Genomic DNA, 445,424 nt, shown 5'->3' with positions numbered 1-445,424 from the left:
CCCTGGATCATCTTTACGAGGAAGAAAAGGCGGTGGTCTTCACCTCCCTCCGACGGCCCCATGAGCTCTCGCATCTCGACTCTTCCCTGCGTTCGCGCCTTTCAGCCGGAGTGATCGTGCGCATCAATCCTCCGGACTACGAGACCCGCAAGAACATTATCCGCCGTAAGGCCGCCCGCCAGGGGTACCGACTCCCGGAAGAGGTGGTGGAATTCCTGGCCCGACGCCTGCGAGGAGACATCCGGCGCATCGAAAGTGCGGTGGTAGGGCTTATCGCCCGGGCCAGCCTCCTGCGCGAACCGGTCACCCTCCAGCTGGCCCGGGAGCTGGTAGCCGAAATCGCCCCTCCGGAGGGCCCGGACCGGACCGAAATCATCATTCAGGCCGTCTGCCGGGCCTTCCACATCGATCCCGAGGAGTTGCGCTCTTCCTCCCGGAAAAAGCGGATAAGTGAGCCCCGCCAGGTGGCCATGTTTTTCCTGCGCAAGTTCACCTCCAAAAGCCTTGCGGCCATCGGAGAGCGGTTCAACCGGGATCACGCCACGGTGGTCTATGCCCTGCAGGCCGTGGAACGCAAGCTCGTCTCTTCGGACCGCTTCCGTTACCGGTTAGAATATCTGGAAAAGGAGTTGCGGGAGAGTCTGCGTCTTGAGGAGGATCTCGAAGACCGCCCGGAAGGCCCTGAGGAAACTCCTGGGGCCGCGCTTTCTGGAAGATGAGGCCGGGCGCCTTTCCTACGCCTACGACGCCTCGGGGCTAACCTTTGTCCCCGAGGCCGTGGCCCTCCCGGAGACCACGGAAGAGGTCTCCCGGATCCTGGCCCTTTCTTACGAGGAGGAGTTTCCCGTGATCCCCCGGGGGGCCGGGACCGCCACCACCGGGGGGCCGCTGGCCTCCGAAGGGGGGCTGGTCCTGGCCCTCTCCCGCATGGACCGCATCCTGGAGATCAACCCCGAGGATCTGGTGGTTGTGGTGGAGCCCGGGGTGGTAAACGCCCGGCTCAAGGAGGCCCTGGCCGTCCGCGGTCTCTTCTATCCCCCGGATCCGGCCAGCCTCTCCTTTTCCACCATCGGGGGCAACGTGGCCACCTGTGCCGGAGGCCCCAAAGGACTCAAATACGGGGTCACCCGGGACTATGTCCTGGGCGTGGAGGCGGTGCTTCCCGGAGGAGAAGTCCTCCCCCTGGGCACCCGCACCCTAAAGGGGGTCATGGGCTATGACCTCACCCGGCTTCTCGTGGGCTCCGAGGGGACCCTGGCCGTGCTCACCAAGATCACCCTCAAGGTCCTTCCCCTGCCTCCGGCCCGGAGGACCCTTCTTGCGGCCTTTTCGTCCGAGGAGGCCGCCCTTTCCGGCATGCAGGCCGTACTCGAAGGGGGAGGACTTCCGGCAGCCGCGGAATTTCTGGACAAGACCGCCCTTTCGGCCCTGGACTATCCCCAAAAAGAAGCCCGTGGGATCCTTCTCTTTGAGTTCGACGGTACGGAGGCCGGCGTGGCCGAAGAGGTCTCTCGGGCCCGAGAGACTCTGGCGACCCGGGCCCTTCTCCTGAAGGAGGCCTCGGGGGAGGAGGCGGAGGCCCTCTGGGAGCTTCGCCGGGGGCTTTCTCCGGCCCTGAAAAGGCTCGGTTCCCGCCGCACGGCAGACGATGTGGTGCTGCCCCGCTCTCGCCTTCCCCGCTTCCTCTCTGAGGCCAAGGCCCGGGCCCGAAAGTATGGTCTTACCCTAACTTGTTTTGGCCACGCCGGAGACGGAAATCTCCACGTCAATATCCTCTTTCAGCCGGAGGAGGAGGCCCGGGCCCGAGCCCTGCGCGAAGAAATCCTTCACCTGGTCCTGGAGCTTTCCGGAACCCTTTCCGGGGAACACGGCGTAGGGCTTACCCGCAGGGCTTGGCTTCCGGCAGAGATCCCCGCCCGGGCTTTGGCCCTCATGCAAGGCCTAAAACACCTTTTCGACCCCAAAGGCCTCCTCAACCCCGGCAAGATCTTCTAAGTTCAATTAAAAGCTCTAAATATCTTTGGCGTTTTAAATCTAACAATTCTAAAATAAAGCCAGGTATAAAATGCTATAAAAGACAAAACAAATAACATAAGCAAGGGAGTGCTTCTCCAGAATAAGACTGCGGGAACAAGACACATCAATTCCATAATCCATAGAAAAGGAGAAGTATAAGCGTTTCTTTTAGAATCTTCTATGTCCCCTCCTAAAAAGAATTTAACTAAACGCCTATAAACAAATGTATGAAAATGGATGGCATCAGGCAAAAACGGAGATTGACTTTTAAGAAATTTTCTTCGATAGATTGAAAAAAGAGTTTCCCAGACAGGATACACTACAAGAAGAAGAGGAAACCATGGAGAAACACCCGAATGTCTTTTTACCAAAAGAGCCCCTATAGTTGCAGCCATAAAACCAAGAAAATAGGCTCCTCCATCCCCTAAAAATATTAATCCGAAGGGATAATTCCAGAGGAAAAAGCCCAGAGTAGCGGAAAAAAGAATTAAACTCAAGTAGAGCAAAAAGAAATCACCATTAAGGAAGGACACATAAGCATAAGCTCCAAAGATAAGCATGGCAACTCCTGAAGCAAGTCCATTAAAACCATCAATGATATTAAAGGCATGCGCCACTCCGGCAAAGGCAAAAGCAGTAAAAATCAGAGAAAAAAGAGAAAAGGAAAGAAGATTATCAAACAAGGGAAGATCAACTCTGCTTACTCTGGCAGAGACCAAGAAAAAGGCCAGAGCCCCCGACAAAAAACCGGAAAAAAGCCTCCACCTGGGAGGAACCTTCTTGAGTATATCCTCAAGAAGACCCCCTAAAAATACCGGAAAAGCGGAAAGCAGGACAAGGAAAAGCTCTCTGGCAAAGGGCTTTTGGGCCAGGAAAAAAAGCCCGGAAACCAAAAGAGAGGCCAAGTAAATGGCCAGTCCCCCGATCCTTGGGGTAGGCCTTGTATGAAACTTTTGCACCCCTTCCTGAACATCATAAAAGAGATTGAGCCTAATAAAAAAAAGACAGCCCAAAAAACTAAAAAGAAACCCTACCAAAAGATAGCGCATCTGAGATGGCCCACACGTTGCACACCTGAAATGTTAGGATCCATTATACCTGCCCCTTTTTCTGCACACCACCTGGGGGACCTCCTTCATTTTCCTTCCAGATTTCCATAGTTTTCGATAGTTTAGGGTTGAATGAGGTCGTGCCCTGAATTCCGGACTATCGTCCCGCCTGAGAATTTCCGGGGGACCAAATTTTGGCGTAAACTTTCGAAGTGTTCGGCTATCCTTGCTCCTTTACCACGTTTTTCCAGCTCGTCTATGGTGAAATGTTTCCTCATGGCGCCCCTCCTGATTCCTAGCATCTTCGCCTAACACAAAAGGTGTGCAAAAACCGAGGAGCACTTCAGCTATCAAAGCTTAGAAGAGCGAGGCCGAATTAATTCCTTCAAAACTCTCCATAACAAGACCTCTTTCTCTCGGTCACCTAGTTGCCGACCCGGAGCAGATTCTTTGTTTTTTGGGAAGGATAGCTCGGGTGGTGTAAAGATCAAGGGGAATCCTAATCCTCGGAGGTCCCTTTAGGGCTTTTTGGCACTTTTTAATAAATCGTGCCAAAAAGTTGACCCTTTTTGAAAAATCTTCCATTTTATAGGCATGGAGCTTGCGAAGTATCTGGGGCGAAGGCGGCCGGTCCTTTTGCATCTCACCGTTACCGGACGCTGTCAGGCCCGGTGTGAGGGCTGTATCAATGCCCTTTCCTTCGGAAGACGGGAGGACTTCTGGAAGGATTGGGAATGTGAACCGGAGCGAGATACCCAGGCCCTGGCGGAGTTGATAGACAAGGCCAAAGGGCGTCCGGCGGTGGTGGCCTTTTACGGCGGGGAGCCCCTTCTGGCGGCGGAAAAGATGGAAGCCGTAAGGAGCCGCCTTCGGGCCCTCTTTTCCTCAAGAGACCTCCGTTTCATGCTCTATACCAATGGAGAACTTATCTCGCGGGCCCTGGCGGCCCATCCCAACCTCTTTCAAGACCTCTGGCTGGTCTCCGTCTCTATCGATGGGTCGGAAAGGCAACATAACTTCTTCCGCCGGGGGACGGATCTGGCCCGCATCCGGGAAAACTTAAGGGCCCTGCGCCGGGCTTCCCCGGCCCGGGTGCTCATGTGGTCCACCCTAAGGGAAGGGGCCCGGCTTGCGGATTGTCTTGCCGAATTTCTGCGGCTGGAAAAAGAAGGTCTTGCGGACTACTTTTTCTGGCACCTCATCGAGCTCGATGAGCCCATACGCGATTTTCCCCAATTCTTTCAGATCTATCAGCAAGACTTGGTCGGGCTTTTCGAACATTATCTGGAACGTTTGGCCCGAGGCCAGATCCTTCCGGTCCTTCCGCTAAATGAACTCCTCTTTTTCCTCCTTAAGGGTCTGCGGCGCGGGCATACGGGCTGTGGGGTGGAACGGGCCGAAAACTTTGACCTTCAAGGGGGAAAGGTCCTGCCCTGTGCGGATCTGGGAGAAGATTTCGTGCTGGCGCAAGTGGATGAAAAAGGGAGGATTTGCTGGCAGAGTTCTCCGGGGGCCCTTTCCCTTCTGGTAAATTATCGGGAGGAACTTGGCTGTCCGGAATGTAGTGCAGATTTTTACTGTGGAGGGCGCTGCCCGGTGCTCTTTAAAAACTCCCCCGAGCGGGCCCGCCAGTACTGTCTTCTCACGCGGGCCCTGGTGTCCCTGGCCCGGGAGGGCCTTCCGGAGGTGCACCGGATCCTTTCCCGCAGGGGTCTGAGCCCGGAAGACCTCTATTTCCCCTACGGCTACCTGGCCCTCTTTACCGACGTGGTACCTTAAAGACCTCCTCCGAGAGAAAATTCACCAAATTGTCCTTCGCCCAGGACATGTTATTTGAAAATTATGAAATTTTGGACTATATGGCTGGTGATCCTCCTTTGGGCCGGGGGGGTGCAGGCCAGAGAGGCCTATGTCTTTGTGGTCTCCCCTATGACCTCCCCCACCATCACCATGGAGACCTATTATGACCTGGTTAACTATCTTTCCCGGAAGCTGGGAAGACCGGTAATCCTTAAACAACGCCGCACTTACGAAGAAGTAAACCGCATGCTGGCCTCCGGGGAGGCAGATTTTGGGCATGTGTGCACCGGGGCCTTTCTGGCCGGGCGCAAAGATTTCGGGCTAAAGCTCCTGGCCATCCCGGTCATCCACGGCCGCTACTATTACCAGGCCTACATCATCGTGGCCAAGGATAGCCCCTACCGACGATTTGAAGACCTCCGAGGGAAAACCTTCGTCTTCACCGACCCCCTCTCCCTTACCGGCCGGCTTTATGTGCTGGCCCGCCTGCGCACGCTGGGAACCTCGCCGGAAAAACTTTTCCGGAAGGTCTTTTATTCTCACGGGCACGAAAAGTCCATCGAGATAGTGGCCGCGGGTTTGGTGGACGGGGCCTCCGTGGACAGCCTGGTCTTTGAAGACCTCAAAGTCCGGGGGATCTCCTATGTTAATAAAGTGCGCATCCTGGAAAAGTCTCCCCTCCTGGGGATTCCGCCCTTTGTAGCCTCGCCCGAAAGCCCGGAGGAATTCCGGCGGAAAGTCTTGAGTCTCCTCCTTCATATGCCCGAAGATCCGGAAGGCCGGGTAGTGCTTCAGAAGATGGGTATAGAACGCTTCCTGCCCCCGAAACACGAAATCTATCGCCAAACCCTTGAGATCCTCAAGAGATGCCCCTTCTGAGGTTCCTCCGCAGCGCGGCCTTTCAGATCTCCGCGACCCTCACCCTGATCATTGCCCTTACCACCCTGGCGGTCTCCTACCTCATCCTTTCCCGGGAAAAGGCCTTCTTCCAGCGGGAAATCCTGGCCCGGCTCCACTTTCAAGCCCAGGCCCTGGCCCGAGAGGCCACCGAACCCCTCCTCTACGAGGACCTTTATCGTCTCTACGCCCTCCTTAAAAATGCCGTCCAGAGCGAGCCCGACCTGGTGGGAGCGGAACTTTTTTCCGAAAGCAGCGGTATCCAGATCCGGTTTCCCCGGGAATTTCGTTCCGACCCCCATCTGGTGGTCATCCGGGAAGAGATCGTTTCCTCGGATATCGGCCGGCTGGGGGAGATCCGCCTCTATCTTCGCCCAGGAGCTGTAGGACAAAAAATGCGGGACACGGAAAAACGCCTCCTTATCTTGGTTCTGGTGATCATGGTCAATGGGACTCTGGCCGCCTTGTGGATGGCCCGTCGGGTGGTGCGACCGGTATTGATCCTCAGCCGGGCGGCCCAAAGGATCGGACAAGGGGGGTTTGGAGAGACCGTGCAGGTAAAGGCCGTGGGCGAAATCCAGGAACTGGTAAAGAATTTCAACCAGATGAGTCTCCAGATTAGAGACCTGGTGGAAGAGATTCGCCGGACCCATGAGCGCATGGCCCGTTCGGAGATGCTGGCCGCTCTGGGGCAGTTCGCCGCCGGGGTGGCCCATGAGATCAAAAACCCCCTGACCTCCATCAGTCTCCTCGTGAAACTGGCCCGTCTTGGAAAGGCTACCCCGGAGGACTTTGAAGTTCTGGAAAAGGAGATCCAGAGGATCGATCGTATCGTAAAAAATTTCCTGGATTTTGCCCGGAGCGGAAAAGAAAAATTGAGATTTCAGAGGGTGGATCCCGAAGAAATCCTGGGGGAGGTGACGGAACTGATTCGTCCCCAGGCCAAAAAGCAGAAGGTGACCTTGGTTACCCACTTTGAGGGCCTGGCTCCTCTGGAGACCTCGCCGGAGGCCCTGAAACAGATCCTGCTCAACCTGGTCCTCAACGCCCTGGAGGCCATGCCTGAGGGGGGAGAGCTCCACCTGGCGGCCACCCTCCAGGACGGCCACCTCCGGCTTGCGGTCCGGGATACCGGGCCAGGCATCCCGGAGGAGGTGCGCCAGCGGATCTTCGAGCCCTTTTTCACCACCAAGCCCGAAGGAACCGGCCTGGGGCTGGCCATCACCTACAATCTGGTGCAAAATCTCGGGGGAGAAATCGAAATCCGTTCCCGGGAGGGAGAGGGGACGGAGGTGGAGATCTCTCTGCCGATTAAAAATCCGGAGGGCCCTCGTGGCTAAACCCCTCATTCTCCTCATCGACGACGATCGGTCCATCCCTTACGCCCTACCCCGGGCCCTTCAGGAGTACCGTTTTCTCACCGCCGAAAACGGAAAGACCGGCCTTTCCCGGATCTCTCCGGAGGTCTCGGTGGTTCTTCTGGACCTCAAACTCCCGGATCTCTCCGGTCTGGAAGTCCTCAAAAGGCTCAAGGAGGGCTATCCGGAACTTCCGGTGATCGTGATCACCGCCTTTGCGGACGCGGACTCGGCCATTGAGGCCATGCGGGCCGGGGCCTACGAGTATGTGGTAAAGCCTTTTGATACCGAAGAGTTGCGGGCGGTGCTCTCCCGGGCCCTGACCTCCCGAGAGATTGAAAGCGGCCTCTGTCTTCCCTGCCAGACCGGGCTCGGGGAAGGTCGGCAGTTCATCGGAAAGAGCCGGGCCATCCTGGAGGTCTGCAAGCTCATCGGCCAGGTGGCCTCCTCACCGGCCCCGGTCCTCATCACCGGAGAGTCCGGGGTGGGCAAGGAGCTGGTGGCCCGCCTCATCCACCACTACAGCCCCCGCAAAGCCCAACCCTTCGTGGCCTTAAACTGCGCCGCCCTTCCGGAGACCCTTATTGAGGCCGAGCTTTTCGGCTACGAACGCGGGGCCTTTACCGGGGCCGATCGGGCTCACCCCGGAAAGTTTGAACAGGCCCATGGAGGGACCCTCTTCCTGGACGAGGTGGGGGACATGAGCCCGGCCCTCCAGGTAAAGCTCCTGCGGGTGCTAGAAGAGGGGACGGTGGAGCGCCTGGGCTCAAGCCGAACCCGGCGGGTGGATGTGCGGGTGCTGGCCGCCACCAATCGCGATCTTGAGGCCCTGGTGGCCGAAGGCGCCTTCCGGGAAGACCTTTACCATCGCCTGCGGGTTCTCACCATCCACATCCCTCCCTTGAGGGAGCGCCGGGAGGATATACCGATCCTCGCCCACTACTTCGTGGAGAAAGCCTCCCGGGAGCTGGGAAAGAGGATTTTCCTCAGCCAGGCGGCCCTGGAAAGGCTCCTGGCCTATTCCTGGCCGGGAAATGTAAGAGAGCTGGAAAACACCCTCACCCGGGCCGCGGTCCTGGCCCGGGGCTCCCTCATCCTGCCGGAAGATATCCAGTTTCCGGAGCCCCGGACCTCCGGCGGAAACGCCGCCGGGCTTCTGGCCTACGAGCTGGTGGAACGCCTGAGAAAGGAATGTCTCGAAGGGGAGCTCTACGAACGGGTCTTGGCGACCGTGGAAAAGGCCCTTCTTTCCCGGGTGCTGGAGGAGACCGGGGGCAACCAGCTCCGGGCCGCTCGCCTCCTGGGTATCAACCGCAACACCCTGCGGGCCAAACTCCAGAAATACGGTCTGTCCGGAAACTAAGGGGGCCTTGCGGCCCCCCTCTTTTACCGAACCGAGTCCCGGAGAAGGTGCCGGAGGACCTTCCGGTGGGTGGCATCGTCCGGGGCGCGCCCGTTTCGGTCCACTACCTTTTTCCAGAATTCGGGATCCCGCATGAATCCGTGGCAGGAGGCGCAGATGTTTACCCGCAGGATGCGCCTCAATTCCTTGCCGTTGAAGGGCCGGGCCCCGTCGTGACTTACGGCCTGAATGGGGCGGCCCTCCGGGGTCACGATCTGGTCCAGCCCGTAGGGAAAGGGCACCCCGTTCCAGTCCGCACGGTAGAGCCCGGTTCCCAGGCCCAGGGCCTTGGGGTTGGCGTGGCAGTCCTCGCAGGAGCGGGCCCGGGGGCGCACGGTGTGCGGCTGGATGGGGTTGGAGGCGATACCCCAGGTGCCTTGGGCGGTCTTAAAGATGTGGTTCAGGAAGCGGGGCTTTCCGTCCGGGCCAATCTGGGTGAAGATGACCTGGCAGCCCGGGATATAGGGAGCCACCTTGCCCTCGGCGTTCCAGCCCAGGGCCGGGCTCTCCCACCGGAGGTAGGACCGGGTCTCGCGCCAGTGGTGGGCGGTCTTGAGGCGATTTTTCTCCCTTCCGGTGAGACTTTCGTCCGCGCTCTTTCCGTAACGCAACCAGTCTCCGGCCTTTTCCGCAAGGTTCTGCTGGGCGTGACAGCCGTAGCACTGTGGAGCCCAGACCGCATGGCAGGCATAACACTCAAGCTTCCGAGCATGGGACGGGATTTCCATGGCTACCGCCGCCTGCCGATTTCTCTGCACCACCTCCTGCACCTGGGGGACCGGGTGTTCTCTCCCGTCAAGTTTTCCGATCAGGATCACCCGTGAGCCCTTTCGCTTAAGGTTGGGATAAGAGGTCCCGCGGGAGGTGCGTAGGGGAGCCGGGGATTTCACCGTCCCGTGACAGTCCTCACACTCGATCTCCACCGCTTCATCCTTCTTGCTGTAAATGTTCCCGTCCCCGTGGATCTCGGGCTCCAGATGACAATCGATGCAGGCCAGGCCCCGCTCGTAGTGAATGTCCGGCACTAGGTGGTTGTAGCACTTACCGTGGAGCTTGCGCCCGGCCTTCACCCCGGCCTTTCCGCTCCAGGGCGAGCAGTAGCCGTCAGACTCCATCATCCCCATATAGCTCACCCCGGTGCGCCCGCCCCGGTTATGACAGTGCTGGCACTGGAAGACCGGAATGCGGGTGGTGATGCGGTGGAGCCGGGGATGCCCGGGCTCGTCTTTAGGGATGGTGGGATCCTCTCCTCGGTAAAGGCCGTCGTCGGCGTAGATCACGTGGCAGGCCGCACAGCCGCTGGAGCGGTAGTCCCCGGGGCGTTCCTTTCCCCGGGTCCAGATGTGACAGCGCAGACACTCGGCCCGCAGATAGTCGTCCACCGGGTGATTGGTAGGGCCTATGGGTCTTTGAGGATCATAGAGGGGAAGGGCCTGGAGTTCCGGAAGGGCCCCGCGCTGGCCGGGGATGTGGCCGTCTTCATCGCGCACCGGGTAAGGGGCGTAGAGGGCCCGCCGGGTCTTCTGCGCGCCCCAGGTATAACGGGCGGCGCTGATGATCCCGGCACTCGTGGCGTGAAGGCTCTTTTTGAGGCGGGTCACGATCTCCCCGTGACACTGGCCACAGGTCTGGTCCACCACCCGCAGATCCGAGGGGTTGCTCCAGAGCCCCTGATGGGCCTCTTCCTTGGTGCGGCCTTCGGGGTTTCCCCGGTGACAGAAGACGCAGGAAAGGCGCCCCATGACCGGATTTTCGGCAATCTTTTTGATCCCCTCATGACAGCGCAGGCAGCCCGAAGCCCCCCAGGCGGGCCCCCCGAAAAGAAGCCCCGCCGCAAGCACCAGGAGAAGCACCCTCCACACAACCCACCTCCTGAACCTAAAATTCGGCCTGGAGGCGACTGAAGGCCGCCAGCTTGTCCTCTTCCTTTCCGGGAGCGAAGTTGAAGTCCCGGCTCTCATAGCCGTTCACGCTGTCCTTGAGATGAGCATAATCCAGGCCCAGGTCCAGGGTAAGGTAGCGGTGGAGCCTGAGGGTGAGCATTCCCAGGAAGTCGTAGCCCACGAGGTCGTCCCTTCCGGGGGCCTCGGTGTTCCCGAACCAGCCCGCCGCCAGGGTCAACCCGGCCCAGTCCGCAAGGCGCCACCGGAGGCGGCCCTGGAGGGTGGTCAGCCCGTAGCCGTTGTTGGAGACGTTCACCGCGGTGTCGTCAAAGCCGGTATCCGTAGGCCCCTGCACGGTGAGAATCCCGGTGTAGCCCCAGTAGCCGTAAGTGCCGGCCAGGGCCATAATGGGCAGAAAGCCCTCGCCGTCGGAGTCCCCGCTGGCGTGGGTAAAAAGGAGGCTGGCCGAGCCCCAGGGGAAGGTCTTTTCAGCCTCAAGCCGCAGAAGCCAGCCCGAGGCGTCGTTCGGTGTGCCCAGGATCTCCCGGTCGGTGAAAGAACCGGCCAGCACCGCTCTCAGGGTGAGGTCCTCGTAGGGCTTGAAGGAGAGGCCCAGGCCGTAGTTTAAGTGCGGACGGGTGTGGCTCGAAGGCCCTCCGGCGGGGTTGGCGTAGTTTTCGGCCACCTCGGCGTAAAGGGCAAAGGCCGAGAGGGTGAGATTCGGGGAAAGGGGGCGCTCCCAGTCCAGCTCGTAGTGCAGGAAATCGTCGTGGGCCAGGGCCTCGTCCCCCTCGTTGAGCTGGGCGGCAAAGAGGCGGAAGTTTCCCCAGTAAGGGTTGCGGTAGGAGAGGGTCAGGGCCAGGGGGTTATAGTCCCAGTCCGCGGAATAGAGCATCTCCGCGGCCCGGTCCGAAAGGGGAAGGAGCCCGGCCTCAAGGGAGAGATCCCTGCGGGGGGCCCAGGTGAGGACCGCATGGCGCACGCGTAGGCGTTCCTCGGTCTTGGTGATATTGGCCGGGGTGTGTCCCAGCTCCACCTGAAGATGGGTGCGAAAGGCCTCGGAGAAGACCAGGTCCAGGTTCTGCCGCAGACGCAGGCGGCTGGCGTTCAGATTCTTGCGATGGGTGTGCACACTGTAGGAGTTGATGCGGTACTGCCCTCCGAAGGTGACCCTCTTTACCGGGGGCGAGATCTCCACCCTGGCCGTAGCGGCCTCCTTTTCCGCAGGCCGGGCCTTTTCGGCCATCTGAGCCCGGAGGCGTCTCACCTCCTCTTCCAGGGCCTGAATGCGCCGGTCCTTCTCCCGCAACTCCGCCCGAAGGGCCCGGATCTCGGAAAGGATCTCTTCCAGACTCGGCTGCTCCTCCGCCTGAAGAGGAAGGGAAAAGAAAAAGACCAGAAAGGTCAAAAGAAGAATCAAGGGTATTTTGCGCATCCTCCAACCTCCCGAAGGGATTTAGGCGGTTTACCCCTTTCGAAAGATTTTCAAGTAAAAAGGGGGCGGGCCGGAGCCCGCCCCGAGGAGGGTGTGGGGTTGTGGGTATGGGTGGGCTCGGGGCCCTTAAAAGCTAATCTGCAACACGGTCTGGATCCGGAACCCGTCGTCTAGGTTGATCGGCCCGGAAGGATTATAGGCACCCCAGTGCTCATTGAAATATCCCGTGTCACCGATACGGTAATATTTGTCGAAGTTCACCCATTCCGCACTCAACATGAGGATGTTTTTCCCGGTGAGATAGTAGGCCAGGGCCAGAATGTAGTGGTCGGCCTCGTCATTGCTATCGGGGATTCGACCATAATCCGTATCAAGGTAATCTCCGGTGTCGTTCGGGTCGAAATGATCCCAACGAGCATAAAGGTGAAGTTTTTCGTTGAATACCGGAAGAGTAAAATCAGCATAGATAGAATAGAGCTCCGTATCAAGCTCTTCCATTTTCCCACTTGGACGCTGAACTACCCACTTCCCATTATTATTTCCGGTAGAGGTGCTGTACTGCGCAGCCACCATGAACCAGGGATGCTGGTAGGAAAGCATAAAGAGATTCACCGTGTAGTCTGGGTCCCCAAGACCGGCCACAGCCCTGTTACCTTCGCCGTAAATACCGAAGTAGCTAAACTGAAGGCCGGCCAGGGGGAACATACCGCTGGTGGAGTGGGGGAAGGGCCGGAGGGTGAGCCGCAGCTCCACGGCCTTGTTCTCGTTGACCTCCTCGCTGGAGTACCCGGAGCCGTTCATATAAGAGAGCCAGAAGGTCCCGTACTTTCCGGCGTAGTGGTTGTAGATGGGGTAGTGGGCCGTGAGCCGTTTCACGAAGTCCGCATCCAGCTTGCCGCCCAGGTTCCCGGCAATGGAGACTCCCCGGTCCGCGGAGTTGAAGGTGCCGAAGAACTCCCGAGGCATGCAGCCCTGCATACGGTAAGGGTTGATGTGCTCCTCAAAGTCCAGCCAGGGGAAGTGCCCCTGCCCGAACTCCATCTTGAGATCGGTGAGGAATCCGAAATCAGGGAGTTTGAACTGGGCATAAGCGTATTTAATCCGCAGATCATAGCTTCTCTCATTGCCCGGATGGATGTCCGGAGTAAAGCGAAAGGAGAGCCAGGAATTGATTTTCTTTTTGAAGTTGAAATAAGCACGCATCACGGTAAAGTAGCTCTGCCCCTCCTCTTTTCCGTTATCAAAGGGCCCGTATCCGTTGGTGTAGTCCAGGTAAGTGAGGGTGCCGAATTTTACCCCCCGGAGGGCCTTGGGAAGGGCCAGCCCCTCCTTGGCCACCTTCTCCGCCGCAGCCTTGGCCACCTCCTCCTTCTGCTTTTGGGCCTCAAGCTCCGCCTCCTTTTTGATCTCCAAGGCCTCCTCCTCGGTCAGGATCCCCTTGCGCACCAGGACCCGGAGCAGCGGATCGTCGATCTGAGCCGCCCGCACCGGGGCGTACCCGAAGGCCGCAAGGAGAACCACCGCCAAAAGACCTACCAACCATCTGACTCCCGTTTTCATACCTCTCCCTCCTTTTGGCGTTTTTTCCAAAACTTTGCCGGGACTCTGAGGCCCGGCCTGGTCACTTTGGTGAAAATTTTGGGTCAACACCCGAAATCCTCCTCCTCTTCTTCTGTCCCGTTGTCCGTGCCGTTTCCCGACCAAGGAAGATTCTTGAGGAGCGGACACCCCTTCTCCGGCCTCACCGCCTGTTTTTTGGCGGGAGGAGGGGCGGTCAGGGCCGAAGCCGGGCCTCCGGCCCGCCCGACCCCGACCAAAAGCAATATGATGATGGGGAGGGGTATCCAGAAGCTCATCCTTAAGCCGCCTTGCGGGCCCACTTCTCCCAGACCTCCCAGGGACGCTCCCCTTGGGCCCCGGAGACCTTCACCAGCTTGACCCGGCTGTCGTAGAAGGCCGAAGTTGCACTCAAAGGGGCTGGTCCCGAAAAAGATCACGAACTCCGCATTAGGCACATCGGGCTTCATGTGCTCCTTGGGCTTGATCCACTTGCCCTGGTGATACTTCCGGGTCATCTCCTTATAGGCGATGTGGTGAGACTGCTCGCAGACCGTGGTGTGCTCGTACCAGTTCACCGAGCCGAAGGCGTCCTTGAGCCAGCGCTTGGAAAACTCCTTGCGTCCGTGCTCGATCCGGCCGGCCAGGAAGACGAACTGGTTGTTCTTGGGGCCGAGGTCCGGATGGTTGGGATCGATGAGCTTGTCCAGATGGTCCTTATGCTTGCGCTTGAATTCCTCAAGGCTCATCTTTCCCTCGGCCACAGCCTTGGCGTCTTTTTTGAGCTCCTTCATGAGCTTGGGGTCGCGCACGGCCCAGATCTCCTTAAGCCCGGGCACATGGCCCTCGCCGAAAAGGTTCCCTCCGTTTACGATCTCTTCGATGGCCTGCTCGAAGGGGATGGTGATCCACTGGCCCTCTCCCCGCTTGGTCCCGGGCTTGCGCTTGAGGACCTTACGGAGGCGATAGGGGTCGTAGAGGCTCTGGATGCCCGCCTGACCCTTGGGGCAGAGACGGGCGTCGTACTTTACGGCCTTCTCCGGAGGAGTGTCGTAGGAGAGCTGGGGCCACATGTTCATGGGACTGTAGGGGTTGCCCGTGATCTTGACCAGCACCCCCTGATAGATCTTGCCCTTGATGGTGCAGGCCGTGTGGCACTGGAGACAGGTGGAATAGATCACGGTCTCCGGCTTGTCGAAGGGATAGGCGTTTTGGGCCAGGTGATAGAAGCCGTCCTCGTCCGCGTAGAGCTGGGTGAGCCAGGGGAGCTCCCCGGCGGCCACCGCTCCGCCCACGAAGGCCAGGGACTTGAGGAAGGTCCGGCGCTTTATCTTAAACTCTTTCATGGGGTTGCCCTCCTTGAATCAGTTTTTGTTGGCACTTACGGGGAGAAGCTTCTCCCCCACCAGGAAGATCAGCATGCCCAGGCCCGTAACCCAGGCGGTAAGGAGCCATTCCTCCAGGGTGGGGAAATAGAAGTACTTGAGGCCCGGGCCGAAAAAGGCCCATTCCAGACCCTTGATCTCCGGGACCACCTGTCCGGGGACCACGATGTTCAAGCGCACGGAGAGGAAGGTCACCGCCACCAGGAGCCCGGCCAGGGCCACCGCCCCGGGCTTGCGGCTCCAGGCCAAAAGGATGGGGAGAATCACCCCACCCAGGAAGTGGACAATCCAGAAGGTGTACCAGTACTTCCCGTAATAGCCGAGAATGATATAGCGGATGGGAAGATACTCCTCAGGCACCTTGGCGTAGGAGCCCACCAGAAATTCCGCAATCTCCAGGAGAAAGTCGAAGCAGATAAGACCGATGAGGATGTAGCCCATGAATTTGATCATTTCGTTGCGTTCAGCCTCCTCCTCGGGGCCCCAGATATAGGTGGCAAAGATGAGAAGGCCCGCCCCGGAAAGGAGCGCGCCCACGAGAAAGACGATGGGGGTGAGGCCGCTGTGCCAGTGGTGCTTGGCCGCCACCACGGCAAAGAGCGTACCCACTCCTCCGTGGAAGGCCGTGGCCAGAGGGATACCGATGATCCCCAGGACCTTGAGGACCTTCTTATCCCGGGCCAGGGCCTCCGGGGAAGTGTCGCGGCTCCCAAAGGTGAGAAAGGAGCAGAAGGCCGAACCCTGCTGGGCCCTCTCGACGAGGTCCTTGCGCATAGCAAACCAGATCTCGACCAGAATCAGGAGGAAGTAGGCGCTGTAAAGGACGGCCATCCAGCTCATCATGGAGACGGGCCAATGCGTGGGGATGCGCCAGGCCCGCCACAGGTGTCCGATATCGAACCAGATGGAAAGGAGGGCCGCGATCAAGCAGGCAAAGGCCGTCCAGAGGGCCAGTTTCCCGATGCGCTCAAGCCTTTTCACCCCGAAAACATAGACCAGGGTGGAGAGGGAAAAGGCTCCCGCGGAAAGACCGATAAAATAGATGTAGGCCGCCACCCACAGCCCCCAGGTCACATAGGAGCCGTAGTCGGCCATGCGGTGCCCGTAGGTAAGGCGTGCATAAAGGCCGTAAAAACCCACCACGAAAAGGACAATGGCTACCAGCCAGACCAGTTTTTTAAGGCCGTCTCTCATCCTTATCCCTCCTTTTGCCCCCTAAATTAGGTAGAAGACGAAGGGCTTGGTGCCCATGTGTTCCTTAAGCCGCACCGCCCGCGGGGAGCCGATCAGCTCGGAGACCAGGGACTTGGGATCGTTGGCGTCCCCGAAATAGGTGGCATCCCCGAGGCAGGTCACCATACAGGCCGGAAGAAGCCCCTTGTCAATGCGGTGCATACAGAAGTGACACTTGCGCACATTGCCCACCGGAGACTCCTCCCGCTTTTCCCGCGGCCAGACCTTTCCGTACTCGAAGGCCGGAAGTTTTTCGTAGGCCGGGATCTCCGGGGTCCCATCGCACCAGTAATAACCCTTGTCAAAGGTGCGGGCGCTGTAAGGGCAGGCCACTATGCAGTAGCGGCACCCGATGCACTTGTGATAATCCACCACCACGATCCCGTCCGGACGCTTCCAGGTGGCGATAGCCGGACAGACCTTGGTGCAAGGCGGATGATCACAGTGCATACAGGGCCGCGGGATGAAACGGGCCCTTACATTGGGAAACTTCCCCGTTTCCTCGTAGATCACCGGCCGGTACACCACCCCGGGCGGAAGATGGTTCTCCGCCACACAGGCCGTGGTGCAGGCCGTGCACCCGATACACTTGCCGAGGTCGATCACCATGGCCCAGCGGCGCTTCTCAATAGGCTTGCGGAGGGCCCGCTCCAGATCCTCCATCATGCGCACGCGGGCCTCCGTCCATTGGACGTCGATAATGGCCATAGTCCGCCTCCTTGAGTTTTTGATGGCCCCCATTTTTAAGCAACCGGAATACCAAAAATTTTTGACGAAAAATTGGGGACTTATGGGAGAGGGGCTCAATAGGTTTGTTTAAAATTTGGGCAAGGCCTGCTTAAAATTTGAGCAAATCTTTAGGGGCCCGGAAGGCATTTAAGAAGGGCTCCGGAGTGATAAAATAGGGTCTGTTGGGTAGGAGGGTTCTTTTTCTCATTCTGGTCTTTTTCTGGGCCTCAGGAGGGGCCCGTCCCGTAACCCTGAGGATGGTGGGACCGGAGGATGTGAACGGGGCCTGGGCGGAGATTATCCGGCGTTTTGAGGCCCGGCACCCTCAAATCCGTATCCAGTACCTCTCCGGACCCTGGTCCACCGACGACCGCCAGAACATGTATATCCGCTCCTTCCTGAGCGGGGACCCCTTCGAGATCGTCTATATGGATGTGACCTGGACGGCCAAGTTTGCCGCCCGGGGCTGGCTTCTGCCCCTGGATCGCTGGCTGAGCCCCCGGGAGGCCCGGGCCTTTTTCCCCGGGGCCCTCAAGGCCGGCTACTACCGGGGGCACCTCTACCGCCTTCCGGTGACCACGGACGTGGGTGTGCTTTACTGGCGGCGGGACCTCCTTCCCTACCCTCCCCGCACCTGGAAGGAACTGGAAGATCTCTGCCGGCGCTACGCTCACCCTCCGGGGCTTTATTGCCTGGTCTTTCAGGGGATGCAGTATGAGGGGCTAACCTGCAATTTCCTGGAGTTTCTCTGGGGGGCCGGGGGCCGGGTCTTCGACCCCCGGGGAAGGCCGGCCCTTAATTCCCCCGCGGGCCTCTGGACCCTCAATTTCCTTAAGCACCTGGTAAAAGATGGGCTTTCTCCCCGGGCAGTGCTCTCCTTTCAGGAACAGCACTCCCTGGAATTTTTTCTCCAGGGGCGGGCCCTTTTTATGCGCAACTGGCCCTACGCCTGGAGGATCATTAACCGCAAGGGTTCTCCCCTGCGGGGGAAGGTGGGGCTGGCCCCGCTTCCGACCCGAAAGGGGCACCTTTCGGCCGGGACCCTCGGGGGCTGGGGGCTAGGGATCGCCCGCGGCACCAAGGCCCCGGAGACGGCCTTGGCCTTTATCAAATTTGCTACTTCGGCCGAGGCCCAGAAGATCCTCCACCTCCGTCGGGGCTGGCTTCCGGCCCGGAGGGACCTTTTCCAAGACCCGGATCTCCTGCGCCAAAGTCCCTATCTTCAAGACCTGGCCCCCCTCCTAGAGAGGGCCCGGCCGCGTCCGGTCCATCCCGCCTACCCCCGCATAAGCGACACCCTGCAGAAACATGCAAGTGCGGTGCTTGCCGGGGTGGAAAGCCCCCGCGAGGCCCTTACGGCCCTCTCCCGCACCCTGAAATTCATCGTGGAAGAACCGGAAACCGGCCTTGCGAAAAGGCTTTTCCTGGACTACGAACTGCGCAAGACCCTGAAAAACACCCTCTTTTTCGGCCTGGTTTCGGTCTTTCTCGAGTTCGCCCTGGGGCTCTTCCTGGCCCTTCTCCTTTACGCCCCCTTTCCCGGGAGGACCTGGGTGAGGCTTTCCGTCCTCATCCCCTGGGCCCTTCCCACGGCGGTCATGGCCCTTTCTTGGCAGTGGATGCTCAACAATCCTTTCGGGGTGATCAACGATCTCCTGGTGCGGGCCGGAGTCCTGGCCCATCCCGTGGACTGGCTGGCCAGCCCCCGCGGAGCCATGTGGTCAGCCATCCTGGCTGACGTCTGGAAGACCACCCCCTTCGTGGTCCTCATCCTCCTGGCCGGACTTTACTCCGTGCCCCGGGAGCTCAAAGAGAGCCTGGCTGTGGACGGGGCCGGTCCGGTGAAAAGATTTTTCTACCTGGACCTTCCCCTGCTTCTTCCCTTTCTCCGCGTAGCCCTCATCTTCCGGCTCCTTCAGGCCCTAGGGATCTTCGACCTCATCTGGGTGCTCACCCGGGGCGGGCCCGCTGACGGCACCCGCACCCTCTGTCTTTACCTCTACGATCTGGCCTTCCGCTACGACGACCTGGGCTACGCCCTTTTTCTTACGGCCCTCTTTTTCCTAGCCCTCATCGGCCTGAGCTTTCTCATTGTGCGGCTGACCACCCTGGAGTATGAAAGAAGAAGATGAAACGCCCGATTTTAATCTTGTTAGGAACCCTGGCCGCGGCCTACTGCCTTTTTCCCTTTTACTGGACGGTGGTCACAGCCCTGAAGCCCCCGGAGAGGGTCTTCTCCCTTCCCCTCACCTACTTCCCCTGGCCCCTTTCTCTGGAAAACTTTTACCGAGTGTGGGTGAAAAGGCCCTTTGGACGCTACGTGCTGAATAGCCTTCTTGTGGCCGGGGGCGGGACGCTCCTTTGTCTCTTTCTGGGAAGCCTCGCGGCCTTCCGCCTGCGGTATCTTCCGGTGGAAAGGGCCCTTTCCCTGCAGTGGTGGCTTCTGGCCGGGGCCATCCTTCCGCCCACCCTTTTGGTGATCCCCATCTTTATGGCCGTAAGAGCCCTGGGGCTGGTCAACCACCTTCTGGGGGTGGCCCTGAGCTACGCCCTCCTCAACCTTCCCTTTGCGGTGTGGATGCTCTATGCGGCCTTCAGCCGGGTGCCCCGGGAACTGGACGAGGCCGCCCTCCTGGACGGCCTCAGCCGCCTGGGTATCCTCTTCCGGATCATTTTGCCTCTCAGCCGCACCGGACTTGCGGTGTGTGCGGTGCTAACCTTCATCTTCTGCTGGAACGAGTTTCTCATCGCCCTCACCCTACTTCCGGACCAGAGCCGTTACACCGTTCCCGTGGGGATCGCCATGCTCAGCGGGACCTCGGCCTACGAGATCCCCTGGGGGGAGATCAACGCCGCGGTGGCCCTCACCACCCTTCCGGTGATCCTCCTTACGGCCCTCTTTCAGCGCTGGATCCTGGAGGGGCTCACCGCCGGGGCGGTAAAGGGTTAAGGGATGATCCAGCTTGAACTGCGAGGAGTCTCCAAGAGCTATCTCCGAGGGCGGGTCCCGGCCCTGCGAAAGGTGGATCTGGCCCTTCCCCGGGGGAAGTTTCTAGCGGTCCTCGGGCCTTCGGGTTGTGGAAAGAGCACCCTCCTGCGGCTGGTGGCCGGACTGGAGGAGCCGGACAGAGGCGAGATCTTCATCGCCGGACGCAGAGTAGACGGGGTGCCCCCGGCCCGACGCAACGTGGCCATGGTCTTTCAGAATTACGCCCTTTATCCTCATTTCACCGTCTATCAGAACATCGCCCTGGGCCTCAAGCTCCGGGGCTTTCCCCGCCAGGAGATAGACCGGCGGGTGCGGGAGGTAGCCCGCCTTTTGGGCCTTGAGGACCTCCTTGAACGCTATCCCCGGGAGCTTTCTGGAGGCCAGCAGCAACGCACGGCCCTGGCCCGGGCCCTGGTGCGGGAGCCGGAGGTCTTCCTCCTGGACGAACCCTTGAGCAACCTCGATGCCCAGATCCGGGAGGAGACCCGCAGCGAACTGAAGCGCCTTTTCCGGAGGCTTGAGGCCACGGTCCTTTACGTGACCCACGACCAAATCGAGGCCCTGACCATGGCCGATCTGGTAGCGGTGATGGAAAGTGGGGAGATTCGCCAGCTGGGCCCCCCGGAAGAAGTCTACCATCGACCCGCCCACCGCTTTGTGGCCCGTTTCGTGGGGCTTCCTCGGATCAATTTCTTTAAAGGACACCTCGAGGACGGAATCTTTACCTCCGAGGAGGGAGACCTGCGCTTTCCCCTAGAGGTTTCTTATCAAGGTCCGATAGAGGTAGGCCTGCGGCCGGAAGACTTAAGACCCGGAAAGGGAGAGATAACCCTCAAAGGAAAGGTGGTCCTGGTGGAGCCCCTGGGCCCGCAAAAGGTCCTTTTCCTGAGGACAGGCTCCCGGGAGATCCGGGCCCTGGTCCCGGAAGACTTCCCGGTCTCTCTGGGCCAGGAGCTGGAATTTCATGGCGAGCCCCGAAATCTCCATCTCTTTGACCCGGTTACCGGGAAGCGCCTTCGGACATGATCCTCTCCAGCGCCCGCTGGAGGTCGGGAAGACATCACCGACCTTTGGGATTCTTGTGGGCGCACTCGCAGGCCCCGGCCTTTTTGGCCGCCAGGATCTTCTCTAAAATGGTGGAGCGCCCGTGGCGCCGAAAATCCTCCTTGAGATCCTCGTAGGTATAACCAAAACAATAGCAGATAAGCTCTCCCATCTCAGATCTCTCCTCCGAGGCGTCTTAAAAGATACACCCCGTAACAGGTCGTTTCCAAAAAGGGGATCCCTCCGGGGGCCCGGGCAAAGCCCCCTTTGCGGAAACAGCGCTCCACGAAAAGCCGGGTCCTTTCCGGCTGGGGAAGGTCCCTTCCGCCTCTCGTAAGGAGGCGCACGGCAAAATAGGTATTTTCCAGAAAGGAAGTGGTCCTGGGAAAGAAACCGAAGCCTCCGTCCGGATTGCGGGCCGCAAGCACCCACCGGAGACGCTCTTCGGTGAGGAGCTCCGGGGCCACCCGCGCCAGATGGTAGAGGTCAAAGAGGGTGCGGGGGCGGAGGGCGCAGGCGGCCTTCCGGAGACCCTCAGGGGCCGGAAGGCCCAGAAGAAGCGCACTCTCGTAAAGGGCGGAGAGGACCTCGGGTTTTCCCCGGCGGGGAGGAATCCGGCGCAGAAAGCCGGAAAGAAGATCTTTTAGTTTTTCCGGGGGCTTGAGTCCCACCCTTCGGGCCAGCCAGAGCCAGCGTCTGAGGACCGGGGGCTGAGTGGTGCGCCCGGGAAGGTTCTTTTCCAGGAAGGCCCTGACTCCGGAAAGGGTCCTCGGGGTGAGGGCGGAAAGCTCCTCCAGGGTGCGCACCGCAAAATAGGTGTCCTCCACCGTGGCCGGAAGCCGTGGCGTAGCCCCAAAGCCCCCCTCGACCTTTTCCCTCTCCCTTACAAACTTGAGGATCTCTTTTTTCATTTATTGTGTTGCTTTACTCCGGGGCATGTTCTTGTTGATTATGTCTCCCCGGGGGCCAAAGAGATCCAGAAAATGGAATTTGTAATGGGGGAGCTTTTTTTATTTCAAAGAGTTCTTGGACCGGAGTATAAAGGAGCTTACGATTGTAGGCCCACATGGCAGCTTCATAACGGTCTATCAATTCAGCAGAAACCGGCAGACCTTTCTTGCGCATTTCTTTGATCTTTTTTTCCAATCGGGCCAAATTCGGAGGAAAGACTCCCGGACGGAGCCTTACATGATAGGTCTCCCCGGTGGAAATGCGCTGCACGATCCACTCCCTTTTAAGGGAATTGTCCATCCTTACGGTCATGAAGTTGATCCGGGCCCCGGTCATAAGGGTGGCTGCGTCCACAAAGCAGGGACTGTTACGGGTGACCACGCGGAGGTCTGTGCGGTCCACCACCCCCTGGGGAAAGAGATGCTCCAAGGCATAACGGATACCCAGAAAGGCCATCACCAGCCCGTCGCAGAGATGCCCGTGCATGCGGGCCAGATCCTTGAGCCCGATCTCCTTGGTCTTGAGGGAATAGCGCCCCAGAGGGGAGTCGGTATCCAGCACTCGAATAGGCCTATTGTTCGGGGCCCGGGCCGCCCACTCCGGAAAGAACCAGTCCGGAGTATTGTCCGTGGACCCTTCCGCGGCGAAGGCCGCCCCCGCCCAAAAGCAGATCACCAAAAGTATAGCCACCCTTCTTCTCATCACTAACCTCCTAGCAGAGTATAAACTTTGTAAGCGGTCATGACCACGATCAAGATCCCGAAAAGCTGTTTCAGACGATTCCCCGGCACGTAAAGACTGGTGAAGCGGGCCCCCAGGAAGGCCCCCACCACCCCGGCCCCGATGAGGGAAAGGGTGAGGACAGGTTCCCAGTGGGCCGTAGAAAGATGCGGAAGGAGGGCGGAATTCATGGCTTCCTCCCGAGGATCTTATTTCGCAGGTCCTCCAGCAGGGTATAAAAGAGAGGCACGTAAAAGAGGGTTAGCAAGGTGGAAACCGCCAGACCCCCGATGGCCACCACCGCAAGTGGTGACAACCTTTCCAGGCCCAGGGCCCTTTCGGCGGCAATAGGGAGCATGCCGGTGATGGTTCCTGCGGCGGTCATGAGGATGGGCCGGGTGCGCACCCGGATGGATTCCTCAATGGCCGTGAGTCGGTCCTTGCCCGCGGCCCGGGCCTTCTCAATAAAGTCGATAAGGATGATGGAGTTGTTGACCACGACCCCTGCCAGAAGGATCACCCCCATCATGGCCGGCATACAGAAGTGCTTGCCCATAATGAGTAGCGCCCAGGCCGCCCCGATGAGGGAAAGGGGTATGGCCACCATGATGGTCACCGGGGTAAGGAAGGACCGAAAGGTGGGAACCAGGGAGAAGTAGAGGAGGATGAGGGCAATAATCAGGGCCTTGCGCAGGCGCCCGAAGGCCTCTTTCATGGGTTTGATCTCCCCCTCCTGGCTTATGCGGTAGCCCGGAGGGAGAGGAAGGCCCGCCAGGAGGCGATTCACCTGGGTCTGGAGATGGGTGATGGCCGAAGTGGCCCGGTAGCCCAGAACATCCACCACCGGCAGAAGGTTTTCCCGCTGCCATACGGTGAGGGTCTTCACCAGGCGAAAACGGGCCACTTCCGAAAGGGGCACCGGCCCGCGGGGACTGGAAAGGAGGAAGGTGCGCAGATCCGAAAGCCGCACCCGGGCCTCCTCCCGAAAGCGCACCCGGAGGGTGTAGCCGTCCTCTCCCGGGACGCGCAATATGCCGGCTATAGCTCCGGAGAAGGCCGCTCGCAGGGCCTGGGAGACCTCAAGAGGATTTAAACCGTAGTGTTGGAGGCGTTCGAGATCCAGGATCACCCAGACCTCACGCTTTTCCATATCCCAACTACGGGAGACCGTGGTCAGCCCCCGCACTTTAAGGAGCCGGGACTTCACCTCCTCGGCCAAGTGATCGAGCACTTGAGGGTCCGGACCACTGATCATCACGTCCACCGGGGCGGCGATGGAGGAAAAGGGCGTGGCCCCGAAATCGTAAACATGGGCATACTTGAGGCCGGGGATCTTGGAAAACTCCCGGCGCAGGCGCTCTTCGATCTCCCAGATACTCTCCTTACGGTGGAAGCGGTCCACGAAATGGACGGTGATGAGGCCCTGCTGAGGGGTGCGCTCGGCCCCGAAGCTGATCACCCCCGGCTCACTTCCCACCATGGTGGCCATGCGCAGATAGCCCGGCGACTTCTGGATGATCTGCTCCATGCGGCTTACGATGGCCTCCACCTGGTCCAGGGAGAGATTGGGCCCCGTCTCAAAGGAAATCTTGATGATCCCCGTGTCCATGGGAGGCATGAGGTCCCGACCGGCAAGGGGCATCACCACCCGCATGGAGATCATGAGGAGGATCATGGCCGGAGGGATCCAGAGCACCCGCAGGCGCCTGGCCCGGTGGAAAAGACCCACGAAAAAGTCCTGAAGCGGGGTTAGAAGAAGATGATTGGCCCGGGAGACCAGCCTTTCCAGGAAGTTGAATTCCTCGCCCCGTTTAAGGAGGTACTGGGAGAGAAGGGGAATGACCGTGATGGAGACCACGTAGGAGGCCAGAAGGGCCAGGGCCAAAACCACGGTGAATTGGCGCAGGACCCGCTGCACGTAGCCCCCGATGAACATAATGGGAATGAGAACGATCACCGTGGTGAAGGTCCCGGCAAAGTCCGCCAGCCAGATCTCGTTGGTTCCGGAGATGGCCGCCTGACGCGGGGTAAGCCCCAGGCGGGTATGGCGCTCGATGTTTTCCATGACCACGATGGCGTCATCGAGGAGAAGACCCACGGCCACGATCACCGCGGTGAGGGTCACGATGTTGAGCTCAAAGCCCAGGAGCCGCATGCCGAAAAAGGTCATGAAGTAAGTGAAGGGGATGGAGATGGCCGCAAGGAGGGTCAGCCGGATGCGGGCCAGGAAGAAGAAGATCACGGCCACGGTAAGGATTACCGCATCCCGCAGGGCATCGATCATGTTGGAGATGGAGGTGTGAATGAGGTTCTCCTGGGTGTCGGCGATCTCGAAGGAAAGCTCCGGAAACTCCTTTTTCAGGCGAGGAAGCTCCCGATGAAGGGCGCGGAAGACCTCGGTCACATGGCCTTTTTCTGCGCGCAAGAGGTTGATCCCGATGGCCGGCCGACCGTTTCCATGAAAGAAACTGAGCCTTTCGGCGTAAAGGGTGCGCACCCGGGCCACATCCCGCAGATGGATCTCCGCCCCGCCCCTTTCGGCCACCACCAGGTCCTCCAGCCGGCGCTTTTCCAGCCGTTCGCCAGCCACCTTGATCAGGATCTGGTCCCGGGTACGGTAGATGACTCCCGCGGGGAGATTGCGGTTCTGGGCGTAAACTGCGGCCAGCACCTGGGCCAAGGTGAGACCGTAGCGCTTGAGGCGGTCGCGGTCCACCTCCAGCCGCACCTCCGGGAAGTACCCCCCGAAGACCTCGGCCTGGGCGATCTCCGGAATACGCAGCAGGGCCTCCCGCAGTTCGTTGTCTGCGATCTGGCGCACCTTGGCCAGATCCAGGTGGCTTCCCGGCTTAGGGGAAACGGCCAGGGTAACCGCAGGCACCGTGGCATCACTTACCCGAAAAATACGGGGCGGCAGGAGCCCCCGGGGAAGGGAGGCCCAGATGCGGTTCAGCGCCGCCTGCACATCCACCTCCGCGGAGTCGAGCCCCTTCTTATAGTCAAACTCCACGGAGACTGCAGAGACCTCGTCCCGCGAGGAGGACTCCACCTTGCGCACCAGGTCCAGGGTGGAAAGCTCCTTTTCCACCGGCCGGGCCACCTTGTCGGCCATATCCTCGGCCGAGGCCCCGGGCCAGACCAGAACCACGGCGATGCGCGGGTAGTTTACGTCCGGAAAGAGGTTCAGGGGAAGCTTCCGGAAACTCAGGAAGCCCAGAATGACCCCCAGGAGGAGAAAGGGGGTGACCAGATAAGGATTGCGCAAATAACGCTCAACGAAGGTCATGGCACCACCCTCACCACTTCCCCCGGATGAAGGCGAAGGAGGGTAGATTCCTCGGCCACGGCCACCAGATCCCCCTGGGAAAGGGCCCCGGAGACCGCCACCCTTTCCCCGGAGCGACCCAGGACCCTCACCGGCACCACCTCCACCTGGGCGAGCGCTCCCTTCTCCGGCCTTAAACGGAAAACGTAGGCCCGATTCACATTTTCCAGAAGACTCTTAAGGGGCACGATGGCGGCCCGGGGCAGATCTTTGACCACCAGGTCCACCCCCACCCGGGCCCCGGAGGGAAGCCCGAAGGGCCGCTTCGCCACCCGGATCTCCACCGTGGCCAATTCCCCGGCCCCCACCGCCGGATGCACCCTGAAGACCTTCACCGGAAGCCTTTGTCTGTCCTCTCGGAGATAAGCCCGGGTTCCCGCTCGGAGGGCCGCCGCCCGCGCCTGGGGTACGGAGACAAAGATGCGGTAGCCCTTCTCCGGAGCCTCCATTTCCAGGATGGGGGTCCCCGGGGTCACCAGGTCCCCGGGCTCTTTGAGCCTGCGGGTGATCACCCCCGAAAATGGGGCCCGGATCAGGGTATAGGTTAGATCGGCCCGGGCCGAGGCCAGTTCCGCCCGAAGGGTGTGCAAAGTGGCCTCCGCCTTTTTGAAGGCCGCCCGGGAATTCTCAAAGGCCTCCTGAGAGATGGCCCGGTTCTGGTAAAGGACCCGGTCGCGTTCGAAGGTGTGTTTGCGAGCCAGGAATTCGGCCTCCGCCGCGGCCACCTGTCTTTCAAGGCTCTGGATGCGGGCCTGAAGTTCGTGGTCGTCGATGCGGGCAAGCACCTCGCTCTTTCTCACTGGGTCCCCCTCGTACTTCCGCACCTCAAGGAGATAGCCGGAAAGACGGGAGGAGAGGCGCGCGGAAAGGAAGGGCCGGATCTCCCCCAGGTAGTGCTCCGTGACCTCAAAGGGCCCCACCTGCACCCGGGCGGCCTCAAGGGGCAGGGGCGCAGCCTGGGGCGGAGGGAGCTTCCTTAAAGCCGCCCGGCGCCTTTTGATGAGCCTCACCCCTCCGGCCACCAGAAGGATCAAAACGAAAACGGGCACCAGGATCCTGAAAAAACGCTTCATGGCTGGACTCCTTTTTCGGCACTTTGGGCTACCGCACAGGGAAGCTTGAGGAGGCTTCCGGCGATCCCGGCCGTGGCCCGGCGGTAGGCTACCCAGGCCTTGGCATAGTCAAAGAAGGCCCGGTGGAGATCGGCCTCGGCCTGAAACCAGGCCGCCTGCGCCAAGAGGGTGTCCGTGACCGTGCCGGCTCCGGTGCGGTATTTGAGGCTTTCCACCCGAAAAGCCTCCCGGGCGCTGGCCAGGGCCGCCCGGTAGTGCTCGACCTCGGCCAGGCTTTGGGAAAGGAGACTTAAGGCCGCGGCCACCTCCCTGCGGGCGGAAAGCTCCGTGGCCCGCAGGCGTTCCCGGGCGGCAAGCTCCCGGGCCCGGGCCTCGGCCACCCGGGAGGAAATGGTCCCTCCGCTGAAAAGGTTAAGCCGTAAGCGCAGCCCCGCCTCCCAGACCTCCTCGCTATGGTTGAGCCCCGCTCCGGCGCGCCGTCCATAATCGGAAAAGAGCTCCAGGGCCGGAAGGTGCTCCCCCCAGGCCAGGCGCACGGCCTCCCGGGCCTGGGAAAGGGCAGCCCGGGCCGCAGCCAGATCCGGACGGCAGGAAAGCACCCTCTCCCAGTCCGGCTCCGGAGGGGCTCCTTCAGCTGAGGGAAGCTCCCCCGAAAGCTCAAAGTCCGTGGCCGGGGGCCGGCCCAGGAGGACCGCCAGGGCCTCCTTGGCCCGCACCAGGGCCTCGCGGCTTGCCGCAAGGGCGGCCTCCTCGGCCTTGAGCTGGGTCTCCATGCGCAAACGATCAAGGGGCGGAACCCTTCCGAGCCGCTCCTTGAGCCGGGTCTCCCGATAAAGCCTCCGCAAGGCCTCCAGGCTCTTTTCCTGGGCAGAGATGAGGTCCTTAAGGTAGAGACCCAGATAGAAGGTCTCCTCCACATTGGCCAGAAGGTCAAGGGCCGTCTGGCGACGGAGGCTCTCCCGAAAAGCGGTCTCCAGCTCGGCAATGCGCACCCGACGCCGGAGACGCCCACCCTCGTAAAGCGGAAGGCTCAGGGTAAAGGCGAAATCGTAAAGATCACGACTAAAGGCCGGGAACTGTCCGGGCCCCTTGATGGGGATCACCGCCTGGGGATCGCTCAGGCGCCGATACTGGGCCAGAAGATCCACCTGGGGAAGGAGCCTTCCCCATTCTGCCCGACGGGCGGCCCGGGCCGCAGAGACTTCGTGCCCCCGGGCCAGGATCTCCGGATTGGCCTTGAGGGCCAGATGCCGGGCCTCCTCCAGGGTAAGGGTCTCCCCGGCCAGGGCCGGGGAGAGAAAACCAAAAAGGACCAAAAGAATCAGACTAAGAGGTTTCACCGTAAAGCCTCCGACGGAAGTACCAGGCCACGTTCACCAGGGAAATGAGGACCGGGACCTCCACCAGAGGCCCGATCACCGTGGCGAAGGCCTGGCCGGACTGCAAACCGAAGACCGCCACGGCCACGGCGATGGCCAGCTCGAAGTCGTTGCTGGCCGCGGTAAAGGCCACGGCCGTGGTCTTGGGATAGTCGACTCCCATCTTGTAGGCGATAAAAAAGGTGGCAAACCACATGATGAAGAAGTAGCCGATGTAAGGCAGGGCCACCCGCAGGACGTGCACCGGAAGGTCCACGATAAATTGCCCTTTGAGGGAGAACATGACCACGATGGTGAAAAGGAGGGCGATGGGGGTGAGCCAGGAGATACGGGGGATGAAGCGGGTGAAGTACCAGGTGTCGCCCTTGGTGCGCCGGAGGATCTGGTTGGAAAGAAGTCCGGCCACGAAGGGAATTCCCAGGTAAATGAGGACGGACTTGGCCACCTCCCACATGGAGACCTTGACGATACAGCCCTTAAGCCCCAGGTGGCAGGCAATGACGTAAAGGAAGATGTAGGCGTAAAGGGAGTAAGTGAGGACCTGGAAGAGGGCGTTAAAGGCCACCAGACCCGCGGCCAGATCCCGGTCGCCGTCGGCCAGATCGTTCCACACCAGGACCATGGCGATGCAGCGGGCCAGCCCCACCAGGATGACCCCCATCATGTAGTCCGGATGATCCGGAAGAAGGAGGACCGCCAGCACGAACATGACCACCGGCCCCACGATCCAGTTCTGGATGAGGGGAGCATGCGTTTGTTGGAAAAGACCACCGGGAGCTCCTCATAGGCCACCTTAGCCAGAGGCGGATACATCATGAGGATGAGCCCGATAGCAATAGGAATAGAGGTGGTCCCCACCTGGAAGCGCTCCAGGAACTGGGCCGTCCCCGGGACGAACTTTCCTAAAAGGACCCCGAAGACCATGGCCAGGAAGATCCACAAGGTGAGGTAACGGTCAAAAAAGCGCAGTTTCTTACGTTCCGCCATAATGCCCCTCCTTCTCGAAAAGTTTGCGGAGTTCGGCCAGGATCAGATCCCGCACCCGCCGGAAGGCCTCGGGCGTGCCCTCCCGGGACGGATCCGGAAAGGGAAGATGGATCCGCCGCCGGGCCCCGGGAAAGTAGGGACATTCCGCGGCCGCAGAATCGCAAAGGGTAACCACCAGGTCGAATTCCTCCCCGGAAAACTCGTCAAGGTGCTTGCTACGCAGGCCCGAGGTCTCGATCCCCAGCTCGGAAAGGACCTCCCGGGCCAGGGGGTGCACCTCCTTGGGACGCACCCCGGCGGAAAAGGCCCGAACCCGGTCCCTGAAAAAGTGGTTGGCCAGGGCCTCGGCCATCTGAGACCGACAGGCGTTTTCCGTGCAGACAAAAAGGACCCTCTTCGCCATACGGCCCCCTTCTCACCCAAGCCTTTAGGAAAGACCTTTTAGAGGGCCTAGCTCTGACTCAGGAGCTTTTTGATCTCCTCCACGGAAAGGACCTTACCCTGGGAGACCACCTTTCCGTCCACCACCAGGGCCGGGGTCTTCACCACCCCGTGGGCCGCAATCTGGCCCAGATCCTTGACCTTCTCCACCGTGGCCTCAAGGCCCAACTCCTCCAGGGCCAGGACCACATGGTCGTAAAGGCTTTCGCACCGCGGACACCCCGGACCGAGAACCTTAATCTCCTTGGCCATAACTCCACCTCCTTTACAGATTTTTCATCCCTTGATAATCATTTGTCCTCTAGCCCCCGAAAACATGGCCATAGAACCAACCGCAGAGGGTGGAAATCACCACCACCAGGGCCACGTAGGCCGCGGTCTTCTTAGTGCCCAAAACCGAACGAATAACCAGCATGCTGGGAAGAGATACCGCTGGTCCGGCCAGAAGCAGGGCCAGGGCCGGCCCCTTCCCCATCCCGGCCCCGATAAGCCCCTGGAGAATGGGCACCTCGGTGAGGGTGGCGAAGTACATGAAGGCCCCGGAGATGGCGGCGAAGAAATTGGCCGCTAGCCCGTTTCCTCCCACCAGCTCGGCCACCAGGCGCGAGGGGATGAAGGCCTCGTGCCCGGGCCGCCCCAGGAAAAATCCGGCCGCCAGCACCCCGGCAAAAAGGAGGGGCAGGATCTGTCGGCCCAGCCAGTAGGAGGACTCGAACCATTCCCGGGCCTCACCCCCGGTGCGCCACAGGGCCAGGGAAAGTACCGCTACCCCGGAAAGAAAGGAAAAGGCGTGCCCGGGAAAGAGTCCCTCAAAGAAGGCCACCACGGCCACCGTGGCCAGAAGCCAGGCCAGCCCCACCCCGAAAAAGGCGTAAAGTTCCACCAGCAGGGCCGCCGCCGAAAGGGCCACCAGTTTCCACTTGAAGGCGTAGATCTTCGCCCACAGCCCGGTCCCGTGCCCCCAGGTGGCAAAGATCAGGATGGCCACCAGAGTGGCCATAAAAAGCACGCTCTGCCAGAGGGGACGCCCCTCGGGGACCTCCTCCAGGGCGAACTCCGCCAGTCGAGCCCGCTCTTCATGCCGGAAAAGGAGGGCCATGAAAAGCCCGATGAGGATACTCGCTCCGATGGCCCCCACCGCCCGGGCCATCCCCAGGGAGGCCCCCAAGACCCTAGCCGTAAGGACGATGGCCAGCACGTTTATGGCCGGCCCGGAATAGAGAAAGGTGGTGGCCGGACCGAGACCCGCTCCGTTCAGATAGATTCCGGCAAAGAGGGGAAGCACGGTGCAGGAGCAGACCGCCAGGATGGTTCCCGAGACCGAGGCCACCCCGTAGGCCAGGGGTTTCGGGGCCTGGGGACCGAGATAGCGCATGACCGATTCCTTAGAAACGAAGACACTGATGGCCCCGGCGATGAAAAAGGCCGGAATGAGGCAAAAGATCACGTGTTCTCGGGCATACCAGTGCGTAAGAAGGAGAGCCTCCTGGGCTCCGGAAAGGACCCTCTCCCGGGCCGGGAAAAAGTAGAAGAAAAGAAAGACCACCGCCGCAAGTCCCACCTCTAAAGGCCGCTTAAGCCCCTTCATGCTCCACCTCCTCCGGGCATCCACAGCCCGCCTCCCTCAAAAAGGGCGGGCCCACCTCAAGCCGCCGTAGCCTTTCCCGGAGGTCCTCCATCTCCGGAGAAGCCGAAAGCCTCCCGAGAACCAGAGAAAGAAAGGCCGCAGCCTCCTCGTCCTCCGGGTGGAGGCTATAGATCTGGAAAAAACCCCGCCTTTCCGCCCGCACGAAGCCGGCATCCGCCAGTTTTTGAAGGTGTCGGGTCACCGTGGGCTGGGAGACCTCAAGGATGGCCGCCAGCTCACACACACAGCAGGGCCGCACGGAAAGGAGCCCCAGGATCCTCAAGCGGGTCCCGTCGGCGAGGGCCTTCAGGCGTCGGGCAAGCCGCTTCACCACCGCCTCCTTTTCGGGTTTTGGTTTTCTAACTTATATAGCCAAATGGCTAAAAAGTCAAGAAGCTTACCAGAGGCTTCCCTCCTCCCAAAAAGGAGCCCAAAGGGCCACTTTTAGGAACCTCCGCAGGAGATCTATTTTCTTGGTGGGCTTTCGCGCATTACTTCACGATCTTTAATTTTCTTTCAAAATGTTTCTTTTTCGACCTCAAATATCCTTGACGAAGCCCCCCGGAAAACCCATTATTGGAGAAAGAGAAAGCAAGGAGGTGGGGCCATGGCCAGGTATCGGATTCATCCCCTGGTCCTGGGGAGCAAGATCTTTGACAAGGGGACCATGACCTATCAATACGGTTACGGAGAAGAGATCCATGTGCCGGTCTTCGGCTGGCTCATTGAGGGCGGGGAAAAGACCGTCTTAGTGGACACCGGCTACCTGGGGCCGGTGATCACCGAGGCCCGGGAAGAGGCCCTGGGGGCCAAGATTTATCGCTTTGAGGAGGCCCTTTCCCGTTATGGCCTCAGCCCCAAAGATATCGATATTGTTCTCCATACCCATCTCCATAACGACCACTGTGAAAACGATTTCAAATGCGAAAATGCGGTCTTTTACGCCCACGAACTGGAATTCGAAGCCCTCTATGGGGGTCACCCCCTTGATTTCCGCTACGCCCCGGACTTCGTGGAGGAGTTGGACCAGGCAGGCCAGTTCGTGAAACTCACCGAGGACCGGGAGATCCTTCCCGGAATCTGGATGATCCACACCCCGGGGCACACCAAGGGGGGCATGACGGTTCTGGTAGAGACCGAACGGGGCCGGGCGGCCATTGCCGGAGTCTGCACCCTGTTTGAGAATTACTGGCCCCCACGGCGGGTGCGCGCCCTGGGCTGGGAGGTCATCCCTCCCGGGGTGCACACCGACGCCTATCTGGCCTACGAACAGACCCTGCGGATAAAGAAGATGGCCGACCTTATTCTTCCCCTCCACGAACCGCAGCTGGCCCGCATCGAGACCATTCCCGATGACTGGGACCGCCTTTCCCTTCCCCGGGAAGAAGATTAAACTTTAAAAGCGCGCCCGTAGCTCAACTGGATAGAGCGTGGGACTTCGGATCCCAGGGTTGGGGGTTCGACTCCTCCCGGGCGCGCCAGGGTTGAGGAAATTCCCGGGGAATTCGGGACGGGTGAGGGAGGGTAAGGTATGAAAGATAAGGTCTTGAACTTTACGGTGATCCTGGAGCCCGATCCCTCGGGCGGTTATGTGGTCTCCTGTCCCGAACTGCCTGGATGTTACAGCCAGGGGGAAACCGTAGGGGAGGCCCTGGAGAACATAAAAGAAGCCATCCTTCTGACCCTTGAAGATCTTGCGGACTCCCGAGAGCCCCTTCCTGAACCACGGCAAGTGCTGGTTTCCACGGTGTCCGTTTCTCTTCGATGAGCAAACTTCCCGTAATATCCGGAGACGATCTCATCAAGATATTGGAAAAGATCGGCTACTATGTAGCAAGACAAAAGGAAGCCATGTCCGTCTTAAAGCACCGGGCAAACCACCACTTACGATTCCCCGACACAAAACCATCAAAAGAGGACTCTTACTCAGAATCCTTAAAGACGCAGGACTATCCAGAGAAGAGTTCACCACTCTTTTGGAGGAAGGTTAGTTATTTCATGATGTTGTGACCTTTTGGACCATTTCAATGTTTTAGGCTTTAAAAAGATCGCTCCCTCTTGCGGAAAATGGTTCGAAGGCGGTGAGGGAGGGAGCCTTGCGGAAAGAGGTCAGGGAAGAGTGCGCCAGGGTTTTAGGCCGGGAGTTTAAAAGAGGCTGCGGAAAATGCTGGTCCCTTTGGTCTGGACGGGCTTGCAGGCCCCGAGGCTGGCCGTAGCGTTGCAGGAAAGCTCCCACTCGATCTGCCACTGGGGATCGGTGGTTTCGTTTTTCACATGCAGGGTGTAGCCGGTGGTCCCGTTATCCGGACAGTCGCTCACTTCAACATAGAACCTTCGGCGGGGATCTTTGTCCTGGTTCAGGTAGTATTTGTTATCTGCACTGCCGTCGTTAAAGCCCGAGAGGTCCTCGATCTGGCAGGCATAGCGGCCGTTGTCGGCATAATATTCTTCTTCGGCCAGCTTGGCCGAAAGGAGGACCTGGACCGGGTCCACCTCGAAGGCCGCCCGGAAGTAGTGACGATAGACGACAAAAGAGACGGCCCCTAAGATGGCCAAAATGGCCACCACCATCATGAGTTCCACCAGGGTAAAGGCCTCCCGTCTCATGGAACCTTCTGTGCTCCGGTACAGGAAATGGCCTTCTCCTGAACATCATAGGTGCAGGAGACCGCGTAAGTCAAGCCGGTCCCCTTGAGGCGGGCACTGGCGGTAACCGTAAAGGTCTGGTTACAGGAGAAACTGGAAAAGGGCGGAGTGGCGTTGAAACTTACAGTTTCAAGCCAACGGGTGGCGTTGCGCGAGCGGCAGTTTTCCAGATCCTGCGGAGAGGAAAAATCCGCATCCGTAGTACAATAGGCCAGAATCTCGTGGATACAGGCCCCGGCCAAGGAAATAAGATCCTTGGCCCGGGCCCGATTTTTGTAGGCGGAATACTGAGAAAGGGCCACCCCGGCCAGGATAGCCAGGATGGCCACTACTACCAAAAGTTCTACCAGAGTAAAGGCCCGGTTAGACATTATTGTTTACGCGGTGCCCCGCAAGAAACATCATTTGTATTTACATCGTAAGTACAAGTAACTTCATAAGTAGGTCCACCTACGATCTGACCTTCCACCGTCACGTCAAAATTAGAACTACAACTGGAAAAACTATTAGTAAACTTTATAGTGCCCGATTGTAGATACTTGGTTCCGTTAGCATAAGTGGCGTCCTGGCAGCTTTCCAAACTGGTCGCATTATTAAAAGAAGGATCAGCTTGACACTCAGTTACGATCTCCATGACACATGAACGGGCTATCCCTACCAGATCTTTGGCCTTGGCCTTGTTCTTGTAGGAGCTGTACTGGCTGAGGGCCACCGCCGCCAGGATGGCGATGATGGCGATGACGATCATCAGCTCCACCAGGGTAAAACCCTTCTCCCTTTCCTGCCTTTCCCTAACCTTCCTAACCATGGCTTACACCTCCTAACAGAATTTTTGGCCACCTTATTTTAAGCAAAGGCCGTGCCACAAAGGGGATAGTCTCTCTCCAAAGAAAGACGTAAATATAGAGAACACCTCCGCCCAAGGCCCTTCCCTTTGTGGCAAAAATTGTCTTTCTTCGACAAAAATTGTCAACACTCTGCCAAAAAGAATCCTTTAGGGAAACCCTGTATATAGACCACTGGAGAAGCCCGAGTTCTTGCCTTTTTGCCGGAGGAAATTTATAGTCTAAGTAGCCCGCGTCCGTGGGAAGGGCGTTCTATTGAGCGTTTTTTCCCCGCGGCTTTTGGAAAAAATCTGGGAAAGGAGGGGAGGAAATGGCGGAAAAGAAGGTCAGGCTTGCCGTAGTGGGCGTCGGAAACTGTGCCAGCTCCCTCATTCAGGGAATCTACTATTACAAAGAAAAGGGGCTTGAGGCGGTCAAGGGCGTGATGTTCCCGGACATCGGCGGTTATCACCCCTGGGATGTAGAGGTGGTGGCCGCCTGGGACGTGGACGCCCGCAAGGTCGGCAAGGACGTGGCCGAAGCCATCTTCGCCCCTCCCAACTGCACCACCGTTTTTTACCCGAATGTCCCGAAGACCGGGGTCACGGTACGCCGGGGAAAGACCCTGGACGGCTGCGCCTCCCACATGAGGGAATATCCCGAGGGACGCACCTTCGTGCTCTCCGACCAGAAGGAGGACGAACTGGAGGACGTGGTGGCCGTGCTCAAAGACACCGGGGCTGATGTGCTCATTAATTATGTGCCCGTAGGCTCGGAGGAGGCCGCCCGCTTTTACGCCGAGGCCTGTCTTAAGGCCGGGGTGGCCTTCGTGAACGCTATGCCCACCTTTATCGTCTCGGACCGCCAGTGGGGGGAACGCTTCGCCAAGGAGGGCATCCCCGCCGTGGGCGACGACATCAAAAGCCAGGTGGGGGCCACCATTGTCCACCGCACGCTGGCCCAGCTCATGATCGACCGCGGGGTGCCCATCAAGCGCACCTATCAGCTCAACTTCGGGGGGAACACGGACTTTCTCAACATGCTGGCCCGGGAGCGCCTTAAGACCAAGAAGGTCTCCAAGACCGAGGCCGTCTCAAGCCTCATCCCCTATGACCTCGGGGAGGAGAACATCCATATCGGTCCCTCGGACTATGTGCCCTGGCTCAAGGACAACAAGATCGCCTACATTCGCCTGGAGGGGGAACTCTTCGGCGGGGTGCCCATGTATATCGAACTCAAGCTCAGCGTGGAGGACTCTCCCAATTCCGCGGGCTCGGCCATGGACGCCATCCGCTGTGCCAAACTGGCCAAGGATCGGGGAATCGGCGGGCCCCTTCTTTCCATCTCCGCCTACACCATGAAGCACCCGCCGGAGCAGTATCCGGACTGGAAGGCCCGCCAAATGGTCCTGGAGTTCATCGAGGGCAAGCGTGAGCGGTAGCCCGGAGATCCGTACTTTCAGTGATCTTTTGCGGGTCCTCCGGACCCATCCGGAGTGGCTGGAGGAGCTGCGTTCCGTGCTCCTTACGGCGGATCTTCTGGAGCTTCCCCGCAAATTTGAGGAATTCCTAAGACATCGGTATCCTGAACTGGAAAGACGCATGGGGGCCCAAGAGTTCCGCCTGTCCCGCCTGGAAAGGGATATGGAGGAATTAAAGAGGGACGTGAAACAGTTAAAGAAGGACGTGGCGAGGCTTAAGGGAGATAATTTTGAACGCAAAGTGAGGGAGAAGGTGCCCTCCTATTTCGGGAGGATCCTTCTTCGCTGTCGGGTGATTGCGGCTGAAGAGGTGGCGGAACTGGTGGATGAGGCCTTTGAGGAGGGACGGATCACCGAAGAGGAGCGCCTGGAGGTTCTGCGGCTGGATGTTCTGGTGAAGGGAAAACTCAAGGAATCCCGGGTGGAGGCCTGTCTGGCGGCGGAGGTTTCCCTTACGGTGGATGTGGAGGATGTGGAGCGTGCGGCGCGACGGGACGAGGTTTTGAACCGCCTCCTGGATTGTCCGGTACTGCCGGTGGTCATCGGCGAGAGGATCACCGAAGGGGCCCGCCGGAAGGCCGAAGACCTGCAGGTTATCGTGGCCTGACCGTGGGATAAGGAGGTCCGGAATGTTTGAGTTCTCCGAGCGGCTCAAGGCCCTTCCCCCTTATCTTTTCGTGGAGCTGGACCGCAAGAAGGCCGAGGCCCGCGCCCGAGGGGTGGACGTGATCGACCTCGGGGTGGGGGACCCGGATCTCCCCACCCCTTCCCATATCGTGGAGGCCGGAAAGCGGGCCCTGGAAAAGCCCGAAAATCACCGTTACCCCTCCAGTGCGGGGCTTCCAGCCTTCCGGGAGGCCGCGGCGGAGTGGTTCGCACGCCGTTTCGGGGTGAAACTGAACCCGGCCACCGAGGTGGTGACCCTCATCGGCTCCAAGGAGGCCATCGCCCATTTCCCGCTGGCCTTCGTGAATCCCGGAGAGGTGGTCCTGGTCCCTACTCCGGCCTATCCGGTCTACCACATCGGGACCCTCTTTGCCGGAGGGGAGACCTACTATCTTCCCCTTCTGGCCGAAAACGACTTTCGGCCGGAGCTCGCCCGCATTCCCGAAGAAGTACTTTCCCGGGCCAAGATCCTCTGGCTCAACTACCCCAACAACCCCACCACCGCGGTGGTCACCCGCGAGTGGCTGGCCGAGGTGGTGTCCTTTGCCCGGGAGCACGGCCTCATCGTGGCCCATGATGCGGCCTATAGCGAGCTCTACTACGAGGACTACCTTCCCCCGAGCATCCTCGAGGTCCCCGGGGCCAAAGAGGTGGCCATCGAGTTTCACAGCCTTTCCAAGACCTACTGCATGACCGGCTGGCGGATCGGCTTTGCCGTGGGGAATCCCGAACTGGTAAAGGGCCTCCTTACGGTAAAGAATAACGTGGACTCCGGCTGCTTTCAGGCGGTGCAGGAGGCGGGAATTGCCGCCTTGAGCGGCCCCCAGGACTGTGTAGCCGAGCACCGGCGCATCTTTGACGAGCGCCGACGGGTAATGCTCGAAGGGCTGCGCAGGCTCGGCTTTGAGGTCTATCCCCCCAAGGCCACCTTCTACCTCTGGGTGCGGGTCCCCGAAGGATATACCTCCGCGGAGTTCTGTGCCCGGCTCATCGAAGAGGCCGGGATCGTGGTCACCCCGGGAAACGGCTTCGGGTCCCCGGGGGAGGGCTATTTCCGCATCGCCCTTACCGTAGGAAAAGAACGCCTGGAGGAGGCCCTCACACGGCTGGCCTCCCTAAACCTTTAGTCACGGCCTATCTGGGGCTGGGCTCCAATCTGGGAGACCGGAAGGAAAATCTCCGGCAGGCCTTAGAGCATCTCCGGGCCCTGGCTGGGGTTTCTATCCTCGCGGTCTCCTCCGTTTACCTCACCGAGCCCGTGGGTTTTTCTTCGGAAAACTGGTTTTACAACCTGGTGGTGGCCGTGCGCACGAGCCTTTCTGCCTGGGAGCTGGCCCTTGCGGGCTGGACCATCGAGGCCCGCCTGGGACGGGTGCGCACGGGCCAGATGTCCGACCGCAGGCTGGACATTGACCTTCTCCTCTACGGAGAGGAGGTGATCAGGGCGCGCGTCTTAGAGGTCCCCCATCCACGGCTTCACCAGCGGGCCTTTGTGCTGGCCCCCCTGGCGGAAATCGCCCCGGACCTGCGGCACCCCCTCCTCGACCGCACCCCAGGCGAACTCCTCAAGGCCCTGCCCCCCGGCCCCCGCATCCTGCGCCTGGGCCCCTTTCCGCTTGACCTTTAAAGGGCGGAGGATTACCCTCCCTAAGAGGGGAAAGCCATGCTGAGACTGGGATTACTTCTTCTACTTATCTTTCTGGTCTTCTGGGCAGCTCGGGGGCTGGTTCAGGACCTCAAGGGGCTTTTCGGCCGCCGGGAGCCCTCCGGGCCGGCGCCCCTTTCCGATGAGTTGGTCCAAGACCCGGTCTGCGGGGTTTACTGTCCCAAAAGCTCGGCCCTTTCCCTTACCCGAGAGGGAAAAACCCATTATTTTTGCAGTGAGAAATGCCGCAAGGCCTTTCTCGAAGCCTCGGCCTGATCCTGATCCTGGGAGGTCTGGGCCTCTGGGCCGCCCCGGCCCGGGCCGACATTTATCGCTACGTGGATCCTCAGGGAAGGGTTTACTTTACCAATGTTCCTCTGGGGCCCGGCTGGAAACTTTACCTGCGTACCCCTCGCCCCAGGCCCCGAAGGGCCACCCCCTGGGAAGCTCTCTTTGAGGAGGTGGCCCGGGCCGAGGGCCTGGATGCGGCGCTCCTTAAGGCGGTGGCCCGGGTGGAGTCCGGCTTCAATCCCCGGGCGGTCTCCCCCAAGGGGGCCCTGGGGCTCATGCAACTCATGCCTGAGACCGCAAAAACCCTCGGGGTAAGCCAACCCTTTAACCCCCGGGAAAATCTCCGGGCCGCGGCCCGCTTTCTCAAGAGGCTTCTTCTGGAGTTCGGAGACCTGCGTCTGGCCCTGGCGGCCTACCACGCCGGCCCCGAGGCCGTGCGCCGCTACCAAGGCCTTCCTCCCTTCCCCGAGACCCGCCGCTACGTAACCCGTGTCCTGCAATATTACCGGCTTTATCGTTCCCGTTAAGAATTTCTTCGGAAAAAAGTTCCGATTTTTTTAATTTTTGTTAAAATAGTAAAAAGCTTGCGGAGAGGTCTAGATCTCATGGGCCTTAAAATCGAGATTCCAGAAGGGGCCTTATACGTGGAATGCGAGGCCGAACCCCTCCTGGTGATTGATCGAAATTTTCAAGTTATTTATCTCAATGAAAAAGCCCGAGAAAAATACGCCTACCACGGCCCCCTCCCTGTCCCCTGCTACCGGCTAACCCATGAGCTAAATCACCCCTGTTCCCAGGAGGGGGAAGAATGTCCCCTGAGGAAGGTCCTTGAACAAGGGAAAGCCACGGTCTGTATTCACCGTCACAAGGGAGAGGAGCTCCTCTACGAAAAGATTTTGGCTCTTCCTGTTCGGGACAGCCGAGGAGAGGTGGCCGGAATAGTGGAAATCCTGGTGGACATCTCCTCTGAAGTAAAAGCCGAAGTTGAGGCCCGGGCCCGGGCCGAATCCCTCCTTGAGGCCTTAGAAGTCCCGCGGGTGGGAGCCTTTATCCTGGATTCCAGGTTTCGAGTAGTCTGGGCCAGCCGGGCTATAGAAGAATTTTTCGGTCTTACGCGAGCGGAGGTCCTGGGAGAAGATATGAGAGGCCTTATTCAAGAAAAAATAGCTCCTCTTATGGAAAAATCTGAAGAATTCTCCCAAAAAATTCTTCAAGCATACCAAAAACATGCTTACGTGGAAAATCTCGTCTGTCATATCCTCCCCAAGGAAAGGCCGGAGCGCTGGGTGGAACACTTCAGCACCCCTCTGAGGCATGGCCTTTATCAAGGCGGGCGAGTAGAGTATTACTTCGACATCACCCCCCTCAAAAATCTGGAACGTAAACTTCTTCAAGCTCAGAAGATGGAAACCTTGGGACGGCTCACGGCCGGTCTGGCCCATGATTTCAATAATATCCTGATGGGGATCCAGGGCTTTATTACCCTGGCCCAGATGAAACTGGGAGAGAGACATCCGGTAAACTCCTACCTCCGCAAGGCCTACAAGTCTTCGGAGCGTGCGGCTGAAATCGTGCGCAAGCTCTTAACCTTCGTCAAAAAATACCCCCAAGAAAGCTATCCCATAGACTTAGTCCGTTTTTTCCGGGAATCCGAAGAGCTCTTGCGCCTCACCGCGGGAGAAGGGGTGCGCCTGAAACTTGAGGCCCCGGAGGAACCTCTCCATGTTCTGGCAAGTGAAGATGACCTTACCCAGATCCTTCTCAATCTGGTCACTAACGCCCGGGAAGCCATGCCTCAAGGAGGGGAACTGTGGATAGGCTTACGAAAAGATGGGCAGAGAGCCCTTCTCGAGATAGAAGATACCGGAGTGGGGATCCCTTCTGAAAACCTTCCGCATATCTTTGACCCCTTCTTCACTACCAAAGAACTGGGCTCCGGGCTGGGACTCTCCGTGGTTTACGGACTGGTAAAGGCCCTGGGGGGAGAAATCGAAGTCCAGAGCACCCCGGGGAAAGGGACCCTCTTTCGGATCGCCTTTCCCCTCTTTCAAAGCTAGCGTAAAAGGGCCTTTTCCCGGATGTAGGCCACCACTTCCCGGGGATCGTCAAGCACTTTAAAAAGCTCTAAATCTTGCGGGGAGATCTTTCCTCCGGCGAGTACGGTCTCCCGAAGCCACTTCACCAGAGGATCCCAGTAATGGCCGCCCACCAGGACTACCGGTACCGGCCGGATCTTGCGGGTCTGGACCAGGGTGAGGATCTCAAAAAGTTCGTCCAAAGTCCCGTAACCTCCAGGCAGAAAGACAAAACCCACGGCGTACTTGGCCATCATGACCTTGCGCACGAAGAAATACCGCACCTCAAGGCGCACATTGGCGTAGGGGTTGGGCTCCTGCTCCAGGGGAAGACGGATATTGATCCCCACCGACCAGCCCCCTTCCTCCGCGGCCCCCTTGTTGGCGGCCTCCATCACCCCCGGGCCTCCTCCGGTAATCACCGAAAAGCCCGCCCGCACCAGCTCCCGGGCGATCTCCTCGGCCTGCGCGTAACAGGGATCCCCGGGGCGGACCCGGGTGGAACCAAAGATGGTCACCGCGGGATAGACCTTGGGGAGTTCCTCAAAGCCCTCCACGAATTCGGCCATGATCTTGAAAAGGCGCCAGGACTCCCGAGCGGCAAGCCCGTTAAGGACATACTGCTTTTCCTCCATCTCTCGCTTCATGGACCCCTCCCGAAGATTCCAAGGCCTCAAGCACTTTAAGGGCCTTTATATCCTGGTCGAGAACCCCCTGCAAGAAGGTCCGCAGGGCTTGAGAAACCGCAAAAAGGTCTTCGGGGCGGGCCTTCACCCGAGAAAGGCCGGCCAGAGTAAGACGCCTCAAACCCTGAAGAAGGGCCAAAGAACGGGCCGAAAGGGGTCTTCCCCCTTCCGGAGCACATTTTCTGCAGAGGACCCCGCCCTTTTCCGGAAAAAAGGCCCCTCCCTCAAGGAGCGGGGCCCCGCAGCCCAGACACCGGGAAAGCTCCGGGGCCCAGCCCAGAAGCCCCAGGAGGCGCAACTCGAAAAAGGCCGCAAGAAGGCCCGAAGGGCCGTGGTCCTCCAGAAAACGCAGACTCTCCAGGAGAAGGGGGAAGACCTCCCGGCCTTCGGCCGGAGGCGAAGAACGTTCCGCAAGCTCTAGAAAATACCCGGCCAGGGCAAAGGCCCGGGGATCCGCACGCACTCTTTCCGGAGCCCAGAGGAGATCGGCGGCCTCCAGGATGGGAGCCAAACCGGCCCGGCCCCGGCGAAGATAAACCCTCAGGAGATGGCCGGCTTCGAGCTTATTCACAAACCGCCGGAGGCTGCGGCGTCCCCCTTTGGCCACCGCCAAAAAACGCCCCGCCCGAGGAGAAAGAAAACTCAAAAGGAGATCACTTTCGGCCACCTCCCTCACCGAAAGGAGAAGGACCTCGCGGGGTTTTAACATCTCAACGAAGGAGCCAAAGAAGCACTAGGGAAACCAACACCAGAAGGAGGAGCACCCAGGGCCAGAGGCCCCGGGACTTTTTCCCCCCGGATAAGGATTCCCCGGGATCCTCCCCTCCTTGCGGTCGAGACTCGCGATAACGGCGCAAAACGTCTTCGGGATCGAGACCCAGGGCCAGGGCATAGGCCCGAAGATAACCCCGGACAAAGACCTCCGCCGGAAGTTCCTCCCAGGCCTCCTTTTCCAGGGCTTCCAGATAGCGGCAATTGATCTTGGTCTCCTCGGCGATCTCCGCCAGGGTCTTCCCCTGCGCCTCGCGCATCTTCCGGAGATATTCTCCCAGCCCGATTTCGGCTTTCATTTCAAAAAAACCTGGATAAAAGCCCTCTCTTTCAATCCTTTTAGCCACTTCTGGAAATATTCGTCAAGGGCTTTTTGATAAAGGTTTTGTCTAATTTCTTCTTTCACGGCCTCAAAGGGTTTGGTGGCGTTTTCTATAGAGAGGACCTTGAAGATGAACCAGCGTCCCCCGGAGGCCACGGGAGGGGTCACCTCCCCGGGACGTCTTTTTGCCAGGACCCTGCGCAACTCCGGGGCCAGCTCCGAGAGCTTGAAGGTCCCGAAGCTCTCTCCGCTTCCCGGAATCTCGGAATACTTGCGGGCCACCTCGGAAAAGTCCTTCCCTTGGGCCAGGGCCTTTTCCGCCTCCCGGATGCGGGCCTCCTCGGAGGTCACGATGGCCGCAAGCCGCAGGGTCTTTTCCGTCCCTTTCAGGTAGTGTTCTTCATAGTAACGGCGCACCTCTTCATCGGTAATCACGATCCGGGCCTGCACGCTCCCCCGAATGAGCTTCAGGCGCTGGAGTTGCTGGCGCACCTGCTCCCGATATTCCTCCTCCGTGAGCCCCTGAGCGTTTAAGAAATCCCGAAAGGCCTCTTCTCCTCCGAGACGCGTCTTTATCTCCTGAATAAAGCCCTCCACCTCCTCGTCGCTCACCTTGATCTTGTACTTTCGGATCTCCTGGGCGATGAGCTTTTCCTCAATGAGGCGTTCCAGGACCTCTTTGCGGATCTTTTGCATGCGCCGAGACTCTTCCTCCGGATCGGTCACCCCGGCCAGATACTTTTGATAAAGGGGAAGGGCCGCCTCATCCACCTCCGAAAGGGTGATGACCTCGTCGTTGACTACCGCGGCAATACGATCCACGAGCTGAACCTCCCGGGCGCCAAGGGCAGTCGAAAAAGAAAAAAGGAAAAGCAAGAGCAAAAAACGAATTTTCATGGCCACCTCCTCCCAAAATTTTATTCTTTTTTTTGGTCTTGTAAAATCTTTTCTCTGAGGATTTGGGAAATTTTAAGGGCCTGGAAAAGAAGCGGGCCCTCCACCTTTACCCGGAGGCGCCCTTCCCGGGTAAGGCGCAGGTGACGAAATTCTCGGGAAAGGGCCCTGATCCCCGGCTCATAATAAGCGGGATCGTGGCCCAGATGGAAGATCAGTTCCGCCCCCCGGGCCTCCAGCTTGAGGATCCTCAGGGCCCGCAAAAAGATCTTCAGCCGGGTGAGGGCCAGGAGATGGCCTCCCTCGGCCGGAGGCTCCCCAAAACGGTCCTTAAGGGCCTCTTCAAAACGGGCCAGATCTTCCTCATCTTTCACCAGGGAAAGCTCCCGGTAAAGGTGCAACCGCTCCTCCACGTCCGGAACATAACTTTCGGGGAAGTAGGCCGGGAGATTGAGGCGCACCTCCGGCTCCGGGACCTCCTCCACCTTTTCTCCCTTGAGTTCCCGGATGGCACTCTCCAGGATTTCCAGGTAGAGATCATAGCCCACGGCGGCGATATGGCCGGACTGGGAGGTCCCCAGAAGATTGCCTGCCCCGCGGATCTTGAGATCGCTTAAGGCCAGCCGGAAACCCGAGCCCAGTTCCGTAAACTGCATGAGGGCCCGCAGGCGTTTGCGGGCCTCCTCCGTAAGCCCTGAAAGCGAAGGGACCAGAAGGTAAGCGTAGGCCTGGACAGGACCCCGGCCCACCCGACCCCGGAGTTGATAGATCTCGGCCAGTCCCAGACGATCGGCCCGGCAGATGATAATGGTGTTGGCTGAAGGGATATCCAGACCGCTTTCGATGATGGTGGTGCAGACCAGGACATCGATCTCCCCCCGCACAAAGCGGCCCATGACCTCTTCCAGCTGGCGGGGGGGCATCTGTCCGTGGGCCAGGGCCACTCGGGCCTCCGGAACCAGCCGACGCACCCATCCGGCCAGGGCCGCAAGGCCCTTTACCCGAGGATAGACAAAAAAGACCTGCCCGCCTCGGGCCAACTCCCGTCTTATGGCCTCCTCCACGATCTCCGGTTCCATCTTGGCCAGGATGGTCTTTACCGGAAGTCGCCCGGGAGGGGGGGTCTCGATCACCGAAAGATCCCGGATCCCCAGAAGGGACATCTGCAGAGTGCGGGGGATGGGGGTAGCCGAAAGGGAAAGTACGTCCACGGTCTTCTTGAGTTCCTTCAGGCGTTCCTTGTGGCGCACCCCGAAGCGGTGTTCTTCGTCCACGATAAGCAGTCCTAGATCCCGAAAACGCACATCGGTGGAAAGCAGGCGATGGGTGCCGATGACCACCTGGATCTCCCCCGCAGCCAGGGCCTTAAGGGTTTGCCTTTGCTCGGCCGGAGGCCTCAGCCGGGAAAGCACCCCTACCCGTACTCCAAAAGGGGAGAGCCTTTCGCGGAAGGTGCGATAATGCTGTTCGGCCAGCACGGTGGTGGGGACCAGGACCGCTACCTGTTTGCCGTCTCGTACGGCAAGCATGGCCGCCCGCAGGGCTACCTCGGTCTTCCCGTAGCCCACATCCCCGGCCAGCAGGCGATCCATAGGCCGAGGGCTCTGCATGTCTGCCAGGACCTCCTCGATAGCCGCTTCCTGGTCCGGAGTTTCCTGGTAGGGGAAGGCGGCCTCAAACTCTCGGAAGACCAGATCCGGGGGAGAGAAGGCGTGCCCTCGGGCCACCCGTCGGGCCGCATAGAGGGCCACCAGTTCCTGGGCAATCTCCTGGATGGCCCGCCGGACCTTCTCCTTCCGGCGGGCAAATCCCTTGCCTCCCAGGCGATCGAGCGCCGGAGGTCTTTCATCCACCCCCACATAGCGATGGATCTCCCCCAGGCGATCCACGGGAAGATAGAGCCGATCCCCTCCGGCATACTCCACCAACAAAAACTCTCCCGGGACTCCGCCCACTTCCAGACGCACCAGTCCCCGATAGATCCCGATCCCGTGCTCCCGATGAACCACATAGTCTCCGGGTTTGAGATCTTCCAGGCGGATTCCGGGAAGCCGTGGCCGGCGGGCCACCTCCGGACGGCGCTTTCCAAAAAGTTCGGCCTCCGAAAGAAGGATCAGGGCCAACTCCGGCCACCAAAGGCCCTCCGGGAGATCCCCCACATAGAGTTCCAGGGGAAGGGAGCGCTCCGGTTCTCGGAAAGGGGCCTCCCGCACCGGAGGTTTTTCTTTCACCAGTCCCTCCTCAAAGAGGAGCTCCCGCACACGCTCGGCCGAGGTCGGTGCAGAAAGGGCGAGCACCACGTGGTCTCCGCTCTTTAAGGCCTCCCGGACCAGAAGCAGACCCCGAGAAAGTCCCCGAGATTGGTCTCCAGGAGGAAGAAGGGTCTCCGGGGGGCGAAGGGAAAGGGTGATTCCCTTTTCGGCCACCGGAAGCTCCCGAGCCAGTAATCGTCCTTCAAAGGTCTTCTCGAGGAGGTCCTTCCATTCCTCCGGAGGCAAAAAGACCTCTTCGGGCTCAAAAAGGAGCCGGCGCTTGGCCCTCCGGGCCCCGGAGAGCACTCGGCCCCAGAAGCTTTCGGCCTGGGCCTGGACTTGCTCGGGCTCCCAGATTACCAACACCGTTTCCGGGGGAAGATAGGCCCGAAAATCCACTAGCCTTTCAAAGAGCACCGGGAGCCAGAACTCTTCCGGCTCGAGGAAACGCTTGAGAGAAAGGGCCTCGCGCAAGGCCTCCACCTCCCGGGAGGGCACCCGATGGCGCTCGGCCCGCAAAAGAAGCCTTTCATAAAGGGCCTCCGGATCTCCGGTCACAAAGGTTTCTCTGGCCGGAAAGATATAGGCCTCTTCCAAGGGCTTGAGCCCCCTCTGCGTTCGGGGGTCAAAGGTGCGGAGGGTCTCCAGTTGGTCTCCGAAAAAATCCAGCCTTAGGGGATTTTCATAGCCCGGAGGCCAGAGATCGATTACTCCTCCGCGCACGGCAAACTCTCCCACCCCCTCCACCCGGCCCACCCTTTCATAACCCAAGGACACCAATCTCTCCCGCAAGCGCTCCCGCGGGATTTCCTCCCCACAAAGAAGATACTCGTAGGCCTCCCGCAGGGTCTCCGGAGGGGGGAGTCGCCGCAGGAGGGCGGCCACAGAGGTCACCACCATCCGGGTTCGGCCCAGAAGGAGCCCGGCCAGGACCGCCATACGCTGGGAGGCCGTCTCCGGAGAAGGCAGGACCTCGGAAAGGGGTGGAGTCTCCGGGGCGGGAAAGATCTCCGGAAGGCTTCCAGAGAAAAAGTTAAAGGCCCGCACGAAACGGCGAGCCGGGTCTTCCTCCGGAAAAAGGAGAAGAAGGGGTTTTTCTAGAGAAAAAGAGGCCAGGACCAGGGCCAGGGCCGCAGGATGCACCCCACCCACTTCGAGGACACCCCGGCCCTCGGCCAGGAGTTTGCGCAGGGCCTCAAGCCTTTTCGGAAGCTCCACTCAGGAAACACTTTAGGCCGCCTGGGCGCTTTCCAGGGGGTAAACACTCACCACCCTGCGGCCACCGCGGGTCTCGTACTTGACTACCCCGTCGATCTTGGCAAAGAGGGTGAAATCCCGCCCCATACCTACATTGAAACCCGGACGGATTTTGGTGCCCCGCTGACGCACCAGGATATTGCCGGCCTTGACCACCTGTCCGTCGTAACGCTTTACCCCGAGACGCTTGCTCTGACTATCCCGACCGTTACGCGAGGCTCCACCGGACTTTTTATGGGCCATGGCCCACCTCCTTACTGGACCTGAATTTCATCAATACGCAGCACGGTATAGTACTGCCGATGCCCCTTTTTGCGCCGATAGTTCTTGCGGCGCTTCTTTTTGAAGACCACAATCTTGCGGCTGCGTCCCTGTTCCACAATGGTGGCCTTCACCCGGGCGCCCTCCACCACCGGGGCCCCTACTTTCAGCTCTTCCTCGTCAGCCACCAGGAGGACCTCTCCGATCTCCACCGTCTCTCCCGGCTCTCCAGGGAGTTTTTCTACCCGCAGGGTGTCTCCGGGAGCGACCTTGTACTGCTTGCCGCCGGTCTTGATCACCGCAAACACTTTAGCCACCTCCTCTTGCGGAGTCATCGCATTTTTACGGGTCTTGCCTCACCTGTCAAGCCAAGAGGGGGCCTCTTTACATTCTTGGACTCACCGTTAAAGTTTAATAGAGGGTTCCGGGGTCGTCTAACTGGCAGGACATGGGACTTTGGCTCCCAGAATCCTGGTTCGAATCCAGGCCCCGGAACCAATTTAGGCTTTTTGGGCCCGCACGAAGAAGAACCACTCCCGAAAGGGACCGGAGTCCCGGATCTTAAGGCCGGAGTCCTTGAGGATCTCCAGCACCTCTTCCTCGGTAAGTCTTTCGGAAAGGGGTGGCCCCATGGGTGTTTCCTTCCTCTGCCATTCCAGGACCAAAACCCGCCCTCCGGGACGGAGGAGGCGTGAGGCCTCAGCCGCTAAGCGCTTCGGAGATTCAACCTCATGAAGGACAAAGGCCAGAAGGAGGGCCTCGGCCACCCCATCCGGGAGGGGCACCCGATAGGTCTCGGAACGAACGGTCTTCACGTTAGAAACGCCGCGGGAGGGGAGTTTTTCCTCTAAGGCCCGCAGCATCTCCTCTTCCACATCCACCGCAAACACTTGTCCCTGGGGCCCTACTCTTTCGGCCGCCGGCAAGGCAAAATAACCCGGACCGCAGCCTAGATCCACCAGAGTCTCCCCCAAGGAAAGCTCCAGCAGATCAAGGACGGCTTCCGGGGGAAGGTGTTTTCGCCTTTCTTCGGACTCCAACTTGTGTTTTTCTCGGGGATCAAAACGGTGAGCCATCAGGAGATGACCTCTCCCAAGGCCTGGGCCAGATGCCGGATTTCCCACTGGGCCCGGGGATGGGCCCGTTTTTCAATAAAGTCTCGCCAGACAAAGTAAGGCCCGGTGGCCAGCACCGTGGTGGCCGCCCCTTGAGGGGTCACAAAGCGGGCATCTTCCTTCTTTATCCCCAAGGAGACCAGCCGGCGATAGGCCGCAAGACCCCTTTCGATCTCTTTCCGATAAAGCTCACCAGCCCCGGGGGTCACCTCAAAGGAAGGGGGCTCGACAAACTGATCCACCGCGGTGTAACGATGGGAACGTTGGTTGAAATTGAGCCAGGTATGCCGCACGAATTGGTGAGAAAAAAGCCGGGAAAACCCCTCCACCACCACCGCAAACCAACCAAAAGGCTCTTCGTCCGGCACCCGGATTACACTTACCCGGGGACGGGCCAGGAGATTCTCTCCCGGAGCTTCCGCCCGGGGAAGGAGTCCTTCGAGAGGTCCCTCGTAGGTCTTCTGAAGTTCCGGGCCCTCAAAAAGGACGGCAGGAAATGAAAGAAACTCCCGATCCGCCACTCCGGGCTCAAGCAATTCCTGAAACTCTTCCGGGGTGAGGACCTCGGCGAAATGGCGAAGATTAAGCTGGACACACGCGGTCTCCGGATCGTACCAGGCCTTGTAGAGGGCCGAAAGAAGGTCGGCCGAAGGAGAGGAAAGCTCCACCGTAAGGGGAGAATGGGCAAAAACACTTCCGTGTCCGGCCTTCTGGAGATAAATCAGGAAGGACCGCAGGCGTTCGGGATCCCGAAAGCGTTCTTCGGCAAAAAGCGAAAGGGGAGGACTTTCGGCATAACAAATGCGGGCTCCGAGGAAACTCAAAAAGAGGGTGCGCCGAAAGGCCTCCCCTCCCCGCTCCCTAACTAGACCTAGAAGAAATTCCCGGGCCCTTTCCCGGAAAAAAGGGCGCAGATCCTTCATCGATAACCTCCAGTGCTCCCGAAACCCCCTCGGGAATTTTCTGCCGGAGGACCCGAGACCTCTTCGAGCTCTACCTCCGGGGCCACCCCCAGGAGGACCATCTGGGCCAAGCGCTCGCCGGCAGCCACCTTCACCACCTCCCCCCGGAGGTTGAGGACCAAGATCTTCAATTCGTCCTCCTCTCCACAGTAATCAAAGTCGATGACCCCGGCCGAATGAGGAAAGATGAGCCCTTTTTTCCGGAAGAGACTGGAGCGGGGAAAGATGAAAAGGGCGTAAGGTCTTTCGGTCTGAATGACCAGCCCGGTGCGCACAAAGGTGGGCTCTGCCGGAGGGATCTCCTGGTCCTCCAGGGCGAAAAGATCAAAGCCCACGGCTCCTTCCGAGGCCCTCTCCGGAAGCCTTGCCCGAGGGTCCTTGCGCCAGACCCGGATCTTCATGCCTTCCTTTATACCCCGAAAGGGGGAAAAGGAAAAATCCTCAGGCCCTGGCGCCGGTGGCCCACGCCCGACTCACCCGCACCAGACGGTTGCGCTTCTTGCAGAGAAAATCCAGGCACTCCCCGGGGGCGAGTCCCGGAAGTCTTTCCCTGAGCCACCGCAGGGCCTCCTCCCGCCGAATCCGGCTCATGCTTGCTTATCTTAAAGAGTTTTTTTATAAAAGAAAACATGAAAAGAGGGCTCCTTTTATTCTTTAGCTGGCTCTTATCTCTGGGGGTGGCCTCGGCCCTGGAAAGAGTCCCCCAGGGGCTTTTCCTTTCTCCCCAGGGGGCCCACCTCCGAGAAACCCTGCGACTCTTTCCGGAAGAGTGGAAGGGGGTCACCCTCTGGTTCCCGGCCCGCTTTAAGGAAGAAGATTTTCGGGTGCTCCGCAAGCCGGAGGACTGTCGGATAGTCTGGGAGCCCCTTGGAGCCGGGCCTCCGGCCGGCCCGGTGGCCGAAAAACTGGCCGCCCTAGAGAAGGAAATCGGAGAGGTCAGGGGAGAACTTGCGGCCCTTTCCCTGGCCAAAAAACATCTCGAGGGCCTCAGACGGCTTCCCGGAGAAAGGGCCGGAGAATTCCTGGAAGACCTTTCCGTCCGTTATCGCGAAATCCTCAAAAAAGAACGGTCTCTCAAGGAACACCTATCCAAACTTCACCTCCAGGAGACCAGGTTACGCCGGGCCTTGAGCCCCAAAGAATTTTCCTATTTCCGTCTACAGGCCTCCTGCGAGCGTCCCCGCCCCCTAGAACTCTTGGTGGAATACCCCGTAGAGGGGGTAAGGTTCGCACGGGAAAGGGAATTGCGGGTCCTTCCGGGCCAGGGACAACTGATCGTGCGTGATTTCCTGCGTCTCAAAGAGACCTTGGGGATCCCCCTTGAAGGGTTAGAGGTGGTCTGGGAGACCTTCCCTCAAGGGATAGAGATCTTTGAACCCCCGCCTTTTACCCCCTGGTGGGTGGATGGCCCCCAGTTCCGGACCCTGGTCCAGGCGGGAAGAAAGGCCGAGGCCCTTCCTTCCGGGCCGGAGCCGGTCCCTTTCGGAAAGATCTACCGTCTTTCCGGGCTCTCTCTACGGCCCGGGATCCCGGAGATCTTTCCCCTGGAAGAACGGAAGCTTTCCGGAGAGTTCCGGGTAGAGGTTCCGGCCTACTTTCGGCCCCGGGCTTATCTAGCGGTCTCCTTCAAACCGGGGACTTATCTTCCCGCCGCCCGCACCCGGATCTTTCTGGGAGAGACTCTCCTTTCCCAAAGGCCCTTTCCAGACCTCAAGCCCGGAAAAGACTATACCTTCTATCTGGGGACGGATCCCTGGGTGAAGGTGGAAGAAGAGGTCCTCAAGGATTATGAAGAAACGGTAGGGGTGGTTCGCAAAACCAGACGCCGAACGCGTGTCTGGCAAATCATCCTGGATTATCATCACCAGCAGGGTCTTCCGGTAACCCTCTACGAGAGGGTCCCGGTGAGCCACCGAAAGGAGATCCGGGTGGAGGTCAAGGCCGAGCCGCCCTGGGAGGAACTTTCTCCCGAAGGGCGGGCCCGCTGGCGTTTTCACCTGCAAAATGGAGAAAGGAAGACCATCCGCCTGGAAGCCGTGGTGGAATCTCCGGCCTCTTGACCGGACCCCCAAACCCTCATAAGCTTGGAGGAGGAGGCGGAGATGGAAATTCAAGATCTTTCGGTTCTGGAAGAAAAGATTGAGAAGCTTTTGCAGGTGGTTAATCGTCTGCGCGCGGAACGGGAAGAATTGCAGTTGCGTTTACAGGAAAAAGAAGCCGAGGTTTCTCGGCTTAGAGAAGAGCTTAACCGCAGGGAGGAAGAACGGAGGGCCGTTAAGGAAAGGATCGAACATTTGATCAGCCGGCTCTCCCAATTCTCCGAGGAAGGAGCTTAGAGTTTTGCCGGAAAGGCTTATAGAATTTGAGTTTGCCGGCAACCGTTTTACCTTCCGGGCGGATCTCCCGGAAGAAGAAATAGAACAAATTTTGGACTACTTGGAGGAGAAGAAGTTAGGCCTCCGGGGGAAGAGAAATCTTTCCCCGTTGAAGATGGCGGTGGTACTCCTGCTGGAGGCGGCGGCCGATTACATAAGACTCAGGCGGGAGTACCGGCTCCTTTCGGAGAAGATTGGGAGAGAGGCCATACGTTTGAGTAAGGCCATTGATGAGGAATTGAAATGCCTGGGGTGTGCGTGATCGGCCTTTACGCCCGCCGAGGCAACACCCGAGCCCGCAAAGGGGGCCTCTCCACCCTGGTGCATGCTCCGGCCGCGACAGCCGGAGAAGCCGAAGGGGTGGACGCCCCCTAAAGTAGGACTGCGGTCCTCGAAGCGGGCCGGCTGACACGGCACCCTGGGCCCCTCTTTACCCAACCCTCCCTTCCTCTCCTGCGGAAAGAATAGACGCAGGAGGTCTGATCATGGAAGTGGTGGTCGTGGCCCTGGTGGCCCTCCTCGTGGGAGCGGGGGCGGGTTTTGTGTTAGGCTCGCGGCGCAAGGAGTCTGTGGAAAGGGAGGAAAGGCGACGGGCCGAAGAAGAAGCCCGTCTGATCCTGGAGCGGGCCAGGAGGGAGGCCGAAAGTATTACCCAGGAGGCCCGCATCCGGGCCAAAGAGGAACTCCTTCAAGCCAAGGAGAAACTGGAGGAAGAATATCGCCGCAAACAAGAAAAACTGGAAGAAGAATACCGCCACCGGCGGGAGGAGCTCCAGGAAAAGGAAAAGGCCCTGGCCCGTCGGGAGGGCGAGCTTGCCCGGCGAGAAGGAGAGCTGGAGAAGAAAGAGGGAGAGCTTGAGGCCCGCAGCCGGGAGATCGCCGGCCTGCGGGAGGAACTGGCCCGCCAGCAGGAAGAACTCCGCGGGCTCATCGCGGAAGAAAAACGCAAACTGGAGGAGCTCGCCCACCTGAGCGAGGCTGAGGCCCGGGAACTCCTCCTTTCCCGGGTAGAGGAGGAGGCCCGGGAGGAAGCGGCCCGGGTCCTCATGCGGGTGGAGGCCGAAACCAAGGAGGAGGCCCGTCGGAAGGCTCAGGAGATCCTGGCCCTGGCTATCTCCCGCTGCGCGGCCGAATTCGTCACCGAAAAGACGGTCTCTGTGGTACCGCTTCCCAGTGAAGAGATGAAAGGACGCATCATTGGGCGGGAAGGCCGGAACATCCGGGCCTTTGAGGCCGCCACCGGAGTGGATGTCCTCATCGACGATACCCCGGAGGTGGTGGTCCTTTCCTGCTTCAACCCCATCCGTCGGGAGATCGCCCGCCTGGCCATGGAACGCCTGGTGGCCGACGGGCGCATCCATCCGGCCCGCATCGAAGAGGTGGTCAAAAAAGTGGAAGAAGAAATGGAAACCACCATCAAGGAGACCGGAGAAAAGGCCGCCTTCGATGTGGGAGTCTATGGACTGCATCCAGAGCTGATCAAACTCCTCGGAAAACTGCGTTATCGGACCAGCTACGGCCAGAATGTCCTCCAGCATTCTCTGGAAGTGGCCTTTATCTGCGGGGTCATGGCCGGAGAGCTGGGCCTGGATGTAAAGAAGGCCAAGCGAGCGGGGCTTCTTCACGATATCGGTAAGGCCGTAGACTTCGAACAGGAAGGTCCTCACGCCCTCATCGGAGCGGATCTGGCCCGCAAGTATGGAGAGGACGAGGAGATCGTAAACGCCATCGCCGCCCATCACGAGGATGTGCCGGCGGGGTCGGTGCTCGCCATCCTGGTGCAGGCCGCTGACGCCGTCTCCGGGGCCCGTCCCGGGGCGCGTCGGGAATTGCTGGAGACCTACATCAAACGCCTCCAGGACCTGGAAAATATCGCCACCTCCTTTAACGGAGTCCAAAAGGCCTACGCCATCCAGGCCGGCCGTGAAGTACGGGTAATCGTGGACAGCGGAAAGATCCGGGACGAAGAGGCCATACTTCTGGCCCGGGACATCGCTAAGAAAATCGAAGAAGAGATGAAGTTCCCCGGGGTGATCAAGGTCACGGTAATTCGGGAAACCCGGGCCGTGGAATATGCCAAATAGGTGGGCGCCATGCGGGTACTTTTTCTGGGAGACATCGTGGGAAGCCCTGGCCGCAAGGCCCTGAGGCTCTTTCTTCCCGGGCTTTTGGAGGAGTTCCGGCCCCATTTCGTCATCGGAAATGCGGAAAATGCCGCCGGGGGATACGGCCTTACGGAAAAGATCGCCGAGGAACTCTTTGCTTTGGGACTGGACCTTCTCACCTCGGGGAATCATATTTGGAAGCGGGAGTTTCTTCCCTATCTGGCTCGGAGCGAGCGGGTTTTGCGGCCAGCCAACTATCCAGAGGGGGCCCCGGGAAGGGGCGCGACCGTCCTGGAGAAGGATGGCCGGAAGCTTGCGGTGATCAATCTTGAGGGTCGGGTCTTCATGCGGGCCCTGCAGTGTCCCTTCCGTACGGCGGCGGCCCTGGCCGAGGAACTGCGCCTTGAGACCCCCTGTATCCTGGTGGACTTCCATGCCGAGGCCACCTCGGAAAAGATTGCCCTCTCCTGGTATCTGGACGGTCGGGTCTCGGCCCTTATCGGTACCCACACCCATGTGCAGACCGCCGACGCCCGCATCCTCCCCCAGGGGACAGCCTATCTTTCCGACGCCGGGATGTGTGGCCTCAGGGACGGGGTCATCGGCATGGACCGGAAGCAGGCCCTGGAGATGTACCTCACCCAGGTGCCCCGCAGACTGGAGGTCCCCAAAAAGGGGACGGTCAAGGCGGAGGGGGTCTTTTTGGAGTTGGAGGAGGAAAGCGGCCGGGCCTTGCGGATAGAGACCTTTCGGCGGGAGGAGAGTTGATGCTCCTTCTGGTCCCCACGGAGACGGAGGCCTCTCCTTTGAGGGAGGCCGGGATCCCTTTGGAAATCGTGGGTTTTGGCCCGGTAGAATCCGCCCTCCGGGCCGCCGAAATCCTTTCCCGCCAGAGGCCGGAGCTTGCGGTGCTCGCCGGGCTGGCCGGGGCCTATCCGGAGAGAGGGCTGGCCCCAGGGGATCTGGTGGTAGCCACCGAGGAAGTCTTCGGGGATCTGGCCCTGTGTTTCCCCGAAGGGCTGCGGCCCCTTTCCCGAAAGCTCCCGCAGCGAGAAAGGCTCTCTCTGCGCGGTCCCTGGCTGGAGAAGGCCATCACCATCCTGGAAAAGGAAGGCCAGGAGGTGGAGGCCGGTCCTCTGGTTACGGTCTGCTGTGCCAGCCGGGATGTAGCCCGGGCCCGGCTCCTGGCCCTGCGGCACCGGGCGCTGGCCGAAAACATGGAGGGCTTCGGAGTGGCCCTGGCCGCAGAAAGGGCCGGGGTGCCCCTCTTGGAACTGCGAGCCATAAGCAATCTTTTGGAAAAACCGGAAGATCCCTGGGAAATAGAAAAGGCCCTTTACGCCCTGAAGGAGGCCCTGCTTTGTCTTTGGAGGAACTTACGGTAGCCCTTTCTCCCTGCCCCAACGACACCTTTACCTTCGGCCCTCTGGTCTTGGGCTGGGTAAAAATCCCGGTAAGACTCCGGTGGGTCTTTGAAGATATCGAGACCCTGAACCGCCTGGCCCTGAGGGGAGAGATCCCCCTGATCAAAATCTCCTACGCCCTTTTTCCAGAGGTCTGGGAGCGTTATCAAGCCCTCCCGGTGGGAGCCGCTCTGGGACGGGGCTGCGGCCCCCTTCTGGTGGCCTCCGAGCCCCTTTCCCCGGAAGACCTTTCCCGAGTGGAGGTCTGGCTTCCCGGAGAGCACACCACGGCCCATCTTCTCTTCCGTCTGGCCTTTCCGGAGGCTCGACACCGACGTTTTGTCCTCTATCACGAAATCCTTCCGGCCCTGATTTCCGGAAAGGCCCGGGCTGGGGTCCTCATCCACGAGGAACGTTTTGTCTACGAGAAGCGGGGGCTCTATCTAGTGCGGGATCTCGGGGCCTGGTGGGAGGAGGAGACTGGGCTTCCCCTTCCCTTAGGGGGACCGGTGGTGCGACGGGATCTCCCAGAAGGCCTCAAATCTGCCCTGACCCGGGCCGTGCGGGAGTCCCTGAGGCTGGCCCGGGAACGCTTCCCGGAGCTTCTTCCCTTCATTCGGTCTTACGCCCAGGATCTTTCCCGCGAGGTAATTTCCACCCACATCTCCACTTACGTGAACGAATACACCGAGGATCTGGGGGAGGAAGGACAAAGGGCCCTCCAGGAGCTGGTCCACCGGGCCGGGGCCAAAGGGGCCCGGGATCTCGTATGGGGGGAAAGATGAGCCTCTGGCACCTCATCCTTTCCGTAGGCCCTATGGGAAAATTCACCCTGGGCCTCCTCTTTCTCCTTTCGGTCTTCACCTGGGCGGTCATCCTGGCCAAATGGCAGGCGGTCCGCCGGGCCCGGAGAGGTCTCGCGGCCCTGGAGGAGGCCTTCGGCGAAGAGAAAGGGGCCGCTTCCCTGGCTGCCCTTCTGGAGAAGATCCCGGAGGGGCTCCTGCGCCAGATCCTCAAGGACTATCTGCGGGCCTATTCCCGCCTTAAAAAAGAATACGCCCGGCCCGAGGCCCTGGAGCTGCGCACCCTCTGGTTTTCCGGTCTGCGGACCCTTCTTCTCTCCGAATGGGAAAGGATCCGAGAGGAACGCACCCGAGATTTTCCAAGCTATCTCGGGTTCCTGGCCACGGTAGGAAATACCGCCCCTTTTATCGGCCTTTTCGGTACGGTCTGGGGCATCATGGCCGCCTTTCACCGCATCGGACTCAAAGGCAACGCCACCCTGGCCACCGTGGCCCCGGGCATTGCCGAGGCCCTCATCGCCACGGCCATGGGCCTTTTTGCAGCCATCCCGGCGGTGGTGGCCTACAATTACTTCACCCGCGCGGGAGAGGCCTTCCTGGAAGACCTCTCCCGCCTGGAAAGACGTCTCCTGGTCCTCTGTGAGCGAGAGCTCTTAAGCCAGGCCTTGGGCCAGGAGGTTTAGGTCTAGCGGCCGGGAGGAAAGCTCCCGGTCTAGATGAAAGAGCCCCTGGGGGGAGTCCTGGATCAGCTTCATCTGGTTCACCAGGCGTCCGAAGGAGTCCTCCTCTTCCACCTGTTCGGAGACAAACCACTGGAGGAAGATCTCCGTGGCGTGGTCCCCCTCCTCCTTGGCGAAACTCATGAGGTTGTTGATGCGCCGGGTGACCTCCCTTTCGTGATTCAGGGCGTACTCGATGCAGGCCAGAGGGGATTCCCACTCCGTGGGGGGCTGGGGGATCTCCTGGAGCCGCACCCGTCCCCCGCGTTCGTTCACGAACTTGTAAAACTTCATGGCGTGCAGGACCTCTTCGGCGGTCTGGGCCTTCATCCAGTGGGCAAATCCCTCAAGCCCCAGGTCCTCAAAATAGGCGGCCATGGAAAGATAAAGATAGGCCGAATAAAGCTCCCACTTGATCTGTTCGTTGAGGGCCTCTTCCATCTTGGGGGAAAGCATGTCTCTCACCTCCTATTTTTTGTAGAGTTTATGGCATGTTTTTTTGGAAAGGGCAATCTTCTGGAAGATCTCCCGGGCGGTGTCCAGATTCCCCTCCTGGACTGCCGAAAGGAGGTCTTCGGCCAGCCGGGTGGCCTCCTCCCAGGCGCTTTTGAATTCCGTGGCGTAGGGATCGTAGAGGCGGTGGACCTCAAGGAAGCGCTCGGCTAAGGCCGGATCCGGAAGGCCTCCCCCGGAAAGCTCCCGACCGAGGGCCTTAAACAGGGCCTCCATCTCCTTTTTGAGGGCCCTGGAGGAGGGCTCGCGGGGAGTTTCCCTTTGGCCCTCGGAAGGTTCGGCCCCCGCGACCTCGAATTCCAGCTTGAGCTCGATTTCCAGTTCCCCTTCTTCCTGTTTTACCTTGAGGGAAAAGAGCCCTTCCTGGCCGGGGACCTCGAAGATCCCCTCCGGGAGGGCCAGCCGCCCGGAGGCCACCTCCTCGGCCACGGAGCGCAACCTTTCCGCCATGGCGGAAAGAGACAGACGCTCCTTCCGTTTGACCTTCATGGGGCCCTCCTAGTCCATAGGGATCATGGGCTGGCCGCAACAGATGGGAGCCTGACCCGCCGGATGTTCCTCCATACGGTTGCAGGTCATGCACACGTAGCGGATGGTCTTTTCGGAACTTACCGCAGGCTTGACCCCCTCGATGAAAAACTGGGCCGCCTCCGTAGCCCCGGGGGTAAAGATCCCCATGGGCTGAATCCTCCGGTTCTCTCCTTCACAGACGGTAAGGATCTTCCAGAGGCGGTCAAGCTCCTGGACCTCGCGCTCGTTTTCCGGAATGAAATAGACCACCTGGCCTTCGATCTCGATCCGCATTATTTCTCACCTCCTTTCTCTACTTCTCCCATGGGCCGGAAGGCCTTTTTGCTGGCCCCACAGACCGGACAACGCCAGTCCTCGGGCAACTCCTCAAAGGGGGTCCCGGGAGGGATCTTGCCCTTGCGGTCCCCCTTGGCCGGCACATACATGTAGCCACAGTTGCTGGTGGAACAGATCCAGGCCCCTTCGTAGTTCATGATCTCCTCCTTACTGTAATTTTGACTCTTTCACTTTAGCAATTAAGTTGGATATTGTCAAGCCACAAAATCTACATTTGCTTTGAGGGGAGCGCCCCCTTGAGGGCGGGTTCCCTTCCGGAAAGCTAGGCCTTCAGGATCTCCTCCAGGGCGGAAAGCAGGGCGTCGATCTCCCGGTAAGAGATGGTAAGCGGCGGGGTGAGGCGCAGGGCCTCGGGCTTGGGGGCCGTAGTCAGGATACGGCGCTCAAAAAGGGCCTGCATGAGTTCAGGGGCTGGAATGCGGGTCTCCAGGGCTAGAAGGAGTCCCAGCCCGCGCACCCCCTTGAGTTTTTCCGGAAATTTTTCGCAGAGTCCCAGGAGCCCCTTGCGCAGGGCCTCGCCCTTGAGGCGCACCTCGGCCAGAAAATCCGGATCCCGCACCCGCTCCAAGACCGCAAGGGCCGCCGCACAGCACACCGGATTTCCCCCGAAAGTGGAGGCATGCGAGCCCGGGGAGAGGACCTCCATCACCTCGGCCTTGGCGAGCATGGCCCCCAAAGGAAGCCCCCCGGCCAGCCCCTTGGCCAGGCACATCACCTCCGGCTCCACGCCATAGTGCTGGTAGGCAAAAAGTTGGCCGGTACGGCCCACCCCGGTCTGGATCTCGTCCAGAATGAGAAGGGCCCCTGCCTGGTCACAGAGACGGCGAGCGGTCTCTAAAAATTCCCGCTCAAGAGGGATCACCCCGCCCTCCCCCAGGATGGGCTCCAGGATCACCGCACAGGTACGCTCGTCCACCGCCTCCCGAAGGGCCTCGAGGTCGTTGGGCGGCACGTGTACGAAATCCGGCACCAGGGGCTCGAAGCCCTCCCAGTAGGCCGGCTGGCCGGTGGCGGAAAGGGCCCCGTAGGTGCGCCCGTGAAAGGAATTCTCCAGGGCCACGATCTTGGTCTTTCCCGGGCCATGGCGGAGCCAGGCGTAACGGCGGGCCAGTTTGAGGGCCGCCTCCACGGCCTCGGCCCCGGAATTACAGAAAAAGACCCGGTCGGCAAAGGAATTTTCCACCAGAACCTGGGCCAGGCGGGCCTGGGGCTCGGTCCAGTAAAGGTTAGACACATGAAGGAGGCGCGCAGCCTGTTCCTTTATGGCCGAGACTACCTCCGGGGGAGAATGCCCCAGGGCGCAAACGGCAATCCCCGCACAGAAGTCGAGGTACTCCCGACCCTCCTCATCGAAAAGACGGGCCCCCTTTCCCTCTACGAAGGCTACGGGAAAGCGCCGATAATTCTGAGCCAGATAAAGCTCCCCCAGATCCTTAAGGTAAGCCATAGATCTCCCCTCCTCCAAGGTAGATACCCTATACCACCGGAGGCGGCTAAACAAAAGGCCATCCTATGGTATAAAAGGCCCATGGGAGAGCTCAAGACCCTGGCCCATTTTTTTAAGGCCCTGGGGGAGGAAAATCGCCTGCGAATCCTTGAGGCCCTGAAGGAGGGGGAGCTTTCGGTGGGAGAGTTGGTGAGCCGGCTGGAACTCTCCCAGCCCCTGGTCTCCCATCACCTGAGGGAACTCAAACTCGCTGGCCTGGTCACCAGCCGCAAAGAAGGGCCTTACGTCTTCTACCGTTTGAAAAGTTCCCGGGTCTTTGAGCTCTTCCGCCTGGCCCAATCCCTGAGGGAGGATACCTGATGACCAAGTTTCAGGAATGGCTCCAGCAGGCCGAAGTGGAAGAAATGCGTTCTGCCCTGCGGACCCTCCTCAGCCAGCTCTACGAGATCCTGGACGAAAAGGCCCAGGAGGAACTTTTTCTAGAGATCTTTCGGGGAGAGGAGGGGCGGGTCCCCTCCATGGTCTACTACTGACTGGCCAAGTGCTTTGACGCGGGCGTGGACCCGCGTTCGGTCTGCCGAGCCATGGTCTCCACGGTGAGCGAGACCGAAACTCTCCCCGAGGAGGTCCCCGAGGGGCTCAAGCTCCTTTTTGAGGAGTGGCTTGACGAACTCCTGGCCGAAGCCCAAAAAGTCCTCCAAAAGGAACCCCACCTTTCGGACCGCGAACTGGCCCGTCGTCTGAGAGTCCCTCTGGAGGGCGCGACCTACCTGCGCCATCGTCTACTCCTCCGCCAATCCTGAACCCTCCTTTCGCTCGAAAAGAGGGAGACTTGACTTTATATAAATAGATGTTATTATGTTAATAAATGGATGGGAGGGTTCGATGATTCGCCAATGACGCCAAACCGCAAAACCCCCAGCCCTGGGGGTTGTACATTGCGCCTTTTGCGGTCTTCCCCTCCGTTATCTTGATCAGGGACAGGAGGTCTTCGGTTGTGAGCACGCCTATCTCGCGGCCGCGGCCCTTCTGGGAGCCCTTTCCGCCGCAGGTTATACCCTTTCCGAAAGGGATCTGGAGGTCTTCGCCCGCACCCAGGTTCAAGCCCGAAGCGGATTCTGCGGCCTCACCGGGGTCTGCGGGATAGTCCCCGCCTTGGGGGCGGTCCTGGCCCATCTCCTGGGCTCCAGGTGCGGCACGGATTCTCCCCAGCGAGAGGTCATGCAATTGCCGGAAACCTCTCTAGGGCCTTGGCGGAGATCACCGGCCCCGGTTGCTGCAAGGCCTATCTCTGGAAGGCCCTGGACCTGGCGGTGGACTTCTTGCGCCGGAGTTTCCCTCAATACCCCTTAAGGGTCGGACCGGTGACCTGTCTCTGGTTTGAAAGACATCCCCACGGCTGCCGCAAGAGCAAATGCCCCTACTGGCCCGGTACAAATCCTCTAAAGGAGGTCTCCCATGAAACTCGGAATCATCATCACCACTAAAGAGGCTGAAAAGGCCTGGAATGCGGTCAGACTGGCCAATTTCGCCCTCAAAGCCGGAGATGAGGTAAAGGTCTTCCTCATGGGGGAAGGAGTGGAGGCCCCGGAAATCGCCGAAGGCCCCTTCAACGTGCGCAAACAACTAGAGGACTTCCTTTCTGCCGGGGGAGAGATCCTGGCCTGCGGGACCTGTCTCAAATTACGGGAAAAGCCCTTTCCACCCTCAAGGACCTCTATGAATTGGTCCAAGAAAGTGATCGGGTCGTGAGTTTTTAAATTCCCCAGAGGAGGTGAAAAAGATGAGAAAGGCCAGACTCGGGACCCTTATCTTTGTATTTTTGGTGATAGGGCTTGTGGGAGGAGCTTTATCCTCTTCGGCCGCTCAAAGAGGGCTTTTAATAGTCATTACCACCAATGATCAAGAAACGGCCTGGCAGGCCTTCCGCCTGGCCAACTTCGCCCTCTCTCAAGGAGACCAAGTAAAGGTCTATCTCACCGGAAAGGGGGTGGAGATCCTCAAGGCCGGGAACGAACCCGTGGACCTGGCCCAAAAAATTGAGAACTTCCTCCGGGCCGGGGGCAGACTTTACGGCTGAAAGAAGGCCCTAGGAATGCACGGAGTGCATTCTCCCAAGGTCACACCTGCCGGCCGCAAAGCCTTCTACCAGATGATCTGGGAGAGCAAGCGGGTCCTGGTCTACTAAAAATTGGCTGGGGGGCTAGGATTCGAACCTAGACCGGTGGGTCCAGAGCCCACTGTCCTGCCGATTAGACGACCCCCCAGCCTTCGTCCCAAATATATCCTAGTCGCCGGAGAGGTCAAGGGCCCCCAGGTGGAGGGAAAGAAAGGGACAGGCCAGGGCCTCCATCTCCCGGGCCAGGGAAACCGCCAGGGCCAGAACCTTCCGCAGTCCGGAAAGATCCAGGTGTTCAAAAAGGAGTTCCAGGCGTCCTTCCGGAGAGAGGGCCAGGGTCCCGGAGCGGCCGGCCACGGTCACCGGAAGGCTCTCTCCCGGATGCGGAAAAAGGATCTCCCCAGAAAAATCCTCCTCAAACTCTCCCGGCCCCTCCACTTCAAAGGTCACGGACTCCAACCGGGGAGACACCCGGGCTTGATAGCGCAACTGGTTGAGGAGGGCCTCGGGATGGGCCACCCGGAAGCGGCCCCCGTTTTCAAACCGCACCAGAAACTCCGTGGGGGCAAGACGACGTTTAGAGGTGGGATAAGGCAGGATCTCCGAAAGGGCTTTGAGGGTGTCTTCCGAGACCGTGATCTGGCGAAACTCCTCCAGCCCGGCTTCGGCGATGGCCTCGCGCCAGAAACGATCGCGCTCAAAATCCCGGCTCTCGTAGTCGTATTCGTAATAGACCCTGCGGATGCCTGCCGAAGCGATGAGTTTGAGACACACATAGCAGGGGGCCAGCGTACAGTAAAGCTCCGCCCCCTCCACGGAGATGCCAAAACGGGCCGCCTGGGCAATGGCGTTGGCCTCGGCATGCGTGGCCCGGCAGAAGTTGTATTTGTCAATGTCCGGGATCCCCTTGTCCCTCCGGAAACAGTAGCCCGGCCCCCGATCGGTACAGTGCCAGGCCCCGGGCATGGGTCCGTTATAGCCGGTAGCCAGGATCCGTCGGTCTTTAACAATTACCGCCCCCGAAGGCCGGGAATTACAACCCGAACGCAGGGCCACCATCTTAGCCAGCAGCATGAAGTATTCCGACCAGGGAGGACGCCTCATGAAAAAAGGTCCGGATAGACCGGGAATTCCGCACAAAGTCGGGAGACCTTCTCCCGAATCTCCCGCCGAAGGGCCTCCTTTTGAGGATTCTTGAGGATGGCCGCCATCCATTCCCCGATCATCTCCATGTGTTCCTCTTTAAGCCCCCGAGTAGTCACCGCCGGAGTGCCAATGCGGATCCCGCTGGTAACCCGGGCCGGACGGGGATCAAAGGGAATGGCGTTTTTGTTGACCGTGATTCCGGCCTGAGAGAGGAGTTCTTCGGCCTCGGCCCCGGTAAGCCCCTGGGGGGTAAGATCCACCAGAATGAGGTGATTGTCCGTGCCCCCGGAGACCAGACGAAAACCCTCGGCGGCCAGCACCTCCGCCAGACGCCGGGCGTTGGCCACCACCTGCTGCTGATAGCTCTTAAATCCCGCAGATAAGGCCTCCTTAAAGCATACCGCCTTGGCGGCAATGATGTTCATGTGGGGTCCGCCTTGGATCCCGGGAAAGACCGTCTTGTCCAAAAGTCGGGCATAGCTCTCCCGGGCCAGGATGAAGCCCCCTCGCGGGCCCCGCAGGGTCTTGTGGGTGGTGGAGGTTACAAAGTCCGCATAGGGGACGGGAGAAGGATGGACTCCGGCAGCCACCAGCCCCGCAATGTGGGCCATATCCACCAGGAGATAGGCCCCCACTTCCTCGGCGATGCGGGCGAAGGCCTCAAAATCGATCACCCGGGGATAGGCGCTGGCCCCGGCCACGATCATCTTGGGCCGGTGCTCCAGGGCCAGACGCCGCACCTCTTCGTAATCGATGGTCTCCGTCTCCCGGGAGACTCCATAATGCACGATGCGATAGAGCTGGCCCGAGAAATTCACCGGGGAGCCGTGGGAGAGATGCCCTCCGTGGGCCAGATTCATGGAAAGGATGGTGTCCCCGGGTTTGAGCACCGCGAAATAGACGGCCATGTTGGCCTGGGTCCCGGAATGGGGCTGGACGTTGGCGTATTCCGCTCCAAAAAGCATCCGGAGCCGCTCCCGGGCCAGGTCCTCGGCCCGATCCACAAACTCGCAGCCGCCATAGTAGCGGGCCCCCGGATACCCCTCGGCATATTTGGCCATGAGAGGGGAGCCCTCGGCCTCCATCACCGCCCGGGAGGGCAGATTCTCGGAGGCGATCATCTCCAGCTGCCCCGAAAGCCTTTCCGTCTCTGCCCGGATGATCTCCCAGACCTCGGGATCGGTCTCTTTAATCTTGGCGAACATTTTGCAGACTCCGCGCATATTCTTCGATCAACTGCAGGCGCCGGCTGTGACGCCCGTCCTCAAAGGGGGTCTCTAAAAAGATCCGCACGATCTCCAGCGCCAAGGCCGGCCCGATGACCCGACCGCCCATGGTGAGCACATTGGCGTCGTTGTGGAGCCGACACATGCGCGCCGTGTAACAGTCGTGACAGAGGGCCGCCCGAATGCCGGGAAACCGGTTGGCCATGATGGTCATCCCCAGGCCGGTCCCGCAGATAAAGATCCCCCTTTCGGCCTGCCCGGAAAGGAGCTTTTCCAGCCCCTTGGCCCCAAAGACCGGGTAATCCACGGACTCGCAACTGTGGCAGCCCACATCCAGGACCTCGTGCCCCATCTCCTGCAGATATTCTTTGATCCTTTCTTTGAGTTCAAAGCCCGCGTGATCCGAGGCCAGGACGATCCTCATGAGCCCTCCCCGTATTTCTTAAAGACCAGGACGGCGTTGGTCCCTCCGAAGCCGAAGGCGTTGGACATCGCCGCCCGCACGGGCATCTTCCGGGCCTGGTTAGGGACATAGTCCAGGTCACAGTCCGGATCCGGCTCCTCGTAATTGATGGTAGGAGGTACCAGGTCTTCGGCCACGGCCTTTACCGTGAGGACCGCCTCCAGCCCCCCGGCCCCCCCAAGGAGGTGCCCAGTCATAGACTTGGTGGAGGAGACCGCCAGCCGATAGGCGTGTTCCCCGAAGACCCGCTTAATGGCCCGGGTCTCGGCCGCATCGTTGAGGGGGGTACTGGTGCCGTGGGCGTTGATATAGTCTACGTCTTCGGGCCGCAGGCCGGCGTCGGCGAGCGCCATTTCCATGCAGCGGGCCGCGCCCTCTCCTTCGGGATGCGGAGCGGTCATGTGGTAGGCGTCAGCGGTAAGACCGTAGCCCGCAAGTTCGGCATAGATGCGCGCCCCCCGGGCCCGAGCATGTTCCAGCTCCTCCAGCACCAGGATGCCGCAACCCTCGGCCATGACGAAGCCGTCCCTCCGGGCATCGAAGGGGCGACTGGCCCGCTCGGGGGCTTCATTGCGGGTGGAAAGGGCCTTCATCACCGCAAAACCACTCACCGAAAGAGGGGTGATAAGACTCTCCGTGCCTCCGCAGATCATAAGATCTGCCAGGCCCTCCCGGATGAGACGGAAGGCCTCTCCGATGGCGTGATTTCCGGCGGCGCAGGCCGTACAAACCGCGGTATTGGGACCGGTGGCCCCGAAGAGGATGGCCACCTGGCCCGCGGCCATGTTCGGGATGACCATGGGGATAAAAAAGGGGGTCACCCGGCGCCAGCCCCGCTCGCGCAACACCAGGGTGTACTGCTCTACAATCCCCATCCCCCCCATACCCACCCCGACAATCACCCCCGCCCGGGGGCCGAGATTCTCCAAAGGCAACCCCGCGTCCTCCAGGGCCATGCGCGAAGCAGCGATGGCATACTGGATGAAGACATCCACCCGGGAGACCAGCTTCTTGGGCATGAAATCCTCGGCCCGAAAACCTTTGACCTCCCCGGCAATGCGCACCGGAAGGTCCCGGGCGTCGAACTTGGTAATGGGGCCGATCCCGGACTCCCCGGCCACCGCTCGCTTCCAGGTCTCCTCCACCCCGATCCCCAGCGGAGAGATGGCCCCCAGCCCGGTGACCACTACCCGTCTTCTCATAGGTCTTCTCCAGTCGTCTGAGTTATCCCTGGGCGTGCTCTTTCACGTAGTTTAACACGTCTCCCACCGTGCGCAGTTTCTCGGCCTCCTCGTCGGAGATCTCCATCCCGAACTCTTCCTCCATGGCCATGACCAGCTCCACCAGGTCCAGGGAGTCCGCTCCCAGATCATCCACGAAAGAGGCCTCGGGCTTGAGCTGGTCTTTGGAGACGTTGAGCTTTTCGGCGATGATCTCCAGCACCTTTTCCTCCACCGACATGCGACACCTCCTTTTCCGTCCAAAATTTGGCTTGCTTTTAGCTTACTCTTCCGAAATTTTCAAGGCGGAAAGGCCTTTGTCTACCAGAGCCCTCCATTCACGTGAATAACCGTGCCCGTAATGTAGGCCGCCTTTTCCGAGGCCAGAAAGACTACGGCATAGGCCACCTCCTCCGGGGTGCCGGGTCTTCCCAGGGGGACCCGGGAAAGGAGGGCCTCGCGGACCTTCTCCGGAAGGGCCGCGGTCATGTCCGTCTCGATAAACCCCGGGGCCACCACGTTCACTGTAATCCCTCGGGTAGCTACCTCCAGGGCCAGGGAGCGGCTAAACCCTACCAGCCCGGCCTTGGAGGCCGCATAGTTGGTCTGGCCCGGATTTCCGGAAAAGGCCACCACCGAGGAAACATTGATGATCCTACCCCAGCGGCGCTTCATCATTCCCGGGAGTACGGCCTTGGTGACCAGGAAGGCCCCCTTGAGATTTACCGAAAGGACCCGCTCCCAGTCCTCCTCCTTGAGCCGCATACAAAGACCGTCCCGGGTGATCCCGGCGTTATTGACCAGGATGTCGATTTTTCCCAAGGCCTCCTCCACCTCCTTTACCCCCTGGGATACGGCCTCGGGGTCGGCCACATCGAATTTCACCGCCAGGGCTTGCCCTCCCAGGGCCTCGATCTCCCGGACTACCTCCTGGGCCGGCCCTTCGGAGGCCGCATAATTTACAGCCACCTGGGCCCCGGAGCGGGCCAGCTCCAGGGCCACGGCCCGGCCGATCCCCCGCGAGGCCCCGGTCACCAGGGCCACTTTACCCTTGAGCTCCATGGAACCCTCCTTTTACCTCGCGCACTCTCTGGATGAGAAGCGGAAGGATGCGGGTGGCGTCTCCCACCACCGCGATGTCCGCCCGCTTCATGAGGGGGGCCTCCGGGTCGAGGTTCACCGCCACCACCACCTCCGAGCCCTCCATGCCCACGGTGTGCTGCAGGGCCCCGGAGATCCCGAAACCCAAGTAAAGCTTAGGGGCCACGGTCTCGCCGGAGACCCCGATCATGTGTTCCTCGGAGACCCATCCCAGGTGACAGACGGGCCGGGTAGCCCCCACCGCCCCTTCCAGGAGTTCCGCCAGATCAAAGAGTTTTTCGAAGTTTTCTTTGGTAAGGAGGCCCCGGCCCCCGGCCACCACCACCCGGGCCCCGGAAAGAGGACTTTCCCGGCGCGGAAGACCTTTGATCTTCCTCCGGCGCACTCGGGCCCGGGGCACCCCGGAGAGCTTGACCTCCTCCACCACCCCCTCGGGGGTTTCTATCCTTTCGGCCTTGCGGAAAACCCCGGGACGCACCGTGGCCATCTGGGGCCGGGTGCGGGAGACAATGCGGGCCATGACCGTCTCCCCGAAAGAGGGCCTCACCTGCACAAAACGCCCTTCTTCGTCCACTTCAAAGGCCGTACAGTGGGCCGTAAGTCCCAGATGTAAAAGACCGGCAAGCCGCGGGGCCAGGGCCTGCCCCTCGGCCGTGGCCCCAAAAAGAAAGACCTCCGGGGCCCTCTCCCGCACCTCTCCGGCCAGGACCTCCGCGTAGACCTCGTCCCGAAAGTCCGCAAGCTCCGGATGCACCAAAAGGAGTACCCGCTGGGCCCCGTAGGCGATCAACTCCTCGGCCACCTCCCGCACCCCCTCGTCCCCCAGGACCACCACGGTCACTTCCAGTGAAAGACGAGGGGCAAACTTCCGGGCCACGGAAAGGAGTTCATAGACCACCGGATGAAAACCCTGCTTCTCTCGCTGCCCGTAGATCCAGAAACCGCTCATGGGATTCCCTCCCTGCCTTTTAGGCCTTAAATAAGACCCCGCTCGCGGAGAAGAGATACCAGTTGGTCCACCACCTCTTCCGGCTCCCCGGAAAGTACGAGGCGCTCCTTTTCGGTCTCTGGGCTAAAGACCGAAAGGACCTGGGTGGGGGAGCCGGAAAGGCCTAACTTCTCAGGGTCACAGCCCAGGGCCTCGGCGGAAAACACCCGGGGTTCACGTTCTCTTACCGCAAGCAGGCGTTTCAAAGAAGGGGGTCGCAGAGACACCGTCTCGGGCTCCACGGTGAGGACCGCCGGCCCCGAAAACTCCACTTCTTCCAGATATCCGTCAAGGAGCCTTTCGGCCACGAAAAGATCCCCCTCGCGGAAGATCCGGGTCACTTGGGTGAGGCTCGGAAGTCCCAGCCAGGCCGCAGTCTCCGGCCCCACCTGGGCCGTCTCCCCGTCCACCGAGGCCTTGCCCATGAGGACCAGATCAAAGGGCTCCAGTTTGCGCAGGCCCTGGGAGAGGGCGTAACTGGTGGCCAGGGTGTCCGAGCCGGCAAAGGCTCGATCCGAAAGGAGGACCATCTCGTCGGCCCCCAGGGTGAAGGCCTCCCTCAAAAGGGGCGCGGCATTGGGAGGACCCATCATCAGGGCCGAGACCTTTCCTCCATAGCGTTCCCGGAGTTCCACCGCCATCTCCAGGGCGTAAAGGTCCGGGGGATTGAGGATGAGCTCCGCGGATTCCCGACGCAGGGTGTGGGTCTCCGGGTCCACCCGGACCGTTCCGGGCTTGGGGACCGGTTTGACACAGACGATCAGATGCATAGGGCCTCCTTGACTAGGGTATAAATTTCCCGGGCCCAGGAAAGGGCCTCCTCCGCCTCCTCACGCGTATATTCCTCCAAAGGGATCCAATCCTCGGCTCCATAAAAGGCTTCTTTCAACCTTTAATCCTCCAGTAAACTTGGCCCTGGCCGGAATATCTTTTAATTTCCCCCGATTGAGGCTTTCCCGAAGTTCTTTTAGCCAACCTTCAAGAAGCCCCTCCGGATCGTAGAGGACCTTCCCACCCTCAAGAAGGGCTAATCCTAGAGAGCGGGCCTTCCTTAAGTCCTTCGGGGCTAAAATTTGAGGATAAAAGAAAAAACCGTATTTTTCTTCGAGTTTTTCTCCTAAATATCTTTCAAAATCTTCAAGTTCCTTGCGCAATGTTTTTCTAGTCTCTATCAAAATCAAAAGATCGATGTCGGAATAGATTCCCAGAGTACCCTTTACCACGGATCCGAAAAGGGCCGCTCCGCGGAGGTGCTCTCCGTAAAATTCACGAAGATCCTCCACCAGCTCTTTTTCTAAGCGCGCCAGAATTCGCTGGGAGAGGAGGTTAGGTCGAATCATGCTTCCCGATAATATTTGAGGAGCTCGCGGGCCAGGACCTCTCGCTGGATCTCGTTGGTGCCTTCGTAGATCTGAAGACACTTGGCGTCCCGCATGAGTTTTTCCACCCCGTAGTCCCGCATGTAGCCGTAGCCCCCCATCATCTGGACCGCCCTTTCGGCCACCCACATGGCCACGTCGGTGGCAAAGGCCTTAGCCATGGCTGAAGGACCGGAGATTTCCTTGGCCCCGGCATCTATGGTGCGGGCGGCCTGATAGACCAGAGCCCGGGCAGCCTCGATCCGCATGGCCATCTCGGAAAAGGTGTGCCCCACGGCCTGGAAATGATAGACCGGCTGTCCGAACTGCACCCTCCGGCGGGCGTGGTTCAGGGCCCGCTCGAAGGCCCCCTGGGCCAGCCCCACGGCCTGGGCCCCCACCCCCACCCGGGCATAATCTAGGGTGCGCATGGCCACGATAAAGCCCAGGCCCTCCCGCCCCAAAAGCCGTTCCTTCGGGATCCGGCAATCGGTGAAGAAGAGCTCCGTGGTCACTGAGGCCCGAAGGCCCATCTTCTTTTCCTGACGTCCCACGGCAAAGCCCGGATCGCCCTTTTCCACGATGAAGGCACTGGCCCCCCGGGCCCCCTTGCGGGGATCGGTCACGGCAATAATCACGTAAAGGTCAGCGATCCCCCCGTTGGTGATCCATTGCTTGATCCCGTTAAGTACGTAATGATCCCCCTCCCGCACGGCCCGAGTCTTAATGGCCGCGGCATCGCTTCCGGCCTGGGGCTCGGTGAGGGCAAAGGCGCAGAGCTTGCGCCCGGAGGCCACCTCCGGAAGATAGCGGGCCTTCTGCTCCTTGGTCCCGAAAAGGAGGATGGGATAGGCCCCGAGAAAGCTGGCCGCATAGGTGGTGGCCACCCCAGGACAGTATCGGGAAAGGTGTTCCACCGCCAGGCAGAGGGCCAGGGTCCCCCAGCCCAGTCCCCCGTATTCCTCGGGGATGACCAGGCCGAAGAGATCGGCCTGGGCCAGGGCCCGAATGGGGGCGGGATCGTAGGCCTCTTCCTCGTCCCAGCGGAGGGCGTGAGGGGCGATGTAGTCCCGCCCGATGCGGTTTACCAACTCCACTAAAAGCTTTTCCTCTTCCGATAGAAAATAATTCAACATGCGGGCCTCCCTTTACGGCCTGTGTCCTATACCATATAAAAAAACATGGACTTTTTAAAGGTGACCTTCCCGGTCTCGGGGGTAACCACCTGGGTCTTTCTTCCCCCACTTGTGGGTTTCACTCTGGCCTTCTTCGGGGTCATGGGTGGGGTCACCGGGGCCTTTCTTCTGCTTCCCTTTCAGTTTTCGGTCCTGGGCTACACCACCCCCGGGGTCTCGGCCACCAATCTCCTTTATAACCTCTTTACCATACCCCCGGCCCTCTGGCGCTACCGGCGTCAGGGGCGCTTCCCCCGCACCCTCACCCTGGCCATGCTTCTCACCTTGATCCCGGGAATGTTTGCGGGCTACCTCCTGCGGATCTCTCTTCTTTCCTCTCCGGGCCGTTTCCGCTACCTGGTGGGGCTGGTCCTCCTCTACCTCAGCCTGCGGCTTTTGGGGGACCTCCGTCGGCAGACCCGCCCCCGTCCTGCAAAAGGAGACACCCTCTCCGAGGGGGTTTTTTCCTTGCGGGAGATCCGTCTCTTTTTCGGAGGGGAGGTCTATCGGGTCCCGGGCCCCCCGCTTCTCCTTTTGAGCCTTCTCGTAGGCCTGGTAGGCGGGGCTTACGGGATCGGAGGCGGGGCCATTCTCTCCCCTTTTCTGGTAGCGGTCCTGAGACTGCCCATATACATAACCGCCGGGGGCACCCTGGCCACCACCTTCGTGGGCTCTCTGGCCGGAGTCCTCTTTTATTCCTTCGGGCCCGGAGCCGGACCGCAGACCCGCCCGGATCTTCTGCTGGCCGCCCTTTTGGGCCTGGGGGGCCTTATCGGAGGCTGGTTCGGGGCCCGACTCCAGCCTCGCATCCCCGAACGTCTCATCAAGGCCGGGCTCTTTCTGGCCACCCTCCTGGTGGCCCTAAAGTATCTTCTGTGGCATAAATGATTTATGGAGCCCATTCGGGAAAGGAGAAAAAAGATGGACGAAAGGAAAACCCTGGACCAGGAAGTTTATCAGGCAGTCTTTGCCGAGGGAGAAGAAAAGGCGAGCCGGCTTAGGGCCGTAAGAGAAAAGTCCGAAGCCCTGGGAGCGCGCCCGGCCTCCATCTACCCCCTCTATCGGGAAATGGCTCGGGAATTCCCGGGCTTCACCGTCCCGGCCATAAACCTCCGGGGAATGACCTACGACGTAGCCCGGGCCCTTTTCCGGACCGCCAAGAGGCTTTCCGTAGGAGCGGTCATCCTGGAGATCGCCCGCTCGGAGATGGGCTATACCCGCCAGCGGCCTCTGGAGTACGCTGCGGTGGTGCTTGCGGCGGCGGCTCGGGAGGAATTTCCCGGACCGGTCTTTATTCAGGGGGACCACTTTCAGGCCAACCGCAAGGCCTTCCTGGCCCACCCCGAGGCCGAAAAACGGGCCTTAAAAGACCTCATCCGGGAGGCCCTTTCTGCGGGCTTCTATAATATCGACATCGACGCCTCCACCCTGGTGGACCTCTCTAAGGAGACCCTGGAGGAACAACAGCGCCCCAACTATGAACTTACCGCAGAACTGGCCACCTACGTGCGTTCCCTGGAGCCCGAAGGGATTACCGTAAACCTCGGCGGAGAGATCGGGGAGATCGGCGGACACAACAGCACCCCGGAGGAGTTGCGGGCCTTTATGGAGGGCTTCAACCGGGCCTTTTCCGCCGGGCCGGGTCTTTCCAAGATCAGCGTGCAGACCGGCTCGAGCCACGGAGGGGTGGTTCTTCCCGACGGTTCGGTGGCCAAGGTACAGATAGACTTCGAGACCCTGCGGGTGCTTTCCGAGATCGCCCGTCGGGAATACGGCCTGGCTGGAGCCGTCCAACACGGGGCCTCCACCCTTCCCGAGGAGTATTTTCATGTATTCCCGGAGGTGGGTTGTGCGGAAATTCACCTGGCCACAGGCTTTCAGAACCTCATCTTCGATCACCCGGCCCTTCCGGAAGAATTCCGCCAGAAGATTTACCGCTATCTCAAGGAAAATCTCCGGAAGGAGTGGCAGGAAGGCTGGACCGAATCCCAATTCCTCTACAAGACCCGCAAGAAGGCCTTCGGGATCTTCAAACGCGATTGGTGGGATCTTCCCCAAGGGGTAAAAGGGCCCATTCTCGAGACCCTGGAAGAGACCTTCGAAAAGATCTTCCGGGCCCTCCGGGTCACGGAGACCCTGGAGCGGGTGCAGACCCTCTGCGGCTAGTCGTTCCGCAGGCGGCCCTGCCCGGTGGACTCGAGCACCGAGAGCCAGAAGCGGCTACGGGTATTGACCTGTTTGCGCCGTTTGGTGGCCTCCGCCAGAGGAATGTGCACGTAGTGGTGGTTGAGGTAGCTAATCATGAGCCCGGTCTTTCCAGCCATGGCCGCGTGCACGGCATACTGCCCTAGAAAGCCGCAATAGATACGGTCGTCCACCGAGGCGGGCACACTGCGGATGATGTAACTGGGATCGATGTAGCGCACATAGACCTCCAGGCCCCGCTCCTGGAAGTAGGCCTTGATCCGATCCCGCAGGAAGGTCCCGATGTCTCCGAGTTTGATATTGCCTGAGGGATCATATTCCGGCTTTTCGGGCTGGACATATTTCTGGCCTGCGCCCTCGGCCACCACGATTACCGCATGCCGGCGCTCTTTGAGGCGTCTTTCCAGGGCCGCAAGGAGCCCCTGGGGGCCCTCAAGATCGAAATCCTCCTCGGGAATGAGACAGAAATTGACCTCCTTGGTGGCCAAAGTGGCCGCGGCGGCGATAAAACCGGAATAACGCCCCATGACCTTGACCAGACCGATTCCGTTCGGGGCTCCCACAGCCTCGGTGTGGGCGCAGCGGATGGCCTTGCAAGCCTCCTCCACCGCGGTCACAAAGCCAAAGGTCCGGGAGACCAGCCAGATGTCGTTGTCAATGGTCTTGGGGACCCCCACCACGGCGATCTTGAGCCCCCGGCGGGCGATCTCCTCCTTGATCTTGGTGGCGGCCCGAAAGGTCCCGTCGCCCCCGATCATAAAAAGGATATTCACGTTCATACGCTCCAGGGCATCCACGATCTGGTCCACCGGCTGATGGCCCCGCGAGGTTCCCAGAAAGGTCCCCCCCAGCTCGTGGATCTCCGAGACCACCTCCGGGCTGAGCTCCAGCACATCGTGGCCGTAGGCCGGGATGAAGCCCTGCAGTCCGTAACGGATGCCGTAGATGTGCCGCACCCCATAGGAGTGATAGAGGGTGAGGACGATAGAGCGGATCACGTCGTTGATTCCCGGGCAAAGCCCCCCGCAGGTGACGATAGCCGCCCGGCTCTTGGCCGGATCAAAGTAGATGTAAGGCCTGGGGCCGGCAAGTTCCGCCGCAGGGAAAGACCGGCCCTCGGCAAGGGCCTGCCGCAGAAATTCCTCGGAGACCCGCAGACTAATGCGCATCTCGTCGGTCACAAAACAGCCTTCCGGAAGATCCAGGGGATTTTCGATGCGGGCCGGGCCAAGGGTTTCAATCTGGGTATTGATGTCCTCCGGGATCTCTTCGATGAAATCAAAAAGGGAACAGGTGGGCTTCATCTACTACCTCCTTAAAAGATCTTCCAGGGCCTCAAAGAGCCGGGGGAAACGAAAGCGAAAGCCGAGGTCAAGCAGCCTCCGGGGCCGGGCCCGACAACTGGCGGTGAGCACCTGGGCCACCTCCCCGAAAAGCAGGCGTAGGGCCCAGCGGGGGGTAGGCAGAAAGGCCGGACGCCTTAAGACCCGTCCCAAGGTGCGGGCAAAATCCCTCTGGCGCACCACCTCCGGGGCCACAAGATTGAAGGGCCCCCGGGCCTCGGGCCTTTCGGCCAGGAAAAGGAGGGCCTCCACCAGATCGCGCACGTGGATCCAGGGGAACCATTGACGCCCATCCCCGATAGGGCCTCCGAACCCCAGACGAAAGGCCGGAAGCATCTTAAGGAGGGCCCCTCCGTCCGGCCCCAGGACCACGCCAAAACGGCCGACCACCACCCTCAAGCCCCGGAGCTCTCCGGAGAAAGCGGCCTCCTCCCACTCCCGACAGACCCGGGCCAAAAAGTCCTCTCCCGGGGGATGGTCCTCGTCCACCTCCTCCTCTCCGGTATCCCCGTAATAGCCCACCGCCGAGGCATTTACCAGGGTCCCCCCTGGAGGGAGGGTTTCGGCCAGAAGACGCGAGGAAAGGACCCGGGAGTCCCGGATGAGCCTTTTGTATTCCTCGTCCCAGCGACGGAAGATGTTGGCCCCGGTAAGGTTGAAGGCCACCTCGCAGGTCGCGGCTTCCTCCTGCCAGGGGCCGGGCCGCAGGGGATCTCCCAGGACGGCCCGCACCCCCTGGGGAAGACGGGCCACCTTGGCCCGGGAACGCACCAGGGCCCGCACCTCTAAGCCCTTTTCTACCAGGGCCCGCAGGAGATGCCCCCCGATAAAGCCCGTCCCCCCGGCCACAAAGACCCGTTTCATCATCAATAGGGATTATACCAAACTTGGCCCCGGGGGAAGGAAATGATAAATTGACCATATGAGTTCTGAAAAATGGCTTCTCCTCTATCTCTCCCAACTGGGAGGGCTCTTCCTGGAGGCGGCCCCTTATCTCCTTTTGGGCCTCCTTTTGGCCGGACTCCTGCGGGTCTTTGTCTCCGAGGACTGGCTCAGCCGACACTTAGGAGGGCACACCCTAAAGGGAGCCCTGAAGGCCGCCCTCCTGGGGCTTCCGCTTCCCCTCTGTTCCTGCGGGGTTCTGCCGGCAGCGGTAGGGCTTTATCGGGCCGGGGCCGGTCTCCCGGCCACCTTCGCCTTCCTGGTGGCCACTCCCCAGACCAGCGCCGACGCCATCCTCCTGGCCTACGGTCTTCTGGGCGGGGTTTTCGCCCTGGCCTATCCACTTTCGGCCCTGTGGGTGGCCCTGTGGGTGGCCCTTGCGGTGCGCTTTCTGGTGGGGGAAAGCCCCTCCCCTTCCACTCCCCTTGCGGCCTGCGCCTGCTGCGCTGCGGAAACCTCCCATCAACACACCTTTGGAGAAAGGGTCTGGACCTCCCTGCTCTATGCCGTGGAAGAACTTCTGGCGGATCTGTCCCGGCCTCTGGCCGTGGGCTTTCTGCTAGCGGCCCTGGTGGCCCTGATCCTTCCTCCGGGGCTGGCCGAAAGGCTTTCGGCCCACGGATTGGTCTATCCGGCCATGATCCTGGTGGGGCTTCCCCTTTATGTGTGCGCCACCGCCTCCATTCCCCTGGCCTACACCCTCCTCCTTAAGGGCTTCAGCCCCGGGGCGGTGCTGGTCTTTCTGGTGACCGGACCAGCCACTAACCTTACCAGTATCACCGTACTTTCCCGGCTTTTCGGTCTGCGCACGGTGACGCTCTATCTTCTGGCCCTTATCCTGGCGGCCCTCACCGCAGGCCTGGCCCTGGATACCCTTTTCCCCGGCCTTTCGGCCAAGGTCTCTCCTTCCGCCCCGGAGGGTCCGAGCCTTCTGAACACCCTCTCGGCGGCCCTCCTGGCCCTCCTTCTTCTGCGGGAGATCCTCTGGAAACCTCTCTGGAAGGACCGGGAGCCGGGCTGCGCTTGTCAGAGTTAGTCCACCACGGAAAAGCCCTCCAGCTTGTTGCGCCAGAAGGCCGTAGCCCGGGGATAGATCTTCCGAAAGGTCACCTCGAGATACCCTCTCTTCCTTTCCTCGGAAAGGACCTCCACCTTCACCTGAGCGTGTCTAAAATGGGCCAATAGGGCGCGAAAGGCCCTTTCCGTGCGAAAGCGCACCCGAAAGGTCTCGGAAACCGGCTCCCCCTCGGAAATCCTTTCCAAAAACTCGGCCAGGCCCCGAAAGACCCTCCCGGCCAGGGCCCGTTCCTCCTCCGGTCCAAAGTCCCCGAAAAGCTCCCAGCGACTGAGGACATAGCGCACCAGACGGTGGGTGAGGTACTCCGGAGGAACCTCCCCCAAGTAAGGAAAGACCACTCGGAGGTCTTCCAGGTTGGAGATGGGAGTGACATATTTGAGGTAAGGACTTCCGGAGGCCCCTTTGAGGACCACCCCTTCCCGTCCCTCGGCCTCGTAGCGCCGGAGGAGTTCGAGAAGGGGAGAGAGATCCCCGGGCTCGAAGGGCCCGGAGATCTCCGGAGCGGGGAATTGGTAGGCTTCAAAGAGGGCGTACTTCTCCTCCGGGGGAAGGAAGCGGCCCTCAGGAAAACGCAGGAGATCAAAGACAAAAAACCGCACGTCCTCTTTCACATAGGACGGCCATTCTCCCACAAAGGGGTTTCCCGGACCGGCCACCTCACAGCAGACCGCCAGATTCGGATGCTCTTCAAAAAACTCCGGAAGACGGGGCAAAAAATCCGGCCAGCGGTCGGTGGCAAAGGGACAGACGAAGCCCCGCCGGGTCACCGCCAGGATCTCTCCGCCCACCGTAAAAAGCCTCACGTTGTAGCCTTCGATCTTCTCTTCCGCAAAAAAGGGCCCTGCAAAATAGCGGGGCACCCCGCTGGTCAAACGGAAGATGCGGGGGATGTGCGGAAACCCGGGGACCAAAATCTCCTCCCCCAGGACGGTCCCCTCCGGAAATCCCCGAAAATCTCGGCGTAGGCGAAAGAGGTTTTCTTCCACCCCGGCCAGCGGCACCAGCCGGGCGTCGGCCAAGGCGGTCTCCCAGACCTCTAAAGGGAGCTTTTTTAGGGCCGGATTGCGCTCATAGATCCGAGAAAATCGCTCTCGGATCCTTTCAAAACGTTCCGCTTCCATGGACCATGACCTCTCCGGGTTCCCCCTCGGCCCCCTGGATCTCGATCTTTACCTCCGGGAGGAACTGCCGGATGACCCAGGCGTTGGTTAAAAGATGGCGGGTCACCGCCGGGGTGCGGAAACGTGTTAAACCTTTAGCCAGAGCCGCAGGAAGGAGTAACTGATCTGCCAGATATTGATCCACCGAGGAAGCCCTCTCCATGATTTGAAGATAAGGCCCCACCGCCTCCTCGGCCACCTTTTCGGCCGGCTTTCCCCGGGCCCCCAGGGCAAAGACCCCGGCCCTTCGGAAGTCCTCCTGTCCCACTACCCCCACGAAGGTCCCCGGGGAGGCGCTGGGGGCCTTCTCCAGACGAACTTCCACCGAAAGCCCGGCCTCGCGCAAGAGTTTTTCCGCCCGGGACGCCTGGCGCCGCCGGATATGCTCGGGAAGGTCCGCGGTCACAAAAGAAAACACCCGGGTCACTTCGGGGCGCAGGGGAGCTCCGAGGTCCAGTCCCCGGAGTTCTCGGGCCGGGCCGATCTCGGCCAGGATTTCCCCTCCTCCCCGGGGATAAAAACCGTATTTGCGCAGGGTGAGCCTTCCGGAAAGCCCCATGGTCTCCACCAGCGGCCAGAAGACCTCGGCCAAATAATGAAAACAGGGGCTCTGGGGCACATGGGTTCCTCCGCGAAGGATAAGGCGTCCGCCCCCGGCCTGGGCCAGGGGGAGATAGAGGGTCTGAAAGAGGAGGGAGGTAGCCCCGGCGGTTCCAATCTCCAGCGTATAAGCTCCGGGACGGGGGGCTCGGGGACGAAAGACGATCTCCCGGGAGCCCTTTTCCGCCCCCTCCACTTCGGCCCCGGAGAGGCGGGCCGCCCCCAGGACACAGGCCAGGTGCTGGGGACGCAGCCCGGGCCGGGGGCGTCCGGCCCGGATATTCACCAGCCGGAAGGAGCGACCGGTAAGGAGGGAAAGGGTAAGGGCCGTGCGCAGGATCTGTCCCCCGCCCTCTCCGTAAGATCCATCAAGGATAAGCATCCTAGCGCCGATGGCAGGCCACCCGGTGCCCGGGGGTTCGCTCCCGGAGCCTGGGCCTTTCCCGAACACAGAGCTCCTGGACTTCCGGGCAGCGGGGGTGAAAGACGCAACCGCTGGGGCGTTTCAGGAGACTTGGAGGCTCTCCCGGAAGGGGCCTTCCGGGTCGTCCTTCCCCGGGGACTGCGGCCAGCAGGGCCTCGGTATAAGGGTGAAGCCCGGATCCCTTCAAAAAGACCTCCCGCGGGGCCTCCTCCACAATTTCTCCCAGATACATGACCGCCACCCGATGACTCAGATAGAGGACCACCGGAAGATTGTGCGAAATAAAAAGATAACTCATGGGAAAGCGTTGCTGAAGTTCTTTGAGGAGTTCCAGGATCTGGGCCTGTACGGAGACATCCAGGGCCGAGGTGGGTTCATCCAGGACCACCGCTCGAGGCCGGGTGACCAGGGCCCGGGCCAGGGCCACCCGCTGGCGCTGGCCCCCGGAAAGTTGATGGGGAAAGCGGGGAAGAAGATCCTCCTCCAGCCCCACCAGGCGCAACATCTCCGCCGCCCGCTCCCGGGCCTCGGCTTTGCTCACCCCTAGAAGCCTCAAGGGTTCGGTAACCAGATCCTCCACCTTCTTGCGGGGATTGAGAGAGGCGGCCGGATCCTGAAAGACGGCTTGAAGGGCCGGCCGCAAACGTTTCCTTTCCGCACGGGGAAGCTCCCAGTAAGGTTGCCCCAAAAAGTAGAACTCTCCCCGGTCTGGTCTCTCCAGGGCCAGGGCCAGCCGGGCCAGGGTGCTTTTGCCGCAGCCGCTCTCCCCCACCAACCCCAGGACCTCGTTTTCCGAAAGCTCGAGATTGATCCCTCGAAGGACTAATAGTTGGGGCCCTCTTCCCCAGAAACGGCGCAGGCCGTAAGCCTTTTCCACCTCCCGCAGGGCGAGCACGCTCATCTTCGAAGACACCTCACCTTCCGGCCCGGGCTCACCTCCCGAAGCTCCGGATGGATTCTCTCACAGCGGCCCTCCCTTTCTGGACAGCGGGGGGCAAAGCGGCAGCCGGAGGGCCACCTTCCAGGGGAGGGTACCTGTCCCGGTAGGGCCTCAAGGCGCCTCACCCCCAGCCGGGGAAAGGCCGCCAGAAGACCGCGGGTATAAGGATGGAGGGGCTGCTCAAAAAGGGCCTCGCGCGGGGCCTCCTCCACGATTTCTCCGGCATACATTACCGCCACCCGATCCGCCACTTCCCGGATCACCGAAAGATCGTGGGAAATAAAGAGGAGGGCCAGATGGCGCCGAAGGCGCAATTCCCTGAAAAGTTCGAGGATCTGGGCCTGGACCGTGACGTCAAGCGCGGTGGTGGGTTCGTCGGCCACAAGGACTTCCGGCTCTCCGGCCAGGGCCATAGCGATCATGGCCCGCTGGCGCATTCCCCCGGAAAGTTCGTGAGGGTAGTTACCATAGCGGACCTCCGGGTCCGGCAGGCGCACTTCGGCCAGAAGCCGCAGGGCCTCCTCCCGGGCCGCCTCTCCGCGGAGCCCCCGGTGTTCGGAGAGGACCTCCTCAATCTGGTGACCGATGGTGAAGACCGGATTGAGGGCACTCAGGGGTTCTTGAAAGATAAGGGCCAGGTGTCGGCCCCGAAAGCGACGGCGCTCCTCCGGAGCAAGGCTTAAGAGGTCCTGATTTTGAAAAAGGACCCGGCCTTCTAAGGGAATCACTCCCGGGGGAAAAAGGCCTAAACAGGAAAGGCCGGTCAGGGATTTGCCACAGCCGCTTTCCCCCACCAGGCCCAGAATCTCTCCCCGGCCAAGACCGAAATCTACTCCATCTACCAGAACCGGTCCCGACCTGAGGCCCAGCCGCAGACCTTTAACTTGAAGGAGGGGAACCCCCTCCACCCTTAGGCTCAACCCCCGCCGCAGCGCCGGATCTCGGCCGCCAGGATCTCCTGGGCCGTAGCCTCCCGCACGGCCTCAATCCGGATGCGCATAATCACGTTCTTTCCCGCAGCCGGATGGTTAAAGTCGGCTTTTACCCGGTCGCCCTCCACCGCGAGCACTTTGAAAAAGGTCTTCTGACCAAAGGGCCCCTCTTCCTCATAGTAGGCCCCGGGCCTTACCCGCTCCGGGTGTTTCAAGCGAGAAAGGGGGATCTCCTTTACCAGATGGGCCCGATGGGGGCCATAGGCCTCTTCCGGAGGAATGGTGAGGGTGATTTCCTCCTTCTCCCGGGCCCCCTCAATGGCCCGCTCGATCAGGGGCAACACCGGCTCCCGACCAAAGATAAAGGAGGCCTGAAGCGGACGCTTAAACCATTCCGGGGCCTCCTCCCCCTCAATATCTAAAGAATAGGTAAGAGAAACTACCCGATCCGGCCCCACAGTCATTTCCATAGGTTCCTCCTAAAAAACGAATTAAAGTTTATTTAAACCCTTTAGGAGAAGGCCGTCAACTCACCCAAAAGCGGGCCTTTCCGGAAGGGCCCGTTTGGGGGAGGAAAAAAGGGGACTATAATGGGAACATGCTGGTGGGTGTGGGTGTGGATCTGGTGGCGGTGGAACGGGTGGCTCGGCTCTGGAAGCGTTACGGAAAGCGGTTTTTGCGCTTTTTTGCCGAAGAGGAAGTGGCTTATGCCCGCAGCCGGGCCCGGGGAGCAGAGGCCCTGGCCGGGGCCTGGGCGGCCAAGGAGGCCCTGGGTAAGGCCCTGGGCACGGGCCTTTCCGGGTTTTCCCCCCGAGAGGTGGCCCTGGTGCGCCGAGAAAACGGGGCTCCGGAGCTCCGGCTTTCGGGGCGGGTGGCCCGGATCCTTGAGGAAAGAAAGGCCCGGGCCTGGGTAAGTCTTACCCATGAGGCCGGAGTAGCCGCCGCGGTGGTCATCCTGGAAAGGAGTTAGAAATGAGACTGGTCTATGCGGCGGAGATGCAGGCCCTGGATCGTTTTACCATCCAGGAAGTGGGGGTGCCGGCCGAGGTCCTGATGGAAAACGCCGGCCGAGGAGTGGCCGAAATTCTCCTTTCCCGCTTTCCCGAAGAGGCCCGCCGAGGCACGTTGATTCTCTGCGGCCCGGGTAATAACGGAGGAGACGGCCTGGTAGTGGCCCGCCACCTCCATCAGCGGGGACTCCCGGTCAAGGTCCTCCTCCTGGCTCCGGAGGAAAAATACCGGGGAGAGGCCGGGATCAACCTGCGGGTGGCCCGCTACGCCGGAATCCCCCTCCTTCGGGCCCAGGACGAGGCTACCCTGGAGGCCCTGGCCCCGGAGATCCTCGGGGCCCCCCTCCTGGTGGACGCCCTTTTCGGGACCGGGCTTTCCCGGGAGGTCTCCGGGGTCTTTGCCCGGGCCATCGAGCTTATGAACCAGGCCCCGGCCCCGGTGGTGGCCGTGGATATGCCCTCCGGACTTTCGGCCGATACCGGCCGTCCCCTGGGGGTGGCCGTGCGGGCTACGCTTACGGCTACCATGGCCCTTCCCAAGGTGGGGCAAGTAATCTACCCCGGACGGGAGTATGTGGGAGAACTCCGGGTGGTGGATATCGGGATGCCTCCCCGGGTCATTGAGGAGAGGGCTCCGGCCCGCTTCTATCTCACCCGAAAGTGGGCCGCGGGTTGCCTTAAGGGCCGGCCGCCAGAAAGCCATAAGGGCACCTTCGGCCATCTCCTGGTGCTCGCGGGCTCGCGAGGAAAAAGTGGGGCGGCCGTCCTCTGCGCCCGGGGGGCCCTGAGGGCCGGGGTAGGCCTGGTTACCCTGGTCTCTGCCGCCTCTCTGCAACCCCTTCTGGCCTCCTATCTCCCGGAGGCCCTTACCTGGGGACTTTCTCCGGAGACCCCGGAAGGGGAACTCTCTCCGGAATGCGCCGGGGAGATCCTTTCCCGGGCCGAAAGAATGCGGGCCGCGGTCCTGGGACCGGGTTTCGGTCTCTCGGAGGCGGCCGGTCAACTGGCCCGGAGGCTGGCCCGCGAGCTTCCGGTGCCCACAGTGCTCGATGCGGACGCCCTTACCGCGCTCTCCGGAAGGCTCGAGGAATTGAAAGAGGCCCGGGCCCCGCGGGTCCTCACTCCCCATCCCGGAGAGATGGCCCGGCTCCTGGGGCTTCCCAAAGAGGAAATCCAGGCCCGGCGCCTGGAGATCGCCCGCGAGGCGGCCCGGAAGAGCCACCAGGTGGTGGTCCTCAAGGGGGCGGCCACGGTGGTGGCCGCTCCGGATGGACGGGAGGCCGTAAACTCTGCGGGCAATCCCGGACTGGCCCAGGGAGGCACCGGAGATGTCCTTTCCGGCCTCCTGGGGGCCCTTCTGGCCCAGGGGTACGAACCCTTTGAGGCCGCCTGTCTGGCGGTCTATCTTCACGGAGCCGCAGGGGATCTTCTTTCCCGGCGGGTGGGGCCCTTCGGTTTTACGGCCTCAGAGGTGGCCGACGCTCTGCCCCGCCTCTTTCGCGAGCTGGTCCTTTATGCCGGAAATATATAAGAGCCGCTCCCCGGAGGAGACCCGGGCCCTGGCCGAAGCCCTGGCCCAAAGGCTTTCTGCCGGCGATCTCGTGGCCCTCATCGGGGACCTCGGCTCCGGAAAGACCACCTTCGTCCAGGGTCTGGCCCGGGGTCTGGGAGTGCCCCCGGAGATCTATGTGACCAGTCCCTCCTTCACCCTAGTGAACGAATACCCGGGGAGGGTGCCCCTCTTTCACGTGGACCTCTACCGGATCTCTCCGGAGGAGGTGGAGGACCTGGGGCTCTCGGAGATGCTCTCCCAGGGGGTGGTGGTGGTGGAGTGGGCCGAAAGGCTTCCCGAGGGCTTGAGCCCCCGCTTTGTGGTGCGCTTTAAGTATGCGGGAGAAAATGAGCGGATAATCGAGCTCGAAGAATACGACCGTAAAGGGCCGCCCCCAGAAGGGCCGGTGAAGGGTGCCTGACCAGATAGACCGGGACCTTTTCGAGAAGCTCCCGCAGCCGGCCCTTGGCTAGAAAGGCCTCCTCAAATTCCCGGTCAAGCCAGGGCCTTAAGGCCTGAGCCAGACCGCCCAGGAGATAGACCCCGGAAAGGGCCAGGGCCTTGAGGACCAGGGAGGAGGCCTCCCGGCCCAGGGCCCGAACCACCAGTCTCACCGCCGAAAGGGCCTCCCTTTCTCCCTTCCGGGCCGCAGCCAGGATCTCTTCCGGAGAAGATTCCCGTCCTGAAAAATAGGCATAGACGTTGGAAAGCCCCGGGCCGGAGATCACCCGTTCGAGGCTTACGTGACCGAAACGCCCCTTGAGGAACCGATAAAGCCCCCATTCCTCCTCGGTATCCACCGGATATTCCGCATGCCCCCCCTCGCTGGCCAGGGCCAGGGGAAAATGGCGCACCAGGAGGGCCTCTCCCAGCCCGGTCCCCACCCCCAGGACCGCCACCACCGCCCCGCGTCTCCTGCCCGGCTTGATCTTCTCTACCTCCGAGGCCGGGACCTTAAAAAGCCCGTAGGCCGCGGCCTCGAGATCGTTCAGGAGAAAAAAAGGAAAGCCCAGGGCCCGCTCAAGCTCTCCGGCATCCACCTTCCAGCCCAGGTTGGTAAGCCGGGCCCGTCTCCCCTGCACCGGCCCGGCCACCGCCAGGACCCCCATCTCCGGGACCTCGGAAAGGGTGGAAAGGTATCGCTTGAGAAGGGTCTTCGGACTTCTAAAGGCGGCATTTTCCAAGATCTCCACCCGGCTTAGACGAAACGGACCCTCGAGGGTCCCCAGGCCCAAACGAGACCGGGTCCCCCCGATGTCTGCGGCCAGAATCACTTTTGGGTCCCTTTAGAGGTCAGATACTGATTGTAAAGCTGGATTACGTGCTCGCTTATGTCGATCTTGGGAGAGGCCCAGTAGACCCCGGGCATGTTCTTTTCGAGAATGAGGTCATAGCCCTCCTTCTGGGCCAGCTCCTTGAGGACCTTTTCCAGATCCTTAAAGATGGGCTGCAGGGCCTTCTTTTCCTCCTCTTTCATCTCGAACTGGGCGTCCTCCTGCATAGCCCGAAATTCCCGGAGCATCTTCTGATATTCCCGCTGTTTTTCCGCCCGGGCCTCCTCGGAAAGGAGAGGGGCCTTTTTCTGCATCTCTTCCTGAAAGGCCTTGATCTCTTTCTGTTTGGCCTCAAGCTTGGCCTTCCATTTTTCTAAGCGGGCCTGGAGCTTCTGCATGGCCTCCTGTCCGGCCTTGGAAGAACGCACCACCTTCTGCAGATCGATGACCGCAATCTTCAGCTCCGCAGCCTTGACCGAGGTCCCGAGAAGCAAGCCCAGGACCAACAGTAGAAAAAATCCTCTACGCATCTCGCCCTCCTTTAGGGATTTTTGAGGATCACCAGGTCTACCCGCCGGTTAAGGGCCCAGGCCGCCTCATTGTGCCCGGGAGCTAGCGGGCGTTCCTCGCCAAAACTTACCGTGGAGAGTCTCTCCGGAGAGACCCCCAGATTTTCCAGATATTTCTTGACCTCCAGGGCCCGTTTTTCGCCGAGGGCCAGGTTGTAATCCCGGTCTCCCCTTTCATCACAATTTCCCTGAAGTTCCACCCGGTATTCCGGATGCTGCAGGAGAAAACGGGCATCTTCTTCGAGGCGGGGAATCATATCCGGGCGAATCCGGTAGTCGTCGAAATCGAAAAAGATGGCCTTAAGCGGGGGGGTGCTCCGCCCGTAAAGGCGCAAGCGTTCTTCCGGAGGAAGTTCCCGGGCCTTGCGGGCCGCGGCCTCGAGACTCTCTTCGGAAAAGGCCGGCGGGCCCTTCACCCCGGAAGGCCTTTCCCCGGCCACCGGAGGGCTCGGAGGAGGGCTTACGGCCTCTTCCGGCGGAGAGACCGGGGCCTGAGGCACGGGCCCCGAAGAAATCTCCTTTTGGGCACAGGCCGAAAGAAGAAACAGCCCCACAACCATCCAGATTAACCCACGCATAGCTCACCCCCTCCTAAGTATAACCGGTAAGGTCCAATTCCTGGAGGAAATCCCCGGTCCAGAATTCCAGACGGGCCCGGAGAAGGCTCGTGATCCGGTAAAGCAAGGTCAGTTCTTCGTTCAGCACCTGGGTCACCCGGATCATGGCCGCCTCCGGCACCTTCTGGTGATGCCGCCGGCAGAAGTAGTCCCGACAGAGCATAGGGCGGGCCAGGATCTTGCACCCCCGAGGACCCACAAAAAAACAACGCCCCGGCACCTCCCGTTTCTGAGGGAGCTCCACGCCCAGAAGCCGGTTCAGGAGGAGGATAAGGACCGTGCACTCGTTTTCCAGCCCGATCTTACAGCAACCCTGACCGTCTTCCACACTGCAGACATAGCATTCCCGAAAGGTCCCCGCCTCCTCCATGGCCCGGTTGGAGGCCTCCACGGCCTGCCGGTAAGCCTCGAGGAGGGAGGGCACCTCGGGATCGGCCCGAAAGCTTTCTCCCCAGAGATGGTAAAGCTCCTCGGCCACGGAAAGCTTCTCCTCAATCAGGCGCGTGGGGTCCGGGCGGGGCTCTTTCAGATAGCGCATGCCCTTTTATTTAACACGATCCAGGAGTAAAAAGAAGGCCGATCCGGAGGAGGTGGAGCATGCAGAGCATGACCGGCTTTGGACGAGGGGAACGGCAGGGCGAAGGCTTCGTCCTCCAGGTAGAGGTCAAGAGCCTCAACCACCGCTTCATGGAGGTCCTCCTGCGCCTTCCCCGGCGCTATCAACCGCTTGAAGAGCGCATCCGAAGGGTCCTCAAGGAGCGCTTTCACCGCGGTCGTTTCGAGATTCAGGCCCGACTCTCCGGGGTGCCCCCGGCCACGGCCCGGGTCTTTGCCGACCGAGATCTCCTCTCCCAGTATCTGACCCTCCTGCGCAGTCTGCGGGCAGAATTCGGGCTTTCCGGAGAGATTCAGCTGGGAGACCTCCTGCGCCTGCGGGAGATCTTCGACCTGAGCGAGGAAGCCCCCCCGCTTGAGGAACTCTGGGAAGAATTCGGGCCGGCCCTGGAGGAGGCCCTCCGGGAAGTGGAAGAGATGCGGACTCGGGAAGGGGCCTTCCTCAAAAAGGCCCTTGAGGGGCTTCTTGAGGAACTTTCGGGCTGGATCGAGCGCCTGGCCGCCCTCAAGGATTCCCACCTGACCGAGGCCCGGCAAAGACTTGAAGAAAGGCTCCGAAGCCTCCTTGCGGACCACGGGCTCGATCCGGTAAGACTCCATCAGGAAGCGGCCCTTCTGGCCGACCGCCTGGATTTTACCGAGGAGCTCGACCGCCTGCGGGCCCATGTGCGCCATTTCCGGGAGGTCCTGGAGGCCTCGGGCCCCTGCGGACGCAAACTGGACTTCCTGTGTCAGGAGATGTTTCGGGAGATTAATACCCTGGCCAACAAAGCGGCCTCGGCGGAAATCTCTCATCTGGCGGTAGAGGTCAAAAGCACCATTGAGAAAATGCGGGAACAGGTGCAAAATCTGGAGTGAAGTGCTAGAATTGGAGCCATGTTGCGGATCTACTGTTCGGAAAACGGATTCCTCCTGCCGGCGGAAGAGGCCTGTCCCCAGAGCTGGCTGATCCTCACCGCCCCTTCGGAGGAGGAGTTGCGCTTCGCGGAACGGCGCTTCGGGATCCTTCCGGAATTCCTGCGCTATCCCCTGGACGAGGAAGAAAGGCCGCGGGTAGAGGTGGAGGAAAAACAACTTCTCATCATCTTTCACGTCCCGGATCCTCGGCACCAGGGAGACATCCTGCGTTATGAGACCGTACCCCTGGGAATCATCGTCACCGAGAAGGCGGTAGTCACCGTCTGCCTTAAGGAAAACCTGGTCTTTGAGGAGGTGATCTCTCAGGCGGGGCGTTTTCTGCCCGTGGATCTCGCCCGACCCACCACCTTCCTCTTTCTCCTCTTTTACTGTGTGACCAATCTCTTTCTGCGCTATCTCCGCCTAATGGACCGTCTGATCGATGACTACGAGAGGGAACTTTACCGCTCCTTCCGCAACCGAGAATTGGTTAAGATCCTGAGCCTGGAAAAGAGCCTGGTCTATTTCAACACCGCCCTCCGGGGAAACGACGTGGTCCTTTCCCGGATCCAGTCCGGACGCTATCTCCGCCTTTCGGAAGAAGACCTGGAGCTCCTGGAGGACATCCAGATCGAGAACCGTCAGGCCATCGAGATGGCCAAGATCTATTCGGACATTCTCACCGGCACCATGGACGCCTACGCCTCCATCATCGGAAACAACCTCAACGTGGTCATGAAATTTCTCACGGCCCTGGCCATCGTCCTGGCTATCCCCACCGTGATCTCCAGCCTCTACGGTATGAATGTGCGCCTGCCCTTTCAGGAAAATCCCCACGCCTTCTGGGGGATTCTCCTGGTCTCTTTCGGGCTTTCCGTTCTGGTTACGGGCTATTTCATCAAAAAGAGGCTCTTCTGATGGCCGAGCTCCTTCCCGCCGCCCTTCTGGGAGCCTTCCAGGGGCTTACGGAGTTTCTTCCCATCTCCAGCTCCGGACATCTGGTGCTCCTGGAAGACCTCTTGCAGTTCCGGGGAGGCCTGGCCTTTGACGCCTTCATCCACCTGGGGACTCTACTGGCGGTCCTTCTTTATTTCCGGAGGGACTGGCTGAAGATGTGGCGGGCCCTCCCTTCCGGAGAGCGGCCACGGAGGCTTCTGGCCCTCATCCTCCTGGCCACCATACCCGGAGGGCTGGCCGGACTTCTCCTGGAGGAAGTCATCGAGAGCCGGTTCCGAACCCCCCATTCCGTGGCCTTTTTTCTGGCCTTCATGAGTCTTCCCCTTCTTTTGGGGGAGATCCTGGGAAAGAAGAGCCGCCGGGCCGAGGACCTGGGGGTAGGAGAGGCGCTTTTTATAGGCCTGGCCCAGGCCCTGGCCCTCTTTCCCGGGACCTCCCGCAGCGGCATCACCATGGCCGCGGCCCTTCTTCTGGGCCTCTCCCGCTCGGAGGCCGCCCGCTTTTCCTTCCTCCTTTCGGCCCCCATCATCGCCGGGGCCGGCCTGGTGGGAGGGCTCAAGGGTTTGGCCGAGGGGCTCTCCCCTTCTCTTATGTTGGTGGGCTTTCTGGGGGCCTTTCTGGCTGGTCTTGCGGCCATAGCCTTTCTCTTTTCCTTCCTGCGCCGACACAGCTTCTATCCCTTTGTGGCCTATCGCCTCCTCCTGGCCCTCCTGATCTTTCTTTTTTCCGGGGTTCCGGCCCGGGCCGCCTCCCCTTACTCCCGGGTGGTAACCGTACTGGTCCGGGAGGTTCCTCCGGAGAAGCTTTCTAACCCCTCGTCAGAGAGTCTTACTCCGGCCCTCCTCCTTCCCGGGGGGCGTTTTCTCTTGGCCGACTACGAGAAGGTCAAGGGCGCCCCCTTTCTTGAGGCCGTCCTTTCCGACGGCCGGAGCTTTCCGGCACGCCTCGAAAGTTACGACCCCTACCTGGGGCTGGCCTTCCTGCGCCTGCCCCAGCAGGTAAAAGAAAGACAACGCCTGGCCTTTGCCGAAACCTTTCCGGCGGCCGGGACCTTTCTTCGCCTGGTGAATTCCTCTTCCCCCCTCCGGGTGTATCCCGCCTGGGTGGTGGAGGCCCCCCGGGTGGAGAGGGCCCGCGGTCTCTGGGAAGGGGCCCGCTTCGGGGTCTATATCCCGGTGTCCGAAGAAGGCTTTCTCTTTTCCCCCCAAGGAAAATTGGTGGGCTTTGTGCGGTCCGGCCCCTCGGGGGTGCGTTCCGCGCTTCCGGGCTGGCTGTTGAAGCTCGCCACCCAAAAGTTCCTCTCCCAGGGAAAGGTGGAATGGGCCTGGCTGGGGGTAGAAACCGTCCCTCTGACCCCGGTCTTACAGAAGGCCCTTAAGATGGAAAGCTCTCACGGGCTCCTGGTGTTGCGGGTTTATCCCGGAAGCCCCGCCGCGCGGGCGGGCCTTCTTGCCGGAACGGAGGTCCAGGCCCTGGGTAACCGGGTCTATCCCCTCGGAGGAGACCTCCTCCTTGAGGCGGACGGGCGTCCTCTACACGAGCCGGCCGAACTCGAGGCCCTGGTCCTGGCCCGCGAACCCGGACAGATCCTGCGCCTTAAAGTTTGGCGAAAGGGATGCCTACGCTATATTAAGGTAAAATTGGACCGAAGGAGGGGACCGTGAATCTCACCCAAGAAACCGTAAAGGTGCGGGATCGAGAATTGGTCCTTTTCAAGCCCCGGGATCTTGATTTTTATCTTGAGGAGGGGCAGGGCCTTGCAGATTTCCCCTTCTGGGCCAAGGTCTGGGAGGCCTCTCTGGTGCTGGCGGACTTCGTGGCCACCCTTAAGCCCCCCAAGAGGATCCTGGAGATCGGGGCCGGTCTGGGGCTCCCCGGACTTGCCGCTGCGGCCTTCGGCCACCAGGTAACCCTTACCGACTATGAGTCTCGCCCGCTGGAACTGATCCGCCGTTCGGCCGAGGCCAATGGCCTTAAGGTGCGGGTGGCCCGGCTCGACTGGTTTGAACCTGCGGACCTGGGGGAATTTGAGATCATTTTGGGGGCCGAGGTGGTCTATGCCGGCCGTCTTTTTGAGCCCCTTCTTCAGATCTTCCGGCGCTACCTCCTTCCCGGGGGGGAGATCTATCTGGCCCATTCCCGGGAGCGGGCCCGGGTCCTGGTGCCCTTTTTGAAGCGGGCGGAAGTAGAATTTGAAGTAGCCCACAGCCTGAGGCGCCTGCGTTCCGGAGACGAAGTCTACGAGATCGTACTCAACCGCTTGCGTCCCAAAGGATTTTAATGCGGGTGCGGGAGGCCCTGGCCCTGGGAAAAGCTTTCCTGGTAGAGGCCGGCCTCCCCCCGGAAAAGGCCCTCGCGGAAACCCGAGCCCTTCTCGCCCATCTCCTGGAAGTTAAACCCCTTGAGGTCTACCTCCATCTTGAAAGAGGGGTCCCGGAGGAAACCTTTCGGCGACTCCTTGAGGAAAGGGCCCGGGGGATTCCCCTGGCCTATCTCCTGGGAGAGGTGGAGTTTTACGGACGGACCTTTTCCGTAAAACCCGGGGTCCTCATTCCCCGGGCGGAGACCGAAATCCTGGTCGAGGCCGTCCTTTCCGAGGATCTTCCCCCGGGACCGGTCCTGGAGCTGGGCGTAGGCTCCGGCGTGGTCCTGATAACCCTCCTTCTCGAAGGACGTTTCACAAAGGGGATCGGGGTGGACCGCAGCAGAAAGGCCCTCTCCGTAGCCCGGGAAAACGTGGCCCGCTACAGACTTGAAAAAAGGGTTCTCCTGGTTCAGGGAGATTGGCTCTCTCCCCTTAAGGTCTTTCCGGCCTTCGCCGCTCTGGTTTCCAATCCTCCCTATGTGAGCCGGGCCGAATGGGAGGAGCTTCCCCGGGAGGTGCGGGAGTATGAACCCCGGGAGGCCCTGGACGGAGGCCCGGAGGGCCTGGACTATATCCGGCGTACTCTGGCCGAAGCCCGAAGATACCTCCGCCCCGGGGGTAAGCTCTTTTTAGAAATTGGATATAATCAAAGGAGGGCTGTGGAGGATTTGGCCGCAAGAGAGGGTTGGCAGGTGAAATTTTATCGGGATCTTTTGGGCTATGACCGCGTAGGAGTTTTCCGATGAAAGAGGACACCCCATATCTCGAGATCGAGGGCGGATTTGAGCTTTCCGGGGAGGTCCGGGTGAGCGGGGCCAAAAACGCGGTCCTTCCGGTCCTGGCCGCCACTTTACTCGTCCCCGGAATCTACCGCCTGGCCCGGGTACCTCGGCTCCTTGATCTTTATACCATGCTGGAGCTCCTGGAATATCTGGGAGCCTCCTTCAGGTGGGAGGAAGACCTCCTGGTGGTGGACACCCAGAGGGTGGAGGGTTGGGAGGCCCCTTACGCCTTGGTCAGCCGTATGCGGGGGTCCATTTTGGTGCTGGGGGCCCTGACCGCAAGATTCGGCCGGGCCCGGGTGGCCAAACCCGGAGGTTGCCCCATCGGTCCCCGACCGGTGGACCTCCATACCCGGGGGCTGGCCCTTATGGGAGCCAGGGTCGAAGACCAGAACGAGATCTGGGTGGAGGCTCCCCAGGGATTGCGGGGAGCGGAAATCGTCCTTGATTTCCCCTCGGTCACGGCCACCGAAAATCTCCTTATGGCCGCCGTGCGGGCCCGGGGCCGGAGCCGGATAGTCAACGCCGCCCGGGAACCGGAGGTAGAGTTTCTGGGACGGTTCCTGGAGGCCATGGGGGCAAAGATCCGGGGCCTGGGGACCGGAGTGCTGGAGATCGAAGGGGGCCGGGAGCTTACCCCTCCCTCCGAGCCGGTAACCATTATTCCGGATCGCATCGAGACCGGGACCTATCTCATGCTGGCCGGGCTCTGTGGAGGGGAAATCACCGTGGCCGGGACCGAGCCCCAATATCTGGAGGCCCCGCTTCTTAAGCTGCGTGAGGCCGGTCTGGAGGTGGAATGGGAGGCCGACCGCGTTTACGCCCGGGCCACAGGTCCCCTGCGTCCCCTCAAGGTGGTCACCGCCCCTTACCCCGGATTCCCCACGGATCTCCAGGCCCAGATCATGGTCCTCCTCACTCAGGCTCATGGAATCTCCCGGATCACAGAGAATCTTTTCAAGGAGAGATTCCGGCACGTTCCGGAACTCCAGAGGATGGGAGCGGATATCGAGCAGGAGGGGGGAATAGCCTTTGTGCGCGGGCCCACTCCCCTTCGGGCCGCGGAGGTCAAGGCCCACGATCTTCGGGCCGGGGCCTCTCTGGTCCTGGCCGCCCTGGCGGCCGAAGGAGTGAGCCGGGTCTACGGCCTGGAACACCTGGACCGGGGCTACGAGGCCCTGGAGGAGAAGTTGAGGGCTTTGGGGGCCCGGATCCGAAGACGGAGGGAGGAGTCCTTTGCGGCTGGAAGACCTTCGTGGGCAGCCCGCGGCGGTTAAACTCTTCCGCCGGGCCCTGGAGAGCGGACGCCTGGCCCATGCTTATCTCTTGGTGGGGCCGGAGGGGACGGGCAAGGCCACCGCGGTGCGGGCCCTGGTGGCCGAACTTTTTTGTGAAACCGGCGGGGCCTGCGGAAATTGCCGGGCCTGTAGAAAACTCCAGCGGGGAACCCACCCCGACTTCCTGGTCCTCTCCCGGGAGGGAGAAAAGATCTCCATCGCCCGGGTGCGGGAGGCCGAACGCTTCCTGAGACATGCCCCTCTGGAGGCCCCGGCCAAGGTCATCCTGGTGGAGGAGGCCGAAAGACTCACCCCTGAAGCGGCCAACGCCCTGCTCAAATCGCTGGAGGAGCCCCCGCCTTACGCCCACTTCTTCCTTACCGCCCTCTCCACGGAAAGACTCCTGCCCACCATCGTCTCCCGCTCCCAGGTGGTGCGCTTCCGGCCCCTCTCTCCGGAGACCCTGGAGGAGCTCCTACGGGAACGCTTCGCCCTCTCGGAAGAGGAGGCCCGGGCCCTGGCCCTCCTTTCCGAGGGCAGCCCGGGAAGGGCCCTCCAATTTTCGAAAGTCGGGCTTCTGGAAGGGCTTCACCGGCTGGTGGCCGCGGCCCGCAGCAAGGACCCGGGCCGACGTCTTCGCACGGTGGAAGACCTCGCAGGTCGCAAAGACCATCTCCCGGACCTCCTCTTTCTCCTGCGCCTCTGGCTCTGGTATTCCTTTTTGGCCCGGCGCAAGCTTACCCAATATCCTCCAGGGCTCCCCTCTCCGGCCCCGGAGGCCGGAGCCCTCCAGCTCGCCGAAGAAGTGGAAAGGATACGGCAGGACCTCGAAAATTATGCTAACGTGGAATTGAGCCTTCTTTATCTCCTTTTCAGGCTTTCGGAGGCCTGGTCCGGGGCCCTTTCGGACGGAAGTACCCTCCCTCGGCACAGGGCCGACACATGATGCGGCCCTGCCGCTCTATCTCTCGACCGTCCTGCACGTAAAGCCCACAGACCTCACACCTGACCCTGCGGCGAGGTCTTCCGGGAAGGTCGAATTCCGAAACCGGGACCTCCACCTCCTGAACCTCAAAAAGCTCCTCCTCCGGCATGACCCGATAGGCCTCAAGCTGCCGCCGATATTTGTCCGGAATCTCCGGAAAATAGCGGTCCGCCAGTTCCCGGGCCTCCTCCCGGGCGATCACCCGGAAGGCCTGCCCGGTCCCCAGATGGACAAAGGTGGCGGCCATGATCCCGTAGTCGTAGAATTTGAGGGAGCGTTTGCCCAGGCTGGCCCCGGTGACCGACTGTACGGCATCGGTGGCACAGCGGTCCATCTCCACAAAGACCAGAAATTTCTTGCGGTCCGCTCCCCTAGGGTCCTTGATGCCGATGAGGCGCAGGCCCAGGAGGGCCAACCTCACCCCCAGCACCTGGCCGGCACAGAGATGGCCGTGGACCCTCACGGACTCCTCAAGGATCTTCTCAAAGGGCTCCTCAAAGATAGACATGGGAGGCCTCCTTCTCTTAGGTTGTCTTTAATCTACCGCACCGAAGGCCAAAAGCTAACTGGCCTCCAGAAAAAGGATGCTTAATTTTACTTTAGAAAAGATTTTCCGGGGGGTGAGAAAATGCCCATCGTGGTGGGAGCGGAAGAGATCAAGGAAAGGGATGTAGACGCCCAGGCCCTGCGGGTCTTTCTCAAGGCCTTAGAGATCCTAGGGGGTCCTCGCAAACTTATCGAACTGCGCAACCTCACCTGGGTGACCAGCCTCATGGAGGCCGCTTACGCGGTGGTGCTGGCCGAAGAAACCTTCAAGACCGAGGACGACATCGCCGCCTTCCTGGGGCTCACCCGCCAGACGGTACGCAACATCCTGCGTGCCGACCCGGAACTGGTGATGATGAAACTGGAGGGGGAACTCCAGGAGAAGACTCCCAAGGCCCACACCGCAGGCGGACTGGCCAAGATGGCCTATCGGGAAATCAAGGAAGGCCGGGACGCCCTGATCTTCTTTTCCAGTGTTATTGAGGAAGGGGCCAAGATCCTGGGGGTGGGCTGGCCGGCCGAGGTCCTGGCCCGGATCAAAGGGCTCCATTTTCCGGCTTCCGGAGCCCAGGTGGCCGAAAGACTCTCGGGCTTAAGGGTAAAAGACCGCGAACTCTCAGAAATTGCCGCCCAAAAGGAAAGTTATGCCCATCCCCGGGAACTCTTGCACCATCTGGCCGAAGCCCTCAGGGGTTAAGCTTGCGGGCCAGCTCCGAAAGACGAAAGTGTTTGAGGAGAGGCTCCACCTCGGCCGGGACCATCCCCTGACATTCCAGCATAAAAAGGGCCGGGAGGGCAGTCTTTTCTCGGGAAAGGAGGACCAGGAGGGTCCCTCCGGGGCTCTTTTTGTGGGTAATTCTTTTGGCCGGAAGCCCCTCGATCTTGAGGGATTCCAGCTTTTCCTCCGGAGTATCGTAGGAGATCTGCATGGCGAAGGGGAACCAGAGGCCCGCGGCCATCTGCCCCATCAAGATGCGGGCGGTGAGTCTGCGGGGCCCGGCCTCATAGTTTCTTTCCGCACTCACCATCTCCCCACCCGGAGTGGCCACCTTCATGCCCGTGGGCTCTGAGGCCTTAAAACCCGGAAGCTCCGGCAGATAAGGATAAAGATCGGTATAATTCAAGGCCCAAAGGGGAAAGGCGAGGGCCAGAACAAGGAGCGCTAAAAGGAGCCGCCGGAGCACTTACTTCTCCTTGTACTTGATGTTTTCCTGTTCGGTCATCTGGCGCAGCCGGGAGAGGGCTTTTTTTTCGATCTGCCGGATGCGCTCCCGAGAGACCCCGAAGCGCTTGCCGATCTCCTCCAGGGTATATTCACCCTCCTCCCCGATCCCGAAGCGCAGGCGAATGATCTTTTCCTCCCGGGGAGAGAGCGTGGAAAGGAGACTGCGGATCTTTTCGGAAAGATCCCGGTCCTTGACCTCTTCATAAGGGGAGGGACTGTCCTTGTTCTCGATGAAGTCTCCCAGGGTGCTGTCCTCATCGCCGATGGGCAGTTCCAGGGAGACCGGCTCTCTCGAGGCCTCAAAGATGGTGAGGATCTTCTCCTGGGGAAGGCCTGTACGCTCGGAGAGCTCTGCCGGAGTAGGCTCTCGCCCCAGTTCCTTGACCAACTCGTAGAAGGCCTTGAAGAACTGGCTGCGTAACTCCAGAAAGTGTACCGGAAGGCGAATGGTGCGGGTCTTGTCCAGAATGGCCCGGGTTATGGCCTGACGGATCCACCAGGAGGCATAGGTGCTGAACTTATTCCCTTTGCGGTAGTCAAAACGAAAGACCGCCCGCATAAGCCCCAGATTCCCTTCCTGAATGAGGTCGGAGAGGGGAAGCCCCTGCCCGATATATCGTTTGGCAATGGAGACCACCAGGCGCAGATTGGCCTTGACCATTTCGTCCTTGGCGGCCTCGATCTCCGCGGCCTTTTCCTCCACCAGGCGGCGGAGGTCCTGGACCTGAGGATGATCCGGATACCTGGCGGAAAGTTCCCGGGCCTTTTTCACCAGAATATTGAGAAGGCTCTTTTTGGGCTTGAGCCCCGGATCCCGCTTGCGCCAGAGGGCGATTTCTTCCTTCATGGCCCGAATCTCGGGAAGATCCTCCGGGAAGTTCTCAAAGGCCTCCACGATGGCATAAAAGCCGCCCCGAATGATCTTGGAAAGCTCCGCCTCCCTTTCCGGGGTAAGGAGGGGGTATTTACCCATCTCCTTGAGATAGAGGCTGGTGACCTCCTCCGACTCAGTGGTGGGCTCGGGCTCCTCCGAGGGCTCCAGCTCCGTCTCCGAAAGCGTGGAAAGCTCCTGGATCTTCTTCTGGGCCTCCTTTTCTACCCACTCTTCCTTTTCATAAAGTTGTTTTTCGTCCAGGATCTCGATGTTGTTCCGGGAAAGAAAATCAAAGATCTCCTCGATCTTCTCCGGATCGTCATAGTTTTCCGGAAGGATCTCGTTGAGGGCCTCGTAGGTGATGGCCCCCTCCTTCCCCATCTCCAGTAGCTTTTTCTCAAGCTCCTTACGGGTACTCATAGGATCTCACCACCCTTTCCGTATGAACTTATAGTTTATAACAAACCTTTCGGTCATTGACAAGCCCTTTTAAAATGTTAAGCATTCTTCGGGCTCATGAAACCGCAGGCGCTTCTTAAGATGGTTTCTTATATCCTGGCCTGGCGGCCGGACGAGTTTGGGCTCATACCAGATGAATCCGGTTTTGTAAAGCTCAAAGATCTTCATCAGGCCCTGAGCGAGACCGAGGGTTTCCGGGGAGTAAGACGCCGGGAGCTGGAGGTAGCCCTGGAGGTCTTTGGCCGGGAAACCTTTGAGTATCTCCCGGAGGCCGGGAGGGTGAGGGCCCGCACCCGACACTACGGGGCCCCGGCCTATACCGAAGACCTCCCCCAAAGGCTCTGGCTTCCGGTAAAGCCCCGGGCCTGGATCCGGGTCTCCGAGGAGGGCTGGCGCAACCCGCAGCCGGCCCTGATGAGCCCGGAGAGGGATCTGGCCGAGCGCCTGGCCCGCAGACGAGGAGCCCTTCTGGTGGAGGTAGATCCCCTCCGGGCCGCAAGGGAGGGGGCGATCTTTCTGCGTTTCCTCGAGAAACTCTATCTTTCGGCCTGGCTTCCACCCGCGGCCCTCAAAGGACCCCGGGTGGACGAAAAGTTTCGGGCCCGCTACGCCCCCAAATCCCAAGAGCCGGAGCCCGAACCCGAACCCATCATCCCCTTCCGCCCGGATACCGAAGTCCCCTGGCGTAAACTCACCCGCGGAAAAAAGAAGCGTCTTCCCTGGAAAGAGGCCCGAAAGAAAAAGAAAGAGAAAGATTGGTAGAGATCGCGAGGCAAACCCCCCTTGCCAGGAAGGGGAAAGGTCCTTATAGTGGAGGGTGCTATGTGGAGGATCTTCTGGGCCTTGGGGATGGTCCTCTGGTGGGTGGGGCTCGCGGCCGCCGAGCCCCTCACCCTAGAGAAGGCCCGTCAATTGGCTCTAGCGCAGAATCCCCTGATCAAGGCGGCGCGGGAGGAGGTGGCCGCGGCCCGGGCCGGGGTAAAGGAGGCCCGGGGGGCCTTCCTTCCTCGTATAGACCTCCGTCTAGTCTACGCCCGCACGGACAGCCCCGTGCAGGTCTTCTCCTACAAGCTGGCCCAGAAGAACTTCAAGGCCGAGGATTTTTACCTGGATCACCTCAATCATCCCGTGGACTATACCAACTGGCAGACCCAGTTCGTGCTTACTCAGCCCATCTTCAACCAGGGCCGGGAGATCTTGGGCCTTCGCCGGGCACGTCTTTCCCTGGCCCAGGCCGAAGATTACCTGGAGGCCGTAAGGGAACGGGTCCTTTTCGAGGTGGAACGGACCTACCTCGAGGCCCTTCTGGCCGAAGAGCGGGTGCAGGTACTAGAGGAGGCCGTACGCACCGCGCGGGAAAATCTCCAGGTGGTGGAGAGTCGTTTTCGGGCCGGCCGGGCCCTTAAGTCGGATCTCCTTGAGGCCCGGGTCTTTCTGGCTCGCCAGGAAAGGGACCTCGAGGCCGGGCGGCACGACCTGCGGGTGGCCCTTTCGGCCCTGAACCTGGTCTTAGGGACCCCCCTTGAGACCCGCTGGGATCTAGAGAAGCCCTCTTCTTTTAGGATTCCGGAGACCACAACAGAGAAGGTTTGGCTTTGCGCCGCCCAGAGGTGGCGTCCGGACCTGCGGGTGGAGGAGGCCCGGGTGCGTCAGGCCCGGCTGGCGGTCAAGGAGGCCCGCTGGCGGTTTCTGCCCTCGGTGAATCTCAAGGGGATTTACGAAACCAACGCCGAAGACCCCCTCACCGGAGGGGCCGACGGAGAGGCCTATACTTTAATGGCCGAGGTGAACTTCAATATTTTTAAAGGATTTCGGGATCGGGCGGCCCTTTCCCGGGCCCGGGCCGAGCTTCTTTCCGCCGAGGCCCGACTGCGTCAATATCGGCGCGAGGTGTCCCATCAGGTCACCGAGGCCCTCTCTGCCCTTTCCACGGCCCGCAAACAGGTGGAGGTCACCGAAAAATCCGTAGCCCAGGCCGAAGAGGGTCTGAGACTCATCCAGAAGCGCTATGCCGCGGGTCTGGCCCTCCTGGTGGAGCTTCAGCAGGCGGAGACCGCCCTCAAACGGGCCCGTCTCATGCATCTTGAGGCCCTTTACCACCTGCGCCTGGCAGCCGCCCGCCTGCGCTTCGTCTCCGGCCTTATGGGCCGCAAGCCAACCCCTGCGGAGGCCTGCCATGAAAAACCTTAAAGGGTTCCTGGCCCTGGTATTGCTTTTGGTAATCGGGGCCTGCGGCAAGGAGGCCCCGGAAAGGAAAACCCCGGGAGCCGGCCGCACGGTTAAGGCTCAAACCCTGACCCTCAAAGAAGAAAGGGTAGCCCTTTACCGGGAGCTTCCCGGTACGGTGGAGGCCCGGGAAAGGGCCCGACTTTCCTCCAAGGTAGGGGGATTCGTGCGGGAGGTGCGGGTAGCCGAAGGCGATCGGGTGCGGAAGGGAGAGGTGCTCCTCCGGCTGGACGATCAGGAGATCCGGGAAAGGATCCGGGCCCTCTCTGAGGCCCATCGCGCCCTTTCCCATGAGCTTTCCGCGGTCTCGGCCCGCTTGCGGTTTGCCGAGGCCGAATATCGGCGTTTCGCCAAGCTTTACAAAGAAGAGGCGGCCACCGCCGAAGAGTTTGAGGCCAAAAAGTCGGAGTACGAAGCTCTTTCGGCCCAGAAAGAGGCTCTGGCGGCCCGCATGAAGGAGATCGAGGCCCGTCTCAACCAAGTCCGGAGCCTCCTTCCCTACACGGTCCTCCGGGCCCCCTTTTCGGGAAGGGTGGTCCGCAAGTGGGTGGATGAGGGGACCTTCGTCCGTCCCGGGGAGCCGCTTTTGGAGGTGGAAAGCCGGAAGGCCGGAAAACGCCTGGTCTTTCAGGTGGAGGAGGAATTTTTCGAGCGAGTGGCCCCGGGCCTGGAGATCTGGGCCACCTTCCCCGCCGCAGGCCGCTCCCTGAAGCTCAAAGTGACCGAGGTGGTCCCGGCCGTAAGTCCGGAAAGCCGCACCTTTACGGTCAAGGCCGACCTTCCCCCGGATTTTCCCCTTCCATCCGGAAGCTACGCCCAGGTCTTTTTCCCGATCGGGGAAAGAAAGGGTCTTTTCGTCCCCCGAGCGGCCCTGGTGGATCGCGGAGGTTTTCGGGCCCTTTTTGTGGTGGAAAAGGACGGCCGGGTGAGCCTGCGGGTGGTGCGTCTCGGCAAGACCTTCTTCCGACACGAGGGGAAACTTCTTCCGGCCTGCCCAGGGGTAGAATGCGAGGCCGTGGTGGAGGTCCTTTCCGGGGTCTCCGCCGGGGAGCGGGTGGTGGTCCACCCGCCTCTCGGGCTGCGTGAAGGGGACCGGATAGAGGGGGCTTAGTCCATGTACGAGGCCCGCGGCTTTATCGCCCGCATCGTCAATTATTTCGTAGATTCCAAGCTCACCCCCCTTATCGTGATGGCCATGCTGGCCCTGGGGGTCTTTGCGGTAATCAATACCCCCAGCGAGGAAGAACCCCAGATCGTGGTCCCCATGATCGACATCTTTGTGGAGATGCCCGGGGCCACGGCCAAGGAGATCGAACAGCGGGTGATCAACCCCATGGAAAAGCTCCTCTGGGAGATCCCGGGGGTGGAATATGTCTACTCCACGGCCATGAACGGCCGGGCCCTTACGGTGGTGCGCTTTTATGTAGGAGAGGACACAGAAAAGAGCCTGGTCAAGACCTACGATAAGCTCTATCAACATCTGGACTGGATTCCCCCGGGCTGTTCCATGCCTCTCCTTAAGCCCCGCTCCATCGACGATGTACCCATCGTGACCCTCACCTTCTGGGGGCCGGGCTACGACGCCTTCCGCCTGCGGCAGATCGTAGCCCGGGTGGACGACGAGATCCGGAACATCCCCGGGATCTCGGAGACCTTTATCAAGGGGGGCCTCCGGCGGGAGGTGCGTATAGAGCTTGAGCCCGAAAAAATTTACGCCCTGGGCCTGGATCCGGTGGAAGTGGCCCGGATCATTCAGGGGCAGAATCAGGCCCGTCTGGTGGGCGAGTACCGCCAGGGAGGAAAGGCCTTCACCGTCCGTCTGGACAACTTTTTCTCCGACCTCAAGGATCTGGAAAACACGGTCCTCAAGACCGTGGCGGGTCGGCCGGTCTTTCTCAAGGATGTGGCCCGGATCGTGGACGGGCCGGAGGAGCCAGAACACTACGTCTTCATGGTCCCCGGCCCGGCGGCCCGCAAGGCCGGAGTCCAGGGAGAGCCGGGCAGGCTCTATCCTGCGGTGACCCTGGCTGTCGCCAAGCGCAAGGGCTGGAACGCCACCCGCCTGGCGGAAAAGATCCTGGCCAAGGTGGATTCCCTCAAGGGGGACCTCATCCCCCGGGACCTCCACGTGACCGTCACCCGCAACTACGGGGAAACGGCCAAGGACAAAACCGACACCCTGCTGGAGCACCTGATCATCGCCACGGTCTCCGTGGCCGTCCTCATCGCCCTTTTTCTGGGGGTGCGGGCCAGTTTGGTGGTCCTGGTGGCCGTGCCCACGGTGCTGGCCATCACCCTCCTGGTCTATTATCTCTACGGCTATACCCTGAACCGGGTGACCCTTTTCGCCCTCATCTTCTGCATCGGTATCCTGGTAGACGACCCCATTGTGGACGTGGAAAACATCGTCCGCCACCTCCACCTTCCGGAAAATCGGGGCAAATCCTTCCGGGACGTGATCGTAGGGGCGGTGGTGGAGGTCCAGGCCCCCCTGATCCTGGCCACCCTCACGGTGATCGCGGCCATCGCCCCCATGGGCTTCGTCCGGGGGCTCATGGGGCCTTACATGCGACCCATGCCCGTGGGGGCCTCGGTGGCCATGCTCCTTTCCCTCATGGTGGCCTTCGTCATCACCCCCTGGACGGCCTACCACCTCCTTCCCAAGGACATCAAGCACGAGACCCGGGAGACCCTAATCACCCGGGCCTATCGCTGGTTTATGGGGCACCTCATCCGGAGTATCCTCTGGCGCTGGGCCTTTCTTCTGACCGTAGGGGTCCTCTTTCTCCTTTCCTGCGCGCTCATCTACTTCAAGGTGGTCTACGTGAAGATGCTCCCCTTTGACAACAAAAACGAATTCCAGATCATCGTGAACATGCCCGAGGGGAGCTCCCTGGAGGAGACCCTCAAGGCCACGGAGGAGATGGCCACGGCCCTCATGAAAGAGCCCCTTATCACCGACATGCAGCTTTACGTGGGGACCGCGGCCCCTTTCAACTTTAACGGCCTCATCCGTCACTACTACCTGCGGCAGGGCGACCACGTGGCCGACATCCAGGTCAACCTGGTCAACAAGCACCACCGCAAGCTCCAGAGTCACGACATCGCCAAGCGGGTGCGGCCTCTGGTGACCGAGGTGGCCCGGCGCTACGGGGCCCGGGTCACCGTGGCCGAGGTGCCCCCGGGGCCCCCGGTCCTCCAGTCGCTGGTGGCCGAAGTCTACGGGCCGGACTATGAGGCCCAGATCGAGCTGGCCCGCAGGATCAAGGAGATCTTCTCCCGCACCCCGGGAGTGGTGGATGTGGACTGGTACATGACCGAGCCTCAGGTGGAGTGGCGCCTTAAGGTAGACCGGGTCAAGGCCGCCCTTTCCGGGGTAAGTCCGGAGCGGGTGCGCGAGGCCCTGGAGATCGCCCTTCCCGGAAAGGTCCTGGGGCTCTTCCACGATCCCACGGCCCGGGAGGACATTTACCTCCGGGTGCGCTTTCCGGAGGCCGAGCGCTCTTCTCTTCCGGACCTTTCGGAGATCCGGGTAAAGAGTGCCACCGGGAGGTTGGTGCCCCTTTCCGAGATCGCCTCCTGGGAAAAGCGCCTGCTCCCCCACCCCATCTACCACAAGAATCTCCACCCCGTGGTCTACGTAGTGGGAGACATGGCCGGTCGGGAAGAGGCCCCCATTTACGGAATCCTCAAAATCAATAGGGAATTGCACAAATTGCGGGCCCCGGACGGAAGCCCCATCCAGATCCTTTATACCCATCTACCCTTTTCGGCCCGGCAGTGGGCCGTGAAGTGGGATGGGGAGTGGCAGGTGACCTACGAGGTCTTTCGGGATCTGGGGCTGGCCTTTGCCGCCTGCCTGGTCCTGATCTATTTCCTGGTGGTGGCCTGGTTCAAGTCCTACACCGTGCCCCTGGTGATCCTGGCCCCCATTCCCCTTTCCCTGATCGGCATCCTCCCGGCCCATGCCCTCACCGGGGCCTTTTTCACCGCCACCTCCATGATCGGGTTCATTGCCGGGGCGGGAATCGTGGTGCGCAACTCCATCATCCTGGCGGACTTCATCGAGCTCCGCCTGGCCCAGGGCTGGGAACTGGAGGAGGCGGTGATTGACGCCGGGGCGGTACGCTTTCGGCCCATGCTCCTTACGGCCGCAGCCGTGGTGGTGGGCAGCTTCGTCATCCTCTTTGATCCCATCTTTAACGGCCTGGCCCTTTCGCTCATGGCCGGAGAGGTGGCCTCCACCCTCTTTTCCCGTATGGTGGTCCCGGTGCTCTATTACCTGGACCACCGCATCAAACGCGAGCGCCGCCTGGTGCTTTAGGCTTGAATTCCCCTCTAGACCGGGCTAAGCTAGCCCTGGAGGGCTTGATGGAGGTCTTCTTTTTTCGGCTGGCCTTTCTGCTTTATCTCGTGGCCACGGTGGGTTTTTTCATCTATTTTTACACCCTGAAGCCGGAGGCCCTGCGGGGGGCCCGGGGAGTGCTGGCCTGCGGCTGGCTGCTCCACACCGGGGCCCTGCTGGCCGGGCTCAAGATCCTCAAGGCCCCTCCGGTGGCCAATTTCCACGGAGCCACCTCCTTTCTGGCCTGGGCGGTAGTGGGGGCCTATTTTCTTCTTTCCTGGCGGGGGCCCAAGGTCTACACCCTGGGGACCTTCCTTTCCCCCCTGATCCTCCTTCTCATGATTGCTGCCTGGAAGGCCCCGGAAGCCCTCTGGCCTCTCCCCCCCATCCTGCAGAGTTTCTGGTTTCCGGTGCACGCCCTTATTTCTCTGGCCTCCTACGCCTTTTTTCTCATCGCCGCCGTGGCCGCGGTGATGTATCTCCTTCAGGAGCGGGAACTCAAACGCAAACACCTGGGGGGCCTTTTCCGGAGGCTTCCTCCGCTGGAGTCCCTGGATCGCCTAAACGAAAAGTGTCTCAAGTACGGCTTCCCTCTTCTTACCCTGGGGATCGTTACCGGGGCCCTCTGGGCGGAGAAGGCCTGGGGGCGCTTCTGGAGCTGGGACCCCAAGGAGACTTGGTCCCTTATCCTCTGGCTGATCTATGCCGCGCTTCTTCACGAGCGTCTCATCGTAGGCTGGCGAGGACGCCGGGCGGCCTATATGGCCCTTTTGGGCTTTTTGGTCTGGATAGTAAGCTTCTGGGTGATTAATCTGTGGATGCCGGGGTTACATTCCTATGGTCGATGGTCCTGAGAGGGAAAAGATCCTTCTGGTAGGGCTTAATCACCGTACGGCTCCGGTGGAGGTGCGCGAACGCTTTGCCCTGGAAAAGCGGGGGGAACATCCCCTGGCGCGCCTCAAGGCCCATCTCCCGGAGGTGGAAGAGGCCTATTACCTTTCCACCTGTAACCGGGTGGAATACCTTTTGGTGACCCCGGAGCGGGAGCGCACCCTTTCCGGGCTCAAGGACTTTTTGGCCCGGGAGACCGGCCTGGCCCGCCCACACTTTGAACCCCATCTTTATGTTTTCGAGGATCTGGAGGCCGTGCGGCATCTTTTCCGGGTGGCCTGCGGGCTGGACTCCCTGGTCCTGGGAGAGCCCCAGATCCTGGGACAGGTGAAAGAGGCCTACCGGGAGGCCGCCGGCCGCTTTCGGTCCACCGGGCCCATCCTGAATCGCCTTCTTCATCGGACCTTCTCTGTGGCCAAAAGGGTGCGCACGGAAACGGGCATCGGCTCCTACGCGGTCTCGGTGAGTTACGCTGCCGTGGAGCTGGCCAAGAAGATCTTCGGCTCCCTGCGGGGGAAGGTGATCCTCCTGGTGGGGGCCGGAGAGATGGCCGAACTTGCGGCCCAGCACCTCCTTTCCGCCGGGGCGGCCCGGCTTCTGGTGGCCAACCGCACCCTTTCCCGAGCCATAGAGCTTGCCGAACGTTACGGAGGGGAGGCCCTCAGTCTGGCGGAACTTTCCGAGGGTCTCCTTTCCGCGGACATCGTAATTTCCTCCACCGGGGCCCCGGGGTTCGTGATCACTCCGGATCTGGTCCGCCCCCTCCTGCGGGCCCGTAAGCACCGGCCTCTTTTCCTGATGGATATCGCCGTTCCCCGGGATGTGGATCCGGGCCTAAACGAGCTCGAAAACGTCTATGTATTTGATATCGACGACCTCAAACAGGTGGTAGAGGAAAATCTCGCCCGACGGAAAAAGGAGGCCCTGCGGGCCGAACGCCTGATCGAAGAAGAGGTTCTCAAATTCGAAAGGTGGCTGAAGGAGCTGGCGGTCTATCCCACCATTAAGGCCCTGAGGGAAAAGGCAGAGGAGATCCGGAGGCGGGAGCTGGCCCGGACCCTCCCCCGCCTGCAGAATCTTTCCGAGGAGGAGCGAGAGGCCCTGGAGGTCATGACCGAGGCCATCGTCCAGAAACTCCTCCACGCCCCCATCCTTTACCTTAAGGCCGGCTACCACCGCCTGGGGCGGGAGGCCATCGGTACGGTGCGCCGGGTCTTCGACCTGGACGGAGAACTCGAGGAGGCCTTCAGAAGGGAAGATCGTCGTCTGGAGGGGGCTCCGGAATGGTCTCCGTGGGAGAAGGAGAGGAAGGACTCGGAGAGGCCCCGGTGAAGGCCTGATCCCGGCGGCCGTCGAGCATACGCATGTCATTGGCCACAATCTCCGTCACCCAACGCCGCTGGCCCTCCCGATCTTCAAAGGAGCGCGTCCTGATCCGCCCCTCGATGTAGACCTGTCGCCCCTTGGAAAGATACTCCCCGCAGATCTCGGCCAGACGCCCGAAGGCCACAATGCGGTGCCATTCGGTGTGCTCCTGACGCTCGCCGTTTTTCACCCAGACCTCGTTGGTGGCCACCCGGAAGGTGGCCACGGCCTGTCCGTCGGCGGTATAGCGGATCTCCGGATCCGCCCCCAGGCGGCCGATGAGAATGACCTTGTTTACGCTCATAAATCAATCCTCCAGGACCTTGAGATAGACCTTGCGGGTGCGGGGGCCGTCGTATTCGGCAAAGAAGATGCGCTGCCAGGTCCCCAGGACCGGACGCCCCTCCTCCACCAATACCGAAAGACACGGCCCGGTAAGGCTGGCCTTCACATGGGCCGGAGAGTTGCCCTCCAGGTGCCGGTAGGAAAAATCATAAGGGGCCAGGCGTTCGTAAACCCTGAGGATGTCTTCGGCCACCGCCGGGTCCGCCCCCTCGTTGATCACGATTCCCGCCGTGGTGTGCGGCACATAGAGGAAACAGACCCCACTTTTGACCCCGGCCACCCGCCGGGCCACCTCCTCGGTAATGTCGATAAGCTGGGCCTTAGCCGTACTTTTAACCGTGATGACCTCCATAACCACCCTCCTCTAGAGACACTATAGCGGGGCTTTTTCAAACCGCAAGAAGGTCTAAAGGTTGCCAACCGGAGAACCCGAGGGCATAATGGGGAGAGATCCCCAAGGAGGAAGGTATGCTGGTCAAGGACTGGATGACCAAGGAGGTCATTGTACTGGATGAGAACGCCTCCATCATGAAGGCCTCCCAAATCATGAAAGAGCACGGCATCCGGCGGATCCCCGTGGTGCGCGGGGGGAAACTGGTGGGCATCATCAGCGATCGGGACATCAAAGAGGCCACCCCCTCTAAGGCCACGGCCCTCGACGTGCACGAACTCTACTATCTTCTTTCGGAGGTGCGGGTCAAGGACATCATGACCCCGGACCCTATCACCGTGCGGCCGGAGGACACCGTAGAGTATGCCGCCGTTCTCATGTTAGAAAACCGGATCTCCGGGCTTCCGGTGGTGGACGAAGAGGGGCAGGTGGTGGGGATCATTACCCAGACGGACATCTTCAAGCTCTTTGTAAACATTACCGGTGTCTATCACGGTCCCATCCAGGTGGGGCTCATCCTGGAGGATCCCGACACCCTGGATGAGGTCACCCGGCTGATTGTAGGCCACGGGGCCCAGATTGTAAGCATCCTTACCTACCGGGAAGAGCTGGAGCCTCAGAGACGGCAGGTCTTTGTGCGCCTGACCGATCTTCCGGAGGAGGAATTTCAAAAGCTCCTTGAGGAGCTTCAGGCCCGCTATCGGGTGCGTTACTGGGCCCGGGACGACGTCACCCGGATCCGCCCGCGGGATATCAGCGCCACCAGAAGAGCCATTTTAGAGGAAAGCCTCTCCGAGGCCTGAGAGGTGGAACCTCCCGGATCTCTGGGGTCTTGTCCTCGGGATAAGGGAGCCAGAGTTCTTCCTTCCCTTCTCCGGGCACCCGGTCGGTAAAGGGCACAAAGGCTATGTCCTCGGGGACCGGGAAATCCTTGGGCGGTTGCGGCACGGCCTCCATGACCGCCAGCCACACCGGACAGGCCGCCCGACCCCCGGTTTCCAGTCTTCCCAGGCTTTGCGGCTGATCGTAGCCCACCCAGACTCCGCAGGTATAAACCGGAGTAAAGCCCACGAACCAGGCGTCCTGATAGCGGTCGGTAGTCCCGGTCTTTCCGGCCACCGGCACTCCCAGGGCCCGGGCACAGCGCCCGGTGCCCTCGCGGACCACTTCTTTCAGAAAATAGGTCATCACGTAGGCTGTCTCCGGAGAGAAGACCCGGCGCCTCCGGGGCGAGGCCTGATAGAGGAGATTCCCCTCTCGGTCGTAGATGGCCTCCACCAGATGGGGCTCGATCATCTGCCCTCCTTCCGGGAAGGTGGTATAGGCCCGGGTGAGGGCCAGCGGCGAGACCCCCAGACTCCCCAGGGCCACGGAGAGATTCCGGGGGAGATTCTCCGTAAGGTGGAGCCCCACCAGGGTCTCCTCCACCTCCCCCAGGCCCAGAGCCCGGGCGATCTTTACCGCCACGGTATTGCGGGACTCCACTAGGGCGTAGCGCAGGGAAATAATGCCCAGGTAGCGGTGGTCGAAATTCCGGGGTCGCCAGAAGCTTTCCGGCTCGGCCCCGGGGAGCACCACCGGCTCATCCATCACCAGGGAATCCGGGCGCAAAAGATCGTCCTCCAGGGCCCGGGCCCAGAGAAAGGGTTTGATGGCTGAGCCCGGAGGACGTCGAGCATAGACCGCCCGATTGAATTGACTCTCCCCGAAATCCCGCCCTCCCACCAAAAGACGGAGGGCTCCGCTTTCGTTTTCCACACAGACCACAGCCAGCTGGGGAATCTCTTTGGAGCCATGCCGGGCCGGAATGGCCGAAAGGGCCTTGAGGACCGCCGGACGGGCCCTTTCCCACCAGGAAAGATCCAGGGTGGTGTAGATGCGGTAGCCTCCGGTCTCCAGACGCTCCCGGCCGAACATCTTTTCCAGGCGCAGCCTTACTACCTGCAGGAAATAGCCTGCCCGGGGGTCGGGGGAAAAATCCATGGGGTTGAGTTTTAGGGGGGCCTTGGCCGCCGCCTGAGCGGTCTCCGGACGGATATAGCCCTCCTCCATCATGCGCCGCAGGACGTAGGCCCGGCGCCGAAGGGCCGCCTCCGGATTGCGCAGGGGGTTGAAGCGGCTCGGGGCCGGGGTGAGCCCGGCGATGAGGGCCGCCTCCGGAAGGCTCAGTTCCCAGACGTGTTTTCCGAAATAGGTAAGGGCCGCAGCCTCCACCCCGTAGGCCCCGGCCCCCAGATAGATCTGGTTAAGGTAGATGTTCAGGATTTCGTCCTTGCTGAGGGCCTTGTCGATGCGCCAGGCCAGGATGGCCTCCCGGATCTTGCGCGAAAGGGTCCTTTCCCGGGAAAGGAGAAGGGCCCGGGCCACCTGCTGGGTGATGGTGCTTCCCCCTTGGACCACCCTTCCGGCCCGGATATCCGCGAGAAGGGCCCTCAGGATACTCACCAGATCTATCCCCGGATGCTCATAGAACCGGGCGTCTTCGGCGGCCACAAAGGCCTGGATGAGATAGGAGGGCATCTTGGAAAGGGGCACCGGGAAGCGACGCTCCCGATACCAGTAGGCCAAGGGCTGGCCGTTCCGATCATAGACCACGGTGACCGCCGGAGGGCGATAGTTCTTGAGGGCGGAGATATCCGGAAGCTCAAGCTGAAAATAAAAATAGAGCCCACCCAGGATGAGCCCGAAGGCCAAAAGGGCTGCGGAAAGGAGAAGAAGCGAGAGATGATAATAGGTAAGCCTCATCTTTCCGGCCGGGCCTTCAAGGTCCTGAGGCGATTGAGGGCCGCGGCCAGCTCAAAGCGCCTCACAAAGGCCAGGTCCCCCCTTTCTTCCGCCAGCCAGCCAAAGCCCTCCTCAAGGAGCCTCCTTTCGGCCTCGGCCACGGCCTCGGCAAGGGATCCCGGCCACCGATCGTGCATGGCCGCCAAGATAAGCCCCAGGGTCCGCACCTGATCCGCGGAAACCAGCTGTTCCACCGCCGAAAGATCAAGGCGCTCCTGGCCCAAGACCAGGCCCTCTACTGCCTGGACCTTGAGCTTGAGGGGAGGCCGAAGACCGTCGGCCAGGACCCTTCGGCGGGGAATCTCTTTTAAGGGCTCCGGGGCCTCCGGTCGGCGGCGGGAGGGATAGGCGGCCACGATCTCCCGGGCCCGAGCCGTGACCTCCTGCGGACGGTAATGATCCATGGCTATTACCGTATCGGCCACCTCCAAATAGTCCCCAGAGCCTCCCATGACCAGAACGGTGGAGACCCCCCAGCGCTCATAGAGCTCGCGCACCCGGTCGAGGAAGGGGGTGATGGGTTCCTTTTCCTTGCTTACCAGGGCCTGCATACGGGCATCCCGGATCATGAAGTTGGTGGCCGAAGTGTCCTCGTCCAGCAGCAACACCCGGGCCCCCACCTCTAGGGCCTCCATAATGTTGGCCGCCTGGCTGGTAGAACCCGAGGCGCAGGGGGTTTCAAACTCCCGGGTATCCTTCCCGAAGGGGAGATTATTGATAAAGGGAGAAATGTCCACTCCGGTTACGGCCCGACCGTCTTCGGCCCGGATCTTCACCGTCTCGTAGCGGGAGACCACCAGTTCCCGTCCATCCCCGGGCCGGTGATTATAGACGCCCAGCTCCAGGGCCCGAAGCAGAGTGGATTTCCCGTGAAAGCCCCCGCCCACAATAAGAGTCACCCCTTCCGGAAGGCCCAGGCCCCGCACCGGTCCCCGATTAGGGAGCTCCACCTCCAGGGTGAGCTCCGGGGGAGGTGCAAAAGGCACGGCCTCTCGGGCCGGACGGGGGTCCACCCCGGAGGCCCGGGGAAGGATGGCTCCTTCGGCCACAAAGGCCACGAGACGCCATTCCGAAAGCCTGGCCCGTAAAAAATCGGCATCCTCGTTGGTCTCCACGAAACGCCAGAGTTCGTCCCGATCCAGGTTTTCAAAAAGGAGCCCCTGGCGCACCAGGTACGGAAGGTCCTCTCCCAAAAGCTCCCAGGCCTGGCGAGCCAGCACCCGGCGGCCGGCCGCCGGAAGCCCCACGAAGATCCGGGCCGTGACCTCCCCTCCGGGGCCCACGGTAACCGCGGTGCGCGGCAAGATCTCCTGGCCCGGGCCGTGGACCTGGATGAGCCCGCTCTTCCCCGAGCCCCGGCGTTCCGAAAGTTTGCGGGCCAGGCGACTTAAGCGATCGGCCAGATAGTTCTCTAGACCCACCCGGCGGGAGAAGTTGCTATAAGAAGCCTCCGGGAAACGGGCCACCTCCGCCGGCACCTGCACCCGCACCCGGCTTGGAGGGGCGAAGGGATCGGCCTGCACCTTGTCCACCACCAATTCGAACCCCGGAAAGCGATAACGCCCGAGAAGCTCCCGGTAGGCCCCGTAACCTCGCCCGTCAATCCGCAGAAGGATCTTTTTTAATCTTTCCATAACCCTTCATGAATTGCTTATCCCTTTAAAAGATGTTTAAATAGTTTCAAGATTATCTCCATTGCTCTACACTTTAATGAAAAGCGAGGCCTTTTACCAGACCATCCTGGATCTCTTCCCGGGCCTGGTCTCGGTGGTCTCCCGGGACTATCGGGTCCTTTACGCCAACCGAAAGCTCCGGGAGCGCTGCGGCCGGGACCCGGTGGGAGATCTCTGCTACCGGGTCTTTCACGATCGAGAAGATCCCTGTCCCTGGTGCAAAAAAGATGAGGTCTTAAGGGAGGGGAAAAGCGTCCTGCAAGAAATTCACAGTCCCAAAGACCGGCGCTGGTTTGAGGTGCGAAGCCTGCCCTTTCCCTTGGAAGATGAACGGGCCTACCTCTCTATAATCTTAGACATAACCGAAAAGAAACTCTTAGAAGAAAAAATTGAGAAGGAACGGGCCTTTTTACATAAAATCCTTGAGGAAAATCCGGTTCTCGTCCTTTTCAATCGTGAAGGAAAGATTTCCTTTATCAACCGGACCTTTGAAGAGATCACGGGCTTTTCTCGGGAAGAGGCCCTGGGAAAGAGTGTTTTTGAGCTTTTGGCCCCGGAGGAAGCCCTTTCGGACTGGAAGAAGCATTGCGAAAAGGTACAGTGCGGGATCTTTGAGCGTGGGGTGGAGCTTCCGGTCCGCGACCGGAGGGGCCGCCTCCACTATCTCCTCTGGAACTGCATGCGGGTGGAAGATCCGGAGGGAATTCCGGTCATCATCGGCATGGCCGTGGACATCACGGAGCAGAAGCGCCTCCAGGAGGAGCACTTTCAGATCCAAAAGATGGAGAGCCTGGGACGTTTTACCGGGGTCCTCCTTCACGAACTCAACAATCTTTTCATGGCCCTCCAAGGCTACATCAGTGTAAGCCTCCTCAAGCTCGACCGACCGGAAAATATTCGGGAAAACCTGGAGCGTATGGAAGAACTCATCCATCGCTGGCGCCGCATGAGTCAGGAACTCCTCTTTTTCGTGAGAAAGCGGACTTCCCAAGCCGAGATCCTGGATCTGGCCCGGGCCCTTCATCGCCTGCGGGAAACCCTGGAGAGACTTCTGGGCTCCAAAATCCGCCTCCACCTGGAGGCCCCGGAAGGCAACCTCCTGGTGCGTCTCTCCCCGGTGGCCCTGCAACAGATCCTCCTCAATCTGGCCTCCAACGCCCGGGAGGCCATGGAGGGAGAGGGGGAGATCTGGATCCGTCTGGAAAAGGTGGAACTCCCGGAAGAAAGCGCCCGAGTATTGGACCTTAAGCCCGGCCCTTACGCCCTTCTTACCTTTCGCGACCGTGGCCCGGGGCTTTCCCCGGAGGCCCTCTCCCACCTCTTTGAACCCTATTTCACCACCAAAAAAGAGGGCACCGGACTGGGTCTGGCCACGATCTACTCCCTGGTAAAACAACACGGAGGACATATAGCGGCCTACAACCATCCTGAAGGAGGGGCGGTCTTCCGCCTCTATCTTCCCCTGGCCGATTCCCCCAGAGCAGAGGGGCCCTCGGAAGGCCTCTCCCTTTTGGTAGTGGAAGAAAACCAGATCCTTCTAGAGACCCTGAAGGACCTCTTAGAGTATCTGGGCTATCGGCCCCGGCTGGCCCGGGGTTTTGCCGAGGCCGAAAGGATCCTTGAAGAAGGCTTTGTCCCCCAAATCCTTCTTACCGACATCCGCATGCGCAGTGGCCCCAAAGAAGAGGAGATCCGAAAGCTGGCCTCCAGATTTCCGGAGATGAAGGTCATCATCGCCTCGCCTTATCCCCGGGAGACCATCGAAAAGAGCCTTCCGGAGCTCCGCGGGAGACTGATCCCTCTGGCCAAACCCTTTTCCTTGGAGGACCTGCGGCAGGCGGTGGAGAGGGCCGGTGGAGCTCCTTGAGGAGTTTTTGAGGCATCTCCAGCAGGAGAGGGGGTATTCGCCGCATACCCTCCGGGCCTACGCCCGGGATCTCCGAGATTTCTTCGCTTTTCTTTCCGGACGGTCCCCGCTTGAGGCCGACCTCCAGGACCTGCGGGCCTTTGTGATGCGCCTCCGGCCCCGGGTTTCGGCCCGGACCCTGGCCCGCAAGCTCTCGGCCGTAAGGAGTTTCTACCGTTATCTTCTCAAGAGAGGGGTCCTGGAGGAGACCCGCTTCCTGGCCCTTTCCGGGCCCAGGCTTCCCCGGGATCTCCCCCGGGTGCTTACCGTGGACGAGGCCCTGGCCCTGATGGAGGCCCCGCAAGGGGGGGACTTTTTCGCCCTGCGCGACCGGGTAGCCTTGGAGCTCCTTTACGGCTCGGGGTTGCGGGCCTCAGAGGTCTGCGCTCTAAAACTCACGGATCTTCATCTGGAGGCCCGTTTCGTACGGGTGCGGGGCAAGGGACGCAAGGAACGGGTGGTCCCCTTAAGCCGCAAGGCCGTAGAGGCTCTGCGGAACTATCTTCCGGTGCGGGAGGCCTTCCTTAAGGCCCGAAAAAAAGAGGAGAGCCATCTCCTTCTCAACCGCCACGGGGAGGCCCTCTCCCCGCGCAGTCTTCAGCGTCTGGTCAAGGCCCATGCCCGGGCCCTGGGCCTTTCCGGGGTCCATCCCCATGCCCTGCGGCACTCCTTTGCCACCCATCTCCTGGAATCCGGGGCGGATCTCCGGAGTATTCAGGAGATGCTGGGGCACAGCCGGCTCACCACCACCGAGCGCTACACCCGACTCGATCTGGGACATCTTTCCCGCATCTACGATGCGGCCCACCCCCGGGCCCTTGCCAAAAGGCCTCGCCGTGATAAGGATTAAGGTCATGCTGAAAGGCACCACCGTGGTGGCGGTTCGCAGAAACGGGCGCACGGTGCTGGCCGCCGATGGACAGGTCACCCTGGGAGAGACCATCATTAAACACGGGGCCCGCAAGGTACGCCGCCTTTATAAGGGCCAGGTGCTGGTGGGCTTTGCCGGCTCTACCGCCGATGCCCTCACCCTCTTTGAACGCCTGGAGAAAAAACTCGAACTCTATAGCGGGCACCTGGTAAGGGCCGCGGTGGAGTTGGCCAAGGACTGGCGCACCGACAAGCTTCTGCGGCGCCTGGAGGCCCTTCTTATCGCCTGCGACCGGGAAAAAATCCTGCTCATCTCCGGGGCTGGAGACGTGATCGAGCCCGACGAGGAGGTGCTGGCCATCGGCTCCGGGGGCCCCATGGCCCTGGCCGCCGCCAAGGCCCTTCTCAAACATACCGATCTTTCGGCCCGCCAGATCGCCGAAGAGGCCCTGCGTCTGGCCGGAGAACTCTGCATCTACACCAACCAGGAGATCACCGTCGAGGAACTATGAAACCCCTTACCCCTAGAGAAATCGTCGCCGAATTGGACAAATTTATTGTAGGCCAGACCGAGGCCAAAAAGGCCGTGGCCATCGCCCTGCGCAACCGCTGGCGCCGGCAACAGGTCCCTCCTCCCCTGCGGGACGAAATCTACCCCAAAAACATCATCATGATCGGGCCCACCGGGGTGGGCAAGACGGAAATCGCCCGGCGCCTGGCCCGACTCTCCGGCTCCCCCTTTCTCAAGGTGGAGGCCACCAAGTTCACCGAGGTGGGCTATGTGGGCCGGGATGTGGAGTCCATGATCCGGGACCTCACCCACATTGCGGTCCAGATGGTCAAGGCCGAGGAGCAGGAAAGGGTCAAGGAGCGGGCCCGACGCCTGGCCGAGGACCGTCTCCTGGATCTTCTGGTCCCTCCGGTCCCCCATCGCCCGGAAGGAGACTCCGAGACCCGGGAAAAGTTTCGGCAGATGCTTCGGGACGGAAGGCTCGATGAGCGCTACGTGGAGATCGATATCGAAGAGCGCCTCCCGAGCCCCATGGTGGAGGTCTTTGCGGCCTCGGGGCTGGAAGAAATTGAGCAGCAACTCCGGGAGATGATGAGCTCTCTCTTCCCCCGGCGGCCTAAAAGGCGGCGCCTGAAGGTCCGCGAGGCCCTGGAATTTCTTACCAAGCAGGAGGCGGAAAAACTCATCGACATGGAAAAGGTCACCCGAGAGGCCATTCAGCGCACGGAAACCAGCGGCATCATCTTTATTGACGAAATCGACAAAATTGCCAGCCGGGGAGAAGGGCACGGCCCGGATGTCTCCAGAGAGGGCGTCCAGCGGGATCTTCTCCCCATCGTGGAGGGGACCACGGTCAACACCCGCTACGGAATGGTGCGCACCGACCATATCCTTTTCATCGCCAGCGGGGCCTTCCATATCGCCAAGCCCTCGGACCTCATCCCCGAACTTCAAGGCCGTTTTCCCATTCGGGTGGAGCTCAAACCCCTCACCCAGGAAGATTTCGTGCGCATCCTCACCGAACCGGAAAACGCCCTGGTCAAGCAATATCAGGCCCTGCTGGCCACGGAGGGGGTGGAGCTGGAATTCACCGAAGACGGTCTCCGGGAAATCGCCCGCATCGCCTACGAGGTCAACGAACGCACCGAAAACATCGGGGCCCGGCGCCTTTACACGGTGATGGAAAAGCTCCTGGAGGAGGTCTCCTTCTCCGCCCCGGACATCGCCCCCACCCGAGTGGTCATCAACGGAGAGTATGTACGGGAGAAGCTGGCCGAAATCGCCGGAGACCTCGACCTTTCGCGCTTCATCCTATAGCTCAAGGACCATCCCATCCCAGGCAGCCACCACCGGGACCCCGGTTTCTTTGGTCAGCCTTTGGGCCACCTGTTTGGGGTTGGCCCGAATCATGGTCATCCCGAAGTGGGTAAGAACGGCTCTTTCCGGCTTGAGGTGCTCCAGGATCTCCCGCACATGGGCCACGCAGAGGTGCTGGACCTCCGGGGAAGGATGGGGCTTGTAGCGCACCACATTGAGGACCAGGACCTGGCAGCCCCGGTAACTTTCGAGAAGTTTCGGGAAATAAAGGGTGTCCACCATGAAGCCCACCCGCTTGCCCCCGAGCTCGAAGATCACCCCGTAGGTCTCGGCAGGGTGGTGGTGACGCACGGAGGTGCAGAAAGAAAGGTTTCCCAGGCGATAATCGGTCTGGGGGGTAAGGATCTGGATCTCCTCCAGATAAGGCCTGAGGTAGGGCAGAAGAACCGCGTTTTCCCCGTAAAGGGCCTCCCGGGGGAGAAAGACCCGGCCCCGACGTTTGAGCCCTCCTTCAGTAAGGGCGTCCACCAGGATGTTGAGATCTGCGGCGTGGTCTAGGTGCCCGTGGGTGACCACTATCCCGTGAAGCTTTTCCACCCGCAGGCCCTCTTTGGCCATATAGACCAGGGTCCCCGGGCCCGGATCCAGGACCAGACGCGTCCCCTCGCTTTCCAGATAAACTCCCCCTGAGGCCCGCAACTGCCGGGCTACCACATAGCGGGCCCCGGCGGTCCCCAGAAACTTGATGAGGGCCATGGCTTAAAGATAAGCCTTGGGAAGAAGGACTCAACGCCCGGCCCGCACTTTGAGAAAGAGCCCGTTGAGCTCCAGCACCGCGGAAAAGACCTCAAGCCCCGGACGGGCGTAGCGCAATTCCTCCACTTGGACGAGACGGCTCCGCAGACCCCGGAAATAGGGACGCTTTTCCGGAGGGAGGGGATGGGGATTCATGGGGCCTACCTGATAGAGATAAACCTCCGGGGCCAGGGCCAGGACCTTTTCCGGGGAAAGAAGGACGTGTTTGCGCGGGGCCTGGATGAGGTTCACCCCTCCAGCCAGGCGGATAACGTCGTTCACGATACTTTTCGCCCCGGCCACCTTGAGGGGCTCGGCCGAGACCTCGTAGATCACCCGCACCGGAGGGGAGACCGGTTTTAAGGCCCGGAGCTTTCCGGAAAGCTCCTGCACCAGGGCCTGGGCCCTCTTCTCCCGCCCGAGCCTTTGGCCCAGCTCCAGCACCTTCACCAGGATCTCCCGCACCGTCCGGGGGTCGTAGCGGAAGACCGGAAGCCCCAGATGGCGCGCGGCCTCCTCGGGAAAGGCCTTTTTCGAGCCCACGATCACCAGGTCCGGCTTGAGGGCCCGCACCAACTCCAGATTGGGCCGCAGGTGAGAGCCCACCTTCGTGGCCCGGGTATAGATCTTCTCGTGCCGGGTGACTCCCACCACTTCCTCCGGCGACACCCCCAAGGCGTAAAGGACGGAACTTGCCGCCGGATAGAGGACCACCACCCGGGCCGCCTGAAGGGGAGAGGCCCAAAAGACCCAAAGCGCAAAAAGGATCCCCAGGCCTTTTTTCATCTCAGACCTCCGTAAGGACCCGGATTTGGCCAGAATCTTCCCAAAATCTTATGGGCACCTCGAAGACCTCTTCCAGGATCTCCGCCCGAAGATCCTCCCGGGCAAGTACCCGGCCCCGGCCCCCTTTGAAGAGAATAAACCTTTCAAAGTGACGCACCGCAAGGTCCACCTCGTGGAGCACCGCCAGGATCCCCGCCCCCCGGGCGGTCTCCTCCCGCAGGCGCTTCAAGACCAGGGCCTGATGCCGGAAATCCATTCCGCTTAGGGGTTCGTCGAGGAGAAGCACCCGGGCCCCGCGATTGAGGGCCCGGGCCAGCCACACCCTCTGGCGCTCCCCTCCGGAGAGCTCGGAAAAGATCCGCCCGGAAAGGGCCTCCAGATCCAAGGCCCGCAATATTTCCTCCGTGGCCTGAAGGTCGACCCGGCGGTAGTCGCCCCCAGAAAGGTGCGGATAGCGTCCGGTGAGGACTATGTAAAAGACCTCAAAGGGAAGCCCTACCCGCCCTCCCTGAGGAAGATAGCTCAACCACCGGTAGCGCTCGGCCTCGGAAAGGCCCCCGAAGGACCTTCCCAGGAGGAGATAACGGCCTTCAAAGGGAAGAAGACCGGCCAGGGCCGCAAGGAAGGTGGATTTTCCGGACCCGTTAGGCCCGAGCACCGCCACCCTTTCTCCCTCCCGGAGGACAAAACCCGGAAGGAAAACCTCAAAGCCCTTCCTTTGCACCCGGAATTCGGAAAGTTCAAGCAAGTTCATAGAGTTCGCGCCTCCGGCGCACCAGAAGATGGAGGAAAAAGATCCCTCCCAGGGTGGAGGTGAAGACCCCCACCGGAATTTCCTGACCCCCGGAAAGGAGGGTGCGGGAAAGGAGATCCGCCAGGGCCATAAAGGACGCCCCGAAAAGAAGACTGAGGGGGGCCAGTTCCCGGGCCCGGTAAAAGCCCGCCAGCCGCAACAAATGGGGAACGATGAGGCCCACAAAGCCGATAATCCCCGAAAAGGCCACACTCACCGCGCAAAGAAGCGCCCCCCAGAAGAGAAACTCCCGCCGAAGCCGGTAGACCGGCACCCCGGTTGAAAGGGCGCTTTCTTCGTCGAAGGCCAGAAGATCCAAGGCCGGAGCCCGGGAAAGCCCTCGCAGAAGGGCTAGGGCCAGGACCAGGACCAGCCATCCCAACTTCCCCCAGGAGGCGTTCTGAAAGCCCCCCATGAGCCAGAAGACCATGGTTCCCAGAGACTCCTCGGCCAGGTACTTGAGGAGGCTTATGGCCGCAGAGGAAAAGGTGCTCACCACGATCCCGGAAAGGAGCATGGTTACCGGAAGGATACGTCCGCCCACCGAGGCCACCCGCAGGACCAACAAAAGTCCGCAAAGAGCCCCTCCCAAAGCCCCGGGAAGGAGCATCCCCGCCGGGCCCCAAAGGAGGGCGAGGACCGCCCCCAGGGCCGAAGAGGCCGCGGCCCCGGTGGTGAAGGCGTCGGCCAGGGGATTCTGCATCACATACTGAAAGTAAAGTCCGGAAAGGGAAAGGGCCGCCCCCACTAGAGCCGCCAGGACCACCCGCGGAAGCCTCACCCGAAAGAGGATTTCCCGGGAGAGCTCATCCAGGGGAAACCTCAAAGATACCGCCCCGAAGGCCACCGAAAGGAGAAGGACCCCTAGGAGGGCCAGGGCCAGCCCGGCCAAGGTCCAACGGAAGCGCCGCTTGTAGGGGCCCGCGCCCCGGATTACACTTTCGCCCATGGGAACGGTCTTTATTGCCGTAGTGGAAAGGAATATACGCGGGCTTCCCCCGGAGTTAAAGGGGCGCTTTGAGGTGGTCTCTCCCGAGGATCTTTCCGCCCGTCTGGAAGAGCTTTCCCGGAGGGGAGTGCGCAGGGTACATTTGGCCTTCCTCGGCCCCCGACCAGTCTCCCTAAAAATCCCTCCCGGGATGGAGATACGGGACGGACGCGAGGCCCTTTCCGATCTCGAAGCCTTTCCCGAGCCTGCAGAAATTGAGGCCCAAAGCTTTGAGATCCTCCGTGGACTCTGTGATCTTTCTCGCTTTCCCCAGGCCCTCCACCCTCTGGTCCTCCGTCTGGTGCATGCTGCAGGAGAGCTGGCCCTGGCCGAAAGTCTCCTAATCCATCCGGACTTCCTGCCCACCGCCCGGAGGCTCCTTAAGGAAGGAAGGGCCATTCTTACAGATGTAGAAATGGTCCGGGCGGGGATAAGCCGCCGGCTCTGTGAGGCCCTGGGGGTAAAGGTCTATAGCGCCCTTTCCGAGGCCGAAAGCCCGCCTTCGGGCTTTACCCGCACCGCCTGGGGCCTCAGGCGGGCCCTGGAAAAATATCCCGAAATCAGTCTTCTGGCCCTGGGCAACGCCCCCACGGCCCTCCTTGAGGCCTTGAAGATCCTTCGGGAGTCTCCCCGGGAGGTGGCGGTGATCGGTTTTCCGGTGGGTTTTGTGCGGGCGGCAGAGGCCAAGCTCCTTCTGGCCGAAAGTCCTCTCCCCCATCTTACCAATCTGGGAGGCTTCGGGGGCTCAGCCCTGGCCGCAGCCGCGGTCAACGCCCTCTTACACATGCTCCATGAAGAAAAGGCGTCTTAGGGAGGGTTTCACCACCGGAGCCTGTGCGGCGGCCGCCGCCAAGGCCGCGGCTCTGGCCTTGAAAGGAGAAACCCCCCGGGAGGTAGAGATCCCCTTTCCTGACGGGAGGCGCCGCCGGCTTCCGGTGGCCTGGGCCAGAAAAACCGGCCCCCACACCGCCGAGGCCGCAGTGATCAAAGACGCCGGGGATGACCCCGACGTGACCCACGGGGCGGAGATCCGGGTCTGTCTGCGGCCCGGGAGGACTAAAGGCCTCCTTTTCAAAGCCGGCCCCGGCGTAGGACGGGTAACCAAACCCGGGCTCCCGGTGCCTCCGGGAGAGCCGGCCATAAATCCCGGGCCCCGGCGCATGATCCAGGAGGCCCTGGCCGAGGTCTTTCCTCCTGAGGGGCTCGAGGTAGAGATCTCGGTCCCCGGAGGGGAAACCCTGGCGCAGAAGACCTTAAACCCTCGGCTAGGGATTATCGGGGGCCTTTCCATCCTGGGGACCACCGGCCTGGTGAAACCCCTTTCGGCCGAAGCCTGGCTGGCCACCATCGAGAGCTGCCTTTCCGTGGCCCGGGCGGTGGGACTCTCTCAAGTGGTCCTCTCCTTCGGGCGAACCTCGGAGATGGCCCACCAAAAGACCTACGGGTTCCCGGAAGAGGCTTACATCCTCATGGGGGACTATCTGGAATTCACCCTGAAAAAGACCCGGGAGGCCGGTTTTCAAAAGGCGGTCCTCTGTGGCCAGTGGGCCAAACTCCTCAAGTGCGCCCTCTGTGTGGAAAAGCCTCCCCGGGTTCCTGAGCCCTACGGCTTTACCACCCATGTCCGCCACGGAGTAATCCGGGGCCGGGAAGCCCTGGAGTTTTTGCGAAAGCTGGGTCTGGCCCCGCCCTTTCCGGAAAAGCCCTTCAACACTGCCCGCGAGGTCTTTCTTTTTCTGGAGACCCTGCCCCGCAAGACCCAGGAAGGAATCTTCCGGGCGGTCCTTTCCCGGGCCAAGGCCCTGGCCCAGACCCTGGCCCCCGGCCTTAACCTTTCGGTGGTCCTGGTAAACTATCGGCGGGAGGTGGTCTTTGAATTTTAAGATTGTGGTCGTAGGTTTTTCCGGAGAATTTCTCCCTTCCGGACTTGCGGCCCTTAAAAGACTCCACCGGGTCTTGGTCTCCCACGAACTTTTGGAGGCCGTACACCTTGCAGCCCCGGAGCTTTCCGAGCTCCTTTCGCCTTACCGGAGGTTTTCCGAGGCCCTGGAGGCCCTGGAGGAGGCCCGCAAGGAGGACCGTCCCCTGGGCCTGGTGGCCAGCGGGGACCCCCTCTTTTTTGGGGCCGGAAGAGTCCTGGTGAGGCGTTTTGGAAAAGAGAGGGTGGCCCTTTATCCCGCCCCCAGCTTCGCCCAGAAGGCCCTGGCCCGCCTAGGCTACCCCTTGGAAGACTATTTTTTTGTAAGCCTTCACGGCGGGAAGCGGGCCTTTGGTCTGGAGGACCTTCCCGGGCTTCTCCGGCTTTACGGAAAGGTGGGAGTTTTTACCGATCCGGATCTTGGCCCCCGAGAGATGGCCCGCTTTCTGGTGGAAAAGGAGTCTGCCGAGGGCGTAACCCTCATCGTGGCCCAGAGGGTTGGACTTCCCGGGGAGGCCTTCTGGCAGGGATCTCCCGAGGAAGCGCTCCGGAAAGACTTTGCCTATCCCCATCTGGTCTTCTTACACTATGAAGGCCCGGGGAGAGAGAGGGGGTTAGGACTTTCCACCGCGGAAATTTCCCATCCCCGAGGACTCATTACCAAGGAGGAAGTGCGGGCAGTGGTCCTTCACGCCTTAAGACTTCCGGAAAGGGGAGTCCTCTGGGACATAGGGGCCGGGGCCGGAGGGGTGAGTGTGGAGGCGGCCCGGGCCTTTCCCCTCCTCCGGGTCTTTTCCGTAGAGCGTTCGCCCGAGGCCTTGGACCATCTCCGGAAAAACCGACGGCGCCTGGGTCTTTTTAACCTGGAGGTGGTGGCCGGAGAGGCCCCGGAGGCCTTAGAAGGACTTCCCACCCCGGACCGGGTCTTCATCGGGGGCTCCGGAGGTCGCCTGGAAGAGATCCTGGATCTGGCCTTGGAAAGATCCCGGGGGCCGGTGGTCCTCACCCTAGTCCTTCTCTCCCACCTCCACCGGGTGCTGGCCCTGGCCCGGCGAAGGGCCTTCTCTCCAAAGCTTTCCCAGATCTCCGTCTGTCGGGCCCGTCCCCTGGGACCGGATCTGGCCCTCTTTCCGGAAACCCCGGTCTTTGTGGTAAGCTTGGAGCCCGAAGATGGTGGAAAAGGGTAAAGTCTATTTCATCGGAGCCGGGCCCGGGGATCCGGATCTCCTTACGGTAAAGGCCCAGAGAGTGCTCTCTCAGGCCCAGACTGTGGTCTACGCCGGAAGCCTCCTCCGGCAGGAGGTCCTTTCCCTGGCCCCGGAGGGGGCCCTCCTTTGGGACTCCCACGGAAGGACCCTGGAGGAGATCGTGGAGGTCCTGGCCGAAGGGGCAAGGAAAGGCCAAATCGTGGCCCGGCTCCATAGCGGGGACACCGCCTTCTACAGCGCCCTCAACGAAGAGGCGGCGGCCCTTCGGTCCCGAGGCCTCCCTTACGAGGTCATCCCCGGGGTGAGTTCGGCCTCCCTGGGGGCGGCCCGGATGGGGATCGAGCTCACCGCCCCGGAGGTGGCCCAGACGGTAATCTTCACCCGCCTCGGGGGACGCACTCCCGGACCCCGTCTCGAAGACCTTAAAGAGTGGGCCCGACCCGAGGTCACCCTGGTCCTTTTTTTGAGTGTGCACCGGGCGGAGGAGATCCAGAGGGCCCTCTTAGAAAAACTACCCCCGGAGACCCCGGTGGTGGTGGCCGAAAAGTTGGGCTTTCCCGAAGAACGCCTTCTTTGGGGAAAGCTCGCCGAGCTTTCGCAGATGGTCTCGGAGGCGGGGATCCGGCGGACGGCCCTCATCTATGTAGGCCAAGCCCTGGAGGCCGCCTCCACACCCCAAAAGACGCGCTCCCGACTCTATGCCCGTTCCTGAAAAGATCTATCTCCTGGCCTTTACCGAACGGGGGCGGCGGCTGGCCGCAAGGCTTTCGGATTTTTTCCCCAAGGCCCAAATCCTTTCTCCGGAGGCTCGAGATCTCTCCCCTTATTGGCACTCCGGGGCGGCCCTCATCTTTGTCGGGGCCTGCGGAATAGCCCTGCGCCGCATTGCCCCTTACATAAAGGATAAAAAGACCGATCCCGCGGTCCTGGTAATGGATGAGACCGGGCGCTTCGTCATCCCCCTTCTTTCCGGACACCTCGGCGGGGCCAACGCCCTCTGCCAGGAGATAGGAACCCTCCTGGGGGCCGAAGTGGTCCTCACCACGGCCTCGGATCTTTCGGGCCTTCCTGCCCCAGACCTCTGGGCCGAAGAACACCGTCTCCTCCTCCTTCCCGAGGAGAGGCTTCCCCGTTTTACCCGAGAGTATCTCGAAAGGGGGCATTTGTTCGTCTTTCGGGACTGGCCGGCTCCCCTCCCTCCGGAATGGAAAGAGGTGGAGGCGCCGGAGGCCGCCCATCTCCTGGTGAGTTACCGCCGCTTTACCCTTCGGGAAGATCAGCTTCAGGCCCTGCCCCGGGCCCTCTTTCTGGGGGTGGGCTTCAACCAGGGAACCCCGGCCCGGGAATTTGAAGAGGCCTTCCAGAGCCTTTTTGAGGAGATGGGGCTTCGTCCCGAGGCCGTGCGGGCCGTAGCCACCTTAGAAAGGAAACTTTCCGAGGAAGGCCTTCGGCAGTGGGTCTCGGGAAAGGACTGGGAGGTGCGGGGCTTTGCCGCCGAGGCCTTAAACGAGGAGGTAAAGCGCCGGAGGCTTTCGGCCTCCGCCGCAGGCCAGCACACCGGGGCCCTGGCCGTGGCCGAGCCTGCGGCCTTACTCTCTGCAGGCCCTGGGGGAAAACTCCTGGTCCCCAAAGTAAAACGGGGAAACGTGACCCTGGCTGTGGCCCTGGCCCCTCCGCCCAAAGGAAGGCTTTCGGTAGTAGGAATCGGCCCCGGAGGGCTGGAGGAGATGACCCCTGCAGCCCGAAAGGTCCTGCGAGAGGCCGAGTGGGTGGTAGGCTACGGTCGCTATGTAGAGCAGGTATCCTCCCTCCTTCGGGACAAGAGGGTCTTTGTGAGCGGCATGACCCGGGAGGTGGAACGGGTGGAGCGGGCCCTGGAGTGGGCCCGGGAAGGGCGAAAAGTGGCCCTGGTCTCCGGGGGAGATCCGGGGATCTACGGACTGGCCGGCCTGGTCTTTGAACTGGCCCGGGAAAGGGGGGTCCTTTCTTCCATAGAAATAGAGGTGGTGGCCGGGCTTTCGGCCTTAAACGCCTGTGCCGCCCGGCTGGGAGCCCCGCTTATGCACGACTTTGCGGTCATAAGTCTTTCCGACCGTCTCACCCCCTGGGAGCTTATCGAAAAGCGCCTTTCCGCCGCGGCGGAGGCCGACCTGGTGATCGTGCTTTTCAACCCCCGAAGCCGCCTCCGGACCCACCACCTCCTGCGGGCCCGGGAGATCCTCCTGCGCCATCGTCCTCCGGAGACCCCGGTGGGCCTGGTTCGGGCCGCCGGAAGACCGGAGGAAGCCGTTCTCCTTACCACCCTGGGAGACCTTCCGGCAGAGGCGGTGGATATGCAGACCACGGTCTTCGTGGGAAACAGCGAGACCCTGCGCCTGGAACGCTGGCTGGTCACTCCTCGAGGCTACCGCGGCCGAAGGTTTTGAGGAGGCTTTCCCTGGAGAGGGATCCGGGGTAGTCTAAAGTAATATCCAAATTTTGAAGGAGGCCTCCCTTGCCTTTAGAACACTGGGACCAGCTCAAGGAGCTGGTCTTTAACCTCTGGTGGAGCTGGAACCCGGAGGGGAAAAAGCTCTTCCGGATGATCGACCCCATCCTCTGGGAGGAATTCCGGGAAAACCCGGTCAAGCTCCTCGAATGCACCGAATGCGTCAATAAGGTCCTCCAAAAGCCAGAATTCCTGAATCAGCTGGGCTACGTTTACCAGCTCTACCGGAGCTATCTGGAGACCCCGGGGCCTTACTGCTCCAAGTGCCGGCGGCCCATCGCCTTCTTTTCCCCGGAGTACGGACTTCACCACAGCCTCTACATCTACGCCGGGGGGCTGGGGCTTCTAGCCGGAGACATCCTTAAGGAGGCCAGCGACCTCGACTTCCCTTTGGTGGGGATCGGTTTCATGTATCCCCAGGGCTACGTGCGCCAGCGCATCCGTCCTGACGGCTGGCAGGAAGACGTCCTCAATCACATCCACAAAGAAGAAATGCCGGTGCGCAAGGTCTTTGACGAAAACGGTCAGTGGCTCAAGATTTATGGTTATTGCTATGACGAAAAAGTTTACGCCGGAGTCTGGGAGGTCTCGGTAGGGCGGATCAAACTCTATCTCCTGGACACCGACGTGGAGGAGAACGCCCCCTGGAACCGGGAAATTTCCTACCAGCTTTATACCCCTAATCAAGAGACCCGCCTCAAGCAGCAGATTGTCTTAGGCTTTTGCGGTATGGGCCTTCTTCACCGGTTGGGGATCGAAATTTCCGGAGTACACATCAATGAGGACTATGCGGCCCTGGCTCTGGTGGCTCGCCTGCTTTATTTCCACAAACAGGGGCTTTCTTTCGAAGAGGCCCGGGAGATGGTGCGGGAGACCTCGCTTTTTACCACCCACACCCCCATCCGGGCGGCCATCAACACCTATCCCTTCGCCCTTATTGAAAAACAGTTTGCCTTCCTCTGGGAAAGATACGAACTTGACCGGGAAAAATTCCTGGACCTGGGGACCAATCCCCAGAACCCTTCCGAGGGCTTCAACTCCACCATCCTGGCCCTGCGCCTGGCCCGTTACGCAAACGCCGTAAGCCGCCGCCACGGAGAAGTCTCCCGCAAGATGTGGCATTTTCTCTGGCCGGAGCGCTCCGAAGAGGAGGTCCCCATCGATTACGTAACCAACGGAGTGCATCTTCCCACCTGGATCGACGACGACCTGCGGGTGCTCCTGAGCGATTACCTGGGGGCCCGGTGGCTTGAAGTCCACGAAAGCGAGGCCCTCTGGCAACTGGTAGATCTTATTCCCGACGAAATCCTCTGGAAGGTCCATCGGGACAACAAGGTGGAACTCCTCCATCTCATCAAAGAGCGCCTACGCAAGCGCTGGGCGGAAAAGAGTTTTGATCCCTCCCTGGTCATCGCCCAGGGGGCCTTTCTGGACCCGGACTTTCTTACCCTGGGCTTTGCCCGGCGCATGACCGGCTACAAGCGGGCCACCCTCATCTTCCACAACCTCGAGCGCTTAAAGCGGATCCTCCTTAATCCCGAAAGGCCGGTCCAGATCATCTTTGCCGGCAAGGCCCATCCCCAGGATCAACCCGGAAAGCAGATGATCCAAAAGATCGTCCTCCTGGCCAAGGACCCGGAGCTCGCGGGCCGCATTGCCTTCATTGAAGACTATGACCAGGAATTGGCCTATTACATGGTCAAGGGGGTGGATGTCTGGCTGAACAATCCGCTTCCTCCTCTTGAGGCCTGCGGCACCAGTGGAATGAAGGCGGCCATCAACGGAGTCCTCCATCTTTCCATCCTCGACGGTTGGTGGGTGGAGGGCTACAACGGAAAAAACGGCTGGGCCTTCGGGGAAGAGCCGGTAGAGGGAGACCGTGATCCCCAGGACGCCGAGGCCCTCTACCGCATCCTGGAAGAAGAAGTGGTCCCCCTTTACTATCAGTGGGACGAGACGGGGATTCCCCGGGCCTGGGTGCAGAAGATGAAAGAGGCCATGAAGAGCATCGTGCCCCGCTTCTGTGCCCGACGCATGTTCAAGGAATACGTAGCCCGGTTTTACCAAAAGATCGACCAGGCCTACGAGGAATTCCTGGCCTCCTCGAAAAAGGCCTCCCCAGAAGAAAAAACCGCTTAGGAGCGTACCCCTTTGGGAAAAAAACTCTATCTCGTCTTCTGGTGGCACATGCACCAGCCCCCTTACGAGGACCCGGAGACCGGGCTCTATGTCCTTCCCTGGACCTTTCTTCACGCCCTGAAGGACTACTACGAGATGCCCTGGCACCTTTCCCGCTTCCCCACCCTTAAGGCCAACTTCAACCTGGTCCCTGTGCTTCTGGATCAGCTCGAGGCCTATGCGCAGGGAAGGGCCCGGGACCCCTTGCTGGAGATCCTGGAAAAGCCCCGACTCTCGGAGACGGAAAAGGACCTTCTGCATACCCTAATCGCCCTTCTTCCGGAGCCCCTAAAGCGCCGGGAGCCCCTCCTCCTTGAGCCGGAACGGAGCCTGGAAGAAAGACGCGAGGCCTATCTCCGGGTGTGGTGCGGAGAGGCCTTCCGGGAAAGACATTCCGAGGCCCTTCAGGAGGGAGGAGCGGCCCTCCTGGAGGCCGCCCGTAGGTTCCTGGCCGAAATCCCGGGCTACTATCGCAGGCTTTGGGAGGAGGGCCGCCTAGGACTCTCCCTTACCCCCTACTACCATCCCCTCCTTCCCCTTCTCCTTGACCCCTCCTCCGCCCGGGAAAACGATCCGGAAGTCCCCCTTCCCGCCCTGGAGCCTTTTCCGGAAACGGCTGAAATGCAAGTCCACCGGGCCCTGGCCCGTTTCGGAGAAATCTTCGGTCAGGTCCCCCGAGCCGTCTGGCCGGCCGAAGGGGCCGTAAGCCGGGCGGCGGTAGAGCTTCTTTCCCGGTCCGGGGCCCGGATCCTGGCCACCGACGAAAGCCTCCTCTGGGCGGCCCTGGGGGGCAAAGACCCTCCCCGCCTTTACCGGCGCTTCCGCTTCGGGGAGACGGTGATCCTCTTCCGGGATCAGTTTCTGAGCGACCGCATCGGCTTCGCCTATCAGCACTGGGCCCCGGAGGCCGCGGTGGAGGAGTTCCTGGGCCGCCTGCGAGAGATTTACGAGACCGTGGAAAACCCGGTAGTGACCGTGCTCCTTGACGGAGAAAACTGCTGGGAATACTACCCGGAAAACGGTTTTCCCTTCCGGGAACTCCTTTACCGGAGGCTTTCCGAGACCCCCTGGATCGAGACTCTGACCCTGGAAGAGGTCCTTTCCCGGGAAGAGCTTCCGGAAGAGGACCTCCCCCGCCTCAAGGCCGGAAGCTGGATCTTCGGGAACTTCCGTAAGTGGTTGGGGCATCCGGCCAAGAACCGGGCCTGGGAACTTCTGGGCCAGGCCGGAGTCCTCCTGCGACAAGAGGGTTTCCCGGAAAAGGCCCGAGAATACTTCCTTCGGGCCGAAGGCAGTGATTGGTTCTGGTGGTACGGAGAGGGGCTCACCACCCCCCTCCTCGACCGCTTTGACCATCTCTTTCGGGCCAACCTCCGGAGGGTCTATCGGGAACTCGGCCGAAAAGGGCCCTCCTCCCTCGATCGTCCCTGGTGAAGGCCCCTCCTCTAGGTTAAAATTTTCGGAAAGTTCTCACCAAAGGAACGAACATGCAGGTGCTTTTCCTCGCTAGCGAGATCTTCCCCTATGCCAAGACCGGGGGGCTGGCCGATGTGGCCTATTCTCTGCCTCGGGCCCTAGAGAACTTAGGGGTAAAGGTCCTGCGGGCCATGCCCCTTTACCAAAAAGTCCCCTGGGAGGGGCTGGTCCCTCTAGAAAAAACCCTCCAGGTCCGCCTGAACGGACGCCCCTACACCTTCCGCCTCTTTCGTAAGGACAACCATTTCTTTTTCGAACAACCCGAGCTTTACGATCGCCCTTATATTTACGGCCCGCCGGGTGGAAGCTATCCCGACAATGACCTCCGCTTCGGAGGCTTTTGCTGGGCCGTGGCCGAGGCCCTGGGGGCGGGACTTCTTTCCGCAGACCTCATCCACGCCAACGACTGGCAGACCGCCCTCTATCCGGTGCTCCACCGGGAGATCTACCGCTTCCCCCAGCCCGTCCTTTTCACCATCCACAATCTGGCCTTCCAGGGGATGTTCGAAAAGGAAAGCCTGGTGCGGCTGGAACTCCCTTGGTCCCTCTACCACATGGAGGCGCTGGAATTCTGGGGAAAGATCAACCTCATGAAAGGGGCCATCGTCTTTTCCGACGCCGTAACTACGGTAAGCCGCACCTACGCCCAGGAGATCCTCACCTACGAGTACGCTTACGGGCTGGAAGGAGTGCTTTTCAAACACCGTCACAAGCTCCACGGGATCCTAAACGGGATCGACTACCAGCTCTGGAATCCGGAGACCGACCCCCATATTTACCAGAACTACAGCCTCCGCGACCCTTCGGGAAAGGAAGCCAACAAACAGGCCATGCTCGAGGAGCTGGGAGTGGCGGCCTTTTTTGCGGAAAAGCCCCTTTTCTGTTTCATCAATCGTCTTTCCCACCAGAAGGGCGTAGAGGTCCTCCTTTCCGCCCTTCCGGATCTGGGGCGGGTGAACGCCTTTTTCATCTTTCTCGGAGAGGGAGAATACGGCCCTCAATTTTACGGTCTTGAGCGGCGCTACCCCAACATGTTCGCCCAAATCGTCTTTGACGAGGCCTGGTCCCGCAAAGTTTACGCCGCAGCGGATTACATCCTGGTGCCCTCGGTCTTTGAACCCTGTGGGATCACCCAGCTCATCGCCATGCGTTACGGCACCCTGGTGGTGGCTCGCCGCACCGGGGGGCTGGCCGACACCCTGGTGGATGTCTCCTACCCCGGAGGCTACGGCTTCCTTTTTCCGGATCCCACCCGGGAAGACCTCCTCTGCGGAGTCAAACGGGCTGCCGAACTCTATAATACCCATCCCCGGCACTTCCAGAAGCTCCGTCAAAGGGTCATGCGGCTTGATTTCTCCTGGGAACGCTCGGCCAAGGCCTATCTCCGCCTCTACCGGTCCCTTTTGAAAGGGAAAAGATGAACGTACGTTACGATTATACCCGTTTCAGCGAGCTTGATGTTTATCTCTTTCGGGAGGGCACCCACACCCGGCTTTACGAAAAGTTCGGGGCCCATCTCCTGGAGCTTGAGGGCACCTCCGGGGTCTACTTCGCGGTCTGGGCCCCCAACGCCCAGTATGTGTCGGTTATCGGAGACTTCAACGGCTGGGACCGCGGGGCTCACCCCTTAAGGGCCCGGGAAGATGGCTCCGGCATCTGGGAAGGTTTCGTCCCCGGAGTCCTCCAGGGCAGTCTCTACAAGTACTATCTTCACACGAAAAACGGCTATCACTTCGAAAAGGCCGACCCCTTCGCCTTCTTTTTCGAGACGCCTCCGGGCACGGCCTCCCGCGTCTGGGACCTCTCTTACGCTTGGGGAGACCGAAAGTGGCTTGATCAGCGCCGAAACCGTAATGCCCTTGAGGCCCCTTGGCTCATCTACGAGGTGCACCTGGGCTCCTGGCGCCGGGTTCCGGAGGAAGAAAACCGCTTTCTCACCTACCGGGAGCTGGCCCCCCTCCTGGCCGAATATTTAAGGGAGATGGGCTTTACGCATGTGGAGTTCCTCCCGGTGATGGAGCACCCTTTTTACGGTTCCTGGGGCTATCAGTGTCTGGGCTACTTTGCCCCCACCAGCCGCTACGGCACCCCCCGGGACTTCATGTATCTGGTGGACTATCTCCATCAGGCAGGCTTCGGAGTCATTCTGGACTGGGTACCTTCCCACTTCCCTACCGACGGTCACGGCCTGGCCTTTTTCGACGGCACCCACCTTTACGAATACGAAGACTTCCGCAAGCGCTTCCATCCCGACTGGAAAAGTTACATCTTCGACTACGGAAAACCCGAAGTCCGGAGCTTTCTCTTGAGTTCGGCCCACTTTTGGGTCAGGGTCTATCACGCCGACGCCCTGAGGATCGACGCCGTGGCCTCCATGCTCTACCTGGACTACTCTCGGGGCCCAGGCCAATGGGTCCCCAATATTTACGGAGGGCGGGAAAACCTTGAGGCCATCGATTTTCTCCAGCAGTTAAACGCCAGCCTTTACGCGGAGTTTTCGGGCATCCAGACCATCGCCGAGGAGTCCACGGCCTGGCCCATGGTCACCCGCCCCACCTACATGGGAGGGCTGGGTTTCGGGATGAAGTGGAACATGGGCTGGATGAATGACACCCTCTTTTACTTCTCCAAGGACCCCATTTACCGTAAGTATCACCATGACAAGCTCACCTTCAGTCTCTGGTACGCCTTCTCCGAGAACTTCATCTTGCCTCTTTCCCACGACGAAGTGGTTCACGGCAAAGGATCCCTTCTTTCCAAGATGCCGGGAGACCCTTGGCAGAAATTCGCTAATTTGCGGGCCCTTTTGGCCTATATGTGGGCCCATCCCGGCAAAAAGCTCCTTTTTATGGGCGGAGAGTTCGGCCAGTGGCGAGAATGGTCTCACGAGGAAAGTCTGGACTGGCACCTTTTGGAATACCCGGAGCACCGGGGAGTACAACGCTTGGTAAGCGATCTCAACCGTCTGGCCCGCAGCCACCCGGCCCTCCACGAGCTCGATTTCTCCCCGGAGGGTTTCGAATGGATTGATTTTCACGACTGGGAAAAGAGTATCCTCTCCTTTCTACGCTGGGACCGCAAAGGGCAGGAGTTTTTGGTGGTGGTCTGCAATTTTACCCCGGTGCCCCGGGAGAACTATCGTATAGGAGTTCCCCGGTCGGGATTTTACACGGAGATCCTCAATACGGACGCCCAGGAGTACGGAGGTTCAGGCTGGGGGAACTTCGGAGGGGTCACGGCCGAGGCCCATCCCGCCCATGGCCGCCCCTTTTCTCTCAATCTGATCCTTCCTCCCCTTTCCGTCCTTTATTTCCGGGGGCCGGATGAAGGTTAGACGCGCCGGAGTCCTTCTTCCCCTGAGCGCCCTTCCCTCCCCTTACGGGATCGGTGATCTGGGCCCTTTAGCCTTTCGCACCGTGGAACTCCTTTCCCAGAGCGGCTACCGGGTCTGGCAGATCCTGCCCTTAAACCCCACTCATCCCCGCTACGGAAATTCCCCCTATCTTTCGCCCTCGATCTTTGCCGGAAACCCCTTGCTCCTCAGCCCGGAAAAACTGGTCCAGACCGGGCTCCTCCATCCGGAGGAAATTTCGCCCCCGGATTTCCCGGAGGGCCGGGTGGACTATCCGGCGGTAATGGCCTGGAAACGAGAAATCCTTTCCCGGGCCCTAACCCGCTTTCGCCCCGGGCCGGACTTTGAGGCCTTCTGCCGCCGGGAAGCCTTCTGGCTTGAGGATTACGCTCTCTTTGCCGCCCTAAGTGAGGCCCTGGGCCCTTGGCCGGAGTGGGAACCCGAACTCAAATTTCGCGACCCGGCGGCCTTGGAGCAGGCCCGCAAGGATCTTTCTCCAGAGATCCACCACGTCCTCGTCCAACAATATCTCTTTTTCCGCCAATGGAAGGAACTCCAAGAGTTCGCCCACGCCCGGGGGATTTCCCTTTTCGGAGACCTTCCCTTTTATCCCGGTTATGAAAGCTTTGAAGTCTGGCGCTTTCCAGAGGTCTTCAAGCTGGATGAGGAGAGGCGGCCCCTCCGGGTGGCCGGGGTTCCTCCGGACTACTTTAGCGCTACCGGCCAACTCTGGGGCAACCCGGTCTACGACTGGGAAAGGTTGAAAAGAGAGGGCTTTTCCTGGTGGCTGGCCCGGCTGGAGCACAACCTCCGGCTCTTTGATCTCCTGCGCCTGGACCACTTTCGGGCCCTGTCCGCCTGCTGGGAGATCCCTTACGGGGCCACGGAGGCTACCTGTGGGGAATGGGTCCCGGTGCCGGGAGAGGAATTTCTCAAGGCCGTCTTTCGGCGCTTTTGGGATCCCCCCTTTGTGGCCGAAGATCTGGGCTACATCACCCCGGAGGTCCACGCCCTAAGAAAGCGCTTTGGTATTCCGGGGATGAAGGTCCTGCTTTTTGCCTTTTTTGAAGACGACAGCCCCTATCTTCCCCATCACCACGAGTCCCAAAGTGTGGTCTATACCGGCACCCACGACACCAATACCACCCGAGGCTGGTTCGAAAGAGAGCTTTCTGCCGAAGCCCGGAAGCGCCTGGAACTTTATTTGGGAAAGGCCCTCTGCGCCGAAGAGATACCCCGCGACCTCATTCGCCTGGCCCACGCCTCTCCGGCCCGCCTGAGCATCATTCCGGTGCAGGACCTCTTGGGGCTAGGCGAGGAGGCCCGCCTCAACTACCCCTCCCGCCCAGAGGGTAACTGGGAATGGCGTCTGCGCCCCGGAGAACTGGAAGCGGCCCTTTCCCCGGAAGCCCTCTCCCTCCTTCGCCTCACCGGAAGGGCCTAAGTCTGGAGCACGCAGTCTTCACTCCCAAAGGGATTGGGGCAATAGCCGTCGGCCGCCTCGTCATTTAGCCAACACCCGTTTCCGAGAAGATAGCGGAAACGGTAGGTCTTGCCTACAGGAAAGGCCCGGGCAAACCAAAAAGTTCCGTCCTTTTTGCGGCGCATCTTCTGAGGTTTCCAGTTATTCCACTCTCCCACCACAAAGGCTTCCTCACCTTCACTGGCCTTGAGCGTAAAGGTCACCCAGCATCTTCCGCCTTTGCTTTTCTTCTGGAGCATACCCCCCCTCCTTCGGGATTTTTTGGTTATTTTACTCCTAAGGAAAGGACGGCCCAAGCCACCCTATCCGAGATCCCTGGGAGGGTCTAGGATCCGGTGGAGGTAAAACCCTCTACCGGGGCCCCAAGGGCATCGGCCATCCGAGTCATAAAATTAAAAAAAGCCCCCACCGCAATAGCCTCGAATATCTCCTCGTCTTTCAACCCGTGTTCCCGAAGCCCCTGAATGAATTTCTGGTGAATTTTGTAAGGTTCACGGGTAACCCGTTCGGCCAGGCGTAAAAGGAGTTTGGTCTTCTGGTCGAGGAAAGGAGTTCCTTCTATATCTTCCAGGATATTCTGAATTTCCTCCAGAGTATAACCCTGCGCCATGGCCATGGCGCTATGGGCATCCAGTCAGTACTCACAGGCGTTAAGTTTGGAAACATAGGCCGCGATAAGTTCTTTTGTCCCCCTTGGCAAGGCCCCTTCCTTTATCAGGAGGCGGTCCACATATTCCACCAAAGGTTCAAGGAGATCCGGCCTCAAACTCTGGGCGATGAAGACCTTGGGAACCAGACCAAACATCCCCTTGAGCCTTTGATAAACCTTTCTCAGTTGACCTTGGGCGTTTTCCGGTTCCACCACTTCAAGGAAATAAGACATGCCCCCTCCTTCGGGATTTTCCCATATTCTACTCCAAAAGAGGGGGGCTCGATAACCTAGAAGTCCAGGTGCATGACCTTGGACCAGGCAGCCACAAAATCGCGCACAAATTTTTCTCGGGCGTCGTCGGCGGCATAGACCTCGGCCACGGCCCGCAATTCGTCATGGTGACCGAAGATGAGGTCCACCCGGGTGGCCCTCCACCGGGCCTCTCCGGTCTTACGGTCATAGCCCTTGAAGAGGTAGCGGTAGTCGTCCGCGGGCTTCCATTCCACCCCCATGTCCAGGAGGTTTACGAAAAAGTCGTTGGTGAGCACCCCGGGACGCTCGGTAAGCACGCCGTACCCTTGATAGCGATAGGTAGCCCCCAGGGCCCGCAATCCGCCCACCAGGACCACCATCTCCGGCACGGTGAGCCTCAGAAGCTGGGCCCGATCCACCAGGAAATACTCAGGGGTGGTGAAAACACAGCCTTCGTCGATCCGGGAAGGGTCGCGGAAGTAATTGCGGAAGCCCTCGGCGAAAGGTTCTATCTCGCGGTAGAAGGCTACCTCGATCTGGTCCTCCCGGGCGTCCACCCTTCCGGGCTTAAAGGGGACCTTCACCTCGAAACCTGCCTGGCGGGCGGCCTCCTCTACCGCGGCACAGCCCCCCAGGACGATAAGGTCTGCGAAGGAGACCCGGCGCGGGGAGCCCTTCCTTTCCTGCTCCTGGTTAAAGGCCTGCTGAATCTTTTCGTAAGCGGCCAGGACTTCCTTCAGGTCCTCCGGATGGTTGACCTCCCAGCGGTTCAAGGGATAGAAGCGGATCCGGGCCCCGTTGGCCCCGCCCCGCCGATCCGAATGCCGGTAAGTGGAAGCCGAGGCCCAGGCCGTATAGACCATGCGGGCTATCCCCAGACCGGTCTCAAGAAGCCGCCTTTTGAGTTCCTCAAGCTCTGCTTCCTCCGGCGGTTCAAAATCTCGGGGAGGAAGGGGATCCTGCCAGATAAATTCCTCTTGCGGCACATAAGGCCCCAGATAATACCGCTTGGGCCCCATATCCCGGTGAGTAAGCTTATACCAGGCCCGGGCAAAGGCCTTTTCGAACTCTTCGGGGTTTTCCAGAAAGCGCTTGGCGATCTTGCTATAGGCAGGGTCGAATTTTAGAGCCAGGTCTGCGGTGAGCATCCGGGGCTTGTGTTTCTTTTGGGGATCATAAGGGTCGGGGACGATCTCCGGGGCGTCCTTGGCCACCCACTGGTGCTTGCCGTCCGGGCTCTTTTCCAGTTCCCAATCGTGCTTGAAAAGTAGGTGGAGATACTGGATCCCGAATTTAGTAGGAGTGGGGGACCAGATGACCTCAAAGCCGGAAGTATAGGTATCTGGCCCCTTGCCGCTGCGATAGCCGTACTTCCAGCCCAGGCCTTGCTCTTCGATGGGGGAGGAACTGGGATCCGGCCCTAGATACTTTCCCGGTCCGGCGCCGTGACACTTTCCGAAGGCGTGCCCTCCGGCAATGAGGGCTACGGTCTCCTCGTCGTCCATCCCCATACGATAAAAGGCCACCCGGATCTCCTTGGCCGAGCCCACAGGATCGGGATTGCCTCCCGGGCCCTCGGGATTTACGTAAATCAGGCCCATTTCCGTGGCCGCATAGGGCCTTTCGAGCTTTCCTCCTTGCCCCCGGTGACTGGTGAGCATTTCCTCTTCCGGGCCCCAGTCCGGGCTTTCGTCCGGCTCGTAGATATCCTCTCGGCCTAGGGCAAATCCTAAGATCTTGACCCCCATGTCCTCCAGGGCCACCGTTCCGGCCAGAATAATAAGATCCGCCCAGGAAAGTTTCCGGCCGTACTTCTTCTTGATGGGCCAGAGGAGACGGAGGGCCTTGTCCAGTCCAATATTGTCCGGCCAGTTGATCCGGGGAGGAAAGCGGAGGCTGCCCTCCCGGGCCCCTCCCCGGCCATCGTAAATGCGGTAACTTCCGGCGCTATGCCAGGCCAGGCGAATGAAAAGCGGACCGTAGTGCCCAAAATCTGCGGGCCACCAGTCCTGAGAGGTCTTCATTAGGGCCTTGAGGTCCTCCTTTACCGCCTCCACATCCAGTCCCTGGACCTCTTTGGCATAGTCGAAATCCGGGCCATAGGGATTGACCTCGGGGCTGTTCTGTCGCAAGACCTTGAGGTTGAGCCTATTAGGCCACCAGTCCGTAATCCACCTCTTCCGGACCTTCTTTTTCATGACAAACCCTCCTTTAGAATTTTTTTAATTTAAAAGTGATTATAGTATCCGGGGGGGCTTTCTGTCAAGGGGCCGTGGGGCAACCCCGCAAGATCTGCTTGAACCGGGAATCGTTGACATGGAGAAGAAAGTTAGAAATCCTTAAATAGACCATGGTGCTCGAAGCCTTAAAAAGGAAGGCCTTGGTAGGCCACCGAGGGTTTCCCGCAAAGTTTCTCGAAAATACTCTGGAATCCCTGGAAGGGGCCCTTAAGGCCGGTGCGGATATTGTAGAAGTAGACCTCCAGAGGACCAAAGATGGTTTTCTCGTCTTGAGTCACGACCGAAATCTGAAAAGGACCTTCGGGGTAGATCTAGATATAGAGGAAAGCAACTGGGAAGATCTGCACCGGATCCGGAAAGGGTCCTATCGGCTGGCCCGGCTTGAGGAGGCCTTGGAACTGGTAAACGGACGAGCGGGGATGTTCTTGGAGGTCAAAAACCCCCAAACCGCCTCCGAAGTAATCCGGCTGGTAGAAGATAGAGGAGCGCAGGAGTGGACGGCGCTGATTAGCTTCCATCCCGAAGCCTTGGAGCCTGCCCGAGGAAGGCTTATAACCGGGCTGATTTACTTTAAACCCCCGGGCAGGATTCCCGAGGCCAAAAAGCTCGGCTGCCGTCTAGTCCTTCCCAAGTACCCTCTGGCCACCGAAAAAGCGGTAAACTTTGCCCACCGGCTGGGCCTCTATGTAGTAGCCTGGACGGTAAACGAACCTCCAAAAGCCCTGGAACTCTTCCAAAGAGGTGTAGACAGCGTGGCCACAGACAACATCGAACTTTTAAAAAAAGAGCTCTCCCTCCTTTGGCCATAAGCCGTGGCCTGGCTATAAAGGAACTCGTCTAATTTACTGAATTGGCGTCGGCGGCGGGCTCTGGTAAAATCTGAAAAACGCGTAAGGAGGGGGTTATTTGGAAAGAAAAATCCTGCTCCCGGAAGAGGAACTCCCTGAGGCCTGGTTCAACCTTATCCCTCGGCTGCCCGAGCCTCCGGCCCCGCCCCTTGATCCCCGCACCGGAAAGCCCATAAACCCCGAGGACCTGCGGCGCATCTTTCCCCAAGCCCTGATCGAACAGGAAATGAGCCCCAAGCCCTGGATCGAAATCCCGGAGGAGGTCCGAAAGGTCTATCGCCTCTGGCGTCCTACCCCCTTGAGAAGGGCTCTGGCCCTGGAGGAGGAGCTTAAAACCCCAGCCCGCATCTACTACAAGGACGAAAGTGTGAGCCCTCCGGGAAGCCACAAGCCCAACACCGCCGTGGCTCAGGCCTACTACAACAAAGTAGAAGGTATCCGACGCTTAGCCACGGAGACCGGGGCCGGACAGTGGGGAAGCGCCCTTTCCTTCGCCTGCCGGCTCTTTGGCCTCGAATGCACGGTTTATATGGTGCGGGTGAGCTATCAGCAAAAACCCTACCGGCGCACCCTCATGCACCTCTGGGGGGCCGAAGTCTATCCTTCCCCTTCGGAGCGCACCGAGGCCGGCCGGCGCATCCTTTCCCAAAACCCTGAAACCCCGGGGAGCCTAGGGATCGCCATCTCCGAGGCCGTAGAGGATGCCGCCACCCACGAGGACACCAATTACGCCCTGGGAAGCGTCCTCAATCACGTCCTCCTTCACCAGACGGTAATCGGCCTGGAAACCCAGAGGCAACTTTCCTTGGTGGGAGAGAAACCGGATGTGCTTATCGCCTGCGTAGGCGGGGGGAGCAATTTCGGGGGCTTCACCTTTCCCTTTATCGGCGAGATCCTTGAGGGCCGCCTTTCGGCCGAGGTTCTTGCCGTGGAGCCGGCAAGCTGTCCCACTCTTACCAAAGGAGTCTACACCTACGATTACGGAGACACCGCCGGTCTCACCCCTCTTCTTCTCATGCACACCTTGGGACACACCTTCGAGCCCCCGGGGATCCATGCTGGGGGTCTACGTTACCATGGAGACGCCCCCTTGGTCTGCCAACTGGTAAAGGCCGGGGTGGTCAAGCCCCGGGCCTATCCCCAGACGGCCTGTTTCGAGGCCGCGGTGCTCTTTGCGCGTACCGAAGGGATCGTTCCCGCCCCAGAGACCAGCCACGCCATCCGGGCGGCCATTGATGAGGCTTTAAAGGCCCGGGAGACCGGAGAAGAGAAGGTCATCGTCTTCAACTTCAGCGGCCACGGGCACTTCGATCTTTCCGCCTATGACGCCTATCTGGAAGGTCAACTTGAAGACTATGAATACCCCGAAGAGAAGATCCGCGAGGCCCTGGAAAGGCTCCCTAAATTTCCCACTGGAATCTAGGAGGTGCCCATGACCTATCCCTGTGAAATTCCTCCCCTAGAGATCGGCGGTCTGGTGGCGCGCCTGCCCATCGTTCAAGGAGGGATGGGTGTAGGGATTTCTCTTTCTGGCCTGGCCTCAGCTGTAGCTCGGGCCGGAGGCGTAGGAGTAATTTCTGCGGCCCTGGTGGGCTTTTTTGAGGGAGAGGCCGAATTCTTTAAAAATCCCACCGAGGCCAACATCCGGGGACTCAAGCGCCAGATAGCCGAGGCCCGCAGGAAGGCCCCGGAGGGAATCCTCGGCGTGAACATTATGGTGGCCCTTACAGATTACGAACCTTTGGTGAAGGCGGCCTGCGAGGCCGGGGCAGACGTCATCTTCTCCGGGGCCGGGCTCCCCCTCAATCTTCCAGAACTGCGTCCAGAAGGCGCCCCCACCAGACTGGTCCCTATCGTGTCTTCAGCCCGGGCAGCCAAGCTGGTGACCCAACGCTGGTGGAGCCGTTACGGCCTGGTCCCGGACGCCTTGGTAGTGGAGGGGCCCAAGGCCGGAGGCCATCTGGGCTTTGAGATTGAAAAATTGGAGTCCGAAGATTCTCGGCTCGAAAAGCAGATCCCTGAAGTCATTAAAGTCATTCGGCCCTTTGAGGAGAAGGCCGGAAGGTCCATTCCGGTAATCGCCGCCGGCGGGATCTATACCGGACGCGATATCTACCGCTATCTTCACCAACTCGGAGCAGCCGGGGTCCAGATGGGGACCCGTTTCGTAGCCACCCAGGAATGCGATGCCTCCCCGGCCTTCAAGGAGGCTTTCCTCAGGGCTCGCAGGGAGGATCTCACCATCATTAAGAGCCCGGTGGGCCTTCCAGGAAGGGCCCTGAAAGGGCCGTTTCTCCAGGCCGTAGAGGCCGGGGAAAAGCGTCCCTACAAATGCATGTACCACTGCCTGCGCACTTGTGACTATCAGAAAAGCCCTTACTGCATTGCCGCGGCCCTTATCAACGCCCAACGGGGAAACCTTGAGGCCGGCTTTGTCTTCGCCGGGGCCAACGCCTGGCGGGTAGACCGCATCGTGTCCGTGAAGGAACTCCTGGACGAACTGCTGGAGGAATATTGTGCAGCTCGGGAGGAGGCCTCTCAAAGCCCCTCCACTTTCTCCACTACCGGGGCCCGGAAGCGCCCCTCGGAAGTAACCTCCTGATAGGAGACCACGCAGGAGAGCTCGGGAGAGACCCAGCGGGCCCCTTGAGGAAAACGTCGCCCCCGGAGAAGGGGTGGAGAAGGAACCTCTAAGGCCCGAAGGCGGGAAAGGAGTCGGTCTGCCTCCGGTAGGGAAAGCCCGCTGGCAGCCCTTCCCCGGTAGACCAGCCCCTCGGGGGTGGGTTCGGCCAAGAGGAGGCTTTTGAGGGTCCCATCCGGACGCAGGAGGTAACCTACAATAAGACAGGTACACCGGCCCCGAGCCTTAAATTTTAGCCAGAAGTCCACTCTCTTTCCCGGAAGATAGGGACTCTCCAGATCCTTGGCCATTACCCCTTCAAACCCCTCGGAGACCACCTTCTCGAAAAAGGCCCGCCCCTTTTCCAACACATAGCGGGACTCCACCAGATAGGGGGATTCCGGAAGAATCTCCCGCAGGATCCGGCGACGCTCTCGGAGGGGGGTTTCCATGAGAGAACGGCCCTCTAGATAGAGGAGGTCAAAGACCATATAGGTGGCGGGCAGCCGCCGAGAAAGGGCCTCGATCTTTACCCGGCTGGCCACATGTTCCCTCTCCTGGAGAAGACGGAAGGAGGGACGCCCTCCAGAAAGGACCACGATCTCCCCGTCGAGTACCAGACCGGAGCGGGAAAAGAGTTGCGGAAGTCCCCAGAACTCCGGATAGCGGTAGGTAATGTCCCGTAGGCGGCGATTTTGGATACGCAGGGCGCTCCCTTCCAGAAAGAAGAGGGCCCGGGTGCCGTCCCATTTGATCTCGTAAAGGAAACGGGGAGAGTCAAAGGGTTCGGAGAGTTTGGCCAACATAGGTTTGATGACCCGGGGGAGCATTTAAGCGGCCTTCTTGAGCCTCTTGCGCCGGTCGGCCTCCCGCAGGCTGGCCTCTAGGGCCTCCATAAAGCTGATGACTTTGGCCCTCTCCTCCTCCGGGCGCACCTCGTAGCGTTCCCCTTTGGCCTTGGCCTCAATGAGCTCCAGAAGGGCTTGGGTATAGTGATCCACCAAGGTCTCCGGCCGGAAGGGCTCGGTAAAACTTTCCACCAGTTCCTCGGCCAGCCGGAGATAGCGAGGGTCTACCTTTTCTTCCTCGAGGGTCAGCCCCAGTTCCTCCGCAGCCACCACCTCATGCTGAAAGTGAAGACTGGCGGCCAGCAGCTTCCCCTCATAGGGCCTTAAGAGAAAGGGATGCTCCCGTTGACGGATAACCGCCGAACCCAGAGCGGCCCGCCCCCGTCTTTCCATGGCCAGATAAAAGACCTCAAAGGCCTCCCGGGCCCCTTCCCCGTCAGGAAGGAGATAATAGGGATCCCCATAGTAAATGGGAGGCACTTCTTCGGGCTTCACGAAAGAGCGGATCTCTAGGGTCTTGGTGGAGGCCGGACGGAGATTCTCCAGCTCTTCGTCTTCAATGATCACGAAATGTTCCTTATCCAGGAAATAGGCCCTCTGGATCTCCTCATCTTCCAGGGTACGCCCGCAACGGGGACAATACTTGAGGTAATTGATGCGCGAGCCGCAGCCCTTATGGACCAGATGGAAAGAGAGGGAACGTTTGACCACCGCCTGATAAAGCTTAACCGGGATAGTAACCAGACCAATCTTGAGCACCCCGGACCAGAGGGCCTTCATCGTTTCCTCCTATTATCCTTTTTACCTCAGTTTTTCCCCCTTCTTCAATCCCTCCTTGAGAGGAGGGAGCGAAGGGCTTAAATTTGGAAAGGGAGAGGGTCGGTCGGCGGTCGCCGGAGGTCTTCGGGCCTCCGGAGGAAAGTCCGGGCTCCACAGGGCAGGGCGCCGGGTAACACCCGGAGGGGGTAACCCCTGGAAAGTGCCACAGAAAAGAGACCGCCTCGGGCCTTGGCCCGGGGTAAGGGTGAAACGGTGGGGTAAGAGCCCACCGCTCCCTCCCGCAAGGGAGGGAGGCACGGCAAACCCCGCCCGGAGAAAGGCCGCATAGGGGGGCGCTTGAGGGTGGCCCGCCCGAAGCCCCCGGGTAGGCCGCTAGAGCGGCCGGGCAACCGGCCGCCCAGAGGAATGACCGCCGCCCGGAAGGCCGTAAGGCCTTCGGGTTACAGAACCCGGCTTATGACCGGCCCTCTCCCTCTTTTTTAAGACTAGAGCCGATAAAAATAGATGGGCTCCCCTACCTGAAGGACCCGCTGGGGCTTAAGACCCGGAAGGGGAAAATTAGCGCTCACTACCAGAGTCCCGGGCCGGGCCTCGCGAGAAATCTTTTCGGAAAGGGCGGACATGAGGTCCGGAAAGAGGTAGCAGAAGATAAGGTCATAGTCCGAAAGATCAGCCTCCCAGAAATCTCCAAAGCGCACCTCTGCCGGAATCCGGAAAAGAAAATTAAGCCCCCGGGCCAGAAACCAGGCCAGGGGATTGATCTCGTAGCCTAAGGCCCGTACCCCAAACCGCCGCCACACCGCCCGCAGAAAGCGTCCGTCCCCGCAGCCGAGATCCACCACCCGGGCGGTGGGCGAAAGCTCCAGGGCCTCGAGAACCGCCCGGATCCGTCTCCGGGAGGTCCCTACAAACATGGCCCCCCGCGTCTTGGGGAGGACCAGGACCACGGAGAGGGCATAGAGCAGGAGGGCCGCCACCCCTGCCCCTAGCCCGAACAAGAACAGCCATTCCATCAAACCTTATTTAGCTCGCTCCCAGAGGATCTCCAAGTCCACCTCCGGGCCGAAGGGATCTACAGGCTGATCGTCGAATTCCACATAGGGATAGGCGAAATAGTTGACCGGTGGGCCGGCCTGAGGGGGATTGAGCCGCAGGCCCCGGCCCCGAGAAAGCTCTATCCGATAAGGTTCCACCGCCCCAAAAAAATATTCCCTTAAGGAGGCCAGCTCTGGACCGGTGGGGGAGACCCCCTTGACCAAGGCCGCCTTGAGGACATCGGCCGGATCTGCCGGCACCCATCCGTAGCCCGGGACATAAAATTCCGCCCAGCAGTGCTGACCCCCGGAGAGAGTGTCTCGAACCTCTCGGGAGAGCCTCAGACCGAAGATTTCTCGAGCCGGAACGCCCGCGGCCCGGCAAAGGGCCACAAAAACGGAATTGAGGTCTGCGCACTTTCCGCAGCGCCGGCTGAGAGTATTACAGATCAGCCCCGGGCCACAACCCTTGACCCGGGGGTCACGCCGCATATTCCTCACCACCCAGTCGTAGATGGCCCGGGCCTTTTCCACTGCCGTGCGTTTTCCGGGAAGGATTTGGGCCAAGATGGCCTTCAGACGAGGGTCCCGGAGATCAATATAGGCGTTACTTGAAAGGGCCTCCTTAAAAGCGGCCCGGTCCACCGGAAGGTCCTTTTCTCGTTCAAAGTCCCGGGCCACCCGCTCCCGACACTCCACCCGATAGCTCACCACGACCTCTGGCGCAGGGCCCTCCAGTTTGTGCCATTCAAAATAAAGGACGAGATTGCCTTTCTCGTCGGTAAAAGTCCCTTGATAGTCGTAGTTTCCGTAAACGCGGGGAGAAGAAATCCGCTGCCAGGCATTGGTGGGGGGATAGGGGAGCCACAGGCGGATGCGCTGCGTCCCCTCTGAAGGCTTGAGCCCCACCCTCCAGGTCACCCAGCCGGAGACTTGTTCTGCAGCCCGGACGGAAACAATCCAACAAAACAAAAGAAGGACCACCAATACCAAGCTATTTCCTTTTCTCATGGGGACCTCCTTTAAAGTTTTTCCACACGCACCCGGTGGAGGCTGAAGTCGGGAATGCCCCCGAGGAGATCTAGCCGCACCTCGGCCAAAAGATTAGGGGCTGCCCCGCGAGCGCGAGCCGGATCCCGGAGCACCTTCTCTCCTCGGGCCACTTTTGATCCCCCAAAGAGGGCCTCCGCCGCCCCCTCGATTTTCATTTCGCTTGCCCCGTGTTGCCAGTGCCCGTAATGATGGGCTAGGGCCACGCACCCTGGCCGTACCCTTTGGGAGAGACGGGCCGTGACCAGCAGTCCCTCCGGGCAGGCCCCGGAGACCAGACGCACCCTCTCCCCATCGGAAATTTTAAGGCGCCGGGCGTCCTCAGGATTCAAATAAAGAGGAGGTTCCGGAAGAAGGGCCAGGGCTTTACGATAACAAATAGTCCGCGACTGAGTATGGAGAGGGAGTTTATAGGTCACCAGGAAAAAGGGAAATTGCCCCGAATCTCCGCTGGATCTTTCCCGATAACGCACCGTGCCGTGGAAGCGCTCCGGAGAAAGGCCCGGACCGGAAGTGGCCAGACGCTCGTTCCAGACACAGAGGACCTTTCCAGAGAGCACCGAGCGCATATTGCCCTGGGAGTCAAAGAGGGAATCCTCCGACCGAAAGACCCCACCCCGGGAAAGCACCGTGCAGGCCCTGCGCCATTCCTTCTCTTGGAGTATCTCGCGGTGTGCGGCTACGGGATAATTTCTTTCCACAAAACGCACCTCCTCCACCGGGGCCTCCGGCACCCCGGCGTTTTCGGCAAGATTGGCCACCCCCCGCAGGTAAAAGTCCTCGGCCCGATGCAGGGGATACTTCCTTCCATCCCGCCCAGGAATGGCCCCCTTTCCGAAGCCGGGAAGCCCTAAGTATTCGGCAAGATCAATGAGAAAGGTCTCCAGACAAAAAGGCCGCCCGTCAGGGGTGCGTCCAGTACGGGGCTCCACCACCGGGGTACGCACGGCCGTAAAACATTCTCCCGGGGCATGGGGAGTGAGGAAACCGTAGTGGCCTTCAAGATAAGTCACATCTGGAACGATATAGTCCGCAAAGATGTTGGTCTCGTTTACCGTGAGATCGATGGAAATATAAAGGGGCACTCTTTCCGGATCGGAGAGCACTTCCTCGTAACGCTTGCCTCCGGGCACGCTATAGACCGGATTAAAAAAATAAGTCACCAAGATCTTGATGGGATAAGGATATCCCCGGGCAATCCCTTCGAGGGCCGAGACCGAGAGGCCTCCCTTGGTAAAGGGGAACCAGGGAAGGGGGGCCGGATAACCTCGGCGCCGAAATTCCGAGGTTCCCTCGTAGGCAGCCTTTTCTCGGGAAATCCTCACTCCCCGGGGTTTCCGGGCCCCAGGGAAATCTTTAAGGTTGTAGGGTCCCTGGCGCCAGTCTGCAGCCCCGGGCCCTTGGGGCAAATACCCTCCACGGCGGTTGACGTTTCCCACCAAAAGGTTGAGAAGGGCGATGCCGTAGCTGGCGTAAGCCCCACCCAGATAGTTTCCCCCTCCGTGATAGGCAAAGGCCGCCGCATAGGGAGCAGCTGCAGCAAACTCCCGGGCCACCCGGCGAAGGGTGTCCTCCGGGATCCCGGCTCGCTCAGCATAGTGGCCGAGAGGGTGCTCCAAGACCGCTTCTTTAAGAAGGGAAAAGGCCGTGCGCACCCGGACCGCATGCCCCTCCCGGAGGGACACCCGCCCCTCCCAGAAAAGCTCCGCGCGGGGGGCCTGCCCGGCGGCCAAAAGCCCCTTTTCCGTCCGCACCACAGGTTCTTCGGCCTCTCCCTCAAGATGGGAGAGATCCCGCACCCGGAGGAAACGCCCGTAAAGGGGATGGTCCTCCTCGACCACCACCAGATGGGTGGCGTTGGTAAAAACGTTTCTTCCGGCGGCCTGGGCCGCGGAAAGAGATGGCAGGCTCAGGAACTCCCGGTCATAAAGTCCTTCCTCAAGAAGCACCCGGGCCAGACCTAGGGCAAGGGCCCCGTCTTCTCCGGGACGCACAGGAAGCCACTCATGAACAATAGAGAGGCCTTCGTGGCCTCGGGGATCCACCAGGACTACCCGGCACTTTCCGGAGGCAACCCGTTGGGCCAGTAGCGCCCCCAGGGTGGAAAGCCCCGGCTGTCCGGCGGCAAAGAAGTTGGCCCCAAAGACCAGAAGATAGCGGGCCCTCTTCACGTCCCCCTTCATCTCTACCGCAGCACCGTCGGTGAGTATGTAATTCCCCATACGAAATCCCAGACCACAGATGTCCGTGTGTGCTATGTGGTTCACCGAACCTACAGCTTGTTCCACAAAGCGGGCAATAAAGTGTTTGCGTCCGCCCTGGGAACGCCCGGTGAGCCATACCAGCTGATTGCGCCGGGAGCCGAGTTCTGGAGCCGAAGGATCTAAGGGTTCGTCGGAAAGGATTTCTTTAAGACCGGGATAGTGCCGCTTGTCCCCAAGATGGGCAAAGAGCCTTCCGCCCTCGGCGATCTCCCTTATAAGGGTCTCCCAGGAGATGGGTCTAAACCTTCCTGAACCTCGCGGTCCGTTCCGCTTAAGGGGCACCCGCAGTCGATAGGGGTTTTCTAGATAATCCAGATCACACTGAGGTTTTCCGCAGGTGGCCGCAGGTTCGGAAAGGGCCACTTTCAAGGGGCTCTCATACGCCAACGGTCCACCCGCGGCCCGATTGTAAGGATGATAAGGGTTCCCCTCAAAGGAAACCGGCCGCGCCCCCTGCACCCTGACCCGTAGTCCGCACCTGGCATTGCAGGCCAGACAAACCGTATGGATCAGCCGCTCCCCGTTCTTTAGAACGGGGGGCGCCTTTTTGGGGATTCCTGCCAGATACAAAGCCCCGGTGGGACAGACCTGCACGCAAACTGGAGGCCAGGGCCGCCCCACACAGAGATCGCAACCGGTGAGCTTCCTTTCAAACCTTCCGCGCACTTGAGGGAAACGGCCCCACTCCACAAAGCGGATCTCTGCAAACCGCTCCTCCGGAGAGAGCCCCCGGGCATTCTGACAAGCCAGCACACAAGCCTGACAACCGATACATCTCTGAGACGCGAAGCTTATCCCCGCCGCAGCCAAGACTTTTTCCGCTGGGCCCACACCACTCCAAAGGAGTACCCCTCCCACCAGCTTGAGAAAATCCCTGCGCCCGAACATCCCCTCCTCCAATTCGCCCCAAATTGATCGGCAATTTTAATCATAACGATCGATTTTGCAATTAATACTGTTTTTATTAAAGTACACTTGTAAAAATTATCGATTTGACCTATCATAAAAACCTCTCGAGATTCTTGAGAGGCTATAGTTTGGTCTTCGGAGAGGGCAAAATGTGGGAGTTTCTGGCGGTCTGTCCTCCGGGGCTGGAAGATTTTGTGGCCCAAGAGCTTCAAGCCCTGGGCCTTTCGGGAAAAAAGATCGAAGGAGGGGTGGTCTTTCAAGGGCTTTGGCGAGAGATGCTTCTGGCCCACCTCTGGCTGCGGGTGGCGAGCCGCATTCTGCTGCGCCTGGCCCGTTTCCGAGCGGAAACCTTCGGGGAGCTCAAGCGTCAGGCCGCAAAAATCCCTTGGGAGATCTGGATTCCCGAAAATTTCCGCGTCCGGTTTCGGGTAACTTCCTATCGTTCTCGTCTTTATCACGAGGGGGCCATCAGGGAACGTTTGGAGGAAGTGGTTTCCCGGAAGCGGGGAAGGTCCATTCGGGAAGGAGAAGAAGAGCTGGCCGTGGTGGTGCGGGTGGTAAAGGATGTCTGCACTATAAGTCTTGACCCCTCGGGGGATCTCTTTCGCCGAGGCTACAAGATAGGCCAAGGGCTCACGGCCTTAAGAGAAAATCTGGCCGCGGCTCTGGTACTGGCCTCGGGCTGGGAAAGGGAGGCCCCCCTCCTTGACCCCTTCTGCGGCACCGGGACCATTCCGGCCGAAGCGGCCATGCTGGCCGCAGGAAGGGCTCCGGGGCTCCTGCGCCGCTTTCCTTTTGAGGCCTGGCCTCACTTTCCACGCGAACTGTGGGAAGCCCTCAAGGAGAAGGCCCGGGCCCGAGAAAAGCCTCCTCCGGCCCAACCGCTCATCTTCGCGGCTGACGCCTCCGAGGACATGGTCTCCGCCACCCGGAAAAACCTGGAAGCCCTGGGCCTTTCGGCCTGGGTAAAGGTATTCCAGTGTGAGCTAAAAACTTTAGCGCCCCCGAAAGGCGGCCCGGGCTACCTGGTAACCGATCCTCCCTATGGCCGGAGAGTGCGTCTTCGGAACCCGGAGGGCCTTTACCGCACGCTGGGAGAAATCCTCCGTCAACGCTTTTCCGGCTGGCGGCTCACCCTCATCTTTCCCTCTCACCGGAAAAGGGCCTTAGAGAAGCTGACCGGCCTCACCTTCCGGACTCTCCTGGTCACCGAACATGGGGGCCTCCGCTGCGCCTTTCTAAAGGGTTTATAGGTCGCGGAGGACCTCCCATACCAGGAGAAAATCCTTTTCCGGATCGCGGCGCAGGGCGCTCCGGTAAAGCTCCCGGACCTCAGCGGTCACCGGAAGTCCTTTCCGGATCTTGCGGGCCATCTCCGAAAGATAGTCCAGGTCTTTGAGCATATTCTTTACCGAAAAATGGGGGGAAAAGTCCTCCTTCAAAAACTTGGCCTTTTTGGCCGCCAGCACCAGGGAACGCCCGGCCCCAGACTCCAGGACCTCCAGGACCTCGGCCCTCTCGAGACCGGCCTCTTCCGCTAAAGCCACCGCTTCGGAGAGCACGGCTAAGAAGCCCCCCAGGACCTGATTATTCACCAGCTTGAGACGGCTGGCCTTTCCGGGCTCTTCAAAAAAGAAAATGCGCCGGCCCAAAAGCTCAAGGAGGGGCTTGACCTTTTCCCAGGCTTCCTTTTGGCCACTTACCAAAATAGTTAACTCTCCTCGGGAAGCCGGAACAACGCTTCCCAGGACCGGGCTTTCGAGATAACTCCCTCCGCCCCGCGCAACCAGCTCGTGGAATTCCCTCACCTTTTCAAAATGATTAGTGGTGAAATCGACTACGATCTTTCCCTGAAATCCTTCTCTGGAGAGCCGGGAAAGGATCTCTTTTACGGCCAAGGAGTCGTGGAGACAGAGGGCCAGGACCTCGCTTTCCTGGAGGACTTCCTCCGGGGAGGAGGCCCGCTCCACCTCGAGCCCCTCAAGCTTTCCCGGAGTGCGGTTCCAGGTCAGCGGACGCCACCCCTGAGAGATAAGCCTTCCGAGCATGGCCTTCCCTAAAGATCCCGCCCCTATCCATCCCAGCTTCATCGTTCCCTCCCACAGCTGACTCTTACCGACTTAATTCTAGCTCCCGGATCCTTCCCGCCAAGCCCTCTTGACCCTTGGCCGACTTTTGTGTATAAATGGATTATCATAATCCAAATTGGAGGAAGACCATGTGTATGGAAATCAAGGTTCGCTGCGCCTGTGGGGCCCAGGAGGCCTCCTTCAATTTACGGGACCACGTCCTCCCTCCGGAGGTAGTGGAAAGCCTCTATTGCCCGGCCTGCGCAGAGAAGGCCTCTTTTGATCCTGCAAGGATGCTCCGGGACCGGGACTGGATCATCGTCTACGATATGGAGCTGGCCCGTTTCATGATGAGGGCCAAACTGGGGATAGACCCTCAGGCCGTGACCCCGGAATTTCTCTTTGATGAGGGCTATGCCACCTGGAAGGAGACCTACCCCGGAGAGCTCGAAGAGATTGAGGCCGAAAAGGCCCGCATCGTGGCCCTGCTCAAAGAAGATCCCCAGCGCTACTTCGAGGAGTTGCGCCAGTGGGCCCAGGCTCGGGTGGAACGCCTCAAGGCCCTGGGCTGGCGCAAGGCCCAGCGCATGTAATCCAAAATCCTTGCAATTTGTTCATTGAATGGTAAATTATCCATGTGAATTTACTTCCTCGGTATCTTTCGCAAAGGTTGCCGCGGAAGGCCCCGCCGCGGCGGTTAGTGGTGCTTACCGGAGCACGCCAGGTGGGTAAGACCACCCTGGCCCGGAACCATTTTGAAAAAATTTATCCCTACTTCAATCTGGATTCGTCCGGCGAAAGATTAAGATTGGAGCGGGTGCCCGCCGAAGCCTGGGGCCGGGTGGTGGGAGAAGCAGTCTTTGATGAGATCCAAAAGGCCCCTTCTCTCCTGGAAAAGATCAAGTGGGCTTATGACCGCCGGGAGATCCATTTCTCCGTGCTCCTAGGATCCTCCCGGATCCTTCTTCTCAAAAAGATCCAGGAGTCACTGGCCGGACGGGTCTTTCTTTATGAACTGTGGCCCCTTACGGTAGGAGAGCTGGCCCCCTTTTATGGAGCGGCCTTCCCGCAAAGACCGATCCTGGCTGCCCTGGTGGAGGATCCTTTCCACGCTCCCCAAAAACTTCTTGAACTTTCTCCGGTAGGAGAGGAGGTAGGGCGCCTCCGGGCCACCATGGACCACCTCCTTACCTTTGGCGGCCTTCCCACCCTTTTGGAATACCCTCCAGAGGAACGGTTCGCCTGGCTGGAGGCCTACCAGAGCACTTATCTGGAAAGAGACCTTGCGGATTTAGCCCGTTTGCGGGACCTCGAACCCTTTCTCCTCTGTCACCGCCTGGCGGCCCTCCGCGCCGCACGCATCTTTTCCTATTCCGAACTCGCCCGGGATGCCGGACTTCCGGTATCCACTGTAAGACGTTACCTCTATTATTTGGAACTTTCCTATCAAATCCATTTTCTGCCGGCCTGGTCCGGCAATCCTACCACCAGGCTCATAAAAAGCCCCAAGCTTATCTGGCTTGACGGAGGTCTTCAGCGGGTACTTTCTGGACAAATCGAGGGGCTGACCGGAGAGCAGTATGAAAATGTGGTCACCGGTCAGATCCTTTCCCTTCTCCGTTCTCTCGGACTGAGATTCACCGCCTCCTATCTGCGTACCGCCGGAGGCTTAGAGATAGACCTGATTTTAGAGACCCAGAAAGGTATTCTGGCCCTAGAAATGAAGGCCCGAGAGAAGGTTTACCGACGCGACGCCACAGCCCTTGAGCGCAGCCGGCGTCTTTTCGGTGACCGCTTGCGACTGGGGCTGGTGGTTTATCGAGGAGAAGAGATTCTACCCCTCACGGATTCGGTGATCGCCGTTCCGGATTGGTTTCTCCTGGGCTGGCCCTTTTCAAAATAAAAAAAACCCGGCCGGGAATCCGGCCGGGCGGAAAATCAACCCCGGGCACCGACCTACTCTCCCAGGGCGGTAACGCCCCAGTACCATCGGCCCTGGAGGGCTTAACGACCGTGTTCGGAATGGGAACGGGTGTGGCCCCTCCGGTATGGGCACCCGGGAAACTTGTCCCAATTTAAGGACAAGCGAATATGGGTATGCCGCCAGCACCTTGCCGGCCTGAGAATTCTTTATCAAGCCAGCTGTGGCCAAGCCGCACGGGCGATTAGTACCGGTCGGCTCCACCCGTTACCGGGCTTCCACCTCCGGCCTATCAACCTCCTGTTCTCGGAGGGCCCTTCAGGGGGTGGGTTGCCCCACCCGCGGGAGGCCTAATCTTGGGGTGGGCTTCCCGCTTAGATGCTTTCAGCGGTTATCCCGTCCGCACATGGCTACCCGGCTGTGCCGCTGGTGCGACAACCGGGCCACCAGAGGTGCGTCCACCCCGGTCCTCTCGTACTAGGGGCAGCTCCCCTCAAGCCTCCTGCGCCCGCGGTGGATAGGGACCGAACTGTCTCACGACGTTCTGAACCCAGCTCACGTACCCCTTTAACGGGCGAACAGCCCGACCCTTGGGACCTTCTCCAGCCCCAGGATGGGATGAGCCGACATCGAGGTGCCAAACCACCCCGTCGATGTGAACTCTTGGGGGTGATCAGCCTGTTATCCCCGGGGTAACTTTTATCCGTTGAGCGACGGCCCTTCCACTCGGAGCCGCCGGATCACTAGGCCCGGCTTTCGCCCCTGCTCGGCCCGTCGGCCTCGCAGTCAAGCCCCCTTATGCCCTTGCACTCAACGGCGGGTTTCCAATCCGCCTGAGGGGACCTTTGGGCGCCTCCGTTACCTTTCAGGAGGCGACCGCCCCAGTCAAACTGCCCGCCAGGCACTGTCCCTCGGGGGGATAACCCCCGCAGGTTAGATCCCCGGAGCAGGAAGGGTGGTATCTCAAGGGCGGCTCCACCGGAGCTGGCGCCCCGGCTTCGCAGCCTCCCACCTATCCTGCACATCCTACCCCGAAGATCAATGCCAAGCTGCAGTAAAGCTCCACGGGGTCTTTCCGTCCCACCGCGGGTACCCGGCATCTTCACCGAGACTACAGTTTCGCTGGGCCCCCGGCCGAGACAGCGCGGCGGTCGTTACGCCATTCATGCAGGTCGGAACTTACCCGACAAGGAATTTCGCTACCTTAGGACCGTTATAGTTACGGCCGCCGTTTACCGGGGCTTAAGGGCAGAGCTTCGGGGAGAAACTCCCCTAACCCCGCCCCTTCACCTTCCGGCACCGGGCAGGCGTCAGGCCCTATACGTCCTCTTACGAGTTAGCAGAGCCCTGTGTTTTTGGTAAACAGTCGCCACCGCCTCTTCTCTGCGACCCGCCTCAGCGCAGGTCCGACGAGGGACCTACACCTACACGCGGGCACCCCTTCTCCCGAAGTTACGGGGTCAATTTGCCGAGTTCCTTAGCCGGGGTTACCCCACGCGCCTGAGCATACTCTGCCCGCCCACCTGTGTCGGTTTGCGGTACGGTCACCGGAGCTTCAACGGCCGCGAGGCTATTTCTTGGCAGTGTGGTCCGAGCCCCTTCCCGCGAGCCGTAGCTCGCGGTTACTTACTCCCCCTCACCCTCCGGCCCGGGATTTGCCTCGGGCCATCATCGGGCTAGAGGTTTGGAGGGCCAACCATACAGCCCCGGGGCCCTTCCCTCCTGCGTCACCCCTCGGCCTCCACTCCGGTGGCGGGGGATTATTAACCCCACTTCCCATCCCCTACGCCTTTCGGCCTCGGGTTAGGGGCCGGCTAACCCTGGGCGGACGACCCTTCCCCAGGAAACCTTGGGCTTACGGCGGGAGGGATTCTCACCCTCCTTATCGCTACTCGTGCCCGGATTCTCTCCTCCGGGGCCTCCAGCGGCCCTCGCGGGTCCGCCTTCATCGGCAACCGGAGTGCTCCCCTACCGCCTGCACGCCCTATGCGTGCAGACCCGCAGCTTCGGCGCCCGGCTTAAGCCCCGTGGTATTTTCGGCGCACCCCCGCTCACCCAGTGAGCTGTTACGCACTCTTTAAATGATGGCTGCTTCTAAGCCAACATCCTGGGTGTCTTAGCAGGGGCACCTCCTTTACCACTTAGCCGGGACTTTGGGGCCTTAGCTGGCGGTCTGGGTTGTTCCCCTCTCGTCCTAGGACTTTATCGCCCTAGGGCTGACTCCCGGGCTGCGCTTGCGGGTATTCGGAGTTTGCCGGGGTTCGGTAGGGCGGTAACCCCCCTAGCCCCAACAGTGCTCTACCCCCCGCAGCGACCACCCGAGGCTATACCTCAATATATTTCGGGGAGAACCAGCTATCACGGGACTCGATTAGCTTTTCACTCCTACCCACAGGTCATCCGAGGAGTTTTCACCCTCCACCGGTTCGGGCCTCCAGCGGGGTTTAGCCCGCCTTCACCCTGCCCATGGGTAGCTCGTCCCGCTTCGGGTCTGCCGCCGGCGACTAAACGCCCTGTTCGGACTCGCTTTCGCTACGGCTCCGCCTCAACGGCTTAGCCTCGCCGCCGACGACAACTCCCGGGCTCATTATGCAAAAGGCACGCCGTCAGGGGCCGAAGCCCCCTCCGACCGCTTGTAGGCCGGCGGTTTCAGGTTCTATTTCACTCCCCTCCCGGGGTTCTTTTCACCTTTCCCTCACGGTACTATGCGCTATCGGTGCGGGGGTAGTATTTAGCCTTGGAGGGTGGTCCCCCCAGATTCACGCGGGATTTCCCGTGTCCCGCGCTACTTGGGAAGCGTACCCCGGGAGACCACGCGCCTTTCGCCTACGGGGCTTTCACCCTCTCTGGCGGGCCATTCCAGGCGCCTTCGGCTAGACGCGCGGTTTTGTAACTCCCTGAGGGGTCCCTGGCCCCCTCCGGTACGCCCCCACTACCCCGGATGGGCAACGCCCAGGGGCTTTGACACCCATCCGGTTTGGGCTCCTCCCCTTTCGCTCGCCGCTACTCGGGGAATCTCGGTTGATTTCTTTTCCTCCGGGTACTGAGATGTTTCACTTCCCCGGGTCTCGCCTCCGCGGGCTATGGATTCACCCGCGGATGACCGGGTATTACCCCGGCCGGGTTTCCCCATTCGGGCATCCCCGGATCAACGCCTGCTTGCGGCTCCCCGGGGCTTATCGCAGCTTGCCACGCCCTTCATCGCCTCCCCCGCCCGAGGCATCCACCGCCGGCCCTTAGTAGCTTGGCCACAAACCTTTAAATCATGCTCAGGCCGGTCAAGATGCCAACGGATACCCATATTCACTTGTCAAAGAACAGGCCCATCCACGGGCTTAAGCGAGAGCCCCAAGCCCTCTCTTAAACCCGCCGGATGGTGGAGGTGAACGGACTCGAACCGTCGACCCCCGGCTTGCAAAGCCGGTGCTCTCCCAACTGAGCTACACCCCCACAATATTTGGTGGGCCTAGGTGGATTCGAACCACCGACCTCACGCTTATCAGGCGTGCGCTCTGACCTACGCTGAGCTATAGGCCCAACCTGGCCCGTTCACCCCAGCAAAAATTTAAAAGAGCAGAGGGCTGATCCCTCAAAACTGAATAGTGGCTAACATGGGCAGGCCGTTCTTTCAAGGTCTAAAAGATTCTCCTTAGAAAGGAGGTGATCCATCCCCACCTTCCGGTAGGGATACCTTGTTACGACTTCACCCCAGTCACCAGCCCTGCCGTAGGCGCCTCCCTCCCGCCGAAGCGGGTTGGGACAGCGACTTCGGGCAGAGCCAGCTTCCGTGGTGTGACGGGCGGTGTGTACAAGGCCCGGGAACGTATTCACGGCGGCATGCTGATCCGCCGTTACTAGCGATTCCGGCTTCACGGGGTCGAGTTGCAGACCCCGATCCGAACTGAGGGCGGCTTTCTGGGATTAGCTCCCCCTTGCGGGTTCGCAACCCTCTGTACCGCCCATTGTAGCACGTGTGTAGCCCCGGGCATAAGGGCCATGAGGACTTGACGTCATCCCCTCCTTCCTCCGGGTTGTCCCCGGCAGTCCCCCTAGAGTGCCCGGCCGAACCGCTGGCAACTAGGGGCGAGGGTTGCGCTCGTTGCGGGACTTAACCCAACATCTCACGACACGAGCTGACGACAGCCATGCAGCACCTGTGCTAGAGCGGTCAGACAAAGTCTGACCTCCCCGACATCTCTGCCGGGTACGACCCTAGCATGTCAAACCCGGGTAAGGTTCTTCGCTTTGCATCGAATTAAACCACGTGCTCCACCGCTTGTGCGGGCCCCCGTCAATTCCTTTGAGTTTCAGCCTTGCGGCCGTACTCCCCAGGCGGGGCGCTTAACGCGTTAGCTACGGCACGGAGGGATTAACCCCCCACACCTAGCGCCCATCGTTTACGGCGTGGACTACCCGGGTATCTAATCCGGTTTGCTCCCCACGCTTTCGGGCCTCAGCGTCAGGGACCGCCCAGCCGGCCGGCTTCCCCACTGGTGTTCCTCCCGATATCTACGGATTTCACCCCTACACCGGGAATTCCGCCGGCCTCTACGGCCCTCAAGCCAAGCAGTATCGGAGGCCTTTCCGGGGTTGAGCCCCGGGCTTTAACCTCCGACTTGCCTGGCCGCCTACGCCCCCTTTACGCCCAGTGATTCCGGGCAACGCTCGCCACCTCCGTATTACCGCGGCTGCTGGCACGGAGTTAGCCGTGGCTTCCTCTGGGGGTACCGTCAGCCCGGAATGGGTTATTCACCCATCCGGGGTTCTTCCCCCCTGACAGGGGTTTACGACCCGAAGGCCTTCTTCCCCCACGCGGCGTCGCTGGGTCAGGCTTGCGCCCATTGCCCAAGATTCCCCACTGCTGCCTCCCGTAGGAGTCGGGCCCGTGTCTCAGTGCCCGTGTGGCCGACCACCCTCTCAGGCCGGCTACCCGTCGTAGCCTTGGTGGGCCGTTACCCCACCAACTAGCTGATGGGCCGCGGGCCCCTCCCCAGGCAGGAGCTTGCTATGCAGAGGCCCCCTTTGGTGCGTGAGCTTGCGCCCACGCACATTATCCGGTATTAGCCCCAGTTTCCCGAGGTTATCCCGGACCTGGGGGCAGGTTACCCACGTGTTACTCACCCGTCTGCCGGTGTACTCGGGAGGCCGAAGCCCCCCTTTCCCCCACGACTTGCATGTGTTAGGCACGCCGCCAGCGTTCGCCCTGAGCCAGGATCAAACCCTCAGCAGAATTCAAACCTCCCGGCTCCGGAATCACCCATAAAGGGGAGATTCCAGGCCGCCGAGGCTGAAACCGCGGAGGCCTGCCCATGTGCCACTATTCAGTTTTCAAAGATCAACCCTTTTGGACTTCCCTCAAAGAGCCAATTTTAAATAATAGCAAACTCAGGAAAGCTGTCAAGAGGGGAATTGAGCCTTCCCTTCTCCCAAAGAGCTACCTTATTTTTAATCTCCCCCGGAGTAACTGTCAAGGGGGATCTTCCAAGGCCTTTCCAAAGAGCGCGGACTAACCCTATCCGAGAAGTCCCGGGTCGTCAAGAGGAGAAAAGTCGCCCGGGGAGAATTTCCGTGTTAAGTTGTAGGCGGTCATTTCAGGACGAGGAGGTAGCCATGCCCAGATGGAATCCGGAAAAGAGGCTCTTAGAGCACGTACACACCAAGTTCTGGCAGCATAAACTCCAGGACACCGAAGAACCCAATCTCATGAAGGAGATTTTCCCTTATACGGATGTCCCTTACATCGAATTTGACCACCGTTATATACCCCCCAATCCCGCCCGGGAGATCTGGATCACCGACACCACCTTCCGCGACGGCCAGCAGGCCCGCCCCCCTTACACCGTGCAACAGATCGTGGACCTCTATAAGCTCATGCATCGTCTGGGAGGACCGAACGGGGTCATCCGTCAGAGCGAGTTTTTCCTCTACACGGCCAAGGATCGGGAAGCGGTGGAAAAGTGTCTGGCCTTGGGCTACCGCTATCCGGAGGTTACGGGCTGGATCCGGGCCAAGGCCGAAGACCTCAAGCTGGTCCGGGATATGGGCCTTAAGGAGACCGGGATTCTTACCTCGTGCTCGGACTACCACATCTTCCTCAAGCTCAAGAAAAACCGTCGCCAGGCCCTGGAAGACTACCTGGCCATCGTTAAGGAGGCCCTTTCTCTGGGGATCGTCCCCCGGTGCCATTTTGAGGACGTAACCCGGGCGGACATCTTTGGCTTCGTGGTGCCCTTCGCCATCGAACTTATGAAACTGCGGGAGGAGTCGGGCCTAGACATCAAGATCCGGCTCTGTGACACCTTGGGGCTGGGAGTACCCTTCCCGGAAGCCGCCCTTCCGCGCAGCGTCCCCAAGCTGGTAAGGACCCTGATCGAGGAAGCCGGAGTGCCCGGAGAGCTCCTCGAATGGCACGGGCACAACGACTTTTATAAGGTGGTCATTAATGCGACCGCGGCCTGGCTTTACGGCTGTGCGGCCGTAAATTGCGCCCTCCTCGGTTTCGGAGAGCGCACCGGAAACACCCCGCTTGAGGCCATGATCTTTGAATACATTGCCCTGCGGGGCACCCACCATGGGGTAGATACCACGGTAATCACGGACATTGCCAATTACTATCGGGAGGTCCTGGGAGAGAAGATCCCGCCCAATCAGCCCTTCGTGGGCTCGGAATTCAACGCCACCCGGGCCGGGATCCACATCGACGGCCTCCTCAAAAACGAAGAGATCTACAACCCCTTCGACACCAAGAAACTCCTCAAGCGCCCCATCGGGATCATTATCACCGACAAGAGCGGCACCGCGGGAATCGCCTACTGGATCAACACCCACTTCCACCTCAAGGGCGACCGCCGTATCGACAAGCGCCATCCCGGAGTGGCCAAAATCTATAAGCACATCCTCAAGCAATACGAGGCCGGGCGTATCACCTCCATCTCCAACGAAGAGATGATGCAACTGGTGCGCAAGTATATCCCCGAGCTTTTTGTCTCGGATCTCGACCGTCTGAAGGCCCGGGCGGAAAAGCTCCTTTCCCGCCTGGCCGAGGAACTGGCCGAAAGGCCGGAGATCCGTTCCCTGGACCCCGAAAAGATCGTCCCCATACTCCGGGAATTCCTGGAGGAGCACCCCTATATCCAATTCATTTATGTAGTAAACCAAGAAGGCCACCGCATCACCCCCCTCATCACCCATGTGGAGGACCGGGGCCGTTTCGAACACCTCCTCAAAGATGAGGACTATTCCGACCGGCCCTGGTTCGTGGAACCCTTTAAGACCGGGCGGGTCTATGTCTCGGATTTTTATACCTCCAAGGTCACCGGGGCCCTGTGTCTCACCGTTTCGGCCCCCATCCGGGATCGCTATGAAGAAGTGGTGGGCGTGGTGGGCATGGATATCCGCTTCAAGGATCTTTTAAAGATGGAGGAAGAAGACGAGGAAGAGAATTCTTGAGCTGGCGGCGGCCCGCAGACACCACCTTTCCGAGGGGCGCTTTGCTAACCCCTGGATGGAAGCAGAGCGCCCCCTTCTCATGGAGATCTTCCGCTGGAAGGTAACCCGTTTTATCGAAAACCGGGTGCCCCGGATTTTTGAGCTTCCGGTGCGAGAACTTTCCCCGGAGGAACTTCTGGAGGGAGACCGGGTGGTCTTCCTGGGGCACGGGACGGTCTGGTTGCAGGTGGGGGACCGCGCCCTTCTTTTTGATCCCATCTTTGGGCCCATCGGCGGAGTGGTGCGCCGAAGGACCCCTCCGCCCCTTTCTCCAGAGGATCTGCCCCGGCCGGACCTGGTCCTCATCTCTCACGCCCATCTGGACCACCTGGACCGGGCCTCCCTTCGGGGGCTTTCCCCCGGATTTCGGGTGATCTGTGGCCTGGGGGCCGGCCGCTATCTTGAAGGCTATGCGGTCACCGAACTTGACTGGCTGGATGAGGTGCGGACTTCAGGCATACGGATTGTAGCCCTCCCGGCCCAGCACTGGTCCCAACGCACTCTGTTCGATCACAATCGGGCCCTCTGGGCAAGCTATTTGGTGGAAATTGAGGGCCTGCGGGTCTTTTACGGAGGAGATACCGGTTATTTCGAAGGATTTCGAGAAATAGGGGAAGAATACGGGCCCTTTGATCTGGCCTTTCTTCCTTGCGGGGCCTATGAGCCCCGGGAACTCATGGCCCCCTTTCACCTGAATCCGGAAGAGGCCGTCCGGGCCGCACGCGACCTCCGGGCCCGACTGGCCCTTCCCATACATTGGGGGGCCTACGCCTTGGGGGATGAACCTCCGGAGGCTCCACCGCGCCTTTTTGCCGAAGAGGCCCGGAAAGAGGGGCTAACCGCTCGCGTGCTTTTCCCGGGGGAGATTCTGCGCCTCTAGTCTATCGTTTTTGAGGACGAATTTATACTCCCACCAGGGCAGCTCCCCCCGGGGGACCACCCGGAGCTCAAAGCCGTAGCGGGACTCGATCTCCCCCAGAAAGTCCGCCTCTTCCGCGAGGACCTCTCCCACCTCTGGATGGAGTTCCACCTCCACCACCTTGCCCTTCACGTGAGGGCCCATGCGCTCCAGGCGCCGAAAGATCTCGTAACAGATAGTGCGCCGGCTCTTGAGTCGCCCCTCTCCCCCGCAATGGGGGCACCTTTCCTGAAAGACCTCATAGAGGGACTCCCGCCGGCGTTCCCGGGTCATCTCCAGGATTCCGAAGTCGGTAATGGGTTTGACCGCGGTCTTGGCCCGATCCCGCTTCAGGGCCTCCTTCAAGGTCTGATAGACCTCCTCCCGGTGCCCGGGGTCCTCCATATCGATAAAATCAATGATAATGAGCCCTCCGATATTGCGCAGGCGGAGCTGGTAGGCGATTTCCCGGGCGGCCTCAAGGTTGGTCTTAAAGACCGTATCTTCCAGATCCCGTTTGCCCACATAACGGCCGGTATTGACATCAATGGCCGTAAAGGCCTCACAGGGTTCGATGACGATGAAACCCCCGGACTTGAGCCAAACCCGGGAAGAAAGGAGCCTCCGGGGATCCGCTTCGATACCGTAAGTCTCAAAGAGATCTCGGGGACCTTCGTGAAGGCGCACACAGCCTTTCAGATGCGGGGCGGCCCGGGAAAGGAAGTCCAGAATCTTCTGGTATTCCTTCCGGTCATCAATGACCACCGAGGAGACCTCTTGGGTCAAAAGATCGCGCACCGCCCGCAGGCTGGCCTCGAGCTCTTCATAGACCAGGGCCGGGGCCTTAACCCTTTCGGCCCGAGCGGAAATTTCCTCCCACAGGGAGAGCAAAAAATCCATCTCCAGACGCAACTCCTCCGCTCCGGCCCCTTCGGCCGCAGTGCGGGCGATCCAGCCCGTGCCCGGCGGGCGGATCTCCTCAATAAGATGTCGTAGCCTTTCCCTTTCGGCCTCGTTGCGGATCTTGCGGGAGACCCCCACATGGCTCATGTAGGGAAGATAGACCAGATAGTGCCCGGGGAGGGTGATGTTGGTGGAAAGTCGGGCCCCTTTGGAGCCTACGGGTTCCTTGATGACCTGGACCAGGATCTCCTGGCCCTCCCGCAAGACCTCGGTGAGGGCGGCCGACTCCAGGGGCTCGCCCGAAAGTTCCTCCCCTTCGAGGATGGGCAGGAAATCCCCTCCATAAAGAAAGGCCGTGCGGGAAAGCCCTACCTCCACAAAGGCGGCCTTCATCCCCGGAAGGACCCGCACTACCCGACCCTTGTAAATGTTCCCCACCACCCCCTTTTCCTTGGGACGCTCCACGTAAAATTCCACCAGCTGGCCCTCTTCCACCAGGGCCACCCGGGTCTCGTAGGGGGCATAATTGATGAGCAATTCCGCCAAAGAGACCTCCTAAAGGAGGGTTATAAAACGTTCCATAAGCCGGGTCAAACGGGCTTCGGCGGCTTGGGCTTGGGCGATGACCTCCTCCAGAAGGATGGGCCGGAAATGGTCCGGATCGTTCACGTTGGCGATTACGGAGACCCCCAGGACTTCCAGGCCTGCATGCACGGCCACGATGACCTCTGGAACCGTGGACATCCCCACGGCGTCGGCCCCGATGAGCCTTAGAAAGCGGGTCTCGGCCGGGGTTTCCAGGCTGGGCCCCGGCACGGCCACATAGACCCCTTCGCGGATCTCCTCCCCCACCTCCCGGGCCGCCCGACGGAAGATCTCCCGCAGACGGGGGCTGTAGGCCTGAGAAAGATCCGGAAATCGCGGTCCCCAGTCTTCTCGGTTAGGCCCCCGCAGGGGATTTTCGGGAATAAGATTAATGTGGTCCCGAAGGAGCATGAGGTCTCCGGGACGGAACTCCAGATTGAGTCCTCCGGCGGCGTTAGAGACGATAAGGATCTTGGCCCCGAGAAGACTCAAGACCCTAAGGGGAAGGGTGATCTCCTTGGTGGAGTAGCCCTCGTAGTAATGGAAGCGCCCCCGAAAGGCCGCCAGGCGTTTGCCTCCGAAACGGCCGATGACCAGCTCCCCGGCGTGACTTTCCACGGTAGAGACCGGAAAATGAGGGATTTCCCGGTAGGGGATGACCCTTTCGGCCTCGATCCTTTCTCCCACCCCGGAGAGACCGGTTCCTAAGATAAGGAGGATCTCCGGGACCGACTTTAATTCGGCGGCCAGAAAGTCCCGGGCCTCCTCTACCCGGCGGAAATAATCATCCATGAGAGACCTCCCTCAAGGTGTGCATTATCTCGGGAGATATACTGCGCAGATGAAGATCCCTCTGGGGGAAGGGGATCTCGATCCCGGCCTCGGCCAGGGCCCGGTGGATGGCGTAATAATAGTCGCTCTTGATCCCGGTAAGGGCCCTCTTGGCCCGAGACTGACGGATCCAGACCACCAGGGTAAAATTGAGGGCGCTATCCCCAAAGCCCTCGAACCAGACCCTCACCGGGTGGTCTTCGTCCTCTTCGGTGAGGGGGACCTGGCGGGCGGCCTCGGTCACCACCTTCTTCACCCGCTCGGGATCGGTGCCGTAGGCCACCCCAAAGGGGATATGAATCCGCCGCCAGTCGTCCCCGTAAGTCCAGGTGGAAACCCGCTTGTTGATAAATTCGGAGTTAGGGACCAGGATGTCCTCGCCGTCAAAGGTGCGGATGATGGTGGCCCGGATGTTTATTTCCTGAACCACCCCCAGGGTCCCGTCTTCGAGTTCCACCAGGTCTCCGGGCTTAAGGCTCCCTTCCATGAGGAGGATGATCCCGGAGATGAAGTTGCTGGTAATGGCCTGAAGACCGAAACCGATACCCACGCCCAGGGCTCCAAAGAGGATCCCCACCTGGGTGAGATCCACTCCGGCGCTAGAGAGGGCCACCAAAAAGAGGATGATTAAAAGGAGGTAGTAGACCAGAGTGGTTACGGAATTGACCAGGCTTGCCGGAAGGCCAAAACGCCTCACCAGGACCAATTCGAGCTTGCGCCTCAGGTAGCGCAGGGCCAGCAGTCCCAGGACCAGGACCGTAACTAGCTTCAGGATCCCGAGGAGGGTAATGGTCACTCCTCCGATCTTCCAGAGAGGATGGGTAAAGATCTTTAGCCCCGTCTCCATCTCCAAAGTCCTTAAGGGGTTTCTATGGTATCTTATCAATTTCGGGACAAAGAGGAAGGAGGCCGAGATGAAGATTCTTCGGTTTCGCTGGCAGGAAAAGGACTGGTGGGGGAGACTTTCCGGAGACCGGGTGCTTCCCCTTCCCGGGATCACGGACTCCGGAGAGCTTCCGGCCGAAGGTCTTCCGCTCACGGAGGTGCGGCTTCTAGCCCCTACGGTGCCTACCAAGATTGTGGCCGTGGGTCTCAACTACCGGGACCACGCGGAGGAGCTGGGGATGGCCCTCCCTGAGGAACCCCTCATCTTTTTAAAACCCCCTTCGGCGGTAGTGGGGCCCGAGGACCGCATCCTTCTTCCCCCTGGAGTGGGGCGGGTGGACTATGAGGCGGAACTGGCGGTGATCATAGGAAAGACCGCCCGCAGGGTCTCCCCGGAAAAGGCCCGGGAATATATCCTGGGTTACACCTGCTTTAACGACGTCACCGCCCGGGACCTCCAGAAAAAAGACGGCCAATGGACCCGGGCCAAGAGTTTCGACACCTTCGCCCCTATCGGCCCCTGGATCGAGACCGAGCTCGATCCGGACCGGGTCCGGGTGCGGGCCTATCTTAACGGAAAAGTGGTCCAGGATTCCTCCACGGAAAACCTCCTTTTTTCCGTGTCCCGGTTGGTGAGTTTTGTCTCCCACATCATGACCCTTTATCCTGGAGATGTGATCGCCACCGGGACGCCCCCGGGAGTGGGTCCTCTCTCTCCGGGAGACGTGGTAGAGATCGAGGTGGAGGGGATAGGCCGTCTGGTAAACTTCGTGGTTGCCGGGTAAAGTGGAAAAAGGAGGTCCAAGATGGAAGGACGGATCGTGGCCCTTTCGGTAAGCCGCGAAAAGGGGGTTCCCAAGGAAAACGTCCCGGAAGTGCGTATCGTGGAAGGCTACGGAGTAGAGGGTGATGCCCACGGTGGTCCCTGGCACCGGCAGGTGAGCTTTCTGGACACGGCCACCCTGGAGTGTATGCGGGAGATGGTGGGCCGGGAACTCCGTCCGGGGGAGCTTGCGGAAAATGTCACCGTAGATCTGGACCTCTCGGAGGTAGAGGTGGGCGACCGTATCCTCGCCGGAGAGTGTCTTTTTGAAGTCACCCAGATCGGAAAGAAGTGCCACACGGGTTGCGCCATCTTTCAGCGGGTGGGCCGCTGCGAGATGCGCAACCGGGGCATCTTCACCCGGGTCCTCAAAGGGGGCCTCCTAAAAGTAGGGGACCCGGTCAAGATTCTCAAGGGAGAAAAGGGTGCCTCGGCCTAACGCCCCGGAAAAATCGCCGTTTGTGCCCCGGTTGGTGGCCTGGGAGCTTACCCGCTCCTGTAACCTGGATTGCGTGCACTGCAGGGCCGCGGCCTCTAAGGGGCCCTATGAGGGAGAGCTTACCACCGAAGAGTGTATGCGCATCCTGGAAGAGATCGCCCAGGTGGCCCAACCCATCCTCATCCTCACCGGAGGGGAGCCCCTTTTGCGGGCCGATCTTTTGGAGATCGCCCGCCGCGCCCGGGAATTGGGCCTGCGCCCGGTCCTGGCCACCAACGGGACTTTGCTCACGGAGGATCTGGCCCGCAGGCTCAAGGAGGCCGGGGTGGCCCGGGCCAGCATAAGCCTCGATGGGGCCAGCCCCGAGGCCCATGACGCCTTCCGGAAGATGCCCGGGGCCTTTGAAGGGGCCCTCCGGGGGATCGCAATCCTCAAAAAGGTAGGCCTTCCCTTTCAGATCAACACCACGGTCACCGCCCAAAACCTGGAAGAACTTCCCAAGGTCCATGAATTGGCCAAGAGCCTGGGAGCGGTGGCCCACCATATCTTTCTTCTGGTCCCCGTGGGCCGGGGTAAAGAGCTGGCCGAAGAAAGCCTTCCCCCGGAGGTCTACGAAAGGACCCTTCACTGGTTTTATGATCAGCGAGACAAGGCCGGCCTCCACCTCAAGGCCACCTGTGCCCCCCACTACTACCGGATCTTGCGGGAAAGGGCCCGGGCCGAAGGGAAATCCGTGACCATGGAGACCTTCGGACTCGATGCCGTGACCCGGGGGTGTCTGGCGGGAACAGGCTTCTGTTTCATCTCCCATCGGGGAGTGGTCCAGACCTGCGGCTATCTGGAGATCGAGTGCGGGAATTTACGGCAGCAATCCTTTCCGGAGGTGTGGTGGGGCTCGGAGGTCTTCCGGAACCTAAGAGATTTCAAAAGATACAAGGGAAAGTGTGGACGCTGTGAATATCTTCGAGTCTGCGGAGGCTGTCGGGCCCGGGCCTACGAGGCCACGGGAGACTATCTAGAAGAAGAACCCCTCTGCACCTACCAACCCCGGAAGTCTCTATAGATATTTCAACGAAATCTAAAGATATAAACATATAAAAATCCCTTTGCTTGACAACTCAAAATTCAAGTCGGAGAATCTTTAAAAAGAAAATCGGCTATAGTCTGTGAAAAGAAAATTTAGTCAAAAGTGGAAATGGTTACTGATACTTTTGACAATTTTAATATATACAGAGGGATGGAGCGGACCTTATCTCCAGTCCATCCATGGGGATATTGTTGCGGGAGTCCAGAGGAGCGGGCTTAGCGGTATCTCCAGGGGAAATTGTGCGCATTGTCATGAGCAGCACGCCAGTATTGGAGGAAGTGAACCCAATCCGCTCGGACTTGGAGGAAATCTCCTCTTTGCCGGGGCCTTCAACTCGGCTAAAACCACCAACCCCTACGATCAGTCCGACTGTTTTTGTTTTTTCTGTCATGCCGCCACCGGTTCTCTCCAAAATGGAAGTCCTCCTACTAATTATCTCTATAGTGTCACTTTTGGAGGATATAGTAACCAAACTGTTGTCTCCCTCTTGGATCAATTTAATTTAACTTCTTATCACAACCTCGAAGATGTTCTCCTTTTTTGTCACAGGTCAGAAGGGCACTCTACTCTCCTTCACTCCCCTGAAAATTATCGTCCCTTGTGATGCCTGTCATAATCCCCATCTGGTACAAAAACACCTAAGAAGATCAGGAAGTACCGCCCCCGGGACAATAGACACCTCACAGAGCGCCCTTTCTCTTCCTTCAAATCACGGCAATCTGTTTGTCTCCACTATTTCTAACACTACTAGCAATTACCAAGCCCCTTACTGGTTTGGTTCCACTTCCTCCTATGAACCGGATGGTTCCACCGGGGACCAGGCCTCCAAGACCACGGATTATCCCACCTTCTGCACCGACTGCCACAACACGCAGAACACTATATATTCTACTTCCTTAGGCCGAAATCTGCGACAAATAGATTGGAGCAATGAAAAACACGGATTCGGGGCCGCGGACGAGATCCTCTCTCTAAGAGGTCCTTACAGCAACGCCACAGACAACAAGGTCCTCTCCTGTCTAGACTGCCATGAGCCCCACGGCTCGCCCAACGTGACCCTCCTGCGACCTGCGGTAAACGGAGAAGAAATCTCCCCAGAGATCACCGCTACGGCTCTGGAAGCCCTCCCCTCCAGCGGAGGTTATTGCTCTCCTATCTCTTCCACTAATGGCAACAAAGATCTAGGCCTGCTCTGCATGCGTTGCCACACGGGCGACAATGGAGGGAATGCCTGGTCTGAGATTCATCATTTTCCAGACACTAACTATCCTCGACAAAGCTGCGGAAATTGCCATTACTCGGGAAACCCTATCAATTGCAGCTGTTGCCATTTCCACGGTTCGGTGGACCCCTTCAACAGTACTCGTCGAACTTTTTGAGCCCCCGGTTGCGCAGAGCCAAGGCCCGAGGCTATAGTGTAGGGTAAGATGGCCTATCTGGTCCTGGCCCGAAAGTATCGCCCGCAGAGATTCGCCGAGGTGGTAGGACAACCTCATGTGGTGCACACGCTTCAGAATGCCCTGCGGCAGGGGCGCCTGGCCCACGCCCTCCTTTTTTCCGGGATCCGGGGCATCGGAAAGACCACCGTGGCCCGTATCGTGGCCAAGGCTTTAAACTGCGAGGGCGAAGACCCGGCAGAGCCCTGTAACCACTGTTCCCCCTGCCGGGAGATCAGTGAAGGTCGCTGCCTCGATGTGCTCGAAATCGACGCCGCCTCCAACCGGGGCATCGACGAGATCCGGGAATTGCGGGAAAACCTCAAATTTCGGCCTACCCGGGGACGGGCCAAGGTCTATATCATCGACGAGGCCCACATGCTCACCCGAGAGGCGGCCAACGCCCTCCTCAAATCCCTGGAGGAACCCCCGCCGCATGTCTATTTCATCCTGGCCACCACCGAACCCCACAAGCTCCCGGTGACCATCCTTTCCCGCTGTCAACGCTACGAATTCCGGCGCATTCCTCTGGCTCTCCTGGTGGAACACCTGCGGGAGGTGGCCCGGGCCGAGGGGGCGGAGATCGAAGAAGAGGCCCTTTCCCTCATCGCTCGGGAATCGGAGGGTAGCCTCCGGGACGCCCTCTCCCTCCTGGATCAGGCCCTGGCCTACGGGGTTAAGACCCGCGAGGAACTGGTAGAGGCCTTCGGGCTGGCCGAAAGGGTTCTGGTGGAATCCCTGGCCCGGGCCATCCTCCGACGGGACCTGGCCCAGGTCTTTCGCCTTTCGGAAGAGGCCTATCGGCAAGGGGTAGATCTGGTCTATCTGGCGGAAAACCTCCTGCTTTTCTTCCGTCAGCTTCTCGCGGCCAAGATTAATTCCGGAGGGGCCGAGGACCTCCCTCCGGCCGAAGCGGCCCTCCTGCGGGAGCTTTCGATGGAAGTGGAAACCGAAGAGATTTTGCTTATCTTCCAGCACCTTTTGCGCGGGGCCGAGGCCCTGAAACGCAGCCCCTATCCCCATCTCTCCTTCGAGCTCACCCTGGCCCGGCTCTGCGAACTGGGGAAGGTGGCCTCGCTGCGGGAGATCCTGGCCAAACTCGAGACCCTGGCCCAGACCGAAGGCCCGGCTCCGGCGGCCAGCCCGGCTCCACCGGAAAGGAGTCCGGAAAACCCCTCCTGGGAGGCGGTGCTCGAGGCGGCCCGAAAAGAAAAGCCCCGTCTTTATGGGCTACTTTCGGTCCTGGCCCCGCCCCGGCAAGAGGGCGAACGCTTCATTCTGGCCGTGCCTCCGGGAAGTCTCCTTGCGGAAAAAGACCTCCAGGAAGAGGTCCAGGCCTTTGTGAGGCGGAAGACCGGAAAGGAACTCCTTCTTGAGGAAAGGGCCCGGCCGGAGGAAGACCTCCGAGAAAGGCTCCTTGAACGCCCGGAAGTCAAGGAAACCCTGGCCATCTTCGGAGGGAAGGTGGCCTGGATAAAACCCCACAACCAAGGAGAGGCATGAAATGTTTCCCCCGCAGATGCAACAACTCATGAAACAGGTCCAGAAGATCCAGAAAAAGATCGCCCAGCTCCAGGAGGAACTGGCCGAAAGGACGGTAGAGGCCAGCGCCGGAGGCGGGATGGTGACCGCGGTGGTCAACGGCCGCCAGGAGGTGGTGGAGGTAAGGATCGACCCGGAGATCTTTCAGTCTGGAGACAAGGAGATGCTCGAGGACCTCATCGTGGCCGCGGTCAATGAGGCCCTCCGGCGCTCCCAGGAGATGGTCCAGGAAGAGATGGCCAAGATCACCGGCGGGCTCAATATTCCGGGACTTTTCGGGACCTAGATGGCCGAAGTCTTCCCCGAGCCCTTGCGCCGGGCCATCCGGGCCCTTTCCCTGCTTCCGGGTCTGGGAGAAAAAAGTGCCACCCGCCTGGCCCTCTATTTGATCTCCCATCCGGAGCGGGCCGGGGAACTGGCTGCGGCCCTGGCCGATCTCCCTCGGGTGAAGCTCTGCCGGGAGTGCGGAAATTTCACCGAAGGAGACCTCTGCCGGCTGTGTCAGGATCCGGAACGGGACCCCACCGTGATCTGCGTGGTGGAGGACCCGGCGGCCCTTTCGGTGATCGAGGGCACCGGGGCCTTCCGGGGACGGTACCACGTCCTCCACGGGGTACTCTCTCCCCGGGACGGACTCGGGCCTTCAGAGCTCCGTTTCCCGGAGCTTCTCCAGAGGATTCGCCGGAACGGGGTGCGGGAGGTCCTTATAGGGCTTTCTCCCACCGCGGCCGGAGAGGCCACCGCCGCCTATCTCCTGGAAATCCTGCGGGAGTTTCCGGTAAAGGTCTCGCGTCTGGCCACCGGACTGGCTCTGGGGATGGAAGTGCGCTATGCCGATCCCCTTACCCTCAAACGGGCTCTAGCCGCCCGGGAGGTCCTCAAGGACTAATATTCAATCCCTCGCCGGGCCCGAACCCCCTGGGCATAGTAATGCTTCACCGCCCGCATTTCGGTCACCAGATCGGCCATCTCCATCAGGGCCTCCGGGGCCCCGCGACCGGTAAAGACCACCTCCACCCTCGCCGGACGCCGCGAAAGGGCCTCCAGGACCTCCGAAAGGGGGATAAGCCCTAAAGAAAGGGCCACATTGGCCTCATCCAGGATGACCACCTGGAAATCCCCGGAAAGGAGAAGACCACGGGCCTCTTCCCAGCCCAGGACTGCCGCCCGGCGGACCTCTTCCGAGGGCTCGCCCCGGACGAACCCCCCGGAATGATATTGGCGGACCAGGACCTGGGGTTCAAAGCGTCGCAAGGCGCAGATTTCGCTGTATTCCCCCTTTTTCAGGAACTGCAGGAAGGCCACCCGCAGGCCGGCCCCCAAGGCCCGAAGAGCCAGCCCCAGGGCCGCCGTGGTCTTGCCCTTGCCCTCTCCGGTATAGACCTGGACATAGCCCCGAAAATCAAGACCCATCCGGGGCCTCCAGGGGGAAGGCGTGGGCGATGGGATAGCGCCAGCCGTAACCGAAGGCCCGGGGGGAGACCCGCAGGGTGGGGGGAAGTTGCCAGCGTTTGAATTCCGCCCGCCGCAGTCGTCCCAAAACCTCCCGGACCACCTTCTCCGGAAAGCCCCGGGCCACCAGTTCCTCGGGACTCAGGCCCTCCTCCACATAACCCCGCACCAGACTGTTGACCATCCAGTAAGGGGGAAGATCGTCTTCATCTCGTTGGCCGGGACGCAATTCCGCCGAAGGGGGCTTCCGCAGGACCCGTTCCGGGATAAGCGGCCTTTCCCTATTGATCTCCAGGGCCAGCTCGTAGACCAGGTCCTTGGTAAGGTCTCCTAGGACGGAAAGGGCCCCGCAGGTATCCCCGTAAAGGGTACAGTAGCCCACGGCGATCTCGCTTTTGTTCCCGGTGTTGAGGACCAGATAGCCCGGAAACTGGTTGGAAAGGGCCATGAGGAGGTTTCCCCGGATGCGGGCCTGAAGGTTTTCCTCCGTAAGGCCCTGGATCTCCGTCCCCAGGGCCCGAGAGAGGGCCTCCTTCATCGTGGAAAGGATCTCTCCGATGGGGATCTTCAGGGTCCGCAGACCCAGATTGCGGGCCAGGGCCAGGGCGTCTTCTTCGCTTTCCGGAGAATTGTAAGGGGAAGGCAAAAGGACCCCCAGAACCTTTTCCGGCCCCAGGGCCCGGGCGGCGATGACCGCGGTCACCGAGGAATCTATGCCCCCGGAAAGGCCGAGGATAGCCCCCTGGGCCTTAACGCGCCGAAAAAAGTCCCTCACCCCCAGGGTAAGGGCCTTGAGGAGGGATTCCATGCGTCTTTCCGAGACCGGACGCACCACCCCCTCTCCGGTCTCCAGATCGCACCAGACCAGATCTTCCTCAAAATCTCGGGCCTGGGCCAGGAGTTCCCCCTCCGGAGAGACCGCCAGACTTTGGCCGTCGAAGAGGAGGTGATCGTGTCCTCCCACCTGGTTGACCTCGATGACCGGAGCCCGCAGGCGGGCGGCGTTGCGGGCCATGAGGGCCCGGCGCAGGAGCCCCTTTCCCAAATGGAAGGGACTGGCGGCCAGGTTGATCACCGCCTGAACCTCGGTGAGCCCGGCCAGGGTATCTACCGGATAGGGACGAGGCACATAGCCCTCATGACTCCAAAGGTCCTCGCAAATGGTAAAAGCCAGGCGCTTTCCGCGCCAGGTAAAGATCCCGGCTGAGACACCGGGCTCAAAATAGCGGGGCTCATCAAAGACATCGTAGTAGGGTAAAAGGCGCTTGCGATAGCGAAAAAGAATACGCCCTTCCTCGATAAAAGCCAGGGCGTTGAAAAGGGCCCGGCCCGGGCCGGGGTTTTCTTCGGGATAGCCCACCACGGCCGCCGGACGCCGAATACGGGCCGCCAGTTTTTCCAGGGTGCGGTGGACCGCCTGCAGGAATTCGGAGCGAAGGAGAAGGTCCCGGGGAGGGTATCCGCAGAGGGAAAGCTCTGGAAAGATCACCAGATCCGCCCCCAGCTCCCGGGCCCTCTCCCAGAATTCCAGGATCTTCTCCAGATTCCCTTGGAGATCGCCTATGGTGGGATTGATTTGAGCTAGGGCGATCTTCATGTCCGAAAACTATTACGGGAAGGCTCGCCGGTCAATAAGTGCGCCCGTAACCCCCCACCCCCAAAAGATTGATCCAGAAGGAAAAGCGGGTCTCTTCTGGGGTGATCCCCAGGGTGAGGTCCACGCTGTAGCAGGAGGCCTCATAGGTGAGGCCCAGGCTGGCCGAAGAGGTCTCCTCCCGCAGGAGGTTTCGGGAAAGGGCCCCGTGGAGTACGAAACGGCGCAGGAAGCGCCAGCTTCCGGAAAGATTGAGTTGTTTGACCTGCCGCAGACGATCCCGCTGGTAACCGAGGGAAAAACGATCCAGAAGGACCCGGGTGAGGGAAAGGGTGAGTTCCTGGCGGGCCAGCCCCAGGCCGTAAAAGTTGTACTCCGCATCGTAGCGCAAGGAGAGCCTTCCCCCGGGGCTTTGGAACTCCAGTTCGCCTATCAGATTGGAAAAGGGGCGCCTTTCCTCCTCGGCCGCGGAAAGTTCGCGGGTCGCCTCCCGAAAATCGTAGCGCTGATAAAGCTTAAACCGCAAAAGATCCCGGTAGCGGAGTCGGCCCGGAGAGGGTTCCTCCCGCAAGGTCACAAACTGCAGCAGCCCGTATTCCAGCCAGTGGGCCGGGGGCAGGCGATCCTCGGCCCGCCACAGGGGAAAGTCCTCCTGGTTTTCCGGGGGACGGTAAAAGTAGTGCAGATAGGGGCGAAGACTGTGGCGAAAACGCCTCGGCCCGGTCCCGTAAATACGGTAAAACTCCAAAGAGGCCCGGGCCTCGATCTCATAGAGGGTGCGGGTGAGATCCTCGGTGGTTCCGTTGTCCCAGTCTACATCGTAGCGGGTATGGAGGAAACGATAAGCCACCTGGGTTTCCAAGGGACCGAGGGCCTGCTCCAGGGAGATTTCCGGGACCACCTCGGTGCGCAGGCCCCGGGAGCCCTCCTCCCGATACCAGTAGGTGGAGTCCAAAGAGAAATCGAAATGCAGAGGGCCGAAAAGAGGTCTCCTGAGGGCCCGAAAATAGAGGTCTCCTAGGGGGGAAAGCATGGAGGGCTGCCGGCCCGGAAGTACGGCATCCCGGTAGGTCCCCGAGGCTTCGAGGTAGGTATTTTCCCGGAGGTGATCCAGCCAGAGGCGAGAGGTCCGATAAGTCTGATTGCGCTCCTCAAGCCCCCGGCCAAACCACTCGAGGTACTGGCGATGGGTCTCGGAAAAACCGAAGGGGCCTCCCTCAAACTCCTCCAAAAAGTCCCGGTCGGAAAGGAGATCGAGGTCCAGGTGGAGCGCGATCCTTTGGGCCAGGGGCTGATCCACTCGCGCGGTAATCCAGTAGCGGCTCTGATTACCCCGTCGAATCCCGTCACCATTGTAATCCTTGTCTTCCAGGCGATCATGGAGATAGCGGTAGCGCAGGAGACCCCGGGCGTCTCGACTTACCCGCCAGCGCCCTTCGGCGGAAAAAAGAAGACCCCTTTTTCCGGTATAAAGGGGCGAAAGGGTGAGGTCAAAGCTATCGTGAAGGGCCAAAAAGAGGGGGACCTCCACCCCGGCCCCGGTACGGGAGCCGGTGACCAGACGGGGGAAGAGGAAACCGCTCTTGCGCCGGCGCTTGACCGGCAGACTCAGGTAAGGACTGGCCGCAAGCGGCAAGCGTTTCACCCAAAAGGAGACCCAACGCCCCCGGGCGTAGCCCTCACTCACCACCACCTTGCGGGCCCGGAAACTCCAGGAGGGTTCCTTCTCACAGTCCATCTCACAGGTGGTGATCACCGCCCGGTAGGCCACGTAGCGATCCTCGGAAAGTCTCTCCAGCCGCCGGGCCCGGACCCGCACCCGATCTTTCTGGATAAAAAGAAGGGCCCCATCCACCCGCCCTTCTCCGGACCGGAGGTCCAGGAAGGCCTGCCGCCCTTTAAGCCAATCTCCATGGAGGGTGAGGATTTTTACCGGTCCGGAAAGCCACAGCCGCTTGGTCTCCATCTCGTAGCGGGCCCGAGAGGCAAATATGGTAAGCCCCTTTCCGGTGATGACCACCTGCCCTTCGGCTACGGCTACCCGCCGGTCGTGATAGACCGTAAGCCTCCGGGCCTCGATCTTCCAGGCGGCAAGGGCCGAAGCCGCCCAGAGAACCAAAATAAAGAAAGAAAGGGTCCCCCTTTTCATACTTTACCTTTCACCCGTAGCCTCTAAAATGTCAACTGATGAAACGGGTCTTACTCTATCCCAAAGAGGGTCTCAAGCTGCCCCCTGATCTGGAAGGACTTCTTGAAGGACGCTTCCGGGAGGCCGGGATAGAGCTTACCCGGAAGCCTTCCCCTCCTCCGGACCTGGTCCTGGTGATCGGAGGGGACGGGACCCTCCTGCGGGCGGCCCCCCTGGCCTGGAAGCTCGACGTGCCCATCCTGGGGATCAATTTCGGGAAGTTGGGTTTCCTTACCGAGGTGTCCCTGGAGGAGGTCGAATTGGCCTTGGAGCGACTTTTGGAAGGGGAATTTCGGACCGAAGCCCGGCTCATGCTGGAGGTCCGCTACGGAGAGGAGACCTTTCAGGCCCTGAATGAGGCGGCCATCCTGAAGGGGCCCTTGGGGCACATGATCCACCTGCGGGTTACGGTCTCCGGGGAATACCTCACCACCTATTACGGAGATGGCCTCCTGGTGGCCACTCCCACCGGCTCTACGGCCTACAACCTTTCGGCCGGAGGCCCCATCCTGCATCCGGCCACCGAGGCCCTGGTGCTCACCCCCATCTGTCCTTTTATGCTCAGTGCCCGGCCTCTGGTGCTTCCAGCCGAAACAGAAATCACCGTGCAGCTCATCAGCCCCTCTCCGGAGGTCCACCTCGTGGTGGACGGAGGGCACCACCGGGTCCTCGGGCCCGGGCAGAGCGTGCATCTCCGGCGGTCAGAAAGACCGCTCAAATTAATTACCTCCCCCACCCGGAGCTATTTTGCCATCCTCCGGGACAAACTCGGGTGGGGGGAAAGCAAGGTCTAGGCCGAGGCCCCTTCTCCCTTGACCTTGGCGGCCAGGCGCTCCTTCTCCCGACGCATGGCCTCCTTTCCGGCCTCGATGGCCTCTTCAATCACCCGCTTGGCCTCCTCCAGGGTCTCCAGGGACTTCCCTTTAAGCCCTTCGGCCTGCGTAAGAAGGCGGGCCTTGATCTCTTCGGCCTCTTTCTTGAGATCTTCCACCTTGGTCCGCAACTCTTCCTTTTTCTCCCGAAGGCGCTCCTTGGTCTCCTCGCCCCGCTCCCGCAAGCGCTCCCGGATCTCCTCCCCACTGGCCGGGGCCAGGAGAAGGGCCGCCGCCGCCCCCACTAAACCCCCCAGCAAAAAGGCCAGACCCACCGAAAGCTTCTTTTCCGCCATTTTTCTCACCTCCTTTACTTTTTCTTCTTAAAAGGGATGACCTTAGAAAGGACTCTCAGGCCCTCCCGCAGGCCGGCCGTGGCGGCCGAGATCTCGATCACTAGATCCTGGACCTCACGATTGATGGTCTCCACCGCCACGGAAGCCGTGGTGCTCACCTCCCGCACGGAACGGGAAAGGTTGCGCGCGGCCTCGGAAAGCTCATCCAGGGCCGAAAGCTTCTCGTTTAGCCCGGAGACCAGCTTTTCGGCCTCCGAGAGGGTACGTTCGGCCTGGGTGAGGACCTGGGGCACCTCCCCGGAAAGGCGTTTTTCCAGGGCCTCAAGGACCAGATCCGTCTTCTCGAGCCTCCCTTTGAGCTCTTCGGAGAGATCCCGGGCCATCTCCCCCACGGAATCCGCAAGCTCCTTCAAGGCTCCGGGAAGGACCACCACCTCTTCGGCCACCCGGTTGACCCTCTCCAGGCTTCCGCGCACCTCGCCCAGCGCCCCTTCTACCTGCGAGAGAGTGACCGAGGCCTGTTCCGCCACCCCCTTAATCCGCCAGAGGACCCAGATGAAAACCACCAGGGCTACCGCCCCTAAAGCCAGGAGCACCAGAGTCAGAGCGGTCATCTCCCCCTCCTTTCGAAGATCTCTAGAAACTAATAACCACGTAAAACCTCCGGGCAAGTCCGAAGTTGACGAGAGCGGGGTTTCATATTAGGCAATGGGCCATGCCGGAGGTCAAACCCTTTTACGGCTGGCGTTTCAATCCCCAAAAGGTGGATCTCGCGCGGGTGGTGGCCCCGCCCTACGACGTGGTCTCTCCCGAGGAAAAGGCCGCCTATCTGGCCCGGGACCCGCACAACATCTTTCATCTGGAGCTGGCCTCCCGGCCGGAAGAGGCGTCCCGGAAACTGGAGACCTGGATAAGCGAAGGGGTCCTCATCCGGGAATCCCGTCCGGCCCTTTATCTCTATCGGCTTCATTTTACCCATCAGGGCCAAAAGTTCGTCCGCACGGGTTTTATCGGACTGGTGAGGCTTTCCCCCTTTTCCGAAGGGCGCATCCTGCCTCACGAAAAGACCTTTCCCAAGGTCACCGAGGAACGTCTGGCCCTTCTTCGGGCCACCAAGGCCCAGTTCAGCCAGATCTTCGTCCTTTACTCCGACCCCAAAAGACGCACCCTCTCTTCCCTTCCGGAGGCCTCTCCGCTTCTGCGGGTTAAATTCCAGGATGAAATACACGAAATCTTGGCTCTCACCGATCCCTCTCTCCAGAAGACCCTCACCGATTTCTGGGAGGATCTCCCCTTCTATATCGCCGACGGGCACCACCGCTATACCACCGCCCTGCGCTATGCGGAGGAGATGACCCGGGCCCTGCGGCCGGAGGGCCCCCGCTGTTTCCACTACATGATGATGTATCTCTGCCCCTTCGAGGATCCGGGGTTGGTAGTGCTGCCCACCCACCGCATCCTCCGGCACCCCTTCTCTCCGGAGGAACTCTCCCGACGTCTCCTTCCCCTGGTCCACCTCGAGGAGGACCCCAAAGCCCGGCCTTCGCTTGAAGAAAAGGCCCTGGTCCTCCTTTCCGCAGGGAGGCGTTTCCGGATGCGCCTGAGACCGGAGGCCCTGGAGCGCTGGCGGGCGGAGAGCGGACTCCCGGAAGAAGCTCTGCCTGCGGCCTGGTGCGCCCGGATTATCGAGACCCTCTGTGAAGAAGGCGAAAAGGATCTCAAGGAGAAGGGCCTTCTCTCCTATACCCCCCGGGAAGAAGAGGTGGAACACGAGGCCATAAAGGGGGCCCTGGGCTTCCTTCTTCCGGCCACCCCCCTTGAGGCCCTGGCCCGGGTGGCCGCAAGCGGAAAGGTCATGCCCCACAAGTCCACTTACTTTCATCCCAAGATCCTCACCGGAACGGTGATCTTTCGCCTCAATCCCCAGAGCGCTCCGCCCTGTCCGTGAAAGCCGAAGACCTTTTTCTCCAAGGTTTGGCCGAGGTCCGGAAGCTCTTCCCCCGATTCCAAGAGATCCTGGAAAGAGAGGAAAGGATGGGCCAACTCCTTAAGGCCCTGCTGGAGGCCATCGAGCGTTCCGACGAGGCCTATCAGGACACCGGGGCGGCCCAGCTTTGCGCCACCTGCGCCACCTCCGGCCGAGGCACCTGCTGCGTGCGGGATATGGAACTTTCCGTCTCCCGGGAACTCCTCCTGATCAATCTCCTGGTGGGGGTAAAACTCCCTGAAAATAGGGCCTTTCCCCGGGGCTGCTTCTTTCTGGGACCGGAGGGCTGCCTTCTCAAGGTGCGGCCCCTCCTCTGTCGCAACTTCTTCTGTCCCTGGTTCCGCCAGCGCTTCTCCCCCGAAAACCTGGCCTATCTTCAAGAGGCCATGGAAGAAGAAGCCCGGCTCCTTTTCCAGGCCGAAGATCGACTCCGGGCCCACTTACTGAAGATCCTGTAGGGTTCCCCAGAGTCTCCAGGGGACTATAATACGGTCATCCCACAGGAGGAGGGCTTATGGGTTGGATTCTGGTGACCGGGGCGGCGGGTTTTATCGGCTGGCGGACCGCGGAATTTCTCCTTAAGGAAGGCCACCAGGTCCTGGGGGTGGACGACCTCAACGACTATTACGATCCGCGCCTCAAAAAATGGCGTCTGGGAGAGCTGCGGCGCTGGCCGAATTTTCGTTTTTTTGAGGTGGACATCGCCAACCTGGGGGCCCTCTCCGTGCTCTTTGAGGCCTTCGAGGTGGAGGCGGTGATAAATCTTGCGGCCCGGGCCGGAGTGCGGGCCAGCCTCGAAGATCCCTGGGCCTACTATCGCACCAATGTGGAAGGCACGCTAAACCTCCTGGAGCTCATGCGGCGACACGGGGTCTCGAAGATGGTCCTGGCCTCCACCTCCTCGGTCTACGCCGGCTCCCCCCTTCCTTACCGGGAAGACCTTCCGGTCAACCAGCCTCTTTCCCCCTACGCCGCAAGTAAGAAGGGGGCCGAGGTCCTGGCCTATACCTATCACCACCTCTACGGACTGGACATTTCCGTCCTGCGCTACTTCACGGTCTTCGGTCCGGCGGGCCGGCCGGACATGAGCTACTTCCGCTTCATCAAGTGGATCGACGAGGGTCAGCCGGTAATCGTCTATGGCGACGGCGAACAGGCCCGGGATTTTACCTACGTGGACGATATTGCTCGGGGAACCATCCTGGCCTTAAGACCCCTAGGCTACGAGATCATCAACCTGGGTGGAGGACGCAACCCGATCTCCATCAATACCCTCATCGCCAAGATCGAAGCCCTCCTCGGCAAAAAGGCCCGGGTGGAATACCGGGAATTCCATCGGGCGGATATGCGGGTGACCTGGGCGGAGATCGACAAGGCCCGAAGGCTTCTTTCTTGGGCCCCGGAGATTTCCCTTGACGAAGGCCTGCGCCGTACCGTAGACTGGTACTTAGAAAATCGAGACTGGGTAAGAGAGATCCGTGTCTAATTTTGAATTTTCGGTCCTTTTCGGGGGGCGAGCCGGGGACGGCATCCGTCAGCTCGGGCAACTCTGGGCCCGGCTGTTGGCCCGGCGAGGCCTGCGGGTCTTCCTTTATGACGACTATCCTTCCCTCATCCGGGGCGGACATAACTTCACCGTGGTCCGGGCCGCGGATTTTCCGATCCTGGCCCACCGCGAAAGGATCAACCTCCTTGTGGCCTTAAACGAAGAGACCCTCCAGCGCCACCAGGAAAATCTCCTCCCTCAGGGTCTCCTCCTTTACGACTCCTCCGGGGGAAGAGAGTTTTCCGGCCTGGGGGTGCCTTGGAAAGAGATAGTCAAGGAGCTTTCGGCCCCGGAGATCACCCGCAACACCGCGGCCCTGGCCTCGGCCGCCAAGCTCACCGGAATTCCCTTTGAAGAGCTGGCCGCCACCCTGGAAAAGGACCTTCCCCGGGCCCGGGAGGTCAATTTGGAGGTGGCCCGGCGGGCCTACGTGGCCACCCCGGAGCCCCGGCTTGAGCTCCCTCAGGGGGCCGAAAGGCTTCCTACCTTTTTCGGAAACGAAGCCGCGGCCCTGGGGGCGGTGGCCGCAGGCCTTCGCCTCTATGTGGCCTATCCCATGACTCCGGCCTCCTCCATCCTCCACTATCTGGCCCAACACGCCGAGGCCCTGGGGGTCACGGTGATTCATCCCGAAAATGAGATCGCGGCGGTTCTCTGTGCCCTAGGGGCCGCTGCAGCCGGGGCCCCGGCCATGACCGGGACCTCTGGAGGAGGCTTTGCCCTGATGGTGGAGGCCCTGAGTCTGGCGGGGCAGGCGGAACTGCCCCTCCTGGTGGTGGAAAGTCAGCGTCCCGGGCCCTCCACCGGAGTGCCCACTTATACCGCCCAGGCAGATCTGGACTTTGTGACCTATGCCGGCCATGGGGAATTTCCCCGGGTGGTCTTAGCCCCGGGGGATGCGGAGGAGGCCTTCCTGCTTGCGGCTAAAGGGCTTTCTCTGGCCTGGTCTTATCAGGTCCCGGTCATCCTTCTTATGGATAAACACGTGAGCGAAAGCCTCTTTCACCAGGAGCTCCCCCTCTCCCGGGTCCCGCGGGTGAGTTTTCGGGCCTGGGAGGGCCAGGGGGAGTACCAGCGCTACGCCTTTACTGAAGACGGGGTCTCCCCTCTGGCCTTCCCCGGAGACCCGCGGGCGGTGGTCAAGGTCACCTCCTACGAGCACGACTCTTACGGTATCACCACCGAAGATCCGGAAGCCATCTCCCGCATGCAGGAAAAACGCCTGCGCAAGGGGGAGGGTCTGCGTCAGGCCCTGGACGGGCCCGAAATGGTCCGCACCGAAGGAGAGGGAGAGGTGGCCCTCTGTGTATGGGGTTCTGGCCGGGGAGCCGGTCTAGAGGTGGCTCGCCGTCTCGGCTTACGCTACGTACAGCCCTTGGTGCTTGAGCCCTTTCCGGAAAAGACCCTGAGGGCGCGGCTTTCCGGGGTGCGAAGGGTTCTGGTAGCGGAGACCAACGCCACGGGCCAGCTGGCCCGAAGGATAGCGGCCCTGGGCCTCAAGACCGAAAGGATCCTTAAATATGATGGGAGGCCCTTTACCGTGGACGAACTCGAGCGCCGCATAAAGGAGGTCTTGCGGTGAGTCTTCGCCGGAGACCCGAGGCCCTGGACACCTATGCGGTAAACACCTGGTGCCCGGGGTGCGGGAATTTCGGAATCCTTACGGCGGTAAAACGGGTGCTCAAGGGCTGGGAGGAACGGGAGGCCCTCCATCGGCTGGTCATGGTCTCCGGAATTGGCTGTCACGCCAAAATTGTGGACTATTTGGCGGTAAATAGTTTCTATAGTATTCATGGACGGGTGCTTCCGGTGGCCATGGGACTTAAACTGGCCCGTCCAGAACTCACCGTGCTGGGACACGCCGGAGACGGAGATGCCTACGGAGAGGGGATAGCCCACCTCATTTTTGCCGCCAAACGCAATCTGGATCTGACCCTGGTGGTGCACAACAATTCCGTCTATGGTCTCACCACCGGACAGTTCACTCCCACCTCTCCCAAGGGTTTCAAGGGCCGCTCCACCCCCAAGGGGAGCCCTGAGACCCCCATTAATCCTCTGGAGCTCATGCTGGCCAGCGGGGCCACCTTTGTGGCCCGGGGCTATGCCGGACGCCCGGAACACTTAGCCGGCCTTATCGAAGAGGCCCTCAAGCACCGGGGCTTTGCCTTTATCGACGTGCTTCAACCCTGCTATACCTTCTTCAACACCTACGAATTTTATAATCAACACGTAAAGGAGATCGGGCCGGAGCACGATCCGGCGGACTTTGAGGCGGCCCTGCACCTGGCCCTTCAATGGGACTATTCCGCGCGGGAGGCGGAGATCCCCATAGGGATCTTCTACCGCGTCGAAAAACCCCTTTACGAGGAGGCGGTAAGGGTCCCGGAAAAGACCCCGGATCTCTCCGCCCACATTGCCACCCACCACCTCTGAGAGATGCGCCGCGCATTGGCCAGGGCCACCCGCTATCTGGCCCGGGAGGGACTTCTTGCCGGACCGGAAGGGAACCTTTCGGTAAGGCTCAAAGACCGAATCCTGGTGACCCCTTCCGGGGGGCTCAAGGCCCGCCTGCGCCCGGAGGAGGTGGCGGAGGTAGACCTTTCCGGAAAGATCCTTTCCGGACATCCTACCTCGGAACTCCCTCTGCATCTGGCCCTCTACCGGGCCCACCCGGGGATAGGGGCGGTGGTCCACACCCATCCCCCATACACCCTGGCCCTCCTTCTTTCCGGCTTCGATTTCTCCCGACACTACCTTTACGAGGGAAAACTCCTCCTCGGGAAAATCTCCCGGGTTCCGGCCTGGCCTCCGGGCTCGGAGGAATTGGCCCGGGCGGTGGCCGAGGCCTTAAAGGACTCCCGGGTGGCCGTTCTGGAACGCCATGGGGCGGTCACCGTGGGAGCCCATCTCCTTGAGGCCCTAAACCTTACCCTGGTCCTGGAAAAGGTCTCCCGGGTGATATATCTGGCGCTAGCCCTGGGAAAGCTTCCTCCCCCCTTAGAGGACCCGCTTACTTGACGCCTTTCCCAAGGAGGCCTTTAATAAGACCGTGTCGGCTAGGTGGCTGGGCCTAGGAGCAGGGCTGATCTTTCTGGCGGGCTACCTTTTTTATGCCCGTCTGCTCTCCCGTTGGTTTGGCCTGGACGACCGGCATCTCACCCCGGCCCATCGCCTGCGAGACGGGCTGGATTTTGTGCCCACCTCCACCCCGGTCCTTTTCGGACACCACTTTGCCTCCATCGCCGGGGCCGGGCCCATAGTCGGGCCCATTCTGGCCGCTTCCTACGGCTGGTTGGGGGTCTTTCTCTGGCTGGTCCTCGGGGCGGTGCTCGCCGGAGGGGTACACGATATGGGCTCCATGGCCGCCTCCCTCCGACACGAGGGCCGGTCCATCGGGGAACTCCTGCGGCAGTATCTTGGCCCCTCCGCCCAGAGGCTTTTTCTGGCCTTCGCCGTGGCCACGCTGATCCTGGTGGTGGCCGCCTTCGATGTTATCGTAGCCAAGACCTTTGTGGCCTCACCCCCGGTAGCCACGGCCTCTCTGGGCTTTCTGATTCTGGCCGTACTTTTCGGCCTCCTTTACTATCGCGCCGGGGTCCCCCTTCCGGCAATCACCCTTTTCGGACTCCTGGGATTGGCCCTTTCCATCTGGCTGGGCTTTCGCTTCCCCCTCCACCTCAAGGAGCCCCTTTGGCGGGCCCTCCTTTTGGGCTATGTGTTTCTGGCCTCGGTCCTTCCCATCTGGCTCCTCCTCCAACCTCGGGACTACCTTAACGCCTTTCTCCTTTACGCCCTCCTTTTGGGGGCCCTGGTGGGACTCTTTTTAAAGGCCCCGGAGGTGCGGCTTCCGGTCTATACCGGCTTTTTCAACGACCTCGGCCCTCTTTTTCCCCTCCTTTTCGTGATCACCTCCTGCGGGGCCATCTCCGGATTTCACTCCCTGGTGGCCTCCGGGACCACAGCCCGCCAGGCAGACCGGGAATCCCAGGCCCGTTCCGTGGGCTACGGGGCCATGCTCCTTGAGGGGGTCCTGGGGGTGGTCTCCCTGTGTGCGGTGATCGGGTTTACCCTGGCCGACTACCAGAGTCTTCTCAAGGCTAAGGGCCCTATCGCGGCCTTCGCTTTAGGGGTCGGGCATTTTCTTTCCGCCCTGGGGATTCCCCCGGAAAAGGGGCGGGCCTTTGCCGCGCTGGCGGTCTCGGCCTTTGCCCTGACCTCTCTGGATACCGCCACCCGGGTGGCCCGCTTCATGGTGGAAGAGTTTTTCAGCCCCGCCGGGGAACATGTCTCCACCGCCCGAAGCCGCACCCTTTTCACCCTCTTGGTAGTGGCCGCCGCCGGGGGGCTGGCCTTCTCCGGGGCCTGGCAAAGGATCTGGCCTCTCATGGGCGCCGCCAACCAGTTGCTTGCGGCCCTGGCCCTGCTGGCCCTCACCGTCTGGCTGACCAGCACCGGGCGCTTTGCGGCCTTCGTGAAAATTCCGGCCCTTTTCATGCTGGCCGTCACCCTTACGGCGCTCGTGCTTCTGGCCCGCAAAAATTTTCTTTCCGGAAAATGGTTACTGGCGGTCCTTTCCCTGATTCTCCTGGTCCTGACCCTGCTTCTCCTGCGCCTGGCGGCCCGGAAGCTCTTTTCTTCAGGGAAGGCCCAGGAACTTGTGTAGCTGGACCTGAAGACGCACCGGAAGGCGATCCTCAAGGATTAAACGGGCCAGTCTTTCTGGAGACATCTCTCCCCAGACCGGAGAAAAATAGACTTCGGTAAAAAAGAAAAGCCCGAGCTCCAGCGTCTTTTCCCGGGCAAAACGGTAGTCCTCCTCGTCGGCAATGACGAATTTCACCGCGTCCCTGGGGGTAAGGTAGCGCAGGTTTTCGTAGAGCATGCACGCGTTCATCCCCGAAGAGGGGGTCTTGAAGTCCATGATCTTGACCACCTCCCGGGGGACGGACCTCAGGGAAAGGCTTCCGTTGGTCTCGAGATAGATCCGCGCTCCCCGGCGGAGAAGGGCTCTCATGAGCTCCAGGGAGGCTTCCTGAAGAAGGGGCTCGCCTCCGGTAAGGAGGACCTCCTTAAGGCCCGTGGCCTCGAATTCCTTAAGGATGGCGGAAAGGGTTAGGGGGCGTCCAGCCTCGGGGCTCCGGGCCGGAGAAGTATCACACCAGCGACAGGCCAGATTACAGCCGGCCAGACGCACGAAAAAGGCCGGCCGACCACAAGCCGGACCTTCCCCCTGAAGGCTCACGAAGGTCTCAAAGACCCGGAGGACGGGTTCAGTCGGGAAGATAGGTGGCACAGGCCCTTTCGGTCTCGCAGACCGTAACCCGGGAGACCTTTACCGGATGCCCCGAGAGTTTTTCACAGAGTCTTTGATAAATGTAGCGGGCCAGGTTCTCCGAGGAGGGATTTTCTTTGCCGAAGGCCGGGTGCTCGTTGAGGAAACGGTGGTCGAGCTCCGCCACCACTTCCCGGAGCGCCCGCTTGAGTTCCTTAAAATCAAGAAGGATCCCGATCTCATTGAGTTCTTTTCCGCGGACGCTCACCTCCACCTGCCAGTTGTGCCCGTGAAGATTCTCACAGGCCCCTTCATAGCCCCGGAGTTGATGCGCCGCGGCAAACTCTTCTCGGACCGTAAGCTCGAACATATCCTGGAAAATCTGGAGGCGGCGCGGGGATTCGAACCCCGGATTCACGGCTTTGCAGGCCGTCGCCTTACCGCTTGGCTACGCCGCCTCGGCTTCTTTCTATTTTATCATGGCGGCGGAGGGACTCGAACCCCCGACCTAGGACTTATGAGATCCCCGCTCTACCGCTGAGCTACGCCGCCACCGCATTTCTTAAATCTTTCAGGCCTTCGGGGCTTTGTCAAGGGTGGCCGGAGGGTTAAAATCAAGCTCTATGGAACTGGAACTTCTGGGGAAAAGCCTTCTTTTTCGGGGGCTTGCAGAGGAGGCCCTGCGCGAGATCCGGGGTATCGCCCTTTCCAAAGTCTTCGAAAAGGGAGAGGTCATCTTTTCGGAGGGGGCCGAGGCCCGGGGATTTTTTCTAGTCCTGGAAGGGAGGGTTAAGGTCTATCGGCTCTCGGCCCGGGGGCGGCAACAAATCCTCCATGTTTTCGGTCCGGGAGAGGCCTTTGCCGAGGCGGCCCTCTTTTCCGAGGCCCGCTATCCGGCCTGGGCTGAGGCCTTAGAAAAGACTCGGGTACTCTTCTTTCCCCGCAAAGCCTTCCTGGACCTCGTTCGGCGACGCCCGGAACTGGCCCTAAATATGCTGGCTCTCCTTTCTCTGCGTCTGCGTTCCCTGGCCGAACTGGTGGAAACACTTTCCTTGAAGGAAGTCCCGGAAAGACTGGCGGCCTATCTTCTTTATCTCGCGGAAAGAAACGGGTCGGAATTCGATTTAGAGATCCCCAAGGGGGAGCTGGCGGCCCTTCTGGGCACGGTGCCGGAGACCCTCTCCCGGGTGCTTTCCCGTCTCAGCGAGGCCGGGCTCATTGAGGTCTCCGGAAAAAGGATCCGTATCCTCAATGAGGAGGGGTTACGAAGACTTGGAAAGAGATAACCCTTATCTGGTCCTTCCCCGGAGATTGGCCCGCATGCGGGAGGTCCTCGCCCGGCGCCAAAAGGACCTCGTGCTTTTTCTGGACCGGGTCAAGAATGAACACAACTTCTCCGCCCTGATCCGCACCGCCGAGGCCGTGGGTCTCCAGGAGATCTGGTACGGCTTCGAGGAACCCTACGAAGCCCCTATAAATGTAGGGGTCACCCTCGGAGCCCATCGCTGGGTCTTTCTGCGCAAGACCGAGGACCCCCGCGCCACCCTGGAGGACTTCCGGAACCGGGGCTTTCAGGTGGTGGTCACCTGGCTGGGGGCGGGCACCCGGGATTTTCGCGAAGTGGATTATACCCGTCCCACGGTGATCGTGGTGGGAAACGAGGTGGAGGGGGTCTCTCCGGAGCTCCTGCCCCTGGCCACGCACCGCATCATGATCCCCATGGTGGGCATGGTGCGCAGTCTAAATGTTTCCGTAGCTACGGCGGTCATCCTCTATGAGGCCTTTCGGCAGCGGGAGGCCGCCGGTCTCTACGAGCGCCCCCAGCTCTCTTCCTCCGAAATAGAGGCCATCCTCCGCAAATGGGCCTACGAGGACGTGCTGCGCCAGAGACGGAAAAAATAAAACCTCACCCCAGGTCTTCAGCCTCGGCCAGATCGTCGGCATAGAAGACCTCTAAGGAAAGGCCTTCTTCGAGAAGGCGGGCCACCAAAAGGTCCACCTGGTGGGCCCGGGCCGGATTCCCTTCGGCCGGAACAGGAAGGCGCAGGGCCGCCCGCGGCGGACGCACCGAAAGGACCTCCACCTCCATCCGAAAATCCGGGGGAAGACCCTTCAATTCCTCCTTGAAAAGGCGCCGCAAAAAGAGGCGCAGATCTTTGGCGGATTTAAAATTCCGGCCCATATCCGGGATTTACAAAAAGCCCGAAATTTAGTAAAGCGGAGAAGATAAAGAATCGCGAGGTGGTGGCCATGCGCAAAGTGCTCCTACTGCTCCTGGTAGGCCTCCTTTTCTGGACCGCCTGGGCCTGTGCGGAAGATTCTACCTCTTCGGAGCCCCTTCTAAGACTTTATCTTACCGGAAGGGTGCTCGATTCCCACAAGGAACCGGTGGCCGAGGCCGAGGTCCGGCTTCTCCTCCACGGGAAGGCCCTGACCTTCCGCAAGGGGGAGCACGGGCACCAGGAGGTGGAAAGTATCGAAACCGAGGCCGACGGTTCCTTTCAGGTGGTGGCCGAGATCCCGGAAAAGGCCCTGGAGGAAGGCGGGCTGGAGGTGGAAATCTTTAAGAGCAGTTTTAAGCCGGTCACCCTCTCCATTGAACCCTCGGAGCTTGCCCGTCACGGCCAGGATCTTTTCGTGGTCAAAAACGTGATCCTTGAGCGCCATTTGGGCCCGGCCTTCTGGATCGCCACCATAGTCTTTATTCTGGCCTATGCCCTTATCAGTTTTGAACTCCTCCACCGGACGGTGGCCGCCATGCTCGGGGCGGCCCTCATGTTGGTAGTCACCTACACTCTGGGGATATGGGACCCGGCCTACCACATCATCTCCTATGAACGGGCCATCCGGGCCATCGACATGAACGTGATTTTCCTCCTCATGGGGATGATGATCGTGGTGGGAGTCCTCAAGCGCACCGGGGTCTTTCAGTGGTGCGCTTATAAAAGCTATCAGCTGGCCCGGGGAAATGTCTTTCTCCTCTGTGTCATCCTTTCGGCCTTTACCGCCGTGACCTCGGCCTTTCTCGACAACGTGACCACCATGCTCCTTTTGACCCCGGTCACCATTGAGATCGCTCTCTCCCTCAAGATCTCCCCCCTGGTCCTGCTCATTCCGGAGATCCTGGCCTCCAATGTGGGGGGAACGGCCACCCTCATCGGCGACCCTCCGAATATCATGATCGGCTCCTATACCGGACTCACCTTCATGGATTTTGTAAAGAATCTCACCCCGGTGGTAGCCCTTTCCATGATCGCCCTCTTTGTCTTTAGCAAGCTGGTCTATGGAAAGGATTACGCCCGGGGCCAGGTGGAAGACGTGGAGGGTTTCATCGCCCGCCTGCGGGAGGAGTACCGCATCACCGACGGGACCCTGCTGGCCGTAGGGCTTATCATCATGGCCGTCCTCATCTTCTTTTTCGTCACGCACGGGATCTTCCACATGGAGGTCTCGGTGGCCGCCCTCTTCGGGGCCTCCCTCCTTTTCACCTACGCCCTGGTCACCAAGAAGGTGGACCTCCTGGAGGTGGTAGAAAAGGACATTGAGTGGACCACCCTCCTCTTTTTCATGTTCCTTTTCATCCTGGTGGGGGCGGTGGAAGAGGTGGGACTCCTTTCCCTTATCGCCGACAAAGTCTATCACCTCTCTAAAGGGTCCCTTACGGCGGCGGTCTGCCTCATCCTCTGGGTGGCGGCCATCATGAGCGCTTTCGTGGATAACATTCCCTTTACCGCCACCATGCTTCCCATCGTGGCCTATCTCTCCCGGGTAATCCCGGGAGCGGAGTCGAACGTCCTCTGGTGGGCCCTGGCGCTGGGGGCCTGTTTCGGAGGCAACGGGACCATGATCGGGGCCAGCGCCAACGTGGTCACTCTGGGGATCGCCGAGGCCGCCGGACACCGCATCCGCTTTTTTGAGTACATGAAGGTGGGCTTTGTTTACATGGTCCTGAGCGTGGCCCTGGCCAATGTCTGGCTTTTAATCTTCTACTAGGAGGGTCTCTTATGCCGGCGAGATTCTTTCCTCATCTGGAAAAGATCCTGATCCCTCTGGGAAAGGACGGGGCCTCGGAGGCCCTTTTGAGCTTCCTCATCTGTCTTCTAAAGGGGCTTCCCCCAGATTTGGTAAAGACCGTCTATCTGGTCCATGTGGTCTCCTCGGATGCCCTCAAAAAGGCCTCTCGGCGGGACCTCCGGCTGGAGTCTCTTTTTGCCGAAAAGGACTTTCTCCGGGAACTCTATCGGGAATATCTTCGCCGAGAGGCCGAACCCTTTCTGGCCGAGGCCCGGGAAAGGCTCCAGGCGGCCCTTCCCCATCTCCTAGTAAAGGAAGTCATCCTCAGCGGAAATCCTCCGAAGGTCCTCTCCCGTTTCGCCTACGAGGAGAAATGCGGAGCGGAAATCATCGCCCGCCGGGCCCGTTCCCACATTTCTGAGCTCCTCCTTGGCAGTTGCACCCACGCCCTGGTCCACCGCCCTGGAGAACACTCCACCTATGTAGTGGGACGCAAGTTCCTGGAAGCCGAAAGTTGTCGGAAACCGCGCCTTCTGGTCTGCCTGGACGATTCCCCACCCAGCTGGAAGGCCCTGGAAGAGGCGGCGGGTTTGGCCCTCCTCTGGGGGGCCCAGGAGATGGTCCTTTTTCATGTGGTGGATCTGGTCCCGGTGGCCCAGGAGGAGAGGGCCCCGGAGGGAGAGGCCCTTCTGGGTTCGGCGGAGACCTTTCTGCACCAAGCGGGAGTGGAGGTCCCGATAAGCCGGCGGGTGGCCGTGGGAGAGCCCGCGGAAGAGATCGTGAAGGAGGCGGAAGAGGGGGACTATGACCTGGTCTTTATGGGACATCGCGGTCGCAGCGCCTTGGAGGAGATCTTCCTGGGAAGTGTCTCCGAGCGGGTCATGCACCGGCTGGTTTCTCCCACTCTAGTGATCGTCACCCGGAGGTAGCCTTGCAAAAAAGGAAAGGAGCGTTAAAGAGGGACAAAATCGTCCAAAGGAGGGAGGGGATGAAGTTGGGGAAAAGACTATGGTATCCGGCGTTAATTGTCGCAACTCTGGTTTGGCTTTATTTTTCGAGAGACACCCTGGCGGCCGAGGTCCCAGCCAAGGGGGGCTGGCCCTGGTGGGCCTGGCCCACCATCCTTTTCCTTTTCACCTTTACCATCGGCATCATCTCTCCCATGTCCGGAGTGGGAGGGGGGGTGCTCTTTGTGCCCCTTTCCACGGCCTTCTTTCCCTTCAGCGTGGACTTCATCCGGGGGGCCGGGCTCATCATGGCGGTGACCAGCGCCTACTCCTCGGTCCCCAGTTTTGCCCGCAAGGGCCTGGCCAACATCCGGCTCATGGCCGCGGTGGGCTGGGTGGTTATGGTCTCCTCCATCATCGGGGGCTTTGTGGGCCTCTGGGTGAGCAACGCCTTTCCCAACGGGAAATGGTACATCATCTTTGCCCTGGGCATCATCCTCCTGGTGGTCTTCATCATCATGATCACCTCCAAGCGGGTGGAGTATCCGGAGGTAAAGGAACAGGACTCCGTCTCCAAGGCCCTGGGGCTTAAAGGGAGCTGGTATGAGCCTACCTTAGGCCGCATAGTGGAGTACAAGGTGACCCGCTTTGTACTCTCGCTCTTTCTTTTCGCCGGGGTGGGCTTCATTGCCGGGATGTTTGGCCTCGGGGCCGGGTGGGCCAACGTGCCGGTGCTCAACCTGGTCATGGGCTGCCCCATCAAAGTGGCTGTGGCCACCAGCATGGCCATCATCATGGTCAACGCTGCGGCCATCTGGGTCTACATGGCTAAAGGGGCCACTCTCCCGCTCATTGTGGTCCCTGCGGTTCTGGGGATCACCCTCGGGGCCCGCGTGGGGGCCTGGCTTACGGTGCGCGTGAAGCCGGCCTTTATCAAATATTTGGTCCTGGGAATCATGCTGCTGGCCGCGGTCCTCAATGTGATCAAGGCCCTAAAGGGGCTTCATGTAATTTAAATCTTTTAAGGAGGGTTGGTCATGGAAAACAAAGTGCAAATTGATCCTATAAACGAGGCCTTTGCCCGCGCCACGGAGATTTCCACCTATATTGGGGTGGCGGTGATGATCGTCTTCGGGCTCCTTTACCTCATCGGTCTGCCGGGCTTTGTAGATATGCATCAGGCTGTGACCCACTGGCACCTCTCTGTGGACGAGTTCTGGCGTCAGATTAAAGGGGCCCCCCTTTACGGCTATTCCTGGTTCCTCTCCCACCTCAACAAGATGGATTGCCTGAGCATGATCGGTATTGCTATTCTTTCCTTTGTGCCGGTCTTCGGGTTCTTGGCCGCCATCCCCAGGAGCCGCTCCAAGGCCTACACCATCTTCTTTCTCATCCTCATTGCCGGATTCGTCTTTGCGGTTATCCAGCCCATCGTAATGCCTAAATAGGTTGTCTTTCAAAGGCCCCCTTCGGGGGGCCTTTATTTTGGCCCTGATTGCCCCTAAGCTAAAAATATGCGCTGGGCACAGCGACTTCCCCGGGTCAATGAACATGTAATAAACGCCGTCCTAGCCATCCTTATCGGTCTCATCGGCGGAGCGGGGGCCATCGTCTTCCGCTTCATGATCAAATTCTTTCAGGAATTCTTCTATCACGATGCCCGGGACTTTCTCCTCTTTTATCACCAAGTACCCTTCTGGCAAAAGCTTCTTTTCCCGGCGCTGGCCGGTCTTATTGTGGGGCCCATCATTCACTTTTTGGCCCACGAGGCCAAGGGACACGGGGTACCGGAGGTTATGGAGGCCCTCGTGGTGCGCGGAGGGCGCCTCCGGGCCCGGCTCACCCTGGTGAAGATGTTCGTCTCCGCCCTTTGTATCGGCTCCGGAAGTTCCGTAGGTCGGGAGGGGCCCATCGTCATGATCGGCTCCTCGGCGGGATCCATGATAGGGCAGCTTCTCCGAGCCCCGGAGGAACGCCTGCGCACCCTGGTGGGCTGTGGGGCGGCGGCAGGGATCGCCGCCACCTTTAACGCCCCCATCGCCGGGGTCCTCTTTGCGGTTGAGATCCTCCTCAACGACTTTCGCCTGGAACGCTTCAGTCCCATCGTGCTCTCTTCGGTAGTGGCCACAGCGGTGGCCCGGCGCTACCTGGGAAATTTTCCAGCCCTTAAGGCCCCTGCCTATCAACTGGTAAGCCTTCAGGAATTTTTCTTCTACGCTCTCTTAGGGTTGGCCGCGGGGTTGGCCGCCCTTCTTTTTATCGAATTACTCTATCGCTCTGAAGATTTCTTTGAAAAATTGCCTTTTCCCGACTACTTCAAACCGGCCCTGGGAGGTCTTCTTTTAGGAATCCTCCTCCTCTTTGTTCCCCATGTGTTTGGCGTGGGCTACGGGGCGGTCAACCAGGCCCTACTCGGAGGCTTTTCCGGAAGGACTTTTCTTCTCCTTATCCTGGCCAAGATCCTCGCCACTTCCCTGGTCCTGGGTTCCGGGCACTCTGGAGGGGTCTTTGCCCCCTCACTTTTCATCGGGGCCATGACCGGGGGGTTCGTGGGCTCGGTGGTGCACGCCCTCTTTCCGACCATTACCGCCTCTGCCGGGGCTTACGCCCTGGTGGGTATGGGGGCGGTGGTTGCGGCCACCACCCATGGTCCCATTACGGCCATCCTTATCATCTTCGAGCTTACCGGAGACTACAGTATCATCCTGCCCCTCATGCTCTCCTGCATTGTAAGCCTCTTCGTGGCCACCCAGCTCAAAGAAGGCTCCATTTACACCATTAAACTCAGGCGGCGAGGACTCACCCTCAAGAGGGGTTGGGAGGAACAAATCCTGACGAGCACCCGGGTGGGAAAGATCATGAGTCGGGAATTTGAGAGCCTGCCGGAGACGACCCCCCTTCCCCGGGTGATCGAGGCCCTAGGCCGCAGCCCCCATTCCTATCTCCTGGTAACCAATGAAAAGGGGGAGCTTTCCGGCATTATCTCCTTTCATGATGTGCGCCAGGCCCTCCTTAAGGAACGAGAGGAGGCCCAGAGACTCACCGCCAAAGACATCGCTACCCAGGAGGTGATCACGGTAACCCCGGAGGATACCCTGCTTGAGGCCCAGCACCGGCTAGCCCGCCTAGGAGTTTCACAACTTCCGGTAGTAGATAGCCGCAACCCTAAACAGGTGGTAGGAATCATTTCCCTCCGCGAGATCCTCAACTTCCACGAAAAGGAGCTCCTCAAAAAGCTTTAACCCTCCAGGGCTAAGGCGGCGAGATCCTTTTGATGCCCCACGAGATAAAGGATATCGTCGCGCTCAATGACGTAATCTGCCGGGGGCAGGAGCTGGATCTGGTCCGCAAAGGCCCTTTTGACCCCGATGACGTAGACTCGGTATTTCCGGCGTAGATCCAGCTCTTTGAGACTTTTGCCCACAAATTCTGGAGGGGGTTTGACCTCGGTAATATAAAAATCGGGCAGAAGGGGCAAGAAGTCCAGAAAATTGGGCATAACCAGAGAGCGGGCCAGGCGTATGGCCGAATCCCTTTCCGGGATGATCACCCGATGGGCCCCAATGAGGGAAAGGATTTTGGCCCCCTCTTCATTTAAGGCCTTGGCGATGATGTTCCGGGCTCCTAACTCCTTGAGGAAAAGGGTCACCAGCACACTCTGGGCCAAGGACCCTATAGCCACCACCACGGTGTCCATCTTGTCGAAACCGAGGTGCTCCAAGGTCTCCTTGCGTGTAGCGTCAGCCACCACCGCCTGGGAGACTACAGAGCTGATCTCCTCTACGGCCTTTTCCGAACGATCTACCGCCACCACTTCCTGACCCTGCTCCGCGAGAGTGCGGGCCAGATAACTTCCGAACCGCCCCAAACCAATGATGCCGAACTGTTTCTTGGCCATCAGCCGAGAAGGACCTCCTCCTTGGGATAATAAAACTCTTTGGGTCTGGAGGAAAGACCGGTCAGGAGGATGGCCAGGGAAAGGACTCCCACCCGGCCCACATACATGGTACCGATGATCACCCCCTTAGCCCAAGGAGAAAGCTGCGGGGTAATTCCGGTGGAAAGACCCACGGTACCCAGGGCGGAGACGGACTCAAAGAGCCGGGCCAGAAACTCCGTCCCCGAGGCCGCAAAGGCCCGGGAGGGGGCCCCCAGGATAAGAAGAAACTGGGAGATGTAGATGGTGAAGGCGTAAAGGGCCGCCAGGGTCAGGGCCTTGAAGACCAGATCCTGAGGTATAGTGCGCCGGAATACTGTGGGTTGGGGATATCCCCGCAGGCGGCTGATCACCGAGGAGGCCAGGACCCCGAAGGTGGTGGTCTTGATCCCTCCTCCCGTGGAGCCGGGACAGGCCCCGATAAACATAAGAAAGATCAGGACATAGAGGGACACCTCTCCGAAACGAGAAAGGTCCACCAGACTGAATCCGGCGGTGCGGGAACTTATACTCAGGAAAAAGGCGTTGAGGAGTTTCTGAGGGAGAGAAAGTCCGGAAAAGGCCCTGTTGCCCTCAAAAATAAGGAAAAGAAGGGCCCCCAAAAGGATCAGGCCCCCATGGACCGTTAAGGTCAGCCGGGTATGGAGGGACCATCTCCGCCTCTGCCGGAGGACCAGACGGTGAAAGACTTCGAAAACAATGGGAAATCCGGTATTGCCCGCCAAAATGGCCAGAGCTATGACCGCCGGAAGGTAAAAGGCCTCTTTGTAGGGACTTAACCCCTGAGGGAGATCGGAAAATCCGGCGTTACAGAAGGCGGAGATCGCATGAAAGAGGGCGTGAAAGAACCCCTCCGGAGAAAACCCCTCCCCGAAGGCCGGCCAAAGCAGAAGGGTCACCAGGGCCTCGGTAAAGAGGGTATAGGCCACAATGGTAAGAAGAAGGGGCTTGAGATCCACCCCGGGATAAGGGGCAAAGCTCTCTTTGAGGGTTAGACTCTCGCCCACGGGGACCGTTCGGCCCATGAGGACGAAAAAGAGGGTGGAAAAGGTCATAATTCCCAGTCCCCCTAGCTGAATAAGGGTCAGGATGACCACCTTGCCCCCAAAGGTAAAGGTGGTGGCCGTGTTGACTACGGTGAGTCCGGTGACGCAGACCGCGGAAGTGGCGGTAAATAGGGCATCCAGAAAGGACAATTTTCCGCGATGCATCCAGGGTAGCCAGAGAAAAAGGGCCCCTACCGCCGCCGCTGCCGCAAAGGAAAAGGCCAAATAAAGAGTAGAACGCAAAGGGGGACGGACCAAAGGCCTCATTGACATACGGTCTGAAAGAAGCGCCGGATCTCCTCCAGTTTCTGCCGGGCCGCCCCGGACTCCAGGACCTCCCGAGCCAAAGCCACCCCACCCCTGAGATCCAGGGTCTTTTCTGCGGCGTAAAGGGCCGCCCCGGCGTTGAGGAGGACCATATCCCTTTTGGGGCCGGTTTCTTTTCCGGAAAGAAGGTTTTCAAGGAGCCGGGCGTTCTCCTGGGCGTCTCCTCCCAGGAGTTCTCCGGGATCTTCGCAGAATTCCAGACCCACATCCTGCGGGTCCACATAATAGGTGGTGATGCGCCCCTCCCGGAGCTCGGAGACCTTGGTAGAGCCGGTCACGGTAAACTCATCGTAGCCCCCTTCACCGAAGACCACCAGGGCCCGCCGGGCCCCCAGGGCATCCAGGGCGTAGGCCATCTTTTCCGTGAGCCGGAAGTCGAAGACTCCCAGGACCTGGGTGTCGGCCAGGGCGGGATTGGCCAGAGGCCCCAGAAGATTAAAGATGGTGCGAAAGCCGAGCTCCCGCCGGGGGCCCGCCACCTCTTTCATGGCCGGGTGATAAGCCGGGGCAAAAAGGAAACAGAAACCCACTTCCCGAAGGGCCCGAGCCGAGACCTCCGGGGGGACCTCCAGGGGAATCCCCAGGGCCTCTATCACATCCGCACTTCCGGAACGGCTGGTCACCGAGCGGTTGCCGTGCTTGGCCACCGGAACCCCGGCCGCGGCCACCACCAGGGCCGCCGCCGTAGAGACGTTGAAGGTCCCCTTGGCGTCGCCCCCGGTGCCGCAGGTATCCACCACCGGGCCGGAAAGGCCGTGCTCCACCCGCACCATGTGCTCCCGGAGGGCCCGGGCCGCCCCGGCGATCTCCCTCCAGGTCTCACCCCGCATCCGCCAGGCGGCAAGAAGGGCCCCGATCTGGGCCGGAGTGGCCCGGCCCTCCATAATGAACCCCACGACCCGGGCGGCCTCTTCCTCAGAAAGTTCCCGCCCTTCTACCAACCGTCTGAGATAGGCTCGGAGGTCCTCCATGGGCCTCTCCACGGATAATTTTTTCTGGAGTTTACCCTCAAACGGAAAAAAGGGGAATTTCTTGGTTTGCAGGATGGTCCACCCAGTGATATGAAAGAGGAAATCCCTTTGCAGGAGGCGCCCATGGGCAAACGCATCGTGGTCATCGGAGCCGTGGCCTGCGGGCCCAAGGCCGCCTGTCGGGCCAAGCGCCTCATGCCCGAGGCGGAGATAACCCTGATCGATAAGGACGATCTCATTTCCTACGGGGGTTGCGGGATACCTTACTATGTCTCCGGGGACATCCCGGACGAAAATCACCTCCGGGAGACCTCCTTTCACATGCTCCGGGACGAATATTTCTTTGAGAACGCCAAGGGGATCGACCGGGTCCTCACCCGGACCCTGGCCACGGAGATCGATCGGAAGCGCAAAGTGGTTCGGGTAAGGTACCTTGATTCCGGAAAGGAGGAAGATCTCCCTTACGACCAGCTGGTGCTCGCCACCGGAGCCACGCCCTTTCTTCCTCCTATTCCCGGGCGGGACCTCGACGGGGTCTTTGCCATCTCCAATCTGCACAAGGCCATTGAGATCAAGAACCGCCTGGCCCGGGGGCAGGTGGAACGGGCGGTGATCATCGGGGCCGGGCCCATCGGGCTGGAGATGGCCGAGGCCTTCTCCGACCTCTGGGGGGTGGAGACCACGGTGCTCGAGTACTTTGACCAGCCCCTTCCACGGATCATCGATCCCCCGCTGGCCCGCATGGTGGCCCATCACCTGAAGGAAAAAGGGGTGCGCCTGGTGCTGAACGCCCGGGTGAAGGAGATCCGGGGGAAGGACGGCCGGGTGACCGAGGTGGTGGAAGAAAACGGCACCTATCCCGCGGATCTGGTAGTTTTTGCCACCGGGGTACGGCCCAACGTGGAACTGGCCCAAAAGGCCGGACTCCTCGTGGACCGGGGCATCGTGGTCAACCACCGGATGCAGACCTCAGACCCGGATATTTATGCCGGAGGAGACTGCGTGGAGATCCCGCACCTCGTCCTGGGAAAGCGGATGGTCATGCCCCTGGGCTCCCTGGCCAATCGCCAGGGCCGGGTCATCGGGGACAACCTGGCCGGCCGTCCCACCAAATTTCCCGGGACCGTGGGGGCCTTCATCATGAAATGTTTTGACCTGGCGGTGGGGGCCTGCGGGATTTCCCTTTCCGTGGCCCGGGCCGAGGGCTTTGAGGCCGACTACGCCCTCAACAACCAGACCGAAAGGGCCCACTACTTTCCGGGGGCGGAATTCATCTTCGTGGAGCTGGTCTTTGACCGGAGGACCCGGAGGGTGCTGGGCTTTCAGGCCGTGGGGCCCAACACCGACGGGACCCTGGCCCGGCTTCACGCCCTCTCCTCCCTCCTTCCCCACCGGCCCACGGTGGAGGACCTCATCGGGCTGGAGTTGGCCTACGCCCCACCCTACAATTCGGCCCTGGATCCCATCCACGATGTGGCCCATACCGCGGAAAACCTCCTTACCGGTCTTCTGGTGCAGATGGACTGGGACGAAGTCCTGCGGCGCCTGAGGGAGGGAGATCCGGAAACGGTCTTCGTGGACACCCGGCATCCCAAGGAGGCCGAACCCCTGGTTAAGAAGTATCCCGGGCGCTGGATCCACGTGGAGTACGACAAGGTCCGCCGCGAGATGGACCGCATCCCCCGGGACAAGGACGTAATCATCATCTGTAACTCCAGCCGGCGAGCCTACGAGGCCCAGCGCTGGCTCATGGCCGCAGGCTATACCCGCACCTTTGTGCCTCCCGGAGGGCTCAACTTCGTAAGGCGCTGGGGAGTGGAACTTTAAACCATGAAATGGCTCCTGGTGGGCCTCGGGGGCTTCCTCGGGGCCCTGGCCCGATACACGGTAAGCGGTTGGTGTCTGCGCCTGGGCGGGGCCTTCCCCTGGGGAACCCTGGCCGTAAATCTTCTGGGATCCTTGGGGCTGGGTTTTCTCATGGCCCTGGCCGAAGAGACCCTCCTGATCTCCCCGGAGGTGCGCCTTTTTCTCGCCGTGGGCTTTTTGGGGGCCTTTACCACCTTTTCCACCTTTGCCTATGAGACCGAGCGCCTCCTTTCCGAGGCGGAGTGGATACTGGCTGCGGCCAACGTCGCGGGAAGTCTTTTTCTGGCTATAATGGGGGTAAAAGCAGGGGCCCTCTTGGCCCGGGTGATCGCCAAATGAAAAAGCGCTGCGTGCTCCTTTCCATTTATGTGGATGAAGACGAAAAGCGGGGACGCAAGCCCCTTTATCGGGCCATTCTCGATCTCCTGTGGGAAAAGGACATTCACGGGGTAACCGTCTTTAAGGGCGTCTACGGATACGGTCCGGACAAAAAGGTGCATACCGCCCGGCTCCTCCGGGCCTCGGAAAACCTTCCGGTAAAGATCGAAGTGGTGGAAACCCTGGAGAAGGTGAAAGAGATCCTTCCGGAACTGGAGGCCCTCATCACCCGGGGCCTCATCACCGTAACGGAACTCCTTCTCCTTTCCCACAAGAGTCCTCCCTGCGAGGAGGCCCGGAAGCCATGAAAATGATTAAGGCGGTGCGTGGTTTTAAGGATATCCTGCCGGAGGAGACCCCGGCCTGGCGCAAACTTGAAGAAAGGGCCCGGGAGATCCTTTTCCGCTACGGATTTTCCGAGATAAGACTTCCCATTCTCGAACGGACGGAGCTTTTTGCCCGGGGGATCGGGGAGGCCACAGACATCGTGGAGAAGGAGATGTACACCTTTGTGGACCGCAGCGGGGAGAGCCTCACCCTGCGTCCGGAGGCCACGGCCGGTATGGTGCGGGCCTTCATCGAACACGGCTTTCAGGCCCGCCCCAAGCCTCTCAAGCTCTTCACCCTGGGTCCCATGTTCCGCCACGAACGGCCCCAGAAGGGACGCCTGCGCCAGTTTCACCAGCTGGACGTGGAGGTCTTCGGGGAGGCCTCCCCGGAGATGGACGCGGAGCTGGTGGGAATGGCCCTGGAGATTCTTTCGGCCGGCGGGGCCCAGGGGCTTAAGCTAGAGGTAAACTCCCTGGGCTGTCCGGAATGTCGAACCCCCTATCGAGAGGTCTTGCAGGGCTTCCTTGAGGAACACCGGGAGGCCCTTTGCGAAGACTGCCAGCGCCGCACCGAGCGCAATCCCCTGCGGGCCTTGGATTGCAAGCGCGAGACCTGTCGCCGGATTTACCAGGAAGCCCCGACCCTTTCCCGTTATCTCTGTGAGGCCTGCCGCAAGCATTACCAGACCTTTCTCCAAGGGCTCTCCCTCCTAGGGATTTCCTTTTCCGAAAATCCTCACCTGGTCCGGGGGCTCGACTACTACACTCGGACCATTTTCGAGATCAAGGCCCCGGGGCTCGGGGCCCAGGACACCGTGGCCGCCGGGGGTCGCTACGACGGGCTGGTGGCCTCTCTGGGAGGGCCGGAGACCCCGGCGGTGGGCTTCGCCATCGGCCTGGAACGCTGGCTCCTTTGTGCCCAGAACCTGAAGCCCTCTCCCTCAAGGCCGGACCTTTTTATTGCCCCCCTGGGAGAAGAGGCCCGGCGCGCAAGCCTCTGGCTTTCTCGAACTCTCCGGAGCCGGGGACTTAACGTGGAGACCGACTATAGCGGAAGAAGCCTGAAGGCCCTCCTGCGCCAGGCCGACCGCCTGGGAGCCGCCCGGGCCCTCCTTCTGGGAGAAAGGGAACTTTCCCAAGGGCAAGCCCTCTTGCGCGATCTCCGTACCGGGGAGCAAACCTCCATTCCCTTTCAAGACCTTAAGGATCTGGCCAACCGCCTCCTCATCGAGATCCTTTTTTGAGACCCCCTCTATGTGGGAAGGATTGATCCTCTTTTTCGCGGCCTTTGTCCACGGGCTGGCCGGCTTTGCCTTCGCTCTGCTTTCCGTCCCCCTCCTTTCCCTGAGGCACCCCTTCCAGGAGATCGTCCCCCTCATCGCCCTTTTCGGAGCCACCATGAACGCCATCATGCTCTGGCTTCTACGGAAAAACTTTCATCTGCGTGCGGTGGCCGGGCTGGTGGTGGGGGCCATTCCCGGGATCTTCCTCGGGGCCAGGGCCCTGGGAACCTTCCCTGAAAAGCCCCTGCGGGTCCTCCTTTTCCTGGTGATCTCCACCTATTGTGCCTGGGAGGTCCTTTCTCCCCGGGCCACAAGGGTTCGGCTCTCCGCGGCCTGGGGCCCCCTTTTCGGGCTGGCCGCGGGCTTCCTGGGGGGGCTCCTCATGGCCCCCGGCCCCCCGGTAGTCATCTACGTAAGCCTCCTGCGGATAGGCAAAGACGAGTTAAAGAGTGCCCTTCAGGGGGCCTTTCTGACCATGGCCTTTTTCATGATTCTGGCCCACGGTCTTTACGGGCTCCTTACCCAAGAAACTCTCCGAAGCTACCTCCTTTATTTACCGGTAGTTTTGACCGGTATGGCCCTGGGGCAGGCCCTTTACCTGCGTCTGGGGGATCGCTCCTATCATCGCCTGGTGCACCTTTTTCTCTTCCTCTCCGCCCTGGCCTCCTTTTTAAAAGTTTTTTGAAAATCCACGTTTCCGCTTGCCGAAGGGCCTGGAGCGGAATAGATTGAGGAAAATCTTTCAAGGAGTAGGCGTTTGAAGGTCAAGCATTGGATGATCAAGGAGGTGATCCGCATCTCTCCGGAGGATACCCTGGGGGAGGCCTTGCGGCTCATGCGGGAGTATTCCATCCGCCATCTTCCGGTAACCGAGAAGGATCGCCTGGTGGGCTTTCTCACCGAAAGCACCCTCCGGCAATATGTGCGTCCGGAAGATCTCTCCCGAAGGGTGCGGGAAATCATGATCGTAAGACCCATCACCGTCTCTCCCGAGGCCACCATCGAGGAGGCGGCCCGGCTCATTTACCGTCACAAGATTGGGGGGCTTCCGGTGGTGGAGGGAGAGCGTCTGGTAGGCATCCTCACCATTACCGATCTTCTGGAGGCCTTTATTGAGTTTATGGGACTTTTGCGGGCCAGCAGCCGCATAGACGTGATCCCTCGGGATCCGGAAGGCCTGGAAGGGGTGCTGGACCTCATCCGGGCCCACGGAGGAAAGGTCATTTCCATCGGTATGGAGATGGAGCCCACCGGAGAGAAGATCTACCACATCCGCCTGGAAAAAATGCCCTTAGAGGCCCTGGCCTCGGCCCTGGAAGTGGCCGGGCACCGGGTGGTCTCGCTGGTGGAATAAAGACAGGAGGGGAGCCATGGGAGATTACAAGGTGAAAAAGACCATCGAGGAGATCAACGAAAAGATCCGGCGGGGGGAGGCCGTAGTGGTCACCGCCGAGGAGATGGTGAAGATCGTGCGCGAGGTGGGGCCCGAGGAGGCCGCCCGCGAAGTAGATGTGGTCACCACCGGCACCTTTTCTCCCATGTGTTCCTCCGGGGCCTTCATCAACTTCGGCCATCCCGTACCCACCATCAAGGCTTACCGGGTCTGGCTAAACGGGGTCCCGGCCTACGCCGGCCTGGCCGCGGTGGACATCTATATTGGGGCCACGGAGCCTGCGGAGGACGATCCGCTGAACAAGGTCTTTCCCGGAGAGTTCCGCTACGGCGGTGGACATGTCATCCACGATCTGGTGGCCGGCAAAAAGGTCCATCTCCGGGCCATAGCCTACGGGACTCACTGCTATCCCCGCAAGGAGTACGAGACCGAAATCACCCTCAAGGATCTCCCCTACGCCGTCCTCTGTAATCCGCGCAATGCCTACCAGAACTACAACTGCGCCATCAATCTTTCCGAAAAGACCCTATACACCTATATGGGAGTCCTGCGTCCGCATGCCGGAAACGCCAACTACGCCACCGCTGGACAACTCTCCCCCCTTCTCAAAGACCCCTACCTTAAGACCATCGGCATCGGGACCCGTATCTTTCTGGGAGGGGCCAAGGGCTATGTGGTCTGGGCCGGAACCCAGCACCGCATGGAGGTAAAGCGCACGGAGAAAGGGGCCCCGCTGGCCCCCGCGGCCACCCTCATGGTCCTCGGAAACCTCAAAGAGATGGATCCCCGCTGGGTGGTGGGCACCAGCCATCTGGGCTACGGCTGTTCCCTGGCCGTAGGGCTGGGGATTCCTATTCCAGTCCTGAACGAAGAGGTGGCCCGCTTTGCCGGACTGGGAGACGACGAACTCTTCACCCAGGTGGTGGACTATGCCTACGATTATCCCAACGGAATCAAACGTCACTACGGGATCGTGAGCTACGCGGAGCTCAAAAGCGGAAAAATCAAGGTCCTAGACAAGGAGGTCCCCACGGTGCCCATCTCCAGTTACGTGCGGGCCCGGGAGATCGCCGAGATCCTCAAACGCTGGATCCAGAACGGAGAGATGCTCCTGACCGAGCCGGTGGCCCCGCTGCCGGGGGCGGAACTCTTCCCCTTTCGCGATCGTTCCTCATGATCCCGGAGGCCCTGCGTCAGGTGCTCCTTTCGGCCCGCAGGGCGGCGGTGGCCTTCTCCGGCGGTGTGGATAGCGCGGTCCTTCTGGCCTGCGCCGTACAAGTCCTGGGGCCGGAAAAGGTCGTGGCCCTCCATGCCGTAGGGGAGATCTTTGCCCCGGAGGAAAGGAAACTGGCCCGGGAGACGGCCCGAAGCCTCGGGGTAAGATTCGAAGAAATCCCGGTGGATTTCCTGTCTCTTTCGGCCTTTAGGGAAAACCCCCCGGACCGGTGCTACTACTGCAAGCGTCACCTCCTGGGTCTCTTTCTGGAGAGGGCCCGCCAACTCGGAGTGGAAGCCCTTTGGGAGGGGACCCAAAAAAGCGATCTTTCTAGCTTTCGGCCCGGGCTCAAGGCCCTCTCCGAGCTCGGAGTGCGCAGTCCTTTGGCCGAGGCCGGCCTCACCAAGGAGGAGGTAAGGTCCCTGGCCCGGGCCCTGGGCCTTCCCCAGGCCGAAAGGCCCTCCTCCCCCTGTCTGGCCACCCGTTTCCCCCCCGGAGAACCCGTGACCTCCGAGGCCCTCTTCCTGGTCTATCGTGCGGAAAAGACCCTGAGGGATCTCCTAGGGGAAGAAATCCTCCGGGTGCGCTATCTCCGGGGAGAAGCCCGGCTGGAGGTCCCTCCGGAGGTCCTGCCTCGGGTCTTTTCCGAAAGGTCTCAAGTGGTGGAGGTCCTTCGAGCCCTGGGTTTCCGCCGGGTAAGCCTCGATCTTGAGGGATACCGGTCTTCCTAAAATTTTCACAAACTTGTGAAAAAGTCGAAAAAGGGTTAGCTTATAAAGCGATCCAAACCCTGGAAGGAGCCGGTCATGCCTCTTTTGGAAAAAAACCTCCAGGAGATCCGCAACTATGTGCTCGAAATGTGCCGGCTGGTGGTGGAGATGGTGCGTTCGGCGGTGGCGGCCTTTGAAAGGCGCGATCCGGAGCTGGCGGAAAAGGTCATCGAGAGGGACCGGCGGGTGGATGAGCTGGATGTGCTCATTGACCGCCTGTGTCTGGAGACCATCGCCCTCAAGCACCCGGTAGCCAGTGACCTTCGGTTCGTAGTCTCCACCCTGGACATGATCCGGGATTTAGAGCGACTAGGGGATCAGGCCGTAAACATCGCCGAGCGGGTGCCCCGCCTCCTCTCCCTCCCGGCCATCTACACCTGCCCTGTAGATCTTTCGGAAATGGCCCGCAAGGCCCTGAGGATGCTGGAGGAGGTCATCAACGCCTTCGTGGCCCGGGACGCCGAAAGGGCCCGGGAGATCAAGACCTGGGACGACGAGGTGGACCGCTACAAAAAGGTGGTTATCGAACGCATTGTGGACTGCATGGAAAAGAAACCCGAAATTGTGCGGGCAGGGGTGGAATACATCATCGTGGCCCAAAATCTGGAACGGGTGGCGGATCTGGCCACCAACATTGCCGAGGAGATCGTCTATATCGTGGAAGGGAAACTGGTCAAGCATGAGGAGGTGCTCCCTGAAGGGCCCAGAGAGAGGAAAAGACCCGAACTCTTTGAACTCCTTGAAAAACATGCCCGTCTGGTGGTGGAATGTACCGAGCGTCTTCCGCTGGCGGTGGAGGCCTATTTCGAGGGGGATCAGGACCGGCTACGGGAAATCTCGGAGGACATCATTGCCATCGAAAGGGAGGCCGACCGCCTCAAACAGAACATCCGGGGACATCTCCCTTACGGGATCATCACTCCGGTGGACAAATTCGAACTTTTCCTTTTTCTCAAGGAACAGGACGCGGTAGCCGACGCCGCAGAGGACATCCTGAAGTGGCTCACCTTTAAAGAGGTGGAAGTGCCGGAAAGGCTCTTTGGGAAGATCCTCCGTCTGGTAGAAGAAAACGTAAAAACCGCGGAATATCTGGTGCCTCTTCTCGAAAAATCCCGGCTATATCTCGAAAGGGGCGACGAACGCTCCCGGGAGGATGCCAAGGAGATCGTACGCACTATCCGGCAGCGGGAACATGAAAATGATCTTCTGGCCACGGAGATCCGGCGAGAGGTCTTCCGGCTTGATACGGAATGTCTCCGGGTTTATTTTTTGCTCGAACTTCTGGACTACATTGGAGAAATTTCCGGCCGGGCGGAAAACGCGGCGGATCTCATGCGGGCCATGATCGCTAAGATTTAGGAGGGGAGAAATGAAGTCCTTAATTTTACAGCCAGCGGAAATTCGAGCCGCCCTGGAACGCCTGGGGGATCGCCTTGCCGATCTAAGGAGGTGTCTTTGACCCGGAGGCCCTGCGCCGAGACCTCGAAAGGATTGAAAAGGAGGTCAGCCGGCCGGACTTCTGGGCCTCTACCGAAGCCCAGCGCGTGCTCAAGGAACGGGCCCGTATTTCCGAGACCCTACGACGCTGGGAATCTCTGAGCCAAAAATTTGAAGACCTGGAAGTCCTTTTTGAACTAGCCCTAGAGGAAAATTCCGAAGAGGCCCTGGTCGAGGTCCGGCGGGGTCTTGAAGAACTCGAAGAAGAACTGGCCGAGGAAGAGTTGCGGGTACTCCTTTCCGGAGAGCACGACGCCGCCAACGCCATTGTCACCATCCACGCCGGGGCCGGAGGAACCGAGGCCCAGGACTGGGTAGAGATGCTCCTGCGCATGTACTCTCGCTGGGCGGAGCGCAAGGGCTACCGGGTGCGGGTGGTGGATCTTCTTGCCGGAGAGGAGGCCGGGCTCAAGTATGTCACCCTTCTAGTGGAAGGACCTTACGCCTATGGTCATCTTAAGGCCGAACGGGGGGTCCACCGCTTGGTGCGCATCTCCCCCTTTGACGCCAGCGGACGCCGGCACACCTCCTTTGCCTCGGTCACCGTAATCCCGGAAATCGAAGAGGATATCCAGATCGAGATCCGCCCGGAGGATCTCCGCATCGAGACCATGCGGGCCTCGGGCCATGGAGGCCAGCACGTAAACAAGACCGAGACCGCGGTGCGCATCACCCACCTGCCCACGGGGATCGTGGTCACCTGTCAGAATGAACGCAGTCAACACCTCAACAAGGCCATGGCTTTCAAGATCCTCAAGGCCCGCCTTTACGAGCTCGAACGCCGTAAACTGGAAGAAAAAAAGGCCCAGTTGGCCGGAGAGAAAAAAGAAATCGCCTTCGGCCACCAGCTCCGTTCCTATATCCTGCAACCCTACCGGCTGGTCAAAGATCACCGTACCGGCTACGAGACCGGAAATGTAGAAGCGGTGCTTGACGGAGAAATCGATCCCTTCATCCGGGCCTATCTCCTCTCCCAGGCCCACGGGGAAGCCGGCCGTCTTTCGGAAGAAGGACTACGGGAGACCCCGACCTCGACCGGGGAGGAAGGGCCCCGGGCGGAAGCCCGCGCTTAGGAGGGAGCTATGGAGCGTAAGCGTTTGAAGGCCCTGGTCATGCTGGAGGACGGAACCCACTTCTGGGGCTGGTCTTTTACCGGACCGGGAGAGGCCTTCGGGGAAATGGTCTTCAACACCGCCATGACCGGCTATCAGGAAATCCTCACCGACCCTTCCTACAAGGGACAGATCGTGGCCATGACCTATCCTCTCATCGGAAACTACGGGGTCAACTCCGAGGATATGGAAAGTTTACGGATCCAGGTGGAGGCCTTCGTGGTGCGGGAATATCAGCCCCGTTACCACAACTGGCGGGCCGAAAAATCTCTGGGCCAATGGCTTTCGGAAAACGGGGTCCTCGGGGTGGAAGGGGTGGACACCCGGGCCCTCACCCGCCACGTGCGCCTTTTCGGGGCCATGAAGGCCGGGGTCACCACCGAGGATCTCCACCCTCAACGCTTTCTGGAACGGGTGAAGGAGAGTCCCGGGCTCGTGGGCCGCGACCTGGTGAAGGAAGTCACCTGCGCCAAGCCCTATCGCTGGCGTGAAGGCCGCCTGGAGTGGGGGGTTACGGAATTTGTAGGAGATCGAGAATTCCGTATCGCAGTCCTCGACTGCGGCCTCAAGCTCAACCAGTTGCGTATTTTTGAAAGCCGCGGCGGTGAATGTGTGGTCTTTCCGGCAGACACACCCGCGGAGGTCCTCCTTTCCTGCGGGCCCGACGGGATCTTTCTTTCCAACGGGCCCGGAGATCCAGCGGCGGTGCCCTATGTGGTGGAGACGGTACGCGCCCTTCTGGGGAAAAAGCCCCTTTTCGGGATCTGTCTGGGCCACCAGATGCTAGGGCAGGCCCTGGGGGCCAGCACCTACAAGCTCAAGTTCGGCCACCGCGGGGCCAACCACCCCGTAAAGGACCTTACCACCGGACGGATCGAGATCACCTCCCAGAATCACGGATTCTGCGTGCGGGCCGAAGAATTGCCCCCGGAAGTGGAGGTCACCCATATCAATCTCAACGATGGCACCCTGGAGGGTATTCGCCACCGGGAAATCCCGGCCTTTTCCGTGCAATACCACCCGGAACACGCCCCCGGTCCCCACGACTCGGAGTACCTCTTCGACCGCTTTCTGGATCTGGTGAGGGCCCACGCCTGAGATGGAGATTTACACCCCGCGCGACTTTCCCTTAAAAATCCCCCATCCGGTGGCCACCTTAGGCAATTTTGACGGAGTCCACCTGGGCCACCAGGCCCTCATTAAGGAGACCCTTCATCTGGCTAGAGAAATGGGGGGCACCCCTCTGGCCGTAACCTTTGAGCCCCATCCCCGGCGGATCCTGCGCCCGGAAGACCCCCCACCCCTCCTTACCACCTTTGAAGAGCGTCTGGAATTATTTGAGGCTTACGGCCTTTCCCGGGTCCTGGTCATCCCTTTCGGTCCGGAGTTGGCGAGCCTGCCTCCGGAGGAATTTGTGGAAGAATATCTGGTGGATGGCCTGGGGCTTAAGGGCCTGGTCGTAGGTTTTAATTATCGTTTCGGACATGCCCGCCGGGGAGACGCGGCCCTTCTAAAGCGCCTGGGGGAAAAATGGGGCTTTGAGGTCCGGGTGGTCCCGCCGCAGAAGATCGAGGGGCTTATGGTCTCAAGTTCCCTTATTCGAGAGTTGCTCCTTCAGGGGGAGGTGGAGCGGGCCGCCCGCCTCCTGGGAAGGCCTTACCGCCTCAAAGGGCGGGTGGTCCCGGGTGAGGCCCGGGGACGCACCCTGGGCTTTCCCACGGCCAACCTGGAGCCTCCCCCGGAAAAGCTCCTTCCGGCCCGGGGCGTCTACGCCGTACGGGTCCAATGGGCCGGAAAATGGTGGAAGGCGGTGATGAACCTCGGACAGCGGCCCACCTTCGGGGGCCGCCGCCTCTGCCTAGAAGTCCATCTTTTCGATTTCCAGGGAGACCTCTACGGAGAAACCCTCACCGTGGAGTTTATGAGATTTCTGCGGCCGGAGAGAAAATTTGCCTCTCCGGCCGAACTCCGGGCCCAGATCCTGGAGGACTGTCGCCAGGCCCGCAAGGCCCTTACTTTTTAGACTTCTTAAGCTCCTCTACGAACTCGTCGATGGGATTGCGGCGCTTTCCAGCCTTCTTGGGGATGTCCACCCCGCGCTTGCGCAACTCGCTCACCACTTTGGTAACCTGGAAACGACTAATCCCCAATTTTTCCGCAATCTCGGCCGAAGTCATCTTTAAGTAGTTTTCGTAAATGAACTTCACATCATCCTTGGTGATCATTCTGCTTCTCTTACGGGCCATCGCTTACCTCCCTTTTCACTTTAGTTTCTAGAATAAGCTATACAAACACTTTGTCAAGAGACTTTTCGGAAAAGAGAGAAAAACACTTTAATTTCTGACGGAAAATTGTCAGTAGGACAAACGAAAGTCTTGTAGAAAGGAAAGGGTTTTATAGTCCGTTAAATCGTGGGCTAGAGGGGTGATACTGATGTATCCAGATTTTAAAGCCACTACATCTGTATCGGGATCCTCCTCCAGAAACTCCTCTCCGCACTGCCAATAGTAAATATTACCATGGGGATCTACCCTTTTTTCAAATCTTTCTTTCAGTTTACGGGTCCCCTGGCGGGTAACTTTTATGCCTTTGATGAGGTGGGCTGGAAGATGGGGAATATTAACATTGAGGCAAAAAGGGGAAGAAAGAGAGGGGAGGTTTTCTACCAAAAGAGCGGTAAAATAGGCGGCAAAGCAGTAGTCCTCCCCGGAAAAGGCGGCCAACGAGACCGCCAGGGCGGGCCTCCCCAGAATGGCCGCTTCGGTGGCCGCGGAGACCGTTCCGGAATAAAGGACATTGATCCCCACATTGGCCCCGCGGTTGATTCCGGAGACCACCAGATCCACCGGGCCCACCAATTCGTAGAAGGCCAGTTTCACGCAGTCGGCCGGGGTGCCGTTGACCGCGTAGCCCCAGAAATCCCGACCCCGGCGGACCACCCGGACCCGCAGGGGGTCAGAAAGGGTGATGGCGTGCCCCACGGCGCTGCGCTCGGCCTCCGGGGCCACGATGACCACCTCGTGCTCCAGAGAAAGGGCCCGATAGAGGGCACAGAGCCCCTCGGCGTAAATGCCGTCGTCGTTAGTAAGAAGGATCTTCACCCCTTTTCCTTTCCTTCCAGAGGAGGTAAAGCATACAGGCCTGTCGGTAGGGGCAGTAATCCCGAGGATGGCGACAGCCTTCGGAAAAGGGGACCTCCTCCTGGAACTTCTGACAGAAACCCTTCTCCATGGAGGATTCCTCCCTTAAGTGCGGTATTCGGCGTTAATTTTAACATAATCATAGGAGAGGTCGCAGGTAAGGATCTCAAAGGAGGCCTCTCCCAGGCCCAGCTGGATCTCCAAGGTGAATTCCGGCCGGGCCATCTCTTTGCGGGCCGGCTCCTCCGGAAGCCCGCAGCCCCCCTCCACCAGAGGGACCCCATTTAGTTTTATGGAGACCCGTTCCGGGATCAAACCCAGGCCTAGTTTTCCCATAGCTACCAAGATCCGTCCCCAGTTGGGATCCTCCCCGAAAAAGGCGGTCTTGACCAGGGGAGAGTCGGCCACCGCCCGGGCCAGGCGCTCGGCCTCTTCCGAGCTGCGGGCCCCGCGTACCACGATCTTTACCAGCTTGGAGGCCCCTTCGGCATCGCGCACGATGAGAGCGGCCAGCTCCCGGCACACCCCGGAGAGGACCTCCCGAAAGGAGTCCCAGGACCCGGAGGGAAGCTCCCCGGCCTGGCCGTTGGCCAGGAGATAGACCGTATCGTTGGTACTGGTATCTCCGTCCACGGTAATGCGGTTGAAGGAGGCCTCCACCGCTTCCCGGAGGGTCGGAGTCAGCACCGCGGACGGAAGGCCCGCATCCGTCAAAAGAAAGGCCAACATGGTGGCCAGATGGGGGGCGATCATCCCCGCCCCCTTGGCCATCCCGAGGAGGGTAAAACTCCGCCCTCCCACCTCGAAAGAGCGCGAGACCACCTTGGGAAAGGTGTCGGTGGTCATCATGGCCCGGGCCACCAGATGGGCCTTTTCCGGAGAAAGTCCGGCCACCAGCGCAGGAAAGGCCTCCCGGATCCGCTCCACCGGAAGACGGGTGCCGATGACCCCGGTGGAGGCCGGAAGGATCTCCTGGGGAGGGATTCCCAGACGACCGGCCAGGTCCTCCAGGAGGGTTTCGGCGTCCCGGAGCCCCTCCGGGCCGGTACAGGCGTTGGCACAGCCGCTATTGACCAGGATGGCCCGCACCCGCGGGACCTCCTCCCGCCTTTTGAGACCCAGAAGGACCGGAGCGGCCTTGAAATCGTTGCGGGTAAAGACCCCGGCCCAGGTCGCCGGGGCCTCCGAGAGGATGAGCCCCAGATCCGGCCTTTCCCGATACTTGATGCCCGCGGCTGCCGCCGAAAAAAGAAACCCCTTGGGAGCCCGCATGCCTCCAATATAATCCTTCCTTGCGGACTTGACAAAGTAGATTAATTTGATTAACTTACAAACAAACTAGAGAAGGAGGTAAAGGAGATGGCCCTCTGGAAGTGTGACAAGTGCGGTTTCAGCAAGGAGAGCCGTTGCAAACCCCGTAAGTGTCCGGAATGTGGAGAATCGGGGACTTTTGTCAAAGAAGGCGGAGATCCCGCCTGCAAGGCTTCTTCCAAAGGGCGCTGTAAGCGCTAACCCCCTCTCCCCCTCCCTGCCTCCCTCCTCCCGGGGGGCCCGCAAGGGCCCCCTTCTTTATATGGTCTCGTAAATCCCCTCCCGGTACTGGCGGCGGCAGAGCTCCAGGAGCTGGTCCAGAATACCCACCACCTCGGCAAAGACCGGATAGAGCTTTTCCTCCAGCCAGGAGAGCCTCTCTTCCATGGAAGTCTGGCCTTTTTCTCTGAGCCAGGCCTCGTACTCGTCTATGAGCCCGTGAAGGCGTCGGTGGGGCTCGAGGATCTTTTCCACCAGGGAGGCCAGGGCCGGATCCTGCGGGCTCCAGACCGAAAGGATCCGCCCCAGATAACATTTGGTGGGATCTCGCTGGACCTGAGGGACCTCTCCCCGCAGGACCGCCTCGATCACCCGGCAACGCCACATGATATGGGCCAGCATGGCCTCCTGGACCGCCAGGGCACAGGGCTGTCCCTTTACCTCGAGGGCCACCTCCTGAACCCGGAAAAGCCGCCCGATCCTTTCCATCTCCTCCACACTCTCTTTCACCCCCCGGAGGGTAACCTCAAGGTCGAGGCTCATGCCGGAAAATTCCGAGGCGAGCGTGGTGAGGCGTTCGGCCCTTCCGGAAAGCCCCTCCACCTCTTCGGTGACCTTCTCCAGGGCCCCCGAAATCTCCGAGACTACGGTGGTCTGCTCCTCCACGGCGCTGGCGATGGTGTTAGCGTATTCGTTGAGCTCCACCACGGTCTGCGTGATCTCGTCGGTAGAGGCCACGGCCTCCTCCACTCCCCGGCGGATGCTTTCCACGGTCTCGGCGATCCTCTTGGTGGCCTCGGCGGTCTGCCGGGCCAGCTCCTTGACCTCGCCCGCCACCACGGCAAAGCCCTTTCCGGCCTCCCCGGCCCGGGCGGCCTCGATGGTGGCGTTCAGGGCCAGAAGGTTGGTCTGATCGGCAATGGTCTGGATGGTCTCCACGATGGAGCCGATCTTCCCCGCCTCCTCCCCCAGACGCTTGACCACGGCGTCCGTAGCCTCGGCCTTGGCCCGAGCCTCATTGGTGGCCGCTGCGGTGGAGGTCACGCTCTGGGAGATCTCGCTGATGGCCTGAGTGAGCTCCTGGGCGGAGCGGGTCACGCTTTCCACAGACTCCCGAGTGTCCACTACGGCCCGGGCTATTTCCTCGGAAAAGGAAGAAAGTTCCTCCGAGGAGGTCCGCAGGCGTTGGGCACTTTCCCGCACCACTTCCTCCGAGACCCTCTGGAGTTCGTTCTGAACCTTCACCGCCTGAAGGGTGCGGGTGATGAAGTGGGAAAGCCCTAGGGCCGCTTCCGAGAGGGAACGCAATTCGAAAAGCCGGGTCTTCGGCACGCTCACCTGCAGGTCGCCCGAGCCCAACTGTCTAAAGACTCCGGTCAGCTCCCCCAGGGGACGCACCACCCAGGCCCGCACCGCAAGAAAGACCCCCAGGGCCACCAGGAGAAAAAGCCCCGAGAGGGTGACCAGGGCCACCTGGGTCCGCTTCTGTCCTTGCAGGCTCAGGGCCTCAATGGCCTGGACCACCGTGTGGCTCAACTTGAGAAGCCGGAGATTGTTCTCTCGGATATAGCGAAGGGCCTCCTCGAATTCTGGAGAGCCAGGCTCGGCGGAAAGGAGAACCATGACCCTCTCCCGAAAACGATTCCAGAAGGCCCGATTCTCACGAAGGGCCGCGGCCACCTGCTCAGCCCCGGAAAGGGCGGGGCTTTTGGTGATCTTCTGAAGGCTTTCTTCATAAAGCTTTACTGTCTCTCGCACCCTCTCGCGCAAAGTCGCGGAAGGCTCCCGGGCGTATTCTAAGATCTCCTTGGTCATACGCTGGGTGAGCATGCGCTGGCGCCCGGAAAGGTTGATGAGAACCGCGAGATCCCCCTGATACCGAAAAAGATACCAGACCACCCCTAGAGAAAGGAGCTGGAGGAACACCAGAACCCCCAGCGCCCCCAGGATAAGGCTCCGCAGGGAAAGCCGCATAGCCCCTCCTTGAAAAGCAAAGCTTTAATTCACATTTTAAATTATTTTAAAATTATAAAATTATAATGGATTCTTCCTGTCAGTCAATTATTTTTTTCTCTTTTAAGTTTTAACTTTTATTTAATTTTTTAACCCAATTTTAAATATTTACAGCCACCGATCATCAGCATAAATTTGAGGATATGCTTCGGCTGACCCTCAAACAAAAACTCTTTTTGCTCCAGATCCTGGCGCTGATCCCCTGGCTCCTGGGGCTGGCCTTTTTGGCCTGGGAACACTGGCCGGAGATCCGCACCCTTCGTAAAGAAATCCGAGGGGCCCGGCACCTTCCTTACTACACTCAACTTATCGATCTCCTTCAAAAACACCGAGGTCTTTCTTATCTGGCCCTCTCGGAGCCTCCTTCCGCCCGCAAGGGCCTTCAGGCCCCTTTAGAAAAACTGGAAAAGCAATTTCAGGCCCGGATCTCCGAGGCCCTCCAAAACCTGGGAGAGGACCACTCCTTTGAGAGGGAAAACCTCCGGCGAATTGGGCGAGAATTTCAAAGGCTATACTTCCGAACCTTTCGCGGGGCACCGGAGGAAAACTTCTGGGAACACACCCGCCTTATCACCACCCTGCTGGAGCTCTTGGAGGCCGAGGGTCAGAGGCACGCACTCCTTTCGGATCCGGACCTTTACGTGCGCACCCTGGCCCAGGTGGCCCTGATCGAGATCCCCAAGCTTACCGAGCTCCTGGGGAGGATCCGGGGGCTCGGCAGCGGATATCTAGCCCGCTATCCCCGCCTAAAGCCCGCCGAACGCCAAACTCTTCTGCGGCTCTACGCCACGGCTCATGCCTATAGCGGGGCTCTGGACTGGACCGTAAGAAACATCCGCTTTCCCGAAACCACCGTCCTGCGCCTGAGGGTGGCCTCCCAACAGCTGGAAGAATTCCTGCGCCAGGGAGAAGAAATCTTCACCGAAGACTCCCCCTCGGATCCCCAGACCTATTTTCAGGTGGCCACCTCGGTGATCGATCTCTTTTTTGAAACCTACAAAGAATTGGTCCGGGAGCTTGTCCGGCGGCTAAAGACCCGAAGGGAAAAACTTCTCCTACAGTTCGGACTCTCCCTGGCCTTTCTCACGGCGATCCTGGCCTTCTTCTGTTCCGCCTTCTATCTGGCCTATCGGGACGTGCACCGAAAACTCCGCCTCATCTCCGAAGGGGCCCGAAAGATCGCCCAGGGCGACTTCCAAGCCCGCATCAATCTCCCTCCTACAGACGAAATCGGAGAGGTGGCCCAGGTCCTCAACCATTCGGTAGAGGAACTGGGGCGCCGTCTCCGGGAGATCTATTTCCTTCACTATTATGACCGGCTCACCGGTCTTCCCAACCGGGAAAAGCTCCAGGAAGACCTGAGATCTCTGGAGGCCCCGGCCCTTTTCCTTTTGGACATCCACAATTTCAAGGATCTCAATTTCGTCTGCGGGGAAGAGTGCGGGGATTACCTCCTGCGGGAACTGGCTCGGCGCCTGAAGGAGCGTTTCAAGCCCCACCAAATCTACCGTGTGGGGCCGGATGAATTTGTAGCCGTGGTGGATCTGGGGACGGGCCTTTCCCGAGAGGAATTTTTCACCCTTTGTGAAAAGGCCCTTCGAACCCTGGAAGAAGAACCTTTTTTCTGGAAAGAAAACGAAATTTTCCTTGATTTCTTCTCTTCTGCGGTCTGCGACTGCATCCATCCGGAAAAACTCTTAATTTTTGCCTATGATGCCCTCAAAGAGGCGAAGAACGCGGATATTCGCCTGGTAAAAGTAGTCTCTCCCGGGGAAAAGAGACGCCCCCTTTATGAAGAACGCCTCCTCTGGATCCGCAAGACCCGTGAGGCCCTGCGCGAAGGCCGCATCATCCCCTACTATCAGCCCATTTATAGCCACCGCACCGGAAAGGTGGAAAAGTTTGAGGCCCTGGTCCGTCTTATTGACGAAGACGGAACGGTGGTCTCTCCCTCCAAGTTTCTGGAGATCACCAAGAAGATGGGGGTCTATCCGGAAATCACTCGGCGCATGATAGAGCGCGCCCTGGAGGACTTTGCCCGTCTTCCCTTCAAGGTCTCCCTTAATCTTTCTTTTCAGGATTTCGAGAACGAAAAAATAAGGGAATTCCTGCTGCGGACCGTAGAGGAAGCCCCTGAAAAACTCCTCCTTGAACCCCAGCGGGTAGTCTTTGAGGTAGTGGAAAGCGAAAAATTGAAAAATCTGGAGTTAGTAACGGAGACCCTCCGGAGGTTCAAGGACAAAGGCTGTAAGGTGGCCATCGACGATTTCGGAAGCGGTTACGCCAACCTGGAAAACCTTCTGGAGTTGGGGGTGGATTACCTCAAGATTGACGCTTCCTTTATCCGGCGCCTTCCTGAAGATCCCAAGGCCCGTCTCCTGGTGGAGGCCATCGTGGAATTTGCCCGCAAGGCCCAGATTAAAACCATCGCCGAGTTTGTGGCCGACGAGAAACTCTTTCGGCTCACCCGGGAGATGGGGATTGACTATGCCCAGGGTTACTATATAGGAGAGCCCCAGCCTATCGAGGAGATTCGTAAGCGCTACCTTTAGGCCGCGGCCACGGCGGCCTCCCGCCGGCCACAGCACTTCTTGTACTTCTTGCCGCTTCCACAGGGGCAGGGATCGTTGCGCCCGATCTTCTGCCGGCGGATAGGTTCCTGGCGGGGTCTTTCGGCCTCGGCCATCTCCTCCCCGCGGCCGTAACGCAGGCGACGGCGGGCCCGCCTTCTCTCCTCCTCCAGGCGTCGGACCTCCTCCTCCCGGACCACCTCCACCCGGAAGAGATAGGCCAGAGTGTTTTCCCGAATACGGGCCAGCAGCTCCTCAAAAAGCTCGTAGGCCTCGCGTTTGTATTCCTGGAGGGGATCCTTCTGCCCGTAGCCCCGAAGCCCCACGCTCTCCCGCAGGTGATCCATGGTCAGCAGGTGGTCCTTCCACAGGGTATCGATGGTCTGCAGAAGGAACATCTTTTCGAGATAGCGCAGGAGGTCCGGTCCGGTCTCTTCTTCCTTGCGGCGATAGAAGGAGAGGGCTTCCTCCTTGAGGTGCTCGGAAAGTTCCTCGGCGGCCTCCGGCACGGGCTCAAGCCGCGGGACAAAGCCGAAGATGGCCCGAAACCGCTCGGAAAGGCCCCGGAGGTCCCATTCCGCAGGAGGGCCCTCCTCCCGGAACTCCTCCACCAGGGACTCGCAGACCTCCAGGATCATGTCCTCAATCCAGTCCTTGACCGAGTCCGCGGCTAGGATCTCGCGCCTCTGGCGGTAGATAGTCTCCCTCTGGAGGTTCATCACGTCGTCGTATTCGAGAAGGTGCTTGCGGATCTCGAAGTGATGGGCCTCCACCTTCTTCTGGGCCTGCTCGATGGCCTTGGTGAGCCAGGGGTGCTCGATGGGCTCCCCCTCCTCCATACCCAGTTTGTCCATGAGGCCTTTGAGCTTTTCGGAGCCGAAAAGACGCAGGAGATCGTCTTCGAGGGAGAGGTAAAAGCGGGAAGAGCCCGGATCTCCCTGGCGCCCGGCCCGGCCCCGGAGCTGATTGTCAATACGTCGAGACTCGTGCCGCTCGGTGCCGATAATGTGGAGCCCTCCCAGGGCCTTGACCTTCTCATAGTCCTCCTGACACTGGCGCACCTTCTCGTAGAGGACCTCGGCCCAGCGTTCCGGGTACTTTTCCGTGGGATCACGCCCCTCGCGGGCCAGGGAAAGGGCCTCCCGCCAGGCCCGCTCGTCGAGCTCCGCAAGGTCGTAGCCCTCCCGTTCCAGTTCCTCCCGGGCCAGGCCTTCGGGATTTCCTCCGAGAAGGATATCCACCCCGCGGCCGGCCATGTTGGTGGCGATGGTTACCGCGTGGGGACGTCCGGCCTGGGCAATAATGGCCGCCTCGCGCTCGTGATACTTGGCGTTCAGCACCTGGTGCGGGATCTTCTTTTTCTTGAGCATCTTCGAAAGGCGCTCGCTCTTTTCGATACTGGTAGTCCCCACCAGGACGGGACGGCCCTGCCGGTAAAGCTCCTCGATCTCCCGCACCACGGCCTCGAACTTTTCCCGCTCCGTGCGATAGACCACATCCGGATAGTCGATGCGGATCATGGGCTTGTTAGTGGGAATGACCACTACATCGAGGTTGTAGATCTCTTTGAACTCCGCGGCCTCGGTCTCCGCGGTGCCGGTCATCCCGGCCAGCTTCTCGTACATGCGGAAGTAGTTCTGGAAGGTAATGGAGGCCAGGGTCTGGTTTTCGGCCTCGATGCGCACCCCTTCCTTGGCCTCGATGGCCTGGTGCAGGCCGTCGGACCAGCGGCGGCCGGGCATAAGGCGCCCGGTAAACTCATCCACGATGATCACCTGGCCATCTTTCACGATGTAGTCCACGTCTCGGTGAAAGAGGTGATGGGCCCGGAGGGCCTGGTGGATGAGATGCACCAGATTTACGTGCCGAGGATCGTAAAGATTGGGAATGCCGAGTAGCCGCTCCACCTCGGCCACCCCCTCCTCGGTAAGGGCCACGGTCTTGGTCTTTTCCTCGATGGTGAAGTGCTGGTCCCGCTTGAGCTGGCGCACCAGCTTGTCCACCTCATAGTAGATCTCCGTGGACTCCTCCGAAGGACCGGAGATGATGAGCGGGGTGCGGGCCTCGTCAATGAGGATGGAGTCCACCTCGTCCACGATGGCGTAGTAGTGGTCCCGCTGGACCATATCTTCCAGGGAATACTTCATGTTGTCCCGCAGGTAGTCGAAACCGAACTCGTTGTTGGTTCCGTAAGTGATATCGCAGGCGTAGGCCCGCTTGCGCTCGGCGTCCTCCATCCCGGAGACGATGACCCCTACCGAAAGGCCCAGAAAGCGGTAGATGGCCCCCATCCATTCCGCATCACGCTTGGCCAGGTAGTCGTTTACGGTAACGATGTGCACTCCACGGCCGGTGAGGGCGTTGAGATAGGCCGGGAGGGTAGCCACCAGGGTCTTGCCCTCTCCGGTTTTCATTTCCGCAATCTTTCCCTGGTGAAGGACAATCCCTCCCATGATCTGGACGTCGAAATGTCGCATCCCCAAGACCCGCCGGGCGGCCTCCCGCACCACGGCGAAGGCCTCGGGAAGAAGATCGTCCAGGGTGGCTCCCCGGTCGAGGCGTTCTTTGAATTCCGCGGTCTTGGCCGCAAGCTCCGCGTCGGAGAGCTTGCGCATCTCGGGCTCGAGGGCGTTCACCCGCTCCACCAACGGGCGGAGCTTCTTGAGCTCCCGCTCGTTCTTGGTGCCCACAATCTTGGCCGCAATCTTGGTAAAAAGCCCCATCTTCAGCTCCAAATCCTACACTTTTTATTCTCTCTAAAAATTAGGTTTTTTCAGACCTTCCAGAAGATCAAACATATATTGTCGCTCTCTCGCAAACCACCCTCCACAAAATAAGTCTTTCCACAGGATCATCCACCTCATCTAGGGAAGCCCCTTCCAGGCTAGCCTTTTATTTTTTCGAAAGATAAAATGTAACATATGCGGGATCTTTATGAAGTCCCGAGATTTTCTGTTAAAGCTCGCCTTGGTAGTGGTGGCGGGCTGGATATTTCAGGCCCTCCTTAAGGAAACGATAGAGGGAGAGGTCCTTCTAGGAGGAGTGATCGCCTTTGTCCTTTGTTTCCTATGCGGTCTTTATTGCTGGCACAAACACTTCGAAGAAAGGGAGGGATTAAATGGGTGAAATTTCTACCTGGTATGGCGTATGGGGTATGGTCCTTTTGGCCGTAATCATCGCCCTCGGGGCCCTTAAATGGGAAAGTCGCCGTCCTCAAGCCAAGCACGGCTGAGCCTCAACTTCCCGCAAGGTCAAGATCGGGGATAAAAAGCGAGGGTGCGCCCAGGCTACCATAGAAGGTAAGGTCGTTCCCCAGGGCCTCCACCCGGGAAAGGAGTTCGAAAAGGTTTCCGGAAAGGGCCATGCCGGAGAGGGGACGCCTCTGGCCTCCTTGATAAAGAAGGCCGGAGACCCCCACGGAAAAGTCTCCGGAAATAGGGTCTGCGGTGTGCCAGCCCAGGATTTCCCGCACCTCAAAGACCGGCTCCGCGCTTCGCAAATCTTCAAGAGGGCTTTCTCCGGGGACCAGGTAGAGGTTGGTGGGGGCGATCCGAGGGAGGGCCTTAAAGGAGGGGCGGCGGGCGTTTCCCGTGGAGGCCTTCCCCGCCCGTCGTCCCCAGAGCCCGTCGTAAAGGAAGGCCGCTACCGTCCCTTGATCTAGGAGGATGGTGCGCTTCTGAGGAAAGCCCTCATCGTCGAAGGGCCGGCTCTCCAGTCCCCGGGGATAGAGTCCATCGTCGATCAGGGTGAGCTTTTCGGAAAAGATCCTTTGGCCGAGCTTTCCGGCCAGGCGCGAACGCCCCTTGGCCACCTCGTCTCCGCAAAAGGAAAAAGAAAGGGTCTCTAACAAGGCCACGGCAGCCTCCGGGGGAAAGAGCCCCGCAAGGCGCCTTGAGGGCCCCTTTTCCGCCCCTAGAAGGGCCACCGCCTTTTCCGCTGCCCGCCGGGCGAGGACCTCCGGAGAAAGATCCTCTCGGCGCACGACCTCCCGCCACTCCCAACCGGTGCGCTCCTCCTCCCCCCGCCGGGCCACCAGGCTGAGGAGAAAACTCCAGGAGGGACGGGAAAAGGTGGCCGAAATCCCCCGGGTCTGAAAAATAAAAAGGGATTCCTCTCCGCAGGAAAGGACGGCGCGCTCCAGACGGTGGACTTCAGGAAAGGCGGCCCGGGCGGCCTCCTCCGCCGAAATTAGATCGGCCTCAAGTTCTTCGGGGGAAGGAAAGGCCTCTGAGGAAAAGGAGGGGAGATCGGGTAGGGTCTCCCCTTCCGGGATCACGGCCTCCTCTTCGGAAAAGCACGCGGCCTCGTAGGCCCTTTCGGCCGCCCTCCGCACCGCCTCCGGCTTGGCCTGGGTGGTGTAGGAGAGCCCGGCCCGCCCCTTCCGGACAATCCGTACCGCCAGAGAGACCTCCCGCCAGGGCTCAAGGGCGTGCGGGCGGCCATCCCGTCTTTCAAGGGTAAGCCCCCGGGAGAGCTCGCCCCAGAGCTCCCCCCAGACCCCCTTTCGACGAGAAAACTCCTCCACCACTTCCCCGAGATTTTTAAGATCCACGAGAAAGCTCCGCGACAAACCTCTGAAAGTCTGCCTCAAAAAGCCCCCGAAGGCGGGGCATCTTCTCTGCCAAGAGGCGCACCCTTTCCGGATCCAATTCGTAAGCATAGGCATGCCGGAAGACGTGCCGAAAGGCCCGCAATTCGTTCATCAGCCGAAAGGTCTCCTCGGAAAGAAGGGCCGGGCGCAGTCCTTCGATCTCCACGGTCATACGTTTGAGAAGCCAGAGATGATACCTGGTACTATCGTCCACCCGGTTTTCAAAAAATCCGGCCACTAACTTAAAAAGATCCTCTAGCGCACAATAAAGATTGTGAAGCTGATAAGCCAGGCTCTCCACCCGCTCCGGGGTGGCTTCCTTCTGGATTTGAAAGTAGCGGTCCTCTACCTTCCGAAAAATCTTCTCCACTTCCTTTTTCTGAGCCCGCAACTCGGCTATGAAAACCCTTAAGGCCTCTTCCACAAGATCCCCTCCTTTTCGATCTTTTTCCGAAAGCGGGCCTCCTCCAGAGGGAGAACATCCACCTCCCTTTCCAGGATCTCCGAAAGAAGGGCTACGGCCTCCCAGAAACGTTCGGGAGGGAGTCCTTCCAGGGCTATATCCACATCGGAATGATCCCCGAAGGCTCCCGGACGAACCAGGGAACCAAAAATGAAGGCCCGACGAAAGGGTATTCTGGAATATAACTCTCCCAAGGCTCTCTGGGTCCGAGAGAGCACCTTTTGTCTGAGGGCCTCCCGCCGGGCTTTTTCTTTGCTTTGCCAGCGATAAAGTAGTTCCATATTTTTAATGATACCATAATCCCATGGCCGCGAAGCAAAAAATGCGTCTGGCCCGGTTTCTGGCCCGGGCCGGGGTGACCTCCCGGCGCAAGGCGGAGGACCTGGTGCGGTCCGGACGGGTAAAGGTCAACGGCCAGGTAGTCACGGACCTTTCCTTCCGGGTGGACCCGGAAAGGGACCGGGTGGAGGTGGACGGGCAAGAGGTGCGTCTGCCAGAAAAAGTCTATTACCTTTTTCATAAACCCCGCGGGTACCTTACGGCGCTTTCCGACCCTCACGGTCGGCCTACTCTGGCCGAATTTCTGGGAGGTCTTCCTCCGGGGGTCTTTCCCGTAGGCCGGCTCGACCGGGACTCCGAAGGCCTTCTCCTTCTTACCAACGACGGGGAACTGGCCCAGCGCCTCCTTCATCCCCGTTACGCCATCCCGCGGGTCTACCGGGTCTGGCTCACCCGTCCGCCCCGGGAGGATCTTCTGGAAAGGATCCGGCGCGAAGGCCTGGAAATCGAAGGCCGTCGGGTCTTCCCCGACGAAGTGCGTCTGGTTAAAAGGAGCCGCCGGGAGTGCGTCTATGAGGTGCGCCTTCATGAGGGGCGCAAGCGGGAGGTGCGGAGGATCTTTGCGGCCGCGGGCTCCCGGGTCAAGCGCCTGGTGCGGGTGGCCTTTGGCCCCCTTAAACTGGGAGACCTCCCTCCGGGAAAGATGCGCCCTTTAACTTCGTGGGAATTGCGGGCCCTCAGGCGCCTCCTCGACTCTCCCAGCGTTCCCGAAGCCGCCGGTAACATTCCTCGGGGACCCGGAGGTTCCCGAAGCCCCGCCCCAGCTTGATGTCCGGCTTGTTGTGCCCGTGAAAGTCACTTCCCCCGGTGGCCACCAGATCGAAACGCCGGGCCAGCTCCAGACAAAGACTCGTAAACTCTGGAGTATGATCCGTGTAATAGGCCTCGATTCCCGCCAACCCTAAATCCTTGAGCCGGGCCACATAGCGGGCGAGGGCCTCCGGAGAAAGGTGTAGGTGCCAGGGATGGGCCAGGACGGGAAGTCCCCCGGCGGCGCGGATGGCGGAAAAGGCCTCCTCCTCGGTGAGCCGGGCCTTGGGCACGTAGGCCGGGGCTCCCTTCTTGAGATATCTTTCAAAGGCCTCCTCTACCTTGCGCACCACCCCTTTTTCCACCAGGAGAGCCGCAAAATGGGGCCGGCCAATCTCCCCTCCACCGGCCCTCTCCTTAAGCTCCTCAAGGGTGATTTCGATACCCAAGGCCTGAAGCTTTTCCACCATGCGGAGGTTGCGCTCGGAGCGGGCCTGTTGAAGAAGGGCCAGGGTTTCCCGAAGGCCTTCGGACTCCGGATCCACAAAATAGCCCAGGACATGGCAGTGCCCGGGGCCTTCAAAGCGCACGCTGATCTCCACCCCGGGCACGAAGGCCAGCCCCAGCCCCTGGGCCTCGGCCTGGGCCTCGAAAAGCCCCTCCACGGTGTCATGATCGGTAAGGGCCAGGGCCGAAAGTCCCTCTTGGACCGCGAGATGCACCAGCTCCGCCGGAGAATAAGTGCCGTCGGAGGCCGTGGAATGGGTGTGGAGATCTATCATTTTTCCTCTCCCTTTGCTAAAATGTCTCTAGGAATTTAATCCAAAGAAGGGGGGTGTCTATGGCCGAGATCAAAACCATTCTCTTCCCTGTGGATTTCACGGAAGCCTCGGAAAGGGTGGCTGGTTATGCCCGGCTTTTTACGGAAAAATTCGGGGCCAAACTCATCGTCCTCTTTGTGGTGGAAGATATCATGCGCTATGCCGGCTTCTATGTGCCCCATGCGGCCCTGGAAAAGATGGAAAAGGATCTTTTCGAAGGGGCCCAAAAGCGCATGGCCGAATTTGTGGAGCAAAACTTCTCCGGGATGGAGGTAGAACCCCTGGTGGTCTCCGGGGAGATTGCGGAAAAGATCTGTGAAGTAGCCAGAGAAAAGGGGGCCGATCTCATCATCATGGGGACTCACGGACGGCGGGGGCTGGAAAAGGCCCTTTTCGGAAGTGTGGCCGAGAAGGTGGTCAAGACCGCCCCATGTCCGGTCCTCACGGTGAACCCTTTTCAAAAGGCTTAGGGTTATGCTAAGCTAGCCCCCCGAAAACGGTCTCGGGGGGTTGGCTTATGGAAAAGGCTAAGATTGCGGTAGTAGGGGCCGGGCCGGCAGGGATCGCCGTGGGTGTGGAGGCCCGGGCCCAGGGTATCTCTCCGGTAGTCATCTTCGAGAAGGCGGAGACCTTCTGCGACACCATCCAGCGTCTCTATCGTCCCGGGAAACGGGTAGATGCGGTGTTTCGCAAGATGCGGGTAGAGCCTCTGGGCCTCTGTTCTTTTGAGACCGAAAGCAAGGAAGAATTTTTAAAGCGCATGGAAAAGTATATCCAGGACTACGCCCTCGACATCCGCTACAAGACGGAGATTAATGGTCTGGAAAAAACAGACGGAACCTACCGCCTGAGGGCGGGCTCGGAGTGGGTGCTTGAGGCCCCCATCGTGGTCATCGCCATCGGTATTTTCGGAAAGCCCCGCAAGCCCGATTACCCCATCCCCAAGGAGGTGCGGGATCGGGTTTTTTTTGAGGCCCCTTGTGAGTGTCCCCGCGGAGGAAAAGTCTTGGTGGTGGGTGGAGGAGATACCGCGGCGGAGACAGCCTGTTTTCTCTGCGAGGGCTGTGAGGAGGTCTATCTTTCTTACCGGCGCCCCAAGTTCTTCCGGATCAACCCCGTGAACCTTCAAAACCTGGGAAAGAAGGCCGAAGAGGGCCGGGTCAAACTCATGCTTAATACGGATATCGATCACCTGGAGGCGGCCCCGGAGGGGGTAAAGGTGGTCTTCAAGGACGGCCGGGAGATGGTCTTTGACCGCATTTATTACTGCCTGGGAGGAAGTACTCCGGCCGGTTTTCTCCGAAGTATCGGGGTGGAATTCGAGGACAGCCGCCCGAAGATAGATAAATATTACGAAACCAACCTGCCGGGGGTCTTCCTGGCCGGAGACATTGCCCTGGAGAAGGGCAGCATCATGGCCGCCTTCAACACGGCCCACATCGTGGTCAAGCGCATTCTGGAAAAGTATGGAGACTTAGTCCGGTAGCTCGAAGACCGTTATCACCGGAGCGTGATCCGAAGGCCTTTTCCAGCCGCGGGGCTCCCGATCCACGTAAGAGTCTCGGAGGTGTTCGGCCAGAGGCCGGGTAACTAGGATGTGGTCCAGGCGCATTCCCCGGTTGGCCTTAAAGGCTCCAAACTGATAGTCCCACCAGGTATAAAGCCCCGGGCGGTCGGGGTGCTTGAGCCGTAGGGCATCAAGAAGTCCCCACTCCAGGAGCACCCGAAAGGCGGCCCTTTCTCTTTCATGGAAACAGATCTGGCCCTCCAGGAGCTCTGGATCGTAAACATCGAGAGGCTCCGGGGCCACGTTGAAATCCCCGCAAAGGGCCAGAAGGTCCCTTTGGGGGTCGAAGTGCCGCTCGAGGGTTTCCCGAAGGCGATAAAGAAACTCCAGCTTGTAAAGAAAGTAGTCGGAGCCCACCGGAGAGCCGTTGGGCACATAGACCGAAATTACGGTAAAGGGCCCAAAATTTACCGCAAGCACCCTTTCTTCGGCCTGAGGGTCTTCCTCTCCGGGAAACCCCCGGAAGGATTCCTCTCCCTGAAGGCGGCCCAAAATAGCCACCCCGTTTCTTCCCGGCCCTCCGGCATGCCAGACTTTGTATCCCAGGGGCTCAAAAACCTCCCGAGGGAAGGCCTCGGTGCGCAGTTTGGTCTCCTGAAGGCAAAGGACCTCCGGGGCCCGCGCGGTTAAGTATTTTTTGACCTGTTCCAGCCGGGCATTTAGGGAATTAACATTCCAGGTCCCGAGGGTTATCCGTCCCACTCTATGGCCTCCTTGGTTTAAAATAGACCGAATCCGGCGAGGAGAAAAGCATGGGCCTCTGGTTGATCCTGGCCTTGGGGGCAGCCTTTTTTGTGGCCTTGGGGGATTTTTTTAATAAGAAATACTTTGCCACCGAAGGTATGGCGGCCATGGCCCTGGTCCGCACCTTGGCCCCGGTGCCCTTTCTCCTGGGGGTAATTTTCCTCAAATTTGAGCCCGGACCCTATCTCTATTTCACCCTGGAAGTCCTCAAAAAGCCGGCCTTCCTCCTCACCCTGGCTGCCCTTCTCCCTTTGGAGATCTCCGCCCTTTTTCTTTACATGGAGGCTATCAGGGTCTCCCCCCTTTCCCTCACCCTACCTCTTCTGGCCTTCACCCCGGCCTTTCTCATCGGCACGGGCTTTCTCCTCCTGGGGGAAAGACCCTCGGCCCTGGGAGTGGCCGGAATCCTTTTCGTGGTCCTGGGCAGTTACCTCTTGCATCTTCCCCATCTTTCGGAGGGTCCTCTGGCTCCCCTAAAGGGGCTTTTGCGCGAAAGGGGCTCCCTTTTGATGCTGGCCGTGGCCGCCCTTTATGCGGTGACCTCAGCTTTGGGGAAGAGGGCTATCCTTCTTTCTTCTCCCCTTTGGTTTGCCTCCTTTTACTTTATCCTCCTGGGTCTGGTGGTGCCCCTCCTTCTGCGAATACTCTCGGGGCAGAAGATCCTGCCTCTTTTCCGCCGAAGACCTTTAGGCTTTTTCCTCCTGGGACTCTCGCAGGCCCTCATGGTGGTCTGCCACATGCAGGCCATAAGTCTGGCCCCGGCGGCTTATATGATCGCGGTAAAGCGTACCAGCATCCTCTTTGGAGTCTTTTTGGGCGGGGCCTTCCTGCGCGAGAGACACTTCGGAATAAGGTTTTTGGCCTCCGCGGTCATGGTGGGAGGCGTCTTCCTCCTGGCCCTCACCCAAAAATAGGATCAAAAATAGGATCCGATCCCATTTTTGTCTCTTTGCTACTCTTCACATTCCTCGAAAAACCCCTCCAAAAATTCTTGACAAATTCCCCTGCCTTCCCTAAAAATAGGATCAGATCCTATTTTAAGGAGGGGGTATGCCCAGCCGGCCCAGGATCATCGCCCCCGGATATCCCCATCATGTAGTCTCTAGGACCAATCATGGGCAAACCTGTTTTCATGAAGAGGAAGATTATCGCACCTTTTTGGAAATTTTAGCTAACTTGAAACGAAAAAGAGAAATAAAACTGTGGTGTTTTTGCTTGATGCCCAACCATTTTCATTTATTAGTTGTTCCAACGTCTTCTGATCAATTGGTTAAGTTTATGCAAGGGCTCCTGGTCTCTTACACCCAATATTACAACCAAAAATACGCCATTGAGGGACAATTGTGGCGAGCCAAATACCACGCTTCCATAGTAGATGGGGAAACTTATCTCTGGAAAGTCATGCGGTATATCGAACGCAATCCCGTAAGGGCAGGATTAGCCGCTTCCCCCGAGGACTACCCCTATTCCTCGGCCAACAAAAATAGGATCGGATCCTATTTTTGGGAGGAGCCTCCTTTTACCCGGGAAGCCCTAGAATACTACCGAGAATGGCGCAACCAACCGGAATCCCCTGAACTCCTGGCTTTCTTGCGTCAGAACAGTCGGAAAAACCGCCCGCTCGGACCGCCAGAATTTTTGGAGCGCCTTGGGTTCAAAGAAAAACGTCGAGGGCGTCCTCGCAAAAAATAGGATCGGATCCTATTTTTCTCGGAGGGGGCAGGAGGGGCAGCGAGGGCGGCGGGGGAGACAGTAGTGTTTCCCGCAGGCCACGAAAAGGGCATGATATTCGTTGTAAAGGGGGACCTCCGGGGGAAGATTTTCCATAAAAACTCCCTGAATCTCTGAATAATCGGCCTCCTCGGTCACTAATCCGTGGCGGACAAGGATGCGTTTGGTATAGGCGTCCACCACAAAGACCGGGCGCTCCAGAGCGTAAAGGAGGATGCTATCTGCGGTCTCCGGTCCGATGCCTGGAATTTCCAAAAACTCGCGGCGCAAGGTCTCAGTGTCTATCTCCGCCAGGGCCGAAAGATCGCCCTCACAGCGTTCAAGAAGCCAGCCCAGAAAGGCCTTGAGCCTTCGAGCCTTGACCCGAAAATAACCTGCAGGACGAATCAAATTCGCCAATTCCGTCTCCGAAAGCTTGGCTAACCTGTGAGGCTCAAGCAACCCCCGCTCTTTGAGGTTTTTGAGGGCCCGCTCCACATTGCGCCAGTTGGTATTCTGGGTAAGGATGGCTCCCACACAAACCTCAAAGGGGGATTCCGCCGGCCACCACCCCTGAGGGCCAAAGTGCTGGTAGAGCCTTTCGTAGATCTCGCGAAGCACCGTGGAATAATAAGCGCTGCCGGAAGTCATGGTCGCAAAAAATAGGATCGGATCCTATTTTTCTGGGGGGTGGAAGGCGCGGGGGCCGGCTGGGGTGTCCACCACCAGATACCCCTCGGCCCGCAACTCCTCTCGAATACGGTCGGCCAAGGCGTAATCCCCCCTCCGCCGGGCTTCCTCCCGGGCGGCCAGCCTCCTGCGCACCTCTTCGCTCCGGGCCTCCTCCGGAAAGACCAGCACCGCAAGCACCTGGTTGAGGCGCTCTAGCGCGGCCAGGGCTTCCTCTCGCAGATCCTTCGGCACCCCAGGGCCGGCCACCGCCGGATACCATCTCCGGGAAAAGCGAAAGAGACCGGCTACCACTTGCGGGGTGTTGAGATCGTCGTTCATGGCGGCCTCAAAGCCCTCGGAAAGCTCGGAAAGGGCCTTGCGGAGCTCGGGGGCCTCCGGACCCTCCGGGGCCGCGGCCAATAAACCACAAAAGAGATCCAGGTTCTGCAAGGCCCTGCGGGCCTCGGAAAGGGCCTTCCAGGTGAAATTTAAAGGCTTACGGTAATGGGTACGCAAAAGGAAAAAGCGGATCTCTCGGCCAGAATATCCCGCCTGTCGCAGTTCCTCCAGAGTGACTTCGTTTCCCGCGGAAACGGACATCTTCTTGCCCTCCACCATCACCAGGGCCGAATGGAGCCAGTAGCGGCAGAGTTCCTTTCCGGTGGCCGCCCGGGCCAGGGCCCTTTCGTTTTCGTGGTGGGGAAAAAGAAGATCCGTGCCGCTGGTATGCAGGTCAAAGGTCTCTCCCAGATAGCGCATGGCGATGGCCGCACACTGGATATGCCAGCCGGGGCGCACCTTGCCCCATTCGGTGTCCAAAAAATAGCCCTGTTTGAGCTCCTGAATGGTCACGCGTTTGAAAAGCGTAAAGTCCGCCGGGGCGTCCTTTTCGTATTCGTCAAGATCTACGGTGACCCCCGGACGCAGGCGCGCCGGATCCACCCCGGAAAGCCGTCCATAATCCGCAAGCTTGGAGACATCAAAATAGACGGAAGAATATTTTTCGTAGGCATACCCCTTCTCCAAGAGTCGGCGAGCCAGGACCAGCATATCCTCTAAGTGTTCGCTCACCCGGGGATAGTGGGTGGCAGGCTTGATCCGGAGAAACTCCAGGTCCGCAAAGAATTCCCGGGCAATCTCTTCGGTAAGTTCCTTCAGGGGACGACCCGCGGCCTCGGCCGCCGCCAGGGTCTTGTCGTCAAAGTCGGTGAGATTGACCACGTGAGTTACGGAAAGACCTCGGGCCTCAAGCCAGCGCCGCAAAAGGTCCGCGGTGAGCATCCGCCGGTAAAGCCCCAGATGCGGCCGGCGATTGAGGGTAGGGCCACAGGTATAGATCCCCACCTTTCCCGGCTCCAAGGGCTCAAAGACCTCCTTGCGCCCGGTAAGGGTATTGGTAAGCCGGAAGTCCTCCCGTTTGGGAGGTTCTGGAAAGACCCAAAGAGGGGTAGAAAGATAGCGTTCGCCCCCATCGGGGAAGATGACCACCACCAGACCCTCTTCTATCTCCCGGGCCACCTTAAAAGCCCCGGCCAGGGCCGCTCCGGAACTCATCCCCACAAAGAGGCCCTCCTCTCGGGCCAAGCGCCGGGCCAGCTCGTAGGCCTCCTCATCATCTACATTCACGATGGCGTGCGGGAGCTTACGATCGTAGATCCCCGGCGGATAGGATTCCTTCATATTTTTCAGGCCCTGAATCTTGTGCCCGGGAACGGGCTCCACCCCGATGACCTTCACCTGGGGGGCCTTTTCCCGAAAGTACCGGGCCAGGCCCATGAGGGTCCCGGTAGTGCCCATGGCCGAGACCACATGGGTCAGACGCCCCCCCGTGTCCCGCCAGATCTCCGGAGCAGTGGTGCGGTAATGGGCCTGCCAGTTGGCCGGATTATTGAATTGATCGGGATTGTAATATTGCTCAGGATGCTGGCGCACCAGTTCATAGATGGCCTCGATGGCCCCGTCGGTCCCTTTTTCCGCAGGGGTAAGGAGGATCTCCGCCCCGTAGGCCTGCATGATCTTGCGGCGCTCAATGGAGGCCGACTCCGGCATGGCGATAAGACACCGGTAGCCCTTGACCGCACAGACCATGGCCAGACCGATTCCGGTGTTGCCGCTTGAGGCCTCGGCCACAATCTTTTCCGGACCAAGAAGCCCCCGGGCCTCGGCATCTTCGATCATAGAAAGGGCGATGCGGTCCTTGACCGAACCTCCGGGATTGAAACTCTCGAGCTTGACCCAGATCTCTACCCGAGGTTTTACCCGGAGGCGGCGAAGCTTGACCAGAGGGGTATTTCCAATGAGCTCGAGCACGGTCTCCCGGACTTTGCCTTGAGGACTCATGGTTTAAAATTTCTAGCATGAAACTTGCACTTCGCCTACTGGTTCTTCTTCTAACGGGATTCTCTACGGCCTACCCTCTAGATCGTTACCCCTTAAGGCCCGGACAAGGAGTCTTTGGGGAGATCCTTTATCACACGGTCTCCGGAAACGAGACCCTGCTCGATGTGGCCCGGGCCTACGATCTGGGCTACAATCAGATCGTTCTGGCCAACCCCGGGGTGGATCCCTGGCTCCCTCCCCCGGGAAAACGCCTGCTTATCCCCAAAAAGTTTGTCCTGCCCGAAGGCCCCCATACGGGCCTCCTGGTCAATCTTCCGGAGATGCGTCTCTATTATTTTCGCCAAGAGGCCGGCGAGACCGTGGTTTATACCGCCCCCATAGGAGTAGGAACCGAGGGACGCCTTACGACCGAGGGGGTTTACACCGTTTACCGCAAGAAGGAACATCCCTATTGGCATGTCCCGGAATCCATACGTAAAGAGGACCCTACCCTTCCCGAGGTGGTCCCTCCAGGTCCGGAAAACCCCCTGGGAGATTACGCCCTTTACCTTTCCCGGGAGGCCTATGCCCTTCACGGGACCAACAAACCCTGGGGGATCGGTCGCCGGGTAAGCCACGGCTGTATCCGTCTCTATCCCGAGGATATTGCCGCCCTTTTTCCCTTAGTCCCGGTAGGCACCCCGGTACGCGTCCTCTATCAGCCTATCAAATTGGGAATCAAAGACGGAAAGATCTATCTCCAGGTTTTTCCGGACCTTGAAAAGAGGATCTCTGGGCCCCTCTTAGAAGTGATTCGCCTGGCGGCCCGGCTTGAAAAGGAGAGTGGAAAAGACCTCTTTTTGGACCTCTTCGCCGTGCGCAAGGTCCTGAAGAAGGCCAACGGGGTCCCAACGGCGGTGGGAAAGGTCCGTTAGGACCCCAAATCTTCTATTTTCGCAGGCTCTTTTCGAAAATGCGCTCCATTTTGGCGGCCGCAGCATCAGCCCTTTCGGCGGCCTGGGCCGCCCGGTTGGCTGCAGCGTCGGCCCTTTCGGCGGCCAGAGCAGCCTGTTTGGCCGCAGCCTCGATGCGGGCCAGTTCCGCCTCTATCTGGGCCTGGGCCTTCTTGGCTTCCTCGGCCGCAGCCTGGGCCTCCTTAGAGGCCTGAATGGCCTGTTCCAGAAGGGCCCGATCCTTTTGGTTCAAACCACAACCCACCGGAACCAACAGAAGCCCCGAAAGACCCAAAACGGCCAAGCCTTTCTTCACCTTGCCAAACATTCCTCCCTCCTTGAAAGCAATTTTTTCCTTTATTACCCCCACAGATTTATATTCTTGTCAAGTCTCCAAAGGCCTCCAAAAGGGAAAAATCCTCGGGATAAGTGAGTTTAAAATTTCTCGGGTCTCCAAGGACCACAAAGACCGGAAAGCCTGCCGCCTCAAGCAGAGCGGCCTCGTCGGTGAATTCCTCCCGGCCTGCCTTCCGGAAGGCCTCGGCCAGCCAGTCCCGGCGGGCCCCCTGCGGAGTTTGTGCCAGCCAAAGGCCTTCCCGAGAGAGGGTCTCCAACACCCGTCCCTCCTCCGAAACCCGTTTTACCGTATCTCTCACCGGAAGGGCTGCGAGGGCCGCCCCCCGCTTCTCAATCTCCCCGAGCACCCGGGAGATCACCTCCTGAGAGACCAGAGGACGAGCCGCATCGTGCACCAGGACGATCTCCACCCCGGGAGAAAGGGCCTCAAAGGCCCGCCGAACCGAGGCCTGCCGGCTCTCCCCTCCGGCCACCACCCTGGAGACCTTCCGGAATTCCCCACACCAGTCCCGCACCCTTTCTTCCCAGCCCGGAGGGACGGCCACCACGATCTCCTCCACCCGGGGATGCCTTTCCAGGGCCGAAAGCCCCCATAAGAAAACAGGTCGGCCCCCCAGTTCCAGAAATTGCTTGGGGACTTCGGCTCCGAAACGGACCCCCCTTCCGGCGGCTGCCAAAATGGCCCCCACTTTAGCCACGGCCCGCCTCCACGGAAAGACGATGCGCCTGTCGCAGGGGCTCTGGAAGGCGAAAGCCCCGCACCGCAGCCAGCACATACTCCACCGCCTCTTCCGGAGTTAAGAGATGCCCCGGAGAGACATAGACCGGCTTTACCCCTACCCGGGTCCTCACCGCATAGCCCACCACCCGGCCCTCGAGCCAGATAGGGCTTCGTGCCCCGAATTCGTCCCCCGGCGGATCGAAATCCTTGATCAAGGGCTTTTTCGCGCAACCCAGGGTGGGAAGCCCCAGACTGACCCCTAGATGCACCGCCAGCCCGCAGCCCCGGGGGTGGGCCAGCCCCTGTCCGTCCACAAAAACCAAATCCGGAGGGCTCGAAAGTTTCTCAAAGGCCGCAAGCAAGGCCGGAACCTCCCTGAAGGAAAGATAGCCGGGAATATAAGGGAAATTTACCGGCCCTTCGACCACCACCTCTTCCAAGGGCTTAAGCTCCGGCCAGGAAAGGAGGACCACCGCCGCCCGGGCCCGAGCCTTTTCGGGGTAGGCTACATCCGCCCCAGCCACCTTTTTTACCGTGCGGCCCAAAGGGGTAAAACGGGCCCGAGAGGCCAGACGCCGCTGTTCCTCCTTAAGGGTCTCCAGATTCATCCGCGGCGTAGCCCTTGTAAGGTTTGAGGTCCAGGATGGGGGTCCCGTCGAACATATCTAACCCCCGCACCCGGATTACCGGACCCCGAACTTCCAGGATCTCCACCACCGAAAGGCCTATAGGATTGGGCCGCACCGGAGAGCAAGTGCTGAAGACTCCCCGGGATTTCTGCCGATGGGGAGGGGTCTGTAACAATTTGTCCGGCCCAAAGGGCTCGGCCCGGTCGAAGACAAAAAGGACCACCAGACGCTCTCCCGGACGGAGATCCTGCAGGCCCTTCTCATAGGCCGGATCGATCACTAGCTCCCCCTCTACCTTGGAGACACTCCAGTGGCGGGGAATTTCCCGGGCCTTGGTACGCACAAAACCGATGGGTTTAAAGACATACTCCTGGGCCACCTCAAAGACCTCGCTCTTTCAAAGCCTTCACCAGATCGGTATAGATCTTTCCGAAAGAGGCGCTGGACATAAAGACTAGGAGGTCTCCCGGGCTGGGCTCCAGCGCCAGGATGTCGGAAACCCCGTTTTGTAAGAAGCCCACCCTTCGTCCCCGAGCCTCAAGCCCTCGGGCCAAGGCCGTAAGATCTAGCCTTTCGGCCTCCGGGACCTTCTCTAGACCCGGAGGAGGCTTTAAGACCACCGCTTCGGCTAGAGAGAGGACCTCCTGGTAGGCGGACAAAAAGACCCTGCGCCGGCTGGTATTGGTGCGGGGCTCAAAGATCAGGAAGATCCGTCGGGGGGAGAAGGCCTCTTTCAGAGCTAAAAGGGTCTCCCGCACCGCCGTGGGATGATGGGCAAAATCATCCACCACGGTGACCCGGCCCTGATAGAGGATTTCCTGACGCCGCAAGACCCCACAAAATTCTCCCAGGGCCCGGGCCACTTCTTCTGGTGACAGGCCCAGCTCCACCAGTAAGGCCAGGACCGCCAGAGCATTGAGGGCATTGTGCTCTCCGTAAAGTGGAAGATCGAAGGTCCCCTCCCCTTGGGGGCCGCAGAAACGCACCTTCTGTCCGCGAGGAAAAGGGGTGCGTTCCAGAAGACGGTAGGTGTTTTTCGGAGAGCGACCGTAGGAGACCCGACGGGCCCGGCTTCTTTCAGCCAACCGGACCAGCCGGTCCGCATCCCCCCAGAAGACCAAGAGCCCCTCTTCCGGCAGGAGTTCCACAAAGGTCCTGAAGGCCGCCTCCAGGCTGGCCAAATCCGGATAAATATCGGCGTGATCGTACTCCAGAGAGGTAAGAATGGCCGAAAAAGCCCGGTAGTGCCAGAATTTAGGGGTCTTTTCAAAGAAGGCCGAGTCGTACTCGTCTCCTTCGACTACGGCATAGGGGCCCTCTCCGGAGCCAAAATTAAGTTCTCGATCCCGGAGAAGCCCGCCCAGGAAGAAGGTGGGCTCTTGGCCCAGCCTTTCCAGGACGAAGGCCAGGAGGGCGGAGGTGGTAGTCTTTCCGTGGGTTCCGGCCACCACCAGGGGGAGTTTCCCGGGGAGGATGAATCGTTTCAGGGTTTCGGGAAGGGAAAGGAGGGGGAGTCCCTGCCTCCGGGCGGCCTCTACTTCGGGATGATCCCGCCGGATGGCGTTTCCCACCACCACATAGTCGGGGGAGATTTTTTCAAGGCGTTCTGGATCCCATCCACAAAAGGGGATTAGGCCTAGACGTTTGAGGACTTGGGAGGCAGGAGGGGAGGGAGGCGCGCCCTCGCTCCCCGAGACCTGAAACCCTCGGGCCTTAAGAAGGCCGGCCAGGGCGCTCATCCCTATTCCGCCAATGCCCAGGAGGTAAAAGTGAAGGCTCATTTGCGGCCCAGAGCAAAGATCTGGTGGGCAAACTTTACCGCCTCGCGATACATCACCGGAAGGATCTCTCTCAGGGAGGGATCAAGTTCGGTCAGGATTTGATGGACCCTTTCCCAGACCCCCCGCTCATAATTTTCCACCAGGGAAAGAAGGGGAGTGAAGGGCCCCGGCTCTCCCAGAAGGGCCTTCTTGAGGTCTTCTTCCAAAGGGAGCTCTTTCAAGATCATGAAAAGGGGCTGATCGGTTATGGGCTCTAAGAGAGAAAAGAGCCCCACCAGGAAGGCCTCCTCCATTTGCTCGAAAAACCCCAGCTTTTCGGCCAGAGACTCCATGAACTTGGCCCGGATCACCGCCTGGACGATCAACTCCGGAGGTTGATCTGCGGCCAGCAAAAAGAGGGTGGCCAAAGAGCCCCATTTGCGCAACCCCTCCTTTCCTAGTAACACCGCGGTATGTCTTACAGAACGGACCTTTACCGGAAAGCCGAAGAAGGCCGAGTTGATGTAGCGCAGGAGTTTCAGAGTAAGAGAAGGTTCGGCCTGGATGACCTCTATGATTTCGTCTAGATTGTCCCCTTCCTTTTGAAGCAATCCCAGAAGGCGCAGATAATGCTGTTTGAAGACCGGAATCTCTCGAGAGGCCAAAATCTTGGGACGGGCAAAATAAAACCCCTGGAAGAAATGAAAGCCCAGATCCCGGGCCTCTTCGTATTCTTCCCGGGTTTCGATCTTTTCGGCCACCAGATAGAAATCGCTTCCCAATTCCCGGGCCAGGGCCGCCCGGCTTTCCGGAGAAAGGGCTCGGAAATCAATCTTGATGTACTTCATGTAGGGCAAAAGCTCTCTCAAGGGGGACTGCCCATCGAAGTCGTCCAGGGCCAGGGCATAGCCTTTACGATAAAGCTCCTGGCAGATCTCCAAGAGATCGGGAGTGTTTTTCGTCCTTTCCAGGATCTCGATGACCAGATGTTGGGGACGAAAATACCGCACTAGCCCGCTTCGAAGAAGTTCCAGGGTGAAATTAATGAAGGCCTTTTTGCCGTAGGTCAGCTCCCGAATGCCGAAACGAAATAAGGCATTGACCAATACCCGACGGCTGGCTTCCTCCTCCGGCAAGCTACCTTCTGGAAAAAAGTTCTCCAGGCCTTCGCGATAGAGGAGCTCGTACCCGAAAGTACGCCCCCTGCGGTCCAGGATGGGCTGCCGGGCCACATATACGTAATAAAACCGATGATCAGGCATAGCGCTTTCGTTTTCCCATGATACCATAAAATCATGCGTGTGGGGCTGGGATTTGATTTGCATCGTCTGGTCCCAGGGCGGAAGTTTATTCTTTGCGGGATGGAGATACCCTGCGAGGTGGGGCCGCTGGGGCACTCCGACGCGGATGTGGCCCTGCATGCCTTGACTGATGCTATTCTGGGAGCGGCGGGTCTTCCCGACCTGGGAAGCCTCTTTCCGGAGACCGACCCCCGGTTTGCCGGGGCCGAAAGCTCCCTTTTTCTGCAGAAGGCCTTGGAGATGATCTCCGAAAAGGGTCTGGCCCTTTACCAGGTGGATCTGGTGCTCCTTCTCGATCAGCCTAAACTCCGGCCCCATTATCCGGCCCTGCGGCGAAGGCTTGCGGATCTTCTGGGAATTCCCGAAGGCCGCATCGGTCTCAAGGCCAAGAGCACCGAGGGCCTGGGGGTCTTCGGCGGGGAGGCCGTGGCCGCCTGGGCCGTGGCGGTATTAGCCGAAGTTCATGGAGCTTAGCCCGCAAAGGCTCAAAGAGATCCCCGAGGCCCCCGGGGTCTACCTCTTCAAGGACGAACGGGGGACGGTCCTCTATGTGGGCAAGGCCCGCGATCTCCGCCGCCGGTTGGCCTCCTATCTCACCCCCTCCACCCCCAAGGTGCGCCATCTCCTAGCCCGGGCCCGGGAACTGGAAATCGTGGTCACCCGCAACGAAAAAGAGGCTCTGATCCTGGAGGCCAACCTTATCAAGCGCCATCGTCCCCGTTACAACGTGCTTCTGCGTGATGACAAGGCCTACCCCCTCATCCGGATCAATCTCCAGGAAAAATTCCCCCGGCTTACCATTGTTCGACGCAAGCGCCGGGGAGACCGGGCCCTTTATTTCGGCCCCTATCCTTCAGCCGGGGCGGTGAGGGAGACCGTACGCACCCTCACCCGCTTTTTTCCCCTTCGGCGTTGCTCCAATGCGGAAATGGCCCGCCGGACCCGCCCCTGCCTCTATTACCAGATCGGAAAGTGTCCGGCCCCCTGCGTGGGGCTCATCCGGGCCGAGGATTACCAAAAGATCGTCCGCCAGGCGGTGGCCTTCCTCGCGGGACGGAATCAGGATCTCCTTGAGGGCCTGCGGCGCGAGATGGAAAAGGCCGCCGAAAGGCTGGAGTTTGAGCGAGCGGCCCGCCTGCGGGATCGCCTCCGGGCCCTGGAGAAGACCCTCGAGGCCCAGGCCGTAGTCCTTCCCGAAGAAAAGGATCTCGATGCCTTTGCTCTGGCACGCCAGGGAGAACGGCTCACCGGGGCCGTGCTTTTCGTAAGACGGGGAAAACTCCTGGGGCACAAGATCTTTCACCTGGGAGGGGTGCCCGAAGAAAATCTCTGGGAGACGGTGCTTGCCCAGTTCTACGACGAGGGCAAACTGGTCCCGGAAGAGATCCTCCTTCCGGAACGGCCGGAGGGGGCCGAAATCCTGGAAGAGTGGCTCTCGGAGGTCCGGGGAGGTCCGGTAAAAATTCTGGCCCCGGAGGAAGATCCGACCCTCAAAGGGCTTCTTGAGACCGCCCGCCGGAATGCCGAAGAGGCCCTGAGGGCCCGCTTGCGAGGAGAGCGTACCTGGGAAGAGTTGGCCGAAGAGATGGCCGCGGTACTGCGCCTTCCCGTGATCCCTCAACGGGTGGAGGCCGTGGATCTCTCAAGCCTCAAGGGGACGGCCCCGGTGGGGGCTATCGTGGCCTTTTTTGAGGGAGAACCCGACAAGGCCCGCTATCGGCGCTATCACATCCGCACCGTCTCCGGAATTCCGGACGACTACGCTATGCTACGCGAAGTGCTGGAAAGGCGCTTGAAGCGTGGCCTTGAAGAAAAAGACCTCCCCGATCTTTTAGTGATAGACGGAGGCAAGGGGCATCTGGAGACCGCCCGTCAAGTGGTGGAAGAGTTGGGCCTTTCGGAGAAACTGGGCCTCTGTGCCCTCGCCAAGGAACGGGCCGATGAGGGAGAAAAAATCTATATTCCCGGGCGCAAGAATCCCCTTAAGCTCTCTCGACACGGAGAGGTCCTGCGTTTTCTCATGCGGGTGCGCGACGAGGTCCACCGCTTCGTCCTCTCCTTTCACCAGAAGACCCGGGAAAGAGAATCCCTGCGGAGTTTTCTGGACGGTCTTCCGGGAATCGGCGAGCGCCGCAAGAGGGTCCTCCTTTCCCGTTTCTCCTCGCCGGAGGAGATCCTGGCCGCCGGAGAGGAGGAAATTGCCCGCCTTCCGGGATTCAACCGTCCGGTGGCCCGGAAGCTTCAGGCCCACCTCCGAGAACGTCTTTCGGTTGACCGTCCCTCCCCCAAAGGCTAAGCTTTGTGAAAAGTTTCCAGAGGGAGGCACCCTAGATGGAATTTGAGGCCATCATCGGGCTGGAAGTCCATACCCAGCTTCTTACCGCAAGCAAGATCTTTTGTGGCTGCTCCACCCGCTTCGGGGCCCCGCCCAATCACCACGCCTGTCCGGTCTGTACCGGAATGCCTGGAAGCCTCCCGGTACTTAACCGCCGGGTGGTGGACTTCGCCCTGCGTCTGGCCCTGGCCGTGGGGGCCCGGATCAATCCGGTCTGTATCTTTGCCCGCAAACATTACTTCTATCCGGACCTTCCCAAGAACTATCAGATCTCCCAGTACGAGGCCCCCATCGCCGAAGGAGGGGCCATCGAGATCGAAGTGGAGGGAAGGCGCAAGAAGATCGGCCTGGTGCGCATCCACATGGAGGAGGACGCCGGAAAGCTGGTCCACGATGAACACCGTCCGGTCTCCTACGTGGACTTCAATCGCACCGGGGTGCCCCTGCTGGAAATCGTAAGCCAGCCGGACCTCCGCAGTCCGGAAGAGGCCGTGGCCTACCTCAAAAAACTGCGGACCATCGTGCGCTATTTGGGGATCTGTGACGGGAACATGGAGGAGGGGAGCCTGCGTTGTGATGCCAACGTCTCCGTACGGCCCAAGGGCGCCCAGGAATTTGGGGTCAAGGTGGAACTCAAAAACATGAATTCCTTCCGGCACGTGGAACGGGCCCTGCGCTACGAGATCAAACGCCAGATCGGGCTCCTTCTCGAAGGAAAAACCGTGGTGCAGGAGACGCGGCTTTTTGACGAGGCCACAGGAACCACGCATTCCATGCGCGGGAAGGAGGAGGCCCACGACTACCGCTACTTTCCGGACCCGGATCTGGTCCCGCTACACATAGATGAGGCCTGGATTGAAAGGGTGCGGGCCGAGCTTCCCGAGCTTCCGGACGCCAAAAAGGCTCGTTTCGTAGAAGAGTATGGCCTTCCGGACTACGATGCGGAGATCCTTACCGCCTCGCGGCCTCTGGCGGAATTTTTTGAAGAATGCGTGAAACTCTTTCCTCAGCCGAAAAAGGTCTCCAACTGGATCATGACCGAGGTCCTAAGGGAACTCAACCGGGAGGGAAAGGAGATCGACGAAACTCGCCTCAGGCCTGAACACGTGGTTGAGCTTCTCAAGCTGGTGGAAGAGGGCGTGATCTCCATCACCGCGGCCAAAAAGATCTTTCCCGAGGTCTACGCCACCGGGCGCTCCCCCGGAGAACTGGTGGAGGAAAAGGGCCTCCGGCAGGAAAGTGACGAGGGGGCCCTAGAGGCCGTCTGCCGGGAGGTGCTGGCGGAAAATCCCGCAGAGGTGGAAAAGTACCGCAGCGGAAAGAAAGGGGTGATCGGCTTTTTCGTGGGACAGGTCATGCGCAAAACCCAGGGCAAGGCCAACCCCAAGCTGGTCAATCAAATCCTTACCAGGCTCCTTGAGGAATGAAGGTCTTTCAGCCCCGAAATCCCGATCTCCTTTGCGCCTGGCGCTGGACAGACCGGGGGCTCTATCTTCTGGATCAGCGCAAACTTCCCGCCCGCGAGGTCTATGTTCACTGTCGCACCTGGCAGGAGGTGCGCCGGGCCATCAAAGATATGGTAGTCCGGGGGGCCCCAGCCATCGGGATTACCGCCGCCATTGGGCTGGTGCTCGGCGCGGAGAGACTCCGGGCCCGGACCCGCAGGGCCTTTCTTTCAGGGCTAAAGCGCATAGCCCAAGGGCTGGCCAAGGCCCGCCCCACGGCGGTCAATCTCTTCTGGGCCCTCGAGCGTATGGTAAAGCGTGCCGAGGCGGAAGCCGCGGCCGGACCGCAGGAACTGCTGGAAATCCTCCGGGCCGAGGCCCTTTCCCTCTGGGAAGAGGATCTTGAGGCCTGCCGCCGCATGGGGGCCCTGGGGGCCGGGCTTCTGCCCGAAGAGGGCACGGTCCTTACCCACTGTAACGCCGGGGCCCTGGCCACCGGGGGCTACGGTACCGCCCTGGGGGTGATCCGGGCCGCGGTAGAGGCCGGAAAACGCCTTTCCGTGCTGGCCGACGAGACCCGCCCCTACCTCCAGGGGGCCCGCCTTACGGCCTGGGAGTTGCACAAGGTGGGTATTCCGGTAACCGTCATTCCGGATGCGGCCGCGGGGTTCCTTATGGCCCGGGGGCGGGTACAGGCGGTGATCGTCGGGGCCGACCGCATTGCCGCCAACGGCGATGTGGCCAACAAGATCGGAACCTACAGTCTGGCGGTGCTGGCCCGGGAAAACGGAATCCCCTTCTATGTGGCCGCCCCTTCCTCCACCTTCGATCTGACCTGTTTCTCCGGGGAGGGGATCCCTATTGAAGAGCGGGCGGCGGAGGAGGTCCATCTTTGTGCCGGCCGCAGGATCACCCCCCGGGGAGTTTCGGCGCTCAACCCCGCCTTTGATGTGACCCCGGCCCCCTACGTCACGGCCCTTATTACCGAAAAGGGGATTATCCAGCCCCCTTATCCGGAAAACATCCCCAGGGTCCTTTCCGGTGAAACCCCGACTTCCTGAGGTCACCCTTTATCGTTTGGCCTTTTATGTGCGGGTTCTGGAAAGACTTTCCCGAGAGGGGCGGGAGCTGGTGCGCAGTGAGGAGCTGGCCCGTCTTTGTGGGGTTTCTCCGGCCCAACTCCGCAAGGATTTGAGCTACCTGGGAGGATTCGGGGTAAGGGGTGTAGGTTATCAGGTAAAATCCCTGGAGCGACAGCTCAAGCGCATCCTGGGGCGGGACCGGCTCTGGCATCTAGCCCTCGCGGGAATAAACGACCTGGGACTGGCCCTCCTTTCCGACCGTCGTCTCTCGCGCATGGGTCTGCGCTTTGTGGCGGCCTTCGATTGGCGCGAGGAATGGATCGGCCGGATAGTACAGGAAGTTTATGTTTATTCTGTGGATCAGATGTCTTATATTGTAAGGGAATCCGAGGTGGAGATCGGGGTGCTCACCGTGGAGGAGCCCCCGGCCCGGGAGATGGCCCGTCGCCTGAGCGAGGCCGGAGTGCGGGCCATCTTGAACCTGGGTCCGGAGCCCCTTGAAGCCCCGGAAGAAGGAATTATCCTGCGCAATGCGGACCTCACCCTGCCCTTTGATCTCCTGACTTACGCCCTGAGTTAAGATGGCCCGTTTCGTAGACCGCGTAAAGATCCATGTGAAGGCCGGAGACGGGGGCCACGGCTGCGTGAGCTTCCGCCGGGAAAAGTATGTCCCCCGCGGAGGACCGGACGGGGGAGACGGCGGAGATGGCGGAGACGTCATCCTGGTGGCCGACCCCCAGCTCCACACCCTCTATGACTTTTATCACCAGGTCCATTTCCGGGCGGAAAACGGCCGACCCGGGATGGGCAAGAAGATGAAAGGCCGTGACGGAGAGGACCTTGTCCTGCGGGTCCCGGTGGGCACGGTGGTGCGGGATGCCGAAACCGGAGAGATTTTGGGAGACCTGGTGGAGCCCGGCCAGCGCCTGGTGGTGGCCCGGGGAGGCCGGGGCGGACGGGGAAACGCCCGCTTTGCCACCCCCACCAATCAGGCCCCCCGGTATGCGGAACCGGGCCGTCCGGGTGAGGAACGCTGGCTTATTCTGGAGCTCAAACTCATTGCCGATGTGGGGCTGGTGGGGCTTCCCAACGCCGGGAAATCCACCCTCCTTTCCCGCATCTCCGCGGCCCGGCCCAAGATCGCCGACTACCCCTTCACCACCCTTCAGCCCAACCTAGGGGTGGTTTCTCTTTCGGATGAACGGAGCTTCGTGGTGGCCGATCTCCCGGGGCTTATCGAGGGAGCCCACAAAGGAGTAGGGCTGGGCCTGGAATTCCTGCGGCACGTGGAGCGCACCCGGGCCCTCTGCCAGGTGATCGACGCCACTTCCGAAGATCCGCTGCGGGATTTCGAGGTGGTGGAAAAGGAAATGGCCCTTTACCATCCCGAACTTCCACGCAAACCCCGGGCGATAGCCCTGAACAAGATCGACCTTTTGGCCGACCGTACGGTGCTTGATCCTGTACGTCGGGCTCTTGAAGAAAAGGGATATCCGGTGCACCTCATCTCTGCCGCCACGGGGGAGGGCGTGCGGGATCTTCTGGAAACGCTCTGGAGATTGATCATCCGCGGGAAGGAAGATGAGTAACCGCAGGGAAATCCTTTCCCGTGTACGACGGGTGGTGGTCAAGGTGGGAAGCGCGGTGGTGACTGACGAGACCGGCCTTTCGCGCCCGGTGCTCGAAAATCTGGCCGCGGAGATCTCGCGCTTTCAGCGCCAGGGCTACGAGATGATCCTGGTCTCCTCCGGGGCCATCGCCTGCGGACGCAAAAAGCTGGAGGTCCCGGAGCGGCCTTTGAGTTTGGCGGAGAAACAGGCCCTGGCTGCCGCCGGGCAAAGCAGCCTCATGCAGGCTTACGAGGAGGCCTTCGGACGCTACGGGGTCCCGGTGGCCCAGGTCCTCCTCATCCGAGAAGACCTGGAAGATCGTCGGCGCTATCTCAACGCTCGGAACACGCTACGGGTGCTCCTGCGCTGGCGGGTGGTGCCCATCGTGAACGAAAATGATACCGTGGCCGTGGAAGAGATCCAGTTCGGGGACAACGATTTTCTGGCGGCCCTGGTGGTAGCCCTTACCGAGGCCGATCTCCTGATCTGTCTTTCTGAGGCCGACGCCCTTTACGAGCGCGACCCCCGGGAGGACCCTTCAGCCCGACCGGTAAGGGAGGTCCGGGGGATCACTCCCGAAATCGAGGCCATGGCCGGGAAGCGTCCGGGGCGTTTCGGCCGCGGAGGAATGCTTTCCAAACTCCGGGCGGCCCGTATGGTCAACTCTCTGGGGGTGCCTATGATCCTGGCCCACGGCCGCACCCCCCTTATCCTTGAGCGCCTATTTTCGGGGGAGGAATTAGGGACCCTTTTTCTTCCCTCCACCCGTAGGCTTTCGGCCCGTAAATTCTGGATCGCCCACGGGGCCAAACCTGAAGGCCGCCTGGTGCTGGATGCCGGGGCGGTGGTCGCTATTCGGGAAAGAGGCCGAAGCCTCCTTCCGGCAGGGATTCGAGCGGTAGAGGGAGAATTTGACCGCGGGGCCTGTGTGGAATGCGTGGACGAGAAGGGCCGGCCTGTGGCCCTAGGGCTTACCAACTATAGCTCTGAGGAACTGCGTTGCATCCTCGGGGCCCATACCTGTGAAATTGAAGAACGCTTAGGTTTTCGCACCCGAGAAGAAGTTATCCATCGCGACGACCTGGTCCTGGTCGAAAATTAAGCCCTTTACTTTTGCCTGAGAAATGTTAGGCTGGAGGCAGAGCAAATTTTTAAGGAGGTTTTAGCATCATGGCAACAGGTACGGTGAAGTGGTTTGACGAGAAGAAGGGTTACGGGTTCATTTCGCGGGACGATGGCGGGGATGTCTTCGTACATTATTCCGCCATCCAGATGGAGGGGTTCAAGACCCTTCGGGAGGGCCAGAAGGTAGAGTTTGAGGTTACGCAAAGCCCGAAGGGAGAGCAGGCGAGCAACGTGCGCGTCATCGGCTAGGAAACTGGCCCTAGAAAATCAAAGGCCCGCCTTCTGGCGGGCCTTTTTCATTTTGGGGCCGGGCTAGCCGGCCCGCTTTATCCTAGAAGAAGTAGTAGAAACTTCCCATGAAGCGGTTGAGCTCCCCATCGTCCCCGTCGCTCTTTCGGTAATCACAGTCGATATACATATACTCTCCGCCCACGGCGAACTCTTTGGTGAACCGATAGAGGAAATTGGCGTAATACATTTGCTGTTGGAGACGGGCTCCCCTGACCCCTTCGAGATCACTATCGTCGGGGTTGTCGATTCCCCAGCCGAAGTGGGTGACCAGCTTGGGACTCCAGAAGACCTCAAGCTCCACATACCCTCCTACAGCATCAATTTCATCTACATCCAGGATATGCCCCCCGTCGGTGTATTTCGATCGGAGGTCAGTAACGTAGCGACCGTTATCTAGCCGAAAACGCGTCCCCTGATTGACCCCGCCGGTGTAGTAGCCATCGAGGTTGCGTCCGCTCCAGAGCTCTCCCAAAAGGAAGGCCTTGCGGGCAAAGGGAAGCGGAAGGGGAAACTTGGCCTCCAGCCCCAGGGAATAGCTATCGGCGTCCTCCACGCCGTCTACGGTATCATACTCCTCTTCGGAGTAATGTCCCCATAGCGCCACCAGGGCCGGCTGGCCCCAGATCTTGGTGGTGTAAGAAATGCGGCCTTCAAAACCGGGATAGCCGGCCCGATTGGAGGGATCCTCATCCCAGATGATCCCCTCCATACGCGGAAAGCCGTAGGGCTTCTCCAGCGCCCCTTCAAACTTTAAGGTCCCTTCCCCCACCTTGAACCATTTGGAAAGACGTACCTGGGGCATACGATAGGCTATGTTGCCCATAAAAGTTCCGGAAGGAAAGTTCGAGAGATGAGGATAGAGCTGGGAAATGGTCATCCAGTCGAGCCCGGCAAGAAGCTGCCAGGTTCCCTTCCTTACCCCCACAAAAACCCGCCGGGCCCGGAGGGGGGAGTGATTGGGGTTCCAGGGCAGGGTGTCTTCCCCATGGCTCTGGGTATAGAAGTCCATCTCGAATTTTCCGAAAAGTTTCCAATCTTTGTAGTCTTTCCAAAGGTCAAAGCCGAAGCGGCTGTGCCGGAAATTGATGGTAAAGGTGGAATCCGAACCGAATTTGTGACCCCCTTTGGTATTGTGTTCCGGAAGGACCCAGAGCACGTATTCGTCTCCTACGGCGTTGGCGTCCTGCCAGACCACATCCGCCTTGAGGAAGCCGTAAAAATCGATGCCGCTGGGGCGAGCCCCGTAGCCCCCTTTGCTGAAAAAGCTGTGCTTTTTGGAGCTTGGGGCGGTCACCAGGGCCTCGGCCGGGGCCGGAGGCCGCTGGCTCTTTAGCTTTTCGATCTCGCTCTTGAGTTGCGCATTTTCCTTCTTCAATTCCTGGACCTCCCGAAGGAGTTGCTGCACCATGGCCCGCAGGTCCTCGTCCCCAGAAGAGGCCCAGCCCCCTGCCAGGGGAGCCACCAACAACCCTATAAAGAGGACAAACAGCAATTCTCTACGCACCGGCCGACCTCCTTTCTTGGTATTTGATCCCTCATAGCAAAAACTTCCCCCCGGGGCAAGCCCTAAAGCCCGGTAAGGGCCATCTGCAAACGGACGGCCTCTACGGACTTTTTGAGGGCCCGGCGTTCTTCCTCGGTGAGCTCAAATTCCAGGATGCGCTCCATCCCCCCTTTCCCCAGAACCACCGGGACCCCGATAAAGACCTCCGAAAAACCAAACTCCCCCTGGAGCCAGACCGAGCAGGTAAGCACCCGCTTTTCATCCCGCAGTACGGCCTGGGCCATTTCCACCGCCGAAAGCCCCGGAGTGAGAAAGGCGCTTCCGGTCTTGAGATAGGAAACGATTTCTCCCCCGCCCTTGCGGGTGCGCTCCACGATCTCGGCGATCTTCTCCGCGGGCAGGAGCTCGGTCACCGGGATCCCGACCACATTGGCCAGCCTCACCAGGGGCAACATGTGATCTCCGTGGATCCCCATAACCAGGGCCTGGACATCCCGAGGGGAGACCCCCAGGGCCTCAGCGATAAAATACCGGTAACGGGCAGAATCCAGCACTCCGGCCATGCCGAGCACCCGTTCTCGGGGAAAGCCTGTGACCCGGAAAGCGGCATAGACCATGGCGTCGATAGGGTTGGTCACCACGATGAGGACACACTCCGGGGCAAACTCCCGCACCGCCTCGGCACAGGAGCGCACGATCTCCAGATTGCTCTTCAGCAGGTCTTCCCGGCTCATTCCGGGTTTGCGGGGCCGGCCCGCGGTGAGAATGACCACCTCCGATCCGGAAAGGGCGGAAAAATCCTCCGTCCCCCAGATGCGGGCCGAAAAGCCCTCTACCGGGGCCCCCTGAGCCAGATCCAGGGCCTTGCCCTTGGCCAGATCCGGAACAATGTCGATGAGAACGATCTCCTCGGCCACGGCCTTGACCGCCGCCCAATGGGCCGCAGCCGTCCCCACCGCCCCGGCCCCGATGATAGCCAGTTTGGCCATAGTATACCTCCTTATCTAGGAAAATTGGGCCAAAAGGTCGTCCACATCCACCTCTTCCGGGTGCTCCAAAGGAATGAACTCCGTCTGCTCCAGGCCGAACTCCACATAAAAGGGGGCATTGCCCTCGGTCCTGAAGGAGAGCCTGCGGCACTGGGGTTTTTCAATGAGGGTGCTCAAAAGGAGGGTAATGGTCTGGTTGATGGCGATGGCCCGGGGCTGGCTATTTCGGGCCGCAAGTCCGAACTGGGCCTCCACCCTGCGCCGCATCCCTCCCACGATCTGGTTGACGATCTCCCCCACGAAGTTCACCACCTCCTCCGAGGTATAGTCCCGAGCCAGCTCCTCCTCAGGAAGCCCCATAAAGGTCATGGCCCGACGGTAAAGCTCAAGAGCGGCCTCTCCGGAAAAATTCATACAGAAAAGGCCGTTATAGTCCCCGGTGAACTCCACGAAGGCCCCTAGATCCGGTTTGAGACTTACCAGGGGTATTCGCTGGATGGTGGGGGCATAGCGGATGGAGGAGCCGGTGGAGGCCTCGAGCACCTCCTTTACCGCCTCGCAAATCAACTTGGCCATCTGATTGACCGTACCCAGGCGCCTTTCGGCCATGGATGATCCTCCGAGGCTAGTTTATACTTAGCCTCCTACCATACCTTAGCCGAAAGGACAATGAGCCTCGTCGTAGAGATCGAAAAGCTGGTTTTCGGAGGGGACGGCCTGGCCCGTCTTCCGGACGGACGGGTGGCCTTCGTGCCGGAGGTGGCCCCGGGAGAGAGGGTACGCCTTAAGATCCTGCGGGAAGATAAGGACTATGCCCTGGCCGAAGCCGAGGAAATCCTTTCCCCTTCGCCGGACCGACGCAAGCCCCCCTGCCCCTACTTCGGTCTCTGCGGGGGCTGCCAGCTCCAGCATCTCGCCTACGAGGCCCAGGTAAGGGCCAAGACGGAAATGCTCCGGGAGACCCTGCGGCGGCTGGGGGGTCTGCCCGAGGACCTGGTGGAGGGGGTCGTTCCTTCTCCCCGGGAATTCCACTATCGCCACCGCCTGCGCTTTCATGTAGAACCGGGGACCGGGGCCCTGGGTTTCGTCAAACGCCGCAGCCATGACCTGGTCCTCATCCGGCGCTGTCTCCTGGGAGAAGAGAATCTGAATCTGGCCCTGGAGAAAATTCCCGAAAGTGATGCCTGGCGAAGGCTCCAGGCCTTTGCCAAGCGGGTAAAAATCGAGGCCTCCCCGGCGGAGGGCCTGGTGACCCTCCTTTTTTGGATCACCGTGGAGCCATCCTCCGAGGACGTAGAGGCCCTGGCCCGGGAGATTCCGGGGATGAAAAGTGTCTTTTACTGGGTGCGCGGGCCCAAACCCCGGGGGCCCTTTCCCCCGGAGGCCCCTCACGGGGGCCGGCGTCTCTTTCCGGTACCCCGGGAGTTTTTCCCCGGGGTGGAAAAGCCCCTCTACCTGGTCCGGCCCGGGGTCTTCACCCAGGCCAACTGGGAGATCAACCTGCGCCTCATGAAAATCTTGAGAGAGGTGGCGGGCTCTCCAGGCCGGGTCCTGGATCTCCATGCCGGAATGGGCAACTTTCTCTTTCCCCTGGCCTCCCTTTCGGAGGAGGCCCGGGGGGTGGACACCGACCCCGGGGCCATCGCCGACGGCCGCTACACCGCTGAATATCTGGGGCTTGCCGAACGGGTAACCCTGGAACGGATTTCGGCCACCGAGGCCCTTATCGAGACCTGGAAGGCCGCCGAGACCTGGCCCCTGGTGCTGCTGGACCCGCCGCGGGGGGGTTGCCGGGAGCTTCTGCGCTATCTTCCGGAAGTGGCTACCGAACGCATTGTCTATATCTCCTGCGATCCCCCGACGCTGGCCCGGGATCTCAAACTTCTCCTGGCCGCCGGCTACGAGGTGGAAAGGATCCTGGGTTTGGACATGTTCCCCCAGACCTACCACCTGGAGGTCCTAACCCTGCTTCGCCGAAGGTCCTGAGGTCTTTGACGGACGGTGCTCCAGAGCCCAGAGGAGCTGTTTGCAAAAGCCCTGGATGACCCGCACCTCCTGGGCCGTAAGATCCAGTCGCGAGAGAAAACGCCGGATGGTGGTCATCCAGAGGGTCTCGTTTTCGTGAGGAATGTAATCAATGCGCTTGAGGGTCTCCCGGATGATCTCGTACATGATCTCCAGTTCCTTTACCGTGGCCAGGCGGGGCTTGGGGAGTTCCACCTCCGCCGAGGCACAGAACATCTCGTAAAGCACGATGACCACCGCCTGGGCCACGTTGAGGCTTGCGGCCTCGGTGGTGGGGATGGTGACCACCGTGTGGCAATGATAAAGGTCTTCGTTGGTGAGCCCCCACTTTTCGTTTCCGAAAAGAAAGGCCACCCGGTTTTCCTGGGAAAGATCCACGATCCGCGGCACGATCTCGCGCACCGTCTCATAGACCTTGCGCTGTTTGCCCAGTCGAGCCGTGGTCCCCACCACGTAATTGAAGTCGGAAAGGGCAGAGACCAGGTCCTCATAAATGCGCATCTTCTCCAAGATAGGGAGCCCGCTGCGGGTGGCCATGGCCCGCATCTTCTCCGGGGTGAGATCCCGGGGGCGAACCAGGATGAGTTGCGAGACCCCGAAGTTGGCACAGGCCCGGGCCGCGGAACCGATATTCTCCGGATAAAGGGTGTCCACCAGGACCACGGCCAGATTCTCCAGCCGGGTGCGTAGCTTCTTGGTCTTTACTCTTACCTGCATGGCCCTCTCAGGATATCCGGAAATCCCTCTTCTATCACGGTCTTTCTCTTTCAAAAAGGACGTGTTATAGGAGATAGGCGCAAGGAGGGGAGTCGTGTATTTTCAGGACCTTATCGCCCGACTCAACGAGTTCTGGGCCAGGCAGGGTTGCGCCATCCTCCAGCCCTATGACATGGAGGTGGGGGCCGGGACCTTTCATTGGGCGACTTTTTTGCGGGCCCTGGGGCCGGAGCCCTGGGCCGCGGCCTATCCCGAACCCTGTCGCCGGCCCACCGACGGCCGTTACGGGGAAAACCCCAACCGCCTCCAGCACTACTTTCAGTACCAGGTGGTCATTAAACCCTCTCCGGAAAACATCCAGGAAATCTATCTCGAAAGCCTTTCCTCTCTAGGAATAGATCCGGCGGACCACGACATCCGTTTCGTGGAGGACGACTGGGAAAGCCCCACCCTGGGGGCCTGGGGGCTGGGCTGGGAGGTCTGGCTCGACGGCATGGAGATTACTCAATTTACCTATTTCCAGCAGGTGGGAGGAATAGAGTGCCGTCCGGTCACCGTGGAGATTACCTACGGTCTGGAGCGCCTGGCCATGTTCCTCCAAGGGGTAGAAAATGTCTTTGCCCTGCGCTGGAACGAAAAACTTACCTACGGGGACCTCTTCCACCGGGCCGAGGTGGAGTATTCCATTTATAACTTCGACGAAGCCGACACGGAGATGCTCCGGGAACTTTTCGACCGTTACGAAAAAGAAGGGTTGAGGCTTCTCGATTTAGGGCTGGTCCTTCCGGGCTACGATTGCACCATCAAGTGTTCCCATCTCTTTAATCTCCTTGAGGCCCGCGGGGCTATTTCCGTGGCCGAGCGCACGGCCTACATCGCCCGGGTACGGACCCTGGCCAAAAAGAGCGCCGAGGTCTGGCTGGCCTCACAGAAGGGGACGGAGGAGGCGTAGATGGCCCGGGATCTTCTCTTTGAGATCGGCTGTGAGGAACTGCCGGCCCGTTTTCTCGAACCCGCTCTTAAAAGTCTCTCCGAGGAGGCCCGGGGTCTTTTCTCCGAGGCCGCCCTGGAATTTGCGGAGATCCGCACCCTGGGGACTCCACGCCGTCTTACCCTCTACGTAAAGGATCTTTCGGAAAAACAGCCTGACCGCCGGGAAGAAATCCTGGGGCCTCCCAAACGGGTGGCCTTTGACGAAAAGGGCCAGCCCACCGCGGCGGCCCTGGGTTTTGCCCGCAAGCAGGGGGTGGGTCTTTCGGAAGTCCGGGTCAAGAAAACTCCCAAAGGGGAATATCTGGCGGTGGAAAAGCTCCTTGCCGGCCGCAGGACCACGGAAATCCTCCCGGAGATCCTGCGCACCCTGCTGGCCAGGATCCATTTTCCCAAGCGCATGCGCTGGGGAAACCACGACTTCACCTTTGCCCGGCCCATCCGCTGGCTGCTCGCCCTTTTCGGGGATGAAGTAGTACCTCTTGAGGTGGCCGGGGTAAAAAGCAGCCGGGTCACCTACGGACACCGCTTTCTGGCCCCGAAGGCCCTGGAGGTCCGCGACTTCAACCATTATCTTTCGGCCCTGAGGGAGGCCTTCGTTCTGGTGGACCCGGGAGAGCGCCTCGAGGCCACCCGCCGGGAGGTCCTCCGGGCCGCCGAGGAGGCCGGAGGGCGTCCAGAGGAGGATCCGGAACTCCTTTCCGAAAACGCCCATCTGGTGGAATTCCCCTTTGCCCTTTCCGGGACCTTTCCCGAGGAATATTTGGAGCTTCCCGAGCCCCTTCTCATCACCGCCATGCGGGAGCATCAGCGTTATTTTGCGGTGCGCGACGGTAAGGGCCGACTCCTTCCGGCCTTTGTGGCGGTAAATAACAACCGGCCCCGAAATCCGGAGATCCTGCGGGCCGGACACGAGAGGGTCCTCCGGGCCCGGCTGGAGGACGCCCGCTTTTATTACCAACGGGATCTGGAGATTCCTCTTTCCGAAAGGGTGCGGGAACTCTCCGGGGTGGTCTATCATGCAGCCCTGGGCACCCTTTTGGAAAAGACCGAGCGCTTAAAGGCCCTTTGCGGGTATCTTGCCGAAAGGCTCTTTCCGGAGGTGAAGGCCTTTGCCGTGCAGGCGGCAGAACTGGCTAAAGCCGACCTGGTGAGCGAGGTGGTAGGGGAGTTTCCTTCTCTTCAGGGGGAGATGGGCCGTATCTACGCCCTTTCCGCCGGGAAGCCCCCGGAGGTGGCCGAGGCCCTGGCCGAACAGTACCTTCCCCGAGGGGCTGAAGAAAGGGTGGCCCTAAGTCCTTGCGGAATCGTACTTTCCCTTGCGGACAAGGCGGATCACCTGGCGGCCTTTTTCGGGATCGGGGAACGACCCACCGGGGCGGCTGATCCTTACGGCCTGCGTCGGGCCGCTTACGGGTTGCTCAAGACCCTTTTGCGGAACGAACTTTCCCTCTCCCTGCGGGAACTTTTCACCTTCACCCTCTGGCTCCTCAAAAATCAGGGCTTCCTGAAGCGTCCCCAGGATGAGGTCCTTTCCGAGATCCTGGAGTTTCTGGCCCGGCGCCTGGAGGGGGAATTTCTGGCCGAGGGGTTTCCGTTAGACGAAGTCCGGGCGGTGATCCGGGTAGGGGCCGACGATCCCCTGGAGGCCCATCGGCGCCTGGCGGCCCTGCACGCCGTGCGCCAGAGGCCTGAATTCGCCGCCCTGGCGGTGGCCTTCAAACGGGTCATGAACATGGTCCGGGGACTGGCGGAAAGATACTCTGTGGATGAAGGCCTTTTCGAAAAAAAGGAAGAACGGGTCCTCTACCAGGTCCTCCAAGAGGTAAAGGCCGAACTTGCGCCCCTCCTTTCCGAAAGGCGCTATCAGGAGGCCCTCCTCCTTTTCACCCGACTCAAGGACCCCATCGACCGCTTCTTCGACGAGGTCTTCGTCATGGTAAAAGACGAGGCCCGGCGAAAAAATCGCCTAGGGCTTCTGCAGAGCATTGCGGAAGACTTCCTGAAGGTGGCCGACCTTTCAGAGCTCGATCTTTCGGAATATACCCGCTAGGCCTCAAGCCTCAGGGCTACCAGTTTCTCCCCCAGAAATCTCCGGGTCTCCCGCACCAGCTCCGGAGAGACTTTGACCCGTAAGGTCCCGTTGAGATCCACCCGCACCACTCCTTCGGGGAAACGGAGTTCCAGCTGGACCTCGCAGGGGCCGTGGGCCTGGGACAAGAGTTCGCGTAGGGTCTCCAGAGGCCGGCGGTCCAGGCCTTCGGCGTCCAGAGTCAAGACCAATCTTCCGGAAAGGGCCTCGGCGGCCTGCGAAAGGGGCCGCAGATCCTCCACCAGGAGGCGCACCTCCTCCGTGGCCTTTTCTACCGTGCCCCGGGCCAGGACCAACCGGCCCTCCTCCAGGAAGGAAAGGGCCCGGGCGTAAACCTCCGGAAAGACCAGGGCCTCCACCACGGATTCTCCATCTTCAAGCTGTACGAAGGCCATCTTCTCTCCGCGGCGGGTGGTCTTGGTCTTGATAGTCCCCAAGGCGGCCCCCACCAGGATCTTTCGTCCCTCCGGGGCCTCCCGGAGATTGGAAATGCTGTAAGGGGTGATCACCGAAAGCCAGTCCCTGAAGGCCGAAAGGGGATGCCCGGTAAGGTAAAAACCCAAGGCCTCGCGCTCCCGAAAGAGGCGCTCCTCCGGGGACCAGTCCGGGACCTCCTGGAGCACCGGCCCTTCTCCCGAAGACCTCTCTTTATTTAAATCGAAGATGGAAATCTGGCCCCGGGCCCGGGCCTCGCGTTCCTTCTGGGCCCAATCCATTACCGCTTCCAGATTCTCTAAGAGCTTGGCCCGGTTGGGCTCCAGACGGTCAAAGGCCCCGGCCTTGATCAGGGCCTCGAGCACCCGGCGATTGACCTTTCCGGGATCCACCCGCACACAGAAATCCGCCAGGGACCGGAAGGGGCCCTTCTCCTCGCGTTCGGCCACGATCTCTTCCACCGCCCCGGCCCCCACATTCTTTATGGCTGCAAGGCCGTAACGCAGGGCTTCTCCTTCGATGGTAAAGGCCACTCCGCTGGCGTTCACATCCGGAGGGCGCACCTCGATCCCCATCTTCCGGCACACCGCCACATACTTCATGACCTCCTCGGCCTTGCCCATTTCGTAGGAAAGAAGGGCGGCCATATAACAGAGGGGGTAGTGGGCCTTGAGATAGGCCGTCTGATAAGCCACCAAGGCGTAAGCCGCGGAATGACTCTTGTTGAAGCCGTAGCCGGCAAACTTCTCCATAAGGTCAAAGATATGTTCGGCAAGCTCTCTCGGAATACCTCGCTCCACGGCCCCGGATACAAAACGGGCCCGCTGTTGGGCCATGACCTCCGGGATCTTCTTCCCCATGGCCTTGCGCAGGATATCCGCCTCGCCCAGGGTGTAGCCCGCAAGCTCCTGGGCGATCTTCATCACCTGCTCTTGATAGAGGATCACCCCGTAAGTCTCGCGCAGGATGGGCTCAAGCTTGGGATGAAGATAGTCGGGCTTGCGGCGACCGTGCTTGACCTCGATGTACTGCTCCACCATTCCGGACTCCAGGGGGCCCGGTCGGTAAAGGGCCAGCACGGCAATAAGGTCGTTGAAGTCCGTGGGCTGCAGGCGGCGCAGAAGATCCTTCATCCCCGAAGATTCCAGCTGGAAGACCCCGTCGGTGTCCGCCCTTCGCAGGAGCTCAAAGGTTTTCTCGTCATCCAGGGGAAGATGGTCGAGATCTATCTCCTTTCCATAGTGTTCGCGGACCAGTTTCACCGCCTGATCCAGAATGGTGAGGGTCTTGAGCCCCAGAAAGTCGAACTTGATGAGGCCGATCTTCTCTACGGCCTTCATGTCGAATTGGGTGATGATCTCCCCGTGCTCGCCTTTCATCAGAGGGAGGTAATCGGTGAGAGGACGGTCGGCGATGACCACCCCTGCGGCATGGGTGGAGGAATGGCGGGGCAGACCCTCCAGCGCCCGGGCGATGGCAAAAAGCCGGGCCACCCGTTCGTCCTTTTCGGCCAGCTCCCTGAGCCGCGGTTCCGCACTCAAGGCCTCTTCCAGCTTTACGTTGGGGCCTTCGGGGATGAGCTTGGCGATGGGGTCGATCTCCTTGGGCTTAAAGCCCAGGGCCCGGCCCACATCCCGCACTACGGCCCGGGCCTTGAGCTGCCCGAAGGTGGCAATCTGGGCCACGTATTCCTGCCCGCCATATTTTTCCCGGACATACTCAATGACCTCATCCCGCCGCTGCATGCAGAAATCCACGTCGATGTCCGGAAGACTGGCCCGCTCGGCATTTAAAAACCGCTCGAAAAGGAGTCCGTAGCGCAGGGGGTCCAGGTTGGTAATGCGCATGGCGTAGGCCACCAGACTTCCCGCCGCCGAGCCTCGGCCCGGCCCTACCGGGATCCCGTGCCGGCGGGCCCAGGCGATAAAATCGGCCACGATCAAAAAGTAGCTGGCAAAGCCCTTCTTCGTGATGACCTCGATCTCGTAATCCAGGCGCTCGCGATATTCGGCCTCCGGGGCCGCAAGCCCCGGGCCGGCCTTGAGTTCGGCCAGTCGCTCCTCAAGACCTCGCCGGGCGGCCTCTTCAAAGACCTCCTCGTAAGTCTTGCCCTGCGGAAGGGGATAGACCGGAAAATGGTGTTCCCCGAGCGGAAGTTCCAGATGGATCCTTTCGGCAATTTCCAGGGTGCGCGTGAGGACCTCCGGAGGATAGTCCCGAAAACGGGCGGCCATCTCCTCCGGGGAGGCAAAGTAGACCTGGTCGGTCTCAAAACGAAAGCGGTTGGGATCGTTCAGGGTCTTTCCGGTCTGGATGCAGAGGAGGACCTCGTGCACGAAGGCGTCCTCCGGAGAAAGGAAATGGCAGTCGTTGGTGGCCACCACCGGAAGTCCCAGGCTTTCGCCCATCTCCAAGAGGACCTCATTGACCCGGCGCTGGTCGGCCAGCCCGTTTTCCTGGATCTCTAGGTAAAACCGTCCGGGAAAGATAGCGCTATAAGTCTCGATGAGCTCCCGGGCCCGATCCAGGTTTCCGGAAAGGATGGCCGCCGGCACTTCTCCGTGGAGACAGGCCGTGAGGGCCAGGAGACCTTCGTGGTGCTCTTTTAGCAATTCCTTGTCGATCCGGGGCTTCCAGTAAAAACCCTCAAAATGGGCCTTGGTGGCCAGCCTACAGAGGTTGCGGTAGCCGATCTCGTTTTCCGCAAGAAGGACCAGGTGATAGCCGGCCTCATGGGCACTTTTGGCCTTCTTTTCAAAGCGAGACCCCGGAGCGACATAAAATTCGCAGCCGATAAGGGGCTTAAGCCCGGCCTCCCGCATCTTTTCATAGAAATGGATCACTCCGAAAAGATTCCCGTGATCGGTGATGGCCACCGCGGGCATCTTGTATTCTATGGCCTTGCGGACCACATCCGAGACCCGGAGGGCCCCGTCAAGGAGACTCCATTCGGTATGGAGATGGAGATGGACGAACTCCGCCATGGTGTTTCTATTTTATCTCCCTTGCCGCCGGGGGCGAGCGGCCATTTTTTCCGAAAAATGGCCGGCTTGTTCCGCGGCTGCTTGAGGCTTGACCCGAGGGCCCCTCTCCGGCTAAATAGGAGATGGACCATGGGTGTAGATTTCCCGCACCGCCACCTCCTAGAGATCGGTCCTCTTTCCCCGGAGGACCTCTGGACCGTTCTTAAGACCGCCCGCAACCTCAAGGAAGTGCTCCGGAGACCCATTCCCAAGGTCCCCACTCTCCGGGGAAAGGTGGTGGCCCACCTCTTTTTCGAACCCAGCACCCGGACCCGCCTTTCTTTTGAGCGGGCGGCCAAGGTGCTTTCGGCCGAGGTCCTGAACTTTTCGGCCCGGGGGAGCAGTCTGGAAAAAGGAGAAAATCTTCTGGATACCATAAAAAACGTGGCGGCCATGGGGCCGGACCTTCTGGTCATCAGGCATCCGGCCTCCGGGGCTCCCCATTTTGTAGCTCGCAAGATCGGAATCCCGGTGATCAATGCCGGCGACGGCTTTCACGAACATCCCACCCAGGCCCTTCTGGATCTCCTTACGGTTTGGGAAAGAAAGGGAGATTTCCAGGGGCTCAAGGTGGCCATCATCGGAGATATTCGGCACAGTCGGGTGGCTCATTCGGACATCCTGGCCTTTCGCAAGCTGGGGGCCGAGGTCTGGGTCTCCGGCCCGGGGACCATGCTCCCTCCGGAAAGGGAGGCTCTGGGGGCCCGGGTGGTCCGGCGGGTGGAAGAGGCCGTGGAGGGGGCAGACGTGGTCATGGCCCTGCGGGTACAGAAGGAGCGCCACGGCCGGTCCCTTTTCCCCAGCTGGCACGAATACTCCCGCTTTTTCGGACTTAACCGCCGCGTTCTTTCCCGGGCGGCAGAGGGGGCTCTCCTTATGCATCCCGGGCCCATCAACTGGGGAGTGGAACTGGCTCCAGAGCTGGAGGACTTTCCCGGACAGGTCATCCTGGAACAGGTGGAAAACGGAGTGGCCGTGCGCATGGCCCTCCTGCTCCTGCTTCTTAAGGCTGCGGAAGCATGAAATCTCGCACCCTTTTGGAGATGGGGAAGTGGTTTCTCAACCTGGCTCTGGCCCTTTTTGTGACGGGAATATTGACTCCTCTAGTCTCCCAAAAATTCATGAGCAGAGAATTGGCCTTTTTGCTGGAATTAAGCTTTGGAGTATGTTTAATAACCGGAATCTATTTTCTTGAACTCGGAGGGAAAAATGGGCCCCATGGAGATGGCGCTTATGTTTACGGCCACGGCCCTAATCATAGCCGGAGGAGTGTGGATCTGGCATCGGCACTCTCTCAGAGGTCATGAGGCTTCTCATTCGTAAGGCTCGGATCCTAGATCCCTCGCAGGGACTCGATCTGGAAGGGGACCTCTTGATCGAGGAAGGGCGGATTGTGGCCCTGGATCGAGAGATCCCTCCTCCTTCCGATTGCGAAATCTTTGAGGCTCAAAGACTTTGGGCTCTCCCGGGTCTTATCGATCTCCATGTCCATCTGCGGGAGCCCGGAGAGGAGTGGAAGGAGGACCTGGAAACCGGAACCACGGCAGCCGCCGCCGGTGGCTTTACCGCCGTAGCCTGCATGCCCAATACCCGCCCTCCGAATGACTCTCCGGAGGTGACCCGTTACCTCCTTTCCCGGGCCCGGGAGGTGGGCCGGACCCGGGTCTGGCCTGTGGCCTGTATTTCTAAAGGCCAGGAGGGGCGAGAGCTGGCCCCCTTCGGAGAGCTCAAAGAGGCCGGGGCGGTGGCCCTTTCAGATGACGGCCGCCCGGTGGCGGATTCTGGACTTATGCGCCTGGCCCTGGAGTATGCGGCAAGCTTTGATCTGCCGGTGATCTCGCATGCGGAAGACCCCGGACTTTCGGCCGGGGGACAGGTAAACGAGGGGCCGGTGGCCGCCCGCCTGGGGCTGAAAGGCATTCCGGCCGAGGCCGAGGCGGTGGCTATTTTCCGGGAGGTACGTCTGGCGGCGCTCACCGGAGTTCCGGTACATATCGCCCACGTCTCTACCGCCCTTTCCGTGGAGATCCTCCGCCGGGCTAAAGAAGAGGGCCTTCCGGTGACCGCGGAAACCGCCCCTCATTACTTCACCCTTACCGAAGAAGCGGTCCTGGAATACAATACCCAGGCCAAGGTAAACCCCCCTCTGCGGACCGAGGTCGACCGGGAGGCCGTGCGTCAGGCCCTGGCCGAAGGGGTCATCGACGCCGTGGCCACGGATCATGCTCCGCACAGCCCCCTGGAAAAAGAGGTGGAGTTTCCGGCCGCAGCCTTCGGACTCCTCGGGCTGGAGACCGCGGTCCCCCTCACCCTGAATCTGGTACGGGAGGGACTCCTCAGCCCTTTACGCTTTGCCGAACTCCTTTCCACCGCCCCGGCAAGAATCCTCAAAGTCCCCGGGGGAACCCTTAAGCCCGGCTCTCCGGCCGATGTCACCCTCATTGATCCCGATCTCCCCTGGGTGGTAACCGAAGAGGAGTTGCATTCCAAAAGCAAGAACTCCCCCTTTCTGGGTTGGGAGATGCGCGGAAGGGCGGTCCTTACCCTGGTCGAAGGAGAGGTGCGGTGGCGTCTTCGGTAAAAAAGCCCTGGGGAGGGCGCTTTCGGGAGGACACGGACCGTCTGGTGGAAGAATTTACGGAGTCGGTCTCCTTTGACCAGCGTCTGGCCCTCCATGACCTCCGGCAGGACCTGGCCCATCTGGAGGCCCTGAAGCGCGCCGGGGTGGTTACCGAGGAAGAGGCGGAGCGCATCGCCCGAGGGCTTTCGGAAATCGAGGCCGAGATTCGCGAAGGGCGTTTCGTCTTCCGGGCCGAACTCGAAGACGTACACATGAATATCGAGGCCGCCCTGCGGGAGAAGATCGGGCCCCTGGCCGGAAAACTTCACACGGGCCGCAGCCGCAACGACCAGGTGGCCACGGATTTTCGCCTTTACCTCCGGGACGAAATCCGGGAAATCCTGCGGCTTCTCCATGACCTGCGACGGGCCCTGGTGGAAAAGGCCCGGGAGGGCCTGGAGATCATCCTCCCCGGATTCACCCATCTCCAGCATGCCCAGCCGGTCCTCCTGGCCCACCATCTTTTGGCCTATTACGAGATGTTCCGCCGGGATGCCGACCGCTTTCAGGATACCCTGCGGCGTACCGCGGAGTGCCCTCTGGGCTCGGCGGCCCTGGCCGGCACTCCTTACCCTCTGGACCGGGAGCTCACCGCCCGCCTTCTGGGCTTTGAGCGGCCCTCGCGCAACAGCATGGACGCGGTCTCCGACCGGGACTTTGTCCTAGAGTTCCTCTTCGACGCCGCGGTCACCATGATGCACCTTTCGCGCCTGGCCGAAGAGATCGTCCTCTGGATGAGCCCGGAATTCGGCTTTGTGGATCTTCCAGACGCCCTGTGCACCGGATCCTCCATAATGCCCCAGAAGAAAAACCCGGATGTGGCCGAACTTCTGCGCGGAAAATGCGGCCGGGTTTACGGAAACCTCCTGGCCCTCCTTACGGTAATGAAAGGGCTCCCCCTCACTTACAATCGCGACCTTCAGGAGGATAAAGAACCGGCCTTTGACACCGCAGACACCCTCCGGGCCTCCCTTAAGGTGGCTGCGCTCCTGGTCCGAGGGCTTTCGCCCCGGGCCGAAAGGATGAGGGCCGCGGCCGAGGAGGGACATCCCACGGCCACGGATCTTGCGGACTATCTGGTGATGAAGGGTCTTCCCTTTCGGGAGGCCCACGAGGTCACCGGGCGCATCGTGGCCTTCGCCGAGGAGAGAGGCCTCAAACTCTGGAAGATTCCGCTGGAAGACCTTCGGCGTTTTTCGGACCTCATTGAAGAAGATGTCTACGAGTGGCTTTCGGTGGAGGGGTCGGTGGCCCGGAGACGCACTTATGGAGGCACCGCTCCGGAGAGAGTAAGGGAAGCCCTGGCCCAGGCGGAAGAGGAGCTTTCGGCCGAGGAACTTCCGTGAGGGTCCTCCATACCGCGGACTGGCACCTGGGAAAGCTCTTCCACGGGATCCATCTCACCGAAGATCAGGCCCGGCTGCTGGAGGAGGAATTTTTCCCTCTGGTGCGGGACCTCCGGCCCGACCTGGTGGTTATCGCCGGAGACATCTTCGATCGTCCGGTACCTCCGGGAGAGGCCGTAGCCCTCCTGGGAGAGGTGCTGGCCCGACTGGCGGAGACCGGGGCCACGCTTTTGGTCATCCCCGGCAATCACGATAGCCCCGAGCGCCTTTCCTTTGCCCGGGAACTCCTGGCCCGGGTGCGGGTCTTTGTGGTGGCGGACGAGAGATACCTTCGGCGCCCGCTTCTCCTTCTCGGAGGTCCGCCCCTTTATGTGGCTCCCCATCTCTCCCCCTTTCGACTGCGGGAATTCTTGGCCTCCTTCGGGGAGGGAGATCTTCCGGAAAGCCCCCGAGGGCTTTGGGAAAGGCTCCTTTCCCGGCTCTCCCCCGGGGGAATTTTCGTGGGGCATCTCTTTGTAGAGGGCGGGCAAGCCGGGGAATCCGAGGCCCGCCTTTGGGTGGGAGGCGAGGAGGCTGTCCCGGCCAGGGCCTTCGAAAAGCTCGATCTCGTCCTCCTGGGGCACCTCCACCGCCCTCAGCGTCCGGCCGAAAATATCTACTATGCCGGCTCTCTTCTTCCCCTTTCCTTCTCCGAAGCCGAAGACCAAAAAGGGGTCTGGTTTTTCGAAATGGACGAAAGGGGACGGCCGGGGCACCGGGAATTTCTGCCCCTTTGCCCTCCACGGCCCTTCCGGGTCCTCCGGGGACGGTTTGAGGAACTCCTCTCCGGCCCCCGAGAAGAGGCCTATCTCAAGATCGTCTTGGAAGACTCCGGGCCCATTCCCCAGGCCTTCGAACGCCTGAAGGAGCGTTATCCCTACCTTCTGGCCCTGGAGTTCGCTCCGGAGAATTCCTCTAGCGGGCCCCTCAGGCCTCCACCAAGTCCCGAGTCCCTAAGCGAGGAAGAGCTTTTCGGGAAATTTCTCCAGGAGGTGGCCGGAAGGCCGCCCTCGGAGGAAGAAAGGACGGCCTTCCGGGAGGTCCTTAAGCGCCTCGGGCCAGCTTTTCTTTAAGGAAGGGCCCATATTTCTTGTCCGTCTTTCCGATGTGGTTCACCAGCCAGTCCTTGAGAAAGTTCAGGAGATCGTAGGACACCGTGGCCTCGCCCCGCTCGAATTTCTCCTTGAAGGAGAGGACCTGGGCGGTGAGCTTGCGGTGGATCTCCTTGTGGAGGTCTCCCTCAGGATAGCCGAAACGGTCGAAGTAATATTCCTCGGTCTTGAAATGGTAGTCGGTGTAGGCCACCAGTTCGTTCAGGATCTCGCCCAAGACCTCCCGGCCCTTTCCGGACTTGACCGCCCCGTAAAGCCGATTCACCAGGGAGACCAGTTTGCGGTGCTGCTGATCGCACTCCGGAACCCCGGTCTCAAGCTCCGGGGTAAACCGGAAAAATTCCTCTTCGGTCTCTCCCAGGCTCAGATGGACCCCTTCTTCCCTGCGCCCCCCCACCAGGGCGATCCAACGGAAAAAGATTTCCGAAAGGCGGAGAAATCGGGGCAGGGTCTCCCGGCGAAAGATCTCGATGGCTCCGGCCTGATCTCCTGCGGAAAGACGCTTCTGGATTTCCACGGCTGTACGATGGAACTCCTCGTGGATAGGACGGAGCTCCTCAAGGAGAGGCTCCACCTCCGAGGGGGGCCGGTATTCCTTGAGGAAACGCCCTAGGGCACAGCGATGGGGATCGGTCTCCACCTCCGGGGGCTTTCCCGCCAGAAGCCCATTCAGGACTTCATTTAACCACTGATAGTGTTTGGTAAGAACCCTTTCGAGCCGCACTTCTTCGAGGAGACGGGCCTCGGTGGCCTTTTCGAATTCCGGCGAGGCCCTCAGGCCATGAAGGAGGAGATTGTTTTCCACGGTCACGGCCTCGGTGGCCGCCCGAAAGCCCTCCATGAGGGTGCGGACTTCCGAAAAACCTTTGGTGTGTTCCATGAGGGTCTCCGAGACCTGGTGGGTCTTTTCCACCACCTCTCGCACCCTTTCTACATTCTGGGTAAGGTCGGAGATGGTGGCCGTCTGTTCCTCGCTGGCTGCGGCAATAGTTGCGGCCATCTGGTCGATCTCCAGAATGCTTTCGGTGATGCCCTCCACCGCAGAGACCGCCCTTCGGGTCTCCTCCTGGATTTCTTCAATGATGCGGGCAATTTCCTTGGTGGCCTCGGCGGTCTGACGGGCCAGTTCCTTGACTTCATTGGCCACTACGGCAAAGCCCTTTCCGGCCTCCCCGGCCCGGGCCGCCTCAATGGTGGCGTTTAAGGCCAGAAGGTTGGTCTGATCAGCGATTTCGTTGATCACCTGGGTCACGGAGCCGATCTTTTCCGCGCTGGCCAAGAGATTTTCGATGGTTTTCCGGGTCTCCACCGCCCGCTCCCGGGTCTCGGCGCTCTTGGCCGCGGTCTGAGAGATGTTTCCCGCAATCTCCCCCGCGGCCAGATTGAGATCGTTAAGCGCCCGGGAAAGGGTCTCCACATCCTGACGGGCCTCCCGTGAGGTGCCGAAAAGATCCAGGGCCAGGTGGTCGGTCTTTTCCGCAAAGGAAAGCAGTCTTTGGGTGGCCTCGTTTACGAAATCCTTGATCTCCGAAAGGACCAGGCCCTGCTGCTGCATGGTGTGAAGATAGGCGGCCACCTTAGCCGCAAAATTGAGGGTCAGCTCTTCCAGAGGATCCTCCGAAGGGAGAGCCCGCACAAATTCCAGATGGAGATAGTCTCGGAGGACCGGCAAGTCTTCCTCTTTTTTGTCTCTCCGGCCCTCCAGGGCCGCAAGCCCCACGGCCAACAGGGTGCCCAAAGGAAAGAGGTAAAACCAGGGGGCCGGCACCGGACGCAGGGCCCCAAGAAAGGCCCCTAATACGGCTATCACCAAATAAAACCCTGTCCTCCAGGCCTTCATCCTTCCCTCCTTTTAAAAAGTTGTTTATATAGATCATATTTTAGGCTATCCTTAATTTTAAGTATTATTACACTAAAGGAGGAAATTTTGAATATCACTTTTAGCTGTTGGCCTGAGAGCTAAAGGTCGATTATCTTTAAGATCGCATGCGTCCCGGGCAACTGCGTATCCAGGCCTTCGGTCCTTATCTTTCCCGAGCCGAGGTGGATTTCCGGCGGTTTGAACCTTACGGACTCTTTCTGATCTCCGGGCCCACCGGAGCGGGAAAGAGCACCCTCTTTGACGCCCTGACCTTTGCCCTTTACGGAGAGGCCAGTCTGGAGGAAAAAAGTGATCGCGATCTGCGCTCCCTTAAGGCCCCTCCGGAGCTTCCCACGGAGGTGGATTTCGAGTTTGAGCTTGCCGGCCGCAGGCTTAGGGTCCTCCGGCGTCTGCGGATCACCGGGAAAACCTTTACCAAGGAGGCGGCCCTCTGGGAGGAGGGACGCCTCCTTGCCCAGCGGCCCACGGAGGTCACCTCCCGCCTGCGGGAGATCCTGGGCTTTACCGCCCGGGAATTTCGCCGGGTGCTTCTCATCCCCCAGGGCCGCTTCCGGGAGATTCTCCTTTCCCGGGCCGAAGAACGAGAAGCCCTCCTGAGGGCGGTCTTTCAGACCGAACGCTTTCTGGCCCTGGAAGAGGCCTTCCGGGAAGAGGCCTCTCAGGCCCGGCGCCGGTGGGAAGGCCTGGTGGCGCAAAGGGAAGCCCTCCTGCGCTCGGCAGGGGTAGAGGAAGAAGCGGCCCTGGAAGCCCGCCTCAAGGAGTTGGCCCAAGAGAAGAAGGCCCTTGCGGAAAGACTTTCGGCCCTCCGGAGGCGGCGCCAGGGGCTGGAAAGAGAACTCGAGGAGGCCCTGAAGCTCGCCCGGGAATTCGAAAGATGGGCCGCCGCGGAAAAAGAGTACCGAAAGCTTGAGGCCTTACGCCCGGAGGCCGAGGCCTGGCGTCGGGATTTGGCTATCCTCCAGAAGGTGGAGGCCCTGAAACCCCTCCACGAAAATCTTCTGCGTCTGGAAAACCAGATGGCCCGGGATCGGAAAGAAATTGAGGATTTGGCTGCGCGAGGGAAGAAATTAGAGGAGGACCTTCACCGTACCCGTCAGGAATGGTCCCGGCTCGAGGCGCGGCGTCCGGAAATCGAGGCCCTCCGGACGGAGCTTTTGCGTCTTGCGGAATGGCGAAAACGGCTCCTTGAGGTCCGGGATCTGGAAAAGAAGGCCCGCAAACTGGATCAGGAGACTGAGGCCCTGGCCCGCGAAAAGGAGGCCTGCCAAAGGGCCCTGGCCGAGGCCGAAAGGGAACTGGAAGAACTGGACCGGCGTCGCCAGACCCTTGAGCTCCCGGAGCTGGCCCCTCTGGAGGAGGCCTGTCTGGCCGCGGCCAGAGATCTCGAGGCCGCAAAAGAGGTGTCCCGTCTTCGGGAAAATCTCTCCACGGTGCGCAAGCAGCTGGAGGAGCTTGAGGCCGAAATCCGGAAGCTGGAAAAGGCCCTGGGGGAAGGGAAGAAACTCCTGGACCGTCTTCGGGCTCTTCTTAAAGGACATAAGGCCTGGGAACTGGCCCGGGAGCTTGCTCCGGGAAGCCCCTGCCCGGTTTGTGGCTCCCGAAAGCACCCGGCCCCGGCCTGCCCTCCGGAAGAGGTGCCGGAGCCGGAGCGTCTGCTCCAACTGGAGGAAGACCTCTTTGGTCTGCGGAAGGAGCTTTCTGAACGTCGGGGCCGCCAGGAGTCCCTCCTTAAGGAGGAAGCCCGCCTGGTCTCGGAGATCGAAAGGAGACTTTCGGCCGCCCCTCAGCTGGCCGACCTTCAGGCCCTGGAGGAGGCCGCCCTCCGGGCCCGGAAGGCCTATGAGGAGGCCCGCAGGCTCCACCGGGAGGCCGAAAGGCTCTCCCGTTTGGCCACCGAAAAACATCAAAAGCTGCGAGAAAGCTATCGCCTGCGGGAGGTGCTGGAAGAGCGCCTCAAGGAGTTGACCCTCCAGAAGGAAACTTTTCAGGCCCGCCTCGGGGCCCTTCTCGAAGATCTCCCTCCAGGGCTTTCCTTAGCTACCCTCGAAGTCCGGGAAGCGGAGCTTCAGGGGAAGATCCAGGAAAGCGAAAAGGCCCTTGAGGCCCTGCGCGAGCAAAAGGAAGGCCTTCAGAGAGAAAAAGAGGCCCTGGCCGCCCGTCTTTCCGAAATCGAGCGGCGCCTTCAAGAAGCCGAAAAAGATCGAAAGGCCCTTGAGGGACAACTTGCTGAAAAGCTGGCCCAAGCGGGCCTTTCCGACCGAGACCAGATGACCTTCTGGATAGAACGCCTCGACGAAAGGGAAGCCCTAGAGAAAAAACTGCGAGAATACGAGGGGCGTCTTTCCCGCTTTGCGGCTGAGGTGGAAGAACTGCGGGAGAGGCTCTCGGGCAAGGAAAAACCAGACCTCGAGGCCCTGCGCCGGCGTCTTCAGGAAATCCTCGAAGAGAAAAGGCGCCTTTCCGCCCGGCAGGGGGCCCTGGCCCAGGAAGAGGCCGCCCTGGGGGAAAGGGCCCGGGAACTGAGACGGCTTTCTCAGGAACTTCGGGAGGCCGAAGCCCGTCTGCGTCTTTTCGAAGGGCTTTCACGTCTCCTTTCCGGGCAGAACGACCGCCGGCTTTCCTTCCATCGCTTTGTGGTCTCGGCCTTACTGGAAAGGGTGCTGGTCCGGGCCTCGCAAAAACTCTCCCGGATGACCGGGGGGCGCTATCGGCTTTTGCGGGAGACCGAAGTGCGCGACCGTCGCCGGGCCGCGGGTCTAGACCTCCTGGTGTTCGATGCCTGGGCCGGGGCCACCCGCCCGGTGGCCACCCTCTCCGGGGGAGAGTCCTTTCTTGCGGCCCTGGCTCTGGCGCTTTCCCTTTCGGAAGTGGTCCAGGAACTGGCCGGGGGACGCCCTTTGGGTTGCCTTTTCATTGACGAGGGTTTCGGAAATCTGGACCCCGAGGCCCTGGAGACCGCCCTTTCCGTGCTTTCCGAGCTCCGGGCTGGAGGGCGCCTGGTGGGTCTTATCTCCCATGTGCGGGAGTTGGCCGAAAGGATCCCTGCGGGGCTGGAAGTCCTGCCTGAGAGGGCCGGCAGCCGTCTAAGACTGCGCCTCTAAAAGCTCCTGCCACCAGGGGGGGAGGACCAAGGAGGCCCGGTGCATCTCCGGGCTATAGTGACGTCCCCGAATTTCCCTTCGAGGGAGGAAATCCTCCTTCTGCCGGGTGGAGCCCAGAAGAAAGGCGATCTCGTCCCCATAGCAGGGGACCATGGCCCGTAGGACCCGAAGCGAAGGAAAGATCTCCCGAGCCAAACGGAAGGCCCCTTTCAGGATCTCCGGAAAAAATCCGGGAAGGCTGGCCTGCTGAATAAAGACTCCGCCCGGCCGCAAGACCTGATGTAGCCCGACATAAAATTCCGCCGTGTAAAGGGTCTTGGCGGGCCCTACCGGATCGGTACAGTCCACAATTACCAGATCGAAGGCCCCCTCCGGAAGACGTCTCACCGCCTCCAGTCCATCTTCTACCCGAAACTCCACCCGGGGATCGTCGTAATTTCCGGAAAGTTCCGGGAAGTATTTTTTACAGGCCCGAAAGACCGAAAGGTCGATCTCTGCCTGGACGATGCTTTCCAATCCCTCTAATTTCTGGAGTTCTCGCAGGACCCCTCCGTCTCCGCCTCCCACAATGAGGACCCGACGGGGGGCCTCCGGAAGCACGGCCGCCGGGGTATAGACGATGGTCTCGTGGTAGATGAACTCGTCCCGCTCCGTAAACTGCACAATCCCGTCCAGGACCACCAAGCGGCCCCAGAAGGAATTGTGGAAGATCTGGAGGAGTTGGCCGGCCGGGGTGCGTTCCTCGTAGATTAAGCCCACCCGAAAGCTGCGACCGTAGTCCCGGCCCAGGCTCTCACGCCACCAGTAGTGAGTCAAGTCTCTCCCTCGGCAAAGAGATTGCCGCGTTTGACCTCTACCACATGGACGTAGGCCGGACGGAAGGCCTCCTTCATGCGCTCCAAGATGGCGTAGGCCTCCTCCTGGCTGGCGGCAAAGATGTCCACCGCCGCGTAACCGTTTTCCGGCCAGGTGTGGATGAAGATGTGGGCCTCCTCGAAGGTGGCCTTGGCCGAAACCCCATAGGGCTGAAACTGATAGGCGATCACCTCGCCCCGGTCCCCACAACCATTTCCGGAATAGCGCAGGGCTCGCTCTACCTCGTGGGCTCGGGCCAAGACCTTAAAGGGCGCCTGCCACATCTCCACCAGAAGATGAGTGGAAACCGGAAAGGCTCTCTCCCGTCTGCCCCCCTGGGCGGGAAGGACATCCAACCGGTCAATCTGGCACACTGGGGTGGTTCGCATCTCACACCTCCCCCCAGGCCAGGGCCTGGTTTTTGAAAATTTTTACAAATAAAAATGGTCGGGACGGGCGGATTTGAACCGCCGACCCCCCACACCCCAAGCGGGTGCGCTGCCAGGCTGCGCTACGTCCCGAAGCTGCGACAAACCTATATCCACTTCCCGGCGTCTTGTCAAGATAAGCCGGGAATCTTATGATTAGTTTTTCATGTGGCGCTTTATCTTCTGGAAAACGGTTTGGCAACGCTTTTCCGAAGATCGAGCTCTCACCGAGGCCCAGGCCCTGACCTATACCACCCTCTTTTCCCTCATCCCCCTTCTGGCCCTGGCCTTTGCCGTGGCCCGGCTTTTCATTCAGGCCGAAGACCTCATCGCCCGCTCCGAGGAACTCCTTTCCCGCTTCCTCAACCCTGCGGCCATCGATACCGTGCAACAGACCCTTTTTAACCTCCTGGAGAAGGCCCAGCGGGCCCCTCTGGGTAAGGCCAGCATGCTCATCTTCCTCACCATGATCGTGGGGCTTCTTATGCAAACCGAGGGGGTGCTCAACCGCATCTTTCGGGTGACCAGGCCCCGGAGCATTCCCCAAAAGATCACCGCCTACTGGATGATTCTCACTCTGGGTCCGGTGCTCATGATCCTGCCCCCGGCGGCCTCCTTTTATCTAGCCCACTTTTCCCACCAAAGACTGGCTACCTGGCTCCTTAAGATCCTTTATGTCCTTACGGTCTGCCTCTTTTTTTCCGGACTTTACTTTTATCTTCCCAATCGCCGGGTCAAGCTAGCGGCCACCCTTTTCGGCGGAGCGGTAGCCGGTTTTCTTTGGCTCACCGCAGCCTATCTTTATACCTTTTACACGGCCAAGGCCGTGGCCTATTCCAAGCTCTACGGATCGCTTTCCGCCCTGCCCTTTTTCCTGCTCTGGCTTTTCATCTCCTGGGCTATCACCCTCTTTGGGGCGGAAGCGGCGGCGGTCTACGAGGAAAAAGAATGGCTGGGCAACGGCTATCGGCTCCCGCGGGAGGTAGTGGCTGTAGCCCTGGCCCTGGAACTGGCCCAGGCCTGCGAGACCGGCCAGGCCCCTTTGCCTCTTGCGGATCTGGCCCGGAACCTCCGGATCTCTCCCGGAGAGGTGGAGGAGGTAGTGGAGGCCCTGGAGGCCCGGGGGCTCCTGGTGCGCACGGAAGAGGGGCTCCTTCTTACCTGTAGCCCGCAAAAGCTCTCCCTGCGGGAGATCGTTTCCCCGGTGGCTGGGGCCCTACCGGAAAGCCCCCCGGAGCCCGCGAACTTGCGCCGGGCCTATCTTCTTTTTAAAGAAAGGGAAAAAATTCTAGAGAAGACCCTGGCGGAGGCGTGATGGCCCGCTGCCGTCTCTGCCGTAATCAAGGACAGAGGACCCCGGCCGAAATCTATCTCCCGGCCCACCGTCTTCCCCTTTGCCGGGAGCACTTTCTCTCCTGGTTCGAGCGGTATCTCGACCGTACCATCCGGTCTTTTAAGATGTTCACCCGGGGCCAGCGGATCCTCGTGGCCGTCTCCGGGGGCAAGGACAGTCTCTCCCTCTGGCAGGCCCTGACCTCTCTGGGATACGAGGCCGACGGGGTCTTTATCTATCTGGGGATCGAGGAAAACTCCTTTTCTCTTCTTTCCCGGCGAGCGGCGGAGGCCATGGCCGAACGCCTGGGGCGCCCCCTGCATATTATCGATATGCCCCGGGAGTTGGGCTTCAGCGTCCCGGACCTCCGCCGCAAGACCCGCAAGACCTGCTCCCTCTGTGGTACGGTCAAGCGCCAGTATCTCAACCAGATCGCCAAGCGCCTGGGCTATGAGGTCATCGTCACCGGACACAACCTGGACGACGAGGCCTCCTCCCTCCTGGGAAACCTCCTTAACTGGAATCTTAAGTACTTGGCCCGCAAGTATCCGGTGCTCCCGGCCGAGCGGGGTTTCGTGCGCAAGGCCAAACCCCTCTGTCGCCATAGTGTCCGGGAAATCCGCCTCTATGCCGAAATCCGCAAGCTCCCCTATCTGGCCGAAAGCTGCCCCCTTTCCGAGGAGGCCACCCGCCCCTTTTACGCGCAACTCCTGGACGAACTAGAAGAAAAGGCCCCGGGGACCAAGCTCCGCTTTTACCTGGACTATCTGCGCAAGGCCTATCCCCTTTTCGCCGGGCACCGGGAAGAATTTATGGATCGGGAGCTTATCACCTGCGAGCGCTGCGGAGAACCTGCGGTCTCCAGTCCCTGTCTCCTTTGCCGCCTGAAGGAGGAATATGGTGCGCGTGCCTAAGCGCTATCTTCCCTTTGTGGCCGGCGGACTCTGGCTTGCCGTAGGGCTGGGGCTCGCGGTTCGGGGCCTCCTTTGGTGGCGCCCCTGGCACTCCCCCGGGGCGGAACTGGCCCTGGTGGCTCTGCTTCCGGTGGCCTTCCTCTTCGCCTCCCGGGTCCTTTTCCGGGTAGCCCGGCGCAACCTGGCCTACATAGCCACCCTTCCGGAACGGGTCACTTTCTGGGCCTTCCAGCCCCGGCGAAGCTGGCTTCTTATGGGAGGGATGATCCTCCTCGGGATCACCCTGCGCCGTTCCCCTCTTCCCCGAGACCTCCTGGGGGTTCTTTACTTTCTCATGGGAACGGCCCTGATCCTTACCGGGCCGCGTTTCTGGCTCTCCGGTCTCTAAGGGACCAGATACTTCTGGGCCCCCTTGGGTACCCACCAGCGCTCAAGGTTATAGGAGATGCCTATCGGGGCGGGCTTTATGCCCCGGAAGCGCTTGTGGATACAGGGGAGGGCCATGGGGACGTAAAGAAAGGTATAGGGCTGGTCTTCGGCCAGGATTTCCTGGAAACGGTCGTAGATTTCTTTCCGCTTGCGCCGATCAAAGGTCCGGCGCCCCTCCTCCAGCAACCGGTCCACCTCCGGGTTGGCGTAGGAGATGAAATTGAGCCCCGGGGGTTTAATCTTGCTCGAGTGCCAGACGTCGTAAAGGTCAGGCTCCGGGCCGGTAGTCCAGCCCAGGATCACGGCCTCGAAACGCCGCTTGTCAATAAAATCATGGATAAAGGCCGTCCACTCCACGGTGCGGATATGGACCCGGATGCCGATCTGGGAAAGACGCCGCTGGATGATCTGGGCGGCCAGGAGACGGGAAAGATTCCCCTGGTTGGTGAGGATGGTGAACTCAAAGGGCCGACCTTTTTTGTCGAGCACCCCGTCACCATCCGTATCCCGCCATCCGGCCTCGGCCAGGAGCTCCCGGGCCTTCTGGGGATCATAAGGATAGCGGCGCACATTAGGATTGTACCAGTAAGTGTCGGGTTTATAGGGGCCGGTGGCCGGAACCCCCAGTCCGAAAAGGACCCCGTCCACGATCTCCTGCTTGTCGATGGCATAGGAGAGGGCCTGGCGCACCCGTCGATCCCGAAAAAGGGGATGGCGCAGGTTGTATCCCAGGTAGGTGTAGGAGAAGGCCAGATACTTATACTTGCGAAAGCGGGCCCGAAAGGCCGGAGAGTTGGTCTCGCGGGCATATTGAAGGGGGGTGAGGTTCATCCAGTCCAGGCCCCCGGCCTTGAGCTCCATAAACATGGTGGCCGGATCCGGGATGACCCGAAAGACGATCCAGTTAAGATAGGGGCGGCCGGCAAAGTAGTCCGGGTTGGCCTCCAGGACGATCTTCTCCTGGCTGCGCCATTCCTTGAAACGGAAGGGACCGGTGCCTACGGGATGGCGGCCGAAGTCCGTGCGGGTGAGGTCTTTGCCTTCCAGGAGATGTTTGGGTAGAACCACCAGGTTGCCCCAGGAGGAAAGGGCCGGGGCAAAGGGCCGCCGGTAATGGACCCGGAAGGTGTAGCGGTCCACCACTTCGGCCCGGTCCACCTCCAGGAAGTCCCCGGCATAGGCCGTAGGGGTATGGGGATCGGTAATGAGTTTGAAGCCGAACATCACGTCCTCGGCGGTAAACTCCACCCCGTCGTGCCACTTTACCCCTCGGCGGAGATGAAAAGTGATGGTGCGGCCGTCCAGAGAGATCTCGTAGTCCTGGGCGAGATCCCCTACGAGGTTTAGATAGGGGTCATATTTCACCAGACCGTTAAAGATGAGACCGGCCACCTCGTGGCTTGCAGCGTCCGTGGCCAGCATGGGGATCAGGGTGCTCGCGTCCCCGATGGTCCCGATGACCACGGCGTCCCCATAGTCCTGGGCCCGGAGCGGAGGCGCCAGAAAGAAAAAAAGGAGTATCCCCAGGAGGATTTTACGCATTCCCTAGGGGCACCTCTTTGAGTACGGAATAAAGGGCCCCCTCGGGGTGGAGTTTACTCTGATAAAAGGTGAGGTGATCCAGACGGAATCTTCCCGGGGGGACCCGGATTTCTGCCGCCCGCGCGCGCAGTTCCCGGCTTCGGCGGCCGTCTTTGACCCTTCCCAGGGTGATATGGGGGTGAAAAGGACGTTTTTCCGGAGGAAAACCCAGCTTGGCAAAGGCCCGGGAAAGGCGTCTTTCCATCTCTAGGAGAGGCTCAAGTTCTCCGGAAAGGCCCACCCAGACCACCCGGGGCGGCCCGCTCTCCGGGAAAAAGCCCAGCCCTTCCAGAACCAACTCGAAGGGACGGAACTCCTGCAGGACCCTTTCCGCGGCCCGCACCAGGGCCGGAAGCTTCTCCTCAGGGATGTTTCCAAAGAACTTGAGAGTCAGGTGAAAGCCCTCCGGACGGACCCAGCGCACCCCGGAAGTTTCGGCAGCAAGACGTCCTTGAATCTCGCGCAGGATCTCTTTTAAGTCTTCAGGAAGACTGACGGCCAAAAAACAGCGGATCATGGGATCCAGATAAGCTCCAACCCATTGACTTTTTTGAATTCAGGATCCCCGGCGAGCACTGGAGCCTCCATTTCTAGCGCCAAAGCGGCACAGAAGGCATCAGCATAAGACAACGGGTAAACTGCCTTAATCTCCGCAGCTAGTTTTATTCTTTTCCAGGTGGGAGAGATAAACTTTAGGGGCAATTGGTCTCTTTTATTCCAAAGGGTGTAGGCTTCTTCCCTAAATCCTTTCTTGATGAGCATATAGAAGGCTTCTCCAAAATTGATAGTGCTCATAAAAACCGAAATATTTTCCAAATATTATTCAATTCTTTCGCAGCCTGGTTCTTCAAGAAGCCATTTCATGAGAGCATATGTATCCAAAATAATCCTCATTTGCAAAACTCGCGTTTTCTTTCTTCCGCACGATCCGTTAAAAACTCTCTGGTAGAATATTTTCCCTTAAGAAGCCCGCGAAGAGATTTCCAATTTTTTAAATTCTTCGATTTGCTGAGCAGTTTTAGCTTAATTAGCTCTCCTTCCAGTTCCATTTCCAAAAGATCTCCCTTCTTTAACCCCAGCCTTTCACGAACCTCACGTGGGATTACTATTTGCCCCTTGGAGCTAAGAGAGACAATCTCTTTTAGTGATCTCATAGCTATTCCCTCGCAAAGCGATAGTGGGGAAAGAGGTTTCCCGTAAGGAGATAACGGCGCAACCAGTCAAGGAGGGTGTAGGCCGCAAGGGTCTGGATTTCGTGCCGCGTGCCCGGAAAAAGGAAATGCCGGGCCACGGTCTCCGTAGGGGTAGAAAGCCCCATCCACACGGTCCCCACGGGTTTTTCCGGACTTCCGCCTCCGGGACCGGCGATCCCGGTCACCGAAAGGCCGTAAGTGGCCCCGAACCTCCGGCGCACTCCCTCGGCCATGGCCCGGGCCACCTCCCGCGAGACCGCTCCAAAGAGTCGTAAAAAGCGCTCTGGCACCCCCAGAATTTCCTTTTTGGCCTGGTTGGCATAGGTCACGGCCCCGCCCAAAAAGTAGTCGGAAGATCCGGGAATGCGCGTGACCAGCGAGGAAGCCAGACCTCCGGTACAGGATTCGGCCAGAGAAAGGGTTTGGCTTCGCTCCCGGAGGAGTTTCCCCAAGGCCGCAGGTAATTCTTCTTCGTCCTCCCCGAAAAGATGTTCCGGAAAGCGGCCCCTGAGAAATTCCACCAGAGAGAAGACCCTCTTGCGGGCCTCTTCCAGGTTTTTGGCCCGCGAGATCAAGGTCACCCGTACCTCCGGAAAGACCGGGTAAAATCCTACCTCCACCCCGGAAAGATCCCTTTCCCGCACCGCCTGATTGATCTCCGCCTCCCGGAGATCGAAAAAGCGCAGGGTACGCACAAAGACTTCCTCTTCCGGAGGAAAGGCCTCAAGCAGTATGGGGAGGGCCCGGTCCACCAGAAGACGCTGAAACTGTTCGGGGATCCCAGGGAGGAAAAAGAGGAGCTTTCCCTGGTGACGCAGGAAAAAACCGGCCACCGAAAGATCTCGCGAGAGGGGCTCCGCCCCTTCCGGAAGATAGGCCATTTTGTCCCGCAGAGGATTTTCGGCAAGCCCCTGGGCCTTTTCGTTCTCCCGGATGCGGACGAGGATGCCCTGGTGAAGGCGCAGGGGAAGCCCCAGGGCCCGGGCCGCGGCCTCCACCGTGAGATCGTCCTCGGTAGGCCCCAGGCCTCCGCTCACTACCAGAAAATCCACCTCTCGGAGGAGTCGCTGGAGGTGATAGGCGATGACCTCCTTTTCATCGCCCACGCTTACCATTTCCAGGATACGATAGCCATAGGAGGAGAGGATCCGGGCGGCCTCAAAACTGGTGGTGTTCAACACCCGCCCGGAGACCAACTCATCCCCTACCGCAACCAAGGCCCCTCTGACCATCCTTTCTAAGTTATCACAGAAAGGTTTAAAAATAAAAAGCCCTCTACTGCCACTCCAAAAGGCGCTGGCGCAGGGCGAAGAGACGATCGCGCAGGGCTGCGGCCCTCTCAAATTCGAGATTCCTGGCCGCCTTTTTCATCTCCCGCTCCAGGCGCCGGATCTCTGCCCGGAGTTCCTCCAGGCTTTCAAATTTCTCCTCCTCTTCCACCTCAAGGAGTTTGGGAAGATCCACGTAGTCGGCTTCCGCGATTCGGGCCAGGGTATCCTCCACCTTCTTGTGGATGGTCTGGGGAGTAATTCCGTGCCGGCGGTTGTATTCTTCCTGAAGGCGCCGCCGGCGTTCGGTCTCCTCTATGGCCCTCCGCATGGAAGGGGTAACCTGGTCCGCATAAAGGATGACCGTGCCGTTTACATTTCGGGCCGCACGCCCCATCATCTGAATAAGCGCCCGCTCGGAACGCAAAAAACCCTCCTTGTCCGCATCCAGAATGGCCACCAAGGAGACCTCCGGGATATCCAGCCCCTCCCGCAGGAGATTGATCCCTACCAGGACGTCGAAGACCCCCTTGCGCAGGTCGCGGATGATCCGGGCCCGCTCCAGGGTCTTGATATCCGAGTGGAGATACTTCACCCGGATCCCCAGGTCCGCATAGTATTCCGTAAGCTCCTCGGCCATACGCTTGGTAAGGGTGCAGACCAGGACCCGCTCGCCCCGAGCCACCCGTTTACGGATCTCCGAAAGGAGATCGTCCACCTGATTTTGGGCCGGGCGCACCTCCACCTTGGGGTCCAGGAGCCCCGTGGGTCTTATGATCTGCTCCACCACCCGCCCCCCGGCCTTTTCCAGCTCGTAAGGTCCCGGAGTGGCCGAAACATAGATGACCTGATGGACCCGGGCCTCAAATTCCTCGAAGGTGAGCGGCCGGTTGTCCAAGGCCGAGGGAAGGCGGAAGCCATACTCCACCAGGGTCTCCTTCCGGGAGCGATCCCCTCGGTACATCCCGGCCAACTGGGGGATGGTGATGTGGCTTTCATCGATAAAGATCAGGAAGTCGTCGGGGAAATAGTCAAGCAGGGTGTAGGGGGGCTCCCCCGGACGCCGGCCGTCTAGGTAACGGCTGTAATTTTCGATTCCATGACAATAGCCCATCTCCTCGAGCATTTCGAGATCGTAGAGGGTACGCTTTTTGAGGCGTTCGGCGTAAAGGTGCTGGCCTCGCTCCTCAAACCAGCGCACGCGCTCCTCAAGCTCCTTGCGGATCTCCTCGATGGCCCGGCGCAGGCGATCCTCCCCGGTAACGTAATGGGTGGCCGGAAAGATCACCGTCTCCCGCAAACGCCCCAGGACCTTTCCCCGAAAGGGATCGATAACCTTAAGGGCCTCTACCTCGTCTCCGAAAAGTTCGATCCTCAGGGCGCGTTTTTCCTCGCTGGCCGGAAAGACCTCGATCACATCCCCACGCACCCGGAAGGTCCCGCGCCGAAAATCATAGTCGTTTCTTTCGTAATGCATGGTGACCAGGCGCCGGAGGAGCTGATCCCGGCTTACCGTGTCTCCCACCCGGAGATAGAGGTGAAACCGGGCGTATTCCTCCGGAGAACCCAGACCGTAAATGCAGGAAACACTGGCCACCACAATGACGTCCCGCCGGGAAAGGACGGCGGAGGTGGCCGCATGCCGCAAGCGGTCGATGAGATCGTTGATGGAGGCGTCTTTTTCGATGTAGGTGTCGGTGGCCGGAATATAGGCCTCCGGCTGGTAATAATCGTAGTAGGAGACAAAATACTCCACGGCGTTTTCCGGAAAAAACCGCCGGAATTCATTGTAGAGTTGGGCCGCAAGGGTCTTATTCGGGGCGATGACCAGGGTGGGGCGGTTGACCCGGGCGATAACATTGGCCATGGTGAAGGTCTTCCCGGAGCCGGTGACCCCTAAAAGGACCTGATGCTTGACCCCGGAGAGGACCCCCTCTACCAGGCGTTCTATGGCCTGGGGTTGGTCTCCGGTGGGCTCGAAATCGGCCACCAGCTTAAATTTTTCTTCCCGAGGGCGGGGACCGTAAAACATGGCTTAGCGGGAAACCACCGCAAAAAGGCGCGCAAAGTCGAAGGAAATTCGGCAGGGGCCGAGGTCAAAGGTGAAGCTTTCCTTTTGAAAGGTCCCCCGGGCCCGAAAACGCCCCCCTTTGTTTTCGAAAATTTCAGCCTCTAGCCGCTCCGGGTCCACCATCACATAGTATTTTACCCCCACTTCCTCATAGAGGCGGAACTTAAGGACTCGATCCTTTTCCAGAGTGGAGGGGGAAAGGACTTCAAAGATCAGGACCGGAGGCTCGGAAAGATAGTCCTCCTCCGGAAGGTCTCCACAGACCACCAGGTTGTCCGGCTGGACCACGGTGTCCTCGGAGATCTTCCAATCTACGGGAAGAAGGGCCACACATTCCGGACAGGCGGCCCTTTCCAGGGCTTCGTCCAGGAGACGAGCGATCCGGCTGCTCAGGAGCTGATGCCGGGGCCGCGGTATAGGGGCCATGGCATAGGGCACCCCGCCAATAAGTTCCCAGCGCCCCTCCCAATGCCGATAGTCCTCGTAGGTGTAATGGGGAAGCACTTTTAAGCGTCCCTTTTCGCCCATGGAACCCCTGCGTAAAAAATTCAGTCTCTTTCCCATTTTAATCCTGAAATTCGGGACTGCACCGCCTCCCGTATTTCCCGCAGGGAAAGCCCCGTCTTCTGGGAGAGGGTCCGCAGGTCTTCAAACTCGGGCTTGACCTTGAGTTTTCCCGAAGGGCTTCGGGCCAACTTCACCCGCACCGGGCCCCAAGGGGTCTCCACCGTACGGGTCTGGCGCAAAAGGACCCGGCGCTCAAGGCGCCTCAGCCGCACCCCCAGGGTCACGGTCTCCTCCAAGAGGAGGCGGGCCAGCTCTTCGGCCGCTTCCGGGGGGGCCAGGACCTCAAGTTTCAGCCCGGGGCGGCCTTTTTTCATGGTCCGTGGAAGAAAACCCACATCCAAGGCCCCGGCGGAAAGGAGCCTTTCGGCCACCTGGGCCAGGGTCTCCGGAGTTTCGTCGTCGAGATCGGTGACTATCTCCACCACTTCCTCGGAAAAGACCTCTCCCGGAGGTCGCCCCACGAGAAGCCTCAGGAGGTTGGGGCGGGTGGCCAGAGGGAAAGTCCCCGCCCCGGACCCCACCGCTTCTATTTCCATGGGCGGGGGCGGACCAAAGCCCCGGGCCAGAACCCTTACCAGGGCCGCCCCGGTGGGGGTTACGGTTTCAAACTTCTCGGGCACCCCGTAGACCGGAACCCCCTTCAGGATCTCCAGCGTGGCCGGGGCCGGATGAGGCAGCCTCCCGTGGGCGGTCTCAAGAAGGCCGGAGCCCAGGGGGAGGGCCGAAACGTAGAGTTCGGCGATCCCCAGACGCTCAAGCCCCCAAAGCACTCCCAGGACATCCCCCAGGGTATCCCAGGCCGAAAGCTCGTGAAGATTTACCTCCTCGGGAGTCCTTCCGTGGACCCGGGCCTCGGCCTCAAAGATTAGCCGAAAGATCTTGCGGGCCGCCGAAAGGATCCTCGGGGCAAGCCCAAGACCTTCGAGAAGGGCGAGAAAGTCCGAAAGGCGGGTGGGGAGATTCCCGGGGGCGGTGGCCGAAAGCTCGACCCTTAGGGCCGAAATTCCCGAGACCGAAACCGTTCTTGTCTCAAGGCGGAGCCCCCCCGGAAGCTCGGAGAGAAAGCGCGCCAGCTCCTCCTCTGGAAGCCCTGCCGAAAGGAGGGCGGCCAGGAACATGTCTCCGGCTACCCCGCCTACCGCCTGAAGCCAGGCCCGCTTCATTCCCCCTCCAGGCGTCTTTTTAGGATCAAAAAACCGCAAAGGGCCAGCCCCACGGCAAGCCCCACCCAGAAGAGCCGCCGCCAGTCGGCCCGATAGAGGGCGTCCCCCTGGAAGGTGAGGGCCAGAGTGGCCGGGGCCCGGCCCAGGAGCATTACCGGAAAGAAAAGCCGAAAGGGAAAGGGGAGAAGCCCCAGAGCGTAGCACAGATAGTCCTTGGGGAGGCCCGGAAATAAAAAGAGGAGAAAGGCCGCCGTGGGCCCGTGTCTTCGGGTAAAACGGACCGTTCGCTGGTAAAAGGGCCTTTCCCGGAAGTGGGCTTCAAGGGATCTTTCGAAGAGGCGGGCCAGACCAAAGGCCGCACTTGAGCCCAGAGCCAGTCCGGACATGGCCAGGAAAAAACCCTCCCAGGGGCCAAAGAGATAGCCGGCCAGAAAACCGGTGACCTCTCCCGGGAGCGGAGCCAGGACCACCTGCAGGGCCTGGAGGGCCACAAAGGCCAGAGGCGCCAGAGCCCCCTGGGCCTCCACGAAGGCCCGCAGAGCTTCCCGGTTTTCCCAGAGGGACCACAAATTAAAAATACGGACTCCCTCGGACTAATTCTTCCTCGAGGATACTCCAATTTTAAATACCGGGCAGGGCCCTTGTGGGGGCCAGTGGCGCATCACCGGATCGGAAAAGTCCCGGTGGCAGGGAAGGCAGAGTCCCACCCGGAGGATGCGCCGGATTTCGGTTCCGTTGAAGGCCCGCACCCCCGGCCGGAAGTTAACCAGGGCCTTTCCGGAAAGGGTCACCACCTGGGAGAGCCCGTGCTCTATTCCTAGGAGTTCGGCCGGGGCCTCTGCCGGGGTGAAACGCCAGCCCCCTTTATAGGTCAGGCTTCCATACCCCAGGCCCAGGGCCTTGGGGTCGGCGTGACAGTCTTCGCAGGAGCGGGCCTGGCCCGTGCTGTGGGGATACATGTGGGACCAGGTGATGCGCCGGACCTCCCGTTGGACCTTCCCCTCCGGGGAAAGAAAGGTTACAAAGTCCTGTCAGCCCGGAACCAGCACCGTGACCCGGCCTTTAAAAAGGCCCAGGGTGGGCCGCTTAAGGCGCATATAGCTCCGGAATTCCTCCCAGAGCCCGGGAGTCTCCTTAAAGGTGAGCTTGTCAAGTTGTTTTTCCCCGGCGCTCCGGCGCACGTGACAGCCGAAACATTGAGGAACCCGCCGGTCGTGGCAGGCCCAGCAGGTAAGCCTCCGGTGCACCGGATGTTTGCAGGCCACGGGATCGGGCCTTTTTACCGGAAGGAGTTTTCCCGTAAGCTTGGCCTTCCAGAAAAGCTTCCCTTCCCGGACCACCAGATTGGGAAGGGGCTTTCCCTTAGCGGTGCGTCCCAGGCCCTCATGGCAGGCCTCACAGGTGATCTCCAAGGACTCTTCAAAGTGGGCGTAGGCCTTACCGTCGCCCATGGTTTCGTTCTGGGTGTGGCAGTCGATGCAGGCCATGCCGGCCTTAAAATGGACATCAGGGGGGATGCGTTCTACGAAGCGCCCATCGGGCAACTCCTGGGCCCCGAAGGTCCCCTCCCGGATGGGAGCCCCGTACTGTTCATCCTCGTAAAGCCCCTGATAGGTAAGGCCTAGGCGTCCGCTACGGTTGTGACAGCGGGCGCAGTTTTCCACCGGGATTTTCCGGGTCAGGACCGGATGGGGCTTTTTCCCCGGGCCCTTTCCGGGGATTAAATGGCAGGCCGCACAGCCTCCGCCCTTTTCTTTGAGAAAGCCCGGAAGCTTTTCCCGGGGGAGCCAGAGGTGACAGGTCCCACAGAGCTTGCGGAAGTAATCTAGGGCCGGAGAATCCTTCCCCGTCTTGAGAAGGGCCTTAACCGAGATCTTCTCCCGGAAATTCGGGCTCTCTCCCCAGTAGTAGCGCAGGGTGGTGATGATCCCCCGGTTGGTGGCCATGAGGCTCTTTTTGACCCTTTCAGGGTAGCCTGGGTGACACTCCGGCCGGCCGCAGGTGCGCTCGGCATAGCGGAGGTCCGCAGGATTTTTCACCATTCCCCGATGGGCTCGAGCCTTTTCCACGGTAAGAGGGTCTCCCAGGTGGCAGTCCGCACAGCCCACCACCCCACGGGCATGGGCCGGGCCGGGTCGTTCCTTTTTATGGCAGGTGAGGCAGAGATCAGGTCTTCCAGAGGTAAGGACCGGCACCTCCGGGGCACGCCGGAAGCGGGCCTCCCAGAAAAGGACCGCAAGGAGCACCACTAAAAAGAGCCCTGGAAGCCCCTTTCTCATCGCACAAGTCCCACCACGGTGAGCCCTCCATAAAGGAGGGTCCAGAGGAGAAGGGCCCTCCCGCAGGCCCGGGGCCAGGCCTTGGTTCCCAGGTAGAGCATAGGCCCCAGGGCCGGAAAGACTATCCCCGCCAGGCGCGGAGGGAGGTGCCGCAGGGCCTCCTGGATTCCTACAAAAAACCACGGACCCTTTACCAAAAGATGGAAACCCGGGCCGTGGAGGCCCAGGGGGAGAAAGGGCACGGCCGCAAGGGTCAAGGTGGCCCAGAAAAGGAGGTCTTCCAGAGGAAGCCGCCGCAGGCGAAAATGCCAGATCCCCGAAAGGAGGAGCAGAGCCCCGGTGCCGTAAATATGAAAGAGATAGGCCCGGTGAACCCCTTCCTCGCGCACGCCGAAAAAGAGGGCGTTAAGGAGGGGCCCCAGAAAGGGGATCTTGAGGCTCAAAGTCTCGGCAATATAGCCGGCCAGCCGCCCGGTCTCGTCCCCCCGGGCCACATATCCGGTGAAGGCCAAAAGGAGTCCCAGGGGAAGGGTGGCGGTAAGGGCTGTCCAGCGCAGCCAGCTTCGACGTTGATAACTTTCGGAAAGAAGGGCCTCCACCCCATGCCACAAAAGAAGGACCACAAAAAGGAGACCGCTCAGGTAGTGGATCCGCCGGAAGAGCCTTCCAAAGGGCACCACATTTTCGATGGCCAGGGTAGAAAGAAAGGGAAAGGCCTCCCGGTAAGGATAGGCCAGGACCAGCCCGCTTACCACCACCACTACTAGGGTGGCCGCAAGCCCCCAGGAGAGACGAGGACTAACCCGGTATCTCGAGGAGGATCCCGCCTTCACTTTTCTCCCATTTGAGGGGGTAAAGCCCCCGGGGAGCCGGCCCGGAAAGATAGGCCCCGGAGAGGGCAAAGCGGCTCTGATGGCAGGGGCAGATAAAAAGATTCTTCTGGGGAAAATAGTTAACCGTGCAGCCGAGATGGGGACACCTTCGGGAAAGGGCAAGAAGCTTTCCTCCAGGAAGCCTCACCAGAAAATACTCCGGCCCCACCTTGACCGGTATCATTTCCGTGGGAAGATCCTTTTCCTTGACCAGGATCTTTTTCGGGGGATGGGGGACAAAACGCCTGATGACCGAAAGGCCCGCATAGCCCGCCACTCCCAGGGCCACCGCACCCACGGTCCATTTCAAGATCTCGCGCCTTTCCATAGCCTCTCCTTTCTAACTCAACTTTCTCCTCTCGAAAACTCTTCGGCTAAAAATTAGGATAACTTTCCGGGGTTGCAGGGGTAAGGGGGTGTTTTTATAAAAAAAGTATGCGGGCTCTGGTGGTGATCGACATGTTGAATGACTTTTTGGACCCCAGAGGGGTCCTTTATTGTGGTCAGAGGGCCCGGGCCATCATTCCCGAGGTGCAGCGGCTCCTTGAGGAATTCCGCTCCCGGGGGGAACCGGTAATCTATGTCTGTGACGCCCATGACCCTGAGGATGCGGAGTTCCAAGCCTTCCCGGCCCACTGTGTGAAGGGCACCTGGGGGGCGGAAGTTATCCCGGAGATCGCCCCCAAACCCGGGGAGAGGGTAATCGAAAAGACCCGGTTTGACGCCTTCTTCCGCACCAATCTCGAAGAAGTCCTGCAGGAGCTGGGGGTCTCTGAGGTCTGGCTCTGCGGGGTCTGTACCAGTATCTGCGTGATGGACACCGCGGCCGGGGCCTTCTTCCGGGGCTTCAAAGTGGTGGTGCCGGAGAAGGCCGTGGGTGACTTTGATCCCGAGGCCCACGCCTTTGCCCTTAAACGTATGCAGCGGATCTACAAGGCCGAGATCCGGTAGCCTTAACCCCGGGGGATCTCCAACATGCGCTTGACGGCCCTCAGAGCCCGCTTACGAATATCTTCCGGCACCTCCACCCGGGGCTCCATCTTCTCTAAGGCCTGATAAACCAGCTCTAAAGTGGTAAGTTTCATGGCCTCACAGACCATATTTTCTGAGGCCGGATAGAACTTTTTGTCTGGATTCTGCTTGCGCAACGGATAAAGAAGCCCCACTTCAGTCCCGATGATGAATTCCCGATGTTCTGATTCCCGGCAGAACTTGAGCATTCCGCTGGTGGAGGCCACGTGATCGGCAAGATCGATGACTTCCGGGCGACACTCGGGATGGGCGATAAACAGGGCTTCCGGATGGGCCTCTTTGGCCCTCTTCACCTCCTCTGGAGTAAGAAGATGATGGAAGGGACAAAACCCCTCAAAGTAGATAATCTTTTTGTCCGGGAAAAATCTCTGGGCATATTGGGCGAGATTCATATCCGGAAGGCAGATAATCTCCTTTTCCGGAAGAGTGGCGATGACCCGCACCACGTTGGCCGAGGTGCAACAGATATCGCTTTCGGCCTTGACCTCCGCGTAGGAATTCACATAGGTGACCACCGGGGCCCCGGGATGGGCCTCTCTTAGGGCCCGGACGTCCTCGGGGGTGATCATGCTGGCCATGGCGCAGCAGGCCTGGGGGGCCGGGAAAAGGACGATCTTTTCCGGAGACACGATGTGGGCCGTCTCGGCCATAAAAAGCACCCCGCAAAAGACGATCACCTCGGCCTCGGTCTGGGCTGCCTTCAGGGAAAGTTCCAGAGAATCTCCCACCAGATCCGCAATATCTTGGATCTCTGGGGGTTGATAGTTATGGGCCAGGATAAGGGCCTTGCGGTCCTTAGCCAGACGCCGAATCTCGGCCGAAAGTTTTTCTTTCTCCATCAAGAACCTCCCTGGGTCTGGTCGAGAATCTCCACCTCCGGGGGAGGAACAAAGACAAAGAGCTTGGGTTTTATTTTAGGGTTTACGCAAAGATTTTCCAGACTAAGGTGGGTCAGATTGCCCAGAGGGTCCCAATACCAGACTTCCCGGATCTCCCCTTGGGGAAGGTGCACCCTGATCCTCAGGCGGCTGATCTGCTCCTCGTGGCGCGGCTTGAGTTCCAAAAGGTAGTCCTCCGGACCCTCGGGGACTCCGGAAAGGATTTCGAACTCCTGGGCGAGGTCTCCGGTCCCGGAAAGGAGTTTGAGTACCGGGCGGGAGAAGGCCTTGTCCGGCGAAAGAATGGTTACCTGTCGGTCGGCTTCGACGTAAAAGTAGACCCGTTTACCGTCGGAGACCAGGAGAAGCCTTTCCGGGGAAAGGTATTCCCACCGCAGGCGCCGGGGCTTTTCAAACCAGAAACGCCCGCTTGAGGCCTCCACCGTAAGGCCCTTTCGCCAGTAGACCTCCTGGCTGAAGCTTCCGGACACGGAGGTAATTCCGCGGTAAAAGGCCTCTACCTTCTTCAGGACCTCCTGGGGGGTGGGAGCGGCCTCAAGGCTTGCGACCCACCAGCACAGGACGAGGACGCACACCATCGCTCGGACCAACGATCCCCTCCTCTTCCATACGTTCCACCAGGCGAGCCGCCCGGTTGTAGCCTATGCGCAAGCGGCGCTGTAACATGGAGACTGAAATTTTACCCCGCTCTAGGGCAATGCGCACGGCCTCTCGGTAGAGTTCATCGTCGGCCTCCTCGTCGGAAAAGGAAGTTTCCAGATCCTCCTCCTCTAAGCTTTCAAAGTCCGCCAAATAGTCCGGCTCTCCCTGGGCCCGCAGATACTCCACCACCTGCCGGACTTCCTCCTCGGAAACATACGGACCGTGAATACGTTGAAGCTTAGAGCCTCCCGGAGGCAGGAAAAGCATATCTCCGGCCCCCAGCAACCTTTCGGCCCCTTGAGTGTCGAGAATGGTCCTGGAGTCGGTCCTCGAAGACACCTGGAAGGAAATGCGGGCCGGAAAGTTGGCCTTGATCAGCCCGGTGATGACGTCCACCGAGGGACGCTGTGTGGCCAAAAGGAGATGAATTCCAGAGGCCCGGGCCATCTGGGCCAGCCGCGTAAGGAGGGTCTCCACCTCCTTCGAGGCCACCACCATGAGGTCCGCCAATTCGTCAATGATGATCACGATGTAGGGTAGCTTTTCTTCGGCCCTCTGGTTGTAAGAATCGAGATTCCGGGCCCGGGATTCCTCCAGCAGCTGGTAGCGGCGCTCCATCTCCGAGACCGCCCAGCGCAAGGCCTTGGTAGCCGTACGGGGCTCAAGCACCACCGGATGCAAGAGGTAGGGAATATCCTCATAGATCGAAAGCTCTATGCGCTTGGGATCGACCAAAAGAAAGCGCACCCTTTCCGGAGGGTTCTTAAAGATGAGACCCAGAATAACGGAGTGAATAAAAACACTCTTTCCGGTCCCGGTGGCCCCGGCGATGAGAAGATGCGGCATGCGCAGGAGATCGGCCACCACCGGGCGTCCGGACTGATCCTTTCCCAGGGCCAGGGTGAGGGGAGAGGGAGACTTCCGAAAGGCTTCGGATTCCAGGATCTCTCGGAGCCAGACCGTTTCCCTTTCAGGGTTGGAGACCTCGATCCCCACCACGTCGCGCCCCGGAATAGGGGCCACGATGCGCACACTTTCGGCCGAAAGGCCCAGGGCCAGATCGTCGGCCAGGGCCGCAATACGGTTGATCTTCACCCCCGGCGCCGGACGGAACTCGTAGACCGTGATCACCGGTCCGGGATGCACCCCCACCACCTCTCCGTGCACCCCGAACTCCCGTAGCTTTTCCTGAAGGGTCCGCCCCAGGCGCTCCAGGATCTCCGAAGAAGGTCCTTGGGCCCTACGCGGAGGGGGGGAAAGAAGGGAGAGCGGAGGGGGGAGTCCCCGGGCCTTGAGGGAAGGCGCCGGAGTTTCCCCCAAAGGAGAAGGCCCTTCTTCTTTGGAGACCCTTTCTCTTTTTCCGGAAGATTTTCGGGCCCGGGGCCTGCGGAAAAGGGCCTTCCAGGAAGGGCCTCGTGGCCAACCTTCAGGCCCCCAAAGGAGCCCCCACCCTATTCCTCCCAGCACCAAAGTGCCCAGAACAAGCCCCGGAACCCCAATGTAAGGGAGGGCGGCCTGCCCCAAAAAGCCCACCAGGCCTCCGTGAAGGGGCCAGCGCCAACGCCCCCACCAGGCCTCCGGGACAAACCCCAGAAGAAGACTGGCCGCCAGCACCAGGCAGAAGATCCCCAAGACCGGAGGAAGAACTCTAGGGGCCCGGAGAAAGCTCCGGGCCAAATAAAAAAAGGCCGGAGGAAGGAGAAAGGCCGCGGCCCCAAAGAGGGTGAGAAGGAGGGAGGCCAGATAGGCCCCAAGGAGTCCTCCCCAGTTGTGCACTCCTTCGGCCCCCGCCCTCCCGAATCCCGGATCCGGAGGATGATAAGAGACCAGGGCCAAGAGGAGAAAGAGGCCCGCTCCGGCCCACCAAAGCCCGGCCAATTTTCGCCAAAAACCTCTCATATTAATAGCCTAATTAAAAATTGCGCCCTTTGGAATCCCCGGAAATCAGGAGAGATACTTCCCCTGATAGAGCCCGCGGTTGAGAAGGGTCTCCTCAATGAGGCGGCGGGTGCCGCTCTTGTCCCGAGCCCAATCCGGGGCCACCAGTTCCTCTGGCCGAGGGTCCCCGGTAAGGCGCTGAATGACCACCCGCGGAGGAAGATGGGCGATGGCCTCGGCCACCAGATCCGCATACTCCCCCTGGGTGAGCGGCCGGTAATGCCCTTGGCGATAAAGGGCCTCCAGGGCCGAGCCCCGCACCACGTAGAGTTCATGAAATTTGATTCCGTCCACCGGAAGTTCCGCAAGTTTGCGCACCGTCTCTAACATTTCGAGAGGACCCTCCCCCGGAAGCCCGAAGATGAGGTGCACGCAAACCAGGAGAGGGCGCCTTTTGAGGATCTCCAGTGCAGCCAGAAAGTCCTCAAAGGTGTGCCCCCGACGGATCCGGGCCAGGGTCTCGTTGTGGACGCTCTGGAGACCCAACTCCACCCAGACCATCAGGCCCCGAGACTCAAACTCCGCCAGGACCTCGGCCACTTCCTCGTTCACACAGTCCGGACGGGTCCCCACACAGAGCCCCACCACCCTCTCGTCCACCAGGGCCTCCTCATAGCGGGCCCGCAGGACCTCCGGCGGCCCGTAAGTGTTGGAGAAGGCCTGAAAATAGGCCAAGAATTTGCGGGCCCCGTAGCGCCGGGCCATCTTCTCCATGCCGGAGAGCATCTGTTCCCGGACGGAGATCCCCTGCCTGAAGGCCCCGGTCCCCGAACCGTAGGCATTACAATAAATACATCCCCCGTGGCCCTTGGTGCCGTCCCGATTGGGGCAGGTGAAGCCCGCATCAAGCGGCACCTTCTGGACCCGCTCCCCGAATCTTTCCCGTAAAAACTGGTTAAAGCTGTAGTAGCGCCTCATCTACTTATAATGATAAGGGCTTCTTGTGGGCTGGGCAGATCTCAGCCCAAGCCTTGAAGGTCCGAGCCTCTCTGTGGTAGGCTAACCCAAACCAGCCGCAAGGCCGAGGACTATGAATTGGCTCAACCTCTCTCCGCTTCTTACGGATCTCTATGAGCTCACCATGGCCCAGGTTTATGTGGAAAGGGAGATGCTGGCCCCGGCCACCTTTTCCCTCTTTGTCCGCAAGCTCCCTCGGCGACGTTCTTTTCTTTTGGCCGCAGGCCTTGGGCCCCTCCTTGAAGCCCTGGAAAAACTCCGTTTTTCCGAAGAGGATCTGGCCTATCTCGAATCCCTAAAGCTCTTCAAACCTACCTTTTTGGACTATCTGCGCCAATTCCGTTTTACCGGGGAGATCTGGGCCCTGCCGGAGGGGACGGTCTTTTTTGAAAACGAACCCGTGCTGGAGGTCACTGCCCCGCTGCCTGAGGCCCAGCTGATCGAGACCCTGGCCATCAATCTCATCAATGTGGAGACGGCGGTGGCCACCAAGGCGGCCCGGTGCGTGCTTGCGGCCCGGGGAAGGGCCTGTGTGGATTTTGGGGCCCGGCGCACTCACGGCCTGGAAGCCAGCCTGCATGCGGCCCGAGCCTCCTATGTTGCAGGCTTTACCGCCACCAGCAATGTGCTGGCGGGAAAACTCTTCGGTATTCCGGTCACCGGGACTATGGCCCACTCCTTTGTGGAAAGCTTCCCCACCGAGGCCGAAGCCTTCCGGGCCTTTGCCGAAAACTTTCCGGAAAGGACGGTCTTTCTCATCGATACCTACGATACCCTGCGGGGAGCGGAGGTGGCGGCCCAGGTGGCCCGGGAACTGGCCGCTCGGGGTATCTATGTGCGGGGAGTGAGGCTGGACTCCGGAAACGTGATCGAACTGTCCCGGGAGGTCCGACGTCTTCTCGACGAAGCCGGGCTTCCAGAGATAAAGATCTTCGTCTCCGGGGGGCTGGACGAGGAAAAGATCGCCGAAATTGTAGAATCCGGGGCCCCGGTGGAGGCCTTTGGAGTGGGGACCAAAATGGGGGTCTCGGCCGATGCCCCTTACTTGGACCTGGCCTACAAGCTCGTGGAATATGACGGCCGCCCCAGGATGAAACTCTCGGAGGGCAAGCTCACCTATCCCGGACGCAAACAGGTCTTCCGACGCCGGGATGTGGCCGGGGTCTTTTACGAGGACGAACTGGGGCTGCGGGAAGAAGATCTACCCGGAGAGCCTCTTTTGCGGTGTTTCATGAAAGAGGGGCGCCTTCTTTCCCGGCCGCCTGCACTTTCCGAGATCCGGCAGTATGCCGCCGAGCAGTTGCGCTACCTCCCGGCAGACATCCGGGAAGGGCGGCGCACTCCCAACCCCCGCATCTCCAAAAAACTCGCGGAACTGCGGCAGCGCACCGAAGAGGCCCTGCGCCGGGGGAATTAAGTTATGCCCAAGCTTCCCCGCCGCAATCCCCGCGCTATGGCCTTAAAGACCCTCATCCGCTGGGAGAAGGGAAAGCCCCTCTTGGACGAGATCCTTTCCGAGGTCTTGGTAAAAAGTGTCCTTCCCGATCCTCGAGATCGAGCCTTCTGTGGGGAACTGGTAAACGGCGTCGTCCGCCACCTCTATTATTTAGACTATGTGCTTTCTCGATTTTCCGAAGAGCCCCTGGAGCGCATGGACCCTCAGGTGCGCAATCTCCTGCGTCTTTCGGCCTATCAGCTCCTTTTTACCCGGGTGCCGGCCCGAGCCGCGGTGGCCGAGGCGGTAAAACTCCTCAAACGCGGCCGAGGTCCGTGGGTAGTTTCCTTTGTGAATGCCGTACTCCGGCGCATCGCCGAAGTGCGGGACAACCCTCCGGAACCTCCCCGGGAGATGAACCCGGTAACCTATCTTTCGATACGCTACTCCTATCCCGAATGGTTGGTAGAGAGATGGCTCTCCCGCTTCGGAGAGGAAGAGACCGAAAGACTTTTGGCCGCCGGGAACGAGAAACCCCCTCTGGTGGTGCGGACCAACACCCTGCGGGTCACCCGGCAACAGCTCCTGGCTTATCTCCGATCCGAGATCCCGGAGGCCGAACCCTGTCGTTATAGCCCGGAGGGGATTATCCTCCACGGCTTCCGAGGCCCCATTACCGCCCTGCGGGCCTTTCGGGCCGGCTGGCTCCAAGTACAGGACGAGGCCAGCCAGTTGGTTTCTTACCTGGTCTCTCCCCGGCCCGGAGAGCGGGTGCTGGACGCCTGTGCCGGGGTAGGGGGCAAGACCACCCATCTCGCACAGCTTATGCGCAATACCGGCCGCATCTATGCCTGCGATCTTTACCCCTGGCGGCTTGAACGCCTCCAAGAAAACGCCCGCCGCCTAGGAATAACCAACGTGGAGGTCATCTCCGGGGACGTACTGGAGTCCGTAAAGGCCCTGGGAGGAAATTTCTTCGACCGCGTCCTGGTGGACGCCCCTTGCACCGGCACCGGGGTCATCCGCCGGCATCCGGACATCAAATGGGCCCGGAAGCCGGAGGATCTGGTGACCGTACCCCAGAAACAGCTGGCCCTCCTTGAGGGACTGGCCGGGGTCCTCAAGCCCGGAGGGGTCCTGGTCTACGCCACCTGCAGCCTCGAACCGGAAGAAAATGAAGAGGTGGTGGCCCGCTTCCGGGAAAGACACCGCGGCTTTGAAATAGAAGACCCCCGAAAGGTCCTCCCGGAGGCCGCGGCCGAACTGGTGGACGAGCAGGGTTTTCTCCATACCTATCCCCATCGCCATGGCCTGGACGGATTTTTCGGGGTAAGATTACGCAAACGATCCTAAGGAGTGCCCCATGGCTATTACCGAATTGCGCGGTCTGGACCGCATTATCGTGCCCATTAAGCTGGAGCCCGGGACCAAGTTCGTCTTTCAGTGTGGTCCCGGGGTCCCTTGTTTTAAACTCTGCTGTTCGGCCCTCTATCTTCCCCTTACCCCTTACGACATCCTGCGTCTGAGGGATCACTTCGGGCTTACCACGGACGAATTTCTGATCCTCTACACGGAGCCCTTTATCCTCCCCCGTTCGGGGCTTCCGGTGGCCCGGCTCAAAATGCGAGACGACGCTGAGAAGACCTGCCCCTTCCTAGGAGAGGAGGGCTGCACCGTCTATCCGGTAAGGCCCCTGGCCTGTCGTTACTATCCCCTGGGGCTGGGTATCTTCCGCAATCGGGACGAGGGACGCAACGAGGACTTCTATTACCTGGTGAAAGAGGGCTTCTGTCAGGGGCTCGATTCCGGGCCGGAGATTACCGTGGAGGAATACCGCCAGAGCCAGGGTATTCCGGAGACCGAAGAGCCTATCAAGGAGTGGGCCGAAATCGTCATGAAAAAGGAGTCCCTCGGCCCTATCGAAGTGCCCCAAAAGAGCCTGGAGCTCTTTTTCCTGGTGAGCACCAACCCGGAAAGGTTTCGGCGCTTTGTCTTTGAGAGCAAATTTTTGGAGATCTTTGAGGTGGATGAGGAAACCCTCTCCCGCATCCGGGAGGACGATCTGGCCCTCCTTCAGTTCGGCTTTCGTTGGCTTAAGACCGTCCTTTTCGGGGAGGACCTGGTCAAACGGCGCCGGGAAGTGCCCCGGGAGAAGAAGATCAAACCCTTCTAGGGCGGGGCTTGCAGGGGACCCAAATCATGGTAATAAAAGGATGAAAGTGCCGGGGTAGCTCAGTCGGTAGAGCAGCGGACTGAAAATCCGCGTGTCCCTGGTTCGATTCCGGGCCCCGGCACCTCGATTTTCCCGGTGTTCCTCCGGAAGGTTCTCCGCAAAAGTCCGATCCTTAAGCCCCCGGCCTTTGGTTGCCTCCGGGGGGTCCCTTCGATCAACCTCACCCGGGGTTGTCTCCACGCCTGTGTTTACTGTTATGCCCGGGCCTTTCCCGAAACTCCGGAAAGGGAGGTCTGGCTTTACGCCAATCTCCCCGAAAAATTGCGGGAAGAACTCCGACGGCGTAAAGCCCGAGGAAAAGTTCCCCCGGCGGTGACCTTTTCCACGGCCTCCGATCTCTTTCAGCCTCATCCGGAAATCCAGAAAAAGGCCTTGGAGGTCCTGCGTTTGGTGCTTGAGGCCGGGCTTGCAGTCTCCTTTCTCACCAAAGGGCGTCTTCCAGAGGAAGTCTTTTCCCTTCTTGCCAACTGGCGCCAGCGGGTCCGCCCCCGGGTAGGGCTGGTGGCCTCGGTCCCGGAATACCATCGGCTTTTTGAACCTCGAACCGCCCCGCCGGCCCTGCGCCTCAGACAACTGGAGCGCCTTTCCGCCTTGGGACTTTCGCCGGCGGTGCGGGTGGACCCGGTCATCCCCGGTCTCACCGACCGGCAGGAGGTGGTGGAGGCCCTTTTCCGGAGACTTTCCGCCGTGGGGGTGCGCGAGGTCTCGGTAAGTTACCTGGTACTCCGTCCGGGGGTTCTCCGGCAAATGGCCCGGGAGCTTCCGGCCGGCCTCCTGCGAGAGATCCTGAAATTTTATCGGGGTGAACCCTGGCAGAAGGTCATCACCTCCGCCACCACCAAATTGGCCCGGAAGGAAATTCGGGAAAAGGGCTATCGTATCTTCCGGGAGATAGGCCGCCTTTACGGAATAAGAGTAAAGATCTGCGGGTGCAAGAATCCGGATCTCCCCTTCGAGGATTGCCTCCCCTGGGAACTCCCGGAAGAAGAACTTCCCCTTTTTGCCGCGGGAAAAGGGTAAGTTGTGTCCTCTTCCCGGCCCCGGTAAAGTCTTGACGATGAAGATCGCCCTGGTACGTCCCCGGGTAGGTTTCGGGTTAGGGGGGGCCGAAAATTATACGGCCTATGTGGCCCGAGAACTGAGCCGCCTGGGACATGAGGTCACGGTGGTGGCCGACCGTTGCGAGGTCCCCGGGGTGCGCCTCCTAAGGGCCCCGGTGGTGGGCCGCGGGTCCCTGGCCAAGACCCTTTCTTTCTTTTTTAACGCCCGGCGTGTGCTCCGGCAGGAATCTTTCGACCTGGTTTATGCCACCGGGCGTTTTTTCCCCGCGGACTGGCTGAGGATCTCCGACCCCCTCCACCTCGTCTGGCTTAGGCGGGGATACGCAAGGCCGCCCTTTCTCTGGCCCCTTCGTCCCCGACATCGCCTCCTCCTCTGGCTCGAGGTCCAGAGTCTTCGTGCAGCCCGCCGGGTGATCGTAAATTCCCGCCTGGTGGCCCGGGAGATCGCGGAATTCTACCCCTTCGCCTCCCCCAAGACGGAAGTTATTTATAACGGGGTGGATCTTGCGCGGTTTAATCCTTCGGTGCAGCGCTTCCGGGCCGAGGTAAGAGGGGAACTCTCTCTCTCCGAAAAAGACCGGGCCCTCCTTTTTGTGGGCTCGGACTGGAGGAGGAAAGGACTGCCTTTCCTCCTAGAGGTGCTTGAGGAATTGCCCCCGGAGTTTAAACTTTTGGTGGCCGGCGGGAAACCTTTGGGACAGAAGGGCCGGGTCTATTATCTAGGGCCGGTGCGCGAGATGGAAAGACTTTACGGGGCGGCGGATCTCCTTACCCTTCCCACGCGGTACGATCCCTTCGCCAACGTGGTGCTTGAGGCCTTGGCCTGCGGCCTTCCGGTAATAACCACCCCGGAAAACGGCGCCGCAGAAGTGATCCCGGAAGGTTGGGGACGTGTACTTCCCAGGGAAGCCGGTAAGTGGAAAACCGAACTTGAAAGGGTTCTTGAGGAAAAAGGAGGGACGATTTCTTCCCAGGATTGGGCCTCCTGGAGTTGGGAAAACCACCTCCGGAGACTTCTCGGGTGAAGGTCATTTATCTTCACCATCTCCCCTTTCCCTGGGGGCGGGCCCATGATGTGCATGTCATCAAAACGGTCTATTATTTGGCCCGAGAAGGCCTCCCTACTCTCCTTCTGGCTCCTTTAAAAAAGGCCTTCCGCCGGCCAGAGGCCCTCTTAAAATATTACGGTCTGGGCCCCCCTCCAGAAAAACTAAAGATAGTTCCTATCCCCGTACTGCGGATCAGAAGGCCTTTTAAACTCGCGGTTAATTCGATTTATGATCTCTTCTTGCGGCTTTATCTCCGCCGGCATCCTCCTTCCGAGGGGAGTCTTTTTCTCTTTTCGGAAGCCAGACTAGTCCGCCTCGCTCTGCGCCTGGCCCCGGAAGTACCGCGTATTTTGGAAATTCATGGACTACGCTACTTTAAAAAAGGGGGCCCCTGTCCGGAGGAAAAAAAGGTCTTTGAGGCCCTCTCCCTGGGGCTGATTACCACCAGAGCCCTTAAAGAGCTTATTCAGGAGATCTACGCCCCCTCTGTCCCCCTGGAGCACCTACCTTTGGCCTCCGAACCCCTTACGGATACAATCTCCCGGGATAAAAATCATCCCCCGCTTATGGTCTATGCGGGCCAACTTTATCCCGGCCAAGGAGTGGAGGTAGTGCTCGAAGCCTTAAAGTACCTACCTGCGGCAAGGTTGGTAGTGATTGGAGGAAGGAAAAAAGACCTTGACCGACTCCAAAGGCTTTCTCGGGCCCTGAACCTTTCCTCACGGGTAAAATTTACCGGCTACCTCCCTCCGGCCCAGGTCCGGTCCTGGTTACTCAAGGCGGACCTTTTAGTACTTCCGGCCCTTCCAGAAGGCAAGCAGCCCTATGTAGCCCACCAGAAACTGTATGAATATCTCGGGGCCGGCCGTCCCGTCTTGGCCAGCAACCTCCCCTCCGTGCGAGAAGAGATAGAAGAGGGCGAGGCCTTACTTTTTGAACCCGGGAACCCCGAGGATCTAGCCCAAAAAGCCCAAATAGTGCTGGGGAACGAGGATCTAGCCCAAAAACTGGCCCACAAAGCCCTCAAACGTGCGCAATATTTTGACTGGCCGGCTCGCACCCGAAGGATGCTGAAAATTCTAAAAGGATACGGCTATGGATAGGCGTACCCTTCTTGTCGGCATCTTCACTATCATCCTCTATTCCCTGGCCTTAAATCTGCCTTTCCTTTGGGAAAGGGAGTTTCAGGGAGAGGCCGCCCGCAGAGTGGTGGCGGCCCTGGAAATGATGGAACGGGGGGACTACCTGATCCCCTATATCGAAGGCCGTCCCTACCTCCTGAAACCTCCGGGCTATAACTGGGTGCTCATTGTTTTTTTTAAGCTCTTTGGGAGTCACACGGAATTTGTAGCCCGGCTTTCTTCGGTAACCGCAGCCACCCTGGCCGCCCTTTTCCTGGCCCTCCTTTTTCGGGCCGTAGCCCGTCCTCCCGGCCTTCTCTGGATCCTTCCCGGACTGGTCTTTCTTTCCACCCCGGAGGTCTTGGACAAGGCCTGCCGGGCCGAAATCGACATGACTTACACCCTACTGGTAACGGTCTCCGTCTTTTCCTGGTTTTATTTTCACGAAATCCGTAGAAGACCTTTCTGGGCCTGGAGCGTGGGACTCGGGGTAGCAGCTCTGGCCACTCTCACTAAGACCTTTCAAGCGGTGATCTTTTTCTATACTCCTATCTTCCCTTATCTCCTTTGGAAAAAACGCCTCCGGGAATTCTTCTCTCTTCCCCATCTTGCGGGGTTGGGGATCTATGCCCTAATCTTCTTGGCCTGGTTTCTTCCGGCCTCCCGCGAAGTAGGCTCTCGCACCATCCTCAGGGCCTGGCTAGGAGAGTATCTTTCGAAAAAAAATCCTTTAGAACCCTCGGGTTTCTGGGGGCATGCGCTCTCCTTTCCCTTAGCCTACCTTCAGGGCCACCTTCCCTGGATCCTTTTTGTCTTGGGATATTTTTCGCGAGAATTCAGAAAAAGTCTTTCCGTTCCTCTTCGTAACCTGGCCCTGTTTTCTGTGCTGTTTGTCGGTCTATCCTTTCCCCTTTACTGGCTTTCCCCTGGAGCCCGCCTGCGTTATCTTTTACCCACGGTAGGGGCCTTAACCTTCCTGATTTCTGCCGTTTTGGAATATTCCGCAAAAACATCCAAAATTCCTCAAGTTATCCTATGGCCGTTAAAAATCTTGGTTATTGTTTTGGTCCTCTTAGGGCCTGTTTTCGCTGTAAGTGCCTGGAACAAACTTCGTCTTTACGAAAACGAAGGAGGATTATTTTTTCTGGGCCTTCTTTCTCTGGGAGGAATAGGATGGTCCCTTCTCAGAGACCCTCGGCAAAAAATATGGGGGCTTTTTGTCTTTGTTTTTCTGGCTAAACTGGCCTTTTCCGCTGTTTATTTTCCCTATCAGGATCGCTTTCGAGACCACTATCGCAGAGCCGCTCGCCTACTCCAAAAATACCTCTCCAGGGGCTCTCTTCTCTGTGACTACGGAGTAAATACTCCTCATTTGACCTACTATTTGGGCTATACTTCTTCTCCCCCAATCCGGATAAGGATGGTATCCCCGAACGAACTTAACAAATGTAAAATGGTAATAACTCCTCAAGGAATAACTCTTCAGGGATTTAAGCCCCTTTTAAACTTTAAAGCCCGCCGCAGACCTTTGACTTTATGGAAAAAAACCTAAAAAATCTCTATATTCATCAAAAAGCTACTGCTGAAGCCCATCTTTGGGCTCGGAGCCCGGGAGTCTTGACCCACTTAGAAAATATACTATACGGAGCGGGACAAAGAGTCTGCCTCAAGGCGGGCCGGATCCATCGAGCCGAAAAAATTCTCTTGGAGGACAAACTTTACTTTTTGAAGATCTTTTATGTAAAAAATCTAGCAAAACTTCTCTTTAAATATCCATTGAAATATAGGCCCCCCTTTAAGGCCGTCTTCAATGCCCTCCTGGTCTCGGAACGGGGGTTTCCTGTAATTCTTCCCCTGGGTTTTTTTATCTTCAAAAATCCTTACCGCCAAAAAGCCTGGGGAGGGCTTCTATCTCCTTATTATTTAGAATTTGAAACCTTGCCTGCTCTATGGGACAAAGCCCGCCAAGAAAGAAATTTGTTCGAGTCCCTTATGCAAGACATTCTGAAACTACTGCAGAAGCTTCACGAAGCGGGTCTCTATATTCGCGATACAAAGGTTAATAACTTTTTAGTCCGTCCTGGAGAAGAACCTCTCCTTTTCGATCTGGATCAAGTAAAATTCTTCCGAAGACCTCTTCCCCAAAAATTACGCCTCAAAAACTACCAAGTTTTAAGACGCACTTTACGACGACAGGGTATTCCAGAGGAATGGCTCAAGGTATGGTTCGAGAAATTACTTTGAAAGACACCCCCTTGAAGCTAGAAGGTCCTCTTGCAGGGGAAAGACCCCTTTACCTTTTCTGGAGTCCCGATCGCCAAAGGGTATGGGTAAGCGAAGACCTTTTGGAACTTTACCATCACCCCCAAATAAGGCCCTCCCTCCGGCCTTCGCCCCGAGGGATTTCCTTTCTTCTGCTCAGTGGAGTTATCCCCACCCCCTGGACCATTTTCGAAAATCTATTTGTTCTCAATATTGGGGACTATGTGGAAATTAATGCCGAAAAAGGCCAATTAATATTGCATTTTGGACATTATTTTCCTTTTTCTCTTTCCGAAAGAGATCAATCTCTTTTGCCGGACGAGAATCGACTACTTTCTCTCCTGGCCGAAGCAGTCTTTCGGGGGTGGCGCCCCCAGGCCCCGGTTTATCTTTTCCAGAGTTTGGGAAAAGATAGCAATACCATCGCTTTGGCCCTCCATGAAGCAGGGTTCCGGGATCTTACCTGTCTTACTCTCTCTACTGGAGATTACAAAGATGAAAGTCCGGTGGCGGAAAAAATTGCTAAGCGGTTGGGCTTTCGTCACCGCCGATTACCAGTCCCCCAGAAGATCTCCCCTTCCATTCTTAGAGAAATCGGAAGATTCTTTCGAGAAATTCCCCTACCCTGTGTGGATGGAGCCTCTCTAGCCTATCCCCTCTATGCCCTCGAGGTAGATTTTTCCGGAACCAACGTTATTGATGGAAGTGGAAATGACATCTATTTCGGCCATGTGCCCCGTCCTGTCGAATATTACCGACAAAAAATTTATCCCTCCTTCCTTTTTCTGCGGCCTTTGGCTGAAAGGCTTCCCACGGGCAATCCCTTACAAAAAAATAGCTCGAACACGAAGCGAAATGGTGGGAGCCTGGGGGCTTACCCTCCGGGATGCCCGACTCATTTATCCCGAGACTGAAAACCTATTAGATTACTGGAAGGCCCAAGACCAAAGACATAAAGACTGGGATTATTTTGACCTTAAGGCCGATCTGTGGGGGCCCAATTTCGAATTTGATCTCGTTTTGCGCAAGGCACGAAACTTTGCTGCGGTCTATCGAGCAAATCTCATTCTTCCGTGGACAGCCCCAGAGGTAGCCTCTTATATAGGGCGCCTTCCCGAAAAATATCATAGTGTTTCGTCAACTGTGTCCGCAGGATAAGAGGCCTTCCTCCATAAGATCCTCAAAACCTCTCAGTTTTCGCGAACGGTATTTCTCCTCTAGACCCCTAAGCACCAGATAGACTACCTTGTAAAGTGCCCCAGGCTCACAGAAAACCTCTATCACCTTGGTCCTGCGCTTGACCTCTTTAATCAGCCTTTCAAGCTGATTCGTGGTGTAAATATAATTCCGAATAGGCTCCGGATATTCCAGAAAAACCAAGAGATCCTCGAGGTTCTCCTCCCAGTGCTTCACTACTTCCGGATACTTCCCTTGCCACCGGGCCTTGAAAGCCCTGAAGGCCTCCAGGGCCTCGGACCTCCTCCCAGCCCGATAAATTTTCCTCAAATCCTGAGCCAGCGCCTCTCGGTGAGACCTCCGAACCTTCCTCAGGCTATACTTGAGACTGTGAAGAACGCATCTCTGAAACCTGGCCCCAGGATAAACCCTGAGAACCGCCTCCTTCAAGCCTGATAGCCCGTCCCCTATGACCACCTCAATCCTCTTGAGACCTCTTTCGCGCAGTTCGTTGAAAATTTCCTGATAAACCAGAGCGCTCTCACCTTCCCCTCCACTGGTCCAAAAGCCCACAATCTCTCTGGTCCCATCTCGCCTTATCCCCAAAGCCAGATACACCGGCTCCCTGGCCACAGTTCCTCTCCTCACCGGCAGAAAAGTAGCATCCAGATAAAGGGCAAAGTATTCCTCCGAAAGCCTTCGCTTTCTCCAGGACTCAATTTGGTCCTCGGCTACCTCCGTTAGTCTGCTTATACTGGCTGGCGAATAGTAAGCCCCGTAAATGGTCTCGATAAATCTTGAAACCGCCCTGGTACTGGCTCCCGAAGCGTACAAGGCCAATACAGCTTCTCCCAAGTCGAGACCGGCTCTTCTCCTTGGAGGAGGTAGAATCTGAGCTCTAAAGTTTCCATCTCGAGTTCTGGGAACCATAAGGCCTTCAATAGGCCCGTATTTGGTGAGAAGGGAGCGAGAGTAGAAACCATTGCCTTTGGTTTCAGGGTGTTCCTCAAGGTAAAGGCTTCTTTCCTCAATAGCCAGTCGCTCAATCACGCTTTTAATGGCCTCCTTGATGAGGTCCTCCAGCTTTTCTATAATTTCTCTGTCCTGCATGGCCTTCCTCCTTCCCTTTGGTTTGACTCCCACTTATTATCGCAAGGAGGAAGGCCTCTTTATTTACCCCCTCGGACACAATTTGTGAAACACTACCGGAAAGTATTCTTACGGCTTCAACGCTTATCTGTTTTTGCAGAAAATGCGCAAAAAAGCGATGGAAGAAATCTTAGAATGTGCTTTGTGGGCCCCTCAAGGAATAAGAAAGGTCTTCGACCGCTTGGATCGACGAGCCCGAGAAGGAGACCGTTTGAACCGCAAACTTTGGGTAAGGCTCTATCTCCTTTCGGCCTGGTATAACCACAATCGCTATCTCAGGTCTTCATGAGGTGGGTGACTATTTCTATCGTCCGCTGGGACAAAACCTCCGGGGAGAAGGCCTCTAGAATGCGCCGCCGGGCCGCCTCCCCCAGTTGAGCTCGCTTTTCTTCCCCCAAGTCGTAAAGTTCTACGAGGGCCTGCGCCAGAAGTTCGGGATTTCCAGGAGGAAGAAGCTTCCCAAACGTCAGAGATGAATCAAAGAGATCTGACAAGCCTTCTGCTTCGGTAGCAATTATGGGCAACCCTGCAGCCATAGCTTCCATGACCGCCATAGGCATTCCCTCACGAAAGGTCGGATAGACAAAAACATCCAGGGCTTTCAGGAGGGACGGTACTTTGGAAAGAGGAATTCTTCCTAAGAAATGTACTTGCTTATCTATGTGTAACTTCCTGGCCTTTTTCCGCATTAGGTCCTCGAGGGGACCATCCCCTACCAGCACTAATCGAGCCCTCCTTCCCGTCTGAAGAAAACGAAAAAAGGCTTCAAGCAGACCCCCATGGTCTTTTTCTTTCCGAAACCGGGCCACCATCCCGAAAAGAAAGTCTCTTTCGGGCAAACCAAAGAGCCTCCGGGCTTCGCTTTTAAAAAGCTTTACTTCAAATTCTTGGGGTTCTATCGCAGAATAAAGAAGATCTACCTTATGTTCTGGAAGATAACCCAATTCCTGAACTTCCTTCAGGAGAGCCTGACTATTTACCAAAATTTTATCTATCCGGGGATGGAATATCCTAAAGAAAAATCGCCTTCCTGGAGAACGAAGAAACCCTTTAATTACTATGTAGTAAACAATGCGTAGCTGAGGAACGAAAAATTTAGCCCCGATTAAATAGCGCAACAGGCGCCAGCGATGAGTCCAAATTACCTCAATATTTTCTTCTTTTAGGACTCTGGTCAATTTTTGTAAGGCCTTCCACGAAAAGTGATGAAAGGCCTTCTCCCGCGAAAGGAATAGGGGGATAAAGGTTTCCTTGTGCCCCTTAAAGGCGAGGTAGCTTCCAGAGGGATCCCCGGAAAGAAAAATTACCTTGGGGTGAAATCCTGCCTCCTTAAGGGCTCGGAGTTGAATATGGTGCCTGCGATTTCCCTTTTCAGGGCTATCGAGAAAGAAGGCTACTTTCTGGAGCGGCATATCCCCACACTATTCCGCTGGCCATCCAAAAAGGGGTAAAGCGGGTCATCTCTTCCATCCCTTCAAAAAAAGACATCAAGAGAAAGGCGAGCAAAAAGGCTAACATTCCTACCGCCAGCGGATCCCCAGAATTTTTGAGCCACCAAAGGGCCCTCTTAAGGGTCAAACCGTAAAAAATCACGAACAAAAACACCGGAAAGAGCCCGGCCTGGAGCCACATATTTAAAAACAAGTTGTGGGCATGTTCCAGATTCAGGGCCCGCCTATTCAAATCGGAAAGAACCCTTTTTTGTACCCGCCGGCCAAGCCCCGTACCCTTGAAAATCCTCTTTGAGGCCTCTTTCAGATAGAGCGGCCAGATGTAAAGCCGCATTCCTAATGAACCGGAACGAGCAAGATCTTCCCGAGACCCTGAAAGGATCAGGTCAATTTTATCGCCCCTCAACAAAAGAGTCTTACGAGCAAGAGGATACGCAAGCAAACCCGCTAAAACCATCCCTAACAGACAAGTCATTATCAAAGTTGTTCGAAAAATTTTTCTAGAGGGACAAAGGAGTCCTGCCATCACCAATCCTACAAATAATCCCAAGATAGCCGCCCGGCGCGCAAACCAAAAAAGAAAAAATAAAGATAGAAAAGAGCCAATCATCAAGATCTTACGATGCCGACAAAGTTTTAAAGAAAGACCTCCGAAAAGGAAAAAAGTAAAAGTAAAAGCTGAAGAAGTACTCACCAACCCCTTAAGCCAAGAGGCCTCCATCAAGGACATTCCGGCCTGTAACCAGCAGACGAAATTATAAAAACATCCCTCGTAAGCCATAAGCACATAATGAAAGAAAGCTACCAGAAGGAGCATAAAAGGAATAGGCCACAGAGAGAATCCTGAAGAGGAAACCAGAGAGAATCTCGCAATTAAAAGAAAAAAGAGGACCACATGAAAGAAATAGTTTAAACAGTAAGCATCCACAGAAGCCCAAGGAAAAGGACTCAAGAAAATACCAGGAAGAAGAGAAGCCAAAAATAACAGCAAAATAATAGCAACATTTATAAAAGATTTGCTCCAAATGAAGATAGATTTTCTATAAAAGAAAAGTAAAAAAATTCCCAAAAAACCCGCAACATAAAGAAGACCTCTCATATGTTTAAAAAAGACCGAGATCCAGAAACCGGCATAGACAATGATCCACAATAACTCTAAAAATTTGTGATTTTCTTTTATGAAAGCACGGTTACTAGGTGTCATTTTTAATAAACTGGTAGTATTTAAATCTCCAATTCTCGAACATGAAAGACTCCTTCCTTTTGGGCCTGATTGAAGCGGCGGAGATTGTGCCAAACAAAAAAGAAAAGGAAAGAGCCGCCCAGAAAGGCTCCGGGGGCCCAGAAAGGTCTGTGGGAGCTTAGAAGAGAAATTACGGCCAAAAGCCCGGAGATTAACCCGCCTGCCAGAAGCGCCTTTTCGTAAAAAACCCGATTCCCCAAGACGAACCGAATGGTAAGCAGTTCACGAAGGACCTCAAAGGTGCGCTTGAGGCCGTAGTGGGTGCGGCCGAAGCGGCGGGGACGATCCAGGATGCGCACCTCGGCCACCTCGTGGTTTTTCACCCCGAAAATGGCCGGGATAAACCGGTGAAATCCGTGAGGGATCTGCACCCTCTTGACCACCTCTGCCCGATAGACCTTGAGACTACAACCGTTATCGTGCACCCTCAAACCGGTGACCAGACCGATAATCCGGTTGGCGATCCAGGAGGGAAGGCGCCGGGTAAGAAGGGGCTCCTTGCGCTTCATACGCCAGCCCGAGACCACGGCGTAGCCTCCCTCCCGGAGCCTTCGGATCATCTCCGGAAGATAGGCGGGGTCGTTCTGGCCGTCGCCGTCCATACTGGCCACGATCTCGCCCCGGGCATGGAAAAAGCCGGCGGTCAAGGCCGCGGCCTCACCCCGATTGCGGTCCATGGTAAGCACCCGCACCCGAGAGTCACGCTCTTTCAGACGGCGCAGAACCTCGGCGGTGCCGTCGGTGCTTCCGTCATTCACGAAGAGGACCTCAAAAGGCTCCCCGAGGGGTTCAAGGGCGGCGACGATCTCTCGAAAAAGAGGCTCGATATTCTTTTCCTCGTTGTGGACGGGGATGACCACGGAGATCATCTGAAAAAGGCCTTTACCGCCTCAATAACTTCCTGAATTTCGCCTTCGGTCATCTCCGCAAACATGGGAAGAGCCAGTCCTTCCCGACAGAGTCTTTCGGCCACCGGAAAGGTCCCTTCGGGGAAATCCGGAAAACCGGCGGCCCTCCAGGCGGGCTGGAGGTGGAGGGGTATGGGATAATAGACCCCGGTGCCGATCCCTCGTTCCTTGAGGAAGGCCTGCAGTTCGTCCCGTCGCGGAGTAAAGACCACAAACCGGTGATAAACACTTAGACGTTCGGGGCCGTCTTTCGGAGGAAGTTTAAGGTCGGAGATCCCCGAAAGCTCGCGTCGGTAGAGCTCGGCGATCTCCCGCCGGCGCTCGTTTTTGGCCGAAAGGCGTTTAAGTCTGGCCCTCAGGACTACGGCCTGGATCTCGTCCAGTCGGCTGTTAAATCCGTAAAACTGATGATCGTTTTTCCGCACCTGGCCGTGCACCCGAAGATAGCGCAGGCGATAGGCCACTTCTTCATCGTCCGTAAGCACGAAGCCCGCATCTCCCAGAGCGTTCAGGTTTTTAACCGGCCCACAACTGAAACAGCCCACCTTCCCGAAGGTCCCGACCTTGCGACCTTGGTATTCGGCTCCGTGGGCGTGAGAGGCGTCTTCGATGAGGATTAGCCCATGGCGGGCGCAGATCTCCGAAAGCTCCTTAATACGGGCCGGATGCCCGTACATATGGACCACGATGAGGGCCTTGGTGCGGGGACCGAGGGCCCGCTCCACGGCCTCGGGATCCGGCCCGAAAAACTCCTCCTCGGACTCTACCAGCACCGGACGCGCCCCGGCCCAGAGGACGGCCTCCACATCGGCTACAAAACCGTTGGCCTGGATGAGGACCTCATCCCCCGGACCGACCCCGCAGGCTAAAAGAGCCAGCCAAAGGGCCGCGGTCCCGGAACCCACTCCGAAGGCAAAACGGGCCCCGAAAAACCGGGCCACCTCCTCCTCAAAGGCCAGAAGGTTTTCCCCGTTGAGAAGCCGCATGGTCTCCGTCACCCGCCGCCAGCCGGCCTCCACCTCCTCGCGGATCTCCGGCCAGTCACGCTTAAGATCAAGAAGAGGCACGGGCATTTTACCCTCTCCCCAGGCGAGATTTTTCGGGTCGAAAGGGGAACCTCACCGGTTCTCCCCGTTCGGCAGACTCGTAGAGGGCCTGAATCAGTTCCAGAGAGGCCACCGCCTCCTCCCCCAAACAGAGTCGCGGGTCAGGGCCTTCCCCGGCGAAATAGCGCAGAGCGGCCCGCAGACACTCACGATGGGCAAACCCCAAGGGATCTTCTGGATTGCGGCGATGGGCCTCTAGAAGTTCCGGCGGGGGGAAGCCGTCCTCAAACTCTAGATGCAGGAGTTCGTTCATGGCAAAGCCTCCCAGGCGGGCCGAGCCCTTCTCCCCCAGTACCACCAGTTCGGCCCCCAGGTCCCGAGGACGGGCACAGGTGGTGGCCTCAATGGTCCCAAGGGCTCCATTTCTGAATCTTATGGTCCCCACCAGGAGATCTTCGGCCTCCAAGCGATTGAGCCGTGTGGCCATCTCCGCATAGACGCTTTCCACCTCTCCTCCGAGCCAGCGAAGCATGTCCACATGGTGGGCCCCCTGCTGGGCCAGAGCCCCTCCGTCAAGGGCCCAGGTCCCCCGCCAGGCCGCACTGTCGTAATAGTCCTGCCGGCGACACCAATAAAAGCGTGCGGAAAAAAGGACCGGTTTTCCGAAATGTCCGCCCTGAAGGGCCTCCCGCACGAGTTTCACCGGGAGGTTGAAACGATTCTGATACACCGTGACCAGCTTGAGCCCCAGGCTGCGGGCCGTCTCCACCATCTCTTGAGCTTCGTCCAGAAGAAGGGCGATGGGCTTTTCCAGAAGAACATGTTTGCGGAACTCCCGCATTACCGAGAGGGCTACCCGGGCGTGCAATCCGGAAGGCACGGCAATATCCACCACCTCGACCTCGGGGTGGCGGGCGAGCATCTCCCGCCAGTCGGTAAAAGGTTCCGCAGAGAGGGCCTCGGCAAAGGCCCGGGCCTTCGCCGGATCAAGATCCGAGACCGCCACCACTTTTGCTTCCGGCATCTCCCGGAAAAGCCGCTGGTGGCGGGTGGCCGCCTTTCCACAACCTATAAGGGCCAGTTTTACCACTTTCATGGACAAGGTCTCAAATCCTCCGAGGGGACTTCCGAAGGGCTGGCTAAGAGATAGTTCTTGTTTTCATCCCTAGAACGCCATCTTGCAGGCAAACCGTAAAGCCTTAAGCCCCTTTCTTTCACAATTTCCTTTATGCGGCCCTCCTTCTTATAAAACTTTTCCCTAAAAAAGACAAGCCTGCAGGAAGGGGAGAGCTCCTCTGGCTTTCGGAAAGAGGGGACAGGTTCCGGCCAGGAAAGATAGAATAGGAGATTGGCCGAGACTTTGCCCAGGGCACAGGGAGAAGTCTTTTCCGCCCGGGCTATCTTTCGCAGGGCCCTCCCGAAGACCTTTTCCGAGGGGGGAGTAAGCTGCGGGGTAAGAAGCGCAAGCCCGCAGATGGCCGCTATAAGATACGACCAGATAAGTCCCCAGGGAGCTAGATCCCAGGCCATACAGAGGGCCAGGGCCAAAAGAAGGGCCAGCCCCGAAAATCCAACGGCAAGTTTGAGAGGAAAAGGAAGCCCTGCATGAGGCCAGAGAAAGGGCAAAAGTACGGCCCCAAGCCCCAGAAGAAAGGTCAAGAGGCCATAAAGGTAAAAGAGGGCCCGAGAAAGAGGATCCGGCTCCCTCAGAGCCCTCCGTAAATAGGCCGTGGTTACCAGAAGGCACAGGGGAACGATGGGCAGGATATAGTAAGAGCGACGGGCCCGGGCCAGGGTGAAAAGGATAAAGATGGCCCCGATCGCCAGGAGTACCAGCTTCTCGGCTTCCGAAATTCTCCGCCAGCCCCTTACCGCCCACAGCCCTCCCACCAAGAAAAAGGGGGTCCAGGGAAGAAGGAGGAGGGGCACATAATAAAAGTACACATAGAAGGGTTCACGATTGTCATAGGGGGAGACCGCCTGGAGCACATTTTCCCGGAAAAAGAGATAAAAAGGGAGTTCGCTATGGGTAGCCCGAGAGAGGGCATAATAATGGCCAAAATAAAGACCCAAGGCGAGGAGACCTACCGTTAGGTTTTTGGGGTTGAGGTGCCGGAAATTGCGCCGCCAGAAAAGCTCCAGGGCGGCGATCATTAAGGGTACTACCAGCCCGGGAAGCCCCTTGGAAAGGGCGGCGAAGACCGCCGAAAGCCAGAACCCTAAATACCCCCAAAGGCTCTCCCGCTCCCGAAAGCGGAAGTAGAAGGCCAGGGCGGCGGTGATCCCGAAAAGCTGGTAGATCTCGCTCTGAGCCACCCGGGCGTAGGCCACAAAGCCCCAAGTGGTGGCCATTAGCCCGGTGGCCGTGAGGGCCCAGAAGGGCTCAAAAAAGGTCCGGGCCAGAAAATAAAAGGCCCCGAGGGTGCCGGCGGCACAAAGGGCTACCGGGAGTCGCACCGTAAACTCGTTGAGCCCTCCGAAAACCAGAGCCGCGAGGCGGATAAGCCAGTAGGGGATAAGGGGTTTAGTGATGTGGGGCACACCGTTTAGGGTGGGGACCCACCAGTCCCCCCGGAGGATCATCTCCCGCACCCCTTCGGCCCACCGCCCCTCCACCCCCCAGAGGGGGCGCTCTCCTAGATTCCAGAAAAGGAAAACCCCGCAGCCCAGGATCAGCGCAAAAATCAGAAATCGCTCCCGCTTCATGGCTCAGGAAATATACCATGACTTTTGAAGTACCAGGAAAGCGCGGCCTTAAGGACTAAAAGCCCGGCAATCCAAAAACCCCAAAACGGGGGACCGGGGAGGGCCCTGCCTCTCTTTAACCGCAAACCCACCACCATCAAGGAAAAGGGGGCAAAAAGAGGCAGAATGTAGAGAGGAAGGCGGGATTTGGCCAGCCAAAAAACCGTAAGAGGGACCGCGTACCACAAAAGGATCACCCGGAGGTGGATCTCCCGCCAGAGATCCCGAAGGCCCTTAAAATCCCTTATAAACCACACGAATCCGGGAAGGGCCCCTACGGTAAGTAGGGGAAGATAAATATAAAAGGGGGCATACCAGGCGCTGTTACGATGATAATAATTATGTAAAAGTCTTCCGCTTATTTCCTCTTTAAGAAAGATCTTCCAGAAATAGGGAAAGCGCATCTGAATGTAAAGATGCCAGGGAAGCGCCACCAGCAGGAAAAGGGCCAATCCCTTAGTTAGGCCCCGGAGATCTTTTTTGGCCAGCCAGCCATACCAGACAAAAGGGAGCATGACCGGGAATACCGCCGTGCCCTTGGTCATGAAGGCCAAGCCCCAGAAGACCCAAGCAAGGAGAGGCCTGGTGAAAAAGGCCCAGGCCGCAAGGACCTCCCACATCACTAAGGGGGTGTCTGGGGTGACAATGTTAGCCGCCACAAAGGGGGTGAGGGTCACAGCATAAAGGAAGCCCGCCTTAAAACCCTCTTCCCCGAAAAGTTTTGCCCCGAGGGCCGCTATTGCCGCGGCAGTAACGGCCAGGGCCAGGGCGTGGGGAATACGCGCCCCCCAGGGCCCGGACCCGAAGAGCTTCTCCCCTGCGGCTATCATCCAGTAGATAACTGGGGGTTTGGTGAGATGCGGATGCTTCTCCCAGTAAGGAACGAGCCACTCGCCCCGACTCCGCATAGTACGGGCGACCTGCGGATAGCGGTGCTCGTCTCGCCCCATGAAGGGCCGCGTCCCCTGAAACCAAAGGCCCAGAAACAAGGCCAACAAAAATACTTTCAAGATTTCTTTAGACATCAAAAACCTCTTCTCTTGGCCATCCTGAACCTCTTCCTTTGAGGCTAAATGAAAGGAAGCTTAAAATGTTTTAAGCTTTCCTTAAGCTCTCTCTAAGATGTCCCATGTTATCTTAGACACATGCGTAAAATCCTGATCGTGGAAGATGATCGAAACCTTCTGGAATTCATCTCTCGGGGGCTGCGAGAGGCCGGTTTTTCGGTGGAGGAGGCCCCGGACGCCTTGACCGCCCAAACTATTCTTTCCGGAACGGAAATAGACCTCATGATCCTAGACCTCATGCTTCCGGATATGAATGGCTTTGAATTTTTACAGCGCGTCCGCAGGCGCTGGCCACAGCTTCCGGTCCTCATTCTGAGCGCCCGAAGCTCGGTGGAAGACCGGGTACGGGGCTTGGAACTGGGAAGCGATGATTACCTCACCAAACCCTTTTCCTTTGCCGAACTTCTGGCTCGGGTAAAGGCCCTCTTACGGCGGGCCTCCCGCCCGAGCGAAGGGGAGGAGACGGTCTTGCGGGCTGGATCTCTGGAGATGGACCTCTTGCGCCGGGAAGTGCGTATGCACGGCAGACCGGTGGACCTTTCCCCCAAAGAATTCGCCCTTCTGGAGTATCTCCTGCGTAATCAAGGGCGCGTCCTCACCAAGATTCAGATCCTAGAACGGATCTGGGGGTATCATTTCTCGCCGGAATCCAATATCGTAGAGGTCTACATCTGCCGGCTTCGAGAAAAACTGGGTCTAAAGAAGGGTGAACGCCCCAGCATCCGCACCATAAGGGAGGTGGGCTATATTTTAACTGATGAGACCTAAATCCCTCTTCCGTTCCCTGGCTTTCCGCCTGGCCACCCTCTATGCCTTGCTTTTCTTGGGAAGTTTGGTTGGGCTCTTCGGTGCGGTTCATCTCATCTTGAGCCAGCGTCTCCTTCAGAACCAGGACCAGGATCTCCAGGAGGATCTGCGCGAAATCTTCACCCTTTACGAGCGCAAGGGGCTACCCGGACTTAAAGACCTAGCCGCAGCCGAAGCAAGGGAAAAGGGGCCTGGACATTATTTTTTTCGCCTGAGAGATGCCCGGAAACGGGTGATCTTCATCGAGGGTTCCTCTTGGTTTTCCCGTCTCCCCTGGCCCGAAAAGACCCCGGCTGTGCCGACATTTTATCTCTTTCGGGCCCCCTCGGGAGTCAAGATAAGGGGAGTGGTCTTCCAACTAGGGCCCTACCGGGCGGAGATGGCCGTGTCCCTGCGTTTTGAGGGTCGGACTCTGCGGGAAGTACACCGGGCCTTTCTCTGGTCTGGAGGGCTGGCCCTGCTTTTAACTCTTCCCCTTGGTTTCTGGCTCTCTCGACGTTCTCTACGACCTATCCGGGAGATGGAAAGGGTTTCCCGGGAAATCATGGAAAGTCGGGACTTCTCCAGGCGGGTCCCCCTTTCCGGACGGGGAGATGAGGCCGACCGTTTGGCCGAGACCTTCAATCTTCTTCTAAGCCGGCTAGAGATATATTTTCGAGAACTGCTCCAGATCTTCGATAACCTAGCCCACGATTTCAAGAATTTATTAGCCCACGTAAGACTTTTGGCGGAAAGGGCCCTGGAGAGGGAAGGCTCTGAAAGGGAAGAGCTCCTGGTGAACATTCTCTATGAAAGCGACCGTTTCCTCCATCTCTTGGACCTCCTCCTCGACCTTTCCGAGGCCGAAACCGGCCTCCTCAGACTGCGCTGGGAACGTTTTCCCTTAAAGGATCTTCTGGCGGAAATCCGCCAGGTCTTCGAGCCCCTGGCTGCAGAAAAAAATCTGCAGTTCGAGGTCTGTCTGCCAGAAAAAGAGCTCGTGATCCTCGGTGATCGTGCCCGCCTACTTCAAGCCCTCTTCAATTTGGTGGACAACGCCTTCAAATACACTCCCTCCGGCAGGCGGGTGAGGGTGGAGGCTACTGAAAAAGATCGTATGGTAAGGATCAAGGTGGAAGATGCCGGTCCAGGGCTTTCTCCAGAGGAAATCCCGCGGATCTTTGACCGGTTTTATACCGGAAGAAAAGGCCCGAAAGGGCGGGGACTGGGCCTGGCCTTGGTGCGGGCCTACATAGAGGCCCACGGAGGAGAGATTAGAGTAGAAAGCGAACCCGGCCGGGGTTCCGTCTTTTACATAGTCCTGCCCCAGACATCACCAGTCGAAACGACCCATCCTGCAAAAGAGATCGTACAAGATTAAAAATCCTTTATTTATTTTCAATCTTTCTCTAATTGTGCCGTTTTAACCTTTCCCTATAGACCTTTACCAAAGGAGGTTGTCATGAAGGGAAAGAGTCAATGCCAGGGGTTAAGATTCCTGATTGCTTTGCTTATCGGCTTGGGGTTAGTTATGGGAAAAGCTTCATGGGCAAGCCAGGATAAGGAACACGAACCGGTAGGCAATGAAACGGTGAGCGCAAAAAACTGTCTTCTCCCGGTCTTACTGGAGAATAAACTCGAGAAAAAGGCCGTTCTCAATAACCCCTATTGTGAACTCAAGGGAAACACTTTGATCATCAAAGGAGAAGTTCACAACCTTTCCCATACCGTACTCTCCGGGGTGGAGGTGGAAGCGGTCCTGGTAGATGCCGGGAATGCGATTCTGGCCCGACAGGATGTCCTTACCGTGCCAGAGATCCTTGGAAGTAAACGGCACAAATTCGGCTACTTTACCATCAAGCTGCCTTATTCCTCGAAGGCCAGGAAGATTATTCTCAAGATTACTGCCGAGAGACAAGAAATTCCTGACAGCTTACCATGAAAAAATATTGGAAGTTTTGGATCTTAGTTTTCTTTGTGCTTTCGGGCTGTGCGGTCTATCATCCTTTGCCTCTTGACCGAAAGGCGGAGGAGACGGTCCTTAAAGGCCCGGATATTAAAGCTCTGGGAATAGAGATCTCTCGGATAAAACATCCCCTTCTCAAACCCGTAAAGTTCGATCTAAAGGACGGGCTCTCTCCGGATGAGGCCGCCATTTTGGCCGTGGTGGCCAATCCCGAGCTCCGGGCGGTAAGGGACGAAAAGAAGATAGCCTCCGCCCAGTTACTTCAGGCCGGCCTCCTTCCCAACCCTCAGCTTTCTGCAAGTTACGAGATTCCCACAGCAGGAGTGACTTCCGGAACGGTAAATGCTTACACCTTCCAGCTTGATTGGGAGATAACCGCCTTACTTACCAGGGGGGCCAGGGTTTCTTCGGCCAGGGCGGAAAAGGCCGCGGTTGATCTCAACGTGGCCTGGAAGGAATGGCAGGTAGCCGAGGCCGCCAAACTCCACGCCTTGCGTCTACTCTGGGCCGAAAAGAAAGTAGCCCTTTTACGAGAGGCCGAAAGGGAGCTAAAGAAGAACCTCACCTTGGTCGAAAGGGCCGTCTCCCTTGGAGAAAAGACGGCTCTCGATCTGGCCGCTGCCAGGGCCGCCTACCAGAAGATAAGGCTTGACCTTGAAACTGCGAGAGAGGAAAGGGCCCGGGAAAGGCTTACGCTAAACCGCATTCTCGGCTTTCCTCCGAACACTTACCTGAAGATTCAAAAGGATGTCCGGCTCCTCTCCTGGCCCCCACCCATCAAAAGAGAGAAGCTTCTTTCTGGACTTGCGGAAAGGAGACTCGATCTCCTGGCCTTAAAGATGAGCTATCAGGCCCAGGACGAACGTCTTCGGGCAGCGGTACTTTCCCAGTTTCCCAAAATAGGAATCGGTCTTCTTCGGGCCAAGGATACCGGAGACGTGATCACCACCGGACTGGCGGTCTCCATAGAGCTTCCCTTCTTTGACCGGGGCCAGGCCCACATTGCCCTAGAGGAAGCCACCCGCAAGAAGCTCTACGACGAATACCTGGCGAGACTCTTTTCCGCCCGAGCCGAGGTGGCAGAAATCCTTGAAAAGATGGCCTTTGTGCGCCGGAAGATCGTTGCTTCCGAGGAGGCTAAAGCAGCCCTCCAAAGATTGCTTGTCACTTACAAGGAGGCCCTCCACCAGGGAAATGCCGATCTTCTTGGTTACTACCGGCTGCAAAACGAACTTTTGGCCAAACGTCTCGAACTTCTTAGGCTCAGGCAGACACAAAGCGACCTCGGGGTGGCCCTGGAGATCGCCTCCGGGGTCTACCTTCCGATGAGGTGCAAGACGTTGGGAATTGTTAATCCCAAAGGAGATATGAAGTAGATGAAAGATAGATTCGGGATAAACAAAAAAAGGTTGGCTATCCTAATCCTGGTCCCTCTTATAGGGGCCATCTTCTGGCATTTAACCGGTTACTCCTCTCCGAGTTCTAAAAACGATAACCGCTATCCCCAAACATTTTTTAGAAAGACGGTCGCCGTAAAGGTTGCTCGAGTAAGAAAGGGAAAGATCTTCGAGACTGAAGTAGCTTACGGAACGGTCATCCCCGCTCCAGGAGCGGTGGAGATTATCTCGATACCCTTTGAAAGCCAGGTAAGGCGTATTTTTGTGAGTGAAGGCGAAGAGATTAGCCCCGGAACCCCCTTGCTTGAGCTCGCTCCAAGTCCAGATAGCCTTTTGAAGCTTGAGGTGGCCCAAACGGCCTACAAGATGGCCAAAAAGAAACTCGCTCAGCTCAAAAAGAAAAAGGCTCTCAAATTGGCCACCAATCAGGAACTGCTTCAGGCGGAACAGGCCTTTCAGGAGGCCAGACTTAGGCTTGAAAGTCTCAAGAAGAAGGGACTCGGAAAGACCAAGACCCTCAAGGCCTCGCAAGACGGGATCGTCGGCAAGGTTTATGTCCAGGAAGGAGCCATCGTCCCGGCAGGAGGCCCTTTGCTAGAGATCGTAACCGAAGGGGCCCTTGAAGTCAGACTAGGAGTCGAACCAGAGGATATTTCTCGCCTGAAACCTGGAGAAAAAGTAAGACTCTTCCCGGTTAACAGACCGGCTAAGTCTGCCATAGAAGGCATTATCCGGGCCGTCTCCCGCTCGGTGAATCCTTCAACTCGGCTGGTGAACGTCTTTGTAGTCCCTGTCTCTCACAAAGACCTACTTCTTAATGAGTATGTCCGGGGCGAGATAATCGTTGCTGCTAAAGAAGCTCTCCTTGTTCCTCGTTCTGCGGTTCTTCCGGAAGGAGATCATTATGTCCTTTTTACCATCAAGGATGGTCGAGCCCGGAAACACACGGTCAAGATGGGTCTGGAAACCGAATCTCAGGTGGAGGTTATCGGCCAGGATCTCCATCCCGGAGATTTGGTGGTCATCCTTGGGAATTATGAACTTGAAGACGGAATAGCCGTTCGGACGGAGAAAAGAGAGTGAATGTGGTTGAGTGGATGCAAAGCCACCGCCGTTCGATTCTCTTTTTGATTGCTATATTGGCTCTAGGAGGACTGGCTGCCAGTTTTAGACTCCCGGTGGCCCTCTTCCCCCACGTGGATTTTCCCCGCGTGGAGGTGAAACTAGAGGCTGGTGACCGACCCGCGGAACGCATGGCCATTGAGGTGACCCGCCCGGTGGAGGAGGCCATCAGGTCTGTTCCTGGAGTACGAAGCATCCGCTCCACTACCAGCCGAGGCAGCGCCGATATCTCCATCAACTTCGATTGGGGAGAAGACATGGTGGCGGCCATGCTTCAGGTAGAATCGGCCATAAACCAGGTCCTTCCCCGCCTCCCCCGGGGAACTTCTTTCACCGTAAGGCGCATGGACCCCACCGTCTTTCCAGTTTTGGCCTATAGTCTCACCTCTGACACCCATTCTCTGGTTGAACTGAGGGATCTAGCCCTTTACCAGTTACGGCCTCTGGTTTCCACCGTTAAAGGGGTGGCCAAGGTTGGAGTCCAAGGAGGGGCGGAGGAAGAATACGAGGTCATGATCGATCCGGCCAAGCTGGATGCCTTGGGGCTTTCGATAGACGATGTTGCCAGGGCCCTTTCAGCGGCCAATGTCATCAAGGCCGTAGGACGTTTGGAAGACCACTATAAACTCTATCTAGTCATCTCGGACACCCGCTTTCAGAGCCTGAAAGAAATCAAAGAGACCATCATCCGGGCCGGCAAGAATGGACTTGTTCGTCTGGACGATATTGCCACCGTCCGCCGAGGTACCGCTCCTCAATGGATCAGGGTCACAGCCGACGGCCACGATGCCGTACTCCTCCTAATTTATCAACAACCTCGGGGTAATACCGTTGAAATAGCTAAGGAGGTCAAGAAAAAGCTGGCTGAATTTCGCAAACATCTTCCCCTAGGAATCAAAATTGCCAAGTGGTATGACCAGAGCGAGCTCATCCTCTCGGCGGCCGGGAGCGTAAGGGATGCGGTGCTTATAGGCCTCCTTTTTGCCGCCCTGGTCCTTTGGCTGTTTTTGCGAAATCTCAAGATGACCTTTATTGCCGCCGTCTTGGTTCCGAGTGTCCTCGCAGCTACCATTATCCTCCTCTACGTCCTCCACATGAGCTTCAACATCATGACCCTGGGAGGCCTGGCCGCGGCCGTGGGTCTCATCATCGACGACATGATCGTCATGGAGGAACATATCGTAAGAAGGCTTGGAGAACTGGCCAATCAGGAGCTTGGCATTGCCACGGCCGTTCGGGAGCTTTCTAGGCCGCTTGCCGGCTCCTCGGCCTCGACGACCATCATTTTTGCTCCCCTGGCCTTTCTCTCCGGGGTAACCGGGGCCTTTTTTAAGGCCCTCTCTCTTACCATGGCCGCAAGCCTCCTGATCTCCTTTTTTGTGGCCTGGTTGGGGGTTCCTATCCTGGCAAATCATCTGCTTACCCAGAAAGACGCCGAAAAGGAAAGGCCCGGGAGATGGGCTTCCTGGTTCTATGAAAGATATGAAAGTTTCATGAAGAGAATTATGGCTCGACCCTGGCTCATTATTCCAGTACTTTTGATTTTGGTGGGTATCGGCTGGATAGCTTATCATCGGTTAGGCTCTGGCTTCATGCCTAAAATGGATGAGGGAGGGTTTGTACTTGATTATCGAGCTCCTTCTGGGACCTCCCTTACCGAAACGGATCGTCTCCTGCGTCAGGTCGAGATGATATTGCAAGAGACGCCAGACGTAGAGACCTATTCCCGGAGGACCGGACTCTCTCTGGGGGGCCATATTACTGAGGCCAACGAGGGCGATTTCTTCGTCCGGTTGAAGCCCCCACCCCGGAGGGATATCGAGGCTGTGATGGAGGACATAAGAGGCCGTATCGAGCGCAGGGTCCCAGGGCTTGAGATCGAGATGGCCCAGTTGATGGAAGATCTCATTGGAGATCTTACGGCTGTCCCGCAGCCCATAGAGATAAAGCTCTTTTCCGATAACGGTACTCTCTTGCGGAAACTGGCTCCCAAAGTAGCTGAAGAAATAAGAAAGATCTCCGGCGTGGTGGATGTAAGAGATGGGATCGTCCTTGCCGGCGACGCTCTGGTCATCCATGTGGACCGGGATCGAGCGGCCCTTGAAGGGGTGGATCCCGAATGGGTAACCAGAATGCTCTCTTATTACCTTGGTGGCACGGTCACCACCCAGATCCAGAAGACTCCCAAAATGGTGGGAGTTCGAGTCTGGATCCCAAGCCATCTCAGAGATACCGCCTCCAAGGTTGAGGCCCTCCGCCTGCGGGCTCCCGATGGACATTTCTTCCCTTTGAGGCGTATCGCCAGGGTGGAGGTGCTCACCGGTCAACCCCAGATAATGCACGAAGACCTAAAGAGGATGGTGGCCGTTACCGGACGTATCAGCGGTCGGGATATGGGATCGGTCATCCGGGATGTAAAGAGGGTGCTTAATCGTCCGGGACTCATTCCCAAAGGGGTCTATTATGAGCTCGGTGGTCTTTACCGTCAGCAACAAATTGCCTTTGCCGGGCTTTTGGCCGTTTTCGTGTCCGCGGTGCTTCTGGTCTTTTTGCTTCTCCTATTTCTCTATGAAAGTTTCCGGATGGCTATCGCCGTAATGGCAACCACCCTTTTGTCTCTGGCGGGAGTCTTTGTAGGTCTCTGGATTACCCATACCGAGATCAATATCTCCTCCATGATGGGGCTTACCATGATCGTGGGCATTGTTACCGAAACAGCCATTTTCTATCTCTCCGAATATCGTTTGCTTCCGCGCCATGTACCGTATAAAACGGCCTTGATCCTTGCCGGGAGAAATCGCCTGCGGGCGGTGGCCATGACCACGGTGGCTGCCATTTTGGCCCTTATGCCCCTGGCTCTCGGAATTGGTCAGGGAGCAGCTATGCTGAAGCCCCTGGCCATCGCCATAATTTCTGGTCTCTGTCTTCAATTGCCGCTGGTTCTCGTGGTTTTGCCGGCCTTATTGGCGCTTATTAAAAGAGAATATCCAACAGGTTAAGAAAAATGAGGACTATCTTTTCGGTCGCTTGCGTACTTTTTCTGATTATATCTTTGATCAAATTCGTAGAAGCGGCCAAAGTCAAACCGTCTCTCATCAAAGTTTCTACCCCGGTGAGAAGAGACTTTCGTCGGACTGTCCCTTTTGTGGGGAAGGTGTTGTCCAAAAAGAGCGTAAGGATAACGGCGCTCACGCCGGGTCGGATCGTCTCGATAGGCGTTCCCGATGAGAGCCAGGTGAGGGCCGGAGAAGTCCTCTTCGTCCTGGGCGGCCCGGAGGTGAAAAGAAGGCTTGCCACCCTAAGGTCACAAGTGGCCGTTCTTGAAAAGGAAATCTTTCTGGCCGAGGAGGCTGTGAGGTTAAAGAGGGAAGGAGTTAAGGCCAAGATCGTCCCTTACGGAGAGCTCCTTAACGCCGAAGAACACCTTCTACAACTCAAAAACGAACTCGCGGCCCGGAAAAACGAACTACACCTTTTTGAAACCCGGCTGCGGATCAGGGCCCCGATTTCGGGAATCTTTACCCGGCGAAGGGTCTCTATCGGTCAGAGGGTGGAAAAGGGAGCGGTTCTGGCTGAAGTCCTGGACCCGAAGGCTCTCTGGGTCAAGGCCATCATCTTCCCCCCGGAAGGCGTCAGCCTCTCCGGCAAACCGGCCCTGATCCAGCTTCCGGACCGCACCCTTTCCGCCAAGGTGGCGAGGATGGCCCCCGAACGGACCCCGGCGGGAGGGATAACGGTCTTTCTCGAAGGGAGGGATATTTCAAGGTCCCTGGCCCCGGGTGAGTCCGTGAGGGGAGTGGTGATCCTCGAGGAACATCGAAAGGCCCTGGCCGTCCCCAAAGAGGCCCTCGTCTATGACGAAGCCGAAAGGGCTTACGTCTTCGTCAAAAGCGAAAAGGGGTTGGAGAAGCGGATGGTCAAGACCGGGCTTTCCGGGGATGGTTTCGTAGAGGTCGTCTCTGGTCTCCGAGAAGGGGAAAGGGTGGTGATTAAGGGGGCCTACGAACTCTTTTATCGAGATTTTAGTCGGATTTACAGAGTTCCCGATTAGGAAGGTGCGTGAGGTGCCTCTTAAAGAAGCTAGGAGAATATCCCTGCGATTCTTTGTTCTTCTGGGTGCGTTGGGAGCCATTCTCGGGCTTGAGTTCTATGAACATGTTTGCGCCCTTCCAGCTACAGATTGGAATACTCGCAATCTTTCTAGAATAAGGGTTAAGGATCCGCATGATTTTTCATTCGCCGTATTTGGAGATAGCCAGTTCAGCATCTATGCCTTTGAAAGCCTCTTAAGGGAGATTGACCAGGATCCTGAAATCTCCTTTGTCATTGCTTTGGGAGATATGGTCCATTCGGGAAGCAAGACATCGTATTCTCTTTTTTTGGATCTTATCCAAAAGAACCTTCATAAACCCCTGGTTACGGTCATCGGCAATCACGAACTAAAAGGAGGCGGTTATCCGCTTTATACTCGGATCTTCGGCCGGCCTTATTACTCCTTTCGTATCGGAAGGACCTGTTTCTTGATCCTAGATGATGCCGCAAGCAAGCTTAACCTCAAAGAAAGATCCTGGCTTGAAGGAGAACTCAGGAAGAGCCGGGACCTTTGCGACCACCGTTTGGTTTTTCTCCACATTCCCCTTTATGATCCCCGGCCTCACGAATATCATTGTCTACCCGAAAAAGAGGCCAAATTTCTTTCGAGGGTTTTCAGGGACTACGGGGTCTCTCACGTATTTGCCGGACACATCCATGGTTATTTTCATGGAAACTGGAATGGCCTTCCTTACACCATCAGCGGCGGGGCAGGAGCTAGACTTTACGGCGGGGATCCGAGACATTTCTTCTACCATTATCTCAAAGTGAAACTCGTAAACGGTGTTCTTGACGTAGAAGTGAAACCCATTTTCGTTCCGGGCCCCAAATGGTTCGATCATACTCTTTCCTTTGTCTACACCTATCTCTTTGACCCTCATTGGTTAGAAGCGGCCCTGTGGATGATCGTTTTGGGGCTAATCTTTCCCCTGATCTGGAAAAAATTTCGAAAAGGACCCGGCAAATGAGGGGATTTCTGCGCTGGCTTATTGACAGACCGCCCCTCATGCTTCTTTTGGTTGCATCCATCGTTTTTGCCGGGTTGTACGCCCGTTGGCACCTGCCGGTAGATCTTTTCCCCAATCTTGATCTTCCGGTGGTAAACATTGTTACTCATTATCCCGGGGCTGCTCCCGAGGATATGGAACTTCTCGTTACCCGCCCTATTGAAGACGAAATGCGAGGCCTACCAGGGGTCAAACGGGTGGCCTCGGTCTCGGTTCAGGGCATCTCCAAGGTCACGGTGGAGTTCGGCCCTGGTATTTCGGTCAGAGAGGCCCGAGAACTCGTTCAAGCGAGGCTCGCCCGGACCGCTGGTCTCTTGCCGCGTGGAGCCGTCCCCAGGCTCGAAAACATCGGTACCACCCTTCAGGAGGTGCTCGGATATGTGGTCTACGGTTCGAAGGACCTCGTGGAACTGCGAAATCTCATCCGGTTTACCCTCACCAATCGGCTCATGGGTATTCCCGGGGTCTCCTCGGTGGAGGTCTTTGGGGGTGATAGGCGGGCCTTTATTATCCGGGTAAGGCCAGAGGCCCTTGCCCGTCTCGGACTCGGCATTTCGGATCTCGAGCTAGCTCTAAGACGCCACAATGCCTCTGAGATAGCCGGTTTCCTTACTAGAGGTGGACGGGAGTATGTGATCCGTGGAGATGCCCGTCTGCAAACTATTGAAGACTTGAAAAACCTCTATCTAAAGAGCGCCGATGGGGAGGCGGTTCCTCTTTCGGCGGTGGCCGAAGTCTTTGAAGGAGTGGTTCCCAAGCATTACGAGGTCAGGGGAGACGGTCAACCGGCAGTGGCCTTTTACGTGCGTAAGCAACCCGGTGCTAGTTCTATTGAGGTCGCACGGGCCGTGGAAACCGCGGTGGAGGAATTCAAGGCCCTCCTTCCTCCGGGAACAAAGATCAAAAAATTCTACGATCAATCAGAGATCATAAAAGAGGCCCGGGAAACCATTTCCAGTGATCTTTTGCTCGGGGCGGCCCTGGCAGTGACCGTCCTCTATCTTTTCATGGGGACGATGAGGCCTACCCTCATAGTGGCCGCCACCATCCCCCTCACCCTGCTGGTCACCCTAGTCCTAATGAAGATCTTGGGGCTTTCGCTCAATGTTATCACTTTTTCGGCGCTCACGCTTGCCGTGGGGATGATCGTGGACGACGCCATTGTGGTCACGGAGAACGTCTTCCGACACCTGGAAATGGGGAAAGCACCCCCAGAGGCGGCCTTGGCAGGCACGGTAGAAATCGCCCCGCCCGACGCCGCCGGGACCTTCACCACTGTGGCGGCCTTTCTCCCCCTGGCCCTGGTGACCGGTATCGCCGGCCTTTTCCTGCGGCCCTTCGGTCTGGTGGTGAGTCTGGCCCTCCTGGTCTCTCTCATCCTTTCCCTCTCGTTCGTCCCGGTGCTTCTCGGGGATATGCCCCCGGTGCGGGACCCCCTCCGGCCCCCGGCCGGGAGGCTTCTCACGGGTCTGAGGGGTCTCCTATCCCGGGTCCTCTCCTATAGCCTTGACCATCCCCGGAAAGTGATCGTTCTGAGTATGGGGGGCCTTACCTTGGCCGGTCTTTCGGTCTTTCTCGGCTCGGCAAAGCTCCTCCCTCCAGTGGACGAGGGGGCCATCCTGGTAGAATACATCATGCCCCCAGGCACCTCTCTCAGGGAGAGCAATCGAATTGGAGAAGAGCTTGTCCGCCTAGCCATGACCGATCCCGATGTGGCCTGTGTATATCGTCGCACCGGCTCCCCGGAGGTGGGTTATCAGATCGAGGGTGTCAACCGGGGAGAGATTATGATCAAGCTCAAGCCCAAGGGGAAACGTTACCGGGGAGCAGAAGAGATCATGGCCGATCTCAAGAGGGCTTATGCTCGTTTTCCCGGGGTGGTCTTTCTTTATCACCAGCCCACCCAGGAGATGATGGACGAGAGTCTTTCTGGGCTTCCGGCCCTCTTCGGGGTGACTGTCTACGGTGAAGACCTCGACACCCTGGCGTACCTGGCCGGAAAAGTAGAAGAGATCATGGACGAGGATCCGGCCATTACCAATGTGGTCAATCCTCTAAAGATAAAAAGGCCTCAGATCGTAGTAAGGCTGAGGTATCCCGACCTTGCCCGTTTCGGGGTGAGCCTGGAAGAGGTGTTTTCTACCCTGAGGGCCACCTTTTGGGGCCTTGAGGCCACACGCATCGTGAGACAGCGGGAGGAGATCGATGTCCTTCTCGAATTTGATCGGCCCGAGGCTCTCGGCCTAAAAAGGCTTGCCCTTCTCCCTATCCGAACAGCGAAAGGGGAACTGGTACCCCTCAGGAAGGTGGCTGATATCCGGGTGGAACACCTACCCGGAGAGATCACCAGGCTCAACGGCGAACGGGAGGTCACCCTGCTGGCCGAGGTGGAGGGGAACCTATTCAAGGTGGCCTCAAGCCTCAAGAGGCGTCTTGCGGCCCTTTCGCTTCCCCGGGGCTACCGGGTGGAGGTGACCGGACAATACAAGGTTCTCAAAAGGAGCCTATGGGAGATGGTTTTTATCCTTTCCGGGGCGATCATTTTTGTTTATCTTATATTGTTTGCGGAGTTTAAGTCCTGGAAACGCCCTTTGGTGATATTGACTACGGCCCCTTTTTCCTTGGTAGGGGCTATCCTGGCCCTCTGGATAACCCGTCAGGGCCTGAATATCTCGGTAGCCATGGGCGTGCTCACCCTTATAGGAATCTGTGTCAACAATGCCATCGTCCTTCTCGACTTTGCCGAACAAAAAATAAGGGAAGGGATGGACAGAAAGGAGGCCCTAATTGAAGCGGCTCAGACCAGGCTCAGGCCAATCCTCCTCACCAGCCTGACAACCATCTTTGCCCTTATTCCTACAGCCGTAGGCCTCGGAGCGGGGGCTGAGTACTTTCGAGGATTTGCTATAGCCGTCATAGGAGGCCTCGTGACGGCTACTCTGGTTTCGTTTGTTCTGGTACCCTGCCTGGAGGTTTTGGGGAGAAATTAGCTAAGGGCAATCCAAATGAAGGCGGCTTTTAGAGCTTTTGGGGCTTTCTGTCTGGCAATCTTAGGACTATACATAGTTCCTCTCTTTTTACCCTTGACCTCCGTTCAGGAGGCCCGACGGGCGGAGATCGTACAGGAGGCGGTCCGTTTCGGCCACTGGCTCGTCCCGCACCTAAACGGCCAGCCCTACGTCACCAAGCCTCCGCTCCATCCCTGGCTCGCCGGGGCCCTGGCCTGGGCCCTGGGACTAAGTGAACCGGTGCTGCGGCTTCCTTCCCTTCTTTCTGCGGCCGGGATCCTGGCCCTCACCTATCTCCTGGCCCGCAGGCTGGGAGGGACCCTGGCCGCCTTCCTGGCGCTCCTTTTCCTCCTGGCCGCCCCGCGCTTTTACTTTTTCGCCCACCGGGTGGAACTGGAGATGCTTCTCGCCTTCTTCTTCACGGCCTATCTTTACGGGGCTTTCCTCTATCTCCGGTCCGGAAACCTGCGGCCCCTCCTCTGGGCCTTTCTGAGCTTTTCCGCGGGCCTTCTTACCAAGGGGCCCTTCATTCTTCTGGCCTTGTCCCCGGTGGTGGCCTTCGGATTCCTCACCCGGGAACGCCGGACCCTTTCCCTCCTCCACCCCCTGGCTCTCCTCCTTTCCGCAACCCCGGCCCTCGCCTGGTACCTCTACCTTTATCACCGACTCGGGGGAGGGAACTTCGGAGAGTTTGTCCGGGTAGATCTCCTAGGGAGGCTGACCACCGGGAAGCGCGACCCCTTTTATCACTACGCCGGGGCCCTCCTCCTGGGTTTTCTTCCCGAAAGCCTCCTCCTCTTGCGAGCCCAGGCCTTCCTCCGGCTACATCTGGCCGAAAGAGACCGGCTCTTTCTCCTCCTTTGCTGGCTTGTGCCCCTCCTCCTCCTCAGCTTCACCGCCGCCAAATTCAGTAAGTATCTCCTTTCACTTTATCCCTTTTTCGCTATCTCCCTGGCCCTTGCGGCCGCAAACTGGTTCCGGGAGAAGGAAAGACTGGTGCGTCAGGTAGCCCTCTTTCTGGCCCTGGGGCTTCTTGTTGGGGCCCTCTTTTCAGAAATCCGGGGAAATGCCCTGCGCTTTGAGTCCCTCAAACGGGCTCGGCCTTATCTCTCGGCCCCCAAGGTCTATTTTTACGGCCGGCCGAATTACCTTCTGGTCTTTTATCGGGGAGGCCCCATCCCGGTCTTAAAAGGCCCGCCCTTTCCCCCCGGAATTATTCTCCAAGAGACTCGCCAAGGCCTGGCCCCTCTTGACCAAGGCCTGCAATTCTTAAGAGAGATCTCCCCCTTTTACCGGAAAGGGAAGGTCCTGCGGGTCTATTCCTCAGCCGGAGCCTCCTCGGCCTCCTCGGGCTCCGGGAAGTAGATCTTCTTGTAATAGATCAGACGCCGGCAGAGAGGACATTCGTAATACTTGTCGTCCCGCTGAAGCTCGTTGAAGAGCTGGGGCGGGATGTGCATGTGGCACCCTCCGCAAGTCCCGTTTTCTACGGCCACAATGGCCAGCCCCCCTTTCCTCTCCCGGATGAATTCGTAGCGTCGCAGCAGGGTCTGGGGAATCTCCTGAAGTAACCGAGTCCTTTCCTCAAGATGCTTTTTCTTCTCCGCCTCAAGCTCCCCACACAGGGCCTCATACCGGGTCCTCTCTTCAGCCACCCGTTTTTCAACCTCGGCGATCTCTTTCTCCAGGGCCTCCTTCTCCTGCTTGAGCTTTTCCTGCTCCTCCATGAGCTTAAGAAGGTTCTCCTCCCGCTCCTTATTGGCCCTCTTGATCTCCTCCATCTCCCGCAGGAGGGCCTGGTACTCTCGGGTGCCCCTGATCTGCATGAGTCGGGTCTGGGTCTTGCGCAGGCGCTGCATCTCCTCCTCGAGCTCCTCCTCTTCGGCCCGGCGTTTGAGATCGATCTCCTCCAGACGCCGAGAAATCTCTTCTAAGCGGCTTTTCTTTTCCGCCAACTCGGCCTCGGCCGCCCGCAGGGCCGCGGGAAGCTCCTCCCTCTGTCGGTCTAACTCCAAAATTTTCAGATCCAACTCCTGAAGCCGGATGAGGCTGGCAATTTCCTGACGCACTTCAAGCCTCCTTGGGTAATATTTGTTGAAAGGGACCCTTCCCTCGGAAGTAACTCACCCGGATGGCGGGAAACTCCTGGGCTATTTTCCGGGCCAGCTTTTGCCAAAAATATTCCTCTAGGGCATAGTGATCGCTTACCACCAGGGCCACTCCGGAGACTTCGGCCACCCGGGCCGCATGATGTTTGACATCGCCGGTTATAAACGCCTGAGCCTGGTTTTGCAAGACCTCCGGAAGAAGGTCCATCCCGGAGCCGGCACAAAGGGCCACCCGCCGCAGCCGCAACTCCCCCTCTCCCACCAGAAAGACCGGGGCCTTCACCAGCCTGGCCAGACGCTCCGCGAGCTCGGCCAGAGAGAGGGGCTCCGGAACCTCGGCCAAACGCCCCAGCCCTACCCGAGGATCTTCCTTCCGGGGCCGAAGAGGCTCCCCCATCCGGAGGCCAAGCCCTTTACCTAAGGCCTCTGTAACCCCTCCCGGGGCCACATCCAGATTGGTGTGATAGGAGACCACGGTGACCCCCTCCCGGATGAGCCCCAAAATGAGGGCCTCCCAGGGGTCCTCCGCTGAAAGCCTTTTAAGGGGCCGGAAAAAGACGGGATGGTGGGTGAGAAGGCAATCTATCTTCTCCTCGCGCACCCATTTCGCCACCGCCGGGGTGAGCTCCAGGGCCAGGCCCAGATGGCGAACCGGAGCCCGGAGGGAGCCGAACTGCAGACCTACATTATCCCACTCCTCCGCCCAGCCGGCCGGGGCCCACTCCTCCACCCACTGACATATGTCTTCTACCGCGATCTCCATCTCCAAAAGATCAAGGGTGGGCCTGGGAGGATTCGAACCTCCGACCTCCCGGTTATGAGCCGGTGGCTCTAACCAGCTGAGCTACAGGCCCACCGCTTCTAATGTAGTCGGGCCTCCTTTTCTGTCAAGAAATCAGGAAGTCAGGTAAATTTTCAGAAATTTACTCCGCTGCGGATGCCGAAGCTTGCGCAGGGCCTTGGACTCGATCTGGCGAATGCGTTCCCGGGTGACCCCGAAGGCCCGCCCCACCTCCTCCAGGGTGTGTTCGTGTCTTTCCCCGATGCCGAAACGCAGCCGAAGCACCTTCTCCTCTCGCGGGGTAAGTAGAGAAAGAAGTTTGCGCACTTCTTCCATCATAGAAAGGTCCTCCGCCGCCTCGTCCGGCCCCAAAATCATTTCGTCCTCGATAAAATCCCCCAGAAGAGAATCCTCATCGTCTCCCACCGGGGTCTCCAGGGATACCGGGTCCTTGGTAACCTTGAGAATGGTCTTGACCTTTTCCACCGGAAGCCCCATTTCCTGGGCCAGAACCTCCGGAGTGGGCTCCTCACCCTTTTCCTGGTAGTAACGCAGAGAGGTGCGCACCAGCTTGTTCACCAGTTCAATCATATGCACCGGAATGCGGATGGTGCGGGCCTGGTCGGCAATGGCTCGGGTAATGGCCTGCCGAATCCACCAAGTGGCATAGGTGCTGAACTTATATCCCCGGCGCCAGTCAAATTTTTCCACCGCCTTCATGAGGCCGATATTGCCCTCCTGGATGAGATCCAGGAAGGGAAGCCCCCGGCCCACATACTTTTTGGCCACCGAGACCACCAGACGCAGATTGGCCCGCACCAGGCGTTCTTTGGCTTCCCGGGCCCGGGAAAGCCCGGCCTGCATCTCCTCGATCACCTTCCGGAATCGGAGAAGCGGCACCCCAAAGCGCTCCGGGATCTCCCGACGCAGCCGCTGAAAGGCCAGATATTTTTCGCGAAGGCGCAGAAACTCCTCGGCAGAAAGCCCCAGTTTGGCCGAGGCCGCCTCCACCCGGGAAAATTCTCCGTTGCTTTTTACAAAATGCTGGATGAGGACCGCCAGCTGGTATCCGGTGCGCTCCTCCATTTCTTTGAGGGCCCTTTCGGCCCGCGAAAGTTCGCAGGCCACCTCCAGGGGCTCTTTCACCAGTTCTTCGACGAGCCTGCGGGAAAGCCTCCTGGTAAAAAGGACCTCGCTCAAACTCCTCCGCAGGAGATAAAGGCGGCGGTAGGCTCCGATCCGTGGCCCCTTTTCCTGAGGGAGGTCTTCCAGGAGGGAGAGCATCTCCTTTAAGGTCCCCCTCAATTGCTCCAGCCATTCTTTGGTGGAAGAGGTTTCCCCAGAGTCTTCGGAAAACTCGTCCACATCCCGCAGGATTTCCCGCAGACGCACCTTTCCCTTCTCGAAATCCGCCAGAAGATGCGCGAGCTTCCGCAGGGTCCAGGGCAGAGAAAGGGCCGCCGCCAGGGCCTGGATCTCTCCCTCCTCCATGGCCCGGGCCAGCTCTACCTCCTCTTCCCGGGTAAGGAGGGGGATGTCCCCCATATCCTTGAGGTAATAACGCACGGGATCAAATTCTCGGGCCTCTAAGGCCTCCAGATCCTCCTCTAACCCATAAAGGGCCCCTACCTCGGTAAGACAGCTAGGTTCTTCTTTTTCCAACAATTCAAGACCCTTTTTGGAGCGGCTCATACACCCCCTCCCCTTGGCATTCTTTAGGAAATCTACGACAAAGCTCCGTATAGGCCCGGAGGAGTCCGGCCACCTCCTGGTGGCGTCCTCGGGCCTCAAGTTCTCGAATGGTCCGCCGAAGATCTCGGGCCTGGGCCTCAAACCGTCGGCGCAGGATCCAGGCACGAATCTGAGCCAGGACCTCCTCGGGAGAAGCCTCCAGCGGAGGAGAAAACAGAAGCTCGCTGAAAAGGGACTGCAGTATGCCCTCGACAAAGGTGAGCCGCTCCGGAGAAATCCCCTCCCGCAGGGCCGAAAGGACTTCTTCATAAAGGGTCTTTTCCGGATCCTCCAAGAATTCCTCGGGAGAAAGGGCCGCCAACTCCTCGGCCCGGGAGGGCCACTGGAGGAGAAATTGAAGGAGGAGCCGTCCCCAGGGGGCCCCCTCCCTCTCCTGGGAAAGGGTCTCCCTCTGAGGGCACCGAGGAGAGAGAAGCAATCCTTCAGGGAGATCCAGTTTGCGGGCCGCCCGACGCAGATATTCGTGACGGAGAACCGGATCCGGAAGGCGCCCCAGGATTTCCCGGATCTCGCGTACCACCTGGGCCTTGCCCTCCGGTCCCCGACCGTAAATCCTGAGGAGATACTCCACCAAAAAGGAAAGGGGCTCTTCCGCCTGCTCCAGGGCCTCGGAGAGGGCCGCCGGGGCCTTGCGCACCAGGCTGTCCGGATCTTCTCCCTCGGGGAGAAAGACCACCCGGGGAAAGAGCCCTTGAGAGAAAAAAAGCCCCACGGCCCGGGCCGCCGCCTTGCGGCCGGCCTCATCCCCGTCAAAGACCAGATACCAGTCCCGGGAAAACCTCTTCAAAAGGCGCACATGGTCTTCGGTCAGAGCGGTGCCGCAGGTGGCCACCGTGTGGCGAAAACCGTGCTCCCAGAGGGAAAGGAGGTCAAAATAACCCTCCACCACCAGGCCGTGGCCCTTTTCCCGAATAAAAGGACGGGCCTCGTAAAGTCCGTAAAGAACGCGGCTCTTATGATAAATGGGACTTTCGGGGGAGTTGAGATACTTGGGTTCTCCCTCCCCCACGATCCGGCCTCCGAAGGCCACCACCCGCCCGGAAAGATCCCGAATAGGAAAAATGAGCCGACCCCGGAAGCGGTCGTAATAGGTGCCATCCTCGCGCCGGGCCAGCACCCCGGCCTTTTCCGCCAGAGCCAGATCCACCCCGGCCAGACGTAGATGAGAGGTAAGGGCCCCTCCGTCGGAGGGGGCGTAGCCCAGAAGGAAGGTCCGCCGGAGGTCCTCGGAAAGACCGCGGCCCCGAAGATATTCCCGGGCCGCCTTCCCCTCCGGGGCCCCAAGCATCCTCTCAAAAAAACGCACCGCCCGCTCGTTTATACGGTAAAGCTCCCGATGTTCGCCGCTTTCCGCAGACTCCCGGAGCTCCGAGGGCAAAGGAAGATGGTACCTGCGGGCCAGCTCGCGCACCGCCTCCCCGAAGGAGAGCCCGTTTACCCGCATGTAAAAACCGATAACGTCTCCTCCGGCCCCGCAACCAAAGCAATAAAAAATCTGTTTTTCCTCGCTTACCGTAAAGGAGGGCTTGGTCTCGGAATGGAAGGGACAAAGCCCCACATAGTTGCGGCCCCTTTTCTTTAGGGCCACGAACTCGGAGATCAGATCCACGATATTTATGCTTTCTCGAAGGCGGAGGGCCGCCTCCCGAAGACTCACACCCCCCTCCCTTTAGTGGCCGCCGGAGAGGCCAAGCGCACCACGGTCACCCCTTCTCCCCCTTCCAGGGGCGAGCCGGGGCGCAGGGCCTCCACCGCCTCGTGGCCTTCGAGATAGGCCCTCACGGCGGTCAGCAGCCTCCCCGTACCCAGGCCGTGAACGATGCGCACCTCCCTTCGGCCTTCTAATAAGGCCCGGTTGAGAAAAGTCTCCAGCTGGGCCAGGGCCTCGTCCACCCGGAGACCGAGTAGATGGAGGGAGTCGCTTTGCGCAGGAGAAGCCGAGACCGAGATCCGTACCCGGGGTTCTGGCCGAACATCCGAAAGGACTTTAATACTTTTTCGCGGGACTGCAAGTCTAAAGGCCCCGGCCCGCACCTCCACCTCCCGGCCCAGATCCCGCAGGACCTCGGCTTCCTTCCGAAGATCGAGGAGATAGACCTTCTGGCCCGGCTGAAGCCTTTCGGGGACCCTCTCCTGAAGCGGAGCCAGCACCTCCTCCACCTGCTCCCGAAAGACCCTTTCCCGGGTCCGAGGTCCTTCGGCCTTGCGGGCCAGGGGGGCCATTTCGGCCTCTAGTTTCCGCAAGCGCTCCCAAACCTCCGCGCGCAAGCGCTCCCTCTCTTCCGTAAGATGTCTTTCGACCTCTCGCCTCCTTTCCGCAAGCCGGCTCTCCTCAAGGGCTAGAGCCCTTTCCTTCTCCGCCAGGAGCGCCTCTTTTTCCCGAAGGGTCTCTTCCAGACGCCGGATCTCCGCCAAAAGCCGTTCATAGTCTTCACCCCCGGAAAGGAGGGCCTCGGCCCGGTCCACCACCTCTTCCGGAAGCCTGCGGCGGGCCAGGCCCAGGCCGTGGGAGGCCCCCACCAATCCGTAAACCAGGCGATAGGTAGGCCGGCCGAACCTTTCGTCAAAGAGCATCCCCGCGGGCCGGGCCCGGGGCGAGGACAAGGCATAGCGCTTGACCTCGGAAAAATGGGTGGTGGCCACGATAAAGGCCCCGGAGGTCTCCAGTCTCTCCAACACCGCCACGGACAGGGCGGCTCCTTCCCGAGGATCGGTTCCTCTGCCCGGCTCATCGAGGATCACCAGAGACCCCGGACCGGCGCCCTCCAGGATCTCGGCCAGCTCCCGCAGATGGGCGGAAAAGGTGCTCTCCCCGGAGGAAAGTTCCTGCTCGTCTCCCAGGTCTGCAAGCACCCGGGAAAAGACCGGAATCTCCGAGTCCTCCGAGGCCGGAAGGGGAAAGCCCGCCTGGGCCATGAGGACACAGAGCCCCACGGTCTTGGCGGCCACAGTCTTGCCCCCGAAGTTGGGCCCGCTTATTACCAGCACGGGCCTTTCCGGAGAAAGCCGAAAGTCGTTCCGCACCGGGGTCTCTCCGGCCAGAAAAAAGAAGGGATGGGCCGCCGAAAGGAGGCGCAGGCTCCCCGAAGGCTTGAGCCGGGGAAAGCGCCCCCGCCAAGAGCGAGAGAGTTCAAAGAGGGCCAAAGCCAGGTCCACCTCCGCCAGGGCTTCCTCCAGACGGTAGATCTCCGGAGCCCTTTCGGCCACCAGGGCGCTCAAGCGGGCCAGGACCTTTCTTTTGGCCCGTTCTTCCTCCAGGCGGGCCCGTTCCAGTTCATTGGCCACGGGCACGGCTTCGGCCGGCTCGATGAAGACCGTGGCCCCGGTCTGGGAAACATCGTGCAGGATCCCCGGCACCCGGGCCCGATATTCGGAACGCACCGGAAGCACCAGGCGTCCCTTGCGCTGAAAGATGAGTTCCTCCCGCAGGACCCCGGCCCGGGCATAGCGCCGCAGGAGATCTTCCATCAGGGCATGCAGCCTCTCAAAAAGGCGGCGATATCGCCTCCGGGCCTCGGCCAGCTCCCAGGAGGCCTCGTCCGCAAGATCCTTTCCCCCGGGCGCCAGCGCCCTTTCGAGTTCCCGCAGGAGGGGCTCCAGAGGAGAGACCTCCGGGAAAAAGGAAAGCTCCCCCAGGGCCTTTCCCGCAGAAAAGGCCTCGGCCAGGGCGTAAAGTTCCTCGGGATAAAGGAGCCCGCCCCGCTGGGCCTTCTTTACCAGAGGGGCCAGGGCCGGAAGTCTGGGCAGGGAAAAATCCGTGCGCTTTTCGCGGAACCGAAAGACTTCCCGGAAGCGTTCTTGACGGGCCTGGGCTTGTTCAAAAGAAAAGGCCGGGGACAGACCCTCCAAGAGGGCTTCCCCGGCGGCAGTGCGCAGTCTTTTTTTAAGATGGGCTAGCAGTCCGGGCCATTCGAGCTTTTCCAGGGTGCCCGGCATTCAATCAATCATACTGACGCATCTTCTTGAGTTTTTTAAGATAGCGCTTGCGGGCGGCCATGAGCTTTTTCCGCCGACGCACTCCGGGCTTTTCGTAGAATTCGCGCTTTTTCACCTCGGAAAGGATCTTGTCCCGCTCTACCATCTTCTTGAACCGCTTAAGAGCCTGCTCAAAGGGCTCGTCCTCTCTTACGATCACTCCCGGCAAAGGAATCCCCTCCTTTCGTTGGAATTTGCGGCATATTAACACCCCTCGGAAACCTGTCAACGGCAAAGTTTTTCGAGGCAGACCAGAAGATCCTGGGGAAAGCGGGTAAGTCGGCCCTGGCGATTGACCGGGGCATGCACCGTATAGCCGGTGGCCAAGGTGCGGCCTTCTTCGGAGGCCACCCGGTAGTCGAAGCGCACTCGATGCGGCCGAACCTCGGAAAGCCGGGTCTCAAGCGCCAGGAGATCGTCGTAGCGGGCCGGGGCCTTGTACCGCACCTGGACCTCCACCACCGGAAGGATTAGCCCCCTTTCTTCCTCAATCTGGCGGTAGGTGATCCCTGCAGCCCGCAGAAGTTCGGTGCGCCCGATCTCAAAAAGCCGGAGGTAATTTCCGTAGTACATCACGCCCCCACAATCCGTGTCTCCGTAAATCACCCGGTACCAGATCCGCATCTCAGGCCTCCTTTAAGGCTTCGGTTAAGGCTACCACTACCGAGAAAGGCCGGGCAACCAGGAAGGAAGGAATCAGGGCTTGAAGGGCGCTTAAAGTTTCATTAAAGTGGCAAATTGCCTGCGGTGTGCCGCAGGCAAGCCCGGAGGAGGTTCCGAAAAGTGGGAGAGCGCACTAAAAAAGATTCCCCGAAGAAAAAGGTCCCCCAGTGGGCCAAGTTTTTCCCGGATTTTGTCATTGAACGCGATCCGGAAAAGTGCATTAAGTGCCGGATCTGTGTGCGGGAGTGCTCCTACGGGGCCCATATCTGGAACGCCAAAAAGAAGGAACTCTCCGAGGATCCCACCAAGTGCGTGGGTTGTCATCGGTGCGAGGCCATGTGCCCCACGCGGGCCATTGTCATCCGGCGCAACCCCTCGGAGTTTCGGGAGCACGCCGTCTGGACCCCCTGGCATATCAAAAATGTCTACAAGCAGGCCGACCAGGGCGGCGTGCTCCTTTCCTCCACCGGCTGTGCCAAACCCATCCGGACCTATTTTGATCACCTGGTGCTTGACGCCTGCCAGGTGACCAACCCGCCCATCGATCCTCTGCGGGAGCCCATGGAGCTGCGTACCTTCCTGGGGCCTAAGCCCGACGCCCTCGAGGTGGAGGTCCGGGACGGGAAGTTCCGCCTCAAAAGACCCCTCCCGCGGCAGATCCAGCTCGAGGTGCCCATCATGTTTGCGGCCATGAGCTATGGGGCCATAAGTCTGCACGTGCACCAGGGGCTGGCCCGGGCGGCCCGCGACCTGGGAACCCTTTACAACACCGGGGAAGGCGGGCTTCACGCCTCCCTTTATGAATACGGTTCGAACACCATTGTCCAGTGCGCCTCCGGGCGCTTCGGTCTCCACGTGGACTACCTGAATGCCGGAGTGGCCATCGAGATCAAGATCGGCCAGGGGGCCAAGCCCGGAATCGGAGGGCACCTTCCCGGAGAAAAGGTCACGGAGGAGATCTCTAAGACCCGGATGATTCCCGTGGGCTCGGACGCCCTCTCCCCGGCTCCGCACCATGACATTTATTCCATTGAGGATCTTCGGGGCCTCATCTTTGCCCTCAAGGAGGCTACGGAATATCAAAAGCTGGTCTTCGTGAAAATTGCCGCGGTACACAACGTGGCGGCCATCGCCTCGGGCATTGTGCGGGCCGGGGCCGACGCCGTGGTCATTGATGGTCTCAAGGGAGGCACCGGGGCGGCCCCGACCATGTTCCGGGACAACATCGGGATACCCATCGAGCTGGCTGTGGCCGCGGTGGATCAGCGTTTGCGGGAAGAAGGCATCCGCAATTGGGCCTCGGTCATCGCCTCCGGGGGGATCCGCAACAGTGCCGACGTGATCAAACTTATCGCCCTGGGGGCCGACGCGGTCTATATCGGCACGCCGGCCCTTATCGCCGTGGGCTGCACCATGTGCCAGCACTGTTTTACCGGGAAATGCCCCTGGGGAATCGCCACCAATCAGCCGGAACTCATCAAGCGGCTTCCTCCGGAGGTGGCCTACGAAAAGATTTACAACCTGGTCCACGGCTGGGCCCACGAGATGAAAGAGATGCTCGGGGCCATGGGAATCAACGCCATCGAGAGCTTGCGGGGCAACCGGGACAAACTCCGGGCCGTGGGACTTACGGAAAAAGAAATGGAAATCCTGGGAGTAAAACACGCAGGGGAGTAGGCCATGGACTTTCTCAGGGGATTAAGCAAGGACATCTCAGGCTGCGGGCTTTCCGGGGTCATCCACCGCAAGGGAGAACTCATCCCGGGCGAGGTCATCGTAAAGTCCATCTGCTGTCAGGAGGAGCGGGGAAACGGCCTGGGGGCCGGCTTTGCCGCCTACGGCATCTACCCGGACTTTGCGGACCATTACGCCCTCCACATCATGGCGGATCATAAAAAGGCCCTGGAGGAGGTGGAGGAACTCCTGGCCCACCGCACTTACATGGCTCACGAGGAACCCATCCCCACCCGGCGCACCCCGGGGATCGAGAATCCCCCGCTGTTCAAGCGCTATTTCGTAAAGCCCAAGTATGAAGGGGAAGTGCGGGAGGTCTGTGGCCCGGAAGATGAAGACGACTACATGGTCTCCCTGGTGATGGAAATCAACACCCGGATCCCCGGGGCCTATGTGATCTCCTCGGGGAAAAACATGGGGGCCTTCAAGGGGGTGGGCTTTCCGGCCCAGATTGCGGACTTTTTCCGCATTGAGGAATACCGGGCCTTTATCTGGACCGCCCACAACCGCTTTCCCACCAACACCCCGGGCTGGTGGGGCGGGGCCCATCCTTTTACCATCCTGGACTGGTCCATAGTGCACAATGGAGAGATCTCCAGCTACGGCACCAACCGGCGGTATCTGGAAATGTTTGGCTACCACTGCACCCTCCTTACGGACACGGAGGTGGTGGCCTACCTTCTGGATCTCCTTATTCGGCGGCACGGGCTGCCCATCGAGGTGGCCTGTATGGCCCTGGCCCCGCCCTTCTGGGAGGAGATCGACCGGATGCCCGAGGAGGAGCGGGAGCTGGCCCGAGCGGTGCGGACAGTCTATGGAGCGGCCATGCTCAACGGGCCCTTTGCCATCCTTTTTGCCTACAACGGTGGCCTGGTAGGGCTCAACGATCGGGTAAAGCTTCGGCCCCTCGTGGCCGCGGAGAAAGGGGACCTGGTCTATATGGCCAGCGAGGAGGCGGCCATCCGGGCCATCTGTCCGGATCCGGACCGGGTCTGGGCCCCCAAGGCCGGAGAGCCGGTGATCGTGGAGCTGGAGCCCGGGGTGATCCCCAACCAGAGGAGTTACCTCCGGGGCCCGGAAAGAGGCACCGGAGCCGCGGCCTGCCGCTATCCAGGAGAGTAAAGGAGGTAGGGATGCCCACGGAAATCGACGCCAAAGATCTCCATTACCGGGACCTCAATCGCCTCCTGCGGGCCAAAATCGCCGAAGGAGAGCGGGAGTTCATCCTGCGCAACGTGAACGGCCAGCGCTATATTGCCGCCGGGGTCTCGGAGAAGGTCCGCCTTGAGATCTATGGGACCCCGGGGCTCGACCTGGGGGCCTTCATGCGGGGGCCGGAGATCATCGTCCACGGGAACACCCAGGACGGGGCCGGAAACACCATGGATGAGGGCAAGATTGTCATTCACGGCATGGCCGGGGATGTGGTGGGCTACGCCATGCGTGGAGGAAAGATCCATGTTTACTCGGATGTAGGTTACCGGGTGGGCATCCACATGAAGGCCTATATAGACAAGGTCCCGGTGATCGTTATCGGGGGCAAGGCCGGAGACTTCCTCGGGGAATACATGGCCGGAGGCATCATCATCCTTCTGGGGATGTTCTCCCGCTATCCGGAACGGCCCATCGCCGGAATCTATCTGGGAACGGGTATGCACGGGGGGACCATCTATGTGCGGGGACGGGTTTCGGAACACCAGCTGGGCCTGGGCTTGAAGCCCCACAAGCTCACCGAAGAAGACGAGGCCCTTCTGCGCCGGCACCTTTCGGAGTACTGCGAGGACTTCAACCTGGACCTGGAAGAGATCATGAAGGAACCCTTCGTAAAGATCGAACCCTACACGCACCGTCCTTACGGGAAGCTCTATGCCTACTGAGGGTAAGAGTCGATACGCCGAAGCCGGAGTGGATATCGACAAGGCCAATCGGCTGGTGGAAGAAGTCCGCCGGCTGGTGAAAAGCACCCCGCGGCTGGGGGTCCTTTCGGACATCGGAGGCTTTTCCGGGCTTTTCGCCCTGGATCTGGCCCATTACCGGGAGCCGGTGCTTGCGGCCACCACCGATGGGGTGGGCACGAAGATCAAGGTGGCCCTGGCCGCAGGGGCCCACCGGGGAATCGGGATCGATCTCGTGGCTATGTGCGTGAACGACCTGGTGGTCTGCGGGGCCAAGCCCCTCTTTTTCCTCGACTACCTGGCCTTCGGAAGGCTAGAGGAAAAGATCTATCTCGAACTCCTCGAGGGGATCACCGAGGGCTGCCGGCAGGCCGATTGTGCCCTTCTTGGCGGGGAAACCGCGGAGATGCCAGGAATGTATCCCCCGGGGGAGTACGACTGTGCGGGATTTGCCGTGGGAGTGGTGGACCGCAACCGCATCGTGGACGGCTCCGAGGTCTCCGTGGGAGACGTCATCCTGGGACTGGCCTCAAGCGGGCTCCATGCCAACGGTTTTTCCCTGGTGCGCAAGGTGGTCTTTGAGGAATTGGGGCTTTCCCTCGAAGATCAACCCGCGGGGCTTGAGCGTCCCCTGGGCGAGGAACTCCTTGAGCCCACCCGCATCTACGTAAAAACCGTCCTTAACCTCCTCAACCGAGGCATTCGCCTAAAGGCCATGGCCCACATCACCGGCGGAGGCTTCTACGACAACCTCTCTCGGGTGCTGCCCAAAGGGGTCAAGGCGGTGATCGAAAAGAGCGCCTGGGAGATCCCACCCATCTTTCGTTTCCTCAAAGAGGCCGGAGGCCTTGCGGAAGAAGAATTCTACCGGGTCTTCAATTGTGGAATAGGTTTCGTATTGATCATTCCTGAGGAGCAAGTGGAGGAGGTAGAGGCCGTCTGTCGGGGTTTAGGAGAAAAGGTCTATCGATTGGGGACCATCGAGGCCTGCAAGAAGCGCGAGGCCCGGGTAATCTTGGTGTGAGAGAGACGGTTCTCGTTTCCGCCTGTCTTCTCGGATTAGCCACGCGTTATGACGGAAAGCGCCTTTTGGAGCCCCGAGCCCGGGACCTTCTCGAGCGCTATCGAGTGGTTCCCGTCTGTCCGGAACAACTCGGGGGGCTTCCCACGCCCCGGCCCCCAGCGGAGATCCTGGGAGGGGATGGAGGGGCCGTCCTTTCCGGAGCCGCTCGGGTGATAAATGCCCGGGGGGAAGACGTGACCGGGGCCTTCCTGCGGGGGGCCGAGGAGGTCCTGCGGCTTGCTCGCCTTCTCGGGGCCCGCCAGGCCTTCCTCAAGGCCCAAAGCCCCTCCTGCGGCCTCCACCCCCTCGGGGTAACCGCCGCCCTCCTTCTTCGGGAAGGGCTGGAAGTTTACGAATGGGCCTAGAGGATTAAAATGGTTTAAGGAGGCGCGATTTATGGCCCTTTCCCGGACGGAAATTCTCTCTCCGGCGGTCTCCCGAAGACGCTATACCTATCGGGATCTCCTGGAGGGCCGACTCCCTTCCGGGCTTTACGAGATTGTGGGCGGGGAGGTCGTGCGCATGGCTCCGGCGGGGTTCGTCCACGGAGATTGGGAAGGAGAAGTCTATTATCGGCTTAAACAGCTCCTGGGGCACAAGGGGTGGCTAGCGGTGGGAGAGGTGGGGTTGGTGATCTCTAAGGAGCCCCTCACCCTGCGGGCCGCGGACATCGTTTTCCTCTCCCGGGAAAGATGCCCGGAGCGGCCCCGAGGGTATCTGGAGATACCCCCTGACCTGGTGGTGGAGATTGAAAGACCGGGAGCCGGAGATATCCACGCCAAACTTCGGGATTACTTTTCTTTCGGCGTCTCCCGGGTCCTGGTGATTAATCCCGAGGAAAAGACCCTAGCCCTTTACACCTCCGAGGGGCGGGTCTCCTTCCATTCCACCGAAGAAGAGGTGGAAGTCCTTCCCGGGGTCAGGCTCTCTCTAAAGGACCTTCCTTAACGCCCGGAAAGGTATTTTTCCAGTCCCAGGGTTTTCCAGAGGCGGTCCACTCGCTCCTTTACCTCCGGGGTCATTTCAATGACCTCCGGCCAGTCACGACCGAAGCCCTCCTCCGGCCACTTGCGGGTGGCGTCGATGGCCATCTTCGAGCCGTAAAAGGGATAGGGGGAGGCGTGGTCTAGGGCGTCCACCGGCCCCTGGACGAAGAAGACGTCCCGGGCCGGATCGATGTTATTGCCCAGCCGCCAGAGGCACTCCGAAAGATCCTGCACATTGACCTCTTTGTCGAAGATAACGATGATCTTGGTGAACATCATCTGCCCCAGCCCCCAGAGGGCGCAGGCCACCTTGCGGGCGTGCCCGGGATAGCGTTTGTCAATGGAAACTAGGGCCAGGTTATGAAAGACCCCCTCTAGGGGAAGGTTGATATCCACAATCTCTGGCAGGGTCTTTTTGATGAGGGGGAGAAAGAGTCTTTCCGTGGCCTTGGCCATAAAGCAATCTTCCTGCGGCGGGCGCCCCACAATGGTGGCCGGATAAAGGGCCTCCCGGCGCATGGTCATGCAGGTCACATGAAAGACCGGGTAATAATCCGGAAGGGAATAGTAGCCGGTATGGTCCCCGAAGGGCCCCTCAAGCCGTCGTTCTCCGGGCTCCACATAGCCCTCAAGCACAATCTGGCTTTCGGCCGGCACCTCCAGGGGCACGGTAAGACAGCGCACAAGTTCCACCGGTTTTCCCCGCAGGAAACCGGCAAAGACCATCTCGTCTACGTCCTCGGGAAGCGGGGCCGTAGCGGCATAGGTTACCGCCGGATCCGGCCCCAAGGCCACAGCCACCGGAAGGCGTTCCCCCCGGCGCTCGGCCACCCGGTAGTGATGGGCCCCGCCCTTGTGGGTGTGCCAGTGCATTCCGGTGGTCCGCCGATCGAAGACCTGCATACGGTACATCCCGGCGTTGCGCACCCCGGTCTCCGGGTGCTTGGTAATGACCACCGGAAGGGTAATGAAAGGTCCCCCGTCCTTGGGCCAGCACTTGAGGACCGGAAGCCGGGTAAGGTCCACCTGGTCCCCCTTAAAGACGATCTCCTGGCAGGGGGCCTTTTTGACCATCTGGGGAAACATGTTTTTCATCCGGGAAAGCTTGGGGACCAATTTAAGCTTTTTGAAAAGGGAATCCGGGGCCTCCACCTGAAGAAAGTCCGCGATCTCCTCCGCCAGCTCCTCCAGACTTTCCACCCCCAGGGCCAGCGCCATACGTCGCAGGGAACCAAAGGCGTTGGTGAGGACCGGCAGATTATGGCCTTTGACCCGCTCAAAAAGGAGGGCCGGCCCTCCGGCCTTGACCACCCGGTCGGTAATTTCCGTAATCTCCAGCTCGGCAGAGACTTCTTCTTTTATGCGCAGAAGCTCCCCTTCGGCCTCAAGACGCTTTACAAACTCCTGCAGGTTCTTATAGGCCATCTAATCTCCTCCTATAAGCTCCCGGGCCACCCGCACCACCTTTTCGGCCTCGGCCATGGCTTCCCGGGCCTCCTCCGGGCCATACTCTTCTGTAGGGATGAAATCGATATCCCCGTAAAAGGCCAGCTCTCTTTCCTTGCGTAACCGTTTGGAAATCCGGGCCAATTCTGGAAGTTCCAAGCGTATATCTTCAGGGAACAAATCCGCATTTTCCAAAAGCACCCGACCCACATCGTGCCATTTAGGAGGATCCACGCCCACATAGCGCAACATGGCCTTAAGGGCTAATTCCACAACTTCCTGGGCCTCCCTTACCACATCCGAAAAGTCCTCTTCTTCTAAAAGCACGGGGAGGATCTTGAGGCGTTTTTGAGCCTTAAACAGGTAGCTCCGGGCCAAGGCCAGATTGGTCAAAGTTCGATCACCTCCCCGGGGCGATAATCCGGCTTGAGGATCCAATACCAACCCCCGCCGCTAAAGACCCTCCGGGCCCCCAGGGCCTTGAGCTTACGGCGCAGATCTTCCAAATATTCCTGTAGAAAACCCTCCGGATCATAAAGGATCAGGGCCTCCTCGGTCATGTCTAAAAAGACCGGAGAGCCCAAGCGCACTTCTTCCGGGGTCTTGATGAGGGGGGTGATCTCCGGAAGATAGGGCTGGCCGCGCTCGGCCCAGATCCGCTCCAGGGGCTCCTCCACTCCGGAAATGAACTCCTCCACCCGGCGTCTCCGACCCCGGGGAAGCGCCCGCGCCACCACCAGGAGATCAATGTCGGAGTCCGGCCGGAAGGTCCCTCGAGCTACAGAGCCAAAGACCGCCACGGAAACCAGTCGCGGGCCGTAAAACTCCTTGAGCCTCTCACAGAGGTCTTCCAGGACCCGGCGGTAAAATTCCCGATATCCCTGAGTCATTTTCTATCTTTCCAGGATGTCCTTGCGCAGGCCCTCCCGCACCGGAACGGGGTACTCTCCGGTGAAACAGGCTAGGCAGAAACGCTTCCCGTCTCCGCCGGCGGCGGCGATCAGTCCCTCGAGGGAAAGATAATACAGGCCGTCCAACTCCAGATAGCGCCGAATCTCTTCCACGGAATGCTTGGCGGCGATGAGTTCTCCGGGAGTGGGAAAGTCGATCCCGTAAAAGCAGGGATAGCGGATGGGCGGACAACTTATGAGCATGTGGATCTCGAGGGCCCCGGTCTCCCGGATGGCCTTAACCCGGGTGCGGCTGGTAGTCCCCCGCACCAAGGAATCGTCCACCACCGCCACCCGTTTCCCCCGCAGGATCTCCCGCACCGGATTGAGTTTCACCCGCACGGAAAAGTCCCGCATGCCGGCCGAAGGCTGAATAAAGGTCCGACCCACATAGTGGTTACGGATAACCCCCATCTCAAAGGGCAGCCCCGTGGCCTGGGCGTAGCCGATGGCCGCATAGTTTCCGGAATCCGGAAAGGGCATTACGAAGTCCACCTCCAAAGGCCTTTCCCGGGCCAGCCCCTGACCCAGACGCTTGCGGAAGGCATAGACATTTTCCCCAAAGATGTAACTGTCCGGCCGGGCAAAATAGATGAACTCAAAGATGCAGTAGGCGGTGGCCTCGCTCTTTACTCCTTCGTAGGAATGGAGCCCGTTTTCGTCGATGACCAGGATCTCTCCAGGCCGGATGTCTCTCAGATACTGGGCTTGAATAAGGTCCAGGGCACAGGTCTCCGAGCTCACCACATAGCCCCCGTTGACCATTCCCAGACAGAGGGGACGAAAACCGTGGGGATCCCGGAAGGCGATGAGGCGGTCTGGAAGAAGGAGGACCACGGAATAGGCCCCGCGGATGACCTCCATGGCCTCGCGGATGGCCTCGACGATCCCCCGGCGGGAAGCCTTAGCCAGGAGGTGCACAATGACCTCACTGTCCATGGTGGTTTGAAAGATGGACCCCTGGGCCTCCAGTTCGGTCCGAATCTCGTGGGCGTTTACCAGGTTGCCGTTGTGGGCCAGGGCCAGGGTGCAACCCCCGTGGGTCACGCAGAAGGGCTGGGCGTTTTTTACCGTGGTGGAACCGGTGGTGGAGTAGCGTACATGCCCTACGGCGATGTGGCCGGGGAGACGGGAAAGAATCTCTTCGTCAAAGACGTCGGGGACCAGCCCCAGGGCCCGGTACTCCCGCACCTCCCGACCGTCAGAAACCGCCATCCCCGCACTTTCCTGGCCCCGGTGCTGCAGGGCGTAAAGCCCAAAGTAGGTGAGCTTGGCCGCTTCTTTGTGACCGAAGACCCCGAAGATTCCGCACATAACTCCCGCCTCCGCAGGAATTCCCCTTTAGACTACCCTGTTTTGACCTCTCCGCCCACCAGGAGTTCCGGGATGCGAAGGGTGGGCTGGGCGTCGGAGACCGGGACCCCCTGGCCGTCCTTGCCGCAGGTCCCGAGACCGAAGCCTAGATCCCGGCCCACCATGTCAATGATCCGCAGGACCTCCGGGCCGTTTCCCGCAAGGGTGGCCCCGCGGACCGGCTCCCCCACCTCACCCCCTTCGAGGAGATAGCCCTCGGTCACCTCGAAAACAAAATCTCCAGTCACCGGATTGACCTCCCCGCCCCCCATCTTTTTTACCAAAAGCCCCCGGTCCACACTGCGGATGATCTCTTCCGGCTCGTGGGGACCGGGAGCGATGAAGGTGTTGGCCATACGGGGGATGGGCCGGTGCCGGTAGGACTCGCGTCGGCCGTGGCCGTTAGGCTCTTTACCGAATTTGAGGGCCGTAAGCCGATCGTAAAGGAAATTCCGGAGCACCCCGCCTTCAATGAGGACCACCCGCTGGGCCGGAACCCCCTCGTCGTCGAAGGCGTAGGAGCCGCGTTTTCCGGGAAGGGTGGGATCATCGATCACCGTGATGAGGGGGCTGGCCACTACCTCTCCCAGGCGGCCGCTGTAGACAGAAAAACCCTCCTCGGCATGGTCGGCCTCCAGACCGTGCCCTACGGCCTCGTGGATCATGGTCCCTCCGGCCTCGGCGGAAAGGACCACCGGCATACGTCCTCCCGGAGTCCGGCGGGCCGAAAGCATAAGGAGCGCCCTTTCCGCCGCCCGACGGGCCACCTCCTCCGGAGGATGCTCCTCAAAGAGCTCCAGGCCCACCGTGCCCCCCACGGGTTCATAGCCCTGCTGGAGCAGCCCCTCCCTTTCGGCCACCACCTGGACGGCAAAAAGAGTATAGACCCGTCCCTCCTCCACCAGACGGCCCTCGGAGGTGAGCATGGCCACCTCCTTTTCCGTCTCCTGATAGATCACCCTTACCTGGCGAATTTCCGGAGAGAGTCTCCGGGCCACCTCCGCGGCCCTCTTGAGACGGGAAATCTTTTCAGCCAGGGTCTCGCTTTCCAGAGGAACCCGCACCGCAGGGCGCGCAAAAAGGTGCTCAAAGCTCCGAGGCCGCCCTCCGGAATCCTTTCGGGAAAGTTCCCGGGCCAGGGCTTTTAAGGCCTCTGCCGAAAGATCGTTGGTGAAGCCGAAGGCGGTGTGAAAATCTGGATTCAGGCGTCGCAGACCGGCCCCGGCGTCCTCTCCCAGGGAGACCTCCTCTAGCCTTTCGCCCTCCAGGACCAGGCGCAGGCTCCGGGTGGCCTCCAGGTAAAGGTCCGCAAAGAGGGCCCCCTCGGAAAGCCGGGCCAGGGCCTTTTCCGCTCCGGCGGGAAGCCTCAAGCCGCGTCCTCCTTTAACTCCCGCACCCAGTTTAGAAATTCCTCCCGGCCGGGACAACCCCGGCGGCCGTAATCCCGGAGGCTGGCCGCCGCCACCCGAAGGCCGAGGCGCAGGGCCGCCTCCGGCGAAAGCCCCAGGGCCAGCCCGGCGAGCACCCCGGCATCAAAGAAATCTCCGGCTCCGGTGTTGTCCACCACCTCTTCGGCTTTAGCGGCCGGAAGAAATATTTCCCCCTCCGGGCTGAGCCGGGCCGCCCCCCGGGCCCCGTGCTTGAGAAAGATCTCTCGCACTCCCAGGCCCCAAAGCTCCTCCGGTGAAAAACCCAGTTTGAAGAGTTCGGACTCCGTAATGAAAAGGGTGGTCACCCTTGCGAGAAGGGGCCTTAGGGTCCGTCCCCGGGCGGCATAGATCTCCCCAGGGTCCAGACTCCGCCTTCCGAAAAACCGCCGAACCAGGCGCAGATGAAAGGCCAACCCCTCCTCCGAGACCAGGGAACTGAGATGAAGCCAGTCCCCGGAGGGTTCGGGATCAAAGTCGGCCAGGGCCTTCTCACAGGTCCCCGGGCATACGGCGATAAAACGATCCCTCCGGCTATCGAGCACAATGAGGGCCCGGCCGGTGGTCCCCTCCCTCCGGACCCCGGAAAGATCCACCCCGAACTCCGCAAGCTCGGCCAGCACGTGCTCTCCGGCCTCGTCCCTTCCACAGGCCCCCAAAAAGGCCACCTCAAAACCGAAGCGCGCCAGGGCAAAGGCCGTGTTGGCCGCCGAGCCTCCGCCGCAGTGGGCCACCCTTTTTCCTATTTGGGAAAGCCTCTCTTCCAGGGCTTCGAAGGCCTCAAGAGAAAGGGCCACCTCCCCTCCAGGGGCCACCTCTAGCCCCCCAAGTCCGATCTCCTTAAGGGAGGGGACCTCGTAAAAGAGATCGAGATTTAGGGCCCCGGAAAGAAGGAATTTCACTTTCGGGAACGTTTCTCCATGTAGTTGGAAAGGAGGACCAAATCTTCAAAAAGGGCCTCCGAGAAAGGCAAAAATTCCTCTCGGGCCCGGCGGTAGATCTCTTCAATATTTTCCCCCCTTTGTACGGCCTCCGAGAGCTCTCGGGCCCGCAGATGAAGATCCGCGTATCGGTCCCGGATGCGTTTCCAGAGTTCTCGGGAGGTCTCATCAAAGGGTTTAAATTCCTTGATGAATCGCCCCACTTCGTCTTCCTCAAAAACCACAGCCTTTTCAAGGGTTCTTCCGGCCAAAAGGTCCCGGATAACCCGCGTCTGCCAGCGCATAAGCCCCTCCAGGGCCATCTCCAAGTGGAGAAGAGCCGGATCCACCTCCAGGCTCTCCCCTCCTTCTCCCGAGGCCTCCCGCAGGGCCTTTTCGTATTTTTGCAAGAAGGTTTCCGTAGTGTCGCTTAAATCCTTCAAGGTCTCGCTTGGTCGACGTTTCATGCTCCCTCCAGAAATTGGATTCCGGCCTCGGTGAGGCGAAAGACCCCCGGGCCGTGCTCCCGGCGAATGTCCCGAAGGTGTCCGTCTATCCCTACGGCTACATTAGGATAGACCCTCCGGGTCACCTGCACCGTAGCCCCTACCCCCTTGCGCAATTCCTCCTCCAGAAAATTCAGCCGATCTTTGAGCTCGCTCATCTCCAGAAGTCTCTGGCGCAGGTGCTGGCGTAGGGTTTCCAAGGCCTTTTTCTGTTTGGGGGTGAGTCTCCCGGAGCGGGCCAGACGAAGACCCTGCATAAGGGCCTCCTTCATGCGGTCGGTAAGTTCATCCAGGCGCTGCCACTCTTTTAAAAGACGCTCCTGTTCTTGGGCAACCTCGTAATCGTAGCCCACGCGCAGAAAGGTCTTTACAAAGGCGGGGCTTCCCAAGACACTCACCGTGGCCGAGCCCTGTACATAGACCTCTCCCCCCACAATACCTTTTTCTCCAAAAACGAAAAGGTCTGCCCCCACCGTAGCGTGGGTCCAGAGGAGATATCCCCAGACCGTAAGCTTGCCCTTTACCCGTATCTGGGCCCATTCCACGATTTGGACCTCGGCCTCGCCCTGGCTCTCCACCAGGGTGTTTTCGCCCCGCACAATGCCCGAGATCTTAAGGCGCCCTCCAGCCCAAAGGCGGGCCCCCTCTTCGACGTCTCCCTGGATCACCAGGTCCCCGGCAGACTCCACCGTAAAACCCCGACGTACAGACCCCGAAATGGTAAGAGACTTTCCGTGAAAGTGGATGTTGCCCGTCTCCCAGTCCACATCCCCGCGAAGGGTGTAAACAGAATGAATCCGGGCAAAGCCTTCCCGCACTTCAAGGATGCCCCCCTCTTCGGCCAGGATAAGGCCAAGTTGTACATCATAGCGCAGGCCCGGCCCCAGAGTGAAAGTAAAGGGTTTCCCCCTGGAGGCTTCCCTAGAAGGCCCTTTTTCGAATAGTTGGTCTATTTCCTCAATCTGGGCTAGGATCTCGTCTTTGGGAGCCTGGGATCGCACCTCCACGGGGCGTCCCGGAGGGGCCGGGATCTCCTCTCCCCATACGGTATAGCCCGGCACTCCCGGGCTGGGAGGATGCACCCGAGCCACCGGAGTGCCTGCAGGGACAGAGACTAGGGCGTTGATCTCCCGCCAATCTACCCTCTCCCCGGAAAGAGGCCGGGGCCCTCGGGAAAGGTCCACCAGAAACTCCACCCGTCCGTCCCGGCCAGGCTCTGGAGGTTTCCCCCGGGCCACCACCAGACGCCCGTCTCGGATCTCTGGGGCCTTTAAGATACCGGTCAGCCCGAGCGAAATTAGTCTCTCTCGGAGAGAAAAGAAATCTTGGGTCGAAACCGGGCCCCCTTCTTTCTCCAACCAGGCCACCAAGCCGTCCTCCGAGACCCGCAAAAACAGCCCTTCACCCAGACTCACCAGTTCTCTGGTCATGAGTCTTTAATATCTTCGGTTTTGCGGGATGTAAATCCTTAGCGGATCTGGTAAAGGTAGGTTTTATGGAAAAGCCCTGGGCGCTTCCGGCCGAGGAAGTCCTGAAAGAACTGGGAACTCCTCCCGAGGGACTTCCCCCGGAAGAGGTGCAGGAGCGCCTTCGGCGCTATGGCCCCAACCGGCTTCCCTCACCTCCCGGGCGCTCTCCTTGGCGCATCTTCTTTTCCCAGTTTCGTTCCCTTTTCGTCTATGTCCTCTTAGTGGCCGCACTTGCGGCCTATTTCCTGGGGGAGCCGGTAGATGCCGCAGTGATCCTCGCCGTGGTCATCCTGAACGCCCTTCTGGGCTTTTATCAGGAGTACCGGGCCGAACGCTCCCTGGAGGCCCTGCGGACCTATCTCACCCCCCGGGCCTTGGTAAGACGGGCCGGAAAGGTCCAAACCGTAGAAAGCACCCAAATTGTTCCCGGAGACCTTCTCCTGCTTAAGGCCGGGGCCAAGGTGCCTGCCGACGCCCGGCTTATAGAAGTGCGGGCCCTCCAGGTGGACGAGTCCGTACTTACCGGAGAGAGCCTTCCGGTGGAAAAATCCCCGGAGCCCCTTCCCGAGGGAACCCCTCTGGCCGAGCGCAAGAACCTGGTCTTTTCCGGCACGCTGGTTACCGCCGGTGAGGGGCTGGCCGTGGTGGTGGCCACCGGAGAGAGCACGGAATTCGGCCGCCTGGCCCGCCTCATGCGGGAGGTACGCCTCCCGCGCACTCCCCTCACCGAAAAACTGGAGAAATTCACCCGCTGGGTGACCCTGGCCATCCTTCTCCTTGCCGGACTTACCTTTGCCCTGGGCCGCTTGCGGGGCTTCCCGCTCGAGGAATCCTTCATGGCCGCGGTGGCCCTGGCGGTCTCGGCCATCCCCGAAGGCCTTCCGGTGATCATCACCGTGGCCCTGGCCGTAGGGGTAAGCCGCATGGCCCGAAGGCAGGCCGTAGTGCGGTATCTCCCGGCGGTGGAGACCCTGGGAAGCACCACGGTGATCTTTACGGACAAGACCGGAACCCTTACGGAAAACCGGCTGCGGCCCGAGGTCCTGGTAACCGCCCAAGGGGAAACTCACTTCCTCTCTCAAGGAGAGCCCTCCCCGGATCTCCGGGAATTCTTAAAGGCGGTGGCCCTTTCTCTGGAAGAGGGTCTCGTGTTAGACGAGGCCCTGGCCGAACTCCTGAAAACCTTCGGGGTCTCTCCGCCTTCCTTTCGGATTCTTGGAAAGATCCCCTTTGACTCCACCCGCAAATATCAGGCCCGGCTGGTGGAAACGGAGGGACGGAGACTTCTCGTCCTCAAAGGGGCCCCGGAGATCGTGCTCGGACTTTGCTCCGGGGCAGGGGAGTTGATCTCCCGGCTGGAAGACCTTGCCTCCCAGGGCCTGCGCCTGGTGGCCCTGGCCTCAGGAGAAGTCTCCGCGGAGGATCCCTTTGAGGCCCTAAAAGAAGCCCCCCTGCGCCCTCTGGGCTTGGTGGGCTTCCGAGACCCACCCCGGCCGGAGGCTCCGGAGGCCATCCGTACCGCCCTTCGGGCGGGTATCCGGGTAAAGATGGTCACCGGAGACCATCCCCTCACCGCCCGGAGAATCGGGGAAGAGGTGGGGCTTTCCGGGGAGCCGGTGACCGGAAGCCTCCTAGAGACCCTGTCGCCGGAAGAAGTCTTTGCCCGTCTTGAAAAAACGGATCTGGTGGCCCGGGCCACTCCGCAGACCAAGCTCCGGCTCATCGAGGCCTTCAAGGCCCGCGGAGAGATCGTGGCCATGACCGGCGACGGGGTCAATGATGCCCCGGCGCTCAAGGCCGCCCATATTGGAGTGGCCATGGGAAGTGGGACCGAGGTGGCCAAGGAGGCCGCGGATATGGTCCTCCTGGACGACCGCTTTGTGACCCTGGTGGAGGCTGTGCGTGAGGGTCGTACGGTCTTCGACAACCTGCGCAAGAGCCTCCTTTTCATCCTCCCCACCAACGGAGGAGAATGCCTTCTCCTGCTGGCCGCTTTGGTCGCCGCCTCCGTCCTTCCGGTGCTTCCCCTCCATATCCTCTGGATCAATCTGGTGACCACGGTGGCCCTGGCAGTGACCCTTTCGCTGGAGCCCCCGGAGCCCGGAGTCATGGACCGCCCGCCGCGCCCCCCGCAAGCCCCTCTCCTTGACGGAAGGCTCCTGCTCCAGATCGTCGTGGTCTCGGCACTCATGGCGGGCCTCACCTGGGGGGCCTTTGATTTCTGGAAGAGTCGCCATGGAGTGGCCGAGGCCCGGGCCCTCGCGGTCAACCTTATCGTCTTTCTGGAGACCTTCTATCTTTTCAACACCCGCTTTCTGGGCCAGGCCCCCAAGAACCCCCTCCGGCTCCTTTCCGGAAATCCCCTGCTGCGGCCCGGGCTCCTTTTCATTCTCCTGGCGCAGCTAGCCTTTACTTACTGGAAACCCCTTTCCGGTCTTTTCCGGGTGGAGGGACTGCACCCAGAGGGTTGGCCGGTGATCTTCGGGGCGGGAATTCTCCTCTTTTTTCTGGTTGAAATAGAAAAAAGGCTTTTTAAAATTTGGCTGCCGTCTAGCAAACCCCAAGGAGAGGGCCATGAAGTTCGCCATCCTGAGCGATAGCCACGACCACATTCCGCACCTTAAAAAGGCCCTGGCTCAGGCCCGGAAGGCGGGGGCCGAGGTGCTCTTCCACTGCGGGGACCTCATTTCCCCTTTCATGGTCCCGGTATTGGCCGAATTCCCGGGACCGGTACATTTTATTCAGGGAAACAACCGGGGAGACCCTCATCTTTTGGAAAAACAGGTGGCCCGTTTCCCCCAGGTCCACTTTCACGGGGAGTTCGCCTTCCTGGAGGTGGGCGGACTTTCCATCGCCATGGTCCACTACCCGGATCTGGCCCGGGGACTTGCGGCCACCGGCGACTACCATCTGGTCCTCTGCGGGCACACACATGTCTATAAAGTACTTCGGATTAAAGAGGCGCTGGTGATCAATCCCGGAGAGATCCTGGGCAAAGAGGGCCCGCCCACTTTCGCCCTCTACGACACGGAGACCCGGGAAGTAGAAAAGGTGATTTTGGCCGACTGATGACCAGCTTTCAGGAAAAACGCAAAGAGGCCGCTCGGGTATTTTTCGATGTTTCTAAATACAGTTTTGGAGCCGGAGTCATAGGAGCCGTTCTCTCCGAACAATTGACGATAGAGTTGCTAGGATTTATTCTAGCTGTAGGATTGGTAGCCTTCTTCTTAGGCTGGCTCATTTATCCCGAGGAGGGGTAAGGTGGAAGTAGGATTAATTTTACTTTTAGGTGTCTTGCTTCTGGGTCTTGAGGCCTACCTCCTCATCAAATTTGACCAACGCCGGAAGAAGGTCTCCGTGAGCTGAAAGTGCGCGTTGCCGTAGATACCGGAGGGACCTTTACCGATTTCGTGGCCGAGGTCGAGGGGCAACTTCTCACCTACAAGGTCCCCTCCACCCCCGAGGATCCTGCCCGAGCCATCCTGGAGGGTCTGCGGGTCCTTTCCTCGCGCACCGGACGCCCTCCCGAAGAGGTCCTTCACGGAACCACCGTAGGAACCAACGCCTTTCTCACCCGTCGAGGGGCCCGGGTGGCCTTGTTGACCACCCGCGGATTTGAGGACGTAATCTTCATCGGGCGCCAGGCCCGTCCGGAACTTTACAACTTTTTGGTCCAGAAGCCGCCTCCGGTAGTGGCCCGCAGTCTGGTCCTGGGGGTGCGAGAGCGGGTGCGGGCCGACGGAACCGTAGAGCTTCCCCTTTCCGAAGAAGAAATCGCGCGGGTGCGTCTCTGGGTAAAGCAAAAGCGACCCGAGGCCCTGGCCATCTCCCTCCTTCACGCCTACGCCTTTCCCGAGCACGAACGCCGTTTGGCCAAGGCCCTGGCCGACCTGGGAATCCATCTCTCCCTTTCTTCGGAGATCCGTCCGGAATTTCGGGAGTTCGAACGCACTTCCACCACCCTGCTCAACGCCTATCTGGCCCCGGTAGTGGGGCGCTATGTCCGCAGGCTGGGCAAGGCCCTCCCCGGGGCCCGGATCTTCATCATGCAGTCGAGCGGAGGGCTCCTTCCGGTCGAAGAGGTGGAAGGGCGGGCGGTAATGACCCTTCTTTCCGGCCCCGCGGGCGGCGTGCTGGGGGCCCTGGCCGTGGCCCGGGCCCAGGGCTTTAAGAGGATCATCACCCTGGATATGGGGGGCACTTCCACCGATGTGGCCCTTTGCGACGGGGCCCCCACCTATACCCGGGAGTACGAAATCGAGGGGCATCCGGTGGCCCTGCCCTTGATCGACATCCACACCATTGGGGCTGGAGGGGGGTCGTTGGCCTGGTTTGATCCCGGTGGGGCCCTGAGGGTGGGCCCCCAGAGCGCTGGGGCCGATCCCGGGCCGGTCTGCTATGGGCGTGGGGGGCGTCAGCCTACGGTCACCGACGCCCACCTCTTTGTCGGACGCCTCCTTCCCCATCGTTTTCTGGGGGGCCGGATGGTCCTGCGTCCGGAGCTTGCGGCCCGAGCTTTGGCGGAGATGGCCCATCTCAAGGGCCTTTCTCCAGAAACCCTGGCCCTTTCTATTCTGGAAATTGCCGCCACGAACATGGAGGCCGCCCTGCGCAAGGTTTCCCTGGAGCGGGGGTATGACCCTAGGGAGTTTGTTTTGGTGGCCTTCGGAGGGGCCGGGGCCCTCCAGGCCGCGGAACTCGCGGCGCGGCTAGGGATCTCCCGGGTGCTAGTGCCACGGCTTTCCGGGGTGCTTTCCGCCCTGGGAATCCTCGTGGCGGAGCCGCGTTTCGACTTCGCCGCCGGAGTCCGGCCCGGACGCGATCCCGCCTCCTACGAATTCCTCCAAAGAAAAATGGCGGCCCTGCGGAAAAAAGCTCTTTCGGCGGTAAAGTCTCTGGGCTTTGCGGAAAGAGATCTCGCGGTTTCCGAAAGCGTAGATCTACGCTATGCGGGACAGGCCTTTGAGCTCACCATCCCCTTCGGGACCGACTTTCAGGAGGCCTTTCGGCGAGAACACGAAAGGCTTTACGGCTTCCATCTGGGGGACCGGACTCTGGAGGCCACCGCGGTGCGGGTGACGGTCACCGTAAGGCGCCCGCCGCCGGTCTGGCCTCCCTTTAAAGGCGGTCGGGCCCTTCAGCCGGCAGAAAAAACGCTCCTCCTTCTGAGCCCGGAAGAGCGCAGGCCCGCCCCGGTCTATCTCTGGGAGGACCTCCCGCAAGAGGCCGAATTTTCCGGACCGGCCCTAGTGGTGGGGGACTACGCCACGGTCTTCGTCCCCCCGGGCTTTCTCTGCGCCGCCGATGGCCACGGCAACCTCCACCTTTACCCGGGCTAAAAGCGAACTTACGTTTATAAAACGGAATCCCTCCCGAGGAGTATCTCATGGAACTCAAAAAGCTGGTCAAGATAAACGATTACGAGTGGGAGATCCCCCGGCAGGGGGAAATGCGGGTGCCGGGGAAGATCTTTGCCAGCCAGAGGCTCCTTGAGGAAATGGACGAAAAGGTCTATGAGCAGGTGACCAATGTGGCCACCCTTCCGGGGATCGTGCGGGCCTCCATCGCCATGCCCGATGCCCATTGGGGCTACGGATTTCCCATCGGAGGGGTGGCGGCCTTTGATCCGGAGGAGGGAGGAATCATCTCCGTAGGTGGGGTAGGCTACGACATCTCCTGCGGAGTGCGCACCCTGCGCACCGGGCTCAAGCGGGAGGAGGTGTTGCCCCAGATCGAGCGCCTTATGGATGAGCTTTACGAGACCGTGCCGGCCGGGGTGGGCTCCGAGGGAGAGATCCGGCTCTCTCCCAAGCAGCTCGACGAGGTCCTGGTGGGCGGGGCCCGCTGGGCGGTGGAGCGGGGCTATGGGGAACCCGAGGATCTGGAATACATTGAAGAACGGGGCTGCATGCCGGGGGGCGATCCGGACTGCGTGTCTCTGGAGGCCAAAAAGAGGCAGCACCGTCAGGTGGGCACCCTGGGCTCGGGCAACCACTACCTTGAGGTCCAGTATGTGGCCGAGATCTACGATCGCCGGGCCGCGGAGGCCTTCGGGCTGGAAGAAGACGACGTGGTGATCACCATCCACTGCGGCTCCCGGGCCCTGGGGCACCAGATCGCCACAGATTACCTTCCGGTACTGGCCAAGGCCGCGCGCAAATACGGAATCCCCATCCGGGAAAAGGAGCTGGTCTGTGCGCCCATAAATTCCCCGGAGGGAGAACGCTATTTCAAGGCCATGGTCTGCGGAGTAAACTGTGCCTTGGCCAACCGCCAGGTGATCACCCACCTGGTCCGGGAGGTGGTGACCGCGCTTTTCAAAGAGGCCCGGGTAAGCCTCCTTTACGACATCAGTCACAATACCTGTAAGGTGGAGTGGCACGAGGTGGAAGGCCGCAAGCGGCGACTTTTTGTCCATCGGAAGGGGGCCACCCGGGCCTGGGGGCCGGGCCGGCCGGAACTTCCGGAGCGCTATCGGGCCGTAGGCCAGCCGGTAATCATCGGAGGTTCCATGGGCACGGCCTCTTACATCCTGGTGGGCACCGAGGAGGGAGAACGCAAGGCCTTCGGCAGTGCCTGTCACGGAGCTGGCCGTAGCATGAGCCGCCACCAGGCCCTGAAAAGCTTTCGGGCCGAACACATTATTGAAACTCTCCGGAAAAGGGGCATCGTGGTTCGGGCCCGGAGCAAACGGGGAGTGGCCGAGGAGGCCCCGGAGGCCTACAAAGACGTGGACCGGGTGATCGAGGCCGCTTGCGGGGCCGGTCTCACCCGCAAAGTGGCCCGCCTCCTTCCCCTGGGCTGCCTCAAAGGCTAGCCCTCGATCCGAAATTTTATTAACCTTAAAGGTGATGTTTCTTCTGGTGCGTTTGGTCCTTCTTGCGGTCTTTTTCTCTTCGGCCCTGCCGACTCTGACCCCGGCCGCCTCGAATCAGGAAGTGGTCTTTGCGGTGCTGGCCAAAAGGGGGCCGGAGATCGCCCGCAGGCGCTGGCAACCCCTGGTGGACTATCTCGAAAGGCGCACCGGCCTTAAGATAAAGCTCCTCCCCCTGCCCTTCCGCGAACTCGAAGAGGCCGTGGAAGGGCAGAAGGTGGATCTCGTTCTGGCCAATTCCGGGATGTATGTCCTCTTTGAGTCCTGCTGCGGGGTTACGCCTCTGGTGACTCTCAAGAACCTAAAGCTAGGACAGGTCTATTCGCGCTTCGGAGGAGTCCTTTTTACCCGGGCCGACCGCCGGGATATTCGCTCCCTCAAGGACCTCCGGCACCAGAGACACCCTCCGGCAAAAGGGGCCCTAATCGGGGCCGTGGATCCGGAATCTTTTGGGGGCTGGATCATGCAGTGGCGCCTCCTGCGGCGGGCGGGGCTGCGACGGGGGAAGGACTACACCGTGCGCTTTTACGGAACCCACGACGCGGTAGTCCTGGCCGTCCTCCGGGGAGAGGTGGATGCGGGCTGTGTGCGCACCGATACCCTGGAGAGCATGGCCGCCGAGGGACGGATTCGGCTTGCGGATTTTCGGGTGCTTCATCCGGTAAAACATCCAGGGTTTGCCTTCCTGGTGAGCACGGAACTTTATCCGGAATGGCCCCTGGCCCGCACCCCCCGGCTTGCGGACGAAAAGGCCGAGACCCTGGCCGCCGCCCTCCTGGCCCTCCCCAAAGATTCTCCGGTCGCCCGGGCCGCGGAGGCCGCCTGGACCCTTCCGCTCAATTACCAGCCGGTCCACGAGGCCTTCAAGGAATTGGGGCTTGGCCCCTACGCCGAGGTTCGGGCCCGGGCCCTGAAAGAGGCCCGCAAGCGCTACCTGCACATCATTTTCCTCTACACCCTGATTTCCCTCATCGGGCTTTTTTTAACCCTCTATATTTTCTATCTCAATCGGCGACTAACTAAGCTCAACCGAAGTTTAGACGAATATCGCCATCACCTAGAAGAGATGGTGGCCGAGCGCACGGCCAACCTGGAGGCCCTGGCCGAAACCCTGCGGGAGGAGCGGGAGCGCCTGGCGGTCATTCTGCGCTCCCTGGGAGAGGCGGTCATCGTCACCGACACCTGGGGACGAATCACCCTGGTGAATCCCGCGGCCGAAAAGCTTTTGGGTCGGCGCTCGAAAGAGCTGGTGGGAAGATCCTTCTGTGAGGCCCTTTCTCTGGAAATAGATGGGAGGCCCTGTGGGGAGGCTCTTCTTTTGCTGCAAGAAGACCGCCTAGTGGAGATCGCGGAGGCCCGGCTGAGGCTTCCCCAGGGAGAGGAACGGGTGGTGGAGGGGACCGCGGCCCCGGTCCATGGAGAAGGGAGCCAGATCCTGGGCACGGTAGTCATCTTGAGGGATATTTCCCTGCGAAAGCGCCTGGAAGAAGAGGCCCGAAGGGCTTCCCAGCTTGAGGTCCTGAGCCTTCTGGCTGCCGGGCTGGCCCACGACTTCAACAATCTCCTGGCCACCATTATGGGCTATCTCGATGTGCTCCGTCTCCGGGTCTCCGATCCGGAGATCCAGGAAGTGGCCGAGCGGGCGGAGAAGGCCTGTCTTTCGGCCCGCACCCTTACCCGGGAACTTCTCACCTACACCAAAGGCGGGGGCCCGGTAAAGAGGCTGGCCCGGTTGGAGGAGGTGATCCGGGAGGCCCTGGCCTTCGGGCTGGCCGGCTCCGGGGTCCAGGCGGAGCTCAACCTAGAGCCAGATCTTCCCCCGGTGGAGATGGACCTAGAACAGATGGCCATCTGTCTCCACAACCTCCTTCTCAACGCCCGCCAGGCTATGGGAGAGTGGGGCCGTATTTTTTTGCGGGCCCGGAAGGTGGAGCTTCCTCCCGGAGACCCCTCGGGACTTCCCCCGGGCCCTTACGTGGCTCTTGAGATTCGGGACACCGGCCCGGGGATCCCGGAGGAAGATCTCCCCCGGATCTTTGAGCCCTTTTTCACCACCAAGCCCGGGGGCTCGGGGCTGGGGCTTTTCACCTGTCGCCGGGTGATTGAGGCCCACGGGGGGCGCATCCTGGCGGAAAACGCCCCCGAGGGCGGGGCCCTTTTCCGGATCTATCTTCCCGCCGCCGAAGGCCAGGTTCTTCCGGCCGAAGAACGCCCAAGACCGGCCATCCCCCGGCGAGCCCGAGTCCTGGTCCTGGACGATGAGGAGGGAGTGCGGGAGACCGTGGCCGAACTCCTGCGTCTTCAGGGCTTCGAGGTGGAGACCGCCTCCGAAGGCGGGGAGGCCCTCAAGGCCTTCGAGGAAGCCCTTTCGGCGGGCCGGCCCTTTGAAGTGGTCCTCCTGGACCTCACCGTCCCCGGAGGCCTTGGAGGCAAGGAGGTCCTTCCGGAGATGCGTCGGCGGGACCCGGAGGTAAAAGCCATCGTCATGAGCGGTTATTCGCAGGATCCGGTGCTTTCTAACTTTCGGGACTTCGGCTTCGACGGGGCGATGGTGAAGCCCTTTTCCGCCCAGGACCTTCTACGGGTAATGGCCGAAGTCTTAGGCCCGACGGGAGAGGATTAGGCGGGCCGCGGAAAGGAGGTCTTCGGCCACCAGATCCGGCTCAAGCCCCTTCTGCGGAAGCACATATTCCAGCTCCCCGCGCCCATATCCCGTAAGGACCAGCACTCCCCGGGCCCCGATATTTCTAGCCAGGGCCAGGTCCACCCAGCGGTCCCCCACCACAAAGGCCCGGGAAAGGTCCAGATCCAGTTCTTCGGCCGCCCTCAGGGCCAGACCCGGCCGGGGCTTGCGACAGGGGCAGCCGGCCTCGGGGTGATGGAGACAGACGTAAAGGCCGTCCAGTTCGGCCCCCTCGGCGGCCAGACGACGGCGCAACTCCGCATGGACCTCGTGGACCAGGGCCTCGGGGAAATACCCCCGAGCCGGGCCGCTCTGGTTGGTCAAAATCACCACCGCAAAACCGGCCTCTCGGAGAAGTCTTATAGCCTGGGCCGCCCCCGGGAGGAGGCGGAGACGGGAGAGATGATTGAGATAGCCCACTTCCTCGTTCACCGTTCCGTCCCGATCAAGAAAGACCACGGGTCTTTTCATTCTCCAACCTCCGCTATCTCTAGCGTAGCCTCCAGCACCTCGGCCACCGAGATCTCCCCCAGGCACCGGTAATGGCCCTCGGGACAGGTGCGCGCCAGGCAGGGACTACAGGAAAGCCCGCGAAAGATCACCCGGGCCCGGGGGTTGAGGGGACCGGTAGCCTCGGGGTCGGTGGAGCCGAAAAGGGCCACCTGGGGACGCCGGAGGGCTGCAGCCAGATGCATAAGCCCGGAGTCGTTAGAGACAAAGACCGCCGCCCTTTGGAGCACCGCCGCCACGGTAGCCAGATCCGTAAGTCCGCAGAGATTGCGCGCTCCCGGAATCTCGGAAAGAAGCCCCTGCACCGGGGCCCGCTCCCCTTCCCCCCCAACGAAGACCACGGAAAATCCCCTGCGGAGGAGTTCGGCGGCCAGCTGGCCGAATCTTTCCAGCGGCCAGCGTTTGGCCGGCCCGTAGGCCGCTCCCGGGGCGAGCACCGCGAGCGGCCCGGAAACTCCGGAAAGAAGGCCTTCGGCCCGCCGGCGGGCCTCCTCCGGCACCTGCACCCAAAGCTCTTTTTCGGCCACAGGCCTTCCCAGGGCAGAAAGGAGTCCCAGGTAGTAGTCCCGCTGGTGGAGCTTTTGCCGGGGCCGGGGCACCGCCCGGGTAAGGAGAAACCTCCTTCCGTCGGCGGCGTAGCCTATCCTTTCCGGAACCCCGGCCAGGAAAAAGAGGAGGGCCGCAGAAAAGGAGTTGGGAAGGAGAAGTCCCCGGGTAAAGCCCCGCCCCCGGAGGGTGCGAGCCGTACGTAGAAGCCCCCCTCGCCCTTCCCGGAGCTCCTCAAAGCCCGCCACCCCGGGAAAGGCCTCAAAAAGGGGGCGCAGGAAGGACCGCCCCACGAGCCATACCGGACCCTCCTGCCCCAGCGCCGCCAGCACCGGAGTGGCCATAACCGCATCTCCCAGCCAGTTGGGAAGCCGTACCAGCCACATCCCTTCCAGTTTAACGGGGCCCGGAAAAACCCGTAAGGGTGCCCAGATAATTCCTATCTTGACAGTAGAAATTTTGGGCCTATAATGTCTACTAGAATGGTAGAGATTGGAGGTGCCCCATGAAGTTCGTAGAAAAGGTCAAGGCCGACGCCTCGGTGGACCTGGTCTTTCGCATGTGTCCCATGCACCTCCTGGAGCCGGAGGAGGCCCTACGGAAGCTCCGGCCCGGAGAGATTCTGGAAATCCTTACCGACTACGACGGGGCCCTGGAGGACATTCCCGCCTGGTGCGCGCGGCACGGGCAGGAATTCCTGGGGCTCAAAGAAGAAGATGGCGTGCTGCGCTTTTATGTGCGCAAGGTACGGGAGGTCTGAAATGGAAAAAAAGATCATCTACCTCGACCATGCGGCAGCCAGCCCGCTTCTGCCTGAAGTGCGCCAAGCTATAGAACCCTACCTGGGGGAGCGCTTCTGGAACCCTTCGGCGGTCTATGACCTGGGCCAGAGCGTGCGGGAGGAGGTAGAAGCCGCCCGTAGGGAAGTGGCCGCGCTCCTGGGAGCAGCGCCGGAAGAGATCATCTTCACCTCCTGCGGGGCCGAGGCCAACAACCTTGCGGTAAAGGGCCTGGCCCTGGCCAACGAGAAGAAGGGCCGGCGGGTCCTGGTCTCGGCTATTGAGCACCATTCGGTCCTTAACAGCGCCCGTTTCCTCGAACGCCTGGGCTTTGAAATGGCCCTCCTTCCGGTAGACCGCTACGGAAGGGTGCTCCCCGAGACCCTGGAGCGTATGCTCACCCCGGATACGGTCCTGGTCTCCGTGGCCCAGGCCAGCAACGAGATCGGAACCATCCAGGACCTGCGCCCCCTGGTGGAAATAGCTCACGCCCAAGGAGCCCTTTTCCATACCGATGCCGTAGCCTCGGTGGGCCAGATCCCGGTGGAGGTGAAATCCTTGGGTGTGGACGCCCTCTCTCTTTCCGGGATCAGCCTGGGGGCCCCCAAAGGGGTGGGGGCCCTTTATGTACGTAAAGGGGTGCGGATCATGCCCCTTATCCACGGCGGCATCCAGGAGCGAGGTTTTCGAGCCGGGACGGAAAATGTCCCCGGGATCATCGGCCTGGGGGTGGCCGCGCGGCTAGCCCGGGAACGCCTTCCGGAAAGGGCTGCCCGCCTGCGGACCCTCCGGGATCGCCTCCTCAAGGAGATCCCCGCCCGCATCCCTAAGACGCACCTTACCGGACATCCGGAAAAGCGCCTTCCCGGTCACGCCAGCTTTTGCTTTGAGGGTCTGGAGGGCGAGGCCCTGGTCTATCTTCTGGCCGCCCACGGCATTTACGGCAACACCGGCTCAGCCTGCGCCTCTAAGGCCCTCAAGACCTCTCCGGTGCTCAAGGCCATCGGCCTTCCGGAGGTGGTGGCCCAGGGCTCTCTGGTCCTTACCCTAGGGGAGGAAAACACCGAAGAAGATATAGCGCGGGTGCTCGAGGTCCTTCCGCAGGTGGTCGCCCGCCTGCGGTCCATGAGCCCCATCTGGGAATCCTAGCGAAGGAGGGTCCTATGTTTACCGAAAAATACACCGAAAAGGTCCTGGAACACTTTGCCAACCCCCGCAACGTGGGAGAGATTCCCGACGCCGACGGGGTGGGCGAGGTGGGAAACCCCGCCTGCGGGGACATGATGACCTTCTACATCAGGGTCCAGGACGGCCGGATCACCGATGTGAAATACAAGACCTTCGGTTGTGTGGCGGCTATTGCTGTGGCCAGTGTGGTGAGCGAACTGGCCAAAGGCAAGACCTTGGAAGAGGCCAAGGCCCTGCGCAACGAGGACATCGCCCGGGAATTGGGCGGCCTTCCCAAGCAGAAGTGGCACTGTTCCGTCCTGGGGGCCAAGGCCCTGAAGGAGGCCATCCTGGACTATGAGGCCCGGGCCTCAGGAAAGCCCCGGGAAAAGCCTGCCCGGCCCAAACGCAAACAGGCCTGCCCGGAATGCGGGGTGGAAAACCCCCTTACGGCTCGCTTCTGTATGCAGTGCGGGGCTCCCCTGGAGGTCTCCTGCGAGGCCTAAAGGGGCCGACGAAAGAGGCGCTTTAAGACCAAAGTGGCGTAGGCCCCCCGGGGCAGGAAGAAACGAAAGACGGCCTTCCGCGCCCCGGGGTGCCGCTCGTCCGGAGCAAGACGGAAGGAGAGTTCCTGTGGGAAGACCAGGGCCTCCCGGGGATAGGTCTTAAAGACCAGGCCCTTGACCAGGGTCCGCAGACGGGAAAGCCCCTCGATCCCCTCCCGCCGCAGGACCTCTTCGTAAAGGGTCGAAAGCTCGGCCGAGACCCGGAGCTTGGGACTCGGAAGGGGAAGCTTGAGGACCCGCAGCCGGGAAAGGGCCTCCTCCGGAAGCCTTTCATAGAAGAAAAGTTCCCCCAGAAGGTAGGGTACCCGAAAATGGACCAGACCTTCCCTTTGGAGAAGGGCCTTCAGGACCTCGTTCCAGAGATAGGCCTGGTAGGCCTGGGCCAACATGAGGAGATATTCCCGATCCACCAGGGCAAAGGCCCGTTTGAAGGTACGCTTGCTTGGCCGATGGGAGGAAAGAAACTCTAGAAGCCTTCTTTCCCAGGGACTCGGGGCCAGAGAAAGGCAGGGGGCTACCCGGGGCCAGTTTTGGCGCAGGCAGTCCCGGAAGGCCTCGGTCCTTCGGTATTCGTACTGGGAGCCCTCCACCAGCAGGAGATAGAGGGCCCGCTCGAAGTTCCCTAACACCGCCTCCCGGGCGGCAAAGCCCTGCCCGTGGCGCACGGAACCGAAGCGCTGCTCGTCAAAATAATTGGGGACCCCGTAGGTTTGGACCGCCTCCACCTCTCGCCAAAGGTCTTCTTCGGAAAGGTCCACCTCCCGCACGGTGATCTCAAAGAAATTGCCCTTAAGGCGGCTTTTTTTCATGGGGGCCGTGACCTGTCCCAGGTATTCAAGATGCCAGCCCTCTCCGTGCAGATCCCGGCGGGGGCCGTGGGGGATGGTCACAAACTGGTGAGAAAGGGCGTGTCGATCCTTGAGACCTCCGTAACCCAAGAGGTCCTGGCGAAGGCGGAGCCTGCGGGCCACCTCTCCTAGTACATCCCAGGTGGTAAGCCCCTTTTTGCGCAAGCGGTAAAGGGCAAACTCACCCCGGCCCTCGGGATGCATGTCCGCCACCTCATAGACCACAAAGTCCTCGGGGATCTCCTTGATGCGCATCTTTTAACCTGGCTCCTGCGGGGTTATATACTCCTTTAAGATGTCCTCCGAAACCGCCTTTCTAAAAAAACGCCTCCTGGAGTGTGAGGAGGAGCTGGCCCGGGCCCAAGAGCTTTTGCTCATCGATCCGGTTACGGGTTTTTTGAACGAACGGGGCTTCCTCCGCGCCCTTTCGGCCGAAATGGCCCGTTGCCTTCGCGAGGGAAGCTTTCTCGCCCTGTGCCTGGTGGAAATCCAAAATCTCGAGCCTCTGCAAAACATACACGGACTTTACGGGGTCCAGAAGGTCCTGGCCTTTGTGGCCGAAAATATCAAGCGCCAGCAGCGGGCCTACGACCTTCTGGGGACCACCGGCCGGGGCCTCTTCTGGATTACGGCCGCGGTCAAAAAGAGCAGCGAAGGGGCCGCCGTGGCCCAGCGCCTTTATCGTTTCTTGAATCAACTCTCCTATCAGGACCAAGAACTCTCCTTCCCCATCAAGGCCGCGGTGGTCACCCGGGTGGTCTGCGGAGGACACCAGCCCTCGGAGCTTCTCAACGAGGCCTTAAAACTTCTCCCCCAGGCCCGTCTCTCTCCAGAGCCTCTCATTCTTCTGGGAGGGGAGTCCCCGGAAAAAAAGTCCCTGGAGCGGGAACTTTTCAACGCCATCACCCGCGGAGAACTGGTCCTGGCCCTCCAACCGGTAATCAATACCGAAAGCGGCCAGACGGTCTTCTATGAAGTCCTGGCCCGCTATATCTCCGAGGATGAAAGGACCCTTTCGGCCGGGGCTTTTATGCTTTCGGTGGAAGACCTCGGCCTTTTTGAAGAGCTGGATCGACAGATCCTTTACAAGGCCCTGGTGCTCCTGCGGGAAAGCCCGGAGCTTGGCAAACTGGCCATAAACCTCAGTCAGGAATATGTCTATCAGAACCTTGCCCGGGACCTTTCCGCCTGGGTAAAGGACCTCAAGGTCTTCCCCGAAGACCTCATTCTGGAGATCAACGAGCGCAAAAGCGGCTTTTCCCCGCTGGTCCTGGCCCAGAAGCTCTCCCTCCTCAAGGCCGAGGGCTATCTTTTGAGCCTTGACGATTTCGGGGTGGAGACCTCTAACCTCTTCCTCTTACGGGATATCCCCTGGGATTTCGTCAAGGTGGATGGCCGCTTCGTGCGGGGACTTCTCACCAACGAATTCGACCGGCTGGTCCTGGGTTTTCTTTCTCGCTGCGCCCGGCAAAGGGACTTTCGACTGGTGGCCGAACAGGTAGAAGAAGAACGGGTCCTGCGGGAAGTGCGCAAGTTCGGAGTCCCCTACGCCCAGGGATTTTACTGCGGAGAGCCCCAGCTCATCCCCGAGACCCGTTACCTCAAGCCCCCGGAACTCAAGGCCTAACGTCGCAGGAGATTAAAAATCAAAGTCAAAAGAAGGCTCAAAAGAAGACAGGTGGCCAAAGGGAAATAGAAGGTGAAGTTTCCCCGGCGAATGAGGATGTCTCCGGGGAGACGAGGAAGCTGCGAAAGCTTGGGAAGGAGCAGGGTCACCATCCCTACCACTATCAGAAGCACCCCGAAAAGGATCAGGCTTTTTCCCAATTCGGCTAGGGGATTCATGCCCTCCTCCGGCGCCACTTCTTGTCATAACGTTCTTGCTCACTAAAGATACATCCGCAGTAGGCCTGGCGGTAGATCCCGAGCTGGCGGGCCTCTTCCTGCCCCTTCCGCCAACCCTCCCGAAAGTCCCGATAAAGAAAGGTGAGCCCGAAGCGCCGGGCTAGGGCCTCTCCTATCTCCCGCAGGAGTTCGTGCTTTTGAAAGGGACTGTAAAGGAGGGTGGTGGTAAAGACCTCAAAGCCTCCCTCCCGGGCCAGACGGGCGGTTTCCCTAAGACGCAACCAGTAACAGACTTCACAGCGATCCTCTTCCCGAAAGACCACCTCCCGCAGGAAATCCCGCAGGCCATAGTGCCGGTGCCAGATCACCTCTAGGTCCCGCACCTGAGAGACCTCCCTCAGGGCGGCCATGCGCTTGCGAAACTCCCGATAGGGATGAATATTCGGATTGTAAAAAAAACCTACCGGCTCCAACCCTTCCTCCCGCAGGACCTTAAGGGGATAGAGGGTACAGGGCCCGCAACAGAGATGAAGCAGCACTCTGGAGACCATCAATTCAAAATTAATCCCGGGGCTTGATCCAGATCAAGGCCCCTTCCCCAAAAAGTCTTAAATTGGATTAAGGAGGTTAAAAATGCGCTGCCCCGGACAGGACACCCGCTACTGGAAAGAAGACGCCATCTTCGAGGAGGCCTGTCCCTTCTGCGGGACGGAGATCGAATTTTTTAAGGACGATACCGCCCGCACCTGTCCGGGTTGCGGCCGGCGGGTACCCAATCCTCGTATGGACTTCAGTTGCGCGGCCTACTGCAAGTATGCCGAACAGTGTCTGGGAAGCCTTCCCCCGGAACTTCTGGCCCAGCGGGGAGAGTTGCTCAAGGAGCGGCTGGGGTTGGCCCTGAAAGGGATTCTCGGTCCAGACTTTGAACGGCTGGAAAAGATCCTTTCCCTGGTCCAGCAGGTGGAGGCCCTGTTGCGGGTGGAAAAGGAGTCCCCGGGGCTGGCCCTTATGGCCGCCTATCTCTTTCACCTTTCCGAAGAGGAACGGGCCACCGCCCTGGAGAAGGCCAATGTCCCGGAGGTCCTTAAGGAGGAGCTCCGAAGGTTTCTGGCCGGGATTCCAGAAAACCCCCGACCCGAAGATTTTTTAAAGGAGGAGACCCATGGCCAAGATAATGCGTAAAATTATTGAAATCGACGAAGAACTCTGTGACGGCTGCGGTCAGTGCGTGACCGCCTGTGAAGAGGGAGCCATCCAGATCGTGAACGGTAAGGCCCGCTTGGTCTCGGAAAAGCTCTGTGACGGACTCGGGGCTTGCATCGGGGAGTGCCCCCGAGGGGCCCTCCGGATTGTGGAACGCGAGGCCGAGGCCTTTGATCATCACGCGGTGGAAGAGCACCTGGCCCGTCTGCGGGCTGAGGCCGAAAGTCCCCTGGCCTGCGGTTGCCCGGGAAGCCAAGTGCGGGAATTTACCCCCGAAGGGCCTGCGCCGGCCAAAGGAGAGATCCCCTCGGCCCTTTCCCAGTGGCCGGTACAGATCCGGCTGGTGCCCCCCACGGCGCCCTTTCTGCGCGAGGCCGATCTTCTGGTCGCCGCAGACTGTGTACCGGTGGCCTATCCGGAGCTTCACCTCCGGCTCCTCCCGGGAAAGAAGATCCTGATCGGCTGTCCCAAATTTGACCCGGCAGAGGAGTATGTGGCCCGGCTGGCCGAGGTCCTACGGGTGGCCCAGCCCCGGAGTGTGACCCTGGCCATCATGGAGGTCCCCTGTTGTCGGGGCCTGGCGGTGATCCTGGAGGAGGCCCGGCGGAGGGCCGGAAGCGATATTCCCCTCGAGGTAAAGGTCATAAGTCCCCGAGGTGAAATAGTACGCGAAGAGCGACTTTAGGCCGTTCGGGAGGAGGCCCGCCGGGAGGAAAAATAATCCAGGAGCAAAAGGAGAAGGGCCCCGGCCGAAGAAAGGAGAAAGAGAAGAAGGAGGGGATCCATCAATTTTCCTCCTTGGCAAAGTGAATCCCGGTGATGACGAATAGGGTCGCGCCAAGAAAGCCCGCAAACATCGCTTGCGGGGCGGTCTTTTGTAAGAAACCCCCGCTCACTAGACCGGCAAAGGTGAGCTTGGCTAAATCCAAAAATAGTTGGGGAAGTTTTTCACGCTGAGACCGCGTAAACATAAAAGTATTTTAGACAAGGGGGAGGAAAATGCAATGGACGCCCGAGGCCGAGGCCTGGCTCAAGCGGGTGCCCTTTTTCGTAAGGGGTCGGGTCAAAAAGGAGGTAGAACGCTGGCTGGCGGAAAAGGGGAAGACCGTGGTCACCGAGGCCGACTTCCTGGCGGCCAAGGAGGCCTTGCGGGGACGAACCTCCGAGGCCCGAGAGGGTTGGTCGCTTGAAGCCTGTTTCGGAGGCTCCGGCTGCGAAAATGCCCTCACCGACTCCCGCAGGCTTCTCGAGGCCCTGGAGGACCTCCTCCGCCGAGCCGACCTTACGGCCTTCCTCAAGAAAAAGGTGGGAGGTCCCCTCAAACACCATCATCAGTTCCGGGTAGCCCTTTCCGAATGTCCCAACGCCTGTTCCCGCATCCATATTGCGGATTTTGCCGTCCACGGAAGGATCCTCCTGGCGGTGGAGCCCGGACTCTGCAATCGTTGTGAATCCTGTCTGGAGGTCTGTGAGGAGGAGGCCCTGCAGCTTACCGAAGCCGGACCGGTGGTGGACGAGACCCGCTGTGTGGCCTGCGGGGCCTGTACTCGGATCTGTCCCACCGGGGCCCTCTCCGAGGCCGGTCGAGGCTGGAGGGTTCTTCTCGGAGGAAAGCTGGGGCGCCGACCGCGTCTGGCCACCGAAATCGCTCCCTTTACCGATGAAAAGGGCGTCCTCCGTCTCTTAGAAAAGACCCTTGAGCTTTACCGAGAGGAGAATCAACGGGGAGAACGCCTGGGGGCCATCATCGAGCGCTTGGGCTGGGAAGAGGTCAAGCGCCGAGTGTCTCCCGGATAAAGTTCATAATCTCTGGAGAGAGTCTTTTTACCCACATGAGATGCACCCAGGTCTTCCCCTCCCGCACCGCTATGTTGCGAGCTATTCCCAAGAGACCAAAGCTGAAGGCCTTTGCGTTTCCTTCAAATCCCCCTCGCAGATAAATAGGCAGTGGTTCTTCCAGGGAAAGGATCTTTCGGGCATAAGTCCCCGCCCCTCCGGCAGAAATATCCTTGAGGATAAAACCCATCCCCGGGGCCTTAAGGGTCTTCTCAAAGGTCTCTTCCACATTTTCGGTCTCATCTAAGATCAAATCGTACACATAGCCCCTTACTATTTCTTCTCTCTCCTGGATCTCTCGGGAAAGATTGGTATCCCGAAGCAGGAAAAACTTTCCCGCCAGTAACGATTCAAAAGTACCTAGAGGAACGGGCGTAAGAAAAACCATCTTTTCGCTACGGACCTCAAACCGCTCTTCTATCCGGGGAGGTATAAGGCACAAGCCCACCAGCCGGTCTTTTACCACTTGGACCGGACCTTGAAAGACGTAGCGCTCCTTAGGAGTAGCAATTACCCCTACCAGATTTTCGTGCACCTTTATCTCTGGCATCTTTTCAAGAAATTCCAGGAGCACCTGATTTCCTTCTTCCTTGGTTATCCGAGCGGGATAGGCCTGGCCTCCGTGAAAGACCAAAAGAGGTCTTTTACCTGAGATCACATTTTCCCGAACCTCCGAAGGAAGTCTTTTCAGAGAATCAATCTGGAGATTCTTTTTATAAAAAGTCTCGCGCAGATAGGCGGGAATCTTTATTTTTTCCGCCATGGTCTTTCCCTCTTAGGGAGCTAACAAAAAGCGGCAACTCCAGGCCGTTTCTGACCAGGAGTTCCTCATCAAAAAGGACCTCTTCCGGAGAGCCGAGATGCACTACTCGACCTCTAAAGACCAGCCCCACCCGGTGGGCTACCCAGTAGGCCAATTCCAGGTCATGGGTGGCAATGACTTGGGTGGTGGGTATCTGACCAAGGAGGGTCATCAGTTCCTTGCGGGCCCGGGGGTCCAGGTTACTGGTGGGCTCGTCCAGAAGGAGCACCCGGGGCCCCATGGAAAGCACCGTGGCCAAGGCCGCCCGGCGCCTCTCTCCAAAACTTAAGTGATGGGGACTGCGCTCCTCAAAACCGGAAAGACCTACCCGGGCTAGGGCCTCGGTCACCCGCCGGCGCACCTCTTCCTCCGGAAGACCCATCTGCCGCGGCCCGAAGGCCACGTCCTCATAGACGGTAAGACAGAAGAGCTGATCGTCCGGATCCTGGAAGAGGATCCCGAGCTCCAGCCTCCTGGGATCTCGCAGCCCCCGCAGGGGCTCTCCCCGGTAAAGGACCTCTCCTTCTACCTCCAAAAGCCCGGCCAGGGCCAGAAGAAGAGTAGATTTTCCCGCCCCGTTAGGCCCGATAAGAACCAGCCTTTCTCCCTCCGCCACCGAAAGATCCACCCCCCGCAGGGCCTCCCGGCCGTCGGGATAACGATAACGTAGATTTTGGGCCCGGAGGATCTCCTTCATCTTCAAAGGCGCTCTAGACGGGCGAATTTGAGGTGCAGGGTCTTTTCCCCGTGGCCCAGAAAATAGATCCGGATCTTTTCCGCCGGAAGCACCTCCCGCACCTCTCCCTCCCCGAACTGGGGATGCCAGACCAGGTCCCCCGGGCGAAAGCCGGCGGAAGCAGCTTCCTCCCGGGCCTCCTCGGCCGGGATCTCCCGCCACTCCTCCCAGAGTTCCGAGGGTAATTCCTCGAGAAATCGGGAGGGTTTCAGGATGACCCGCCCCTCTCCCGGAAGATATCCCGTAACCGGATGACAGAGATAAAGCCCTTCCCGGGCCCGGGTCACCGCCACATAAAAGAGCCGCCGCTCTTCTTCCAGCTCTTCCTCACTGGCTACCGCGTAGGCCGAGGGAAATCGCCCCTCGCAAAGGGAGATCACAAAGACCGTGTGCCACTCCAGTCCTTTTGCCGAATGGATGGTGGAAAGAACTATATGGTCTTCCTTTTCGGTCTCCGGCTCGAGATCGGCCACCGCCGACTCCGGAGGCTCCAGGGCCAGATCCGCCAGAAATTCCGAAAGATCCTGATAGCGATGGGCCAAGGAAAGGAGGCTTTCGAGATCCCGCTCCCTTTTGGGATAATCGTCGTGGTAGATCCGCTCCAGGAGGGGCCGGTAGTACTCTATAAGCTCCTCTAGACGTTCCTCCACGGAGGAGATCCGACGCAGGGCTTCCAGGGTCTGAGTTAGGCGCCGAAGGCCCTTCTCATAGGAAGGCCTGGCAGGAACGCTGCTCAAGGCCCGCAGGGGATCCGAAGAAGCCCGCAGATGGGTGATAATCTTTTCGGCCGTGCGCGGCCCCACGCCCTCAAGAAGTAAAAGCACCCGGTGCCAGGAGAGAAAATCAAAGGGATTGAGAAGGATCTTCAGATGGGCCACCACGTCCTTGATGTGGGCGGCCTCGATGAGCTTGAGGCCTCCGTATTTCACAAAGGGGAGGTCCTGGCGGGCCAACTCTAACTCCAGATCAAAGGAATGAAAGGCCGCCCGAAAGAGAACCGCTATTTCCGAAAGGGGAACCCCTTCCTCCCGCAGTTCCAGGATCCTTTCCGCCACGAAGCGGCTCTGGTCTGATTCGTCCCGGGCCCGGTATCGGATAGGCTTTTGGCCCCCGGGACGCCGGGTAAAAAGACACTTGGTGTACTTTTCCCGAGCCCTTTCAATAACCGCGTTGGCCAGATCCAGTATGGGCTGGGTGCTCCGGTAGTTTTCCTCGAGCTTGATGATCCGGGTCCCGGGAAAGAGGCGGGGAAACTCCAGGATGTTTCGGAAATTGGCCCCTCGAAAGGCATAGATACTCTGGGAATCGTCTCCCACCACCATCACATTCCCATGCCCCTCGGCCATAAGCCGCACGATCTCGGCCTGGAGCCAGTTGGTGTCCTGGTATTCGTCCACCATGATAAATTCGAAACGCCGAGAGATCTCGGCCCGCACCTCCGAATGTTCCAAGAGCACCCGATGCCAGTGGAGCAGGAGATCGTCGTAGTCCATGAGCTGATGTTCCCGTTTGTAACGCTGGTATTCCAGAAAGAGGCGCTCGATCTCCGGAAGATATTCAAAAAAGTGGGGGTATTCCCTTTCCAGAATCTTGGCCAGGGTTCTGCCCTGATTTACGGCCTTACTGAAAAGGGCGGCCAGGGTGTCCTTTTTGGGAAAGCGCCTTCCCTTTTCGGAAAGTCCCAGGGAGGAGCGCAGGAGATTGATGGCGTCTTCGGCATCTCCCCGATCCAGCACGGTAAAGTTGGGAGAAAAGCCGATAAGCCTTCCGTATTCCCGAAGCATTTGATGGGAAAGGGAATGAAAGGTGCCCCCGGACACCCTTTCACAGGATCTTCCCAGAAGAAGAGAGGCCCGACGGAGCATCTCCCGGGCGGCCTTGCGGGTGAAGGTGAGAAGAAGGATCCGCTCCGGAGGCACTCCCTCCTCCACCAGCCGGGCCACCCGATAGACCAGGGTCCGGGTCTTGCCCGAGCCCGCCCCGGCAATTACCAGAACCGGCCCAAAAAGGGTGCGCACCGCCTCCAGTTGGGCCGGATTAAGCTCCTCTAGGTAGCTCCTTCGCCTTCCCATGCGCATTTGCCTGTAGTATAATCCCAGGCGTGGTCCTTTGGAATTCCCCAGAAAAAAATCCGTGGAAAGGGGTGTTGAAAAAGAAAAAGACCCCTTTCCACCCAACATTCAACAGATTTTTTAGAAGGGGTAAAGTAAAAAATTTTGCGCTTAAAGGACTAGTTAAAAGGAATTCAAACTTTAAGACCTCGGTTGTTTCTAAAAATCTTTTCTTAGGAGCCTAAAGATGTTTAAGGCCCTGGTAGAAAAAGAAAGATTCCTTAAGGTCCTCAATCGGGTTCAGGCGGTAGCGGACAAAAAAAGTTCCATGGCCGTACTTTCTACGGTACTGGTGGAAGCCGAAGGAGGGGGCTTGCGCCTTTCGGCTACGGATCTGGAGATCGGCTTTCGGGGTAGGGTGGAGGCCGAAGTGGAGGGCGAGGAGGCCTTCTGTCTTCCGGCCCGTAAGCTTTACGAGATCGTAAAGAATTTGCCCGGGGAGACGGTCATCCTGGAAAAGGAAGACGGAGAGACCGTACTGATCCGGGATCTGGAAGGAGAGATTACTTACAATTTGAGTCTCTTTCCCGCCGAGGACTTTCCCAGTCTTCCGGAGATTGTCGAGGAAACGGTGGTGGAGATCTCGGGGGAGATCCTGGAGGACATGCTGGAGCGAACCCTTTATGCTGCGGCCACCGAGGAGGCCCGCTACGCCCTCTCCGGGGTCTTTTTCACCTGGGAGGAGGACAAATTCCGACTGGTGGCCACGGACGGTCACCGGCTGGCCCTGGTGGATCGGGAAGTTCCGGGGGTGGAGGCCCTTTCCTTGGGTGAAGGGGTGATTGTGCCTCGGAAGGCCGCCCAGGAACTCAAGCGCATGGCCGCCGAGGAGGTCCTTATTCGTCTGGGAGTGCGAGAAAATCACCTGGTAGCCTCCTCCTCCCAGGGAGTGCTTCTGGCCCGACTTATCGAAGGTCAGTTTCCCGACTATCGGGCGGTCATTCCCGTAGAAGGTGGTCGCCGGATCCTTTTCGATCGGCAACGCCTGGTGGAGGCCCTGAAGAGGGTGAGTCTCCTTTCTTCGGAGCGCTACCGGGTGGTGCGCTTTGAGTTTTCCCCGGGGGAAGTACTTCTCATCGGAAGCGGAGGAGAATTGGGGGAGGCCCGGGAGCGGGTACCTGTGGCTTACGAGGGCGAGCCCTTCGGGATCAACTTCAATGCCCGTTATATCCTTGATGCCCTTCAGGTCATGGATTCCGCGGAGGTAGAATTCGATATCGGTTCAGAGCGCACCCCCTGTCGGGTGACCGGACCGGAGGATGAGGGCTATCTGGCTCTGATTATGCCTATGGCCCTTTAGGAGACCCAGCCATGTCCCAGGCGGCAGTGGCGCAGGAATACGGAGCGGAGGCCATTCGCGTCCTTTCCGGACTCGAAGGAGTCCGGGTGCGGCCGGCCATGTATATCGGGTCTACCGGCCCTGAGGGGTTTCATCATCTCCTCTGGGAGGTTCTGGACAATGCGGTGGATGAGGCTCTGGCCGGTTATTGTACGGAAATTCGGGTCACCCTTAATGCCGACGGTTCGGCCACGGTAGAGGACAACGGCCGGGGCATTCCGGTGGATATCCATCCGCAGGAGGGGGTTTCAGCCTTAGAGGTGGTCATGACCCGGTTGCATGCCGGGGGAAAATTCGAAAAGGCGGCCTATAAGGTCTCCGGAGGGCTTCACGGAGTAGGGGTCTCGGTGGTGAACGCCCTTTCGGAGTGGCTGGTAGCCGAGGTTATGCGGGAGGGATGGCTTTATCGGCAGCGTTACCGTCGCGGGATTCCTGAGGGTCCGGTGGAGAGGGTGGCTCCGGCTAACCGCACCGGCACTCGGGTAACCTTTAAACCCGATCCGCAGATCTTCGGGGAACAGGAATTTGACTACGAGGTGGTCCGGCATCGGTTACGGGAGCTGGCCTTCCTTAATCCTCAGGTAAAGTTCTATTTACGGGACGAGCGCACCGGGGCCGAAGAGAAGTTTCATTTTAAGGGGGGGATCGTCGAATTTGTGAAGTATCTCAACCGGAAACGCGAACCGGTCCATCGCAAGGTCATCTATATCTCCGGGGAAAAAGACCTGGTGCAGGTGGAGGTGGCCCTTCAATATCATACCGGCTATACCGAGACCCTTTACGCTTACGTGAACAATATCCATACCCGGGAGGGAGGCACTCATGTAGTGGGCTTCCGGACCGCCCTCACGCGGGCCCTTAATCGCTATCTCTCCTCGGCCGAAGGCCTTCCCAAGGCCCTGCGGGTAAAGGTGGAGGGAGAGGACGTGCGGGAGGGTCTTTGTGCAGTCCTTTCCCTGCGCATGCCGGAACCGCAATTCGAGGGCCAGACTAAGATGAAACTGGGAAACAGCGACATTAAACCCCTGGTGGAGAGCCTGGTCTTTGAGGGACTGATGCGCTTTTTTGAGGAGAATCCGGCCGAGGCCCGCAAGATTGCCGCCCGGGTGGTGCAGGCGGCCCGGGCTCGGGAGGCGGCCCGCAAGGCCCGGGAGATCGCCCGCAAGAAGGGAGAAGCCCTGGAGCTTCTCACCGCGGGCAAGTTGGCTGAATGTCAGGAAAAGGATCCGGAAAAGCGGGAACTCTTTATCGTGGAGGGGGACTCCGCCGGGGGCTCGGCCAAGCAGGCCCGGGATCGACGGTTCCAGGCCATCCTTCCCCTGCGGGGAAAGATCCTTAATGTGGAAAAGGCCCGGGTGGACAAGGTCCTTTCCTCGGAGGAAATTAAACAGATCGTGGCCTCGCTGGGAGCAGGGATTGGCCCGGATTTTGATCCAGAAAAGGCCCGATTTCACCGGATCATCATCATGACTGATGCCGATGTAGACGGGGCCCACATTCGCACCCTGCTCCTGACCTTCTTTTATCGGCAGATGACCGAGCTCATTGAGCGGGGCTGGCTCTACATCGCTCAACCCCCACTTTTTCGGGTGAACGAAAAGGGGAAGGATGTCTATCTCAAGGACGAGGCGGCTCTCGACGCCTACCTCTTTGAAAGGGCCCTCAAAGGAGTGAGAATGAGACTGGCGGGAGAGGAGTTTTCTGGCGAGCGCACCCGGGAGGTCCTGGAGATCCTGGCTGCTTTAGAGCGGGCCCTCTCGGAGCTCCGGCGCCGGGGTTTTCCTCCGGAGGCGGTCCTCATTCTCCTGGCCGAAGGTTTTACCCGAGCGGATCATTTCGATGACGAAGGACGGGTGACGGAGCTTGCGGAAAGATTTCGAAAGCGGGGCTATGCCGTGGGTCGAATTAAGCCCAGCGAGGAGCGTCCCCAGGCCTTTGAGTTCGAAGTGACCTCTAAAAAGGAGGGTTATCTCTCCTACACTGTGGGTCCGGCCATCCCTATAAGAAGGGAGTTCCGGGAGGTGCGACGCCATTACGAAAGAATTGAGCCTTTCCTCGGAAAGGAAGTGGAACTTCTAATAGGAGAGGAAAAACTCCATTTTGTCGACCTCCTTTCCGGGCTTTCGGAGATCCTTTCCCGGGTGAGGGAGGCCGGACGCAAGGGGCTTTTCATTCAGCGCTACAAGGGCCTGGGGGAGATGAATCCCCAACAACTCTGGGAGACCACCATGGATCCCGAAAGGAGAATCCTCCTGCGGGTGGAGGTCCAGGACGCGGCCGAGGCCGACGAACTCTTTACCACCCTCATGGGGGATAAGGTGGAGCCCCGACGGGAATTCATCCAGACCCACGCCCTGGAATACCGGGAGCTTGATGTCTAAGTTTCTGGGAATTTTTTTTCTGAGCCTCTTCCTACCCTTTACGCTCTGGGGTTATGTGGGCTCCCGGGCCTGCCAGAGGTGTCATCCCCGGGTGTATGACGGCTGGCGTTCCACTCTCCATCCCTACATGCTACGTAAGGCCTCTCCACAAAAGATCCACTCCTTCTGGAAGGGGACCCTTCGGTTCGGAAAAAAGGCCTTCACCTTGATCCAAAAAGGCCAGAGACTCTGGCTGGAGATTTCCGATAATACCGATAATAAAGGAACCAGGCGTTTTTCCGTGGATTATGTGATGGGGGGTATCTGGAAGGAGCTCTATCTTACCACCTTTCCCAACGGAGAGATCCATATTCTGCCCTTGAGCTGGTTGGTGGAGGATGGCCAATGGGAAAGAAATAATTACTGGCCGAAGACGATTTACCAGTACAAGTGTATGGGCTGCCACGTAACCGGTTTTCGGGTGAAAAAGGAGGGCCAACAACTGGTGACCTCTTATGAAGAATTAGGGGTGGGTTGTGAGGCCTGCCACGGTCCGGGGGAGGCCCATATCGCGGCCCCACCGGAGAAAAAGACCGAGACCATCATTAATCCGGCCCGGATCCCCAATGCCCGTCTGGCCTCCATGGTCTGTGGGGCCTGTCACAGCCGAGGAGAAACCGTGGATGGACGCTTCCGTTTTCCCTACGGTTTTCGTCCGGGAACGAGTTTCGAGTTTTATTATCAGTTTAAACCTGTCCTCTATCCTGACGGAAGTTCCAAGGTCCACTATCAGCAATACTATGATTGGTTGAGGAGCGGTCATGCCCGAGGGGGGGTTATGTGCTGGGACTGTCATGAGGTCCATGCCCGGGGAAGGGCCAATCGCTTCCAGACCAAACTTCCGGCCAATCTCTTGTGTCGAAACTGCCACGTGGTCAAGAACAAGGGGGTCCACGGGATTCACAGCGTGAATAACTGTGTGGGCTGCCATATGCCTCTGGTGGGGCGTCGGGGGCTCCGCCGGGACGTACACAGCCACCACTTTCGGGTGATCTTGCCGGATTGGACCCTGCGTATCGGAAGCTTTGAAAAGCAGCCCAATTCCTGCAATGCCTGTCATTACCATCGCAAGGATTCCCCGGAAGAGATGAAAAAAGCCCTGGATTTTGCCCGAGAAGGGCTTAATTTTTGAGAGGACTAACGCAAAAGGAGGGGCCCATGGAGTGTCGGCGGGAGGAAAATCTCAAGCGTTGTAATTGTACCTATGAGCCCTGTCCCAAGAAGGGCCTCTGTTGCGAGTGTTTGAAGTATCATCTTTCCCTGCGGCAGCTTCCGGGCTGCTGTTTCCCTCCGGAGGCCGAGCGGACCTACGATCGCAGTTTTGAACACTTTGCCCGCCTGGTCTCGGAGGGCCGGATTTAGATGCCTTTAGACTCTCTGGAGCTGGCCCGCCGTCTGGCCCGTTTTCTTTCCGCCAAGAAGGCCGAAGATCTGGTGATTCTGGATGTGCGAGGACGGGCCAGTTATACGGATTTCATTCTCATTGCCAGCGCCCGCTCGGCCCGTCATGTCCAGGGACTGGCGGAGTTTTTAGAAGCGGAGGCCGCCCGGGAGGGCCTTCATCCCCTGGGGGTGGAGGGCCTCCCTCAGGGTCACTGGGTGGTCCTGGACTACGAGGATGCGGTGGTCCATATCTTTTACGAGCCGGTAAGGAGGGTGTACGATCTAGAGGGTCTATGGGCGGATGCCCCGCGGATAGAGCTTCCAGAGGAAGAAGATGGCGGAGGTTAGACCCCTTCTTCTGGTGATCATGGATGGCTGGGGCTGGCGGGAGGAGGTTCGGGCCAACGCCATACGCCTGGCCGGGACCCCTAACCTGGATGCCCTGCAGGCCGAATACCCCTTTACCCTCCTTTCCGCCTCGGGGGAGGCCGTGGGGCTTCCCGAGGGACAAATGGGCAATTCCGAGGTGGGGCATCTCAACCTGGGGGCCGGGCGCATCGTCTATCAGGACCTCACCCGTATCAACCGGGCCATCCGGGAGGGGACCTTCTTTCAAAATCCTGAACTCCGACGGGTGGCCGAAAGGGTGCGGGAGACCGGAGGGCGCATCCACCTTCTGGGTCTGGTCTCCGACGGCGGAGTGCACTCCCATATTGAACACCTCTACGCCTTATTGGAACTCTATGCCCGGGAGGGCCTTTCCGAGCGGGTCTTCGTGCACGCCTTTACCGATGGGCGAGACACCGCTCCAGACGTGGCCGACCGTTTCCTCTCCGCCCTCCTTTCCAAAATGGCTGAACTTTCCTGTGGCAAGGTGGCCACGGTCTCCGGCCGCTACTACGCCATGGACCGGGACCGGCGCTGGGAGCGCACCCGACTGGCCTACGAGGCCCTGGTGCTCGGGCGAGGGCTTACGGCCCCGGATCCCCTTACCGCGGTGCGCCAGGCCTTTGCCCGGGGAGAAACCGACGAATTCATCAAGCCTACGGTCATCGTGGAGGGGGGCCGCCCGGTGGCCACTATTGAAGACGGGGATGCGGTAGTCTTTTTTAACTTCCGGGCCGACCGGGCCCGGCAACTCACCCGGGCCCTTACGGACCCCGAATTTTCCGAGTTTGCCCGGGAGAAGTTTCCTAAGCTGGCCTACTTCGTCTGCTTTACCCTCTATGACGAGACCTTCCCTCTTCCGGTGGCCTTCCCCCCGGAAAAACTCCACCGGATCTTCGGAGAGGAAGTCAGCCGGGCCGGGTTACCGCAACTGCGCATTGCGGAGACGGAAAAGTATGCTCATGTGACCTACTTCTTTAACGGAGGGGACGAGAAGACCTTCCCCGGAGAGGAACGCAAACTGATACCCTCTCCCCGGGAGGTCCCCACCTACGACCTCAAGCCGGAGATGAGCGCCTATGAGGTCACCGAGGAACTTATCCGGCGATTGCGGACCAAACGCTACGGGCTGGTAGTCTTGAACTTCGCCAATGGGGATATGGTGGGGCATACTGGGGTACTGGAGGCGGCCATAAAAGCGGTCCGAGTGGTGGACGAATGTGTGGGCCGTGTGGTGCGGGCCTTTCGGGAAACCCACGGAGGGTCGGTGATTGTGACCGCAGATCACGGAAACTGCGAACTCATGGCCGACGAGACCGGCCATCCCCATACCGCCCACACCGCCAACCCCGTGCCCCTTTATCTGGTGGATGACCGCTTCCGGGGACGTAGACTTCGGGAGGGAATCCTGGCGGATGTAGCCCCTACCGGGCTCTATCTTATGGGGCTGCCCATCCCGGAGGAGATGACCGGAAGGGTCCTTATAGAGGATTAGAGGGATCCTCTAGGAGGGCCAGCAGCCGGTCCAGCAATTCCTGAAGGCGCTTTTCCTTCTCCAGGATCTCTTCCATCTTCTTTTCGCACCAGCGCAGCTCTTCCTCCGAGAGGGTGTGCCAGCTTGCCGAACGGAAAAAAGAGGAAAGTTTTCGCCGAAAAAGGAGGCGCCGGCGTAATTCTCGCGAAAGATCCGGAGAAAGCTCCCTTTTTTGACAGAGATTCCCCACAAAGCGTAGATCGCTTTCCTGGACCGCGGAGAAGGTCAGCAACCAATCCTTGAGGGTTAAAAGCCTGGCCATGATTTCATTTTAACGAAGGGCTCTTTTCCGGCAAGTTGCGTATGAAGTTCAGGAAGGCCTGGGCCGGAGGTGAGAGGGTGCGTTCCCGGGCGTAGACTAGGTAAAAGTCGCGCCGAATGGGGGGGGCGGAGAGTTTTACGATCCTTAGGGTCCCGGCCCGCAACTCGTCTTCCACGGCCCTCCGGGAGACAAATCCCAAGCCGAGGCCGGCCTTGACCGCCTGTTTGACCGCTTCCGTGGAGCCCATGCGGGCTACGATGCGGACTTCTTCTAAGGAAAGACCTTGCTCTCTGAGGAAGGACTGGACCGTCTGCCAGGTCCCAGAACCTTCCTCCCGGGCAATAAGAGGCCAGTGGGAAAGGTCCCGCGGAGAGAGCCTTTCGGGAAAGCGTTCGTTTCCGCTCACCAGGACAATTTCGTCCTCTAGGGCCGGGACGAAGACCAGAGAAGGGGCCTCCTCTTGGGCCCCCACCATCCCCACCTCCAGTTCCCCTCTTTCCACCGCCTCGATGATCTCGTGGGTGTCTCCTACCCGCAGGAAGACTTCAATGTCGGGGTAGTCCCGCCGAAAATCCCGGATAAGGTAAGGGAGGATATACTGACCGGGAATGGTGCTTCCTCCCACCTCCAGAGGTCCGGCCCTAAGACCTTTAAAAAGGGCCATTTCCCGCTCCAACTTCCGGTATAGCAAAAGAATTCGCCGGGCATATTCGTAAAGGATTCTTCCGGCCCGGGTGGGCTCCACCCGACGCGTGTGTCGGTCAAAAAGTTTGAGCTCGAAATGTTCTTCTAAGTCCCGGATGTGCCCGGAGACCGTGGGCTGAGAGAGTCGAACCCGGCGGGCGGCCTTGGAAAAACTGCCGTTTTCCACCACGGCCACCAAGGCCTCCAGCTTGCGGGGATCTACCATATTTGCCCCCCTCCTTTTTGAGTATTCGGCTGCATTTTAATTTTTAATAAATTTTTTAGGTATTGTCTATAGCCAAGAGTCTAAGAGGTGGAAGGGAGAGAAAGACTTCGCTTTGGGAAATTTGGGGGCTAAACTATGAGACATGGAGCGCAAGCCGCGGCGTCCCACCCGGGTGGTAGAGGTGGGCTGGGTAAAGATCGGGGGAGGGCATCCGGTGGTGGTCCAGAGTATGACCAGCACCGACACCCGGGATGTATCCTCCACCGTGGCCCAGATCCGGGAGCTGGAGGAAGAGGGCTGCGAGGTCATTCGGGTGGCGGTCCCGGATGAGGCCGCCGCGCAAGCCCTGCGGGAGATCATTCCCCAGATCGGGATTCCCCTTATTGCGGACATTCACTTCGATTGGCGCCTGGCGGTGGCGGCGTTGAAGAGCGGGGCCCACGGTCTGCGCATCAACCCCGGAAATATCAAGGGCCGGGAAAATGTACGCCGGGTGATTGAAGCCGCCCGGAGAGCCGGGGCCTGTGTGCGCATCGGGGTGAACGCCGGGTCCCTGGAAAAGGACCTATTGAAAAAGTATGGATGGCCCCGACCGGAGGCCTTGGTGGAAAGTGCCCTGCGCTGGCTAGATTTCATTGTAGGGGACCTGGGCTACGAGAACGTGAAGGTCTCTCTTAAGTCTTCCGATGTATGGCATACCGTGGCCGCCTACCGGGAATTTTCCCGAAGGTCGGACTTTCCGGTGCATCTGGGGGTGACCGAGGCCGGAGGGCTCCTTCCCGGGACGGTCAAGAGCGCCCTAGCCCTGGGAATTCTCCTTTCCGAGGGTATTGGAGACACCCTTCGGGTCTCCCTCACCGCCCCACCGGTGGAGGAGGTGCGGGTGGCCTGGGAGATCCTAAAGGCCACCGGGGTGCGCCGAAGAGGGGTGGAGATCGTGGCCTGCCCCACCTGCGGGCGCTGCGAGATCGATCTTATAGGTCTTTATCAAGAGGTGGAGCGTCGCCTGCGGGGGCTTAAAGCCCCCATTAAGGTAGCGGTCATGGGTTGCGTGGTAAACGGACCCGGAGAGGCCCGGGAGGCCGATGTGGGGCTGGCCGGAGGCAAGGGGGTGGGGCTAATCTTCCGGCGGGGGCGCATCGTCCGCAAGGTCCGCGAAGAAGAGTTGCTTTCCGCTTTCCTGGAAGAGGTGGAGCGCTTTCTGGCCGAAAGGGAAAAGGAGCCTCAGACCCGGTAAAAGGTGCTCTCCCGGGCGGCGGAGAGGGCCCGCTCGAGGACCATATTGAGGTGATCCGCCCCCAGGATGTTGGTCCCTCCGACCTTGTAGCCTACGGAGAGCCTTTTTCCCTCTAAGACACAGGGGAAGCGTCGCCCGCGGAGGCGGGCAATCAAGGCCCGGGTGTCTTCGACGTTTCGGCCTACGGTGATCACCACGAAGAGGCGCTCGGAGGGCCGGGTCAAAAAGTCTCGAGGGAAAAAAAGGCCTTTCAGGAAATGGGCACAGGCCAGGAGGATCTTTTCCTTTATCCAGGGCTCCTCTTTGGGGATCTCCGGAACGAAGGCCAGAAACTGATAGTCTTTGCTATAGATATGGGGGCGAACGGCTTTGTCAAAGATTTGCTGAAGACCCCGTAGATTCCAGAATTTGGTAAGGGGATCCCTCAAAACTTCCTCGCGAAGAAAGGCAATTTCTTGTTCCAGTTGTTTGATTTTCTTCTGTATCTGAGTGAGCAAAAGGGCCTCTTCTGGTCTAACGGTGATTACAAGGTTTCCCGTAGAGGTCTTTCGGAGATGGGAAATAGCCTTTTCTAGAAAAGCCGAAGCTTCCTGTAACACCTCCAGAAGTTCCGGTTCTTTTAATTCCGCCTTTCCTTGATTTCGGGAAAAGAGTTCCGAATAGAGTGTCGGATAAGGTACTTTACCCTCTTTATGAAGGGAAATAAAAGTTTCCCAAGCTACCGCTAGGGCCTTCCTTTCCTGTTGAAGGAGTTTTTCAAAAAATTTTGCGTCCAACTTTCCAGATTGCCCCGATTTTTCCTAGTTTATATATCCTTGTTTCTTGCTTGACAAGACCTTTTGTGGTATAAATACCCCAAAAGAGAAGGGGGCGTGTATGAAGGTCCTTTGGGAAAGAGGAGTGGGATTTTTCCTTTTGTTCTTCTTGGTGCTTCTAGGGGGCTGTGTGTCTTCCGGGGTCCAGACCACGGTGGAGAGCACCGGCCCCACGGTGCAGGAGGTGGTGACCTATCAGGGGCCCAAGGCCCGGATCGCGGTGGCCAGCTTTAAGTGTAAGGCGGCCAAGTGCAGCGGGGCCATCGGAGACGGCCTGGCGGATATGCTCTCTACGGCCCTTTTCCGCACCGGGCGTTTTATCGTCCTGGAGCGCGGAGAAGGCCTTCGGGCCATTCAGGAAGAACTCAATCTGGGCCAATCCGGCTATGTCCGTCCGGGAGCGGCCCCCCAGGTGGGGCTTATGGAGGGGGCGGATATCCTGGTGATCGGGGCTATTACCGCCTTTGAGCCCGAGGCCTCGGGCTGGGGCGGTGGCGGAGTGGTGGTGCCCTTCAATGTACCCCTCATTGGTGGGGCCAAGATCGCCAAGAAGGAGGCCTACATTGCTGCGGACATTCGGCTGGTGGATGTGCGCACCGGACGGATAATCAACGCCACCACCGTGGAAGGAAGGGCCTCTTCCTGGAAGGTAGGCGGGGGAATGGGGACCATCTTGGGTACCGTGGCCCTGGGGGGAGCCCTGGGGGCCTATAAAAACACCCCCATGGAGAAGGCCATCCGGGTCATGCTCTATAACGCCGTGGATGCCATCGCCAAAATGGTCCCGGAAAGCTACTATCGCTGGGGACAGGGGACCCAGGGCTACAATACCCCTCCGGTGGCCCCCCAGCCGGCGGCTACTTCTCCCCCGACCCCGGCCTCTCCTACGGGCCTGGTGCGCCCCTCGGCGGCCTTTCAGCCCGGCTCCCAGGTCCTTCGAGAGGAAGACTTTGCCTCTTGTACCGAGGTTCCCACCAGCGTGCGGATCCTTCGGGGCAGCGCCGAGTGCGTAAGCTTTCAGGGAAAAAATTGGCTAGCCACCGTCAAGGGACAGGTCCTCTTTCAGCTTCCGGTCTCCGGGCTCAACCTCGGCCGAGACTTTGCCGTGGAGTACACCTTCTATATGCCTACCTATGTGCCCTGGGCCGAGGCCTCCCTCCTCCTGGGAAGGGCCGACTCTCCCTTCAAGCTGGCTTTAGGCAAGGGCGCGGTGGCGAAAGATACCTATTTTAAGTGGATCGACCGGCCCATCCCCCTTGAGGGAGATATTGTGGGGCGGGTCCACCGGGTGGCCTTCCAGAAAAAGGGCAATCTGGTTCGGGTCTATTTTGACGGACGCCGGGTCTTTTCCGGGACCGTGGATCCCCTGGCCATGGGCCGCCTGCGCCCCAACCTCTATTTCCTGGTGGGTTCGGGGCATGCGGATATCGAGACCGGAAAATACGTCCTGATCACCGATCTGCGGGTGAGCGCCTATTAAAAAAATTTCGGGAGGTGCGGGCGTGCTTCGGGAGGAGGATCTTAAGGGACTCTTCCCCCGGGAGCGGGTGGAGGCCTTTTTCGAGGCCTTCTACTTTGGGGAGGAGCCGGCCTACGACTTGGAGCTGGGGCTAGGGTCCTTCGACCCGGAAAAAAAGATCCTCCGTTTGGAATTGCGGCTTAAGGCCCGGCCGGGGCGATGTTTGGCCTGTAATCTTACCTGGGGGCTTCCTGAGGTCTTCAAACGCCATCCGGTGCTGAATCTGGCCGGGGTGGTGCAGGCCCTGGAGGAAAAGCTTAACGGTTTCCGGGTGCGTTCCTGGGGCCTGGGGCCCACAGAGGAGATTGACGAAAATCTCCACCGGATCCCTTTAATCATCTATCTCGAATGACCAGCGGGCCCGGTCTCCGGCCACCTCCAGCCGGGCCCACACCCCTAAGGGAAAGGCCGTAAGAGCCGGCTTGTGCCCTAAATAGGGGAAAAGGCCGCAGGGTTTTTCCCGGGGCAGCACCTCCTTGACCAGAGGGAGGATTTCTCCTTCCGGCAGGCCCAGGTCTCCGAGGAGGATTCCCGCTACTTCGTCCAAGACCCCGGAGAGCCGGAGATGGGTGAGGTAGCGATCCAGGCGGTAAAGGGGCTCCCGGAGGTCTTCCAGAAAGAGGAGGGCCCCGCGGAGGGAGGGAAAGTAAGGGGTCCCCAAGAGGGCCGAAAGGGTGGCCAGATTTCCCCCGAAGACCGGGCCCTGAGTCTTTCCGGGAGAAAGCCCCAGACCTTCAAAGACCAGGGCCTTTTCCCCAAAAAGCAGGGCCCGGGTTTCGGAGAGGGCCTCGGGGCTTAGGCGGGGAAGGAAGCACACCGTGGGGGCGTGCCAGACGGGAAGCCCCCTTTGGGCCAGGAGGTTGAGAAGGGCCGAAAGGTCGCTGAATCCTAAAAGCGGGGGAAATTTCTCCGGGAGGCGGGGAGCCAGGAGGGGGAGGAGGCGGGCGGAGCCGTAGCCTCCCCGGGCGGCCCAGAGGACCTCGGCCTCTTCGGCGGCCCGCAGGAGGGCCTCGGCCCGGCTCCGGTCCTCCCCGGCCAGATACCCCTTTTTTTCAAAGACTCCCGGGTCCACCTCTACCCGAAGGCCCCAGTCTTTGAGAATTTTAAGCCCCGGGGCCAAGGCCTCCTTTTCTACGGCCCCGGCCGGGGCCACCACTCGCACCCGGGCCCCGGGTCTAAGCCTCCCCAAGACTTTCCCCATAGAGCCAAAAGAGCCCCTCTAGGATGAGCTCCGGGACCACTTCCCGGATGGAAGGTGCATGGGGGGCCACAAGGGAGGCCAGGCCCCCGGTGGCCACCACTAAAGGGTCCTCTCCCATTTCGGCCGCCAGCCGGGCCACCAGCCCCTCGGTGAGTCCGGCAAAGCCGTAAATAAGCCCGCTACGCATGGCCGAGACGGTGTCCCGCCCCAGGGCCTCCGAAGGAGGGGTAAGTTCGATGCGGGGAAGTTTGGCCGTCTTCTGAAAAAGGAGTTCGGCTGCGGCCTCAAGCCCCGGGGCGATGGCCCCTCCCAGGTATTCCCCCCTTCCGGAGACACAATCGAAGGTGGTGGCCGTTCCGAAGTCCACCACGATAGCCGCCCTCTTCCAGCGGCGCCAGGCCGCATAGGCGTTCACTAGCCGATCCGCACCCACCTCCTCCGGCCGGCGTAGCTTTACCGCAAGGGGCACCCTCTCCGGGGAGACCGCCACCCATTCCTTGACCAGCCAGCGCCGGACCACGGTCTCCCAGAGGCCGTCAAGGGGAGGGACCACCGAGGCGAAGGCCACCCCCTTCAAGGCCCTCACCGGAATCTCCAGGAGATCGAAGAAGCCCCGCAGGAGGAGCAGGAGTTCTTCGGCCGAAAGGTCCGTCCGGGTGCGGAAGCGGAAGCTACGCACCGGAAGCCCGTCCCGCCGGAAGACCCCGCAGGCCGTGGTGGTGTTGCCTACATCCACGCAGAGGATCAAGTCTTCGGATTTTGGAGTCCCAGACACACCCAGCCCTCCTTCTCCGAACGATAGTCTAACGCCAGACCGGCGGCCTTGGCCACCTCCTGGATCTCGGCCTCCATAGAGGAGGTGAACCCGGAAAGGAGATAGTAGCTCGCGGTGCGAAAGGAAGGAAGCCCCAGGAGGTCAAGAAGGAGACCCTTGTAGAGGTTGGCCAGGACCAGGTCCGCGGAAAAGGGAAGCAGGCTTCGGAGATCGGCCTCCCGGACCTCGGCCGAAAGCCCGTTTAGGGAGAGATTTTTCCGGGCAAGAGCCACACAGAGGGGATTGCGGTCCACGGCCAAGACCTGAGCCCCCAGGCGGGCGGCCACCAAAGTAAGAAGCCCGCTTCCGCAGCCCAGATCCACCACCCGCCGGCCGGAAAGTCCCCGGCTTTGGGCGAAATCCCAGAGGGCCGAAAGCATCAATTGGGTGGTCGGATGGGCTCCGCTTCCGAAGACTACCCCGGGATCGTAGTAAAGGTCGGCCGGGCCTTCCTCCCAGACCGGGGCCAGCACTAGGGGGCCCACGCGGAAGGGCCGAAGCCTTCGGCCCTCGCCCCAGTCCGCGTAAGGGACGGTGGCCGAAAGCTCGAAGGTCAGGCCGTAGTCCCGGCAGATCCTTTCGGCCAGCCCCGGCTTTTCCCGGTGGAAAAAGAGTACCGTAAGGTCCTCTTCCTCCCAGCAGCCGATAAAGTCCGGATCCGGGAAATCCCGCAGGGCGGGATGCGTGCCGGAGAAGGCGTAAAGATGGAGAAGGTGGTAGCGCTTATGGGGTGGCCGCAGCATGGCAGAATTTCTCTTTTCGGCGCCGGTAGTAGTCGGGGTGGCGCACCGGGAGCTTCTGGGAAAGTTTAAGGGCCTCTTCGGCGGCCTGACAGGCCTTCTCGGCCAGACCATTTTGAAAATAGGCCTCGGCTAGGGTGTCCAGGATCTCCGGGGTGCTCCGGAGGGAGGCGGCCTTTTGGGCCAGACGCAAGGCCCGCTGGGGATCCCTCAGGGAGGGCTCTTGGGCGGTAAGGAGGGTCCAGGCCAGGTTGTTGAGGATCCAGGGATCCTCCGGGGCGGCTTCCAGGGCCTTTTCATAAAGGGTTAAGGCCTCGGCGGCTTGGCCCTGAGAGAGAAGATAGTCGGCAAAGGCTCGCAGAAGCTCCGGGTCGGCCCCGGCTCGACGAAGGAGGCCCTCCTTGAGGTTTGAAAGGGCCCTTTCCTGGAGGCCGGCGTGGCGGGCCACCTCCGGGGCCAGGCTCAGGAGGATCAGGGCCCCCAGGAAGAGAAAGAGATAGCGGCGCAGGCGGAGGTGGTGCCTTCGGGCCAGCTCCGGCTGTCGTTCCACCTCCTCCAGAAATTGGAGCCTTTCGGCCAGGCTGTAGTGGTGCCAGCTCGGGGCCTGGCGCAGTCTGGAAAGGGCGGCCACCTTCTCCAGGGCCTGCCGCAGGCCCCGGGCCGAGCCCAGGGACTCGAAGGCGTGTAGATCCGCCTGACGCTCGAACTGGCGCAGAAAGTAGCCCAGAAAATAGCGGAAATAGAGGACCACCAGAAGGAGGAGAAAGCCTACAAGCAGGATCTCTGGCCAGGGGGTAAGGGAAAGGTTGCGGGAGAGAAAGATCTCCGGACGGGGAAAGAAGGCCAGAAAGGCCAGCCAGAGGGGCTCAAGCCCCCGATAGGCCAGGACGAAAAATCCGAAAAGAAAAACGAGGAGCCAGAGGAGGTGTCGGCGTTTGAGGTGCCCTACCTCGTGGGCCACCACGGCCAGCAATTCTTCCTCGGTAAGGAAGGCCATAAGCGCTGGAGAGATCAGGAGGTAGCGCCAGGGATAAAGAAGGCCCACCACCCCGGCGGTAAGGAGACGCCCCTCAAAGGGGAGCCAGAGATAGATCTCTCCTACCCGCACTCCTTCCCGGGCCAGGAAGGTCTCGATGCGCTGGCGAACCTCTCCGGGAGGCAGTCTCCGGGTGGGCCAGAGCCTTACGGCCAGGGCTGGGAAGAAGAGGGCCACCAGGACCAGGATCCCGGACCAGAGGAGGGCCTCCGGGGCCTGGGGGAAGGCCTTTTCCAGAAGGTCCCAGAGGGCCAGAGCGGCCAGCCAGGGAATAAGGGCCGGAAGGAAAAAGCGCAGCTGAGAAAGGAGATAGCGGACCGGGGGAAGGCCGGCCAGATGGGCCCGTTTTTCGAGAGGGGCCGCCACCAGCCAGCTCAAGGCCAAATATTGTCCGTAGAAGAGGAGGGCCCAGAGGTCTCCGTGGAGGACCCGGGGCAGGCGCAGGAGGGCCACATCCGCCAGGAAAAATACCAGGGCCAGCTTGGGGATCAGGCGCTGGCGCTGGAAGAAGGAAAGGGCCTCGCGGGCCCCGGAAAGGAGGCCCCAGACCAGGACCACCCACAGGAGGTCTTTCAGGACAAAGACCAGGGGGAGGGGCCAGGAGGGGGCCGGCCCGTCCGGCCAGGCCCCCCAGAGGATCAGGGCCAGAAAGAGATAGATGACCTCGTCATAAAACACTTAAGAGGACTCTTTTCCGGAGTCTTGGGTGCCGGAACTTCCGGAATCTTCCTTCTGGGTCTCCTTGCGTTCCTTGCGAGCGTAATCGGTAACGTACCAGCCCGTGCCCTTGAGGATAAAGGAGCTCTGGCTGATGAGCTTGTGGAGTTTTCCTCCACAAGACTCGCAGGTGGCAAGGGGCTCGTCGGTAATCTTCTGCCAGACTTCAAGCCTCTTTCCGCAGCCTTCACATTCGTATTCGTAGATGGGCATGGGCCTCACCTCCTGGCATAGATTTGGTCAAAACGCTCCAGGGTCTCGGCCAGACCCGGGAAATGTCCCAGAGGGCGCAGGATCTCCCGGGTCTTGGTGTGGACCCTGGCCTCTTCCTCGCCTCGCCTTTCGGCCCCCAGGTAATAGGAGGCCTCGTAACGGGCAAAACGCACCATGTGTACTAATTCGTGGGTAAAAATATAAAGCATAAGGGCCGGGAGAAAAGCCCGGCTGCAGGGAAGGGGTCTTCCATACGGGAAGTAGATGCAGTAGGATTCCGGCCCCCGGGGTCGGCGTCCCCGCACCAGGACCGCCAGGGCCTCTTCAGGAAAAGGCCAGCCTTCTTTCAGGAACCGGGCTTCGTATTGGATCTGCCGCAAAAGGCGGGGAGAAAGCCTGTAGTGTTCGAAGACTAACTCTTCGGCCAAGGCCGAGGTCTCGGCCAGGATGTGGGGGCAGGGGAGCAGACGCCCCCGGCGGCCTAGAGGTCTCCCCGCGGATAGGACCCAAGCCATTCCAGATGCAGACAATGCCGCCGCACCTCCTCCAGGCATTCGGAAAGGCCGGGATCCTCCACATGCCCTTCACAGTCCAGAAAAAAGAGATAGCGCCAGGGTTCACTTTTGGCCGGACGGCTTTCGATCTTGGTGAGGTTGATGCGGCGTTCGGCAAAGGCCCGCAGGACGGCATAGAGGGCTCCGGGGCGGTCCGAGACGCTGAAAAAAAGCGAGGTCTTGTCCCTGCCGCTGGGCGAAGGGGTCTCCTTACCGATGACCCAGAAGCGGGTCACGTTGCCCCGGTAGTCTTCGATGTGTTTGGCCACCACCTGGAGGTGATAGGTGCGGGCCGCCAGCGGGCTGGCCACCGCCGCCACCGAAGGGTCCACCGCCGCCCAGCGGGCGGCCAGCGCCGTGGAGGCCACCTCCTCCACGGCCACCGAGGGCAGATTCTTGCGCAGCCACCGCCGACACTGGGCCAGGGCGTGAGGATGGGAAAGGACCTTGCGGATATCCTCCTTGCGGCCGGTCTGATTGAGGAGGTGGTGGCTGATGGGCACATAGACCTCCCCGCAGACCTTGACCCGGTACTGAGAGACGGCATCCAGGGTGATGGAGACCGTGCCCTCGATGGAGTTTTCCACCGGGACCACTCCAAAACGGGCCCGTTCGCTTTCCACCTCCTCGAAGACGTCGAGAACCGACTCTAGGGGGACATATTCCGTACTGTGTCCGAAAAACTCTAGGGCAGCCATGTGGCTGAAGGTGGCCTCAGGCCCCAGATAGGCCACCCGGGTAGGCTCCTGGGCCTGGCGGCAGGCGTTGATGATCTCCAGCACCACCGCCCGCAGGGAGTCCTCGGGAAAGGCCCCGCGGTTGAGGTCCAGGAGCTTGCGCACCACCTCCCTTTCCCGGGAGAGATCGAGGGGCCCCTGTCCTTCCCGGCGCTTGATCTCGCCGATGGCCTTAGCCAACTCGAAACGCCGGTGAAGGAGCTCGAGCAGCCGGCGATCCAGCTGGTCTATTTCCTGGCGAAGTTTTTCCAGCTCCTTCATGGCCGAATTTACTTTATTCACGGAAATCCGGGACGACAACCCCGGGCCGGGCAATATCCGGCGTAGAGGGCCTCATAGAGGGAGTGAAAGAGAATCTTTCGGCGGATATGTTGGGCATGGGGACAGTGGGGACGATGGAAACGCCGCGAGGCCCGGTTGCCCACGTAATAGGGGTCGGTGTCCCGCAGGACCCCGAAGATTCCCCGCCCCTTAGCCAGGGCCTCCCTCTGGACGGCCAGCAGGTGTTCCCGATAGCGGGCCGCCCCGGGCCAGAAGCAGGCAAAGGCCAGGCCCCGGGAGACCAGGACTTCGGAGACCAGGCGCCCGTCGGGCAGAAAGAGGTAGCCCAGAAGACGCCCGTAGCGATCCCGCCGGCGGGCTGCGGGCTCAAAACGCAGCCGACGCCCTTCTACCAGCTGGCGATTGAGGAGCCAGGCCTCGCGGGCCAAGGGCTCCGGCGGACCCTCTTTCCGGTGGAGTTCCGGGGCGTCAATGCCGGCGTAGCGCAATCGCTTTCCATCGGAAAGGACCACAGTGTCCCCGTCCAAGGCCCGCACTACGGTGACCTCAAGGGCCCGGGCCCAGCCGACCCAGAGGAGAAGGATCCCTAAGAGGAAAAGTCGAAGACGAAGGTCTTTCAAGGGGCCTCCCGGTTAGTCGAAGGTCAGGACTTCCTTGAGGACGAAACGGATTCCGGCCTCAAGCAAGGCCTCCTCCGGAAGTTCCTCCACCGCTCCGGGAAGATCCACCGCCAGATGCCCCCGGCGGATCTCCTCCCGAAAGTTCGGCAGATCGTAAAGGGCCAGAAAGATCAAGTCCAGCTGGTCTCCGGTAAGGGGGGTTTCGGCGTGGGCCTGGCGCCGGGCCACCACCTCTCCGAAAAGGTCGTTGAAGCGGAGATAGGGTCCCAGCCCCTGTTCCTCAATATAGTCCCGCACGGTGATGGGGCGCCTTTCGTAATGCCCCTTGCAGTGGGTCTCCCGGATGATGCGATAGACCTCCCGGGGCCGGCCGCTTTCGCGATCCTCCCGGAGGAAGCGGGCCAGAGGATAGGTGCGGCAGGCCGAAGGGCGATGGGCATAGACCCGGCAGCCCTCCGGAGTGAGGAAGGGGCAGGCAAAGTCGTGGCTTTGCATGTAAACCGAGACCACCGGAAGCTGGGTGACCTCCCCGATATAGGCCTCGCCGTAGCGCTCGAGGAATTCCTCGGGAGAGAGTCCCAGGGCCTGGCGCAGCCGCAGGAAATCGTAAGGAGAAAGCACCAGATGCACGTCGTAACAACACTTATTGAAACAGGGCACCCCGGGATGACAGGCAAAGACGAATTCGTCCTCCAGGGTAAGCTCCCGGGGATCGAAGACCGGCTCTTCCACTTTTTGTCCCCCACAGATTTTTGGGCTAAAATACCTCAGAAAGCTTCCCAGGCAAAGACCCATGCGTAAGAATCCGCTATGGAATCTGGTCTTTTTGGTCATCTTGATCTTGGCCCTTCTTTTGGCCCGTTACTACCGGACGGAACACCGGCGGAGCCTCCTTTCCCGGTATCCCCTTTTTTCCCCGGCCGGCAAAGCGGTGGGGGAGTTGAGCTTCTGGACGGAGGATTCGCGGGACCGGATCCTCAAGATCGAGCTTTCCCGAAGGCCTCCGGAGCCCCTCTTGGTGGTGCTATATTATGCCGAGGGAGTGGGCCGGAGCCTGGGGCGGATGGAAGGGGTGGTCTTTGTGCACTCCCTGGGGCCGGCCTTTTTGCCGGAGAAGGTGGTGGCCCTTAAGCTTCGGGGAGTGCGCTCGGAGCGGATTTATGCCGAGTTTCGTCGAAAATCCAGGGAAGGCCTCCCGGAAAAGACACCGGAGAAACCTTAGGGAGAAAATTGGATGGGCAGGAAAAAGCGTGGATTCCACACCAAGTTCATCTTTGTGACCGGAGGGGTCCTTTCTTCGCTGGGCAAGGGCCTGGCCTCGGCCGCCATCGGGGCCCTCCTGGAGGCCCGGGGCCTGCGCGTGACCTTCCAAAAGCTCGACCCCTATATCAATGTGGACCCCGGGACCATGAATCCTTTCCAGCACGGGGAGGTCTACGTCACCGATGACGGGGCGGAGACCGATCTCGACCTGGGCCATTACGAACGCTTCACCTCCGCCCGCATGGGCCATAAGAACAATTACACCTCGGGGAAGATCTATTTTTCGGTGATCACCAAAGAGCGCCGCGGAGACTACCTGGGGGGTACGGTTCAGATCATTCCTCATGTGACCGACGAGATCAAGGCCGCCATCGTGCAGCTAGCCGGAAGCGAGGTGGATGTGGCCATCATTGAGATCGGAGGCACGGTGGGGGATATCGAAAGTCTGCCCTTTCTGGAGGCCATTCGACAGCTCCGCTACGATCTGGGCCGGGAGAATACCCTTTATATCCATCTTACCTATGTGCCCTACATCAAGACCGCTGGGGAACTCAAGACCAAACCCACCCAGCACAGCGTAAAGGAATTGCGGGCCATCGGAATCCAGCCCGACATCCTGCTTTGCCGCACGGAGCGCTTTTTACCTCCGGAGGTCAAAAAGAAGATCGCCCTTTTCTGTAATGTGGAAGAAGACGCGGTCATTACCGCTAAGGACGTGGACTGCATCTACGAGATTCCCCTGGTCTTTCACCAGGAGGGGCTGGACGAAAAGATCGTAGAACTTCTCAACATCTGGACCCGGGAGCCGGACCTTTCCTCCTGGGAAGAGCTAGTCCAGCGTTACCGAAACCCCCGGGAAGAGGTCACCATTGCCGTGGTGGGCAAATATGTGGACCTCAAGGATTCCTATAAGAGTTTACACGAGGCCCTGGTGCACGGGGGCCTGGCCAACGAGGCCCGGGTAAACATTCGCTATCTTTCGGCCGACGAGATTACCCCCGAAAACGTGGCGGAGCTCCTTTCCGGGGTGGACGGGGTCCTGGTCCCGGGAGGATTCGGCTACCGGGGGGCGGAAGGCAAGATGGAGGCCATCCGCTACGCCCGGGAGAAGGGGCTCCCCTTTTTCGGGATCTGTCTGGGGATGCAGCTTGCGGTCATCGAGTTTGCCCGCAATGTGGCCGGGCTCTCCGGAGCCAATTCCACGGAGTTCGACCCCGATACTCCGCATCCGGTGATCTATCTTATGCGGGAATGGTTCAATTACCGTACGCAGCGGGTGGAAGTCCGCGACGAAAAGTGCGACAAGGGCGGGACCATGCGCCTCGGGGCCTATCCCTGTCGTCTGGTCCCGGGGACTATTGCGCACCGGGCTTACGGCTGCGAGGAGGTCTTTGAGCGGCACCGGCACCGCTATGAATTCAACAACCAGTACCGGGAGATCCTCACCGAAAAAGGCCTGCGCATTGCCGGTCTGTCTCCGGACGGAGAACTGGTAGAAATCATCGAGATTGAGGGACATCCCTGGTTTGTGGGCTGTCAGTTTCATCCGGAGTTCCGTTCCCGGCCCATGGAGCCGCATCCCCTCTTTGCCTCCTTTATCCGGGCGGCCTTAGATCACCGGCATGGAAGGTAGCTGGTCTCCGGAAAGGGCCTTTTTTCTCCTGGGGGAGATGGGGCAGGAATATGGACTGCCCTTCGAGGCCCGGCCCTTGGTCTATCCCCTTTTTCGCTATCTTTCGGCCCTGGCCGCCCGGGCCGAAGAGTTAAACCTTACGGCCTTTAAGAGCCCCGAAGAAAGGCTCCTTTACGCCGTCTCTGAGGCCTTAGTACTGGCCGCCTTCCTTCCGGAGGGAGGCTATCCCCTGGCCGATCTGGGCCCCGGGGGCGGAATCCCCGGGCTGGTCCTCAAGCTTGCCCGGCCGGAGCTGGAGATCGTCCTCTATGAGGCCCATCCGGGTCGGGTAGCCTTTCTGGAGGAGATGATCGCCGAACTGGGTCTTTCCGGGATCCGGGCCGTAAATTGCCACCTAGGCCGCACCTTCCCGGAGGAGCGCTTTCCGGTGGTGGTGGCTCGGGGCTACGGTTCGGTGGAGAAATTTGTGCGCCACGCCCGGGCCCTTCTTGCCCCCCCGGGTCAGGCCTTCTATCTCTGGCGCCAGGAGGTGGAACCCTACGGCCGACCGGAGGGCCTGGAGATCCTGGGAGAGATTCCCTTTGCGCTTCCGCAGGGTCGGGGCCTGAGAAAGCTCCTTCTTTTTGGCCTTTCCCCCTGAATAGCTCCGCAGACCTTGAAAGAAAGGCCTCCTTGTGGTCTTTTTGAAGGAGACCTTGTGTGGGGAGGTATCCAAAAATGGGTGGTCGAAGTCGGAAATCGGTTTTACGCCAGAAACTGGCCAAATATTACCGGGAGCGGGAAAACCCCCTGGCCCTCATGGCCCTTCAGGAAAATATTATCCGCCAGCATCAGGAGCGGTACGAACTCCTGCAGCAGAACCTGGCCTATCTCCAGGGGGAGGAGCCGCCCAGCGGAGAGGAGGGGCCGGTCTCCCGGCTCACCATCCGCAAGTTCACCGGGGAGCCGGACAAGAAGTTTCAGAACCGGGCCTTTTACGAGGTGCTCTACCCCATTACCATGGAATATCGCTACATGCCCATCCACGCCATCTTCGTCTGGTACCTCCAGGCCCTGGAGATGGTTTATGGGGAAAAGCTCAACAAGACCCATCTCAACCGGCTCCAGAAGTGGATCCTCCGCTGGCTGACCACCATGACCCCGGAAGAGGAAATGAATCTCAAAAGTGAGATCGTCACCTGGATCCTCAATCGTTTTACCTAAGGCCGGAGAGGGCCCGGTCGTCTATCTCATAGACGGGACCTCCTTTGTCTACCGGGCCCACTACGCTATCCGCGAGCCCCTTTCCACCTCTTGGGGGCTTCCCACCAAGGCGGTTTTTGTCTTCACCCGGATGCTCTTGCGCCTCCTCAAGGAGGTGCGGCCGGAGTATCTGGTCTTGTGTCTGGACGAAAAGGAGCCCACCTTCCGGCACGAGGCCTACGAAGACTATAAGGCCCACCGCCCGCCCATGCCGGAGGAGCTGGTGGTCCAACTTCCCTATATCCGGGAGGTAGCCGAGGCCCTGGGGGTCCCCATCCTGAGTCTTGCGGGCTATGAGGCCGACGACCTTATCGCCACCCTGGCGGTCCGCCTTCCGAACCCGGTGGTCATTGTGGCCGGAGATCGCGACCTCCTCTGCCTGGTGAGTGAACGGGTCCATCTATGGGACCCTTTGCGGGAAAAGACCTATACCCCGGAGGAGGTGGAGCGGCGTTACGGAGTCCCCCCGGAAAGATTCCCCGACTTCCGGGCCCTTACCGGAGACCCCTCGGACAATCTTCCCGGGGTAAAGGGTATCGGGGAGAAGACCGCCGCGGCCCTCATCCGGGCCTTCGGGTCTCTAGAGGAGATCTACCGGCGTCTGGACGAGGTGACTCCGCCCCGGGTGCGGAAGCTCCTTTCTGAGGGCCGGGAGGCGGCTTTTCTCTCCCGCAGGCTGCTTGAGCTTTCCACCTCTGCTCCGGTGCCTCTTGAGCTAGAACATTATCGTTTGCGGGAGCCCGACTGGACCCGGCTGCGGGCCCTCTTTCGCAAGCTGGAGTTCCGGAGACTTCTGGCGGAGCTTCCCGCGGAAAGACTCAGCTTGGGGGAAGTGGTCACCGTAGAGGATCTACCCCGAGAGGTCCTTTCTTCGGAAAGGCTGGGGCTCTGGGCCCGTCCCGGGGAGGGTCTTTTCGCCAAAGAGCTTCTGTCTCTCTCCGTGGCTACCGAGGGCCGGGCCTGGGTGGTCCAAAGGGCCTCGCCGGAGACCCTCCGGCGACTTCTCGGCTTTTCGGGGCTGGAAAGGGTGGTCCACGATCTCAAGGCCCTCTATCATTTGGCCGGCGAGGCCCCGGAGGCCGAAGGACTTCTGGATGTGAAGCTGGCGGCCTGGCTGCTGGATCCCACCCGCCGGGACTACAGTCTGGAAGGCCTGGCCGAAGAACACCTGGGGGCCAGGCTGGCCTCTCTTGACGGAAAGGGGATGGGGGAACGGGCCCTGGCCCTGGCCGAACTGGGGCCCCTTTTGCGCGAGGCGGTGGAGGCCGCGGGTCTTGGCCCGCTCCTTTTCGAGGTGGAGCTCCCCCTTTCGGCCGTCCTTTTCCGGATGGAAAGGGTGGGGGTACGGGTGGACCGGGCCTATCTTTCGCGGCTGGCCGAAGACCTCCGCCAGGAGCTCGCCGAGCTGGAGGCCGAGATCTATCGCCTGGCCGGAGAACCCTTTAACCTGCGTTCCGGCCGACAGCTCTCCCGCATCCTCTTTCAAAAGCTGGGCCTTCCCCGGGGAAAGCGTACCCCTAAAGGTACAGACTTTTCCACGGATGTGGAGGTCCTTTCGGCCCTGGCCGAAAGACATCCCCTCCCGGAGCGGCTCCTGCGCTATCGGGCCCGGCACAAGCTCCTTTCCACCTATGTGGAACCCCTTTTGCGCCTGGCCGATGCTGCCGGCCGGGTCCACACTACCTTCAACCAGACCGGAACGGCCACCGGAAGGCTCTCCTCCGAGGAGCCCAACCTTCAGAATATTCCCATCAAGGGGGAGGAAGGGGAGCTCATCCGGCGGGCCTTTGTGGCCGAGGAGGGTTGGGTCCTCCTTTCCGCAGACTATTCGCAGATTGAACTCCGACTTCTGGCCCATTTTTCCGGAGACGAGAATCTTCGCCGGGCCTTTGCCGAAGGGCGGGACATCCATGCGGCCACCGCGGCGGAGATCTTCGGGGTCTCGCCCAAGGAGGTCACTCCGGAGATGCGCCGCCTGGCCAAGGTGATCAATTTCGGTCTGGCTTACGGCATGAGTGCCTACGGACTTTCCAAAGAACTGGGAATAGACTATAAACAAGCCCAGGCCTTCATGGAAAGGTATTTCGAGCGCTATCCCGGAGTAAGGCGCTGGCGGGAGGAGGTGGTGGAGGAGGCCCGGAAGAGGGGTTACGTAACTACCCTTCTCAAGCGCCGGAGGCCCATTCCCGGACTTGCGGCCCCGGAAAGACCGGTGCGTGAGTTTGCGGAACGCACGGCCATCAACACCCCTATTCAGGGCTCCGGAGCGGACCTCATCAAGCTGGCCATGTTGAAGGTGGACCGGCGCCTGCGGGCCGAAGGCCTCAAGGCCCGGCTCATCCTTCAGGTCCACGACGAACTCCTCCTCGAGGTCCCGGAGGAAGAACTTAAACAGACCCAGGAGATCGTCCGAGAAGAGATGGAGGGGGTCTACCCCCTTTCCGTGCCCCTCAAGGTCAACCTGGCCTGGGGGCGAAACTGGGCGGAGGCCAAAGCCTGATGTGGCAGCCTTGGGAAGGAGGATATGAGGTCAACCGGGACCCGGCCCACATCCAGATCCTCCTTCGAGAGATTCAGGAGGCCGGATACTGGGTGGTCTTTGTGAGCGGCGGTTTTCGCTCCGGACCCACCCTGCTTCTCCATATGGATGAGGAGCGCCTGGTCTTCGACTATCCCCGGCCCTGGGTCTCGGGACTCGCCACCGCACGGGTCATCTATCGGGACGCCAGCAACATCGAATATTTCTTTCGGGTGCGGATCCTCGGGGAGGACCGAAACGAGAAGTATATCTTCACCACCCGCCCCACGGAGATCTTTCGGCTGGAAAGGCGCATGTACTACCGGGTGCCCACCCCTCCGGGATCCCGGGCCGTCTTTAAATGGAAAGAAAAAGAAATAAGCGGAGACATCGTGAATATTAGTGCCGGGGGCCTGGCCCTTATTCGTCCCAGCCTGAAGGTCCCTGAAAGGGAGATTCTCACCGAGGGTCGCCTGGAGCTCATGCTTTCGGCCACCCGACCCTTCGGAGTCATCGAAATTCCCCGGGCGGAGGTGGTGCGCCACCAGGAGACTCCGGAAGGCCTTCTCCTGGGCATCAAATTCCACATTCCGGAGAGGAAACGGCAGGAACTTATGCGCTACCTTATTCGGCGGGAGATCGAGCTCCGCAAGGCCAAGACCCAGGAGTAGCTCAGACCGTAAACTTGAATTGCCCTTTGCCCAAGATGTCGTGGAGGTGGAGGATGCCCACCAGGCGCTCGTCGGCATCTACCACCGGAAGCACGGTAATGAGGTGCCTTTCCATGAGATCCAGGGCCTCGGAGGCCAAGCGGTGGGCCTCGATGCGCTTGGGCTCCGGGGTCATGATTTCCTCCACCCGAAGGCCCGTTAGCCCTCCGTGACGCACCAGGGCCCGTCTCAGGTCCCCGTCGGTAATGATGCCCCGCAGGCGGTCCCGCTCATCGAGCACCAGGATACAGCCCAGACGCTTGCGGTCCATCTCCGGAAGGGCCTCGGTCATGAGGGTCCCCAGGCGGGTAAGGGGGATCCTCTCCCCGGTGAGCATAATTTCCGCCACCCGCACCTTGAGCCTTTCCCCCAGAGAGCCCGCGGGATGGTTGCGTCGAAAGTCCTCCGGAGAGAAACCCCGCGCCTCGGCCAGGGCCACCGCCAGGGCGTCGCCCAGGGCCAGGGTGGCCGTAGTACTGGCCGTGGGGGCCAGGTCGTAAGGGCAGGCCTCCCGGGGAACCCCGATATCTACCACCGCGTCGGCCAGGGCCGCCAGTGGAGAATCCGGCCGCCCGGTGAAGGCGATTACCGGTACCCCCCGGCGCTTGAGAATCTGGGCGATGAGGTTTACCTCCTCCGTACGACCGGAATTGGAGATGGCCAAAAGTACGTCCTCTCCGGTAACCATCCCCAGATCCCCGTGCAGGGCCTCGGCCGGGTGCAGGAAGAAGGAGGGCGTGCCCGTGGAAGAGAGGGTGGCCGCGATTTTCCGGCCCACCAGTCCGCTCTTTCCCAGCCCGGTGACCACTACCCGCCCCCGGGAGGCCAGGACCAGCTCCACTGCCCGGGAAAACCCCTCCCCCAGCTTGGCCTCTACGGCCAAAAGCCCCTCCCTTTCAATCCTTAAGACCCTGCGGGCGATCTCCAGGACCTCCATGGCCCTCCCATTATAACCCCTTTTGCCCTTCCGGGCTCGAAAAAGTCCTTTCCGGGACTCTCCCGGTTTCGAAAATTTTGGAAATTCCAAGGTCTTATTGTAGAGCGAGGGGGACAAAGTATAAAATGTCTTTAATGTGGCTAGATGAGGATCAAAAGAGGGCGGTGGAGACCCCGGGGTCGGCCTTAGTGGTGGCCGGGCCCGGGGCGGGAAAGACCCGGGTCCTTCTGGCCCGAGCCCTCCACCTCCTGGAAGCGAGCTTGCCTCCGGAAAGGATCCTCCTTCTTACCTTTACCGTGCGCACCCGGGCCGAGCTTACCGAAAGGCTTTCCGGGCTTTCGGCTCCGGTTCGGGCCGAGACCTTTCACGCCCTGGCCTATGATCTCCTTTCCGAGGCCCTGGGGCACCCTCCCCGCCTTCTTTCCGAGGAGGAGTCCCTGGAGATTGCCGGGCGTCTGGCCCGGAGCCACGGCCTTCGGCTCTCTCCCCGCAAGGTCCTCGAGGGCCTGAGGGCCGGCCGCCCGGAATTCGAACCCCTGAGGGAGGAATATCTGGGCTATCTTTCCCGGAACGACCTCTACGACTACCTCCGGATTCTTCTGGAGGTCCCTAAGAGGCTTTCCGGCCGTAGCTTTCAGGGCTACGCCCTTCTCATCGACGAGTACCAGGACCTTTCCCCGGAGCTCCTTCGATTTCTTACCACCTTTTCCCGGGCGGAGTTTTTCCTGGTGGGGGATCCGGCCCAGGCCATCTATGGTTTCCGCGGGGCCCGTCCGGAGACCGTGCACGCCTTCCTGCGGGAATTTCTCCCCGACCTCCGGGTCCACTACCTCCGGAGGAGCTACCGGGTCCCGGAGGAGATCCTCCGGCTGGCCGAGGGCCTGCGGGAGGATCCTTTCGGGGAGGGAATAAGACTTTCTGCCGAGAGATCCGGAGGAAAGGTGCGGCTTCTTTCCTTTCCCTCCGAGAGGGCGGAGGCTATCGGGGTGGCCAAGGAGGTGGCCCAACTTCTGGGCGGGGCCTTCATGGAAAGTTCCCGGGGGAGGGGGCTTCCTCCGGGGGAGGTCCTGGTGCTCGCCCGCCTGCGGGCCCTCCTTGAGCCCCTGAAGGAAACCCTCGCCCGTGAAGGCCTTCCGGTGGCCGAACCCGAAAAGGAGGCCGAGGAGGCCCGCAAGCGGCTTTCGGAGACGGCCCAAAGACTTCTTTCCCGCACCCAAAGGCCCGAAGAGGCCCTTTTCGAAGTGGAAAGGCTCCTTCCCGGGGCCCGGGCCTGGCTTTCCGGTCTTTCGGCCGAGGAGCTTTCCGCCCGGCTCCTTCTCCTCTCCACCCGCGATCTCCTTTCGCCCTCCCGGCAAGGGGTCAATCTGCTCACCATTCACGGGGCTAAGGGGCTGGAGGCCGAAGCCGTGGTGCTCGCCGGGGCCGAAGAAGGGATCTTGCCCCTCACCGTGCTTCCCGAAAGCGACCCCGAGGAGGAAAGACGCCTCCTTTATGTGGCGCTTACCCGGGCCAAAGGCTCCTTTCTGGCCACCTTTTCTCGTCGCCGGTTCCTTTACGGGAGGCGACTTTCCGGAAGACCCACCCCCTGGCTCTCTGGACTTTCCCGGGAGGAAAAAGCCCCTCCTCGCCGCCGTCCGCGCCAGGTGGGTCTCTTCGCCCTCCTCTTTCTTTTCCTTTTGGCGGTGAGTGCCGCCCGGGCCGAACCCCTGGCCGACCTTCTTTCCCGTTACAGCCGCCTCATGGTCGCCTCCCATCCGGGACTTGCGGCCCTGGCCAGCCGGGTACGGGCCCAGAAAAAGCGGGTAGCCCCTGCGGGGGCCCTCCCGGATCCCCGGGTGGTCCTTTCCGTACGCAACGCCGGAGATCCCATCCCGGCTAACACCCTGGGGGAGGAACCCATGAGCACCGCCGGGGTGCGGGTGGAACAGCCTCTCCCTTGGCCGGGGAAACGTCACCTCCGGGCCCGGATGGCCGAGCTCGAGGCCCGGCGTCTTGCGGCACGCTATCGCCGGGCCCTCTGGCAGAACTGGCGGGGCCTGGCCGAGGGGCTTCTGGATTTGGCCTATCTCGAGGAAGAGGCCCGCACCCTTCAGGAGATGAAAGTCCTTCTTCGGGAGATCGAAGAGAGCGTGAGACTTCGCTACGAGACCGGCCACGGGGCGCAGGCCGAGATCTTCCGGGCAGCCAATCAGAGGAGTTTCCTTGAGGAACGCCTACGGCTTAACGCCGAAAAACAGGCCCTCAAGGTGGCCGCCCTGGAAAAGCGCTTTCTCTTCCGGAAGATCCCGGAGCCGCTCGTGGAGCTTCCGAGGGAGCTCCCGGGGCTGCCGCCGGAAAAGACCCTCCTTTCCGCCCTGGAGAGAACGCCGGAGGTGGAAGATTTTCGCCTTCAACTCCGGGAAAAGGAGCTTGGGGCCCGGCTTGCGGAGCTGGAAAAACGTCCGGACTTCCGGGTCTTTTTCGGGTGGCATTCCCGGGGAACCCTTCCGGAGATCTATGAATTTGGACTGGGCTTCGGGGTGCCCCTTTTCTTGGGCCGCAAACAGGGACCCCTGGCGGAGGCGGCCCGAGAGGAGGTTCTGGCCGCCGGCCAGAGCCTGGAGGACGTGCGGGGGGAGCTGGCCTTTCGCCTGCGAGATCTCCTGCTTGCGGCCCGAACCGAAAGGGATCTTTGGGCCCTTTACGCCCGGGAGATCCTGCCCCGGGCGGAACTGGAACTGGCCTCGGCCCGGGATCATTATGCCTCCGGAAGAGGGACTCTGGAGAGCGTGCTTTCGGCCTTCCGGCGGGTGCTAGAGGCCCGTCTGAGCCTCTTCCGGCACCGGACCTCCTATCTCAAGGCCCTGGCGGGACTGGAGTCCTTGCTGGCCCGTCCCCTCTTTCCGGATCTTCCCGGGCCCGAAGGAGGTATCCCATGAGATGGCCGGCCTTGGTCCTTGCGGCGATCCTCGCCCTGGGAGGCCCTGGAGTCTTAAGGGCCGAAAAAAAGACCCTTTACATCTGTCCCATGCACCCCAGCTACCGCAGCGATCGTCCGGGAAAGTGTCCCATTTGCGGGATGGATCTGGTGCCCCTCCAAAAAGAGGCTCCTCCGGTCTCCAAGGCCCCCTCCCAGGAAAGGCCCGTCCGCCAAAAAGGGCTCCCTCTAGCGCCGGTGGAGATCTCTCCGGAGCGAGTCCAGCTTATCGGGGTGCGCACCGCTCGGGTGACGCATGAAAGGGTGGTCCTTACTTACCGGGCCCCGGCTCGAGTAACCTACGACGAGGAAAGGCTCCGCAGGGTGCACCTGCGGGTGGCGGGCTGGGTGGAGGAGGTGCGGGGGCTTTACACCGGGGCCCGAGTGCACCGGGGGGAAGTACTCTTTACCCTTTATGCTCCGGAAGTGCTGGCTACGGAGGAGGAGTGGCTGCGGGCGGCCCAATGGGTGAAAAGGCTGGAGAAGGAAAAGGCCTCTCCAGAAGTCCTGGAGGAGGCCCGCCAGGCCCTTCGGTCCGCCGAAAGGCGGCTCCTTCTCTGGGGGTTTGACTCCCGGGATCTGGCCCGGGTCAGGGCGCGGGGGCGTCCTCTGCGGGCCCTTCCGGTAAGGGCCCCGGCCGGGGGCTATGTGGTAGAAAACCGGGTCTTTCCCGGAAAGCGCCTCCGCTCCGGGGAGACGGCCTATGTACTTGCGGATCTTTCGGAGGTGTGGGTGGAAGCCGACCTCTACCAAGACCTTTTGCGGGAAATCCGTCCGGGACTCCCGGTGGAGGTGCGCTTTCCCGGGCTTCGAAAGGCCTTTTCCGCCCGGGTGAAGGAGATCCTGCCTTGGGTAGAGGAACGCCTGCGGGTGGGACGGGTGCGCCTGGCCTTGAGAAATCCCGAAGGCCTTCTTCGCCCGGGCCTCTGGGCCGAGGCGACCTTCCGCATCCCGCTGGGGATGCGCATGCTGCTTCCCGAAGAGGCCCTGATCTACGGGGGAGAGCACTATTATGTCTTCGTGCGTGCCGGCCTGGGACACTTTGAGCCCCGGGAGGTGAAGGTGGGCCCCCGGGTGGGAGAAAAGCGGGTGGTGCTTTCCGGGGTTCGGCACGGGGAAGAGGTGGTGGTCTCGGCCAACTTCCTCATCGACGCCGAAAGCCGCCTCAAGGCGGCCCTGGAGAGCTTTTCCGGAGGGGGCGGTGGTCACCACCATCATTGAGGCCTGCGGCCGCCGACCGGCCCTGGTCCTGGCCACCACGGTCTTCCTTCTTTTCGGGGCCTGGTGGGCCCTCCACCGGGTACCTCTGGACGCCATTCCGGATCTCTCCGATGTCCAGGTCATCGTAGTGGCCGAATGGCCCGGCCAGAGCCCGGACCTCATGGAGGACCAGATCACCTATCCGGTGATCTCCTCGCTCCTGGCGGTGCCCCGGGTGAAGACCGTGCGGGGTTATTCCTATTTCGGCCAGGCCTTCATCTATGTGCTCTTCAAGGACGGCACCGACCTCTACTGGGCCCGCAGTCGGGTACTGGAATATCTGGCCCAGATCCGGGACCGGCTGCCCTCCGGGGCTCGGCTTACCCTGGGCCCGGACGCCACCGGTGTGGGCTGGGTCTTCGAATACGCCCTGGTGGACGAAAGCGGAAAGAACGACCTGGCCCGCCTGCGCACCTTTCAGGATTTTTATCTCAAGCCCTGGCTGGAGGCCCTGCCCGGAGTGGCCGAGGTGGCCAGCGTGGGGGGCTTTGTCAAGGAATATCAGGTCCTGCTTGATCCGGTCAAACTCTATGTTCACGGACTCTCGGTGCCGGAGGTGCTCCAGGCCCTGCGGCGGTCCAATCTCGAAGTGGGCGGGCGGACGCTGGAGATCTCCGGCAAAGAGGTCTTTGTCCGTGGGAGAGGATACGTGAAGGGGGTGGAGGACCTGCGGCGGGTGGTCCTGCGGGAGGATCCTCAGACCGGCACCCCTCTCACCCTGGGCCAGGTGGCGGAGATCCAGCTGGGGCCGGCCCTGCGTCGGGGGGCCGCGGAACTCAACGGCCGGGGCGAGGTGGTGGGCGGGATTGTGGTCATGCGCTACGGGGAGAACGCCCTGAATGTCATCCGAAAGGTCAAGGAGCGCCTGCGAGAGATCGAACCCCAACTCCCTCCCGGGGTCAAACTGGTAATCACCTACGATCGCTCGGACCTCATTCTCCGGGCCATCCACACCCTGAAAAAGACCCTGGTGGAGGAGATGGTGGTGGTCTCTCTGGTGGTCTTCCTCTTCCTCCTCCACCCGCCCTCGGCCCTGGTGGTGGTGATCGTGCTGCCCATGGCCGTAGCCCTCTCCTTTATTCCCATGTATTTCCTGCGCATCACCGCCAACATCATGTCCCTGGGGGGCATCGCCATCGCTATCGGGGCCATGGTGGACGCGGTGATTGTCCTGGTGGAAAATGCCCACAAGCACCTGGAACGGGAGACCGGGGCCCGGCGAGAGATCGTCCTTAAGGCCGCCCGGGAGGTGGGACCACCCATCTTCTTCTCTCTCCTGGTGATCACCGTCTCTTTCCTTCCGGTCTTTGCCCTGGAGGCCCAGGAGGGCCGGCTTTTTAAGCCTTTGGCCTATACCAAGACCTTTTCCATGGCCCTGGCGGCCCTCCTTTCTATCACCCTGGCCCCGGCCCTCATGGTCTGGTTCGTGCGCCGGGCCTTTCCCGAGGGCCGCAACCCCCTCTCCCGCCTCCTCATCGCCCTTTACCGGCCGGTCCTGCGCCTGGCCCTGCGCTTCAAGTGGGCCGTGGTGGGGGCCTCCCTCCTGGCTCTGGCCACCACCGTCCCCCTGTGGCGGAGCCTGGGCTCGGAGTTCATGCCCCCCTTGAACGAGGGCTCCATCCTTTACATGCCCACCACCCTTCCGGGGATCTCCATTACCGAGGCCGTGCGCGTTCTCCAGCTCCAGGACCGGCTGATCCGGGAGATCCCAGAGGTGGAAACCGTTTTCGGCAAAGTGGGCCGGGCGGAGACCGCCACGGATCCCGCCCCCCTTTCCATGGTGGAGACCACCATCCTCCTCAAACCCCGCAATCAGTGGCGTCCCGGGCTCACCTGGGAAAAACTCATCGCGGAATTGGACCGCACCGTGCATCTTCCCGGCTGGACCAACGCCTGGACCATGCCCATCAAGGCCCGTATCGATATGCTTACCACCGGTCTGCGCACTCCGGTGGGGATCAAGATCTACGGAGAGGATCTTTCTACCATTCAGCGGATCGGGGAGGAATTGGAGGCCCTTTTGCGCAGGGTCCCTGGCACTCGCAGCGTTTACGCCGAGCGGACCTCCGGGGGCTACTACCTGGACCTGATTCCGGACCGCAGGGCCTGCGCCCGCTACGGACTCCAGATAGGGGAGGTGCTGGAGACCTTCCGGGCCGCAGTGGGTGGGGTGGTGGTGGATCACACCGTGGAAGGGCGGGAGCGCTATGGGATCTTAGTGCGCTATGCCCGGGAGTTCCGGGAGGATCCGGAGGACCTGGGTCAGGTACTGGTGAAGACCCCCTCCGGGGCCCTGATCCCCCTTTCGGCGGTGGCCCGCATCGAGCGCCGGGAAGGACCTCCGATGATCAAAGACGAAAACGGCTTCCGGGTGGGCTATGTGTATGTGGATGTGGCCGGAAGGGATGTGGGAAGCTATGTGGCCGAGGCCCGACGCCTGGTGCGAGAAAGGCTTCGCCTGCCCCCGGGATATTTCCTGGAGTGGAGTGGGCAGTACCTTTACCTGCAGCGGGTCAAGCACCGGCTCCTTCTCATGGTGCCTCTGACCCTTTTTCTCATCTTCTTTTTGCTTTACCTCCATTTTGGGGATCTTTTCCGGGTCCTCTTGGTGATGCTCTCCGTGCCTTTTGCTCTGGTGGGCTCGGTCTGGCTCCTCTGGCTTCTCAAATACCATCTTTCGGTGGCCGTGGGGGTGGGGATGATCGCCCTGGCCGGAGTAGCTGCGGAGACCGGGGTGGTCATGCTGGTCTATCTGGACGGGGCCCTTTCTCGAAGGGGAAAGAGGCTTTCCCGGGAGAGCCTGCGGGAGGCGGTGCTGGAAGGGGCGGTCATGCGCCTGCGTCCCAAGGTCATGACCGTGGCTACCACCATGGTAGGGCTTCTCCCCCTTCTTTGGTCCTCAGGCACCGGGGCCGACGTGATGCGCCGCATCGCCGCCCCCATGATTGGAGGGCTGGTCACCTCCACCCTGGTCACCCTCGTCCTCCTTCCCGTGCTTTACGAATGGTGGCACCTGCGCCGGTTGAAAAACTCCGCATAAAGGCCTAAGGTTTGAGGCACGAGATCCCTGGAAAGGAGGACGGCGGTGAAGGAGGAAAGCGCGGTCCTGGAAGCTCGGCGCAAAAAAGCCGAAGAGTTCGAGGCCTTAGGGTATCCCCTCTTTCCTAACGATTTTAAGCCCACGGATCGGGCCGGAGCCCTTCAGGAACTTTACCGGGACTACGACAACGAGGCCCTCTCCCGTCTGGGAGACGAATTCCGCCTGGCCGGCCGCCTCATGAGTTGGCGGGACTTCGGAAAGGCGGTCTTCGGCCATATTCAGGACTCCTCCGGCCGCCTTCAGGTCTTTTTCAAGCGCGACGAACTGGGCGAGGAGGCCTTCAAACTCTTCAAAAAATATATCGACATCGGGGACATCATCGGGGTGGAGGGCCCGCTCTTCCGCACCAAGACCGGGGAACTCACCCTACTGGCTCGTAAGGTCCGGCTTCTCACCAAGGCCTTCCGCCCCCTGCCGGAGAAATTTCACGGCCTGCGGGACACCGAGCTGCGCTACCGCATGCGCTACGTAGACCTCATCATGAATCCCCGGGTACGGGAGATCTTTCTCACCCGCACCCGCATTATCCAGTATATTCGGGACTACTTTACCTCCCACGGCTTCCTCGAGGTGGAAACCCCCATGATGCAACCCATCCCCGGCGGGGCTACGGCCCGCCCCTTCAAGACCTATCACCATGCGCTTGAGCGGGAACTCTACCTGCGCATCGCCCCGGAGCTTTACCTCAAAAGGCTTTTGGTGGGCGGGTTCGAACGGGTCTTTGAGCTCAACCGGAACTTCCGCAACGAGGGGGTCTCCACCCAGCACAATCCGGAATTCACCATGCTCGAATTCTACGAGGCCTACGCCACCTACGAGGACCTCATGGTGCGCACCGAGGAGTTACTCTCCGGCCTGGCCCGGGAACTCTACGGGACCACCTGCATCGTCTACCAGGGGCAGACCATCGATCTTACCCCGCCCTGGCCCCGGATCCCTTACCGGAAGGCCTTGGTGGAGATCGGTGGGGTCCCGGAGGAGGTCCTGGAATCTCGGGAGAGGGTCCTCGAGTTTGCCGCCGAACGGGGCATTAAAGTGGACCCTCGGGAGCCGGTGCTGCAGAAACTCTGGGCCAAGCTCTTTGATGTTCTGGTGGAGCCCAAGCTCCTTCAGCCCACCTTTGTCACCGAGTTTCCGGTGGAGATCTCGCCGCTGGCCCGAAGAAATGACCGGGATCCCTCCATTACTGATCGCTTTGAGCTGATTATCGCCGGGCGGGAGATCGCCAACGCCTTTTCTGAGCTTAACGACCCGCGAGACCAGCGGGCCCGCTTCGAGGAACAGATCCGCAAGCGCCTGGCCGATGATCCCGAGATCCACCCGGAAATTGACGAGGACTTTTTGCGGGCCCTGGAGTACGGCATGCCCCCTGCGGCCGGAGAGGGTATCGGTATCGACCGTCTGGTCATGCTCTTTACCGATGCGCCCTCCATCCGGGAGGTCATCCTCTTTCCGCACCTGCGTCCGGAGGCCTGATGGGCTTTGACTGGTTTGTGGCCCGGCGCTACGTACTCTCCCGCAAACGCAACCGGCTCACGGCCCTCATCGCCAATATCTCCGTGGCCGGGATCGCCATCGGGGTGGCCGCCCTCATTGTGGTCATCGGGGTTATGACCGGCTTTCAGGATATCCTCAAGGAAAAGATCCTCTCCGTAAACCCCCATCTGGTTATTGAGCGACTTTCCGGGCCCTTCGTGGAGTATCGACGGGTGGCCGAAAAGGTGCGCCTTCTGGCCGAAAAAGAGGGCGTGGCCTTGGAGGAGGTCTATCCCTTTGTCTCTGAACAGGGCCTTCTTCTTTCTGGGGCCGGGGAGTCCGGGGCCCTCTTGAAGGGTTTGCCCCTGGAGGTCCTCTCCCGTCTGCGGGCCCTGAAACTCCTTTCGGGAAATTATACCGCCTCCGGAAGGCTCCCTTCCCTCCTGATCGGCCGGAGATTGGCCCAGAGGCTGGGGGTTACGGTAGGAGACCGGGTGCGCTTTCTGGTCCCCCGGGGCCGGGTCACTCCCCTGGGGCTCATGCCCCGCTTCAAGACCTTTACCGTGGCCGGGATCTTTGAGACCGGTCTTTACGACTACGACTCTTCGGTGGCCTATACCTCCCTTTCCGCCGTCCAGAAGGCCCTGGCCCTTTCCGGGGTCACGGGACTGGAAATAAAGCTTCGAGATCCCTTCAAGGCCCATAGTCTGGGGCGTCGGCTGGCCCAGAGCCTGGGCTATCCTTATTATGTTCTGGACTGGCAGACCCTGAATCGCAGTCTGTTTTCGGCCTTAAAGCTGGAGAAGACGGGCATGTTCGTGGTGCTCACCCTGATCGTGGTGGTGGCGGCCTTCAACATCGTGGCCGCTCTGGTGATGCTGGTCTCGGAGAAACGTCCGGATATCGCTCTGCTTAAGGCCCTGGGGGCCACGGAAAGGCGGATCCTGCGGATCTTCCTTCTTTCCGGCCTTCTCTTGGGAGCCCTGGGGATCGGGGCCGGCCTGGCCCTGGGGCTTTCCCTGGCCGCCCTTCTTTCTCGGTATCCGGTGATTCATCTCCCCAGCGATGTCTATCCCGTGGATTATCTTCCGGTGCGGGTGGAGGCCCTGGACGTGACGGTCATTGTAGTTTCCGCCCTGGTCCTTACGCTGCTTGCGGCCCTATTTCCGGCCCGACAGGCGGCCAAGACCCCTCCGGCAGAGGTCCTGCGCCATGGCTAACCCTCCGGCTATCGAGGTTCGGGGCCTGCGCAAGGTCTTTGTCCATCCCGAGGGAGAGCTCGAGATCCTCTCCGGGGTGGATCTCTCGGTGGCTCCGGGGGAAAAGCTGGCCATCATCGGTCCTTCCGGGGTGGGCAAGACCACCCTGCTTCACCTCCTCGGGGGGCTCGAAAGGCCCACCGCCGGCGAGATCCGCCATTTTGGAGAGGATATCCTCTCCCTTTCCGACGAAACCCTTTCGGCCTTCCGCAACCGTCATCTGGGTTTCGTCTTTCAGTTCCACTACCTTATGCCCGAGTTCGATACCCTGGAAAACGTCATGCTCCCGGGCCTTCTGGGCGGGATCCCCCGGGAGGAGGTCCGGGCCCGGGCCGCGGAACTGCTCGCCCGCCTGGGGCTCTCCCACCGCCTGAGGCACCGCATTGAGGACCTTTCCGGAGGGGAGAAGCAGCGGGTGGCCATCGCTCGGGCCCTTCTGCTCGGGCCCCGCACGGTGCTCGCCGACGAACCCACGGGAAATCTCGATCCCCAGAGTGCTCGGGAGGTGACCGAAATCCTTTTGCAATTAAACCAAAAATATGCTACTACCCTGGTGGTGGTGACCCATAACTTGAGACTGGCCGCCCGTATGGACCGGGTCCTGCGGCTGGAGGCCGGAAGACTTTGGGAGGTTCCGCGTGAAAAGCTTCTGGCGGTGGACGGTTAAGCTTCTGGCCCTTCTCTTGATCCTCCTTTCTCTTCCGGCCCGGGCCCAGGTAAAACTCCGCCTGCCGGTGATCCTCTATCACTTGACCTACCGGGGTCCGGGGGAGCGGACCCTTCTTCTCAAGCGTCTGGAAGAAGCCCTGGTGGATCGTCTGCGGGCCGAAGGATTTCGGGTGGAGGTCCGCAAGGAGCGCCCCGCGGACCTGGGCCGGGTCCTGGAGGAGGAAAACTTTGTGGCCGCGGCCTGGGGCCAGGTGGTAGAACTGGGCGGACAGGTGAGCGTGGATCTTTTCGTAAAGCGCCGGGGGCACCCGGAGATTTATAGTACTTATGTCTCCGGGGCCCTTTCCGACTGGCCCCTTCTGGAGAAAAAGGCCGCCGAGGCCCTGGTGGCCGCCCTCTTTACCCGACCTAAAGTGGAGGCCATTGAGGTGGCCGGAAACCTCCGGGTGGACCAAGAGGTCATCCTGGAGAAGATCTCCACCCGTTCGGGAGAATTCCTGGACCCGGAAAAGATCCGCAAGGACATCAAAGAGATCTATAAACTGGGCTACTTCGAGGACGTGGCCGTGGAGGCCCGCCCCGGAAAGGAGGGCCTGATCCTTACCTATCGGGTCCTTGAAAAACCGGTCATCCAGGAGATCGTCTTTGAGGGGAATAAGGCCGTAAGTGAGGCCGATCTCAAAAAGGTCATAGAAATCAAGCCCCTTTCCATCCTGAACCTGAAGGAAGTAAATAAGGCCCTCGAGATCATCAAGGCCCTCTATCAGCAGAAGGGCTATTACCACACGGAGGTGACCCCGGAGATCAAGCCCCTTTCCGGCCGCCGGGTAAAGGTGGTCTTTCACATCAAGGAAGGCCACAAGCTCTATATCAAAAAGATCGACTTTACCGGCAACCGGGCCTTTTCGGACAAGGAACTCAAAAAGCTCCTTTCTCTGAGCGAGAAGGGGACCTTAACCTGGGTCCGCAAGGCAGTCCGCACGGTAAAGAGTCTGGTTTCCCCGGAGCCGGCCGCGGAGCCCGGGGTCTACAGCCGACCCTTCCTCTACCGGGACCTGGAGCGTATCGAGGACTTCTATCAAAATCACGGTTTTCTTGAGGCCCGGGTAGGAGAACCCCAGGTGAAAGAAAAAGGCGGCTGGGTTTACATAACCATTCCCATCGAGGAGGGTCCCCGCTATCGGGTAGGCCGCATCGAGGTCCTTCAGGACCTTTACCCCCGGGAAAGGATCTTCAAAGAGCTTACCCTTCCTAAGGAAAAATACTTCAGCCGGGAGGCCCTCAAGCGGGACCAGCTCCGCATCGCCGATCTCTTTGCCGACAAGGGCTACGCCTACGCGGAGGTCAAACCCGAACTTGAGCCCGACCGCAAGACCCACACCGTAAAGGTGGTCTTTCGGGTGGATCGGGGCCCGCTGGTTTATGTGAACCGCATTGAGATCGTGGGCAACACCAAGACCCGGGACAAGGTTATCCGCCGGGAGCTCCTGGTGGTGGAGCAGCGGCCCTTTAGCGCAAGCCGTCTTAGAAAGAGCGAGGCCCGCCTGCGGCGTCTGGGCTATTTTGAGGACGTTTCCATCGAGAAGGAAAAGGGGGTCAAAGAAAACCTCATGGATCTTACGGTCAAGGTCAAGGAGCAGCCCACCGGGACCTTTAGCATCGGGGCCGGCTACAGCTCTGTGGACAAGCTAATCTTCATGGGCCAGATCTCCCAGCGCAACTTCCTGGGCAAGGGCCAGACCCTTTCCTTTCAGGGCCTTCTGGGGACCCGCTCTAGCCGCTATGCCCTCTCTTTCTTCGAGCCTTACCTCCGGGACAGTAAGTTCTCCCTGGGCCTTTCCCTTTACAACTGGAGCCGGGAATACGAGGACTTCACCCGGGACTCCTCCGGAGGAAGCTTCCGGATAGGTTATCCCCTCACCCCGGATCTTCGCGTTTACGGAGGTTATCGCTATGACGACACCGAACTTTCGGACCTCAATCCCTTCGTTTCGGACATCATCAAGCAATCCCTGGACATCAAAATCACCAGTGCTCTAGAGTTCGGGCTGAGTTACGATACCCGCAATCGCTGGTTTGTCCCCACCAAGGGCACCCTCCAGCAGCTGGATTTCGAACTGGCCGGCCAATTCCTAGGGGGAGATAGCGAATATCTGAAGACGGTCTACCAGGGGCACCTCTATTTCCCCCTGCCCCTCCCCCGCGACCTTGTAGCCCATCTCCATGTGGGAGCCGGATACATTACCGAGGGCTCGGGCAAGAAGGTCCCGGTCTATGAGAGATTCTTCCTCGGGGGGCTCAACTCCATTCGGGGATATCGCTACGGGGACGTAAGCCCCATTGATCCGGAGACCGGCGAGCGCATCGGGGGCACCCGCATGGCCTTCCTTCAGGCCGAGACCATCTTTACCCTCATCCGGAGCATCAACCTCAAGGGCGTACTCTTTTTCGACACCGGCACCGTCTGGGACAAGGCCCACGGCTTTGATTCTTCGGAACTGCGCAAGAGTGTGGGCTTCGGTATTCGCTGGCTTTCTCCTATGGGCCCCTTGCGCATCGAGTTCGGATGGAATATAGATAGGAAGCCGGGCGAGGACAGCAGCAACTGGAACTTCCAGCTGGGAGGCACCTTCTAGAAAAAGGTACCCGGCAGGTGAAAAGACGGCCCAAGGAGGGAGGAAGATGTCCAGGGTTTGTGAAATCTGCGGGAAGCGTCCCCACACCGGACACAAGATCAGTCACTCGGCCAAGCGGTCCGGGCGCTGGTGGTATCCCAATCTCCAGAGGGTACGGGCCAAGCTTCCCAACGGTCAGGTGCGGCGCCTTCGGGTCTGTACCCGTTGTATCAAGGCCGGCAAGGTCCAGAAGGCTGTCCGTTAGGAAAAACGCCGCCTCACCCGCAAAACACCCTTTACGGACCGGAGGTTGGCCATAATCCTTTCTAGGTGGTTCCGGTCCGTAACTTCCACCACAATATCGAAGACGGCCCGCCGATCCGGGGTGGTGTCCACCTCGGCCTTGAGGATGTTGGCCTCGGCTGCCGTGATAGCTCCGGAGACTTCGGCCAGCATGCCTTTGCGGTCTTGAGTGAGGACGGAAAGCCTGACCGGGTGCACTGCGCCGTCGGTCTTTTCCCAGCGGACCTCGATCTTCCGTTCCTCATCCAGCAGGGCCACGTTGGGGCAATCGACCCGGTGCACCGAAATGCCCCGGCCTCGGGTAATGTAGCCTACCACCTCATCTCCGGGCACGGGATGGCAACAGCGGCTGAGGTGAAAGAGCACGTCTCGCATGCCATCCACGGAAAGGACTTCGCTCCGCATCCGATATTCTACGGCCTCGGCCCCCCGCTCTCCGGCCGGCCGAGCCGGAGGGGCAGGCCTTTGGTCGGGAAAGGCCCGGCGCAGGACCTGCTGGGGAGTAAGTTTCCCATAGCCTACGGCGGCGATCATTTCTTCTACATTCTTGAAATTGAAGCTTCGGGCCACCTCCTCCGCCGCGGGGGAGTCTATAAAGTCCGCAAAATTCCGGCGGTGCTTCCGAAATTCCCGGGAAAGGACCTCCCGTCCCAGGGCCAGGGCCTGCTCCCGTTCCTCCTGCCGCAACCACTGGCGAATGCGGCTTCGGGCCCGGCTGGTCTTTACAAACTTGAGCCAGTCCCGGCTGGGCTTTTGCGTGGGGGAGGTCTCGATCCGGACCACATCCCCGGTCTGTAATTCGTAGTCCAGGGGCACCAGTCGATCGTTCACCCAGGCCCGCACACAGTGATTCCCCACCTCGGTATGGATGGCGTAGGCGAAGTCCACCGGGGTGGCCCCCCGGGGAAGGACCTTGATGTCTCCCCTAGGGGTGAAGACATAGACCTCTTCGGGGAAGAGGTCCAGCCGCAGGGATTCCAGAAATTCCCGGGGATTCTGGAGTTCTTTCTGGAGTTCTACCAGGCGTTCCAGCCATTCGAACTTCCGGCCCTGTCCGGGGGCAAGTACGGTCCCTTCCTTGTAAAGCCAGTGGGCGGCGATTCCCTCGTTGGCAATACGGTCCATCTCCTCGGTGCGGATCTGAATCTCGATGCGCTTGCCCCCGGGCCCCATAACCGTGGTGTGAAGACTCTGATAGAGATTGGGCTTGGGAACACTGATGTAATCCTTGAAACGGCCGGGGATAGGGGGCCAGAGGGCATGGAGGATCCCCAGGACCTGATAGCACTGGGACACGGTCTTGACGATTACCCGAAAGCCGATGAGGTCGTAGATCTGGTCGAGCTGGTCGATGGTCAGTCCGTAGCGCTCCAGCTTGCGATAGACACTCCAGAGATGTTTGGTGCGTCCCAGGACCCGGGCTTCGATCCCATGCTTGGCCAGCTCCTCGCGGATAATTCTCTTGACCTCCTCCACATAGTCCTGGGCGGCCTCCACCCGCTTTTCCACTTCGGCCTTAAGCCGGCGGAACTCTTCAGGATAAAGGTACTGGAAGGAGAGATCCTCCAGCTCCTGTTTAAGCCAGTCGATCCCCAGGCGGCTGGCCAGGGGAGCGTAGATGTCCAGGGTCTCCTGGGCAATCCGGCGGCGTTTTTCCTCGGGCTGAAACTCCAGGGTGCGCATGTTGTGCAGACGGTCGGCCAGTTTTACGAGGATGACCCGGAGGTCCTGGGCCATGGACAGGAGCATCTTGCGATAGTTTTCCGCCTGTCTTTCCAGACGGCTGGCCTTCGGAAGGGCCGAGAGTTTGGTTACTCCATCCACGATGAGGGCTACCTCTGGCCCGAAGTGCCGCCGGATTTCTTCCAGGGTTACCGCGGAGTCCTCTACGGTATCGTGGAGGAGGCCCGCAGCGATGGTGGGAAGATCCAGCCTCATCCGGGCCAGGATGTAGGCCACCGCCAGAGGGTGCGAAAGATAGGGCTCTCCGGATTTGCGGACCTGGCCGGCATGAGCCTTGGCCGCGAAGACGTAGGCCTTTTCTACCAGGTGGGTATTGGCCCCCGGAAGATAACTCTGAATCTGGTCCAGAATGTCGCTGATGCGGATGACGCGGGGGTAGTTCATGTTATTAATTTAAATCTCTTTGAAATCCCCGCCAAATCGGCAGACCTTGAAAGGAAGAGCCGGCGAGGGGACTCGAACCCCTGACCTGTGGATTACGAATCCACTGCTCTACCAGCTGAGCTACGCCGGCAACCCAACTCCATTTTAATCCCGGGGCTTCGCTTGTAAAGAATCACCTTCTATAATGCAAGCCGTGTTCACCTGGGCGAATCTCCTCACACTTTCCCGGCTCCTCCTGGTCCCGCTCATCGTTATCCTTCTATTGAACGAAAGCCGCACCCCGGCCCTTATCCTCTTCCTCCTTGCCGGCCTTTCCGACGCCCTGGACGGTTTCCTGGCCCGGCACCTCAAGCAGCGCACGGTCCTGGGGGCCGTGTTGGACCCTCTGGCCGACAAGTTCCTGCTGGACACCATCTATATCCTCTGTGCCTGGAAGGGGTTTCTGCCTCCGGCCCTGGCCGTGCTGGTAGTGAGCCGGGACGTCTTGATCGTGGGCGGTTTCCTGGTCCTTTATCTCTTTTCCAGTCCTCCGGAGGTCCGCCCCAGTCTTCTTTCCAAAGCCAATACCCTCTTTCAGATCCTTACCGCCGCTTGCGTTCTGGCTCAGGCCCCGGAAGGCCTGCTCCATCCCCTTTTCTATCTCACCGGGGGGCTTACCGTGGCCTCCGGACTGCACTATCTTTACCTGGGCTTTAAACTCTTTCCCCCCAAAGATGCGTCCCCTCGGCCCTCACCACCCGGACCGGAACGATCCTCCCCCGCAGGTCCTCCGGAGAGGAGAAAAGGACCGTAAGGTAGTTTTCGCTGGTCCCCTTCCAGCAGGGCCCCTCTTTCCTTTCTACCAGCACCTCTAGGAGTTGGCCCTCCTGGCTCCGGGCAAAGGCCCTCTTTTTTTGAGCCGCGAGTTCCCGCAGGGCCCGGGCCCTTTCGGCCACCACCTCTGGGGAGGGGCGGGGCCTGGTCGCAGCCGGGGTCCCAGGCCTCGGAGAATAAGGGAAAAGGTGAAGATAGGTAAGGGGGCTTTCTTCGATCAACCGGTAGGTGCGAGAGAAGGCCTCCTCGTCCTCTCCGGGGAACCCCACCAGGACATCCGCTCCCAGGGCGGCTTTCGGAAAGCGGGCCCGGATCTCCCGCAGGACCGAAAGATAGAAGTCCCCAGTGTAAGGGCGTCCCATGGCCGCAAGCACCCGGTCGTCACCGCTCTGGAGCGGGATATGGAAGTGGGGACAGAACCTTTCCGAGGTTGCGGCCCAGGAGAGGAGGTCCTCCGTAACCTCGGTGACCTCTAGAGAAGAAAGACGGATCCGGAAGGAGCCCACTTTTTCCAAGGCCCGCAGGAGATCCACCAGGGTGGCCGGAGGAGAAAGATCCCTCCCCCAGGCCCCTAGGTGGATTCCCGTGACCACCACCTCTTGAAATCCCTCCTCTTCAAAGATCCGGGCCTGCTGAAGGACCTCCGGGAGAGGAAGGCTTCGGGAGGGGCCCCGGGCCAGCGGCACCACACAATAGGCACACCGCTGACTGCAGCCGTCCTGGACCCGGAGGAAGGCCCGGGTGTGTCCCGGAAAGCGCCGAAGAGGCGCGGGGAGGGCCTTCCGGAAGCCCTCAGAAGGGCTCACCCGGATCTCTCCCCGCAGACTCTCTCCAGTATGAGAAAGGATCTCCGGGATGGCGAACTTTTCCTGATGGCCCAGCACCAGGGCCTCTCCCCCGGCGGCCTTCTGAACTTCCTCCGGCTGGACCTGGGCGTAGCAGCCGGTGACCACTACCAACCGGGGGCGAGCAGCCCGGGCCCTACGGATGAGTTTGCGGCCTTCGGCCGCGGCCTTTCCGGTCACCGCACAGGTATTTACCACCACGATCTCCGGCCGCTCTCCAAGCTCTACCCGTACCAGCCCCCGGGCCGAAAGGGCCTCCTCCAGAAAGGCCCCCTCCACCTGATTTACTTTGCACCCCAGGGTAATTACGGCAAAGGTCTCGGGCATGTCCTCCTTGGTTCGGAAAGATTGAAGAAAATTCGTTTAAGATTATCTTAAGGAGCGTTATGCGGGGTCACAAGTGGCGCAAGATAGAGGAGGCGCGCCGGCTTCTGGGGCTTCCCCGGGAGACCACTCGGGCGGAGATCCGGGAGGCTTACCGGCGTCTGGCCGCCCGTTTTCATCCCGACCGGCAGGGAGATCCTGAACGCATGAAGGCCTTGAACGAGGCCTACCGTCTCCTTATGGACTACTGTGATCATTATCGCATCGAGCTTTCCCCTAACGATCGGGGGGCCTCGGCGGAGGAGTGGTGGTTTCTGCACTTTGGAGAAGACCCGGTTTGGGCGGGAAAGAGGGAGGAAGAATAGATGCTCATCGTCCAGAAGTTCGGAGGCACCTCGGTGGGAGATCTGGAACGCATCCGGAACGTGGCCCGGAGGGTGGCCCGCTATCGGGACCAGGGCCACGATCTGGTGGTGGTAGTTTCGGCCATGGCCGGGGAGACCGACCGCCTCCTTTCTCTGGCCCATGAGATCACTCCGGACCCTTCCCCTCGGGAGCTCGATATGCTGGTGGCCACCGGGGAACAGGTCACGGCCTCCCTTCTGGCCATCACCCTGAAGGCCCTGGGTTATCCGGCGCGGGCCTTTCTGGCCCATCAGATTCCCATTCTTACCGACGCCCTTCATACCCGGGCCCGCATCCAGGACATTCAACCCGAGCGTCTGCGGGAGGCCCTCTCCCGGGGGGAGGTGGCCGTGGTGGCCGGATTTCAGGGAATGACTGAAGAGGGAGACATCACCACCCTGGGTCGCGGGGGTTCGGACACCACGGCCGTGGCCCTGGCCGCAGCCCTCAAGGCCGACCTCTGCGAGATCTTTACCGATGTGGAGGGGGTTTACACCGCCGATCCCCGGATCGTTTCCCGGGCCCGTAAACTCGAGAAGATTTCCTACGAGGAGATGCTGGAGCTGGCCAGTGCCGGGGCCAAGGTGCTGGATATCCGGGCGGTGGAGCTGGCCATGGTTTATAAGGTGCCGGTCCACGTACGTTCTACTTTTTCGGAGGCCCCAGGCACCATCATTACCGAGGAGGACGAAGAGATGGAAAAGGTCCTGGTCTCAGGGGTTACCTACAACCGTAACGAGGCCCGCATCAGTCTTTACGGAGTGCCGGATCAGCCGGGAGTGGCCGCCCGTATCTTCGGGCCCATTGCCGAGCGGGGCATCCTGGTGGACATGATCATCCAGACCGGCCGGCCCGACGGCCGGGCAGACCTCACCTTCACCGTCCCCCGGACCACCCTGCGCGAGGCCGTGCGCCTGGTGGAGGAGGTCGCCCGGCAGATCGGGGCCGAGCGGGTAGAAAGCGCCGAGGATATCGCCAAGGTCTCCATCGTGGGCGCGGGGATGCGCACCCACGCGGGGGTGGCGGCCAAGATGTTTGAGACCCTGGCCCGCCACGGAATAAATATCCAGATGATTTCTACCTCGGAGATTAAGGTCTCCTGTGTGATCGACGAGAAATTTACCGAATTGGCGGTGCGGGCCCTGCACGAAGCCTTCGGCCTTGATCGTCCTCCGGAGGAGGAAAGATGAGTCGCAAGGTGGAGATCTACGATACCACCCTGCGCGACGGGACCCAGGCCGAGGAATTCAATCTCTCCGTAGAAGACAAGGTCCGGGTGGCCCTCAAACTGGATGAGCTGGGAATTGACTATATCGAGGGGGGGTGGCCGGGCTCCAATCCCAAGGACGCCCGGTTTTTCCGAGAGATTCGGGACTATCGCCTGCGGCATGCCCGCATTGCGGCCTTCGGAAGCACCCATCACCCCCGCAAAGAGGCCCATCTTGACGAAAACCTCAAGGCCCTCTTAGAGGCCAAGACTCCGGTGGTAACCATCTTTGGAAAGACCTGGACCATCCACGTGAAAGAGGCCTTAAAGACCACCCTGGAAAGAAATCTGGAGATCATCGAGGCCTCGGTACGCTTTCTGCGTCCGCATGTGGAAAAACTCTTTTACGACGCCGAGCATTTCTTTGACGGCTTTAAGGAAGACCCGGACTATGCCCTAGAGACCCTCAAGCGGGCCCGAGAGGCCGGAGCCGACGTGCTGGTCCTCTGTGACACCAACGGAGGCACCCTTCCCCACGAGATTGTGGAGATCATCCGGGAGGTCAAAAAGCACCTGGGCAAAAAAACGGTCTTTGGCATTCACGCCCACAACGATTCCGACTGTGCGGTGGCCAACAGCCTGGCCGCGGTGCTGGAGGGCGCGGTGCAGGTCCAGGGGACCATGAACGGGGTGGGAGAGCGTTGCGGAAACGCCAACCTCTGCTCCATCATTCCCAATCTGGTCCTCAAGATGGGTTACGAATGCGAGGCCGGAAAGAACCTCCACCGGCTTACCGAGGTCTCGCGGTTCGTCTTCGAGGTGGCCAATCTGCCCCACCCCCGGCACCTTCCTTATGTGGGCCGCAGTGCCTTTGCCCACAAAGGAGGGGTGCATGTTTCGGCCATCCTGCGGCACCCCCGCACCTACGAACATATCGATCCCGAACGGGTAGGAAACACCCGACGGGTCCTGGTCTCGGACCTTTCGGGGCGCTCCAACATCGTTTATAAGGCCCGGCAGTTCGGGCTGGAGCTTTCGGCCGAAGATCCGGTGGTGGGACGTATCGTGGAGGAGGTCAAAAAACGGGAGGCCGAGGGCTACGAGTATGAAGCCGCCGAGGCCTCCCTGGAACTCCTGATGTACCAACTCCTGGGAGAGCCCAAGCGGTATTTCGAGCTCCTGGGCTATCGGGTGCTGGATCTCCGCCCCTCGGAGGACGGCCCTCCCCTGGTGGAGGCCACGGTGGTGGTCCGGGTCCCTCCCGGAGTGGGGGAGGTGGAGCATACCGCGGCGGTGGGCAACGGTCCGGTCAACGCCCTGGATCACGCCCTGCGCAAGGCCCTGGAGCGTTTTTACCCCCAGCTCAAGGAGATGAAACTCGAGGACTATAAGGTGCGGGTGCTTCCGGGGATTCCGGGGACCGGGGCCCGGGTGCGGGTCCTCATCACCTCCCGGGACCACCATCGTCAATGGGGCACCGTAGGAGTCTCGGAGGACATCCTGGAGGCCAGCTGCCAGGCCCTGATCGAAAGCTATACCTACAAACTCTATCTGGACCGCAAGGCCAAGGGGGGAAGTTAGATGGCCGTAAGGATTGCTCTTGCCGGAAAGGGGGGCACGGGGAAGACCACCACCGCCGCCCTTCTTATTCGCTATCTGGTGGAGACCGGAAAGGGGCCGGTGCTCGCGGTAGACGCCGACCCCAACGCCAATCTCAACGAACTTCTGGGGCTTACCGTGGAGACCACCCTGGGGGAGGTCAAAAACGAGCTGCGCACCAGCGTTCCGGAGAGCATGGCCCGGGGGGATTTCATGGAGATGCGGGTCCACGAGGCCCTGGTAGAGGCCGAAGGCTACGACCTTCTGGTTATGGGGCAACCCGAGGGCCCGGGCTGCTACTGTGCGGCCCATTCCTTTCTCTCGCAGGCCCTGCAGCGCCTGGAAAAGAGCTATCGCTATCTGGTGGTGGACAATGAAGCCGGGATGGAGCATCTTTCCCGGCTCAACATGGTGGAAATCGACCACCTTCTGGTGGTCTCCGACGCCTCAAGCCGCGGGGTGCTCACCGCGGCCCGCATCGCTGCCCTGGTAAAACCCCTGCAACTCCAGGTGGGGCACAAGTGGCTTCTGGTAAACCGGGCCCCGGATCCCGTCCCGGAGGCCCTGGACCGTTACGTACGGGAAACCTGCGCCAAAGAAGGCCTGACCTTCCTGGGCTATTTACCCGAAAGCCCAGAGATCTTTGAACTGGAAGTGGAACAGAAACCCCTTTGGGAACTTCCTGAAGAAGACCGCCTTCTCCGAAAGGCTTACCGGCTTTTTGAGGAGATGCTCAAATAAAAGGGCAGGCCCCAGAACGGGGCCCGCCCTTAAAAGGCTTTAGCAACCCTCCACCGCGGCCTTTTTCTGGACCTTGATCTTCACTTCCTGTCCGGCCTCGGCCTTACATTTCCCCTTCACCTCTACCACCATGGTCTTTCCGTCGAATTCCTTGATGGTCCCCTTGCAGGACTTGGCCAGGGCCCCCATGGGAGCGGCAAAGACCATCGCCATCGCCAGAGCCATAATCTTCTTCCTCATATCCGCACCTCCTTCTTTTTTTCAAACTAATGAATATAATAAGGCCAAACACCCCGAAAATCAAAAGGCCGAGTTCCACAAATTTTGAAAGGGAAGGAATTTTATCTCTTTTTAGGCTTGCTTTTCGTCACTGTCTCCATTTTTTCGCCCTTTTGGAGTGGTCTGGGGCAGGAGATCCCTTCCCGGTCTCGCTGGGTGGTGGTGGAGAAGGCCTCAAGAAGGGTCTTCCTTTACGAAGACGGGCGGCGGATAGCGGCCTTCCCTTGTTCCCTGGGGCTTGATCCCCTTTCTCCCAAAAGGGCCCGGGGAGATTTCGCCACCCCGGAGGGCCTTTACCGGGTGCGGGAAAAGCACCCCTCCCGGCGCTACTTTCTCTTTGTGGGACTGGATTATCCCAACCTCAAGGATATTCTTTTGGCCCGTTGGGAGGGACGGATCTCGGAAAGGGAATTCCGGGAGTATCTTTCGGCCTGGGAGGCCGGCCGGCCCCTTTCCGGACCCCTGGGAGACGGGCTGGGCCTCCACGGAGGGGGTCTTTTCCGGCAAAAGGAAGGACAACGGATCCGGGACTGGACCCACGGGTGTGTGGCCCTGAAGAATTCCGACATGGAAAGGCTCTATCGCTTTGTCTCCCCCGGTACCCCGGTCCTCATTTATGATCGCCGAAAACCCCTGGCCCAGACCCTGCTTGAGCTTGCCCCCGGAAAGATCCGGGGGCCTCTGCGAGAGGTAAGATTGCGGCTGGCCCTGGCCCCGGGGCTTGAGGCGGATCTTCTGGCCTCGTCCCGGAGGGACGGCCTGCTCCGCCTGGAAGTGGTGGGCTTTTCCGAAGGAAAAGTGGTCTTTTTTCTGAAAGACACCAACGGAAACGGACATCTTGAGCCCCTGGATCGCCTTTGGGGGAGATTTCCCGGGGGATACCCTTCTTTAAGGGGGCTCATCCTTGATACCCTCCCCCGGGAGGTATTACACTTAGTGCGGGAAGGTCAGACCTTCGGGGTGATGGAAGAGGATGGAGGTCCTTTCTCGGGTATCCGAAATGCAGGCCCGGGCGGAGGCCCTGCGGCGGGAAGGCCGCCGCATTGGCTTTGTGCCCACCATGGGTTATTTCCATGAAGGACACCTGGCCCTCATGCGCCGGGCCCGCGAGCTTTCCGACACGGTGGTGGTCTCGGTCTTCGTGAACCCCATCCAGTTTGGTCCCCAGGAGGACCTTTCCCGTTATCCCCGGGATCTGGAAAGGGACCGGCGCCTGGCCGAATCTGTGGGGGTGGACATCCTCTTTGTTCCCTCGGTGGAAGAGATGTATCCTGAGGGTTTTCAGACCTATGTAGAGGTTACGGAACTTTCAAAGCCCCTCTGTGGGGCCCGCCGGCCGGGGCACTTCCGCGGAGTCTGCACCGTGGTTTTAAAGCTTTTCCATATTGTCAAACCGCAGGTAGCGGTCTTCGGGGAGAAGGACTATCAGCAGCTCAAGGTCATCCAGCGTATGGTGCGGGATCTTAATCTCGACATAGAAATCGTGCCCCATCCCACGGTGCGGGAGCCTGATGGGCTGGCCATGAGTTCCCGGAACACCTATCTTCGCCCCGAGGAGCGAGAGTCGGCCCTGAGCCTTTACCGTTCTTTGGAGCTGGCCCGGCGCCGTGTGGCCGAAGGGGAACGCCGCGCGGAAGTGCTTAAAAAAGAAATTGTGGAGTTTATTCAAGCTCATCCCGGAACCCGTATCGACTATGTGGAGTTCCGGGATCCGGAGACCCTGGAGGAAAAGACCAGGGTGGACGGTCCTACGCTTTTGGCCCTTGCGGTCTTCGTAGGTAAGGCCCGGTTGATTGACAATACCATCCTGAGGCCTTAAGCCGTGTATCGCCGCTTTCTCTGCGCCAAGATTCACCGGGCCCGGATCACGGGCAAGGAGCTTTGCTACGAGGGGAGCCTCACCCTGGATCCGGAGCTTATGGAGGCGGCGGGGCTTCGGCCGCTGGAGGCGGTCTGGGTCTATAACCTGGCCAACGGGGCCCGCTTTGAGACTTACCTCATCGAAGGCCGGCGGGGCTCGGGGGAAGTGGTCTTGAATGGAGCGGCGGCCCGCCTGGGCGAGGTGGGAGACGAGATCATCATTGCCGCCTACGCCTGGGTGAGCGAGGAGGAGCTTTCCCGCTTTTCCGCCCGCCTGGTTTATGTGGACGAGAAGAACCGCGTGCGGGAGATCCGGGAGGCCAGAGCCTCTTGAAGGTCTACGCTGTAAGTCTGGGCTGCCCCAAGAACCGCACCGATACGGAAAAACTTCTGGCCCGTCTTCTCGAGGCCGGAGTGGAGCCGGTGCTGGTCCCGGAGGAGGCCGACCTCCTGGTGGTCAACACCTGCGCCTTCATCCGCCCGGCGGTCCGGGAGTCCATCGACACCATTCTGGAACTCGCCGAGGCCAAGCGCCCCGGGCAGAGGCTGGCCGTGGTGGGCTGCCTTCCGGCCCGCTTCCGGGAGGAGGCCCTGGCCCATCTTCCGGAGGTGGATCTTTTTATGGGGATCGAGGCCTATCGGGCCGCCGGGGACCTCCTCTTCCGGGAAAGAGGGCTGCTCCTTCGCCCGGAGGGGCCGGAGACCGCCCGGAGGATCCTTACCGAAAACCCCTTTTACGCCTATCTCAAGGTCACCGAGGGCTGCCGGCACGGCTGTTCCTTCTGTACCATTCCCCGCATCCGGGGCCCCCTGAGAAGCCGGCCCTTAAAAGAGATCCTCCGGGAGGCCGAGGGCCTTCTGGCCCAGGGGGTGCGGGAGATCATCCTCGTGGGCCAGGACGTCTCCGCCTACGGGCTTGACCAAGGCCGGGCGGCGCTTCCGGAGCTTTTGCAGGCCCTCCTCCGGATCCTTTCTCCCGGGGCTCGCCTGCGCCTTCTTTATCTTCATCCCGAAGGGGTGAGCCCGGAATTGATGGAGCTTCTGGCCACCGAAGAGGCCCTGGCCCCCTATCTGGACCTTCCGGTGCAGCACGCCCACCCGGAGATCCTGAGGCGCATGCGCCGGCCATATCGGGCCGAAGATCTTTTGCGCCTTCTTGAGGAGCTGCGCCGGAGGCGGCCAGGGATCGGCCTGCGCACTTCGGTCATCGTGGGCTTTCCCGGGGAGGGAGAAGAGGAGTTTGCGGCCCTCCTTTCCTTCCTTTCTCAGGCCCGGTTCGACCACCTCGGGGCCTTTGTCTATTGGCCAGAAGAGGGCACTCCGGCGGCCCGTCTCCGTCCCCGGCCCTCCCAGCGCATAGCCCGCCGACGGCGCCACCGGGTCCTGGCCCTTCAGCGGGAGATCTCTCGGGAAAACCTCCGGGCCCGGGTGGGGACCGAAGACCTGGTCCTGGTCACCGGTTATGACTCCAGGGGCCGTCCGGTGGGACACGCCGGCTTTCAGGCCCCGGAGGTGGATGGCCATACGGTGATCGTAAGGGGAATCCCGGTGGAGCCCGGGGATCTCGTCCGAGTGCGGTTTGTGCGGAGCTTTACTTACGACCTCTGGGCCGAGGCCCTGGAGAGGCTGGCGTAGACCGCCTGGCCGTAAGAAAGCCCCCCATCATTAGGGGGGATGCGGGAGTTAAAGACCGGAAAAAGGCCGTACTTTTCCAAAGCCGAAAGTGTCTCCTCAAGAAAAAGAGCGTTTTGGAAGCACCCTCCGGAAAGGACCACCCGTCGAAGGCCGGTCTTTTCGGAAAGCTCGCTCAGGACCCGGGCCAGGCTCTGGGCCAGCCCCCGGTGAAACCGGGCGGCCACCTCCTCTGGAGGCACCCCGGCCCGGAGATCCCTTAAGGCCTCTCGTACGAATTCCCAGGCCGGAAGCTGAACCCCTTTCCTTTCCCTGCGGGGGGCCACCTGGTAAGGTCTTTCCCCCACCCCCTCTGCGGCCAAGGCCTCCAGGCGGGCGGCCAGTTCCCCTTCATAGTGGTTGACCGTCTCCCCGGAAAGGAGGCACCCCAGGGCCTCAAAGAGCCTTCCGGCTCCGGTGGTAAGCGGCCCCCGGGAAAGGACCCTCCGGGCAACCTCCAGCTTCTCCGCCGGAATCTTCCTCAGGGGTTCGGGGACCTCCTCGGTAAAGAAGGAGAGATAGGCCAGGAGCATGCGCCAGGGTTCCCTTTCCGCGGCCTGGCCTCCGGGCAGGGGCACCGGGGAAAGGCTCCCCAGCCGCCGAAAGACCGGACCCTCCACCAGATAGATCTCTCCCCCTCGGATGAGGCCATCTTCCCCCAGACCGGCTCCGTCGAGCACCAGGGCCAGGGCCGGCTCTTCGGCGGACTCTCCCAGGGCGCTTAAGGCGTGGGCCAGGTGGTGTTGGACTTTTAAAAGACGCAGTCCCTCCTTTTGGGCCCTCTCTTCGGCCAGACGGGTGGAAAGGTAGTCCGGGTGTAGATCACAGACCACCTGCTCCAGGGGCAGATCGAAGAGCCTCCGGTAATGGGTCAGGGTCTCTTCAAAGCGTCTCAGGATGGGAAGACTCTCGAGATCTCCCAGATGGGGGCTCATCAGGGCCTGATCCTCGCGGGTCACGGTGAAGGTGTTTTTGAGTAGCGGGCCCACGGCCAGGGTCCCGGGGGCCCGGCGGGGAAGGGAAAGGGGTTCCGGCACAAAGCCCCGGGCCCGGCGGAGGAGAACCGGGCGGTCTCCGCACAGGCGGAGCACAGAGTCGTCCACCGGGGCCACGATGGGCCGGTCGTGGAGCAGAAAGTAGTCGGCTACCCCGGAAAGGCGGCTAAGGGCTTCTTCGTTCCGGTAGCAGAGGGGCTCCTCCGAGAGGTTTCCGCTGGTCATCACCAGGGCCAGTCCGGGCCAGGCCCGGAGGAGAAGATGATGGAGCGGAGTGTAAGGAAGCAGGAGGCCCACTAGATGGAGGCCCGGGGCCACGGACTCGGCCAGGGGAAAGGGGCGGCGTTTGCGGGCGAGCACGATGGGGGCCTCCGGGGAGGAGAGCCAGTGCTCTTCGGCCGGGGTAAGTTCGGCGATCTTTCGGGCTGCTGCCAGATCCCGCACCATGACCGCCAGGGGTTTTTTCGGGCGGCGCTTACGCTCCCGCAGGAGTCTTACCGCGGCCTCGTTTTGGGCATCACAGACCAGGTGGAACCCTCCCAGGCCCTTGAGGGCCCAGAGGGCCCCTTCCCTGAGAGTCCGGACCACAAAGGCCAGGGGATCGGCGACGGGGATCCTCTCTCCTCGGGCGTCGCAGAGCCAGATCTGTGGCCCGCAGACCGGGCAGGCATTGGGCTCGGCATGAAAACGCCGGCTCCGGGGATCCCGATATTCGGCCAGGCACTCCGGACACATTTCAAAGGAGCGCATGGAGGTCTTAGGCCGGTCGTAGGGCAGGGCCTCGATCACCGTGTAGCGGGGGCCGCAATCGGTGCAATTGGTAAAGGGATAGCCAAAGCGGCGGTCACCCGGGTCCAGGATTTCCGAAAGACAGGCTTGGCAGGTGGCCACATCCGGGGGGGCCAGGGTGTGGGAAGGCCCCTGCCGGGTCTCCACGATGGCAAAACCTTCCGGAGGGGGCTCGGACAGTCCGCGTACGCGAAGCCTCTGGAGGCGGGCCAGGGGAGGGAGCTCGGAAATCAGGGAGGCGGAAAAGGCGGAAAGGGCCCTGGGGGTGCCCCAGACCGCAAGCTCTACCCCCTCGGGGCCGTTCCTTACCCAACCCTTGAGGTCCAGCCGGGCCGCCAGGCGGGCCACAAAGGGCCGGAAGCCCACCCCCTGGACCCGCCCCTGCAGGACAAATCGGCGCCCTTTTATTCTAGAAGAAACTTTACCCACTCCTCAAGGCCTTCTCCGGTGCGGGCGGAGACCCGAAAGATCTCTATTTCGGGATTGATCCTCCGGGCCCGTTCGGCCACCTTTTCCGGGTCAAAGTCCACATAGGGCAGAAGATCCAGCTTGGTAAGGACCAGAGCCCGGGCCCGCCGGAAGGCCTGGGGATACTTTTCGGGTTTGTCTTCTCCCTCGGTCACCGAAAGGACCACGACGGAAAGCTCCTCTCCCAGGTCAAAATCCGCGGGGCACAGGAGGTTGCCCACGTTTTCGATAAAAAGGATCTCCGGGGGAGGACCGGCCAGTTCGTGAAAGGCCCGGTGGACCATGGCCGCATCCAGATGACACACGCCCCCGGTGGTCACGGCCGCCACCGGGATCCCCAGGGACTCCAGGCGCTCGGCGTCCCGCCGGGTTTCGGGGTCCCCCTCAATGACCGCCAGGCGCCTTCCGGAAAGGGCGCGGGCCGTGGCCTCGATAAGGGTGGTCTTTCCGGCTCCGGGGGAACCCACCAGATTTACGGCCTTGACTCCCAGCCGCTGAAACCAGGCCCGGTTGCGCTCCGCCACCTCTTTATTGCGCGAGAGGATTTCCCGGGCCACCTCCACCCGCAGGGATCTTTCCCCGCAACCGCAACTCTCACACATGGGCCTCCTCCTTTAGACCTCCAGCTCCACCTCCCGCAGGAGGAGTTCCTCCCCGGAAAGGAGATCCCTTTCCTCGGCCCCGCAGTCCGGACAAAGGGTCCACCAGTCACCTTTGAAGGTCCTTCCGCAGTTCCGGCACCGCCAGCAGGCCGGAACGGTTCTTAACTCCATCCGGGTCCGGGAAAGGGCGGGATGGGTGCGTATCAGGGCCTCGCAGGCCGTCCGCAGGGCCTCCAGATCCACCCCGGAAAGTTCTCCCACTTCTACGGTAAAAGAAAGCACCTTTCGTCCCCCTTCCCGTTCGAGGAGCCCCAGGAGTTCTTCGGCTAGGGCCAAAGCCAGAGAGGCCTCATGCATGGCCGGAGAGGGCTTCTATTTCGCGCAGGATTTCCCAGGTCTCGCGGGCCTCTTCCGGGCGGATTTTTTGCAGGGCAAAGCCCACGTGTACGATTACCCAGTCTCCGGGGGAAAGTTCTTCTTCGGGAATGAGGTGGAGATAGACCGGCATTTCCACCCCTTCGGCCTCGGCCACTCCCAGGGGATAGTCTATCTCTTTGAGCCGCATGGGTACCCCTACGCACATAATTTTTCCTCCAGGCCGAGTCCGCAGGCCGCAAGCTCACTTCTCAATAGGATTAAAACCTCCTCCAGCGCCCTCTGCAAAGGGGCCGAGAGTTCCAGTCCCGGAGAAAGTCTTTCCGGGACCGCAGCAAATACCGTGAGGTCTTCCGGCAGGACCCCGGCGAATTCCGCAAAATGCAGGGCCTCCACTAGGGTGGCCTCGTGGGCCGTGCGGGGCTTAAGGGCCCCGAAGGAGGAGAGAACCTCTTTTCCCCGGAAGGTAAAAATGGTCCCCGGCAGGGCTTCGGCGGCCACTACATCTATGACCCACACCCGCTCGCGCCCCCGGAGATAGTCCGGGAGGGAGAAACCAAGACAACCTCCATCCACCACTTCCACCTCCGGAGGGATCCGGTAGCGCCTCTCCAGCTCCCTTACCACATGAACCCCGAACCCTTCGTCCGAAAGGAGGAGGTTTCCCACCCCCAGGATCAGATTGGGCGCCCTAATCCTCTTCTACCTCCGCCGGCATAAATTTGGAGCCGGAAAAGGCTCCGGAAATGATGGCCTCCGGGGCCTTGAAGTCGTTCCAGATGGCGATGTAAAGGTGCACGATCACAAAAAAGATGAAGCACCAGTGGAGAATATAGTGGATGAAACGGGCCATCTGGACCGAGCCGAAAAGGGTCACCCCCATCCGGGAGATCCAGGAGACATCGGGATAGAGCATATAAAGCCCGGTGAGGGACATCACTATGGCCGCCAGAAAGAGCAGGAAGTAAATGGTCCCGGCCAGCACCGTGTGCCCCATGCGCCACTCGTGTTCGTCGGTGAGGTAGAGGTAGAACTTGAGGGACTGCCAGAAAGAACGTAGGTTGCGGCGGTTGATGGGCAGAAAATCGGTGAAACGCTCGTAGCGGTTGCCGAAAAAGAGGAGGTAGAGCCGCACCCCGAGCGCGGCCATAAAGACATAGGCCGCAGCAAAGTGATAATAACGTAAGGTGGCCATGAGATACTGGGGTTTGAACTCCGCCCACTTGGTAGTGATAGGAGGAAAGTGGATATAGATACCCGTAAGAAGAAGTACGGCACAGGAGAGGGCGAAGGACCAGTGAAAGAGCCTTAAGGCCCAACTCCAGACGAAGACCCGCCGATAGAGCCTCTTTTCTACCCTCATGGCCACCTCCTATAAGGCCTTTACTTTTATGATCTCCCGCCGCTCCGGGTCCAGCACATGTACCGCGCAGGCGATGCAGGGATCAAAGGAATGAATGGTCCGCAGGACCTCTAGCGGTCTTTCGGGCTGGGCCACCGGGTTCCCGATGAGGCTCTCCTCATAAGGACCACGTTTTCCCAGCTGGCACCGGGGGCTTACATTCCAGGTGGAAGGCACCACGGCCTGATAGTTCTTAATCTTGCCGTTGTCGATCACCACCCAGTGCGAAAGGGTCCCCCGGGGGGCCTCATGAAAGCCAAAGCCCATGATCTCCCCCTTGGGGAAGGTGGGCGGTTTGCGATAGGGATAGACCTCCAGGTCTCCGCGTCCGATATTTTCCACCAGGAGATCCAGATGTTTCAGGGCCAGATCGGCCAGCACCGCGGTGCGGATGGCCCGGGCCACCTGGCGCCCCATGGTGGAATGGAAGTCGTTGATGGTGATCCGGCGGCCAGAGATGGCGGAGATGCGCCGGAGGGCCTCATCGGTCCACCGGCGAATAAGTTCGTGCCCCTGGGCGTAGCCTACCAGGACCTGGGCCAGCGGCCCCACCTGCATGGGCTCTCCGGTAAACCTGGGGGCCTTGGCCCAGGAATACTTTCCTTTTTCCTGGAATCCGGTGTAGTTGGGGACGGTATCTTCCTGCCAGGGGTGCCGGGTCCAGTCGCCTTCGTACCAGGAGTGCATCACGCATTCGGCGACGTTGTCCCGGAAGTAGGCGTCGTTAAAACTCTTGATGGGTTTGACCGAGGAAAGATCACCCTTGAAGATGGTCCCTCCAGGAAGATCGAATTTGGTCCCTGCGGTATCTAACGGCAGATCCGGCACCGCCAGATAGTTGGTCACCCCGGCCCCGATCTTGAACCATTCGGGGTAAAGGGCCGCCAGGGCACAGGCGTCCACAAAATAGACCTTTTGGACGAAATCCCGCACCTGAAGCAGGAGTTCCCGCACCCAGGCCAGGCGTTCCATGTTGAGGGTGGCCTCGTTTTCGGGGTTGATGGCCAGGGCCACCCCGCCCACGATCACCGTCTGGATGTGCGGGGTCTTGGCCCCGAAGATGGCCACCACCTGGTTGGCCTTGTACTGATAATCCAGGGCCTCCAGATAGTGGCCTACGGCCAAGAGATTGACCTCCGGGGGAAGTTTCATGGCCGGATGTCCCCAGTAGCCGCTGGCAAAGGGGCCGAGCTGTCCGCTGGCCACAAACTTTTCCAGCTTTTTCTTCACCTCTTTAAAGAAGGAAACGCTGTTTCCCGGCCAGTCCGAAAGGCTCTGAGCCAGACGGGCGGTCTTGACCGGATCGGCCTTGAGGGCCGAGACCACATCCACCCAGTCCAGGGCGGAAAGATGATAGAAATGGACGATATGGTCGTGCATTCCGTGGGCACAGAGGATAAGGTTACGCACATACTGGGCATTCAGGGGGATTTCCATCTGGAGGGCGTTTTCTACCGCCCGCACCGAGGCAATGGCGTGCACCGTGGTACAGACTCCGCAGAAGCGCTGGGTAAAGGCCCAGGCATCCCTGGGGTCGCGTCCTTTAAGGATCACTTCGATCCCTCGCCACATCTGGGCCGAGGCCCAGGCCTCTCGCACCCGGCCCCCTTCTACCTCTACATCTATGCGGAGATGCCCTTCGATCCGGGTAATGGGATCAATGGTGATCTTTTTCCTAGCCATGGCTTAGTCCTCCTCTTTTTCCGAACCTTTGAGGCTCTTTACGGCCTTTTTGATCACTCCGGCCGCCGCGTGGGCCGCCACCACTCCGGCGGCCGCCCCCACGGCTACTCGGCCCACCTTTTCGGCCTCGGCCCGGATACCGCCTCCGGCCGGGATGTAAATCTTGGGAAGGTGCTCGTAGAAGGGGCTCATACGGTCCCAGAAGTTGGGTTCCGTGCAACCCATGCAGGGGTGGCCAGAACCCACCGGCCAGGCCCCTACGTCACAGAAGCGCACCACCGAGCAATTGGAATAGGTCACCGGCCCCTTACAACCTACTTTGTAAAGGCAGTAGCCCTTCTGGTGGGCCGGGTCCCCAAAGGATTCCACAAAACGCCCCTCGTCAAAGTGGGGGCGCCTCTCGCAGTGGTCGTGGATGCGCCGACCATAGGCGAACTTGGGCCGCGAAAGTTCGTCCAACTCTGGAGGATGACCGAAGGTAAGGAGATAAAGGACCGTGGAGAGGAAATTATAGGGGTTGGGCGGACAGCCCGGGATATTGATCACCGGCTTAGCGAGGACTTGGCCCACCCCTACCGCTCCCGTGGGATTGGGAGCCGCGGCCTGGATCCCTCCGAAGGCGGCACAGGTCCCGATGGCGATCACCGCCGCCGCCTCCTGGGCCACCTCCTTGAGGATCTGTATGGCCGGGCGGCCTCCGATCTGACAGTAGATTCCTCCGTCCTTGGTGGAGACCCCTCCCTCCACCACACAGATGAATTTCCCCTTGTACTTCTTGAGGGCTTCTTTGAGAGAGGCCTCCGCCTGCTCCCCGGCTCCGGCCATCAGGGTCTCGTGATATTCAAGAGAAATGAGCTCCAGAATGAGGCGGGCCAGGGGTGGATGGGAGGAACGCAAAAGGCTTTCGGTACAGCCCGTGCATTCCATAAAGTGAAGCCAGACCACCGGGGGCCTTTCCGAGGACTTTACCGCTGCCGCTACCTTATCCACCATCTCCACCGGAAGTCCCATGGTGGCCGTGGCTATGGTGATGACCTTGAGAAAGTCCCGCCGGGAAAGCCCCCCTAACTTCAAAGCCGGTATCCTGGACATAGCCCCCTCCTTCCTGTTTTTAACACCTCTATTCTGCCTTTACCCTCACTAAAAGTCAAACTCTATTGTGGAAAATTTTTGGCGATTATAGATTAGAAAGTACGATTGAGAAGGGTTAAACTAAATAATCTTATTCTATTGTGGGGAATCATTATGTGAAGCATGCAGGGAATGCAGGGATCATAAGAACGGACCACCTTTTCGGCTTGCTCAGCCAGTTTCTGGAAATTTTTAGGCTTAAAGCCCTCCAGGGACTTTTCTAGATCCTTTTTCAAGGCTTTTACGTTTTGGGCCGTAGGGGTAAGGATATTTACTTGCTGTAAATAACCCTTTTCGTCCACCCGGTAGTGATGCACCAGAAGGCCGCGAGGGGCCTCTACCAGACCCAGACCTTCGGCCTTTTGAGGCCGTTTCTCTTCCGCCGAAGGCCTGTGGGGCTTGAGGGCCTGAGCCGTCTTTTCCAATTCCCGGGCGGCGAGAAGACACTCGTAAATCCGCAGGAGATGAGGAAGCTCCACCGGCCGGCCTTCTTGCTGTTCTAAACATTCTCTAAGCCGGGCCTGGAGGTCCTCGGGACCTCCTTCTGGAGGGGGCCAGAGGAAAAAGCGGGCTAGAGGTCCCACCAGATAGGCCTCTCCGGAAAAAAGATGCGTAGGTCTGAGGCCGTCGGTTTGGGGTTCCTCTTCCCGGAGGACCTTCCGATAGTCCTTGAATTTCCTCTTTCTCCCTCCCGGGAAAAAGAGGGCCAGAGGGCCTTCGGTAAAACCTCCTTCCAAGGCCAAAAGAGGCCGGGGCGGAAGGGTTTCCCCCAGCGAGAACTCCCGGACGAGGGAAAGGGCGTAATCCCGGGTCTCTTTTCGGATTCTTTCGGCCAGGCGGCGGATCTCCTGGACCTCTTCTTTGGAAAGGGCCCTGGCCCAGTCCCCGGGAAGTCCCCCTACTCCCTGAAAACTCCTTCCGGAGATGAGCTCGAGGGTCCGGTTTAATTTTTCCCGGAGCCTTAGAAAGGGCCTCAGACGGCCGGATTCTTTTAAAAAAGAGAGGGCCGTAGAGGATTTCCTTTCTCCTCCGAAGTCCGGGGCTCCGAAAAGGGAGACCACGGTGAGGTGGTCCCGCAGAAATCCCGAAAGAAAGTAGATCTTTCGGATGCGGACCACGTTGGCCGAGGGCCTTGTGCTGAAGATCTCGTCCAGGGCCTGAAGAGAGGCCAGGGTGTGGGCCTCGGCGCAGATGCCGCAGATGCGCCCCGCGATAAAAGGCATCTCTAAAGCGGGCCGGCCCCGAACGAATCTCTCAAAACCCCGGAAGATCTCGCTTTTGAGGATCACTTCTTGGACGCGGCCCGAGGGATCCAACACCACTTCGAGCCCGGCGGAACCCTCGATGCGAGCCAGGTGTTCAATCTTTATCCGGGGCATATCTCCTCCTTACCAGAGGGTGGATGGCCAGGGTAAAGGGGGAGAGGAGTCCCACGGGATCTTGGAGGGCCTCGAGGACCTCTTCCGCCTTGGCCGGGGTAAGGGCCGAGGCCACCAGATCCAGAAGGCTCTCCGGTCCCCGACCGGGTAAAAAGCCGTAACAACCAAGACAGGGACGTCCGGCCTTTACGCAGGCCGCTCCGCATCCCCCTCGGGTTACCGGGCCGGCACAGAGGATCCCTTGGGCCAGAAAGCACTCCCGAGAGGGGCCCCCCGCCAAAAACCGCACGGTGCGCCACCGGAAGGGGCGCCTTTCTCGCGGACACTCTTGACACAAGGGAAAGGAGACCTCCGCCAGGCGGCCCTCCAGGGCTGCTACCAGGGTGTGAGGCTCCGGAGGACAGCCGGGCACCTGGGTCTCAAACTTCACCACCTCCGTGGCCGGCCAGGGGCCCTCTCCCGCAAGCCAGGAGAGCCCCGGAAGCCCTCCCCAGAGGGCGCAGGCCCCTACGGCCATCATTCTCCGGGCTTTGGTCCGCAGAAGTTTTAAGAAGGCCTTCTGGGATTCCGTGCGTACCGCCCCGCAAACCACGGCCAGGTCCAGCCCTCGGTCCGGGCTTTTTTGGAGGGCCAGAGGGTCGCTAGCCCCCATCTCTGGCCAGAAGACCACCTCCAGATCTTCCAGCCAGGGCTCCAGGGCCTCCAAAAAGAAGACCAGATCGCATCCCCCGCAGGAAACGCCGTTATAAAGGGCGATCTTCACCTAAGTCCTCCCAGAAGTCCCAGACGATCTGGTAGAGTTTTTCGCCTTCTCCTGCTCCTACTAGGGCCAGGCGTATCCGTTCCCCAGAAACCCCCAGGGCCTTGAGCCAGCCTTTCAAAAAGCGCATGCGGATGGCGCACCGCTGATTTCCCTCACGGAAGTGACACTGTCCGGGGGGGCAGCCTACCACCAGGACCCCCGAGGCCCCGGAGGCCAGGGCCTGGGTAATAACTTCCGGGGCCACCGAGCCGCTACAGGGCACCCTTATCGGATAGAAACCTGCGGGAAGGGGCCGTCTCTGATAGGAAAGATGTTCCAGGGCCCGGGCCCCACACCATTGACAGAGAAAGCCCAAGAGGCGCTTTTTCATCGCCAGAGTTCCCTCCAGTCCTCCGTAAAGGACCCTTCCGACCCTTCCAGGGCTCCGGAGGGACAGGCGCTTACACAGAGTCCGCAATGGCGACAGGCCCCGGGGTCGATCTTGATCTGGCCTTCCAGAGGCCGGATGGCGGCAAAGGGGCAGAGCTCCACGCAGAGCTGACAGAAACCGCAACGGTTTTCATGCCAATAGATCGAGGGGGCTTCTTTTACCAGACTTTCCTGCCGCAGGAAAAGGAAGGCCGCCAGGGCCGCGGCCTCGGCGGTGGCTACCGAGTCCGCAAGATTCTTGGGCCCGGTGCAGGCCCCGGCCAGCCAGATCCCTTCCCGAAAGCTCTCCACCGGGGCGGTCTTTTCCTCCCGGGGCTCGAAAAATCCGTACTCGTCCGGACAAAGGCCCAAAAGCCCGGCCACTTCTCCGGCCCCCCTCTCCGGCACAAAACCCGGGACCAGGATCACCAGATCGGCCCCCCATTTGAGGCGGCGGCGGGCCAGGGTGTCTTCGGCCACCACCGTGACCCCCCGGGAAGAGGTTTCCGGGTAAGGTATGGGGGAGATTTCGGCCACCCGGCCGCGCACGAAACGCAGGCCGGCCCGGCGGGCCCGCCGATAAAGCTCCTCTCCCGCAAGACCCCGCAGCCGGAGATCTTGATAAAAGTGGGTGATCTCCGCCTCGGGATACAGTTCTTTCAGTCGCAGGGAGGCCTTGAGGGCAAAGCCGCAGCAAACTTCGGAACAATAGGGGAGATGCCCCTGCTCCCGGCTTCCGGCGCAGTGGACTATGGCTATCCTCTGAGGTCTTTTTTGGCCTCCCGGGGCCTTCCCTTGAGATAGGGCCTTTTCCACCTCGTAGAGGGTGGTCACCTCCGGCAGGCGGCCGTAGCCCAGGGACTCTAGCCGTGCTCCCGGATAGGGCTGAAAGCCCGTGGCCACGATGAGGCCTCCCACCCGCAGCGTGTGCCGGCGCGGGCCCTCTCGGAAAAGGAAGGCCTTTTTAGGGCAGGCCTTCTGGCAGAGCTGGCACTTTTTCCCTTGAAAGTGGAGACAGGCCTGGGGACGAAGGACCGGGGCTTGAGGAAAGGGATGGGGAGGGTCTCTCTCAAGGGCTCCGGGGCGCGGGCAGATCTCCAGGCACTTTCCGCAACCGTTACATCTTTCAAGATCTACAAAACGGGGAAGGGTTTCTACTTCCACCACAAAGTCTCCGGCTTCCCCCTCAACCTTGACCAGACGGGCCTGGGTGAAGACCCGGATTTCCGGTCGGGCCGCAAGGGCCGAAATAAGGGGGGAGACCACACAGGAGGCGCACTCCAGGCGGGGATAAAGCCGATCGAGATAGAGGGCTTTGCCCCCTACAAAAGGCTCCCTTTCCACCAGAGAGACTTCCAGCCCGCAGGCGTTCAGCCGGAGGGCGGCCTTAATTCCCGCAGCCCCGGCCCCCAGGATCAGGACATGGGGCATGGGTTTCAGGGTCCGTAAGGCCGGAGGACGGCTCCGGCGCAGGGCCCGAAGAAAGAACTTGAGAAGCCTCTCGGCCTTTTCCGTGGCCTCCGGACCGGAAGTCCAGGCCACCTCTTCCCGTAAGGCCAGCCACTTAAGGGGCTGAGGGGCCTCTTTCCGGATCAAATGCCAGAAGGTCTCCTGATGGAGATGGGGGGAACAGGCTGCCACCAGCACTCCGGAAAGCCCCCGCGCCTTTTCCCGAAAAAAACTTTGGCCTTCCGGGGAACAGAGAAAGGGATGCCGAAAAATCTTTAGGTCTTCTAGGCCTGAAAGACGTTTCACGAGGGTCTCAAAGTGGATCTTTTCGCTGATGTTGCCCCCGCATTCGCACAGAAAAAGCCCGATCTTCATCATCCCTCCAGACCCAGATAGGAGGGGGGCACCCCGAAGGCCAGGGCCAAAAGCTCTGAAAAATAGAGAATCCGAACCCCCGGGACCCTCCCGTAGATTTCGAGATTGCTTCGGCAGGCCGGACAACTTACAGCCACAATCTCCGCACCTATGGCCTGTGCCCCCTGTAGAAGACGCCTACAGAGGGACTCGATTACCGGAGAGTCACTTCGGGGAAGGTGTCCGCCGCAGCAACTCTCCCGCAGGGAAAATTCCTTGACCCGATAACCCGCAAGCTTCAAGACCTTTTCCAAACTACCCTCAGATACCGGCCAGGGACGGGCCAAAAAACAGCCGTAATAGGCCACCACCGGCCATTTTGGAGAAGAAGTCGCTCGGGGGACGCCGGATAGGACTTCTTTTTGGACTAAAAAATCGAGAAGGTGCCGGACGCGAACCCGGGAAGGATCATACCGCAGCCCCTCCCGGGCCAGAACTCGGTTGAGCTGGTTTAGCTCCCATTCATTTTGTAAAAGTTCTTCTTCCGTGCGGCGAAGATTGTGATAGCAGAGGCTACAGCCTGTAAGGACTATCCCCTCTCCGGCCAGGGCCAGATTGCGGGCCGCGAGAAACCACCTCACCCGCGGGGCCTTAGCCGAGACCTCCCGGGCCCCACAGCAATTCCAGTCCGCAAGCCGTTTCACCGGGAGACTCCAGAGCTCGAAGAGGGCCTCCACGGCCTGATCCATGGAGTGGGCCAGATGATAGGCGGCACACCCCGGGAAATAATAAAGGTGCATTAGCTCCCCTCCACCTCAGCCAGCATTTCCCGAAAAAGCTCGGGGTTTTTCAGGGAAGGAGGGGGCTTGATCTGCCGCACCCCGGAGCCTGAGGGGAGCTTGAGGATGAGTTCCAGGCGCTCTCCTTCCCGCAGGACCTGCACCCGGTAGGCATGGGTGGCCCCGAAGTCAAAGCTCCGGCCCCTCTCCTGCAGGAGGGTCCAGAAAAGATGATGCCATTGCCCGGCCATGGAGATCTTCAGGGTCCCTTTCCGGCGGGCCTCACGCCGGAGGGCCTCAAGAAAGGTGGTAAGGGGGATCCCCTCCGGACAGGCCTCCTGACAGAGGTAGCAGCCCACACAGATCCAGGGGGTATTGAGCTCCCAGAGACCGGGCTCTCTTTCCAGATAGGCCTGAAGGGCCCGCCAGGCAGGGACCTCCATTTCTTCATAAACTGGGCAGATCCCCCCACAGAGCCCGCAAAGGGAACAGTTCCGTAATTTCTCCCGGGAGAAGACCTCTTCGGAAACCGGCGCCTTTTCCGAAAGAAAGGCCTCTTCTTCCGAAAAGGGGCCCAGTCTATCTCGGATCTCTTTGAGCTTAAGGCCGGCCTTTTTGAGTTCTAGGATCTTTAAGAGGCGGGGCAGGGTCTCCGGAGGGTAAAAGAACTTTACTCCTCCCGAAGGCTGGCCTCTGCGGACCCCCTTGGGAAGGAGCCCCAGCTGGACGTAGTAAAGGAAGGTCCTTCGGGTAAGGGAGTACCCCCGCCTGCGGACTTCGGCCAAGAGCTCTTCTACCTGCCACTCCCGGGACATACCTTTTTGTTTTTAACATCAAAATCTGGTCAGGGAAATTCTTTCGAGGCCGACTGGCCAAAGAGGTTTTCCTGTTTTAACTTTGAAAGGGCCCTACAATACCTTCAGGGGGAGGGACATGGGAGAGATCAAGAGTGCTCTGGAGATCGCTTTGGAGAAGGCCGAAAAGATCGGCAAGGCCTCCAAGGAAGAATTGCGGGCCCAGGAACTTCGGGAGAAGGGGCAGCGGCTGGCGGCCCGCTATTTGAGTCCGGAAGGAGAAGTGGATCTGGCGGCCGAGATAGCCAAGCTTTCCCCGGAGGAACGTCTTCCGGTGGTCCGGGGGGTGGTGGAGACCCTCCTGCGAAACATCGTCCTCCCCCGGGATGAGATGGCCCTCAAGGATTGTCAAAAGGCCCTTCAGGGACTAGAGGCCGTCTTCTCCGCCTTCCCGGAGATCAAGAATCTCACCCGGGAGATCGAAAAACTCCTCCAGCAATACCTTAACCACCGGGAGGCCCTTTACCAGCAACTCAAACAACAATTTGAGACCCAACTGGCTGGAGTGGAAGAGGCCCTGAGCAACCAGATGGGGGTCAAGGTGAAAGTGGAGGTGGAAATGCATCCGCAGTTCCAGGAGGAATGGCGGAAGGTGCGCGACCAGCTCGATCCCCAGTACCAGCGCCAGCTGGATTACCTCAAAGGGATCTTTGAGAGGGCCCTTTCCGGATGACCCGTGAGCGCCTGCGGGAACTCCTGGAAAAGGTTCAGGGGAAAGAACTTTCGGTAGAAGAGGCCCTTCGGGAGCTGGAGGGTCTTCCTTACGAAGATCTGGGAAGTGTCCGTCTGGACCATCACCGGGCCCTGAGGAAACACTTCCCGGAAATCGTTTATGCCCCGGGAAAGACCGAGGGGGAACTTCGGAAGATCGTGCACAGTTTCCTGGCCCGGGATCTCCCCCTCATGATCACCCGCTTGGACCCGGAGAGGGCAGAGGGCCTCTTGCGGGAATTTCCGGGCCTCCGCTACCATGAGCGGGCCCGGATCCTCACCCGGGAAAGACCTCCCGAGGGGCGAGGACTGGTGGCGGTGATCTCGGCGGGGACCGCGGACCTTCCCGTGGCCGAGGAGGCCCGGGTGGCGGCAGAATATTTCGGCAACCGGGTCCGGACCTTTTACGACGTAGGGGTGGCCGGGATCCACCGCCTCTGGGCCGTAAGGGAGGAATTGCTCTCCGCCCGGGCCCTCATCGTGGTGGCCGGGATGGAGGGGGCCCTGCCGGGAGTGGTGGCCGGTCTGGTGGATCGCCCGGTGATCGCCGTGCCTACCAGTGTGGGCTACGGGGCCAGTTTCGGGGGCCTGGCCGCCCTCCTTACCATGCTGAATACCTGCGCTCCCGGAGTGGCGGTAGTCAATATTGACAACGGGGTGGGAGCGGCCTATTTTGCAAGTATAATTAATCACCTGGTAGAGGAAGAAAATGGCCAAAAGGGGTAGGAAGAAAAAAGATAGTCCGGAAAGAATGCTCCTAGAAATATTGGAAGTCGTGGATCAATTCGGAAACATCATGGGGCTTCTGCCCCGAGGGAAGGTCCACGAACAGAAGCTCTTCCACAAGGCCGTCCATGTCTGGATCCTCAACCCTGAAGGCCGGCTTTACCTCCAGAAACGCTCTCGCCTCAAGGACGAAAATCCCGAAAAATGGGATTCTTCGGCCTCCGGGCACGTAGCCCCCAGGGAACCCTATTCCGTGGCCGCTCGACGGGAATTGAAGGAGGAGCTGGGGCTTCTCTGCGGCCTTTCCGAAGTAGGGCGCCTTCCCGCCTCCGAAGAAACGGGCTACGAATTTGTAGTGCTCTTTTCCGGGACCACCCGCAAGACTCCTCGACCCAACCCTATGGAGATCGAAGAGGGCCGCTGGTTTTCTCCGGAAGAGATCGAAGAATGGCTGCGTCAGAGGCCGGAAGAGTTTACGCCCACCTTTCGGCTTCTTTGGGAAAAGTTTCGGCACAAAGTTTTTCAAAGTCCGTAACGCTCAAGCTTGTAACGCAGGGCCCTTTCGGAGATCCCGAGGAGTTCGGCCGCCTGGGTCTTCACTCCTTCGGCCAGACGCAGGGCCTCCTCGATGCGCCTTCTTTCCAGAAGCTCCACCGCCTCGGGAAGGGGTAACTCCCAGAGTTTTCGGGTAAGTTCCGTAGAGTCTTCCTCGGGAAAGGTGAGGTCCCTTTCGGTGATCAGGGGACCCTCGGCCAGGATGACCGCCCGCTCCAGGATATTGCGCAGTTCCCGCACGTTTCCCGGATAGCCGTGAGAAAGAAGCCTCTGCAGGGCTTCCCGGGAGAAACCCTGCAATTCTTTCCCATACTTTCGGGAAAACTCCCGCAGGAAATGTTCGGCCAGAGGCAAAATATCCTCCCTCCTTTCTCGCAGGGGAGGGAGGCGGAGGGTAATCACCGCCAGACGCCAGTAAAGATCCTCCCGAAAGGTTCCCTCCCGGACCATGCGAGCCAGATCCCGGTTGGTGGCCGCTACGATCCTGGCCCGGCAGCGCAATTCCCGGGTGCCTCCCACCCGGCGGAAAGTCCCGTCCTGGAGCACTCGGAGGAGCTTGGCCTGTAGAGAAAGGGGCAGTTCCCCGATCTCGTCGAGAAAGACCGTGCCCTCTCCGGCTTCTTCGAGGAGCCCCGGTTTGGTCCGGTCGGCTCCGGTGAAGGCTCCGCGTTCGTGACCGAAAAGCTCAGACTCCAGGAGCCCCTCGGGAATAGCCGCACAGTTGATCTTGAGAAAGGGCTGGTCCTTTCGAGGGCTCAAGCGATGGAGAAGTCCGGCCAGGACCTCCTTTCCTGTCCCGGATTCTCCCACCAGAAGGACCGTGGCCTCCGTGGGAGCTACCCGGGCGATAAGCGAGAGGACCTCCCGCATGGCCGGACTCTCGGCCACCACCCCCTCAACCTCCGGAGGACTCAGGGCCGAAAGCCTCCGCCGAAGATCTTCCACCTCCATCCGGAGGCGCCTTTCCTGAAGGGCCTTTTCTATAATCAAGATGAGCTCTTCCAGGTTTACCGGCTTGGTAAGGTAGTGATAGGCCCCAAGACGCATGGCCTCCACCGCCCGCTCTACCGTGGCAAAGGCCGTAAGCATGATGATGGCCGAAAGGGGGCTCTTTTCCCTGAGCTTGGGAAGAAGGGAAAGTCCGTCTTCGTCCGGAAGGCGCCAATCCAGGAGAATGATCTCCGGGAGACTTTCGGCGGCGCTCAAGGCCTCGGCGGCCGAGGCACTTTCGGCTACGCGAAAGCCCCGCCTTTCCAGATATTTCCGTAAAAGGGCCCGTTGAGGGGCCTCGTCCTCCACTAAGAGGACCAGGGGAGCCTCATTTCGAAGCATACCCAGCCTCCTTTTTCCCGGACCTGTACCCGGCCTCCGTGGGCCTCGGCCACCTGTTTCACCAGATAGAGCCCTATTCCGAAGCCTTCGTTCCGGGTGGTGAAAAAGGCTTCAAAGAGACGCTCCGGAGGAACGGAAGGGAGCCTGGTTCCGGTGTTACACACCCGAAAGACCGCCTCCCGGCCTTCCCGAAAGACCGAAAGCTTTACCTGATGTCCGGAAGGGGCCAGAAGGGCATTTTGCAGGAGATTGGCCAAGGCCCGCAAGAGCCAGCGACGGTCTCCGGAAAACGCAAAGTCCTCCCAAGAGGCCTCCCAGGAGAGTCCCCGGGCCCGGAATTTTTCCCGGAACCGAGATTCTATTTCCACCACCACCTCTTCCGGATGCAGCCTTTCCGGACGGATTTCCAGGCCCCGGTCCAGGGTGAGGAGTTCTGCGGTGAGCTCGGAAAGGCGCTGGATTTCCCTCTGAATCAGGGCCCGGTTTTCTCGGAGGGCTTCCGGATCTTCAAGGGCATACTGAAAAGCCAGGGAGAGGGTGTGGAGCGGGTTGCGGATCTCGTGGGCGATCATGGCCGAAAGACGTCCCAGAGTGGCCAGTCTCTCCGAGGCCGAAAGACACTTTTCAAGCTCCCGGGCCTTCTTCTCGGTGCGGGCCAGATAGTAGGCCCCTCCCAGGAGCACCATCAAGGCCCCCAAAAGGATCAGGGCACTGGCCCAGAGGGCTTCCTGAAAAAGGAGGTTGGAGATACTGGCGTCAAAGACCACGAGCAGACGGAAACGCCGTCCCGGGGCCAGTTCGCTTTCTCGACAAAGAAAGTAGAGGTTTCCCGAACGGTACCCTTTGGGGCAGCGTTCCCAGGAGGGGGAAATTCCGGAAAGATTGGTGGGAAAGGTGTCCAGGAGTACGTGGGAGCCCTCCAGGATGCGCACCCCCACCAGACCGGGATCACTCTGGAGTTCATCGGTGAGCCAGGCCAGAGTGCGAAGATAGGCCGGGGGCTCGGGAAGCACGGCCAGCAACTCCAGGTAGCTTGTGAGACGGCTTTCGAGCATCCCTAGCCGGGCCGCAGCCTCAAAGCGCTGGTGTTCGGAAAGGGTCCGCCGCAGGAGGAAGGCTTCGGCCACAAAGGTGGCCACCAGGAGTCCCGCTCCCACCGCCGCCAGAGTCCGCCAGCCCTTCACCACCGGTGCCAGAACCTCCTTCGGGGACCGGGCCACCAGCGCCTGCGCCAAAGAGGGCGCCCCCACTGGTCCCGAAAGCGGACCTTTCCTCCGGGATAACGAATGACCTCCGGGAGCACTACCTCCCCGCAAAGCCAGCCCCGCACCCCTACCCGATCTCCGGGACGAAGAGACACCCCCAGTTCTTGCCAGAGACGAAGAGGCCCTAGGCGGACGAAATAGATCTTTTGTCGATTCCGAACTACAAGAAGGGGTGGTCTCACCTGGATTACTTTTCCCTTAAAGGCTACCGGCTGCCGGAAACAGCCATCCTCCGCCCCGGCCTTGACTCCCCAGGGAAGGGAAAAGAGAAGGCTTACGATGATCCAGGCCAACAAACTCCGCATCCTACAAGGATTTTATGCAAGATCTGTGCCCCCGGCCAGCCCTCTCTTGCCGCCTGCCCTTTCGACGATTTCGTCGAAGGATTCGGAAATTTCGTCGAAGGGAGAGCGCGGCTTTTTCCCTGATCTCTTGGGAAACAAGGGTTTCCGGTTTTGGCACGCCCCTTGATTTAAGCTCTGGCAAACGAGGAAAGGAGGTGAAAGGGATGCGGAGAAAGGGTCTCTGGGCCATCTTCCTGGCAGGGGTTCTTTTGGCCGGCTGTACCACCACCCAGGGGAGCGCTCCCTATCAGGGGGCGGGACTCGGGGCTGCGGTGGGGGCGGTCTCCGGGGCCTTGCTTGACCGCCATAACCCCTGGCGAGGAGCGGTCATCGGCGGGGCCGCCGGAGCAGTGCTGGGTGGGGGGATCACGGCCTTGAGTGTGGAGGCCTCTAAGGAGGCTGTGGCTCGCGGACAGCCGGTGGTCTATCAGGAGGGCTCCACCGTGGTAGAAGCCACCCCCAGGGAATACAACCAGAAGACCTACTGCCATAAGGTCCACAAGCGCATCTGGCGACACGGCCGTCTAGTGGCCGACCGTATTGAAGAGGTCTGCGAAGGCACCAAGACCGGAAACTACTATTAAAAAGGAGGTGGATTATGAAAGGCAAAATTTGGGCTACGGCGTTGCTTATGGGCACCCTTCTTGCCGGGGGGCTGGCTCAGGCTCAGGGACCGCAGGGCCCCCTGCCTCCGGAGATCCGGCAGGACTTTCGGGAGATCCGGCAGGATCGGCGCGAGATCCGGCAGGATCGCAGGGAAATCCGAAGGGACCGGCGGGAGTTGCGGGGGGACCTTCGCGAATTGCGAAGGGATCTGCAGGATCCCCACTCCTCTCCTCGAGAAATCCGGAGAGATCTGAGAGAGGTGCGTCAAGACCGGCGTGAGATCCGGAGGGACCGAAGGGAGTGGCGTGGTGACCGGCGAGAACTAAGGCGGGATCGTAGGGAGCTGCGTCGGGATCTTCGGCGGTGGCGTGCTCACCGGCGTGGTCCCCGATTCTAAAAAACTTTCACCAAGGAGGTAAGTCATGAAGAAGCAATGGATTATCTTAAGCCTTATTGGAATGTTCCTTTTGGGCGGAGTGGGGTTTTCGGCCTCCAAGAATGGCTCTCCGGCCTCAGGGAATCAAACCGCGACGACTCCGGGCGGTCCCCCCTGGGGCGGAATGTGGCGGTACTGTCGCCAAGTAAATCCCCAAAGCCCAGCTTGTCGGGATTTCATGGAAAACATGCGCGGACACTGGAAGAAGATGCGCGAACTCCGGGCCCGGGTCTGGCAGGAGATGCGGGACTGGTGTCGGAAGAATCCAGAGGACCGTTTCTGCCAGGACATGCAGGACATGAATGAACGCTGGGGTCCCTGCCCACAGTGCCCCTGGCACCGCAGTCCCTAGTCTAGGCTAACCCCCTTCCAGGGCCCGGAAGAGGGCCCGGAGTTTCTCCGGGTCCTTTCTTCCGGGCCCCCTTTCCACCCCGGAATTCACGTCCACCCCATAGGGCCTCACCCTTTCTACCGCCTCCCGAATGTTTTCCGGAGAGAGCCCTCCGGCCAGGAGGACCGGAAGCCCCTTTTCCACAGCCTTCCGGGCCAGGTCCCAGTCTAGAGTCTTTCCGCTGCCCCCGTAAAACCCCTTCACCCGGGGCTCAATCAGGATCCCTCGTACGCAACCCCGGTAATCCTCTATTCGGGAAAGATCCTCTTCGGAGGCCAGCCGCAGGGCCTTTATCACCCGGGGAAAGAAGATTCGGGCCACCTCCGGGGGCTCGTCTCCGTGAAGCTGGACCAGGTCCAGGCCTACGGCCTCCACGATCTCTCGAATGCGCTCCGGGGTTTCGTTCACGAAGACCCCCACCGTGGTCACCAGAGGAGGGAGGTTCCTCACGATCTCCCGGGCGGCCTCCGGGGAGATGAAACGGGGGCTTTGCGGATAGAAGATGAATCCCAGGGCATGGGCCCCCAGGGAGATAGCCAGCCGGGCGTCCTCGGCCCGGATGATTCCACAGATCTTTACCCGAACCCTTTCGTCCATGTTAAGCTGAATATATGCGGACTTTGCGGGAATATCTACCCGGGGCTCTGCTGCTTCTCTTTTTGAGCGTGCGTTATTATCCCGGCCTCTGGGGGCGCACCGTCCTTGAGACCCTTAAGTTTCTGGGCGCGGTCTGCCTTTACGGTCTCTCCTTTGCCTTTCTCCTGCAGTGGGCCCTTAAGAAATTCTTCCACCACCCCCTTGCCCGGAGGGACCTTTTGCGTGCGGCCCTCTGGGCGGCGGTGATCATGGCCTTCGGAGAATCCCTGCGGCACTACTTAGGGCTTTACTGAGCCTGGGCCGGGGTAAGGATGACCAGGACATAATGCTGGTCATCCAGATACTTGCGGGCGGCCTCCTGGACCTCCTCGGCACTCACCTGCCGGATGTTCTCGATATAACGGTAGAAGTAATTGAAACCTAGCCCCAGGGCCTCATTCAGGGCCCGATCCATGGCCTGGGAAAGATTGGTCTGGAGCTCGGTCTCGTAGCGACCGATGAGCCAGTTTTTGGCCCGGGAGAGTTCTTCTTCCGAGATCCCTCCCTCTTTGACACGGGTGATCTCGCGCCAGAGACCGGAAAGGGCCGCCTCTTTCTTGTCCGGGGCACAGCCGATGTAAAGGGCCAAAGCTCCGGTGTTTACCCCTAGAGAAAGGAAGGAAGTCACAGAGTAGGCCAGGGCTTCTTTATCCCGGAGGGCCCGGAAGAGACGCCCTCCCTGGCCGGCGAGCACCGCGTTCAGGACCTCCAGCGCATAGCGGTCCTCGGCGGAAAGTCCAGGGGTGCGGAATCCCAGAAGGAGGTGGGCCTGCTCGGCAGGTTTGGTCACCGTGGTGATCCGGGGGCCGGAAAGGGCCGGGGGTTTCTGGTCTTCGGGAAGGGGCTCCGGAGGGGCCTCCCAGTCGGAAAGGGCCTTTTCCAGGGCCGAAAGCACCTTCTCCGGCTCCACATCTCCTACAATGGCCAGCACCCCGGCATCCGGCCGCACATACCGGGCATAGGCCCGGCGCAGGTCCTCGGCGGTGGCCTTCTCGAAGAAGTCTTTGGAACCCAGGACATTCAGGCCGTAAGGATGGGGGCTGAACATCACCCGGTAGAATTCCCGCAGGGCCACCTGAAGGGGCTGGTCCTCTTGGCGATAGAGGGCCGAAAGGAGTTCGGGACGAGCCCGGTCCAGATCCTGCGGACTTAAGGCCGGCTCCCGTAACACCTCTAGGAAGAGTTTTAGCCCTTTCTCAAACCCTTCGGAAAGGAAAGAGGCTTCCAGACCGAAGGTGTTGCGCCCGGAAAATCCGGTGATCCGACCTCCCAGGGCCTCGATCTCTGCGGCCAGTTCTTCGGCCGAATGCTTCTGGGTGGCCCGGGGCCAGACCGTGGTGAGGGCCCGGAAAAGGCCGTTGGTTTCCGGGCTCTCGTAACGCAGTCCTCCGGGGAAGACCAGGGCCAGGCCCACCGAAGGCACATCCCTCAAGGGCTGAATGATCACCCGCAGGCCGTTGGAGAGGATACGGAAGACCGGGGGCACCACCGGCCCCAGTTCGCGCACGGTCACCCCCTGGGCCTCAAGCTCTGCCTCCTTTACCAGTTGGGCCAATTCCTGGGGGGTGAGGTCCACCTCTGCGGAAAGAAGGCCGGCGACCACCTTCTGGGGATCAAAATACTTTTGGGCAGCCCGCCGGATGTCCTCCGGAGAGACCCGTCTTATGGCCTCCAAATACTTCTCCGCCGCTCGAGGGTCCCCGGCCACCATCTGAAAGGTTCCCAGCTTGCGGGCCTCTCCCTCCATGGTCTCCCGGCTGTGGACGAAATCGGAAAGGACCTGGATGCGGGCCTTGCGGAGTTCGGCCTCGGGGACCGGCTCATACTTGAGCCGGAAGACCTCCACCAGGGCCTCCTTGAGGGCGGCCTTGAGATTTTCCGCCGGAGCCGTACCGTAGACCTCAAAAAGTCCCGGTCCGGCCGGAGTGAAGGCCGAGGCCTCCACCGAGGAGACCAGGTTAAGCCGCTGGCGCAGCTTGAGATAGAGCCGGGAGGAGCGCCCCTCTCCCAGAAGGGCGGCCATCACATCCATGACCGGGGCCTCGGCTTCGGTGAGGGAGGGGGCGGGAAGGACGATCTCAAAATAATTTTCTTCTACCGGGCGCTTGACCGCAAAACCGAGCGGGGCCTCGGTATAGGGCTCCTCGGGAAGCTTTATCTGCAGGGCCTTGCGGGCCGAAACTCCGCCAAAATATTTCTGGATGAGGGAAAGGGTTCGGGAGGCCTCCACATCTCCCACCACTACTACGGCCATGTTTTCCGGCACATAAAAACGCTTCACGTAGTCCAGGATATCCTTGCGGGTGATGGCCCGGACCGTTTTCTCGTAACCGATGATGGGCCGGCGATAGGGATAGCGTTGGTAGGCCCTTTTCATCACCTCCTCGGCCAGCACGATCATGGGCCGGTCCTCGCGCATGCGCATCTCTTCCAGGACGACCTCCTTTTCCCGGGCCAGCTCTTGGGAGTCGAAGGTGGCGTGGAAGACGGCATCCGAAAGGATATCCAGGGCGATCTCCAGGATCTCCCGCGGTCCCACGATGTAATAACAGGTGTAGTCGTAAGAGGTGAAGGCGTTGATGTAGCCTCCGTGGGCCTCAATAGCCTCGGCGATCTCTCCCGGGCCGCGCTTTTCCGTGCCCTTGAAGATCATGTGTTCGATGAGGTGGGTGATCCCGGCCAGGCGCTCATCTTCGTAGACACTTCCCGCCCGCACCCAGACCTGGACCGCCACCACCGGGGCCCGGTGATTCTCCTCCACGACGGCCGAAAGGCCGTTCTCCAGGACAACGGTGCGAAGATTGCTCCCCTGAGCCATAAGCCTCCCCTGAAAAAGGATAATCCCCAGCAAGAAGAGCCCTACTTTCCACCAACTCCGTAAGGCCTTTCCCATGCCCGGCCCTCCTTTCCTCACCCAACATAGCCAATTTGTCCTCCTCCTACAAGCTTTCTGCCCTTTATTATTTTTAGAACTTATAAATCCCAGTTTATTTATGGGGCTTACAACTAAAAAATCGGAGCATTTCAAAAAAAGATAACTTTAATTGGCAATAATTCTGTAAAATTTCTTTAATACTTGACTTTTTGCGAAAAAAAGAATATTAATTTGTGAGTCGGATATGGAGAAGGGGGCTGAAAGGGCTCTGCAAAAACCAAAGTAAGGAGGGGTGTCATGAAGCTAAGCAGAAGAGATTTTTTGGTGGCTTCAGGTTTGATGGCGGGTTTGGTAACGGGGGGCAAGCTTTTGGAAGGACGGGCCTGGGCCTATCCCTATTCCTCGGAATTTGAATATGCGGAATTGGATCCGGAAGAGGTGGCCTGGGAGGCGTATCGAAACTACTTTCAAAAGTGGTGTTGTTCTACGGTGCTGGAAGGCCTGGTGAGTCAGCTTAAAAAAAGAGTCGGTGGGCCTTGGAGGGACTTTCCGGTGGACGCCTACCGGTGGGCCCATGGAGGTCTGGCCGGCTGGGGAGCCCTCTGCGGAACGCTGACCGGGGCAGGTATCGTAATAGGGTTGGTAAATCGAGATACGGATACTGCAGAGGCTATGGTAAACGATCTGGCCTTCTTCTATTCCTATACTCCGTTGCCCAAATATGAGCCGCGGAAGATCCTCAAGGCCGAGATCCAAAATATGAGTGTGGCCGGAACCCCGGTGTGCCATATCTCCGTAGGCCGCTGGATGGCTGCCGAAGGGGTGGCCTTTCTTACTGAAGAAAGAGCGGAGCGCTGTGCGCGCCTTTCAGCGGATGTGGCCCGCAGGACCGCCGAGATCCTCAACGAATGGTATCGGAACGGTAAGAAGTATACCCCTAAAAACCGCGTGCTGTACAATCTCCTTCACAACGGAATTACCTCACAGAACAACTGTATGGATTGCCACGGCCAGAATGTGCCTCATCCCGAAGAGACTTATGCCACCCTCAAGAAGTAAACTATTGCCCACGGCAAGAGGAGCGGCCTGTATTTTTTGGCATGGGGGGAGGATTTCTCCCCCCATGCTCTGATTTTTGCCTAAAGTAAAATCTATTTGGAAAAAGAAAGCCTGTTTTCTAGATTAAACATCTCTTAGGCTATTTGACAGGGAGAGAGGGCTTTGCTAAGTAACACTCAAAAAAGTCTTCGTGAGGAGGGAGGCTTTATGAGCGTCTTTAAAGAAAAAGCCGGTAGTGTGTTCCGTTCTCTTTGTGTAGAAAATTGGTCTCCCTTAATGGGTGGAATTGTTATCGCCTTTTTTGTTATCCTCCTCGAGGCCTGGTACCGACCTTGGGGAATTGTGGGGGGCCTGCGGAACTGGGGAGACTGGGTCTTTTACCTTTTGGGACTTTATGAAGATCAGCCTCCGCACCCTCTTTGGTTTTCTTCCTCGGTCCTCAATATAGGTTTCCTTTGGGGGGCTTTTCTTTCGGCCACTTTGGCTCGGGAATTCAGTTTTCGGGTCCCTCCGGGGATCGAATTCGTCAAGGCCATTGTTTCCGGTATCCTTATGGGCATTGGTTCTGCTTTGGCCATGGGTTGTAACATTGGGGGCATGTACATGGCCATCAATAATCTAGCGGCTAACGGGCTTCTCATGTGGATCGGCCTGGTAATCGGGGTTCGCTTCGCGGTCAAGTACCTCTACTGGGAAATCGAACACTTACCTGCCGGGGGAGGCTTTGAGATCAACCTTTCCAAAATTAATCCTTTGTTGGCCCTGATCGCTATTGTGGGGCTCTTCCTGGCCACACGGGCCTATTTCGGAAGCGAGCATGACAATGGAGCCATCTTGGGGGGCTGTCTCATCCTTACTGCAGGCATCGGTTATGCTATGCACCGGAGCCGTCTCTGTATTGTGAACGCCTTGCGGGAGCCCTTTATGTCCGGAGAGGCGGCTATGGCTCGGGCCGTGATCGTGAGTCTTCTCCTGACCACCATCGGGATCGCCGTTCTTAAAGCTGCGGGGATCCGGGATGAGATGGCTTACGTGACTCCCACCTTTGGGCTGGGGGCCCTGTTGGGGGGTATTATTTTCGGTTTTGGGATGACCGTGGCCGGAGGGTGCGGCTCCGGAAGCCTCTGGAGAGTGGCCGAGGGGCAGCTTAAACTCTGGGTAGTGGCCATCTTTTTCGGACTGAGCAACTCCCTAGTAAGGCACCTTTTCAGCGTTTACGAAATTATTTACGTTAACGATGAGGGAGAATTGGTCAGTAAGTGGCTGGGCAAGAGCGTTTTCATGCCCGACTACTTGGGTTATGCCGGGACCATTCTTCTGGTGGCGGTCTTTCTCCTTATTTGGAGAATTTTGGTAGATTGGAATGAGGAAACCAACCGTTTGGTGTTGGAACTTTAAAAAACAAAACCAAGCAAGGAGGTGTAAAAAATGGCGGTAAATCTTGACGAAATCAAACCTGATCTGACTATTGATTGTAAGGGGCTTTCCTGTCCGATGCCGCTTCTCAAGACCAAAAAGGCTATTCAGCAGTTGCAGTCCGGCCAGATTCTCGAGGTGTTGGGTACCGACCCCGGTTCCAAAAACGACATCCCCGGATGGTGTGAACGGGCCGGGCACGAATTTTTGGGAGTCAAAGAGGATCAGGGTTTTATGCGCTTTTACGTTAGGAAGGGTTAAGTTAGTTAGATAAAATAAATTAAGGAGGTTTGTCATGGCTAAGGATCCGGACAAGTTGGGAATCTTTGTAACTACCCCCCAATATATGCCCCATTTAATGAAGATTGTGGAGGCGGCTCAGCGGGCGGGCAAGAAGGTCATGATCTTTTTCACCTTTAAGGCGGTGCACCTCACCAAGCAGCCGGATTTTGCCCGTCTGGTAAAGATGGTTCCCGAAGACGATCTGGCCATCTGTGCCGACAGTTACACCTGTGAGGGCTTTGATGTGGAACTGGACATCCCCGGGGGCATGACCCCCAAACAGATGCGCACCCAGGCCTTCCACGGCCAGGTCTTGGAAGAGTGCGGCAAATACATGGTTCTTTAAAAATTTGAAGGAGGTCGGTTATGTCGTTGAAAATCTACTTTTTGATCGCTAACCGTCAGTATATCACCGATGCTATTCGTTCTGCCTTAGGCCAATCTGTAGAAAATCATTATTCTCATGCCTGTGTCTTTTATCATAAGATGCCCCGAGTCACGGAGTACGTAAAAGAGAATATCGAATGGATCCGGGATATGGAAGGAGACGTCTTCGCGGTGGTGGACACCATGGACGAGGAAGCCAAGAAATACAATGTTGAAGAAGTAGGACTTACTCCTATCACCTTGGAAGAGCTTGCTCAGCGATTGAGGGAGGCCGACGTGATTATCGGTTACGGGATGCCTAAACAGAAGCATGGGCCGCCTCCGGCCTGCGCTGATTAACAAGTTTTTCGAAAATCCGTCTGAGGAGGGTTAAGATGAAGATCCTGCATATATACCGTAATGAACCCAACGAAGAGGTCCAAAAACTGGTCTCCCTTCTCAACGAAGGAAACGAGGCCATGGAATTTAAGCTTTATGAGGCCAAGGAGGATGCGGACTACGATCGCCTCATCCAGATGATCTGGGAGGCGGACAAGACCATCAGCTGGTGGTAACCTTTCTTTCTAGGAGGAAAAAGGGCGGCCTTAGGCCGCCCTTTTTTATTTTTGGAGAAGGACCTCATAGACTCCGGGAAGATGGCGGTAGCGTTCGGCGTAATCCAGGCCGTAGCCCACGAGAAAACCTCGGGGGATCTTGAAGCCCACAAAATCCAATTCGAGAGGCACCTTGCGCCGTTCGGCTTTGTCAATGAAACAGCAAAAGCGCACCGAGGCCGGCTCATGCGTGCGCAGGTGCTCCCGGAGAAAGGCCAGGGTGTAGCCAGTGTCCACAATGTCTTCCACCACCAGGACGTCCTTTCCTCGAAGAGGAAGCTCCACATCTTTAGTGATCTGTACCTCTCCGGCCGAGGTGTCGGAAAACCCGTAGCTCTTGAGGCGAATGAAGTCCACCTGGACCTCGGGAAGATCTATGGCCCGCATAAGGTCGGCCAGAAAGACGAAGGCTCCCTTGAGGATACCCAGGAGCACCAGGGGACGGCCCCGGTAGAGTTGTGAAATCTCTCGGCCCAGCTCCTTTACCCTCTCGGCAATCCTTTCCGGAGAAAGTAAAAGTCGCAGTTCCTCTCCCACCGTCTTCCTCCTAGAGGTTTTTTTCTACAAGGATCAGATCTTCCTCCTCTTCTTTTACCTCAAAACCCAGCCTTTCGGCCAGGGCCAACATGCGCCGATTTTCCCGAAGGATGGTCATCAGGATCCTTTTTAGATGGAGATTACGGGCTACGGCCAGCATCTTTTCGCAGAGGATACGTCCCAGGCCTAAACCCTGCCAGGGATCCCCCACCACTACGGCCATCTCCGCACTTTCCTCATCCGGACTCTTTATAAGACGCACCACCCCCACGATTCGCCAGCAGGGTTCTTTTTCGTGAGGAAGGAGGGCCACCAGGGCCAGCTCCCGATCGTAGTCTATCTGGCAGTAGCGGGCCAGCTCCTCGTGCGAAAGGCTCTTTTTGGTTTGTAAGAACCGGAAGCGGATAGTCTCTTCCGAAAAGGTTCGAAAGAGCTCCGCCATAAGAGGTTCGTCTTCCGGCTTTATAGGGCGAATTTTTACCATTCGACCATCTTTCAGACGTTCCTCAAAGGTAAAGTGAGAAGGATAAGGGCAGATGGCTAAATGCGCCGGGCAGTAATAGCCGAGAGAGAACCTGGGGAGATCCAGCCAGCCCTCCTCAAGGACTATCCGGGCCTCCCGAGGCCGGATCTCCCCGGAAGAGACTTCCAGGGCGGGAATAAAGATCTCCCGGATCTCCGGCAGATTGACCACTAAATGAGAAAGACGCACCAGGAGTTCCTCCACAAAAACCGCGGCCTGGGGATGATGTTGACGAAGATACCCATAAATACGGGTCTCTTCGAGGAGCCGCCGGGCCAGGGTCTGGTTTAGCGGGGGGAGCCCTAAAGCGTAATCTTTTTCCATCTCCAGCCAAAGGCCTCCTAGTCCACAGAGGATCACGGCCCCGAAGGTGGGATGGCGGGTGGTGGCCAGAAAAAGGGGGGCCGGAAGGTCTGGAGCCCGGGGATCCTTTCCGCAAAGGCCGTAGGCTTCTAAGACCCGGTGTATTTCTTCCGGACGGAGCTCGAAGCGGCCCTCCTTGCGAATCTCCGTAAATAATCGGCGCAGGGCCTCTAGGTCGGGTTGCAGATCTTCGGCCACGGCCGTCGGGGTCTCGGAAAGGAGGCGGAGGTTATGTTCATAACGGAACATGTAGTAGAAGCTTTTTACCGCTTCTACCGGACTTACAAAATGGGGAATATTTTCCTTGGTGAGGATCTGGCGGCCTTCAAGGACTCGGGTAGCCCCCATAAAACTCGCCAGGAGGGGTTTATAGGGAAATTCCTTCTGGGCCCGCACTACCGCCCAGGCGAATTCTTCTACCGGGGCCTCCAAAGAAGGAGTGAAGATTACCAGGAGGCCATCCACCTGAGGATCTTGGAGGAGACATTTCAGACTTTCCCGGAAAAGGCTGGGATCGGCCGAAGACCACAGATCCAGGGGATTTTCCGGAGAGCGCTGGAGAAGGGTGGTCAGATCTTCCCGGGTCTTGGGGCTGAAATTTGCTAAGACCCCGCCCAGTCTGACCAACTCCTCGGCAGCCAAGACCGCCGGCCCTCCGGCATTGGTGACGATAGCCAAGCGCGGCCCTCGAGGGCGGGGCTGTTTGGAAAGGCTTTCGGCAAGGTAAAAGAGATCCAGGATATCTTCTACGCGCACCACCCCGGCCCGTTTAAAGGCTGCATCATATACCTTTTGATCGGCGGCGAGGGCCTCAAGAAGTGACTCGGGGCTTTCTCCTTGAGGGGCCTTCCCCCGAACCACCACCAGGGGTTTGGTCCAGGCAAAGGCCCGGGCGGCCCGCATAAACTTACGTCCGTTTTTGAGGTCTTTGATATAGGCCACGATGGCCCGGGTATGAGGATCAAGGGAAAGATAGTCGATGATGTCCGCCAGATCTATGTCGGCCTTTTCTCCTAAGGAGACGACCGCACTGAAACCGATCTTCTTCTCCTCCGCCCAGTCCAAAACGGCATAAGCCAGGGTGGCGCTGTCGGAGACAAAGGCCAAAGAACCCGAGGAGAGATCTCCGGGGAAAAGGCTGGCGTTAAAGCGCTGGCGAGGAACAATGATCCCCAGACTGTTAGGCCCCAGAAGGCGGAGATTCTTCTCCCGAGCCCGCTCTTTTAGAAGACGCAGGAAACTTTTTGGAGACTCGACCTTGGAAAAGAAGTCCAGACCTACGATCATCACCGCCCTTACCCCGTGCCTTCCACAGGCCTCGATCTGTCCCGGCCAGCGGTGAGGTTCTCCGGCCAGGATGGCTAGATCCACCCTGCGGGGAAGGCTGGCCAGGTCGGGGTAGGGCTCGAGCCCCAGGACCGCTTCCTCTTCTTCACTTATGGGATAGACTCCCCCCTTAAAGCCCTGAAGGATGAGATTTTTGAGGATTTGGGCCCCGGGAGAGCGTTTCTCATCCCGCACATCAAAAAGGGCGATCCTTCGAGGTCTAAAAAGGGCCTCCAGATCTTTAAGGGCCATAGCTTTCCTCTAAAGATCACGGGAAAAGGCCCGGGAAAGGACCGGCCGCGGAGGAGGACCTTTGGCCCCGGAGGAAAGCCACTCCTTGAGGAGGACTTTGTGCTCGTACATGGCAAGATCCGCTCGGTGGAGGCAACTTTCTAGGGTGTCTTCTCCCAGCACATCCGTGGCCCCACAAGCAAAATAAAGTCCTACTTCTTCACCTTCGACCTGCAAGGAAATGGGAGTTGCCGTTAAATCCCGAAGGAAGGGCTCGGCCTTTTCCACGGAAGGGGCCGCCAGAAGCAGACAGAATTCGTCCCCTCCTAGGCGCACCGGCACATCCAGCCTCTTGGTAAAGGCCCTAAGTCTGCGGGCGGCCTGCACCAAAAAACGATCCCCTATCTGATGCCCAAAGCGATCATTGATCTTTTTGAAGTCACAGAGATCTAAAAAGGCCAAAATATAAATCTCACGCCCCTTGGTAGCACGTTTCAGGATCTCCGGGAAGAAGGTCTGGAGGGCCCGGCGATTCCAGAGCCGAGTAAGTTCATCCCGCAGGAGTTCTTCTCGGAGATAATCCACCTGTTCTTCTAGTTCAGCCAGACGAGCTACGATCTCTTCCAAGACTCGAATGCGTTCCTGCCGTTTCAAGACCTCGCGGACCTCTCCGTGGGAAAGGAGCCACTCCAGGACCTCCCTGGTCTCCCGCACTAACTCTGCCAGGAGATTCTCCTTTTCTTCCGGGGGAAGCTTTTCCGCCTCTTGGAACTCCTCGGCATACCGCGAAGGGAGGGGCAGGAGACGGGCTTTCAAGGGGTTCAGAAAGGCGGTCCAGCAGGTACGTAGCCTTTCGGCCTCTTTCTGAAGGAATTCTTCAAAAAGGTCCATTTTAGCCTCTAGGATAGTCAAGGGAGCCTTGCTTGCCAAGCCCCTAAGTTGCGAGTAAAAAGACTTTCATGTATCTGGAGATCTTCCCCTCCCGGGAGAGGTTTCGGGAATTGGCCCGGCAGGCCAACCTCATCCCGGTCTGGACCGAGGTCCTGGTGGATCTCGAGACCCCCATCTCCCTTTATTACAAAACGGTTTCCGGCCACTATGGCTTTCTCCTGGAAAGCCTTGAGGGGGGCGAAAAATGGGCCCGTTACAGCTTCATCGGACTGAATCCCTTTCTCATCTTTCGGGCCCGGAGGCGAAGGGTCACCCTGCTTGATCCCCATGGAGAGGTCAGCCGGGAGGTGGAGGATCCTCTTGAGAGCCTGAAAGAGGTCCTTTCCCGCTTTCAGGCCGCGGTCTTCCCGGAACTTCCCCGCTTTTTCGGAGGGGCGGTGGGTTTTCTCTCCTACGACGTGATCCGTTTCATCGAACGGCTCCCGGATGTAAGCCCGGATCCCATGGGCTTTTCGGATCTCCATTTCATGTTCCCGGAGATCCTTCTGGCCTACGACCGCCTGCGACACGTGCTTCAGATCATCTATAATGCCCGGATCGAGCCCGGGGTCTCTCCCGAGGCCGTCTATGAGAGGGCTAGGGCCGAGCTTTCGGCCATGGTGGCCCGGGTAAAGGGCCCCCTCATCTACCCCCCGCCGGTCTCTCAGACCGAAGGGGTGGAGCTTTCCCCGGAGATAGAAAAGGGCCGGTTTCTGGAGATGGTCCAGCGGGCCAAAGACTACATCGCCGCGGGAGACGTAATCCAGGTGGTCCTTTCCCAGCGCTTTTCCGGCCGTTCCCCTCTTCCTCCCTTCGCCCTCTACCGGGCCCTGCGCAAGATCAACCCTTCCCCCTATCTCTTCTTTTTGCGTCTGGCTGACGAAACCCTCATCGGTTCTTCTCCGGAGATCCTGGTGCGGGTGGAGGGCCGCCGGGTAGAGACCCGCCCTATCGCCGGGACCCGGCCCCGAGGGCGTACCGAAACCGAAGATCTGGCCCTGGCCGAAGACCTCTTGAACGATCCCAAGGAAAGGGCCGAACACCTCATGCTGGTGGACCTGGGGCGCAACGATTTG

General features: G+C 59.9%; 430 protein-coding genes, 11 tRNA genes, 3 rRNA genes, 1 other RNA gene and 4 pseudogenes (2 of these 449 cut by a window edge). 230 read left to right on the top strand and 219 right to left on the bottom strand.

The window, feature by feature from the left end:
• A protein-coding gene (gene dnaA / locus FVE67_RS06950) for a chromosomal replication initiator protein DnaA (RefSeq protein WP_168719893.1) crosses the window boundary here: on the top strand, positions 1-719 show its 3' portion. 655 nt of this gene lie to the left of the window's left edge; only the last 719 of its 1,374 coding nucleotides appear in the window; its start codon lies off the left edge, out of view; the stop codon is at positions 717-719.
• Entirely contained in the window at positions 649-1,995 is a 1,347-nt protein-coding gene (locus tag FVE67_RS06945; protein ID WP_168719892.1) for an FAD-binding oxidoreductase, read from the top strand. The genes dnaA and FVE67_RS06945 overlap by 71 nt, the downstream gene beginning before the upstream one ends.
• A gap of 2 nt (positions 1,996-1,997) precedes the next feature.
• Here the strand turns inward: FVE67_RS06945 and FVE67_RS06940 are convergent, their stop codons facing one another.
• Entirely contained in the window at positions 1,998-3,065 is a 1,068-nt protein-coding gene (locus FVE67_RS06940; protein WP_168719891.1) for an MraY family glycosyltransferase, read from the bottom strand.
• 594 nt (positions 3,066-3,659) lie between these two features.
• Between FVE67_RS06940 and FVE67_RS06935 the strand changes: the two genes are divergently transcribed.
• The 4 genes from FVE67_RS06935 to FVE67_RS06920 all read left to right on the top strand — a co-directional run bounded on the left by FVE67_RS06935 (position 3,660) and on the right by FVE67_RS06920 (position 8,483).
• Positions 3,660-4,844 (top strand): radical SAM protein, encoded by a 1,185-nt coding sequence (locus tag FVE67_RS06935; RefSeq protein WP_168719890.1) that lies wholly within the window; start codon positions 3,660-3,662, stop codon positions 4,842-4,844.
• Between the two features lie 63 nt (positions 4,845-4,907).
• A complete protein-coding gene (locus FVE67_RS06930) occupies positions 4,908-5,744 on the top strand; it encodes a substrate-binding domain-containing protein (RefSeq protein ID WP_168719889.1) in 837 nt (278 codons plus the stop codon).
• Positions 5,732-7,102: a sensor histidine kinase gene (locus tag FVE67_RS06925; protein WP_168719888.1), complete on the top strand. Its 1,371-nt coding sequence runs from the start codon at positions 5,732-5,734 to the stop codon at positions 7,100-7,102. Before FVE67_RS06930 ends, FVE67_RS06925 begins: the two co-directional genes overlap by 13 nt.
• Entirely contained in the window at positions 7,095-8,483 is a 1,389-nt protein-coding gene (locus FVE67_RS06920; RefSeq protein ID WP_168719887.1) for a sigma-54-dependent transcriptional regulator, read from the top strand. Before FVE67_RS06925 ends, FVE67_RS06920 begins: the two co-directional genes overlap by 8 nt.
• Before the next feature lie 23 nt (positions 8,484-8,506).
• Here the strand turns inward: FVE67_RS06920 and FVE67_RS06915 are convergent, their stop codons facing one another.
• From FVE67_RS06915 to FVE67_RS06890, 6 genes are all read right to left on the bottom strand, one after another.
• Entirely contained in the window at positions 8,507-10,384 is a 1,878-nt protein-coding gene (locus FVE67_RS06915) for a hypothetical protein (RefSeq protein WP_168719886.1), read from the bottom strand.
• A 16-nt stretch (positions 10,385-10,400) separates the two neighbouring features.
• The gene (locus FVE67_RS06910) at positions 10,401-11,840 is read right to left on the bottom strand and encodes a hypothetical protein (RefSeq protein WP_168719885.1); all 1,440 of its coding nucleotides are present in this window, start codon (positions 11,838-11,840) and stop codon (positions 10,401-10,403) included.
• A 126-nt stretch (positions 11,841-11,966) separates the two neighbouring features.
• On the bottom strand, positions 11,967-13,400 hold the full coding sequence (locus FVE67_RS06905; protein WP_168719884.1) for a hypothetical protein: 1,434 nt from the start codon (positions 13,398-13,400) through the stop codon (positions 11,967-11,969).
• 83 nt (positions 13,401-13,483) lie between these two features.
• Positions 13,484-14,743, bottom strand: coding sequence for a molybdopterin-binding domain-containing protein (locus FVE67_RS06900; RefSeq protein WP_168719883.1), 1,260 nt, complete (start codon positions 14,741-14,743; stop codon positions 13,484-13,486).
• An 18-nt stretch (positions 14,744-14,761) separates the two neighbouring features.
• A complete protein-coding gene (gene nrfD / locus FVE67_RS06895; protein WP_168719882.1) occupies positions 14,762-15,976 on the bottom strand; it encodes an NrfD/PsrC family molybdoenzyme membrane anchor subunit in 1,215 nt (404 codons plus the stop codon).
• Positions 15,977-15,997: 21 nt separating this feature from the next.
• Positions 15,998-16,723: a 4Fe-4S dicluster domain-containing protein gene (locus FVE67_RS06890; protein ID WP_210534577.1), complete on the bottom strand. Its 726-nt coding sequence runs from the start codon at positions 16,721-16,723 to the stop codon at positions 15,998-16,000.
• A 203-nt stretch (positions 16,724-16,926) separates the two neighbouring features.
• Here FVE67_RS06890 and FVE67_RS06885 point away from each other — a divergent pair, with 203 nt between their 5' ends.
• From FVE67_RS06885 to FVE67_RS06875, 3 genes are read left to right on the top strand one after another with little or no spacing between them, the layout of a single operon-like run.
• Positions 16,927-18,876 carry an extracellular solute-binding protein gene (locus tag FVE67_RS06885; RefSeq protein WP_168719880.1) on the top strand — a complete coding sequence of 650 codons (1,950 nt, stop codon included), beginning with the start codon at positions 16,927-16,929 and terminating at the stop codon, positions 18,874-18,876.
• A complete protein-coding gene (locus FVE67_RS06880) occupies positions 18,873-19,694 on the top strand; it encodes a carbohydrate ABC transporter permease (protein WP_168719879.1) in 822 nt (273 codons plus the stop codon). The genes FVE67_RS06885 and FVE67_RS06880 overlap by 4 nt, the downstream gene beginning before the upstream one ends.
• A gap of 3 nt (positions 19,695-19,697) precedes the next feature.
• The gene (locus FVE67_RS06875; protein ID WP_168719878.1) at positions 19,698-20,759 is read left to right on the top strand and encodes an ABC transporter ATP-binding protein; all 1,062 of its coding nucleotides are present in this window, start codon (positions 19,698-19,700) and stop codon (positions 20,757-20,759) included.
• Between the two features lie 34 nt (positions 20,760-20,793).
• On the opposite strand, the gene FVE67_RS06870 is transcribed toward FVE67_RS06875, so the two are convergent.
• The 12 genes and pseudogenes from FVE67_RS06870 to FVE67_RS06815 form a co-directional block, all read right to left on the bottom strand.
• Positions 20,794-20,949: a bacterioferritin-associated ferredoxin gene (locus FVE67_RS06870; RefSeq protein ID WP_168719877.1), complete on the bottom strand. Its 156-nt coding sequence runs from the start codon at positions 20,947-20,949 to the stop codon at positions 20,794-20,796.
• 1 nt (position 20,950) lies between these two features.
• A complete protein-coding gene (locus FVE67_RS06865) occupies positions 20,951-21,688 on the bottom strand; it encodes a prenyltransferase/squalene oxidase repeat-containing protein (protein WP_168719876.1) in 738 nt (245 codons plus the stop codon).
• 13 nt (positions 21,689-21,701) lie between these two features.
• Entirely contained in the window at positions 21,702-22,430 is a 729-nt protein-coding gene (locus tag FVE67_RS06860) for a formylmethanofuran dehydrogenase subunit E family protein (RefSeq protein WP_168719875.1), read from the bottom strand.
• 2 nt (positions 22,431-22,432) lie between these two features.
• Positions 22,433-22,639 (bottom strand): hypothetical protein, encoded by a 207-nt coding sequence (locus FVE67_RS06855; protein ID WP_168719874.1) that lies wholly within the window; start codon positions 22,637-22,639, stop codon positions 22,433-22,435.
• Positions 22,636-25,734: an efflux RND transporter permease subunit gene (locus FVE67_RS06850; RefSeq protein WP_168719873.1), complete on the bottom strand. Its 3,099-nt coding sequence runs from the start codon at positions 25,732-25,734 to the stop codon at positions 22,636-22,638. The genes FVE67_RS06855 and FVE67_RS06850 overlap by 4 nt, the downstream gene beginning before the upstream one ends.
• Positions 25,731-26,846, bottom strand: a complete 1,116-nt coding sequence (locus tag FVE67_RS06845; protein WP_168719872.1) for an efflux RND transporter periplasmic adaptor subunit — start codon at positions 26,844-26,846, stop codon at positions 25,731-25,733. The genes FVE67_RS06850 and FVE67_RS06845 overlap by 4 nt, the downstream gene beginning before the upstream one ends.
• On the bottom strand, positions 26,843-28,186 hold the full coding sequence (locus tag FVE67_RS06840; protein ID WP_168719871.1) for a TolC family protein: 1,344 nt from the start codon (positions 28,184-28,186) through the stop codon (positions 26,843-26,845). The genes FVE67_RS06845 and FVE67_RS06840 overlap by 4 nt, the downstream gene beginning before the upstream one ends.
• Positions 28,173-29,212 (bottom strand): annotated as a pseudogene (gene arsB, locus FVE67_RS06835) (ACR3 family arsenite efflux transporter). Before arsB ends, FVE67_RS06840 begins: the two are co-directional and overlap by 14 nt.
• The gene (locus FVE67_RS06830) at positions 29,199-29,615 is read right to left on the bottom strand and encodes an arsenate reductase ArsC (protein ID WP_168719870.1); all 417 of its coding nucleotides are present in this window, start codon (positions 29,613-29,615) and stop codon (positions 29,199-29,201) included. The pseudogene arsB and the gene FVE67_RS06830 overlap by 14 nt, the downstream one beginning before the upstream one ends.
• 47 nt (positions 29,616-29,662) lie before the next feature.
• Positions 29,663-29,905, bottom strand: coding sequence for a thioredoxin family protein (locus FVE67_RS06825; protein WP_168719869.1), 243 nt, complete (start codon positions 29,903-29,905; stop codon positions 29,663-29,665).
• Between the two features lie 49 nt (positions 29,906-29,954).
• The gene (locus FVE67_RS06820) at positions 29,955-31,241 is read right to left on the bottom strand and encodes a permease (RefSeq protein ID WP_168719868.1); all 1,287 of its coding nucleotides are present in this window, start codon (positions 31,239-31,241) and stop codon (positions 29,955-29,957) included.
• Positions 31,228-31,611 carry an ArsR/SmtB family transcription factor gene (locus FVE67_RS06815; protein WP_168719867.1) on the bottom strand — a complete coding sequence of 128 codons (384 nt, stop codon included), beginning with the start codon at positions 31,609-31,611 and terminating at the stop codon, positions 31,228-31,230. The genes FVE67_RS06820 and FVE67_RS06815 overlap by 14 nt, the downstream gene beginning before the upstream one ends.
• Positions 31,612-31,887: 276 nt before the next feature.
• Between FVE67_RS06815 and FVE67_RS06810 the strand changes: the two genes are divergently transcribed.
• The 4 genes and pseudogenes from FVE67_RS06810 (at position 31,888) to FVE67_RS09555 (ending at position 33,271) form a co-directional block, all read left to right on the top strand.
• Positions 31,888-32,673, top strand: a complete 786-nt coding sequence (locus FVE67_RS06810) for an N-acyl homoserine lactonase family protein (RefSeq protein WP_168719866.1) — start codon at positions 31,888-31,890, stop codon at positions 32,671-32,673.
• An 11-nt stretch (positions 32,674-32,684) separates the two neighbouring features.
• Positions 32,685-32,761, top strand: a tRNA-Arg gene (locus tag FVE67_RS06805).
• Between the two features lie 50 nt (positions 32,762-32,811).
• Positions 32,812-33,048 carry a type II toxin-antitoxin system HicB family antitoxin gene (locus FVE67_RS06800; RefSeq protein ID WP_246167862.1) on the top strand — a complete coding sequence of 79 codons (237 nt, stop codon included), beginning with the start codon at positions 32,812-32,814 and terminating at the stop codon, positions 33,046-33,048.
• Positions 33,045-33,271 (top strand): annotated as a pseudogene (locus tag FVE67_RS09555) (type II toxin-antitoxin system HicA family toxin). The gene FVE67_RS06800 and the pseudogene FVE67_RS09555 overlap by 4 nt, the downstream one beginning before the upstream one ends.
• Positions 33,272-33,425: 154 nt before the next feature.
• Here the strand turns inward: FVE67_RS09555 and FVE67_RS06790 are convergent.
• From FVE67_RS06790 to FVE67_RS09480, 3 genes are read right to left on the bottom strand one after another with little or no spacing between them, the layout of a single operon-like run.
• On the bottom strand, positions 33,426-33,887 hold the full coding sequence (locus FVE67_RS06790) for a type IV pilin protein (RefSeq protein ID WP_168719865.1): 462 nt from the start codon (positions 33,885-33,887) through the stop codon (positions 33,426-33,428).
• Positions 33,884-34,297 (bottom strand): type IV pilin protein, encoded by a 414-nt coding sequence (locus tag FVE67_RS06785; RefSeq protein WP_168719864.1) that lies wholly within the window; start codon positions 34,295-34,297, stop codon positions 33,884-33,886. Before FVE67_RS06785 ends, FVE67_RS06790 begins: the two co-directional genes overlap by 4 nt.
• Positions 34,297-34,734: a prepilin-type N-terminal cleavage/methylation domain-containing protein gene (locus FVE67_RS09480; RefSeq protein ID WP_281347172.1), complete on the bottom strand. Its 438-nt coding sequence runs from the start codon at positions 34,732-34,734 to the stop codon at positions 34,297-34,299. The genes FVE67_RS06785 and FVE67_RS09480 overlap by 1 nt, the downstream gene beginning before the upstream one ends.
• A 347-nt stretch (positions 34,735-35,081) precedes the next feature.
• On the opposite strand from FVE67_RS09480, the gene FVE67_RS06775 reads away from it, so the two are divergent.
• From FVE67_RS06775 to FVE67_RS06745, 7 genes are read left to right on the top strand one after another with little or no spacing between them, the layout of a single operon-like run.
• Positions 35,082-36,191, top strand: coding sequence for an inositol-3-phosphate synthase (locus FVE67_RS06775; protein ID WP_168719863.1), 1,110 nt, complete (start codon positions 35,082-35,084; stop codon positions 36,189-36,191).
• Entirely contained in the window at positions 36,181-36,837 is a 657-nt protein-coding gene (locus tag FVE67_RS06770; RefSeq protein WP_168719862.1) for a hypothetical protein, read from the top strand. The genes FVE67_RS06775 and FVE67_RS06770 overlap by 11 nt, the downstream gene beginning before the upstream one ends.
• A 22-nt stretch (positions 36,838-36,859) precedes the next feature.
• Entirely contained in the window at positions 36,860-38,023 is a 1,164-nt protein-coding gene (locus FVE67_RS06765) for an LL-diaminopimelate aminotransferase (RefSeq protein ID WP_168719861.1), read from the top strand.
• Between the two features lie 11 nt (positions 38,024-38,034).
• On the top strand, positions 38,035-38,523 hold the full coding sequence (gene folK / locus FVE67_RS06760; RefSeq protein WP_168720355.1) for a 2-amino-4-hydroxy-6-hydroxymethyldihydropteridine diphosphokinase: 489 nt from the start codon (positions 38,035-38,037) through the stop codon (positions 38,521-38,523).
• A gap of 36 nt (positions 38,524-38,559) precedes the next feature.
• Positions 38,560-38,817: a YHS domain-containing protein gene (locus FVE67_RS06755; RefSeq protein ID WP_168719860.1), complete on the top strand. Its 258-nt coding sequence runs from the start codon at positions 38,560-38,562 to the stop codon at positions 38,815-38,817.
• Positions 38,784-39,359, top strand: coding sequence for a lytic transglycosylase domain-containing protein (locus tag FVE67_RS06750; RefSeq protein ID WP_168719859.1), 576 nt, complete (start codon positions 38,784-38,786; stop codon positions 39,357-39,359). Before FVE67_RS06755 ends, FVE67_RS06750 begins: the two co-directional genes overlap by 34 nt.
• 57 nt (positions 39,360-39,416) lie before the next feature.
• Positions 39,417-40,889 carry a PAS domain-containing sensor histidine kinase gene (locus FVE67_RS06745; RefSeq protein WP_168719858.1) on the top strand — a complete coding sequence of 491 codons (1,473 nt, stop codon included), beginning with the start codon at positions 39,417-39,419 and terminating at the stop codon, positions 40,887-40,889.
• On the opposite strand, the gene FVE67_RS06740 is transcribed toward FVE67_RS06745, so the two are convergent.
• The 7 genes from FVE67_RS06740 to rplU are packed head-to-tail and all read right to left on the bottom strand — an operon-like array spanning position 40,886 to position 47,658.
• Positions 40,886-41,554 (bottom strand): LOG family protein, encoded by a 669-nt coding sequence (locus FVE67_RS06740; protein ID WP_210534575.1) that lies wholly within the window; start codon positions 41,552-41,554, stop codon positions 40,886-40,888. The two genes, FVE67_RS06745 and FVE67_RS06740, sit on opposite strands and share 4 nt — an antisense overlap.
• The gene (gene recO / locus FVE67_RS06735) at positions 41,517-42,302 is read right to left on the bottom strand and encodes a DNA repair protein RecO (protein ID WP_168719857.1); all 786 of its coding nucleotides are present in this window, start codon (positions 42,300-42,302) and stop codon (positions 41,517-41,519) included. Before recO ends, FVE67_RS06740 begins: the two co-directional genes overlap by 38 nt.
• 1 nt (position 42,303) lies before the next feature.
• Positions 42,304-42,663 (bottom strand): helix-turn-helix domain-containing protein, encoded by a 360-nt coding sequence (locus FVE67_RS06730; protein ID WP_168719856.1) that lies wholly within the window; start codon positions 42,661-42,663, stop codon positions 42,304-42,306.
• Positions 42,660-43,583: a SurA N-terminal domain-containing protein gene (locus tag FVE67_RS06725; RefSeq protein ID WP_168719855.1), complete on the bottom strand. Its 924-nt coding sequence runs from the start codon at positions 43,581-43,583 to the stop codon at positions 42,660-42,662. The genes FVE67_RS06730 and FVE67_RS06725 overlap by 4 nt, the downstream gene beginning before the upstream one ends.
• A gap of 20 nt (positions 43,584-43,603) precedes the next feature.
• Positions 43,604-47,050 (bottom strand): transcription-repair coupling factor, encoded by a 3,447-nt coding sequence (mfd, locus tag FVE67_RS06720; RefSeq protein WP_168719854.1) that lies wholly within the window; start codon positions 47,048-47,050, stop codon positions 43,604-43,606.
• A 12-nt stretch (positions 47,051-47,062) separates the two neighbouring features.
• The gene (gene rpmA, locus FVE67_RS06715; protein WP_168719853.1) at positions 47,063-47,332 is read right to left on the bottom strand and encodes a 50S ribosomal protein L27; all 270 of its coding nucleotides are present in this window, start codon (positions 47,330-47,332) and stop codon (positions 47,063-47,065) included.
• Positions 47,333-47,343: 11 nt separating this feature from the next.
• The gene (rplU, locus tag FVE67_RS06710; RefSeq protein WP_168720353.1) at positions 47,344-47,658 is read right to left on the bottom strand and encodes a 50S ribosomal protein L21; all 315 of its coding nucleotides are present in this window, start codon (positions 47,656-47,658) and stop codon (positions 47,344-47,346) included.
• A gap of 115 nt (positions 47,659-47,773) precedes the next feature.
• On the opposite strand from rplU, the gene FVE67_RS06705 reads away from it, so the two are divergent.
• Positions 47,774-47,848, top strand: a tRNA-Gln gene (locus tag FVE67_RS06705).
• A 2-nt stretch (positions 47,849-47,850) separates the two neighbouring features.
• Here FVE67_RS06705 and FVE67_RS06700 read toward each other — a convergent pair.
• From FVE67_RS06700 to FVE67_RS06685, 4 genes are read right to left on the bottom strand one after another with little or no spacing between them, the layout of a single operon-like run.
• A complete protein-coding gene (locus tag FVE67_RS06700) occupies positions 47,851-48,426 on the bottom strand; it encodes a class I SAM-dependent methyltransferase (RefSeq protein ID WP_168719852.1) in 576 nt (191 codons plus the stop codon).
• Positions 48,426-49,388 (bottom strand): FAD-dependent thymidylate synthase, encoded by a 963-nt coding sequence (locus FVE67_RS06695; protein ID WP_168719851.1) that lies wholly within the window; start codon positions 49,386-49,388, stop codon positions 48,426-48,428. The genes FVE67_RS06700 and FVE67_RS06695 overlap by 1 nt, the downstream gene beginning before the upstream one ends.
• Positions 49,385-49,828 carry a dUTP diphosphatase gene (locus tag FVE67_RS06690; protein ID WP_168719850.1) on the bottom strand — a complete coding sequence of 148 codons (444 nt, stop codon included), beginning with the start codon at positions 49,826-49,828 and terminating at the stop codon, positions 49,385-49,387. The genes FVE67_RS06695 and FVE67_RS06690 overlap by 4 nt, the downstream gene beginning before the upstream one ends.
• Before the next feature lie 40 nt (positions 49,829-49,868).
• The gene (locus FVE67_RS06685; RefSeq protein ID WP_168719849.1) at positions 49,869-50,018 is read right to left on the bottom strand and encodes a hypothetical protein; all 150 of its coding nucleotides are present in this window, start codon (positions 50,016-50,018) and stop codon (positions 49,869-49,871) included.
• A 38-nt stretch (positions 50,019-50,056) separates the two neighbouring features.
• Here FVE67_RS06685 and FVE67_RS06680 point away from each other — a divergent pair, with 38 nt between their 5' ends.
• From FVE67_RS06680 to FVE67_RS06645, 9 genes are all read left to right on the top strand, one after another.
• On the top strand, positions 50,057-51,487 hold the full coding sequence (locus tag FVE67_RS06680) for a DUF4139 domain-containing protein (protein ID WP_168719848.1): 1,431 nt from the start codon (positions 50,057-50,059) through the stop codon (positions 51,485-51,487).
• A gap of 42 nt (positions 51,488-51,529) precedes the next feature.
• Entirely contained in the window at positions 51,530-51,763 is a 234-nt protein-coding gene (gene zapB, locus FVE67_RS06675; RefSeq protein WP_168719847.1) for a cell division protein ZapB, read from the top strand.
• 4 nt (positions 51,764-51,767) lie between these two features.
• Positions 51,768-52,064 (top strand): cell division protein ZapA, encoded by a 297-nt coding sequence (zapA, locus tag FVE67_RS06670; protein WP_168719846.1) that lies wholly within the window; start codon positions 51,768-51,770, stop codon positions 52,062-52,064.
• Positions 52,046-52,177 (top strand): hypothetical protein, encoded by a 132-nt coding sequence (locus FVE67_RS09475; RefSeq protein ID WP_281347171.1) that lies wholly within the window; start codon positions 52,046-52,048, stop codon positions 52,175-52,177. Before zapA ends, FVE67_RS09475 begins: the two co-directional genes overlap by 19 nt.
• A 110-nt stretch (positions 52,178-52,287) precedes the next feature.
• Entirely contained in the window at positions 52,288-53,886 is a 1,599-nt protein-coding gene (gene rny / locus FVE67_RS06665; RefSeq protein WP_168719845.1) for a ribonuclease Y, read from the top strand.
• 9 nt (positions 53,887-53,895) lie between these two features.
• Positions 53,896-54,675, top strand: a complete 780-nt coding sequence (locus FVE67_RS06660; protein ID WP_168719844.1) for a TIGR00282 family metallophosphoesterase — start codon at positions 53,896-53,898, stop codon at positions 54,673-54,675.
• Positions 54,675-55,292, top strand: coding sequence for a futalosine hydrolase (mqnB, locus tag FVE67_RS06655; protein WP_168719843.1), 618 nt, complete (start codon positions 54,675-54,677; stop codon positions 55,290-55,292). Before FVE67_RS06660 ends, mqnB begins: the two co-directional genes overlap by 1 nt.
• Before the next feature lie 47 nt (positions 55,293-55,339).
• Entirely contained in the window at positions 55,340-56,095 is a 756-nt protein-coding gene (locus tag FVE67_RS06650) for a 1,4-dihydroxy-6-naphtoate synthase (RefSeq protein ID WP_425505385.1), read from the top strand.
• Positions 56,092-56,796, top strand: coding sequence for a MotA/TolQ/ExbB proton channel family protein (locus tag FVE67_RS06645; protein WP_168719842.1), 705 nt, complete (start codon positions 56,092-56,094; stop codon positions 56,794-56,796). The genes FVE67_RS06650 and FVE67_RS06645 overlap by 4 nt, the downstream gene beginning before the upstream one ends.
• Here FVE67_RS06645 and FVE67_RS06640 read toward each other — a convergent pair.
• From FVE67_RS06640 to FVE67_RS06620, 5 genes are all read right to left on the bottom strand, one after another.
• Positions 56,767-57,288, bottom strand: coding sequence for a ferritin (locus tag FVE67_RS06640; protein WP_168719841.1), 522 nt, complete (start codon positions 57,286-57,288; stop codon positions 56,767-56,769). The genes FVE67_RS06645 and FVE67_RS06640 overlap by 30 nt on opposite strands.
• A 12-nt stretch (positions 57,289-57,300) precedes the next feature.
• Positions 57,301-57,834 (bottom strand): GAK system XXXCH domain-containing protein, encoded by a 534-nt coding sequence (locus FVE67_RS06635; protein ID WP_168719840.1) that lies wholly within the window; start codon positions 57,832-57,834, stop codon positions 57,301-57,303.
• Positions 57,835-57,843: 9 nt separating this feature from the next.
• The gene (locus tag FVE67_RS06630; protein WP_168719839.1) at positions 57,844-58,149 is read right to left on the bottom strand and encodes a hypothetical protein; all 306 of its coding nucleotides are present in this window, start codon (positions 58,147-58,149) and stop codon (positions 57,844-57,846) included.
• Complete coding sequence (locus tag FVE67_RS06625) at positions 58,149-58,349, bottom strand: rubredoxin (protein WP_168719838.1); 201 nt, start codon at positions 58,347-58,349, stop codon at positions 58,149-58,151. The genes FVE67_RS06630 and FVE67_RS06625 overlap by 1 nt, the downstream gene beginning before the upstream one ends.
• Before the next feature lie 125 nt (positions 58,350-58,474).
• Positions 58,475-59,659: an acetylornithine transaminase gene (locus FVE67_RS06620; protein WP_168719837.1), complete on the bottom strand. Its 1,185-nt coding sequence runs from the start codon at positions 59,657-59,659 to the stop codon at positions 58,475-58,477.
• 81 nt (positions 59,660-59,740) lie between these two features.
• Here FVE67_RS06620 and FVE67_RS06615 point away from each other — a divergent pair, with 81 nt between their 5' ends.
• The 6 genes and pseudogenes from FVE67_RS06615 (at position 59,741) to FVE67_RS06585 (ending at position 61,739) form a co-directional block, all read left to right on the top strand.
• Positions 59,741-60,019 carry an ArsR/SmtB family transcription factor gene (locus FVE67_RS06615; RefSeq protein ID WP_168719836.1) on the top strand — a complete coding sequence of 93 codons (279 nt, stop codon included), beginning with the start codon at positions 59,741-59,743 and terminating at the stop codon, positions 60,017-60,019.
• Entirely contained in the window at positions 60,019-60,192 is a 174-nt protein-coding gene (locus tag FVE67_RS06610) for a hypothetical protein (protein ID WP_168719835.1), read from the top strand. Before FVE67_RS06615 ends, FVE67_RS06610 begins: the two co-directional genes overlap by 1 nt.
• A gap of 24 nt (positions 60,193-60,216) precedes the next feature.
• The gene (locus tag FVE67_RS06605; RefSeq protein WP_168719834.1) at positions 60,217-60,462 is read left to right on the top strand and encodes a hypothetical protein; all 246 of its coding nucleotides are present in this window, start codon (positions 60,217-60,219) and stop codon (positions 60,460-60,462) included.
• Between the two features lie 121 nt (positions 60,463-60,583).
• Positions 60,584-61,146, top strand: a pseudogene (locus FVE67_RS09620) (DUF5714 domain-containing protein).
• Positions 61,118-61,411 (top strand): DsrE family protein, encoded by a 294-nt coding sequence (locus FVE67_RS06590; RefSeq protein ID WP_210534573.1) that lies wholly within the window; start codon positions 61,118-61,120, stop codon positions 61,409-61,411. Before FVE67_RS09620 ends, FVE67_RS06590 begins: the two are co-directional and overlap by 29 nt.
• 31 nt (positions 61,412-61,442) lie before the next feature.
• The gene (locus tag FVE67_RS06585; protein WP_168719831.1) at positions 61,443-61,739 is read left to right on the top strand and encodes a DsrE family protein; all 297 of its coding nucleotides are present in this window, start codon (positions 61,443-61,445) and stop codon (positions 61,737-61,739) included.
• A 112-nt stretch (positions 61,740-61,851) separates the two neighbouring features.
• Here the strand turns inward: FVE67_RS06585 and FVE67_RS06580 are convergent.
• From FVE67_RS06580 to FVE67_RS06530, 11 genes are all read right to left on the bottom strand, one after another.
• A tRNA-Gln gene (locus tag FVE67_RS06580) sits at positions 61,852-61,926 on the bottom strand.
• 20 nt (positions 61,927-61,946) lie between these two features.
• Positions 61,947-62,882, bottom strand: a complete 936-nt coding sequence (locus FVE67_RS09400; RefSeq protein WP_246167861.1) for a deoxycytidylate deaminase — start codon at positions 62,880-62,882, stop codon at positions 61,947-61,949.
• On the bottom strand, positions 62,879-64,129 hold the full coding sequence (locus FVE67_RS06570) for a serine hydroxymethyltransferase (protein WP_168719830.1): 1,251 nt from the start codon (positions 64,127-64,129) through the stop codon (positions 62,879-62,881). The genes FVE67_RS09400 and FVE67_RS06570 overlap by 4 nt, the downstream gene beginning before the upstream one ends.
• Positions 64,113-64,574, bottom strand: a complete 462-nt coding sequence (gene rpiB / locus FVE67_RS06565; protein ID WP_168719829.1) for a ribose 5-phosphate isomerase B — start codon at positions 64,572-64,574, stop codon at positions 64,113-64,115. The genes FVE67_RS06570 and rpiB overlap by 17 nt, the downstream gene beginning before the upstream one ends.
• Positions 64,571-65,815: a beta-ketoacyl-ACP synthase II gene (gene fabF / locus FVE67_RS06560; protein WP_168719828.1), complete on the bottom strand. Its 1,245-nt coding sequence runs from the start codon at positions 65,813-65,815 to the stop codon at positions 64,571-64,573. Before fabF ends, rpiB begins: the two co-directional genes overlap by 4 nt.
• A gap of 22 nt (positions 65,816-65,837) precedes the next feature.
• Positions 65,838-66,074, bottom strand: coding sequence for an acyl carrier protein (acpP, locus tag FVE67_RS06555; RefSeq protein WP_168719827.1), 237 nt, complete (start codon positions 66,072-66,074; stop codon positions 65,838-65,840).
• 80 nt (positions 66,075-66,154) lie between these two features.
• On the bottom strand, positions 66,155-66,895 hold the full coding sequence (gene fabG, locus FVE67_RS06550) for a 3-oxoacyl-[acyl-carrier-protein] reductase (protein ID WP_168719826.1): 741 nt from the start codon (positions 66,893-66,895) through the stop codon (positions 66,155-66,157).
• Positions 66,879-67,883, bottom strand: a complete 1,005-nt coding sequence (locus tag FVE67_RS06545; protein ID WP_168719825.1) for an electron transfer flavoprotein subunit alpha/FixB family protein — start codon at positions 67,881-67,883, stop codon at positions 66,879-66,881. The genes fabG and FVE67_RS06545 overlap by 17 nt, the downstream gene beginning before the upstream one ends.
• A 26-nt stretch (positions 67,884-67,909) precedes the next feature.
• The gene (locus FVE67_RS06540; RefSeq protein WP_168719824.1) at positions 67,910-68,692 is read right to left on the bottom strand and encodes an electron transfer flavoprotein subunit beta/FixA family protein; all 783 of its coding nucleotides are present in this window, start codon (positions 68,690-68,692) and stop codon (positions 67,910-67,912) included.
• A 60-nt stretch (positions 68,693-68,752) separates the two neighbouring features.
• Entirely contained in the window at positions 68,753-69,262 is a 510-nt protein-coding gene (locus FVE67_RS06535; RefSeq protein WP_168719823.1) for a nucleotidyltransferase family protein, read from the bottom strand.
• Entirely contained in the window at positions 69,259-70,413 is a 1,155-nt protein-coding gene (locus FVE67_RS06530) for an acyl-CoA dehydrogenase family protein (RefSeq protein ID WP_168720351.1), read from the bottom strand. Before FVE67_RS06530 ends, FVE67_RS06535 begins: the two co-directional genes overlap by 4 nt.
• A gap of 48 nt (positions 70,414-70,461) precedes the next feature.
• On the opposite strand from FVE67_RS06530, the gene FVE67_RS06525 reads away from it, so the two are divergent.
• Positions 70,462-71,343, top strand: a complete 882-nt coding sequence (locus FVE67_RS06525) for a TSUP family transporter (RefSeq protein ID WP_168719822.1) — start codon at positions 70,462-70,464, stop codon at positions 71,341-71,343.
• A 33-nt stretch (positions 71,344-71,376) separates the two neighbouring features.
• Entirely contained in the window at positions 71,377-72,621 is a 1,245-nt protein-coding gene (locus FVE67_RS06520; RefSeq protein WP_246167858.1) for a class II fructose-bisphosphate aldolase, read from the top strand.
• On the opposite strand, the gene FVE67_RS06515 is transcribed toward FVE67_RS06520, so the two are convergent.
• Positions 72,618-73,964: an ATP-dependent 6-phosphofructokinase gene (locus tag FVE67_RS06515; protein WP_168719820.1), complete on the bottom strand. Its 1,347-nt coding sequence runs from the start codon at positions 73,962-73,964 to the stop codon at positions 72,618-72,620. The two genes, FVE67_RS06520 and FVE67_RS06515, sit on opposite strands and share 4 nt — an antisense overlap.
• A gap of 3 nt (positions 73,965-73,967) precedes the next feature.
• Positions 73,968-74,870 (bottom strand): TIGR01777 family oxidoreductase, encoded by a 903-nt coding sequence (locus FVE67_RS06510; RefSeq protein ID WP_210534572.1) that lies wholly within the window; start codon positions 74,868-74,870, stop codon positions 73,968-73,970.
• A 55-nt stretch (positions 74,871-74,925) separates the two neighbouring features.
• Between FVE67_RS06510 and FVE67_RS06505 the strand changes: the two genes are divergently transcribed.
• The gene (locus FVE67_RS06505) at positions 74,926-75,981 is read left to right on the top strand and encodes a permease (RefSeq protein ID WP_168719819.1); all 1,056 of its coding nucleotides are present in this window, start codon (positions 74,926-74,928) and stop codon (positions 75,979-75,981) included.
• Here FVE67_RS06505 and FVE67_RS06500 read toward each other — a convergent pair.
• From FVE67_RS06500 to FVE67_RS06480, 5 genes are read right to left on the bottom strand one after another with little or no spacing between them, the layout of a single operon-like run.
• Positions 75,978-77,144, bottom strand: coding sequence for an RNA ligase (locus FVE67_RS06500; RefSeq protein WP_168719818.1), 1,167 nt, complete (start codon positions 77,142-77,144; stop codon positions 75,978-75,980). The genes FVE67_RS06505 and FVE67_RS06500 overlap by 4 nt on opposite strands.
• Positions 77,125-78,165 (bottom strand): RNA 3'-terminal phosphate cyclase, encoded by a 1,041-nt coding sequence (rtcA, locus tag FVE67_RS06495; protein WP_168719817.1) that lies wholly within the window; start codon positions 78,163-78,165, stop codon positions 77,125-77,127. The genes FVE67_RS06500 and rtcA overlap by 20 nt, the downstream gene beginning before the upstream one ends.
• Before the next feature lies 1 nt (position 78,166).
• A complete protein-coding gene (locus tag FVE67_RS06490) occupies positions 78,167-79,120 on the bottom strand; it encodes an oligopeptide/dipeptide ABC transporter ATP-binding protein (RefSeq protein WP_246167856.1) in 954 nt (317 codons plus the stop codon).
• Complete coding sequence (locus FVE67_RS06485) at positions 79,105-80,055, bottom strand: ABC transporter ATP-binding protein (protein ID WP_168719816.1); 951 nt, start codon at positions 80,053-80,055, stop codon at positions 79,105-79,107. The genes FVE67_RS06490 and FVE67_RS06485 overlap by 16 nt, the downstream gene beginning before the upstream one ends.
• A gap of 8 nt (positions 80,056-80,063) precedes the next feature.
• Entirely contained in the window at positions 80,064-80,549 is a 486-nt protein-coding gene (locus tag FVE67_RS06480; protein WP_168719815.1) for an FKBP-type peptidyl-prolyl cis-trans isomerase, read from the bottom strand.
• A gap of 128 nt (positions 80,550-80,677) precedes the next feature.
• On the opposite strand from FVE67_RS06480, the gene acpS reads away from it, so the two are divergent.
• Genes acpS through tsaE form a run of 3 tightly spaced genes read left to right on the top strand, consistent with a single transcriptional unit; the run spans position 80,678 to position 83,062 of the window.
• A complete protein-coding gene (gene acpS, locus FVE67_RS06475) occupies positions 80,678-81,049 on the top strand; it encodes a holo-ACP synthase (protein WP_168719814.1) in 372 nt (123 codons plus the stop codon).
• Positions 81,050-81,051: 2 nt separating this feature from the next.
• Positions 81,052-82,620, top strand: coding sequence for an NAD(P)H-hydrate dehydratase (locus tag FVE67_RS06470; RefSeq protein WP_168719813.1), 1,569 nt, complete (start codon positions 81,052-81,054; stop codon positions 82,618-82,620).
• The gene (tsaE, locus tag FVE67_RS06465) at positions 82,604-83,062 is read left to right on the top strand and encodes a tRNA (adenosine(37)-N6)-threonylcarbamoyltransferase complex ATPase subunit type 1 TsaE (RefSeq protein ID WP_168719812.1); all 459 of its coding nucleotides are present in this window, start codon (positions 82,604-82,606) and stop codon (positions 83,060-83,062) included. Before FVE67_RS06470 ends, tsaE begins: the two co-directional genes overlap by 17 nt.
• Here the strand turns inward: tsaE and FVE67_RS06460 are convergent.
• From FVE67_RS06460 to FVE67_RS06445, 4 genes are read right to left on the bottom strand one after another with little or no spacing between them, the layout of a single operon-like run.
• Positions 82,971-83,915, bottom strand: a complete 945-nt coding sequence (locus FVE67_RS06460) for a glucokinase (RefSeq protein ID WP_168719811.1) — start codon at positions 83,913-83,915, stop codon at positions 82,971-82,973. The two genes, tsaE and FVE67_RS06460, sit on opposite strands and share 92 nt — an antisense overlap.
• The gene (locus FVE67_RS06455; protein WP_168719810.1) at positions 83,912-84,445 is read right to left on the bottom strand and encodes an OmpH/Skp family outer membrane protein; all 534 of its coding nucleotides are present in this window, start codon (positions 84,443-84,445) and stop codon (positions 83,912-83,914) included. Before FVE67_RS06455 ends, FVE67_RS06460 begins: the two co-directional genes overlap by 4 nt.
• Before the next feature lie 11 nt (positions 84,446-84,456).
• A complete protein-coding gene (pal, locus tag FVE67_RS06450; protein WP_210534571.1) occupies positions 84,457-85,062 on the bottom strand; it encodes a peptidoglycan-associated lipoprotein Pal in 606 nt (201 codons plus the stop codon).
• 13 nt (positions 85,063-85,075) lie between these two features.
• Positions 85,076-85,639 carry a hypothetical protein gene (locus FVE67_RS06445; RefSeq protein ID WP_168719809.1) on the bottom strand — a complete coding sequence of 188 codons (564 nt, stop codon included), beginning with the start codon at positions 85,637-85,639 and terminating at the stop codon, positions 85,076-85,078.
• A 59-nt stretch (positions 85,640-85,698) separates the two neighbouring features.
• On the opposite strand from FVE67_RS06445, the gene FVE67_RS06440 reads away from it, so the two are divergent.
• From FVE67_RS06440 to holB, 7 genes are read left to right on the top strand one after another with little or no spacing between them, the layout of a single operon-like run.
• Positions 85,699-86,574: a YicC/YloC family endoribonuclease gene (locus tag FVE67_RS06440; protein WP_168719808.1), complete on the top strand. Its 876-nt coding sequence runs from the start codon at positions 85,699-85,701 to the stop codon at positions 86,572-86,574.
• Positions 86,575-86,592: 18 nt separating this feature from the next.
• Positions 86,593-87,531 (top strand): magnesium transporter CorA family protein, encoded by a 939-nt coding sequence (locus FVE67_RS06435; RefSeq protein ID WP_168719807.1) that lies wholly within the window; start codon positions 86,593-86,595, stop codon positions 87,529-87,531.
• The gene (locus FVE67_RS06430; protein WP_168719806.1) at positions 87,531-89,234 is read left to right on the top strand and encodes an undecaprenyl-diphosphate phosphatase; all 1,704 of its coding nucleotides are present in this window, start codon (positions 87,531-87,533) and stop codon (positions 89,232-89,234) included. Before FVE67_RS06435 ends, FVE67_RS06430 begins: the two co-directional genes overlap by 1 nt.
• On the top strand, positions 89,231-89,851 hold the full coding sequence (locus tag FVE67_RS06425; protein WP_168719805.1) for a class I SAM-dependent methyltransferase: 621 nt from the start codon (positions 89,231-89,233) through the stop codon (positions 89,849-89,851). The genes FVE67_RS06430 and FVE67_RS06425 overlap by 4 nt, the downstream gene beginning before the upstream one ends.
• Complete coding sequence (gene prmC / locus FVE67_RS06420; protein WP_168719804.1) at positions 89,851-90,681, top strand: peptide chain release factor N(5)-glutamine methyltransferase; 831 nt, start codon at positions 89,851-89,853, stop codon at positions 90,679-90,681. The genes FVE67_RS06425 and prmC overlap by 1 nt, the downstream gene beginning before the upstream one ends.
• Positions 90,678-91,994: a UDP-N-acetylglucosamine 1-carboxyvinyltransferase gene (gene murA, locus FVE67_RS06415; protein WP_168719803.1), complete on the top strand. Its 1,317-nt coding sequence runs from the start codon at positions 90,678-90,680 to the stop codon at positions 91,992-91,994. The genes prmC and murA overlap by 4 nt, the downstream gene beginning before the upstream one ends.
• The gene (holB, locus tag FVE67_RS06410; protein WP_168719802.1) at positions 91,954-92,940 is read left to right on the top strand and encodes a DNA polymerase III subunit delta'; all 987 of its coding nucleotides are present in this window, start codon (positions 91,954-91,956) and stop codon (positions 92,938-92,940) included. The genes murA and holB overlap by 41 nt, the downstream gene beginning before the upstream one ends.
• Here holB and FVE67_RS06405 read toward each other — a convergent pair.
• Positions 92,867-93,487 carry an FmdE family protein gene (locus FVE67_RS06405; protein WP_168719801.1) on the bottom strand — a complete coding sequence of 207 codons (621 nt, stop codon included), beginning with the start codon at positions 93,485-93,487 and terminating at the stop codon, positions 92,867-92,869. The two genes, holB and FVE67_RS06405, sit on opposite strands and share 74 nt — an antisense overlap.
• Before the next feature lie 120 nt (positions 93,488-93,607).
• On the opposite strand from FVE67_RS06405, the gene FVE67_RS06400 reads away from it, so the two are divergent.
• Positions 93,608-94,222: a bacterio-opsin activator gene (locus FVE67_RS06400; protein ID WP_168719800.1), complete on the top strand. Its 615-nt coding sequence runs from the start codon at positions 93,608-93,610 to the stop codon at positions 94,220-94,222.
• On the opposite strand, the gene FVE67_RS06395 is transcribed toward FVE67_RS06400, so the two are convergent.
• Both FVE67_RS06395 and FVE67_RS06390 read right to left on the bottom strand, forming a co-directional pair.
• The gene (locus tag FVE67_RS06395; RefSeq protein ID WP_168719799.1) at positions 94,212-94,709 is read right to left on the bottom strand and encodes a hypothetical protein; all 498 of its coding nucleotides are present in this window, start codon (positions 94,707-94,709) and stop codon (positions 94,212-94,214) included. The genes FVE67_RS06400 and FVE67_RS06395 overlap by 11 nt on opposite strands.
• Positions 94,710-96,044, bottom strand: coding sequence for a sigma-70 family RNA polymerase sigma factor (locus FVE67_RS06390; RefSeq protein ID WP_168719798.1), 1,335 nt, complete (start codon positions 96,042-96,044; stop codon positions 94,710-94,712).
• 96 nt (positions 96,045-96,140) lie between these two features.
• Here FVE67_RS06390 and FVE67_RS06385 point away from each other — a divergent pair, with 96 nt between their 5' ends.
• The 6 genes from FVE67_RS06385 to hemA are packed head-to-tail and all read left to right on the top strand — an operon-like array spanning position 96,141 to position 104,877.
• Positions 96,141-96,845, top strand: coding sequence for an RNA 2'-phosphotransferase family protein (locus FVE67_RS06385; protein ID WP_168719797.1), 705 nt, complete (start codon positions 96,141-96,143; stop codon positions 96,843-96,845).
• Positions 96,846-96,905: 60 nt separating this feature from the next.
• Positions 96,906-98,273, top strand: a complete 1,368-nt coding sequence (locus FVE67_RS06380; protein ID WP_168719796.1) for a TolC family protein — start codon at positions 96,906-96,908, stop codon at positions 98,271-98,273.
• Positions 98,260-99,420, top strand: coding sequence for an efflux RND transporter periplasmic adaptor subunit (locus FVE67_RS06375; RefSeq protein WP_168719795.1), 1,161 nt, complete (start codon positions 98,260-98,262; stop codon positions 99,418-99,420). Before FVE67_RS06380 ends, FVE67_RS06375 begins: the two co-directional genes overlap by 14 nt.
• Positions 99,421-99,423: 3 nt before the next feature.
• Positions 99,424-102,633, top strand: a complete 3,210-nt coding sequence (locus tag FVE67_RS06370; protein ID WP_168719794.1) for an efflux RND transporter permease subunit — start codon at positions 99,424-99,426, stop codon at positions 102,631-102,633.
• Positions 102,634-102,680: 47 nt separating this feature from the next.
• Complete coding sequence (gene ccsB / locus FVE67_RS06365) at positions 102,681-103,508, top strand: c-type cytochrome biogenesis protein CcsB (protein WP_168719793.1); 828 nt, start codon at positions 102,681-102,683, stop codon at positions 103,506-103,508.
• A complete protein-coding gene (gene hemA, locus FVE67_RS06360; protein WP_168719792.1) occupies positions 103,492-104,877 on the top strand; it encodes a glutamyl-tRNA reductase in 1,386 nt (461 codons plus the stop codon). Before ccsB ends, hemA begins: the two co-directional genes overlap by 17 nt.
• On the opposite strand, the gene FVE67_RS06355 is transcribed toward hemA, so the two are convergent.
• Both FVE67_RS06355 and FVE67_RS06350 read right to left on the bottom strand, forming a co-directional pair.
• On the bottom strand, positions 104,792-105,214 hold the full coding sequence (locus FVE67_RS06355) for a single-stranded DNA-binding protein (RefSeq protein WP_168719791.1): 423 nt from the start codon (positions 105,212-105,214) through the stop codon (positions 104,792-104,794). The genes hemA and FVE67_RS06355 overlap by 86 nt on opposite strands.
• 3 nt (positions 105,215-105,217) lie before the next feature.
• Positions 105,218-105,607, bottom strand: a complete 390-nt coding sequence (locus tag FVE67_RS06350; RefSeq protein WP_168719790.1) for a secondary thiamine-phosphate synthase enzyme YjbQ — start codon at positions 105,605-105,607, stop codon at positions 105,218-105,220.
• Positions 105,608-105,723: 116 nt separating this feature from the next.
• Between FVE67_RS06350 and FVE67_RS06345 the strand changes: the two genes are divergently transcribed.
• The gene (locus FVE67_RS06345; protein WP_168719789.1) at positions 105,724-106,449 is read left to right on the top strand and encodes a CBS and ACT domain-containing protein; all 726 of its coding nucleotides are present in this window, start codon (positions 105,724-105,726) and stop codon (positions 106,447-106,449) included.
• Here FVE67_RS06345 and FVE67_RS06340 read toward each other — a convergent pair.
• Together FVE67_RS06340 and FVE67_RS06335 are read right to left on the bottom strand one after the other, a co-directional pair.
• Complete coding sequence (locus FVE67_RS06340; RefSeq protein ID WP_168719788.1) at positions 106,400-108,391, bottom strand: penicillin-binding protein 1A; 1,992 nt, start codon at positions 108,389-108,391, stop codon at positions 106,400-106,402. The genes FVE67_RS06345 and FVE67_RS06340 overlap by 50 nt on opposite strands.
• Positions 108,388-110,064 carry an ABC-ATPase domain-containing protein gene (locus FVE67_RS06335; RefSeq protein WP_168719787.1) on the bottom strand — a complete coding sequence of 559 codons (1,677 nt, stop codon included), beginning with the start codon at positions 110,062-110,064 and terminating at the stop codon, positions 108,388-108,390. Before FVE67_RS06335 ends, FVE67_RS06340 begins: the two co-directional genes overlap by 4 nt.
• Positions 110,065-110,140: 76 nt before the next feature.
• On the opposite strand from FVE67_RS06335, the gene FVE67_RS06330 reads away from it, so the two are divergent.
• Genes FVE67_RS06330 through hslU form a run of 4 tightly spaced genes read left to right on the top strand, consistent with a single transcriptional unit; the run spans position 110,141 to position 114,707 of the window.
• Complete coding sequence (locus tag FVE67_RS06330) at positions 110,141-111,970, top strand: hybrid sensor histidine kinase/response regulator (protein WP_168719786.1); 1,830 nt, start codon at positions 110,141-110,143, stop codon at positions 111,968-111,970.
• Positions 111,957-112,859, top strand: coding sequence for a tyrosine recombinase XerC (locus FVE67_RS06325; RefSeq protein WP_168719785.1), 903 nt, complete (start codon positions 111,957-111,959; stop codon positions 112,857-112,859). The genes FVE67_RS06330 and FVE67_RS06325 overlap by 14 nt, the downstream gene beginning before the upstream one ends.
• A 4-nt stretch (positions 112,860-112,863) precedes the next feature.
• On the top strand, positions 112,864-113,391 hold the full coding sequence (hslV, locus tag FVE67_RS06320; protein ID WP_168720347.1) for an ATP-dependent protease subunit HslV: 528 nt from the start codon (positions 112,864-112,866) through the stop codon (positions 113,389-113,391).
• The gene (gene hslU / locus FVE67_RS06315) at positions 113,388-114,707 is read left to right on the top strand and encodes an ATP-dependent protease ATPase subunit HslU (protein ID WP_168719784.1); all 1,320 of its coding nucleotides are present in this window, start codon (positions 113,388-113,390) and stop codon (positions 114,705-114,707) included. Before hslV ends, hslU begins: the two co-directional genes overlap by 4 nt.
• On the opposite strand, the gene FVE67_RS06310 is transcribed toward hslU, so the two are convergent.
• From FVE67_RS06310 to FVE67_RS06295, 4 genes are read right to left on the bottom strand one after another with little or no spacing between them, the layout of a single operon-like run.
• Positions 114,702-115,463 (bottom strand): MBL fold metallo-hydrolase, encoded by a 762-nt coding sequence (locus tag FVE67_RS06310; protein ID WP_168719783.1) that lies wholly within the window; start codon positions 115,461-115,463, stop codon positions 114,702-114,704. The two genes, hslU and FVE67_RS06310, sit on opposite strands and share 6 nt — an antisense overlap.
• A 30-nt stretch (positions 115,464-115,493) precedes the next feature.
• Positions 115,494-116,288, bottom strand: coding sequence for an ABC transporter substrate-binding protein (locus tag FVE67_RS06305; RefSeq protein ID WP_168719782.1), 795 nt, complete (start codon positions 116,286-116,288; stop codon positions 115,494-115,496).
• 1 nt (position 116,289) lies between these two features.
• The gene (locus tag FVE67_RS06300; RefSeq protein ID WP_168719781.1) at positions 116,290-117,042 is read right to left on the bottom strand and encodes an ABC transporter ATP-binding protein; all 753 of its coding nucleotides are present in this window, start codon (positions 117,040-117,042) and stop codon (positions 116,290-116,292) included.
• The gene (locus FVE67_RS06295) at positions 117,029-118,030 is read right to left on the bottom strand and encodes a FecCD family ABC transporter permease (protein WP_168719780.1); all 1,002 of its coding nucleotides are present in this window, start codon (positions 118,028-118,030) and stop codon (positions 117,029-117,031) included. The genes FVE67_RS06300 and FVE67_RS06295 overlap by 14 nt, the downstream gene beginning before the upstream one ends.
• Here FVE67_RS06295 and FVE67_RS06290 point away from each other — a divergent pair.
• The 10 genes from FVE67_RS06290 (at position 118,029) to malQ (ending at position 132,133) form a co-directional block, all read left to right on the top strand.
• Entirely contained in the window at positions 118,029-118,880 is an 852-nt protein-coding gene (locus FVE67_RS06290; RefSeq protein WP_168719779.1) for a precorrin-8X methylmutase, read from the top strand. The two genes, FVE67_RS06295 and FVE67_RS06290, sit on opposite strands and share 2 nt — an antisense overlap.
• A complete protein-coding gene (cbiD, locus tag FVE67_RS06285) occupies positions 118,861-119,952 on the top strand; it encodes a cobalt-precorrin-5B (C(1))-methyltransferase CbiD (protein WP_168719778.1) in 1,092 nt (363 codons plus the stop codon). Before FVE67_RS06290 ends, cbiD begins: the two co-directional genes overlap by 20 nt.
• Complete coding sequence (gene cbiT, locus FVE67_RS06280) at positions 119,942-121,174, top strand: precorrin-6Y C5,15-methyltransferase (decarboxylating) subunit CbiT (protein ID WP_168719777.1); 1,233 nt, start codon at positions 119,942-119,944, stop codon at positions 121,172-121,174. Before cbiD ends, cbiT begins: the two co-directional genes overlap by 11 nt.
• Positions 121,158-121,907, top strand: coding sequence for a precorrin-4 C(11)-methyltransferase (cobM, locus tag FVE67_RS06275; protein ID WP_168719776.1), 750 nt, complete (start codon positions 121,158-121,160; stop codon positions 121,905-121,907). Before cbiT ends, cobM begins: the two co-directional genes overlap by 17 nt.
• Positions 121,894-123,621 (top strand): precorrin-3B C(17)-methyltransferase, encoded by a 1,728-nt coding sequence (cobJ, locus tag FVE67_RS06270; RefSeq protein ID WP_168719775.1) that lies wholly within the window; start codon positions 121,894-121,896, stop codon positions 123,619-123,621. Before cobM ends, cobJ begins: the two co-directional genes overlap by 14 nt.
• A gap of 68 nt (positions 123,622-123,689) precedes the next feature.
• Positions 123,690-125,822, top strand: a complete 2,133-nt coding sequence (glgP, locus tag FVE67_RS06265) for an alpha-glucan family phosphorylase (RefSeq protein WP_168719774.1) — start codon at positions 123,690-123,692, stop codon at positions 125,820-125,822.
• Positions 125,823-125,834: 12 nt separating this feature from the next.
• Positions 125,835-127,295, top strand: a complete 1,461-nt coding sequence (locus tag FVE67_RS06260; RefSeq protein ID WP_168719773.1) for a glycoside hydrolase family 57 protein — start codon at positions 125,835-125,837, stop codon at positions 127,293-127,295.
• Positions 127,296-127,348: 53 nt separating this feature from the next.
• On the top strand, positions 127,349-128,758 hold the full coding sequence (locus FVE67_RS06255; protein ID WP_168719772.1) for a glycogen synthase: 1,410 nt from the start codon (positions 127,349-127,351) through the stop codon (positions 128,756-128,758).
• A complete protein-coding gene (glgB, locus tag FVE67_RS06250) occupies positions 128,755-130,671 on the top strand; it encodes a 1,4-alpha-glucan branching protein GlgB (protein ID WP_168719771.1) in 1,917 nt (638 codons plus the stop codon). The genes FVE67_RS06255 and glgB overlap by 4 nt, the downstream gene beginning before the upstream one ends.
• Positions 130,661-132,133 (top strand): 4-alpha-glucanotransferase, encoded by a 1,473-nt coding sequence (gene malQ, locus FVE67_RS06245; RefSeq protein ID WP_168719770.1) that lies wholly within the window; start codon positions 130,661-130,663, stop codon positions 132,131-132,133. Before glgB ends, malQ begins: the two co-directional genes overlap by 11 nt.
• Here malQ and FVE67_RS06240 read toward each other — a convergent pair.
• From FVE67_RS06240 to katG, 4 genes are all read right to left on the bottom strand, one after another.
• Entirely contained in the window at positions 132,130-132,411 is a 282-nt protein-coding gene (locus FVE67_RS06240; protein WP_168719769.1) for an isoamylase early set domain-containing protein, read from the bottom strand. The genes malQ and FVE67_RS06240 overlap by 4 nt on opposite strands.
• A gap of 86 nt (positions 132,412-132,497) precedes the next feature.
• Positions 132,498-132,788, bottom strand: coding sequence for a carboxymuconolactone decarboxylase family protein (locus tag FVE67_RS06235; RefSeq protein WP_168719768.1), 291 nt, complete (start codon positions 132,786-132,788; stop codon positions 132,498-132,500).
• An 18-nt stretch (positions 132,789-132,806) separates the two neighbouring features.
• On the bottom strand, positions 132,807-133,055 hold the full coding sequence (locus FVE67_RS06230) for a carboxymuconolactone decarboxylase family protein (protein WP_168719767.1): 249 nt from the start codon (positions 133,053-133,055) through the stop codon (positions 132,807-132,809).
• 56 nt (positions 133,056-133,111) lie between these two features.
• Positions 133,112-135,274: a catalase/peroxidase HPI gene (gene katG, locus FVE67_RS06225; RefSeq protein WP_168719766.1), complete on the bottom strand. Its 2,163-nt coding sequence runs from the start codon at positions 135,272-135,274 to the stop codon at positions 133,112-133,114.
• A gap of 152 nt (positions 135,275-135,426) precedes the next feature.
• Here katG and FVE67_RS06220 point away from each other — a divergent pair, with 152 nt between their 5' ends.
• The 3 genes from FVE67_RS06220 to FVE67_RS06210 all read left to right on the top strand — a co-directional run bounded on the left by FVE67_RS06220 (position 135,427) and on the right by FVE67_RS06210 (position 138,766).
• Positions 135,427-136,125, top strand: a complete 699-nt coding sequence (locus FVE67_RS06220; RefSeq protein ID WP_168719765.1) for a glycerophosphodiester phosphodiesterase — start codon at positions 135,427-135,429, stop codon at positions 136,123-136,125.
• Between the two features lie 97 nt (positions 136,126-136,222).
• Complete coding sequence (locus tag FVE67_RS06215; RefSeq protein WP_168719764.1) at positions 136,223-137,587, top strand: TrpB-like pyridoxal phosphate-dependent enzyme; 1,365 nt, start codon at positions 136,223-136,225, stop codon at positions 137,585-137,587.
• Between the two features lie 9 nt (positions 137,588-137,596).
• A complete protein-coding gene (locus FVE67_RS06210; RefSeq protein WP_168719763.1) occupies positions 137,597-138,766 on the top strand; it encodes an NAD(P)H-dependent flavin oxidoreductase in 1,170 nt (389 codons plus the stop codon).
• Here the strand turns inward: FVE67_RS06210 and FVE67_RS06205 are convergent.
• Positions 138,703-139,614: an ATP-dependent DNA ligase gene (locus FVE67_RS06205; RefSeq protein ID WP_168719762.1), complete on the bottom strand. Its 912-nt coding sequence runs from the start codon at positions 139,612-139,614 to the stop codon at positions 138,703-138,705. The two genes, FVE67_RS06210 and FVE67_RS06205, sit on opposite strands and share 64 nt — an antisense overlap.
• Positions 139,615-140,412, bottom strand: coding sequence for a non-homologous end joining protein Ku (ku, locus tag FVE67_RS06200; protein WP_168719761.1), 798 nt, complete (start codon positions 140,410-140,412; stop codon positions 139,615-139,617).
• A gap of 94 nt (positions 140,413-140,506) precedes the next feature.
• On the opposite strand from ku, the gene rnpB reads away from it, so the two are divergent.
• Positions 140,507-140,885, top strand: an RNA gene (gene rnpB, locus FVE67_RS06195) — RNase P RNA component class A.
• A gap of 12 nt (positions 140,886-140,897) precedes the next feature.
• On the opposite strand, the gene FVE67_RS06190 is transcribed toward rnpB, so the two are convergent.
• The 3 genes from FVE67_RS06190 to FVE67_RS06180 are packed head-to-tail and all read right to left on the bottom strand — an operon-like array spanning position 140,898 to position 145,648.
• Positions 140,898-141,425, bottom strand: coding sequence for a class I SAM-dependent methyltransferase (locus FVE67_RS06190; protein WP_168719760.1), 528 nt, complete (start codon positions 141,423-141,425; stop codon positions 140,898-140,900).
• Positions 141,426-141,431: 6 nt separating this feature from the next.
• On the bottom strand, positions 141,432-142,457 hold the full coding sequence (locus tag FVE67_RS06185) for a transglutaminase-like domain-containing protein (protein WP_168719759.1): 1,026 nt from the start codon (positions 142,455-142,457) through the stop codon (positions 141,432-141,434).
• Positions 142,458-142,468: 11 nt separating this feature from the next.
• Entirely contained in the window at positions 142,469-145,648 is a 3,180-nt protein-coding gene (locus FVE67_RS06180) for a molybdopterin-dependent oxidoreductase (protein WP_168719758.1), read from the bottom strand.
• A 170-nt stretch (positions 145,649-145,818) separates the two neighbouring features.
• Between FVE67_RS06180 and FVE67_RS06175 the strand changes: the two genes are divergently transcribed.
• Positions 145,819-146,922 (top strand): THUMP domain-containing class I SAM-dependent RNA methyltransferase, encoded by a 1,104-nt coding sequence (locus tag FVE67_RS06175; RefSeq protein ID WP_168719757.1) that lies wholly within the window; start codon positions 145,819-145,821, stop codon positions 146,920-146,922.
• Here the strand turns inward: FVE67_RS06175 and FVE67_RS06170 are convergent.
• Positions 146,917-147,759, bottom strand: coding sequence for an NAD(P)-dependent oxidoreductase (locus tag FVE67_RS06170; RefSeq protein ID WP_168719756.1), 843 nt, complete (start codon positions 147,757-147,759; stop codon positions 146,917-146,919). The two genes, FVE67_RS06175 and FVE67_RS06170, sit on opposite strands and share 6 nt — an antisense overlap.
• A 134-nt stretch (positions 147,760-147,893) precedes the next feature.
• Here FVE67_RS06170 and FVE67_RS06165 point away from each other — a divergent pair, with 134 nt between their 5' ends.
• The gene (locus FVE67_RS06165) at positions 147,894-148,331 is read left to right on the top strand and encodes a hypothetical protein (protein WP_246167854.1); all 438 of its coding nucleotides are present in this window, start codon (positions 147,894-147,896) and stop codon (positions 148,329-148,331) included.
• A 44-nt stretch (positions 148,332-148,375) separates the two neighbouring features.
• Entirely contained in the window at positions 148,376-149,641 is a 1,266-nt protein-coding gene (locus tag FVE67_RS06160) for an ATP-binding protein (RefSeq protein WP_168719754.1), read from the top strand.
• 40 nt (positions 149,642-149,681) lie between these two features.
• On the opposite strand, the gene rrf is transcribed toward FVE67_RS06160, so the two are convergent.
• From rrf to FVE67_RS06135, 5 genes are all read right to left on the bottom strand, one after another.
• Positions 149,682-149,798 (bottom strand): 5S ribosomal RNA (gene rrf / locus FVE67_RS06155).
• Positions 149,799-149,882: 84 nt separating this feature from the next.
• A 23S ribosomal RNA gene (locus FVE67_RS06150) occupies positions 149,883-152,909 on the bottom strand.
• Positions 152,910-153,033: 124 nt separating this feature from the next.
• Positions 153,034-153,109, bottom strand: a tRNA-Ala gene (locus FVE67_RS06145).
• A gap of 8 nt (positions 153,110-153,117) precedes the next feature.
• Positions 153,118-153,196: transfer RNA gene (locus FVE67_RS06140), tRNA-Ile, on the bottom strand.
• Between the two features lie 116 nt (positions 153,197-153,312).
• Positions 153,313-154,889, bottom strand: a 16S ribosomal RNA gene (locus tag FVE67_RS06135).
• Together the 16S, 23S and 5S rRNA genes with 2 tRNA genes alongside form the textbook arrangement of a ribosomal RNA operon.
• 380 nt (positions 154,890-155,269) lie before the next feature.
• On the opposite strand from FVE67_RS06135, the gene FVE67_RS06130 reads away from it, so the two are divergent.
• The gene (locus FVE67_RS06130) at positions 155,270-157,108 is read left to right on the top strand and encodes a triose-phosphate isomerase (RefSeq protein WP_168719753.1); all 1,839 of its coding nucleotides are present in this window, start codon (positions 155,270-155,272) and stop codon (positions 157,106-157,108) included.
• A 55-nt stretch (positions 157,109-157,163) separates the two neighbouring features.
• Positions 157,164-158,027 carry an MBL fold metallo-hydrolase gene (locus FVE67_RS06125; RefSeq protein WP_168719752.1) on the top strand — a complete coding sequence of 288 codons (864 nt, stop codon included), beginning with the start codon at positions 157,164-157,166 and terminating at the stop codon, positions 158,025-158,027.
• Here FVE67_RS06125 and FVE67_RS06120 read toward each other — a convergent pair.
• Genes FVE67_RS06120 through FVE67_RS06110 form a run of 3 tightly spaced genes read right to left on the bottom strand, consistent with a single transcriptional unit; the run spans position 157,983 to position 161,211 of the window.
• Positions 157,983-159,494, bottom strand: coding sequence for an Rne/Rng family ribonuclease (locus tag FVE67_RS06120; RefSeq protein WP_168719751.1), 1,512 nt, complete (start codon positions 159,492-159,494; stop codon positions 157,983-157,985). The genes FVE67_RS06125 and FVE67_RS06120 overlap by 45 nt on opposite strands.
• A 9-nt stretch (positions 159,495-159,503) precedes the next feature.
• Entirely contained in the window at positions 159,504-160,325 is an 822-nt protein-coding gene (locus tag FVE67_RS06115) for a purine-nucleoside phosphorylase (protein WP_168719750.1), read from the bottom strand.
• The gene (locus FVE67_RS06110; RefSeq protein WP_168719749.1) at positions 160,318-161,211 is read right to left on the bottom strand and encodes a mechanosensitive ion channel family protein; all 894 of its coding nucleotides are present in this window, start codon (positions 161,209-161,211) and stop codon (positions 160,318-160,320) included. The genes FVE67_RS06115 and FVE67_RS06110 overlap by 8 nt, the downstream gene beginning before the upstream one ends.
• A 67-nt stretch (positions 161,212-161,278) precedes the next feature.
• Between FVE67_RS06110 and FVE67_RS06105 the strand changes: the two genes are divergently transcribed.
• The 7 genes from FVE67_RS06105 (at position 161,279) to recR (ending at position 167,465) form a co-directional block, all read left to right on the top strand.
• A complete protein-coding gene (locus FVE67_RS06105) occupies positions 161,279-162,034 on the top strand; it encodes a fumarylacetoacetate hydrolase family protein (protein WP_168719748.1) in 756 nt (251 codons plus the stop codon).
• 21 nt (positions 162,035-162,055) lie between these two features.
• Positions 162,056-162,511 (top strand): MOSC domain-containing protein, encoded by a 456-nt coding sequence (locus FVE67_RS06100; RefSeq protein WP_168719747.1) that lies wholly within the window; start codon positions 162,056-162,058, stop codon positions 162,509-162,511.
• A 22-nt stretch (positions 162,512-162,533) separates the two neighbouring features.
• On the top strand, positions 162,534-163,574 hold the full coding sequence (ahbD, locus tag FVE67_RS06095; protein ID WP_246167852.1) for a heme b synthase: 1,041 nt from the start codon (positions 162,534-162,536) through the stop codon (positions 163,572-163,574).
• A gap of 551 nt (positions 163,575-164,125) precedes the next feature.
• Positions 164,126-164,977 carry a cytochrome c3 family protein gene (locus FVE67_RS06090; RefSeq protein WP_168719746.1) on the top strand — a complete coding sequence of 284 codons (852 nt, stop codon included), beginning with the start codon at positions 164,126-164,128 and terminating at the stop codon, positions 164,975-164,977.
• 48 nt (positions 164,978-165,025) lie between these two features.
• Positions 165,026-166,537, top strand: a complete 1,512-nt coding sequence (gene dnaX, locus FVE67_RS06085) for a DNA polymerase III subunit gamma/tau (protein ID WP_168719745.1) — start codon at positions 165,026-165,028, stop codon at positions 166,535-166,537.
• 1 nt (position 166,538) lies between these two features.
• Complete coding sequence (locus FVE67_RS06080; protein WP_168719744.1) at positions 166,539-166,862, top strand: YbaB/EbfC family nucleoid-associated protein; 324 nt, start codon at positions 166,539-166,541, stop codon at positions 166,860-166,862.
• Positions 166,863-167,465, top strand: a complete 603-nt coding sequence (gene recR / locus FVE67_RS06075; protein ID WP_168719743.1) for a recombination mediator RecR — start codon at positions 166,863-166,865, stop codon at positions 167,463-167,465.
• On the opposite strand, the gene cobO is transcribed toward recR, so the two are convergent.
• From cobO to FVE67_RS06060, 3 genes are read right to left on the bottom strand one after another with little or no spacing between them, the layout of a single operon-like run.
• Positions 167,462-167,989 (bottom strand): cob(I)yrinic acid a,c-diamide adenosyltransferase, encoded by a 528-nt coding sequence (gene cobO, locus FVE67_RS06070; protein WP_168719742.1) that lies wholly within the window; start codon positions 167,987-167,989, stop codon positions 167,462-167,464. The two genes, recR and cobO, sit on opposite strands and share 4 nt — an antisense overlap.
• Positions 167,979-169,625: an NAD+ synthase gene (locus FVE67_RS06065; protein WP_168719741.1), complete on the bottom strand. Its 1,647-nt coding sequence runs from the start codon at positions 169,623-169,625 to the stop codon at positions 167,979-167,981. Before FVE67_RS06065 ends, cobO begins: the two co-directional genes overlap by 11 nt.
• Before the next feature lie 31 nt (positions 169,626-169,656).
• Positions 169,657-171,771, bottom strand: coding sequence for an LPS-assembly protein LptD (locus FVE67_RS06060; RefSeq protein ID WP_168719740.1), 2,115 nt, complete (start codon positions 171,769-171,771; stop codon positions 169,657-169,659).
• Between the two features lie 38 nt (positions 171,772-171,809).
• Here FVE67_RS06060 and FVE67_RS06055 point away from each other — a divergent pair, with 38 nt between their 5' ends.
• The gene (locus tag FVE67_RS06055) at positions 171,810-172,604 is read left to right on the top strand and encodes an NAD(+)/NADH kinase (RefSeq protein WP_168719739.1); all 795 of its coding nucleotides are present in this window, start codon (positions 171,810-171,812) and stop codon (positions 172,602-172,604) included.
• Here FVE67_RS06055 and FVE67_RS06050 read toward each other — a convergent pair.
• Together FVE67_RS06050 and FVE67_RS06045 are read right to left on the bottom strand one after the other, a co-directional pair.
• On the bottom strand, positions 172,601-172,978 hold the full coding sequence (locus FVE67_RS06050; RefSeq protein ID WP_168719738.1) for a YtxH domain-containing protein: 378 nt from the start codon (positions 172,976-172,978) through the stop codon (positions 172,601-172,603). The two genes, FVE67_RS06055 and FVE67_RS06050, sit on opposite strands and share 4 nt — an antisense overlap.
• A gap of 14 nt (positions 172,979-172,992) precedes the next feature.
• Positions 172,993-173,592 (bottom strand): hypothetical protein, encoded by a 600-nt coding sequence (locus tag FVE67_RS06045; RefSeq protein ID WP_168719737.1) that lies wholly within the window; start codon positions 173,590-173,592, stop codon positions 172,993-172,995.
• Between the two features lie 101 nt (positions 173,593-173,693).
• Here FVE67_RS06045 and FVE67_RS06040 point away from each other — a divergent pair, with 101 nt between their 5' ends.
• Genes FVE67_RS06040 through FVE67_RS06010 form a run of 7 tightly spaced genes read left to right on the top strand, consistent with a single transcriptional unit; the run spans position 173,694 to position 181,174 of the window.
• Positions 173,694-174,926, top strand: coding sequence for a DUF1015 domain-containing protein (locus tag FVE67_RS06040; RefSeq protein WP_168719736.1), 1,233 nt, complete (start codon positions 173,694-173,696; stop codon positions 174,924-174,926).
• Positions 174,923-175,423, top strand: a complete 501-nt coding sequence (locus FVE67_RS06035; RefSeq protein ID WP_168719735.1) for a hypothetical protein — start codon at positions 174,923-174,925, stop codon at positions 175,421-175,423. Before FVE67_RS06040 ends, FVE67_RS06035 begins: the two co-directional genes overlap by 4 nt.
• A gap of 56 nt (positions 175,424-175,479) precedes the next feature.
• Complete coding sequence (locus FVE67_RS06030) at positions 175,480-176,451, top strand: NAD-dependent epimerase/dehydratase family protein (RefSeq protein WP_168719734.1); 972 nt, start codon at positions 175,480-175,482, stop codon at positions 176,449-176,451.
• Entirely contained in the window at positions 176,444-178,093 is a 1,650-nt protein-coding gene (locus tag FVE67_RS06025; RefSeq protein WP_168719733.1) for a 2-oxoacid:acceptor oxidoreductase subunit alpha, read from the top strand. The genes FVE67_RS06030 and FVE67_RS06025 overlap by 8 nt, the downstream gene beginning before the upstream one ends.
• Positions 178,090-178,944: a thiamine pyrophosphate-dependent enzyme gene (locus tag FVE67_RS06020; RefSeq protein WP_168719732.1), complete on the top strand. Its 855-nt coding sequence runs from the start codon at positions 178,090-178,092 to the stop codon at positions 178,942-178,944. The genes FVE67_RS06025 and FVE67_RS06020 overlap by 4 nt, the downstream gene beginning before the upstream one ends.
• 3 nt (positions 178,945-178,947) lie before the next feature.
• Positions 178,948-179,529: a class II aldolase/adducin family protein gene (locus tag FVE67_RS06015; protein ID WP_168719731.1), complete on the top strand. Its 582-nt coding sequence runs from the start codon at positions 178,948-178,950 to the stop codon at positions 179,527-179,529.
• A 31-nt stretch (positions 179,530-179,560) separates the two neighbouring features.
• On the top strand, positions 179,561-181,174 hold the full coding sequence (locus FVE67_RS06010) for a carbon starvation CstA family protein (protein WP_168719730.1): 1,614 nt from the start codon (positions 179,561-179,563) through the stop codon (positions 181,172-181,174).
• On the opposite strand, the gene FVE67_RS06005 is transcribed toward FVE67_RS06010, so the two are convergent.
• The 4 genes from FVE67_RS06005 to FVE67_RS05990 all read right to left on the bottom strand — a co-directional run bounded on the left by FVE67_RS06005 (position 181,148) and on the right by FVE67_RS05990 (position 182,335).
• Positions 181,148-181,804, bottom strand: coding sequence for a 7-carboxy-7-deazaguanine synthase QueE (locus FVE67_RS06005; protein WP_246167851.1), 657 nt, complete (start codon positions 181,802-181,804; stop codon positions 181,148-181,150). The two genes, FVE67_RS06010 and FVE67_RS06005, sit on opposite strands and share 27 nt — an antisense overlap.
• Positions 181,782-182,201: a 6-carboxytetrahydropterin synthase QueD gene (queD, locus tag FVE67_RS06000; protein ID WP_246167850.1), complete on the bottom strand. Its 420-nt coding sequence runs from the start codon at positions 182,199-182,201 to the stop codon at positions 181,782-181,784. The genes FVE67_RS06005 and queD overlap by 23 nt, the downstream gene beginning before the upstream one ends.
• Positions 182,167-182,241 (bottom strand) — tRNA-Cys (locus FVE67_RS05995). The genes queD and FVE67_RS05995 overlap by 35 nt, the downstream gene beginning before the upstream one ends.
• Positions 182,242-182,263: 22 nt before the next feature.
• A tRNA-Met gene (locus tag FVE67_RS05990) sits at positions 182,264-182,335 on the bottom strand.
• 71 nt (positions 182,336-182,406) lie between these two features.
• On the opposite strand from FVE67_RS05990, the gene FVE67_RS05985 reads away from it, so the two are divergent.
• Both FVE67_RS05985 and FVE67_RS05980 read left to right on the top strand, forming a co-directional pair.
• A complete protein-coding gene (locus FVE67_RS05985; RefSeq protein WP_168719729.1) occupies positions 182,407-183,069 on the top strand; it encodes a Crp/Fnr family transcriptional regulator in 663 nt (220 codons plus the stop codon).
• Positions 183,056-183,685, top strand: a complete 630-nt coding sequence (locus tag FVE67_RS05980; RefSeq protein WP_281347169.1) for a TrmH family RNA methyltransferase — start codon at positions 183,056-183,058, stop codon at positions 183,683-183,685. The genes FVE67_RS05985 and FVE67_RS05980 overlap by 14 nt, the downstream gene beginning before the upstream one ends.
• A 4-nt stretch (positions 183,686-183,689) precedes the next feature.
• On the opposite strand, the gene FVE67_RS05975 is transcribed toward FVE67_RS05980, so the two are convergent.
• A complete protein-coding gene (locus FVE67_RS05975) occupies positions 183,690-183,965 on the bottom strand; it encodes a hypothetical protein (protein WP_168719727.1) in 276 nt (91 codons plus the stop codon).
• Between the two features lie 68 nt (positions 183,966-184,033).
• On the opposite strand from FVE67_RS05975, the gene FVE67_RS05970 reads away from it, so the two are divergent.
• The 5 genes from FVE67_RS05970 (at position 184,034) to FVE67_RS05950 (ending at position 189,986) form a co-directional block, all read left to right on the top strand.
• Complete coding sequence (locus tag FVE67_RS05970; RefSeq protein ID WP_168719726.1) at positions 184,034-185,776, top strand: ArsB/NhaD family transporter; 1,743 nt, start codon at positions 184,034-184,036, stop codon at positions 185,774-185,776.
• An 11-nt stretch (positions 185,777-185,787) separates the two neighbouring features.
• Positions 185,788-186,726 (top strand): universal stress protein, encoded by a 939-nt coding sequence (locus FVE67_RS05965; protein WP_168719725.1) that lies wholly within the window; start codon positions 185,788-185,790, stop codon positions 186,724-186,726.
• A 59-nt stretch (positions 186,727-186,785) separates the two neighbouring features.
• Complete coding sequence (locus FVE67_RS05960; protein WP_168719724.1) at positions 186,786-187,760, top strand: sulfite exporter TauE/SafE family protein; 975 nt, start codon at positions 186,786-186,788, stop codon at positions 187,758-187,760.
• A gap of 21 nt (positions 187,761-187,781) precedes the next feature.
• Positions 187,782-188,192, top strand: a complete 411-nt coding sequence (locus FVE67_RS05955) for a hypothetical protein (RefSeq protein WP_168719723.1) — start codon at positions 187,782-187,784, stop codon at positions 188,190-188,192.
• A 66-nt stretch (positions 188,193-188,258) separates the two neighbouring features.
• The gene (locus FVE67_RS05950) at positions 188,259-189,986 is read left to right on the top strand and encodes a chloride channel protein (protein ID WP_168719722.1); all 1,728 of its coding nucleotides are present in this window, start codon (positions 188,259-188,261) and stop codon (positions 189,984-189,986) included.
• On the opposite strand, the gene FVE67_RS05945 is transcribed toward FVE67_RS05950, so the two are convergent.
• From FVE67_RS05945 to trpD, 3 genes are read right to left on the bottom strand one after another with little or no spacing between them, the layout of a single operon-like run.
• The gene (locus FVE67_RS05945; RefSeq protein ID WP_168719721.1) at positions 189,983-190,642 is read right to left on the bottom strand and encodes a potassium channel family protein; all 660 of its coding nucleotides are present in this window, start codon (positions 190,640-190,642) and stop codon (positions 189,983-189,985) included. The two genes, FVE67_RS05950 and FVE67_RS05945, sit on opposite strands and share 4 nt — an antisense overlap.
• On the bottom strand, positions 190,642-191,994 hold the full coding sequence (locus tag FVE67_RS05940) for a TrkH family potassium uptake protein (RefSeq protein WP_210534569.1): 1,353 nt from the start codon (positions 191,992-191,994) through the stop codon (positions 190,642-190,644). The genes FVE67_RS05945 and FVE67_RS05940 overlap by 1 nt, the downstream gene beginning before the upstream one ends.
• Positions 191,991-193,025 carry an anthranilate phosphoribosyltransferase gene (trpD, locus tag FVE67_RS05935; protein ID WP_168719719.1) on the bottom strand — a complete coding sequence of 345 codons (1,035 nt, stop codon included), beginning with the start codon at positions 193,023-193,025 and terminating at the stop codon, positions 191,991-191,993. The genes FVE67_RS05940 and trpD overlap by 4 nt, the downstream gene beginning before the upstream one ends.
• Before the next feature lie 123 nt (positions 193,026-193,148).
• On the opposite strand from trpD, the gene FVE67_RS05930 reads away from it, so the two are divergent.
• The 12 genes from FVE67_RS05930 to FVE67_RS05875 all read left to right on the top strand — a co-directional run bounded on the left by FVE67_RS05930 (position 193,149) and on the right by FVE67_RS05875 (position 204,892).
• Positions 193,149-194,852, top strand: coding sequence for an FAD-dependent oxidoreductase (locus tag FVE67_RS05930; RefSeq protein WP_168719718.1), 1,704 nt, complete (start codon positions 193,149-193,151; stop codon positions 194,850-194,852).
• A 3-nt stretch (positions 194,853-194,855) separates the two neighbouring features.
• Positions 194,856-195,230, top strand: coding sequence for a fluoride efflux transporter CrcB (gene crcB / locus FVE67_RS05925; RefSeq protein WP_168719717.1), 375 nt, complete (start codon positions 194,856-194,858; stop codon positions 195,228-195,230).
• The gene (locus FVE67_RS05920) at positions 195,227-195,577 is read left to right on the top strand and encodes a DUF190 domain-containing protein (RefSeq protein WP_168719716.1); all 351 of its coding nucleotides are present in this window, start codon (positions 195,227-195,229) and stop codon (positions 195,575-195,577) included. The genes crcB and FVE67_RS05920 overlap by 4 nt, the downstream gene beginning before the upstream one ends.
• Positions 195,574-196,842, top strand: coding sequence for a histidine--tRNA ligase (gene hisS / locus FVE67_RS05915; RefSeq protein ID WP_246167848.1), 1,269 nt, complete (start codon positions 195,574-195,576; stop codon positions 196,840-196,842). Before FVE67_RS05920 ends, hisS begins: the two co-directional genes overlap by 4 nt.
• 10 nt (positions 196,843-196,852) lie before the next feature.
• On the top strand, positions 196,853-197,566 hold the full coding sequence (locus FVE67_RS05910; RefSeq protein ID WP_168719715.1) for a sulfite exporter TauE/SafE family protein: 714 nt from the start codon (positions 196,853-196,855) through the stop codon (positions 197,564-197,566).
• A 72-nt stretch (positions 197,567-197,638) separates the two neighbouring features.
• Positions 197,639-198,235 carry a CBS domain-containing protein gene (locus tag FVE67_RS05905; RefSeq protein WP_168719714.1) on the top strand — a complete coding sequence of 199 codons (597 nt, stop codon included), beginning with the start codon at positions 197,639-197,641 and terminating at the stop codon, positions 198,233-198,235.
• Between the two features lie 16 nt (positions 198,236-198,251).
• Positions 198,252-199,451, top strand: a complete 1,200-nt coding sequence (locus FVE67_RS05900; protein ID WP_168719713.1) for a homocysteine biosynthesis protein — start codon at positions 198,252-198,254, stop codon at positions 199,449-199,451.
• Entirely contained in the window at positions 199,448-200,221 is a 774-nt protein-coding gene (larE, locus tag FVE67_RS05895) for an ATP-dependent sacrificial sulfur transferase LarE (RefSeq protein WP_168719712.1), read from the top strand. The genes FVE67_RS05900 and larE overlap by 4 nt, the downstream gene beginning before the upstream one ends.
• A 75-nt stretch (positions 200,222-200,296) precedes the next feature.
• On the top strand, positions 200,297-201,619 hold the full coding sequence (phoU, locus tag FVE67_RS05890) for a phosphate signaling complex protein PhoU (protein WP_168719711.1): 1,323 nt from the start codon (positions 200,297-200,299) through the stop codon (positions 201,617-201,619).
• 10 nt (positions 201,620-201,629) lie between these two features.
• A protein-coding gene (gene prfB, locus FVE67_RS05885; protein WP_210534568.1) for a peptide chain release factor 2 occupies positions 201,630-202,830 on the top strand; the annotation gives its coding sequence in 2 pieces (ribosomal slippage) (positions 201,630-201,707 and positions 201,709-202,830; 1,200 coding nt in all).
• A 24-nt stretch (positions 202,831-202,854) separates the two neighbouring features.
• Complete coding sequence (carA, locus tag FVE67_RS05880) at positions 202,855-203,967, top strand: glutamine-hydrolyzing carbamoyl-phosphate synthase small subunit (protein WP_168720342.1); 1,113 nt, start codon at positions 202,855-202,857, stop codon at positions 203,965-203,967.
• A 1-nt stretch (position 203,968) separates the two neighbouring features.
• On the top strand, positions 203,969-204,892 hold the full coding sequence (locus FVE67_RS05875; protein ID WP_168719709.1) for a bifunctional riboflavin kinase/FAD synthetase: 924 nt from the start codon (positions 203,969-203,971) through the stop codon (positions 204,890-204,892).
• Here FVE67_RS05875 and FVE67_RS05870 read toward each other — a convergent pair.
• From FVE67_RS05870 to argJ, 4 genes are all read right to left on the bottom strand, one after another.
• Complete coding sequence (locus tag FVE67_RS05870) at positions 204,882-205,115, bottom strand: HTH domain-containing protein (protein ID WP_168719708.1); 234 nt, start codon at positions 205,113-205,115, stop codon at positions 204,882-204,884. The two genes, FVE67_RS05875 and FVE67_RS05870, sit on opposite strands and share 11 nt — an antisense overlap.
• A 108-nt stretch (positions 205,116-205,223) precedes the next feature.
• On the bottom strand, positions 205,224-205,970 hold the full coding sequence (gene surE / locus FVE67_RS05865) for a 5'/3'-nucleotidase SurE (protein WP_168719707.1): 747 nt from the start codon (positions 205,968-205,970) through the stop codon (positions 205,224-205,226).
• Positions 205,951-206,100: a hypothetical protein gene (locus FVE67_RS05860; protein WP_168719706.1), complete on the bottom strand. Its 150-nt coding sequence runs from the start codon at positions 206,098-206,100 to the stop codon at positions 205,951-205,953. Before FVE67_RS05860 ends, surE begins: the two co-directional genes overlap by 20 nt.
• Positions 206,101-206,114: 14 nt before the next feature.
• A complete protein-coding gene (argJ, locus tag FVE67_RS05855; RefSeq protein ID WP_168719705.1) occupies positions 206,115-207,281 on the bottom strand; it encodes a bifunctional glutamate N-acetyltransferase/amino-acid acetyltransferase ArgJ in 1,167 nt (388 codons plus the stop codon).
• 87 nt (positions 207,282-207,368) lie between these two features.
• Between argJ and FVE67_RS05850 the strand changes: the two genes are divergently transcribed.
• Entirely contained in the window at positions 207,369-207,521 is a 153-nt protein-coding gene (locus FVE67_RS05850; protein ID WP_168719704.1) for an RCKP-type rubredoxin-like domain-containing protein, read from the top strand.
• A gap of 57 nt (positions 207,522-207,578) precedes the next feature.
• Here the strand turns inward: FVE67_RS05850 and FVE67_RS05845 are convergent, their stop codons facing one another.
• Positions 207,579-209,513, bottom strand: a complete 1,935-nt coding sequence (locus FVE67_RS05845; RefSeq protein ID WP_168719703.1) for a methyl-accepting chemotaxis protein — start codon at positions 209,511-209,513, stop codon at positions 207,579-207,581.
• Between the two features lie 182 nt (positions 209,514-209,695).
• Here FVE67_RS05845 and FVE67_RS05840 point away from each other — a divergent pair, with 182 nt between their 5' ends.
• Positions 209,696-212,104 carry an EAL domain-containing protein gene (locus FVE67_RS05840; RefSeq protein WP_168719702.1) on the top strand — a complete coding sequence of 803 codons (2,409 nt, stop codon included), beginning with the start codon at positions 209,696-209,698 and terminating at the stop codon, positions 212,102-212,104.
• On the opposite strand, the gene secA is transcribed toward FVE67_RS05840, so the two are convergent.
• The gene (gene secA, locus FVE67_RS05835; protein WP_168720341.1) at positions 212,101-214,845 is read right to left on the bottom strand and encodes a preprotein translocase subunit SecA; all 2,745 of its coding nucleotides are present in this window, start codon (positions 214,843-214,845) and stop codon (positions 212,101-212,103) included. The two genes, FVE67_RS05840 and secA, sit on opposite strands and share 4 nt — an antisense overlap.
• Positions 214,846-215,056: 211 nt before the next feature.
• On the opposite strand from secA, the gene FVE67_RS05830 reads away from it, so the two are divergent.
• A complete protein-coding gene (locus tag FVE67_RS05830) occupies positions 215,057-215,248 on the top strand; it encodes a hypothetical protein (RefSeq protein WP_168719701.1) in 192 nt (63 codons plus the stop codon).
• 109 nt (positions 215,249-215,357) lie between these two features.
• Here the strand turns inward: FVE67_RS05830 and FVE67_RS05825 are convergent, their stop codons facing one another.
• The 3 genes from FVE67_RS05825 to FVE67_RS05815 are packed head-to-tail and all read right to left on the bottom strand — an operon-like array spanning position 215,358 to position 217,457.
• Positions 215,358-216,674 (bottom strand): TldD/PmbA family protein, encoded by a 1,317-nt coding sequence (locus tag FVE67_RS05825; protein ID WP_168719700.1) that lies wholly within the window; start codon positions 216,672-216,674, stop codon positions 215,358-215,360.
• Positions 216,664-217,137: a ribonuclease toxin HepT-like protein gene (locus FVE67_RS05820; RefSeq protein WP_168719699.1), complete on the bottom strand. Its 474-nt coding sequence runs from the start codon at positions 217,135-217,137 to the stop codon at positions 216,664-216,666. Before FVE67_RS05820 ends, FVE67_RS05825 begins: the two co-directional genes overlap by 11 nt.
• A complete protein-coding gene (locus FVE67_RS05815; RefSeq protein ID WP_168719698.1) occupies positions 217,122-217,457 on the bottom strand; it encodes a nucleotidyltransferase family protein in 336 nt (111 codons plus the stop codon). Before FVE67_RS05815 ends, FVE67_RS05820 begins: the two co-directional genes overlap by 16 nt.
• Before the next feature lie 23 nt (positions 217,458-217,480).
• On the opposite strand from FVE67_RS05815, the gene FVE67_RS05810 reads away from it, so the two are divergent.
• Positions 217,481-218,284, top strand: coding sequence for a pseudouridine synthase (locus FVE67_RS05810; protein WP_168719697.1), 804 nt, complete (start codon positions 217,481-217,483; stop codon positions 218,282-218,284).
• On the opposite strand, the gene FVE67_RS05805 is transcribed toward FVE67_RS05810, so the two are convergent.
• Positions 218,193-219,047, bottom strand: coding sequence for a PHP domain-containing protein (locus tag FVE67_RS05805; protein WP_168719696.1), 855 nt, complete (start codon positions 219,045-219,047; stop codon positions 218,193-218,195). The two genes, FVE67_RS05810 and FVE67_RS05805, sit on opposite strands and share 92 nt — an antisense overlap.
• Positions 219,048-219,106: 59 nt before the next feature.
• Between FVE67_RS05805 and FVE67_RS05800 the strand changes: the two genes are divergently transcribed.
• Both FVE67_RS05800 and FVE67_RS05795 read left to right on the top strand, forming a co-directional pair.
• The gene (locus FVE67_RS05800) at positions 219,107-219,556 is read left to right on the top strand and encodes a universal stress protein (protein ID WP_168719695.1); all 450 of its coding nucleotides are present in this window, start codon (positions 219,107-219,109) and stop codon (positions 219,554-219,556) included.
• A gap of 47 nt (positions 219,557-219,603) precedes the next feature.
• Positions 219,604-220,572: an NAD(P)-binding domain-containing protein gene (locus tag FVE67_RS05795; protein WP_168719694.1), complete on the top strand. Its 969-nt coding sequence runs from the start codon at positions 219,604-219,606 to the stop codon at positions 220,570-220,572.
• On the opposite strand, the gene xth is transcribed toward FVE67_RS05795, so the two are convergent.
• Entirely contained in the window at positions 220,561-221,355 is a 795-nt protein-coding gene (gene xth, locus FVE67_RS05790; protein WP_210534566.1) for an exodeoxyribonuclease III, read from the bottom strand. The two genes, FVE67_RS05795 and xth, sit on opposite strands and share 12 nt — an antisense overlap.
• A 50-nt stretch (positions 221,356-221,405) precedes the next feature.
• Here xth and FVE67_RS05785 point away from each other — a divergent pair, with 50 nt between their 5' ends.
• Together FVE67_RS05785 and FVE67_RS05780 are read left to right on the top strand one after the other, a co-directional pair.
• Entirely contained in the window at positions 221,406-222,311 is a 906-nt protein-coding gene (locus FVE67_RS05785; protein WP_168719693.1) for a DMT family transporter, read from the top strand.
• A gap of 136 nt (positions 222,312-222,447) precedes the next feature.
• The gene (locus FVE67_RS05780) at positions 222,448-223,089 is read left to right on the top strand and encodes a transposase (protein ID WP_168719692.1); all 642 of its coding nucleotides are present in this window, start codon (positions 222,448-222,450) and stop codon (positions 223,087-223,089) included.
• A 9-nt stretch (positions 223,090-223,098) separates the two neighbouring features.
• On the opposite strand, the gene FVE67_RS05775 is transcribed toward FVE67_RS05780, so the two are convergent.
• Together FVE67_RS05775 and cysS are read right to left on the bottom strand one after the other, a co-directional pair.
• Positions 223,099-223,758 (bottom strand): endonuclease III domain-containing protein, encoded by a 660-nt coding sequence (locus FVE67_RS05775; protein ID WP_168719691.1) that lies wholly within the window; start codon positions 223,756-223,758, stop codon positions 223,099-223,101.
• Positions 223,759-223,782: 24 nt separating this feature from the next.
• Positions 223,783-226,119 (bottom strand): cysteine--tRNA ligase, encoded by a 2,337-nt coding sequence (gene cysS / locus FVE67_RS05770; protein WP_168719690.1) that lies wholly within the window; start codon positions 226,117-226,119, stop codon positions 223,783-223,785.
• Between the two features lie 17 nt (positions 226,120-226,136).
• Between cysS and FVE67_RS05765 the strand changes: the two genes are divergently transcribed.
• A complete protein-coding gene (locus FVE67_RS05765; RefSeq protein ID WP_168719689.1) occupies positions 226,137-227,033 on the top strand; it encodes a L,D-transpeptidase family protein in 897 nt (298 codons plus the stop codon).
• A 13-nt stretch (positions 227,034-227,046) separates the two neighbouring features.
• Here FVE67_RS05765 and FVE67_RS05760 read toward each other — a convergent pair whose 3' ends face one another.
• From FVE67_RS05760 to FVE67_RS05735, 6 genes are read right to left on the bottom strand one after another with little or no spacing between them, the layout of a single operon-like run.
• Positions 227,047-227,379 (bottom strand): hypothetical protein, encoded by a 333-nt coding sequence (locus FVE67_RS05760; protein WP_168719688.1) that lies wholly within the window; start codon positions 227,377-227,379, stop codon positions 227,047-227,049.
• A 46-nt stretch (positions 227,380-227,425) separates the two neighbouring features.
• Positions 227,426-228,106 carry a 2-C-methyl-D-erythritol 4-phosphate cytidylyltransferase gene (ispD, locus tag FVE67_RS05755; RefSeq protein WP_168719687.1) on the bottom strand — a complete coding sequence of 227 codons (681 nt, stop codon included), beginning with the start codon at positions 228,104-228,106 and terminating at the stop codon, positions 227,426-227,428.
• Positions 228,099-228,737 (bottom strand): endonuclease V, encoded by a 639-nt coding sequence (locus tag FVE67_RS05750; protein ID WP_168719686.1) that lies wholly within the window; start codon positions 228,735-228,737, stop codon positions 228,099-228,101. Before FVE67_RS05750 ends, ispD begins: the two co-directional genes overlap by 8 nt.
• Positions 228,718-229,137 carry a tRNA (N6-threonylcarbamoyladenosine(37)-N6)-methyltransferase TrmO gene (tsaA, locus tag FVE67_RS05745; protein WP_168719685.1) on the bottom strand — a complete coding sequence of 140 codons (420 nt, stop codon included), beginning with the start codon at positions 229,135-229,137 and terminating at the stop codon, positions 228,718-228,720. The genes FVE67_RS05750 and tsaA overlap by 20 nt, the downstream gene beginning before the upstream one ends.
• 1 nt (position 229,138) lies before the next feature.
• Complete coding sequence (locus tag FVE67_RS05740) at positions 229,139-230,539, bottom strand: UDP-N-acetylmuramate--L-alanine ligase (protein ID WP_168719684.1); 1,401 nt, start codon at positions 230,537-230,539, stop codon at positions 229,139-229,141.
• Positions 230,536-231,780, bottom strand: coding sequence for an EAL and HDOD domain-containing protein (locus FVE67_RS05735; protein WP_168719683.1), 1,245 nt, complete (start codon positions 231,778-231,780; stop codon positions 230,536-230,538). The genes FVE67_RS05740 and FVE67_RS05735 overlap by 4 nt, the downstream gene beginning before the upstream one ends.
• Positions 231,781-231,813: 33 nt before the next feature.
• Here FVE67_RS05735 and ispF point away from each other — a divergent pair, with 33 nt between their 5' ends.
• The 8 genes from ispF (at position 231,814) to FVE67_RS05695 (ending at position 239,665) form a co-directional block, all read left to right on the top strand.
• Positions 231,814-232,293: a 2-C-methyl-D-erythritol 2,4-cyclodiphosphate synthase gene (gene ispF, locus FVE67_RS05730; protein ID WP_168719682.1), complete on the top strand. Its 480-nt coding sequence runs from the start codon at positions 231,814-231,816 to the stop codon at positions 232,291-232,293.
• The gene (gene uvrC, locus FVE67_RS05725) at positions 232,283-234,115 is read left to right on the top strand and encodes an excinuclease ABC subunit UvrC (protein WP_168719681.1); all 1,833 of its coding nucleotides are present in this window, start codon (positions 232,283-232,285) and stop codon (positions 234,113-234,115) included. Before ispF ends, uvrC begins: the two co-directional genes overlap by 11 nt.
• Positions 234,116-234,150: 35 nt before the next feature.
• Positions 234,151-235,581 carry an Asp-tRNA(Asn)/Glu-tRNA(Gln) amidotransferase subunit GatB gene (gene gatB, locus FVE67_RS05720; protein WP_168719680.1) on the top strand — a complete coding sequence of 477 codons (1,431 nt, stop codon included), beginning with the start codon at positions 234,151-234,153 and terminating at the stop codon, positions 235,579-235,581.
• A complete protein-coding gene (gene mtnA / locus FVE67_RS05715) occupies positions 235,578-236,660 on the top strand; it encodes an S-methyl-5-thioribose-1-phosphate isomerase (protein ID WP_168719679.1) in 1,083 nt (360 codons plus the stop codon). The genes gatB and mtnA overlap by 4 nt, the downstream gene beginning before the upstream one ends.
• Positions 236,641-237,261, top strand: coding sequence for a redox-sensing transcriptional repressor Rex (locus FVE67_RS05710; protein ID WP_168719678.1), 621 nt, complete (start codon positions 236,641-236,643; stop codon positions 237,259-237,261). Before mtnA ends, FVE67_RS05710 begins: the two co-directional genes overlap by 20 nt.
• A 1-nt stretch (position 237,262) precedes the next feature.
• Complete coding sequence (gene obgE, locus FVE67_RS05705) at positions 237,263-238,270, top strand: GTPase ObgE (RefSeq protein WP_168719677.1); 1,008 nt, start codon at positions 237,263-237,265, stop codon at positions 238,268-238,270.
• Complete coding sequence (gene proB / locus FVE67_RS05700; protein ID WP_168719676.1) at positions 238,263-239,393, top strand: glutamate 5-kinase; 1,131 nt, start codon at positions 238,263-238,265, stop codon at positions 239,391-239,393. Before obgE ends, proB begins: the two co-directional genes overlap by 8 nt.
• A gap of 68 nt (positions 239,394-239,461) precedes the next feature.
• The gene (locus FVE67_RS05695; RefSeq protein WP_168719675.1) at positions 239,462-239,665 is read left to right on the top strand and encodes a cold-shock protein; all 204 of its coding nucleotides are present in this window, start codon (positions 239,462-239,464) and stop codon (positions 239,663-239,665) included.
• A gap of 82 nt (positions 239,666-239,747) precedes the next feature.
• Here the strand turns inward: FVE67_RS05695 and FVE67_RS05690 are convergent, their stop codons facing one another.
• From FVE67_RS05690 to FVE67_RS05680, 3 genes are all read right to left on the bottom strand, one after another.
• On the bottom strand, positions 239,748-241,211 hold the full coding sequence (locus tag FVE67_RS05690) for an FtsB family cell division protein (protein ID WP_168719674.1): 1,464 nt from the start codon (positions 241,209-241,211) through the stop codon (positions 239,748-239,750).
• Between the two features lie 62 nt (positions 241,212-241,273).
• Positions 241,274-242,200 carry a malate dehydrogenase gene (mdh, locus tag FVE67_RS05685; protein ID WP_168719673.1) on the bottom strand — a complete coding sequence of 309 codons (927 nt, stop codon included), beginning with the start codon at positions 242,198-242,200 and terminating at the stop codon, positions 241,274-241,276.
• Between the two features lie 15 nt (positions 242,201-242,215).
• Positions 242,216-242,809: a DUF3334 family protein gene (locus tag FVE67_RS05680; protein WP_168719672.1), complete on the bottom strand. Its 594-nt coding sequence runs from the start codon at positions 242,807-242,809 to the stop codon at positions 242,216-242,218.
• A gap of 60 nt (positions 242,810-242,869) precedes the next feature.
• Between FVE67_RS05680 and FVE67_RS05675 the strand changes: the two genes are divergently transcribed.
• Positions 242,870-244,186, top strand: coding sequence for a class I SAM-dependent RNA methyltransferase (locus FVE67_RS05675; protein WP_168719671.1), 1,317 nt, complete (start codon positions 242,870-242,872; stop codon positions 244,184-244,186).
• On the opposite strand, the gene FVE67_RS05670 is transcribed toward FVE67_RS05675, so the two are convergent.
• On the bottom strand, positions 244,160-244,942 hold the full coding sequence (locus FVE67_RS05670) for an RNA methyltransferase (RefSeq protein ID WP_168719670.1): 783 nt from the start codon (positions 244,940-244,942) through the stop codon (positions 244,160-244,162). The two genes, FVE67_RS05675 and FVE67_RS05670, sit on opposite strands and share 27 nt — an antisense overlap.
• A 94-nt stretch (positions 244,943-245,036) precedes the next feature.
• On the opposite strand from FVE67_RS05670, the gene glyQ reads away from it, so the two are divergent.
• Together glyQ and glyS are read left to right on the top strand one after the other, a co-directional pair.
• The gene (glyQ, locus tag FVE67_RS05665; protein ID WP_168719669.1) at positions 245,037-245,894 is read left to right on the top strand and encodes a glycine--tRNA ligase subunit alpha; all 858 of its coding nucleotides are present in this window, start codon (positions 245,037-245,039) and stop codon (positions 245,892-245,894) included.
• Positions 245,895-247,985: a glycine--tRNA ligase subunit beta gene (gene glyS / locus FVE67_RS05660; protein ID WP_168719668.1), complete on the top strand. Its 2,091-nt coding sequence runs from the start codon at positions 245,895-245,897 to the stop codon at positions 247,983-247,985. It begins immediately after the preceding gene.
• Here glyS and dnaE read toward each other — a convergent pair.
• A complete protein-coding gene (gene dnaE / locus FVE67_RS05655; protein ID WP_168719667.1) occupies positions 247,982-251,443 on the bottom strand; it encodes a DNA polymerase III subunit alpha in 3,462 nt (1,153 codons plus the stop codon). The genes glyS and dnaE overlap by 4 nt on opposite strands.
• A gap of 129 nt (positions 251,444-251,572) precedes the next feature.
• On the opposite strand from dnaE, the gene FVE67_RS05650 reads away from it, so the two are divergent.
• From FVE67_RS05650 to FVE67_RS05635, 4 genes are all read left to right on the top strand, one after another.
• A complete protein-coding gene (locus tag FVE67_RS05650; protein ID WP_168719666.1) occupies positions 251,573-252,505 on the top strand; it encodes an aspartate carbamoyltransferase catalytic subunit in 933 nt (310 codons plus the stop codon).
• 280 nt (positions 252,506-252,785) lie between these two features.
• Positions 252,786-254,063 (top strand): dihydroorotase, encoded by a 1,278-nt coding sequence (locus tag FVE67_RS05645; protein WP_168719665.1) that lies wholly within the window; start codon positions 252,786-252,788, stop codon positions 254,061-254,063.
• Positions 254,048-255,448, top strand: a complete 1,401-nt coding sequence (argH, locus tag FVE67_RS05640; RefSeq protein WP_168719664.1) for an argininosuccinate lyase — start codon at positions 254,048-254,050, stop codon at positions 255,446-255,448. Before FVE67_RS05645 ends, argH begins: the two co-directional genes overlap by 16 nt.
• Complete coding sequence (locus FVE67_RS05635; protein WP_168719663.1) at positions 255,445-256,560, top strand: exonuclease SbcCD subunit D; 1,116 nt, start codon at positions 255,445-255,447, stop codon at positions 256,558-256,560. The genes argH and FVE67_RS05635 overlap by 4 nt, the downstream gene beginning before the upstream one ends.
• Here the strand turns inward: FVE67_RS05635 and FVE67_RS09470 are convergent.
• Positions 256,532-258,439, bottom strand: coding sequence for a bacteriohemerythrin (locus FVE67_RS09470; RefSeq protein ID WP_168719662.1), 1,908 nt, complete (start codon positions 258,437-258,439; stop codon positions 256,532-256,534). The genes FVE67_RS05635 and FVE67_RS09470 overlap by 29 nt on opposite strands.
• A 146-nt stretch (positions 258,440-258,585) precedes the next feature.
• Here FVE67_RS09470 and FVE67_RS05625 point away from each other — a divergent pair, with 146 nt between their 5' ends.
• Positions 258,586-261,582, top strand: a complete 2,997-nt coding sequence (locus FVE67_RS05625; protein WP_168719661.1) for an AAA family ATPase — start codon at positions 258,586-258,588, stop codon at positions 261,580-261,582.
• Here FVE67_RS05625 and FVE67_RS05620 read toward each other — a convergent pair.
• From FVE67_RS05620 to FVE67_RS05610, 3 genes are all read right to left on the bottom strand, one after another.
• Entirely contained in the window at positions 261,565-262,398 is an 834-nt protein-coding gene (locus tag FVE67_RS05620) for a spermine/spermidine synthase domain-containing protein (protein ID WP_168719660.1), read from the bottom strand. The genes FVE67_RS05625 and FVE67_RS05620 overlap by 18 nt on opposite strands.
• Complete coding sequence (speD, locus tag FVE67_RS05615; RefSeq protein ID WP_168719659.1) at positions 262,395-262,826, bottom strand: adenosylmethionine decarboxylase; 432 nt, start codon at positions 262,824-262,826, stop codon at positions 262,395-262,397. Before speD ends, FVE67_RS05620 begins: the two co-directional genes overlap by 4 nt.
• 55 nt (positions 262,827-262,881) lie before the next feature.
• Positions 262,882-262,958 (bottom strand) — tRNA-Pro (locus FVE67_RS05610).
• Between the two features lie 73 nt (positions 262,959-263,031).
• On the opposite strand from FVE67_RS05610, the gene FVE67_RS05605 reads away from it, so the two are divergent.
• The 3 genes from FVE67_RS05605 to FVE67_RS05595 are packed head-to-tail and all read left to right on the top strand — an operon-like array spanning position 263,032 to position 265,500.
• Positions 263,032-264,180: a YihY/virulence factor BrkB family protein gene (locus tag FVE67_RS05605; protein ID WP_168719658.1), complete on the top strand. Its 1,149-nt coding sequence runs from the start codon at positions 263,032-263,034 to the stop codon at positions 264,178-264,180.
• On the top strand, positions 264,180-265,112 hold the full coding sequence (locus tag FVE67_RS05600) for a PP-loop family protein (RefSeq protein WP_168719657.1): 933 nt from the start codon (positions 264,180-264,182) through the stop codon (positions 265,110-265,112). Before FVE67_RS05605 ends, FVE67_RS05600 begins: the two co-directional genes overlap by 1 nt.
• The gene (locus FVE67_RS05595; RefSeq protein WP_168719656.1) at positions 265,099-265,500 is read left to right on the top strand and encodes a hypothetical protein; all 402 of its coding nucleotides are present in this window, start codon (positions 265,099-265,101) and stop codon (positions 265,498-265,500) included. Before FVE67_RS05600 ends, FVE67_RS05595 begins: the two co-directional genes overlap by 14 nt.
• On the opposite strand, the gene FVE67_RS05590 is transcribed toward FVE67_RS05595, so the two are convergent.
• From FVE67_RS05590 to FVE67_RS05530, 13 genes are all read right to left on the bottom strand, one after another.
• On the bottom strand, positions 265,497-267,083 hold the full coding sequence (locus FVE67_RS05590; RefSeq protein ID WP_168719655.1) for a peptide-binding protein: 1,587 nt from the start codon (positions 267,081-267,083) through the stop codon (positions 265,497-265,499). The two genes, FVE67_RS05595 and FVE67_RS05590, sit on opposite strands and share 4 nt — an antisense overlap.
• Positions 267,076-267,639, bottom strand: coding sequence for an RNA 2',3'-cyclic phosphodiesterase (thpR, locus tag FVE67_RS05585; RefSeq protein ID WP_168719654.1), 564 nt, complete (start codon positions 267,637-267,639; stop codon positions 267,076-267,078). The genes FVE67_RS05590 and thpR overlap by 8 nt, the downstream gene beginning before the upstream one ends.
• The gene (locus tag FVE67_RS05580; protein WP_168719653.1) at positions 267,636-267,917 is read right to left on the bottom strand and encodes a type II toxin-antitoxin system VapC family toxin; all 282 of its coding nucleotides are present in this window, start codon (positions 267,915-267,917) and stop codon (positions 267,636-267,638) included. The genes thpR and FVE67_RS05580 overlap by 4 nt, the downstream gene beginning before the upstream one ends.
• A gap of 95 nt (positions 267,918-268,012) precedes the next feature.
• A complete protein-coding gene (locus FVE67_RS05575; protein WP_168719652.1) occupies positions 268,013-268,276 on the bottom strand; it encodes an AbrB/MazE/SpoVT family DNA-binding domain-containing protein in 264 nt (87 codons plus the stop codon).
• A gap of 2 nt (positions 268,277-268,278) precedes the next feature.
• A complete protein-coding gene (locus FVE67_RS05570) occupies positions 268,279-269,547 on the bottom strand; it encodes a CinA family nicotinamide mononucleotide deamidase-related protein (RefSeq protein WP_168719651.1) in 1,269 nt (422 codons plus the stop codon).
• Positions 269,548-269,590: 43 nt separating this feature from the next.
• Complete coding sequence (gene uvrB, locus FVE67_RS05565) at positions 269,591-271,615, bottom strand: excinuclease ABC subunit UvrB (protein ID WP_168719650.1); 2,025 nt, start codon at positions 271,613-271,615, stop codon at positions 269,591-269,593.
• 3 nt (positions 271,616-271,618) lie between these two features.
• A complete protein-coding gene (locus FVE67_RS05560; RefSeq protein ID WP_168719649.1) occupies positions 271,619-272,182 on the bottom strand; it encodes a Uma2 family endonuclease in 564 nt (187 codons plus the stop codon).
• 20 nt (positions 272,183-272,202) lie between these two features.
• On the bottom strand, positions 272,203-273,384 hold the full coding sequence (gene larC / locus FVE67_RS05555) for a nickel pincer cofactor biosynthesis protein LarC (protein ID WP_168719648.1): 1,182 nt from the start codon (positions 273,382-273,384) through the stop codon (positions 272,203-272,205).
• Positions 273,381-273,953: a TVP38/TMEM64 family protein gene (locus tag FVE67_RS05550; protein WP_168719647.1), complete on the bottom strand. Its 573-nt coding sequence runs from the start codon at positions 273,951-273,953 to the stop codon at positions 273,381-273,383. Before FVE67_RS05550 ends, larC begins: the two co-directional genes overlap by 4 nt.
• Before the next feature lie 24 nt (positions 273,954-273,977).
• Positions 273,978-274,343: a hypothetical protein gene (locus FVE67_RS05545; RefSeq protein ID WP_168719646.1), complete on the bottom strand. Its 366-nt coding sequence runs from the start codon at positions 274,341-274,343 to the stop codon at positions 273,978-273,980.
• A 72-nt stretch (positions 274,344-274,415) separates the two neighbouring features.
• Complete coding sequence (locus FVE67_RS05540; protein ID WP_168719645.1) at positions 274,416-275,663, bottom strand: hypothetical protein; 1,248 nt, start codon at positions 275,661-275,663, stop codon at positions 274,416-274,418.
• On the bottom strand, positions 275,660-276,496 hold the full coding sequence (locus FVE67_RS05535) for a cytochrome b N-terminal domain-containing protein (protein WP_168719644.1): 837 nt from the start codon (positions 276,494-276,496) through the stop codon (positions 275,660-275,662). The genes FVE67_RS05540 and FVE67_RS05535 overlap by 4 nt, the downstream gene beginning before the upstream one ends.
• Positions 276,462-276,863 (bottom strand): Rieske (2Fe-2S) protein, encoded by a 402-nt coding sequence (locus tag FVE67_RS05530; RefSeq protein WP_168719643.1) that lies wholly within the window; start codon positions 276,861-276,863, stop codon positions 276,462-276,464. Before FVE67_RS05530 ends, FVE67_RS05535 begins: the two co-directional genes overlap by 35 nt.
• Before the next feature lie 107 nt (positions 276,864-276,970).
• Between FVE67_RS05530 and FVE67_RS05525 the strand changes: the two genes are divergently transcribed.
• A complete protein-coding gene (locus FVE67_RS05525) occupies positions 276,971-277,486 on the top strand; it encodes a cysteine hydrolase family protein (protein ID WP_168719642.1) in 516 nt (171 codons plus the stop codon).
• Between the two features lie 2 nt (positions 277,487-277,488).
• Here FVE67_RS05525 and nadA read toward each other — a convergent pair whose 3' ends face one another.
• Genes nadA through mnmL form a run of 4 tightly spaced genes read right to left on the bottom strand, consistent with a single transcriptional unit; the run spans position 277,489 to position 281,964 of the window.
• Complete coding sequence (nadA, locus tag FVE67_RS05520) at positions 277,489-278,406, bottom strand: quinolinate synthase NadA (RefSeq protein WP_168719641.1); 918 nt, start codon at positions 278,404-278,406, stop codon at positions 277,489-277,491.
• On the bottom strand, positions 278,406-279,056 hold the full coding sequence (lolA, locus tag FVE67_RS05515) for an outer membrane lipoprotein periplasmic chaperone LolA (protein WP_168719640.1): 651 nt from the start codon (positions 279,054-279,056) through the stop codon (positions 278,406-278,408). Before lolA ends, nadA begins: the two co-directional genes overlap by 1 nt.
• The gene (locus FVE67_RS05510) at positions 279,001-281,007 is read right to left on the bottom strand and encodes a DNA translocase FtsK (RefSeq protein ID WP_168719639.1); all 2,007 of its coding nucleotides are present in this window, start codon (positions 281,005-281,007) and stop codon (positions 279,001-279,003) included. Before FVE67_RS05510 ends, lolA begins: the two co-directional genes overlap by 56 nt.
• 45 nt (positions 281,008-281,052) lie before the next feature.
• Positions 281,053-281,964, bottom strand: coding sequence for a tRNA modification radical SAM protein MnmL/YtqA (gene mnmL / locus FVE67_RS05505; protein WP_168719638.1), 912 nt, complete (start codon positions 281,962-281,964; stop codon positions 281,053-281,055).
• 112 nt (positions 281,965-282,076) lie between these two features.
• On the opposite strand from mnmL, the gene FVE67_RS05500 reads away from it, so the two are divergent.
• The 11 genes and pseudogenes from FVE67_RS05500 to FVE67_RS09385 all read left to right on the top strand — a co-directional run bounded on the left by FVE67_RS05500 (position 282,077) and on the right by FVE67_RS09385 (position 292,322).
• Entirely contained in the window at positions 282,077-283,420 is a 1,344-nt protein-coding gene (locus FVE67_RS05500; protein WP_168719637.1) for a nicotinate phosphoribosyltransferase, read from the top strand.
• A gap of 3 nt (positions 283,421-283,423) precedes the next feature.
• The gene (gene rsmB, locus FVE67_RS05495) at positions 283,424-284,791 is read left to right on the top strand and encodes a 16S rRNA (cytosine(967)-C(5))-methyltransferase RsmB (protein WP_168719636.1); all 1,368 of its coding nucleotides are present in this window, start codon (positions 283,424-283,426) and stop codon (positions 284,789-284,791) included.
• Between the two features lie 10 nt (positions 284,792-284,801).
• Positions 284,802-285,611, top strand: a complete 810-nt coding sequence (locus tag FVE67_RS05490; protein WP_168719635.1) for a YkgJ family cysteine cluster protein — start codon at positions 284,802-284,804, stop codon at positions 285,609-285,611.
• 48 nt (positions 285,612-285,659) lie between these two features.
• Positions 285,660-285,732: transfer RNA gene (locus FVE67_RS05485), tRNA-Phe, on the top strand.
• Positions 285,733-285,746: 14 nt separating this feature from the next.
• Positions 285,747-286,691, top strand: coding sequence for an SPL family radical SAM protein (locus FVE67_RS05480; protein ID WP_168719634.1), 945 nt, complete (start codon positions 285,747-285,749; stop codon positions 286,689-286,691).
• A 37-nt stretch (positions 286,692-286,728) separates the two neighbouring features.
• Complete coding sequence (locus tag FVE67_RS05475; RefSeq protein WP_168719633.1) at positions 286,729-287,757, top strand: glycosyltransferase family 4 protein; 1,029 nt, start codon at positions 286,729-286,731, stop codon at positions 287,755-287,757.
• The gene (locus tag FVE67_RS05470) at positions 287,754-288,884 is read left to right on the top strand and encodes a glycosyltransferase family 4 protein (protein WP_168719632.1); all 1,131 of its coding nucleotides are present in this window, start codon (positions 287,754-287,756) and stop codon (positions 288,882-288,884) included. Before FVE67_RS05475 ends, FVE67_RS05470 begins: the two co-directional genes overlap by 4 nt.
• Positions 288,877-290,454: an ArnT family glycosyltransferase gene (locus tag FVE67_RS05465; protein WP_168719631.1), complete on the top strand. Its 1,578-nt coding sequence runs from the start codon at positions 288,877-288,879 to the stop codon at positions 290,452-290,454. The genes FVE67_RS05470 and FVE67_RS05465 overlap by 8 nt, the downstream gene beginning before the upstream one ends.
• The gene (locus FVE67_RS05460; RefSeq protein ID WP_210534564.1) at positions 290,439-291,146 is read left to right on the top strand and encodes a lipopolysaccharide kinase InaA family protein; all 708 of its coding nucleotides are present in this window, start codon (positions 290,439-290,441) and stop codon (positions 291,144-291,146) included. Before FVE67_RS05465 ends, FVE67_RS05460 begins: the two co-directional genes overlap by 16 nt.
• Positions 291,113-291,841, top strand: a pseudogene (locus FVE67_RS09615) (asparagine synthase-related protein); the annotation flags it as partial. The gene FVE67_RS05460 and the pseudogene FVE67_RS09615, both read left to right, overlap by 34 nt.
• 22 nt (positions 291,842-291,863) lie before the next feature.
• Positions 291,864-292,322: a hypothetical protein gene (locus tag FVE67_RS09385; protein WP_246167845.1), complete on the top strand. Its 459-nt coding sequence runs from the start codon at positions 291,864-291,866 to the stop codon at positions 292,320-292,322.
• On the opposite strand, the gene FVE67_RS05450 is transcribed toward FVE67_RS09385, so the two are convergent.
• On the bottom strand, positions 292,302-293,450 hold the full coding sequence (locus FVE67_RS05450) for an IS256 family transposase (protein ID WP_425505381.1): 1,149 nt from the start codon (positions 293,448-293,450) through the stop codon (positions 292,302-292,304). The genes FVE67_RS09385 and FVE67_RS05450 overlap by 21 nt on opposite strands.
• A 142-nt stretch (positions 293,451-293,592) precedes the next feature.
• Between FVE67_RS05450 and FVE67_RS05445 the strand changes: the two genes are divergently transcribed.
• Positions 293,593-293,778: a hypothetical protein gene (locus tag FVE67_RS05445; RefSeq protein ID WP_210534563.1), complete on the top strand. Its 186-nt coding sequence runs from the start codon at positions 293,593-293,595 to the stop codon at positions 293,776-293,778.
• Here the strand turns inward: FVE67_RS05445 and FVE67_RS09610 are convergent.
• From FVE67_RS09610 to FVE67_RS05410, 7 genes are all read right to left on the bottom strand, one after another.
• Complete coding sequence (locus FVE67_RS09610; protein ID WP_168719627.1) at positions 293,765-294,901, bottom strand: glycosyltransferase family 4 protein; 1,137 nt, start codon at positions 294,899-294,901, stop codon at positions 293,765-293,767. The two genes, FVE67_RS05445 and FVE67_RS09610, sit on opposite strands and share 14 nt — an antisense overlap.
• Positions 294,867-296,090: an O-antigen ligase family protein gene (locus FVE67_RS05435; protein WP_210534562.1), complete on the bottom strand. Its 1,224-nt coding sequence runs from the start codon at positions 296,088-296,090 to the stop codon at positions 294,867-294,869. The genes FVE67_RS09610 and FVE67_RS05435 overlap by 35 nt, the downstream gene beginning before the upstream one ends.
• 74 nt (positions 296,091-296,164) lie before the next feature.
• The gene (locus FVE67_RS05430) at positions 296,165-297,052 is read right to left on the bottom strand and encodes a glycosyltransferase family 2 protein (RefSeq protein WP_168719625.1); all 888 of its coding nucleotides are present in this window, start codon (positions 297,050-297,052) and stop codon (positions 296,165-296,167) included.
• Positions 297,049-298,164, bottom strand: coding sequence for a DegT/DnrJ/EryC1/StrS family aminotransferase (locus tag FVE67_RS05425; RefSeq protein WP_168719624.1), 1,116 nt, complete (start codon positions 298,162-298,164; stop codon positions 297,049-297,051). The genes FVE67_RS05430 and FVE67_RS05425 overlap by 4 nt, the downstream gene beginning before the upstream one ends.
• Before the next feature lies 1 nt (position 298,165).
• Positions 298,166-299,233 carry a Gfo/Idh/MocA family protein gene (locus tag FVE67_RS05420; protein ID WP_168719623.1) on the bottom strand — a complete coding sequence of 356 codons (1,068 nt, stop codon included), beginning with the start codon at positions 299,231-299,233 and terminating at the stop codon, positions 298,166-298,168.
• Entirely contained in the window at positions 299,230-300,843 is a 1,614-nt protein-coding gene (locus FVE67_RS05415; protein WP_168719622.1) for an ArnT family glycosyltransferase, read from the bottom strand. Before FVE67_RS05415 ends, FVE67_RS05420 begins: the two co-directional genes overlap by 4 nt.
• The gene (locus tag FVE67_RS05410) at positions 300,840-301,907 is read right to left on the bottom strand and encodes an ArnT family glycosyltransferase (protein WP_168719621.1); all 1,068 of its coding nucleotides are present in this window, start codon (positions 301,905-301,907) and stop codon (positions 300,840-300,842) included. Before FVE67_RS05410 ends, FVE67_RS05415 begins: the two co-directional genes overlap by 4 nt.
• A gap of 120 nt (positions 301,908-302,027) precedes the next feature.
• Here FVE67_RS05410 and FVE67_RS05405 point away from each other — a divergent pair, with 120 nt between their 5' ends.
• The 10 genes from FVE67_RS05405 to FVE67_RS05360 all read left to right on the top strand — a co-directional run bounded on the left by FVE67_RS05405 (position 302,028) and on the right by FVE67_RS05360 (position 316,692).
• Positions 302,028-302,717 carry a response regulator transcription factor gene (locus FVE67_RS05405; RefSeq protein WP_168719620.1) on the top strand — a complete coding sequence of 230 codons (690 nt, stop codon included), beginning with the start codon at positions 302,028-302,030 and terminating at the stop codon, positions 302,715-302,717.
• Positions 302,707-304,116 carry a sensor histidine kinase gene (locus FVE67_RS05400; protein ID WP_168719619.1) on the top strand — a complete coding sequence of 470 codons (1,410 nt, stop codon included), beginning with the start codon at positions 302,707-302,709 and terminating at the stop codon, positions 304,114-304,116. The genes FVE67_RS05405 and FVE67_RS05400 overlap by 11 nt, the downstream gene beginning before the upstream one ends.
• 81 nt (positions 304,117-304,197) lie before the next feature.
• Positions 304,198-304,677 carry a hypothetical protein gene (locus FVE67_RS05395; protein ID WP_168719618.1) on the top strand — a complete coding sequence of 160 codons (480 nt, stop codon included), beginning with the start codon at positions 304,198-304,200 and terminating at the stop codon, positions 304,675-304,677.
• Positions 304,674-306,077 carry a TolC family protein gene (locus tag FVE67_RS05390; RefSeq protein WP_210534561.1) on the top strand — a complete coding sequence of 468 codons (1,404 nt, stop codon included), beginning with the start codon at positions 304,674-304,676 and terminating at the stop codon, positions 306,075-306,077. Before FVE67_RS05395 ends, FVE67_RS05390 begins: the two co-directional genes overlap by 4 nt.
• A 33-nt stretch (positions 306,078-306,110) precedes the next feature.
• Positions 306,111-307,181: an efflux RND transporter periplasmic adaptor subunit gene (locus tag FVE67_RS05385; RefSeq protein WP_168719616.1), complete on the top strand. Its 1,071-nt coding sequence runs from the start codon at positions 306,111-306,113 to the stop codon at positions 307,179-307,181.
• On the top strand, positions 307,178-310,219 hold the full coding sequence (locus FVE67_RS05380; protein ID WP_168719615.1) for an efflux RND transporter permease subunit: 3,042 nt from the start codon (positions 307,178-307,180) through the stop codon (positions 310,217-310,219). The genes FVE67_RS05385 and FVE67_RS05380 overlap by 4 nt, the downstream gene beginning before the upstream one ends.
• A gap of 5 nt (positions 310,220-310,224) precedes the next feature.
• A complete protein-coding gene (locus FVE67_RS05375) occupies positions 310,225-311,271 on the top strand; it encodes an efflux RND transporter periplasmic adaptor subunit (RefSeq protein WP_168719614.1) in 1,047 nt (348 codons plus the stop codon).
• A 4-nt stretch (positions 311,272-311,275) separates the two neighbouring features.
• The gene (locus FVE67_RS05370; RefSeq protein WP_168719613.1) at positions 311,276-312,280 is read left to right on the top strand and encodes a metallophosphoesterase; all 1,005 of its coding nucleotides are present in this window, start codon (positions 311,276-311,278) and stop codon (positions 312,278-312,280) included.
• Positions 312,277-315,309: an efflux RND transporter permease subunit gene (locus FVE67_RS05365; protein WP_168719612.1), complete on the top strand. Its 3,033-nt coding sequence runs from the start codon at positions 312,277-312,279 to the stop codon at positions 315,307-315,309. Before FVE67_RS05370 ends, FVE67_RS05365 begins: the two co-directional genes overlap by 4 nt.
• 93 nt (positions 315,310-315,402) lie before the next feature.
• Positions 315,403-316,692 carry an ArnT family glycosyltransferase gene (locus FVE67_RS05360; RefSeq protein ID WP_168719611.1) on the top strand — a complete coding sequence of 430 codons (1,290 nt, stop codon included), beginning with the start codon at positions 315,403-315,405 and terminating at the stop codon, positions 316,690-316,692.
• Here the strand turns inward: FVE67_RS05360 and FVE67_RS05355 are convergent.
• From FVE67_RS05355 to FVE67_RS05320, 8 genes are all read right to left on the bottom strand, one after another.
• Positions 316,644-317,396 carry a zinc ribbon domain-containing protein gene (locus FVE67_RS05355; protein ID WP_168719610.1) on the bottom strand — a complete coding sequence of 251 codons (753 nt, stop codon included), beginning with the start codon at positions 317,394-317,396 and terminating at the stop codon, positions 316,644-316,646. The two genes, FVE67_RS05360 and FVE67_RS05355, sit on opposite strands and share 49 nt — an antisense overlap.
• A 1-nt stretch (position 317,397) precedes the next feature.
• Positions 317,398-318,198 carry a Nif3-like dinuclear metal center hexameric protein gene (locus tag FVE67_RS05350; protein WP_168719609.1) on the bottom strand — a complete coding sequence of 267 codons (801 nt, stop codon included), beginning with the start codon at positions 318,196-318,198 and terminating at the stop codon, positions 317,398-317,400.
• Positions 318,199-318,215: 17 nt separating this feature from the next.
• Positions 318,216-318,289: transfer RNA gene (locus FVE67_RS05345), tRNA-Ile, on the bottom strand.
• A 41-nt stretch (positions 318,290-318,330) separates the two neighbouring features.
• Entirely contained in the window at positions 318,331-319,908 is a 1,578-nt protein-coding gene (rpoD, locus tag FVE67_RS05340) for an RNA polymerase sigma factor RpoD (protein ID WP_168719608.1), read from the bottom strand.
• Entirely contained in the window at positions 319,883-321,625 is a 1,743-nt protein-coding gene (dnaG, locus tag FVE67_RS05335; RefSeq protein ID WP_168719607.1) for a DNA primase, read from the bottom strand. The genes rpoD and dnaG overlap by 26 nt, the downstream gene beginning before the upstream one ends.
• Positions 321,622-323,904 carry an endonuclease MutS2 gene (locus tag FVE67_RS05330; protein ID WP_168719606.1) on the bottom strand — a complete coding sequence of 761 codons (2,283 nt, stop codon included), beginning with the start codon at positions 323,902-323,904 and terminating at the stop codon, positions 321,622-321,624. The genes dnaG and FVE67_RS05330 overlap by 4 nt, the downstream gene beginning before the upstream one ends.
• 4 nt (positions 323,905-323,908) lie before the next feature.
• The gene (gene rpsU / locus FVE67_RS05325) at positions 323,909-324,112 is read right to left on the bottom strand and encodes a 30S ribosomal protein S21 (protein WP_168719605.1); all 204 of its coding nucleotides are present in this window, start codon (positions 324,110-324,112) and stop codon (positions 323,909-323,911) included.
• 56 nt (positions 324,113-324,168) lie between these two features.
• On the bottom strand, positions 324,169-324,567 hold the full coding sequence (locus tag FVE67_RS05320; protein WP_168719604.1) for an acyl-CoA thioesterase: 399 nt from the start codon (positions 324,565-324,567) through the stop codon (positions 324,169-324,171).
• Positions 324,568-324,726: 159 nt separating this feature from the next.
• Here FVE67_RS05320 and FVE67_RS05315 point away from each other — a divergent pair, with 159 nt between their 5' ends.
• Genes FVE67_RS05315 through FVE67_RS05290 form a run of 6 tightly spaced genes read left to right on the top strand, consistent with a single transcriptional unit; the run spans position 324,727 to position 330,246 of the window.
• The gene (locus tag FVE67_RS05315) at positions 324,727-326,283 is read left to right on the top strand and encodes a glutamate synthase-related protein (protein WP_168719603.1); all 1,557 of its coding nucleotides are present in this window, start codon (positions 324,727-324,729) and stop codon (positions 326,281-326,283) included.
• A 3-nt stretch (positions 326,284-326,286) separates the two neighbouring features.
• On the top strand, positions 326,287-327,462 hold the full coding sequence (locus FVE67_RS05310; protein ID WP_168719602.1) for a class II glutamine amidotransferase: 1,176 nt from the start codon (positions 326,287-326,289) through the stop codon (positions 327,460-327,462).
• Between the two features lie 11 nt (positions 327,463-327,473).
• Positions 327,474-328,217 carry a GltB/FmdC/FwdC-like GXGXG domain-containing protein gene (locus FVE67_RS05305; protein ID WP_168719601.1) on the top strand — a complete coding sequence of 248 codons (744 nt, stop codon included), beginning with the start codon at positions 327,474-327,476 and terminating at the stop codon, positions 328,215-328,217.
• Positions 328,207-329,259 (top strand): phosphoribosylformylglycinamidine cyclo-ligase, encoded by a 1,053-nt coding sequence (gene purM, locus FVE67_RS05300; protein ID WP_168719600.1) that lies wholly within the window; start codon positions 328,207-328,209, stop codon positions 329,257-329,259. Before FVE67_RS05305 ends, purM begins: the two co-directional genes overlap by 11 nt.
• Complete coding sequence (locus tag FVE67_RS05295; protein WP_168719599.1) at positions 329,256-329,663, top strand: 2-thiouracil desulfurase family protein; 408 nt, start codon at positions 329,256-329,258, stop codon at positions 329,661-329,663. Before purM ends, FVE67_RS05295 begins: the two co-directional genes overlap by 4 nt.
• Positions 329,664-329,694: 31 nt before the next feature.
• Positions 329,695-330,246, top strand: a complete 552-nt coding sequence (locus FVE67_RS05290; RefSeq protein ID WP_168719598.1) for a Uma2 family endonuclease — start codon at positions 329,695-329,697, stop codon at positions 330,244-330,246.
• Here FVE67_RS05290 and FVE67_RS05285 read toward each other — a convergent pair.
• Genes FVE67_RS05285 through FVE67_RS05250 form a run of 8 tightly spaced genes read right to left on the bottom strand, consistent with a single transcriptional unit; the run spans position 330,243 to position 338,316 of the window.
• The gene (locus FVE67_RS05285; RefSeq protein ID WP_168719597.1) at positions 330,243-331,709 is read right to left on the bottom strand and encodes a menaquinone biosynthesis decarboxylase; all 1,467 of its coding nucleotides are present in this window, start codon (positions 331,707-331,709) and stop codon (positions 330,243-330,245) included. The two genes, FVE67_RS05290 and FVE67_RS05285, sit on opposite strands and share 4 nt — an antisense overlap.
• Positions 331,710-332,123, bottom strand: coding sequence for a HEPN domain-containing protein (locus FVE67_RS05280; protein ID WP_168719596.1), 414 nt, complete (start codon positions 332,121-332,123; stop codon positions 331,710-331,712). It lies immediately after the preceding gene.
• Positions 332,120-332,620, bottom strand: coding sequence for a nucleotidyltransferase domain-containing protein (locus FVE67_RS05275; RefSeq protein WP_168719595.1), 501 nt, complete (start codon positions 332,618-332,620; stop codon positions 332,120-332,122). The genes FVE67_RS05280 and FVE67_RS05275 overlap by 4 nt, the downstream gene beginning before the upstream one ends.
• 3 nt (positions 332,621-332,623) lie before the next feature.
• Complete coding sequence (purF, locus tag FVE67_RS05270) at positions 332,624-333,994, bottom strand: amidophosphoribosyltransferase (protein ID WP_168719594.1); 1,371 nt, start codon at positions 333,992-333,994, stop codon at positions 332,624-332,626.
• A 32-nt stretch (positions 333,995-334,026) separates the two neighbouring features.
• On the bottom strand, positions 334,027-335,403 hold the full coding sequence (locus FVE67_RS05265; RefSeq protein WP_168719593.1) for a TldD/PmbA family protein: 1,377 nt from the start codon (positions 335,401-335,403) through the stop codon (positions 334,027-334,029).
• Positions 335,400-336,362, bottom strand: a complete 963-nt coding sequence (locus FVE67_RS05260; RefSeq protein WP_168719592.1) for a carbohydrate kinase family protein — start codon at positions 336,360-336,362, stop codon at positions 335,400-335,402. Before FVE67_RS05260 ends, FVE67_RS05265 begins: the two co-directional genes overlap by 4 nt.
• Positions 336,359-336,847 carry a hypothetical protein gene (locus FVE67_RS05255; protein WP_168719591.1) on the bottom strand — a complete coding sequence of 163 codons (489 nt, stop codon included), beginning with the start codon at positions 336,845-336,847 and terminating at the stop codon, positions 336,359-336,361. The genes FVE67_RS05260 and FVE67_RS05255 overlap by 4 nt, the downstream gene beginning before the upstream one ends.
• A complete protein-coding gene (locus tag FVE67_RS05250) occupies positions 336,844-338,316 on the bottom strand; it encodes a flagellar assembly protein A (protein WP_168719590.1) in 1,473 nt (490 codons plus the stop codon). Before FVE67_RS05250 ends, FVE67_RS05255 begins: the two co-directional genes overlap by 4 nt.
• A 65-nt stretch (positions 338,317-338,381) precedes the next feature.
• On the opposite strand from FVE67_RS05250, the gene FVE67_RS05245 reads away from it, so the two are divergent.
• From FVE67_RS05245 to FVE67_RS05220, 6 genes are all read left to right on the top strand, one after another.
• The gene (locus tag FVE67_RS05245; protein WP_168719589.1) at positions 338,382-340,955 is read left to right on the top strand and encodes a cation-translocating P-type ATPase; all 2,574 of its coding nucleotides are present in this window, start codon (positions 338,382-338,384) and stop codon (positions 340,953-340,955) included.
• Positions 340,930-341,424 carry a metallophosphoesterase gene (locus tag FVE67_RS05240; protein WP_168719588.1) on the top strand — a complete coding sequence of 165 codons (495 nt, stop codon included), beginning with the start codon at positions 340,930-340,932 and terminating at the stop codon, positions 341,422-341,424. Before FVE67_RS05245 ends, FVE67_RS05240 begins: the two co-directional genes overlap by 26 nt.
• A complete protein-coding gene (locus FVE67_RS05235; RefSeq protein WP_168719587.1) occupies positions 341,424-341,615 on the top strand; it encodes a DUF6722 family protein in 192 nt (63 codons plus the stop codon). Before FVE67_RS05240 ends, FVE67_RS05235 begins: the two co-directional genes overlap by 1 nt.
• 108 nt (positions 341,616-341,723) lie before the next feature.
• On the top strand, positions 341,724-343,694 hold the full coding sequence (locus FVE67_RS05230; RefSeq protein WP_168719586.1) for a hydantoinase/oxoprolinase family protein: 1,971 nt from the start codon (positions 341,724-341,726) through the stop codon (positions 343,692-343,694).
• 47 nt (positions 343,695-343,741) lie between these two features.
• Positions 343,742-345,172 (top strand): RtcB family protein, encoded by a 1,431-nt coding sequence (locus FVE67_RS05225; protein ID WP_168719585.1) that lies wholly within the window; start codon positions 343,742-343,744, stop codon positions 345,170-345,172.
• A 34-nt stretch (positions 345,173-345,206) separates the two neighbouring features.
• Positions 345,207-347,852 (top strand): PhnD/SsuA/transferrin family substrate-binding protein, encoded by a 2,646-nt coding sequence (locus FVE67_RS05220; RefSeq protein ID WP_168719584.1) that lies wholly within the window; start codon positions 345,207-345,209, stop codon positions 347,850-347,852.
• Here FVE67_RS05220 and FVE67_RS05215 read toward each other — a convergent pair.
• Complete coding sequence (locus FVE67_RS05215; RefSeq protein WP_168719583.1) at positions 347,829-348,383, bottom strand: D-glycero-alpha-D-manno-heptose-1,7-bisphosphate 7-phosphatase; 555 nt, start codon at positions 348,381-348,383, stop codon at positions 347,829-347,831. The two genes, FVE67_RS05220 and FVE67_RS05215, sit on opposite strands and share 24 nt — an antisense overlap.
• Positions 348,380-349,354 (bottom strand): lipopolysaccharide heptosyltransferase II, encoded by a 975-nt coding sequence (gene waaF, locus FVE67_RS05210; protein WP_168719582.1) that lies wholly within the window; start codon positions 349,352-349,354, stop codon positions 348,380-348,382. Before waaF ends, FVE67_RS05215 begins: the two co-directional genes overlap by 4 nt.
• A 119-nt stretch (positions 349,355-349,473) precedes the next feature.
• Between waaF and FVE67_RS05205 the strand changes: the two genes are divergently transcribed.
• The 3 genes from FVE67_RS05205 to FVE67_RS05195 are packed head-to-tail and all read left to right on the top strand — an operon-like array spanning position 349,474 to position 351,420.
• Complete coding sequence (locus FVE67_RS05205; protein ID WP_168719581.1) at positions 349,474-349,728, top strand: sulfurtransferase TusA family protein; 255 nt, start codon at positions 349,474-349,476, stop codon at positions 349,726-349,728.
• 1 nt (position 349,729) lies between these two features.
• Positions 349,730-350,896 carry a cysteine desulfurase family protein gene (locus FVE67_RS05200; RefSeq protein ID WP_168719580.1) on the top strand — a complete coding sequence of 389 codons (1,167 nt, stop codon included), beginning with the start codon at positions 349,730-349,732 and terminating at the stop codon, positions 350,894-350,896.
• Between the two features lie 14 nt (positions 350,897-350,910).
• Positions 350,911-351,420, top strand: a complete 510-nt coding sequence (locus FVE67_RS05195) for an iron-sulfur cluster assembly scaffold protein (RefSeq protein ID WP_168719579.1) — start codon at positions 350,911-350,913, stop codon at positions 351,418-351,420.
• Here the strand turns inward: FVE67_RS05195 and truD are convergent.
• Positions 351,417-352,583, bottom strand: coding sequence for a tRNA pseudouridine(13) synthase TruD (truD, locus tag FVE67_RS05190; RefSeq protein ID WP_168719578.1), 1,167 nt, complete (start codon positions 352,581-352,583; stop codon positions 351,417-351,419). The two genes, FVE67_RS05195 and truD, sit on opposite strands and share 4 nt — an antisense overlap.
• A 40-nt stretch (positions 352,584-352,623) precedes the next feature.
• Here truD and FVE67_RS05185 point away from each other — a divergent pair, with 40 nt between their 5' ends.
• Positions 352,624-353,955, top strand: coding sequence for an EAL domain-containing protein (locus FVE67_RS05185; protein WP_168719577.1), 1,332 nt, complete (start codon positions 352,624-352,626; stop codon positions 353,953-353,955).
• On the opposite strand, the gene FVE67_RS05180 is transcribed toward FVE67_RS05185, so the two are convergent.
• Both FVE67_RS05180 and FVE67_RS05175 read right to left on the bottom strand, forming a co-directional pair.
• Positions 353,952-354,173: a DUF2905 domain-containing protein gene (locus FVE67_RS05180; RefSeq protein WP_168719576.1), complete on the bottom strand. Its 222-nt coding sequence runs from the start codon at positions 354,171-354,173 to the stop codon at positions 353,952-353,954. The two genes, FVE67_RS05185 and FVE67_RS05180, sit on opposite strands and share 4 nt — an antisense overlap.
• Positions 354,170-354,724 carry an epoxyqueuosine reductase QueH gene (locus FVE67_RS05175; RefSeq protein ID WP_168719575.1) on the bottom strand — a complete coding sequence of 185 codons (555 nt, stop codon included), beginning with the start codon at positions 354,722-354,724 and terminating at the stop codon, positions 354,170-354,172. Before FVE67_RS05175 ends, FVE67_RS05180 begins: the two co-directional genes overlap by 4 nt.
• Before the next feature lie 82 nt (positions 354,725-354,806).
• Between FVE67_RS05175 and FVE67_RS05170 the strand changes: the two genes are divergently transcribed.
• Positions 354,807-355,355 carry a phosphohydrolase gene (locus tag FVE67_RS05170; protein WP_168719574.1) on the top strand — a complete coding sequence of 183 codons (549 nt, stop codon included), beginning with the start codon at positions 354,807-354,809 and terminating at the stop codon, positions 355,353-355,355.
• Positions 355,336-356,061: an ATP-binding protein gene (locus FVE67_RS05165; protein WP_168719573.1), complete on the top strand. Its 726-nt coding sequence runs from the start codon at positions 355,336-355,338 to the stop codon at positions 356,059-356,061. Before FVE67_RS05170 ends, FVE67_RS05165 begins: the two co-directional genes overlap by 20 nt.
• A gap of 100 nt (positions 356,062-356,161) precedes the next feature.
• Here FVE67_RS05165 and FVE67_RS05160 read toward each other — a convergent pair whose 3' ends face one another.
• Entirely contained in the window at positions 356,162-356,347 is a 186-nt protein-coding gene (locus tag FVE67_RS05160; RefSeq protein ID WP_168719572.1) for a hypothetical protein, read from the bottom strand.
• Between the two features lie 28 nt (positions 356,348-356,375).
• Here FVE67_RS05160 and FVE67_RS05155 point away from each other — a divergent pair, with 28 nt between their 5' ends.
• Complete coding sequence (locus FVE67_RS05155) at positions 356,376-357,173, top strand: 4Fe-4S binding protein (protein WP_168719571.1); 798 nt, start codon at positions 356,376-356,378, stop codon at positions 357,171-357,173.
• On the opposite strand, the gene FVE67_RS05150 is transcribed toward FVE67_RS05155, so the two are convergent.
• From FVE67_RS05150 to FVE67_RS05140, 3 genes are read right to left on the bottom strand one after another with little or no spacing between them, the layout of a single operon-like run.
• Positions 357,148-357,975: a hypothetical protein gene (locus tag FVE67_RS05150; protein ID WP_168719570.1), complete on the bottom strand. Its 828-nt coding sequence runs from the start codon at positions 357,973-357,975 to the stop codon at positions 357,148-357,150. The two genes, FVE67_RS05155 and FVE67_RS05150, sit on opposite strands and share 26 nt — an antisense overlap.
• Complete coding sequence (locus FVE67_RS05145; protein ID WP_168719569.1) at positions 357,926-358,711, bottom strand: energy-coupling factor ABC transporter ATP-binding protein; 786 nt, start codon at positions 358,709-358,711, stop codon at positions 357,926-357,928. The genes FVE67_RS05150 and FVE67_RS05145 overlap by 50 nt, the downstream gene beginning before the upstream one ends.
• A gap of 2 nt (positions 358,712-358,713) precedes the next feature.
• Positions 358,714-360,828 (bottom strand): ATP-dependent helicase, encoded by a 2,115-nt coding sequence (locus FVE67_RS05140; RefSeq protein ID WP_246167842.1) that lies wholly within the window; start codon positions 360,826-360,828, stop codon positions 358,714-358,716.
• A gap of 220 nt (positions 360,829-361,048) precedes the next feature.
• Here FVE67_RS05140 and dnaN point away from each other — a divergent pair, with 220 nt between their 5' ends.
• From dnaN to gpmI, 6 genes are read left to right on the top strand one after another with little or no spacing between them, the layout of a single operon-like run.
• Positions 361,049-362,161, top strand: a complete 1,113-nt coding sequence (gene dnaN, locus FVE67_RS05135) for a DNA polymerase III subunit beta (RefSeq protein WP_168719568.1) — start codon at positions 361,049-361,051, stop codon at positions 362,159-362,161.
• A gap of 11 nt (positions 362,162-362,172) precedes the next feature.
• On the top strand, positions 362,173-364,581 hold the full coding sequence (gene gyrB / locus FVE67_RS05130; RefSeq protein WP_168719567.1) for a DNA topoisomerase (ATP-hydrolyzing) subunit B: 2,409 nt from the start codon (positions 362,173-362,175) through the stop codon (positions 364,579-364,581).
• The gene (locus FVE67_RS05125; protein ID WP_168719566.1) at positions 364,574-365,752 is read left to right on the top strand and encodes a multiheme c-type cytochrome; all 1,179 of its coding nucleotides are present in this window, start codon (positions 364,574-364,576) and stop codon (positions 365,750-365,752) included. The genes gyrB and FVE67_RS05125 overlap by 8 nt, the downstream gene beginning before the upstream one ends.
• Before the next feature lie 26 nt (positions 365,753-365,778).
• Positions 365,779-365,982: a DUF6485 family protein gene (locus tag FVE67_RS05120; RefSeq protein ID WP_168719565.1), complete on the top strand. Its 204-nt coding sequence runs from the start codon at positions 365,779-365,781 to the stop codon at positions 365,980-365,982.
• Positions 365,983-366,351, top strand: a complete 369-nt coding sequence (rsfS, locus tag FVE67_RS05115) for a ribosome silencing factor (protein ID WP_168719564.1) — start codon at positions 365,983-365,985, stop codon at positions 366,349-366,351.
• Positions 366,338-367,885 (top strand): 2,3-bisphosphoglycerate-independent phosphoglycerate mutase, encoded by a 1,548-nt coding sequence (gpmI, locus tag FVE67_RS05110; protein WP_168719563.1) that lies wholly within the window; start codon positions 366,338-366,340, stop codon positions 367,883-367,885. Before rsfS ends, gpmI begins: the two co-directional genes overlap by 14 nt.
• Here the strand turns inward: gpmI and FVE67_RS05105 are convergent.
• Together FVE67_RS05105 and FVE67_RS05100 are read right to left on the bottom strand one after the other, a co-directional pair.
• Entirely contained in the window at positions 367,872-368,186 is a 315-nt protein-coding gene (locus FVE67_RS05105) for a hypothetical protein (protein WP_168719562.1), read from the bottom strand. The genes gpmI and FVE67_RS05105 overlap by 14 nt on opposite strands.
• Before the next feature lie 4 nt (positions 368,187-368,190).
• The gene (locus tag FVE67_RS05100) at positions 368,191-369,096 is read right to left on the bottom strand and encodes a selenium metabolism-associated LysR family transcriptional regulator (protein ID WP_168719561.1); all 906 of its coding nucleotides are present in this window, start codon (positions 369,094-369,096) and stop codon (positions 368,191-368,193) included.
• Between the two features lie 142 nt (positions 369,097-369,238).
• On the opposite strand from FVE67_RS05100, the gene ispG reads away from it, so the two are divergent.
• Positions 369,239-370,333 carry a flavodoxin-dependent (E)-4-hydroxy-3-methylbut-2-enyl-diphosphate synthase gene (ispG, locus tag FVE67_RS05095; RefSeq protein ID WP_168719560.1) on the top strand — a complete coding sequence of 365 codons (1,095 nt, stop codon included), beginning with the start codon at positions 369,239-369,241 and terminating at the stop codon, positions 370,331-370,333.
• Here ispG and FVE67_RS05090 read toward each other — a convergent pair.
• Entirely contained in the window at positions 370,321-370,830 is a 510-nt protein-coding gene (locus tag FVE67_RS05090) for a GGDEF domain-containing protein (protein WP_168719559.1), read from the bottom strand. The genes ispG and FVE67_RS05090 overlap by 13 nt on opposite strands.
• A gap of 379 nt (positions 370,831-371,209) precedes the next feature.
• On the opposite strand from FVE67_RS05090, the gene FVE67_RS05085 reads away from it, so the two are divergent.
• Positions 371,210-372,628: a CsgG/HfaB family protein gene (locus FVE67_RS05085; protein WP_168719558.1), complete on the top strand. Its 1,419-nt coding sequence runs from the start codon at positions 371,210-371,212 to the stop codon at positions 372,626-372,628.
• Positions 372,629-372,650: 22 nt separating this feature from the next.
• Positions 372,651-373,019, top strand: a complete 369-nt coding sequence (locus tag FVE67_RS05080; protein WP_210534557.1) for a hypothetical protein — start codon at positions 372,651-372,653, stop codon at positions 373,017-373,019.
• Here FVE67_RS05080 and FVE67_RS05075 read toward each other — a convergent pair.
• The 9 genes from FVE67_RS05075 to FVE67_RS05035 are packed head-to-tail and all read right to left on the bottom strand — an operon-like array spanning position 372,999 to position 380,313.
• The gene (locus FVE67_RS05075; protein WP_168719557.1) at positions 372,999-373,868 is read right to left on the bottom strand and encodes a S66 peptidase family protein; all 870 of its coding nucleotides are present in this window, start codon (positions 373,866-373,868) and stop codon (positions 372,999-373,001) included. The genes FVE67_RS05080 and FVE67_RS05075 overlap by 21 nt on opposite strands.
• Positions 373,843-374,643 carry a type III pantothenate kinase gene (locus FVE67_RS05070; RefSeq protein WP_246167841.1) on the bottom strand — a complete coding sequence of 267 codons (801 nt, stop codon included), beginning with the start codon at positions 374,641-374,643 and terminating at the stop codon, positions 373,843-373,845. The genes FVE67_RS05075 and FVE67_RS05070 overlap by 26 nt, the downstream gene beginning before the upstream one ends.
• Complete coding sequence (locus tag FVE67_RS05065; RefSeq protein WP_168719556.1) at positions 374,613-375,425, bottom strand: 50S ribosomal protein L11 methyltransferase; 813 nt, start codon at positions 375,423-375,425, stop codon at positions 374,613-374,615. The genes FVE67_RS05070 and FVE67_RS05065 overlap by 31 nt, the downstream gene beginning before the upstream one ends.
• Positions 375,406-377,136 carry a M48 family metallopeptidase gene (locus tag FVE67_RS05060; RefSeq protein ID WP_168719555.1) on the bottom strand — a complete coding sequence of 577 codons (1,731 nt, stop codon included), beginning with the start codon at positions 377,134-377,136 and terminating at the stop codon, positions 375,406-375,408. Before FVE67_RS05060 ends, FVE67_RS05065 begins: the two co-directional genes overlap by 20 nt.
• Positions 377,137-377,388 (bottom strand): FmdB family zinc ribbon protein, encoded by a 252-nt coding sequence (locus FVE67_RS05055; RefSeq protein ID WP_168719554.1) that lies wholly within the window; start codon positions 377,386-377,388, stop codon positions 377,137-377,139.
• 5 nt (positions 377,389-377,393) lie between these two features.
• Positions 377,394-377,903 carry a hypothetical protein gene (locus tag FVE67_RS05050; protein WP_168719553.1) on the bottom strand — a complete coding sequence of 170 codons (510 nt, stop codon included), beginning with the start codon at positions 377,901-377,903 and terminating at the stop codon, positions 377,394-377,396.
• Positions 377,870-378,940, bottom strand: coding sequence for a prephenate dehydratase (gene pheA / locus FVE67_RS05045; RefSeq protein WP_168719552.1), 1,071 nt, complete (start codon positions 378,938-378,940; stop codon positions 377,870-377,872). Before pheA ends, FVE67_RS05050 begins: the two co-directional genes overlap by 34 nt.
• Before the next feature lie 17 nt (positions 378,941-378,957).
• A complete protein-coding gene (locus FVE67_RS05040) occupies positions 378,958-379,581 on the bottom strand; it encodes a thermonuclease family protein (RefSeq protein ID WP_168719551.1) in 624 nt (207 codons plus the stop codon).
• 12 nt (positions 379,582-379,593) lie between these two features.
• Positions 379,594-380,313, bottom strand: a complete 720-nt coding sequence (locus FVE67_RS05035) for a YkgJ family cysteine cluster protein (RefSeq protein WP_168719550.1) — start codon at positions 380,311-380,313, stop codon at positions 379,594-379,596.
• Between the two features lie 61 nt (positions 380,314-380,374).
• On the opposite strand from FVE67_RS05035, the gene FVE67_RS05030 reads away from it, so the two are divergent.
• The 6 genes from FVE67_RS05030 to FVE67_RS05005 all read left to right on the top strand — a co-directional run bounded on the left by FVE67_RS05030 (position 380,375) and on the right by FVE67_RS05005 (position 386,908).
• Positions 380,375-380,803, top strand: a complete 429-nt coding sequence (locus tag FVE67_RS05030; protein ID WP_168719549.1) for a hypothetical protein — start codon at positions 380,375-380,377, stop codon at positions 380,801-380,803.
• Positions 380,804-380,815: 12 nt separating this feature from the next.
• Positions 380,816-382,477, top strand: coding sequence for a CTP synthase (gene pyrG / locus FVE67_RS05025; RefSeq protein WP_168719548.1), 1,662 nt, complete (start codon positions 380,816-380,818; stop codon positions 382,475-382,477).
• Positions 382,467-383,117 carry an RsmG family class I SAM-dependent methyltransferase gene (locus FVE67_RS05020; protein WP_168719547.1) on the top strand — a complete coding sequence of 217 codons (651 nt, stop codon included), beginning with the start codon at positions 382,467-382,469 and terminating at the stop codon, positions 383,115-383,117. Before pyrG ends, FVE67_RS05020 begins: the two co-directional genes overlap by 11 nt.
• 77 nt (positions 383,118-383,194) lie before the next feature.
• Positions 383,195-383,680 carry a hypothetical protein gene (locus FVE67_RS05015; RefSeq protein ID WP_168719546.1) on the top strand — a complete coding sequence of 162 codons (486 nt, stop codon included), beginning with the start codon at positions 383,195-383,197 and terminating at the stop codon, positions 383,678-383,680.
• Positions 383,643-386,219 carry a DNA polymerase I gene (polA, locus tag FVE67_RS05010; RefSeq protein WP_168719545.1) on the top strand — a complete coding sequence of 859 codons (2,577 nt, stop codon included), beginning with the start codon at positions 383,643-383,645 and terminating at the stop codon, positions 386,217-386,219. The genes FVE67_RS05015 and polA overlap by 38 nt, the downstream gene beginning before the upstream one ends.
• Complete coding sequence (locus FVE67_RS05005; RefSeq protein ID WP_168719544.1) at positions 386,219-386,908, top strand: flagellar brake protein; 690 nt, start codon at positions 386,219-386,221, stop codon at positions 386,906-386,908. The genes polA and FVE67_RS05005 overlap by 1 nt, the downstream gene beginning before the upstream one ends.
• 1 nt (position 386,909) lies before the next feature.
• Here FVE67_RS05005 and FVE67_RS05000 read toward each other — a convergent pair whose 3' ends face one another.
• Positions 386,910-387,884, bottom strand: a complete 975-nt coding sequence (locus tag FVE67_RS05000) for a KpsF/GutQ family sugar-phosphate isomerase (protein WP_168719543.1) — start codon at positions 387,882-387,884, stop codon at positions 386,910-386,912.
• A 134-nt stretch (positions 387,885-388,018) separates the two neighbouring features.
• On the opposite strand from FVE67_RS05000, the gene FVE67_RS04995 reads away from it, so the two are divergent.
• From FVE67_RS04995 to rpmB, 8 genes are read left to right on the top strand one after another with little or no spacing between them, the layout of a single operon-like run.
• Complete coding sequence (locus FVE67_RS04995) at positions 388,019-390,802, top strand: UvrD-helicase domain-containing protein (RefSeq protein ID WP_168719542.1); 2,784 nt, start codon at positions 388,019-388,021, stop codon at positions 390,800-390,802.
• Positions 390,799-392,061: an efflux RND transporter periplasmic adaptor subunit gene (locus tag FVE67_RS04990; protein ID WP_168719541.1), complete on the top strand. Its 1,263-nt coding sequence runs from the start codon at positions 390,799-390,801 to the stop codon at positions 392,059-392,061. The genes FVE67_RS04995 and FVE67_RS04990 overlap by 4 nt, the downstream gene beginning before the upstream one ends.
• Positions 392,042-395,140, top strand: a complete 3,099-nt coding sequence (locus FVE67_RS04985; protein WP_168719540.1) for an efflux RND transporter permease subunit — start codon at positions 392,042-392,044, stop codon at positions 395,138-395,140. Before FVE67_RS04990 ends, FVE67_RS04985 begins: the two co-directional genes overlap by 20 nt.
• A 45-nt stretch (positions 395,141-395,185) precedes the next feature.
• On the top strand, positions 395,186-396,676 hold the full coding sequence (gene lysS / locus FVE67_RS04980) for a lysine--tRNA ligase (RefSeq protein WP_168719539.1): 1,491 nt from the start codon (positions 395,186-395,188) through the stop codon (positions 396,674-396,676).
• Positions 396,676-397,896, top strand: coding sequence for an FtsX-like permease family protein (locus FVE67_RS04975; RefSeq protein ID WP_168719538.1), 1,221 nt, complete (start codon positions 396,676-396,678; stop codon positions 397,894-397,896). The genes lysS and FVE67_RS04975 overlap by 1 nt, the downstream gene beginning before the upstream one ends.
• Positions 397,889-398,602 (top strand): ABC transporter ATP-binding protein, encoded by a 714-nt coding sequence (locus FVE67_RS04970; protein WP_168719537.1) that lies wholly within the window; start codon positions 397,889-397,891, stop codon positions 398,600-398,602. Before FVE67_RS04975 ends, FVE67_RS04970 begins: the two co-directional genes overlap by 8 nt.
• Positions 398,574-401,240 (top strand): outer membrane protein assembly factor BamA, encoded by a 2,667-nt coding sequence (bamA, locus tag FVE67_RS04965; protein WP_168719536.1) that lies wholly within the window; start codon positions 398,574-398,576, stop codon positions 401,238-401,240. Before FVE67_RS04970 ends, bamA begins: the two co-directional genes overlap by 29 nt.
• 46 nt (positions 401,241-401,286) lie before the next feature.
• The gene (rpmB, locus tag FVE67_RS04960; RefSeq protein ID WP_168719535.1) at positions 401,287-401,484 is read left to right on the top strand and encodes a 50S ribosomal protein L28; all 198 of its coding nucleotides are present in this window, start codon (positions 401,287-401,289) and stop codon (positions 401,482-401,484) included.
• Here rpmB and FVE67_RS04955 read toward each other — a convergent pair.
• Together FVE67_RS04955 and FVE67_RS04950 are read right to left on the bottom strand one after the other, a co-directional pair.
• Positions 401,481-403,649, bottom strand: coding sequence for a RelA/SpoT family protein (locus FVE67_RS04955; protein ID WP_168719534.1), 2,169 nt, complete (start codon positions 403,647-403,649; stop codon positions 401,481-401,483). The genes rpmB and FVE67_RS04955 overlap by 4 nt on opposite strands.
• A 57-nt stretch (positions 403,650-403,706) precedes the next feature.
• Positions 403,707-403,779: transfer RNA gene (locus tag FVE67_RS04950), tRNA-Thr, on the bottom strand.
• 63 nt (positions 403,780-403,842) lie between these two features.
• Here FVE67_RS04950 and FVE67_RS04945 point away from each other — a divergent pair.
• Positions 403,843-404,442 carry a CDP-alcohol phosphatidyltransferase family protein gene (locus FVE67_RS04945; protein ID WP_210534555.1) on the top strand — a complete coding sequence of 200 codons (600 nt, stop codon included), beginning with the start codon at positions 403,843-403,845 and terminating at the stop codon, positions 404,440-404,442.
• Here FVE67_RS04945 and mtaB read toward each other — a convergent pair.
• A complete protein-coding gene (gene mtaB / locus FVE67_RS04940) occupies positions 404,342-405,634 on the bottom strand; it encodes a tRNA (N(6)-L-threonylcarbamoyladenosine(37)-C(2))-methylthiotransferase MtaB (protein ID WP_168719532.1) in 1,293 nt (430 codons plus the stop codon). The two genes, FVE67_RS04945 and mtaB, sit on opposite strands and share 101 nt — an antisense overlap.
• A gap of 59 nt (positions 405,635-405,693) precedes the next feature.
• Here mtaB and FVE67_RS04935 point away from each other — a divergent pair, with 59 nt between their 5' ends.
• The 4 genes from FVE67_RS04935 to FVE67_RS04920 are packed head-to-tail and all read left to right on the top strand — an operon-like array spanning position 405,694 to position 409,583.
• Entirely contained in the window at positions 405,694-405,996 is a 303-nt protein-coding gene (locus tag FVE67_RS04935) for a J domain-containing protein (RefSeq protein ID WP_168719531.1), read from the top strand.
• Positions 405,997-407,226: an aspartate kinase gene (locus FVE67_RS04930; protein WP_168719530.1), complete on the top strand. Its 1,230-nt coding sequence runs from the start codon at positions 405,997-405,999 to the stop codon at positions 407,224-407,226. It abuts the gene before it with no gap.
• Positions 407,223-408,824, top strand: a complete 1,602-nt coding sequence (gene cimA / locus FVE67_RS04925; protein WP_168719529.1) for a citramalate synthase — start codon at positions 407,223-407,225, stop codon at positions 408,822-408,824. Before FVE67_RS04930 ends, cimA begins: the two co-directional genes overlap by 4 nt.
• Complete coding sequence (locus tag FVE67_RS04920) at positions 408,825-409,583, top strand: ATP-binding protein (RefSeq protein WP_168719528.1); 759 nt, start codon at positions 408,825-408,827, stop codon at positions 409,581-409,583. It abuts the gene before it with no gap.
• 39 nt (positions 409,584-409,622) lie between these two features.
• Here FVE67_RS04920 and FVE67_RS04915 read toward each other — a convergent pair whose 3' ends face one another.
• Positions 409,623-409,823: a hypothetical protein gene (locus FVE67_RS04915; protein WP_168719527.1), complete on the bottom strand. Its 201-nt coding sequence runs from the start codon at positions 409,821-409,823 to the stop codon at positions 409,623-409,625.
• A gap of 84 nt (positions 409,824-409,907) precedes the next feature.
• Between FVE67_RS04915 and FVE67_RS04910 the strand changes: the two genes are divergently transcribed.
• Genes FVE67_RS04910 through rimO form a run of 4 tightly spaced genes read left to right on the top strand, consistent with a single transcriptional unit; the run spans position 409,908 to position 413,357 of the window.
• Positions 409,908-410,939, top strand: coding sequence for a L,D-transpeptidase family protein (locus FVE67_RS04910; RefSeq protein WP_210534554.1), 1,032 nt, complete (start codon positions 409,908-409,910; stop codon positions 410,937-410,939).
• Positions 410,836-411,681 (top strand): pantoate--beta-alanine ligase, encoded by an 846-nt coding sequence (gene panC / locus FVE67_RS04905; protein WP_168719525.1) that lies wholly within the window; start codon positions 410,836-410,838, stop codon positions 411,679-411,681. The genes FVE67_RS04910 and panC overlap by 104 nt, the downstream gene beginning before the upstream one ends.
• Before the next feature lie 3 nt (positions 411,682-411,684).
• Entirely contained in the window at positions 411,685-412,056 is a 372-nt protein-coding gene (gene panD, locus FVE67_RS04900; protein ID WP_168719524.1) for an aspartate 1-decarboxylase, read from the top strand.
• On the top strand, positions 412,053-413,357 hold the full coding sequence (gene rimO, locus FVE67_RS04895) for a 30S ribosomal protein S12 methylthiotransferase RimO (protein WP_168719523.1): 1,305 nt from the start codon (positions 412,053-412,055) through the stop codon (positions 413,355-413,357). The genes panD and rimO overlap by 4 nt, the downstream gene beginning before the upstream one ends.
• Here rimO and hypF read toward each other — a convergent pair.
• From hypF to FVE67_RS04825, 14 genes are all read right to left on the bottom strand, one after another.
• On the bottom strand, positions 413,318-415,606 hold the full coding sequence (hypF, locus tag FVE67_RS04890; RefSeq protein WP_168719522.1) for a carbamoyltransferase HypF: 2,289 nt from the start codon (positions 415,604-415,606) through the stop codon (positions 413,318-413,320). The two genes, rimO and hypF, sit on opposite strands and share 40 nt — an antisense overlap.
• Positions 415,582-416,247 carry a hydrogenase nickel incorporation protein HypB gene (hypB, locus tag FVE67_RS04885; protein ID WP_168719521.1) on the bottom strand — a complete coding sequence of 222 codons (666 nt, stop codon included), beginning with the start codon at positions 416,245-416,247 and terminating at the stop codon, positions 415,582-415,584. The genes hypF and hypB overlap by 25 nt, the downstream gene beginning before the upstream one ends.
• Positions 416,248-416,259: 12 nt before the next feature.
• The gene (locus FVE67_RS04880) at positions 416,260-416,604 is read right to left on the bottom strand and encodes a hydrogenase maturation nickel metallochaperone HypA (protein WP_168719520.1); all 345 of its coding nucleotides are present in this window, start codon (positions 416,602-416,604) and stop codon (positions 416,260-416,262) included.
• Positions 416,597-416,830, bottom strand: coding sequence for a HypC/HybG/HupF family hydrogenase formation chaperone (locus FVE67_RS04875; RefSeq protein WP_168719519.1), 234 nt, complete (start codon positions 416,828-416,830; stop codon positions 416,597-416,599). Before FVE67_RS04875 ends, FVE67_RS04880 begins: the two co-directional genes overlap by 8 nt.
• Positions 416,821-417,291 (bottom strand): hydrogenase maturation protease, encoded by a 471-nt coding sequence (locus FVE67_RS04870; protein ID WP_168719518.1) that lies wholly within the window; start codon positions 417,289-417,291, stop codon positions 416,821-416,823. Before FVE67_RS04870 ends, FVE67_RS04875 begins: the two co-directional genes overlap by 10 nt.
• Positions 417,292-417,313: 22 nt before the next feature.
• A complete protein-coding gene (cybH, locus tag FVE67_RS04865; RefSeq protein ID WP_168719517.1) occupies positions 417,314-417,985 on the bottom strand; it encodes a Ni/Fe-hydrogenase, b-type cytochrome subunit in 672 nt (223 codons plus the stop codon).
• A 9-nt stretch (positions 417,986-417,994) separates the two neighbouring features.
• Positions 417,995-419,707, bottom strand: coding sequence for a nickel-dependent hydrogenase large subunit (locus FVE67_RS04860; RefSeq protein WP_168719516.1), 1,713 nt, complete (start codon positions 419,705-419,707; stop codon positions 417,995-417,997).
• Positions 419,708-419,710: 3 nt separating this feature from the next.
• Complete coding sequence (locus tag FVE67_RS04855) at positions 419,711-420,799, bottom strand: hydrogenase small subunit (protein WP_168719515.1); 1,089 nt, start codon at positions 420,797-420,799, stop codon at positions 419,711-419,713.
• 92 nt (positions 420,800-420,891) lie between these two features.
• Positions 420,892-422,217, bottom strand: a complete 1,326-nt coding sequence (locus FVE67_RS04850) for a nickel-dependent hydrogenase large subunit (RefSeq protein ID WP_168719514.1) — start codon at positions 422,215-422,217, stop codon at positions 420,892-420,894.
• Positions 422,198-422,980, bottom strand: a complete 783-nt coding sequence (locus FVE67_RS04845) for an NADH-quinone oxidoreductase subunit B family protein (protein ID WP_168719513.1) — start codon at positions 422,978-422,980, stop codon at positions 422,198-422,200. The genes FVE67_RS04850 and FVE67_RS04845 overlap by 20 nt, the downstream gene beginning before the upstream one ends.
• The gene (locus FVE67_RS04840) at positions 422,961-423,350 is read right to left on the bottom strand and encodes a hydrogenase iron-sulfur subunit (protein ID WP_168719512.1); all 390 of its coding nucleotides are present in this window, start codon (positions 423,348-423,350) and stop codon (positions 422,961-422,963) included. Before FVE67_RS04840 ends, FVE67_RS04845 begins: the two co-directional genes overlap by 20 nt.
• Entirely contained in the window at positions 423,347-425,212 is a 1,866-nt protein-coding gene (locus FVE67_RS04835) for a CoB--CoM heterodisulfide reductase iron-sulfur subunit A family protein (RefSeq protein ID WP_168719511.1), read from the bottom strand. The genes FVE67_RS04840 and FVE67_RS04835 overlap by 4 nt, the downstream gene beginning before the upstream one ends.
• Positions 425,212-425,991, bottom strand: a complete 780-nt coding sequence (locus FVE67_RS04830; RefSeq protein ID WP_168719510.1) for a heterodisulfide reductase-related iron-sulfur binding cluster — start codon at positions 425,989-425,991, stop codon at positions 425,212-425,214. Before FVE67_RS04830 ends, FVE67_RS04835 begins: the two co-directional genes overlap by 1 nt.
• Positions 425,991-426,785, bottom strand: coding sequence for a 4Fe-4S dicluster domain-containing protein (locus FVE67_RS04825; RefSeq protein WP_168719509.1), 795 nt, complete (start codon positions 426,783-426,785; stop codon positions 425,991-425,993). Before FVE67_RS04825 ends, FVE67_RS04830 begins: the two co-directional genes overlap by 1 nt.
• A gap of 118 nt (positions 426,786-426,903) precedes the next feature.
• Between FVE67_RS04825 and FVE67_RS04820 the strand changes: the two genes are divergently transcribed.
• Genes FVE67_RS04820 through FVE67_RS04810 form a run of 3 tightly spaced genes read left to right on the top strand, consistent with a single transcriptional unit; the run spans position 426,904 to position 428,796 of the window.
• Complete coding sequence (locus tag FVE67_RS04820) at positions 426,904-427,497, top strand: DUF6657 family protein (protein ID WP_168719508.1); 594 nt, start codon at positions 426,904-426,906, stop codon at positions 427,495-427,497.
• Positions 427,494-428,261 carry a nickel pincer cofactor biosynthesis protein LarB gene (gene larB, locus FVE67_RS04815; RefSeq protein WP_168719507.1) on the top strand — a complete coding sequence of 256 codons (768 nt, stop codon included), beginning with the start codon at positions 427,494-427,496 and terminating at the stop codon, positions 428,259-428,261. Before FVE67_RS04820 ends, larB begins: the two co-directional genes overlap by 4 nt.
• On the top strand, positions 428,245-428,796 hold the full coding sequence (locus FVE67_RS04810; protein ID WP_168719506.1) for an NUDIX hydrolase: 552 nt from the start codon (positions 428,245-428,247) through the stop codon (positions 428,794-428,796). Before larB ends, FVE67_RS04810 begins: the two co-directional genes overlap by 17 nt.
• Here FVE67_RS04810 and FVE67_RS04805 read toward each other — a convergent pair.
• From FVE67_RS04805 to FVE67_RS04795, 3 genes are read right to left on the bottom strand one after another with little or no spacing between them, the layout of a single operon-like run.
• Positions 428,784-430,148, bottom strand: coding sequence for a sigma-54-dependent transcriptional regulator (locus FVE67_RS04805; protein WP_168719505.1), 1,365 nt, complete (start codon positions 430,146-430,148; stop codon positions 428,784-428,786). The two genes, FVE67_RS04810 and FVE67_RS04805, sit on opposite strands and share 13 nt — an antisense overlap.
• Entirely contained in the window at positions 430,115-431,332 is a 1,218-nt protein-coding gene (locus FVE67_RS04800) for a sensor histidine kinase (RefSeq protein WP_168719504.1), read from the bottom strand. The genes FVE67_RS04805 and FVE67_RS04800 overlap by 34 nt, the downstream gene beginning before the upstream one ends.
• Entirely contained in the window at positions 431,329-431,718 is a 390-nt protein-coding gene (locus FVE67_RS04795) for a hypothetical protein (protein ID WP_168719503.1), read from the bottom strand. The genes FVE67_RS04800 and FVE67_RS04795 overlap by 4 nt, the downstream gene beginning before the upstream one ends.
• A 203-nt stretch (positions 431,719-431,921) precedes the next feature.
• On the opposite strand from FVE67_RS04795, the gene FVE67_RS04790 reads away from it, so the two are divergent.
• The 3 genes from FVE67_RS04790 (at position 431,922) to FVE67_RS04780 (ending at position 433,151) form a co-directional block, all read left to right on the top strand.
• On the top strand, positions 431,922-432,341 hold the full coding sequence (locus FVE67_RS04790; protein WP_168719502.1) for a YMGG-like glycine zipper-containing protein: 420 nt from the start codon (positions 431,922-431,924) through the stop codon (positions 432,339-432,341).
• 14 nt (positions 432,342-432,355) lie between these two features.
• Positions 432,356-432,760, top strand: a complete 405-nt coding sequence (locus FVE67_RS04785) for a hypothetical protein (RefSeq protein ID WP_168719501.1) — start codon at positions 432,356-432,358, stop codon at positions 432,758-432,760.
• 226 nt (positions 432,761-432,986) lie between these two features.
• Positions 432,987-433,151, top strand: a complete 165-nt coding sequence (locus tag FVE67_RS04780; protein ID WP_168719500.1) for a hypothetical protein — start codon at positions 432,987-432,989, stop codon at positions 433,149-433,151.
• 6 nt (positions 433,152-433,157) lie between these two features.
• Here the strand turns inward: FVE67_RS04780 and FVE67_RS04775 are convergent, their stop codons facing one another.
• On the bottom strand, positions 433,158-433,787 hold the full coding sequence (locus FVE67_RS04775; RefSeq protein ID WP_168719499.1) for a phosphoribosylanthranilate isomerase: 630 nt from the start codon (positions 433,785-433,787) through the stop codon (positions 433,158-433,160).
• A gap of 23 nt (positions 433,788-433,810) precedes the next feature.
• On the opposite strand from FVE67_RS04775, the gene FVE67_RS04770 reads away from it, so the two are divergent.
• Positions 433,811-434,080 carry a hypothetical protein gene (locus FVE67_RS04770; protein ID WP_210534553.1) on the top strand — a complete coding sequence of 90 codons (270 nt, stop codon included), beginning with the start codon at positions 433,811-433,813 and terminating at the stop codon, positions 434,078-434,080.
• Here the strand turns inward: FVE67_RS04770 and FVE67_RS04765 are convergent.
• Positions 434,074-436,719, bottom strand: coding sequence for a M16 family metallopeptidase (locus FVE67_RS04765; protein ID WP_168719497.1), 2,646 nt, complete (start codon positions 436,717-436,719; stop codon positions 434,074-434,076). The two genes, FVE67_RS04770 and FVE67_RS04765, sit on opposite strands and share 7 nt — an antisense overlap.
• A gap of 321 nt (positions 436,720-437,040) precedes the next feature.
• On the opposite strand from FVE67_RS04765, the gene FVE67_RS04760 reads away from it, so the two are divergent.
• The 6 genes from FVE67_RS04760 (at position 437,041) to FVE67_RS04735 (ending at position 440,399) form a co-directional block, all read left to right on the top strand.
• Complete coding sequence (locus FVE67_RS04760) at positions 437,041-437,760, top strand: C-GCAxxG-C-C family protein (RefSeq protein WP_210534552.1); 720 nt, start codon at positions 437,041-437,043, stop codon at positions 437,758-437,760.
• 207 nt (positions 437,761-437,967) lie between these two features.
• Positions 437,968-439,158 (top strand): YeeE/YedE thiosulfate transporter family protein, encoded by a 1,191-nt coding sequence (locus FVE67_RS04755; protein WP_168719495.1) that lies wholly within the window; start codon positions 437,968-437,970, stop codon positions 439,156-439,158.
• 30 nt (positions 439,159-439,188) lie between these two features.
• Positions 439,189-439,437 (top strand): sulfurtransferase TusA family protein, encoded by a 249-nt coding sequence (locus FVE67_RS04750; protein WP_168719494.1) that lies wholly within the window; start codon positions 439,189-439,191, stop codon positions 439,435-439,437.
• A 34-nt stretch (positions 439,438-439,471) separates the two neighbouring features.
• On the top strand, positions 439,472-439,804 hold the full coding sequence (locus FVE67_RS04745; RefSeq protein WP_168719493.1) for a cobalamin B12-binding domain-containing protein: 333 nt from the start codon (positions 439,472-439,474) through the stop codon (positions 439,802-439,804).
• Between the two features lie 20 nt (positions 439,805-439,824).
• Entirely contained in the window at positions 439,825-440,184 is a 360-nt protein-coding gene (locus FVE67_RS04740) for a hypothetical protein (protein ID WP_168719492.1), read from the top strand.
• 35 nt (positions 440,185-440,219) lie between these two features.
• The gene (locus FVE67_RS04735) at positions 440,220-440,399 is read left to right on the top strand and encodes a hypothetical protein (protein ID WP_168719491.1); all 180 of its coding nucleotides are present in this window, start codon (positions 440,220-440,222) and stop codon (positions 440,397-440,399) included.
• A gap of 45 nt (positions 440,400-440,444) precedes the next feature.
• Here the strand turns inward: FVE67_RS04735 and hpt are convergent, their stop codons facing one another.
• The 3 genes from hpt to FVE67_RS04720 are packed head-to-tail and all read right to left on the bottom strand — an operon-like array spanning position 440,445 to position 444,309.
• Entirely contained in the window at positions 440,445-440,975 is a 531-nt protein-coding gene (gene hpt / locus FVE67_RS04730) for a hypoxanthine phosphoribosyltransferase (protein WP_168719490.1), read from the bottom strand.
• Positions 440,976-440,985: 10 nt separating this feature from the next.
• Positions 440,986-443,439, bottom strand: a complete 2,454-nt coding sequence (locus tag FVE67_RS04725; protein WP_168719489.1) for a bifunctional acetate--CoA ligase family protein/GNAT family N-acetyltransferase — start codon at positions 443,437-443,439, stop codon at positions 440,986-440,988.
• A gap of 9 nt (positions 443,440-443,448) precedes the next feature.
• Entirely contained in the window at positions 443,449-444,309 is an 861-nt protein-coding gene (locus FVE67_RS04720; protein WP_168719488.1) for a GGDEF domain-containing protein, read from the bottom strand.
• A gap of 68 nt (positions 444,310-444,377) precedes the next feature.
• On the opposite strand from FVE67_RS04720, the gene trpE reads away from it, so the two are divergent.
• Positions 444,378-445,424, top strand: the 5' portion of a protein-coding gene (trpE, locus tag FVE67_RS04715; protein WP_168719487.1) for an anthranilate synthase component I. The gene runs 438 nt beyond the window's last position; 1,047 of the gene's 1,485 nt are visible here — the first part of the coding sequence; its start codon is at positions 444,378-444,380; its stop codon lies off the right edge, out of view.

This window comes from Thermosulfurimonas marina (assembly GCF_012317585.1).
In the GTDB taxonomy this organism is placed as follows: domain Bacteria; phylum Desulfobacterota; class Thermodesulfobacteria; order Thermodesulfobacteriales; family Thermodesulfobacteriaceae; genus Thermosulfurimonas_A; species Thermosulfurimonas_A marina.
The sequence above is the reverse complement of the archived record's forward strand: the minus strand, read 5'-3'. Positions and strand labels throughout refer to the sequence as shown.

What these genes read in the sequence shown, in the direction of transcription:
- FVE67_RS06940 (WP_168719891.1), bottom strand. Translation starts at nt 3,065, where the DNA reads ATGCGCTATCTTTTGGTAGGGTTTCTTTTTAGTTTTTTGGGCTGTCTT.
- FVE67_RS06935 (WP_168719890.1), top strand. Translation starts at nt 3,660, where the DNA reads ATGGAGCTTGCGAAGTATCTGGGGCGAAGGCGGCCGGTCCTTTTGCAT.
- FVE67_RS06930 (WP_168719889.1), top strand. Translation starts at nt 4,908, where the DNA reads ATGAAATTTTGGACTATATGGCTGGTGATCCTCCTTTGGGCCGGGGGG.
- FVE67_RS06925 (WP_168719888.1), top strand. Translation starts at nt 5,732, where the DNA reads ATGCCCCTTCTGAGGTTCCTCCGCAGCGCGGCCTTTCAGATCTCCGCG.
- FVE67_RS06910 (WP_168719885.1), bottom strand. Translation starts at nt 11,840, where the DNA reads ATGCGCAAAATACCCTTGATTCTTCTTTTGACCTTTCTGGTCTTTTTC.
- FVE67_RS06905 (WP_168719884.1), bottom strand. Translation starts at nt 13,400, where the DNA reads ATGAAAACGGGAGTCAGATGGTTGGTAGGTCTTTTGGCGGTGGTTCTC.
- FVE67_RS06900 (WP_168719883.1), bottom strand. Translation starts at nt 14,743, where the DNA reads ATGAAAGAGTTTAAGATAAAGCGCCGGACCTTCCTCAAGTCCCTGGCC.
- nrfD (WP_168719882.1), bottom strand. Translation starts at nt 15,976, where the DNA reads ATGAGAGACGGCCTTAAAAAACTGGTCTGGCTGGTAGCCATTGTCCTT.
- FVE67_RS06890 (WP_210534577.1), bottom strand. Translation starts at nt 16,723, where the DNA reads ATGGCCATTATCGACGTCCAATGGACGGAGGCCCGCGTGCGCATGATG.
- FVE67_RS06880 (WP_168719879.1), top strand. Translation starts at nt 18,873, where the DNA reads ATGAAACGCCCGATTTTAATCTTGTTAGGAACCCTGGCCGCGGCCTAC.
- FVE67_RS06875 (WP_168719878.1), top strand. Translation starts at nt 19,698, where the DNA reads ATGATCCAGCTTGAACTGCGAGGAGTCTCCAAGAGCTATCTCCGAGGG.
- FVE67_RS06870 (WP_168719877.1), bottom strand. Translation starts at nt 20,949, where the DNA reads ATGGGAGAGCTTATCTGCTATTGTTTTGGTTATACCTACGAGGATCTC.
- FVE67_RS06865 (WP_168719876.1), bottom strand. Translation starts at nt 21,688, where the DNA reads ATGAAAAAAGAGATCCTCAAGTTTGTAAGGGAGAGGGAAAAGGTCGAG.
- FVE67_RS06860 (WP_168719875.1), bottom strand. Translation starts at nt 22,430, where the DNA reads ATGAGAAGAAGGGTGGCTATACTTTTGGTGATCTGCTTTTGGGCGGGG.
- FVE67_RS06855 (WP_168719874.1), bottom strand. Translation starts at nt 22,639, where the DNA reads ATGAATTCCGCCCTCCTTCCGCATCTTTCTACGGCCCACTGGGAACCT.
- FVE67_RS06850 (WP_168719873.1), bottom strand. Translation starts at nt 25,734, where the DNA reads ATGACCTTCGTTGAGCGTTATTTGCGCAATCCTTATCTGGTCACCCCC.
- FVE67_RS06845 (WP_168719872.1), bottom strand. Translation starts at nt 26,846, where the DNA reads ATGAAGCGTTTTTTCAGGATCCTGGTGCCCGTTTTCGTTTTGATCCTT.
- FVE67_RS06830 (WP_168719870.1), bottom strand. Translation starts at nt 29,615, where the DNA reads ATGGCGAAGAGGGTCCTTTTTGTCTGCACGGAAAACGCCTGTCGGTCT.
- FVE67_RS06825 (WP_168719869.1), bottom strand. Translation starts at nt 29,905, where the DNA reads ATGGCCAAGGAGATTAAGGTTCTCGGTCCGGGGTGTCCGCGGTGCGAA.
- FVE67_RS06820 (WP_168719868.1), bottom strand. Translation starts at nt 31,241, where the DNA reads ATGAAGGGGCTTAAGCGGCCTTTAGAGGTGGGACTTGCGGCGGTGGTC.
- FVE67_RS06810 (WP_168719866.1), top strand. Translation starts at nt 31,888, where the DNA reads ATGGCCAGGTATCGGATTCATCCCCTGGTCCTGGGGAGCAAGATCTTT.
- FVE67_RS06800 (WP_246167862.1), top strand. Translation starts at nt 32,812, where the DNA reads ATGAAAGATAAGGTCTTGAACTTTACGGTGATCCTGGAGCCCGATCCC.
- FVE67_RS06790 (WP_168719865.1), bottom strand. Translation starts at nt 33,887, where the DNA reads ATGAGACGGGAGGCCTTTACCCTGGTGGAACTCATGATGGTGGTGGCC.
- FVE67_RS06785 (WP_168719864.1), bottom strand. Translation starts at nt 34,297, where the DNA reads ATGTCTAACCGGGCCTTTACTCTGGTAGAACTTTTGGTAGTAGTGGCC.
- FVE67_RS09480 (WP_281347172.1), bottom strand. Translation starts at nt 34,734, where the DNA reads ATGGTTAGGAAGGTTAGGGAAAGGCAGGAAAGGGAGAAGGGTTTTACC.
- FVE67_RS06775 (WP_168719863.1), top strand. Translation starts at nt 35,082, where the DNA reads ATGGCGGAAAAGAAGGTCAGGCTTGCCGTAGTGGGCGTCGGAAACTGT.
- FVE67_RS06765 (WP_168719861.1), top strand. Translation starts at nt 36,860, where the DNA reads ATGTTTGAGTTCTCCGAGCGGCTCAAGGCCCTTCCCCCTTATCTTTTC.
- FVE67_RS06755 (WP_168719860.1), top strand. Translation starts at nt 38,560, where the DNA reads ATGCTGAGACTGGGATTACTTCTTCTACTTATCTTTCTGGTCTTCTGG.
- FVE67_RS06750 (WP_168719859.1), top strand. Translation starts at nt 38,784, where the DNA reads ATGCCGCAAGGCCTTTCTCGAAGCCTCGGCCTGATCCTGATCCTGGGA.
- FVE67_RS06740 (WP_210534575.1), bottom strand. Translation starts at nt 41,554, where the DNA reads ATGAAGCGAGAGATGGAGGAAAAGCAGTATGTCCTTAACGGGCTTGCC.
- recO (WP_168719857.1), bottom strand. Translation starts at nt 42,302, where the DNA reads ATGTTAAAACCCCGCGAGGTCCTTCTCCTTTCGGTGAGGGAGGTGGCC.
- FVE67_RS06730 (WP_168719856.1), bottom strand. Translation starts at nt 42,663, where the DNA reads ATGAAAGCCGAAATCGGGCTGGGAGAATATCTCCGGAAGATGCGCGAG.
- FVE67_RS06725 (WP_168719855.1), bottom strand. Translation starts at nt 43,583, where the DNA reads ATGAAAATTCGTTTTTTGCTCTTGCTTTTCCTTTTTTCTTTTTCGACT.
- rpmA (WP_168719853.1), bottom strand. Translation starts at nt 47,332, where the DNA reads ATGGCCCATAAAAAGTCCGGTGGAGCCTCGCGTAACGGTCGGGATAGT.
- FVE67_RS06700 (WP_168719852.1), bottom strand. Translation starts at nt 48,426, where the DNA reads ATGGCTCACCGTTTTGATCCCCGAGAAAAACACAAGTTGGAGTCCGAA.
- FVE67_RS06695 (WP_168719851.1), bottom strand. Translation starts at nt 49,388, where the DNA reads ATGAAGGATCTGCGCCCTTTTTTCCGGGAAAGGGCCCGGGAATTTCTT.
- FVE67_RS06690 (WP_168719850.1), bottom strand. Translation starts at nt 49,828, where the DNA reads ATGAAGATCCGGGTCTGGCGCAAGGACCCTCGGGCAAGGCTTCCGGAG.
- FVE67_RS06685 (WP_168719849.1), bottom strand. Translation starts at nt 50,018, where the DNA reads ATGAGCCGGATTCGGCGGGAGGAGGCCCTGCGGTGGCTCAGGGAAAGA.
- FVE67_RS06680 (WP_168719848.1), top strand. Translation starts at nt 50,057, where the DNA reads ATGAAAAGAGGGCTCCTTTTATTCTTTAGCTGGCTCTTATCTCTGGGG.
- zapB (WP_168719847.1), top strand. Translation starts at nt 51,530, where the DNA reads ATGGAAATTCAAGATCTTTCGGTTCTGGAAGAAAAGATTGAGAAGCTT.
- FVE67_RS09475 (WP_281347171.1), top strand. Translation starts at nt 52,046, where the DNA reads ATGCCTGGGGTGTGCGTGATCGGCCTTTACGCCCGCCGAGGCAACACC.
- rny (WP_168719845.1), top strand. Translation starts at nt 52,288, where the DNA reads ATGGAAGTGGTGGTCGTGGCCCTGGTGGCCCTCCTCGTGGGAGCGGGG.
- FVE67_RS06660 (WP_168719844.1), top strand. Translation starts at nt 53,896, where the DNA reads ATGCGGGTACTTTTTCTGGGAGACATCGTGGGAAGCCCTGGCCGCAAG.
- mqnB (WP_168719843.1), top strand. Translation starts at nt 54,675, where the DNA reads ATGCTCCTTCTGGTCCCCACGGAGACGGAGGCCTCTCCTTTGAGGGAG.
- FVE67_RS06645 (WP_168719842.1), top strand. Translation starts at nt 56,092, where the DNA reads ATGAGCCTCTGGCACCTCATCCTTTCCGTAGGCCCTATGGGAAAATTC.
- FVE67_RS06640 (WP_168719841.1), bottom strand. Translation starts at nt 57,288, where the DNA reads ATGCTTTCCCCCAAGATGGAAGAGGCCCTCAACGAACAGATCAAGTGG.
- FVE67_RS06635 (WP_168719840.1), bottom strand. Translation starts at nt 57,834, where the DNA reads ATGAAGGTCAAACGGAAGGAGCGTCTGTCTCTTTCCGCCATGGCGGAA.
- FVE67_RS06630 (WP_168719839.1), bottom strand. Translation starts at nt 58,149, where the DNA reads ATGCGGATCGAGATCGAAGGCCAGGTGGTCTATTTCATTCCGGAAAAC.
- FVE67_RS06625 (WP_168719838.1), bottom strand. Translation starts at nt 58,349, where the DNA reads ATGAACTACGAAGGGGCCTGGATCTGTTCCACCAGCAACTGTGGCTAC.
- FVE67_RS06620 (WP_168719837.1), bottom strand. Translation starts at nt 59,659, where the DNA reads ATGGCTTACCTTAAGGATCTGGGGGAGCTTTATCTGGCTCAGAATTAT.
- FVE67_RS06615 (WP_168719836.1), top strand. Translation starts at nt 59,741, where the DNA reads ATGGGAGAGCTCAAGACCCTGGCCCATTTTTTTAAGGCCCTGGGGGAG.
- FVE67_RS06610 (WP_168719835.1), top strand. Translation starts at nt 60,019, where the DNA reads ATGACCAAGTTTCAGGAATGGCTCCAGCAGGCCGAAGTGGAAGAAATG.
- FVE67_RS06590 (WP_210534573.1), top strand. Translation starts at nt 61,118, where the DNA reads ATGAAACTCGGAATCATCATCACCACTAAAGAGGCTGAAAAGGCCTGG.
- FVE67_RS06585 (WP_168719831.1), top strand. Translation starts at nt 61,443, where the DNA reads ATGAGAAAGGCCAGACTCGGGACCCTTATCTTTGTATTTTTGGTGATA.
- FVE67_RS09400 (WP_246167861.1), bottom strand. Translation starts at nt 62,882, where the DNA reads ATGAGGCGTCCTCCCTGGTCGGAATACTTCATGCTGCTGGCTAAGATG.
- FVE67_RS06570 (WP_168719830.1), bottom strand. Translation starts at nt 64,129, where the DNA reads ATGTTCGCCAAGATTAAAGAGACCGATCCCGAGGTCTGGGAGATCATC.
- rpiB (WP_168719829.1), bottom strand. Translation starts at nt 64,574, where the DNA reads ATGAGGATCGTCCTGGCCTCGGATCACGCGGGCTTTGAACTCAAAGAA.
- fabF (WP_168719828.1), bottom strand. Translation starts at nt 65,815, where the DNA reads ATGAGAAGACGGGTAGTGGTCACCGGGCTGGGGGCCATCTCTCCGCTG.
- acpP (WP_168719827.1), bottom strand. Translation starts at nt 66,074, where the DNA reads ATGTCGGTGGAGGAAAAGGTGCTGGAGATCATCGCCGAAAAGCTCAAC.
- fabG (WP_168719826.1), bottom strand. Translation starts at nt 66,895, where the DNA reads ATGGAGCTCAAGGGTAAAGTGGCCCTGGTGACCGGGGCCTCGCGGGGG.
- FVE67_RS06545 (WP_168719825.1), bottom strand. Translation starts at nt 67,883, where the DNA reads ATGAGCGGTTTCTGGATCTACGGGCAGCGAGAGAAGCAGGGTTTTCAT.
- FVE67_RS06540 (WP_168719824.1), bottom strand. Translation starts at nt 68,692, where the DNA reads ATGCATCTGATCGTCTGTGTCAAACCGGTCCCCAAGCCCGGAACGGTC.
- FVE67_RS06535 (WP_168719823.1), bottom strand. Translation starts at nt 69,262, where the DNA reads ATGATTCGACCTAACCTCCTCTCCCAGCGAATTCTGGCGCGCTTAGAA.
- FVE67_RS06525 (WP_168719822.1), top strand. Translation starts at nt 70,462, where the DNA reads ATGGACTTTTTAAAGGTGACCTTCCCGGTCTCGGGGGTAACCACCTGG.
- FVE67_RS06520 (WP_246167858.1), top strand. Translation starts at nt 71,377, where the DNA reads ATGGACGAAAGGAAAACCCTGGACCAGGAAGTTTATCAGGCAGTCTTT.
- FVE67_RS06515 (WP_168719820.1), bottom strand. Translation starts at nt 73,964, where the DNA reads ATGAAGCCCACCTGTTCCCTTTTTGATTTCATCGAAGAGATCCCGGAG.
- FVE67_RS06510 (WP_210534572.1), bottom strand. Translation starts at nt 74,870, where the DNA reads ATGATGAAACGGGTCTTTGTGGCCGGGGGGACGGGCTTTATCGGGGGG.
- FVE67_RS06505 (WP_168719819.1), top strand. Translation starts at nt 74,926, where the DNA reads ATGAGTTCTGAAAAATGGCTTCTCCTCTATCTCTCCCAACTGGGAGGG.
- FVE67_RS06500 (WP_168719818.1), bottom strand. Translation starts at nt 77,144, where the DNA reads ATGGAAGCGGAACGTTTTGAAAGGATCCGAGAGCGATTTTCTCGGATC.
- rtcA (WP_168719817.1), bottom strand. Translation starts at nt 78,165, where the DNA reads ATGCTTATCCTTGATGGATCTTACGGAGAGGGCGGGGGACAGATCCTG.
- FVE67_RS06480 (WP_168719815.1), bottom strand. Translation starts at nt 80,549, where the DNA reads ATGGAAATGACTGTGGGGCCGGATCGGGTAGTTTCTCTTACCTATTCT.
- acpS (WP_168719814.1), top strand. Translation starts at nt 80,678, where the DNA reads ATGCTGGTGGGTGTGGGTGTGGATCTGGTGGCGGTGGAACGGGTGGCT.
- FVE67_RS06470 (WP_168719813.1), top strand. Translation starts at nt 81,052, where the DNA reads ATGAGACTGGTCTATGCGGCGGAGATGCAGGCCCTGGATCGTTTTACC.
- tsaE (WP_168719812.1), top strand. Translation starts at nt 82,604, where the DNA reads ATGCCGGAAATATATAAGAGCCGCTCCCCGGAGGAGACCCGGGCCCTG.
- FVE67_RS06455 (WP_168719810.1), bottom strand. Translation starts at nt 84,445, where the DNA reads ATGCGTAGAGGATTTTTTCTACTGTTGGTCCTGGGCTTGCTTCTCGGG.
- pal (WP_210534571.1), bottom strand. Translation starts at nt 85,062, where the DNA reads ATGCGTGGGTTAATCTGGATGGTTGTGGGGCTGTTTCTTCTTTCGGCC.
- FVE67_RS06445 (WP_168719809.1), bottom strand. Translation starts at nt 85,639, where the DNA reads ATGCGCTATCTGAAAGAGCCCCGCCCGGACCCCACGCGCCTGATTGAG.
- FVE67_RS06440 (WP_168719808.1), top strand. Translation starts at nt 85,699, where the DNA reads ATGCAGAGCATGACCGGCTTTGGACGAGGGGAACGGCAGGGCGAAGGC.
- FVE67_RS06435 (WP_168719807.1), top strand. Translation starts at nt 86,593, where the DNA reads ATGTTGCGGATCTACTGTTCGGAAAACGGATTCCTCCTGCCGGCGGAA.
- FVE67_RS06430 (WP_168719806.1), top strand. Translation starts at nt 87,531, where the DNA reads ATGGCCGAGCTCCTTCCCGCCGCCCTTCTGGGAGCCTTCCAGGGGCTT.
- prmC (WP_168719804.1), top strand. Translation starts at nt 89,851, where the DNA reads ATGCGGGTGCGGGAGGCCCTGGCCCTGGGAAAAGCTTTCCTGGTAGAG.
- murA (WP_168719803.1), top strand. Translation starts at nt 90,678, where the DNA reads ATGAAAGAGGACACCCCATATCTCGAGATCGAGGGCGGATTTGAGCTT.
- FVE67_RS06405 (WP_168719801.1), bottom strand. Translation starts at nt 93,487, where the DNA reads ATGTCTATCTTTGAGGAGCCCTTTGAGAAGATCCTTGAGGAGTCCGTG.
- FVE67_RS06400 (WP_168719800.1), top strand. Translation starts at nt 93,608, where the DNA reads ATGCCCATCGTGGTGGGAGCGGAAGAGATCAAGGAAAGGGATGTAGAC.
- FVE67_RS06390 (WP_168719798.1), bottom strand. Translation starts at nt 96,044, where the DNA reads ATGAGTACCCGTAAGGAGCTTGAGAAAAAGCTACTGGAGATGGGGAAG.
- FVE67_RS06385 (WP_168719797.1), top strand. Translation starts at nt 96,141, where the DNA reads ATGAAACCGCAGGCGCTTCTTAAGATGGTTTCTTATATCCTGGCCTGG.
- FVE67_RS06380 (WP_168719796.1), top strand. Translation starts at nt 96,906, where the DNA reads ATGTGGAGGATCTTCTGGGCCTTGGGGATGGTCCTCTGGTGGGTGGGG.
- FVE67_RS06375 (WP_168719795.1), top strand. Translation starts at nt 98,260, where the DNA reads ATGAAAAACCTTAAAGGGTTCCTGGCCCTGGTATTGCTTTTGGTAATC.
- FVE67_RS06370 (WP_168719794.1), top strand. Translation starts at nt 99,424, where the DNA reads ATGTACGAGGCCCGCGGCTTTATCGCCCGCATCGTCAATTATTTCGTA.
- ccsB (WP_168719793.1), top strand. Translation starts at nt 102,681, where the DNA reads ATGGAGGTCTTCTTTTTTCGGCTGGCCTTTCTGCTTTATCTCGTGGCC.
- hemA (WP_168719792.1), top strand. Translation starts at nt 103,492, where the DNA reads ATGGTCGATGGTCCTGAGAGGGAAAAGATCCTTCTGGTAGGGCTTAAT.
- FVE67_RS06355 (WP_168719791.1), bottom strand. Translation starts at nt 105,214, where the DNA reads ATGAGCGTAAACAAGGTCATTCTCATCGGCCGCCTGGGGGCGGATCCG.
- FVE67_RS06350 (WP_168719790.1), bottom strand. Translation starts at nt 105,607, where the DNA reads ATGGAGGTCATCACGGTTAAAAGTACGGCTAAGGCCCAGCTTATCGAC.
- FVE67_RS06345 (WP_168719789.1), top strand. Translation starts at nt 105,724, where the DNA reads ATGCTGGTCAAGGACTGGATGACCAAGGAGGTCATTGTACTGGATGAG.
- FVE67_RS06340 (WP_168719788.1), bottom strand. Translation starts at nt 108,391, where the DNA reads ATGAGGCTTACCTATTATCATCTCTCGCTTCTTCTCCTTTCCGCAGCC.
- FVE67_RS06335 (WP_168719787.1), bottom strand. Translation starts at nt 110,064, where the DNA reads ATGGAAAGATTAAAAAAGATCCTTCTGCGGATTGACGGGCGAGGTTAC.
- FVE67_RS06330 (WP_168719786.1), top strand. Translation starts at nt 110,141, where the DNA reads ATGAAAAGCGAGGCCTTTTACCAGACCATCCTGGATCTCTTCCCGGGC.
- hslV (WP_168720347.1), top strand. Translation starts at nt 112,864, where the DNA reads ATGCTGAAAGGCACCACCGTGGTGGCGGTTCGCAGAAACGGGCGCACG.
- hslU (WP_168719784.1), top strand. Translation starts at nt 113,388, where the DNA reads ATGAAACCCCTTACCCCTAGAGAAATCGTCGCCGAATTGGACAAATTT.
- FVE67_RS06310 (WP_168719783.1), bottom strand. Translation starts at nt 115,463, where the DNA reads ATGGCCCTCATCAAGTTTCTGGGGACCGCCGGGGCCCGCTATGTGGTA.
- FVE67_RS06305 (WP_168719782.1), bottom strand. Translation starts at nt 116,288, where the DNA reads ATGAAAAAAGGCCTGGGGATCCTTTTTGCGCTTTGGGTCTTTTGGGCC.
- FVE67_RS06300 (WP_168719781.1), bottom strand. Translation starts at nt 117,042, where the DNA reads ATGAACTTGCTTGAACTTTCCGAATTCCGGGTGCAAAGGAAGGGCTTT.
- FVE67_RS06290 (WP_168719779.1), top strand. Translation starts at nt 118,029, where the DNA reads ATGGGAACGGTCTTTATTGCCGTAGTGGAAAGGAATATACGCGGGCTT.
- FVE67_RS06295 (WP_168719780.1), bottom strand. Translation starts at nt 118,030, where the DNA reads ATGGGCGAAAGTGTAATCCGGGGCGCGGGCCCCTACAAGCGGCGCTTC.
- cbiD (WP_168719778.1), top strand. Translation starts at nt 118,861, where the DNA reads ATGAAGAAAAGGCGTCTTAGGGAGGGTTTCACCACCGGAGCCTGTGCG.
- cobM (WP_168719776.1), top strand. Translation starts at nt 121,158, where the DNA reads ATGGTGGAAAAGGGTAAAGTCTATTTCATCGGAGCCGGGCCCGGGGAT.
- cobJ (WP_168719775.1), top strand. Translation starts at nt 121,894, where the DNA reads ATGCCCGTTCCTGAAAAGATCTATCTCCTGGCCTTTACCGAACGGGGG.
- FVE67_RS06255 (WP_168719772.1), top strand. Translation starts at nt 127,349, where the DNA reads ATGCAGGTGCTTTTCCTCGCTAGCGAGATCTTCCCCTATGCCAAGACC.
- glgB (WP_168719771.1), top strand. Translation starts at nt 128,755, where the DNA reads ATGAACGTACGTTACGATTATACCCGTTTCAGCGAGCTTGATGTTTAT.
- malQ (WP_168719770.1), top strand. Translation starts at nt 130,661, where the DNA reads ATGAAGGTTAGACGCGCCGGAGTCCTTCTTCCCCTGAGCGCCCTTCCC.
- FVE67_RS06240 (WP_168719769.1), bottom strand. Translation starts at nt 132,411, where the DNA reads ATGCTCCAGAAGAAAAGCAAAGGCGGAAGATGCTGGGTGACCTTTACG.
- FVE67_RS06235 (WP_168719768.1), bottom strand. Translation starts at nt 132,788, where the DNA reads ATGGCCATGGCGCAGGGTTATACTCTGGAGGAAATTCAGAATATCCTG.
- FVE67_RS06230 (WP_168719767.1), bottom strand. Translation starts at nt 133,055, where the DNA reads ATGTCTTATTTCCTTGAAGTGGTGGAACCGGAAAACGCCCAAGGTCAA.
- katG (WP_168719766.1), bottom strand. Translation starts at nt 135,274, where the DNA reads ATGAAAAAGAAGGTCCGGAAGAGGTGGATTACGGACTGGTGGCCTAAT.
- FVE67_RS06220 (WP_168719765.1), top strand. Translation starts at nt 135,427, where the DNA reads ATGGTGCTCGAAGCCTTAAAAAGGAAGGCCTTGGTAGGCCACCGAGGG.
- FVE67_RS06210 (WP_168719763.1), top strand. Translation starts at nt 137,597, where the DNA reads ATGACCTATCCCTGTGAAATTCCTCCCCTAGAGATCGGCGGTCTGGTG.
- FVE67_RS06205 (WP_168719762.1), bottom strand. Translation starts at nt 139,614, where the DNA reads ATGCTCCCCCGGGTCATCAAACCTATGTTGGCCAAACTCTCCGAACCC.
- ku (WP_168719761.1), bottom strand. Translation starts at nt 140,412, where the DNA reads ATGAAGGCCCTCTGGTCCGGGGTGCTCAAGATTGGTCTGGTTACTATC.
- FVE67_RS06190 (WP_168719760.1), bottom strand. Translation starts at nt 141,425, where the DNA reads ATGGAATGGCTGTTCTTGTTCGGGCTAGGGGCAGGGGTGGCGGCCCTC.
- FVE67_RS06185 (WP_168719759.1), bottom strand. Translation starts at nt 142,457, where the DNA reads ATGAGAAAAGGAAATAGCTTGGTATTGGTGGTCCTTCTTTTGTTTTGT.
- FVE67_RS06180 (WP_168719758.1), bottom strand. Translation starts at nt 145,648, where the DNA reads ATGTTCGGGCGCAGGGATTTTCTCAAGCTGGTGGGAGGGGTACTCCTT.
- FVE67_RS06175 (WP_168719757.1), top strand. Translation starts at nt 145,819, where the DNA reads ATGTGGGAGTTTCTGGCGGTCTGTCCTCCGGGGCTGGAAGATTTTGTG.
- FVE67_RS06170 (WP_168719756.1), bottom strand. Translation starts at nt 147,759, where the DNA reads ATGAAGCTGGGATGGATAGGGGCGGGATCTTTAGGGAAGGCCATGCTC.
- FVE67_RS06165 (WP_246167854.1), top strand. Translation starts at nt 147,894, where the DNA reads ATGGAAATCAAGGTTCGCTGCGCCTGTGGGGCCCAGGAGGCCTCCTTC.
- FVE67_RS06130 (WP_168719753.1), top strand. Translation starts at nt 155,270, where the DNA reads ATGCCCAGATGGAATCCGGAAAAGAGGCTCTTAGAGCACGTACACACC.
- FVE67_RS06125 (WP_168719752.1), top strand. Translation starts at nt 157,164, where the DNA reads ATGGAAGCAGAGCGCCCCCTTCTCATGGAGATCTTCCGCTGGAAGGTA.
- FVE67_RS06115 (WP_168719750.1), bottom strand. Translation starts at nt 160,325, where the DNA reads ATGGATGATTATTTCCGCCGGGTAGAGGAGGCCCGGGACTTTCTGGCC.
- FVE67_RS06110 (WP_168719749.1), bottom strand. Translation starts at nt 161,211, where the DNA reads ATGGAGACGGGGCTAAAGATCTTTACCCATCCTCTCTGGAAGATCGGA.
- FVE67_RS06105 (WP_168719748.1), top strand. Translation starts at nt 161,279, where the DNA reads ATGAAGATTCTTCGGTTTCGCTGGCAGGAAAAGGACTGGTGGGGGAGA.
- FVE67_RS06100 (WP_168719747.1), top strand. Translation starts at nt 162,056, where the DNA reads ATGGAAGGACGGATCGTGGCCCTTTCGGTAAGCCGCGAAAAGGGGGTT.
- FVE67_RS06090 (WP_168719746.1), top strand. Translation starts at nt 164,126, where the DNA reads ATGTTCTCCTTTTTTGTCACAGGTCAGAAGGGCACTCTACTCTCCTTC.
- dnaX (WP_168719745.1), top strand. Translation starts at nt 165,026, where the DNA reads ATGGCCTATCTGGTCCTGGCCCGAAAGTATCGCCCGCAGAGATTCGCC.
- FVE67_RS06080 (WP_168719744.1), top strand. Translation starts at nt 166,539, where the DNA reads ATGTTTCCCCCGCAGATGCAACAACTCATGAAACAGGTCCAGAAGATC.
- recR (WP_168719743.1), top strand. Translation starts at nt 166,863, where the DNA reads ATGGCCGAAGTCTTCCCCGAGCCCTTGCGCCGGGCCATCCGGGCCCTT.
- cobO (WP_168719742.1), bottom strand. Translation starts at nt 167,989, where the DNA reads ATGGGTCTTGATTTTCGGGGCTATGTCCAGGTCTATACCGGAGAGGGC.
- FVE67_RS06065 (WP_168719741.1), bottom strand. Translation starts at nt 169,625, where the DNA reads ATGAAGATCGCCCTAGCTCAAATCAATCCCACCATAGGCGATCTCCAA.
- FVE67_RS06060 (WP_168719740.1), bottom strand. Translation starts at nt 171,771, where the DNA reads ATGAAAAGGGGGACCCTTTCTTTCTTTATTTTGGTTCTCTGGGCGGCT.
- FVE67_RS06055 (WP_168719739.1), top strand. Translation starts at nt 171,810, where the DNA reads ATGAAACGGGTCTTACTCTATCCCAAAGAGGGTCTCAAGCTGCCCCCT.
- FVE67_RS06050 (WP_168719738.1), bottom strand. Translation starts at nt 172,978, where the DNA reads ATGGCGGAAAAGAAGCTTTCGGTGGGTCTGGCCTTTTTGCTGGGGGGT.
- FVE67_RS06045 (WP_168719737.1), bottom strand. Translation starts at nt 173,592, where the DNA reads ATGACCGCTCTGACTCTGGTGCTCCTGGCTTTAGGGGCGGTAGCCCTG.
- FVE67_RS06040 (WP_168719736.1), top strand. Translation starts at nt 173,694, where the DNA reads ATGCCGGAGGTCAAACCCTTTTACGGCTGGCGTTTCAATCCCCAAAAG.
- FVE67_RS06030 (WP_168719734.1), top strand. Translation starts at nt 175,480, where the DNA reads ATGGGTTGGATTCTGGTGACCGGGGCGGCGGGTTTTATCGGCTGGCGG.
- FVE67_RS06015 (WP_168719731.1), top strand. Translation starts at nt 178,948, where the DNA reads ATGCGCCGCGCATTGGCCAGGGCCACCCGCTATCTGGCCCGGGAGGGA.
- FVE67_RS05985 (WP_168719729.1), top strand. Translation starts at nt 182,407, where the DNA reads ATGGAACTGGAACTTCTGGGGAAAAGCCTTCTTTTTCGGGGGCTTGCA.
- FVE67_RS05975 (WP_168719727.1), bottom strand. Translation starts at nt 183,965, where the DNA reads ATGGGCCGGAATTTTAAATCCGCCAAAGATCTGCGCCTCTTTTTGCGG.
- FVE67_RS05970 (WP_168719726.1), top strand. Translation starts at nt 184,034, where the DNA reads ATGCGCAAAGTGCTCCTACTGCTCCTGGTAGGCCTCCTTTTCTGGACC.
- FVE67_RS05965 (WP_168719725.1), top strand. Translation starts at nt 185,788, where the DNA reads ATGCCGGCGAGATTCTTTCCTCATCTGGAAAAGATCCTGATCCCTCTG.
- FVE67_RS05960 (WP_168719724.1), top strand. Translation starts at nt 186,786, where the DNA reads ATGAAGTTGGGGAAAAGACTATGGTATCCGGCGTTAATTGTCGCAACT.
- FVE67_RS05955 (WP_168719723.1), top strand. Translation starts at nt 187,782, where the DNA reads ATGGAAAACAAAGTGCAAATTGATCCTATAAACGAGGCCTTTGCCCGC.
- FVE67_RS05950 (WP_168719722.1), top strand. Translation starts at nt 188,259, where the DNA reads ATGCGCTGGGCACAGCGACTTCCCCGGGTCAATGAACATGTAATAAAC.
- FVE67_RS05945 (WP_168719721.1), bottom strand. Translation starts at nt 190,642, where the DNA reads ATGGCCAAGAAACAGTTCGGCATCATTGGTTTGGGGCGGTTCGGAAGT.
- FVE67_RS05940 (WP_210534569.1), bottom strand. Translation starts at nt 191,994, where the DNA reads ATGAGGCCTTTGGTCCGTCCCCCTTTGCGTTCTACTCTTTATTTGGCC.
- trpD (WP_168719719.1), bottom strand. Translation starts at nt 193,025, where the DNA reads ATGGAGGACCTCCGAGCCTATCTCAGACGGTTGGTAGAAGGGCGGGAA.
- FVE67_RS05930 (WP_168719718.1), top strand. Translation starts at nt 193,149, where the DNA reads ATGGGCAAACGCATCGTGGTCATCGGAGCCGTGGCCTGCGGGCCCAAG.
- crcB (WP_168719717.1), top strand. Translation starts at nt 194,856, where the DNA reads ATGAAATGGCTCCTGGTGGGCCTCGGGGGCTTCCTCGGGGCCCTGGCC.
- FVE67_RS05920 (WP_168719716.1), top strand. Translation starts at nt 195,227, where the DNA reads ATGAAAAAGCGCTGCGTGCTCCTTTCCATTTATGTGGATGAAGACGAA.
- hisS (WP_246167848.1), top strand. Translation starts at nt 195,574, where the DNA reads ATGAAAATGATTAAGGCGGTGCGTGGTTTTAAGGATATCCTGCCGGAG.
- FVE67_RS05910 (WP_168719715.1), top strand. Translation starts at nt 196,853, where the DNA reads ATGTGGGAAGGATTGATCCTCTTTTTCGCGGCCTTTGTCCACGGGCTG.
- FVE67_RS05900 (WP_168719713.1), top strand. Translation starts at nt 198,252, where the DNA reads ATGGGAGATTACAAGGTGAAAAAGACCATCGAGGAGATCAACGAAAAG.
- larE (WP_168719712.1), top strand. Translation starts at nt 199,448, where the DNA reads ATGATCCCGGAGGCCCTGCGTCAGGTGCTCCTTTCGGCCCGCAGGGCG.
- phoU (WP_168719711.1), top strand. Translation starts at nt 200,297, where the DNA reads ATGCCTCTTTTGGAAAAAAACCTCCAGGAGATCCGCAACTATGTGCTC.
- FVE67_RS05875 (WP_168719709.1), top strand. Translation starts at nt 203,969, where the DNA reads ATGGAGATTTACACCCCGCGCGACTTTCCCTTAAAAATCCCCCATCCG.
- FVE67_RS05870 (WP_168719708.1), bottom strand. Translation starts at nt 205,115, where the DNA reads ATGGCCCGTAAGAGAAGCAGAATGATCACCAAGGATGATGTGAAGTTC.
- FVE67_RS05860 (WP_168719706.1), bottom strand. Translation starts at nt 206,100, where the DNA reads ATGGAGAAGGGTTTCTGTCAGAAGTTCCAGGAGGAGGTCCCCTTTTCC.
- argJ (WP_168719705.1), bottom strand. Translation starts at nt 207,281, where the DNA reads ATGCGGGCTCCCAAGGGGTTTCTTTTTTCGGCGGCAGCCGCGGGCATC.
- FVE67_RS05850 (WP_168719704.1), top strand. Translation starts at nt 207,369, where the DNA reads ATGGCCCTCTGGAAGTGTGACAAGTGCGGTTTCAGCAAGGAGAGCCGT.
- FVE67_RS05845 (WP_168719703.1), bottom strand. Translation starts at nt 209,513, where the DNA reads ATGCGGCTTTCCCTGCGGAGCCTTATCCTGGGGGCGCTGGGGGTTCTG.
- FVE67_RS05840 (WP_168719702.1), top strand. Translation starts at nt 209,696, where the DNA reads ATGCTTCGGCTGACCCTCAAACAAAAACTCTTTTTGCTCCAGATCCTG.
- secA (WP_168720341.1), bottom strand. Translation starts at nt 214,845, where the DNA reads ATGGGGCTTTTTACCAAGATTGCGGCCAAGATTGTGGGCACCAAGAAC.
- FVE67_RS05830 (WP_168719701.1), top strand. Translation starts at nt 215,057, where the DNA reads ATGAAGTCCCGAGATTTTCTGTTAAAGCTCGCCTTGGTAGTGGTGGCG.
- FVE67_RS05815 (WP_168719698.1), bottom strand. Translation starts at nt 217,457, where the DNA reads ATGGAACTACTTTATCGCTGGCAAAGCAAAGAAAAAGCCCGGCGGGAG.
- FVE67_RS05810 (WP_168719697.1), top strand. Translation starts at nt 217,481, where the DNA reads ATGGCCGCGAAGCAAAAAATGCGTCTGGCCCGGTTTCTGGCCCGGGCC.
- FVE67_RS05805 (WP_168719696.1), bottom strand. Translation starts at nt 219,047, where the DNA reads ATGATAGATCTCCACACCCATTCCACGGCCTCCGACGGCACTTATTCT.
- FVE67_RS05800 (WP_168719695.1), top strand. Translation starts at nt 219,107, where the DNA reads ATGGCCGAGATCAAAACCATTCTCTTCCCTGTGGATTTCACGGAAGCC.
- FVE67_RS05795 (WP_168719694.1), top strand. Translation starts at nt 219,604, where the DNA reads ATGGAAAAGGCTAAGATTGCGGTAGTAGGGGCCGGGCCGGCAGGGATC.
- FVE67_RS05785 (WP_168719693.1), top strand. Translation starts at nt 221,406, where the DNA reads ATGGGCCTCTGGTTGATCCTGGCCTTGGGGGCAGCCTTTTTTGTGGCC.
- FVE67_RS05780 (WP_168719692.1), top strand. Translation starts at nt 222,448, where the DNA reads ATGCCCAGCCGGCCCAGGATCATCGCCCCCGGATATCCCCATCATGTA.
- FVE67_RS05775 (WP_168719691.1), bottom strand. Translation starts at nt 223,758, where the DNA reads ATGACTTCCGGCAGCGCTTATTATTCCACGGTGCTTCGCGAGATCTAC.
- cysS (WP_168719690.1), bottom strand. Translation starts at nt 226,119, where the DNA reads ATGAGTCCTCAAGGCAAAGTCCGGGAGACCGTGCTCGAGCTCATTGGA.
- FVE67_RS05765 (WP_168719689.1), top strand. Translation starts at nt 226,137, where the DNA reads ATGAAACTTGCACTTCGCCTACTGGTTCTTCTTCTAACGGGATTCTCT.
- FVE67_RS05760 (WP_168719688.1), bottom strand. Translation starts at nt 227,379, where the DNA reads ATGTTTGGCAAGGTGAAGAAAGGCTTGGCCGTTTTGGGTCTTTCGGGG.
- FVE67_RS05750 (WP_168719686.1), bottom strand. Translation starts at nt 228,737, where the DNA reads ATGAATCTGGAGACCCTTAAGGAGGAACAGCGGCGTCTGGCCTCTCGG.
- FVE67_RS05740 (WP_168719684.1), bottom strand. Translation starts at nt 230,539, where the DNA reads ATGAGCCTTCACTTTTACCTCCTGGGCATTGGCGGAATAGGGATGAGC.
- FVE67_RS05735 (WP_168719683.1), bottom strand. Translation starts at nt 231,780, where the DNA reads ATGCCTGATCATCGGTTTTATTACGTATATGTGGCCCGGCAGCCCATC.
- ispF (WP_168719682.1), top strand. Translation starts at nt 231,814, where the DNA reads ATGCGTGTGGGGCTGGGATTTGATTTGCATCGTCTGGTCCCAGGGCGG.
- uvrC (WP_168719681.1), top strand. Translation starts at nt 232,283, where the DNA reads ATGGAGCTTAGCCCGCAAAGGCTCAAAGAGATCCCCGAGGCCCCCGGG.
- gatB (WP_168719680.1), top strand. Translation starts at nt 234,151, where the DNA reads ATGGAATTTGAGGCCATCATCGGGCTGGAAGTCCATACCCAGCTTCTT.
- mtnA (WP_168719679.1), top strand. Translation starts at nt 235,578, where the DNA reads ATGAAGGTCTTTCAGCCCCGAAATCCCGATCTCCTTTGCGCCTGGCGC.
- obgE (WP_168719677.1), top strand. Translation starts at nt 237,263, where the DNA reads ATGGCCCGTTTCGTAGACCGCGTAAAGATCCATGTGAAGGCCGGAGAC.
- proB (WP_168719676.1), top strand. Translation starts at nt 238,263, where the DNA reads ATGAGTAACCGCAGGGAAATCCTTTCCCGTGTACGACGGGTGGTGGTC.
- FVE67_RS05695 (WP_168719675.1), top strand. Translation starts at nt 239,462, where the DNA reads ATGGCAACAGGTACGGTGAAGTGGTTTGACGAGAAGAAGGGTTACGGG.
- mdh (WP_168719673.1), bottom strand. Translation starts at nt 242,200, where the DNA reads ATGGCCAAACTGGCTATCATCGGGGCCGGGGCGGTGGGGACGGCTGCG.
- FVE67_RS05680 (WP_168719672.1), bottom strand. Translation starts at nt 242,809, where the DNA reads ATGGCCGAAAGGCGCCTGGGTACGGTCAATCAGATGGCCAAGTTGATT.
- FVE67_RS05675 (WP_168719671.1), top strand. Translation starts at nt 242,870, where the DNA reads ATGAGCCTCGTCGTAGAGATCGAAAAGCTGGTTTTCGGAGGGGACGGC.
- FVE67_RS05670 (WP_168719670.1), bottom strand. Translation starts at nt 244,942, where the DNA reads ATGCAGGTAAGAGTAAAGACCAAGAAGCTACGCACCCGGCTGGAGAAT.
- glyS (WP_168719668.1), top strand. Translation starts at nt 245,895, where the DNA reads ATGGCCCGGGATCTTCTCTTTGAGATCGGCTGTGAGGAACTGCCGGCC.
- dnaE (WP_168719667.1), bottom strand. Translation starts at nt 251,443, where the DNA reads ATGGCGGAGTTCGTCCATCTCCATCTCCATACCGAATGGAGTCTCCTT.
- FVE67_RS05650 (WP_168719666.1), top strand. Translation starts at nt 251,573, where the DNA reads ATGGGTGTAGATTTCCCGCACCGCCACCTCCTAGAGATCGGTCCTCTT.
- FVE67_RS05645 (WP_168719665.1), top strand. Translation starts at nt 252,786, where the DNA reads ATGAGGCTTCTCATTCGTAAGGCTCGGATCCTAGATCCCTCGCAGGGA.
- FVE67_RS09470 (WP_168719662.1), bottom strand. Translation starts at nt 258,439, where the DNA reads ATGAAGGCCTGGAGGACAGGGTTTTATTTGGTGATAGCCGTATTAGGG.
- FVE67_RS05625 (WP_168719661.1), top strand. Translation starts at nt 258,586, where the DNA reads ATGCGTCCCGGGCAACTGCGTATCCAGGCCTTCGGTCCTTATCTTTCC.
- speD (WP_168719659.1), bottom strand. Translation starts at nt 262,826, where the DNA reads ATGCGAACCACCCCAGTGTGCCAGATTGACCGGTTGGATGTCCTTCCC.
- FVE67_RS05605 (WP_168719658.1), top strand. Translation starts at nt 263,032, where the DNA reads ATGTGGCGCTTTATCTTCTGGAAAACGGTTTGGCAACGCTTTTCCGAA.
- FVE67_RS05600 (WP_168719657.1), top strand. Translation starts at nt 264,180, where the DNA reads ATGGCCCGCTGCCGTCTCTGCCGTAATCAAGGACAGAGGACCCCGGCC.
- FVE67_RS05590 (WP_168719655.1), bottom strand. Translation starts at nt 267,083, where the DNA reads ATGCGTAAAATCCTCCTGGGGATACTCCTTTTTTTCTTTCTGGCGCCT.
- thpR (WP_168719654.1), bottom strand. Translation starts at nt 267,639, where the DNA reads ATGATCCGCTGTTTTTTGGCCGTCAGTCTTCCTGAAGACTTAAAAGAG.
- FVE67_RS05580 (WP_168719653.1), bottom strand. Translation starts at nt 267,917, where the DNA reads ATGAGCACTATCAATTTTGGAGAAGCCTTCTATATGCTCATCAAGAAA.
- FVE67_RS05575 (WP_168719652.1), bottom strand. Translation starts at nt 268,276, where the DNA reads ATGAGATCACTAAAAGAGATTGTCTCTCTTAGCTCCAAGGGGCAAATA.
- FVE67_RS05570 (WP_168719651.1), bottom strand. Translation starts at nt 269,547, where the DNA reads ATGGTCAGAGGGGCCTTGGTTGCGGTAGGGGATGAGTTGGTCTCCGGG.
- uvrB (WP_168719650.1), bottom strand. Translation starts at nt 271,615, where the DNA reads ATGTTTTACGGTCCCCGCCCTCGGGAAGAAAAATTTAAGCTGGTGGCC.
- FVE67_RS05560 (WP_168719649.1), bottom strand. Translation starts at nt 272,182, where the DNA reads ATGGGCGAAAAGGGACGCTTAAAAGTGCTTCCCCATTACACCTACGAG.
- larC (WP_168719648.1), bottom strand. Translation starts at nt 273,384, where the DNA reads ATGAAGCGGGCCTGGCTTCAGGCGGTAGGCGGGGTAGCCGGAGACATG.
- FVE67_RS05545 (WP_168719646.1), bottom strand. Translation starts at nt 274,343, where the DNA reads ATGTATCCCCACAGCACGGGCCAGGCCCGCTCCTGCGAAGACTGTCAC.
- FVE67_RS05540 (WP_168719645.1), bottom strand. Translation starts at nt 275,663, where the DNA reads ATGAGAAAGGGGCTTCCAGGGCTCTTTTTAGTGGTGCTCCTTGCGGTC.
- FVE67_RS05530 (WP_168719643.1), bottom strand. Translation starts at nt 276,863, where the DNA reads ATGGAAAGGCGCGAGATCTTGAAATGGACCGTGGGTGCGGTGGCCCTG.
- FVE67_RS05525 (WP_168719642.1), top strand. Translation starts at nt 276,971, where the DNA reads ATGCGGGCTCTGGTGGTGATCGACATGTTGAATGACTTTTTGGACCCC.
- nadA (WP_168719641.1), bottom strand. Translation starts at nt 278,406, where the DNA reads ATGGAGAAAGAAAAACTTTCGGCCGAGATTCGGCGTCTGGCTAAGGAC.
- FVE67_RS05510 (WP_168719639.1), bottom strand. Translation starts at nt 281,007, where the DNA reads ATGAGAGGTTTTTGGCGAAAATTGGCCGGGCTTTGGTGGGCCGGAGCG.
- mnmL (WP_168719638.1), bottom strand. Translation starts at nt 281,964, where the DNA reads ATGAGGCGCTACTACAGCTTTAACCAGTTTTTACGGGAAAGATTCGGG.
- FVE67_RS05500 (WP_168719637.1), top strand. Translation starts at nt 282,077, where the DNA reads ATGAATTGGCTCAACCTCTCTCCGCTTCTTACGGATCTCTATGAGCTC.
- rsmB (WP_168719636.1), top strand. Translation starts at nt 283,424, where the DNA reads ATGCCCAAGCTTCCCCGCCGCAATCCCCGCGCTATGGCCTTAAAGACC.
- FVE67_RS05490 (WP_168719635.1), top strand. Translation starts at nt 284,802, where the DNA reads ATGGCTATTACCGAATTGCGCGGTCTGGACCGCATTATCGTGCCCATT.
- FVE67_RS05475 (WP_168719633.1), top strand. Translation starts at nt 286,729, where the DNA reads ATGAAGATCGCCCTGGTACGTCCCCGGGTAGGTTTCGGGTTAGGGGGG.
- FVE67_RS05465 (WP_168719631.1), top strand. Translation starts at nt 288,877, where the DNA reads ATGGATAGGCGTACCCTTCTTGTCGGCATCTTCACTATCATCCTCTAT.
- FVE67_RS05460 (WP_210534564.1), top strand. Translation starts at nt 290,439, where the DNA reads ATGGAAAAAAACCTAAAAAATCTCTATATTCATCAAAAAGCTACTGCT.
- FVE67_RS09385 (WP_246167845.1), top strand. Translation starts at nt 291,864, where the DNA reads ATGGAAGTGGAAATGACATCTATTTCGGCCATGTGCCCCGTCCTGTCG.
- FVE67_RS05450 (WP_425505381.1), bottom strand. Translation starts at nt 293,450, where the DNA reads ATGCAGGACAGAGAAATTATAGAAAAGCTGGAGGACCTCATCAAGGAG.
- FVE67_RS05445 (WP_210534563.1), top strand. Translation starts at nt 293,593, where the DNA reads ATGCGCAAAAAAGCGATGGAAGAAATCTTAGAATGTGCTTTGTGGGCC.
- FVE67_RS09610 (WP_168719627.1), bottom strand. Translation starts at nt 294,901, where the DNA reads ATGCCGCTCCAGAAAGTAGCCTTCTTTCTCGATAGCCCTGAAAAGGGA.
- FVE67_RS05430 (WP_168719625.1), bottom strand. Translation starts at nt 297,052, where the DNA reads ATGATCTCCGTGGTCATCCCCGTCCACAACGAGGAAAAGAATATCGAG.
- FVE67_RS05425 (WP_168719624.1), bottom strand. Translation starts at nt 298,164, where the DNA reads ATGCCCGTGCCTCTTCTTGATCTTAAGCGTGACTGGCCGGAGATCCGC.
- FVE67_RS05420 (WP_168719623.1), bottom strand. Translation starts at nt 299,233, where the DNA reads ATGAAAGTGGTAAAACTGGCCCTTATAGGTTGTGGAAAGGCGGCCACC.
- FVE67_RS05415 (WP_168719622.1), bottom strand. Translation starts at nt 300,843, where the DNA reads ATGAAGCGGGAGCGATTTCTGATTTTTGCGCTGATCCTGGGCTGCGGG.
- FVE67_RS05410 (WP_168719621.1), bottom strand. Translation starts at nt 301,907, where the DNA reads ATGTCTAAAGAAATCTTGAAAGTATTTTTGTTGGCCTTGTTTCTGGGC.
- FVE67_RS05405 (WP_168719620.1), top strand. Translation starts at nt 302,028, where the DNA reads ATGCGTAAAATCCTGATCGTGGAAGATGATCGAAACCTTCTGGAATTC.
- FVE67_RS05400 (WP_168719619.1), top strand. Translation starts at nt 302,707, where the DNA reads ATGAGACCTAAATCCCTCTTCCGTTCCCTGGCTTTCCGCCTGGCCACC.
- FVE67_RS05395 (WP_168719618.1), top strand. Translation starts at nt 304,198, where the DNA reads ATGAAGGGAAAGAGTCAATGCCAGGGGTTAAGATTCCTGATTGCTTTG.
- FVE67_RS05390 (WP_210534561.1), top strand. Translation starts at nt 304,674, where the DNA reads ATGAAAAAATATTGGAAGTTTTGGATCTTAGTTTTCTTTGTGCTTTCG.
- FVE67_RS05375 (WP_168719614.1), top strand. Translation starts at nt 310,225, where the DNA reads ATGAGGACTATCTTTTCGGTCGCTTGCGTACTTTTTCTGATTATATCT.
- FVE67_RS05365 (WP_168719612.1), top strand. Translation starts at nt 312,277, where the DNA reads ATGAGGGGATTTCTGCGCTGGCTTATTGACAGACCGCCCCTCATGCTT.
- FVE67_RS05350 (WP_168719609.1), bottom strand. Translation starts at nt 318,198, where the DNA reads ATGGAGATCGCGGTAGAAGACATATGTCAGTGGGTGGAGGAGTGGGCC.
- rpoD (WP_168719608.1), bottom strand. Translation starts at nt 319,908, where the DNA reads ATGAGCCGCTCCAAAAAGGGTCTTGAATTGTTGGAAAAAGAAGAACCT.
- FVE67_RS05330 (WP_168719606.1), bottom strand. Translation starts at nt 323,904, where the DNA reads ATGCCGGGCACCCTGGAAAAGCTCGAATGGCCCGGACTGCTAGCCCAT.
- FVE67_RS05320 (WP_168719604.1), bottom strand. Translation starts at nt 324,567, where the DNA reads ATGCGGATCTGGTACCGGGTGATTTACGGAGACACGGATTGTGGGGGC.
- FVE67_RS05310 (WP_168719602.1), top strand. Translation starts at nt 326,287, where the DNA reads ATGGACTTTCTCAGGGGATTAAGCAAGGACATCTCAGGCTGCGGGCTT.
- FVE67_RS05305 (WP_168719601.1), top strand. Translation starts at nt 327,474, where the DNA reads ATGCCCACGGAAATCGACGCCAAAGATCTCCATTACCGGGACCTCAAT.
- purM (WP_168719600.1), top strand. Translation starts at nt 328,207, where the DNA reads ATGCCTACTGAGGGTAAGAGTCGATACGCCGAAGCCGGAGTGGATATC.
- FVE67_RS05290 (WP_168719598.1), top strand. Translation starts at nt 329,695, where the DNA reads ATGGCCCTTTCCCGGACGGAAATTCTCTCTCCGGCGGTCTCCCGAAGA.
- FVE67_RS05285 (WP_168719597.1), bottom strand. Translation starts at nt 331,709, where the DNA reads ATGGCCTATAAGAACCTGCAGGAGTTTGTAAAGCGTCTTGAGGCCGAA.
- FVE67_RS05275 (WP_168719595.1), bottom strand. Translation starts at nt 332,620, where the DNA reads ATGACTCAGGGATATCGGGAATTTTACCGCCGGGTCCTGGAAGACCTC.
- purF (WP_168719594.1), bottom strand. Translation starts at nt 333,994, where the DNA reads ATGTGCGGAATCTTCGGGGTCTTCGGTCACAAAGAAGCGGCCAAGCTC.
- FVE67_RS05255 (WP_168719591.1), bottom strand. Translation starts at nt 336,847, where the DNA reads ATGAAACGTCGACCAAGCGAGACCTTGAAGGATTTAAGCGACACTACG.
- FVE67_RS05250 (WP_168719590.1), bottom strand. Translation starts at nt 338,316, where the DNA reads ATGACCAGAGAACTGGTGAGTCTGGGTGAAGGGCTGTTTTTGCGGGTC.
- FVE67_RS05245 (WP_168719589.1), top strand. Translation starts at nt 338,382, where the DNA reads ATGGAAAAGCCCTGGGCGCTTCCGGCCGAGGAAGTCCTGAAAGAACTG.
- FVE67_RS05240 (WP_168719588.1), top strand. Translation starts at nt 340,930, where the DNA reads ATGAAGTTCGCCATCCTGAGCGATAGCCACGACCACATTCCGCACCTT.
- FVE67_RS05235 (WP_168719587.1), top strand. Translation starts at nt 341,424, where the DNA reads ATGACCAGCTTTCAGGAAAAACGCAAAGAGGCCGCTCGGGTATTTTTC.
- FVE67_RS05225 (WP_168719585.1), top strand. Translation starts at nt 343,742, where the DNA reads ATGGAACTCAAAAAGCTGGTCAAGATAAACGATTACGAGTGGGAGATC.
- FVE67_RS05220 (WP_168719584.1), top strand. Translation starts at nt 345,207, where the DNA reads ATGTTTCTTCTGGTGCGTTTGGTCCTTCTTGCGGTCTTTTTCTCTTCG.
- FVE67_RS05215 (WP_168719583.1), bottom strand. Translation starts at nt 348,383, where the DNA reads ATGAAAAGACCCGTGGTCTTTCTTGATCGGGACGGAACGGTGAACGAG.
- waaF (WP_168719582.1), bottom strand. Translation starts at nt 349,354, where the DNA reads ATGTGGCTGGTACGGCTTCCCAACTGGCTGGGAGATGCGGTTATGGCC.
- FVE67_RS05205 (WP_168719581.1), top strand. Translation starts at nt 349,474, where the DNA reads ATGAAGTTCGTAGAAAAGGTCAAGGCCGACGCCTCGGTGGACCTGGTC.
- FVE67_RS05200 (WP_168719580.1), top strand. Translation starts at nt 349,730, where the DNA reads ATGGAAAAAAAGATCATCTACCTCGACCATGCGGCAGCCAGCCCGCTT.
- FVE67_RS05195 (WP_168719579.1), top strand. Translation starts at nt 350,911, where the DNA reads ATGTTTACCGAAAAATACACCGAAAAGGTCCTGGAACACTTTGCCAAC.
- truD (WP_168719578.1), bottom strand. Translation starts at nt 352,583, where the DNA reads ATGCGCATCAAGGAGATCCCCGAGGACTTTGTGGTCTATGAGGTGGCG.
- FVE67_RS05185 (WP_168719577.1), top strand. Translation starts at nt 352,624, where the DNA reads ATGTCCTCCGAAACCGCCTTTCTAAAAAAACGCCTCCTGGAGTGTGAG.
- FVE67_RS05180 (WP_168719576.1), bottom strand. Translation starts at nt 354,173, where the DNA reads ATGAATCCCCTAGCCGAATTGGGAAAAAGCCTGATCCTTTTCGGGGTG.
- FVE67_RS05175 (WP_168719575.1), bottom strand. Translation starts at nt 354,724, where the DNA reads ATGGTCTCCAGAGTGCTGCTTCATCTCTGTTGCGGGCCCTGTACCCTC.
- FVE67_RS05170 (WP_168719574.1), top strand. Translation starts at nt 354,807, where the DNA reads ATGCGCTGCCCCGGACAGGACACCCGCTACTGGAAAGAAGACGCCATC.
- FVE67_RS05165 (WP_168719573.1), top strand. Translation starts at nt 355,336, where the DNA reads ATGGCCAAGATAATGCGTAAAATTATTGAAATCGACGAAGAACTCTGT.
- FVE67_RS05160 (WP_168719572.1), bottom strand. Translation starts at nt 356,347, where the DNA reads ATGTTTACGCGGTCTCAGCGTGAAAAACTTCCCCAACTATTTTTGGAT.
- FVE67_RS05155 (WP_168719571.1), top strand. Translation starts at nt 356,376, where the DNA reads ATGCAATGGACGCCCGAGGCCGAGGCCTGGCTCAAGCGGGTGCCCTTT.
- FVE67_RS05150 (WP_168719570.1), bottom strand. Translation starts at nt 357,975, where the DNA reads ATGGCGGAAAAAATAAAGATTCCCGCCTATCTGCGCGAGACTTTTTAT.
- FVE67_RS05145 (WP_168719569.1), bottom strand. Translation starts at nt 358,711, where the DNA reads ATGAAGGAGATCCTCCGGGCCCAAAATCTACGTTATCGTTATCCCGAC.
- FVE67_RS05140 (WP_246167842.1), bottom strand. Translation starts at nt 360,828, where the DNA reads ATGCGCATGGGAAGGCGAAGGAGCTACCTAGAGGAGCTTAATCCGGCC.
- dnaN (WP_168719568.1), top strand. Translation starts at nt 361,049, where the DNA reads ATGTTTAAGGCCCTGGTAGAAAAAGAAAGATTCCTTAAGGTCCTCAAT.
- gyrB (WP_168719567.1), top strand. Translation starts at nt 362,173, where the DNA reads ATGTCCCAGGCGGCAGTGGCGCAGGAATACGGAGCGGAGGCCATTCGC.
- FVE67_RS05125 (WP_168719566.1), top strand. Translation starts at nt 364,574, where the DNA reads ATGTCTAAGTTTCTGGGAATTTTTTTTCTGAGCCTCTTCCTACCCTTT.
- FVE67_RS05120 (WP_168719565.1), top strand. Translation starts at nt 365,779, where the DNA reads ATGGAGTGTCGGCGGGAGGAAAATCTCAAGCGTTGTAATTGTACCTAT.
- rsfS (WP_168719564.1), top strand. Translation starts at nt 365,983, where the DNA reads ATGCCTTTAGACTCTCTGGAGCTGGCCCGCCGTCTGGCCCGTTTTCTT.
- gpmI (WP_168719563.1), top strand. Translation starts at nt 366,338, where the DNA reads ATGGCGGAGGTTAGACCCCTTCTTCTGGTGATCATGGATGGCTGGGGC.
- FVE67_RS05105 (WP_168719562.1), bottom strand. Translation starts at nt 368,186, where the DNA reads ATGGCCAGGCTTTTAACCCTCAAGGATTGGTTGCTGACCTTCTCCGCG.
- FVE67_RS05100 (WP_168719561.1), bottom strand. Translation starts at nt 369,096, where the DNA reads ATGGTAGATCCCCGCAAGCTGGAGGCCTTGGTGGCCGTGGTGGAAAAC.
- ispG (WP_168719560.1), top strand. Translation starts at nt 369,239, where the DNA reads ATGGAGCGCAAGCCGCGGCGTCCCACCCGGGTGGTAGAGGTGGGCTGG.
- FVE67_RS05085 (WP_168719558.1), top strand. Translation starts at nt 371,210, where the DNA reads ATGAAGGTCCTTTGGGAAAGAGGAGTGGGATTTTTCCTTTTGTTCTTC.
- FVE67_RS05075 (WP_168719557.1), bottom strand. Translation starts at nt 373,868, where the DNA reads ATGGGGAAAGTCTTGGGGAGGCTTAGACCCGGGGCCCGGGTGCGAGTG.
- FVE67_RS05065 (WP_168719556.1), bottom strand. Translation starts at nt 375,425, where the DNA reads ATGCTGCGGCCACCCCATAAGCGCTACCACCTTCTCCATCTTTACGCC.
- FVE67_RS05055 (WP_168719554.1), bottom strand. Translation starts at nt 377,388, where the DNA reads ATGCCCATCTACGAATACGAATGTGAAGGCTGCGGAAAGAGGCTTGAA.
- FVE67_RS05050 (WP_168719553.1), bottom strand. Translation starts at nt 377,903, where the DNA reads ATGGCTTGGGTCCTATCCGCGGGGAGACCTCTAGGCCGCCGGGGGCGT.
- pheA (WP_168719552.1), bottom strand. Translation starts at nt 378,940, where the DNA reads ATGAAGGAGCTGGAAAAACTTCGCCAGGAAATAGACCAGCTGGATCGC.
- FVE67_RS05030 (WP_168719549.1), top strand. Translation starts at nt 380,375, where the DNA reads ATGCGTAAGAATCCGCTATGGAATCTGGTCTTTTTGGTCATCTTGATC.
- pyrG (WP_168719548.1), top strand. Translation starts at nt 380,816, where the DNA reads ATGGGCAGGAAAAAGCGTGGATTCCACACCAAGTTCATCTTTGTGACC.
- FVE67_RS05020 (WP_168719547.1), top strand. Translation starts at nt 382,467, where the DNA reads ATGGAAGGTAGCTGGTCTCCGGAAAGGGCCTTTTTTCTCCTGGGGGAG.
- FVE67_RS05015 (WP_168719546.1), top strand. Translation starts at nt 383,195, where the DNA reads ATGGGTGGTCGAAGTCGGAAATCGGTTTTACGCCAGAAACTGGCCAAA.
- FVE67_RS05005 (WP_168719544.1), top strand. Translation starts at nt 386,219, where the DNA reads ATGTGGCAGCCTTGGGAAGGAGGATATGAGGTCAACCGGGACCCGGCC.
- FVE67_RS05000 (WP_168719543.1), bottom strand. Translation starts at nt 387,884, where the DNA reads ATGGAGGTCCTGGAGATCGCCCGCAGGGTCTTAAGGATTGAAAGGGAG.
- FVE67_RS04995 (WP_168719542.1), top strand. Translation starts at nt 388,019, where the DNA reads ATGTGGCTAGATGAGGATCAAAAGAGGGCGGTGGAGACCCCGGGGTCG.
- FVE67_RS04990 (WP_168719541.1), top strand. Translation starts at nt 390,799, where the DNA reads ATGAGATGGCCGGCCTTGGTCCTTGCGGCGATCCTCGCCCTGGGAGGC.
- FVE67_RS04975 (WP_168719538.1), top strand. Translation starts at nt 396,676, where the DNA reads ATGGGCTTTGACTGGTTTGTGGCCCGGCGCTACGTACTCTCCCGCAAA.
- FVE67_RS04970 (WP_168719537.1), top strand. Translation starts at nt 397,889, where the DNA reads ATGGCTAACCCTCCGGCTATCGAGGTTCGGGGCCTGCGCAAGGTCTTT.
- rpmB (WP_168719535.1), top strand. Translation starts at nt 401,287, where the DNA reads ATGTCCAGGGTTTGTGAAATCTGCGGGAAGCGTCCCCACACCGGACAC.
- FVE67_RS04955 (WP_168719534.1), bottom strand. Translation starts at nt 403,649, where the DNA reads ATGAACTACCCCCGCGTCATCCGCATCAGCGACATTCTGGACCAGATT.
- mtaB (WP_168719532.1), bottom strand. Translation starts at nt 405,634, where the DNA reads ATGCCCGAGACCTTTGCCGTAATTACCCTGGGGTGCAAAGTAAATCAG.
- FVE67_RS04935 (WP_168719531.1), top strand. Translation starts at nt 405,694, where the DNA reads ATGCGGGGTCACAAGTGGCGCAAGATAGAGGAGGCGCGCCGGCTTCTG.
- FVE67_RS04930 (WP_168719530.1), top strand. Translation starts at nt 405,997, where the DNA reads ATGCTCATCGTCCAGAAGTTCGGAGGCACCTCGGTGGGAGATCTGGAA.
- cimA (WP_168719529.1), top strand. Translation starts at nt 407,223, where the DNA reads ATGAGTCGCAAGGTGGAGATCTACGATACCACCCTGCGCGACGGGACC.
- FVE67_RS04920 (WP_168719528.1), top strand. Translation starts at nt 408,825, where the DNA reads ATGGCCGTAAGGATTGCTCTTGCCGGAAAGGGGGGCACGGGGAAGACC.
- FVE67_RS04915 (WP_168719527.1), bottom strand. Translation starts at nt 409,823, where the DNA reads ATGAGGAAGAAGATTATGGCTCTGGCGATGGCGATGGTCTTTGCCGCT.
- panC (WP_168719525.1), top strand. Translation starts at nt 410,836, where the DNA reads ATGGAGGTCCTTTCTCGGGTATCCGAAATGCAGGCCCGGGCGGAGGCC.
- hypB (WP_168719521.1), bottom strand. Translation starts at nt 416,247, where the DNA reads ATGTGTGAGAGTTGCGGTTGCGGGGAAAGATCCCTGCGGGTGGAGGTG.
- FVE67_RS04880 (WP_168719520.1), bottom strand. Translation starts at nt 416,604, where the DNA reads ATGCATGAGGCCTCTCTGGCTTTGGCCCTAGCCGAAGAACTCCTGGGG.
- FVE67_RS04875 (WP_168719519.1), bottom strand. Translation starts at nt 416,830, where the DNA reads ATGTGCGTAGGGGTACCCATGCGGCTCAAAGAGATAGACTATCCCCTG.
- cybH (WP_168719517.1), bottom strand. Translation starts at nt 417,985, where the DNA reads ATGAGGGTAGAAAAGAGGCTCTATCGGCGGGTCTTCGTCTGGAGTTGG.
- FVE67_RS04860 (WP_168719516.1), bottom strand. Translation starts at nt 419,707, where the DNA reads ATGGCTAGGAAAAAGATCACCATTGATCCCATTACCCGGATCGAAGGG.
- FVE67_RS04855 (WP_168719515.1), bottom strand. Translation starts at nt 420,799, where the DNA reads ATGTCCAGGATACCGGCTTTGAAGTTAGGGGGGCTTTCCCGGCGGGAC.
- FVE67_RS04850 (WP_168719514.1), bottom strand. Translation starts at nt 422,217, where the DNA reads ATGCCCCGGATAAAGATTGAACACCTGGCTCGCATCGAGGGTTCCGCC.
- FVE67_RS04840 (WP_168719512.1), bottom strand. Translation starts at nt 423,350, where the DNA reads ATGAAAAAGCGCCTCTTGGGCTTTCTCTGTCAATGGTGTGGGGCCCGG.
- FVE67_RS04835 (WP_168719511.1), bottom strand. Translation starts at nt 425,212, where the DNA reads ATGAAGATCGGGCTTTTTCTGTGCGAATGCGGGGGCAACATCAGCGAA.
- FVE67_RS04830 (WP_168719510.1), bottom strand. Translation starts at nt 425,991, where the DNA reads ATGCACCTTTATTATTTCCCGGGGTGTGCCGCCTATCATCTGGCCCAC.
- FVE67_RS04825 (WP_168719509.1), bottom strand. Translation starts at nt 426,785, where the DNA reads ATGTCCCGGGAGTGGCAGGTAGAAGAGCTCTTGGCCGAAGTCCGCAGG.
- FVE67_RS04820 (WP_168719508.1), top strand. Translation starts at nt 426,904, where the DNA reads ATGGGAGAGATCAAGAGTGCTCTGGAGATCGCTTTGGAGAAGGCCGAA.
- larB (WP_168719507.1), top strand. Translation starts at nt 427,494, where the DNA reads ATGACCCGTGAGCGCCTGCGGGAACTCCTGGAAAAGGTTCAGGGGAAA.
- FVE67_RS04810 (WP_168719506.1), top strand. Translation starts at nt 428,245, where the DNA reads ATGGCCAAAAGGGGTAGGAAGAAAAAAGATAGTCCGGAAAGAATGCTC.
- FVE67_RS04805 (WP_168719505.1), bottom strand. Translation starts at nt 430,148, where the DNA reads ATGCTTCGAAATGAGGCTCCCCTGGTCCTCTTAGTGGAGGACGAGGCC.
- FVE67_RS04795 (WP_168719503.1), bottom strand. Translation starts at nt 431,718, where the DNA reads ATGCGGAGTTTGTTGGCCTGGATCATCGTAAGCCTTCTCTTTTCCCTT.
- FVE67_RS04790 (WP_168719502.1), top strand. Translation starts at nt 431,922, where the DNA reads ATGCGGAGAAAGGGTCTCTGGGCCATCTTCCTGGCAGGGGTTCTTTTG.
- FVE67_RS04785 (WP_168719501.1), top strand. Translation starts at nt 432,356, where the DNA reads ATGAAAGGCAAAATTTGGGCTACGGCGTTGCTTATGGGCACCCTTCTT.
- FVE67_RS04780 (WP_168719500.1), top strand. Translation starts at nt 432,987, where the DNA reads ATGCGCGGACACTGGAAGAAGATGCGCGAACTCCGGGCCCGGGTCTGG.
- FVE67_RS04775 (WP_168719499.1), bottom strand. Translation starts at nt 433,787, where the DNA reads ATGGACGAAAGGGTTCGGGTAAAGATCTGTGGAATCATCCGGGCCGAG.
- FVE67_RS04765 (WP_168719497.1), bottom strand. Translation starts at nt 436,719, where the DNA reads ATGGGAAAGGCCTTACGGAGTTGGTGGAAAGTAGGGCTCTTCTTGCTG.
- FVE67_RS04760 (WP_210534552.1), top strand. Translation starts at nt 437,041, where the DNA reads ATGGCGGGTTTGGTAACGGGGGGCAAGCTTTTGGAAGGACGGGCCTGG.
- FVE67_RS04755 (WP_168719495.1), top strand. Translation starts at nt 437,968, where the DNA reads ATGAGCGTCTTTAAAGAAAAAGCCGGTAGTGTGTTCCGTTCTCTTTGT.
- FVE67_RS04750 (WP_168719494.1), top strand. Translation starts at nt 439,189, where the DNA reads ATGGCGGTAAATCTTGACGAAATCAAACCTGATCTGACTATTGATTGT.
- FVE67_RS04745 (WP_168719493.1), top strand. Translation starts at nt 439,472, where the DNA reads ATGGCTAAGGATCCGGACAAGTTGGGAATCTTTGTAACTACCCCCCAA.
- FVE67_RS04740 (WP_168719492.1), top strand. Translation starts at nt 439,825, where the DNA reads ATGTCGTTGAAAATCTACTTTTTGATCGCTAACCGTCAGTATATCACC.
- FVE67_RS04735 (WP_168719491.1), top strand. Translation starts at nt 440,220, where the DNA reads ATGAAGATCCTGCATATATACCGTAATGAACCCAACGAAGAGGTCCAA.
- FVE67_RS04725 (WP_168719489.1), bottom strand. Translation starts at nt 443,439, where the DNA reads ATGGCCCTTAAAGATCTGGAGGCCCTTTTTAGACCTCGAAGGATCGCC.
- FVE67_RS04720 (WP_168719488.1), bottom strand. Translation starts at nt 444,309, where the DNA reads ATGGACCTTTTTGAAGAATTCCTTCAGAAAGAGGCCGAAAGGCTACGT.